At 40.0% G+C, this 461,373-nt stretch carries 403 protein-coding genes, 3 tRNA genes and 1 riboswitch (2 of these 407 running past the window's edge); of the genes, 196 read left to right on the top strand and 210 right to left on the bottom strand.

What is annotated here, in order from left to right:
• Window positions 1-1,567, top strand: the 3' portion of a protein-coding gene (polA, locus tag OLM45_RS04470) for a DNA polymerase I (RefSeq protein WP_264512307.1). Its footprint begins 1,280 nt before the window's first position; the window shows 1,567 of its 2,847 coding nt (coding positions 1,281-2,847); the start codon falls outside the window, past its left edge; the stop codon is at window positions 1,565-1,567.
• 124 nt (window positions 1,568-1,691) lie between these two features.
• Here the strand turns inward: polA and OLM45_RS04465 are convergent, their stop codons facing one another.
• From OLM45_RS04465 to OLM45_RS04450, 4 genes are all read right to left on the bottom strand, one after another.
• Window positions 1,692-3,359 (bottom strand): T9SS type A sorting domain-containing protein, encoded by a 1,668-nt coding sequence (locus OLM45_RS04465; RefSeq protein WP_264512305.1) that lies wholly within the window; start codon window positions 3,357-3,359, stop codon window positions 1,692-1,694.
• A 143-nt stretch (window positions 3,360-3,502) separates the two neighbouring features.
• Entirely contained in the window at window positions 3,503-4,261 is a 759-nt protein-coding gene (locus OLM45_RS04460; RefSeq protein ID WP_264512303.1) for a T9SS type A sorting domain-containing protein, read from the bottom strand.
• A gap of 11 nt (window positions 4,262-4,272) precedes the next feature.
• The gene (locus OLM45_RS04455; protein WP_129460043.1) at window positions 4,273-4,788 is read right to left on the bottom strand and encodes an ankyrin repeat domain-containing protein; all 516 of its coding nucleotides are present in this window, start codon (window positions 4,786-4,788) and stop codon (window positions 4,273-4,275) included.
• Window positions 4,789-4,793: 5 nt separating this feature from the next.
• Window positions 4,794-5,816: a LacI family DNA-binding transcriptional regulator gene (locus OLM45_RS04450; protein WP_264512301.1), complete on the bottom strand. Its 1,023-nt coding sequence runs from the start codon at window positions 5,814-5,816 to the stop codon at window positions 4,794-4,796.
• A gap of 249 nt (window positions 5,817-6,065) precedes the next feature.
• On the opposite strand from OLM45_RS04450, the gene rplM reads away from it, so the two are divergent.
• The 4 genes from rplM to tsf all read left to right on the top strand — a co-directional run bounded on the left by rplM (window position 6,066) and on the right by tsf (window position 8,792).
• Window positions 6,066-6,521: a 50S ribosomal protein L13 gene (rplM, locus tag OLM45_RS04445; protein ID WP_073363497.1), complete on the top strand. Its 456-nt coding sequence runs from the start codon at window positions 6,066-6,068 to the stop codon at window positions 6,519-6,521.
• Window positions 6,521-6,907: a 30S ribosomal protein S9 gene (gene rpsI, locus OLM45_RS04440; RefSeq protein WP_073363499.1), complete on the top strand. Its 387-nt coding sequence runs from the start codon at window positions 6,521-6,523 to the stop codon at window positions 6,905-6,907. Before rplM ends, rpsI begins: the two co-directional genes overlap by 1 nt.
• Window positions 6,908-7,053: 146 nt before the next feature.
• The gene (rpsB, locus tag OLM45_RS04435; protein ID WP_129460045.1) at window positions 7,054-7,842 is read left to right on the top strand and encodes a 30S ribosomal protein S2; all 789 of its coding nucleotides are present in this window, start codon (window positions 7,054-7,056) and stop codon (window positions 7,840-7,842) included.
• 125 nt (window positions 7,843-7,967) lie between these two features.
• A complete protein-coding gene (gene tsf, locus OLM45_RS04430; RefSeq protein ID WP_264512299.1) occupies window positions 7,968-8,792 on the top strand; it encodes a translation elongation factor Ts in 825 nt (274 codons plus the stop codon).
• A 199-nt stretch (window positions 8,793-8,991) separates the two neighbouring features.
• Here the strand turns inward: tsf and OLM45_RS04425 are convergent, their stop codons facing one another.
• On the bottom strand, window positions 8,992-11,100 hold the full coding sequence (locus OLM45_RS04425) for a M3 family metallopeptidase (protein ID WP_264512297.1): 2,109 nt from the start codon (window positions 11,098-11,100) through the stop codon (window positions 8,992-8,994).
• A 135-nt stretch (window positions 11,101-11,235) separates the two neighbouring features.
• Between OLM45_RS04425 and OLM45_RS04420 the strand changes: the two genes are divergently transcribed.
• Genes OLM45_RS04420 through OLM45_RS04410 form a run of 3 tightly spaced genes read left to right on the top strand, consistent with a single transcriptional unit; the run spans window position 11,236 to window position 16,116 of the window.
• Window positions 11,236-14,913, top strand: a complete 3,678-nt coding sequence (locus OLM45_RS04420) for a TraB/GumN family protein (protein ID WP_264512295.1) — start codon at window positions 11,236-11,238, stop codon at window positions 14,911-14,913.
• Window positions 14,913-15,566, top strand: coding sequence for a queuosine precursor transporter (locus tag OLM45_RS04415; RefSeq protein WP_264512293.1), 654 nt, complete (start codon window positions 14,913-14,915; stop codon window positions 15,564-15,566). The genes OLM45_RS04420 and OLM45_RS04415 overlap by 1 nt, the downstream gene beginning before the upstream one ends.
• A complete protein-coding gene (locus OLM45_RS04410; protein WP_264512291.1) occupies window positions 15,556-16,116 on the top strand; it encodes a DNA-3-methyladenine glycosylase I in 561 nt (186 codons plus the stop codon). Before OLM45_RS04415 ends, OLM45_RS04410 begins: the two co-directional genes overlap by 11 nt.
• Before the next feature lie 904 nt (window positions 16,117-17,020).
• Here OLM45_RS04410 and OLM45_RS04405 read toward each other — a convergent pair.
• The 5 genes from OLM45_RS04405 to OLM45_RS04385 all read right to left on the bottom strand — a co-directional run bounded on the left by OLM45_RS04405 (window position 17,021) and on the right by OLM45_RS04385 (window position 22,835).
• Window positions 17,021-18,442 carry a T9SS type A sorting domain-containing protein gene (locus tag OLM45_RS04405; protein ID WP_264512289.1) on the bottom strand — a complete coding sequence of 474 codons (1,422 nt, stop codon included), beginning with the start codon at window positions 18,440-18,442 and terminating at the stop codon, window positions 17,021-17,023.
• A 46-nt stretch (window positions 18,443-18,488) separates the two neighbouring features.
• Entirely contained in the window at window positions 18,489-19,910 is a 1,422-nt protein-coding gene (locus tag OLM45_RS04400) for a T9SS type A sorting domain-containing protein (protein WP_264512287.1), read from the bottom strand.
• 746 nt (window positions 19,911-20,656) lie between these two features.
• Window positions 20,657-21,319 carry a leucyl/phenylalanyl-tRNA--protein transferase gene (aat, locus tag OLM45_RS04395; protein ID WP_264512285.1) on the bottom strand — a complete coding sequence of 221 codons (663 nt, stop codon included), beginning with the start codon at window positions 21,317-21,319 and terminating at the stop codon, window positions 20,657-20,659.
• 211 nt (window positions 21,320-21,530) lie between these two features.
• On the bottom strand, window positions 21,531-21,926 hold the full coding sequence (locus OLM45_RS04390; protein ID WP_129460057.1) for a DUF3127 domain-containing protein: 396 nt from the start codon (window positions 21,924-21,926) through the stop codon (window positions 21,531-21,533).
• Window positions 21,927-21,953: 27 nt separating this feature from the next.
• Window positions 21,954-22,835 carry a flavin reductase family protein gene (locus OLM45_RS04385; protein WP_264512283.1) on the bottom strand — a complete coding sequence of 294 codons (882 nt, stop codon included), beginning with the start codon at window positions 22,833-22,835 and terminating at the stop codon, window positions 21,954-21,956.
• 174 nt (window positions 22,836-23,009) lie between these two features.
• Between OLM45_RS04385 and OLM45_RS04380 the strand changes: the two genes are divergently transcribed.
• Window positions 23,010-24,158, top strand: a complete 1,149-nt coding sequence (locus tag OLM45_RS04380; protein ID WP_264512282.1) for a sensor histidine kinase — start codon at window positions 23,010-23,012, stop codon at window positions 24,156-24,158.
• A gap of 410 nt (window positions 24,159-24,568) precedes the next feature.
• Here the strand turns inward: OLM45_RS04380 and OLM45_RS04375 are convergent, their stop codons facing one another.
• Together OLM45_RS04375 and greA are read right to left on the bottom strand one after the other, a co-directional pair.
• Window positions 24,569-24,958: an HIT family protein gene (locus OLM45_RS04375; RefSeq protein WP_264512280.1), complete on the bottom strand. Its 390-nt coding sequence runs from the start codon at window positions 24,956-24,958 to the stop codon at window positions 24,569-24,571.
• 2 nt (window positions 24,959-24,960) lie between these two features.
• Window positions 24,961-25,437 (bottom strand): transcription elongation factor GreA, encoded by a 477-nt coding sequence (greA, locus tag OLM45_RS04370; RefSeq protein ID WP_129460062.1) that lies wholly within the window; start codon window positions 25,435-25,437, stop codon window positions 24,961-24,963.
• A gap of 214 nt (window positions 25,438-25,651) precedes the next feature.
• On the opposite strand from greA, the gene OLM45_RS04365 reads away from it, so the two are divergent.
• Complete coding sequence (locus OLM45_RS04365; RefSeq protein ID WP_264512278.1) at window positions 25,652-26,074, top strand: hypothetical protein; 423 nt, start codon at window positions 25,652-25,654, stop codon at window positions 26,072-26,074.
• Window positions 26,075-26,102: 28 nt separating this feature from the next.
• Here OLM45_RS04365 and OLM45_RS04360 read toward each other — a convergent pair whose 3' ends face one another.
• The 6 genes from OLM45_RS04360 to OLM45_RS04335 all read right to left on the bottom strand — a co-directional run bounded on the left by OLM45_RS04360 (window position 26,103) and on the right by OLM45_RS04335 (window position 33,068).
• Window positions 26,103-28,217 carry a TonB-dependent receptor gene (locus OLM45_RS04360; RefSeq protein ID WP_264512277.1) on the bottom strand — a complete coding sequence of 705 codons (2,115 nt, stop codon included), beginning with the start codon at window positions 28,215-28,217 and terminating at the stop codon, window positions 26,103-26,105.
• An 83-nt stretch (window positions 28,218-28,300) separates the two neighbouring features.
• Window positions 28,301-28,395: riboswitch (TPP riboswitch) on the bottom strand.
• A 43-nt stretch (window positions 28,396-28,438) separates the two neighbouring features.
• Window positions 28,439-28,840: an alternative ribosome rescue aminoacyl-tRNA hydrolase ArfB gene (arfB, locus tag OLM45_RS04355; RefSeq protein WP_264512275.1), complete on the bottom strand. Its 402-nt coding sequence runs from the start codon at window positions 28,838-28,840 to the stop codon at window positions 28,439-28,441.
• 1 nt (window position 28,841) lies between these two features.
• Entirely contained in the window at window positions 28,842-30,959 is a 2,118-nt protein-coding gene (locus OLM45_RS04350; protein WP_264512273.1) for a DUF4301 family protein, read from the bottom strand.
• Window positions 30,926-31,540: a nicotinamide riboside transporter PnuC gene (gene pnuC / locus OLM45_RS04345; RefSeq protein WP_264512271.1), complete on the bottom strand. Its 615-nt coding sequence runs from the start codon at window positions 31,538-31,540 to the stop codon at window positions 30,926-30,928. The genes OLM45_RS04350 and pnuC overlap by 34 nt, the downstream gene beginning before the upstream one ends.
• Window positions 31,541-31,617: 77 nt before the next feature.
• Window positions 31,618-32,334 (bottom strand): geranylgeranylglyceryl/heptaprenylglyceryl phosphate synthase, encoded by a 717-nt coding sequence (locus OLM45_RS04340; protein ID WP_264512269.1) that lies wholly within the window; start codon window positions 32,332-32,334, stop codon window positions 31,618-31,620.
• On the bottom strand, window positions 32,334-33,068 hold the full coding sequence (locus OLM45_RS04335) for a 4'-phosphopantetheinyl transferase family protein (protein WP_264512267.1): 735 nt from the start codon (window positions 33,066-33,068) through the stop codon (window positions 32,334-32,336). Before OLM45_RS04335 ends, OLM45_RS04340 begins: the two co-directional genes overlap by 1 nt.
• Before the next feature lie 150 nt (window positions 33,069-33,218).
• On the opposite strand from OLM45_RS04335, the gene ahcY reads away from it, so the two are divergent.
• Window positions 33,219-34,535: an adenosylhomocysteinase gene (gene ahcY / locus OLM45_RS04330; RefSeq protein WP_264512266.1), complete on the top strand. Its 1,317-nt coding sequence runs from the start codon at window positions 33,219-33,221 to the stop codon at window positions 34,533-34,535.
• A 291-nt stretch (window positions 34,536-34,826) separates the two neighbouring features.
• Here the strand turns inward: ahcY and OLM45_RS04325 are convergent, their stop codons facing one another.
• Both OLM45_RS04325 and OLM45_RS04320 read right to left on the bottom strand, forming a co-directional pair.
• Window positions 34,827-36,731, bottom strand: a complete 1,905-nt coding sequence (locus OLM45_RS04325) for an alpha/beta hydrolase family protein (protein ID WP_264512264.1) — start codon at window positions 36,729-36,731, stop codon at window positions 34,827-34,829.
• A 99-nt stretch (window positions 36,732-36,830) separates the two neighbouring features.
• Window positions 36,831-40,049: a reprolysin-like metallopeptidase gene (locus tag OLM45_RS04320; protein WP_264512262.1), complete on the bottom strand. Its 3,219-nt coding sequence runs from the start codon at window positions 40,047-40,049 to the stop codon at window positions 36,831-36,833.
• Window positions 40,050-40,251: 202 nt separating this feature from the next.
• Here OLM45_RS04320 and OLM45_RS04315 point away from each other — a divergent pair, with 202 nt between their 5' ends.
• Both OLM45_RS04315 and mtgA read left to right on the top strand, forming a co-directional pair.
• Window positions 40,252-41,367 (top strand): NAD(P)/FAD-dependent oxidoreductase, encoded by a 1,116-nt coding sequence (locus OLM45_RS04315; protein WP_264512260.1) that lies wholly within the window; start codon window positions 40,252-40,254, stop codon window positions 41,365-41,367.
• Entirely contained in the window at window positions 41,368-42,051 is a 684-nt protein-coding gene (gene mtgA, locus OLM45_RS04310) for a monofunctional biosynthetic peptidoglycan transglycosylase (protein WP_264512258.1), read from the top strand. It begins immediately after the preceding gene.
• A 33-nt stretch (window positions 42,052-42,084) separates the two neighbouring features.
• Here the strand turns inward: mtgA and OLM45_RS04305 are convergent, their stop codons facing one another.
• Entirely contained in the window at window positions 42,085-42,456 is a 372-nt protein-coding gene (locus tag OLM45_RS04305; protein ID WP_264512257.1) for a DoxX protein, read from the bottom strand.
• 164 nt (window positions 42,457-42,620) lie between these two features.
• Between OLM45_RS04305 and OLM45_RS04300 the strand changes: the two genes are divergently transcribed.
• Complete coding sequence (locus tag OLM45_RS04300; protein WP_264512255.1) at window positions 42,621-43,427, top strand: TIGR00266 family protein; 807 nt, start codon at window positions 42,621-42,623, stop codon at window positions 43,425-43,427.
• Between the two features lie 38 nt (window positions 43,428-43,465).
• Here OLM45_RS04300 and OLM45_RS04295 read toward each other — a convergent pair whose 3' ends face one another.
• The 8 genes from OLM45_RS04295 to OLM45_RS04260 form a co-directional block, all read right to left on the bottom strand.
• A complete protein-coding gene (locus OLM45_RS04295) occupies window positions 43,466-45,670 on the bottom strand; it encodes a TonB-dependent receptor (RefSeq protein WP_264512253.1) in 2,205 nt (734 codons plus the stop codon).
• Between the two features lie 148 nt (window positions 45,671-45,818).
• Window positions 45,819-46,172, bottom strand: a complete 354-nt coding sequence (locus OLM45_RS04290) for a hypothetical protein (protein WP_264512251.1) — start codon at window positions 46,170-46,172, stop codon at window positions 45,819-45,821.
• A gap of 86 nt (window positions 46,173-46,258) precedes the next feature.
• Window positions 46,259-47,248, bottom strand: a complete 990-nt coding sequence (locus OLM45_RS04285; RefSeq protein WP_264512249.1) for an aspartate-semialdehyde dehydrogenase — start codon at window positions 47,246-47,248, stop codon at window positions 46,259-46,261.
• Window positions 47,249-47,415: 167 nt separating this feature from the next.
• Window positions 47,416-47,793, bottom strand: a complete 378-nt coding sequence (mscL, locus tag OLM45_RS04280; protein ID WP_264512247.1) for a large conductance mechanosensitive channel protein MscL — start codon at window positions 47,791-47,793, stop codon at window positions 47,416-47,418.
• Window positions 47,794-48,228: 435 nt separating this feature from the next.
• Window positions 48,229-48,738: a hypothetical protein gene (locus OLM45_RS04275; protein WP_264512245.1), complete on the bottom strand. Its 510-nt coding sequence runs from the start codon at window positions 48,736-48,738 to the stop codon at window positions 48,229-48,231.
• Window positions 48,739-48,902: 164 nt separating this feature from the next.
• The gene (locus OLM45_RS04270; protein ID WP_264512244.1) at window positions 48,903-49,529 is read right to left on the bottom strand and encodes a hypothetical protein; all 627 of its coding nucleotides are present in this window, start codon (window positions 49,527-49,529) and stop codon (window positions 48,903-48,905) included.
• Window positions 49,530-49,623: 94 nt separating this feature from the next.
• A complete protein-coding gene (locus tag OLM45_RS04265) occupies window positions 49,624-52,068 on the bottom strand; it encodes a bifunctional UDP-N-acetylmuramoyl-tripeptide:D-alanyl-D-alanine ligase/alanine racemase (RefSeq protein ID WP_264512242.1) in 2,445 nt (814 codons plus the stop codon).
• A 6-nt stretch (window positions 52,069-52,074) separates the two neighbouring features.
• The gene (locus OLM45_RS04260; RefSeq protein WP_129460083.1) at window positions 52,075-52,701 is read right to left on the bottom strand and encodes a thymidine kinase; all 627 of its coding nucleotides are present in this window, start codon (window positions 52,699-52,701) and stop codon (window positions 52,075-52,077) included.
• Between the two features lie 205 nt (window positions 52,702-52,906).
• On the opposite strand from OLM45_RS04260, the gene OLM45_RS04255 reads away from it, so the two are divergent.
• The 5 genes from OLM45_RS04255 (at window position 52,907) to OLM45_RS04235 (ending at window position 58,718) form a co-directional block, all read left to right on the top strand.
• Window positions 52,907-53,938, top strand: coding sequence for a hypothetical protein (locus OLM45_RS04255; protein WP_264512240.1), 1,032 nt, complete (start codon window positions 52,907-52,909; stop codon window positions 53,936-53,938).
• Window positions 53,939-54,616, top strand: coding sequence for a 16S rRNA (cytidine(1402)-2'-O)-methyltransferase (rsmI, locus tag OLM45_RS04250; protein WP_129460085.1), 678 nt, complete (start codon window positions 53,939-53,941; stop codon window positions 54,614-54,616).
• A 47-nt stretch (window positions 54,617-54,663) separates the two neighbouring features.
• A complete protein-coding gene (gene recJ / locus OLM45_RS04245; RefSeq protein WP_264512238.1) occupies window positions 54,664-56,364 on the top strand; it encodes a single-stranded-DNA-specific exonuclease RecJ in 1,701 nt (566 codons plus the stop codon).
• Window positions 56,357-57,613, top strand: coding sequence for an MFS transporter (locus tag OLM45_RS04240; protein WP_264512236.1), 1,257 nt, complete (start codon window positions 56,357-56,359; stop codon window positions 57,611-57,613). Before recJ ends, OLM45_RS04240 begins: the two co-directional genes overlap by 8 nt.
• Window positions 57,614-57,773: 160 nt before the next feature.
• Window positions 57,774-58,718 carry a hypothetical protein gene (locus OLM45_RS04235; RefSeq protein ID WP_264512234.1) on the top strand — a complete coding sequence of 315 codons (945 nt, stop codon included), beginning with the start codon at window positions 57,774-57,776 and terminating at the stop codon, window positions 58,716-58,718.
• On the opposite strand, the gene OLM45_RS04230 is transcribed toward OLM45_RS04235, so the two are convergent.
• The 4 genes from OLM45_RS04230 to OLM45_RS04215 all read right to left on the bottom strand — a co-directional run bounded on the left by OLM45_RS04230 (window position 58,713) and on the right by OLM45_RS04215 (window position 61,032).
• Window positions 58,713-59,459: a UDP-2,3-diacylglucosamine diphosphatase gene (locus tag OLM45_RS04230; protein ID WP_264512232.1), complete on the bottom strand. Its 747-nt coding sequence runs from the start codon at window positions 59,457-59,459 to the stop codon at window positions 58,713-58,715. The two genes, OLM45_RS04235 and OLM45_RS04230, sit on opposite strands and share 6 nt — an antisense overlap.
• Before the next feature lie 2 nt (window positions 59,460-59,461).
• Window positions 59,462-59,914, bottom strand: coding sequence for a 6-pyruvoyl trahydropterin synthase family protein (locus OLM45_RS04225; RefSeq protein WP_129460090.1), 453 nt, complete (start codon window positions 59,912-59,914; stop codon window positions 59,462-59,464).
• 29 nt (window positions 59,915-59,943) lie between these two features.
• Complete coding sequence (locus tag OLM45_RS04220) at window positions 59,944-60,117, bottom strand: hypothetical protein (RefSeq protein ID WP_164974869.1); 174 nt, start codon at window positions 60,115-60,117, stop codon at window positions 59,944-59,946.
• Between the two features lie 66 nt (window positions 60,118-60,183).
• Window positions 60,184-61,032, bottom strand: coding sequence for an Omp28-related outer membrane protein (locus tag OLM45_RS04215; protein WP_264512230.1), 849 nt, complete (start codon window positions 61,030-61,032; stop codon window positions 60,184-60,186).
• Window positions 61,033-61,116: 84 nt separating this feature from the next.
• Between OLM45_RS04215 and OLM45_RS04210 the strand changes: the two genes are divergently transcribed.
• The 3 genes from OLM45_RS04210 to OLM45_RS04200 are packed head-to-tail and all read left to right on the top strand — an operon-like array spanning window position 61,117 to window position 64,383.
• Window positions 61,117-61,593, top strand: coding sequence for a TlpA family protein disulfide reductase (locus OLM45_RS04210; RefSeq protein WP_129460092.1), 477 nt, complete (start codon window positions 61,117-61,119; stop codon window positions 61,591-61,593).
• 2 nt (window positions 61,594-61,595) lie between these two features.
• On the top strand, window positions 61,596-63,296 hold the full coding sequence (locus tag OLM45_RS04205; RefSeq protein ID WP_264512228.1) for a DUF6029 family protein: 1,701 nt from the start codon (window positions 61,596-61,598) through the stop codon (window positions 63,294-63,296).
• Window position 63,297: 1 nt separating this feature from the next.
• Window positions 63,298-64,383, top strand: coding sequence for a hypothetical protein (locus tag OLM45_RS04200; RefSeq protein WP_264512227.1), 1,086 nt, complete (start codon window positions 63,298-63,300; stop codon window positions 64,381-64,383).
• Between the two features lie 53 nt (window positions 64,384-64,436).
• Here OLM45_RS04200 and OLM45_RS04195 read toward each other — a convergent pair whose 3' ends face one another.
• Both OLM45_RS04195 and OLM45_RS04190 read right to left on the bottom strand, forming a co-directional pair.
• A complete protein-coding gene (locus OLM45_RS04195) occupies window positions 64,437-65,159 on the bottom strand; it encodes a T9SS type A sorting domain-containing protein (protein WP_264512225.1) in 723 nt (240 codons plus the stop codon).
• Between the two features lie 45 nt (window positions 65,160-65,204).
• On the bottom strand, window positions 65,205-67,019 hold the full coding sequence (locus tag OLM45_RS04190; protein ID WP_264512224.1) for a T9SS type A sorting domain-containing protein: 1,815 nt from the start codon (window positions 67,017-67,019) through the stop codon (window positions 65,205-65,207).
• A gap of 182 nt (window positions 67,020-67,201) precedes the next feature.
• Here OLM45_RS04190 and OLM45_RS04185 point away from each other — a divergent pair.
• Window positions 67,202-67,275: transfer RNA gene (locus OLM45_RS04185), tRNA-Ala, on the top strand.
• A 34-nt stretch (window positions 67,276-67,309) separates the two neighbouring features.
• Here the strand turns inward: OLM45_RS04185 and OLM45_RS04180 are convergent.
• Window positions 67,310-67,888: a DUF3109 family protein gene (locus OLM45_RS04180; RefSeq protein ID WP_264512222.1), complete on the bottom strand. Its 579-nt coding sequence runs from the start codon at window positions 67,886-67,888 to the stop codon at window positions 67,310-67,312.
• 294 nt (window positions 67,889-68,182) lie between these two features.
• Between OLM45_RS04180 and OLM45_RS04175 the strand changes: the two genes are divergently transcribed.
• The 3 genes from OLM45_RS04175 to OLM45_RS04165 are packed head-to-tail and all read left to right on the top strand — an operon-like array spanning window position 68,183 to window position 69,619.
• A complete protein-coding gene (locus OLM45_RS04175) occupies window positions 68,183-68,761 on the top strand; it encodes a MarC family protein (RefSeq protein ID WP_264512219.1) in 579 nt (192 codons plus the stop codon).
• 38 nt (window positions 68,762-68,799) lie between these two features.
• Window positions 68,800-68,997 (top strand): hypothetical protein, encoded by a 198-nt coding sequence (locus OLM45_RS04170; protein ID WP_264512217.1) that lies wholly within the window; start codon window positions 68,800-68,802, stop codon window positions 68,995-68,997.
• 4 nt (window positions 68,998-69,001) lie between these two features.
• Entirely contained in the window at window positions 69,002-69,619 is a 618-nt protein-coding gene (locus OLM45_RS04165; RefSeq protein WP_264512215.1) for an FAD-dependent oxidoreductase, read from the top strand.
• Here the strand turns inward: OLM45_RS04165 and OLM45_RS04160 are convergent, their stop codons facing one another.
• The 3 genes from OLM45_RS04160 to OLM45_RS04150 are packed head-to-tail and all read right to left on the bottom strand — an operon-like array spanning window position 69,620 to window position 72,311.
• On the bottom strand, window positions 69,620-71,191 hold the full coding sequence (locus OLM45_RS04160) for a S41 family peptidase (protein ID WP_264512213.1): 1,572 nt from the start codon (window positions 71,189-71,191) through the stop codon (window positions 69,620-69,622). It abuts the gene before it with no gap.
• Window positions 71,192-71,244: 53 nt separating this feature from the next.
• Window positions 71,245-71,673, bottom strand: coding sequence for a deoxycytidylate deaminase (locus OLM45_RS04155; protein WP_129460102.1), 429 nt, complete (start codon window positions 71,671-71,673; stop codon window positions 71,245-71,247).
• Window positions 71,674-71,717: 44 nt separating this feature from the next.
• Window positions 71,718-72,311 carry a HupE/UreJ family protein gene (locus OLM45_RS04150; RefSeq protein WP_129460103.1) on the bottom strand — a complete coding sequence of 198 codons (594 nt, stop codon included), beginning with the start codon at window positions 72,309-72,311 and terminating at the stop codon, window positions 71,718-71,720.
• Window positions 72,312-72,450: 139 nt separating this feature from the next.
• Here OLM45_RS04150 and OLM45_RS04145 point away from each other — a divergent pair, with 139 nt between their 5' ends.
• Complete coding sequence (locus tag OLM45_RS04145) at window positions 72,451-72,882, top strand: TerB family tellurite resistance protein (RefSeq protein WP_264512211.1); 432 nt, start codon at window positions 72,451-72,453, stop codon at window positions 72,880-72,882.
• A 52-nt stretch (window positions 72,883-72,934) separates the two neighbouring features.
• Here OLM45_RS04145 and fbp read toward each other — a convergent pair whose 3' ends face one another.
• Entirely contained in the window at window positions 72,935-73,942 is a 1,008-nt protein-coding gene (gene fbp, locus OLM45_RS04140; RefSeq protein ID WP_129460105.1) for a class 1 fructose-bisphosphatase, read from the bottom strand.
• A gap of 132 nt (window positions 73,943-74,074) precedes the next feature.
• On the opposite strand from fbp, the gene OLM45_RS04135 reads away from it, so the two are divergent.
• The 10 genes from OLM45_RS04135 to OLM45_RS04090 all read left to right on the top strand — a co-directional run bounded on the left by OLM45_RS04135 (window position 74,075) and on the right by OLM45_RS04090 (window position 89,350).
• Window positions 74,075-74,923 carry a M48 family metalloprotease gene (locus tag OLM45_RS04135; RefSeq protein WP_264512209.1) on the top strand — a complete coding sequence of 283 codons (849 nt, stop codon included), beginning with the start codon at window positions 74,075-74,077 and terminating at the stop codon, window positions 74,921-74,923.
• On the top strand, window positions 74,923-75,399 hold the full coding sequence (locus OLM45_RS04130; protein ID WP_264512207.1) for a GNAT family N-acetyltransferase: 477 nt from the start codon (window positions 74,923-74,925) through the stop codon (window positions 75,397-75,399). Before OLM45_RS04135 ends, OLM45_RS04130 begins: the two co-directional genes overlap by 1 nt.
• 87 nt (window positions 75,400-75,486) lie before the next feature.
• Complete coding sequence (locus tag OLM45_RS04125; protein ID WP_264512205.1) at window positions 75,487-76,740, top strand: aspartate kinase; 1,254 nt, start codon at window positions 75,487-75,489, stop codon at window positions 76,738-76,740.
• A 67-nt stretch (window positions 76,741-76,807) separates the two neighbouring features.
• Entirely contained in the window at window positions 76,808-80,209 is a 3,402-nt protein-coding gene (locus OLM45_RS04120) for a hypothetical protein (protein WP_264512203.1), read from the top strand.
• Window positions 80,210-80,275: 66 nt separating this feature from the next.
• Entirely contained in the window at window positions 80,276-80,806 is a 531-nt protein-coding gene (locus OLM45_RS04115) for a hypothetical protein (protein WP_264512201.1), read from the top strand.
• A 329-nt stretch (window positions 80,807-81,135) separates the two neighbouring features.
• Entirely contained in the window at window positions 81,136-82,113 is a 978-nt protein-coding gene (locus OLM45_RS04110) for a ribonucleotide-diphosphate reductase subunit beta (RefSeq protein ID WP_264512198.1), read from the top strand.
• A gap of 141 nt (window positions 82,114-82,254) precedes the next feature.
• Window positions 82,255-84,681 carry a ribonucleoside-diphosphate reductase subunit alpha gene (locus OLM45_RS04105; protein ID WP_129460112.1) on the top strand — a complete coding sequence of 809 codons (2,427 nt, stop codon included), beginning with the start codon at window positions 82,255-82,257 and terminating at the stop codon, window positions 84,679-84,681.
• An 82-nt stretch (window positions 84,682-84,763) separates the two neighbouring features.
• Complete coding sequence (locus OLM45_RS04100) at window positions 84,764-85,216, top strand: GNAT family N-acetyltransferase (protein ID WP_264512197.1); 453 nt, start codon at window positions 84,764-84,766, stop codon at window positions 85,214-85,216.
• Between the two features lie 28 nt (window positions 85,217-85,244).
• Window positions 85,245-86,576 (top strand): deoxyguanosinetriphosphate triphosphohydrolase, encoded by a 1,332-nt coding sequence (locus OLM45_RS04095; RefSeq protein ID WP_264512926.1) that lies wholly within the window; start codon window positions 85,245-85,247, stop codon window positions 86,574-86,576.
• An 86-nt stretch (window positions 86,577-86,662) separates the two neighbouring features.
• Window positions 86,663-89,350 carry a T9SS-dependent M36 family metallopeptidase gene (locus OLM45_RS04090; RefSeq protein WP_264512196.1) on the top strand — a complete coding sequence of 896 codons (2,688 nt, stop codon included), beginning with the start codon at window positions 86,663-86,665 and terminating at the stop codon, window positions 89,348-89,350.
• Between the two features lie 133 nt (window positions 89,351-89,483).
• Here OLM45_RS04090 and OLM45_RS04085 read toward each other — a convergent pair whose 3' ends face one another.
• The gene (locus OLM45_RS04085; RefSeq protein WP_264512195.1) at window positions 89,484-91,265 is read right to left on the bottom strand and encodes a 1-deoxy-D-xylulose-5-phosphate synthase; all 1,782 of its coding nucleotides are present in this window, start codon (window positions 91,263-91,265) and stop codon (window positions 89,484-89,486) included.
• Between the two features lie 37 nt (window positions 91,266-91,302).
• Here OLM45_RS04085 and OLM45_RS04080 point away from each other — a divergent pair, with 37 nt between their 5' ends.
• The 4 genes from OLM45_RS04080 (at window position 91,303) to pbpC (ending at window position 100,658) form a co-directional block, all read left to right on the top strand.
• Entirely contained in the window at window positions 91,303-91,743 is a 441-nt protein-coding gene (locus OLM45_RS04080) for a nucleoside deaminase (protein WP_264512924.1), read from the top strand.
• A 108-nt stretch (window positions 91,744-91,851) separates the two neighbouring features.
• Window positions 91,852-97,524 carry an alpha-2-macroglobulin family protein gene (locus tag OLM45_RS04075; protein ID WP_264512194.1) on the top strand — a complete coding sequence of 1,891 codons (5,673 nt, stop codon included), beginning with the start codon at window positions 91,852-91,854 and terminating at the stop codon, window positions 97,522-97,524.
• A 91-nt stretch (window positions 97,525-97,615) separates the two neighbouring features.
• Window positions 97,616-98,203, top strand: a complete 588-nt coding sequence (locus OLM45_RS04070; protein WP_264512193.1) for a transposase — start codon at window positions 97,616-97,618, stop codon at window positions 98,201-98,203.
• Between the two features lie 160 nt (window positions 98,204-98,363).
• On the top strand, window positions 98,364-100,658 hold the full coding sequence (gene pbpC / locus OLM45_RS04065) for a penicillin-binding protein 1C (protein ID WP_264512922.1): 2,295 nt from the start codon (window positions 98,364-98,366) through the stop codon (window positions 100,656-100,658).
• A gap of 124 nt (window positions 100,659-100,782) precedes the next feature.
• Here the strand turns inward: pbpC and OLM45_RS04060 are convergent, their stop codons facing one another.
• Both OLM45_RS04060 and OLM45_RS04055 read right to left on the bottom strand, forming a co-directional pair.
• The gene (locus OLM45_RS04060) at window positions 100,783-102,333 is read right to left on the bottom strand and encodes an Rne/Rng family ribonuclease (RefSeq protein WP_264512192.1); all 1,551 of its coding nucleotides are present in this window, start codon (window positions 102,331-102,333) and stop codon (window positions 100,783-100,785) included.
• A gap of 354 nt (window positions 102,334-102,687) precedes the next feature.
• Window positions 102,688-102,981, bottom strand: coding sequence for an HU family DNA-binding protein (locus OLM45_RS04055; protein ID WP_129460119.1), 294 nt, complete (start codon window positions 102,979-102,981; stop codon window positions 102,688-102,690).
• 133 nt (window positions 102,982-103,114) lie between these two features.
• Between OLM45_RS04055 and mutY the strand changes: the two genes are divergently transcribed.
• The 4 genes from mutY (at window position 103,115) to gldD (ending at window position 106,506) form a co-directional block, all read left to right on the top strand.
• A complete protein-coding gene (gene mutY / locus OLM45_RS04050; RefSeq protein ID WP_264512191.1) occupies window positions 103,115-104,152 on the top strand; it encodes an A/G-specific adenine glycosylase in 1,038 nt (345 codons plus the stop codon).
• A gap of 38 nt (window positions 104,153-104,190) precedes the next feature.
• Window positions 104,191-104,622, top strand: a complete 432-nt coding sequence (locus OLM45_RS04045; RefSeq protein WP_129460121.1) for a single-stranded DNA-binding protein — start codon at window positions 104,191-104,193, stop codon at window positions 104,620-104,622.
• Between the two features lie 74 nt (window positions 104,623-104,696).
• Window positions 104,697-105,950, top strand: coding sequence for a gliding motility-associated protein GldE (locus OLM45_RS04040; RefSeq protein ID WP_264512920.1), 1,254 nt, complete (start codon window positions 104,697-104,699; stop codon window positions 105,948-105,950).
• Complete coding sequence (gldD, locus tag OLM45_RS04035) at window positions 105,940-106,506, top strand: gliding motility lipoprotein GldD (RefSeq protein ID WP_264512190.1); 567 nt, start codon at window positions 105,940-105,942, stop codon at window positions 106,504-106,506. The genes OLM45_RS04040 and gldD overlap by 11 nt, the downstream gene beginning before the upstream one ends.
• A 48-nt stretch (window positions 106,507-106,554) precedes the next feature.
• On the opposite strand, the gene OLM45_RS04030 is transcribed toward gldD, so the two are convergent.
• Window positions 106,555-106,926: a heavy-metal-associated domain-containing protein gene (locus OLM45_RS04030; RefSeq protein WP_264512188.1), complete on the bottom strand. Its 372-nt coding sequence runs from the start codon at window positions 106,924-106,926 to the stop codon at window positions 106,555-106,557.
• Between the two features lie 94 nt (window positions 106,927-107,020).
• Between OLM45_RS04030 and OLM45_RS04025 the strand changes: the two genes are divergently transcribed.
• Window positions 107,021-107,887: a DMT family transporter gene (locus tag OLM45_RS04025; protein ID WP_264512186.1), complete on the top strand. Its 867-nt coding sequence runs from the start codon at window positions 107,021-107,023 to the stop codon at window positions 107,885-107,887.
• 47 nt (window positions 107,888-107,934) lie between these two features.
• On the opposite strand, the gene OLM45_RS04020 is transcribed toward OLM45_RS04025, so the two are convergent.
• Window positions 107,935-109,992 carry a M16 family metallopeptidase gene (locus OLM45_RS04020; protein ID WP_264512184.1) on the bottom strand — a complete coding sequence of 686 codons (2,058 nt, stop codon included), beginning with the start codon at window positions 109,990-109,992 and terminating at the stop codon, window positions 107,935-107,937.
• Window positions 109,993-110,002: 10 nt separating this feature from the next.
• Window positions 110,003-111,331, bottom strand: coding sequence for a M16 family metallopeptidase (locus tag OLM45_RS04015; protein ID WP_264512182.1), 1,329 nt, complete (start codon window positions 111,329-111,331; stop codon window positions 110,003-110,005).
• Between the two features lie 248 nt (window positions 111,332-111,579).
• Here OLM45_RS04015 and rplU point away from each other — a divergent pair, with 248 nt between their 5' ends.
• Window positions 111,580-112,035 carry a 50S ribosomal protein L21 gene (rplU, locus tag OLM45_RS04010; protein ID WP_264512180.1) on the top strand — a complete coding sequence of 152 codons (456 nt, stop codon included), beginning with the start codon at window positions 111,580-111,582 and terminating at the stop codon, window positions 112,033-112,035.
• A 22-nt stretch (window positions 112,036-112,057) separates the two neighbouring features.
• On the top strand, window positions 112,058-112,318 hold the full coding sequence (gene rpmA / locus OLM45_RS04005; RefSeq protein WP_264512178.1) for a 50S ribosomal protein L27: 261 nt from the start codon (window positions 112,058-112,060) through the stop codon (window positions 112,316-112,318).
• A gap of 135 nt (window positions 112,319-112,453) precedes the next feature.
• Here rpmA and accC read toward each other — a convergent pair whose 3' ends face one another.
• The 6 genes from accC to pdxA all read right to left on the bottom strand — a co-directional run bounded on the left by accC (window position 112,454) and on the right by pdxA (window position 117,406).
• A complete protein-coding gene (accC, locus tag OLM45_RS04000) occupies window positions 112,454-113,800 on the bottom strand; it encodes an acetyl-CoA carboxylase biotin carboxylase subunit (protein WP_129460129.1) in 1,347 nt (448 codons plus the stop codon).
• Between the two features lie 75 nt (window positions 113,801-113,875).
• Window positions 113,876-114,358 (bottom strand): acetyl-CoA carboxylase biotin carboxyl carrier protein, encoded by a 483-nt coding sequence (gene accB, locus OLM45_RS03995; protein ID WP_264512176.1) that lies wholly within the window; start codon window positions 114,356-114,358, stop codon window positions 113,876-113,878.
• A 24-nt stretch (window positions 114,359-114,382) separates the two neighbouring features.
• Window positions 114,383-115,381, bottom strand: a complete 999-nt coding sequence (locus tag OLM45_RS03990; RefSeq protein WP_264512174.1) for a beta-ketoacyl-ACP synthase III — start codon at window positions 115,379-115,381, stop codon at window positions 114,383-114,385.
• A gap of 140 nt (window positions 115,382-115,521) precedes the next feature.
• Complete coding sequence (gene rpmF, locus OLM45_RS03985; RefSeq protein ID WP_129460132.1) at window positions 115,522-115,716, bottom strand: 50S ribosomal protein L32; 195 nt, start codon at window positions 115,714-115,716, stop codon at window positions 115,522-115,524.
• An 8-nt stretch (window positions 115,717-115,724) separates the two neighbouring features.
• Window positions 115,725-116,264 carry a YceD family protein gene (locus tag OLM45_RS03980; RefSeq protein ID WP_264512918.1) on the bottom strand — a complete coding sequence of 180 codons (540 nt, stop codon included), beginning with the start codon at window positions 116,262-116,264 and terminating at the stop codon, window positions 115,725-115,727.
• Between the two features lie 77 nt (window positions 116,265-116,341).
• Entirely contained in the window at window positions 116,342-117,406 is a 1,065-nt protein-coding gene (gene pdxA, locus OLM45_RS03975; protein ID WP_264512171.1) for a 4-hydroxythreonine-4-phosphate dehydrogenase PdxA, read from the bottom strand.
• A gap of 65 nt (window positions 117,407-117,471) precedes the next feature.
• Between pdxA and OLM45_RS03970 the strand changes: the two genes are divergently transcribed.
• Window positions 117,472-118,065 (top strand): riboflavin synthase, encoded by a 594-nt coding sequence (locus OLM45_RS03970; RefSeq protein WP_264512169.1) that lies wholly within the window; start codon window positions 117,472-117,474, stop codon window positions 118,063-118,065.
• 410 nt (window positions 118,066-118,475) lie between these two features.
• On the opposite strand, the gene OLM45_RS03965 is transcribed toward OLM45_RS03970, so the two are convergent.
• Both OLM45_RS03965 and mce read right to left on the bottom strand, forming a co-directional pair.
• Window positions 118,476-118,549: transfer RNA gene (locus OLM45_RS03965), tRNA-Ile, on the bottom strand.
• A 72-nt stretch (window positions 118,550-118,621) separates the two neighbouring features.
• On the bottom strand, window positions 118,622-119,023 hold the full coding sequence (gene mce, locus OLM45_RS03960; protein ID WP_264512167.1) for a methylmalonyl-CoA epimerase: 402 nt from the start codon (window positions 119,021-119,023) through the stop codon (window positions 118,622-118,624).
• A 104-nt stretch (window positions 119,024-119,127) separates the two neighbouring features.
• Here mce and rbfA point away from each other — a divergent pair, with 104 nt between their 5' ends.
• Together rbfA and OLM45_RS03950 are read left to right on the top strand one after the other, a co-directional pair.
• Complete coding sequence (gene rbfA, locus OLM45_RS03955) at window positions 119,128-119,520, top strand: 30S ribosome-binding factor RbfA (protein WP_129460136.1); 393 nt, start codon at window positions 119,128-119,130, stop codon at window positions 119,518-119,520.
• Window positions 119,521-120,720, top strand: a complete 1,200-nt coding sequence (locus OLM45_RS03950; RefSeq protein WP_264512165.1) for an ABC transporter permease — start codon at window positions 119,521-119,523, stop codon at window positions 120,718-120,720.
• Here OLM45_RS03950 and dusB read toward each other — a convergent pair.
• Window positions 120,717-121,706 carry a tRNA dihydrouridine synthase DusB gene (gene dusB, locus OLM45_RS03945; RefSeq protein ID WP_129460137.1) on the bottom strand — a complete coding sequence of 330 codons (990 nt, stop codon included), beginning with the start codon at window positions 121,704-121,706 and terminating at the stop codon, window positions 120,717-120,719. The two genes, OLM45_RS03950 and dusB, sit on opposite strands and share 4 nt — an antisense overlap.
• Window positions 121,707-122,048: 342 nt before the next feature.
• On the opposite strand from dusB, the gene lepA reads away from it, so the two are divergent.
• A complete protein-coding gene (lepA, locus tag OLM45_RS03940; RefSeq protein WP_129460138.1) occupies window positions 122,049-123,845 on the top strand; it encodes a translation elongation factor 4 in 1,797 nt (598 codons plus the stop codon).
• Between the two features lie 272 nt (window positions 123,846-124,117).
• Window positions 124,118-125,176: a thiamine-phosphate kinase gene (gene thiL, locus OLM45_RS03935; protein WP_264512163.1), complete on the top strand. Its 1,059-nt coding sequence runs from the start codon at window positions 124,118-124,120 to the stop codon at window positions 125,174-125,176.
• On the opposite strand, the gene OLM45_RS03930 is transcribed toward thiL, so the two are convergent.
• The 7 genes from OLM45_RS03930 to OLM45_RS03900 form a co-directional block, all read right to left on the bottom strand.
• Window positions 125,173-125,841, bottom strand: a complete 669-nt coding sequence (locus tag OLM45_RS03930) for a response regulator (RefSeq protein WP_264512161.1) — start codon at window positions 125,839-125,841, stop codon at window positions 125,173-125,175. The two genes, thiL and OLM45_RS03930, sit on opposite strands and share 4 nt — an antisense overlap.
• A gap of 20 nt (window positions 125,842-125,861) precedes the next feature.
• The gene (locus OLM45_RS03925) at window positions 125,862-127,904 is read right to left on the bottom strand and encodes a tetratricopeptide repeat-containing sensor histidine kinase (protein WP_264512160.1); all 2,043 of its coding nucleotides are present in this window, start codon (window positions 127,902-127,904) and stop codon (window positions 125,862-125,864) included.
• A gap of 81 nt (window positions 127,905-127,985) precedes the next feature.
• Entirely contained in the window at window positions 127,986-128,273 is a 288-nt protein-coding gene (locus OLM45_RS03920; protein ID WP_264512158.1) for a hypothetical protein, read from the bottom strand.
• A 242-nt stretch (window positions 128,274-128,515) separates the two neighbouring features.
• Window positions 128,516-130,501 carry a sensor histidine kinase gene (locus OLM45_RS03915; protein WP_264512156.1) on the bottom strand — a complete coding sequence of 662 codons (1,986 nt, stop codon included), beginning with the start codon at window positions 130,499-130,501 and terminating at the stop codon, window positions 128,516-128,518.
• A gap of 267 nt (window positions 130,502-130,768) precedes the next feature.
• On the bottom strand, window positions 130,769-131,062 hold the full coding sequence (locus OLM45_RS03910) for a hypothetical protein (protein ID WP_264512154.1): 294 nt from the start codon (window positions 131,060-131,062) through the stop codon (window positions 130,769-130,771).
• A 231-nt stretch (window positions 131,063-131,293) separates the two neighbouring features.
• A complete protein-coding gene (locus tag OLM45_RS03905; RefSeq protein ID WP_264512153.1) occupies window positions 131,294-131,956 on the bottom strand; it encodes a response regulator transcription factor in 663 nt (220 codons plus the stop codon).
• 37 nt (window positions 131,957-131,993) lie between these two features.
• Window positions 131,994-133,019 (bottom strand): LytR/AlgR family response regulator transcription factor, encoded by a 1,026-nt coding sequence (locus OLM45_RS03900; protein ID WP_264512151.1) that lies wholly within the window; start codon window positions 133,017-133,019, stop codon window positions 131,994-131,996.
• Window positions 133,020-133,483: 464 nt separating this feature from the next.
• Between OLM45_RS03900 and OLM45_RS03895 the strand changes: the two genes are divergently transcribed.
• The gene (locus OLM45_RS03895) at window positions 133,484-133,804 is read left to right on the top strand and encodes an ArsR/SmtB family transcription factor (RefSeq protein ID WP_264512148.1); all 321 of its coding nucleotides are present in this window, start codon (window positions 133,484-133,486) and stop codon (window positions 133,802-133,804) included.
• Window positions 133,805-133,853: 49 nt separating this feature from the next.
• Here the strand turns inward: OLM45_RS03895 and OLM45_RS03890 are convergent, their stop codons facing one another.
• Window positions 133,854-135,398, bottom strand: a complete 1,545-nt coding sequence (locus tag OLM45_RS03890) for a glycine--tRNA ligase (RefSeq protein ID WP_264512146.1) — start codon at window positions 135,396-135,398, stop codon at window positions 133,854-133,856.
• 84 nt (window positions 135,399-135,482) lie between these two features.
• Here OLM45_RS03890 and OLM45_RS03885 point away from each other — a divergent pair, with 84 nt between their 5' ends.
• Together OLM45_RS03885 and OLM45_RS03880 are read left to right on the top strand one after the other, a co-directional pair.
• Complete coding sequence (locus OLM45_RS03885; RefSeq protein ID WP_264512144.1) at window positions 135,483-136,163, top strand: ComF family protein; 681 nt, start codon at window positions 135,483-135,485, stop codon at window positions 136,161-136,163.
• A gap of 73 nt (window positions 136,164-136,236) precedes the next feature.
• On the top strand, window positions 136,237-137,838 hold the full coding sequence (locus OLM45_RS03880; RefSeq protein ID WP_264512142.1) for an Ig-like domain-containing protein: 1,602 nt from the start codon (window positions 136,237-136,239) through the stop codon (window positions 137,836-137,838).
• Here the strand turns inward: OLM45_RS03880 and OLM45_RS03875 are convergent.
• The 7 genes from OLM45_RS03875 to OLM45_RS03845 form a co-directional block, all read right to left on the bottom strand.
• A complete protein-coding gene (locus OLM45_RS03875) occupies window positions 137,835-138,602 on the bottom strand; it encodes an amidohydrolase (protein ID WP_264512140.1) in 768 nt (255 codons plus the stop codon). The genes OLM45_RS03880 and OLM45_RS03875 overlap by 4 nt on opposite strands.
• A gap of 2 nt (window positions 138,603-138,604) precedes the next feature.
• Complete coding sequence (locus OLM45_RS03870) at window positions 138,605-141,391, bottom strand: GH92 family glycosyl hydrolase (protein WP_264512138.1); 2,787 nt, start codon at window positions 141,389-141,391, stop codon at window positions 138,605-138,607.
• Between the two features lie 208 nt (window positions 141,392-141,599).
• The gene (locus tag OLM45_RS03865; protein ID WP_129460160.1) at window positions 141,600-142,361 is read right to left on the bottom strand and encodes a succinate dehydrogenase/fumarate reductase iron-sulfur subunit; all 762 of its coding nucleotides are present in this window, start codon (window positions 142,359-142,361) and stop codon (window positions 141,600-141,602) included.
• 8 nt (window positions 142,362-142,369) lie between these two features.
• Window positions 142,370-144,379: a fumarate reductase/succinate dehydrogenase flavoprotein subunit gene (locus OLM45_RS03860; RefSeq protein ID WP_264512136.1), complete on the bottom strand. Its 2,010-nt coding sequence runs from the start codon at window positions 144,377-144,379 to the stop codon at window positions 142,370-142,372.
• A 13-nt stretch (window positions 144,380-144,392) separates the two neighbouring features.
• The gene (locus OLM45_RS03855; protein WP_129460162.1) at window positions 144,393-145,307 is read right to left on the bottom strand and encodes a succinate dehydrogenase cytochrome b subunit; all 915 of its coding nucleotides are present in this window, start codon (window positions 145,305-145,307) and stop codon (window positions 144,393-144,395) included.
• 173 nt (window positions 145,308-145,480) lie between these two features.
• Window positions 145,481-146,350 (bottom strand): hypothetical protein, encoded by an 870-nt coding sequence (locus OLM45_RS03850; RefSeq protein WP_264512134.1) that lies wholly within the window; start codon window positions 146,348-146,350, stop codon window positions 145,481-145,483.
• 33 nt (window positions 146,351-146,383) lie between these two features.
• Window positions 146,384-147,235, bottom strand: coding sequence for a ChaN family lipoprotein (locus OLM45_RS03845; protein ID WP_264512132.1), 852 nt, complete (start codon window positions 147,233-147,235; stop codon window positions 146,384-146,386).
• Window positions 147,236-147,299: 64 nt separating this feature from the next.
• Between OLM45_RS03845 and OLM45_RS03840 the strand changes: the two genes are divergently transcribed.
• The 3 genes from OLM45_RS03840 to OLM45_RS03830 all read left to right on the top strand — a co-directional run bounded on the left by OLM45_RS03840 (window position 147,300) and on the right by OLM45_RS03830 (window position 150,379).
• A complete protein-coding gene (locus OLM45_RS03840; protein ID WP_264512130.1) occupies window positions 147,300-147,857 on the top strand; it encodes a Crp/Fnr family transcriptional regulator in 558 nt (185 codons plus the stop codon).
• Between the two features lie 92 nt (window positions 147,858-147,949).
• Window positions 147,950-149,245 carry an aminopeptidase P family protein gene (locus OLM45_RS03835; protein ID WP_264512128.1) on the top strand — a complete coding sequence of 432 codons (1,296 nt, stop codon included), beginning with the start codon at window positions 147,950-147,952 and terminating at the stop codon, window positions 149,243-149,245.
• Window positions 149,246-149,596: 351 nt separating this feature from the next.
• Window positions 149,597-150,379, top strand: a complete 783-nt coding sequence (locus OLM45_RS03830) for an alpha/beta fold hydrolase (protein WP_264512126.1) — start codon at window positions 149,597-149,599, stop codon at window positions 150,377-150,379.
• Here OLM45_RS03830 and OLM45_RS03825 read toward each other — a convergent pair.
• The 5 genes from OLM45_RS03825 to OLM45_RS03805 all read right to left on the bottom strand — a co-directional run bounded on the left by OLM45_RS03825 (window position 150,376) and on the right by OLM45_RS03805 (window position 159,601).
• On the bottom strand, window positions 150,376-153,141 hold the full coding sequence (locus OLM45_RS03825; protein ID WP_264512125.1) for a PD-(D/E)XK nuclease family protein: 2,766 nt from the start codon (window positions 153,139-153,141) through the stop codon (window positions 150,376-150,378). The genes OLM45_RS03830 and OLM45_RS03825 overlap by 4 nt on opposite strands.
• Before the next feature lie 62 nt (window positions 153,142-153,203).
• Complete coding sequence (locus OLM45_RS03820) at window positions 153,204-154,619, bottom strand: OmpA family protein (protein WP_264512123.1); 1,416 nt, start codon at window positions 154,617-154,619, stop codon at window positions 153,204-153,206.
• Between the two features lie 80 nt (window positions 154,620-154,699).
• Window positions 154,700-155,893 (bottom strand): glycine C-acetyltransferase, encoded by a 1,194-nt coding sequence (gene kbl, locus OLM45_RS03815; RefSeq protein WP_264512121.1) that lies wholly within the window; start codon window positions 155,891-155,893, stop codon window positions 154,700-154,702.
• A gap of 16 nt (window positions 155,894-155,909) precedes the next feature.
• Window positions 155,910-159,065 carry a UvrD-helicase domain-containing protein gene (locus OLM45_RS03810; RefSeq protein ID WP_264512119.1) on the bottom strand — a complete coding sequence of 1,052 codons (3,156 nt, stop codon included), beginning with the start codon at window positions 159,063-159,065 and terminating at the stop codon, window positions 155,910-155,912.
• Window positions 159,062-159,601, bottom strand: a complete 540-nt coding sequence (locus OLM45_RS03805) for a GNAT family N-acetyltransferase (protein ID WP_264512117.1) — start codon at window positions 159,599-159,601, stop codon at window positions 159,062-159,064. The genes OLM45_RS03810 and OLM45_RS03805 overlap by 4 nt, the downstream gene beginning before the upstream one ends.
• A 106-nt stretch (window positions 159,602-159,707) precedes the next feature.
• Here OLM45_RS03805 and OLM45_RS03800 point away from each other — a divergent pair, with 106 nt between their 5' ends.
• Window positions 159,708-160,316, top strand: coding sequence for a superoxide dismutase (locus tag OLM45_RS03800; protein WP_264512115.1), 609 nt, complete (start codon window positions 159,708-159,710; stop codon window positions 160,314-160,316).
• Between the two features lie 426 nt (window positions 160,317-160,742).
• Here the strand turns inward: OLM45_RS03800 and OLM45_RS03795 are convergent, their stop codons facing one another.
• Window positions 160,743-162,641 carry an amidophosphoribosyltransferase gene (locus OLM45_RS03795; protein WP_264512113.1) on the bottom strand — a complete coding sequence of 633 codons (1,899 nt, stop codon included), beginning with the start codon at window positions 162,639-162,641 and terminating at the stop codon, window positions 160,743-160,745.
• Window positions 162,642-162,768: 127 nt separating this feature from the next.
• On the bottom strand, window positions 162,769-163,692 hold the full coding sequence (locus tag OLM45_RS03790) for a PfkB family carbohydrate kinase (protein WP_264512111.1): 924 nt from the start codon (window positions 163,690-163,692) through the stop codon (window positions 162,769-162,771).
• A 330-nt stretch (window positions 163,693-164,022) separates the two neighbouring features.
• Between OLM45_RS03790 and OLM45_RS03785 the strand changes: the two genes are divergently transcribed.
• A complete protein-coding gene (locus OLM45_RS03785; RefSeq protein WP_264512109.1) occupies window positions 164,023-164,355 on the top strand; it encodes a hypothetical protein in 333 nt (110 codons plus the stop codon).
• Here OLM45_RS03785 and rnhA read toward each other — a convergent pair.
• Window positions 164,347-164,823 (bottom strand): ribonuclease HI, encoded by a 477-nt coding sequence (gene rnhA / locus OLM45_RS03780; RefSeq protein WP_264512107.1) that lies wholly within the window; start codon window positions 164,821-164,823, stop codon window positions 164,347-164,349. The two genes, OLM45_RS03785 and rnhA, sit on opposite strands and share 9 nt — an antisense overlap.
• Window positions 164,824-164,852: 29 nt before the next feature.
• Window positions 164,853-165,416, bottom strand: a complete 564-nt coding sequence (locus OLM45_RS03775) for a phosphoribosylglycinamide formyltransferase (RefSeq protein WP_264512105.1) — start codon at window positions 165,414-165,416, stop codon at window positions 164,853-164,855.
• Window positions 165,417-165,600: 184 nt separating this feature from the next.
• Between OLM45_RS03775 and OLM45_RS03770 the strand changes: the two genes are divergently transcribed.
• From OLM45_RS03770 to OLM45_RS03745, 6 genes are all read left to right on the top strand, one after another.
• The gene (locus OLM45_RS03770) at window positions 165,601-165,837 is read left to right on the top strand and encodes an acyl carrier protein (protein ID WP_026980165.1); all 237 of its coding nucleotides are present in this window, start codon (window positions 165,601-165,603) and stop codon (window positions 165,835-165,837) included.
• A gap of 176 nt (window positions 165,838-166,013) precedes the next feature.
• Window positions 166,014-167,267, top strand: coding sequence for a beta-ketoacyl-ACP synthase II (fabF, locus tag OLM45_RS03765; protein WP_264512103.1), 1,254 nt, complete (start codon window positions 166,014-166,016; stop codon window positions 167,265-167,267).
• 8 nt (window positions 167,268-167,275) lie between these two features.
• Window positions 167,276-168,022, top strand: a complete 747-nt coding sequence (gene rnc, locus OLM45_RS03760) for a ribonuclease III (protein ID WP_129460190.1) — start codon at window positions 167,276-167,278, stop codon at window positions 168,020-168,022.
• Between the two features lie 113 nt (window positions 168,023-168,135).
• Window positions 168,136-168,621 carry an IPExxxVDY family protein gene (locus OLM45_RS03755; RefSeq protein WP_264512101.1) on the top strand — a complete coding sequence of 162 codons (486 nt, stop codon included), beginning with the start codon at window positions 168,136-168,138 and terminating at the stop codon, window positions 168,619-168,621.
• Between the two features lie 3 nt (window positions 168,622-168,624).
• A complete protein-coding gene (gene pyk, locus OLM45_RS03750) occupies window positions 168,625-170,058 on the top strand; it encodes a pyruvate kinase (protein WP_129460192.1) in 1,434 nt (477 codons plus the stop codon).
• Between the two features lie 109 nt (window positions 170,059-170,167).
• A complete protein-coding gene (locus tag OLM45_RS03745) occupies window positions 170,168-170,920 on the top strand; it encodes a Bax inhibitor-1/YccA family protein (protein WP_264512099.1) in 753 nt (250 codons plus the stop codon).
• A 486-nt stretch (window positions 170,921-171,406) separates the two neighbouring features.
• On the opposite strand, the gene OLM45_RS03740 is transcribed toward OLM45_RS03745, so the two are convergent.
• The 4 genes from OLM45_RS03740 to dinB all read right to left on the bottom strand — a co-directional run bounded on the left by OLM45_RS03740 (window position 171,407) and on the right by dinB (window position 174,996).
• The gene (locus OLM45_RS03740; RefSeq protein ID WP_264512097.1) at window positions 171,407-172,165 is read right to left on the bottom strand and encodes a toxin-antitoxin system YwqK family antitoxin; all 759 of its coding nucleotides are present in this window, start codon (window positions 172,163-172,165) and stop codon (window positions 171,407-171,409) included.
• A gap of 163 nt (window positions 172,166-172,328) precedes the next feature.
• Window positions 172,329-172,934 (bottom strand): hypothetical protein, encoded by a 606-nt coding sequence (locus OLM45_RS03735; RefSeq protein ID WP_264512095.1) that lies wholly within the window; start codon window positions 172,932-172,934, stop codon window positions 172,329-172,331.
• Window positions 172,935-173,028: 94 nt separating this feature from the next.
• Complete coding sequence (locus OLM45_RS03730) at window positions 173,029-173,739, bottom strand: hypothetical protein (protein WP_264512094.1); 711 nt, start codon at window positions 173,737-173,739, stop codon at window positions 173,029-173,031.
• 174 nt (window positions 173,740-173,913) lie between these two features.
• Window positions 173,914-174,996: a DNA polymerase IV gene (dinB, locus tag OLM45_RS03725; protein WP_264512092.1), complete on the bottom strand. Its 1,083-nt coding sequence runs from the start codon at window positions 174,994-174,996 to the stop codon at window positions 173,914-173,916.
• Window positions 174,997-175,079: 83 nt separating this feature from the next.
• On the opposite strand from dinB, the gene OLM45_RS03720 reads away from it, so the two are divergent.
• Window positions 175,080-175,547: a CYTH domain-containing protein gene (locus tag OLM45_RS03720; RefSeq protein ID WP_264512091.1), complete on the top strand. Its 468-nt coding sequence runs from the start codon at window positions 175,080-175,082 to the stop codon at window positions 175,545-175,547.
• On the opposite strand, the gene OLM45_RS03715 is transcribed toward OLM45_RS03720, so the two are convergent.
• The 13 genes from OLM45_RS03715 to uvrC form a co-directional block, all read right to left on the bottom strand.
• Window positions 175,539-176,045 (bottom strand): septal ring lytic transglycosylase RlpA family protein, encoded by a 507-nt coding sequence (locus OLM45_RS03715; protein WP_264512089.1) that lies wholly within the window; start codon window positions 176,043-176,045, stop codon window positions 175,539-175,541. The two genes, OLM45_RS03720 and OLM45_RS03715, sit on opposite strands and share 9 nt — an antisense overlap.
• 84 nt (window positions 176,046-176,129) lie before the next feature.
• Entirely contained in the window at window positions 176,130-176,552 is a 423-nt protein-coding gene (locus OLM45_RS03710) for a hypothetical protein (protein WP_264512087.1), read from the bottom strand.
• 83 nt (window positions 176,553-176,635) lie between these two features.
• The gene (locus OLM45_RS03705; protein WP_264512085.1) at window positions 176,636-179,401 is read right to left on the bottom strand and encodes a TonB-dependent receptor; all 2,766 of its coding nucleotides are present in this window, start codon (window positions 179,399-179,401) and stop codon (window positions 176,636-176,638) included.
• Between the two features lie 132 nt (window positions 179,402-179,533).
• Complete coding sequence (gene pgi / locus OLM45_RS03700; RefSeq protein ID WP_264512083.1) at window positions 179,534-181,180, bottom strand: glucose-6-phosphate isomerase; 1,647 nt, start codon at window positions 181,178-181,180, stop codon at window positions 179,534-179,536.
• Window positions 181,181-181,292: 112 nt separating this feature from the next.
• A complete protein-coding gene (locus tag OLM45_RS03695) occupies window positions 181,293-182,531 on the bottom strand; it encodes a peptidoglycan DD-metalloendopeptidase family protein (RefSeq protein ID WP_264512081.1) in 1,239 nt (412 codons plus the stop codon).
• A 1-nt stretch (window position 182,532) separates the two neighbouring features.
• Entirely contained in the window at window positions 182,533-183,462 is a 930-nt protein-coding gene (locus OLM45_RS03690) for a tryptophan 2,3-dioxygenase family protein (protein WP_264512079.1), read from the bottom strand.
• Entirely contained in the window at window positions 183,459-184,235 is a 777-nt protein-coding gene (locus OLM45_RS03685; RefSeq protein ID WP_264512077.1) for a DUF3108 domain-containing protein, read from the bottom strand. Before OLM45_RS03685 ends, OLM45_RS03690 begins: the two co-directional genes overlap by 4 nt.
• Before the next feature lie 292 nt (window positions 184,236-184,527).
• The gene (hppD, locus tag OLM45_RS03680) at window positions 184,528-185,688 is read right to left on the bottom strand and encodes a 4-hydroxyphenylpyruvate dioxygenase (RefSeq protein ID WP_264512075.1); all 1,161 of its coding nucleotides are present in this window, start codon (window positions 185,686-185,688) and stop codon (window positions 184,528-184,530) included.
• Window positions 185,689-185,699: 11 nt separating this feature from the next.
• The gene (locus tag OLM45_RS03675) at window positions 185,700-186,158 is read right to left on the bottom strand and encodes a CCC motif membrane protein (protein WP_264512073.1); all 459 of its coding nucleotides are present in this window, start codon (window positions 186,156-186,158) and stop codon (window positions 185,700-185,702) included.
• A 1-nt stretch (window position 186,159) separates the two neighbouring features.
• The gene (locus OLM45_RS03670) at window positions 186,160-187,326 is read right to left on the bottom strand and encodes a homogentisate 1,2-dioxygenase (protein ID WP_129460210.1); all 1,167 of its coding nucleotides are present in this window, start codon (window positions 187,324-187,326) and stop codon (window positions 186,160-186,162) included.
• 179 nt (window positions 187,327-187,505) lie between these two features.
• Window positions 187,506-188,972 carry an amino acid permease gene (locus tag OLM45_RS03665; RefSeq protein WP_129460211.1) on the bottom strand — a complete coding sequence of 489 codons (1,467 nt, stop codon included), beginning with the start codon at window positions 188,970-188,972 and terminating at the stop codon, window positions 187,506-187,508.
• A 73-nt stretch (window positions 188,973-189,045) separates the two neighbouring features.
• On the bottom strand, window positions 189,046-191,289 hold the full coding sequence (locus OLM45_RS03660; RefSeq protein ID WP_264512071.1) for a patatin-like phospholipase family protein: 2,244 nt from the start codon (window positions 191,287-191,289) through the stop codon (window positions 189,046-189,048).
• Window positions 191,276-193,099, bottom strand: a complete 1,824-nt coding sequence (gene uvrC, locus OLM45_RS03655) for an excinuclease ABC subunit UvrC (RefSeq protein ID WP_264512069.1) — start codon at window positions 193,097-193,099, stop codon at window positions 191,276-191,278. The genes OLM45_RS03660 and uvrC overlap by 14 nt, the downstream gene beginning before the upstream one ends.
• Before the next feature lie 270 nt (window positions 193,100-193,369).
• Between uvrC and OLM45_RS03650 the strand changes: the two genes are divergently transcribed.
• Complete coding sequence (locus tag OLM45_RS03650) at window positions 193,370-194,605, top strand: pyridoxal phosphate-dependent decarboxylase family protein (protein WP_264512067.1); 1,236 nt, start codon at window positions 193,370-193,372, stop codon at window positions 194,603-194,605.
• Window positions 194,598-195,179 carry a 5-formyltetrahydrofolate cyclo-ligase gene (locus OLM45_RS03645; RefSeq protein WP_264512065.1) on the top strand — a complete coding sequence of 194 codons (582 nt, stop codon included), beginning with the start codon at window positions 194,598-194,600 and terminating at the stop codon, window positions 195,177-195,179. The genes OLM45_RS03650 and OLM45_RS03645 overlap by 8 nt, the downstream gene beginning before the upstream one ends.
• Here OLM45_RS03645 and OLM45_RS03640 read toward each other — a convergent pair.
• The 6 genes from OLM45_RS03640 to gdhA all read right to left on the bottom strand — a co-directional run bounded on the left by OLM45_RS03640 (window position 195,149) and on the right by gdhA (window position 204,446).
• Entirely contained in the window at window positions 195,149-195,820 is a 672-nt protein-coding gene (locus tag OLM45_RS03640) for a lipoprotein signal peptidase (protein ID WP_264512063.1), read from the bottom strand. The two genes, OLM45_RS03645 and OLM45_RS03640, sit on opposite strands and share 31 nt — an antisense overlap.
• A 114-nt stretch (window positions 195,821-195,934) precedes the next feature.
• Window positions 195,935-196,315, bottom strand: a complete 381-nt coding sequence (locus tag OLM45_RS03635) for a TraR/DksA family transcriptional regulator (RefSeq protein WP_129460217.1) — start codon at window positions 196,313-196,315, stop codon at window positions 195,935-195,937.
• 8 nt (window positions 196,316-196,323) lie between these two features.
• Window positions 196,324-199,725: an isoleucine--tRNA ligase gene (gene ileS / locus OLM45_RS03630; protein ID WP_264512062.1), complete on the bottom strand. Its 3,402-nt coding sequence runs from the start codon at window positions 199,723-199,725 to the stop codon at window positions 196,324-196,326.
• A 216-nt stretch (window positions 199,726-199,941) separates the two neighbouring features.
• Complete coding sequence (recO, locus tag OLM45_RS03625; RefSeq protein WP_264512060.1) at window positions 199,942-200,655, bottom strand: DNA repair protein RecO; 714 nt, start codon at window positions 200,653-200,655, stop codon at window positions 199,942-199,944.
• Between the two features lie 3 nt (window positions 200,656-200,658).
• Complete coding sequence (locus OLM45_RS03620; RefSeq protein WP_264512058.1) at window positions 200,659-202,989, bottom strand: T9SS type A sorting domain-containing protein; 2,331 nt, start codon at window positions 202,987-202,989, stop codon at window positions 200,659-200,661.
• Window positions 202,990-203,102: 113 nt separating this feature from the next.
• Window positions 203,103-204,446, bottom strand: a complete 1,344-nt coding sequence (gene gdhA / locus OLM45_RS03615) for an NADP-specific glutamate dehydrogenase (RefSeq protein ID WP_129460221.1) — start codon at window positions 204,444-204,446, stop codon at window positions 203,103-203,105.
• A 260-nt stretch (window positions 204,447-204,706) separates the two neighbouring features.
• On the opposite strand from gdhA, the gene OLM45_RS03610 reads away from it, so the two are divergent.
• Window positions 204,707-205,495, top strand: coding sequence for a THC0290_0291 family protein (locus tag OLM45_RS03610; protein WP_264512056.1), 789 nt, complete (start codon window positions 204,707-204,709; stop codon window positions 205,493-205,495).
• 66 nt (window positions 205,496-205,561) lie between these two features.
• Here the strand turns inward: OLM45_RS03610 and OLM45_RS03605 are convergent, their stop codons facing one another.
• Complete coding sequence (locus tag OLM45_RS03605) at window positions 205,562-206,704, bottom strand: cystathionine gamma-synthase (RefSeq protein WP_264512054.1); 1,143 nt, start codon at window positions 206,702-206,704, stop codon at window positions 205,562-205,564.
• A 189-nt stretch (window positions 206,705-206,893) separates the two neighbouring features.
• On the bottom strand, window positions 206,894-207,349 hold the full coding sequence (locus tag OLM45_RS03600) for a DinB family protein (RefSeq protein ID WP_264512053.1): 456 nt from the start codon (window positions 207,347-207,349) through the stop codon (window positions 206,894-206,896).
• A gap of 207 nt (window positions 207,350-207,556) precedes the next feature.
• Between OLM45_RS03600 and OLM45_RS03595 the strand changes: the two genes are divergently transcribed.
• From OLM45_RS03595 to OLM45_RS03540, 12 genes are all read left to right on the top strand, one after another.
• Window positions 207,557-207,907, top strand: coding sequence for an arsenate reductase family protein (locus OLM45_RS03595; RefSeq protein ID WP_129460230.1), 351 nt, complete (start codon window positions 207,557-207,559; stop codon window positions 207,905-207,907).
• Entirely contained in the window at window positions 207,904-208,782 is an 879-nt protein-coding gene (locus OLM45_RS03590) for a DMT family transporter (RefSeq protein WP_264512051.1), read from the top strand. The genes OLM45_RS03595 and OLM45_RS03590 overlap by 4 nt, the downstream gene beginning before the upstream one ends.
• A gap of 914 nt (window positions 208,783-209,696) precedes the next feature.
• Window positions 209,697-210,590: a DUF6607 family protein gene (locus OLM45_RS03585; protein WP_264512049.1), complete on the top strand. Its 894-nt coding sequence runs from the start codon at window positions 209,697-209,699 to the stop codon at window positions 210,588-210,590.
• Window positions 210,590-212,662 carry a TonB-dependent receptor plug domain-containing protein gene (locus OLM45_RS03580; RefSeq protein WP_264512047.1) on the top strand — a complete coding sequence of 691 codons (2,073 nt, stop codon included), beginning with the start codon at window positions 210,590-210,592 and terminating at the stop codon, window positions 212,660-212,662. Before OLM45_RS03585 ends, OLM45_RS03580 begins: the two co-directional genes overlap by 1 nt.
• A gap of 28 nt (window positions 212,663-212,690) precedes the next feature.
• Window positions 212,691-213,317: an HmuY family protein gene (locus OLM45_RS03575; RefSeq protein ID WP_264512045.1), complete on the top strand. Its 627-nt coding sequence runs from the start codon at window positions 212,691-212,693 to the stop codon at window positions 213,315-213,317.
• A gap of 528 nt (window positions 213,318-213,845) precedes the next feature.
• Window positions 213,846-214,706 (top strand): YicC/YloC family endoribonuclease, encoded by an 861-nt coding sequence (locus tag OLM45_RS03570; protein WP_129460232.1) that lies wholly within the window; start codon window positions 213,846-213,848, stop codon window positions 214,704-214,706.
• Between the two features lie 24 nt (window positions 214,707-214,730).
• Complete coding sequence (gene gmk, locus OLM45_RS03565) at window positions 214,731-215,309, top strand: guanylate kinase (RefSeq protein ID WP_264512043.1); 579 nt, start codon at window positions 214,731-214,733, stop codon at window positions 215,307-215,309.
• A gap of 77 nt (window positions 215,310-215,386) precedes the next feature.
• A complete protein-coding gene (nadD, locus tag OLM45_RS03560; protein WP_264512041.1) occupies window positions 215,387-215,965 on the top strand; it encodes a nicotinate (nicotinamide) nucleotide adenylyltransferase in 579 nt (192 codons plus the stop codon).
• 5 nt (window positions 215,966-215,970) lie between these two features.
• Window positions 215,971-216,645: a hypothetical protein gene (locus OLM45_RS03555; protein WP_264512039.1), complete on the top strand. Its 675-nt coding sequence runs from the start codon at window positions 215,971-215,973 to the stop codon at window positions 216,643-216,645.
• Window positions 216,646-216,673: 28 nt separating this feature from the next.
• Complete coding sequence (locus tag OLM45_RS03550) at window positions 216,674-217,201, top strand: hypothetical protein (protein ID WP_264512037.1); 528 nt, start codon at window positions 216,674-216,676, stop codon at window positions 217,199-217,201.
• A 69-nt stretch (window positions 217,202-217,270) separates the two neighbouring features.
• Window positions 217,271-218,434 carry an iron-containing alcohol dehydrogenase gene (locus OLM45_RS03545; RefSeq protein WP_264512035.1) on the top strand — a complete coding sequence of 388 codons (1,164 nt, stop codon included), beginning with the start codon at window positions 217,271-217,273 and terminating at the stop codon, window positions 218,432-218,434.
• Window positions 218,435-218,667: 233 nt separating this feature from the next.
• A complete protein-coding gene (locus tag OLM45_RS03540; protein ID WP_264512033.1) occupies window positions 218,668-219,663 on the top strand; it encodes an NAD(P)H-dependent glycerol-3-phosphate dehydrogenase in 996 nt (331 codons plus the stop codon).
• Window positions 219,664-219,732: 69 nt separating this feature from the next.
• On the opposite strand, the gene OLM45_RS03535 is transcribed toward OLM45_RS03540, so the two are convergent.
• Genes OLM45_RS03535 through OLM45_RS03525 form a run of 3 tightly spaced genes read right to left on the bottom strand, consistent with a single transcriptional unit; the run spans window position 219,733 to window position 224,455 of the window.
• Window positions 219,733-221,034: a DUF5689 domain-containing protein gene (locus OLM45_RS03535; RefSeq protein WP_264512031.1), complete on the bottom strand. Its 1,302-nt coding sequence runs from the start codon at window positions 221,032-221,034 to the stop codon at window positions 219,733-219,735.
• Between the two features lie 6 nt (window positions 221,035-221,040).
• Window positions 221,041-221,655 carry a DUF5017 domain-containing protein gene (locus OLM45_RS03530; RefSeq protein ID WP_264512029.1) on the bottom strand — a complete coding sequence of 205 codons (615 nt, stop codon included), beginning with the start codon at window positions 221,653-221,655 and terminating at the stop codon, window positions 221,041-221,043.
• Between the two features lie 10 nt (window positions 221,656-221,665).
• Window positions 221,666-224,455, bottom strand: coding sequence for a TonB-dependent receptor (locus tag OLM45_RS03525; RefSeq protein WP_264512027.1), 2,790 nt, complete (start codon window positions 224,453-224,455; stop codon window positions 221,666-221,668).
• Window positions 224,456-224,597: 142 nt separating this feature from the next.
• Here OLM45_RS03525 and OLM45_RS03520 point away from each other — a divergent pair, with 142 nt between their 5' ends.
• From OLM45_RS03520 to OLM45_RS03505, 4 genes are all read left to right on the top strand, one after another.
• The gene (locus OLM45_RS03520) at window positions 224,598-225,704 is read left to right on the top strand and encodes an endonuclease/exonuclease/phosphatase family protein (protein WP_264512025.1); all 1,107 of its coding nucleotides are present in this window, start codon (window positions 224,598-224,600) and stop codon (window positions 225,702-225,704) included.
• A 67-nt stretch (window positions 225,705-225,771) separates the two neighbouring features.
• A complete protein-coding gene (locus OLM45_RS03515; RefSeq protein WP_264512023.1) occupies window positions 225,772-226,308 on the top strand; it encodes a 3-hydroxyanthranilate 3,4-dioxygenase in 537 nt (178 codons plus the stop codon).
• Window positions 226,309-226,443: 135 nt separating this feature from the next.
• Window positions 226,444-227,370, top strand: coding sequence for a magnesium transporter CorA family protein (locus tag OLM45_RS03510; protein ID WP_264512021.1), 927 nt, complete (start codon window positions 226,444-226,446; stop codon window positions 227,368-227,370).
• A gap of 76 nt (window positions 227,371-227,446) precedes the next feature.
• On the top strand, window positions 227,447-229,000 hold the full coding sequence (locus tag OLM45_RS03505) for an aldehyde dehydrogenase family protein (protein WP_129460245.1): 1,554 nt from the start codon (window positions 227,447-227,449) through the stop codon (window positions 228,998-229,000).
• A gap of 86 nt (window positions 229,001-229,086) precedes the next feature.
• On the opposite strand, the gene OLM45_RS03500 is transcribed toward OLM45_RS03505, so the two are convergent.
• From OLM45_RS03500 to OLM45_RS03480, 5 genes are all read right to left on the bottom strand, one after another.
• On the bottom strand, window positions 229,087-229,659 hold the full coding sequence (locus OLM45_RS03500) for a PhnA domain-containing protein (RefSeq protein ID WP_264512019.1): 573 nt from the start codon (window positions 229,657-229,659) through the stop codon (window positions 229,087-229,089).
• 18 nt (window positions 229,660-229,677) lie between these two features.
• Entirely contained in the window at window positions 229,678-230,172 is a 495-nt protein-coding gene (locus OLM45_RS03495) for a DUF6646 family protein (RefSeq protein ID WP_264512017.1), read from the bottom strand.
• A gap of 56 nt (window positions 230,173-230,228) precedes the next feature.
• Complete coding sequence (locus OLM45_RS03490) at window positions 230,229-230,966, bottom strand: metallophosphoesterase (RefSeq protein WP_264512015.1); 738 nt, start codon at window positions 230,964-230,966, stop codon at window positions 230,229-230,231.
• Window positions 230,963-232,111: an ATP-binding protein gene (locus tag OLM45_RS03485; RefSeq protein ID WP_264512013.1), complete on the bottom strand. Its 1,149-nt coding sequence runs from the start codon at window positions 232,109-232,111 to the stop codon at window positions 230,963-230,965. Before OLM45_RS03485 ends, OLM45_RS03490 begins: the two co-directional genes overlap by 4 nt.
• Before the next feature lie 72 nt (window positions 232,112-232,183).
• Entirely contained in the window at window positions 232,184-233,053 is an 870-nt protein-coding gene (locus tag OLM45_RS03480) for an aldo/keto reductase (protein ID WP_264512011.1), read from the bottom strand.
• 163 nt (window positions 233,054-233,216) lie between these two features.
• Here OLM45_RS03480 and OLM45_RS03475 point away from each other — a divergent pair, with 163 nt between their 5' ends.
• The 11 genes from OLM45_RS03475 to OLM45_RS03425 all read left to right on the top strand — a co-directional run bounded on the left by OLM45_RS03475 (window position 233,217) and on the right by OLM45_RS03425 (window position 244,376).
• On the top strand, window positions 233,217-234,221 hold the full coding sequence (locus tag OLM45_RS03475; RefSeq protein WP_129460252.1) for an AAA family ATPase: 1,005 nt from the start codon (window positions 233,217-233,219) through the stop codon (window positions 234,219-234,221).
• A 90-nt stretch (window positions 234,222-234,311) separates the two neighbouring features.
• The gene (locus OLM45_RS03470) at window positions 234,312-235,181 is read left to right on the top strand and encodes a DUF58 domain-containing protein (RefSeq protein ID WP_264512009.1); all 870 of its coding nucleotides are present in this window, start codon (window positions 234,312-234,314) and stop codon (window positions 235,179-235,181) included.
• Window position 235,182: 1 nt separating this feature from the next.
• Window positions 235,183-236,850, top strand: a complete 1,668-nt coding sequence (locus tag OLM45_RS03465) for a hypothetical protein (RefSeq protein ID WP_264512007.1) — start codon at window positions 235,183-235,185, stop codon at window positions 236,848-236,850.
• Complete coding sequence (locus OLM45_RS03460; protein WP_264512005.1) at window positions 236,843-237,844, top strand: vWA domain-containing protein; 1,002 nt, start codon at window positions 236,843-236,845, stop codon at window positions 237,842-237,844. Before OLM45_RS03465 ends, OLM45_RS03460 begins: the two co-directional genes overlap by 8 nt.
• Window positions 237,845-237,846: 2 nt before the next feature.
• Complete coding sequence (locus OLM45_RS03455) at window positions 237,847-238,893, top strand: vWA domain-containing protein (RefSeq protein ID WP_264512003.1); 1,047 nt, start codon at window positions 237,847-237,849, stop codon at window positions 238,891-238,893.
• Window positions 238,871-239,614, top strand: a complete 744-nt coding sequence (locus tag OLM45_RS03450) for a tetratricopeptide repeat protein (RefSeq protein WP_129460257.1) — start codon at window positions 238,871-238,873, stop codon at window positions 239,612-239,614. The genes OLM45_RS03455 and OLM45_RS03450 overlap by 23 nt, the downstream gene beginning before the upstream one ends.
• A 14-nt stretch (window positions 239,615-239,628) precedes the next feature.
• On the top strand, window positions 239,629-241,386 hold the full coding sequence (locus OLM45_RS03445; protein ID WP_264512001.1) for a BatD family protein: 1,758 nt from the start codon (window positions 239,629-239,631) through the stop codon (window positions 241,384-241,386).
• Window positions 241,383-242,132: a tetratricopeptide repeat protein gene (locus tag OLM45_RS03440; protein WP_264511999.1), complete on the top strand. Its 750-nt coding sequence runs from the start codon at window positions 241,383-241,385 to the stop codon at window positions 242,130-242,132. The genes OLM45_RS03445 and OLM45_RS03440 overlap by 4 nt, the downstream gene beginning before the upstream one ends.
• A gap of 48 nt (window positions 242,133-242,180) precedes the next feature.
• The gene (locus tag OLM45_RS03435; protein ID WP_129460260.1) at window positions 242,181-242,537 is read left to right on the top strand and encodes a hypothetical protein; all 357 of its coding nucleotides are present in this window, start codon (window positions 242,181-242,183) and stop codon (window positions 242,535-242,537) included.
• A 280-nt stretch (window positions 242,538-242,817) separates the two neighbouring features.
• Window positions 242,818-243,837, top strand: a complete 1,020-nt coding sequence (gene pheS / locus OLM45_RS03430) for a phenylalanine--tRNA ligase subunit alpha (protein WP_129460261.1) — start codon at window positions 242,818-242,820, stop codon at window positions 243,835-243,837.
• 131 nt (window positions 243,838-243,968) lie between these two features.
• Window positions 243,969-244,376 carry a hypothetical protein gene (locus tag OLM45_RS03425; protein WP_264511997.1) on the top strand — a complete coding sequence of 136 codons (408 nt, stop codon included), beginning with the start codon at window positions 243,969-243,971 and terminating at the stop codon, window positions 244,374-244,376.
• A 237-nt stretch (window positions 244,377-244,613) separates the two neighbouring features.
• Here OLM45_RS03425 and OLM45_RS03420 read toward each other — a convergent pair whose 3' ends face one another.
• The 3 genes from OLM45_RS03420 to OLM45_RS03410 are packed head-to-tail and all read right to left on the bottom strand — an operon-like array spanning window position 244,614 to window position 256,095.
• Window positions 244,614-246,479 carry an OmpA family protein gene (locus OLM45_RS03420; RefSeq protein ID WP_264511995.1) on the bottom strand — a complete coding sequence of 622 codons (1,866 nt, stop codon included), beginning with the start codon at window positions 246,477-246,479 and terminating at the stop codon, window positions 244,614-244,616.
• A 22-nt stretch (window positions 246,480-246,501) separates the two neighbouring features.
• Window positions 246,502-247,425 (bottom strand): type IX secretion system membrane protein PorP/SprF, encoded by a 924-nt coding sequence (locus OLM45_RS03415; RefSeq protein ID WP_129460264.1) that lies wholly within the window; start codon window positions 247,423-247,425, stop codon window positions 246,502-246,504.
• Window positions 247,426-247,458: 33 nt separating this feature from the next.
• Window positions 247,459-256,095, bottom strand: coding sequence for a fibronectin type III domain-containing protein (locus OLM45_RS03410; RefSeq protein ID WP_264511993.1), 8,637 nt, complete (start codon window positions 256,093-256,095; stop codon window positions 247,459-247,461).
• A gap of 182 nt (window positions 256,096-256,277) precedes the next feature.
• Here OLM45_RS03410 and hflX point away from each other — a divergent pair, with 182 nt between their 5' ends.
• Entirely contained in the window at window positions 256,278-257,501 is a 1,224-nt protein-coding gene (hflX, locus tag OLM45_RS03405) for a GTPase HflX (RefSeq protein ID WP_264511991.1), read from the top strand.
• Between the two features lie 187 nt (window positions 257,502-257,688).
• On the opposite strand, the gene OLM45_RS03400 is transcribed toward hflX, so the two are convergent.
• From OLM45_RS03400 to OLM45_RS03370, 7 genes are all read right to left on the bottom strand, one after another.
• On the bottom strand, window positions 257,689-258,576 hold the full coding sequence (locus tag OLM45_RS03400; RefSeq protein WP_264511989.1) for a DUF3078 domain-containing protein: 888 nt from the start codon (window positions 258,574-258,576) through the stop codon (window positions 257,689-257,691).
• 88 nt (window positions 258,577-258,664) lie between these two features.
• A complete protein-coding gene (locus OLM45_RS03395; RefSeq protein ID WP_264511987.1) occupies window positions 258,665-259,171 on the bottom strand; it encodes a DUF2480 family protein in 507 nt (168 codons plus the stop codon).
• Window positions 259,172-259,177: 6 nt separating this feature from the next.
• Window positions 259,178-259,501, bottom strand: coding sequence for an SUF system Fe-S cluster assembly protein (locus tag OLM45_RS03390; RefSeq protein WP_129460269.1), 324 nt, complete (start codon window positions 259,499-259,501; stop codon window positions 259,178-259,180).
• A complete protein-coding gene (locus OLM45_RS03385) occupies window positions 259,501-260,220 on the bottom strand; it encodes a hypothetical protein (protein ID WP_264511985.1) in 720 nt (239 codons plus the stop codon). Before OLM45_RS03385 ends, OLM45_RS03390 begins: the two co-directional genes overlap by 1 nt.
• A 1-nt stretch (window position 260,221) precedes the next feature.
• A complete protein-coding gene (locus OLM45_RS03380; protein WP_264511983.1) occupies window positions 260,222-260,644 on the bottom strand; it encodes a SufE family protein in 423 nt (140 codons plus the stop codon).
• 4 nt (window positions 260,645-260,648) lie between these two features.
• On the bottom strand, window positions 260,649-261,080 hold the full coding sequence (locus OLM45_RS03375; RefSeq protein ID WP_264511981.1) for a hypothetical protein: 432 nt from the start codon (window positions 261,078-261,080) through the stop codon (window positions 260,649-260,651).
• An 11-nt stretch (window positions 261,081-261,091) separates the two neighbouring features.
• The gene (locus tag OLM45_RS03370) at window positions 261,092-262,306 is read right to left on the bottom strand and encodes an aminotransferase class V-fold PLP-dependent enzyme (RefSeq protein ID WP_264511979.1); all 1,215 of its coding nucleotides are present in this window, start codon (window positions 262,304-262,306) and stop codon (window positions 261,092-261,094) included.
• A gap of 157 nt (window positions 262,307-262,463) precedes the next feature.
• On the opposite strand from OLM45_RS03370, the gene OLM45_RS03365 reads away from it, so the two are divergent.
• A complete protein-coding gene (locus OLM45_RS03365) occupies window positions 262,464-263,813 on the top strand; it encodes a serine hydrolase domain-containing protein (RefSeq protein ID WP_264511977.1) in 1,350 nt (449 codons plus the stop codon).
• Between the two features lie 47 nt (window positions 263,814-263,860).
• On the opposite strand, the gene sufD is transcribed toward OLM45_RS03365, so the two are convergent.
• The 5 genes from sufD to OLM45_RS03340 form a co-directional block, all read right to left on the bottom strand.
• Entirely contained in the window at window positions 263,861-265,177 is a 1,317-nt protein-coding gene (gene sufD, locus OLM45_RS03360) for a Fe-S cluster assembly protein SufD (protein ID WP_264512916.1), read from the bottom strand.
• Window positions 265,178-265,255: 78 nt separating this feature from the next.
• Window positions 265,256-265,645: a four helix bundle protein gene (locus OLM45_RS03355; protein ID WP_264511976.1), complete on the bottom strand. Its 390-nt coding sequence runs from the start codon at window positions 265,643-265,645 to the stop codon at window positions 265,256-265,258.
• 86 nt (window positions 265,646-265,731) lie between these two features.
• A complete protein-coding gene (sufC, locus tag OLM45_RS03350) occupies window positions 265,732-266,481 on the bottom strand; it encodes a Fe-S cluster assembly ATPase SufC (RefSeq protein WP_129460275.1) in 750 nt (249 codons plus the stop codon).
• A 145-nt stretch (window positions 266,482-266,626) separates the two neighbouring features.
• Window positions 266,627-268,075, bottom strand: coding sequence for a Fe-S cluster assembly protein SufB (gene sufB, locus OLM45_RS03345; protein ID WP_264511974.1), 1,449 nt, complete (start codon window positions 268,073-268,075; stop codon window positions 266,627-266,629).
• A gap of 49 nt (window positions 268,076-268,124) precedes the next feature.
• Window positions 268,125-268,454: a HesB/IscA family protein gene (locus OLM45_RS03340; protein WP_129460277.1), complete on the bottom strand. Its 330-nt coding sequence runs from the start codon at window positions 268,452-268,454 to the stop codon at window positions 268,125-268,127.
• A 240-nt stretch (window positions 268,455-268,694) separates the two neighbouring features.
• Between OLM45_RS03340 and OLM45_RS03335 the strand changes: the two genes are divergently transcribed.
• The 9 genes from OLM45_RS03335 (at window position 268,695) to OLM45_RS03295 (ending at window position 279,458) form a co-directional block, all read left to right on the top strand.
• Window positions 268,695-269,555: an MBL fold metallo-hydrolase gene (locus OLM45_RS03335; RefSeq protein WP_264511972.1), complete on the top strand. Its 861-nt coding sequence runs from the start codon at window positions 268,695-268,697 to the stop codon at window positions 269,553-269,555.
• Window positions 269,556-269,634: 79 nt separating this feature from the next.
• The gene (locus tag OLM45_RS03330; protein WP_264511970.1) at window positions 269,635-271,251 is read left to right on the top strand and encodes a S8 family peptidase; all 1,617 of its coding nucleotides are present in this window, start codon (window positions 269,635-269,637) and stop codon (window positions 271,249-271,251) included.
• Between the two features lie 183 nt (window positions 271,252-271,434).
• Window positions 271,435-273,300 carry a M1 family metallopeptidase gene (locus tag OLM45_RS03325; protein ID WP_264511968.1) on the top strand — a complete coding sequence of 622 codons (1,866 nt, stop codon included), beginning with the start codon at window positions 271,435-271,437 and terminating at the stop codon, window positions 273,298-273,300.
• A 656-nt stretch (window positions 273,301-273,956) separates the two neighbouring features.
• Window positions 273,957-275,402, top strand: a complete 1,446-nt coding sequence (locus tag OLM45_RS03320; RefSeq protein WP_264511966.1) for a glycoside hydrolase family 125 protein — start codon at window positions 273,957-273,959, stop codon at window positions 275,400-275,402.
• Window positions 275,403-275,476: 74 nt separating this feature from the next.
• The gene (locus OLM45_RS03315; protein ID WP_264511964.1) at window positions 275,477-275,653 is read left to right on the top strand and encodes a hypothetical protein; all 177 of its coding nucleotides are present in this window, start codon (window positions 275,477-275,479) and stop codon (window positions 275,651-275,653) included.
• Window positions 275,654-276,200: 547 nt separating this feature from the next.
• Window positions 276,201-276,614 carry a hypothetical protein gene (locus OLM45_RS03310; RefSeq protein WP_264511962.1) on the top strand — a complete coding sequence of 138 codons (414 nt, stop codon included), beginning with the start codon at window positions 276,201-276,203 and terminating at the stop codon, window positions 276,612-276,614.
• Entirely contained in the window at window positions 276,615-277,031 is a 417-nt protein-coding gene (gene rnpA / locus OLM45_RS03305; protein WP_264511960.1) for a ribonuclease P protein component, read from the top strand.
• On the top strand, window positions 277,003-278,643 hold the full coding sequence (locus OLM45_RS03300) for a S41 family peptidase (protein WP_413614192.1): 1,641 nt from the start codon (window positions 277,003-277,005) through the stop codon (window positions 278,641-278,643). The genes rnpA and OLM45_RS03300 overlap by 29 nt, the downstream gene beginning before the upstream one ends.
• Complete coding sequence (locus OLM45_RS03295; RefSeq protein ID WP_264511958.1) at window positions 278,643-279,458, top strand: OmpA family protein; 816 nt, start codon at window positions 278,643-278,645, stop codon at window positions 279,456-279,458. Before OLM45_RS03300 ends, OLM45_RS03295 begins: the two co-directional genes overlap by 1 nt.
• Here the strand turns inward: OLM45_RS03295 and OLM45_RS03290 are convergent.
• From OLM45_RS03290 to OLM45_RS03265, 6 genes are all read right to left on the bottom strand, one after another.
• On the bottom strand, window positions 279,455-279,901 hold the full coding sequence (locus tag OLM45_RS03290; RefSeq protein WP_264511956.1) for a GNAT family N-acetyltransferase: 447 nt from the start codon (window positions 279,899-279,901) through the stop codon (window positions 279,455-279,457). The genes OLM45_RS03295 and OLM45_RS03290 overlap by 4 nt on opposite strands.
• Window position 279,902: 1 nt before the next feature.
• The gene (locus OLM45_RS03285; RefSeq protein ID WP_264511954.1) at window positions 279,903-280,883 is read right to left on the bottom strand and encodes a DUF4837 family protein; all 981 of its coding nucleotides are present in this window, start codon (window positions 280,881-280,883) and stop codon (window positions 279,903-279,905) included.
• A 37-nt stretch (window positions 280,884-280,920) separates the two neighbouring features.
• Window positions 280,921-283,227: a LysM peptidoglycan-binding domain-containing protein gene (locus OLM45_RS03280; RefSeq protein WP_264511952.1), complete on the bottom strand. Its 2,307-nt coding sequence runs from the start codon at window positions 283,225-283,227 to the stop codon at window positions 280,921-280,923.
• 101 nt (window positions 283,228-283,328) lie between these two features.
• Window positions 283,329-284,516, bottom strand: coding sequence for a phosphoglycerate kinase (locus OLM45_RS03275; protein ID WP_264511950.1), 1,188 nt, complete (start codon window positions 284,514-284,516; stop codon window positions 283,329-283,331).
• Between the two features lie 221 nt (window positions 284,517-284,737).
• Window positions 284,738-285,592, bottom strand: coding sequence for a hypothetical protein (locus OLM45_RS03270; RefSeq protein WP_264511948.1), 855 nt, complete (start codon window positions 285,590-285,592; stop codon window positions 284,738-284,740).
• Window positions 285,593-285,707: 115 nt separating this feature from the next.
• Entirely contained in the window at window positions 285,708-286,700 is a 993-nt protein-coding gene (locus OLM45_RS03265; protein WP_264511946.1) for a hypothetical protein, read from the bottom strand.
• 221 nt (window positions 286,701-286,921) lie between these two features.
• Between OLM45_RS03265 and OLM45_RS03260 the strand changes: the two genes are divergently transcribed.
• Complete coding sequence (locus OLM45_RS03260) at window positions 286,922-288,070, top strand: ATP-binding protein (protein ID WP_264511944.1); 1,149 nt, start codon at window positions 286,922-286,924, stop codon at window positions 288,068-288,070.
• A gap of 5 nt (window positions 288,071-288,075) precedes the next feature.
• Window positions 288,076-288,459: a DoxX family protein gene (locus OLM45_RS03255; RefSeq protein ID WP_129460289.1), complete on the top strand. Its 384-nt coding sequence runs from the start codon at window positions 288,076-288,078 to the stop codon at window positions 288,457-288,459.
• Here the strand turns inward: OLM45_RS03255 and OLM45_RS03250 are convergent.
• From OLM45_RS03250 to OLM45_RS03225, 6 genes are all read right to left on the bottom strand, one after another.
• Window positions 288,452-290,716, bottom strand: a complete 2,265-nt coding sequence (locus OLM45_RS03250) for a helix-turn-helix domain-containing protein (RefSeq protein WP_264511942.1) — start codon at window positions 290,714-290,716, stop codon at window positions 288,452-288,454. The two genes, OLM45_RS03255 and OLM45_RS03250, sit on opposite strands and share 8 nt — an antisense overlap.
• 93 nt (window positions 290,717-290,809) lie before the next feature.
• Window positions 290,810-291,388 (bottom strand): OmpH family outer membrane protein, encoded by a 579-nt coding sequence (locus OLM45_RS03245; RefSeq protein WP_129460291.1) that lies wholly within the window; start codon window positions 291,386-291,388, stop codon window positions 290,810-290,812.
• A gap of 238 nt (window positions 291,389-291,626) precedes the next feature.
• Window positions 291,627-292,472 (bottom strand): class I SAM-dependent methyltransferase, encoded by an 846-nt coding sequence (locus tag OLM45_RS03240; protein ID WP_264511940.1) that lies wholly within the window; start codon window positions 292,470-292,472, stop codon window positions 291,627-291,629.
• Window positions 292,473-292,521: 49 nt separating this feature from the next.
• Window positions 292,522-294,390 (bottom strand): tRNA uridine-5-carboxymethylaminomethyl(34) synthesis enzyme MnmG, encoded by a 1,869-nt coding sequence (gene mnmG / locus OLM45_RS03235; RefSeq protein WP_264511938.1) that lies wholly within the window; start codon window positions 294,388-294,390, stop codon window positions 292,522-292,524.
• A gap of 53 nt (window positions 294,391-294,443) precedes the next feature.
• The gene (ybeY, locus tag OLM45_RS03230; protein WP_264511936.1) at window positions 294,444-294,863 is read right to left on the bottom strand and encodes an rRNA maturation RNase YbeY; all 420 of its coding nucleotides are present in this window, start codon (window positions 294,861-294,863) and stop codon (window positions 294,444-294,446) included.
• Window positions 294,856-298,257 carry a DUF4175 family protein gene (locus OLM45_RS03225; protein ID WP_264511935.1) on the bottom strand — a complete coding sequence of 1,134 codons (3,402 nt, stop codon included), beginning with the start codon at window positions 298,255-298,257 and terminating at the stop codon, window positions 294,856-294,858. Before OLM45_RS03225 ends, ybeY begins: the two co-directional genes overlap by 8 nt.
• A gap of 115 nt (window positions 298,258-298,372) precedes the next feature.
• Here OLM45_RS03225 and gltX point away from each other — a divergent pair, with 115 nt between their 5' ends.
• Complete coding sequence (gene gltX / locus OLM45_RS03220) at window positions 298,373-299,881, top strand: glutamate--tRNA ligase (protein WP_264511933.1); 1,509 nt, start codon at window positions 298,373-298,375, stop codon at window positions 299,879-299,881.
• Window positions 299,882-299,914: 33 nt separating this feature from the next.
• Here the strand turns inward: gltX and OLM45_RS03215 are convergent, their stop codons facing one another.
• Window positions 299,915-300,580, bottom strand: a complete 666-nt coding sequence (locus tag OLM45_RS03215; RefSeq protein ID WP_264511931.1) for a PorT family protein — start codon at window positions 300,578-300,580, stop codon at window positions 299,915-299,917.
• Window positions 300,581-300,646: 66 nt separating this feature from the next.
• Here OLM45_RS03215 and OLM45_RS03210 point away from each other — a divergent pair, with 66 nt between their 5' ends.
• The gene (locus OLM45_RS03210) at window positions 300,647-301,621 is read left to right on the top strand and encodes an SPFH domain-containing protein (protein WP_129460300.1); all 975 of its coding nucleotides are present in this window, start codon (window positions 300,647-300,649) and stop codon (window positions 301,619-301,621) included.
• A 25-nt stretch (window positions 301,622-301,646) separates the two neighbouring features.
• On the opposite strand, the gene OLM45_RS03205 is transcribed toward OLM45_RS03210, so the two are convergent.
• The 4 genes from OLM45_RS03205 to OLM45_RS03190 form a co-directional block, all read right to left on the bottom strand.
• A complete protein-coding gene (locus OLM45_RS03205) occupies window positions 301,647-301,901 on the bottom strand; it encodes a DUF6327 family protein (protein ID WP_264511929.1) in 255 nt (84 codons plus the stop codon).
• Between the two features lie 2 nt (window positions 301,902-301,903).
• Entirely contained in the window at window positions 301,904-302,254 is a 351-nt protein-coding gene (locus OLM45_RS03200; protein ID WP_129460302.1) for a phage holin family protein, read from the bottom strand.
• On the bottom strand, window positions 302,254-302,583 hold the full coding sequence (locus tag OLM45_RS03195) for a YtxH domain-containing protein (protein WP_129460303.1): 330 nt from the start codon (window positions 302,581-302,583) through the stop codon (window positions 302,254-302,256). Before OLM45_RS03195 ends, OLM45_RS03200 begins: the two co-directional genes overlap by 1 nt.
• A gap of 277 nt (window positions 302,584-302,860) precedes the next feature.
• A complete protein-coding gene (locus tag OLM45_RS03190; RefSeq protein WP_264511927.1) occupies window positions 302,861-304,546 on the bottom strand; it encodes a glutamine--tRNA ligase/YqeY domain fusion protein in 1,686 nt (561 codons plus the stop codon).
• 91 nt (window positions 304,547-304,637) lie between these two features.
• Between OLM45_RS03190 and folB the strand changes: the two genes are divergently transcribed.
• Window positions 304,638-304,997, top strand: a complete 360-nt coding sequence (gene folB, locus OLM45_RS03185) for a dihydroneopterin aldolase (protein ID WP_264511925.1) — start codon at window positions 304,638-304,640, stop codon at window positions 304,995-304,997.
• A 101-nt stretch (window positions 304,998-305,098) separates the two neighbouring features.
• Window positions 305,099-305,169 (top strand) — tRNA-Cys (locus OLM45_RS03180).
• A gap of 337 nt (window positions 305,170-305,506) precedes the next feature.
• Here OLM45_RS03180 and OLM45_RS03175 read toward each other — a convergent pair.
• The 4 genes from OLM45_RS03175 to rnr all read right to left on the bottom strand — a co-directional run bounded on the left by OLM45_RS03175 (window position 305,507) and on the right by rnr (window position 309,808).
• Complete coding sequence (locus tag OLM45_RS03175) at window positions 305,507-306,160, bottom strand: GldM family protein (protein ID WP_264511923.1); 654 nt, start codon at window positions 306,158-306,160, stop codon at window positions 305,507-305,509.
• Complete coding sequence (locus OLM45_RS03170) at window positions 306,141-306,851, bottom strand: LysE family translocator (protein WP_264511921.1); 711 nt, start codon at window positions 306,849-306,851, stop codon at window positions 306,141-306,143. Before OLM45_RS03170 ends, OLM45_RS03175 begins: the two co-directional genes overlap by 20 nt.
• A gap of 93 nt (window positions 306,852-306,944) precedes the next feature.
• Window positions 306,945-307,610, bottom strand: coding sequence for a head GIN domain-containing protein (locus OLM45_RS03165; protein ID WP_264511919.1), 666 nt, complete (start codon window positions 307,608-307,610; stop codon window positions 306,945-306,947).
• Window positions 307,611-307,627: 17 nt separating this feature from the next.
• Window positions 307,628-309,808 (bottom strand): ribonuclease R, encoded by a 2,181-nt coding sequence (gene rnr, locus OLM45_RS03160; protein ID WP_264511917.1) that lies wholly within the window; start codon window positions 309,806-309,808, stop codon window positions 307,628-307,630.
• 131 nt (window positions 309,809-309,939) lie between these two features.
• Here rnr and OLM45_RS03155 point away from each other — a divergent pair, with 131 nt between their 5' ends.
• On the top strand, window positions 309,940-310,173 hold the full coding sequence (locus OLM45_RS03155) for a DUF2007 domain-containing protein (RefSeq protein ID WP_264511915.1): 234 nt from the start codon (window positions 309,940-309,942) through the stop codon (window positions 310,171-310,173).
• Between the two features lie 521 nt (window positions 310,174-310,694).
• On the opposite strand, the gene OLM45_RS03150 is transcribed toward OLM45_RS03155, so the two are convergent.
• Window positions 310,695-311,219 (bottom strand): YdeI/OmpD-associated family protein, encoded by a 525-nt coding sequence (locus OLM45_RS03150; protein ID WP_264511914.1) that lies wholly within the window; start codon window positions 311,217-311,219, stop codon window positions 310,695-310,697.
• Window positions 311,220-311,307: 88 nt separating this feature from the next.
• Between OLM45_RS03150 and rpiB the strand changes: the two genes are divergently transcribed.
• From rpiB to OLM45_RS03130, 4 genes are all read left to right on the top strand, one after another.
• Window positions 311,308-311,739 carry a ribose 5-phosphate isomerase B gene (gene rpiB, locus OLM45_RS03145; RefSeq protein WP_264511912.1) on the top strand — a complete coding sequence of 144 codons (432 nt, stop codon included), beginning with the start codon at window positions 311,308-311,310 and terminating at the stop codon, window positions 311,737-311,739.
• 1 nt (window position 311,740) lies between these two features.
• Complete coding sequence (locus OLM45_RS03140) at window positions 311,741-312,070, top strand: hypothetical protein (RefSeq protein ID WP_264511910.1); 330 nt, start codon at window positions 311,741-311,743, stop codon at window positions 312,068-312,070.
• A 2-nt stretch (window positions 312,071-312,072) separates the two neighbouring features.
• Complete coding sequence (locus tag OLM45_RS03135; RefSeq protein WP_264511908.1) at window positions 312,073-312,978, top strand: cation diffusion facilitator family transporter; 906 nt, start codon at window positions 312,073-312,075, stop codon at window positions 312,976-312,978.
• A gap of 223 nt (window positions 312,979-313,201) precedes the next feature.
• Window positions 313,202-315,334: a Tex family protein gene (locus OLM45_RS03130; RefSeq protein ID WP_264511906.1), complete on the top strand. Its 2,133-nt coding sequence runs from the start codon at window positions 313,202-313,204 to the stop codon at window positions 315,332-315,334.
• A gap of 233 nt (window positions 315,335-315,567) precedes the next feature.
• Here the strand turns inward: OLM45_RS03130 and OLM45_RS03125 are convergent, their stop codons facing one another.
• Together OLM45_RS03125 and tatA are read right to left on the bottom strand one after the other, a co-directional pair.
• Window positions 315,568-315,708, bottom strand: a complete 141-nt coding sequence (locus OLM45_RS03125) for a hypothetical protein (RefSeq protein WP_264511904.1) — start codon at window positions 315,706-315,708, stop codon at window positions 315,568-315,570.
• Between the two features lie 15 nt (window positions 315,709-315,723).
• Window positions 315,724-315,900 carry a twin-arginine translocase TatA/TatE family subunit gene (tatA, locus tag OLM45_RS03120; protein WP_129460315.1) on the bottom strand — a complete coding sequence of 59 codons (177 nt, stop codon included), beginning with the start codon at window positions 315,898-315,900 and terminating at the stop codon, window positions 315,724-315,726.
• A 170-nt stretch (window positions 315,901-316,070) separates the two neighbouring features.
• Here tatA and OLM45_RS03115 point away from each other — a divergent pair, with 170 nt between their 5' ends.
• From OLM45_RS03115 to OLM45_RS03045, 15 genes are all read left to right on the top strand, one after another.
• Window positions 316,071-316,577 (top strand): peptidase, encoded by a 507-nt coding sequence (locus OLM45_RS03115; RefSeq protein ID WP_264511902.1) that lies wholly within the window; start codon window positions 316,071-316,073, stop codon window positions 316,575-316,577.
• A complete protein-coding gene (locus OLM45_RS03110; protein WP_264511900.1) occupies window positions 316,577-318,064 on the top strand; it encodes a GH3 auxin-responsive promoter family protein in 1,488 nt (495 codons plus the stop codon). The genes OLM45_RS03115 and OLM45_RS03110 overlap by 1 nt, the downstream gene beginning before the upstream one ends.
• Window positions 318,061-318,933, top strand: a complete 873-nt coding sequence (locus OLM45_RS03105; protein WP_264511898.1) for a carboxypeptidase-like regulatory domain-containing protein — start codon at window positions 318,061-318,063, stop codon at window positions 318,931-318,933. The genes OLM45_RS03110 and OLM45_RS03105 overlap by 4 nt, the downstream gene beginning before the upstream one ends.
• 41 nt (window positions 318,934-318,974) lie before the next feature.
• Complete coding sequence (locus OLM45_RS03100; protein WP_264511896.1) at window positions 318,975-320,666, top strand: DUF6909 family protein; 1,692 nt, start codon at window positions 318,975-318,977, stop codon at window positions 320,664-320,666.
• 4 nt (window positions 320,667-320,670) lie between these two features.
• The gene (locus tag OLM45_RS03095; RefSeq protein WP_264511894.1) at window positions 320,671-321,642 is read left to right on the top strand and encodes a hypothetical protein; all 972 of its coding nucleotides are present in this window, start codon (window positions 320,671-320,673) and stop codon (window positions 321,640-321,642) included.
• Window positions 321,642-322,505, top strand: coding sequence for a glucose-1-phosphate thymidylyltransferase RfbA (rfbA, locus tag OLM45_RS03090; protein ID WP_264511892.1), 864 nt, complete (start codon window positions 321,642-321,644; stop codon window positions 322,503-322,505). Before OLM45_RS03095 ends, rfbA begins: the two co-directional genes overlap by 1 nt.
• Window position 322,506: 1 nt before the next feature.
• On the top strand, window positions 322,507-323,058 hold the full coding sequence (gene rfbC, locus OLM45_RS03085) for a dTDP-4-dehydrorhamnose 3,5-epimerase (RefSeq protein ID WP_264511890.1): 552 nt from the start codon (window positions 322,507-322,509) through the stop codon (window positions 323,056-323,058).
• A complete protein-coding gene (gene rfbD / locus OLM45_RS03080) occupies window positions 323,052-323,900 on the top strand; it encodes a dTDP-4-dehydrorhamnose reductase (protein WP_264511888.1) in 849 nt (282 codons plus the stop codon). Before rfbC ends, rfbD begins: the two co-directional genes overlap by 7 nt.
• A gap of 15 nt (window positions 323,901-323,915) precedes the next feature.
• The gene (locus OLM45_RS03075) at window positions 323,916-325,406 is read left to right on the top strand and encodes a T9SS type A sorting domain-containing protein (protein ID WP_264511886.1); all 1,491 of its coding nucleotides are present in this window, start codon (window positions 323,916-323,918) and stop codon (window positions 325,404-325,406) included.
• A 67-nt stretch (window positions 325,407-325,473) separates the two neighbouring features.
• Window positions 325,474-326,025 (top strand): hypothetical protein, encoded by a 552-nt coding sequence (locus tag OLM45_RS03070; protein ID WP_264511884.1) that lies wholly within the window; start codon window positions 325,474-325,476, stop codon window positions 326,023-326,025.
• 62 nt (window positions 326,026-326,087) lie between these two features.
• Entirely contained in the window at window positions 326,088-327,359 is a 1,272-nt protein-coding gene (locus OLM45_RS03065; RefSeq protein ID WP_264511882.1) for a lipopolysaccharide biosynthesis protein, read from the top strand.
• Window positions 327,356-328,621 carry a hypothetical protein gene (locus tag OLM45_RS03060; RefSeq protein ID WP_264511880.1) on the top strand — a complete coding sequence of 422 codons (1,266 nt, stop codon included), beginning with the start codon at window positions 327,356-327,358 and terminating at the stop codon, window positions 328,619-328,621. Before OLM45_RS03065 ends, OLM45_RS03060 begins: the two co-directional genes overlap by 4 nt.
• On the top strand, window positions 328,611-329,729 hold the full coding sequence (locus tag OLM45_RS03055; RefSeq protein ID WP_264511878.1) for a glycosyltransferase family 4 protein: 1,119 nt from the start codon (window positions 328,611-328,613) through the stop codon (window positions 329,727-329,729). The genes OLM45_RS03060 and OLM45_RS03055 overlap by 11 nt, the downstream gene beginning before the upstream one ends.
• A gap of 2 nt (window positions 329,730-329,731) precedes the next feature.
• Entirely contained in the window at window positions 329,732-330,766 is a 1,035-nt protein-coding gene (gene gmd, locus OLM45_RS03050) for a GDP-mannose 4,6-dehydratase (protein WP_264511876.1), read from the top strand.
• On the top strand, window positions 330,750-331,640 hold the full coding sequence (locus OLM45_RS03045; protein ID WP_264511874.1) for a GDP-mannose 4,6-dehydratase: 891 nt from the start codon (window positions 330,750-330,752) through the stop codon (window positions 331,638-331,640). The genes gmd and OLM45_RS03045 overlap by 17 nt, the downstream gene beginning before the upstream one ends.
• A 1-nt stretch (window position 331,641) precedes the next feature.
• Here the strand turns inward: OLM45_RS03045 and OLM45_RS03040 are convergent, their stop codons facing one another.
• Entirely contained in the window at window positions 331,642-332,418 is a 777-nt protein-coding gene (locus OLM45_RS03040; RefSeq protein ID WP_264511872.1) for a 2OG-Fe(II) oxygenase, read from the bottom strand.
• Between the two features lie 144 nt (window positions 332,419-332,562).
• On the opposite strand from OLM45_RS03040, the gene OLM45_RS03035 reads away from it, so the two are divergent.
• From OLM45_RS03035 to OLM45_RS03020, 4 genes are read left to right on the top strand one after another with little or no spacing between them, the layout of a single operon-like run.
• Entirely contained in the window at window positions 332,563-333,678 is a 1,116-nt protein-coding gene (locus OLM45_RS03035) for a DUF1972 domain-containing protein (protein ID WP_264511870.1), read from the top strand.
• Window positions 333,611-334,915 carry an O-antigen ligase family protein gene (locus OLM45_RS03030; protein ID WP_264511868.1) on the top strand — a complete coding sequence of 435 codons (1,305 nt, stop codon included), beginning with the start codon at window positions 333,611-333,613 and terminating at the stop codon, window positions 334,913-334,915. The genes OLM45_RS03035 and OLM45_RS03030 overlap by 68 nt, the downstream gene beginning before the upstream one ends.
• Window positions 334,912-335,895, top strand: a complete 984-nt coding sequence (locus OLM45_RS03025; RefSeq protein WP_129460335.1) for a UDP-glucuronic acid decarboxylase family protein — start codon at window positions 334,912-334,914, stop codon at window positions 335,893-335,895. The genes OLM45_RS03030 and OLM45_RS03025 overlap by 4 nt, the downstream gene beginning before the upstream one ends.
• Window positions 335,895-337,247, top strand: a complete 1,353-nt coding sequence (locus OLM45_RS03020; RefSeq protein ID WP_264511866.1) for an undecaprenyl-phosphate glucose phosphotransferase — start codon at window positions 335,895-335,897, stop codon at window positions 337,245-337,247. The genes OLM45_RS03025 and OLM45_RS03020 overlap by 1 nt, the downstream gene beginning before the upstream one ends.
• Here OLM45_RS03020 and OLM45_RS03015 read toward each other — a convergent pair.
• From OLM45_RS03015 to OLM45_RS02995, 5 genes are read right to left on the bottom strand one after another with little or no spacing between them, the layout of a single operon-like run.
• The gene (locus tag OLM45_RS03015) at window positions 337,244-338,428 is read right to left on the bottom strand and encodes a glycosyltransferase family 4 protein (RefSeq protein ID WP_264511864.1); all 1,185 of its coding nucleotides are present in this window, start codon (window positions 338,426-338,428) and stop codon (window positions 337,244-337,246) included. The two genes, OLM45_RS03020 and OLM45_RS03015, sit on opposite strands and share 4 nt — an antisense overlap.
• Complete coding sequence (gene wecB / locus OLM45_RS03010; protein ID WP_264511862.1) at window positions 338,428-339,519, bottom strand: non-hydrolyzing UDP-N-acetylglucosamine 2-epimerase; 1,092 nt, start codon at window positions 339,517-339,519, stop codon at window positions 338,428-338,430. Before wecB ends, OLM45_RS03015 begins: the two co-directional genes overlap by 1 nt.
• Window positions 339,520-339,522: 3 nt before the next feature.
• Window positions 339,523-339,759, bottom strand: coding sequence for a hypothetical protein (locus OLM45_RS03005; protein WP_264511860.1), 237 nt, complete (start codon window positions 339,757-339,759; stop codon window positions 339,523-339,525).
• A 48-nt stretch (window positions 339,760-339,807) separates the two neighbouring features.
• Window positions 339,808-340,035, bottom strand: coding sequence for an ORF6N domain-containing protein (locus OLM45_RS03000; RefSeq protein WP_264511858.1), 228 nt, complete (start codon window positions 340,033-340,035; stop codon window positions 339,808-339,810).
• Between the two features lie 28 nt (window positions 340,036-340,063).
• Entirely contained in the window at window positions 340,064-341,374 is a 1,311-nt protein-coding gene (locus OLM45_RS02995; protein ID WP_264511856.1) for a phenylacetate--CoA ligase family protein, read from the bottom strand.
• Between the two features lie 144 nt (window positions 341,375-341,518).
• On the opposite strand from OLM45_RS02995, the gene purD reads away from it, so the two are divergent.
• A complete protein-coding gene (gene purD, locus OLM45_RS02990; RefSeq protein WP_264511854.1) occupies window positions 341,519-342,793 on the top strand; it encodes a phosphoribosylamine--glycine ligase in 1,275 nt (424 codons plus the stop codon).
• Here purD and OLM45_RS02985 read toward each other — a convergent pair.
• Entirely contained in the window at window positions 342,785-343,024 is a 240-nt protein-coding gene (locus OLM45_RS02985) for a DUF6341 family protein (protein ID WP_129460342.1), read from the bottom strand. The two genes, purD and OLM45_RS02985, sit on opposite strands and share 9 nt — an antisense overlap.
• Window positions 343,025-343,072: 48 nt before the next feature.
• Between OLM45_RS02985 and OLM45_RS02980 the strand changes: the two genes are divergently transcribed.
• Window positions 343,073-344,002 carry a DUF6427 family protein gene (locus tag OLM45_RS02980; protein ID WP_264511852.1) on the top strand — a complete coding sequence of 310 codons (930 nt, stop codon included), beginning with the start codon at window positions 343,073-343,075 and terminating at the stop codon, window positions 344,000-344,002.
• Here OLM45_RS02980 and upp read toward each other — a convergent pair.
• On the bottom strand, window positions 343,997-344,650 hold the full coding sequence (gene upp, locus OLM45_RS02975) for a uracil phosphoribosyltransferase (protein ID WP_264511850.1): 654 nt from the start codon (window positions 344,648-344,650) through the stop codon (window positions 343,997-343,999). The two genes, OLM45_RS02980 and upp, sit on opposite strands and share 6 nt — an antisense overlap.
• Before the next feature lie 64 nt (window positions 344,651-344,714).
• On the opposite strand from upp, the gene OLM45_RS02970 reads away from it, so the two are divergent.
• Both OLM45_RS02970 and OLM45_RS02965 read left to right on the top strand, forming a co-directional pair.
• Window positions 344,715-345,320, top strand: coding sequence for a DUF4254 domain-containing protein (locus OLM45_RS02970; RefSeq protein ID WP_129460345.1), 606 nt, complete (start codon window positions 344,715-344,717; stop codon window positions 345,318-345,320).
• Entirely contained in the window at window positions 345,321-346,373 is a 1,053-nt protein-coding gene (locus tag OLM45_RS02965; RefSeq protein WP_264511848.1) for a glycosyltransferase family 9 protein, read from the top strand.
• A 20-nt stretch (window positions 346,374-346,393) separates the two neighbouring features.
• Here OLM45_RS02965 and OLM45_RS02960 read toward each other — a convergent pair whose 3' ends face one another.
• The gene (locus OLM45_RS02960) at window positions 346,394-347,440 is read right to left on the bottom strand and encodes a ferredoxin--NADP reductase (RefSeq protein WP_264511846.1); all 1,047 of its coding nucleotides are present in this window, start codon (window positions 347,438-347,440) and stop codon (window positions 346,394-346,396) included.
• Window positions 347,441-347,705: 265 nt separating this feature from the next.
• Here OLM45_RS02960 and OLM45_RS02955 point away from each other — a divergent pair, with 265 nt between their 5' ends.
• The 18 genes from OLM45_RS02955 (at window position 347,706) to OLM45_RS02870 (ending at window position 365,557) form a co-directional block, all read left to right on the top strand.
• Window positions 347,706-349,175: a DUF5687 family protein gene (locus tag OLM45_RS02955; protein ID WP_264511844.1), complete on the top strand. Its 1,470-nt coding sequence runs from the start codon at window positions 347,706-347,708 to the stop codon at window positions 349,173-349,175.
• 19 nt (window positions 349,176-349,194) lie between these two features.
• Entirely contained in the window at window positions 349,195-349,893 is a 699-nt protein-coding gene (locus tag OLM45_RS02950) for an ABC transporter ATP-binding protein (RefSeq protein ID WP_264511842.1), read from the top strand.
• A 166-nt stretch (window positions 349,894-350,059) separates the two neighbouring features.
• Window positions 350,060-352,939 (top strand): tetratricopeptide repeat protein, encoded by a 2,880-nt coding sequence (locus OLM45_RS02945; RefSeq protein WP_264511840.1) that lies wholly within the window; start codon window positions 350,060-350,062, stop codon window positions 352,937-352,939.
• Between the two features lie 5 nt (window positions 352,940-352,944).
• Window positions 352,945-353,346 carry a bactofilin family protein gene (locus OLM45_RS02940; protein ID WP_264511838.1) on the top strand — a complete coding sequence of 134 codons (402 nt, stop codon included), beginning with the start codon at window positions 352,945-352,947 and terminating at the stop codon, window positions 353,344-353,346.
• On the top strand, window positions 353,318-353,545 hold the full coding sequence (locus tag OLM45_RS02935; protein WP_129460351.1) for an AtpZ/AtpI family protein: 228 nt from the start codon (window positions 353,318-353,320) through the stop codon (window positions 353,543-353,545). Before OLM45_RS02940 ends, OLM45_RS02935 begins: the two co-directional genes overlap by 29 nt.
• Window positions 353,526-353,930: a hypothetical protein gene (locus tag OLM45_RS02930; RefSeq protein WP_264511836.1), complete on the top strand. Its 405-nt coding sequence runs from the start codon at window positions 353,526-353,528 to the stop codon at window positions 353,928-353,930. The genes OLM45_RS02935 and OLM45_RS02930 overlap by 20 nt, the downstream gene beginning before the upstream one ends.
• A 105-nt stretch (window positions 353,931-354,035) precedes the next feature.
• On the top strand, window positions 354,036-355,199 hold the full coding sequence (gene atpB / locus OLM45_RS02925) for a F0F1 ATP synthase subunit A (protein WP_264511834.1): 1,164 nt from the start codon (window positions 354,036-354,038) through the stop codon (window positions 355,197-355,199).
• 33 nt (window positions 355,200-355,232) lie between these two features.
• A complete protein-coding gene (gene atpE, locus OLM45_RS02920) occupies window positions 355,233-355,424 on the top strand; it encodes an ATP synthase F0 subunit C (protein WP_164974874.1) in 192 nt (63 codons plus the stop codon).
• 83 nt (window positions 355,425-355,507) lie between these two features.
• Window positions 355,508-356,008 carry a F0F1 ATP synthase subunit B gene (locus OLM45_RS02915; RefSeq protein ID WP_264511832.1) on the top strand — a complete coding sequence of 167 codons (501 nt, stop codon included), beginning with the start codon at window positions 355,508-355,510 and terminating at the stop codon, window positions 356,006-356,008.
• A 6-nt stretch (window positions 356,009-356,014) separates the two neighbouring features.
• Window positions 356,015-356,542 carry an ATP synthase F1 subunit delta gene (atpH, locus tag OLM45_RS02910; RefSeq protein ID WP_129460355.1) on the top strand — a complete coding sequence of 176 codons (528 nt, stop codon included), beginning with the start codon at window positions 356,015-356,017 and terminating at the stop codon, window positions 356,540-356,542.
• Window positions 356,543-356,565: 23 nt separating this feature from the next.
• The gene (gene atpA, locus OLM45_RS02905) at window positions 356,566-358,140 is read left to right on the top strand and encodes a F0F1 ATP synthase subunit alpha (protein ID WP_264511830.1); all 1,575 of its coding nucleotides are present in this window, start codon (window positions 356,566-356,568) and stop codon (window positions 358,138-358,140) included.
• 84 nt (window positions 358,141-358,224) lie between these two features.
• Window positions 358,225-359,082, top strand: coding sequence for an ATP synthase F1 subunit gamma (gene atpG, locus OLM45_RS02900; RefSeq protein ID WP_264511828.1), 858 nt, complete (start codon window positions 358,225-358,227; stop codon window positions 359,080-359,082).
• A gap of 92 nt (window positions 359,083-359,174) precedes the next feature.
• Window positions 359,175-360,635, top strand: a complete 1,461-nt coding sequence (locus tag OLM45_RS02895) for a lipopolysaccharide biosynthesis protein (RefSeq protein ID WP_264511826.1) — start codon at window positions 359,175-359,177, stop codon at window positions 360,633-360,635.
• A 5-nt stretch (window positions 360,636-360,640) separates the two neighbouring features.
• A complete protein-coding gene (gene dut, locus OLM45_RS02890) occupies window positions 360,641-361,075 on the top strand; it encodes a dUTP diphosphatase (RefSeq protein WP_264511825.1) in 435 nt (144 codons plus the stop codon).
• A gap of 66 nt (window positions 361,076-361,141) precedes the next feature.
• Window positions 361,142-362,155 carry a sugar nucleotidyltransferase gene (locus OLM45_RS02885; protein ID WP_264511823.1) on the top strand — a complete coding sequence of 338 codons (1,014 nt, stop codon included), beginning with the start codon at window positions 361,142-361,144 and terminating at the stop codon, window positions 362,153-362,155.
• 2 nt (window positions 362,156-362,157) lie between these two features.
• A complete protein-coding gene (locus OLM45_RS02880; protein WP_264511821.1) occupies window positions 362,158-363,504 on the top strand; it encodes a tetratricopeptide repeat protein in 1,347 nt (448 codons plus the stop codon).
• Window positions 363,504-364,304, top strand: a complete 801-nt coding sequence (locus OLM45_RS02875) for a DUF4292 domain-containing protein (protein ID WP_264511819.1) — start codon at window positions 363,504-363,506, stop codon at window positions 364,302-364,304. The genes OLM45_RS02880 and OLM45_RS02875 overlap by 1 nt, the downstream gene beginning before the upstream one ends.
• Window positions 364,305-364,306: 2 nt before the next feature.
• The gene (locus OLM45_RS02870) at window positions 364,307-365,557 is read left to right on the top strand and encodes a murein hydrolase activator EnvC family protein (protein WP_264511817.1); all 1,251 of its coding nucleotides are present in this window, start codon (window positions 364,307-364,309) and stop codon (window positions 365,555-365,557) included.
• Window positions 365,558-365,728: 171 nt separating this feature from the next.
• On the opposite strand, the gene OLM45_RS02865 is transcribed toward OLM45_RS02870, so the two are convergent.
• The 4 genes from OLM45_RS02865 to OLM45_RS02850 form a co-directional block, all read right to left on the bottom strand.
• Window positions 365,729-367,888 (bottom strand): DUF3857 domain-containing protein, encoded by a 2,160-nt coding sequence (locus OLM45_RS02865; protein ID WP_264511815.1) that lies wholly within the window; start codon window positions 367,886-367,888, stop codon window positions 365,729-365,731.
• A 2-nt stretch (window positions 367,889-367,890) separates the two neighbouring features.
• Window positions 367,891-369,798, bottom strand: coding sequence for a transglutaminase domain-containing protein (locus OLM45_RS02860; RefSeq protein ID WP_264511813.1), 1,908 nt, complete (start codon window positions 369,796-369,798; stop codon window positions 367,891-367,893).
• 48 nt (window positions 369,799-369,846) lie between these two features.
• Window positions 369,847-370,362, bottom strand: a complete 516-nt coding sequence (locus OLM45_RS02855; protein WP_264511811.1) for an acyl-CoA thioesterase — start codon at window positions 370,360-370,362, stop codon at window positions 369,847-369,849.
• 87 nt (window positions 370,363-370,449) lie between these two features.
• Window positions 370,450-371,430, bottom strand: coding sequence for an SPOR domain-containing protein (locus tag OLM45_RS02850; RefSeq protein ID WP_264511808.1), 981 nt, complete (start codon window positions 371,428-371,430; stop codon window positions 370,450-370,452).
• Window positions 371,431-371,533: 103 nt separating this feature from the next.
• Here OLM45_RS02850 and dprA point away from each other — a divergent pair, with 103 nt between their 5' ends.
• Window positions 371,534-372,643, top strand: a complete 1,110-nt coding sequence (gene dprA, locus OLM45_RS02845) for a DNA-processing protein DprA (RefSeq protein WP_264511806.1) — start codon at window positions 371,534-371,536, stop codon at window positions 372,641-372,643.
• Here dprA and OLM45_RS02840 read toward each other — a convergent pair whose 3' ends face one another.
• Together OLM45_RS02840 and OLM45_RS02835 are read right to left on the bottom strand one after the other, a co-directional pair.
• On the bottom strand, window positions 372,644-375,124 hold the full coding sequence (locus OLM45_RS02840; protein WP_264511804.1) for an Hsp70 family protein: 2,481 nt from the start codon (window positions 375,122-375,124) through the stop codon (window positions 372,644-372,646).
• A gap of 6 nt (window positions 375,125-375,130) precedes the next feature.
• Complete coding sequence (locus OLM45_RS02835; RefSeq protein WP_264511802.1) at window positions 375,131-375,418, bottom strand: hypothetical protein; 288 nt, start codon at window positions 375,416-375,418, stop codon at window positions 375,131-375,133.
• Between the two features lie 111 nt (window positions 375,419-375,529).
• Here OLM45_RS02835 and OLM45_RS02830 point away from each other — a divergent pair, with 111 nt between their 5' ends.
• Window positions 375,530-376,996, top strand: a complete 1,467-nt coding sequence (locus tag OLM45_RS02830) for a hypothetical protein (RefSeq protein WP_264511800.1) — start codon at window positions 375,530-375,532, stop codon at window positions 376,994-376,996.
• 39 nt (window positions 376,997-377,035) lie between these two features.
• Here OLM45_RS02830 and trpS read toward each other — a convergent pair whose 3' ends face one another.
• Complete coding sequence (gene trpS, locus OLM45_RS02825) at window positions 377,036-378,007, bottom strand: tryptophan--tRNA ligase (RefSeq protein ID WP_264511798.1); 972 nt, start codon at window positions 378,005-378,007, stop codon at window positions 377,036-377,038.
• A gap of 53 nt (window positions 378,008-378,060) precedes the next feature.
• Here trpS and OLM45_RS02820 point away from each other — a divergent pair, with 53 nt between their 5' ends.
• The gene (locus OLM45_RS02820; RefSeq protein WP_264511796.1) at window positions 378,061-378,795 is read left to right on the top strand and encodes a lysophospholipid acyltransferase family protein; all 735 of its coding nucleotides are present in this window, start codon (window positions 378,061-378,063) and stop codon (window positions 378,793-378,795) included.
• A 190-nt stretch (window positions 378,796-378,985) separates the two neighbouring features.
• Here the strand turns inward: OLM45_RS02820 and OLM45_RS02815 are convergent, their stop codons facing one another.
• The 4 genes from OLM45_RS02815 to recA all read right to left on the bottom strand — a co-directional run bounded on the left by OLM45_RS02815 (window position 378,986) and on the right by recA (window position 382,591).
• Window positions 378,986-380,518 (bottom strand): hypothetical protein, encoded by a 1,533-nt coding sequence (locus tag OLM45_RS02815; protein WP_264511794.1) that lies wholly within the window; start codon window positions 380,516-380,518, stop codon window positions 378,986-378,988.
• Window positions 380,515-381,057 carry an RNA polymerase sigma factor gene (locus OLM45_RS02810; RefSeq protein WP_264511792.1) on the bottom strand — a complete coding sequence of 181 codons (543 nt, stop codon included), beginning with the start codon at window positions 381,055-381,057 and terminating at the stop codon, window positions 380,515-380,517. Before OLM45_RS02810 ends, OLM45_RS02815 begins: the two co-directional genes overlap by 4 nt.
• A gap of 14 nt (window positions 381,058-381,071) precedes the next feature.
• On the bottom strand, window positions 381,072-381,482 hold the full coding sequence (locus OLM45_RS02805; RefSeq protein WP_264511790.1) for a hypothetical protein: 411 nt from the start codon (window positions 381,480-381,482) through the stop codon (window positions 381,072-381,074).
• 104 nt (window positions 381,483-381,586) lie between these two features.
• A complete protein-coding gene (gene recA / locus OLM45_RS02800; protein ID WP_264511788.1) occupies window positions 381,587-382,591 on the bottom strand; it encodes a recombinase RecA in 1,005 nt (334 codons plus the stop codon).
• A gap of 123 nt (window positions 382,592-382,714) precedes the next feature.
• On the opposite strand from recA, the gene OLM45_RS02795 reads away from it, so the two are divergent.
• From OLM45_RS02795 to OLM45_RS02785, 3 genes are read left to right on the top strand one after another with little or no spacing between them, the layout of a single operon-like run.
• Window positions 382,715-383,452: a lysophospholipid acyltransferase family protein gene (locus OLM45_RS02795; RefSeq protein WP_264511786.1), complete on the top strand. Its 738-nt coding sequence runs from the start codon at window positions 382,715-382,717 to the stop codon at window positions 383,450-383,452.
• Between the two features lie 16 nt (window positions 383,453-383,468).
• Complete coding sequence (locus OLM45_RS02790) at window positions 383,469-384,458, top strand: acyl-ACP desaturase (protein WP_264511784.1); 990 nt, start codon at window positions 383,469-383,471, stop codon at window positions 384,456-384,458.
• 1 nt (window position 384,459) lies between these two features.
• The gene (locus OLM45_RS02785; protein ID WP_264511782.1) at window positions 384,460-385,104 is read left to right on the top strand and encodes an HD domain-containing protein; all 645 of its coding nucleotides are present in this window, start codon (window positions 384,460-384,462) and stop codon (window positions 385,102-385,104) included.
• A gap of 44 nt (window positions 385,105-385,148) precedes the next feature.
• Here the strand turns inward: OLM45_RS02785 and OLM45_RS02780 are convergent, their stop codons facing one another.
• From OLM45_RS02780 to OLM45_RS02760, 5 genes are all read right to left on the bottom strand, one after another.
• Window positions 385,149-385,931 (bottom strand): enoyl-CoA hydratase/isomerase family protein, encoded by a 783-nt coding sequence (locus OLM45_RS02780; protein ID WP_264511780.1) that lies wholly within the window; start codon window positions 385,929-385,931, stop codon window positions 385,149-385,151.
• 10 nt (window positions 385,932-385,941) lie between these two features.
• Complete coding sequence (locus OLM45_RS02775; RefSeq protein ID WP_264512912.1) at window positions 385,942-387,357, bottom strand: sensor histidine kinase; 1,416 nt, start codon at window positions 387,355-387,357, stop codon at window positions 385,942-385,944.
• A gap of 73 nt (window positions 387,358-387,430) precedes the next feature.
• Window positions 387,431-387,976, bottom strand: a complete 546-nt coding sequence (locus OLM45_RS02770; protein WP_264511778.1) for a CopD family protein — start codon at window positions 387,974-387,976, stop codon at window positions 387,431-387,433.
• 45 nt (window positions 387,977-388,021) lie between these two features.
• On the bottom strand, window positions 388,022-389,035 hold the full coding sequence (gene hemH, locus OLM45_RS02765) for a ferrochelatase (protein WP_264511776.1): 1,014 nt from the start codon (window positions 389,033-389,035) through the stop codon (window positions 388,022-388,024).
• Window positions 389,036-389,094: 59 nt separating this feature from the next.
• The gene (locus OLM45_RS02760) at window positions 389,095-389,967 is read right to left on the bottom strand and encodes a helix-turn-helix domain-containing protein (protein ID WP_264511774.1); all 873 of its coding nucleotides are present in this window, start codon (window positions 389,965-389,967) and stop codon (window positions 389,095-389,097) included.
• A 231-nt stretch (window positions 389,968-390,198) separates the two neighbouring features.
• On the opposite strand from OLM45_RS02760, the gene hemA reads away from it, so the two are divergent.
• From hemA to OLM45_RS02710, 11 genes are all read left to right on the top strand, one after another.
• Complete coding sequence (gene hemA, locus OLM45_RS02755; protein WP_264511772.1) at window positions 390,199-391,455, top strand: glutamyl-tRNA reductase; 1,257 nt, start codon at window positions 390,199-390,201, stop codon at window positions 391,453-391,455.
• Between the two features lies 1 nt (window position 391,456).
• Complete coding sequence (gene hemC / locus OLM45_RS02750; protein WP_264511770.1) at window positions 391,457-392,380, top strand: hydroxymethylbilane synthase; 924 nt, start codon at window positions 391,457-391,459, stop codon at window positions 392,378-392,380.
• Window positions 392,381-392,406: 26 nt separating this feature from the next.
• Window positions 392,407-393,063, top strand: coding sequence for a uroporphyrinogen-III synthase (locus tag OLM45_RS02745; RefSeq protein WP_264511768.1), 657 nt, complete (start codon window positions 392,407-392,409; stop codon window positions 393,061-393,063).
• 26 nt (window positions 393,064-393,089) lie between these two features.
• Entirely contained in the window at window positions 393,090-394,115 is a 1,026-nt protein-coding gene (hemE, locus tag OLM45_RS02740; protein ID WP_264511766.1) for a uroporphyrinogen decarboxylase, read from the top strand.
• Window positions 394,116-394,184: 69 nt separating this feature from the next.
• Entirely contained in the window at window positions 394,185-395,096 is a 912-nt protein-coding gene (gene hemF, locus OLM45_RS02735) for an oxygen-dependent coproporphyrinogen oxidase (RefSeq protein WP_264511764.1), read from the top strand.
• A gap of 9 nt (window positions 395,097-395,105) precedes the next feature.
• On the top strand, window positions 395,106-395,252 hold the full coding sequence (locus OLM45_RS13250; protein ID WP_413614196.1) for a four helix bundle protein: 147 nt from the start codon (window positions 395,106-395,108) through the stop codon (window positions 395,250-395,252).
• Window positions 395,253-395,329: 77 nt separating this feature from the next.
• Window positions 395,330-396,328: a porphobilinogen synthase gene (hemB, locus tag OLM45_RS02730; protein WP_264511762.1), complete on the top strand. Its 999-nt coding sequence runs from the start codon at window positions 395,330-395,332 to the stop codon at window positions 396,326-396,328.
• Window positions 396,329-396,394: 66 nt separating this feature from the next.
• Window positions 396,395-396,820, top strand: coding sequence for a c-type cytochrome (locus OLM45_RS02725; RefSeq protein ID WP_264511760.1), 426 nt, complete (start codon window positions 396,395-396,397; stop codon window positions 396,818-396,820).
• 79 nt (window positions 396,821-396,899) lie between these two features.
• Window positions 396,900-397,379 (top strand): methylated-DNA--[protein]-cysteine S-methyltransferase, encoded by a 480-nt coding sequence (locus OLM45_RS02720; protein WP_264511758.1) that lies wholly within the window; start codon window positions 396,900-396,902, stop codon window positions 397,377-397,379.
• A 10-nt stretch (window positions 397,380-397,389) separates the two neighbouring features.
• Window positions 397,390-397,764: a hypothetical protein gene (locus tag OLM45_RS02715; protein ID WP_264511756.1), complete on the top strand. Its 375-nt coding sequence runs from the start codon at window positions 397,390-397,392 to the stop codon at window positions 397,762-397,764.
• A gap of 63 nt (window positions 397,765-397,827) precedes the next feature.
• Entirely contained in the window at window positions 397,828-398,541 is a 714-nt protein-coding gene (locus tag OLM45_RS02710) for a 3'-5' exonuclease (RefSeq protein WP_129460398.1), read from the top strand.
• 50 nt (window positions 398,542-398,591) lie between these two features.
• On the opposite strand, the gene OLM45_RS02705 is transcribed toward OLM45_RS02710, so the two are convergent.
• Window positions 398,592-401,531 carry a S8 family serine peptidase gene (locus OLM45_RS02705; RefSeq protein WP_264511755.1) on the bottom strand — a complete coding sequence of 980 codons (2,940 nt, stop codon included), beginning with the start codon at window positions 401,529-401,531 and terminating at the stop codon, window positions 398,592-398,594.
• 193 nt (window positions 401,532-401,724) lie between these two features.
• Here OLM45_RS02705 and OLM45_RS02700 point away from each other — a divergent pair, with 193 nt between their 5' ends.
• Window positions 401,725-403,173, top strand: a complete 1,449-nt coding sequence (locus OLM45_RS02700) for a nucleoside recognition domain-containing protein (RefSeq protein ID WP_264511753.1) — start codon at window positions 401,725-401,727, stop codon at window positions 403,171-403,173.
• Here OLM45_RS02700 and OLM45_RS02695 read toward each other — a convergent pair.
• Complete coding sequence (locus OLM45_RS02695; RefSeq protein WP_264511751.1) at window positions 403,163-405,052, bottom strand: PEP/pyruvate-binding domain-containing protein; 1,890 nt, start codon at window positions 405,050-405,052, stop codon at window positions 403,163-403,165. The two genes, OLM45_RS02700 and OLM45_RS02695, sit on opposite strands and share 11 nt — an antisense overlap.
• A 150-nt stretch (window positions 405,053-405,202) precedes the next feature.
• On the opposite strand from OLM45_RS02695, the gene OLM45_RS02690 reads away from it, so the two are divergent.
• On the top strand, window positions 405,203-406,810 hold the full coding sequence (locus OLM45_RS02690; protein ID WP_264511749.1) for a fumarate hydratase: 1,608 nt from the start codon (window positions 405,203-405,205) through the stop codon (window positions 406,808-406,810).
• 396 nt (window positions 406,811-407,206) lie between these two features.
• Here OLM45_RS02690 and OLM45_RS02685 read toward each other — a convergent pair whose 3' ends face one another.
• From OLM45_RS02685 to OLM45_RS02620, 14 genes are all read right to left on the bottom strand, one after another.
• A complete protein-coding gene (locus tag OLM45_RS02685) occupies window positions 407,207-407,668 on the bottom strand; it encodes a hypothetical protein (RefSeq protein WP_264511747.1) in 462 nt (153 codons plus the stop codon).
• A gap of 2 nt (window positions 407,669-407,670) precedes the next feature.
• Window positions 407,671-408,834, bottom strand: coding sequence for a class I SAM-dependent rRNA methyltransferase (locus OLM45_RS02680; protein WP_264511745.1), 1,164 nt, complete (start codon window positions 408,832-408,834; stop codon window positions 407,671-407,673).
• A gap of 94 nt (window positions 408,835-408,928) precedes the next feature.
• Window positions 408,929-409,585, bottom strand: a complete 657-nt coding sequence (locus OLM45_RS02675; RefSeq protein ID WP_129460405.1) for a CoA transferase subunit B — start codon at window positions 409,583-409,585, stop codon at window positions 408,929-408,931.
• Window positions 409,586-409,619: 34 nt separating this feature from the next.
• On the bottom strand, window positions 409,620-409,973 hold the full coding sequence (locus OLM45_RS02670; RefSeq protein WP_264511743.1) for a four helix bundle protein: 354 nt from the start codon (window positions 409,971-409,973) through the stop codon (window positions 409,620-409,622).
• Window positions 409,974-410,004: 31 nt separating this feature from the next.
• Window positions 410,005-410,703 (bottom strand): CoA transferase subunit A, encoded by a 699-nt coding sequence (locus OLM45_RS02665; RefSeq protein ID WP_073360424.1) that lies wholly within the window; start codon window positions 410,701-410,703, stop codon window positions 410,005-410,007.
• 115 nt (window positions 410,704-410,818) lie between these two features.
• Window positions 410,819-413,146, bottom strand: a complete 2,328-nt coding sequence (locus OLM45_RS02660; RefSeq protein WP_264511741.1) for a penicillin-binding protein 1A — start codon at window positions 413,144-413,146, stop codon at window positions 410,819-410,821.
• A 2-nt stretch (window positions 413,147-413,148) separates the two neighbouring features.
• Entirely contained in the window at window positions 413,149-413,634 is a 486-nt protein-coding gene (locus OLM45_RS02655; RefSeq protein WP_264511739.1) for a gliding motility lipoprotein GldH, read from the bottom strand.
• Window positions 413,618-415,072, bottom strand: coding sequence for a stage 0 sporulation family protein (locus tag OLM45_RS02650; RefSeq protein ID WP_264511737.1), 1,455 nt, complete (start codon window positions 415,070-415,072; stop codon window positions 413,618-413,620). The genes OLM45_RS02655 and OLM45_RS02650 overlap by 17 nt, the downstream gene beginning before the upstream one ends.
• A 177-nt stretch (window positions 415,073-415,249) precedes the next feature.
• Window positions 415,250-415,480 (bottom strand): ferredoxin, encoded by a 231-nt coding sequence (locus OLM45_RS02645; protein WP_264511735.1) that lies wholly within the window; start codon window positions 415,478-415,480, stop codon window positions 415,250-415,252.
• Window positions 415,480-416,721, bottom strand: coding sequence for a peptidase U32 family protein (locus tag OLM45_RS02640; protein WP_264511733.1), 1,242 nt, complete (start codon window positions 416,719-416,721; stop codon window positions 415,480-415,482). The genes OLM45_RS02645 and OLM45_RS02640 overlap by 1 nt, the downstream gene beginning before the upstream one ends.
• 3 nt (window positions 416,722-416,724) lie before the next feature.
• Complete coding sequence (locus tag OLM45_RS02635; RefSeq protein WP_129460413.1) at window positions 416,725-418,089, bottom strand: rhodanese-related sulfurtransferase; 1,365 nt, start codon at window positions 418,087-418,089, stop codon at window positions 416,725-416,727.
• A gap of 315 nt (window positions 418,090-418,404) precedes the next feature.
• Window positions 418,405-418,815: a BrxA/BrxB family bacilliredoxin gene (locus tag OLM45_RS02630; RefSeq protein WP_129460414.1), complete on the bottom strand. Its 411-nt coding sequence runs from the start codon at window positions 418,813-418,815 to the stop codon at window positions 418,405-418,407.
• A gap of 95 nt (window positions 418,816-418,910) precedes the next feature.
• Window positions 418,911-420,053 (bottom strand): lycopene cyclase family protein, encoded by a 1,143-nt coding sequence (locus OLM45_RS02625; protein ID WP_264511731.1) that lies wholly within the window; start codon window positions 420,051-420,053, stop codon window positions 418,911-418,913.
• Complete coding sequence (locus OLM45_RS02620) at window positions 420,053-420,784, bottom strand: transporter (RefSeq protein WP_264511729.1); 732 nt, start codon at window positions 420,782-420,784, stop codon at window positions 420,053-420,055. The genes OLM45_RS02625 and OLM45_RS02620 overlap by 1 nt, the downstream gene beginning before the upstream one ends.
• A gap of 74 nt (window positions 420,785-420,858) precedes the next feature.
• On the opposite strand from OLM45_RS02620, the gene OLM45_RS02615 reads away from it, so the two are divergent.
• Both OLM45_RS02615 and OLM45_RS02610 read left to right on the top strand, forming a co-directional pair.
• On the top strand, window positions 420,859-421,512 hold the full coding sequence (locus OLM45_RS02615; RefSeq protein ID WP_129460417.1) for a metal-dependent transcriptional regulator: 654 nt from the start codon (window positions 420,859-420,861) through the stop codon (window positions 421,510-421,512).
• Window position 421,513: 1 nt separating this feature from the next.
• On the top strand, window positions 421,514-423,388 hold the full coding sequence (locus OLM45_RS02610; RefSeq protein ID WP_129460418.1) for an Nramp family divalent metal transporter: 1,875 nt from the start codon (window positions 421,514-421,516) through the stop codon (window positions 423,386-423,388).
• 33 nt (window positions 423,389-423,421) lie between these two features.
• On the opposite strand, the gene OLM45_RS02605 is transcribed toward OLM45_RS02610, so the two are convergent.
• The 5 genes from OLM45_RS02605 to OLM45_RS02585 all read right to left on the bottom strand — a co-directional run bounded on the left by OLM45_RS02605 (window position 423,422) and on the right by OLM45_RS02585 (window position 430,081).
• Complete coding sequence (locus OLM45_RS02605; protein ID WP_264511727.1) at window positions 423,422-425,650, bottom strand: TonB-dependent receptor family protein; 2,229 nt, start codon at window positions 425,648-425,650, stop codon at window positions 423,422-423,424.
• A 430-nt stretch (window positions 425,651-426,080) separates the two neighbouring features.
• Window positions 426,081-426,917 carry a hypothetical protein gene (locus OLM45_RS02600; protein ID WP_264511725.1) on the bottom strand — a complete coding sequence of 279 codons (837 nt, stop codon included), beginning with the start codon at window positions 426,915-426,917 and terminating at the stop codon, window positions 426,081-426,083.
• 45 nt (window positions 426,918-426,962) lie between these two features.
• Window positions 426,963-429,068 carry a ferrous iron transport protein B gene (gene feoB, locus OLM45_RS02595; protein ID WP_264511723.1) on the bottom strand — a complete coding sequence of 702 codons (2,106 nt, stop codon included), beginning with the start codon at window positions 429,066-429,068 and terminating at the stop codon, window positions 426,963-426,965.
• A 10-nt stretch (window positions 429,069-429,078) separates the two neighbouring features.
• Window positions 429,079-429,303, bottom strand: a complete 225-nt coding sequence (locus OLM45_RS02590; protein WP_129460422.1) for a FeoA family protein — start codon at window positions 429,301-429,303, stop codon at window positions 429,079-429,081.
• Between the two features lie 85 nt (window positions 429,304-429,388).
• Window positions 429,389-430,081 carry an SCO family protein gene (locus tag OLM45_RS02585; RefSeq protein ID WP_264511721.1) on the bottom strand — a complete coding sequence of 231 codons (693 nt, stop codon included), beginning with the start codon at window positions 430,079-430,081 and terminating at the stop codon, window positions 429,389-429,391.
• A gap of 127 nt (window positions 430,082-430,208) precedes the next feature.
• Between OLM45_RS02585 and OLM45_RS02580 the strand changes: the two genes are divergently transcribed.
• Window positions 430,209-432,260, top strand: coding sequence for a M13 family metallopeptidase (locus OLM45_RS02580; RefSeq protein WP_413614191.1), 2,052 nt, complete (start codon window positions 430,209-430,211; stop codon window positions 432,258-432,260).
• A 49-nt stretch (window positions 432,261-432,309) separates the two neighbouring features.
• Here the strand turns inward: OLM45_RS02580 and OLM45_RS02575 are convergent, their stop codons facing one another.
• Genes OLM45_RS02575 through OLM45_RS02565 form a run of 3 tightly spaced genes read right to left on the bottom strand, consistent with a single transcriptional unit; the run spans window position 432,310 to window position 435,824 of the window.
• Window positions 432,310-433,110 (bottom strand): NAD(P)-binding domain-containing protein, encoded by an 801-nt coding sequence (locus OLM45_RS02575; RefSeq protein ID WP_264511719.1) that lies wholly within the window; start codon window positions 433,108-433,110, stop codon window positions 432,310-432,312.
• Between the two features lie 22 nt (window positions 433,111-433,132).
• Window positions 433,133-435,457 (bottom strand): M28 family peptidase, encoded by a 2,325-nt coding sequence (locus OLM45_RS02570; protein ID WP_264511717.1) that lies wholly within the window; start codon window positions 435,455-435,457, stop codon window positions 433,133-433,135.
• A gap of 16 nt (window positions 435,458-435,473) precedes the next feature.
• Window positions 435,474-435,824 (bottom strand): hypothetical protein, encoded by a 351-nt coding sequence (locus tag OLM45_RS02565; RefSeq protein WP_264511716.1) that lies wholly within the window; start codon window positions 435,822-435,824, stop codon window positions 435,474-435,476.
• Window positions 435,825-436,083: 259 nt separating this feature from the next.
• On the opposite strand from OLM45_RS02565, the gene OLM45_RS02560 reads away from it, so the two are divergent.
• The 3 genes from OLM45_RS02560 to OLM45_RS02550 all read left to right on the top strand — a co-directional run bounded on the left by OLM45_RS02560 (window position 436,084) and on the right by OLM45_RS02550 (window position 437,388).
• Window positions 436,084-436,416: a single-stranded DNA-binding protein gene (locus tag OLM45_RS02560; RefSeq protein ID WP_264511714.1), complete on the top strand. Its 333-nt coding sequence runs from the start codon at window positions 436,084-436,086 to the stop codon at window positions 436,414-436,416.
• 20 nt (window positions 436,417-436,436) lie between these two features.
• Window positions 436,437-436,766: a single-stranded DNA-binding protein gene (locus OLM45_RS02555; RefSeq protein WP_129460429.1), complete on the top strand. Its 330-nt coding sequence runs from the start codon at window positions 436,437-436,439 to the stop codon at window positions 436,764-436,766.
• A 178-nt stretch (window positions 436,767-436,944) separates the two neighbouring features.
• Window positions 436,945-437,388, top strand: coding sequence for a hypothetical protein (locus OLM45_RS02550; RefSeq protein WP_129460430.1), 444 nt, complete (start codon window positions 436,945-436,947; stop codon window positions 437,386-437,388).
• Here the strand turns inward: OLM45_RS02550 and OLM45_RS02545 are convergent.
• From OLM45_RS02545 to metG, 3 genes are read right to left on the bottom strand one after another with little or no spacing between them, the layout of a single operon-like run.
• Entirely contained in the window at window positions 437,385-438,011 is a 627-nt protein-coding gene (locus OLM45_RS02545; RefSeq protein WP_264511712.1) for a chloramphenicol acetyltransferase, read from the bottom strand. The two genes, OLM45_RS02550 and OLM45_RS02545, sit on opposite strands and share 4 nt — an antisense overlap.
• A 5-nt stretch (window positions 438,012-438,016) precedes the next feature.
• Window positions 438,017-438,700 (bottom strand): HAD family hydrolase, encoded by a 684-nt coding sequence (locus OLM45_RS02540; protein WP_264511710.1) that lies wholly within the window; start codon window positions 438,698-438,700, stop codon window positions 438,017-438,019.
• Window position 438,701: 1 nt separating this feature from the next.
• Window positions 438,702-440,759 carry a methionine--tRNA ligase gene (gene metG, locus OLM45_RS02535; protein ID WP_264512908.1) on the bottom strand — a complete coding sequence of 686 codons (2,058 nt, stop codon included), beginning with the start codon at window positions 440,757-440,759 and terminating at the stop codon, window positions 438,702-438,704.
• Between the two features lie 93 nt (window positions 440,760-440,852).
• On the opposite strand from metG, the gene OLM45_RS02530 reads away from it, so the two are divergent.
• The 4 genes from OLM45_RS02530 to OLM45_RS02515 all read left to right on the top strand — a co-directional run bounded on the left by OLM45_RS02530 (window position 440,853) and on the right by OLM45_RS02515 (window position 444,925).
• Complete coding sequence (locus OLM45_RS02530; RefSeq protein ID WP_264511708.1) at window positions 440,853-441,812, top strand: S66 peptidase family protein; 960 nt, start codon at window positions 440,853-440,855, stop codon at window positions 441,810-441,812.
• Between the two features lie 133 nt (window positions 441,813-441,945).
• Window positions 441,946-442,338, top strand: a complete 393-nt coding sequence (locus tag OLM45_RS02525) for a four helix bundle protein (protein ID WP_264511706.1) — start codon at window positions 441,946-441,948, stop codon at window positions 442,336-442,338.
• Entirely contained in the window at window positions 442,338-442,697 is a 360-nt protein-coding gene (locus OLM45_RS02520; RefSeq protein WP_264511705.1) for a YraN family protein, read from the top strand. Before OLM45_RS02525 ends, OLM45_RS02520 begins: the two co-directional genes overlap by 1 nt.
• Window positions 442,698-442,744: 47 nt before the next feature.
• A complete protein-coding gene (locus OLM45_RS02515; protein ID WP_264511703.1) occupies window positions 442,745-444,925 on the top strand; it encodes a M12 family metallo-peptidase in 2,181 nt (726 codons plus the stop codon).
• A 40-nt stretch (window positions 444,926-444,965) separates the two neighbouring features.
• On the opposite strand, the gene mfd is transcribed toward OLM45_RS02515, so the two are convergent.
• The 3 genes from mfd to OLM45_RS02500 form a co-directional block, all read right to left on the bottom strand.
• On the bottom strand, window positions 444,966-448,268 hold the full coding sequence (mfd, locus tag OLM45_RS02510) for a transcription-repair coupling factor (protein ID WP_413614195.1): 3,303 nt from the start codon (window positions 448,266-448,268) through the stop codon (window positions 444,966-444,968).
• Between the two features lie 57 nt (window positions 448,269-448,325).
• Entirely contained in the window at window positions 448,326-448,904 is a 579-nt protein-coding gene (locus OLM45_RS02505) for a hypothetical protein (RefSeq protein WP_264511699.1), read from the bottom strand.
• A gap of 165 nt (window positions 448,905-449,069) precedes the next feature.
• Complete coding sequence (locus tag OLM45_RS02500; protein WP_264511697.1) at window positions 449,070-450,272, bottom strand: NAD(P)/FAD-dependent oxidoreductase; 1,203 nt, start codon at window positions 450,270-450,272, stop codon at window positions 449,070-449,072.
• A gap of 426 nt (window positions 450,273-450,698) precedes the next feature.
• Here OLM45_RS02500 and OLM45_RS02495 point away from each other — a divergent pair, with 426 nt between their 5' ends.
• The 3 genes from OLM45_RS02495 (at window position 450,699) to OLM45_RS02485 (ending at window position 452,296) form a co-directional block, all read left to right on the top strand.
• Window positions 450,699-451,178 (top strand): nuclear transport factor 2 family protein, encoded by a 480-nt coding sequence (locus OLM45_RS02495; protein WP_264511695.1) that lies wholly within the window; start codon window positions 450,699-450,701, stop codon window positions 451,176-451,178.
• An 87-nt stretch (window positions 451,179-451,265) separates the two neighbouring features.
• The gene (locus OLM45_RS02490) at window positions 451,266-451,691 is read left to right on the top strand and encodes a hypothetical protein (protein WP_264511692.1); all 426 of its coding nucleotides are present in this window, start codon (window positions 451,266-451,268) and stop codon (window positions 451,689-451,691) included.
• 17 nt (window positions 451,692-451,708) lie between these two features.
• Window positions 451,709-452,296 carry a hypothetical protein gene (locus tag OLM45_RS02485; RefSeq protein ID WP_264511691.1) on the top strand — a complete coding sequence of 196 codons (588 nt, stop codon included), beginning with the start codon at window positions 451,709-451,711 and terminating at the stop codon, window positions 452,294-452,296.
• A gap of 52 nt (window positions 452,297-452,348) precedes the next feature.
• Here the strand turns inward: OLM45_RS02485 and OLM45_RS02480 are convergent, their stop codons facing one another.
• Together OLM45_RS02480 and OLM45_RS02475 are read right to left on the bottom strand one after the other, a co-directional pair.
• A complete protein-coding gene (locus tag OLM45_RS02480) occupies window positions 452,349-453,290 on the bottom strand; it encodes an L-threonine 3-dehydrogenase (protein WP_264511689.1) in 942 nt (313 codons plus the stop codon).
• A 210-nt stretch (window positions 453,291-453,500) separates the two neighbouring features.
• Window positions 453,501-454,838 (bottom strand): ammonium transporter, encoded by a 1,338-nt coding sequence (locus OLM45_RS02475; protein WP_264511688.1) that lies wholly within the window; start codon window positions 454,836-454,838, stop codon window positions 453,501-453,503.
• 825 nt (window positions 454,839-455,663) lie between these two features.
• On the opposite strand from OLM45_RS02475, the gene OLM45_RS02470 reads away from it, so the two are divergent.
• The 3 genes from OLM45_RS02470 to OLM45_RS02460 are packed head-to-tail and all read left to right on the top strand — an operon-like array spanning window position 455,664 to window position 458,635.
• Complete coding sequence (locus OLM45_RS02470; protein WP_264511686.1) at window positions 455,664-455,990, top strand: helix-turn-helix domain-containing protein; 327 nt, start codon at window positions 455,664-455,666, stop codon at window positions 455,988-455,990.
• Entirely contained in the window at window positions 455,980-457,272 is a 1,293-nt protein-coding gene (gene dcm, locus OLM45_RS02465; RefSeq protein WP_264511684.1) for a DNA (cytosine-5-)-methyltransferase, read from the top strand. Before OLM45_RS02470 ends, dcm begins: the two co-directional genes overlap by 11 nt.
• Window positions 457,250-458,635, top strand: coding sequence for a Sau3AI family type II restriction endonuclease (locus tag OLM45_RS02460; RefSeq protein WP_264511682.1), 1,386 nt, complete (start codon window positions 457,250-457,252; stop codon window positions 458,633-458,635). The genes dcm and OLM45_RS02460 overlap by 23 nt, the downstream gene beginning before the upstream one ends.
• Before the next feature lie 290 nt (window positions 458,636-458,925).
• On the opposite strand, the gene OLM45_RS02455 is transcribed toward OLM45_RS02460, so the two are convergent.
• Entirely contained in the window at window positions 458,926-460,944 is a 2,019-nt protein-coding gene (locus OLM45_RS02455) for a M13 family metallopeptidase (protein ID WP_264511680.1), read from the bottom strand.
• 117 nt (window positions 460,945-461,061) lie between these two features.
• A protein-coding gene (locus OLM45_RS02450) for a LacI family DNA-binding transcriptional regulator (protein ID WP_264511678.1) crosses the window boundary here: on the bottom strand, window positions 461,062-461,373 show its 3' end. The gene runs 711 nt beyond the window's last position; only the last 312 of its 1,023 coding nucleotides appear in the window; its start codon lies beyond the right edge, outside the window; its stop codon occupies window positions 461,062-461,064.

Below are 461,373 nucleotides of genomic sequence, written 5' to 3'. Positions count from 1 at the left end.
TGAAAATGAAACCATTGAAAAAATTGGTCAAAACATAAAATACGATTTAAAAATATTGGCCAATTATGGTGTATCGATTCAAGGAAAGGTCTTCGACACCATGATTGCGCATTACTTGATAAACCCCGACATGCGCCACAATATGGACGTGTTGAGTGAAACCTATTTGCAGTATTCTCCCCAATCCATCGAAACATTGATTGGGAAAAAAGGGAAAAATCAATTGTCCATGCGGGATGTGCCGCTGGAAGCCATCAAAGAATATGCGGCTGAAGATGCCGACATTACCTTCCAATTGAAAGAACATTTCCAACCCATTCTGGAACGGGTGGGCACCAAAAAACTTTTTGACGAAATCGAAATTCCGCTCGTGCAAGTCCTCGCCGATATGGAACGTGAAGGAATTCGTCTCGATGTCGATTACCTCAAAAACATGTCGACGGATATGGCTGTAGAGGTAAAAGCCTTGGAACAAAAAATATACGAAGCGGCTGGTGAAACCTTCAACCTTGCGTCTCCTAAACAATTGGGCGATGTGTTGTTTGACAAACTAAAAATTGGCGGCAGCAAACAAAAGAAAACGAAAACTGGTCAATATGCTACGGGTGAAGAAGTGTTAAGCTATTTAGCCAACGAACACCAAATTGTTCGGGATATATTAGAATGGCGCCAATTGGTCAAATTACAAAGCACCTATGTGGATGCCTTACCGAATCAAGTTGACCCAAAAACCCTACGCGTTCATACGGACTATATGCAAACGGTAGCTGCTACGGGACGCTTGAGTTCGAACAACCCTAACTTGCAAAATATTCCCATCCGTACCGAACGCGGACGCCAAATTCGGAAAGCGTTTGTGGCTAAAAATGAAGATTACGTGCTACTTTCTGCCGACTACTCACAAATTGAATTGCGTATCATTGCGGCTTTGAGCGGTGAAGAAAACATGATTAAAGCATTTCAAAATAACGAAGATATTCACAGAAGTACGGCAGCCAAAGTATTCAATGTCGCTCTAGAAGAAGTGACCAAAGAACAACGAAGCAATGCCAAAACGGTCAACTTCGGAATCATTTATGGGGTTTCTGCTTTTGGATTATCCAACCAAACGAATTTGAGTCGGAGCGAAAGTGCCGCTTTAATCGACGCCTATTACCAAACCTATCCGAAATTGAAATCCTACATGCAAAACCAAGTTGATTTTGCCCGTGAAAACGGATTTGTAGAAACCATTTCGGGTCGCCGGCGTTATTTAAAAGACATCAATTCGGCCAATGCAGTGGTACGAGGTGCGGCAGAACGCAATGCTGTGAATGCACCCATTCAAGGTTCGGCTGCCGACATTATCAAAATTGCCATGATCAACATTCACCGAAAATTGAAAACCGACAACTGGCAATCCAAAATGTTATTGCAAGTCCATGACGAATTGGTATTTGATGTCCACAAATCAGAATTAGAACGCATTCAACCGCTCATTAAACACGAAATGGAAAACGCCTTTCAAATGGCCGTACCGCTGGAAGTTGAAATTGGGTATGGTATGGATTGGCTGGAGGCGCATTAACAGCATGTAGTGATCAGTGGTCACTGATCAGTATGTAGCGATCAGTGGGAAATGATTAAATTTCAGTAAAAAGCATAAAAAAATGGGTCCCAAAAGACCCATTTTTTATGATTCAACTTTTGAATTATTCTTTAATGACCTTTGTATATTGAACAGAACCATCAATCATTTGCATGGATACCAAATACAACCCTGATTGTAAATCAGATAGATTAACCGAATCTTGTGGTGCTTCAACAGTACGAATGATTTTACCCGTTGTATCTGCAAACGTAACCGATTGAATTTCGGTGGCATTGGTCAAATGTAAAACGGAAGTAAAAGGTACAGGATAAACATTCACTTTTGTAGATGCTGCCTCATTTAATCCCATATTTTGGGTCAAGGTAACGGTAACTTTCCAAGAATTATTATCTACACGATTATAATCGGCATTACAGGCAGATCCACCGTAAGTGCGCCAAGCACGCAATTCAAAATTCACCGCACCCGTTAAATTATTAGCCAAACCTAAACCTGTACGGTTGTAAGTGTACGTTCCAGTAGTTCCTCCTACACCCGAAGTGATGGCTGCTTCTGTCGTATTATTTGTAGTACAAACTAATAACGAGCGTTGTTCACTCATCCATCCGTTACTGGCTGTAGTCATGGTGTAGGCCACATCTGTTGAAGCGATATAATAGCCCGCTGGAACATTAACAGTAAGTGTACCTGGACAAGCGGTCGTACTGGTAAGCGTTGGCCCCGTTGAATATTCTGTGTTGATATCGCCATTGGTGTAAGTCACAACAATTTGACCCGTAGTAAATACTTTCAATTGCCAGAATCCTTGTGTACTACCACAATTGGATCGCACCCAAAAATAGTAGGTTGTTCCTAAAGGTAACCCGGTTAAGGTTACTGATGTCACTCCTGCAGCGACACTTCCTGAAGGTATAGTCGTATCGTTTGGAGGTGTTGCGGAAGTACTGTAATAATACTCATACCCCGAAGAAGGGGCACTAGCCGGCGCCGTCCAACTTAAGGTTCCTCCATCATTAGAAGACACATAGGAAATGTTTGTTGGGCCAGAACAAGAAGTGTAGGCATTGGCTGAAAAAGCCATAATATTGGGTATTCCACCGGTACCTGTTTTTGTAATGGTAACGCTTTGAATCAATTTGGATTGATTGGCTGCAGATATAGCGATCGGAATTTGATACAGTCTTGGATTATTTCCTCCTCCGGTTTCTAAAACATCATTGGTACGGTTGATACGACCCAATGCTGTAATCGCAAAATTGGCCCCTCCATACCAATCGGATAAACTCAAATTGGTAAAGGTTTCTGTAGTGGTATCCACATAGTTTACAGTAACACTAACCGTGGAAGCTCCACTTCCTGAAGTGGCCAACATGTATAAATTTACCGCGGCTAAGGGTGTGGTAAAAACCAAAGTTCCCGAATCATTGGTGTTTTGCAAACGCAAAGCATTGTTGGCACTGTACGATGCCAACTGATAGGTTAATCCAGCTGGTGATGCCACTGCACTAGTAATTAAACCGTTGGTTGGTAAACCATACGTCAAAGCAGCACTAGTAGATGTCAATTGGAAATCACGGGCTACAAAATTGTAATTCACGCCATCCACATCGGCTGAAGTTGATAAGGCCGAACTCCCAATACCATTCGCAACAACGTCGGCATTAAAACCGGCTTGCACGGGCATGGTTTGTAAATTTTGTGCATGTATGGGCATCAAACCCATCAATACTGCTGTAATGGAAGAAAAGAAAAGTAGTGTTTTTTTCATAATTTGTTCTTTGTAGTTAGGTATATAGGCCACTAATTTACAACTTATTACTTTATTTCTATTCCTATTTTTTTCCAACAATAAAAAAACGACTCTCAAAAATGAGAGTCGTCAATCTATTTATTTTAACAAGGTTATGTAATTTATTCCACCACTATTTTTTTCCAAATCTTTTCTGAATTGGACTGAATTTCGAGCAAATAACTTCCCGTTGATAAACCAGAAACCTCCAATTGGGTGCTTGCGGTTTCAGGTCGGATTGTTCGCACCAATGCTCCATTCAATTGATATATAGCTACTGATTGAATGTCAGATTCCGAACTAATGGTAACATTACCTTGAGACGGATTGGGATAAACACGGGTAGTTTCTTTCACGAGCTCAGTTGTTCCCAAATTTGTAAATCCTAAAGTTGTGTTCATGATGCGATTTGCTGTTCCATGATTAGAAAGCGTAAAAGAAGCCCCGTTGGCTCGCGCCAAACCGATTGCAATCGTTTGATCGGCGTAGTTAAAATCATAATCTGTTGCATCGGGCGAATCAAACGGTCGCGTGGCAATCAATGTTCGAACACCACTGTTAACTGTATTTTGGGTAACTGTCCAATTGTTTTGCGCATCGGCTGAAGGGGTTTGTCCAGACCCGTTCATACGACCATCCACTAAGGTTGTTCCGTTAAAATAAGCCATGTCCGATCCGTTCTGCATACCGCCTGTAAACTGCCCATATTGAATGGCAATCCATCGATCCGACGGACCTACCATCGTTAACGTGACTGTTTGTGTGTCGTTGTTCAATACCATTCCAGCATTGAGATTTTGCACACTGATCGGATTTGTTCCCTTGGACTGCGCGATACCCAGCAAGGGTAAAGCAAGTAAAAGTAAAGTAGTCTTTTTCATTTTTGTTTTTTTTAGTGTTTTAGTAATTGTATTAGTTGCTCATTTCCTGTTTTTACAGCATGCTCAAAGGCGGTTTGTCCTTTTTCGTCTTTGGCATCGCGATGGGCGCCATGGGAAAGCAATAGTTTGACTATTTCCACATTTTGAAACATCGCTGCATAAATCAATGCGGTGTTCCCTTGGTCGTCGGCCAAATTGGGATCCGCTTGATGGGTCAATAATAAGTTCACCAACTCCAAATTCCCTTTTACGGTAGCTGCCATTAGGGCCGAACCCATGGGCGAATTGTAATTGATGGCTACTCCTGATGCGATGATGCACTTTGCTACAGGGATATTCCCTTTATAACAAGCCAGAATCAACGGAGTGAATCCTTCACTATTTACGAGATTAAAACAGTTTTTGTTTTGAAGCAAGGCTTCTTTGGCCTGATTTTCGGTTCCTTTGCGTGCAATTTCAAAAACATCGGGTGTGCTTTGGGCCCAAATCGAAACGGAACTTATTAAGGCGAAAATCAATCCTTTCATCTATACTAAAGTTTTTTTACCGAGTCGCGCTGACGCAATTCGGTGGCCACAACAACCGTCTTGGCTTTGTAGTGCTCTTCTTTTTTTTCTAATCGTTCAATTAATAAGCGTGTAGCCACTTCCCCTATTTCAGGGCCGTGCTGACTCACGGTTGACAAACTAGGCGTCATGCGACGGGACCAAACCCCATCTGCAAAACCAATCACCGAAAGTTCGTCTGGAATACGCAATCCTTTGGTGATTCCCAATTTCATGGTCGTCACAGATGCATGTTCGTCCAAAGCAAACACGGCATCCACTTTTTTACTATCAAAGAAACCTGCAACTTTTTTATCAAAATCCTCATTGGAATCGGATAATATCACAATATCTTCATCGACAGTTAAACCCGCATCTGCCATGGCTTTACGAAAACCGTCGGCACGTAACTTCGCTACACTTAAATTGGCAATCGCCGAAAACAAAGCTATGCGCTTGCAACCCGTTTTTACCAAATGACGCGTCGCATTGACCGCCGAATCAAAATCATCCACAATCACCTTATCGCAATTCACTTCTTCTGCGATACGGTCAAACATCACAATCGGCGTCCCTTCATTGATAATGGTTTTGAAATGATCAAACTGGTGCAACTTCTGCGCTTCTTCCGAAACCGACAAAATAAATCCATCAATCGCACCATTGCTCAACATCTCTAAAGCGGTTACTTCTTTATCTAAGGATTCATTCGATATATAGGTCATTACTTTGTACCCTTTTTCATCAGCTACCTTTTCGATACCGGTAAACACTTTCGCAAAGAACGAGTTCAATATATTCGGAATAATTACACCAATGGTTTTGGTCGAACGGTTTTTCAAATTCAATCCAATCGCATTGGGCTTGTAATTTTTCAGCTTGGCATACTCCTGCACCCGTTGTTTGGTGGGCTCACTGATTTCCGGACTGTCATTCAAGGCTTTGGAAACAGTAGAAACGGAAACACCTAATTCTTTGGCAATTTGTTTTAAAGTAGCTTTTGATTTCATGGAATTGTGCTTATCGGAAGTAAAATTACGAAAATAATCACGAAATTTTCGTTGTCGTGTTATTTAAAGGTTAAAAAAGTGGTGAACAAAAAGTAAACACAGCACCTCACAAATGGATTTAGCACACTAAGAGCCAATTTTTTAAGAATCAAAAAAATAATTAAAAGTTAGCATTTGGATATATGAGAATAAATTGTACTTTTGCACTCCCTTAATTGGGAATGGAATGTTTAATTAAAATTAATTACTGTGAACACATTAAGCTACAAGACAGTTTCAGCCAACAAAGCTACTGCAGACAAGCAGTGGATTGTTGTAGACGCTGAAGGTCATAACTTAGGTCGTTTAGCTTCAAAAGTAGCCATGCTATTGAGAGGTAAATACAAACCAAGTTATACCCCGCACGTTGATTGTGGTGATAACGTAATCGTTATCAACGCTGAAAAAATCAACCTGACTGGTAACAAGATGGAGGATAAAACATACATCCGCCATACCGGTTATCCAGGTGGTCAAAGAAGCTTATCTGCCAAAGAAATGTACCGCAAAAACCCTGCGATCATGGTGGAGAAAGCTATCAAAGGAATGTTACCTAAAAACAAATTAGGTGCGCAATTATTCCGCAATTTGAATGTATACGTTGGCGCTGAGCACAAACATGCTGCTCAAACACCAAAAACCGTTAACTTAAACGATTTGAAGTAATGGGAACAATTCACAAAATTGGTCGTAGAAAGACCGCTGTGGCCCGTGTTTACGTTTCTGAAGGAACAGGTAAAATCACGGTAAACAAAAGAGAGTTCGAAAACTACTTCCCAACAGCTACGTTGCAATACAAAGTATTACAACCTTTAGCAATGACTGATAACGCTTCTAACTTTGACGTTAAAATTAACGTGTACGGTGGAGGTTCAACAGGTCAAGCAGAGGCTGTACGTATGGCGATTGCTCGTGCTATGTGCGAAGTTGAAGCTGAGAACAGAGCTATCCTAAAACCAGAAGGATTACTAACTCGTGATCCAAGAATGGTAGAACGTAAGAAATTCGGTCAGAAAAAAGCACGTAAGAGATTCCAATTCTCGAAACGTTAATCCGATTTTCGTTCACTTAAGTTTGAAATTAATCTGTTGCCGTTATTCCTTTTCGTCAAAGGAAGTTAGTTTAGCATCTAAATTATCCCAAAAAGCCCTCAAAAGCCCGATAATTGCTAATCAACGGAACGTAAACTATTAAAAAGATGGCAAATAAAATAGACGTTAAAGAATTACTAGAGGCTGGTGTTCACTTCGGACACATGACTCGTAAGTGGGACCCCAACATGGCTCCGTACATTTACATGGAGCGTAATGGTATCCACATCATTAACCTTTACAAAACTGCAGCTAAAATTGAAGAAGCTAACGAAGCTTTGAAAAAAATCGCTGCATCCGGTAGAAAGATCTTATTCGTAGCTACCAAAAAACAAGCAAAAGACATCGTAGCTGAAAAAGCAGCGGCTGTAAACATGCCTTACATCACTGAAAGATGGCCAGGTGGTATGTTGACTAACTTCGTAACTATCCGTAAAGCTGTTAAAAAAATGGCTACTATCGATCGTATGAAGAAAGACGGTACGTTCAACACTTTGTCTAAAAAAGAAAAATTACAAATCGATCGTCTTCGTGCAAAGTTAGAGAAGAACTTAGGTTCTATCGCTGACATGTCGAGACTGCCTGCAGCTTTGTTCGTAGTAGATATTAAAGCAGAGCATATCGCAGTAAAAGAAGCTCACAAATTAAACATTCCAGTATTTGCAATGGTAGATACAAACTCTGACCCTCGTCAGGCTGAGTATGTAATCCCTGCCAACGATGATGCTTCTAAATCCATCGAAAAAATCCTTTCATTAGTAACTGCTGCCGTTCAAGACGGATTAGCAAACCGTACTAATGAAAAAGAAGCTGATGAAACTCCAGAAGTGGAAACAGCGGAAACAGTGGAAGCAACTGTAGCTCCAGAGGCTACTGAAGCAGCAGCTGAAGAATAAATAAAACACTAAATTCCAATGGAAGGATTCCAAATTCCCTCGGTATTTAGTTACCCGGAGTTTGGAATCTCGAAATTGGAATTTGATTTTTTAAACGAATTTTTTAATCAAAAAAATAAAAAGAAATGTCAACTATTACTGCGTCTGACGTAAACAAACTAAGAACCATCACCGGTGCGGGTATGATGGACTGTAAAAAAGCCTTGGTAGAAGCTGAAGGTGATTTTGACAAAGCAATCGAAATCCTTCGTAAAAAAGGACAAAAAGTTGCTGCTAACCGTTCGGATCGTGAATCGACTGAAGGTGCTGTTATCGCTGCTGTAAATGCAGAAAGCACTTCAGGAGCTATCATCTCGTTGAACTGTGAAACTGACTTCGTTGGTAAAAACGAAGGTTTCGTGAAATTAGCACAAGAATTAGCTGCTTTAGCATTGAACTTCGATACGAAAGAAGCGTTATTGGCAGCTGACTTCAACGGAATCACTGTAGCAGAAAAATTAATCGAGCAAACCGGAGTTATCGGTGAAAAAATCGAAATCGGTTCTTTCGAGCGTTTAAATGGTGCTTTCGTGAATTCTTATATCCACGCGGGTAACAAAATCGCTACTTTAGTAGCTTTGTCTGCTAACGTTGCTGGTGCTGATGAAGCAGCTCGTAACGTAGCTATGCAAGCGGCTGCAATGAATCCAATCGCTTTGAACGAAGAAGGAGTGGATGCTTCTATCATCGAAAAAGAAATTGAAATTGCAAAAGACCAATTGCGTGCTGAAGGAAAACCAGAAGCAATGTTAGACAATATCGCAAAAGGAAAAATCAACCGTTTCTTCAAAGACAACACGTTGGTTAACCAAGATTATATCAAAGACAGCTCAATGAGTGTAAGCGCTTACGTAAAATCAGTAGATGCTGGTTTAACTGTAACCGGATTCAAAAGAGCGGCTTTAGGTTAATTCTAAATTCACTTGAAATAAAAAAACCCGATGCTCTTGTATCGGGTTTTTTGTTTTTTGGAGCAGACGTAATCGTGTCTTTATCCACTGCCTTCCGGTTTTCCGCTATAGCCCTCCACTGCGTTACGGGGCTGCCGCTGCAACCCGGGCTAGTTAAGAAGTGCCTATTAAAAAACCCGGACTCAATCCGGGTTCTTCGTTATTTTATCGGAAAATTTCGTGCACGCATCAAGGCATCTGTCGTTGATTTTTTCCCTCGGAACAACGGATAAGAAACTTCCGGGTCCACCGTGTTCCCCACACTAAACACATGTTTCAACAAGCGTTTCGCCACTTCTTTGTCATACAATCCTTTGCCATCTACTGTAAAAGCTTCTGTCGCATCCGCACTAATCGCATCGGCCCACAAATAACCGTAATAGCCCGCAGCATAATCATCGCCCGAGAAAATATGTCCAAACTGCGGAATTCGGTGACGCATCACTATCTCATGCGGCATGTGCAAACTGTATAGCGTCTTCGCTTCAAAATCTTTGGGATCAATCTCCGGATTCTCCAACAAATGCAATTGCATATCTACCAACGCACTCGAAATGGTTTCTACCGTTGAAAATCCTTCGTTAAATGTGGCCGCCGCTTCAATGCGGTTCACTAAATTCATCGGCATCGGTGCTCCCGTTTGGTAATGCAACGCAAATCGATTCAAGACTTCGGGTGTCGCTAACCAACGCTCTAAAATCTGTGACGGGAACTCTACATAATCCCGTGGGGTATTCGTTCCCGACAACAACGGATAATTTACATTCGAACACAAACCGTGCAACGCATGACCAAACTCATGGAACAACGTACTGGCATCATCCCACGAAATCAATATCGGTTCGCCTTCTGCTCCTTTAATGAAATTACAATTGTTGGAAACAATCGTCATCACTTCGCCGTCAAAACGACTTTGCTCACGGTAGGCCGTCATCCAAGCGCCCGAACGTTTGCCTTTACGCGCATACGGATCAAAATACCACAAGCCCACCACTTTACCCGTAGTTTTGTTGGACACTTCCCAAACCCGTACATCGGGATGAAAAACAGGAACGTCATACACTTGCTTGAAATTCAAATTGAAAATTTCTCCCGCAACCCAAAACATCCCTTCACGCAATTTCTCCATTTGCAAATAGGGCTTGATCTGATTGGCATCCACATCGTATTTGGACTTTCTTACTTTCTCCGCATAATACCGGTAATCCCAAGGTTCAATCGCAAAACTGTTACCTTCCGCGGCTACTATTTTTTGCATTTCTGCTACATCTTCCCGCACTTTCAACACCGCAGGTTCCCAAACGGATAGCATTAAATCCAAGGTGCGCTGTGGTTTTTGCGCCATGGTATTGGACAAACTCCAATCGGCAAAGGTTTTAAAACCTAACAACTTGGCTTTCTCTGCGCGCAACTTTAAAATCTTCACCAAAGTCGCATTGTTGTTATTGGCATTATCGTTATCGCCCCGACTCACGAAAATGCGAAACGCTTGCTCGCGCAAATCCCGACGGTTGGAAAAGGTCAAAAAAGGTTCGATCGACGAACGTGTATTCGCAATACATCCCAACACCTCCAAATGACGCTCTTTGGCTTCACTGCGAGCGGCGTCAGCCAACTCCTTCGGCAAGCCATCAAAGTCGGCTTCTGTTTGTAACGCCAAATACAAATTGTTTTCGTCGGCCAATTGGTTCTGACTGAATTTCGTAAACAATCCCGCCAATTCTTTATTGATTTCAGCGATACGGGTTTTGCTTTTGGGATCTGCCAAGGCGCCTTCGCGCACAAAATTTTGGTAGTAAACCGTCACCAATCGCTTTTGCTCCGGCGTCAATTTCTTCATTTCGGCACTTTTGTACACCGCTGCAATGCGATCAAACAACTTTTTGTTTTGATACATTTGGTTATTGACTTCAGAAAATTTGGGTGTAATTTCCGCTTCTACCGCCTCAAATTCGGGCGTGTTTAAATTCGAACTGTAAATGTCAAAAATCGCTTTAATGTGCGATAACCGTTTGCCCGAACGCTCCATGGCGGCTATCGTATTATCAAAACTAGGCGGCGTGGGCAAGGTGGCAATCACATCGATTTCACGCAACTTATCCGCGATAGCAACATCCACCGCCGAGCGGAATTGGCTCACTTTGTATTCGGAAAAAGCGGGCACTCCACCATATTTTCCCTTCCAATCGTTCAACAACGGATTGGTGTTTTGGGCGTCAAGATTCATCATAGGAACAGCAATCAGCACAGTGAATAATAAATTTCTCATCGTAGTTTAGTATTTACTCAAATGTAAAAAAAGCAAAGCAATTGCCCTCTGAAAAAAACCATTTTTTAACAATTATTCAGCACAACTTTCGTTTTGTTTTTTAAGTATATTTGTTGAAAACCAAAACTTTTTATTTTGAAAACAGCTATTCGCCTCGTTGTACTCTTACTACTCTCTTGTTCGGTTCACGCACAATTTGAAAAATCACTTTTATGGGAAATCTCTGGAAACGGACTCAAAAAGAAATCCTATGTGTACGGTACGTTTCACGTAAGTGAAAAAATATCCTACCATTTATCCGATGCCTTTTACCAACACTTATTGGAAGCTGACATTGTGAGTAACGAAAGTAATCCCGAAACATGGGATATCCTTTTTGACCTCGCATTGGGTGAAGCCAATTTCAATAAAGAATCCCACCAACTTTTTTCTGATAACATTTTAAAAGGAGCCGATAAACAAAAGATTCCGGGTTTGTTTGCCAATATGAATTATTTCAGCAATATGACCTCGGGTAACGATGGTGAATCCGCCGATTATCGTGAGAATACAGTTTTGGACATGTTCATTTTTCAAACCGCTAAAAAATACAACAAGAAAATTGTTGGTTTGGAAAATGCCAAAGAATCGTATTTGGCCTTGAACCGTTATGAAAAAACCCGCAACTACGACGAAGACGAAACAGAAGAAAATTCGGAAGAGGCTGAAGAAAAAAGAGCGGTTTTAGCCAAAATCATCAAAGGGAAATCGCCCTATCTTGCGCTTAAAGACTTCTACCGCGAGAAAGACATTGTCATGTTGGATTCGTTAAGCAAACTCACTGACGGACCCAAAAAACATAAAATTCTCATCTTGGACCGCAACTACATCATGGCCAAAAGCATTGACTCTTTAGCACGTCAAGGGAGTTTGTTCAGTGCGGTAGGTGCTGCACATTTGGCCGGAAAAGAAGGCGTTTTACAATTGTTAATCGACAAAGGTTATACCGTAAAACCCGTCCTAGGTCCGCTTACTAAAAAAGGTGAAGCCCAAAAGAAAGTTTTGGAAGAATTATACGTTACCCCAAAAACCAAACCCAGTGCAAGTCAGGACAACATGATCCAAGCGGTGAGTTTCGATTTGGATCTGGAATTTGGTCCGATGAAAAGTACGCTGGACATTTCCAACGGAGGCGTTCTCAACATTACGCGTTTACCCCTCAACGATTTTATGGTAAAACGCAAGGATAAATTCAATCCCAAAACCATCGATAGTTTGCTATACGAATTCATCCCCGGTAAAATCTTAGAGAAAAAAGACATTGCCGAGGAATCGTTTGTGGGTTATGATGTGCGAAATAAATCCAAAACGGGTAACTACCAACATTTCCGTTTTTATGTCACGCCTCTCGAAATCATTAGCATCTGTATGGTGGGACCTAATGATTATGTCAAGAAATTTGAACAAAGCATTTACGACCGCATTAAAATCAAAGGATTTGGTAAAAACTGGGCAACCGTTTCGCCTTCCAAAGGCGGATTTACCGTCAATCTGCCCGAATACTGTGTTCAATATGGCAATTCCGAGAAGTTTGATTCCAATGTGACGTTCCAGGCCTATGATCCTACTGAAAAAGGCTATTATTTTGTGTTGGAACAAACCATGAACGACTTTGAAAATTTGGATGATGCTTTTTTCCAACACGGACGTTTGCACAACGAATTCTACATGAATCACGAGTTGAAAGAAACCGCATCCTTTGATGAAAAAACCACCGTATTTGAATCGGTAAACGACAGCGAAAGCCATAAATACCGATTAAAATCCGTCATCAAAGGCAACAAATATTACCTTTTAGGAGCCGTAGATAGCGGTGAAGAAAATACGCGTAAATTCTTTGATTCATTTTCAATTGCTCCTTTTAAATTGCAAAAAACTACGGTACACCGTGATACCCTATCTAAGTATACCGTTGAAATTCCGGAGAAAGTTAATGAAAGTAAAATATTAGGCATTAGCCGCAGCGAAATGTACCGCTTCATGCCCAAGTCGCTTCGTGAAAATCGCATCAATACTTCTTTTAACTCCCATTCGGGTCAGAGAGTATCCATCAATGAACTATTCATTGGACGTTACAATCAGTTGAGTTCGATCGATAGTTTAAAAATAAATACGTTGAACTATTTGGAAATCGAAGAAGAAGACAACGATTCGATTCCCGACGCGGATCCATTGCATTCCAAATGGGATACGTATTTTAAAACCAAAAAGAAATCCAAAGTAACCCTCATCGACTTCAAGCAGGATGCCGAGCAAAACGCGCATATTTTGGATGCAATCATCACTAGAACTGATGCCGCTCAAGCGATTAAAGTTCGAGTGATCACCAATAAAAACCGCCAAGTGATGCTAAAAACTTTGGTGGATAAAGACTATAAAAACGACGATGCTTTTATTGAAAAAGTGTACAGTTCGTTCCGAATGGAGCCCAATGAAGGCGCCGGATTTTTAGACGACAAAGTCCAATTATTCATGGATGAAGCCCGAAGTGAAACGGATTCCATCCGTAAGTTGGCCTTTGAAAACATCTACTCGTTAAGTCTGAAAGAATCCGATTTTGAGCGCATTAAAAACTTTATCGACACCTTCCCATTCAAGGATAAAGAAATTGAGGGTAAAAGTACGTTGTACAGCGAACTCAGTCATTTGAAAAATCCAGAAATTGAAACCTATCTCGAGGCAAAATACAAGGAAGAAGGTGTCAAATCGATTGAACAATTGGCGATTTTAAATGCCTTGGCATCGCATGAAACCGAGAAGTCATTTAAAACCATTCTCCAATTGATGGAATACGATTTGCCGGTTTCTGAAGACAGCTCAGAAATTTACCAACTCTTCGGTCATTTGAGAAAAAAACCGGAAATCAGCAAGGTACTGTTCCCTGATATTTTTCAATTCTACGGCATCGACGAATACAACAAACCGATTATTCTATTTTGCAACGAACTTCTCGAAAAGAAACTGGGGTCACCCAAGAAAATTGCCGCTTTCCAGAAAATTATCTTGACCCATTCCAAACTGGAATACAAACGTATGGTGAACCGTCAAGAGAAGAAAGCCGCCAACGCCGATGAAGAGGGTGAAGACGAATATAGTGAAGATTATGTTGTAGTTGCTGAAGATGAAGAAGAGGGTGAAAACACTCAATACAGTGATTTACTCAACTACATTTCTTTATTGTACCATTTGCCTTCCAACAAAAATGTGGATGAGTTGTTGGAAAAAATGAAAAAGATTGACGACCCGAGCTTGCAATTGGAAATTGTACAGTTGGAAATGGCGCACAACAAAACGACTAAAGAACGTTTGCAAAGTGCCTTGGAGAATCCCAAATCCAAATTCAACACCATCTTATTGTTGCAACAAAAAGACGACTACAATTTATTAGATGCACTCAAAGACGATGAAATCTCCGAGGCAGCCATGTTGTTTTTTGATAAAGTGGGTGCCAAAGACAAAGTACAATTTTTAGAAAAACGCACAACCCAAAAAGACGGTCACGATTTGGTGTTTTATTTTTACCAAACCCAACCCATGAAAGACGGGAAACCCAGTGGAACCAAGGTGTTTCATGCGATGGCATTTGTGGTGAAAAACGGTAAAATACTGCCTCAGGTCTTTAAATCACCCGTAGTGGAAGATATTGACGAAGAAAATACGGTGGAAAAATTGATGCCCATCATCATGAATGAAACGTTAAATGAAAACCGTCCGATGGCCAATTACCGAAAAGACGGCAATAATTATAACCCTTTATTTGATTACGAAGACTAATGTTTCAATCGCGTAAAGATATGGTCTACATCGTGTTGGCGGGTATTTTTATCACCAACGCATTGGTTGCCGAACTCATCGGCGGGAAACTCATTTATGTGGGAGAAGCCGTGATGAGTTTGGGAATCCTCCCCTGGCCAGTCGTTTTTGTGACTACCGACCTCATCAACGAATATTTTGGTGAAAAAGGCGTGCGCAAACTGTCTTTACTCACCGCTTCGCTGATAACGTATACGTTTGTGCTGTTGTTCATCGGACTCCAGATTCCCGCTGTGAAAGGCGACGGCTTGGTAACCGATGACCAATTTAAAGCCGTTTTCGGACAGAGTATGCTGATTATTATCGGAAGTATTACGGCCTTTCTGGTATCGCAATTAATTGACGTTACCCTATTTCACTTTGTCAAAAACAAAACGGGCAACCGCATGATTTGGTTGCGCAGTACGGGTTCGACCGTCATTTCCCAACTCTTTGACAGTTTCATTGTCTTGGGAATTGCTTTTTGGCTACCCGGAAAAATGGACAACGACACGTTTATTCTTTCCGCGTTTACGGGCTATTCCGTCAAACTTGGGATTGCCATATTACTGACACCGCTTATTTATTTGGGCCATTCGTTAATCGACAACTATTTGAAAAAAGATGGACACTAAACACCGTTGCGGCTGGTGCGAAAAAGACGATTTGTACCGCGCGTATCACGATCACGAATGGGGCCGCCCGGTGCGGGACGACCAAAAAATGTTTGAATTCCTGATTTTAGAAACGTTTCAAGCCGGACTGAGTTGGTACACCATCTTGGCCAAACGCGAGAACTTTCGCAAAGCCTTTGACCAATTTGACGTTGTGAAAGTCAGTCAATACACCGAAACCAAAATCCAGGAATTATTGCAAAACGCGGGTATCATTCGCAACCAATTGAAAATTCGGGCGGCTGTCAGCAACGCCCAAGCCTATAGAAAAGTTCAGGAAGAATTTGGTTCGTTTTGCGACTACTTTTGGAGCTTCACCGGGGGCAATCCCATCGACAATGCACCCCAAACCTTGAAAGACGTTCCCGCTTCTACCCCACTTTCGGATGCCATTAGCAAAGACTTAAAAAAACGCGGCTTCAAGTTTGTCGGCACCACCGTGGTTTACGCCCACATGCAAGCCACGGGAATGGTGAATGATCATGTGGTTGGGTGTTGGACGAGAAGTTGAGAAAAAAGAGAAAAGAAGCAAGAGAAAAGAAAACGCGTGTGATTATCACGGCATACACTACACTCTTAAACCCTTACACTTTTACACAAATTAACCTTTTATACTCTGTGCCTAACTTAGTGAAACATTGTGCTCCAAAATTTTAAAACATTAAGGAATTAAGTTAATCCACCAAGCCGCATAAATTAAGAGTAGTAAGTCGACCAAAGGCCGCAATCTTTATGCCTTAAACCTTAGTGGCTTTGTGGCTTCGTGGCAAATAGAAGAAAGAGAAAAGAAGCAAGAGAAAAGAAAACGCGTGTGATTATCACGGCATACACTACACTCTTAAACCCTTCCACTTTTACACAAATTAACCTTTTAAACTTTGTGCCCAACTTTGTGAAACATTGTGCTCCAAAATTTTAAAACATTAAGGAATTAAGTTAATCCACCAAGCCGCATAAATTAAGAGTAGTAAGTCGGCCAAAGGCCGCAATCTTTATACCTTAAAACTTTGTGCCTTTGTGGCTTCGTGGCAAAAAGAAGAATGAAGAAAGAAGCAAGAGAAAAGAAAACGCGTGTGATTATCACGGCATACACTACACTCTTAAACCCTTACACTTTTAAACTTCCATTTGAAAATATGATGATTTGAAAATTTGAAAATAGGCGTTCTTTCGCACTTACTGCTACACTTTTAAACCCAATACACTATTACACTGAAATTCCTCCCGAAGTTTCGGGACCAAATTCCAATAAAGAAATTCCAAATTCCAATATAAAAAATTCCAAATTCCAACTAAAGTTACGAGACTAACGTCTAATGTCTAAAGACTAACGACTAGTCACCCCCTACCCACTGCGACTGATAATCACGGCATCCAACCTAAAACCCTACACCTGAAACTAGATTTACCTTCGCTTAACGCGCAATCAACACGCGTAATTGCGTAATAATTTGCCCGTTTTTGTTTTGTAAGGCTGTGAGGTAACTCCCAATTGGCATGGCACTCACATCCTCAGTAAATTGGGTTTCCCCGTGAGGCAATGGCACTTGACGTAAAATGCGGCCCGTTAAATCGCACCAAACCAAGGCAGTCGCTTCAGGAAAAGCAGCATAATCCAACGTGATAATATCACTAGCCGGATTGGGATACCCTTTCAAGACCGCACTGGCTGCTGTAACCTCGGGCGAGCTTAACAAACAAATCCCCGGAACTTGTACGGGTACCGTACTGCTGTTATCCGATGTGCCGTTTCCAAATTGTCCATAGGTATTATCCCCCCATACCCACAGCGTGCCGTCGGTTTTGGATGCAATCGCAAAATTTGGACTCTTGCATTTGACCTTGTCCCAATTACTATCCGTACCGATTTGCACTGGCAAGGGCTGGTCTATTAAATTCCCTATCCCTAATTGACCGAAATCATTTCGACCCCAAGCCCATAAGGTACCGTCGGTTTTAATTCCGTAAGAGCTAAACAATCCCGTAGCAATTTCCCGCCACGTATCCGTTCCCACTCGACGAGGGGTGTTGCGAAACAACGTTAAAGACAACCCATCTCCCGCCTGTCCATAACCGCCTTCTCCCCATGACCATAAAGAACCGTCGGTTTTCAACGCGAGTATGTGCGCACCAAAGGAACTGATTTTCTGCCACTGATTGTCCGAACCCAATTGAATCGGCAAGGGAACTACACCCGTACTCGACCCCTGCATGAGTAGTCCAGAAAAATTAGCTCCCCAACCCCATAAGGTGCCGTCACTGCGCAAAGCAATGCCCGTTCCCGTTGCACTACTTACCACATCTACATAATTGGACGCCGTAGTGATTTGTACCAAACTCAGTTGACTGAGCGGTGTAGTACTGCCCTGTCCCATTTGGTAGGAATCGTTAACACCAGCGCCCCACAAAGTACCATTACCTCTAATAAAATAACTGAATCCCCTATAATTAGACACACCAACCCATGAGCCTGTACCGATTTGAGTAAAATTAGAAATTCCATCAACACTTGAATTTACACCCAATGCACCATTAGTATTCTGTCCCACACCCCACAATGAACCGTTAGCACGTATAACAAAAGTGTTAAAACCACCGTTGGTGTTGGCCACAATATCATTAAAACTACCTATTTGAATTGGCTCATACTCGATTATCGGATCATTTGGACTCGCAAAATTGTAATAACTATTGTAACCCCAACCCCATAAGGTGCCATCGCTTTTCAGAACAGTTACACAAAATTCCTGAGGGTTAAAATCTGTGTAACATTGCGCTTGCCCCATGCGTGGGAGCAGCAAACAAAGGAGAAGAAAGGAATTGCGAAAAATATGCATGGCGTTCGAGTCTATCAATTGTTTAAAATATCTGTTTCAGTTCCGCTTAACGCGCAATCAACACGCGTAACTGCGTAATAATTTGCCCGTTTTTGTTTTGTAAGGCTGTGAGGTAACTCCCTACTGGAAAGGCACTCACATCCTCAGTAAATTGGGTTTCTCCATGGGGCAATGGCACTTGACGTAAAATGCGGCCCGTTAAATCGTACCAAACCAAGGCTGTCGCTTCAGGAAAAGCAGCATAATCCAACGTGATAATATCACTTGCCGGATTGGGATACCCTTTCAAGACCGCACTGGCTGCTGTAACCTCGGGCGAGCTTAACAAACAAATCCCCGGAACTTGTACGGGTACCGTACTGCTGTTATCCGATGTGCCGTTTCCAAATTGTCCATACGTATTATCGCCCCATACCCACAGCGTACCGTCGGTTTTGGATGCAATCGCAAAATTCTGACTCTTGCATTTGACCTTGTCCCAATTACTATCCGTTCCAATTTGCACCGGCAAGGGCTGGTCTATTAAATTCCCTATCCCCAATTGACCGAAATCATTGGCCCCCCAAGCCCATAAGGTACCGTCAGTTTTGATTCCGTAAGAGCTAAACAATCCCGTAGCAATTTCCCGCCACGTATCCGTTCCCACTCGACGGGGGATGTTGCGAAACAACGTTGGCGACAACCCATCTCCCGCCTGTCCATAACCGCCTTCTCCCCATGACCATAAAGAACCGTCGGTTTTCAACGCGAGTATGTGCGCACCAAAGGAACTGATTTTCTGCCACTGATTTTCCGTACCCAATTGAATCGGCAAAGGAACAACACCTGTACTCGACCCCTGCATCATTAACCCTGCCGAATTAGAGCCCCAACCCCACAAGGTACCGTCGCTGCGCAAGGCAATTCCTGCACCTGATGCACAACTTACCACCTCAATATAATTAGATGCGGAAGTGATTTGTACCAAACTCAGTTGACTGAGCGGTGTAGTACTGCCCTGTCCCATTTGGTAGGAATTATTAACGCCTGCACCCCAAAGTGTGCCATCATTTTTAATAAAAAAAGAAAAACCTCTACGATTACTAACTTTACTCCAAGATCCAGAACCAATCTGAGTAAAATTGGAAATAGCATCAACACTTGAATTCACACCTAAAGCACCATTGGTATTCTGACCTACCCCCCATAAAGTACCGTTCGAACGAAAAACAAAAGTGTTGTTGCCCCCATTAATATTGCCAATGATGTCTGTAAAAGTTCCCAATTGTATAGGTGTCAACTCAATGTTTTGCTCTAGATCACTCGCTAAATTGTAGTAATTGTTGAATCCCCAACCCCACAACGTGCCATCACTTTTCAAAACCGTGACATAAAATTCTCCAGGGTTAAAATCTGTGTAACATTGCGCTCGCCCTATGCGTGGGAGCAGCAAACAAAGGAGAAGAAAAAAAGCGAAGTTTCGATTCATGGCGTAAATATGTATTAAAAAGATTGATTGTATATTATACTCTGCAATTTAAAAAAGTATACTACAACAACCATCAGGAATTTTCCTAAAATTTCAAAGTATTTTTCCTATTTGAGAAGAAAGAGAAAAGAAGCAAGAGCAAAGAGGGTGCGTTTTACAAACAAAGCACTACTTCTACTCAATATCAGTTTCAAAATTCTTTGTGAAACATTGTGTCAACTTTGTGAGAAATTGTGTTCCAAAATTTTTATAACATTAAGATATTAAGTTAATCAACCGAACCGCATAAATTAAGAATATTAAGTCGGCCAAAGGCCGCGGTTCTTTGCAATCGTAAACTTTGCGAAAATTTTGCCTCTTTGCGGTGAAAAAACCTTGTGAAACTCTGTGCCCAACTTTGTGAAACATTGTGCTCCAAAATTTTAAAACATTAAGGTATTAAGTTAATCAACCGAACCGCTTAAATTAAGAATATTAAGTCGGCCAAAGGCCGCAATCTTTATGCCTTAAACCTTAGTGGCTTTGTGACTTCGTGGCAAATAGAAGAAAGAGAAAAGAAGCAAGAGGAAAGAGGGCGCGTGCGATTATCACGGCACGCATTACACTCCTAAACCCAATACACTATTACACTGAAATCCCAATAAACAAATTCCAATAAAGAAATCCCAAATTCCAACTGAAGTTACGAGACTAACGTCTAATGTCTAAAGACTAACGACTAGTTACTAGTCACTAATTACTAGTCACTAGTCACTTTCCAGTTGCGTTAAATCGACCTTGTGCAAAATCTGCATAAAAGCGTCTCTGGAGATTTCGAAGGCGCCGAGTTTTTCGAGGTGTTCGTTGTGGACTTGGCAGTCCAATAAATGGTAGTTTTTTTCTTTGAGGTCTTGGATTAAGGTGATGAAGGCCACTTTACTCGCGTTGGGTACGGTGGAGAACATGCTCTCGCCGCAAAATACGTGACCGAGGTCGACGCCATAGAGTCCGCCCACGAGTTGGCCCTCTTGCCATACTTCATAGGAAACCACGAGTCCGAGGTCGTACAACTTCGTGTAGGCTTTAATAATGTCTTGTGAAATCCAAGTACCCGTTTGTCCGCGGCGTGGCGTTTTCTGGCAGTGGCGAATTACTTGGTCAAAAGCCGTATTGCGGGTTACGGTAAATTGCTTGCGGTTGAGGATGTTCCGCATACTTTTGGATACTTTATAGGTTTGGGGATGTACGACCATTCGTTTGGGCGGTGCCCACCACAAAATGGGTTCTTCGGGATCGTACCACGGAAAAATTCCTTGAGAATAGGCCAATACCAAGCGCTTCACTGACAAATCCCCACCCACAGCCAAGAGTCCGTCGACCGTCGCCTCGGATACTGGGGGGAAATAGAGGAATTTGTTGAGGAAATACATGGGATTAACGAATTTAGATTTTAGAGTTTAGAATTTAGAGTTTAAATTTTGGTGTTTAATCGCGTCTATACTAATCACTAGTCACTAGTCACTACCCAAAACAAATTCCAAACCCTACAGCCTAAACAATAGAATTTGGAATTGGTTTGATTTAGCCTTGATTTCAACCGGTTCCAACTTGAAACCTGAAACCTGAAACTTTAAACAAAGTTTAGAACGGTAAATCGTCGTGTTCTTCTTCGTTGAAGTTGGTAGCGGGTTCGAACGCTGGAGCTGCGGGCATCGGTGGCATTTGTTGTGCCATCGGTTGGCCGCCTTGTGCAGGTGCTTCGGCAGCTACACGCTCAATGCGCCATCCTTGAATCGAATTGAAATACTTGGTTTCTCCTTGTGGGCTTACCCACTCTCTTCCGCGTAAATTAATGGAAACTTTCACGGGTTCCCCAACTTGATAACTGTCCAACAAATCACATTTGTCTTGGGTGAATTCCACCATAATGTGTTGTGGATACTGTTCTTCGGTAGTTACTACCAATTCTCTTTTTCTGAAAGTGGGGCTCACCTGCTGTACGGCATTAATCACTTTTACTCTTCCTGAAACTTCCATAATCGTATTGAATTAAATAAAAAAATATTAACCTACTCGTTCGGCCAGCAAGGTTTTCCAAGCGGAAAGCACCTCTCCGGCGTCTAAGAATGCTTTGGCTTTTTCGTGTACTTTTTGTTCGTCGGCCGAACTCAACGCAGCTTTCACCTGCACATTCGCATTCACAAATATAGCAATTTCTGCTGCCGTTGGCAAGGCTTCTACATTTCCTAATTTCCCCAAATCATTGCCGTTAAAAACACCGCTTTCACGAATAAAAGCAGGGATGGCATCCACACCAATTCCCAAGGTCGCTAGCGGTTTTTCGACTTCGAAGAGTCCGGCCTTGGCTCTAGAATACCAGTTGCCACCTAAGCGCGACACCAAATCGATTTTCTCGGGATCGATGGTTCCTTTTTCGTCCAAAACGGCTTCGTTGATGTGGATTTTAACGACTTCACAAATGATGAGATTGCCCGCTCCGCCTTCAGTACCGAGCGCGATAATGTCGTTGACTTTGCACTCAAATTGCACCGGACTCTCTTGTACACGATAGGGTTTTACCAGATGCGAAGGCACTGGGGTGAGTCCGGACTTGACGAACTCATTTACGCCTTCGGCATATTCTGTACTGGACAAGGACATTTGTTGCACGATGTCGTAATTGACGACATTGATGACCACTTCGCGGGTGTCTTGGCAGTTGATGAGGGTATGTTTAATGGAATTATCGCGCACCCGTCGGGCAGGAGAAAACACCAAAATGGGTGGATTGGCACTAAAAATATTAAAGAAACTAAACGGCGATAAATTGGGCTTCCCGTTTTTATCTACCGTACTGGCAAACGCGATGGGACGGGGCGCAATGGCCGATTGTAAGTACCCTTGCAATTGCATGGGGGAAAGCGACTTTGGGTCGATCGTTAACATGATTCGTGGTTTTGGACAAAGATAGCCAATTTTAGTACAAACGCGAACGGTGCAGGGGTTTGCAGCCCGGATTGCAGCGGCATCCCCGAAACGCAGTGGAGGGATACAGCGGAAAGCCGGAATAGCTGCCCAAAAAAACAAAAAAATATGTATTTTTAGGCAAATTATTTCTGCATGCAATTTACCGACCGCCGTGCTGTTACCCGTTGGATTATCATTGCCACTTCATTTTTGATTGTGGTGTTGATTCTATGGAACACCTATTCGTTTTTCCAGATTTTTAAGGAAGAAGAACGGGTGAAGATGAATCAGTGGGCGTTGGCGCAGAAGAAAATGGCGGCTGCCGACTTGGATGCGGATATCGAGTTGCCGTTTGAAATTATCCAGAATGCGCATATCCCGATTATGGTGACGCAGCAAGGAAAAATTGTGAACCACATTAACATTGACCCGTCGATTGAGAAGGATTCGCTGCAAATGCGGGCGTTATTGGAGAATTTAAAATCGCAGAACGACCCGATAAAGATGGAGTACCTCCCGGGTAAGATTCAATATTTGTACTACGGCGACTCGGACTTGCTGAACAAACTCAAGTATTATCCGGTGGCGTTGTTACTGATTATCTTTTTGTTTGCAACAGTGGTGTACAACTTCTACCGCAGTACGAAGATGGCTACCCAAAACAAATTATGGGCGGGAATGGCGAAGGAAACGGCGCACCAAATTGGAACGCCCTTGTCGTCGCTGATCGGTTGGCTGGAATTTTTGAAAGCCGACAGTTCGGTAGACGAATCGACTTTGGAAGAAATAGAAAAAGACATTGTGCGGTTACAAACGATTACGGACCGTTTTTCGAAAATTGGTTCGGAGCCCATTTTAGAATCCCGAGATATCATTGAAGAAACGCGCGCATCGTTTGATTATTTAAAATCCCGTTTTTCCAATCAGGTGGAATTTACCTTTACAGCACCGAGCGAAGCGGTTTGGGTAAAAATGAATCCGGCGCTCCACAGTTGGACCATCGAAAACCTCATGAAAAACGCCATCGACGCAATGCGCGGCAAAGGGAAATTGGATTTGGTACTTGAAAACGACGGAACTAACCTCAAAATCAACGTGACGGATAACGGCAAGGGGATTCCGAAGAACCAGTTTAAGAAAGTTTTCGAACCCGGTTTTACCACCAAAAAACGCGGTTGGGGCTTGGGTTTATCGCTCACAAAGCGCATTGTGGAGGAATACCACAAAGGCCGCATTCGGGTGTTGCACTCGGAGGTAGGCAAAGGCACGACGATACAGATTGTATATGGGGTGGCTTCCTAGCCCCTGAATATTGTTTCAAGTTTCAGGTTTAAAGTTTAAAGTTGGGTGCCGTTATCAAAGGAACACAAGGTTAGACGATGTTGGCACAAAGTAATTTAGTGTGGAAGGGGTTTAAGAGTGTAGCAGTAGCTGGGGTTGAACGCTCATTTTCAAATCTTCAAATTATCTCATTTTCAAATTGGAGTTTAAAAGTGGAAAGGGTTTAATAGTGTAGCAATGACTGCGATTAAATGGACATTTTCAAATTTCCAAATCATCTTATTTTTCAAATGGAAGTGGAAAAGTGGAAAGGGTGTAGGAGTGTAATAGTAGCTGCGATTTAACAATCATTTTCAAATTTTCAAATTACCTCATTTTCAAATTGACAAATTCCCTCATTAAAAAAACCACCGTTTCCGATGGTTTCTTTTTTATACTTTTTCTGCGATAGTCTGAGCAAGTGCTGTAAATTCTTCGGGGGTGAGACTCGTTTTGCGTTGGAAGCGCATATCGTCCATCTCTTGGAGCGGAATCAAGTGCACGTGCACGTGCGGAACTTCGAGTCCGACCACCGCCACGCCGATGCGTTTGCATTCCACGGTTTGTTCCAAGGCTTTGGCCACTTTACGCGAGAATTGCATTAATCCCAAGTAGTGCTCTTCATCCATATCAAACAACTTGTTGATTTCCTGTTTGGGAATACACAAGGTATGTCCTTTGGCATTGGGATTTACATCCAAAAACGCCAAGTAGCGGTCGTCTTCGGCTACTTTATAACAGGGGATTTCGCCATTTACGATTTTGGTGAAGATACTGCTCATGATTAGTCGCGGGAGATTTCTAAGATTTCAAATTTCAAAGTCCCGTTGGGCACAGTGATTTCAGCTACTTCGCCAACTGATTTACCCAGTAATCCTTTTCCGATCGGAGACGTTACCGAAATTTTCCCGGTTTTTAAATCGGCTTCACTTTCCGCTACCAAGGTATATTTCATTTCCATACCGTTGGCTTGGTTTTTAATTTTCACATTGGAAAGCACCAATACTTTGGACACGTCCAATTGCGATTCATCAATCAAACGGGCATTGGCATACAATTCTTCCATTTTGGCGATGCGCATTTCCAACAAACCTTGGGCTTCTTTGGCAGCATCGTATTCGGCATTTTCGGATAAATCGCCTTTATCGCGCGCTTCGGCAATAGCTTGCGACGCTTTAGGACGTTCAACCGATTTTAATTGCTCTAGTTCGTCTTTCAACTTTTTTAAACCTTCCGCGGTATAATAAGATACCTTACTCATAATTCCTTTCGTTTTTTAGTCATCTTTGGGGTTAATTACAACAAAAAAGCGTGTCTTCGCGTTGTATATAAAATAGAAAAAATCCCATCGCGACGGGATTTCTACCTCCAAAGATATATTTTTTTGGTTAATTAATTCCTACTTTTGTTGTGTTGAGGAGCACAAATGTAATCAAATTCGTTGAGCAAAAATTCAACTTTTTAAAAAAATTAGCATGAAAAAAGCAGTAATTCTTTCACTTTTAACGGTTCTAACCTGGGGTTGCAGTAAAGATGGTTTTAGCAATCAAAACCCGTACTTGCCCAATTACGGCTTTTCCATGGAAGTGAATACGAATCTTCCTTCCTACAATTCCTTGTTGTTTACCGGAAACAGTGTACGCGTGTATCCTGTAAACGGCCCAACCAATGGCGTGATTGTGTTCAATACAGGTTCGACCTACAACGCCTTTGACGGTTCGTGTCCGAACCAAAACATTACCAGTTGTTCGAAACTTACCTTATCTAGTTCCAATGCCCATTGCGAATGTGAAGGTGAAAACTACAACCTATTCAACGGACAAACCACTGGCAAACCCTACGGCTTAAAGCAATACCGGGTACAAGTCAATGGAAACGTCATTACAGTATATAACTAAAAAAGCCGGAGTGAATCCGGCTTTTTCATTAGAATTTTAAGGTGAGTCCGGCCAAGAAATTACGCCCCGCTTGCGGGTAATAATACGGATAGATATCATACATGTAGCCGTTGGAGATGTATTGTTTGTTCAACACATTGTTTACCAAACCATTTACCGTGATGGATTGGAATACTTTTTTGGGTGTCCACGTCACGGATACATTGAAATCATTCACCACATAATCGGGTAAACGCGCTTCTGGGGTTTCCAAATTGTTCAGGTATTGTTCGCCCACAAACTTCGTCAACCAAGTAAGCGTTACTGCTTTTACGGGTTGGAACACGATTAAATTCCCAGCAATTAAATTCGGTGAATAGGCAATGGCCGTATTTCCTTTGGCGACACCGTTGTTTGTCAAATCCACGTTTTTATTCGTACTTACCGTCACATTCGGTTTCCAATACCATTTACTGGAAAGTGCCACCGTTGCGTCTACTTCTAGTCCAAGGCGGTAACTTTTCTCGCTATTGGAACGAATGGGATTCCCCACATCATCCAAGGCGCCCGTTAAAATCAACTGGTCTTTGTACAACATATAATACACGTTGGCGTTCCATTGTACTTTCGAACTTTCATAGCGCCATCCCAATTCGAAGTCGTTTAATTTTTCAGGTTTTACCGTTCCGCCTTCGTAATCGGTACGGTTGGGTTCGCGGTTGGCACGGGCATACGAAAAATAGAAACTATTCTTTGCATCCATGTTGAAGTTTACCCCAGCTTTGGGGTTGAAAAAGTTAAACGTATCGTCAATGAGATTGGCTTGAACGCCGTTCGCTTTGTAATTCACACGACGGTATTGGACATCACCATAGATACTCCATTTGGAATTGAAGTCGTAAGTGGCTTTCGCAAAAACATTCCCGTCGGTTTTAATGCCGTAGTCATTGTAGTACTCATCCCCTAACTCTGAAGTAGAAGCGTATCGCGCCCAAATGACTTTGCCAAAATGCAAGCCTTCGTATTTGTTCCAACCTCCGCCCAAAATGACGTTCCAGTTGGTTTTTTTATAATTGGCCGAAAAGGTCGTTCCATAAAAATCATTGTCCAACCATTTTTGACGAATCAAGTCGGTAGTGGTTTGACCCGCAACAGGTGTTAAGCCGTAATCCACGAAATCGACATCTTCTTTATAATTTTCGTAATACCCTTTCCCTTTGGTGTAATGCACGGCAAGGTTGGTACTCCATGCATTCGACCATTTTTCATTCCAATGCAATTGTGCATGATCTTGCTGGTAATTATCCGTTTCGTTGTCGTAATAGCGGGTATTCCCAAATTCGTCGGTGTACATTCCGGCCGAATTGAATGTGCGGTCACTGGCTAGCGTAAAGGCGTCAATTCCGTTCCAGGATTGGTAGGTTTTTTCGTTTCCACCAAAAACGAGCGCTTTAATCAAAGTTGTTTTGCCCACATACGTTCCTTGCAAGAAATACGATTTTAAATCGGCACTCGCACGGTCAATATAGCCATCCGAATTTAATTTCGAGAGACGACCCGCGATTTCGAAATGATCGTTCATTAAACCCGTACTGAACTTAACCGTATGCTTGTGTGAATTAAAACTCCCGAAAGAATTGGAGATTTCCCCCGAACCTTTGGGTGAAAAAGAATCCGTCAACATGTTCAAACTGGCACCAAACGCTCCAGCACCGTTGGTCGACGTTCCGACTCCGCGTTGCAATTGCAAACTTTGTACGGACGAGGCAAAATCGGGCATGTTCACCCAAAACGTTCCGTGACTTTCCGAGTCGTTGTAAGGAATACCGTTGATGGTAATGTTGACGCGGGTCGCATCGGTACCGCGTACGCGAATGCCCGTGTAGCCAAAACCGTTTCCGGCATCAGAAGTCGTCACTACCGACGGCATGTAGTTCATTAAAATTGGAATGTCTTGCCCGAGATTGCGAGTGGCAATGTCTTTTTGGGTCAAATTACTAAAGGATACCGGCGTTTTTTTGTTCACGCGAACGGCTTGGACTAAGACTTCGTCCAATTGGGTGGTTTGGGTCGAATCTTTGGGTTTTTGTTGCGCCCAAAGCGACACTGGAAGGCAGATTGCAAGTGCAATACCTTGGATGGATTTTTTGAATACGTTTTCCATTCGTAAAAAAGATTACGAATAATTGGGGTACATTATTCTTGGTTAAAAAAGATTGTACTGGCCCGACAAAGGGGAAGGCGCGCTTCTTCGCCTTTGTCTTTTTCCTTGGCAGCATTACCTGCCCAGGTTCAATGGGTATGATCTCAGCTCGTTATTTTGAGCACCCCGATGAGACGGTGCAAAGGTAACTTAAAATAAAGTGGAATTGCAAAACCTTTTTTCTAAAAATTCGGTTTGCGTCGGTTTTGTTTGATCTCCGATTTGGATTTTTTGTTGGCCAAACGTTCCATTTTCACACTAAAAGGAATGGCCGTCGCTTTGCGTGGCTTGGCTATTTCGAGGGCTTGAGCCACCAATCGGAACAATTTCTTTTCGGCGTTGGTGCGGTTTTTCAACTGACTGCGATCGGCTTCAGAGGAAATTTGGAGTACACCCTCGTTAGAAATGCGGGAAGCTAATTTGTCCAGAATGCGTTCCCGTTCCTCTGCAGTAATCGCTTGTGAGGCATTGACATCCCAAGACAAGACGGCTTTGGAGGCCACTTTGTTGACGTTTTGCCCACCGGCACCGCTGCTTCGTACGGCTTTGAATTGGAGTTCGCTCCGTAAAATATCCGCGTTCATCTTAGGGCTGGTGCGCAGGTTTTAATAAGTCGTTGACTGTTTTCACGGGATTGAATGTCACCAATGGCACTTCGACAAATACGGTTAACCATTTGGCCATGGCGCCATTCCAAAGTCCGGGTAATTCAAAGGCTTTCAACGGACGACCGTCTTTGTTTTTCTCGACGATAAATCCGGTATTGGGATCGACAAATTGGGTGAGATCAAAATTACGCCCTTGGTAATCACGGATGCCACACACCAAATCCACAGGATTAAAATGGGTCGCTTGTTCCATAATATAGCGTTGTTCTTTCTCGATTTGTGACGATTCGATAATTTGCAAAAACACACGCCCTTTGTGATCGCGCACCCAAAATGGGCCGCCACCGGGTTCGCCTTCATTTTTCACCATCCCGCATACGCGAATGGGTCGGTTAAGTGCTTCAAACAAATACTCGATTTTGCTTTCACGGGTATATTTTGGAAATTCTTCGGTGATTTCCATGTGGAGTTTGTTATTGACAAAATAGGCGATTTCACTGAGCAATTCGTTGGTCAATTCCCCACTTGCTAAAACTTTCAAATACCGAAAAACCGTTTCTTGCAATTGCAATAGAATTCCGGCCAAGGCTTTTTTATACAAGGCCACTTCGCGGGTATGATTCTGGGTCACGTTATCGATGTTTTTTACAAACACGATATCGGCATTCAGACGGTTTAGGTTTTGAATCAAGGCTCCATGTCCGCCGGGTCGAAATACAATTTGGTCGTGTTTATCCCGAAACGGTTTTCCTTCCAAATCCACAGCAATGACATCGGTTGATTTGTCTTGGTAGGAATATTTCACCTGAATGGACAAATCGTTGTCGGCTTCAACCTTGGGTTTGACTTGTGATACAATTTGTTCAAAACGATCTTGATGTTCTTCCGAAACGGTAAAATGCAAATTGGATACCCCTCGAGAATGTGCATAGTGGGCACATTCATTCAAGTGTTCTTCAATAGCTGTGGCTGTATGGGCTGGGTATTGATGAAAAGGCAAAACGCCTTTGGGTTGGTTGGCAAAGTTAAATCCTTGAGACGACAATACCGTTTTGACAAAACAATAACTGCGCTCATCGGCTTCCATGGTATCGTAGGTCGGAAACAATTGGCGGGCTTTCTCAACGGCTGCTTGGTAAAAGGGAAATTTGTCTTTGGCTACCAAAAACAAGGATAAATCTTTGTTTTGGGAATGATTAATATAGGAATTCAGCGTATCCTGACCCGGCTTGAAATCATTTAAAAATTCACTCAAGAATTTAAACATGCGACTCGCTGCTCCTGAGGCGGGAACAAACTTTTTAAGGCAGAGTTTTTCCTTTTTTTCATCAAAAAGGGCGGCATAGTAAAGCGCTTCTTCTTCGGTGAGCGACTGAATGCCATCGTCAATCGTTGCGGCTCGTTCAAGGTGAATTTTAGGCAATCCGTTTTTAAGTATGGAAAATTGATAGCGCAAGGTATCCCAATTCATTTGACGGTGATAGATTTCGATAAAATCAAATGAAGTAAATCCTAGCTGCAGGGCCTTTTCCAAATCCAACACGATTTTTTGGGCCTGTCCCAATCGGGAGGACGCGCTGCCGCTTAATTTGATGTATGGTTTTTTGTAATGAATTAGATTCTCTTCAAAAACACGAAGCGTTTCTTCCCGGTTTTCAGGTCGATCCCGCAAATCATCGGGTTCCCATGGCACATCGACATCGGTGAGGAAAATCAAATCGTATTTGTGTTTTTTGGCTGCTTTTTCAATATCGTGGTGGACCGAACCGTAGTAGATATCGCCAAAAACTTTGGTGACCAACACATTGGTATCGCAAAACAGAAAGCGGTTGGCTTGTTCTAAACGTTGGTTTTCCAATTGTGTTTGCCCCACAGCAATGGGGAGTAAATCTTCGGGTTGGCAGATTTCACCCGACTCGTTCCATTTATCTTGGAGATAATCACGGGCAAATTCGGGTGTCCAAACCGTGTCAAAGGCTTCGGCTAATTGCGCGGCAATAGTCGATTTGCCCGTTGATTCAGGACCGTAAAAAGCAATGCGTAAAACCGTTCTCCCGTCAATTACGGACGGGTGTTGTTTAAGATTTTCTTCCATTCGATATAGGCTAAAACGGCTAAGACCGTAAACACTAAATATTGCAGTGAGAGCATGCCGAGTCCGCGGTAAGCAAACAAAGGTACGGCAATGCAATCGCCAATGATCCAAAGGGTCCAGTTTTCAATCTTTTTTAATGCCATATACCACATGGCGGTGAAAAATAACCCTGAGGTAAAAATATCAATATAATTGGGAATTTCAAGGGTATAGTCAAAAAATTGGTACACCCCATACGTCACCAAAAGCGTCAAAACAAACATTCCCAACCCGACAATTTTCTCTTGGGTAGAGGTTCGCGTGATGGCGAGAGCACCTTCATCTGCCCCTTTTGTCCAGCGGTACCAGCCGTAAACACTCATGATGGAATAATAGATATTCATGGTCATGTCCCCAAAATACTGGGCTTGGTACAACAAATACACCGTGATGAGGGTAGAAATGAGTCCGGTAGGATACACCCAAATATTCTCTTTTTTGGCGAAAAACACGCTTAGGATTCCGGTGACAAAGGCCAAAAACTCCAAAGCAATTTGGAGCGACGAGGCATTTTCATAGGATTTTAAAAAGAAATCAAACATGCTTTTGGGTTGGAGCGTAAATGTACGGATTCTCTACAGAAAACGAGGTTATGCTTTTGTAAAATGCCTTTCAGGATTTATGACAATTTAAAAAAATCAGGGTTTTCTTCAAAAGCGGTTCCAATCACCACCATAGTAGCGCCTGCTTGGTGGGCTGCCTGAATTTGCGCCAACGAACGAATACCACCGCCTACAATTAACGGTATTGCTAAAGTTTGGGCTACCGTGGCAATCATTTCGAGTGGCACGGCGTGTTGCGCTCCACTCCCCGCTTCCAGATAAATCAGTTTTTTTCCTAAGAGTTGGCCCGCGAGTGCAGTCATTGCTGCTTGATGAGAATTGTTACGCGCCAAAGGTTGCGTGCCACTTACGCGTTGCACAGCGGTTTCGGTACCGCTTTCAATTAGGAGGTAGCCGGTGGGCAGAATTTCTAAGTTGGAATGATGCAGCAGTGGCGCAGCTTTTACCTGTTGTTCAATTAAGTATTCGGGGTTGCGACCGGAGAGTAACGACAGGAATAAAATTCCGTCGGCGGCTTCGGTGATTTGGGCATAATCGCCGGGAAACAAGAGTACGGGCAAACCCGAAGCTTTTTGGAGTTGGACAACCAATTCTTCCAAATGCGGTCCTTGAAACGTACTGCCACCTACGAGTAGATGTGTCACGGGAGTTCCTTTTAACTGCGCGCACAACGCAACCGCTTGATCGGGATGGGTTTTCTCGGGATCAATGAGTACCGCCAACAACGGTTGTTGGTTTTGGTAGGCCGTTAAAATGGTGTCGTATACCTTCATTAGGATTCAAAAGCGCACACAAAGATATAGTCTTCGCGCTGAATAAAATGCACGGGGAACAATTCGGTGCATTGGTTAAAGTCTAATCGAGCGGTCGTTTTCCCATCGGCGAAGCTAAACGGATGTTCGCTAATGTGGTTGGGATAACTGATGCCTTTTTCGTTTTTGATTTTGAACACCGCTTCTTTGATGCTCCAAATGATGGTCGCTTTCTGAAGTTGCTCCGAGAGTGTGAGTCCGGCCAAATGCGTTTCAATATCCATAAAACGGGGCGCAATGTGCAACACTTTGGGTCGCATAGCTTCGGCATCGAGGCCGAGGTTTTCATTGCTAATAGCGACTGCTGCAAAATCATGCGAATGTGAAATGGAAATATGTTGTCCGTTGGAAAGTAGTGGCTTACCATTGGGATCGTATTGTACATCTGCATCGGTAAAACCCAAATGCACGAGCAATTGCCGCACGGCGAGAAACCCTTTTTGGTGGGTGACTGCTTTGAGTTTGTCCAACTTTTGGCGGGAGCGCTCTTGGAGTGTGAGTCCTTCGGCCAATTGTTCAAGTGACTCCTCAATTTTCCAGAGGTGTAATTGGGTTTGTGGACGGATGTTTATGGTTTCGTAAAATGGCATTTGTGCAGATTCTCCTAGCCCCGATAGTAGTGGAAATCCTTTTTGGGGTGGTGGTAACGGCGTGAATTCGATGCCTTTGACGTCTTCACCCCAAAAAGATTGCAACGGATAGCGGGAAATAGCTCCTTATTATTTTTCTGATTCTTAGCGGGTTAAATCGGATTAACGATTCATAAAATTACATTAAAGTTTTTTATTTCGAAACTTAGTTTGTAATTTTGCACCCTCAAATATAAACACAAATATACACAATACATGAGTACGAATACTGTGCCTTTCGTGGCGTACAAAGTAAAAGACATTTCCCTAGCTGAATGGGGACGTAAAGAAATTGAATTGGCTGAAGCAGAAATGCCTGGATTAATGGCATTGCGTGCGGAATACGGTGCATCGCAACCTTTAAAAGGAGCGCGCATCGCAGGATGTTTGCACATGACGATTCAAACAGCGGTTTTGATTGAAACCTTGAAAGCGTTGGGAGCTGAAGTAACTTGGTCTTCGTGTAACATTTTCTCTACGCAAGATCACGCTGCGGCTGCGATTGCTGCTGCGGGTATTCCCGTATATGCTTGGAAAGGTATGAACGAGGAAGAATTCGACTGGTGTATTGAGCAAACGTTGTTCTTTGGTGAAGATCGTCAACCGTTAAACATGATTTTGGACGATGGTGGGGATTTAACCAATATGGTATTCGACCGTTACCCCGAATTAATTGGTGGTGTCAAAGGTTTGTCAGAAGAGACCACTACAGGGGTTCACCGTTTGTATGAGCGCATGAAAAACGGCACGTTACACATGCCAGCGATCAACGTAAACGACTCGGTTACAAAATCAAAATTTGATAACAAATACGGTTGTAAAGAATCGGCTGTAGATGCAGTTCGTCGTGCAACTGACGTGATGTTGGCTGGAAAACGCGTGGTAGTTTGTGGCTACGGTGACGTAGGTAAAGGTACAGCAGCTTCGTTCCGTGGAGCAGGTTCGATTGTTACCGTAACTGAAATCGACCCCATCTGTGCGTTACAAGCCGCTATGGACGGATATGAAGTGAAAAAATTGGATACGGTAATCGCTACAGCGGATATCGTCATCACGACTACAGGAAACAAAGATATCGTAGTAGGTCGTCACTTCGAGAACATGAAAGACAAAACGATTGTATGTAACATCGGACACTTTGATAACGAAATCGACATGGCTTGGTTGAACGCGAACTATGGCGAAACCAAAATCGAAATCAAACCTCAAGTGGACAAATACAACGTAAACGGTAAAGACATTATCATCTTGGCTGAAGGTCGTTTAGTGAACTTAGGTTGTGCTACAGGTCACCCTAGCTTTGTAATGAGTAATTCGTTTACCAACCAAACGTTGGCACAAATCGAATTGTGGAACAACAGTGCGAACTACAAAAACGAAGTGTACATGTTACCGAAACATTTGGATGAAAAAGTAGCGGCATTACACTTAGCGAAATTAGGTGTGGAGTTGGAAGTTTTAAATCCAAGTCAGGCCGAGTACATCGGAGTTCAAGTAGAAGGGCCATATAAGCCTGAGTACTATAGATACTAAAAAATTTAGAATTTAGAGTTTAGAATTTAGATTGAATCTTCGCAAAACTCATAATTCATAATTCATAATTTATTAAAGTCGTTTCTTCGTTGAGACGACTTTTTTTATGGCGTTCCCCCCGATGAAGAGTAAAGCTACAATACGCGTTGGGTTGTCGGGGGTCAGGCTTTCCGCTGTATCTCCCGAAGGATCGGGAGGATGCCGCTTCAATCCTTAACGCGGGGAGGCAAGAAGAAAGAGACAAGAAGCAAGAGAAAAGAGAAAGCCAGTGCAAAAACACTGGCTTTTCTATTATAAGGTCTCTTTCAACCATTTGTAAAATTCATTTTGCCAAACGATGGCGTTTTGCGGCTTCAGCACCCAGTGGTTTTCATCGGGGAAATACAAAAACCGACTCTTAATACCTTTCAATTGAGCCGCTTGGAAAGCTTCTTGTCCTTGTCCAATCGGCACGCGGTAATCTTTGCCTCCTTGAATAATCAAAATCGGCGTATTCCAGTTGTTCACGAAGTTAATCGGGTTAAACTGACTGAACGTTTTCTGTGCTGCAGCATTGTCTTTCTCCCAATAGGGTCCGCCGTGGTCCCAATTATTAAAGAAAACTTCTTCAGTGGTACCGTACATACTTTCTAAGTTAAACACCCCACAATGAGAAATAAAGGTTTTGAAACGGTTGTTGTGAATTCCGGCCAAATAAAACACCGAATATCCACCATAACTCGCTCCTACCGCTCCCAAACGGGCTTTGTCGACATAGGCTTCTTTGGAAACATCATCAATCGCCGACAAATAATCTTGCATCACTTGACCGCCCCAATCTTTGGAGATTTGTTCGTTCCAAGCCACACCATGACCGTGCATTCCACGTCGGTTGGGCGCCACCACGATATACCCTTGCGAAGCCATCAACGAGAAATTCCAACGGAACGAATACGACTGCGTCAACGGCGACTGGGGTCCGCCCTGGCAATACAACAGCGCGGGGTATTTTTTGGTCGCATCAAAATTGGGCGGTAAAATCACCCATACCAACATTTTCTTATTATCGGTAGTGGTCACATAACGACGTTCGAATTTGGGTAAGTTCAAACTCGCATAGGCGGCATCATTCACGTGTGTCACTTGATTCCACGCTTTTGATTTTAGATCATACGTATACACCTCAGCGGCGTGATTCATGTCGGTGCGCGACACGACGACTTTGGTTCCTGAAAACCCAATGATATCGGCCACATCATAGTCGCCGTTGGTCACTTGTTTCACGGTTACCGCAATTTTGGTTAGCCCCGGATAGTTGACTTCAAAGAGTTGTTTTGTACCGTCGATAGCGGCCACAAAATAGATTTTTTTACCATCGGGAGCCCACATGAAATTATCGACACTTCCGTCCCAAGCGGCGGTTAAATTCACTTTTACTTGATCGTTGATGCGAACGATGATATCATTTTTGTCGGCTTCGTAGCCGTCGCGTTGCATTTGCAAATAGGCCAAAACTCCTTGTGCTGAAAACGCGGGATTGGTGTCGTAACCTAAATTCCCTTCGGTGAGGTTACGGGTGGTTTTGGTTTCGATATTGTACTCGTACAAATCGGTATTGGTCGAAATCGCATAGGCCGTTCCTGCTTTCTTTTTACACACATAAATAATGGTGTTGTTGGGTGACCAAATGTAGTCTTCTTCCCCACCGTGTGGTTTTTGGGGTGCGTCAAAAGGTTCGCCCGCCATAATATCAAACGGTGTGGCCTTAGGGTCGTTTGCATCGGCAAAAAACACATGATTGTGGGTACCGTCGTTCCAGGTATCCCAGTGGCGGTAATCCAATCCGTTGTAGACTTGCGCCGTAGACTTTTCCAATTCGGGATAAAAATCTTTACCTAAAACCTTTTCAACTTTCGTTTCTTGAGAAGACAACAAATACTTCCCATTGGGCGATAGATTACGGTTGGCCACCAGTGCTTCTGCATTTTGAACCTCCGTAGCGGCACCGCCAGCAACAGGTACCGTGAAATATTTCGATGACGATTTATTTTCGGCCACAGAAGGCGTTGAAACTTTATATACAATTGTTTGTCCATCTTTGGTCAAACCCAAAACGGAAACGCGCCCCAGTGTCCAGAGCATTTCTGGAGTAAGGGTTTGCGCACTTGCTGCAACACTCATAAGACTTAGGATTACAATGCCAATTTTTTTATTCATAATTCGTAACGTTTAGTTTGTGGGAATAGTGATTCCGCCTTAAAAGTAATAAAAAAACCACTCCGAAGAGTGGTCTTTTTTGAATTGAAAAAACGATACTTATTGTTTGATGAAGCGTTTTGTAGCGCTACCATTGGTATTGCTCACTTCGATTAAGTACGTTCCAGGTGCTAGATTTACAACTTGTAACCCTTCACCAGAAGTAGTTCCGCGTTGCACTTCTTGACCCATCATGTTTAGAATTCTATACGATGTCTCCGTCGAAATATCCGAAAGATTCAATACGTCTATTACTGGATTTGGATAAACATTCGTTGTAAGTGTATTCATTTCTTCCCCTCTTGCCGTTGAAGTAATGTTTACGGTATAATCTTCTACTTGTCCAAAAGAGAACACTTCACAAGCTGTAGGAATTGCATTGTATTTCATGGATACACGCATACGAGTCGTACCTAAACTTGCAGAAGCTGGTATTGTAAACGATCCTGTTACAGGTGTTGTCGTTGAAGCTGCTCTTGAATAAACACGTTCACCAGTATCTAAAAAATCACCATCTCTATTTAAATCAATAAATACAGCATATCCTTCTTTATATTTGGTTGCTGTCCATGAAGGGGTAATGGTAATTGTATTGGCTACGCCACGAACAAGATTAGTAGAAAGAGCTGTAAAGTCCTCATAACCTGCTGCTCCAGTTGAAGTATTGTTAATAGTACCCAATTGTACTCTTCCAATTTTTTCATCAGCTGTGCTATTCCCTTGAGAAGTACAATAGGTAACAGTAGCAACAAGAGTGGTCACAGAAACGACATTACTATCCACAGAAACATTTCCTGAAGCATCTTTAGCACGAACCGTAAACGTATACGTTGTTGAAGCTGTTAAGCCTGAAACCGCATAAGTAGTAGCCGTTGTTGAACCTAACAACGTAGTGCCACGGTAAACGTCATAACCGGTTACTGCTACGTTATCTGTAGCCCCTGTCCACGATAAATTTGTACTATTAGAAGTAGTTCCTGAAGCCGTTAATGTGGGCGCAGTTGGCGCAGTGGTATCCGGAGCCGTGGTAGTTACTGAAACGGCATTACTAGCTGCTGACACATTTCCTGCTGCATCTTTTGCACTTACAGAGAACGAATACGTTGTTGCTGCTGTTAAACCTGTTACAGTATACGTTGTAGACGTTGTAGAACCTAACAATGTAGCCCCTTGATAAACATCATATCCGGTTACTGCCACGTTATCTGTTGCACCTGACCAAGTCAATACAGTTGATGTTGCTGTAGTTCCTGAAGCTGCCAGTGTTGGAGCCGTTGGCGCTGTAGTATCTGGTGTTCCAGAAGTAATGGTAAAGTTAGCATTTGACACATCAAAGAAAATGTGGTTAGAACCTTTTACCATGATACGACAGGTAGTACTTGGCGTATTGGGTAAAGTTACTGCTTGCGTTCCGTCATTAGGAGTCGCTGCTAAAATGGTTGTCCAAGTTGTTCCTGCATCGGTAGACAATAAGATATCTACATTGGCACAGTTTACTCCATTCGCGGTTGTTCCCGCTACATTCCATGTTACGGTTTGAGAAGTTCCTCCTACATAAGAAACGGCTGTGTTTGGCGCAGTTACTGCAAAAGGACCTGCAGTAGCATTTACGGTAACAATCATATCATCACTGTTATTGGTTCCTCCACCTACGCGGTTATCGCGAACGGTCAAACGGAAATTCATGGTACGTGCTACAGAAGGTAATGCTTCTACAGTTATTTCTGTACCCGCAGTAGTTGTAGCACCTGCTAAAACCGATTGCATTCTTGGGAAATAACGCACAGGAGAGGTTGATGAATTGTATGAACGGAAAGTTGGTCCGCTAGTACGAGTAGCACTAGCTGCTGAACTCGCTCCAGTTGCAGTTGAAGCTGCGTTATCAAACTGTTCCCAGTTGTAGGTAATCACATCACCATTCGCATCAGAAGCGGTACCTGTTAACATGAATGGTGTACTTTTTGGAACAGTATAATCCAAACCAGCATTGACCACAGGCACTGCATTTCCAGTAGCTGTATTAACCGAACAGGTTTTCGCTTTGATGTTGTTGGTTACTTGTTGCACGCTGATCGCATGGAAATAGGCATCTGAGTGAGGCTGCACATCCTGACTTGTAATTCCGGCATACCCCATGATGGTTGATCCTGAACCCGGTTCCATATTGGCACCTGTTCCTTCGTTACTCATCGAGAAGGTATGATTTGCTCCAAATTGGTGACCCAATTCGTGTGCTACGTAGTCGATATCAAAGTTATCTCCCGAGGGAATTCCATCAGCTGGAGATGTGTACCCACTTCCTTTGTTTTTATCAGTGGTGCTTGCTGTGTCATCCACGCAAATACAACCAATACATCCCGCATTTCCACCGCCTCCAGTTGCACCAAATAAATGCCCTACATCATAGTTAGCATTTCCAATAACAGACGTTAAGGTATTTTGTAATTCCGTGTTCCACACTCCTCCAGCACCCGTAGTTGCTGCTGAATAGGGATCGGTTGAAGCAGACGTATAAATGACCAAATCATTATTAGCAATGATAACCATACGTGCATTAAAATCTTTTTCAAAAACACCATTTACGCGAGTCATGGTATTGTTCATCGCTGCTAAAGCCAACGCTTTGGTTCCCCCGAAATAGGTAGTATATTCCCCTGTACAAGAAAGCGCCAAACGGTAGGTGCGTAATACCGCATCATCAGCATTAGGACGTGCCGCAAGAGCATTTGCCTGATTAACCATTACAGGCTCATCATCGACCAAACAACGAAATGTCCCTGTAGCTTGATGGTCGGTTTTCTTATAAATGGTATATGTTGTTAAATCTTGTGTCAACGGCTCAATGAACTCTGCTGTGCGATCGGCGCCCAAAACCATTGACTTGAATCCTAAAGGCGACATACTGAAATAGGCGGTCAACGTAGGATTGTCGATTCCGTATCCAACATAGGATTTGATTTCAGGAAATTGTGCAGCGAGTGCAGGATCCATATTCGAACTCTCATACACACTGAAACGATCCATATCGCCTTTGCTGTTGGGAATCTCAACAATCACATTGCTTGATCTTCCTGTAAAACTACGTACTGGAGCTGCCTGCAACGCCGTTTTCAAATCATTCACATTCAACTGCATTAGGGTTTTTTCAGGCAACTGCATCCGACTGTCCAATAAAGTAACATTGCCGCGAGAAGCAGGTGTCCATACCGATCCCTTTTGCTGTGCCGATACCAATCCGGAGATGGCAAATAAGGCCACTGAAAGTAATCTGTACTTCATATAAAATTGCTTTTTTAGGTTATTCAAAAACGAAAGTATTAAGATTTCATTAAGAATTAGGCGGTAAAACCCAAAAGATATTAACAAATCGATGAATTGCAGTGCTTTTATAGTTGTTTATGTCAAATTATTTCTAAATATTTTAGGAAGTATTCATAATTTGATAAAAATAATTACTTTTAATTCTAGTAAAATTTTGAACATGCAACTTAGCTTTTGGGAGATTAAAAATTGGTTTTCAAACGTGGATTTCACCATTGTCGGGAGCGGTATTGTGGGAATTCATTGTGCCTTAACGCTTCGCGAACATTTTCCTCAGGCTAAAATCCTGATTTTAGAACGCGGTGTTTTACCCCAAGGCGCGAGCACCAAAAATGCTGGATTTGCCTGTTTTGGGAGTATCTCGGAAATCATTGACGATTTAAAATCACATTCCGAAGAAGAAGTGATGCAATTGGTGCAAAAACGTTGGGCTGGACTCCAACTGTTGCGGAAGAACGTAGGCGATTCCCATCTGGATTTCAAACCTTATGGCGGCTATGAATTGTTTTTAAAAGAAGAAGAAAACCTGTATCATGAATGTTTGCAAAAACTTCCTTTTGTCAACGAACTCTTAAAACCCTTATTTAAAACCGAAGTTTTTGCTCGTGAAATGGATCGTTTTGACTTTAAAGGCATTCACGACTATTTAATTTTCAATCCTTTTGAAGCGCAAATTGATACGGGAAATATGATGCAGTTTCTTTTACAAAAAGCCGCTGCCGCAGGCATCCTCATCTTGAATCAAATGGAAGTCAAAAATCATGTTGATACAGGAACACGGGTTGAAATCGAACTTGACCATTTTTCTTTTATCACCCAAAAATTAATTTTTACCACCAATGGTTTTGCTGGCCCATTAACCCGTAACGAAGTGAAACCAGCGCGAGCCCAAGTTTTGATTACCGAACCCATTCCCGACCTTGATATTCGCGGTACATTTCACTTGGATCGCGGTTATTATTATTTCCGTAATTTTGAAAACCGTATTTTATTGGGCGGCGGACGAAATTTGGATTTTGAAGGCGAAACTACCACCGAGTTTGAAATCACTGAAAAAATCCAGCATCGTTTGGACTACCTTTTAAAAGAGGTTATTTTGCCCGGGAAAACAGTTGAAATCGCTCACCGTTGGTGTGGCATCATGGGCATTGGAAATAGTAAAAGTCCAATAATCGAACAGCTTTCCAACAACACCTATTGCGGCGTACGCATGGGCGGAATGGGCGTTGCGATTGGAAGTTTGGTCGGAAAAGAACTCGCAGAAATTATTACATAAATGAAAAAATTCTGGAAAATACTACGGAAAATCATGCTCTGGTTTTTCGGTTTATCAATCGCCTCCGTGATCCTATTTCGTTGGGTACCGGTTCCGTTTACGCCTTTAATGGTCACTCGCGCTATCGAAAATAAACTCGATGGCAAAGAAATGATTTGCAACCACGATTGGGTACCTATTGACAGTATCTCGGTGAATTTACAAAAAGCAGTGATTGCTAGTGAAGACGGCACATTTACCAAACACTGGGGATTTGATTTTGGTGCGATGCAAAAAGCATTCAAAAACAACAACAAAGGCCGACGCATCAAAGGCGGTAGTACCATTTCGCAACAAACAGCCAAAAACGTTTTCTTATGGCAAGGCCGTAGTTATGTTCGTAAAGCCTTTGAAGCCTATTTTACAGTGCTCATCGAACTCTTTTGGAGTAAAGAACGCATCATGGAAGTCTACCTCAACAGTATCGAAATGGGTGATGGTGTCTACGGTGCCGAGGCAGCTTCAAAGTATTGGTACGGTCATGATGTGAAAAGTCTGACCAAAGATGAAGCGGCCGGAATAGCAGCCATCTTACCCAATCCGAGAAAATACAAACCGATCAATTCCTCGGCGTACATTCAAAAACGAAAAGCAAAAATTAAACGCATTATGCGCTATGTCGGGCGACCCGATTATCTGGATTAAAAAAAGCGTTGGGAGTTCCAACGCTTTTCTTTTTTATAAAAACAACGACCGGTACTGCGACCAGTGTTTGTAGATCAAAATTCCATTTAAGGCGGCAATGACTATAGCGACTACCATTCCCGATGCATCCAAAAACAGGTGAAATAACAGAATGTTTAACGAAATTGGAGCCAATAATATTAAGGCAAAGGCCACCCATTTTTTGAGTAACAACAACGCTCCAATTACCACTTCTAAAATCCCCACCACTTTTAACACATAACCGGTTGAAGCCAACGAAGTCATAAACGCCGCAGCATCAGGAGGCAATTGAGGTAACGGAATAAAAGGGGACGGCATCAATTTATTTAAGCCAAATACAACTAAAATCAGTCCGAGCAGGATTCTGACAATTCGTGTAAACATTGAATTCATAATTTTATAGTTTATTGGTTATCATTATGGTAAAAATATAACATTATTTTTTAGCTTTTCTTATTCAGCTTGTTAATTTGTAAAAATAAACCCTAACTAATTCTCGAATTGTAACTTTTGTAAGCCTTTTCCAACTAATACCCAAAACCTTATTTATGAAAGCACACGAAATTGATTATACCATCTACGGCGAAGAAATGCAGTACGTAGAAATTGAATTGGACCCCCAAGAAGTGGTCATCGCAGAAGCCGGAAGTTTTATGATGATGGACAATGGCATCCAAATGGAAACCATCTTCGGCGACGGCAGCGAACAAAACCAAAATTCAGGTTTGTTTGGCAAATTATTATCTGCCGGAAAACGTGTCCTAACAGGTGAAAGTTTATTTATGACCGCCTATATCAACAATAATCACGGTAAAAGCAAAGCGTGTTTCGCTTCTCCTTATCCAGGAAAAATTATCCCCATCGATTTAGCGCAATTCAACGGCAAATTTATTTGTCAAAAAGATGCGTTTCTTTGTGCTGCTAAAGGTGTAGCTGTAGGGATCGAATTCTCGAAAAAACTTGGGCGCGGACTTTTTGGCGGCGAAGGATTCATCATGCAAAAACTCGAAGGTGACGGCATGGCGTTTGTGCATTCGGGCGGAACCCTAGCCAAACGCGAACTGGCTCATGGAGAAGTTTTGAAAGTAGATACCGGCTGTATTGTTGGGTTTACCCAAGACGTGGATTACGACATTGAGTTTATCGGTGGTATCAAAAATTCGCTTTTTGGTGGTGAAGGTTTGTTTTATGCAACCTTACGCGGACCCGGAACGGTATACGTACAATCGCTTCCTTTTAGTCGTTTGGCCGATCGTATTATTGCTTCAGCTCCTAAAGCTGGTGGCAGTTCGAGGGAAGAAGGCAGCATCCTGGGCGGACTCGGGAATTTACTTGACGGGGATAACCGATTCTAACATAAAAAAAGCCTAACATCACTGTTAGGCTTTTCTTTTTATAAGGTGTAATTTAATCCGAGTACGATGGTTCGACCCATATTGGGAATGCCGTCGACTTTGAGTCGGGACAAATGGGAAACATAGGTTTTATCGAATAGATTATTCGCATTCAAACTTAAATCAAAACTGGATTTGCCTAGGGTAAGTTTTGTTCCAAAGGCCAAATTCACCAACGTATAATCCCGTGTGCTAGTTTCAAAAACACCTGGATTGTTTTGTGCAAAAATATGTTCGGTATTCACAGATGCAAACGACTCTTTCCAACGTTTTCCGTCTTTTAACTCCGCACGGAAAGTTCCTGTGACTTTGTTGGCTGGAATCAAAGGCAGGTAATCCCCATTGCTCTTCTTACCCGTTACACTTTCAAAGGTAGCCAACACGTGCAACCAATCGATGGGATGGGGATGAAAATGGATTCCTGCTTCTCCCCCAAACAAATAGGCGTTGTTTTGTACATAATCAAACACATTGTACCCGTCAATTTGGGTGCCGTTGGGTGCGATATAAATGTAGTTGTTCAAATGGTTGTAAAACCCATTGGCAAACAATTCAAAATGCGGATTGCGGTATTCTACATTCACATCGGTTTGAAGGTTTTGCTCGTTTTTCAAATTAGCATTTCCGATTTCGTAGCGGTTACTGCCTTCGTGTACGCCATTGGAGGACAATTCGGCCAAGTTAGGCGCACGGAAACCCGAAGCCACATTCAACCGCACCACTATATTTTCTTTGATGTTGGTTTTATACCCTAAAGAAGCATTGAAACTGTTGAACGAACGGTCGATGGCTTGAAAATAACCTTCGTCACCGGGTGTACCGTGTTCTTCGGATTGTACACCGCGACGGTCCCAACGTAAACCCGCTTGAAGCACACTTTTCTCCCATTGGTAATTGGACGTTGCAAAAACACCAAAGTCGCGGGTGGTGGCATCAGGAATCAAATATTCTTCGCCGGAATTGGTATTGGTTTGGTACATCCCTTGGGTTCCAACGATGGTTTCTAGTTTGCCGAATACAGGTAAATGATAGCGAATATTGTAATTGAAGGTTTTCAATTTCATATGTAATACAGGAATCTCACTGTCTTCCAATTCACTGCGATCGTTATCGATGTATCCAAAATCGGTTTCCAATTTGGATTTTCCGAGGTAAAATAGGGTGTTCCAACTCAAAATTTGACCGATAACTTTTTGCCGAGGAAATTCTGGATTTTTGGTTGTGGTTTGTTCGGCGATACCTTCTTCGGGAATACCGAGATTTAAGCGGTTGTAATTGTAGCGAATAACGGAATTCATAAAGGCATTGGAATACCCTAAGCCCGTTTTGAAATCCAATTCTTTGTAGCGCGTATTGGTCACGCGATCACCCGTTCCTGTTTGATAATCGGAATGGAGGTTTTGGGAAACACGCGTAGTGAATTTCAAGTGATCACCGGAAAGTTTGTAGCCTAACGTAGAATTGCTTCCGAGTGTATTGGTAAAATAACGCTGTCCAAAATTGAGGTGCATTTGGTTGGCGGGAGCAAATTTTTCAGGGTTAAAATACAACACACCGCCAAGTGCATCCGAGCCGTAGAGTAAGGAAGCCGGACCTTTAATCACTTCGACGCTTTCGATTCCAGCGTCATTGAGTCCGAGCCCGTGTTCTTCGCCAAATTGTTGGTTTTCCAAGCGCACGCCTTGGCTGTACACCAACACCCGATTGCCGCTTAACCCGCGAATAACCGGTTTCCCGATGGATGTTCCTGTAGACACTTGCGACACCCCAGGAATAGTGGCCAATCCTTCGATTAAGGTTGACGCTCCTTTTTGACGCAAATCTTTGGTGGTTTGGTGCTCGACCTTCATTACGTTCTCCGATTGGAGTCGGTTGAACGCCGTTGACACAATCACCTCATCCATTTGGTGGATGCTTTCTTTGAGTGTGCAATTAACCGTTACAGCCGTAGTACCCACACTGATGGATTGGGTTTGGGTTTCAAAACCCACAAAGGAGAACACGATTTTGTGGGTTCCTTTGGGAATGGATTTGAAGTTAAAGTTACCTTGAGCATCGGTTTGGGTTTCGAGGTGTAAACCGGGCAATTGAACAATGGCGGATTCCAGTGGTTTACCCGATGCGGTTACCGTTCCTGATAGTATGTTTTGGGCTTGTGCGAGCGAACAAAAGCTCAGCACAACCATCCATAAAAGTGATTTCATGTGTAAATGGGATTGATTTGTGATTAGAAAAATAAACGTTCCGGCGAACCGGTTTGCGCCAGGGATGGGAGCAAGGTGCCGTGCACCGCGTACAGCCCGACCTTGACGCAGGCTTCAGCCCAGGCAAGGTGGCGCCCAAAAAATAAATCTAACCGACAATCGGGGGTGCCCGAAGGCTGAAGAAACTTCCTTCAAAAACCGTTACAAACCGCTGTGGAGCTTGGATAACGTGGGTTGAAGTCGTATTGGAATTTTGGGGTTGGAAGGAAATGGCGGTGGGTTCGATATACGAACTGAACGCAAATTCACATTGAAAACATTTTTCGTAATCGTGGTGGGCGTGACCGACTTCCGTTTTCCCTAAAGTGTAATGATGATGGCAGTGCGTCACTTCGAACTCGTGCGCAATGTGGTTGACGGCATGCACAAACTGCAGCACGAAAACGAGCAGCAGTGTGGCGGTCAAACCTCCTCCGAAAAGTAGTTTACGGATATTCATCATACCGCAAAGGTAGGCAATGAATAAAAAAATCCCACCGATTTACCATTTTTTTAGGATTCGGTGGGATAAATATATTTTGAAACGGGTTAGACTAATTCGTTAGCCACTAAATATTCGGCAATTTGAATCGCGTTGGTCGCGGCTCCTTTGCGCAAGTTGTCGGCGACTACCCACATATTTACAGTGTTGGGCTGACTCTCGTCTTGGCGGATGCGGCCTACGAATACCTCATCTTTTCCGTGCGCGTAAAGCGGCATGGGATACGTATAGGTATCGGTGTTGTCTTGCACGACTACGCCGGGGGTATGGTGTAAGATTTCGCGGATTTCGCTCAAATTACATGGATTGTGGAACTCGATATTCAAGGCTTCGCTGTGGCCACCCACTACTGGAATACGAATGGCGGTTGCGGTAACATGAATGCTATCGTCTCCGATAATTTTTTTGGTTTCACGGGTGAGTTTCATTTCCTCTTTGGTGTAACCGTTGTCTTCAAACACGTCGCATTGTGGAATGGCGTTGCGGTGAATTTGGTATTTATAAGCCATCTCCCCTTGTACGCCGGCGTATTCATTTTCCAATTGCTGCACGGCTTTCACCCCCGTTCCAGTGATGGATTGGTAGGTGGAAACGACAACGCGTTTTACGCCGTATTTTTTATGTAAAGGAGCCAAAACCATCACCATTTGAATGGTGGAACAGTTGGGATTGGCGATGATTTTATCGGCTTTGGTTAATTCGTGGGCATTGATTTCGGGTACGACCAATTTCTTGGTTGGATCCATCCGCCATGCGGAAGAATTATCGATGACGGTGGTTCCGACTTCCGCAAATTTCGGAGCCCAATCGAGTGAGGTTTGACCGCCCGCGGAAAACAATGCAATATCGGGGTGCTTGTCAACCGCTGTTTGCAATCCGACTACGGTGTAGCCCTTTCCTTTCCAGGTGATTTCTTTTCCGACCGACTTCTCAGAAGCGACGGGAATTAATTCAGTTACGGGAAAATTTCGATCGGCTAACATTTGTAGCATCACTTCGCCTACCATACCGGTAGCACCAACAACGGCAACTTTCATGGTCTTTCTATTTTAAGTTGAAATTTGAGTAGTTTGCGATTCAAGGAAATGAACGGCTCCTCGAACAGTCACGCAAAAATAACGAGAAATTGTATCGGTTGGTACTTTTTAAAAAAGAAAAACCACTCGTATAGGAGTGGCTTTAGTTAGAATATATAGGTAGCGGTTTACTTCTTCAATAAATCACGAATTTCGGCTAATAATTGCTCTTGTGTGGGTCCCGCAGGTGCAGCAGGAGCGGCTTCTTCTTTTTTCTTCATACCATTAATTCCTTTAACCATCAAAAAGATAACGAAAGCGATGACTAAGAAACTGATTACTGCGGCTAAAAATTTACCGTATAAGATTCCGCCCTCGGTTTTTAATCCGGCTAAATCTTCCACATGAGCGGCTTTCAAAGCAGGATTCAACAAAGCGGGTGTAATTACATCCGACACTAAAGACGTCACAATCGCGCCAAAAGCACCTCCAATGATTACCCCTACGGCCAAGTCCATAGCATTTCCCTTGGCGATAAAATCTTTAAATTCTGATACCATTCCCATAATTTACTGTTTGTTAAGGTTATTGACTCAAAGCTAAGAATTTTAACACAAATAAAGAACGGTAAAAAGGAAAAATCTTACTCCCGATAAAAAATTCGCTTCACGCGTTGGGAAATGGAATAATAAACTGTCCTGTAACTAGCAAAGATACTGGCGTTTTTGATTGAATTATCCTCTCCTTTTAAATTACTTTTAATCAATCCAATATTGTATTAATTACAGCATAACTTTCCTTGTTTACACAACAACTTACACAATAAAAATAAAGCGTGCCTATTCCGAATAAAAGTTTGATTTTCATAGTGTATTGGTAGGAATCATCCCAAAAATATTATTATTAAAACTCTGTTCTTTTGGCATTGACGCTTTCGCCTTTTGTTGTGTGAGACTACCAAAAAAGTATCTCTTTTACTTTACTATCACTGCTCAACTCAATTAGAGATCTTTATTCGGTCTACGATCGATTAACGTCCATTTCCCTTTAATTTTTTCAAATATAATGGCTTCGTCGTAAGTTGGTTTTCCGATAAAAAAACTCTTTTTGTATTGAAGATTAAAAAAAACAAACTTCCGACCCTTATAGCGATACGAATAGGGTTTTGATAGGGCATAATAACACGCCGTTTCTCCCTTTTTCTGACAATTTCTTATAAAATTACTTAATGAATCTTGCGGAATTTTTTTAAATGACAAGGATTTAAAATCCTCATTTTTCCACGAGTGATTGTCAAACAAATTCAGATCATCACTATGGTTGGCATGGTACTTTCTACGGAGTTCGGTATAGACTTCAAGTTCCTCTGGAGTGGAACCTGTTACTCTAAACACAACAAACGACTGCATGGCATGTGTAAAACCTACTTGCTCGCTATTCAAAACGAGATGAGTGCTCTTTTGGATTTCATTATTCTTTTTGACCTCCTCCACTAAAAAATTCTCAATCATCTTTTTTTGAGGACAACAAGAACAAAAAAGAATAAAAGCACAACTATAAGCGATAATTAGTCGCATATGATTTAATTACAAAGTTAACTATAACCTATTTACGTGTCTATTTTATTACCTTAACATCGGGATTTATTCTATCAAAATAGTTTGAAAAAGTCCTACTAATAATATATCCCGTCTTCAAAATAATGCTCGGTCATCCATTGCTCGTTTACTTTTTTCATTAAAACTGTAAAATGAGTAATCGCTGCATTTCCTAATTGTCCATTTCCGATATCAAAACTAAGTAAAGCATGACTGGAATCAATAATTACAGGACGAGATAACGCTACTATCAAGTACTTTGTCTCGTTTAAGCCAAAGGCGCCTTTTTTGATTATTTGGTTAAAAGCTTCTGTTTTTAAAATTTTCACATCCACACAATAGAAATCCGTTGATTTCCATAAATAAACCGAATCAAACTGTTTTTGCAATTTCAATTTATTTAGGCTAACACTATCAATAACCCACTCGTTTACAGCAACACCCCAACTTTTTTTATGTTGATAATTAAACGCGTAATCTGAAATTGGTTTTGATTGTTTAATGGATTCTGCTATTACATTAATTTGAAAATCAGCATACCGTTTATAATTATCCTTTTTTAACTCTGAGATTAAAAAATCATTGACGATAGTTTTTTCTGTTTCCGATAGTTTGGCAGTGGAAATCTCAACCTCTTTACTTGTTTTTGCTGTTGAGCAAGAAAAGAAATTGGAAATTAGAATTAAAAAAAATATATTTCTCATGGCGTATAACTTTAATATCAATGATTCAATGACTGTGTATTTACATGATTATCAACAGAATCATTTCCAATACTACGAAAAAAAATTGAAAATCTTACTCTCGATAAAAAATTCGCTTCACGCGTTGGGAAATGGAGGTCATGATTTCGTAAGGAATCGTACCCAACACTTTGGCCATGTGCATCACCGAAGGATCTTTTCCAAAAATGATTACTTCGTTGCCTTCCTTACAATCGATATCGGTCACATCCACCATCAACATGTCCATGCAAACACTGCCCAAAATGGGTGCTTTTTTATTTTTAATAGTGACATAACCGTTGCCATTGCCCCAATGGCGCGAGATTCCGTCGGCGTAACCAATCGGCACCGTAGCGACTCGGGTAAGACGTTCGGCCATGAATCGACGGCTATAACCCACACTCTCTCCGGGTTCGATCACCCGAATTTGTGAAATAATCGATTTTAACGTAGCGACTTGTTCCAGCAGCTTTTGTTCGTCTTCGTCATTAGAAACTCCATACAATCCAATACCCAAGCGCACCATATCAAATTGCGCCTGACCGAAATTGGAAATTCCAGAAGTATTTAAAATATGTCGGATAGGCTGGATTTTCAGGGCTTCCATCAATTGCTCCGACAGGGTTTTGTACAATTTAATTTGGTCTAAGGTAAAATCGACATATGCCATAGAATCGCTGGCTGCAAGATGCGACAAGATACTTTTCACTTCCACCGCTTGGGTTTGTTGCAAACGAGCGATGAGTTGGGGCATATCGGCTTCCATAAACCCTAATCGGTGCATGCCCGTGTCGAGTTTGATATGAATGGGAAAATGCTTGAGTCGTTTTTCTTCGGCCAATTTCACAAAAGCATTGAGACCTTTTAACGAATAAATCTCCGGTTCGAGTCCGTGTTGAATCAGCGATTGATAACTCGTACTCTCGGGATTCATCACCATGATGGGGAGTTCGATTCCCGCTTGTTTCAAGGCGATTCCTTCATCCGCGAAAGCGACACCCAAATAATCCACTTTGTGATGGGCCAGCAATTTGGCAATTTCATACCCGCCATTCCCGTAGCTAAACGCTTTCACCATCACCATGAGTTTGGTGTCGGGTTGGAGTTTGGATTTGTAAAAATTCAGGTTATGACTGATGGCATTGAGGTTAATTTCCAACACGGTTTCGTGGGTTTTCTCTTCCAAGGCCGTTACAATTTCTTCAAAATGAAAATGGCGTGCGCCTTTGATCAATACCGTTTCATTGGCAAAGGAAATTGTATCCATCACATCCAAAAACGCTTGCGTAGTGGGAAAGGACAATCCGTTGGGAAACTTCCGTTGGTAACCCGAAATCGTGGGTCCGATGGCAATCACCCGATTGATCTGGTTGGTCACAATTAAAAATGAAACCTGAGCATAGAGTTCGTCATTACTCAAACCACTTTGAAAAATATCGGATAAAATGAGGGTTTTCTTTTTGTATTGCTTCTGACTCTCCAAGAAATCCAATGCAATTTTCAGGGATTGGAAGTCGGAACTATAACTGTCGTCAATAATGCGCGTATTGTGAATACCGTTTTTGACTTTCAAACGCATTTCGACGGGATACAACTGTTGCATGCGCGCTTGAATGACCGCTTCGTCATACTGCAAATACAACATGAGCATGAGACAATGAATTGCATTTTCAATCGAAGCTTGGTCGGAAAACGGAATGACAACTTTGAAACATTGTTTTTGGTAAGTAATGCGCAATTCCGTTTGGTCGGGTTTTTCATTCGCCATCACAAACACATCGGCTTTGCCATCGTCAGAGCTCCAGGTGAAGGTTTTGACTTTGGGCGAAAGAAAGGCATCGATGGTGCGATTCTTATTGAGAATGAGCACGTCGACGGAGGGAAACAATTTGAGTTTTTCCTTGATTTTTTCGCCAGCATCATGAAAACCTTCATCGTGTGCCGAACCGATATTCGTTAGAATTCCGATGGTGGGACGGATGATTTTTTCCAAATTTGCCATTTCATCCACGGTAGAAATTCCCGCTTCAAAAATACCGAGGTTGTGTTTTTCGTTAATTCCTAAAACCGAAAGCGGTACACCCACTTGGGAGTTATAACTCTTCGGACTACGAATAATATTATAATCCGGACTCAGTAAAAAGTTCAACCATTCTTTTACGATGGTTTTTCCGTTACTTCCGGTGATTCCTATGATGGGAAAGGTAAAGTTTGAACGGTATTTAGCGGCAAAGGTTTGGAGCGCTTCGAGCGAATTTTCAACGATTAAAAAATTGGCTTTGCCTACCAATGCATCGGGCACCTGCTGCACCACAAAATTAAACACGCCTTGTTCCAGGAGTTCAGATAGGTATTCATGCCCGTCGTGATTGGGTCCGATCAACGCAAAAAACAAGGTGTTTTCTCCATTTTGGAGCGAACGACTGTCGATAGAAACGGAGTCGATAATAGCCACCTCCCGATCACCTTGAAATTGTGCTTTAAGAATCGGAATGATATTTCGGATGGATAGTGTCACAGGATATTATTCGTTGGTGTCAGAAGGTAATTCTTCGTGATCGTTGACTTCGATATTTTCGCGCATCGCTTTGAAGTAAGCGGCACGACTGAGCGGTTCGTATTCTTCGGTTTCTCCAAGTAAAACTAGGTTGTCGTTACTGGATTTACGAAAACTGTAATGGGCTAAATTTCCTGTTCGGGTACACACGGCGTGCACTTTGGTCACATACTCGGCGGTTGCCATCAGCGCTGGCATGGGTCCGAACGGATTACCTTTAAAATCCATATCCAATCCGGCCACAATTACACGAATGCCTGAATTAGCAAGATCGTTACAAATTTTTACAATTTCATCATCAAAGAACTGCGCTTCGTCAATACCGACCACATCACAGCCTTGGGCTAGAATGGCGATATTGGCGGCAGCGGGAACGGGTGTGGAGCGAATTTCGTTTTTATTGTGCGAAACCACCATTTCTTCGTCGTAGCGAACATCGATGGCGGGCTTGAAAATTTCCACGCGTTGTTTGGCAAATTGGGCCCGACGTAAACGACGGATCAATTCCTCCGTTTTGCCTGAAAACATGGAGCCGCAGATGACTTCGATCCACCCAAATTGTTCTTCGTGATTAACCGTATTTTCTAGAAACATTTACTAATTTCGTTAGTATGAATTAGGTATTTTTCTGTTACATTTGTACAGAAACAAAAATATCAAAATTCCCATGACTTCCTCCTACCCGAGGCATAAAGTTATAAAGAGTTTGATGATTTCGTAACCTAAACCTAAACTCAATCGATTCTGTAGATGAGACTCCACGCGGGTTTTCGTCTTATTTGACAAATTGTAACGCACCATGAAAAAAAGACTGGAAGCTGAACTCATAAGTATTGCACACCGCATTTTAAAACTCCGCAACAAATCGGAAGTCGACCAATTGTATTTAGAATCCAAAAAATTGTACGAAACCTTGGCGGTTTTAAAATTTTACGGCGATAACTATGAAGTCGTGAAAAATGATGTGGCTGTCGAAGAATTGGAAGCCAAATTGGACGCTGCGTTGGATGCTCCAGAAGTAGTTGCAGTAGCAGCTCCCGTTGTGGAAGAAGCTCCTGTAGTTGTGGAAGAAAAAGTGGAAACGGAAGAAGAAGTGGAAACGGAGTCGGAAACGGAAGTCGTTGCAGAAGAAGTGGATGAGGTGGATGAAGTGGAAGAAGAAGTAGATGAAGTGGAAGAAGTGGAAGAAGTGGAAGAAGTGGAAACTGAAGCTACAGAAGAAGAAACTATAGAGGAAGAACCTGTAATTGTGGGTGAAATCACTTTAGATGAGGAAGACGAGGAAGAAGAAGTACCGATGACGGAAGCAAAATCGGATTTGGACTTCGAACCCATATTTGAATTGGCTGCCGAGCCGATGGTGGAAGAAGAAGAAGAAGAAGAAGAAACGGTAGAAGTTGCCCCTGAAGTTGCCCCAACTGTGGTGGACGAACCCGCAGTTGAATCTCCGAAGAAAGACGAACCCAAACAAATTTCGCTAGCCGATTTGTTGGGTGAAAATTATACCGAACCCGTATTTGTTAAACCCGATGATGTAGTGGTGCCGCCTTCCCTAAAAAATGTGATTGAAGAACAAGGAAAATCCTTGAATGAATTGCATTCCAAATCCATCAACATTGGTTTAAACGATAAAATTGCGTTTGTGAAATTCTTATTTGCAGACAGCACCGAAGATTACAACCGTGTGTTGTCGCAATTGAATACCTTTTCCACATTTGAAGAAGCGAAAGATTTTATCGACGAAATCATCAAACCCGATTATAACAATTGGGACGGAGTGGATGATTATGCCGAACGATTTATTGCTATTGTGGCTAAAAAATTCTCGTAAATGGGAAAATTGTATTTGGTACCCACGCCCATTGGCAACTTAGACGATATGACGTTTCGCGCCGTGAAAGTCTTGCAAGAAGCCGATATGATTTTGGCGGAAGATACCCGAAACAGCGGTAAACTCTTGAAACATTTTGAGATTACCACACCCATGCAAAGCCACCACATGCACAATGAACACAAAACGGTGGACCATTGGGTGAAACGCATTCAAGCAGGAGAAACGGTTGCTTTGATCAGTGATGCGGGAACACCTGCGATTTCCGACCCCGGATTTCTATTGACCCGTGCTTGTGTGGAAAATGGTATAGAAGTGGACTGCTTACCCGGCGCCACGGCTTTTGTCCCGGCTTTGGTGAACAGCGGCTTACCCAACGATCGTTTTATTTTTGAAGGTTTTTTACCCGAAAAAAAAGGACGGCAAACACGTTACCTCCAACTCGCTGAAGAAACCCGGACGATGATTCTCTATGTTTCGCCGCATAAATTGGTGAAAACCTTGGGCGAATTTGTTCAGTACTTTGGAGCTGACCGACCGGTTTCCATTTCACGAGAAATCACCAAACTCCACGAAGAAACGATTCGTGGAACTGCCGAAGAGGTGCTTAAACATTATGAAGCCAAACCACCCAAAGGGGAAATTGTCGCTGTAGTTGGCGGCAAACCCACGAAATAATATATTGATTATGTTTTTATACGCCAAAATTTTTAAAACCAACACCTATGCGCTGGAACTTTCACTCAAAGCCGAATCCCTCTGCCGTACGCCATTTGATGGACGTACTGCATGTCGATGAACTCGTAGCCAATTTATTGGTTCAACGTGGCATCACCACTTACGAAGAAGCTAAAGCTTTTTTTCGCCCAACCTTAAACGACTTACACAATCCGTATCTCATGAAAGATATGGAACAAGCGGTGTTTCGTATCGAACAAGCCATAAACAACCGAGAAAATATCTTGGTGTTTGGTGATTATGATGTTGATGGTACAACAGCCGTTTCTTTGATGGCTTCCTACCTTCGTAGTTTTTATCCCAATGTGGCTACTTACATTCCCGACCGCTATGCCGAAGGCTACGGCGTGTCCTACCAAGGAATCGATTTTGCCGAAGACAACGGGATGACTTTAATTATCGCCTTGGACTGCGGCATTAAATCCATCGATCATGTCAATTACGCCAAAGCCAAAGGCATTGATTTCATTATCTGTGACCACCACCGCCCCGGCGACACCTTGCCCGATGCCGTGGCCGTTTTGGATCCCAAACGGGACGATTGTAGTTATCCCTATGACGAACTCTGTGGGTGTGGCGTCGGATTTAAATTGATCCAAGCCTTGTCGGAACGCCGTGGGCAAACCATTTTGGATTTGATTCCCTATCTCGATTTGGTCGCCACAGCAATCGCTGCCGATATTGTGCCTATCACGGGTGAAAATCGGGTGTTGGCCAAATTTGGCTTGCAAGTCATCAACGAGAATCCGAGACCTGGCATCAAAGCATTACTCACACAAGTCAAGAAAAGCGAACTCACCATTACCGATGTCGTATTTATCATAGCGCCACGCATCAACGCCGCGGGTCGAATCCAACATGGCAACGCTGCCGTGAGCTTGTTGACCGAAATGAATTTGGAACAAGCCGTTCAATTTGCCGCCGACATTGAACAACATAACAAAGACCGTCGGGAATTGGACAAAACCATCACCGAAGAAGCGTTACGTCAAATTCAGGATTTGAACGAAACCGAACGTTTTACCACTGTAGTTTACCAAGAAAACTGGCACAAAGGCGTCATCGGAATCGTGGCCTCTCGCCTCACCGAAACCTATTACCGTCCGACCATCGTGTTTACCAAAAGTGGCGATAAACTGGCCGCCTCAGCGCGTTCGGTCAAAGATTTTGATTTGTACGAAGCTTTGGAAGCGTGTAGCGAACACCTTATTCAATTTGGCGGACATAAGTATGCGGCTGGAATGACCTTGTATGAAGAAAACTATCCGGCCTTTAAAGCGGCTTTTGAAGAAGTGGTCAAAAAAACCATTGACCCCAACCTTCTAATTCCTGAAATAGCGGTCGATGCCGAAATCCAATTTTCAGAAATCACACCCAAATTGATGCGGTTGTTGAAGCAATTCGAACCCTATGGTCCTGGGAATATGACGCCCACCTTTTTGGCCCAATCCGTGTATGATACAGGTTATGGAAAACGCATTGGTAGTGACGAAACCCATCTTAAACTCAACCTCAAACAAGGCGCTTCTGAAACCTTAGGCGCTGTAGGATTTGGCTTGGGCGAAAAGTTAAAGTTGACACAAAATCGCCAAAAAATCGATGCTGTCTTCTGTTTGGATGAAAATGAATTCAACGGTTCCGTAACTTTGCAACTTCGATTGAAAGATTTACAACTTCATAATGACTAAAAACGATCCCTACGAAGCGTTACGCTTTCGCGAATTTAATTTCTTCCTCCTCATGCGCTTTGCCTTGGTCTTTGCCTGGTCCATGCAATTTGTCATTATCGAATGGGAAGTGTATTCCATGACGAAAGACCCGCTGTCGCTGGGAATTATTGGTTTGATGGAAATTATTCCTGCGGTAAGTATGGCTTTATTTGCCGGACATATCGTAGATCAAAGTGAGAAAAAAGGATTGTTGGCCAAATGTTTGATGGCCTTTTCTACCATCAGTCTCGGTTTATTTTTAGTCACAATCCCCGGAATAACGAAAGGCTATTCTACCCAAACGGTGCTTTATACCATTTACGGCTTAGTGTTCTTGGGCGGCTTAGTTCGGGCCTTCATAACGCCTTCTGTATTTTCACTTTTGGGTCAGTTGATTCCCAAAAAAGTGTACCCCAACGCTTCCACCTGGAGTAGTTCAGTGTGGCAAATCGCCGCGGTTACGGGTCCAGCCCTTTCCGGAATTGCGATTCGCTATTTTGGCGTTCATTTTTCGCTTTGCTTTGTGTTTGGCTGTACGATTTTGGCCTTACTTTTTCTTACTCAAATTGAAAGAAAACCCATTTTGAACACCAAAATAGGCGAGCCCATCATGCAAAGTTTGAAAGAAGGCGTGCGCTTTGTTTTTCACAATAAAACCATATTAAACGCCATTACGCTAGACATGATTGCCGTACTATTTGGCGGTGCCATTGCTTTACTTCCCGTATTTGCCCAAGATATTTTAAAAGTAGGTTCCGAAGGATTTGGTATTTTGCGCGCGGCTCCGGCTGTGGGTTCGTTTCTCACTATGATTCTCGCTGCTTACATTCCGTTAAATAAAAATGCGGGCATGAAATTGTTGGTGGCCATATTTCTTTTCGGCGTGTGTATGATTGTGTTCGGACTCTCCACGTACTTCTGGGTTTCGGTAGCGGCACTGTTTTTAAGCGGCGTATTTGACGGCGTTTCGGTGGTCATTCGTCAAACCATATTACAATTGGAAACTCCTGATCACATGCGCGGACGGGTTGCTTCGGTGAATTCCATTTTTGTAGGTTCGTCCAACGAACTCGGGGCGTTTGAAAGTGGCTTGACCGCCAAATTAATGGGAACGGTGACGGCTGTGGTTTTTGGCGGCACAATGACTCTTTTGACGGTAACTGCAACGGGATTACTCTCTCCTTCTTTCCGGAAATTGGACATTCATAAAAAAATTGAAGAATTGTAATTATTAGGCAGCATACACTTTGGCTTTCTAATGACTACTGTCCCGCTCTTCGCTATATCCCCGATAAAAATCGGGGGATGCTCCCGAGACTTCGGGACGATCGGGGCTGAATCGACGTACCGTTTTCAAATCATGAAGGTAAAAACCGTATCTTCACTTCATGAAGCCACTATTTTCAACGCTATTTCTCTGCCTACTCCTATCTCTTGCTCCTGTTTCTCGGGCACAAAGCCAACACTTTTTACTTCTAGATGAAGAAACCAGCGAATTTTTACCTGAAGTGAATTTTCACCTTTTTCACCAAAAAAAGAAAGTCTTTGAAGGCATCTCCCCAGAAAAAGAAGCACTTACGTTACCCCAAATTCCCTTTGACTCAATTACTTTTTCCAAACTTAATTTCGAAACCAAAGGCGTATCCCGAGATAGTTTGACCGATATTATCTTTCTCAAGAAAAAAGTCTACGAATTGGATGAAGTGGTCATTGGAAATCTACCAGAAAAAATAACATTAGGCGAACAAGGCCGTATTTTACCTAATTCAAGAGGCATGTATATCCAAAAACAGCTACTGTTTGGCATCCTTCTTACGAATAATAATGGGTCAGATTTAGCCTTAGAACAAGTGCAATGGTATGTGAAAAAAGTGGTACATACCACGCGCTATCGAATTTTGTTTTATAAAGTTGTCGTAAACAATTCCGTTCCACAACGCACCTTTATCAGTCCGTTTCAAGCGATTCCCGTCTATATTTCACCCATCCAAACAGTAGTGCCCAAACAAAAAAACAAAATCATTACACCCATTGATTATGTCATGGCACAAGGCGAAGAAGTATTAGTTGCCTTTGAATTGGTCGACTATTTGGACGAAAATCAAAAAGTGATTCAGCCCCCTGTAGAAGAACAAACCCTGATTAAGTTTCAATGTTCGGATGAAACTAACTTTTATACCAAATTTCGCGACTTTGAATCGCAAAAAGAAACGGAAGTATTATACAACGCCAATGTTTGGATTAATTATGACTTTGCCTTTCAATTTTTCAAAAAACCAAGTAAAAGTAGTATCCGAACACCCGCCGTTAACTTGATTGGCCGAAAATTATAATTCGAATTTTTCTAAAGAAAATTGCGTTCCATCAAAAACGCCATAAGTAAAATAGCCCACCCAATCGCCGAGATTGATATAGGTTGATTGCTCATTTAAAGCAATTGTCATCGGTAAGTGGCGGTGACCAAAGACAAAATAATCGAAGTGTTGGGTTTCCAGTTTTCGTTTGCAGTATTGTACGAGCCATTCGTTGTCTTCACCCAAAAACTTCACATCGGATTCTCCCGATATCAATTTGTTTTTTACAGAAAGATATTGGGCTAATTTCACCCCAACATCGGGATGCAACCAGCGGTACAACCATTTGGAAAAAGGATTCGTGAAAACTTTTTTCATGCGCTTGTAGCCTTTGTCGCCTGGACCTTTGCCGTCGCCGTGACCAATTAAAAACGACTTCCCATGAAAAGTGAATATTTGATTGTCGTGGTAAACGGGAATGTTCAATTCTTTTTCAAAATAATCACCCATCCACAAATCGTGGTTCCCTACAAAAAAGTAAATCGGAATGCCGCTGTCGCGAATTTCGGCTAACTTTCCGAGAACACGCACAAAGCCTTTGGGCACTACGGTTTTGTATTCGAACCAAAAATCAAATAAATCGCCGAGTAAAAAAATAGCTTCGGCATCTTGCTTTACCGTATCGAGCCACGCCACAAATCGTTGTTCGCGCGGGAAACTCGCTTCAGGTGTGGGTGCACCCAAATGTTGGTCGGAAGCAAAATAGATTTTTTTGGCCATATTTAGGAATTATCAGAAGCATACCATTCGGCATACGACGTTTCCGTTTCTTGTAAACGTAAAGAGAATAATTGAATGTTTTCGGGAAGTCGGCTTCGAATTTTAGCCGCAAAATCAATGACCATATTTTCACTAGTCGGCTGGTATTCTACCAAAATCACATGATGCCCTCGCGTTTGGAGTTCGGCTGCTAACTCAATATGGGGTGTATTTTTATTAAATACTGTCGCGTGATCAAACACATCAACGATTTCTTCTTTTACGATTTTCTTCAAATCAGAGAAATCGATAACCATCCCGTATTTCACATTAGAAGTATCGGTAATCGGCTTACCAATCACAGTAACGGATAATTTATAACTATGCCCGTGAACATTTTTACATTTTCCATCATAGCCATACAGGGCATGACCGGTTTCAAAATTGAATTGTTTGGTAATACGAATCGTACTCATAAGGTAAATTTACTCGGCAAAAATACGATTTATTCTAAATCCTTGCGGTTTTTGGAACGGTAATACATCCAATAGGCGGCACCGGCTAATAGGACAAAAGGTAGAATATTACCTATCCATACCCCAATGGCATAACCACTATCGGGTGCGTTTTTCAGTTTTTGATCGATGTTGACCGCTTGAACGAGAGCAAAAAATGTCATGTTATAAAAGTATACTCAAAGGTACAAAAAAGGCCGCCCATCGGACAGCCTTTTGTGTTATTTTTCTTAAGGATTTTCTTGGAAACTTTGATTCTCGTTGGCATGAGCGGCCCGTGCATTTATCGCAATATTATCGGACGCTTTGGTCAAGAAAGCCACAAAACTGATGTTGGCAGGATTGGCGATATTGGCAGGCACCGGAATCGAAAAATTACGCGTAACGGTTGCTCCATTCACTGTTCCAGTTATTGCTTCACCCGTAATATCGGTTAGCGATGCGCGCAATACGTGATTGTGTTCAAAATTGGGTATCGGATTCACACCACCGTACAAATCACTGTAGTAATTGCGTTGGTTATAGTATAATTTGTCTTCCAAAAGGTACACGACCAATTTCAATCCTTCATAATTATCTAAGCATTTTACTTTGACATCCAAATTGATATTCCCGTTGGCCACCGTTGAATTCATCGCCAAACCAATTGTTGTATTGTTTCCTGTTAAGTCTAAAGCTTGTTGCACATTGGAAGTTTCAGGAAAACTCCACACAATCATTCGGTTTAAACGGGATACAGGTAATGCCAACTGCGATGTGGGTAAAATCAAATTTTTCAATGGCGCAATATCCGCATAATGATACGGGTCATTTCCGTTGTGAATCGCAACAGATACCACTTTATCAGAAACCGCTTTAGCTTCTTCAATGGCCCAAGCCACGCGTGTACAGTTTCCACACCATGTCCCCGTGTAATCTTCAATAAGAACATTTTTTTTCAAATATCCCGAAACAGGTGGCGCTGTAGCAGAGCCATCGGGACGGTTTTCAACAATGATGGTATCTTGACAAGAAACCAGCACAATTACAGCAATAAAAAGGGTGCTTAATGCCTTAAAATTCATAGCTAATCCATGCATTAGTTTTATAGTTACAAATAAAAAGAAAAATCCTTTACTATTTATAAGATTATTTATTTATTTGTACAACAATACCAAACAAACATGAAAAAACTAATCGTATTTCTCTTCTTTTTTAGCATTTTATCAAATGCACAAACGGCCTTACCTGAAGTTACCCTAACCAACTTGGAAGGCAAATCCATCGAACTGAAAAAAGAATTTGCTGAAAAAGACAAATTGTATATTTTCTCCTTTTGGGCAACATGGTGTGGCCCATGTATCAACGAGTTGGATGAACTTAACGATGTTGTTGAGGATTGGAAAAAAGAGTTAAACCTTCAAGTTATCGCTATTTCAACCGATGATGCGCGTACGCAAAAGCGGGTAAAACCTTTAGTCAACGGAAAAGGTTGGGGCTACACGATCTTATTGGACACCAATCAAGACTTAAAACGTGCCCTTACTATTGTCAATATTCCTTATACCATTGTAGTGAAGAATGGACAAATTGTTCATATTCAAAACGGTTATGTTCCTGGAAGTGAAAACGAATTATTAGCGAAATTGAAGCAATTATAATCATGACTAAAAAACACCTTTTAAATACTACGCTTGCGCTTTTTATTTCGGCTACGACATTTGCACAAACGGAAGAAAAACCCAAAGAAAAAGGCACGTTAAGTGGCGGAATTGAGTCCAACATTCAATGGTATTTAAACGACAAAGGATTAAAAGACGAATACAACAATCCAACAGTTCACCCTGTACAACCGTTGCGTTCGAATAGTTACCTCTTTTTAAATTATACCTATAAAAAATGGGTGGCAGGTATTCAAGGTGAAGCCTACGAGCAGAATGCCTTGTTGAATATGAACCCCAAATACAACGGCACCAATTTAGCGACCTACTTTGTCCAATACAAAGGAGAAAAATTGGATGTAACTGCAGGTTATTTTTACGAACAATTCGGGAGTGGATTGCTTTTCAGAAGCTGGGAAGACCGCGCTTTGGGCATCAATAATGCTCTTCGAGGAGGTCGTGTACTATTTAAACCTTCTTCATCTTTTACATTAAAATTGATTTATGGGAAACAACGTACAGGTTTCGATGTAGCCCATTCGGATATTTTTGGTGGGGACTTTGAATGGGGACTTTCCAAATTGTTTAAATGGGAAACCACGGAGTTTACTTTGGGCGGAAATTATGTAGGCCGCTATGAAAAAACGGATGTTGTTGATCCGAATTTCGATGCTTTAACTAGCGGATTTTCTGGTAGAATTAATCTATCCCATAATTCGGTTTATTTCTCAGCAGAATACGATTACAAAACCAAAGATGCCGTAGTACAAGCGCCCGGCCAAATCGATAACCGATTAATTAAACCGGGAAGTGCCCTCTTAGTCAATGCTGGTTTTTCCAAAAAAGGATTTGGAATTGACGGTACGTTTCGCAGGCTGGAAAACATGAGTTTCTTTTCAGAGAGAGCGGCCAAAGGGAATATTTATAATGATCGCATCATGAATTTTATTCCGAGTTTGACGAAACAACACCATTATAATTTAGCAAACATTTACGTTTATCAAGCACAACCTAATGTATTGCTAGCGGGTTCTGATTTCGTGAAAGCGGGTGAAATTGGAGGTCAAATCGATATGTTTTATGACATCAAAAAAGGCACGAAACTGGGCGGTAAATACGGCACAAAAATCGCGGCCAACTTTTCCAATTACAATGCTTTAAGCGGAACCTACTACATCTATAATCCGCAAGATTACAAAACGGATTTCTTTGGGTTTGGCCAACGCATGTTTGCTGATTTCAATGTAGAAATCACAAAAAAATGGAACCCAAAATGGCAAACTATTTTGAGTTATATCAACCAATATTACAATAAGAAATACATTGGTGATGCTGAAGGAGAAGTAAAAACGCACATCATTGGTGCCGATGTCATTTATAAATTTGAAAAAGGGCAATCGTTGCGCTTCATGGGCGAACACATGTGGGCGGATCACGACCGAAAAAATTGGGCAGCAGCTACTTTAGAATTTAATTTCAATTCTAAATTTTCCATGTATGTGTATGATTTGTACAACTATGGCAACGATTTAGACTATTACCGCAATCATTATTACAATATTGGAGGTTCGTTCCGCAAAAAAGCCTCGCGTTTGTCACTCAATTATGGCCGTCAACGCGGTGGTTTGGTTTGTGTAGGGGGTGTTTGTCGATTCGTGCCTGAAAGTTCGGGTCTAACCGTAACCTTTAATACTTCTTTCTAAGATGAAATTGGGACGATTAATAAGAATTGGGCTGCTTTTTATTGGAAGCCAATATTTTTTTTCTTGTTCCTCCCAGGAAGATAATTATGTAGCTGTACCCGAATCTCCTGTAGTTTGTGACCTGACGCAAGTGCCGTATGCCAAACTCTCGGATTATCATTTTTTTGAAGGGGAATTGAAGAATCTTCAACCCGTTTATGGTGTATTGCCGTATAAACCCGCTAGCGAACTTTTCACAGATTATGCTTTGAAAAAACGCTTTGTTTGGATGCCTAAAAACACCAAAGCTACTTATGTGAGTGATGCAGATATCTTGGAATTACCTGAAGGAAGTGTGTTAATTAAGGTGTTTTATTATGATACTGTTTTACCGAATTTAACTACACAAATCATTGAAACCCGATTGATGATTCGCAAGGCTGACGGATGGATTTTTGCTGAATACATTTGGAATCCTGATCAATCCGATGCTTTACTAGAAACGGTCAGCACCACTCGAAGTTTGAGTATCCAACAAGGAAATGAAGTATTAAATTTTACCTACCGCACACCCAATACCACCATGGAATGCAATCGCTGTCATGGCAATATTGTTACGTTGAAAAAAAATCCGATTGGTATCAAACCCCAAAATCTCAATTGGAATTATCCCTACGGCGCTGAAACAACCAATCAACTGAGTAAGTGGATTAGTTACGGTTACTTAGAAAACAACCTCCCTAATTCCATTTCTTCAATAATTAATTATAATGACACGTCACAGAATTTAGACCTCAGAATTCGTTCGTATTTTGATGCAAATTGTGCTCATTGTCATAAAGACGGCGGTGAAGCGCAAATCCATCCCTTACGCATGGAATTTAAAGACACAACCGATCCAGAAAATATGGGCGTGGGCGTCGCAGCACTTCATCAATTACCCGGATACAATGGTCGGATTGTTCAACCCAATAATGTGGGGCAATCGATACTTCATTATCGTGTCAATACCACAACCGATTTATTTTATATCATGCCTGCTATAGGTCGATCGGTTAAACATAAAGAAGGTGTTCAATTGGTTGAAGATTGGATCAATTCTTTTTAAATAAAAAAAGCCTGTTCGTGAAAACAGGCTTTTTTTATGGTTTGAACTTACAATTATCCTTTAATAACTTTCTTCGAAGATGTATTTCCGTAAGCATCCGTAAACTGTAAAATGTATACACCTGCATTCCACGAAGCAGTGTCTACCGTTTGAATACCATAAGGTAAATTTTGTTGTGCAATTAATTTTCCATTGAAATCAAAAACTTGTAAAGTAGACGCTTTTAATACATCTAAAGTTAATTCATTAGAAATGGTAGTCGCTTTAATTAACACGCCAGTTTCTTGCAATTGTTGAATATCTGCTGTCGATAATCCTGGGTCATAGCGATAGGTAACATCTACTGTATTTCCTGTTGGATTACCCGCTTGGAAAAAACGAAATGCATAATCTTTAGGATAGGGAGCAACTCCTGCAACTGTATTTAAAAAATGGCCATCATTGCCACTTTGTCCTCCTGCTGGAATGGTTAAATACGGTAAATTAACCGGGTAATTATTCCCTTCTTCGACATCCGAAAGACATTCATTGGCAAAACATAATTCGAAGCCAATTCCATCTGAATTGGTTAATGTCATACAGTTTATGCGAACATTTACAGGTGAAGAAGATAAATTTTTAACGTAAAAATCCAACTCCGCTTGTGGATAATCTATAGTATTAAAGGCCAATACCTGACCGTTAGCAATGGGTGTATTGTTATGTCTTGTTACTGCAATTTGAGCTTGTGACAAGCCAGCAACTAAAAACAAACCGAAAAATAGCACTTTTTTCATCTTTTGGGGATATAATGGGGGAATCACTTCCCCCGTTATTTACTATTAATTTAAAACAATTTTTTGAGATTGGGTAGCGCCTGTTGTGTTGGTCATTTTAGCTACATATACTCCTTTTTGCAACGATGTTAAATTCATAGAAGCACCGTTTTCCATACCTGTCGATTTGAAAACCACTTTTCCAGTCATATCAGTAATTTCAACTGAAACTGTATCTTCAGAAGCAATTTGAACAATACCATTCGATGGATTTGGATACAATGTAGCAAATGCATTGGATTGGAATTGATTATTAGCCAATGCATCTGTTGCATATGCAGCTTGCATTACCGCTTTAGTCGCTGTATTTTGAACAAAAACAACAACATCAATATCTGACATTTCCTCAATGTTCAAACCAGTCAAACTTGCTTGCAATGAGAACGTATTGGGCGTATCGTAAGTAAAGTTAACCGATGTTCCTGATGGATCGGGTAACATTTTCATCATTACATTTTTGAAAGATGTTTCACCATTGGTTGCTACGTTTCCTGTCGTAATACGCTCAACAACCACAGCATGTACAGTATACGTACCTGTTAAATAAGGAGTAGTAGTAATATTTACTGTCAAGTCAGTACCATTTAACAAACGTGAAGCATTAATGGCAAAATAAGCCGGTTCCGCCATTTCTGCATTCAAAGCCGATTGCAATTGTGCTGTATTGAAGTTTGTTCCTTCTTTTGAATCTACATATAATGTTGGCGCACCCGTTACTCCATAATATGCAACACGTTCTCCCACTTCAGCTGTATAATATGGGTCGCCCGTACCTGGCCAGTTAACTTGATAGCAAATTAAAGCTAAGTTGTCGTGATTCGTTCCAGTAGTATAGAAAGGACTAAAATAATTAGTATTGAATGAGTAACATGGTCCACAAGTTGAACTAGAGAATTTTTCATATAAAGGTAAGCGAGTTGTGCTTCCACTTGCTACAGCTACTGATTTTGTTACCATATCATTGGTTGCATCACCATCAACAGCTTGTCCGTTTACATTGGCAACCCAAACTTTTAAAGAATAAGAACCAGGAGTAGCATTCCATTGATCGGTATGTGAGTAATTATAGGTTTGACCTGCAGCAATATTCAATCCGGACAACGATTGAGTATAAATCGTTCCATTTCCAATTTGCCATTTCACATCCATAGCAGTAATGGCAGTGGTACCCATATTTTTGATTACACCACTGATCACTTTTGAACCAGCAGCAACAATTGCATTCATGTTTACAGATGACATTTCAGCATCAACGGGTTGAATTTGTTCAACGGTGATTTCATCAATGAAAATATTATTTCCATATTGAGAAGTTCCTAGAATATTGATATAACCTGTACCTGTAATATTTCCAGGAATATCAAATGTATAAGCATACCACCCATCAGCAGCCACAACTGGCGCCAATTGAATAGAACGATTTACAGTCCCTAATAATGTTCCACCAGCAGCAGCTGTTGTATTATAATAAACTTTAATATTATCAGCATCCGTTGGATATCCTGAATCACGGAACATTTTCAATTTTACGCGGTAAGTTGCCCCTGCAAAAGTAATGGCTGGCGATGTTAATCGGCCTGTTCCTGCAGCAGGGATATTATACGAGTTGAATCGCGCCATACCGGCACCTGCAAATGGGGAACAAACAGGAGCACCTCCAGTTGTTCGTCTTGCCCAAGCATTAATAGTTGTTCCAGCATCACTGGTCGTTGTTGTCGTAGTCCACCCCAGTGCCGCATCAAAATTTTGAGAAGCAACAATTTGTGCCTGACTCAAGAATGACACCAAAAGGAATGCAAAAAGTAAAGTAGTTTTTTTCATTTTTGGTAAAGGTTAATCGTTTGTAAGTTTGTATTTCTTAAAAAAGTTGCACAATTTTAAGAAAATAAAACAGATAATCGACTATCAATCAATGCTTTTTTTAAATTAAAACTGTTAAAATTTGCTACAATAACAATTTGTTTGGCAGTCTATGTGAAATGTTTATATTTGTACACCAACACGGGGATGTAGCTCAGTTGGCTAGAGCGCTACGCTGGCAGCGTAGAGGTCGTGGGTTCGAGCCCCATCTTCTCCACAAAAAAACCGAAACACTACTGTTTCGGTTTTTTTTATTTTTTGCGCTCTTCGGCTAATTCACCGGCGACCTTTTCTAATTCAGCGTACCAGTTTTCACCAAAGCGACGAATCAACGCTTCTTTCACAAATTTATATACCGGCACTTGAAGCTCTTTTCCCAACGTACATGCATCGTCACAAATGTCCCAACGGTCGTAATTTACCGCTGCAAATTCGGAGAAATCTTTAATTCGGATGGGATATAAATGACAAGAAACCGGTTTTTTCCAATCGACTATTCCTTCATTGTAGGCTTGTTCAATGGCGCACAAAGCGGTATCACCGTCAAAAATAACATAGGCACAATCTTTATTTTCGATTAATGGTGTTTCTAAATCTTGTTCCGTTCCCACGACCCATGTTCCTAAATGCTCAATAGCTTCAATGCCTTCGGGACGCAAATAGGGTTTTACTTTGGGATAAATAGCTTGAAGAATTTCTGTTTCCTCTTTGGATAATGGTGCTCCTGCATCTCCATCGACACAGCAAGCACCTTTACAGGCGGTAAGGTTGCACACAAAATCTTTTTCGAGTATATCTTCCGATACGATGGTTTTTCCCAGTTGAAACATAGTATTTTCTTTGGCACAAAGATATTATTTTCTTCAAACAGAAAACGGTTAAATGATCAGTGACCACCACACACGCGCTAAGGATAGGAGTGGAAAGCCCGGATGCGGAGGAACGGAGCAACGGACTTGCAACGGATAGCCTGACCCCGCCCGATAAAAACAAGCTTGTAAAGCGTAGTTTTTACGGGTCGGGGGAGCGCCCAAATTATTCAAAATCAGTTTTTTAAAATTTAACTTCAATTTAAAATGGGCATCCTTTTTTAAAGCGTACTTTTGCAAAAAATTTAAAAAACAATGTTAGGATTGGACTTTAGAGAGATTGTGACCATCGGGATGGTGCTGTTTGCGGTGATTGATATTGTGGGAACGATTCCGATTATAGTGGATTTACGTCAAAAATTTGGTCATATTGAATCGGAGAAAGCCTCTTTGGCGGCGGGAATTATCATGATTACGTTTTTATTTGCGGGGGAAGAATTCCTGAAACTCATTGGCACCGATGTCCATTCGTTTGCAGTTGCGGGTTCGTTTGTGTTGTTCTTTTTGGCCTTGGAAATGATATTGGGCATCCGAATTTATAAGGAAGAAGCCAATACTTCTGCGTCGATTGTACCTTTGGCGTTCCCATTGATTGCGGGTGCCGGCACCATGACGACCTTACTTTCGTTGCGATCGCAGTACGCTTCCATAAATATTGTAATTGCTATCATTTTGAACATTATTTTGGTCTATGTGGTTTTAAAATCATCGGCAAAAATCGAGAAACTTTTGGGTAAAAACGGCTTGGGTGTGATTCGCAAAACCTTTGGTGTCGTGCTTTTGGCGATTGCTGTTAAATTATTTGCATCGAATGTTAAAGCACTCTTTGTGTAGACGAGAAATTTTTAACTTTACACCCTTAAATTTTCATCATGAAACTTTTCACCACGATATTACTATTTATTGCCATTGCCTTAATTGTTGTCAACGTAATTCAATTGGATTTTGAACATCCGTTTGAAGGAAATAGCTTGGTAGCGTTGATTGGCATTGTGGCTTCATTTTGTGCGGTTTTCATTCTTTTGATTTTCAAAATGTCTAAGAAAATCGAAGAAAAAATGAAAAACTAATTCCATGTTTGATGTCTTAATCATTGGCGGAGGCGTATCGGGAATTTCCTGCGCTTTAGTGTTGGGCTCGGCAGGAACCAAACCCTTTGCTGCTGCCAAAAAAATTGGCGTGTTTACCCATCAAAAAGCCTCGTCACTTCAAGATGCGGTTTTTAATAATGCCTACGGAATTCCTGCTGGAAAATTGGGATCCGAATTACTTACCGAGAGTACGGCACAACTCGCAGCCCTTTATCCGCAGGTAATTCAACTACCGGAAATCAAAATTCTTCGCATTGAAGGCGAATACCCCCACTTTACGTTGTTCGCAAACGACGGCACGACTTATGAAGCCCAAAATATAGTGATTGCTATTGGTGCTGGAAATCCGTTTACCATTGCCGGTTTGGAAGAATATGTCATGCCGCATCAAAAAGCGAATCCGGCAAAAAACCGTTTGCAATTGCGGAATTCCGATCACTTGGTAAAACCTGGGATTTATGTGAGTGGAACCTTAGCAGGCTGGCGCAGTCAGTTGCCCATTGCTGCAGGGAGTGGTGCTTCGGTGGCTACCGATATTCTTACTGCATGGAACGGTGGCGAACCCGTGCAAATTCATGACAGCACACGCGTAAAACCCTAGTTACTTTTTCAGTATTTTTTGGATCATGGAATCCTCTTTCAGCAACAAGCGGTAATAGTCGGCATCCCCGAACAACTGTCGGGCGAACTCAGCTTGAACATACCGATTAACAAGCGCTTTACTGTTTTCTAATTTTAACGGCACACCGCTTTCTTCCAAGTATTTTTCAAATTTTGACGCATAGGAAGCATCTTTTTGAATGGCTGCTAAAAATTGGTCGAACGAAAGATTCGCATAAAGTTTTCGATTTTGATCCAATTGTTCGAAAACAAAATGACCTACGACACCCGTTTTTAAAATGTATTCCAAGCTTTCTTCGCCGTGAGCCGACTCTAAAGGCACGAATATATCCGGAACGATGCCGCCTCCACCGTACACAATGCGTCCTTTTTTGGTTTTGAATTTTAAGGAATCAGAAATTTTAATTTTATCTTTTTCATACAATTCCCCCGACTCAAAACGGTCTTCAAATTCTTTGTAGTACGCCGCAACATCTCCTTTTCGGTAGGGTTTTTGAATCGAACGACCGCTAGGTGTATAATAGCGGGCAATGGTTAAACGCACCGCCGAACCGTCATCAAAATTCATTTCCCGTTGCACCAATCCTTTTCCGAAAGAACGGCGTCCTACCACAAGGCCGCGATCGTTATCTTGAATAGCGCCTGCCAAAATCTCACTGGCAGAAGCTGAATTTTCATCGATTAACAAGGTTACTTTGCCGTGTTCGAACAATCCCTCCTCGGTTGCATAGGTTTTTTCGATAGCGCCTTTTTTATTTTTTGTAAAAACAATAAGTTCGTTTTCTTTCAAAAGTTCGTCAGCAATTGCCACCGCCGACTCCATGACACCTCCCCCATTTTCACGAAGATCAATCACCAAAGACTGCATGCCTTGTCCTTTTAATTTTTGCAAAGCAGTATGGAATTCACGCCCTGTGGTTTCCGAAAAACGTTCAATTTTAATATAACCCGTAGTGGCATTTAACAGCGTTGCTACATCGACGCTTTTCAGCGGAATCACATCGCGTACCACTGTGGTTTTGAATGTTTTTTTGGTGGATTTACGGTAAATAGTGAGCACCACCTCCGAATTGGGTTCGCCCCGTAATTTGTTATACAGTTCTTCCGATTTTAATTTTTTGCCAAATAATTTGGTTTTGTCCGCAAAAAGAATGCGGTCGCCCTCTCGAATTCCTGCTTTGGATGCGGGTCCGCCCTCAATCGGTTTGATTACAGCGATGGTGTCGTTGTAGGTGTAAAAATTAATGCCGACTCCTACAAAATCACCTTTCATATTATCGGCCAACAAGGCTTGTTCTTTGGGTGTAACATATACCGAGTGCGGATCCAAACTCGCCAAAATATTAGTCACGGTTAAATCCACAATAGAATCGGTTTTCACCTCATCCACATATTCATTATCAATAAAGTTCAGTAAGCGATTGAGTTTTGCGCGGTAATCGTTTTTGGCATAGGTGCGCTCAACCGGATAATTGATCCAGCCCCCTATGACGATTCCTAGTGCTACACAGGAAAAAAATAAAAAAGGGATGTAGATCTTATTGATTTTCATACCCAAAGTGTGTGTTTAGTTTTTTTACTAACGGATAAAATCCGTTCTTTATTTTATTCCAGCTCTTCAATCTGTAAGACCTCGATGCCGGCTTTTTCCAAAAAATCAAGCCCTGAAGTATCGCGGTAACCGTTTTGATAAACCACACGTTTAATCCCTGATTGATGGATCAACTTGCTGCATTCACGACAAGGTGAAAGGGTAATATATAAGGTCGCGTTTTCACACGATTGGGTAGACCGCGCCACTTTGGAGATGGCATTGGCTTCGGCATGCAAGACATACCATTTGGTCAAACCTTCTTCGTCTTCGCAATTGTTTTCAAAACCAGAAGGTGTTCCATTATAGCCATCCGAAATAATCATCCGATCACGAACAATGATGGCGCCAACTTGTTTTCGATGGCAATACGACAATTTACTCCATTCAGAGGCGATGCGTAAATAGGCTTTATCGTATTTGTTTAATTTCTCTTTTTTCATAGTAATGTGTCGATCAAATGTAGGGAATTTTAAACGATTCTATGCTATTTTTCCCAAATCGGATTTTGCAACAATAAAGGCACCACAACACCCAAGACAAATGCAGAAAAAATCAGCACAAAATCGCGTTGGTTGAATCGGAATAAGGTTTTGAAAATAAATCCGATTAACAATACTAACAACACAATACAAATTTGCGCGCCTTCAATTCCGAGTGCGAATTCCAGCATGGGAAGCATTTTATCAGAAGCTTCTCCAGGTAACAAATGGTTGAAATAATTGGAAAATCCTAAGCCATGAATGAGTCCGAAAAACAACGTAACCGCTCCTACAAACGTGATTGAATCTTGTTTTCCCGGTTTTCCGGCCCGAATAATATTGAATAAAGCCGCCATGCAAATGGTAATCGGAATTAGAAATTCGATAATCGAAGGTTTCACGGTAATAATTTCCAAAACAGCTAAAAATAACGAAAGCGTATGTCCAAGGGTGAAAAGGGAAACGAGCAAAAGTAAACGCTTCCAATCTTTTGCCGCATAAGGCACTGTTAATGCCATTAAAAACAAAAGATGGTCATAGCCATTGAGGTTCAACACATGTTCGAAACCAATTTTTAAATAGATCCAAAAATCTGTCATACGGCTTGATTTTGGGGTTAAGCAGGGTAAACTTACAATTTATTTGAATAAAATTTGGGACCAAAGCTTAAATTCTGGTTAAGAATGAACGATTGCATCAAATTTCTCGTTAATTTTAAAGAACTAAAAACAATATATTATGTCAATAGCTGATTTATTTGATAGCGAATTCAAAGACCGAAACAGAGGTCATTTTTCGGCTATCGTACGTGTAGCCCTCGCGGATGGTGATTTAACTCCAGAAGAGAAAAATTTCTTAGACAAACTTGCTGTTCGTTTAGAAATTTCAGAGGATGAATATGCCGAAATCTTGAAAAACCCATTAAAGTACCCTATTAATCCTCCGTATTCGTATGCGTTGCGACTGGAACGTTTGTATGACTTGTCGCGTATGGTTTACGCCGACCACGTTTTAGGTCCAAAACAAAAAGAAATTTTAACCCGTTTTGCGCTCGCTTTAGGGTTTACACCAGGTAACGTGCACTACATTGTCGATAAGGCTTTATCCCTTTTGGTCATGAATGTTGACCTCGACACCTTTGTCTACGAAATGCGTCACATGTATAAATAAAATAAAAAGTCCCGAGCAATTCGGGACTTTTTTGTTCAAGTTAGTTTAACTATTATTGGGCATTGCGCATAAACTCTTCTGCTTTGGTGACCATATTTTCGCTACCGCAGAAAAATGGCACGCGTTGATGCAATTCTGTAGGTTGGATTTCCATAATTCTTTGGTATCCATTTGAGGCTTTCCCTCCTGCTTGTTCAGCAATAAAGGCCATCGGATTGCATTCATACAATAAACGCAATTTACCCTTGGGCGCTTTGGAGCTTGTGGGATAAATATAAATTCCACCTTTAATCATGTTTCGGTGCATATCGGAAACCAAACTTCCAATATAACGAGAAGTGTAAGGACGATCGCCTTCTTCCAATTGGCAATATTTGATATAATCTTTCACGCCTTGTGGGAAATGGACATAATTCCCTTCGTTGATGGAATAAATCGTACCATCTTTGGGATATTGCATATTGGGATGCGACAAATAAAAGGTACCAATCGCTGGATTAAGTGTAAATCCGTTCACCCCAAACCCCGTAGTGTATACCAACATCGTCGAAGTTCCGTAAATCACATAGCCCGCTGCCACTTGATTAATTCCGGGTTGTAAAAAATCTTCTAAGGTTACCGGCGTACCTACTGGTGTCACCCTACGGAAAACAGAGAAAATCGTTCCCACCGAAACATTCACATCAATATTCGACGAACCATCCAACGGGTCCATCAAGACCACATACTTGTTGTTATGACTGTTGTCGCTTCCCGCTACGGTGATAAAATCATCATTTTCTTCGGAAGCAATCCCACACACAATTTCGCGATTAATTAAGGTTTGAATAAAAACATCATTGGCATAGACATCCAATTTTTGTTGGTCTTCGCCTTGTACATTTTGTTCTCCAGCAGCTCCTACAATGTCAACCAATCCGGCTTTATTCACTTTGTAGTTGACCACTTTCGCCGCCAAGCGAATGGAGTTGATAATTCGGGACAATTCGCCCGATGAATATTGAAAATCGGCTTGTTTTTCAATAATAAATTCCCCTAAGGTTTTGTTGCGTTCTTCCATTTACGAAATCGTTGTAGTAGTCGTGCAAATATCTAATTTTTTCGGAATTAATTCGACATCACACACGAAAATAATTCTACCCTTCGTTTACAGAACAAGATGTATCTTTGTCCAACATAAAATCACATAACCATGAATGTAAAAAATAGTCTACTCACCCTAATTCTGGTTGCGGGAACTCAATTCGTTACTGCTCAGATTAATTTGGGCGAAAAAGCATTAGGCGCCTTACAAAAAGGGATGGCCGGATTCACTTTTTCCAACGAACAAGCCGCCGCTTTGGCCAAAGAAGGCGTTCGAAAATTGGATTCCGCCAGTGTTATTGCAGGTTCGAAAGACGGATATACCCTACGTTTAAATCGTATTTTTGGAAAACATGCCGCAGAAAACGGATTGCAATTGAACTATAAAGTATACTTAACCAAAGAAGTGAATGCTTTTGCCTGTGCCGATGGCAGTGTGCGCGTGTATTCGGGATTGATGGATATTATGGATGACAACCAACTCTTGGCCGTGATCGGTCACGAAATTGGTCACGTGGTCAATGAAGATTCCAAAGACGCCATGCGTGCTGCCTTGAAAAAAAGTGCGTTAATGGATGCTTTGTCTTCTCAATCGGATAAAATTGGAAAAGTTACCGATGGCGAAGCGGGGCAAATTGCCAGTGCTGTCATTGACAGTAAATACAGCCGCACCCAAGAATCAGAAGCAGACACTTTTGCCTACGATTTTATGAAAAAACACGGCTATGATGTGAATGCTGTCGAATCGGCATTTTTAATTTTGGCTAAATTGAGTGAAGGCGCGCAAACCGATTTTATTTCCAGAATCTTGAGTTCGCACCCCGACCCGAAAGACCGTGCTCAACAAGCCCATGATCGTGCCGTTGCCGATAAATTGTACAAAGCCTATGTGCAAAAACCCATCAGCAACAAAGTGCCCACACCTCCTAAAAAGAAACCGGCCAAAAAGAAAAAATAATGCACATTCGCAAAGCAAAACCAGAAGATATGAAGCAAGTTCTCGAGCGTATTCGGGAACTTGCTGTTTTTGAAAAAGAACCCGATGCCGTAGTCATCACCGAAGAAGATCTTATCCGTGATGGGTTTTCAGAACAACCCCTTTTTTATTGTTTTGTAGCCGAAGAAGAAAACGAACTTCTCGGCATCGCCCTCTACTATTACCGTTATTCCACTTGGAAAGGCAAAACAATTCACTTGGAAGATCTGATTGTAAAAGAAGACCAACGGGGCAAAGGAATTGGGTTCGAACTCTACAAAGCCATTATTCAAAAAGGAAAAGAAGAAGGAGTACGTCGCATTGAATGGGCTGTATTGGACTGGAATACGCCCGCCATTACCTTCTATGAGAATACGGGGGCCAAAGTCTTTTCCGATTGGCGCGTAGCTCAAATGGACGAAAACGGTATCGCTAATTTTTTAATCCAAAATAGCTAATTTTTACAAAAAGTAAAACGCTAAAAAAAAGGAATTTCTTAGCTTTGAGTCCGCGATAAAAATCCTAATCAATTTCAAAAGGAAACCATGAAAGTATTCAAATTTGGTGGGGCTTCTGTAAAAGATGCTGACGGTATAAAAAATGTATTGCACGTATTAGAAACGGTAGGACATGAAGAAGTATTAATCATTATTTCGGCGATGGGAAAAACCACCAACGCCCTAGAAATTGTGATTAAAAACTATTTTGAAAAATCCAGTGCCTTTCACGCCTCTTTACAAGACGTTCGCAAATACCATAACCAAATCTTATTGGACCTTTTTGAAGATGAAAACCACGATGTGTTTTATGCGGTGAACAGTCATTTCGCCGATTTGGAATACTTTTTACGCAGTAACAAATCACCCAATTACAACTTTGTGTACGACCAAGTGGTGAGTTATGGAGAAATTGTCTCAACGACGATTGTCAGCCATTATTTCAATGAAAAAGGATTGAAAAACAATTGGATTGACGTGCGCAATTTGATCAAAACCGATGCAACTTACCGCGACGCTTTGGTGGATTGGGACCAAACCCAAAAATTGATTTCCAAAAACGTCAAGAAAAAAGCCTTAAACATTACCCAAGGATTTTTAGGCTCCGACGAAAATAACTTCACCACTACTTTAGGTCGCGAAGGCTCCGATTATACGGCGGCAATTTTTGCCTATTGTTTGGGTGCCGAAAGTGTAACCATTTGGAAAGATGTTCCCGGGGTATTGAACGCGGACCCCCGGTATTTCGACAATGCGGTTTTGTTAAACCAAATTTCGTATCGTGAAGCGATCGAATTGGCGTTTTATGGCGCTTCCGTTATTCACCCCAAAACATTACAACCACTGCAACGAAAAGAAATTCCGTTGTATGTAAAATCGTTTGTAAACCCGCTATTACCGGGCACAAGCGTTTCAAAGGGAGCCGACCTCGAACCCAAAACCTCGTGTTTTATCGTGAAGAAAAATCAGTTGTTGATTTCCTTATCAGCCATTGATTTCTCGTTCATTATGGAGGAAAACATCAGCGAAATCTTTGCTTTATTCCACCAACACAAAATTAAAGTCAGCTTGATTCAAAACACCGCCATCAGTTTTACCGTTTGTGTGGAAGATAAATTTGGTCATTTTGACAAACTGAAAGCGGTTCTTTCGAAAAAATTCAAAGTAGCTTACAATGAAAATGTCTCCCTCTACACCATTCGTCACTTCTCCAAAGAAGCGGCTGAAATGGTTGAAAAAGGGAAAACAGTGTTGGTACGCCAAACTTCTCGCGAAACCTTACAATTGGTAACCAAAGAATAATTCGATTTTTAGCATTCCAAAATCCCTGAGGAAATACTACTTTTGACTTTTAGGAGTTATAAAGGGTATGCAGAATTGGTGGTTTTGGGGATTGATCTTAGGCTGTTTTTGTACGCTTTCGGCACAAACCGATTCGCCGTACAAAAGCAAAAAAATCGCCTTCTCCAAAGATACCATTGCCCTTCATGGCACAAGCATTCAAAAGGAATTTTTTAAAATTACCGACGCCAACGGCCAAGAACTGGACACCGCTTTTTATCGGGTGGATTATGCCAAAGCCAAACTGCTGTTCAAAAACAATTATTCAGCTACCGATACCCTCACGGTGCGCTACCTGCAATTCCCTGAATTTCTTACTAAATCCTATACCATCTACGATCCCAAACGTGTCGTTCCCAATGAGGCGGGCGTTTTAGTAACCGTAAAAAAGGACGAACGCACACGATTTAAACCCTTTGACGGACTCACGACTTCGGGAAGTATTAGCCGTGGAGTGACGATTGGCAACAACCAAAACACTACAGTCAATTCAAATTTGGACCTTCAAATTGTAGGTAAACTTTCCAACAAAGTCAGTTTGCGAGCTTCCATCCAAGACAGTAATATTCCGCTGCAAGACGGCGGTTACTCGCAAAAACTGGACGAATTTGACCAAATATTTGTCGAACTCTTTTCCGACCGTTGGAGTATTCGCGCTGGGGATTTGTTCCTGGAAAACCGGCATTCCAAATTTTTAAATTTTAATAAAAAAGTCCAAGGCATCAACACCCGTTTTACTTTTGGAACCCCCGAAAACAAAACCGATGTTTTTGCTGCTGCTGCCGTAGTGCGCGGGCAATACGCACGTAGTACTTTCACCGGGCAAGAAGGCAATCAAGGGCCGTATAAGTTACGCGGCAATAATGGCGAATTGTATGTGCTTGTCATTTCAGGCTCTGAGCGGGTTTATGTCAACGGGGTTTTGAAAACGCGCGGTGAAAACAACGATTATGTGATTGATTACAACGCGGGAGAAATTCGGTTTACCTCGCTTTTTCCCATCACTTCTGAAATGCGTATCGTGGTGGAATACCAATATTCGGAGCGAAGTTATACCCGATTTGTCACTTACGGCGGCGCGAATCACCAAAGTGAAAAATGGAATATTGCGGGTTATGTTTATTCCGAAAATGATGTCAAAAACCAACCGTTACAACAGAGTCTGACCCAAGATCAAGTAGCGGTTTTACAAAATGCGGGGGACAACACCAACTTGATGAGCGCGCCTTCCGCTTATGTTGACAGTTATTCGGAGAATAAAATTTTATATAAAAAGGTAATAATCGGCGCCGTTGAAGTGTTCGAATATTCCAACAATCCTACTGATGTTCTGTACAACGTCAGTTTTACTTTAGTGGGCGCCAATCAAGGGAATTATACCTTAGCCAACAACAATGCAGTAGGTAAAATCTACCAATATGTGGCCCCCATTGCAGGTGTTCCTCAAGGAAATTACGAACCCATCACCCGATTGATTGCGCCCATCAAACTTCAAATTGCGACCCTTCTCGGCGGATTTCATCCCAGTGAGAAAACCAATCTCGACTTTGAAGTGGGCATCAGCAACAACGATTTGAATTTATTTTCTAAGGTTGACGACGGAAACAATCAAGGTATTGCAGCCAAATTCAATGGCAAACAACGTGTTTTTTCGGGAAAAACCAACTTGAATTCGTTTGCATCGTTCCAACTCATCCAACAAAATTTCAGAACGGTCGAACGTTTATTTACCATCGAATTTAACCGCGATTGGAATTTGAACACCGCGATTACGGGCAATCAAAGTTTGCTGACTGCCGGTATGGAATGGGATTTAAAACAAAAAGGAACCGCTTTGTACCAATTTGAGCGGTTGGATTTGGGCGAACTTTTTACGGGCAACCGACATGTGTTGCGGGGAATTTACACCGATGACAAATGGCAAATCCAACAAAATGCGAGTTCGCTCCAAAGTTCGGGCACCATCGCTGAAAGTCGCTTTACCCGAAACCGCACCAGGGTGAAGTACCATTTTGGGAAAAATTGGGTAGGCGGCACTTATAATTTAGAAGACAATACCGAAAAAAATACGAGTACCAAAGTATTGAGTGCGTTGAGTCAGCGCTACCGCGAAATGGGAATTTTTACTGGTCGCGGCGATTCTACAAAAGTTTTTGTCGAAGTCGGTTGGCTCCACCGCAAAAACGACAGTTTGCAAAACGGATTCCTGCAACGGGTAAATACGTCCAACCGTTGGTATGTAAATTCGCGATTAATCCAAACTGAAAAAGCGAATTTATCGGCGTTTATCAATTACCGCCGACTGACTTACGTAGACAAAACCCGACCTGACGAACCTTCTCTCAACTCCCGAATAGTCTACACCGACCGGTATTGGGGGCAATTGGTGCAAGTTTCAACGGCGGTAGAAACCGCTTCAGGGACCATCGCACAACAGGAATTTACCTATTTGGAAGTCAACCCCGGTCAAGGCGTTTATATGTGGAACGATTACAACGGGAACGGCATTCAGGAGTTGCAAGAATTTGATGTAGCGCCGTTTCCTGATTTGGCAAAATACGTTCGGGTCTATTTGCCCAATCAAATTTTTGTCAAAACCCATCAAAATAAATTTGCCCAATCGTTAGCCTTGAATCCGGGAGTATGGCTGAATGAAAAAGGATGGAAGAAATTCTTGTCCCATTTTTACAACCAAACTGCGTTGACGATTGATCAAAAAACCAAACGCGTGGGTGATCAATTTCATTTAAATCCCTTTAATGCGGGTAATGCCGAATTGTTGGGATTGAACGAATCGTTTCGCAACAGTTTGTTTTTCAATCGCGGACGGCAATTTCATTCCGTAACCTATACCTTTTTAAATACTAAAATTCGTACCCTTTTATCCATTGGTTCACAAGAAAACCGTTTGCAATCGCACCAAATTCAATATGCCCATTTGTGGAAAAAAGCCTGGTTGGTGAATGTAGAATCGGCGGTGGGGAAAAATTTAGGATTATCGGATAATTATGCCTCCCGCAATTATACGCTGGAAACGTTTCAAGTCCAACCCAAACTTTCCTATTTATTTTCTGCGAACAAAAGTTTGAGTGTTTTCTATGAAATCAAAAGCAAAACCAACACGATTAACGATCAAGAGTCGCTCACCCAGAGTCGGATGGGCATTGCAGTCAATTATATAGGAGAAAAAAAATTCACATTGACGGGCGAATATTCCTTTTACCGCAATGACTTTAACGGCAATGCGCAATCGCCGGTAGCTTTTCAAATGTTGGAAGGCTTGCAACCGGGAAAAAATTCGACTTGGCGCGTTTTGCTTCAGAAAAATTTGACCCAATATTTGGACCTCAACATCAATTACCAGGGACGACAATCGGAGACATCAAAAACGATCCATACGGGAAGTGTGCAGTTGCGCGCCTTTTTTTAATCCAAATCCTACTTTTGAAAAAGAAGAATTTGTATCTTTAATTGTCAAATCAAATTTTAGAACCCTATGAAAAAAGTAATTGCACTCGCAGTAGCCTTTGTATTTTCTACCGGACTTTTTGCGCAAGAAGCCAAAGAGAAAGTAAAAAAAGCCAAAAAAGAAACCGAGAAAGTTGTCGCTGACAAAAAGGAAAAGTCCAAGAAAGAAGGCGAAAAACTGAAAAAAGACGGCACGCCCGACAAACGTTATAAAAACAACAAAACGGAGGAAAAAAAGCCAGCGCTCAAAAAAGACGGAACGGTAGACAAACGCTTTAAAGAAAATAAAGCTTCCGCAAAAGGAGACGTAAAATCCGATGCTGGAAAAGCCAAAGCTGCTGGAAACAAAGCCAAAGCCAAAGCCAAAAAATTATCCGCTGCCGAAGAAAAAGAAGACATCAAAGAATCAGCGTTATCCAAAACCGCTGAGAAAAAAGTGAAAGACAAAGCTACGGGCACTTACAAAGGGAGAAAAGTCTATACAGGACCTCGCGGTGGCAAATATTACATCAATAAAAATGGGAATAAAACCTATATTGATGGAGAGCAAGAAGAATAAAATTAGTTCCTAAAAAATCAAAAACCGTTTCTGCTGTGAAACGGTTTTTTTATTTACAATTTCACAACATTCAGCGCCTTGTAAAATCCTACGAAAATTATTTACGCCTTTTCCGAAAACCCTTGATTTTTCAGCCTTTTAGCAAAAAATGAACTTCTATAGCCTTGTTTTTCAATGGGTTGCAAAATTGTTAAAATTAAGAATTTTCGTACGCGTTGTTAAAAACTAAAGCCGATTGTGGATAAGTTTGACTTTCATTTTTGACGGTATTTAATCAAATTTGTAACAGTCAGAACAACGTTAACGAAATCATAAAAAATAACACACTTATGTCATTTGTAGAACCCATTCTTCAGGATAATAAAGACCGATTTGTAATCTTCCCTATCAAACACCATGATATTTGGGAATGGTATAAAAAACAAGAGGCTTGTATTTGGACTGCAGAAGAAATCGATTTACACCAAGATTTAAACGATTGGAATAATAAATTAACCGACGATGAACGTTACTTTATTAAACACATCTTGGCGTTTTTCGCAGCATCTGACGGAATTGTAAACGAAAACTTGGCCGAAAACTTCGTGAGTGAAGTACAATATCCAGAGGCAAAGTTTTTCTATGGTTTCCAATTAATGATGGAAAACATCCACAGTGAAACCTATTCGTTATTGATCGACACGTATGTAAAAGACGAAGCTGAGAAAAACGAATTGTTTCATGCTATCGAAGTATTCCCAGCAATTAAAGAAAAAGCGGATTGGGCATTGAAATGGGTACAATCGCCTAACTTCAGCGAGCGTCTAATTGCTTTTGCTGCTGTAGAAGGGATCTTTTTCTCAGGATCATTTTGCTCTATCTACTGGTTGAAAAAACGCGGTTTAATGCCGGGTCTAACCTTCTCCAACGAATTAATTTCGCGTGATGAAGGAATGCACTGTGATTTTGCCGTTCACCTACACAACCACCATTTGGTGCATAAAGTTTCGAAAGAACGCATCACCGAAATATTAACCAATGCTTTGGACATTGAACGCAAATTCATCACCGAATCGCTTCCCGTAAGTTTGATTGGTATGAATTCCAAATTGATGACACAGTACCTTGAATTCGTAACCGACCGTTTGTTGGTGGAATTAGGGTGTAACAAAGTGTTCAATGTAACCAATCCTTTTGATTTTATGGACATGATTTCGTTGCAAGGAAAAACCAACTTCTTCGAAAAACGCGTTTCTGAATACCAAAAGGCCGGAGTCATGAATAACGACTCTAACGCACAGAAAATCAGCTTCGACGCCGATTTTTAATTCGATCAAAATCATTCAAAATACAGCTCCGGGAGGAGTTCACATCCGATTCGGAAAAGGGGATTTATTGCCTTTTCCCATCAAAAATCAATTCGAGTTAGAGAAGGGATTGTCTAGCTCATAACCTAAAACCAAACAAATATGTACGTAGTAAAAAGAGACGGCCACAGAGAGCCCGTAATGTTTGACAAGATTACCGACCGTATCAAAAAATTGTGTTACGGATTAAACGAAATGGTAGACGCTGTAAAAGTGGCTATGCGTGTAATTGAAGGCTTATATGACGGTGTAACTACCTCTGAATTGGACAACCTTGCTGCAGAAACTGCTGCTGCCATGACCGTAACCCATCCGGATTATGCTTTATTGGCTGCGCGTATCGCGATTTCGAATTTACACAAGAACACAAAAAAATCGTTCTCCGAAACCATGAACGACATGTTCCACTATGTAAATCCGAGAACCAACCAAGAAGCACCTTTACTTTCTGATGAAGTGCACCAAGTAATCATGGAAAATGCAGAGTTCTTAGACTCACACGTGATTTACAACCGTGACTTCAACTACGACTATTTCGGTTTTAAAACCTTAGAACGCTCGTACCTTCTCAAAATAAATGGCAAAATCGTAGAACGTCCGCAACACATGTTGATGCGTGTTGCTGTGGGTATTCACTTAAACGACTTGCAGTCGGTGATTGAAACTTACGATTTGATGTCGAAAAAATTCTTTACCCACGCCACACCTACCCTTTTCAACGCGGGTACTCCAAAACCACAAATGTCATCGTGTTTCTTGTTAACCATGAAAGACGATAGTATTGATGGTATTTACGACACGTTAAAACAAACGGCGAAAATCTCGCAATCTGCTGGAGGTATCGGTTTATCTATCCACAATGTGCGCGCCACAGGTTCGTACATCCGCGGAACCAACGGAACCTCGAATGGTATTGTACCGATGTTGCGTGTATTCAATGACACGGCACGTTATGTTGACCAAGGCGGAGGAAAACGCAAAGGAAGTTTTGCCATTTATATCGAACCTTGGCATGCGGATATCTTCGAATTCTTGGATTTGAAAAAGAATACCGGTAAAGAAGAAATGCGTGCGCGCGACTTGTTCTTTGCGATGTGGATTTCCGATTTATTCATGCAACGTGTAGAAAACGACGCGGAGTGGACTTTAATGTGTCCCAACGAGTGTCCCGGATTATATGATACCTACGGAGAGAAATTCGACGAATTATATACTTCGTATGAATTGGCGGGTAAAGGTCGCAAAACGATCCGTGCTCGTGAATTGTGGGAGAAAATCTTAGAATCACAAATCGAAACGGGTACCCCGTATATGTTGTATAAAGATGCAGCTAACCGTAAATCGAACCAGAAAAACTTGGGAACGATTCGTTCATCCAACTTATGTACAGAAATCTTGGAATACACTTCGGAAGATGAAATTGCAGTATGTAACTTGGCTTCAATTTCGTTACCGATGTTTGTGGAAGATGGCAAATTCAACCACGAATTGTTGTACAATGTGACCAAACGCGTAACCCGCAACTTGAACAAAGTAATTGACCGCAATTATTATCCCGTTCCCGAAGCAGAGAACTCCAATATGCGTCACCGTCCTGTTGGATTGGGTGTGCAAGGTTTGGCGGATGCATTTATCATGATGCGATTACCGTTCACCAGTGACGAAGCCAAACAATTGAATCAAGACATCTTCGAAACGATTTACTTCGCTGCCGTTACCGCTTCGATGGAAATGGCCAAAGAAGAAGGTCCGTATTCAACATTTGAAGGGTCGCCCATCTCACAAGGAGAATTCCAATACAACCTTTGGGGCTTACAAGACAGCGATTTATCGGGTCGTTGGGATTGGACATCGTTACGCAAAGAAGTAATGGAACACGGAGTACGCAACTCGTTATTGTTGGCGCCAATGCCTACGGCTTCTACATCACAAATCCTTGGAAACAATGAAGCATTTGAACCATACACTTCGAATATCTACACCCGTCGTGTATTGTCTGGTGAATTCATCGTGGTAAACAAACACTTGTTGGAAGACTTGGTAAAACGCGGTTTGTGGAACGAAAACTTGAAGCAAGAAATCATGCGTCACAACGGTTCGATCCAAAACATTGACATCATTCCGCAAGATTTGAAAGACTTATACAAAACCGTTTGGGAAATGTCCATGAAAGACATCATCGACATGTCACGTCACCGCGGGTATTTCATTGACCAATCGCAATCGTTGAACTTGTTCATGCAGGATGCCACTTATGCAAAACTGACTTCGATGCACTTCTATGCATGGAAAAGCGGCTTGAAAACGGGTATGTATTATTTACGTACAAAATCGGCAGTAGACGCCATCAAGTTCACCTTGAATAATGAGAAAAAAGAAGAACCGACAGCGGCTATTCAACAACCCGAACCCCAAGCGGTAGAAGTGATCGCACCAGAATCGGGAGAAATGACAGCTGAGGAATTCCGTTTGATGGTGGAACGCGCCCGCAACGCCGGTCCAGAGGACTGTGAAATGTGTGGATCGTAATCCAATTTAGAATTTAGAATTCAAAATTTAGAATTATAACAACAGCTGTCAGTAATGATGGCTGTTCTTTTTTACCAAAAGTATGTTACACTTACTCCGCACCCATTCCGAGCATCCCGATTTTGAATTGTTGGTTAAACCACTTAATACCTATCTCGCTATTTTAGACGGTGAAGACCATGCCTTTTATGCGCAATTTAATCAGTCGGCTTTATTGAAAAATACACTGGTTGCCTATTGGGACGAGCAACCTGTAGGCATTGGCGCTTACAAAGCCTATGAAGAAACTAAAGCCGAAATCAAACGCATGTATGTGGATCCTGAATTTCGCGGCAAAGGCATTGCCAATGCGATTTTACAAGAATTAGAACGTTGGGCAAGGGAAGACGGATTTACATCTGCTATTTTAGAAACGGGTCACCAACAAATAGAAGCGATTCAGTTATACCATAAAACGGGCTATGCGCGTATTGAAAATTACGGGCAATATGCGGGTGTTGCCAACAGTTTATGTTTTCAAAAGTCATTAAAATAAGTACATTTGTAAAAAGCACTACCACATGATGACTTGGGAACAATTACTCTCCTTGAAACGTCAAGGCGACACCGGAAAACGCTTACGCATCGAGCAAGACGACACCCGTTTGGGATTTGAAGTCGATTACGACCGTATTATTTTCTCGGCGCCATTTCGCAGTTTGCAAGACAAAACCCAAGTGATTCCGCTGTCCAAAACCGATTTTGTGCATACGCGCTTGACGCATAGTTTGGAGGTTTCCGTGGTAGGTCGGTCGATTGGTCGTTTGGTGGGAAAAAAAATCATTGAAAAATACCCGCATTTGAAGGAAATTCACGGCTATCAACCCAATGATTTTGGTGCAATTGTGGCAGCCGCATCGTTGGCACACGACATCGGGAATCCGCCTTTTGGTCATTCGGGTGAAAAAGCCATAGGCGAATATTTTTCGCGGGGCAACGGACAACAATTTAAAGAGCAATTAAGTCCGAAAGAATGGCAAGACTTGGTTGATTTTGAAGGCAATGCCAACGGATTTTCGGTATTGACGAGTTCGCGACCCGGCATTGAAGGCAGTTTGCGTTTGTCCTATGCAACTTTGGGTGCTTTTATGAAATACCCGAAAGAAAGTTTGCCCAAGAAACCTTCAACCAATATTTCTGATAAAAAATTTGGTTTTTTCCAAACCGACAAAGCCTTTTTTCAAGAAGTGGCAGAAGAATTGGGATTGATCAAAATCAACTCGGGTGAAGATTTGCGTTATTTACGTCATCCCCTCGCCTTTTTGGTTGAAGCTGCTGACGATATTTGTTATACCATCATTGACTTTGAAGACGGCATCAATTTAGGCTTAGTTTCAGAAGATTTTGCCTTAGAATATTTAATTAAATTGGTCAAAGACACCATTGACGCTAATAAATACCAAGCTTTGACTACCAAAGAAGATCGCATCAGTTATTTACGTGCTTTGGCGATTGGCAACCTCATCAATGATGCGGTAAAAGTGTTTTTAGAAAATGAAGAAGCCATTTTAAAAGGTGAGTTCCATCATGCCTTAACTGACAAAAGCAAATACAAAGCCCAAATGAATGACATCATTAAATTGAGTGTCAAAAATATTTATCAGAGTCGGGAAGTGATTGAAAAAGAATTGAAAGGCTACCAAATTATCAATTCGCTTTTGGACAAATTCATTACGGCTTACAATAATCAATATGAAGGAAAAACCTCCAATTACGATCAATTACTGTTAAAAGTATTACCCGAAAAACATCGATTGGAGAAAGAAACGTTGTACGAACGTTTGATGCACATCTGCCATTTTGTTTCCTTACTTACCGATGGTAATGCTTTGTTGTATAACGAAATGTTGGGTTAACAATTCCTAAATTTCTGATAGACAATGGGGTGCCGCTTGTTTTTATGAAAAGTTAGTGCTAGCTTTGAGGCAATTAACCAAAAACAATGAAACGATTACTCTTTTTAGCATTCAGCCTTGGGATGAGTGCATTTGCTCAAGATATTCCCAACAAAGCGATTCAAGAAGCTTTGAATGCAAAGCAGACGGAACTCAAATTAACCACATCCGATATTGCCAATTGGAAGGTTGTGAGTGAAACCTACTCAGAATCGACAGGTATTCATAATTATTTTGTTTGCCAAACTTACAATGGATTGCCTTTGTTTGATTCTGTGAATTCCATTTGGGTGAAAGAGGGTAAAGTAATCCAAATTGGCGACCGATTTGTGGCCAATTATTCATCAAAAATTAAAAATTCCTCCAAAAATTTAAGTGCTACGGATGCGTTGTCTCAAACCTTTGCAGCTCTTGGTTACCATCAAAGTACCGAACTCATTTCCAAAAGAGAAAATGGGGTATTCCAACTTAAAAATGGAAATTTAGTAGATGATCCTGTACGTGCCGAATTAGGCTATGTGGAAAAAGAAGGACAATATATTTTAGTTTGGCGATTTGAATTTTACAGTCCGGATTACAAAAATCTTTGGCACATTGATACCGATGCCAATTCGGGAATCATTGTATCCAAACGAGATTTGACGGTTAGTTGTCAATTTGACCATCCGCATACGAATACAGCTTGTCAAAAACAACCTTTTTCTTTTGAAAATACGGTGCAAAAAATTGCGGCTCCTTTCCAAGTTATGGGCGGTAACTATCGCGTTATCCCGTTTAATTACGAGAGTCCGAACCACGCTCCATTTCAATTAATCAGCAGTCCGGAGAATGCTTTAGCTTCGCCGAAAGGATGGCATGACACCAATAATCTAGCCGATAATTTAAGTACGTTAAAATACACGATTACACGCGGAAATAATGTTTGGGCACGCGCCGATTATTCGAATACCAATCCAACTACTGGTTCAACCACTGCCACCGTTAACGGTTATGCGCCAGATGGCGGGAGTGCATTGAACTTTGATTTCCCTTACGGAGGTACATCCGTAGCAGCGAATACGTACATTAATGCGGCCGTAACCAATTTGTTTTACATGAACAATTGTATCCATGACATTTGGTACCAATATGGATTCAACGAACTCAATGGTAATTTCCAACAAAATAATTTTGGCCGTGGCGGAACGGGTACTGACTTTGTTTGGGCCGACGCACAAGACGGTTCGACGGCTTCAACACCAACATTTAATAACGCCAATTTCTCAACTCCATCCGATGGATCAAAAGGTCGTATGCAAATGTACCTTTGGAAAGTGGCACCTCCCATTTTTCCTGTAACCGTAAACAGCCCGGCAGATATTGCGGGCAGTTACCGTGCGATACAAAATGTATTCAATCCGGGCTTCGTAAGTTTACCGCAAGCTCCTAATTTCATTCAATCGGATATTGTTCTGTACCAAGACGGAACAGGTGGTTTAAATGAAGGTTGTGTGGCACCATCCAACGGTGCCGCGATGAATGGTAAAATTGTCATCATACGTAGAGGAAATTGCAACTTTACCGTGAAAGTTAAAAATGCGCAAACCCGTGGTGCAGTGGCCGTGATCATTGTAAATAATGTATCCGACCCCCAATTTGTTACCATGAGCGGTGCGGACTCAACAATTACCATTCCTGCAATTACCATGAGTTTTGATGATGGTGAATCGTTAATTGGCTACACTTTTTCCGGACCTGTAAATGTAAAACTACAATTAAACGGTCCCGCCTTTGTCAATGCCGATGGTGATTTTGACAACGGCATCATTGCTCATGAATTTGGACACGGTATTTCTAACCGTTTAACGGGCGGGCCGAGTTTGAGTAATTGTTTGACCAACGACGAACAAATGGGAGAAGGCTGGTCGGATTGGTTTGCCTTGATGCTACAAATGAAACCGGGAGATGTGGGTACAACCCCTAAAGGCATCGGAACATTTGCCGTGAGTCAGGCTACCACAGGCGGTGGTATTCGTCGTTATCCCTACTCTACGGACATGGCTGTTAACCCCAGTACTTTTGAAACAGTGAACACCAATCTAATCACCGATGCAAATGGCGCTACGACCGTATCCCCTCATAATATTGGAGAGGTTTGGTGCGCCATGCTCTGGGATTTAACATGGGCTTATGTCGCAAAATACGGCTATGACGACAATAAATATACAGGAACAGGCGGTAATAATAAAGCCATGCGCTTGATTTTAGATGCTATAAAACTACAACCTTGTAATCCAACTTTTGTGGAAGCGCGTAATGCAATTATTGCTGCAGACCAAGCTACTACTGGCGGTGCAGATTATTGCATGATTTGGGAAGTATTTGCCCGTAGAGGGTTAGGACTTAATGCAAGTTCGGGTAACCGAAACGATTCAACCGATCAAGTGGAAGATTTCACCCAACCAGCGCCAGGGCCTAATTGTACTGCTTTAGGAACTTCGGCATTTGCCAATACCCTAACCTATCATGTGTTCCCGAATCCTACACAAAATGAAGTGCATATACAAATTCCAAATTACACGTCTACGATCAGTGTTCGGGTATTGGACATGAATGGCCGTATTGTATATCAAAACACAAAAGCCTTGGATAATAACGACATACTCATTCCGATGCAATCCTTGGAAAGCGGTTTGTATATCCTTCAAGCTACTGGTGAAAATCTAATGATTACCGAAAAAATTATCAAAAACTAAATTGAAAACGGACCTCTAAAGGGTTCGTTTTTTTTTTTGGAGCGTCCTATTTAGATTATCAATCATGAACCGTCCGGCTTTCCGCTATAGTCCCTCTTACATCGGGAGCTGCCGCTTCAATCCGGGCTAGAATTCACGCTAATTGCTCTAATAGCGTCCTTAATAACTGCTGAATGGCCATTGGGGATATACCACATATTTCCTGCAATTGCACGATGGTACCGTGTTCTATAAATTGATCCGGAATACCCAATCGATGAACAGGAAGTTGATAATCGTGCGTCGTAATAAATTCGGCAACAGCACTGCCCAATCCGCCTTCAATCGTTGCATCTTCTAAAGTGATCACAAACCTATGCTGCTTACAAATAGTATGCAAAAGTGCTTCATCTAGCGGCTTTACACATCCAAAATGATACAAACTCACCTTTTCTTTTAAATCAAAATCAGCCAATGCGGCAAGCGCATTATTTCCAATAAACCCCGTTGAAATTATCGCAATATCCGAACCTTGATGCAGTACCTTTCCTTTTTTATAGTCTATTTTTTGAAAGGATATTTCCCAATTCAATCCAACACCTCGACCGCGTGGATACCGAATCGCAATCGGATTTTCCAATCCTAAAGAAGCGGTATATAAAAGTTGGCGCAACTCTACTTCATCCAAAGGCGCAACAATTTCCATATTGGGCACACAACGCAAATACGCCAAATCAAAAACACCGTGATGCGTGGCACCGTCTTCGCCTACCAAACCCGCACGATCCAAACAGAAAATCACGGGTAATTTCTGTAAAGCAACATCATGAATTACTTGGTCATAGGCTCTTTGTAAAAAGGTCGAATAAATGTTGCAAAACACCACCATTCCTTGGGTAGCCATTCCTGCAGCTAAGGTCACTGCATGCTGCTCGGCAATCCCCACATCAAAAGCGCGTTCGGGAAAAGCTTCCATCATGTATTTCATCGAACTCCCCGACGGCATCGCTGGGGTAATCCCGATTATTTTAGGATTTTGTTGTGCCAATTCTACTAGGGTATGACCGAAAACATCTTGAAATTTGGTGGGCAAATGGGATTCTTCTTTGGTAATGAGTTCGCCCGTCGCTGCATCAAATTTACCCGGTGCATGGTACTTGACTTGATCTTGTTCGGCTTGCAATAAGCCTTTGCCTTTGGTGGTGATGACGTGTAAAAACTTGGGCCCTTTCACCTTTTGCAAACGTTGCAATTCTTTGATTAAAATAGGGAGATCATGACCGTCAATCGGACCCGAATACGCAAAATTTAACGACTTGATCATGTTGTTTTGCTTCGGATTTTTTCCTTCTTTTACCGCTGTCAAATAGGTTTTCAGCGCCCCCACACTTGGGTCTATTCCGATCGCATTATCATTTAAAATTACCAAAATATCCGCATCGGTGACACCTGCATGATTCAAACCTTCAAACGCCATGCCGCTGGCAATCGAGGCATCGCCAATCACTGCAACATGCGACCGTTGCTCGCCTTTCAGTTGGGAAGCAAGCGCCATTCCCAGAGCCGCAGAAATCGATGTGGACGAATGCCCCACACCAAAGGTATCATAAACACTTTCGGACCGTTTTGGAAAACCCGAAATTCCCCCTTTTTGCCGATTCGTTTCAAATTGATCCCGGCGACCCGTCAAAATTTTATGGCCGTAGGCTTGGTGCCCAACATCCCAAACCAACAAATCATCCGGTGTATTGAAAACATAATGCAAGGCAATAGTCAATTCGACAACGCCCAAACTCGCTCCCAAATGGCCCTCTTTTACCGCAACTACATTAATGATATTATCCCGCAATTCCTGAGCAACTTGCTCCAATTGCGCGATATCGAGTTGCCGTAAATCGGACGGAGATTGAATTTGTGCGAGTAAATGTTGGCTCATGAGTCAAAGGTACAAATTGAATTCCTATTTTTGTTTTATGGAACCCATTTTCACCGACGAATACTTTATGAAAAAAGCCTTGGCGGAGGCTGAAATCGCTTTTGAAAAAGGTGAAATTCCGGTTGGCGCGATTATTGTTGTAGAAAATCGGGTCATTGCCCGAAGTCATAATCTCACCGAAATGTTGAACGACGTTACCGCACATGCCGAAATGCAAGCCATCACCGCAGCCGCCAATTTTATTGGAGGAAAATACCTCAAAGGCTGTACGTTGTATGTCACCTTAGAGCCTTGTCAAATGTGCGCCGGCGCCTTGTATTGGAGTCAGATTACCAAAATTGTGTTTGGCGCACGTGATGAACAACGCGGGTTTATGACTTTAGGCACTCAATTGCATCCCAAAACCGAAGTCGTTTCGGGAATAATGGCCGTTGAGTGTGCCCAATTGATGAAAGATTTTTTCAAAAAAAGAAGATAACTGTGTATGCCTAATTCTTTGTACATTTCTCACTACTAATACCTTCGTTCTTATACAATTAGTCAAACCACCACTAAATTCTTAAACACTTTTATACCGCCAACTTTTATGAAAACCCAAAAGTTCTTGTATGTGCTGATCGCCTTTTTGGCGTTGGCCTCTTGTGGCAAAAAATCGGCTGCCGATTTTGACTCTGACCCTACTCTTTTTAAAGAGTACATTGCTGGTTTTACCTCTGGTTTTATTCCTTCAAAATCCGACATTCGGGTGCAACTTGCTTTCCAAAAAAAGGATTGGAATCCCGAGCAAGAATTGGATGATGATTTATTTTCCATTTCACCCAGTGTGGATGGGAAAGTGAAAATGTTATCTTCCAACACAATTGCCTTTATTCCGGATGAACCTTTGGAACAAAACACCTTGTACCAAGTAACCTTGAATTTGGAAAAATTAACCACTGTTGCGGATGAAAAACTACAGGCTTTTAATTTTTCATTCAAAACCATTAAGCAAGATTTTATTATTCAAACCCAGGATTTACAGTCGTACAATAAGAACTATTATTACCAATACGGGACGATTCGCACCGCAGATGAAATGGATATTTCGTTGGCACAAAAAATCCTTTCGGCGACCCAAAACGGCAATGACTTAAAAGTAAAAATCGACAAGGAAATGAGTTCGCCTACCGAATTCAAATTCCTTATTGACAGCATTCAACGCTTTGACGATGAAAGTACGATCACCTTAAAATGGGATGGTGACGAAGCCGATGTCGAAGACCAAGAAGGTTTTGTGGAAATTAAAATTCCGGGGAAAAACCAATTCAAAGTGGTGCATATTACATCGGGCGATGAAAACAACCAATCGATACTTATCAATTTCTCGGATCCGTTGAAAAAAGACCAAAACTTTGCCGGCTTGGTTAACATACAAAACACCGACAACTTGAAATTTAGTACGATGGGCAATGTACTTAAAGTCTATTTCGACAATGTCGGTCCCACCACCAATACCCAAAAAACAGTACAAAACGAAGTGGCGGCCACAGAAGAAGTGGCGGTAGATACCGTTGCAGTGGCAGCTGACTCAACAGCTACTGTTATCAATACTTCCGACGAGATTTCGGATTATGAAGAAGAGGAAGAACCCAAAATGATTTCTGCCAATAAATTAGTTGAAGTTTTTGCCGGAATTGAGAGCAGTGACGGCTTCAAACTCAAAGAAACCTATTCCGAAACATTGATTTTTGACCCGATTAAACCGGGAGTAAAATTGGTGAAAAGCGGGAGTATTCTTCCTAGTTCGAACAATTTAAAAGTAAATTTTGAAGCGGCCAGTTTGAATGCCGTGGATGTAAAAATCTATAAAATTTACAAGAACAATATTCTTCAGTTTTTGCAAGACAACGAACTCAATGGCACGCAAAACTTGCGCCGTGTGAGTCAGCCCATCGCGAAAACCACCTTGCAACTCAAGCAAAACAATCTCTATAATTACAACAAGTGGAATACCTATGCATTGGATATTTCCAAAATAATCGAACCCGAACCTGGGGCGATTTACCGCGTTGAGTTTTCGTTCCGTAAAAAATATGCTTTGTACAAATGCGACGGTACTTCTGAGGAATCTTCCAATGAAGATGAGGAAGAAGAAAATGAAGACGATGTGAATTACAGTGGCGGTGGTGGCTATTACTACTATTATGAAGAGGATTACGATTGGCAATCCAGTCAAGATCCGTGTTCTAACTATTACTATTACAACACCAAACGCGGGACAAATATTCTAGCAACAGATTTGGGGGTAATTGTAAAACGCGGCAATAATAAATCGGTGACGGTTGCGGTGAGTAATATTGTGACAACCGACCCTGAATCGGGGGCGAAAGTAGAATTATTCAACTACCAACAACAAAAATTAGCTGAAACTACGACCGATGGCGACGGTATGGCGACTTTTGAATTGACGAAAATGGCCTACTTCGCGGTAGTTTCCAAAGGCGATCAAAGTACGTATGTAAAGCTGGATGACGAACTTTCATTGTCGGTAAGTAATTTTGATGTTTCAGGGGAAAGTTTGCAAAAAGGCTTGAAAGGCTACATTTACGGGGAACGCGGCGTTTGGCGCCCGGGAGATAAAGTGTTTTTGTCTTTTATTTTAAATGACAACAACAATAAACTTCCAGAAAACCATCCGATCAAATTGCGCTTTAATGATCCCAAAGGAAAAACGGTATATCAAACGGTTCAAACCAAAAACGAGTTGAACCATTATGCCTTTACGATCCCTACAGAAGCCGATGCGCCTACGGGGAATTGGGAAGCGCGCATTAGTGTGGGCGGTGCTCATTTTTACAAAAGCATTAAAATTGAAACCATTAAACCTAATCGTTTAAAAATTAAAAATAGTTTTAATGGCAAAATGCTTTCTGCGGGTGAGAAAAACACCAATACCGTTCAAGTGACTTGGTTACACGGTGCAGTGGCTAAAAATTTGAAAACTGAAGTACAAGCCAAATTCTCGCAACAAGTTACCAGTTTTAAAGGGTATTCGAACTATATTTTTGACGATCCTTCTCGTAAATTTTCCACCGAAGAAATCAATATTTTTTCAGGAAAAGTCAACGAAAATGGGCAAGTTTCGATTCCGATTAACCCGACCATTCAAGGACAAGCTCCGGGTATGCTTCGCGCGGCTTTCATCACCAAAGTTTACGAACAAGGTGGGGATGTGAGTACCGATGTGGCAGCTGTTAATTATTCTCCCTACAAAACCTATGTCGGCATAAAAGCACCCGATCCAAATAAATACGGTTTAATCGAAACCGACAAAAACAACCGATACGAAATCATTTCGGTAAATGAAAACGGAAATCCCGTAGCGGTGAAAAACTTGGAAGTTCGCGTCTACCGTTTGGAATCCCGTTGGTGGTGGGATGCTTCCAACGAAGATTTATCCAATTACAATACGGCAAATGTGACCACTTCGTATAAGTTATTCCGCATTAATACCGATGCTTCAGGCCGTGGTCAAGTTGTATTTTCCGTACCTGGTGATGATTGGGGGCGCTATTTAGTTCGCGTTATCGATCCAACCAGTGGCCATGCTTCAGGTACAACTGTATTTTTAGATTATCCCTATTGGTCGTCGCGTTCCCGCAATGTTGATGGCGATGGTGCTACTGTTTTACGTTTTAATACCGATAAAAAAGAATATGCCGTTGGTGAAACAGCAAAAGTGTTTTTGCCTTCAAGTGAGGGTGGTCGAGCTTTGATTTCGATTGAAAATGGTTCCAAAGTTTTAAAAACATTATGGGCCAAAACAAAATCGGGTGAAACCACAATTGATCTACCGATTACCGCCGATATGGCGCCTAATGTGTACATCAATGTCACCTTATTACAACCGCATGCCTCTACAAAAAACGACGCACCGATTCGCATGTACGGTCTAGTTCCGATTGGGGTAACTGATAAAACAACGGTTTTACAACCCAAATTGGTGATGCCTGAAGTTTTAAAACCCGAGCAAACGGTTAACATTAAAGTCAGCGAACAGCAAGGCAAAGCCATGACCTATACCATTGCGATAGTCGATGAAGGTTTGTTGGATCTTACGCGTTTCCAAACGCCCAATGCTTGGGATGATTTTTACAAACGCGAGGCTTTGGGTGTACGCACTTGGGATATTTACAATGATGTGATTGGTGCTTATGGTGGCCGAGTAAATCAGGTTTTTAGTATAGGTGGAGACGCTGATGCAGGCGGCGGTAAATCGAAAAAAGCGAACCGATTCAAACCTGTAGTCGTATTCTTAGGCCCGTTTAAATTAGAAAAAGGCGCCGAAAAAACGCACCAAATCAAGTTGCCGAAATACATCGGTTCGGTGCGCACCATGGTGGTTGCGGCTAATGCTGAGAGTAATGCCTATGGAAGTGTGGAAAAAACGACGCCCGTTCGCAGTCCGTTGATGGTCTTGGCTTCGTTCCCAAGAAAAGTAACACCCTCGGAACAAGTAACCTTACCGGTAACGCTTTTCGCTATGGAAAATCAGGTGAAAAATGTAACCGTACAGGTGAAAACCAGTGGCGGCATTGTGATTGCAGGAAAAGCGACACAATCGGTAACTTTTGCGCGTCCCGATGAAAAAATGGCCTTTTTTAATTTAAAAATTGCCAATGTCACGGGTGTTGGAAAAGTACAAGTAATCGCTACTTCGGGCAAAGAACGCTCCGTTTACGAAATTGAAGTCGATATTTTTAATCCGAATCCGGTAACTACTTCTTACACTGATGTCGTTTTAAATCCGAATTCGAGTAAATCCATCAATTGGAAAACCTTCGGAATTGCGGGAAGTAATAAAGCTGTGGTCGAAATTTCATCCATGCCTACTGTTGATTTTGGCCGTCGATTGGATTATCTCATTCTGTACCCTCACGGTTGTGTGGAGCAAACAACCTCATCGGTATTCCCACAATTGTATTTGATGGATATCATGGATGTGGACACGAATCGCAAAAATCGAATTCAACGCAACGTCGCTGCTGGAATCCAACGATTATCAAAATTCCAAACCGCAAGTGGCGGGATGAGTTATTGGCCCGGCAGTAATTACGCCGATGATTGGGGTAGCAGTTATGCCGGACATTTCTTACTTGAAGCCGAGAAAAAAGGATATGCTTTGCCGCCAACATTCAAAACAAAATGGATTGCTTACCAACAACGGGCTGCCAAACAGTGGCGTATTGAAAGTCATAATGATATGGCACAAGCGTATCGTTTATATACTTTGGCTTTAGCGGGGAATCCTGATTTGGCGTCGATGAACCGATTACGAGAAACCCGTGATATCTCCAATGAAGCCAAATTACGCCTTGCGGCCACTTTTGCATTGTTGAAACAAAATAATGCGGGTATGGCGCTACTTTCCCGTGCAAAAATCGATGAAGAGTATACAGATGAGAACTATTACGACTATTATTACGGTTCGCAAGAACGCAATCGTGCCATGGCGTTGGAAACGTTAATCTTATTGGGACAAAAAACACAAGCGTTCCAATTGGCAACAAAATTGGCCAAAAATATGGCTTCTGACGAATGGATGAGTACGCAAACTTCAGCCTACTGTTTGTATGCTATGTCGAAATTTGCGCAATCCAATGGTGGAAAAGGGATGAATGTGAGTGTGATTCAAAAAGGGAAATCGGAGACAATCAATTCGGCTAAATCGCTTTCGCAACGCTCCTTAATGGTCCAAAACGGTTCAAATAATGTGACTTTGAAAAACAATTTGAAGAACACACTGTTCGTTCGGGTTTACAACAGTGGCATTCTACCGATTGGAAAAGAAAAACCAATGGAAAACAACGTGAAGGCTTCGTTGGTATTCAAAGATCGCAAAGGGAACAAAATTGATGTAAGTAAAATAACACAAGGTACTGAGTTTATTGCGGTAGTGACTCTAACCAATTTAAAGAATGATTATGTAGAAAACATTGCGTTGACACAAATCATTCCGTCTGGATTTGAAATTGTAAATACCCGATACACGGAATACGGCAATGCTACCGAGAATACGGTGGATTATATGGATATTCGCGATGACCGTGCTAACTATTATTTTGGTTTAAAAGGCGGAGAAACCCGAACTTTTAAATTATTATTGAACGCTTCATATTTGGGGAAATACTATTTACCCGGATTACAATGTGAAGCGATGTATGACCATGAATTCATTGCCCGAACTAAGGGACAATGGGTTGAAGTGGTGAATGAGTAGCCTATTTCGATAGGTTGAAAATAAATTATTAGCCTAGTGTAACCAGACCTAACAGGTTTTAAAACCTGTTAGGTCTATAATATATGCCAAAATGAAACGAGAACTATTTGAATATGGTGGGTATTACCATGTTTACAACCGAGGAAACAATGGAGAAAATTTATTCCATGAAGAGCGAAATTATCTCTATTTTTTAAATCTTATGAAAAAGTATCTTCATCCAATTGCTGAAATTTATGCCTATTGTTTGATGAAAAATCATTTTCATATCATTTTAAAAATAAAAGAACGAGAAGAGATGAAAAATGTTAAGGAAGACAAACTTCACTTGCCTTTTTCCAACTTTTTTAACAGCTATGCGAAAGCAATAAACAAAGCCTATGGCAGAACTGGAAGTTTATTCCAAGAACATCTAAAAAGAAATCGAATCGATTCAAATGAATATTTAATTCAATCTATTCTATATGTGCACTTTAATCCAGAATTCCACAAAGTTTGTACGGATTTTGAGTCGTACAATTACTCCTCCTATAAAGCCTATCTTTGCCTACAGCCAACATTGTTGACTCGACAATTCACTATTGCTTTATTTGGAGGGATTGATAATTTTAAATACGAACATGTTTCAAAAAAAATAAATTTTGAACTTTTAAAGGATATTCTATTTCTTGAACAATAAACAAACCTAACAGGTTTTAAAAACCTGTTAGGTCTTAATCATCAAATCATTGCAGAAACAGCTTTACATATTAATTCACTTCTTACAATCTAAGCTTTCATTGTTTTTTAAAACAGTGAAAACCCGCGTAGGTGAACATCCCAAAAAATCGGCAGTCCTAATGATTGCTCTTTTGGTGTATTATTTCTCGTTGCCTCGCACCTTGTTTCAAGTCCCCTACGCCACCGTGATTGAAAGTTCGGATGGAGAGTTATTGGCTGCAAAAATTGCTACCGATGGTCAATGGCGCTTCCCTTCAAAAGATAGTGTGCCTGAAAAATTCAAAAAATGCATTGTCTATTATGAAGACGAACATTTTTATCAGCATTGGGGATTCAATCCTGTTGCGATGTACAAAGCCGTACAACAAAATCGGGCGGCTGGAAGAGTGGTTCGTGGCGGGAGTACCTTGACCCAGCAAGTCATTCGCTTATCGCGGAATAATCAAGACCGCACCTATTGGGAGAAAATAAAAGAAATCGTGTTGGCAACACGTTTGGAGTTTCGTCATTCCAAGGACACGATTCTCGAACTTTATGCGGCGCATGCGCCTTTTGGGGGTAATGTAGTCGGATTGGAAATGGCTTCTTGGCGGTACTTTGGCGTGCAAGCGCACCAACTTTCGTGGGCAGAAAGTGCAACCTTAGCGGTTTTACCCAATGCGCCACGATTGATTTATCCAGGAAAAAATCAGGAAAAATTATTGAAAAAGCGCAATGCCTTATTATTAAAATTATACCAAAATAAAGAGATTGACCAACTCACTTACGAATTGGCACTGAAAGAACCGTTACCACAAAAACCCTATGATTTACCACAATTCGCACCTCATTTATTAGAACGGGTGGTCAAAAAACATCAAGGAGAACGTATCAAGACAACCCTTGAATTGCCGTTGCAAAATCGGGTGAATCAAATTGCGAGTTATTATTACAATCAATACAAACAAAACGAAGTCCATAATCTGGCGGTGATTGTTATTGACGTACAAAACCGCAATATTGTGAGTTATGTGGGCAATGCCCCTACGGATGTGCAACACGGCAAAGATGTTGACATTATTGGCGCTCCGCGAAGTACAGGAAGTATTTTAAAACCCCTTTTGTTTGCTTCGATGTTGGATGAGGGCGAACTCTTACCCAACACTTTAGTAGCGGATATTCCGACTCAAATTTCGGGCTATGCACCGCAAAATTTTAACCAAACCTTTGATGGTGCCGTTCCAGCACAACGCGCTTTATCGCGTTCATTAAATATTCCAGCGGTTTTGATGTTGCAAGAACACGGTATTCCGAAGTTTTATGAAACTTTGCAAAAATTAGGTCAAAAAAACATCAACAAACACCCTGATCATTATGGTTTATCCTTGATTTTGGGCGGTGCCGAAAGTAATTTATGGGATTTAACGAAGACGTATGCCAATATGACGTCGACCTTAAATTATTACAACCGGACCAAAAAATACCGTACCAATGAATTTACTGACTTGAATTTCATTCATGGCTTTGAGCAAGATTTTGGGTCTGATTCCTATGACAAAACGATTTATGGAGCAGGTTCGATTTACCTCACCTATACGGCAATGAAAGAAGTCAACCGTCCAGAAGGTGATGAAGCTTGGAAGTTTTATGATTCAGCCTTACCGATTGCTTGGAAAACAGGAACGAGTTTTGGCAATCGCGATGCATGGGCGATTGGAACCAATTCACGATATGTAGTAGGCGTTTGGGTAGGAAATGCATCCGGAGAAGGCCGGCCCGAGTTGACGGGTGTAGACAGTGCGGCTCCCATTTTGTTCGATGTATTCAATACGCTGCCTAAATCGGGTTGGTTTAAAGCGCCTCTAAACGATTTGGAACAAGCTGAAATTTGTACCCAAAGCGGACATATTGCGCAAGATGATTGCCCTAAAACGAAGCAATGGATTCCGGTTAAAGGATTGAAAACCAGTGTTTGTCCCTACCATAAACTGGTGCATTTGGACCCAACCGAACAGTTTCGTGTAAATAGCAATTGTGAATCGGTAGACCAAATTGTAACCAAAAAATGGTTTGTATTGCCACCGGTTTGGGAATGGTATTATAAAAGTTTACATATTGATTACCAACCTTTACCGCCTTTCCGAGCGGATTGTGTGGGGGAAACACAAGTACAAATGGATTTTATTTATCCGCGGGCTACGAGTAAAATTTATTTGACGAAAAACTTTAACGGAGTGATTCAGCCTGTTGTATTTAAGGTGGCCCATTCCAATCGAGAGGCCAAATTGTATTGGTATGTAGATGACCGATTTTTGGGAACCACCCAAACCTTTCACGAAATGCAGATTACGGCCCAAACGGGTGTGCATCGTGTGACGGTAGTAGATGAAAAAGGCAATGAAATCAAACGTAAAGTTGAGTTGATTCGCGATTGATAGCATGATGCAGCCCGGATTGAAGCGGCATCCTCCCGACGTTAGGAGGGAGATACAGCGGAAAGCCGGAATTGCTGCCCAAAAACAAAAAAACCGCCCTTCACATCGAAAGGCGGTTTTTTCTTTATTCTTTAATCTCGTTTCCTTCTTCGTTAAAGAAACGGTATTCGAGGTACGTGTAAGCATCACGAGGTATGATTTTCACCCATTTTTTATGTTCGAAGAACCACTTCAAACGTAAAGATGGAAAACCTTTAGTAAGGTAGGCAGCCACAAACGGGTGTGCATTGAGCACAAGTTTGTTGTGGTTGTCTTTAATTCGTTCAACATCGGAAGCAATGCGGTCGATGAGCAGAATTGGTGCATCGACTTCACCGGTAGACCCTTGACTAGGATCATCTTCCTGAGTTTTAATGTTGACTTCGGGACGCACCCGTTGTCGAGTAATCTGCACGAGACCGAATTTACTCGGCGGCAGGATTTTGTGTTTGGCTTTATCGTCGCTCATTTCCTCTTTGAAATGATCGTAGAGGACTTTGCGATTTTCGGGATTTTGCATATCGATAAAATCGATAACAATAATTCCGCCCATATCACGTAAGCGCAATTGACGTGCGATTTCAGTAGCGGCAATCATATTCACTTCGAGCGCGGTGGCCTCTTGGCTTGCGGCTTTATTGGAACGATTTCCACTATTTACATCAATCACGTGAAGTGCTTCTGTGTGCTCGATTATCAAATAAGCTCCTTTACTCATGGAAACGGTTTTCCCGAATGAGGTTTTGATTTGACGTTCGATATGGTACTTTTCAAAAAGCGGAACATCCACAGCTTGATAAAGCTTCACAATTTTTTGTTTCTCCGGCGCTATTTCGGCTAAATAGTCCTTTGTTTGTTGGTACAACTCCTCATCATCCACAGTGATACCGGTGAAAGTATCGTTAAAAATATCCCGAAGCATGGAGGAAACTTTAGTCAGTTCGCTCAATACTTTGGAGGGATGATGGGCCGTTGGTAATCTTTTACACATTGCAAACCATCTGTTCATCAGATTTTGCAAGTCTTTTTCGAGTTCGGCTGTTGATTTGCCTTCGGCTACTGTTCTCACAATAACACCAAATCCTTTCGGTTTGACAGCGGAAACTAGTTTTTTCAAACGGTCTTTTTCTTCACGAGAATTGATTTTTTGAGAAACCGAAACCCGATCGGAGAACGGCACTAACACCAAATAACGTCCAGCAAATGATAGCTCAGAGCTAATGCGGGGACCTTTAGTGGAAATGGGCTCTTTGACCACTTGAACTAGAACTGATTGATTGGCGCTCAACACATCAGCGATGGCACCATTTTTATCAATCTCTTTTTCAAACGGAAAGTTTTTTAGGGAGAAATCTTTTATTTTACCTGTGCTTACAAGTTTAATGAATTTCAAATAAGAAGTAAGATTAGGTCCTAGGTCGTGATAATGCAAGAATGCATCTTTCTCGAATCCAACGTTTACGAAGGCAGCGTTGAGTCCAGGTACCGGTTTTCGGATTTTGGCGATAAAAATATCCCCCACCAAAAACTGGCTACGATCTTCTTCTTCTTTGTGTAATTCAATGAGTTTTCCATCTTTTAATAAGGCAAAATCTACAGCATTTTCATCCTTACGAATGATTAATTCTTTATTCATGTTGTAAATTTTTATCCCGGAACAGGTTGATTTAAAGACAAATCGACCAATTTTAGGATGGATTAAACATTTTTACAGGTAGTACCCGTAGGGAAAATTTCATATGCTAATATTCCATTTGAACCCACTAAAACGTAAAAAGTGAGCGCAAAATCTATTGAAATTCAGCGTTTTTTGAAATAAATCCCGTAATTTCAAGGAACGTGTAAAAAGAAAAAAGTAGTTAAAAACTACTTTTTCTTTTTATGACGGTTTGCTCTCGCTCTTTTCTTACGTTTATGCGTCGCAACCTTATGTCTTTTTCTTTTTTTACCGCTTGGCATAGGTTAATTTGTTAGTGATTAATAAATATTTTTATACTGTAACTTCAGTTTTAGCTTTTACACCTTCTACAAATACTTTTGCAGGTTTAAATGCAGGAATATTATGAGCTGGAATTTTGATTGTTGTATTTTTTGAAATATTTCTTCCTGTTTTTTCAGCTCTTGTTTTGATGATGAAGCTACCGAATCCTCTTAGGTATACATTATCTCCGTTCTCCAATGAAGTTTTCACTTCTTCCATCAACGCTTCTACAGTAGATTGAACATCTCCTTTTTCAAGACCTAATTTCTCTGAAATCTTCGCTACGATATCTGCTTTCGTCATTTTCTTTCGTATTTAATAATTATGTGTAAATTTTTGAGAGTGCAAATATAGGAATTAAAAAAACAAATTTTCAAGTATAATCTATTAAAATTTAAATACATAAAGTTATACTTTTGTTAAACTCAGAATTGCTATGGATTTTACTAACTCCCTATTGCTTTGGTATTTAGAAAACCAACGCGATCTTCCTTGGCGTCAAACGCGTGATCCGTATCGCATTTGGCTGTCCGAAATTATGCTTCAACAAACGCGAGTAGCACAAGCTACACCTTATTTTTTTCGCTTTTTAGAAGCGTTTCCAACGGTTACCGATATGGCAAAAGCACCCGAAGAAGCCATTTTAAAACAATGGCAAGGTTTGGGCTATTACTCCCGAGCTCGTAACATGCATTTCACAGCCCAACAAATTGTAGCAGAGTACCAAGGGAATTTTCCAAATACGTATGATGAATTATTACAATTAAAAGGAGTGGGCGATTATACAGCTGCTGCCATAGCTTCCATTGCTTTTAACGAACCCGTTGCTGTTGTAGACGGCAATGTTTATCGTGTTTTATCGCGCTTTTTTGGAGTTGAAACCGACATCACCTCATCTAAAGCTAAGAAAGAATTTTCAGAATTGGCCAATACCTTATTAGATAAAAATCGTCCAGCGCAATTCAATCAAGCGTTAATGGAATTTGGCGCCATTCATTGTACACCCAAAAATCCGAAATGTGAAAGCTGTGTCTTTCAATCGGGTTGCATAGCTTTACGCGATAAAAAAACAGCGCAATTACCCGTGAAATTGAAGAAGACTAAAGTAACCAACCGCTTTTTTCATTACTTAGTTTTTGAAGATCCGGAAGGAAAAACCTTACTGGAAAAGCGAACTGAAAAAGGGATTTGGCACAATTTATATCAATTTCCACTTTTAGAAACAACAGAATCAAAACCTTACGAAGAAATTCTACGTAAAATAGAAACAGAACATGCTGAAAAATCGTTATCTTCAGTTAGGGTATTAGAGAATGAAGCTGTTTTACACAAACTATCACACCAAAATTTGTATATTCGTTTTTACAAGATTAGTCTTAATAAATTATTAACTTCAGGTATAAAGGCCGAATCACTTGAAAATTACCCTTTTCCCATTGTTATTTATAATTTTATTAAGTCTAATTATTTATAAATTTGTATTTTTGCGTGATATAAACACGCCATATTATTATGAACGGGACACTTAACAAAGTTATGCTGATTGGTCATCTGGGGGATGATGTTAAAATGCACTATTTCGAAGGCGGTAATTGCATTGGTCGATTTCCATTGGCCACGAATGAAATTTACATTAACAAATCAACAAACGAAAAAATCACTTCAACGGAGTGGCACAATTTAGTTGTGCGCAACAAAGCCGCTGAAATTTGCGAACGCTTTTTAACCAAAGGCGATAAAATTTATGTAGAAGGTCGCATCAAATCGCGTCAATGGACGACGGAAGAAGGTGTAACCAAATACACAACAGAAATTCAGGTGACAGAATTTACCTTTCTAAATGTGAAAAAAGATTTAGAAAGTCGTTCTGTTCCAAATCATGAACCACGAAATTCCGGTTACGAAACACCTAGTTCTCATGTTGAAAACGACATGCCTTACTAGATAGAAGTTCAACTAATCTTTTTCATTTGGAGCTAGACCCCGGTATACATTCGGTAGTAATATTCGATTCTGAGATGCTTTTTGGCAGTATCGGCATTTTAGTTCTTCTGTTTTGTTGTGCTATGGTCGCTGCTACTGAAGTAGCTTTTTTCTCCCTTACACAAAAAGATTTACAGCAACTTTCTGAAAAGCAACCGGGCAAGTTTCAAATCATTTCTGATTTATTAGCAAAACCTAAAAAGTTGTTGGCGACCATTTTGATTGCCAACAACTTTTTACATATTGCTATTGTCATTCTTTTTTCAGTTTCTCTGGATCGTTTGTTTTCGACAATTGCCATACCTGCGGTAAAATTTATTGTCGAAGTAATCTTAGTCACCTTTTTAATTTTATTATTTGGCGAAGTTTTACCTAAAGTGTATGCGAGTCGGAACAACACAAAATTTGCTGTTTTCATTACATACCCACTCGTTTTTCTCAATAAAATACTATCGCCAATTAGTATGCCTTTGCGGTGGTTGACGCTTTTTATTCAAGAAAAATTAGGTAAAGAAAAAACCAATTTTTCTGTTGATCAGCTTTCGCAAGCGCTGGAGCTTACTTCATCCGAAGACACTACTCAAGAGGAGCAAAAGTTATTAGAGGGTATTGTATCCTTTGGAAATACCGAAGCCAAACAAGTGATGAGTCCGCGCATTGATTTATTTGCGCTTGACATTAAAGAATCTTTTTCAGAAGTATTTCCTAAAATTGTAGACAAAGGATACTCTCGAATTCCTGTTTACCAAGACAATATCGACCATATTGTTGGCGTTTTGTTTATCAAAGATTTAATTCCCTACATCAATAAGAAAGAGTTTGAATGGCAAAAGTTAATGCGCGAACCCTTTTTCGTTCCTGAAAACAAAAAGCTGGACGATTTATTAAAGGATTTCCAAGGGATGAAAAACCATTTGGCTATTGTTGTAGATGAATATGGAGGCACTTCGGGTTTGATTTCTTTGGAAGATGTAATCGAGGAAATTGTGGGCGACATCAGTGATGAATTTGATGACGAAAACATTAATTACTCCCAAATTGACGAACGGAATTTTCTTTTTGAAGGAAAAATCAACTTAAAAGATTTATACCGTATCATTGAAGTGGACGAAGATCTTTTTGAAGAACACAAAGGAGAAGCCGAAACCTTAGCGGGATTTTTGTTGGAATTACAAGGAAACTTCCCCAAAAAAGGACAAAAAATACATTTTGCCAACTGTCTATTCACCGTAGAAGTTGTCGACAAAAAAAGAATCAAACAAATTAAAGTCACACTCAATGCCGCTTAAACGCTTATATTTTTTAGGATATACCGCTGTAATTTCCATTTTACTATCCAGTTGTAAAGACGACATCTTACCCAAACCCCCGGGTCATTTACGCTTGGAATATCCATTAGCTACCTATACTAAATTTGAAAGCAATTGTCCGTTTGAATTTGCTGTGAATGCTCATGCTGTAATCAAAGAAAAAGGTTCGTGTGACTATACTATTACTTATCCCAAAATGAAAGCTACCTTGTTTTTAACCTACAAACCGGTTCAAGGCAACTTAGAACAGTTGCTGCGAGATACGCAAAAACTTACCTATAAGCATGTCATTAAAGCGGATAATATTTTAGAACAACCTTTTTACAACCCAAAACATAAAGTTTACGGCATGTTTTATCGTGTGGGAGGTAATGCGGCTACTAACGCTCAATTTTATGTAACCGACAGCACCCGACATTTCTTAAGCGGGTCGATGTATTTTTATGCAAAACCTAATTTTGATTCCATAATGCCTGCCGCTGATTATATCAAAAACGACATGCAAAATCTAATGGAAACCATTCAATGGAAATAAAAAAGGGCCTTTAAAAAAGCCCTTTATATTTTTTGTAGCGCCTATTAATTACACTTTCTTATCTACTTTTACATTCGACACTTTGTAGGTTTTACCGTCTGCACACGATTCAACCAATTTCGTTAAATCTTTTTCTGATAGTTTATCAGCATCAAAGTGAACCGTCGCTTCTTTTTTGTCAAAATCTACTTTTGCTTCTTGAACACCAGGTGTTTCAGCCAGTTTTTCTTCAATTGTTTTAGCACAACCGATAGCACATGTCATCCCTTCAATATGCATAGAAGCTGTTTCAGGTTTCACAGCAGGTGCTTTTTGATTTTGTGCGGTTTCTGTTCCAGCGGCTGCCGCCGTTTCCTGTTTACAAGAAGTCATTAGCATTAAAGACGCAGCTGCAAAAGCTACAATTTTAGGAGCATTCATGATGTTGAGTTTGATTTTCAAAAACAAAATTAAAAATATTTTTAAACGGACATTCATAAAATAATGCCAATTTTGCATTTACAAACAACGAAACATGTCCAATCAACAACTAAAATGGCTTTTCCTTATGGTATTGGCCGTAATCTGGGGGAGTTCATTTATTTTGATTAAACGGGGGTTGGTCGGACTCACACCCATTCAACTAGGGGCGGCGCGAATTACCTTTTCTGCTGTATTTTTATTAATCATCGGATTTGGAAGCTTACGCGAAATTCGGCACCATCAATGGAAATACATTGCTTTAACTTCCCTGTTTGGAACGTTTATTCCTGCTTTCCTGTTTGCCATTGCCCAAACCCAAATTAGCAGTTCGATCAGTTCTATACTAAATTCATTGACACCCTTGAATACCTTACTGATTGGAATCTTGGTATTTGGGCTTACCTTCAAAAGAGCACAACTTTTGGGTGTAATCATTGGTTTAATAGGTACTTTATTATTAATTATCAATGGGGCAATTTCACACCCGAATCAAAATTATGGGTATACCGTACTCGTTTTGATTGCCTCATTATGTTATGCCACCAATGTCAATTTGATTAAGAAATATTTATCCGATGTAAAACCGTTAAGTATAACTACGGGTAATTTCTTGGTGATGCTACTTCCAGCGGCTATCCTATTATTCTCTTCGGGAATATCCGCTCATTTTCATGAAGTAAAAATCCAGCATTCTTTGTTTTATGTCATGATTTTAGGAGTAATCGGAACAGGAATCGCCAACATTTTATTTTACAAACTAATTCAGCTATCGGCACCTGTTTTTGCTACTTCGGTAACCTATTTAATTCCTGTGGTTGCCATAGGCTGGGGAATCTATGACGGAGAATCCTTAACCGCTGTTCAAGGTTTGGGTGCCTCCATTATATTATTAGGTGTATATCTTTCAAGTAAAAAATAAAAAAGACCGCCATAAAGACGGTCTTTCATATAAATTCTATGATTTAATTACTGAAAATCAGCGTCGGTTACTCCCTCGTTGATTTTTACTTCAGCTACTTTCACTTCAATATCTCTTCCAGCTTGAGACAATACAATGGTAAAAGGCACTTTAATCCCTTTTACATCTTTGTAATCGGAATACAAAATAGAAGAGGTCATTTTTTGACCGTTACGCTCTTGTGTTGTAGATGAACCCAAACGTAAACCTGTTTTCACATCATAGTAATACGTAGTTTTTCCGTTTTTCACAGCATACGCATCAGCACCATTGAAAGGTTCGATACCATCCAATACTACATCTGCTTTTTTCGCTAAAGCCAATTCTTCAAAAGTACCTGCAATCGCTTTTTTCTCAGCAAATTCTTCAGCAGTTAAGTCTTTTTTCTGACCTTGACCTGAATTATACCCTGATTTATCGCCAATCACTTGTTTGGACAATTCCATCATTCCGGTTAATTCTAATTTCAACATCATTCGCCCTTTATTATCACGCTTTGTAATATATGCTAAAGGAGCGGGTGCGCCTTCGATTTCAGAAGTTCCGCTAACGAAAATAGATTTTACTCCAGCCACTGCTTTATCACCACCTACGGCTTTGATGTAGTTATCCATTACGGCTTTAACGGTTACACCGGCAGGGATAGGCATTTTCATTTTTGGCTTCTCTGTAGGATTACCAAATTTGTCAAAATAGAACATTGGAATTTTTAATTTTTCCAAACCTGGAATTACTTCACTCCCTTTACCCGTTACGATGATACGTAAATTGTCTGCTAAGACATATTTATTCATCACACGCATCACGTCGTCAGCGGTTACCGCTTGAATGTTCTTAATGAAATTCTCATAGAAATCAGCTGGTAAACTTTCTGTTTCAATATTTAAGGCATAACGTGCAACGGTTTGTGGTTTTTCAACTTGCATTACAAAACGTCCGATGTAACCCGCTTTTACATTAGCCAAGGCTTCTTCACTCACTTTTTCTGTGCGAATACGTTTGATTTCTTTCAAAACTTCCACCACTGCACTATCGGTAACTGAGTTACGTACTTGGGCATTGGCTTTGAACTTACTGTTCATGTATTTGTTGCTTCCAATACTTGAATACGCACCATAGGTCCATCCATGAGCTTCACGTAAATTCATGTTCAAATACCCGTTGAAGTCGCCACCTAAAACTTGGTTGGCTACAATCACTGCGAAATAATCCGGATCTGATAATTTTAAATTCACCGAATTCACTACAGCAATTTCCGATTGAACCGCATTGGGCATATCGACAAAATTGATTTGTGTGAATTGTACATTACTTGGCGAAGTATATGAAATTTGCGGAGCGGTAGCTTTTGTCCAATTTTCGAACAATTTAGTCGCCATTTTTTTCACCTCTTTGAATTTCACATCCCCGATGATTACCAAATACGCTTTTTCAGGAACAAAATAGGTCGCATAGTTTTGTTTAACGTCATCTAACGTAACATTTTTGATGGTTTCTTCAGTCAAATATTCTCCTGCAGGATGATTTTTGCTGTACACCAAAACATTCTCCACGCGTCCCGCTACAGCTGGAACACTTTTTTCTTGGGTTTTTAATCCTTCGATTAATTTATCGCGTTCTTTATCAAACTCTTCTTGTGTGAAATTAGGCATCAACATTCCTTCAGCCATCAATTCCATGATACGTTTTGAATATTTTGATAATCCGCTACCGTAAGCACCACGTGCACTGAAACTAATATCTGCGCCTAAGAAGTCTATTTCTTCATTGAACGCATCTTTGGAAGTTTTGGTAGAACCGTTCCCCATCAAACTGCTGGTTAGGTTGTCAACCCCTTTTTTATTTCCTTCCGCAAAAGGAGCATTATCAATAGTTAAACTAAATGAAACACGGGGTAACTTATGGTCTTCAACCACCATTACTTTTAATCCGTTGGGTAACGAAAAAATTTCAGGCTTTTTGATTTGAATCGCAGGTGCTGGTCCTGGTTTAGGTTGTGGTCGGTCTTGTGCTTGCATAGTTAAGGTTAAAAACAAGCCGGATAGAAGTATAATAGATTTTCTCATGTTGTTTCAATTATTTAGATTCAGCTTTGTCTTTAGCAGGAACATAATCCAAAATCAAACGCTGATTTGGGTTCAAATACTTTTTCGCAATGTCACGAATTTCTTCACGCGTAATCGAACGGTACATTTCGATTTCTGTATTGATTAAATTCACATCACCGTATAACAAATAGTATGAAGCCAAATTCTCAGCAACTCCTTCTACACTTGCATTGCTATTTACATAATTGTTTTCAAATTGATTTTGCAATTTTTGATAATCCTTTTCAGAGATTAAATCCGTTTGCAATTTCACAATCTCTTCATCGATTTCTTTAATTAAATCAGCTGACGTAGCATCTCCTTGAGGCATTCCATATAAAATGTACATACCATAATCTTCTTGTGAATAGTTAAAGGCGCCAATTTGTAACGCCATTTTCTTATCGTCAACGATTTTTTTGTACAGTTTCGAACTGTTACCATCGCTTAAATACGAAGAAATCATATCCAAAACGCGCGCGTCGCGTGATTTCATAGAAGGCGTTCTGTAAGAAGCAACCACCATTGGTTTTTGAATGTTGGGGTCTTCATACGTAGCGTGCATTTCTTTAGTGATAGGATCTTCTACAAACGTTTCACGCTTAATTTCTTCTCCACGCGGAATTGGAGCAAAATATTTTTGAATCCATTCTTTGGTTTGAGCAACATCGATTTGACCTGCTACTACCAAAACAGCATTATTTGGAGTATAATATTTTTTATTGAACGCTTGGAACTCTTCTAAGGTTGAAGCATCCAAATGTTCCATTGATCCGATGGTTGCCCAACGGTAAGGGTGTTTGAAAAACATATTGCGTTTTACCTCAGCAATTAATTGACCATAGGGTTGGTTATCAACACGCAAACGCTTTTCTTCTTTTACCACTTCATTTTGTGTATCAACCCCTATTTGATTAATTACAGGGTGCATTAATCGCTCTGATTCCATCCACAATCCTAATTCAAGATTATTTGATGGAAAAACTTCGAAGTAATAGGTACGGTCATCAGTAGTATTGGCATTGTTTGTTCCTCCATTACCAGTTACAATTTTAAACCATTCCCCTCTTTTAATGTTTTGTGTTCCTTCAAACAATAAATGTTCAAAAAAGTGAGCAAAACCAGTACGGTCCGGTCTTTCATCCTTGGCTCCTACATGATACATTACCGAAGTAATCACTACAGGCGCCGAAGGATCATTATGAAGAATGACGTGCATTCCATTGGCTAAATCATACTCTTCAAATACAACTTTTTGAGCATGAGCAGTACCTCCAAGCATAAGCAATGAACTTAAAGCGATTAAAGATTTTTTCATAAGAATTAGTTATTTGTTTTTTGGGTTATCACCCTGCGTTAAATCGAATGTCCCATTAGTATATCGGAACGGAATTCTGTTACACAAATGTAATTTTTTTACCTGAGGATACTGAAGAATTTAGTACTTGACTTTCAAATATTTGTAAGTCCTTGATTTTAAAGGAAAGTATTTTACAAAAGCACTTGTTTCGATAAAATATATTTGTATATTTGCAACCTTAAAATTTTTAACTAAACATTATTGTTATGTACGCAATCGTAGAGATAGCAGGGCAACAATTCAAAGTAAGCAAAGACCAGAAAGTTTTTGTTCACCGTTTAGCGAACGAAGAAGGTTCAAAAGTTTCTTTTGAAAAAGTTCTTTTATTAGATGACAACGGAACAATTACGATCGGCGCCCCAGCTATAGAAGGTGCTTCAGTAGAAGCGAAAGTTTTACAACACCTTAAAGGTGAAAAAGTAATCGTTTTCAAAAAGAAAAGAAGAAAAGGTTACAAAAAGAAAAACGGTCACCGTCAAGCGTTAACCCAAATCGTAATTGAAGGTATTGCAGCAACAGGTGCTAAAAAAGCGGCTAAAAAAGAAGCAGCTCCAGCAGTAGAAGCTACTGAAGAAGCGCCAAAAAAAGCAAAAGCGCCTAAAGCAGAAAAATCGGAGGATGCACCAAAAGCTCCAAAGAAAACGAAAAAAACAGAAGAGTAATAACTTATAAAACCAAAACATCATGGCTCACAAGAAAGGTGTCGGTAGTTCTAAGAACGGTAGAGAATCAGAGTCGAAACGACTTGGTGTAAAAATCTATGGTGGCCAAGCGGCTATCGCAGGTAACATTATCGTTAGACAACGTGGTTCTAAACACAACCCAGGTGAAAATGTGTATATGGGGAAAGACCATACATTACACGCTAAGGTTGATGGAATTGTAAAATTCCAGAAAAAAGGGGACAATAAATCATTTGTATCTATTGAACCATTCCAAGCTTAATACTTTGTATTAGAATATAAATTAACCCGTTCCTTTGGAGCGGGTTTTTTTATTCTTTTAAATTATTATTTGCTTAAAAAAGAAAATGAAATTTGGAGTAGAGCAAAAAAAACCACCTCGAAAGGTGGCTTTATTTTAATTGGGATCTTTCATTTTGAATGATTCCATGAATTTTGTGGTGTAATTACCCGCTACATAATCCGGTTCATCCATCAATTGACGGTGGAAAGGGATTGTGGTTTTGATGCCTTCAATATAAAACTCATCCAAAGCGCGTTTCATTTTGTTGATAGCTTCTTCACGAGTTTGTGCCGTAGTAATCAACTTCGCAATCATGGAGTCATAGTTCGGCGGAATCGTATACCCTGCGTAAACGTGCGTATCTAAACGAACTCCATGTCCGCCTGGCGCATGCAATACAGTGATTTTTCCTGGTGAAGGACGGAAGTCATTATACGGATCTTCCGCATTAATACGACATTCAATTGAGTGCAATTGTGGTAAATAATTTTTACCAGAAATCGGCACACCCGCTGCTACTAATATTTGTTCACGAATTAAGTCGTAATCAATTACTTGCTCCGTAATAGGATGTTCTACTTGGATACGGGTATTCATCTCCATAAAGTAGAAATTACGGTGTTTATCCACCAAGAACTCAACCGTTCCAGCTCCTTCATACTGTATAAACTCTGCAGCTTTTACAGCGGCATCTCCCATACGTTGACGTAAATCGTCCGTCATAAATGGAGAAGGCGTTTCTTCCGTTAATTTTTGGTGACGACGTTGTACAGAACAATCACGTTCTGACAAGTGACAGGCTTTACCGTAAGAATCACCTACTACTTGAATTTCAATATGACGAGGTTCTTCAATCAATTTTTCCATGTACATACCATCGTTTCCGAAGGCAGCAGCTGCTTCTAATCGCGCACTTTCCCAAGCTTTTTCAAGCTCTTCTTCTTTCCAGATAGCACGCATTCCTTTACCACCACCTCCGGCAGTAGCTTTCATCATCACCGGATAACCGATTTCTTTCGCTACAACTTTTGCTTGTTCAAAAGATTCTAAAATCCCATCTGAACCCGGTACACAAGGCACGCCCGCCGCTTTCATAGTCGCTTTTGCAGTTGCTTTGTCTCCCATTTTTTCAATCATTTCAGGAGAAGCACCAATAAACTTGATGCCGTGCTCTTGACAGATTTTAGAAAATTTTGCATTTTCCGAAAGGAAACCATATCCTGGGTGAATTGCATCTGCATTGGTAATTTCTGCAGCCGCAATAATATTGGACATTTTTAAATACGACAGATTACTAGGTGCAGGTCCGATACAAACCGCTTCATCTGCAAACTTCACGTGTAAACTTTCCGCGTCAGCTGTAGAATAAACCGCAACGGTTTTGATTCCCATCTCACGACACGTACGAATTACGCGCAAAGCGATTTCGCCTCTATTGGCAATTAATATTTTCTTGAACATCCTGTTTCAATTTAAATTAAACATAGATTTGAACACGACACACGAATCCTGTGTACGTATTAAAATCACAACAAATTAAGACGGATCTACCAAGAATAACGGTTGATCAAACTCTACTGGAGACATATCGTCTACCAAGATTTTTACGATTTTTCCAGAAACCTCTGATTCGATTTCGTTGAATAATTTCATCGCTTCAACTACACATAGTACATCTCCTTTTCCAATGGATGTTCCTACTTCAACGAATGCAGGTTTATCGGGAGCTGGTTTACGGTAAAAAGTTCCGATCATTGGTGATTTAATAGTGATATATTTCGCATCATCGGCTGCTGGTGCGGCTGCTACAGGAGCTGGTGCGGCTGCTACAGGAGCTGGTGCGGCTACTTGCGTCATCACAGGAGCTGCAGGTGCAGACTGTACATAAGTAATATCAGGAGTATTCCCTTCTAGGGTAGTACGGATGGTAATTTTCACATCACCTGTTTCCAATTTAACCTCAGCAACACCCGAGTTGGATACGAATTTGATTAGATTTTGAATCTCTTTTAAATCCATAGTTCTTTCGTTTTAGTTATCGTTTTATTGTTTGTTGTATGCCCATTTTAAGTAAATAGCCCCCCAAGTGAAGCCACCACCGAATGCCGCAAAAATCAGATTATCTCCTTTTTTCAACTGACTTTCATAGTCAGATAATAACAACGGTAAAGTTGCTGAAGTTGTGTTTCCATAGCGCTGGATGTTAATCAACACTTTTGATTCATCCAATCCCATACGTTGGGCAGTTGCATCAATGATGCGACGATTAGCTTGGTGGGCAACCAACCAATTGATATCATCGTGTGTCAAATTATTGCGTTGCATAATTTTTTCACTCACATCTGCCATGCCTGAAACTGCGTATTTAAATACGGTTTTCCCATCTTGGAATACAAAATGTTGTCCGTTTTCTACAGTATCTTTTGAAGCGGGAAGGATAGAACCTCCTGCGTCAATTTTTAAATATTCGCGCCCAATTCCGTCAGAACGTAAAAATTCATCTTGTAAGCCTAAGCCATCTGTATTGGGTTCAAATAAAACCGCTCCACCACCATCGCCAAAAATGATACAAGTAGCGCGATCGGTGTAATCAATAATGGATGACATTTTATCGGCACCAATCAATAACACTTTTTTATAGCGTCCTGATTGAATATAAGCGGAAGCCGTAGACATCCCGTAAAGAAAACTTGAACAGGCGGCTGACAAATCAAAAGCGAATGCATTGACTGCACCAATTTGAGAAGCCACATAGACTCCGGTTGAAGCCACAGGCATATCGGGTGTAGCCGTAGCCATAATGATTAAGTCAATCGTTAACGGATCGATATTATTTTTTTCTATAAGATTTTGAGCGGCTTTTATCGCCAAATAGGAAGTTCCTTTTCCGGGCTCTTTTAGCAATCTTCTTTCTTTAATTCCGGTACGCGTAGTAATCCATTCGTCGTTGGTGTCAACCATTTGTTCTAATACGGCATTCGACAAAACGAAATCCGGAACATAAGAGCCTACGGCTGTAATAGCGGCGGTAATTGTACTCATAGTCTAATTTAATAGTCCTTGAAAATCAGAAATTTTCAAAGGGTGGAAATTACAAAAAAATATTGAGTTATTCTTTATCTACTGAAAAAACAAAAAACTCCCACATAGGTGAGAGTTTGATGGAATTTTTTCCGTATATATTAAGCCTCAGCTACTGATTTATCAATAACTACTTGCCCTCTGTAATACATTTTACCTTCATGCCAGTAAGCTCTGTGGTACAAATGAGCCTCACCAGTCACAGGACATGTAGCGATAGTAGCTACAGTAGCCTTGTAGTGAGTTCTTCTCTTGTCTCTTCTGGTAGATGACTGTCTTCTCTTAGGATGTGCCATTTTTTATATTATTTATCCGTTAATAGTTGTTTTAATTTATCCCATCGGGGATCTGTATTTTCTTCTTTAATCTCTTCTTTTACTTCTTTGACCGAATTTACCGACAATCGCTCTAATGCTTCATTCTTAAGTGTCCCTTCTTTTACTCCAGGATGCACTCGCTTTTGCGGCACAGACAACACGATTAACTCGTATACATATTGTGTAATGTCAATTTGATGTTCGCCATGCGGCAAAATCAATAACTCTTCATTTTCATTATTAAAGGCATCTCCAAACTTAACCAACAGTTTTATAGCACCTTTAATTGGCAAATCAAACATTTCTCCTGTAACATCACAGGGTACAAAAACAGTACCTTTATGTTTGAGCGTCATTTCCATAAAAGTAGTCTTCTTATCTAAGGTTACTTTTACATCAACGGCACAATTTTCAAAATCACAATACTCGTATGCGTCAAAGAACTTCTGTGTAATTTGATAATCAAATTGGTGTTTTCCCAATTTTAACCCTGTGAAAGGAATTAAAAAATCATTCGTAACTTTCATCATTTCACCAATTTGCCAAAATTGAAGCCTCAACTTTGGGAGTGCAAAGATATAAATTTATCTCAAATCCAAAAGGGTTATGCCCCTTTTTTTGATTCCAATTGTTTTTCTTTGATTTTCAGCGGGTTTTTCGACCATTCTTGAAACTCTTGACGGGCTCCATAAATATCAATGGCCTTATACACTGCTTCTTTAAAAGAGGATGCATCGGCTTGATTTTTTCCTGCAATTTCAAAGGCTGTTCCATGATCAGGTGAAGTGCGAATTTTATCCAAACCTGCCGTATAATTCACCCCTTGTCCAAAAGACAAGGTTTTAAACGGAATTAATCCTTGATCATGATAGGATGCTATTACTGCATCAAACTTTTCATGTTGCCCCGAACCAAAAAAACCATCGGCAGAGTACGGCCCAAAAGCCAAAATGCCTTTGTCAAACATTTTTTTAATAGCGGGTTTTAAAATCTCTTGATCTTCTTTTCCTATCACGCCATTATCCCCGGCATGTGGATTTAAACCCAACACAGCAATTTTAGGGCGATTAATACGAAAATCTTGTTTTAATGTATGGTAAATGGTTTCAATTTTTTGAATTACACGCGCTTCTGTAAGGTGTTTTGAGACTTCATTCACTGGAACATGATCGGTCATCAAACCCACACGCAATTGATCATGCACCATTAGCATTAAGGCATCTCCTTTCAATTCTTTATCCAAATAATCGGTATGCCCTGGAAAAGCAAATCCTTCCGACTGAATATTATATTTATTAATAGGTGCTGTTACCAAAGCATCTATTTCATTCTTCTTCAAGGCTTCGGTAGCAGCTTTAAAGGATTTAATCGCATACGCTCCTACTTCATCACTCAACTGACCAAATTGAATATCAACGGCTTCTTTCCAAACATTCAACACATTCACTTTACCTACCACCAACTGATCTATGCGATCAATACCATGCAATGGCAATTCAGAATTCATGGTTTTCTTAATAAAAGACAGAATTTTTACATTGGCAAAAATCACTGGCGTACACAATTCCAACATACGTGTATCCTCAAAGGTCTTTAACACCACTTCACTGCCAATACCGTTTAGGTCTCCGATAGATATTCCAACAATTATAGATTCTGCTTTTTTCATGCGCTTTTGAAGTCGGTTTTTATTGCGTACTTTTGAAGGGCAAATTTAGAAAATAAAAACGACAAATGTTTACAGGAATCATAGAAACCCTAGGAACAATCACGGCATTAGAAAAAGACCAAGAAAACTTGCACATTACCGTGTCTAGCTCCTTAACTCAAGAATTGAAAATTGATCAAAGCGTTGCACATAACGGCGTTTGTTTGACCGTTGTTGCTATTCAAGATAATCAATATACGGTTACCGCTATTCAAGAAACGCTTTTAAAAACCAATTTGGGTGATTGGAACGTGGGCGATAAAGTGAATTTGGAACGTGCCATGAAATTGGGTGATCGATTGGACGGACATATTGTTCAAGGCCATGTAGATCAAATAGGATTTTGCAAAGAAATCAAAGAGGCAAAAGGTAGTTGGTATTTTACTTTTGAATACGATGCTTCTTTATCCAATATCACGATAGAAAAAGGCTCTGTAACCGTCAATGGAACAAGCTTAACCGTTGTTGATTCAAAGGAGAACGAATTTAGTGTAGCAATCATTCCCTATACTTATGAACACACTAATTTTCATACGTTTGAAATAGGCACCAAAATAAACTTGGAATTTGATGTAGTTGGTAAATATGTCTCCCGACTCTTTGGCCTGCACAAAGGATAATACTAAAAAACAAAAGCTTCAAGAATTACTTGAAGCTTTTTTTATTTTATTGATTTTATAAAAAGCATAAAAAAGTGACGACACAAACAAAAATACCACTCCTTCATCTACGGGTAAACCCGGTGGTGGGGGCGGAATCGGGGCCGGTGGATTCGGGGCAGCAAACGTTAAGTTTCCACTCAGAATCGCTACCATAAGCAGCAATACTTTCGTCAGGTCGATTTTCATAGGGCGTAAAAGTATAAAAAAAATCGCTTTGTCAAAATTTTTTATATCATATTTTGGGACAATTGTTTAACTATTTACAATTCGTTAAACTTTCCTCATACTTTTTTATATAAACGTAAAAATATCATTTTTGGTTTACAACGAGTAAAAAAAAAGACTCCAAATTTGGAGTCTTTTTGTTGTGGTCCCACTTGGGCTCGAACCAAGGACCACCTGATTATGAGTCAGGTGCTCTAACCAACTGAGCTATAGGACCGGTTTTGAGGATGCAATAATACTACTATTTCTGCTATTCTGCAAGCACTCACTCCCATATATTCATAAGAATTTATCCTGCATCTTGACAAAGCTCAATGAGCACACCTTGAGTGGACTTGGGGTGTAAAAAAGCAACTAATTTGTTGTCTGCTCCACGTTTAGGTACTTCATTTAACAAAATAAATCCTTCTTTTTTGAGTCGCTCCATCTCAGATAGTATATCTTCTACATCAAAAGCGATGTGATGGATGCCTTCGCCTCTCTTTTCGATAAACTTAGCGATCGGACTATCCTCTCGAGTTGCCTCAAGCAATTCAATCTTATTGGGCCCATTCATAAAAAAAGAAGTTTTAACACCTTCACTCGCCACTTCTTCCTCTTTATAAGCAGGAACACCCAACAATTTTTCAAACAAACTATTCGATTCACTCAAAGATTTTACGGCAATGCCAATATGTTCAATTTTTCTCATCGTATTTCATTTGCCACAAAGATAAAAATAGCTCAAGGAAGTTTCACTGATTTTTATCAAATCCGTAAAAATTCAAATTCAGATTAAAGTTGTATTTTTGCCCCATGGAATCGAATAGACAAAAAAAAATAGGCAGTGTATTGCAAAAAGATTTAGTAGATATCTTACAAGGTGAGGTGCGCAAAAACGGCATCACCAATTTGATCATCTCGGTTTCTAAAGTAAATGTAACTACTGACCTATCGATTGCTAAAGTGTTCTTGAGTGTTTTCCCCGCTGAAAAAGGTCCGGAACTGTTAACCGCCATTCGCTCCAATACTCCTTTGATCAAACACGATTTGTCCCAACGGGTGAAATTGCAATTGCGCAAAGTGCCCAATTTGATTTTTTACATTGACGACTCCTTAGAATATATTGAACAGATTGATCGCGCACTTTCCGGTGAAGAAAACCCGATTGAAAACCGTGAACTTTTAGCCAAACGCAAAAAATCGTAAGTGAATATTTCGCTCTACATCGCCCGTCGGTATTTATTTTCATTGAGTAAAAACACCTCAATCAATATAATTACGGGTATTGCTTCTTTGAGTATCATTGTAGGCGCTATGGCTTTGTTTGTTGTACTCTCCGTTTTTAGTGGTTTACGAACCTTTAGCCTTTCCTTTTCCAACGACTTGGATCCCGACTTGAAAGTGGCCGCAAAAAAAGGCGAATATTTTTCAATCCCTCCTCAACAAGAACAAAAAATTCAAAAAATTGACGGCATTGCACATTGCAGTAAAGTCATTGAAAAAAGGGTACTGTTTTTATTTGATGGTAAATCCCAATTTTCGTATTTAAAAGGAGTAGATGCTCAATTTAATTCGGTTTCTAAAGCTTCACAAAAATTATTTTCTGGGCAATGGCTTCAGCCCGATACCTATCAAGTAGTGATTGGTTATGGAATGTCCAATAAACTTTCGTTGGGATTAATGGACTACAACAATCCATTTGAAGTATATGCTCCCAAACCGGGGACAGGCGACTTAAGCTTGAATCCCGAAGAATCGTTTTCGCATATTGTGTTGTATCCCGTCGGAATTTATGCCATCAATGAAGAATTGGACTCCAAATATGTGTTTGCCAATTTGGGAATGGCACAAGAATTATTGCAATTGCCTCCCCATCAAGTGACCCACTTGGAAATTGAACTACAACCCAATGCGGATGAGCAACACGTTATTCATGAATTAAAAAAACTAATACCTAATATAGACGTTAAAAATAGAGCCCAACTGAATGAGACCTTATATAAGATGTTGAATTCAGAAAACATCGCCGTCTATTTAATTTTTACCTTGGTCATCATAATGGCGCTATTTAGTTTGGCCGGCGCTTTAATTATGATGATTTTGGATAAAAAAGGCAACTTGAAAACGCTGTATAATCTGGGTGTCGAAGTTAGACACCTGCGCCGCATCTTCTTATTGCAGGGCACTTTGTTGAGTATTTTTGGGGGGATTGTCGGACTCGGTTTGGGTTCGCTTTTGGTGTATTTACAAGAAAAGTACGCCTTGATCATGATTACCCAATCCCTTGCCTACCCAATTGAGTTCCACTGGAACAATTTGTTCTTGGTTTTTGCCACAGTAGTGGCGTTAGGTGGCATTTCCAGTTGGATAGCCAGCAGTCGCGTTTCTAAAAAAATCCTGGATTAAATCACCAAACCCGTAAACGCTTCGGTAATGTCTTCAAAAACTTGAAGCAAATCGTCACGACCGTCTGTAGTGACCAATCGGGTTTTGTATTCTTTAAAATTGGGAATACCTTTGAAATAATTGGTGTAATGGCGGCGCATTTCGACAATGCCTAATCGCTCCCCTTTCCATTCCATGGACCACAACAAATGATTACGGGCAGCTTCTACACGATCTTTGATAGTAGGCACCGGTAAATGTTCGCCCGTCGCAAAATAGTGTTTGATTTCGTTAAAAATCCACGGATAACCAATCGCAGCACGACCAATCATAATGCCGTCAAGGCCGTATTTGTGCTTATATTCCAAGGCTTTTTCGGGAGAATCAATATCGCCATTTCCGAATATCGGGATATGAATTCGCGGGTTGTTTTTGACGCGTGCAATGTGCGACCAATCCGAATGTCCCTTATACATTTGTGCGCGGGTGCGACCGTGAACCGTCAATGCTTGAATGCCTACATCTTGTAAACGCTCTGCGACTTCGTCAATATTGATCGAATTCTCGTCCCAACCCAAACGGGTTTTTACGGTTACGGGCAATGACGTACTTTTAACCACTGCCTTGGTCAAGCGCACCATCAAATCCACATCTTTCAACACGCCAGCACCAGCACCTTTACACACTACTTTTTTTACGGGACACCCAAAATTGATATCCAACAAATCGGGTTGGACCGTTTCTACGATTTTGGCACTCATCGCCATCGCTTCTTCATCACCTCCAAAAATTTGGATACCGACAGGACGTTCGTAATCGAAGATATCGAGTTTCATCCGACTCTTAATCGCATCGCGGATGAGTCCTTCCGAGGAAATAAATTCTGAATACATCAAATCGGCGCCGTGGGCTTTACACAAACGACGGAATGGCGGATCACTCACATCTTCCATAGGTGCTAGTAACAACGGGAAATCCGGGAGTTCAATGTTTCCGATTTTGACCATAATGCATGTATTTCAGGCTGCAAAAATAGGATTATTCTAGGATTAATAAAGTGAAAATCAATTGAAAAGAAGTTAAACATTTGTGAATCAATTGATAAACCCATTAGAAATGCCGAAAAATATACGCTTGTAATCCTTTGCAATCCTCTTGATATTCTAAACTTTGCGTTATATTTGCACGATGTTGCGCTAGGGATTGCAGCAAAGTACCCCGCCGTAGCCGTTAGGCAGGCGTGTACTGCGGAAAGCCCGGTGAGGAGGGACGACGAGAGCGCCCTACTTATTATTCTTAATTTTGAATTCTAAATTTTAAATTTTAGCGCCAAAAAAGGACTATTGAAGATGAAGAACATTCGTAATTTTTGCATTATTGCTCACATTGACCACGGAAAAAGCACGCTGGCCGACCGATTATTGGACCAAACCCAAACGGTAACTGCCCGTGAAGCCCAAGCGCAATTGTTGGACAATATGGATTTGGAGCGTGAACGTGGGATTACCATTAAGAGTCACGCCATTCAAATGGAATACACCCACAAAGGGGAAAAATATATCTTGAACTTGATTGACACGCCCGGTCACGTGGACTTTTCGTATGAAGTTTCACGTTCGATTGCGGCTTGTGAAGGAGCATTACTAATTGTAGATGCAGCCCAAAGTATTCAAGCCCAAACGATTTCCAACCTGTATTTGGCGTTGGAAAACGACTTGGAAATCATCCCAATTCTGAATAAAGTAGACTTACCCAGTGCCAATCCGGAGGAAGTGAGCGACGATATCGTGGACTTGTTGGGTTGTAAATTGGAAGATATTATTCATGCTTCGGGGAAAACCGGTTTTGGTGTGGATAAAATTCTAGAAGCCATTGTAGACCGCATTCCGGCACCCAAAGGCGACAAAGACGAACCGTTGCAAGCGTTGATTTTTGACTCGGTGTACAATCCGTTTCGTGGAATCGAAGTAATTTTCCGAGTGAAAAATGGCGAAATTCGCAAAGGTCAGAAAATCAAATTCATGTCGACGGGCAACGAATACTTTGCCGATGAAATTGGAACTTTGAAGTTAAATCAAGTCCCAAAAGACGTGATTAGCTGTGGTGACGTAGGCTATTTGATTTCTGGAATTAAAGAAGCTAAAGAAGTAAAAGTAGGTGACACGGTTACCGATGCCAAAACGCCTACTACGAATATGATTCACGGATTTGAAGACGTGAAACCTATGGTATTTGCCGGAATTTATCCCGTAGATACCGAAGATTATGAAGACTTGCGTGCTTCCATGGAGAAATTGCAGTTGAACGATGCTTCGTTGGTATTTTCACCCGAGAGTTCAGCCGCGCTTGGCTTTGGTTTCCGTTGTGGATTTTTGGGCATGTTGCACTTGGAAATTATCCAGGAGCGTTTGGAGCGCGAGTTCAACATGACCGTAATTACTACGGTTCCCAACGTATCGTACTTGGCGTATACCAAAAAAGAACCGGAGACTCCTATTATTGTAAACAATCCCTCCGACTTACCCGAACCGTCCAAATTGGAGCGCGTGGAGGAGCCGTATATCAAAGCGACCATCATCACCAAATCCGATTTCGTGGGTAACGTCATGAGTTTGTGTATTGAAAAACGCGGCATTATTACGAATCAAACGTATTTGACTACTGAGCGTGTGGAATTGAACTTTGACATGCCGTTGGCGGAGATTGTGTTTGACTTTTACGACCGTTTGAAAACGGTTTCCAAAGGGTATGCGTCGTTTGACTACCACCCGATTGGCATGCGCACGTCGAAATTGGTGCGTTTGGATGTCTTGTTGAATGCGAATTCAGTCGATGCTTTGTCGGCCTTGATTCACGAAGATAATGCGTACCATATTGGGAAGAAAATGTGTGAGAAATTGCGCGAATTGATCCCGAGACAACAGTTTGATATTCCGATTCAAGCGGCGATTGGTGCGAAAATCATCGCTCGTGAAACCATCAAAGCGTTGCGTAAAGACGTAACAGCAAAATGTTACGGAGGGGATATTTCGCGTAAGCGTAAATTGTTGGAAAAACAAAAAGCCGGTAAGAAACGTATGCGCCAGGTGGGGAATGTAGAAATTCCGCAATCGGCGTTTATGGCGGTGTTGAAGTTGAATGATTAATCATTTTAAATTCTAAACTCTAAATTCTAAATTTATAAGGAAGTTCGGTTTTGGCCGGACTTTTTTTATGGCAGCAAGCGGCTCTGCTTCTTCGGAAAGTATCACCCGCTCTTCGCTGTATCTGCGGCCTCCCCTTTATGGGTCGGCCGCAGGATGCCGCTGCGATCGGGGCTGAATTCACGAACCATTTTCAAATCGAATAATCCCTTAATGTGCAACTTGGATATGCAGGGTGCTTATCGTACCTTTGCTCCAAATAAAACACAAAAAACATGTTAGAAGACAAAGCGCCACAACGAACCCCTTTATCGCAATTTGGCGAATTTGGATTAATCGCTCATCTTACTGAAAAAGTGGAAGTTAATCAGCCAACCACCCTAAAAGGAATTGGCGACGATGCAGCGGTTTTACGCTTTGAAAACACCTCAACAGTTGTCTCAACAGATTTACTTGTAGAAGGTGTTCATTTTGATTTATCCTACATGCCGTTAAAGCATTTGGGATACAAAGCCGTGGTGGTGAATGTCTCTGATATTTGTGCGATGAACGCAACCCCGACACAAATTACGGTATCCATTGCCGTTTCCAATCGGTTCCCTGTGGAAGCGTTGGAAGAATTATACGAAGGGATTCGTTTAGCCGCCAAAACCTATAATGTAGATATTATCGGTGGCGACACAACTTCTTCTCAGAAAGGAATGATAATTTCGATTACCGCCATTGGTGTAGCCCAGGAAAACGAGTTGGTGTACCGCAGCGGTGCCCAAGAAAACGATTTGATTGTAGTAACGGGCGATTTGGGCTCGGCCTATATGGGCTTGCAAGTTTTGGAACGCGAGAAACAAGTATTTCAAGTAAATCCGCTGAACCAACCCGACTTGGACAATTACACCTATTTGATTGAGCGCCAGTTAAAACCTGAAGCGCGCACCGATATTAAAGGATTGTTAGCGCAATTGGAAGTGCAACCTACTGCGATGATTGACATTTCCGACGGACTTTCTTCTGAGTTGATTCATTTGTGTAAAAACAGCGGAACTGGGTGTAATTTATTTGAAGACAAACTGCCGCTTGACCCACAATTTATCAGCACTTGCGAAGAATTTAATATTGACAGTACAACCTTAGCCATTAATGGTGGCGAAGACTATGAATTGTTGTTTACCATTAACCTTTCCGACTTTGACAAAATCAAAGGCAACCCCAATTTGACGGTGATTGGACACATGACAGCCGCCAACGAAGGCATGCATTTGGTAACGCGCGCCAACACTAAAATTGAATTAAAAGCGCGTGGCTGGAATGCGCTAACGGAAGAAAAACAGGATTAAAGCAACATGCCACGGTCTTTGGCTACGGCAACTAAGGTAGCGTCGTCAGTGCCTGAGATGCCCAATAAATCTTTCATGTTTTCTTTTCGGGTTTTCACCGAGCTGGAGGAAATGGTGATGTAAAGTGGAATGTCGTCGTAGTTAATCCCTTTATTGAGGTAGTGTAATATTTGACGGTCGATGACGTCTACGTATACTTTTTCTTTTTGTTGGTTGTTCAAAAACTTGATTACTGAATCGCTGTAATAGGTTTCCCCTTGAATAATTGACGTTAACGCCAAAATCATACTGTCGAAAGTCAAGTCATTTTTAATGACCAATCCAACCGGGTTGATTTCCTCGATAATAGACTGTACTTTCAAACTTTCCGAGTGCATGGTTAACAAAGCAATCTTACAGGAAGGCATGGTTTCGATTAGTAATTTCGCCAAATCTTCACCGGTATGGATATTTTTTTCGGGATATTCAGGCATACTAACATCTAGGAAAGCAATATCAAACGGTTGAGCAGCATTGACGATTGTATCATAGCCCGATTTACAGTCGGATGCCTCAATAAAATTAAACGTAAAGGATTTATCAGGGAATAGGTTGATCACATTTTTATACCCTTGAATGATGAACTGGTGATCATCCACGATTAAAATGTTAACAGTTTGGGACATGATTCTAGTTTTGGTTTTTGTTAGTGTTTGATGTTTTTGTGTTCTAAAGGCACCGTTATACTGATTCGGGTTCCTTTCCCGGGTGCTGATTTAATTTCGATAATTCCGTCACTTTCATGGGTTCGCGTCACAATGTTTTTGAGTCCGATCCCCCTACTTTTCTTATCGACTTCAAATCCGTCACCGTCGTCGGTAATGTTGAGTACTAAGTTACCTTTTTTATCTTTACGGAACTCCACTTTGATATTTTTTGCATTGGCATATTTATTTATGTTCTGCAAACACTCTTGTAGAATGCGGTATAAATTAATTTTTGTGGTGTTGGAAAGTAAATCCCAATCGACATTTTCCCCGATGAGCGCATTGAGTTTGGCGGGATTGATTTTGGCTTGTTCTTCGAGTAAATTATTGACGATGGCCACGAAGTTGTTGACCAACACATATTTTTCCCGACTCAATTCATGGGAGATTTCCCGAAGATCTTGTTCGATAATTTTTAATTCTTCAAGACAACGAATCCGTTCTTGAATGGCGGCATCGTCATCGCGGTGATTGAGTCCGTCCAAATTAAGGCGCAACCCGAATAATCGACCGAGAACGCCGTCGTGGAGTTCTTTGGCTATTCGTGTTTTTTCTAGCACACGGCCTTCTTCCAGTTTATTTTGTTGGGAGATGATGAGTTTATAAATATCCTCATTGGCACGCTGTTGGGCTTGGCGCAACAAGAGTTCCCGACTCTTCGCGCGTTGTGCACGCATGAAAAACAACAACGCCCCAATGGCGATGGTCCCGATAAAATAATTGAGGATAGAACGGTTTTTTTGCTCGAGGGAGTCTTTTTGCTGGAGGATTTCTTCGGTTTCGAGTTCGATTTTAGCAAATCGATCCCTTGAGTTTCTTTCAACAGTTTGAAGGCTGTCGTTTAATTTGAACAACTCTTTTGAATATTTTGGCACATTATCAACATCAACAGACGAAGCTTGTTTCAAAGCAAACATAATATTTAATGGACTTTTAGATTCTCTAGCCAATAATATAGCAGTATTTGCATGCTCAAGAGATTTTACTTTATCTTTTAAAGCCCAATAATATTCTGATAAATGAGTATGACTTAATACTTCTCCAGATGCTAAATTCAAGCTATCTCTTATTTTGAGAGATTTTAAAAAGTTATTTTCAACATTATCATATTTTTTTTGTTTAAACTGGACATATCCAATATTATCTAATAGTGTTGAATATAGTTCTGGCTCTAAATTCTTTAGATTTTTAAGATTTAATGCAGTTACATAATTTTTATATGCATTTTCAAAGTCATTAATCTTTTGATAATCATAACCTAAATTATTTAAGCATAAAGCAATATTTAGATCTTTATCAGGAAAATTAGACTCCTTTAAAATTTTGAGTGCTTTATTGTTATAATCTATGGCTTTATCAAAGTCATTTAATTCAGCAGAAACTGCGGCTATTTGACCTAATGTCTCATAGATTTTCCTTTTATCATCAAAAAGCCTAAAATTTCTTAATGCTGCAGCTAGAGATAAATCAGACCCTAAATAATCCCCAATTGCATATTGAACAATTGATTTATTGAATAAAATAACTGCTTGATTAAACTTATCATTTTGTATAATATAAAGTTTCTCTGCTTTTAAATAATAATTAAAAGCGCTATCATACTGTTGTTTTCTTTTAAAATAATTTCCTTTATATCTAAATACTTTAACTATATCTAATGAATCTTTATTTAGTTGAAAAGATTTAATTAACTTATGTGAAATAGTATAAAACTTATCTAAACTATCATTATTATAATATTCTAGAGCAACATCATACATGATTTTACTCGCTTCAATATTGTTTTCTCCAACATTTTGATATACTTTTTTTGCTTTATCTAAAAAAAAGAATTTCTTTTCAGAATTTCTTTTTGACTCTGATAAATAATATTTAATGCTATCTAAGCTTTGACCAGAATAATTAGAATAGATTTTCTTTTCTTTTTTAGTACAACTAAAAAGAAAAAGAAGTGAAAGAAGTAAAAAAAAATTTCTAATCAATTTTTTTGCATTGGATTTTCCAAAAATAAAAAAAACTACCTAAAGAGGTAGTTTTTTGTCGTATATATTAATTAAAAAATATTATTCTCCTGGAAAGGTTTTTTGTCCTCCAATAGCTAACTCGCCTGGAAAAGTTTTTTGACCTCCAATTGCCAATTCCCCTGGAAAAGTTTTTTGACCTCCAATAGCTAATTCCCCTGGAAATGTTTTTTGACCTCCAATTGCCAATTCTCCTGGAAATGTTTTTTGTCCCCCAATTGATAACTCACCTGGGAAAGTCTTTTGTCCCCCAATCTCACTCGGAGTACTGAAAGATGTTAATACCAACATCATTGTAAATAATGCAGAGATAATTGCTGACTTTTTCATAATCGTATGCTTTACTAGTTTTTGTTAGACTTTTTCACAATGTTAAAGCCGGTTTCATTTGGGGGCTTTTCACGATGTAAAACTAGTACAGCTCTTGAGTGTGATTGCTACGATTCTCTCTATATAAAGTGGATGAACGTCATTTGTGAGTGGATGATACCCAAATTTGGGTGAATGACTATTTTTTAAAAAATAGCCTAAAAATGATTCAATTTTTATTTATTTTATTGATTATCAATTATTTATGAAAAAACAGGGGTGTTGATTTGAATTTCTGTGCCTTGATTCCGCTTACTGGTAATCTTCACTTTTGATTGAATTTGCTCTGCCCGTAGATGTATATTCGCCAAACCAATACCCGATATTGAGGAAGAAAAGTCCAATCCTTTTCCATTGTCTTTGATGCGCAAAATGATATTATTGGATTCATACTGGAGTTGGATAAGCACTTGTGTGGCTTTGGCGTGTTTGACCACATTGTGCAAGGCTTCTTGAATAATACGGGTAAATCCCATTTTGATCTCAGCTGACAATTGTTCCCAATCCCAATTGTCTTTTTGCAATTCAATTTGGATATTGTATATCTCTTGGTGGACTTGGATCAATTGTTGAATAATTGGGATTAATAATACGCGTTCATTCGAACTTTGGGCATGTAAATCGTGGGTGAGATTGCGCAATTCCACTTCAATATTCTGAATTGAGTTGACGTTTTGAAGGGCTTCTTTAATGGTTTGCGCTTCTTGATTGAGTTCCAATTTAAACAATTTAAACCGGATGCTGGCCAACTGATTCAAAACGCCATCATGAATTTCCATGGCAATGCGGCGTTGCTCTTTTTGGCGGACCTCAACTTCTAAGGCTTGATTTTGCAGGATTAACTCGTGAATGCGTTCGTTACTCTTTTGGTGTTTCTGCTGAAACTCCATTTTATTATTCATTAACCGGTTGCGGTAGATGATAAACAAAAAGGCAGAAACAAATAAGAGAATGCCGATGGCCCAAACGACTTGATTGCGTTGGTTTTCGGCCTTTTCTTTGGCTTGGGCAATTTGATTCGTCTCGAGTTGGATTTTGTAGAATATATTTCTTGATTTGTCTTCAATCTTATCAATCTTGTTTCTCAAATTTATGTAATTAATTGTATTTGCTTTTGTATTATATTCTAATTGTATTAGTTTTTCCAAAATAAACAACTCACATTTAAGAGCTTTTGCCAATCTACTATACTTTAATGCGTTAACCCCTTTATAGTCAGAAACCTTCTTGTTCTTTAATTTTGTATACAATTCTGATTGCTGAATTAAAACCAAAGACAATTCTTCATAGTTTTTTAACTTTCTAAACACAGTTTCTGCAATTCTAAAATGTTTAATTGCTTGATTATAATTTTTTAAATTAAGATAACAGTGACCTAAATTGGAAATTAAAATACCATAAAGTTCATAATCTTTCTGAATTATCACACTTTTTTTTCGTAGGGCTTTATTAAACAAATCAATTGCTACTTCATATTTTGCTAGATGTTTATATACATTTCCAATATTATTCAGAAATACTTCTCTATGTAAAAAATTAAAATCTAATTTTTCTTTGTTTTTAAGATAATATTCATGAGCTTTTTTATGATAATAAAGGGATAAATAGTAATCTCCCTTACTCATATAGTTATTTCCTAATGCAATACATGAGATATAATAATATTTATAATTATTATTTATTGTTGATAGATTTATTACTCTTTTTAGTTTAATTTCAGAGGTAACATAATTATTAAATTTAGACTCTAATTCAGCCATTCCGTATAATGATGATATAAGAAATTTTATATTTTTAATATTTTCATTCTTTTTCTTAGCCTCATTATAATAAAAAAACGATGAGTCCAAATTTTCAGTTTTTCTAAAATATAATGCCTTATTAATAAGGTACTTAGCATAAATTTTGTCATATCTATCAACAGAACTTTTATCAATCTTTTCAATTATTTCAAATGAAATATGCTTGTAATCAAATTTGTTTGTCTTAGTTAACAAACTATTTAACAAACTTATTCTTGAACTATCTTGCTTGACTGAGTCTATCTTAATAATTAAACTTTTTATTTGTTTTACATTGTTTATCGATTTTTCATTAGAATTAATGATTCCAAATAGTTCAGAATAACTATCTTTTTCCTCACAAGAAACAAACGATAAAAGCACTAAAAGACTGAATAAATAACGCATACTACAAATAAAAAAAGCGGATTATTCCGCTCAAGTTAATTAATCCAAATTAGAAATAAAAATTCAAAAATCTCCTGCTCGGAAAGGCGTAGAAAAAACAAAGAATCCGGGCTTATACAACAGAATTAACGAAAGTGACAAATTCCGAGGCAGGAGATATTGAATTTAAGTTCGGCTTATACCTTTTGAAATGTGTGCTTAGAGAACGTAAAGTTACCCGACTAATTTTAACTATTGGTACACAAAAAGTGTACATTTTGTTAAATTTTAAGGAACGTTTCTCGCATAATTAACCCACAACGCATTGATTTCCTGTTCGATACATTCCAAATCACAAAAAGCAGTTCCCAAACATTGCTCAATCTCATTCGGCATTGCAGCGGTAGTTCCCAATAAATACAATCCCAATTGTATCTTTAGAATAGGTTCGCTTCGCTTTCGATCATTTTCTAAATAAAAATCGGAATAGTTGAACTCCATTTCACGCAATGCGCTCTCCCAATGGGTTACTGAATCAAAGTAAAAGGAAAGGGTATCCGACTGAAAGACAAGCCTAAACATTATTTTCCCGGATTCGATGTTAGCATTTTCCTGTGCTACAGGTACATTGTAAAAATATAAGGCGCATACTAAAAAAAGAACGTGTAAAGACATGGCATAAATAGGCTTTCGATTTCAACTTCATCATCATCTTCATTCTCGGTTTCCCGAAGTTTGGGGCTTTCAACACTACAAATCTAGAGCAGTCGATTGACATAATTGCTACACAAAAAGTGTATAATTTGTTAAATATCAAACGTATCCCTTTTTCTTGGCCAATTGGATGATGTCTTCATCGTTTCCTTTTTCTATCTCAAAAAACTCTCGGATTTGTGCTTTTCGCTTATCAATAGCGCTTTTAGAGAGTTTCAATTCGGTCATGATGTTTTTGGTTTTATACCCTTTTGCCAACAACTTAATCAATTCACGATTGGTTGCATCAAAGATTCGGTAATTGTGGAGCAATTCCTCTTTAAGTTTTAGGACCGTTTTTGTGTAGCATTTACCGCCTTGATAGACATTTTCAAAGGCTTCAAGCATTTCAATGGAAGAAAAATCACTTTTAATCATGATGGCTTCGGCATGGGATTCCATAATCACTTTATACAAGATTAAGGCTTCGGAATGGGAAGTTAAGAACATGATTTTAGCCTGGGGTTGCTTCGTACGAATAAAGGGCAATAAGTCAAATCCATTTTGAATTTGAAGTTCTTCAAACGCAGGAATCGTATAATCTACAATAATAACATCAAATTTGTTGGCGTTGTCTGAATCGGTTAGAATTTGGTAAGCATTTTCAGCACTCAAGGCTTCTGAAACCACTAAATTGGCCTCGAGACGGTTGCTGGAAAGAATAGTTTTGTACCCTTCAATAATGGGCATGTGGTCGTCAATTATCAAAACGTGTATATTCATGGCGTGTAAATTTTAGGCGAATTTAAAAGAAAAAAAATTAAATTTCCAAATAATTGCCCGAAGCTATACTGTTGATTATCTGATCTATATTCTCTTTATAGGATTTAGAGAACGGTAATTTCACGGTTGAATTTTTTAAATGACAAACGGAATTACCTGTGTGAATACGACCGATATAGTCGATATTTACGATATAACTGTTGTGAATACGAATAAAAGGATGCGTCAATACACCTTCAAAATGTTTTAAGGTTTTAAAGGCCGTAATCATTTCTCCGGTATTCAAATGAATATCCGTTGAATTGTTATCAGCTTGTAAATAACAAATTTCTGCCGCATCGATATAGCGGTAATCCCCATAGGATTTCACACAAATCACTAGTGGTTTTTTTGCATTAGCCGCTTGAACTATACCGGAATCGGACGATTCTTTGGGCACATTTTGAGCTGCTTTAACCGCTATCGCTTCTTGATTTATATCTTCGACTTCAACAGCAGTTGCATTTTCCTCTGTTTCATGGGTAGAATCAACTATTTCTTGTTCTTCTACAATGTCTTTCTCTTCCTCATTCTCTTCTTCTAACTGAAGATCAACTGGATTACTTTCGGTAGCAATGGGTTGCTTTTCTACTAAAACTGGTGACGTTACCACGGCAGAAGCAACCGGTTTTGATAATACAATCCCATTTTCTTTTTCAAAACGCATAAATGTTTTACGCAATTCTTTGATTTCAATAGGATGGATTAAATAATCAAAAACACCGTATTTGAAGGCTTGCAAACACAAGGTGTCGTTTTTTGTGGTGACAATTATTTTGGGTAATTGGATTAAATAGCGGTGCAATTCACTGATGAAATGCAAGGATAAACCTGAGGTTGCATCTTCAGGGTCAATTTCTAATAAAAGGAGCTGGGGTTGTTGTTCTAATACCAAATCAATTCCGTCATCAAACGTCCTAGCACTCCCCAAATACGTTAAAAAAGGGAATGTCTCGGCGGTTGCCAAGGTTTTTTGGGCACGATGGGTATCATCGTCGATAATGACGTACGTAAACGTTTTCAATTGCCTTACTTTTTGGGTAAAGCATTAGTACATTTTAACTCAAAATGCGGTTAAGTCATTGATAGTTAAGGATTAAAAATCCTAGCGTTTGCGGGGGCTCGCGGTGTCTAAAATAAGTTGAATTTTACGTGTTCCCAATTTCTTCAATTCTAAAATCGAGCAACGACAACCATTTCTGACCAAGTGAGAAAATTCTCGATAATCTACCAATTCATATTAGTATTTATCTTACAAAATGGCTGAAAAGGTTATACTTTCGGTATAGTAATTCAATCTAATTTTACATATATGAATATAGTACGAATTCAAAATAAGGCTTAGACCTTGTCATTAGTATTTTTGAACAATTTTATAAACAAAAAATGTAATTGTTTTTTTTCTAAATTTGTGCAAAAGCATTAGTCAATGAGTCACAAAGAAAACACTTATTGATGGAATGAAAAACGATATTTATACTTGGCAATATGGGAATTACAAAAACTCAAGGTTTCTCTTTTAAAATCAATGATTTAGCCGATATTTTAAAGGCTATGGGAAATCCTGCCCGTTTGAAAATATTACAATATTTAATGACGACACCCGCTTCTTCCTGTGGAGAAATCCTAGAAGTACTGCCCTTAGCGCAATCTACCGTGTCCAAACATTTGTCTGAATTAAAACGGGTACGATTAATCAAAGGAAAATCGAAAGGGAACAACATCTATTATTCGCTTAATCCAAAAACGTGGGACAAGGTCAAGGAGTTTTTACTTTCAGAAATAACCACACCTCGCGAAGAGGAATAAAAAAAGCGACTTTTTTACAAGTCGCTTTTTTATTGATTTTTGATTGCAATTATTTTGTTCGTAATAACCAATTGCGCATGGAAACTTCAGCATTGATAATTCCGCGTAAATCGGAAATTTTAACGCGATCTTGAACCATTGTGTCGCGATGACGAAGTGTTACGGTTTGATCTTCTAAGGTTTGATGATCCACGGTAATACAAAATGGCGTACCTAACGCATCTTGACGTCGGTATCTTCGACCTACTGCATCTTTTTCATCATAAGACACATTGAAATCCCATTTTAACTCTTCAACAATCTCTCGCGCTAATTCTGGCAAACCGTCTTTTTTCACTAAAGGTAAAACCGCCGCTTTAGTTGGCGCAAGAACACTAGGTAAACGCAATACGGTGCGCGTACTTCCGTCTTCTAATGTTTCTTCTTGTAATGACTTGGAGAAAACGGCCAAGAACATACGGTCTAATCCTACCGATGTTTCTACCACATACGGCACATAGTTTTTATTTTCTTCGGTATCGAAATATTGTAATTTCTTCCCTGAATATTGTTCGTGAGCTTTTAAATCGAAGTCGGTTCGAGAGTGAATTCCTTCCAATTCTTTGAAACCAAAAGGAAAATTGAATTCGATATCGGCTGCAGCGTTGGCGTAGTGTGCTAATTTCTCATGGTCGTGGAAACGGTAATTCTCAGCGCCCAATCCAAGTGATTGGTGCCATTTTAAACGCGTTTCTTTCCAGTATTCATACCATTTCATCTCTTCCCCTGGCTTCACAAAGAATTGCATTTCCATTTGCTCAAATTCCCGCATACGGAAAATAAATTGACGCGCCACAATCTCATTACGAAACGCTTTTCCAGTTTGTGCAATTCCGAATGGGATTTTCATACGACCCGTTTTTTGTACATTCAAGAAATTCACAAAAATTCCTTGAGCCGTTTCAGGGCGCAAGTACAAATCCATGGCGTTTTCAGCTGCCGCTCCTAATTTGGTTCCAAACATCAAATTAAATTGACGTACTTCCGTCCAATTTTTAGAGCCGGTATCAGGATCCGCAATTTCTAGCTCTTCGATTAAGGCTTTCACATCTTCTAAATCACCACTATCAAGCGATTTAGCCATGCGCTCAAGAATTGTTTTCTTTTTGGATAAATAATCTACTACACGTCCATTTGTCGCTACAAATTGCGCTTCATCAAACGCATCTCCGAATCGTTCACGGGCTTTTTCAATCTCTTTTTGAGCTTTTTGCTGCAATTTTTCGCAGTAATCTTCAATCAGCACGTCAGCACGGAAACGCTTTTTCGAATCTTTATTATCAATTAACGGATCATTGAAAGCATCTACGTGACCCGAAGCTTTCCATGTGGTGGGATGCATTAAAATCGCAGCATCAATTCCTACAATGTTTTCGTGCATTTGCACCATTGCTTTCCACCAGTATTCACGAATATTCTTCTTTAATTCGGCTCCATTTTGAGCATAATCGTAAACAGCACTTAATCCGTCATAGATTTCGCTAGAAGGGAAAATAAACCCGTACTCTTTTGCGTGCGAAATCACATTTTTGAAAATATCTTCTTGTTTTGCCATAGTGGTGCAAAAATATAAAAAGTGGTTTTTAAAAAGCAGGATTTACACGGTTTTTTCTATCTTTAAACTTTAATTTATACGCCTATGTTATCGAATCTTATCCGCCTGTTCTATCCAGAGAGCTGTGCCGCCTGTCATGGTTTTTTATTGCAAGACGAATTTGTGCTTTGTACCCAGTGCCGTCATCAATTGCCAACAACCTTACACCATAGCGAACCCGCACATGAAATTCATCAAAAGTTTTATGGTCGGATTCCCCTTGTTTTTGCAGCCGCCTTGCTGTATTTTCATAAAGAAAGTTTGGTGCAAGAACTCATTCATCAATTAAAATACAAAGGCAATGAGTCCGTTGGAACCGCCCTAGGAATGTGGCACGGAGGTATTATCAAAGAATGCTCTATATCGCCATATCCGGATTTTATTATTCCTGTCCCTTTGCATCCTAAAAAATTTCGGGAACGTGGCTATAATCAAGTTACCACCTATGCCCAAGCAATCGCTGAAAGTTTAGCAATCCCATTTTGTGATGATTTGCTTGTGCGAAATTTGTATTCCAAAACACAAACCAAAAAGTCTATTTTGGGCCGGACTGAAATTGTGCAGTCTATTTTTGGTGTCTCATTCACCGAAGATCACTATAACAAACATTTTATTCTAGTCGATGATGTTATTACGACAGGCTCAACACTTGAAGCGTGTGCGCGCGAACTCTTAAAGATTCCTGGCGCAAAAATCAGTATAGTTTGTATGGCCATGAGTCAATAATTCGTTAAATCCGTTGAAAAAGATTTTATGCTAAACAATTATAATTGTTACTTTGCGGAGTAAATCAAAAAACATGCTTAAAAAGGCTTTATTTCTGATACCCCTTGTCATTGTGCTTCTTTGCCTGCCTTCTTGTGCGCGAAGAGGAACGATTTCAGGCGGCCCCAAAGACACGATTGCTCCGCAGTTACTTTTTAGCTATCCTAAAAATTTAAGCACGAATTTTACCGGAAGTGAAATCAAACTTCAATTTAACGAATATATTAAATTGAAAGATTTACAGAAACAATTGGTGGTTTCGCCTCCTATGAATAGTACGCCTGAAATACTTCCACAAACGGCAAGTAAAACCCTTACGATTCGAATAAAAGATACCTTAAAACCGAATACAACGTACAGTTTTAACTTTGGGCAAAGTATTCAAGACAACAATGAAGGTAATCCGTTTTCGCAGTTCAAATATGTAATGTCTACGGGGCCGACGATTGATTCGTTGAAATTGGGAGTGAAAATCAAAGATGCTTTGGAACGGAAAACGGACAACTTTGTGTCGGTGATGCTCTATGAAGTCAACTCAGCTTACAACGATTCCATTGTTTACAAAAAACAACCCCAATATGTGATCAATACCTTGGACAGCTTAAAATCGGTGGTTTTAGAAAATTTAAAAGCGGGAAAATACCGTTTAATTGCGATTAAAGACGTCAATAAAAACAACAAATACGATCCTAAGACAGAAAAAATCGCTTTTCAAAAAGATTATATCACTTTACCGAACGATACCCTTTACGAACTGGAACTATTTAATGAGAAAAAATCATTTAAAGCAGTTACCACATCGCACATCAAGTCCAGTCGAGTTCTTGTTGGTTATCAAGGGGCTGTTGAAAAAGCAGAACTGCAACTCACTAAAAACAATGAGAAAATTCCGTTTCAATTAACGCGAGTCGTGGGAAAAGACTCGGCCGAAGTTTGGTTTAAAGCTTCCAAAGGGGATTCGTTAAACTTGGAAATGAAAGCGAATAAATACGCTAAAACCTTTGGCTTTAAGGTAAGGGATTTTAAAAAAGATAGCCTTTCCTTAAACATGGAACCCAAAGGGACATTAAACTTTAGAGACACGTTGCGTATTGTTTCTTCTATCCCTTTAACGGCTTGGGATTCGAATAAAATACAGCTCAAAAAGAAAGATTCTTCTACTGTTCCGTACATGACCAATTATGATTCATTCAAAAAAGAGCTTCATTTGTTTTTTGAAAAAGAACCCAACCAAAAATACCAACTCCAAGTGTTGCCTGGTGCGTTAACTGACTTTTTAGGCAATAAAAATGACACCCTAAAATACACCACAAACACACTTGATGTAAGCGAATATGGGAACTTAAAAATTAACATGGAGCGCATTAAGCGATTTCCTGTAATCGTACAATTGACGGACGCTCAGGGAAAAGTTAAAGCATCGGCATATAGTGATAATTCAAAAACTGTTTCCTTTGATTTGATTCAACCTAGCAAATTTTTCATTCGCGTCATTTATGATGATGACAAAGACGGTTTATGGACACCCGGGAACTTTCTAGAACACCGACAAAGTGAGGAAGTCAAATACCACCCCGTAGAAATCGATGTGCGTTCCAACTGGGACGTAGAGCAAACCATTGACGTTGGTGATTAATCGATAATCGTAAATGTATCTTGATCCGAAAGGAAGGCAAACCGCTTTCGATTTTCTTCTAAAAGTGCTTTGTCTAATTCTACATAAAAAATAGCTTCAGCGGTTTGGGGCGCTAACAAATAGTTCCCAAAACAATCTATTGCTTGTGAATGACCAATATACGGATGATTATTTCCATCCGTTCCTACTCGGTTGACACCAATAGTGTAACACATATTTTCAACCGCTCTCGCACGTAACAAAACATCCCAAGCCTGAATTCGTGGCTCGGGCCAATTAGCCACATATAGCGATATGTCATAATTTTCAGTATTGCGTGAGAACACTGGGAATCGAAGATCATAACAAATTAAAGGGCAAATTTTCCAACCCCTATAATCAACAATTAATCGCTTTTTACCTGAAGTATATACTTGATCTTCTCCTGCCAATGTAAACCGGTGTCTTTTGTCGTAAACTTCTATTTTACCCTCAGGATGTACAAATAGCAAACGATTGTAATAGTTGCCGTTTTCATGAATAATTACACTTCCTACTACTGCTGCTTCGCACTTATGTGCCCAACGTTGCATCCATTCTACCGTTGAACCTTCCATCGTTTCGGCACAATGTTGGGGTTGCATGGTAAAACCTGTAGTAAACATTTCGGGCAATACAATTAAATCGGTATTTGGCGAAATAGCACTTAGTTTTTCATCCAACAAAGTCCGATTATCACACGGATTTTCCCATACAAGAGAAGTTTGAACAATTGCAACTTTCATGACTATTTGATTTCGATTTCGTCAATAAAAATAAACGCATCGCCGCCTGCTCCAATATGCCAATCAGGAAGTTTGCCAAAATTATAGGCTTTCACTTTAAGGTATCGGGCTGGCACTCCTTCAGGAAGTTTCAAAGCAAAATCTTGAATCGTATTTTCATCTTTTTTGGGATCAACAGAATTCGCGACTGTACCTAGTAGGGTAAAATTGATTCCATCATTCGAACTGTAATATTCCACTTTCGTTGGCATGACAATCCAGGAGCGGGTATCTTGCAAACAATAGGCCTTAAACGTTGAAATATGCTTCACCGATTGCAAATCTACGGTAGCCTCAAAATCTTGTGCTTGATATCCTTGCCAATCGCCTTTACGCCAATTGGTCGTTCCGTGAATGCCATCTAACAACCCATCTGAACCTCCAGCATGGTATTGCGGATTGTATTTCGAGGCAATGGAAATCGTATAATCGTTGGGTTTTTTATAAAAGGTTGCGGTTACTTCTCCACTTTTATACCCCATTTTATTGGTACGAGCCACAATCGTTGTGGTAGCATCCAAAGTAAGGGGTGCACGGTATTCTTTCCACACCGGTTGTGAATCGTCTTCTTTGAAATAATATTCTAATTTGTCCTGAGAATTGGAACGAAGGGCAACAGAAACATACTCCTTAAACGCTTTTCCTGGCGCATCAATGACTGGCACTGGAATAATCATTTCCGTTGATAACGGATTCATTGTGGGTTCTTTGACTAATTCTTTGGTATAACCCACCAACCCTTTGGGAGTAATCACCAAATCTTCTCCATTTTCAAACATCATTTTTACATCGTTGAAATAGGGCGTTACACGGGACCACGTGCCGCTCCCTGGAGTGACATTATAGAATCCAATCGCACTTAACACATACCAAGCGCTCATTTGACCGCAATCTTCATTACCAATCAAACCGTCGGGCGAATTTTTGTAAAAATTATTGAGTATAAAATGTACTTTTTCTCTCGTTTTTTCTGGTTTCCCAACATAATTGTACAAATAGGTCATGTGATGACTGGGTTCATTGCCATGGGCATACTGTCCGATTAATCCCGTCACATCGGCTTGTTCCCGACCCGTAGTTTTGCTTTCGCTGTTGAACATTTCGTCCAACTTGGCTTCAAATTGAGCCGCTCCTCCGTAGGCTTCAATCATGCCGGGTATATCTTGTGGGACAAAGAACGAATATTGCCAACTGTTGCCTTCGGTAAAATTATTATTGATTTCGCGCGCATCAAAAGGTTTGTCCCAGCCGCCATTTTTCTTGGGTCGCATAAATTTCACATTCCAATCAAACACATTTTTCCACGATTGGGAACGTTGCATGAAATACTTATAATCATCTGTTTTTCCCAGGATTTTGGCCATTTGCGCAATACACCAATCGTCGTAAGCATATTCCAAGGTTTTGGAAACACTCTCATGCTCGTCATCCATCGAAATAAATCCTTGTCTTTTATAAGCTTCTAACCCGAGATGATCCAACATCGCCGAATGTTTAGAGGCTTCAAAAGCTTTTTCGTAGTCAAATCCTTTGATTCCTTTCACCATGGCATCGGCAATTACCGAAACCGAATGATAGCCAATCATACAATCCGTTTCATTAGAAGCCAATTCCCATACAGGCAAACGACCGCCTTGTTCGTATTGTTTTAAAAAGGTATTGATGTAATCCGCGGTGCGTTTTTTATCAATTAACGTGTATAGCGGATGCGCCGCACGAAACGTATCCCATAAAGAAAACACCGAGTAATAGGTAAACCCTTCTGCTTTGTGAATTTGGTTATCCCGACCGCGGTAATTGCCGTTGCGATCTTGGGCAACATTCGGCTGCATCATGGTGTGGTATAATGCTGTATAAAAGATGGCTTTTTTGTCGTTATCGGGAACTGAAATTTGAATTTTGGACAATTCTACATTCCAAGCACTTTCGGCTTGTCGTACAGCTTTATCAAAATCCCAATCGGTTATTTCACTACTGTTTAAAAAAGCGCCTTCATACGAAGTGGGAGACAGCGTCACTTTGACTTTGATTTTATCCCCCGCGTTTACTTTTTTACTCATCGCAATTTTGACTTCGGTTCCAGAATAAAACCCATTTTTGTTGTCTTTGTTTCCAATGGCTTTTGAAACGGTCATGGGCGCATCAAATTCAATTCTTGCATAGACATATTGATCTTTGGCCCAAGCCTCACTGCGGCGTAAGATTTCAATGGTTCTTGTATCGATCACACGAATATCACCATATAGTAATTTGTCTCTATGGTTCAAATCGATAAGAAGGCTTGCCATACCTGGCTTAGTGAAGGTATATTCATGAAAACCAACACGCGTTGAAGCGGTTAATCGTACATCGATTTGGTGTTTTTCTAAACGCACTTGATAGAAGCCCGCTTTGGCTTTTTCGGTGGAATGATTGAACGTTGAACTGTACATTTTTGGATCAAAAGAAACCTCACCCATTACAGGCATTACCATGATGTCTCCGTAATCAGTGCAACCGGTTCCGTTTAAGTGGGTATGTGAAAATCCGTATATCGTATTATCGGAATAATGGTATCCCGAACAACCGTCCCAGCTCCCGTCAATACGGGTGTCCGGCGAAAGTTGGACCATCCCATACGGCAAGGTTGCCCCGGGAAACGTATGCCCATGACCGTCGGTTCCAATCATGGGGTTGACATATTGCGATAAATTTTGAGCGGGAAGGGTTAGCGCCCAACCGAAAAGTAAGAGTGTACTAAGGGATTTCATTCTTATCGTTGGTTTGTTGTTTTCAAATATACGTTTTTTTGTGCAGGGATTGCGAGAGGGATAGAAGCCAAGTGCCGTGCACGGCGGATAGCCCGGCCCCGATTTCTAAAATTCCATTTTTTAGCCAAAAACGTGACGGGGGCTCGCCCTAATAAAAAAAGCACCTCCGAAGAAGTGCTTTCTATGAATTAACCTTTTAGGGTTGGGTTTATTTGATACTTGCTTTTAAGTATTCGCGGTTCATGCGAGCGATGTTTTCCAATGAAATTCCTTTTGGACATTCAATTTCACAAGCACCGGTATTGGTACAATTTCCGAATCCTTCTTCGTCCATTTGACGTACCATGTTTAATACACGTTGTGTAGCTTCTACTTTACCTTGAGGTAACAAGGCATATTGAGAAACTTTTGCTCCCACGAATAACATCGCAGATCCGTTTTTACAAGTAGCCACACAAGCTCCACAACCGATACAAGCTGCCGCTTCAAAGGCTTTGTCTGCATCGTCTTTTGGAACTGGAATCGCATTAGCGTCGATTGTACGACCCGAAGTATTTACCGATACGAATCCACCGGCTTGTTGGATACGGTCAAATGAACTGCGGTCAACCACCAAGTCTTTGATGATGGGGAACGCGCGACTTCTCCATGGCTCCACATAAATCGTGTCGCCATCTTTGAACATACGCATGTGTAACTGACAGGTAGTAATACCGGTATCTGGCCCGTGAGCGCGTCCGTTGATGTACAACGAACACATCCCGCAAATCCCTTCACGACAGTCGTGGTCGAACGCGATTGGTTCTTGTTTTTGTGATACTAACTGCTCATTCAATTGGTCTAACATTTCCAAGAATGAGCTATCGGTAGATACGTTATCTAATTTGTAATCTACCAATTGACCTTTGGCTTTGCCATTTTTCTGACGCCAAATTTTCAAATTTATGTTGATGTTCTTTTTAGAAGCCATGTCTCCGATTATTTATAGTTTCTAGCTGCAATTTTAATAAACTCGTATTTCAGCTCTTCTTTATGAAGTTCTTCTTTGCTGATGTCGTCACCTTTGTATTCCCAAGCGCCTACGAATGAGAAATTGGCATCATCACGTAAGGTTTCTCCTTCAGCATCTTGGTATTCTTCACGGAAGTGACCTCCACATGATTCATTACGCTGTAAGGCATCCATGGCCATTAACTGACCCAATTCGATGAAATCAGCTACACGAAGGGCTTTTTCCAACTCAGGATTCAATTCATCAGCACTTCCTGGAACATAAACCTCTTTGTAGAATTCTTCACGTAAAGCAGCTATTTCACTGATGGCCTCTTTCAAGCCTTCTGCGTTACGACCCATCCCCACTTTATTCCACATGATCAATCCTAAACGCTTGTGGAAATGATCCACAGATTTTGAACCGTTATTATTTAAGAAGTTGTTGATTTGATCTTTTACGCGTTTTTCAGCTTCGTCAAATTCAGGTAAACTTGTTGAGATTTTACCCGTACGGATATCGTCTGCTAAATAGTTTGAAACCGTGTAAGGCAATACGAAATAACCATCGGCTAATCCTTGCATCAAAGCCGAAGCTCCTAGACGGTTCGCACCGTGATCCGAGAAGTTGGCTTCACCTGCCACGAAACATCCTGGAATTGTTGACTGTAAGTTATAATCCACCCAAACACCACCCATAGTATAGTGAACCGCTGGATAGATTTTCATTGGAGTTTCGTATGGATTTTCGTCGGTAATTTTTTGGTACATGGTAAACAAGTTACCGTACTTTTCTTCCAACCATTTTTTACCTAAACGAGTAATTTCTTCAGCAGAAGGATTGTGGTTACCCGCAGCATAGGCCGCTTGTTTTCCTTTATTTTGAATTTCGGTAGAGAAATCCAAATATACTCCTTCGTTGGTGTCATTTGCTTCAATACCAAAACCAGCATCACAACGCTCTTTTGCCGCACGAGAAGCTACGTCACGAGGCACTAAGTTACCAAACGCAGGATATCTACGTTCCAAGAAATAATCTCTATCTTCTTCGGCGATTTGTGTTGGTTTTAATTTGCCCGCACGAATTGCTTCCGCATCTTCTTTTTTCTTAGGTACCCAAATACGCCCCGAGTTACGAAGCGACTCCGACATCAAGGTCAATTTCGATTGATTCGTTCCATGAACTGGAATACATGTTGGGTGAATTTGAACGAAACATGGATTGGCAAACAAAGCCCCTTGACGGTGAATTTTCCATGCAGCCGTTACGTTACTTCCCATTGCATTGGTTGACAAGAAATATACGTTACCGTAACCTCCTGAAGCAATAATCACAGCATGTGCTGAATGGCGCTCGATTTCACCTGTAACTAAGTTACGTGCGATGATTCCGCGTGCTTTACCATCCACTTTTACCAAATCCAACATTTCGTGACGGTTGAACATTTGTACACGTCCTAAACCGATTTGGCGTGATAATGCCGAATAGGCCCCTAACAACAATTGTTGCCCCGTTTGACCAGCCGCGTAGAAAGTACGTTGCACTTGCGTTCCACCAAAAGAACGGTTGTCCAACATTCCGCCGTATTCACGAGCGAAAGGAACACCTTGTGCCACACATTGGTCAATAATATTTCCAGAAACTTCCGCTAAACGGTGAACGTTTGCTTCACGTGCACGGTAGTCCCCTCCTTTGATTGTATCATAAAATAAACGGTAGGTTGAATCCCCATCGTTTTGGTAATTTTTTGCTGCATTGATCCCTCCTTGTGCCGCAATAGAGTGGGCACGACGAGGTGAATCTTGGAAACAAAAGGCTTTTACATTATAGCCCATTTCCCCTAAAGAAGCTGCTGCCGCTGCTCCAGCCAAACCTGTACCTACCACAATAATGTCAATTTTTGGACGGTTATTGGGAGCCACTAATTTTAAATTATTCTTGTGATTGGTCCACTTCTCTGAAATGTGACCTTCCGGTATTTTCGAATCTAACTTCATATCGCGATGTTGATTATTTTAAGAAAAAGTGAATGTAAACTGGAATTGCTGCGAACAAAGCAGGAACCACAATTGCAAACGCAGTTCCGAAGAATTTGATTGCTGGCGTGATTTTTCTACTCGTCACTCCTAACGATTGAAAAGCACTTTGGAACCCATGTAATAAATGGAAAGCCAACACAATCATAGAAGCAGCATACAACAACGTAAACAACAAACCGTATTTGGGTTGCTTGAAGAAATCAATCGTGATTTTGTAAAGGTCTTTATATCCTTTAAATATAATTTCTCCTTTTTTCAAATCTTTGATCGCATCCGAACCTTCAACTTCAAACTTTTTCGCTTTCTCAAGGTTTTTCTCACCCATCGCTTGCGCTTGAGCCATCGCTTGCTTATTCACTTCGTCTACAATTTCATGTAGTGATTTGCCTTGAGCTGGAATAGAAGGAACACGACTTCCGGGCACTCCAATAAATTCCATCTGACCTGGCATTTGCATGCTTTCTTGTTGTGCTAAAGGCATGTTTTTGTCAAAATGCATCTTCGCCCAAAAGTTAACCATGTGCGTTACGATAAAAATCAAAATTACCGTTCCTAATACAGCCATATTGCGCGAAGCAAAAGAACTGTTGGCCGAAGGATTGGTTTTTGCATAACCCACCGGACGAGCCGCTTTGTTTTGAGCTGCCAACATCAATCCGTCGATTGCATGGAAAAGAATGGAAATGTACGTTAAATAAGAAAGAATTTTTACAGCAGGATTTGACGTCATAAACAAAGCATATTCATTGAAGTGCTTCGCATCGCTGAAAATCAATTGAAGATTTCCTAACAAGTGACCTGTCAAAAACAAGCATAAAAATAAACCCGTAAGAGCCATCCAGTATTTCTTTGCAATGGACGACTTTAAAAGTGCAGATTTTGCCATAATTTGTAGTTGATTGTAACAGTTTTTAAAAAAATCAAACAAAAATAAGGCTTCTTAAACTTAACTACAACCTTTTCGTGCTTATTTATAATGAATTTAAAAAGCGTTTAACGGCGATTGAAAATCAACTGTTTATAGCAGTAAAAAATAGGAATTATGAAAAAAATATGGGATTATTTTACATAGGTCGGAAGCAATCCGCGTAATCCCATGTCTACAACCGTCTCTCCCGCTGAAGGTTCGTATTTTCCATCCGGGGTAGAATCGATCCATTCGAAGCTATGATTCGTCGAAAGTGACAGCGTTACCACTACATCTTTGGATTCATTTCCTGAAATTTGCAAAGGCACCGCAAACTGGCCTGTGACTACACATGAACCTGCAGGAATCGGCGAAGTAGCGGCTAAAGGATTGGGTACCGTAGTCGCACCAGCTGGAGCTTGTCCCGAACTCGAATACGGAAAATCATTTAACGCAAAAGCCCAATAACCTTGGGGTCGGTTTCCATTCACCGTAAAAAAAGTATTACCAATGGAATGATTGGTGATGTAATTATTAAATCCGACAAAACTCGCTAACGTTCCTTGATAATCGGCGCCTGAGTGACGAACGGTTATACCGTAATTTTGATACGATAACGAAACACGCATCCATTGATAGGTACCCGCCGTGACTTGTTTTAACGGAATTTTCAAAAACACTTCGTCTTGGGCTACAATTTTCGCCTGACTGAAATCGATGGCTGTAGCACCTCCCGCTGTGGTTTCGGGGGCATGATATAAAACCGTGCCTTGCCCCAATTGGGTGTTGGCATTGGGCGCCATTTCTACATAATGGGAAGAAATAGTATTAAAAACAGGCGATTGAGCTGCATGGCCTGCTGGTACGGCTGTCGGCTGCCCTAAATTATTCAATCGCGCTTGTGTAGGGTCAAACTTGAATTTTAAAATCAAATAATGTTCAGTCGACGCCTCCTCTTTATCACAAGAATAAAAAGGGACAAAAGCAACAATTGCCACGACTATAGCAATGAATTTCTTCATTTGTTTTGGATTAGGTTATGTAGGAAGACGAACCTAGTAGGTCTTTGTTACATCTTCATCAATAACGAGAATAAAGTCGGCTTTATTGTAATGTTCTGCTTCCAATTGATCCAAATCCTTTTGCTCCACCGTGGCAATCGTCAAAATTTTCACTCCCGGTTTATACGTTTTTAAATACCAATTGATGCCGTCAAAATTATCGGAATGATAGGTGCCGTTATAATGCACAAATACGGAATTAGGCTCTAAATTTTGTACAATAAAATACCCCATAGTCGCATCCTTGGTGGCTTGGGCTTTAGGCATGTTCGGACTCGTGTGCTCCCCCATCATTTTCATCATTTCAACATAACCGGGTAGTTGAGCATCATAGGGCATAGGCAACGGCGCCATCCACGATTTTTCCTCAGTAGTCAATGTTTCCAACACTTCAAATCCTTTTTTAGACACCATCGATGCATACCTTCTCGGAATGTTGGTGGCCACAAATTTGATTTTTTGTTCTTTTGCAAAATCCAACAACGGCTTGTAATCAGTTTTGTAATTGGGCCACAAACGGGCCGTGCTGTCCAATTTTTTTTGGGTAATACTATCCGCCAAATACCGATTCACGGCCTTTTGGTTGTCGGCTTCAAACATTTCAGCACCCATGACAATTTTCTTTTCAGCCGCCATGTCCTTAGTGAGTTCCAATTCCAACCAATGACTAATCGTATTATTATGGTATTCACCAAACAACACGACCTCGGTATCTAATGCTGCTTTCAACATCTTTTTATACGTCACTTTTTTGCCGTTTTTATCAAACAATTGATAGGCCAATTTATCTTGTGCCTGCAACGAAACACCAAAAAGTATAAGTAAAGAAAGGATTGCCTTTTTCATGGATTTATTTTTTTCTAAAAATACACTTTTCAATTCATTTCCAAAAATTGCCTAATATTGAACCATGAATTCCCATTTGAAAGTCACCCAAAGTCAGCTCACCGACGTGCTCGAAATCTCGCAGCACCGCTTTACGCTATTGGAACTTCCCAAAAATGAATTCCTGGTGCACGAAAACCAAGTTTGCCCCTATTTCTGTTTTATCGAAAGTGGCCTTCTCCAACATGCTATCGACGTGAATGGCGAAGAAAAAACGACCTATTTGTCCCTGCGTCATACGTTCACGGTTTCCTTACACAGTTTTTTACACCAATTGCCTTCGCGCAAACATATTAAAGCGCTTTCCGATTGCCGTTTGTGGGTGATCGACTTGCCGACATTTCAGGATTTAATCGCCAACCATCCCCCGTTTCATGATTTTTATTTTCAATTGATCGAACGCCAAATCTGCTTGATTGACGAATACCGAATTGACTTACTGACACTTTCCCCCGAAGAGCGGTATTTGAAATTGTTGCAAAACGATGCCGTATTGATTCAGCAAGTACCCTTACATTATCTCGCTTCATTTCTCGGAATTTCCAACCGCCACATGAGCCGCATTCGCAAAAACATAAAATAATGCCAAATGGCTACTTATTGCAGCTGACTTATCTTTAATTTTGGTAAATCATTTTCAAATTTTCAAATTAAAAAATCTTCAACTCAAAGAATATGAAATACCATGCTATCGACCGCGAACTGTTTATCGCCAACCGCGCAAAGTTTACGGCACAAATGAAACCCAATAGTGTTGCCATTTTCAACTCCAACGATATTTATCCCGTATCGGCCGACAGCACATTGCCTTTTGCCCAACACCGCGACATTTTTTATTTATCGGGTGCCGATCAAGAGGAAAGTATCTTGTTGTTATTCCCCGATGCGCCCTATGCACATTTACGAGAGGTTTTGTTTTTACGCGAAACCAACGAACATATCGCTATTTGGGAAGGGGAAAAACTAACCAAAGAACGCGCTTTCGAAGTTTCAGGAATCCGTAACATTGTTTGGTTGCAAGATTTCCAAAAAACGTTAAAAGAAGTGATGACCTACGCCGATACGATGTACATCAACACCAACGAACATTACCGTTCGGCTGTGGAAACACAAACCCGCGAAGATCGTTTCATCAAATGGTGGAAAGAAACCTATCCCGCGCACAAAGTCGAGAAATCCAATCCGATTTTACAGCGCCTGCGTTCGGTAAAAGAAAACCAAGAATTGGCCCTAATGCAAACGGCTTGCGACATTACCGAAAAAGGATTCCGTCGCATCTTGAACTTCGTGAAACCCGGCGTGATGGAATATGAAATCGAAGCCGAATTTGCCCACGAATTCTTGCGCAACCGCTCCAAAGGTTTTGCCTATACCCCAATTATCGCGAGTGGCGCCAATGCCAACGTGTTGCATTACATTGAAAACAACCAAGAATGTAAGGCCGGCGATCTATTGCTTTTGGATGTGGGTGCTGAATACGCCAATTATTCCAGCGATTTGAGTCGCACGATTCCCGTTTCAGGTCGTTTCACCGATCGCCAACGCGCGGTGTACAATGCGGTTTTGAAGGTGAAAAACGAAGCGACCCAACTGTTGGTTCCGGGCACGCTTTGGAAAGAATACCATGTGGAAGTGGGTAAAATCATGACCTCCGAATTGCTCGGCTTGGGCTTGTTAGACAAAGCCGATGTGCAAAACGAAGATCCCGCATGGCCTGCGTACAAAAAGTATTTTATGCACGGTACCTCGCACCATTTGGGCTTAGACACCCACGACTACGGTTTGTTGTACGAGCCGATGCAACCGAATATGGTGTTTACGGTCGAACCCGGAATTTACATCCCCGCTGAAGGATTCGGAATTCGTTTAGAAGACGATGTAGTCATCCAAGCGAGCGGCGCACCGTTCAACTTAATGCGCAACATCCCGATTGAAGCGGCAGAGATTGAATCATTGATGAGCGAAAACTAGTATACAGTCGCAGTCGCAGTGAACCGTTTGTTTGCAGTGAAAAGATCATCATTGCTATAATAATAAGAGACGGCCTTATGGGCCGTTTTTTTATTAAGCAGCAGAAACTTTGTGCACTTCTCAGGCATCTTCCCGCTTTCCGCGCTATCTGCCGTAGAAATTTCGTTTTCTAATCAACAAAAGAGAACGGCAGGATAGCTTGCTGCAATCGGGGCTGAATACAAGTGTTGTTTTGAATGAAGAATTTTAAATTATGAATTAGGAGTTATGAATTAAGAGTGGGTTGCAAAAATGAAAAGTTATAAACACCGCCGCTTCATTGCTGTATAACCGTTATTTTTGCAACCAACTATGGCGCAGATCCAGTATAAAAACATCACGATTGACTACACCGCAACGGGCAAAGGCACTGCGGTGGTGTTGTTGCATGGCTTTTTGGAAAACCAAACCATGTGGCAGTATTTGGCTCCCGTGTTAGCAACCAAATACCGCGTGATTACGATAGATCTATTGGGTCATGGCAACACCGATTGTTTGGGCTATGTACACACCATGGAAGACCAAGCCGATATGGTGCATCATGTGTTGCACGAACTCAAAATCCGGAAATCGGTCTTGATTGGGCATTCTATGGGCGGTTATGTAGCGTTGGCGTTTGCCGAGCTTTATCCTGATAATGTAAAAGGATTGGTCTTACTCAATTCCACCTCCCGCGCCGACAGTGACGAACGCAAACTGAACCGCGATCGCGCCATTGCAGCGGTGAAGCAAAATTATTCGGCTTTTGTACGCATGTCGATTGCCAACTTATTCAGCGAAGACAACCGCGAAAAACTAGCCGAAACCATCGAAAACGTCAAACTCGAAGCGTTAAAAACCCCTTTGCAAGGCATTGTCGCCGCTTTGGAAGGTATGAAAATCCGAAACGACCGCGAAGTGCTTTTGCATTTTGGCCCGTATCCCATTGCATTGATTTTGGGTAAAAAAGACGGCGTACTTCCGTATGACGACAATGTCACTCAAGTCGAAAATACGCGCGTGCAACTCACCACCTTCCCCGACGGCCACATGAGCCATTTGGAAAACCAAAAAGCCTTGGAAAAAACGGTTATGGCGTTTTTAAAAACGGTTTAATTGATTTTCTCCACAAACGGCACTTCAGGATTGAACAATTCCGCTAAAAGCGTAACCAACTCCTCCAAATAAGCATTTAGGATATCTGGGGCAATGGCAGTTTCTCCTTCTTTGTTTTCCACAAACGTAAACGGTAAAAATCCGGCTTTTAGATTTTTAAAAGAGATAATTCCCACTTCCATCGGTTGTCCTTTTGTATGTGTTTCATACAAAAAAGCATAGGCCAATAACTGAATGATCTTATCGTTTTTAATATCTTCCGTTAAACCCTCCCAAGTGGATAATTTTAGCGAGTTGGCATCTACTTTTCCTGTTTTGTAATCAATAATCCGCACGCGTCCGTTTCGGAGTTCGATGCGGTCTACATTACCCCCAATATTGATTGGAAAAGGCAATTTGGGGTGTTCTAAAGTGCGTAAAAATCCTTGCTCCAAAGCCACAATTTGAACCTCATCGCCTTGTTTTAACGTTTCCAATTCGAGTTTTAAAAAATTAAACACGTTGCGCTTGGCGACTTCATAAGCAAGGAGATTGCGCCCTTTTTTGATTTCACCTTCTTTATAGACTTCTTTGAATTTCTCGGCGACTTTATCGTCAATTTTTGGGAAACAAGCTTCAATGTCTTGAGCAGTTAAAACACGTCCGATAAAAGGCGTGTATAAGTCCTCTAAAACAGCGTGAATAATCGTTCCCAACGTATTCACGGCGATATTTTCTTCCACTTCTTCCACTTCTGAAATGCGCAATAAGCGTTGAAAATAAAATTGGATTGGATTGCGAATGTAATTAGTCAAAGCCGAAGGCGAAAAGTATTTTTCGGCAGCAATTGCTTGTAATTGTTCCATTACCGTTTCATTCTTATGAATTTCCATCGGGGTATAGGCCGTTTCAGGAACTTCCGGATGAAACATCTCAAATGTCAATTGGTGATTGGGAAGGTGTTCTACCTCCAATTGAGTAATAAATCGACTGCGCTCACCCGCATCCAAGCCTTCAGAATCGGCATTGTATATGAGATAAATATTTTTGGCGCGTTGCAATAAATGATAAAAGTGATAGGTATAAATCGCGTCTTTTTCCTTGAACGTTGGCAAGCCATATTCCCGTTTTACATCATAGGGTATAAAGGAATTCCCCGACTTTCCAGCAGGAAATTTCCCTTCATTTACAGAAGTAATGATTACGGTTTCAAAATCAAGCACCCGACTTTCCAAAACCCCCATGATTTGGAGTCCTTCGAGCGGTTCACCTTCAAACGAAACCTCAGCCACATCAATCACTTGTTTGTACAATGCATAGATGGTTTCCGGACTGTTGTCTACGGCATGATTTTGATAATAGGTAATGAGTTTGTTGATTATTTTAAATATAGAATACAGAAAGGCATTCGTAATTTTCTCTTCTGTATTCTCATAATTGAGTTGACTCTTAATTTCAAGGAGAATAGCCGACAATTGTTGCAAAATTTCTTGGGGTTGCGCCTCCCATTTTTTAAACAACAAGTGGAACAAAGGCGAATCCTTCTCCATCATTTCCAACAATCGTTTGTGCGGAATAAAGGTGAAATTATTGGAACGAATACGATGCACCAATGCCTGTGCCTGAGCATACGGCTCAATTAATGGATGGGTGAGCACATCGACAATTTCTTTATAATAAAACACATACGAATTCGCATTCCTAGCTAGCGCATTGGTATGCATCTTAAACCATTTATTGACTAAAATCTGAGCCGGATTATTTTTGCTCGAATACCCCATAGTAATATTCAAAGCAGGGATTCCGGCAGGCAAATTGTAAAGCAACGGCATTAAAAGCGATTCTTCTCCCAGCACCACGGCACATTGTTGCAAATTGGAATCGGGATGCGCTTGGAGATGTTCTTCTAAAATAGAACCCACAAGTTTCGCCTGTCCAATGGATTTGGAAGTACCAATAACCGAAATATGTTTATCCTGTGAAAACTCCTTTTGAATCCATTGCAACGGATTGGTTTTATAATACGGCCATTCTTTGTGAAAACGCCGAATAAACAATCCAGCATCATGTAGTGGATCATTTAAAAATGCCGCATCAATATCCCAATAAATTTGGGCTTTATCCAAAGCTAATAAATGTTGCACGATAACTTCTTCGGCCTGATTTAAAGCATTGAATCCAGCAAACAAGAAAAACTCATTCCCTAATGCATTTGTAAAATGATTCAAATTTTCTTTGGCTTCGCGATAAATTAACCCTTGATAACCTCTTTTTTTAGCCAATAAATGCTGGTAATAAGCATGGTAGTAAGTGGGTAATTTTTTCCAAAATGCTAAATGTTTTTCGATCAGTTCGGTTTGTTTTTCAACGGTAACCGACCAATGTTCAATTTCCTTAATATTCTCGAGATACTTCAATATCTTGTCGGGATCCAACAAGTAGCGATCGATTTCATTAAAATCTTGGAGAAGAGTTTTGGCCCAATTGGCAAACAAATCAAAAGGCTCCGGATTGTTGGGCGTTAATGCACAATACACCTCATAGAATTCAAAAAGTTGTTCAATACTATCTATGCTTTGAATACCCGCAATATCCTGGATAAAATCCTCAATACTGATAATTTGAGGGGCGAAATGCGTGCCTTTTAATTGACTTTGCAGTTCTCTAATTAAAAATATTCGTGCGCGTTTGTTGGGTAAAACAACAACAACCTCTTGAAGATGATGGGCATGTTCTTGCGCTATAGTGGCGGCGATTTGATGTAAAAAGGAATTTGTTTGCATAGTATAAAAATAAAAAACGCCCCGATAAATCGGAGCGTTTTCTAAATTTATTTAGGAGGAAATTATTTTACTAATTTCACTTCAACACGTCTGTTTTGTGTTTTACCTGCTTTTGTTTTATTTGAAGCCACTGGCATAGTTTCTCCGTATCCTTTTGAAGATAAACGAGTACCGTCGATTCCGTTAGCTACTAAGAAGTTTTTCACTGCAGCTGCTCTTTCTTCAGACAATTTCAAGTTGGTTGCATCTTTACCATCGCTGTCAGTGTGACCTTCGATAGAGAATTGTGCATTTGGATATTCTTTGAAGATAGCTGTCATAGCTTCTAAAACTGGATACGTTTGTTTTTGGAAAGAAGCTTTTCCTGTGTCAAACAAGATTGTTTTTCCATAGTCATTCAAACGTTTCATTACTTCTTCAGTAACTTCTGGACAACCTTTGTTAGCAGCAGTACCTTTTACATCTGGACACTGATCGTCTTTATCTAAAACGTTATCACCGTCTCTATCTGGCCAAGGACAACCACCGTTTTCTTTAGGACCTTTAACATCGATACATTTATCATCTTTATCAGCGATTCCGTCACCGTCAGCATCTGGACATCCACCTAAAGCTTTCACACCAGCCGCATCTGGACAAGCGTCTTCTTTATCTTGGATTCCATCACCGTCAGTATCAGGACAACCACCAAATTGCGCTAAACCTGGAGTATCAGGACAAGCATCTTCTTTGTCAATAATTTTATCACCATCTGAATCTGGACATCCTTTGAATTCTAAAGTACCAGCGTCAGTTGGACAAGCATCTTCGTTATCATAAAGACCGTCATTATCAGAATCTTTAGCACCAAATTTGAAGATTAAACCTGCAAAATGTTGAACATGTGTAGGAACATCAAAAGTTGGGTTTCTTGCATCGTCAAATGAATATTTGTAAGTGGCTGAATACGTTAAACCGATTTGTTTACCAAACCAATATGTTAAACCTAAACCACCATTGATAGTACCAGCAGAAGCATTACCTAACCAAGTGTAACCTCCACCAATGTGAGCTGTAGGCTCAATAGTTTTTGATTTGATTAAGCTCATCATGCTATACTTCACAACTCCATCAAAGCTGTAGTACATTAAATCACCAGGATTTGCTACAGGATAATCTGATGTATTCGTTGTTGCGTCATAAACACGTTCACCAACAAATTTGTTGATTTTGTTCACAGAACCTGTCACACCAAATGAAAAGTTGTTACCTACGTATTTAGAAACATTGATACTAGTAGCAGAAGGTAGAATGCTCCAGTATTTTTTCGCATCAAAGAATTGTGAAAATTGATCATCAATTTTTGAAGCTGCACTTACTCTTCCTCCGTCAACTGCATTAGCACCGAAAGAGATCGCCCATTTGTTGTTACTGTCTTGAGCCTGAACACTTAATCCGGCAAGCATCAAAATAGCACATAGTTTGTTAAGATGTCTCATACTTAATTTTGTTAGATATTATATGAATATGGCGCAAAATTATAACCAATTAATGAAATATCAAAATGTTAACACATATTTCACTTGATTATGTTTAAGCTTTTTCCTACCTCAGTAAATGCAGCTATCGCTTTATCTAAATGATTTTGGGTGTGAGCTGCTGAGAGTTGCACGCGAATTCGGGCCTTTTCTTTAGGTACTACTGGGTAAAAGAACCCAATTACATAAATCCCTTTTTTCAATAATTCATCGGCCATCACCTGTGAAAGTTGGGCATCGTAAAGCATTACAGGTACAATTGCTGAATCCCCATCGATGATATTAAACCCTGCTGCTTTCATTCCTTTTTTGAAATAATTGGTATTCCATTCCAATTGATCACGCAACGTAGTGTCTTTTTCTAATAATTCAAAAACCTTGATGGAAGCCCCCACAATACTTGGCGCTAACGAATTTGAAAATAAATAGGGACGCGAACGCTGTCTTAAAATTTCAATAATTTCTTTTTTTGCAGTGGTATAACCTCCCATGGCACCTCCTAAAGCTTTACCTAAAGTTCCCGTAATAATGTCAACCCGACCCATTACACCTTTAGCTTCTAGCGTTCCTTTTCCAGTTGCACCAATAAATCCGGCGGCATGACACTCATCGACCATCACTAACGCATCGTATTGATCGGCCAAATCACAGATTTTATCCAATGGTGCGACTAGCCCGTCCATAGAGAACACACCATCGGTTACAATTAATTTAAATCGATGTCCGGCCGCTGTAGCTTTTTGAAGCTGAGTTTCCAAGTCGGCCATGTTATTATTTTCGTACCGATACCGTGCCGCTTTACACAAACGCACACCATCAATAATCGAAGCATGATTCAAACTATCCGAAATAATACAATCTTCTTCACCCAACAAAGGTTCAAAAACGCCTCCATTCGCATCAAATGCAGCTGCATATAAAATGGTATCTTCTGTACCGTAAAAATCAGCAATCTTTTGTTCTAAGGTTTTATGAATATCCTGAGTCCCACAAATGAATCGCACCGAAGACATCCCAAAACCATGGGTGTCCATAGCGTCTTTTGCTGCCTGAATTACTTCGGGATGCGATGATAAGCCCAAATAATTGTTGGCACAAAAATTTAAAACGGTCTCACCATTAACTGTGATTTCAGCACCTTGTGGTGAAGTGATGATGCGTTCTTTTTTAAATATTCCACCGTCTTTAATCGACTGGATTTCATTTTGTAAATGTTGTTGAATTTTTCCGTACATAGTATTCGTTCGTTTGTTAGTGCAAATGTACAATTTCGACTTGCTCGCCAATGTAAACCAATGTTTTTTTCATCACTTTAAATCCCATGGCCTCTAATGCTTGTGCATACCCGTCAAGTTGTTTACGGTATTTCTCTTGATGGGTACCCGTTTTGTAATCCAACAAATAAGCCTGATTCTGTGCATTGATGACTACACGGTCGGGTTTTAATACGGGACCATGCTCCAGTAATAAGGTCTGTTCATTATATACTTTGGCATGGGTTTTAAAAAAATCCGTTAACTCCTCATGAAAAACCAAGGATTCAACCGTAGTTTGAATAGGAACTAATTGATCCCCATGAATTAACCCTTCTTCCAAGGAACGTTGTAAGGCCCATTCCACATCCGAAACTACTTTTATTTTCGCCATTATTTCATGCACCAAATTTCCGTAAGCGATGGCTTCTTGTTGGTGGGTGTTCCACATCAAACTTTCGCGTTGGGCGATTTTTATATTTTTAGGATCAAATTTTTGAACCACTTTGGGGATGATTTGCGACGATCGCCCCTGAACTTCAGGTTTTGAAATTCGCTGGGGGTTCCCAAAAAACACAGGCCCTGTATCAATTGTATGTCCGTTATTTTCTAGAAATTCAATAAAAAAGGAAGAAAGATTATTTCGTAATTCCCCTTTTGTTGTTCGATTATTCGCCGAAATCACATACAATTGTTCTACCGCACGGGTTAATGCCACATAAAGGACGTTAATCGTATCGAGTAAATCTTCTTGTTTGCGTTGGTTATAGACCACGGCAGCTTCGGCATTATAACCTTCTACTTCATTCTTTTTGGCGACTAAGGCTTTGGAAATTCCAATTTCATCTTCATTGGTGTCCAACCACATTTTATCCCCTTTGGACAATGACAAATTTTCTTCAGCAAATGGGAAAAGTACAACGGGGAACTCCAATCCTTTGGACTTGTGAATGGTCATAATTCGAATGGCATCATTCCCTTCTGGAGAGGAAATACTGAGTTTGTGCGCGTGATTGTCCCAAAAATTCAAAAAATCAGACAATCCCATTTGTTTTCGAAGGTCTTGCTCCAAAACTACATCTTGAAAATATTGGAGATACGCATTGTGTTTTTCGACAGGAATGATTAATTCTGATAAATATTCTACCGCATCAAACAATGCTTTTTTTCGTAGGTTTTGAAAAGAAAATGAAGCCCATTTTGGTCCTAAACTCGTTTTTAAATGATGTTCCCAAAGCGACTCTTGTTTCATTGCCATTCCGTTAGCAATAAAATCGTGAATGGATTCAGGAAATGAATTTTTGGCCAAATAATAGGAAAACTGTGCTTTGGCTTCCAAATCTGACGGATTGTTCAAATACCGCAACACGGCAATTAAGACCCGAACTTCTCCCGAAGCGGCCAACATTAAACTCTCCGAAGAAACAATGGGTAGACCTTGTTCGGTCAAAAATTGGGCTAGCAACGCACCGTGACGGTTGTTGCGAATAAGTATCGCAATATCGCGATAGGCAAATCCTTGATTTCGAATGGAAGCTATCGTATTTACTACCGATTGAAGATAATGATCCGCTTTGTCTAATGTATCTTCGTCTTGCTCGTTTTTGGGCACAACTGGTAGAAATTCGAAGGAAACAAACCCGCCTTTTTTGGCTGTTGTTTTCTGACTGCTGTACTGTTCGTATAAATTTTTATAATCTTCATTATCAAATTTGCCCGACAAAAATTGAAAGAAATCGTTGTTAAATTCGATAATTTCCGAATAACTCCGGTAATTCGTTTCCAATGTTTTTCGAGCGAAATCTTTGTTGGAAAAGGGATTTTCTCCTTTACCTAAAGCAATAAACTGTTCCGCTTTTCCACCCCGCCAACGGTATATGGATTGTTTGGGATCGCCCACCAACAGTAGCGAACCTGCAATTCCATTTTCTTCGCCTGCCAAGGCATTGTCAATTAGTGGAATTAAATTTTTCCATTGCAATTCCGACGTATCTTGAAATTCATCAATAAAGAAATGACGGTACTTCTCCCCTAATTTTTCATAAATAAATGGCGCGGGTTGGTGCTGAATTTGTTCGTGAATCAACTTATTAAATTCGGCAATCGACAAGATGTTTTGCTCTTCTTGCAAAGCTTGTAATTTTTTCTGCAAGGTGTTGAGCAAAGAAAGAGGTGTGACGTTTTTCAAAAAAGCCGTGTAAAACAATTGCTTATCCAAACACGCATATAAGGTTTGCAACATCGCCATGATTTCGGGCAAAAGCGATTCAATCAAAGTACCATCTTTCGCCGTTTTATTGATTACAATGGCTTCCGGTTCGCGATACGATTTATTGCTTGGGTTGTATTTATTAGCAACGATTGACTTTAAATGGTTGGGGAAATAACTTCCTTTAAATGATTTTAAATCGACTCCATGTCCCTCCATAAAATCCAAAATCGCTTGGGCTGTTGCAATCGCCTCTGATTCAAGAGATGCGGTAAGTTCGATCAATTTATTTTTCAACACCACAAAGTCTTGTATCGACTTTTCCTGAAGTTGTAAAATCTCTTCCCGATTGTTTTCATTTAATAACAAACGGCCCGTTTCAAAAATGTCTTTGGAAATATCCCAACTCTTATCGTCGTCGGTTTTTTCCATCGTATAATTCACTAAAAGCTGGGTCAACGTTTCGTCCTCACCGGCTTGCGCTATGATCGCATCAATGGCTTCTGTCAACAAACTATCGGTATCCAAAGAAACCTCAAACGTGATGGGCAAATTCAAATCATGAGCAAAAGCACGAATGACTTTATGGGTAAATTTATCAATAGTTGAAATATCAAAAGCCGCATAGTTATGGATCAAATGTTTGATAATCAATCGCGCCTTTTCTTGGATAGCTGCTAAGGAGAGTCCGGTATCTCGCGCAACATCCTGCATAAAATCCATCGCCTTTTCTGAAGGAGTTTCACTCGCAAATTGGGATAAACTTTCTACGACCCGACTTTTCATTTCATGCACCGCTTTGTTGGTAAAAGTGATGGCCAAAATGTGGCGATAGGCATCGGGTTTGGGTGATAAGAGTATAATCTTTAAATACTCTTTGACCAATGTATAGGTTTTCCCTGATCCGGCTGAAGCGTCATACAATGAAAAGGCGGTCGTTCTCATAATTCTGAAATTTGATGGCGTTGAATTTCGTACACAAAGTTAATCTTTTCGGGTTCGCCGTAATACGCCACTTCGATTTCACCTACTTTTAAAGCACCAATTTTTTCAATGGCTTTTTGCGAGCGTAGATTCTGCGCGCCAATGTGAAAGAAAACGGTATCGACATATTGGAATATATATGAAAGCATGAGTTGCTTTAATTCACGGTTGAATCCTTTTCCCCAATACGACCTACCCACAAAGGTGTAGCCAATCAAAATAGAGGATGTAGGGGCATCATAATCGTAAAACCGGCTGCAACCCACTACGGCCTCGGTTTCTTTTTCCACAACCAAAAAGGCACCTTTAGAAGCCAGAGCACCTTCAAAATAATTTTCAAAAACGTCCCGTTGATACCGATTAGGATTGGGATGTTGTGCCCACAAAAGCGGATCTGCAGCCACAGCAAAAAGTCCTTCAAAATGCTCGGATTTGAGGGGAAGCAACCGAATTTTATCTCCCATTAAATCGGTGGGCTGTAGCGTAAATGGCGTCATTAATAATACGTTAAATCTATCGTTAAATCGAGAAATAGTATTTTCTATTCCGAAGTTAAATGTATAAATTTGAATTCAATTTAGTATTCACTTAAACGAAATAATTATGGCTTTTGAATTACCACAATTACCCTATGCGTATGATGCATTGGAGCCTCATATTGATGCACGTACGATGGAAATCCATCACAGCAAACACCATAACGCGTATACTACGAATTTAAACGCGGCCATTGCTGGAACCGATTTAGAAGGTAAATCTATTGAAGAGATTTTAGAAAACTTAGATATGACCAAAGGAGCAATCCGAAATAACGGCGGTGGTTTCTACAACCACAACTTGTTTTGGAACATCATGGCTCCCAATGCGGGAGGAACACCTTCAGGAGATTTAGGAGCAGCCATCGGCCGTGATTTTGGATCTTTCGAGGAATTTAAAGCACAATTTGCGAAAGCGGGTGCTACACAATTTGGTTCAGGTTGGGCCTGGTTATGTGTTCACAAAGGAGGTAAATTAGAAGTTTGTGCTACTCCTAACCAAGACAATCCGTTAATGCCGGGTGTGGCTTGTCAGGGATTTCCTATTTTAGGGATGGACGTTTGGGAACATGCCTACTATTTAAACTACCAAAATCGTCGTCCTGATTATATTGAAGCCTTTTTCAATGTGATTAATTGGAACGAAGTTGCTCGTTTATTCGAAGCGAATAAATAAAACGATTCCAACTTATAAATTAAGCCTGATTGCCTTTGCATTCGGGCTTTTTTTTATGGCTATAAAATAAAAAAGACGTTCGTGGTTACGAACGCCTTTTTGCCCCAAATCTACCATAAACTTAACCTACTAAATTCTATGGTAGAACAAATTTAATAATATATGTTTTGTTAAACAAATGTTTACAATTTTTTAAGCTAAAAGGATTAAAATAAGAGGGAATACTAGGGAAATGAAAGTGGTTGTAAGAAACCGGATTAAAATAAAAAAGGTGAAAATTTCTTTTCACCCTTTTTGCCCCAAATCTACCATAAACTTAACCTACTAATGCTATGGTGATTCAAATATATAGCGGCGCTTAATCTGATTCAAAATAATATTGATGAATAACCATAAAAATCGATAAAGTGCATGTTTTTCAGAATTTTAGTAAGCTCTGGCGTCTTTACCTTCATAAAAATTCATGAATGCTTTATTCACAACGCGATTGCCACCAGGCGTAGGATAATCTCCTGTAAAATACCAATCTCCAATATGTTTTGGACAAGCCAAATGTAGATTATCTACCGTTTGAAAAATAATCTCAACTTCTGCCTGAATTCCATCTGGTTTCAGGAGTTCTGCTATCTTCTTGGAAATTTCTTTATCGCTAAAAGACGAATAGATCGCCTTCACATGATTGACAATTTCAACATCGGGCTTTCCTTCTTGTTCTTTACACTTTCGATACACCTCTTCAACAACAGCGATTTGATTTCGTTCTTTCAACAATTCAACTGCAGCGCGAAAGGCGATAAGTCCTTCTAATTTGGCCATATCGATTCCGTAACAATCGGGATAGCGAATTTGTGGCGCTGATGAAACCACCACAATTTTTTTCGGCATTAACCGGTCCATCATGCGAAGGATGCTGTTTTTTAACGTTGTTCCTCGCACAATACTGTCGTCAATAATCACCAAGTTGTCTGTGGGCTGAATCACGCCATAGGTAACATCATATACATGAGCCACCAAATCATCCCGACTGCTGTCTTCTGTGATAAAGGTGCGCAACTTAGCATCTTTGATGGCGATTTTCTCGGTACGGATTTTTACCGCCAAGATTTCTTCCAATTTTTCCTTCGTTAACGTTTTACGATTATCGAGAATATATTGGTTTTTACGTTGGTTTAAAAAGTCATTTGCCGCTTCTGCCATACCGAAGAACGAGGTCTCAGCCGTATTCGGAATATACGAAAACACCGTGTTATCGGTATCTTGATCAATCGATTCCAATACATCCGGTAAAATTAATTTCCCTAAAGCCTTGCGCTCTTGGTAAATTTCGGCATCGCTTCCTCTTGAAAAATAGATGCGCTCAAACGAACACGCGCGTTTTTCAATTGGTACAATAATTTCTTCCTCAGTAACGGTACCGTTTTTCTTAATAATCAAAGCATGTCCGGGCTGTAACTCTTGAATGGAGTCAAATGCCACATTAAATACGGTCTGAATGACAGGCCGCTCTGAGGCTACAACAACCACTTCTTCATCTTCATAAAAAAAAGCGGGACGAATTCCGGCTGGATCGCGCAAAACAAACGCATCACCGTGACCAAACAGTCCGGCCATGGCATAACCGCCATCCCAGCCCCGTGACGCGCGTTTGAGAATACGATTAATGTTCAAGCGTTCGGCAATAACAGGTGAAGCTTCTCTTTTGGACAAGCCTTCATTTTTGCATTCTTGGTACAAATCGGTTACTTCGTCATCTAAGAAATGCCCAATTTTTTCCATGACCGTTACAGTATCAGCCATTTCTTTGGGATGCTGTCCCAATTCCACCAAACTAGCAAAAAGTTCGGTCACATTGGTCATATTAAAATTCCCCGCCACAATTAAGTTGCGGTGCATCCAATTGTTTTGACGTAAAAACGGGTGTACACTTTCAATACTGTTTTTACCAAAAGTACCATAACGAACATGCCCTAAAAACAATTCACCGATGTACGGCAACGTTGCTTTTTGCCAAGCCACATCATCTGCTTTATCGGGATGGGCTTCGAGTTCGCTATTAATACGCTGATTGATTTGGGCAAAAACATCTTGTATCGGTTGTGCGTCATTGGAACGTATCCGACTGATGTACCGTTCCCCCGGATCGACATCAAATTTGATCGAAGCAAATCCGGCACCATCTTGCCCACGGTTGTGCTGCTTTTCCATAAGCAAATACATTTTTTGTATGCCATAGAAAGCCGAACCGTATTTTTGTTTGTAGTAATCCAACGGTTTTTTCAACCGTAAGAGTGCAATTCCACATTCGTGTTTTACTGCATCACTCATAAATTGTTGTTGTGTTGTGTTTGTGTTGTTGTATTGTGGTTTAGTGTCCTGAAAACCAATGAAAATCTCAAAACATGTATTTTTAAAGTAAACAAAAATGCCCCGAAAATTTCGAGGCATAAAGTTACTATAATTCTATTTCAAATTGCGTCAGCGCTTTAAATTGTTTCAAGCGTTGCGCCACTTCGTCTTTCGTTAAGCGCACCATACGGTCCGTTCCAAATTGCTCCACACAAAAGGAAGCCAAATTGGACCCTTGGATGATAGCGGTTTTCAACGTCTCAAATGAGGTGTCGCCTTGTTGTGCGATGTATCCGGAAAATCCTCCTGCAAACGTATCGCCTGCTCCTGTTGGATCAAATACATCTGCTAAAGGTAAGGCAGGTGCAAAGAAAATATGTTCGTTATGGAACAACAACGCGCCGTGCTCTCCTTTTTTAATCACCACATACTTCGGACCCATCGTGTGGATTTTAGCGGCAGCTTTCACCAAGGAATATTCACCCGACAATTGACGCGCCTCTTCATCATTGATGGTAATAACGTCAACACGTTTGATTACATCCAACAATTCAGGTAATGCACAATCCATCCAGAAGTTCATGGTATCCAAAACCACCAACTTCGGTTTTGCGGTCAACTGATTCAAAACACCGGTTTGCACCAAGGGATGCAAGTTCCCCAACATCACTACGTCGGCATCTTTGAAATTCTCAGGTACAATGGGGTTGAAATCAGCCAATACATTAAGCTCTGTGGCCAAAGTATCGCGAGAATTCATATCGTTATGGTAACGACCGCTCCAGAAGAACGTTTTGCCACCTTGTACAATTTCCAAACCGGAAATGTCAATATTACGTGCCGTCAATAAATCCAAATAGTCTTGTGGAAAATCATCTCCAACCACTGAAACAATCGCGGATTGTAGATTAAAATGTGAGGCCGACAATCCGATGAATGTACCGGCACCTCCTAATATTTTGTCGGTTTTTCCAAATGGCGTTTCAATAGCATCAAAAGCCACAGTACCTACGATTAAAAGCTTGTTCATGAACTCGTTTTTATTTTAAAGGGGCAAAGATACGTATTCATTTAAAAAGAAATAAGTGTTTAAAGTGGAAAAGTTGAACCATTTCTTTGTTCCCAATAAATACCAATAAAAAACCCGGCCTAAACCGGGTTTCGTCACTTTCTAATTATAGCTTTCAAGTCGTTAATCTCGAAAACTACCGTGCAAACACACGACCTGTTGCACCTCCGCAGAGGCCCATAGGTTTATATTTTGAAATAATCCATTTTTTTTGACTAAATTAGAAAACTTTCACACATCTGAGAAATTTTTGAGAAATATTTTTCCCACATAGGTGTAAAACTTTGCACTATGGAACACCGCGGAGAAATACTCAAAAATGCGATTTACTTAAGTGGCATTCCCATTAGTTTAATTGCAAAACGAATGGGTAAGAGTCGGCGGTGGTTTTATTTGATGTTTGAAAACCAAAATGTATCCCTTGATACCGTGCTCGAAATCGGAAAAATTATCAAACACGATTTTAGTGCTGAAATCAAGGAAATTCGCCGAAATCACATACAAGAGCCTGAAAACGAATATCCCGATGAAGAAAATACGTTAGAATTTTGGCGAAAGAAGTACATCCTACTACTCGAAGAACACAATGCGTTATTAAAAAGTTTGAAGCGCCAATCAAAGTAAGCTGTCCTGATGCTGCTCATAGTAAGCATCCACTGATAAATTGGGCTGCATGGACGCCATCACCGCCAATTGATCGCACCGCTCGTTTTGTGGATGATTGTTGTGCCCTTTCACCCATTTAAAATCCACTTTGTGTTTGCGGTATATTTTTAAAAAACGAATCCATAAATCGGGATTCTTCTTGCCTTGAAAGCCTTTTTTTTCCCAACCCATCACCCAGCCTTTTTCGACCGCATCGACCACGTATTTACTGTCCGATACCACCAAAACGGACATGCCCGGTTGTTTCAATTTTTCCAACCCCACAATCACCGCTAACAATTCCATACGGTTATTGGTTGTCAAGCGAAAACCTTCATAAAACTCTTTGCGATAGCCTGTTCCCACTTGCTCCAAAACTACACCATAGCCTCCATTGCCCGGATTTCCTTTCGCTGCGCCGTCGGTGTAAAGATGGATTTGATACATATAAAGAGTGATGAATTATGAGTGATGAGTTATAAATTAGTGGTGAGTAGTTGTTCAATAACCTTGGGGAAATGTTCTTGTTCCAAATCATGAACTTTGGCTGCAATACAGGTTGCAGTTACACAATCTACAATGGAAGTTTCAAATTGGGCTATAATTGCGCCCTCGTCATAGTGCTCGTTAACATAATGAATGGTAATTCCTGTTACAGATTCACCCGCATCCAGTACTGCTTGGTGCACGTGATTTCCATACATTCCTTTTCCGCCGAATTTAGGGAGTAAGGCGGGATGAATATTAACGACTTTGGGATATACTTGTAAAATCGAAGGCGGAAACATCCATAAAAATCCGGCCAGTACAATTATGTCTGGTTGATAGTTGTGCAAACGCTGCAACACGTCGCCATCAGTCAGTTGGGATTTATCAAACAACTCAACGGCTACACCAAGCGCCTGTGCTTTCGCAATCACTCCCGCTTGGGGATTATTACAAAAAACAGCGGATACATGAACCTGTTTGTTAGAAAAATACCGAATAATGGCTTCGGCGTTGGTTCCTGAACCGGAGGCAAAAATCACAATTTGTGACATATGAGCGAAAAATTAGTCGTGTTTCGTATGCAAAAAAACAAATAATTAATGAGATAAATCACCGATGCCTAAAGGATTGTTAAAATATTTTATTACCTTCGTTACAACATTTATGAATCAAAATGTAGAAATAAAATAAAGTTTTTTATTTTTGCCATCAATTTAAAATTAAAAATTAGAAACTATGTCAGACATTGCATCAAGAGTTAAAGCGATTATCGTGGACAAACTAGGAGTTGACGAAAATGAAGTTGTATCTGAAGCAAGCTTCACTAACGATTTAGGAGCGGATTCATTAGATACTGTTGAGCTTATCATGGAGTTCGAGAAAGAATTTGACATCCAAATTCCAGACGATCAGGCTGAGAACATTTCAACTGTTGGTCAAGCTATCTCTTACATCGAAGAAGCTAAAAAATAATAAAATATAGTAAACCCGTATATTCTAAACGTCTGTACGGGTTTTTATTATTTTTTAAAATTACGATTTTACGATTGTAAATCAATCATTTATATAAATACCCCTGTCTCTTTGCGCTAACACAAAAAAGGAACACGGGTATTCTTTATATTAAGAACAAACTAAAAAACATCTCTATGCAATTAAAGCGTGTTGTTGTAACCGGACTTGGAGCCCTAACTCCTATTGGAAATTCCATCGAGGAATATTGGGACGGTTTAGTAAACGGTCGTAGCGGTGCTGCACCCATTACGTATTACGATACCGAAAAACACAAAACAAAGTTTGCTTGTGAAGTCAAAAACTTTGATGTGGAGCAATACATGGACCGCAAAGAGTCCCGCCGTTTGGATAAATTTTCACAATATGCCATTGCAGCCAGTGACGAAGCCATTAAAGACGCCGGAATTACCGACGAGAATGTGGACAAAAGTCGCGTAGGAGTGATTTGGGGTGCCGGAATCGGTGGTTTAGAAACTTTCCAAGATGAAGTACTAAACTATGCCAAAGGCGACGGAACACCTAAATTCAATCCTTTCTTTATCCCGAAAATGATTGCCGATATTGCCCCTGCGCACATTTCTATGCGCAACGGCTATATGGGACCCAATTATACTACGGTTTCTGCTTGTGCTTCTTCAGCCAATGCCTTGATTGATGCATTCAACTACATCCGTTTAGGAATGTGTGATGTGATCATTTCTGGGGGTTCTGAAGCAGCGGTAACCATTGCCGGTATGGGTGGATTCAACTCCATGCACGCCCTTTCAACCCGCAACGATAGCCCAGCTACTGCGTCGCGTCCTTTTGACGCTACCCGTGACGGTTTCGTATTGGGAGAAGGAGCCGGAGCGTTAGTATTGGAAGAATACGAACATGCCAAAGCCCGTGGCGCAAAAATTTATTGCGAAATCGGTGGTGGTGGTTTATCTTCTGATGCCTATCACTTAACCGCACCACATCCCGAAGGAGTGGGCGTTATTGCCGTTATGAAAAACACCTTGCGCGATGCGGGTATGAACCCCAACGATGTGGATCATATCAATACACACGGCACTTCAACACCATTAGGTGATGTGGCCGAATTAAAAGCCATCAGTGCAGTATTTGGTGACCATGCCAAAACCATGAACATCAATTCAACCAAATCCATGACAGGTCACCTTCTAGGTGCTGCAGGTGCGATTGAAGCGATTGCGGTAATTTTGGCTATGAAACACGGTATCGTTCCGCCAACTATCAACCATGAAGTTGTCGATGAAAACATTGACCCTTCTTTAAATCTTACCCTAAACAAAGCACAAAAACGCGAAATCAATGTCGCAATGAGCAATACATTTGGGTTTGGTGGCCACAACGCTTGTGTCCTTTTCAGAAAAATTGAGGCCTAATCACGTCTATGCGTATTATTAAAAAAATATTTGGTAAAACTTCCCGTCCTCAACTTGAGGGCGGGATTTTTTTTGAATCCATTCAACAAATTCTGGGCTTTGCTCCCGGAAATTTGCGGTATTACAAAAAAGCGTTTACCCACCGCTCTTCCAATATTCTTGATGAAAACGGGAGTCCGATTAATTATGAACGCCTTGAATTCCTCGGGGATGCCATGCTAGGCTCTGTCATTGCAGCCCATCTCTACAAAGAAGCACCTTCGGGTGATGAAGGTTACCTCACCAAAATGCGTTCGAAAATCGTGAGCCGCGAACACCTCAACGAACTCGGACGCGACCTCAACCTCATTCAGTTTGTGGAGAGTAAAGTGCCGCCCCAACATTTTGGCGAAAACATCCATGGTAATATTTTTGAAGCTTTAATAGGCGCCATTTTCTTGGATAAAGGCTATAGTTTTTGTGAAAAATTTATCCATGAAAAAGTCATTATTCCCTATGTAGATATTGCCAAACTGGAAGGCAAAGTCATTAGCTACAAAAGTTTGGTTATCGAATGGTGCCAAAAAGAAAAACTGCATTTCCATTTTGATGTTTTTGACGACAATGGAAACGATGGCCAAAAATATTTTGGGGTCCGACTCAGCATCAACAACAAAGTAGTCGCCAAATCAAGAGCCACCTCCAAGAAAAAAGCTGAAGAAATTGCTGCCAAACGCGCTTATTTTGCATTTCAGGAAAAAATTAACAAAAATTAGTGCAATCTCTTAAAAATCTACAACGTTTTCGTTCATAAAATAACGTTAATCTAACTTCCTTTCGGTAAAACCGATTCCGATTACCCGTATATTTACAACTTATTTTGGCGTAAATGGCAACTCAAAAAATCTACATCCATGAGTTTGAGGAAAGCGATTATGAAGTAATTGCAATCCACACTACATTGGAAGATTCTCGCTTGGCTTACCACATTAACCGCCAACTCGAAGTGCTTCTCGCACGCAGTGAAGAAGACCTTCAAATTCAGGTGAAAGACGGATTGACCGGACTCTCCCGCTTTGAATTTTATGACGAAGCCCAGTTTATAACTTGGAATTTGGTACAAAATAAAAGCGAGATTGCCAACGTTACTTCAGGAACCGGCGATTTATTTGCCAGTTTACAAGAAGAAATCGCAACCACCGTTTATCTTTTGCCCGAATTCAAAAAAGTAGACTATTTGCTCAAAATCGAAAATCTAGAAGACGATTTGGATGTAGAGGTATTGGTCAAAAAAATAAGCGACATTGAATGGGTAAGCCTCGCTTACTGTATCGATAAAGACAAATTGAAGTCAAAACACAATTTAATTTTTTAAAGAATGCCAACCACTAGAAAAAAGACCAAAATTGTGGCCACATTAGGCCCGGCATGTAGCACACGCGAAGTGATTAAAGACATGATTGATGCCGGAGTAAATGTGTTCCGTATCAACTTTTCACATGCCGACTATGCCGATGTAAAAGAACGCATTGATATCATCCGCGGATTAAACGATGAATTTGGCTATACTACCGCCATTTTAGCCGACTTACAAGGTCCAAAATTGCGTGTAGGCGTGATGAAAGAAGATGTAGTCGTGAATCCTGGCGATATCATTACCTTCCAAACTGCAGAAGATGTTCCGGGTAACGCCGAACGCGTTTATATGAACTACAAAGCGTTTCCAAGTGATGTAAATCCGGGCGAACGCATCTTGCTAGACGACGGTAAACTTATCTTCGAAGTGGTTGCAACCGACGGAAAAGACGAAGTGAAAACCAAAGTGATTCAAGGCGGACCTTTGAAATCCAAAAAAGGAGTAAACCTTCCTAACACCAAAGTTTCCTTACCGGCTTTAACGCAAAAAGACATCAAAGACGCCATTTTTGCCATTGAAAGCAATGTGGATTGGATTGCGCTTTCGTTTGTCCGTACGCCCAAAGATTTGATGGAATTGCAAGACTTAATCAGTGAGCATACCGACCATAAAATTCCGATTGTAGCCAAAATCGAAAAACCTGAAGCGGTAGAAAATATCGATAAAATTGTGGCGTATTGCGACGGTTTGATGGTTGCACGTGGCGACCTCGGTGTTGAAATTCCGGCACACGAAGTACCGTTAATCCAGAAAAAATTAATCCACCGTGCCAAAACGGCTCGCATCCCTGTAATCGTGGCTACTCAAATGATGGAAACCATGATCACGAGTTTGACGCCAACACGTGCCGAAGTTAACGACGTGGCCAACTCAGTAATGGACGGTGCCGATGCGGTAATGCTTTCAGGAGAAACTTCGGTAGGAAACTATCCCGTACAAGTAATCGAGAAAATGACACAAATCATTGAAGCAGTAGAAGATTCTCCGCTGATTCAAGTGCCTCAAAATGCGCCGCACGTGCGTACCAAACGTTTCATTACCAAATCGATTTGTTACCACGCGGCTACCATGGCCAACGACATCAAAGCAAAAGCGATTTCAACCTTAACCAACAGCGGTTATACAGCATTTCAAATTTCGGCTTGGCGCCCATCAGCGCATATTTTGGTGTATACGTCAAACAAACGCATCTTAACCCAATTGAATTTATTGTGGGGCGTAAATGCGTTTTACTACGATAAATTTGTAACCACTGACGATACCGTGGACGACATCAACCAAATGGCCAAAGAGCGTGGCTTTGTGAAAAAAGGCGATATCTTAATCAACTTAGCCGCAATGCCTGTAGTGGAACGCGGAATGGTGAACACCCTTCGTATTTCGGAGATCGAATAAGACCAATAAACAATTACATACGAAAAGGATTGTCGAAACGTTAGAATTTTGATAATCCTTTTTTCTTTTCAAAAAATCAATCTATCTTTGAGTAATAAACACACGTAATATGGAATCTAAAAACCCATTTTTCAACACCAAATCGTACAACAATGCCGAAACGGTTCACGATGCCGTACTTATTGATTACAACCAAACCATGAGCCTTAGCGGCACCATCAACAAAGCATTCATCATGTTAATCTTGTTGGTTGCTGGTGCAGTGACTACTTGGACCATGACCGGCTCCGGTTTCAATCCAGTAATTCTTATCATTGGCGGCGCCATCGTAGGAATGATTGCCGTATTGGTTTCGACTTTCAAACCCGAATTATCACCGTATTTAGCGCCGGGTTATGCCATTTTTGAAGGTTTATTCATCGGAGGTTTATCGGCCTTTTTTGAAGCAAAGTACCCCGGAATTGTTATTCAAGCAGTAGGTGCAACCTTTGTCACCTTTTTTGTGTGCTTAGGTTTATACAAATTCCAAATTGTAAAAGTGACCGAAAAGTTTCGTTCTGTAGTGGTTGCGGCGACGTTAGCCATTGCAGCCTATTATTTAATCACTTGGTTAATTACCTTGTTCACCAACTTCCAACCCGTACATTACGGCAACAGCTTGATGAGCATCGGAATCAGCATTTTTGTGATTGTGATTGCGGCATTAAACATCTTTTTGGACTTTGACCAAATCGAACGCGGAGTGGCCAATCGTGCCCCAAAATACATGGAATGGTACGGCGCCATGGGTTTGATGATCACCTTGGTGTGGTTGTATGTCGAGTTCTTGCGTTTACTTTCTAAAATAAACAGCAGAGACTAAACGGTCTTCACGATAAAACACTACAAAACCATCCTTCGGGGTGGTTTTTTGTTTGAAAAATGAAGTTGTTATTTGGAGCCTTTTCCTGTTGTTCGTTGCAAGTCCTCAGCGGACTGCGTGTTTTTACAACGCTGCCTTCAAGCTTCCGTTGGTCGCTTTCATTCGGCGGTAAAAACAACGCATCCCACTTCCGGGCTTTCCACTACCACCAGGGCTAGGGTGCCGACTTTAAATCAAACCATTTTATTATGGAATAAATCATCAACTTATAGACAACAAAAAACCACCCGTGAAGGTGGTTTTGTTTTTATTTATCCCCCGATAGCGCGGATTTATAATCCGTGCTAAACCTGGGATATTGTATTCCTTATTAATGATCAATAAATATACTAAACCTAATTAGATGTAGTTTTTCTTTTTTTCATAGCGGGCACGGATTGAAAATACGCGCCATCAGGGGAAGCAGGATTACTATTAAACATTCTACTAATTTACTTCTATTTCAAATGAAAGCGTGTCGTTAATAGTAGGCATAATATTATCCTTAAACTCATATTTAACAATAGCTTTAATTGTGTTTTTTCCTTTGGTGGTTAATATTTCTTTTACCTCAATAGTTGTAGGTTCTTTTGGAGTTATTGATCTTTTAACTTTCGTATTTTCAAAACCTATATTTTCTATTTTAAAACTGCGTTTAGCATCAGGAATGTTAGCAATAAGATATGAATGTAGTAGTGTATCACCTACTTTGAAATATTTGCTTTCTTCTTCAAATTGCTGTTTTTTATTACTAAGTTTTCCGTGAAAAATACTTTCAATTGTTGAGCCCTCATAGGTTTTTGGTCCTTTTTCATCATAACTAATCAAAAAGATGGGTTCTTTATAATTGCTAAAAAATGCGTATTTCTGAATTTTACCATTCGGATAATTCCATAAAACTTCAGCTTTTCTTTTATTATCTACAATATATTCTACAGATTCTATTTTGCCATTATCATAATAATGAATCCGTTCACCTTTTAATTCATTATTTACAAAATTACTTTCTACTGTTTTGATTCCTCTTTCATTATAAATAATTGCTTTTCCTTGAAGTATAGTATCCCCGTTTCTGATTACATATTCAAAAGTGAAAGTTTCTTTTGATTCTGGATAATATTTTCTTAAAAAATGTACTTTTTCATTTGTATGATAAAAGAGAAATACAAGGGATCCAAGAATTATAACAGATAATACAACGAGCATTATTCTAAATTTTATATCTATTTTTCTTTTTTTGGACTTCATTTATTTCCCTATTAACCTGTAAATCATTATTTAAATTTTTCTCATTGTGGGCACGGATTGAAAATCCGCGCCATCAGGTTAAAAATCCGCGCCATCATATGCGAAAAAACGATTAAAAAACTCAATCTTTAATAAATAGCTGTTTATCAATAAGAGCTTTATTTTTATTAATTTTTACTTTATCAAAATCGAAATATTTTTTTTGATAATTTCTATCATACATTACCACTATAAAAGTATTTGATTTATCAGATTTAACGATATAATGATTATATGTCTCTAATAATCCAATAAAATGAACTTGAATATTTTTTGGATTTTCATTATTGTTCAAGTAAACTCTTCCCATAGAATCTGTTGAAAATTTTGATTGTTTTCCATCAATTGTAATATTGACATTGCTGATAGGATAACGATATCTGTCTAATACCTCAATATATCCAGTACTTGTTGTCATTTCAGTAACTTCAATAAACCCACTTTTATAACTATCATAACTTTTTAATGTCAAATATTTTTTTGAATAAGACCAAGTCCCTTTTGATGAATAGTTTTCAAATGGAGCTTGATATTCAAATTCAAAAACACTATCTGTGATAGATAATCTACCTAATGAAATTTTAGATTTATAATTATATACTCCTTTGATGTCCTCTTTTTTTAAAGAACTACAAGAGAACAACGTAAATAATATGAAGATAATTTCTATCTTATTTTTTACCATCATTTTGCCAATTGATATAAAATTGTTGTTGAGGTGTACCTTTTATTGAATTAACATAAGTTATTTTTTTATCAACTCCACGATAGCACAGATTTGTTCAATTGTTGGCACTAAGCTTTGTCGTGTTTATTAATTGATTATCCTCCCAAATCACATCAAAACCATCACAGAACAAGTATTCATTTTTAAAACGGATAAATTGAATAAATTCATAAGTGACAGAAGGAACTTTAATCTCAAAATAGTTGGCTTTAGGGTCTTTAATTGTATAGTCTATGGTCTGAATTTCATTTACGCATTTTTCTGAAAAATACTGCCTTTTTGGATAAAGAGTAATTCGAAATCCTTCAACTTTAAGATCCTCTGTTACAGATATGCGATTGAAGTTTGTCGGCCATGTTCGATTTAAATAATTAGTTTTATTATCAAGAGGTAGAAATTCGATGCGATAGTCAAGTGCCGAAAATTCATTCAAAGTAGGATGCATATCCGTCAAAATAGCAAAAGTTAAAGTGCCCGATTCATTTGTTTTCTTTTCTGTAACGGCTGGGTCTACAATAGTTATGTCATACAACCAATCACTTTGTAACCGAATGAATTTTTTGTCAATTCTATTCCATTTCCCTTTTGAAACTAGTTCTTTACGAACATTGGCTACATAGGTTTTAAAGAATTGATAATCTCCATTCTTATCTAAAATAAGAGTATATGGAGATTCTTTACTACTATACGTGCCTTCCGTTATTGGTACAGAAGCGCATGAATTCAGTAGTAGGCCAAGAAATAAAATGATAATTTTTACATTCATTCTTTATTATTTTTATTTACTGTTGAGCAACCCTGAAAGCAATAGAATAAAAACAAACTTTATTGAAAAGGAAAGTGATTGAATTTTTAACATTGGCTTGTAGTTTACTATTTCTTTTTAAAGAACGCTTAAAGTTAAACAAGATTATGCTAACGCGCCAAAAATAAAATCAAATTAAAACGCAAACTTCAACTGCACCACCACCGTTTTCTTGACTTCGGTATTTAAATTACTCAACGAAATGCCCAACAACCGCACCGATTCCTTCAAGCGTTCTTGGTACAACAACTCTTTGGCAGTTTCAAACAACAAGCCTTTGTCGGCGATAAAATAGGGTAAGGTCTTGCTGCGGGTTTGGGTGGTGAAGTCGCTGTATTTGATTTTTAAAGTGACGGTCTTTCCCGAAATATTGTGCTTTTTTAAGCGGCGTTCTAACTCCTCCCCGATGCGTTGCAGTTTTTCTTCCATGAACAATTCCGAGGTCAAGTTCTCACGAAAGGTGTGCTCGGCGGCAACCGACTTGGATATGCGGTTGGGTTTGACTTCACTGTAATGAATTCCTCGAACGATGTTGTAATAAAAGCCACCACTCTTACCAAAATGCTCCTCCAAATAGTCCCGCGACCGCGCTTTTAAGTCGGCCCCCGTAAAAATCCCGTGGTGGTACATTTTCTCGGCCGTGACTTTCCCAATGCCATAAAACTTTTTGATGTCCAAAGCTTCTAAAAACGCTTCCACTTCATCCGGCGGTACCGTTTTTTGACCGTTGGGTTTGTTGTAATCGCTGGCGACTTTGGCCACAAACTTTGTGTTGGAAATTCCGGCCGAGGCCGTTAACCCGATTTCATTGAAAATCCGGGCCCGAATTTCTTGCGCAATCAACGACGCACTCGGGTTCCCTTTTTTATTTACCGTCACATCCAAATACGCTTCATCAAGTGACAAAGGTTCGACCAAGTCGGTATACTCGCGAAATATCGCCCGAATGCGTTTGGAAATTTCGGTATAACGATCAAAGCGCGGACGCACAAAAATTAATTCGGGACATTGTCGTTTGGCTTGTACCCCGCTCATCGCACTGCGTACGCCAAATTTTCGAGCTTCATAACTCGCTGCCGAAACCACACCACGCACTTCACTCCCTCCCACTGCAATAGGCTTTCCCTTTAATTCGGGATTATCCATTTGCTCCACAGAAGCATAAAACGCATCCATGTCGATGTGAATAATTTTGCGTGATAAATACGATTCCGACATGACTCAAAATTACTAGAATTTCTGGGAATCAAATCATTCTTTAACACGGTTTAATTCCTATTTTTGGAGAAAATCTCCCAAAGATGATTGAAATCGAACGTAAATTTTTAGTAAAAAACAACGCATTTATAGCGGAAAGTCGGACGTCCTTTGCCATTGCACAAGGTTATTTATCGTCTGTCCCCGAACGAACCGTTCGTATTCGCATTAAAGGCGATAAAGGCTTCTTAACTATTAAAGGCAAAAGCAGTGCTTCGGGAGCGAGTCGGTTGGAATGGGAAAAAGAAATTTCGGTTGAAGAAGCAAAGCTATTATTACCCTTGTGTGAAAAAGGAGTGATACAAAAAACCCGATACGAAGTAGTATCGGGTAATCATATCATTGAAATTGATGTTTTTGAAGGAGAAAATGCGGGATTGGTTTTGGCCGAAATCGAATTAAGCGATGAAAATGAATCCTACCTCAAACCCGATTGGTTGGGCGAAGAAGTGACGCAAGACGAACGTTACTACAACGCGTATTTATCGCATCATCCGTATGCATTATGGTAATTTCTTTTCGACTTCGATCACTTCAATCGTAACGATGGCCGAACCCGAGTTTTTGGAACCTGATATCAATACAAAAGCCCTTTTGGACAAATCGATTTCACGTCCGCGGGCAAAGGGACCACGGTCTGTAATTTCGACAATCACGGATTTTCCAGTCGCTTCATTGGTCACACGGACCAAAGTGCCTAACGGTAATTTTTTATGGGCTGCCGTTAACTTATTACGGTCATAGCGTTTGCCACTAGCGGTCCGTTTTCCATGAAAACGATCAGCATAATAGGACGCGTGGGCTTTTTTCTTATAGGGTTTGAATTTACCATTGATGACAACTGTCGTATCTTCAATCGCTTCATCCACAACAAGTTTGTCTTTTTTAATCGTATCTGTTTTTTGCTTTTTCAGTTCCGGACTTACTGTCGTTTGAGCGGTAAACGTATAACTTAGAAAAAGGGCCAACAGCACAGACAAGCCATAAGTAATGGTTTTTGATGATCTCATTGGGCTTTATTTTGTTTTCGAATTAAATTATTCTACCAAAGAATAACCTTGAATTCTTAAAATTAGTATTCCGATTCCCGGAAATTAAAACCACAAACTCCAAGGTATACGCGATAAAATCAAAAGCAATCCCAGTGTGTAAAACACGACAAATGATTTAAATTTCGCGTCCGAAGCTTCGGTTTTTTTGTGTTTAGACCAACCGATGGTAATCAACACGATGGCAATAATATTCACTAACGGGTGCTCCATAGATGTAAGGCGCGCTTCTGCATTGGACATGTCTCCCAACAAGGCTTTTCCTAGCGGAGATACAAAATACAAAATCAAACCTACTACCAATTGGATGTGAGTGACAATTAACGCAAACAAGCCAATTTTGCGGTCTCTAGCTGTAAATTCGCGTCCTGATGATTTACCCATTAAGGCGTTAATAACCGCAAACAACAATAAAGCTAAGGCTAAATAGGCCCAACCCGAGTGAAATTTTTGTATAAAAGTGTACATGATTTTTGTTTTAGTGGATAACAAAAATAGGCAAAAAAAAACGATACCCAAATGAGTATCGTTTTATATTGATTGAAATTAAATTAGAAATTATAAGTAATTCCAAAATTCCAAGTTCTACCAAAACCAAACCAAACACGGTTGGCATCAGCAACACCATTGTACAAACGGTTGTTTGAAGCATAGGTGCCCAACGCGGGATTTGACGAACTCACATTATCATCTGCAAAAATATTGGTTTGGGATTCTAGAATATAAATTGTGTCAAACACGTTAGCAACATTCAATACGAAATTAACCGAATCTTTTTTGTTTTTACCTACTAACATTTTATAAGACAAACCAGTGTCAAATAAAGTATAGGAAGGTAATTTTAACGTTCCCTTGTTATTTTGAACGCTAAAATTAGCAGGATTAATATCCGCGTACAAATTGTCAAAATAGTTGCTGTTTGCACTGAATTTCAAACGTGGTAAAAATTCGTAGTCAAAACCTAAAGCAGCCGTCATTTGAGCCGCACTTCCTACTTTAACACCATCTAAAAATACTTGTGTACCTGTTGAAATAATCTCATTTTGATTGTTAAACTTATCTCCGGTAGAAGTTCCTAAATAACTCCAGTCTCCTTTTGAAAACATACCGTTAACTTGTAAACCTTTGAACGGTTTGTAGGTAAAATCAACTTCAACACCTTGGTGCAATTCACTTACCCCACGGAATACAAAATAACCGGATGGGTTGGCTGGATCAGTATCTGCTCTTGAGGTAAAACGATCGTCCCACTGTGTACGGTATACGTTTACATTGGCATTGAATTTAGCCGAACGATAACCATAACCCAATTCGATACCTAGAATTTTTTCATTAGAAACATCGTCATTTACTATATTTCTACTATTTGGGAATACCGCATCAATAAACGGTTGACGAGAATAATAACCCGTATTTACAAATACATTATGTTTTTCGTTTAGGTTATAATTCGCTCCAACTTTTATATTGCCCCCCATACGTTTTTGCTTATCTGACGTTTGTAAAGGATCATTATCGGCGTACACAAAATAATCCACACGTTGGTAGCTTTGGTTGGAGACTGCACCTTGAACAAATACCGACAACTTATCGGTTTTATACTCCGCTTGTGCAAATCCACCCAACCAACTTACTAAACCTTCCCAGTTACGATCTACGATGGTATTTTTTGTAGCATTAAAAAACGGATTAAAGGATGGAGAAGCGGCATAGGTTTGGTTAGTATAGAACGAATTATTGTTGATGTTACGCGTGTCTCTATAATAATCAGCCCCTAATAAATTATTCACATTACGAACGTGAATTCCTTTATAATAACGGTAATCTACCCCAGCATCTACCGTAATTTTATTGAATTTACGGTTCACATTCATAATCGCTCCATACCAGTTATGCGAGTTAATTCCAGATATCATAGACAACCCACTTGAAGAAGTGTTGACATTGCCATAGGTTGGATCTTGTGGACGTGACAGCGTAACATTTCCAGTAAACGTTGCATTAGGAACTGTGATTGCATTTCCAGAGTTATATTGAGAAATTAAATCATAATTAATTAATCCTTGTGCATCACGTAAACGATCTGATGTATAGGTAATCCCTCCAACATTTCCAAAGGCGCCTGAACCTCCACCACGGCCCCATGAACCGTAAGCTAACGTATTTACTCTTGTTTTGTCATTGATTTCCCATTCCCAGTTTAAAGACATGACTGGTTTATGGTAAAAGTTTCTACGAATATTGAATTCCTCCCCTTTGTAGTAACCCCAATCATCATTCCAACGTACATTGGGTTCGCCACCTTCCCCTTTTTGGATATAACGCTGAATAGTTATACCCGTTCCACGTTGGTGGTGCCATTGGGGTGCACCAGTAAAGGTAAACTCAATATTATGTTTTTTGTTAAACTCATAGCCCATTGCTAGGAAATAGTTTTGTGCTGAAAATTTTGTGCCGTCTACATAACCGTCACCTTCTGTGTTACTCAATAAAACAGAAGCTGAAAAACCATTTTTCATTTTTCCCGTAGAATACGTCGCTAAGAATTTACGGTAATCATCATTTCCAACCATCGATTGAACAAATCCTCCTTCTTTACGTTGTGAAGATTTGGTAACGATATTTATAGTTCCCCCAACAGAGGAAATAGCCAAACGCGAAGAACCTAAACCGCGTTGCACTTGCATAGCAGATGCCACATCGGATAGTCCAGCCCAATTACTCCAGAAAACACGACCGTTTTCCATGTCATTAACAGGCATACCGTTAATCATGATTGCGATATTTTCTTGGCCAAAACCACGAACTGTGACACGTGAATCACCAAAACCACCACCGCCACGAGAAGCGTAAACGGAAGGCGTATTGTTTAAAATTTCTACAAATTCTTTGTTCCCTAATTTTTGTTGAATAACCGCTGCGCTAACAGTTGAAACCGCTACAGGAGTTGAACGGTCTTTAGCAATATCAAATAAAGCAGAACCTTTAATAACAACTTCATCTAATTTGTTACTTTCAACGGTTAAAACTATTTTACCTAACTCTTGAACTTCTCCTTTAGAAACTGAAAAAGAAAGTACTTTAGTTTGGTAACCAATAAATGAAATAGAAAGTTTTCCTGAAGAAGGAACAGAAATTTCAAATTTCCCATCCACGTCTGTTAATACTCCTCCTGTACTCCCTTGTACCGCAAGATTAACTCCAATTAAAGGTTGATTTAACTCACTGTCTACCACAATTCCTTTCAATTTACCTTGACCTAAAACCGTCAACGAAAACAAAAAGAAAAAGAATACATTAAATGCTGTTTTTTTCATTGTGTCGTTTTTCTTAAAAATTTTTGCAAAGGTCGAAACCTGCTCGCAATCTAATGTTACGAAATTGTTAAGAAAAACGGTTTTTTCGAACTACTCTTTAGAAAAAACTCTTTAAAAAATACAAATGACTATTTATTTTCTATGTGTTTTGTAGAATTTTAACAACATTGTTGTAGAATTATCATGATTTACGGAAGTGTCATTTACAATTTCGTCTAAGATGGTATTGGCCAATTGTTTACCCAATTCTACACCCCACTGGTCATAACTAAAAATATTCCAGATGATTCCTTGTACGAAAATTTTGTGTTCATACAACGCAATCAATTTTCCAAGGGAAGCCGGTGTTAATTTTTGAATCAGTAAGGTGTTGGTCGGACGATCACCGGAAAACACTTTAAACGGCAACAAATACGCGGCTTTGGTTGCATCCATTCCTTGCTTGTCAAACTCGGCTTGGACTTGCGCTTCGGTTTTACCATTTAACAAGGCTTCGGTTTGAGCAAAGAAATTGGACATTAATTTATCGTGATGATCTTGGTCACCGTGTAACGATTGAACAAAGCCAATAAAGTCGGTCGGAATCAACTTGGTCCCCTGATGAATCAATTGGAAAAAAGCGTGTTGGGAATTCGTGCCAGGTTCACCCCAAATAATGGTTCCCGTTTGATAATTCACAGGTTTTCCATCTCTGCCAATGCTTTTCCCGTTACTTTCCATGATGCCTTGTTGTAAATACGGCGCCAACTTTTGCAGGTATTGGGTATAAGGAATCAAGGCCTCACTTTCGGCACCATAAAAATTATTGTACCAAATGCTTAATAAGGCCAAAACAACCGGAATATTTTGATCAAAAGATGTCGTTTTAAAATGTTCGTCCATTTGGTGCGCCCCCGACAACAATTGGTCAAAATGATCGAAGCCTACAGCTAATGCAATGGATAAACCTACCGCGCTCCACAAGGAAAAACGACCGCCGACCCAATCCCACATGGGAAAAATATTATCGGCATGAATCCCAAATTCTGTTACTTTTTGAATGTTGGTTGAAACCGCCACAAAGTGTTTGGCAACATCTTCAGGTTGTGCCGATTGTAAAAACCAAGCGCGAATGGTTTCCGAGTTGGATAAGGTTTCTTGCGTAGTGAAGGTTTTCGAAACAATCACAAACAAGGTAGTTTCAGGATTGATTTTTTTGATCACTTCTTGTACATGGTCGCCATCCACATTGGATACAAAGTGGACATTCAAATGATTTTTGTAAAACTGTAAGGCTTCTACAACCATGGCCGGACCCAAATCGGAGCCCCCAATTCCAATATTGACAATATCGGTAAATGCTTTTCCGGAAAACCCTTTGCGAGCTCCAGAAATTACTTCGTGGGTAAAGTCTTTGATTTTATTTTTTACGGCAAAAATTTCCGGCATCACGTTTTTTCCATCGACTAAAACCGTGGCCGATTCTGGATTGCGAAGTGCTGTATGTAATACCGCTCTATTTTCAGTTTGATTGATAAGTGCACCGCCAAAATAGGACTCAATGGCCGCTTTCAACTGCACCTCATCTGCCAAAGCAAGTAAGTGATTCAGCGTTTCTTTCGTTACTGCATTTTTAGAATAATCCACTAAAAAATCGTCCCATTGAATGTGAAATTGTTCTGCACGCGCTGGGTTTTCAGCAAATAAGCCTTTAATGGATTGCCTTTTCATCTCCTCAAAATGCTTTTGAAGTTGGTTCCAGGCTTGAGTTTGTGTCGGATTTATTGCTTGTAATGCCATAACTAAATTTTTTGCGGGACAAAATTATACAAAAAGGAATTGGTTTGGAAAGACTAACCTGCCAAAATCGGGATGTCTACCACCATGAAAACGATGTAGTTGGAAAACTTCTTTATTTATTTCTAAACTTCAGGTCGGCAACGCTATCCAACTCGCGCTTGAGCGGACGCATTAACTCCTTGAATCGGGGAAGATTTCGACCTTCCATGGGTTGTGCATTGGGTAGGGAAATGCGCAAGGGATCCACTTGTACACCATTTTTCCAAAAGCGATAACACACGTGCGGACCTGTAGCGAGACCCGTGCTACCCACTTTTCCAATAACATCGCCTTGTTTCACGTGTTGGCCCCGACGAACGAGGATACGTGACATGTGTAAATATTGGGTGGAATAGGTGCGGTCGTGTTTGACTTTGACAAAATTTCCATTACCTGCAGTGTACCCCGCTTGTTCTACGACACCCGTTGCGGTGGTCATGATGGGCGTTCCTGTTGGCGCGGCGTAATCCGTTCCATTATGGGCTTTCCAACGCAATTGCACAGGGTGAAAACGGCTTCGCGAAAAGCGTGAGGTAATGTGAATGTATTTCAATGGCGCTTTTAAGAAAAAGTTTTTCAGGGCTTTTCCATTTTCATCGTAATAGTCGATGCGCCCTTTGCGCTCTTGCTGGAAAGGAAAGGCGTAAATTTTGCTGCCTTTGTATTCAAAAAAGGCACAACGTAAACTGTCGACACCGTCAAATATCGTGTCATTGATATAGCGTTCGGTAAAACTCACGGCAAACTTGTCTCCTTTTTTCAATTTAAAGAAGTCAATCGACCAGGCATACACTTTTAAAAGTTTGTTGGAAAGCGAAGGATCAACTTTCATATTGCGGAGTGTAGATGATAACGAACCGTCCAATTCACCAGCAATAGTTTTGGTTTTAAAGGTTAACGGGCGCGATTTTTTATGTCCTATAATAGAATCCGTTAAATCGACCAAGTAGTAATCGATGCGATTGGGTTGGTAGATTAAATATTGCAATTTGTGGTATTTATCTTTGGATCGAAGGCAAATGTACGGGCGCATGAAGCGAACGGATGTAGGCATTGAATCCTTGATTTTTGCGATAATTTCGGCCGCTTTATGATTCCCTAAATTTTGTTTTTTTAGAATGCGTTCGAAAGTATCCTGACTGCGAATGGTATCAAATTGCACATTGTAATCATCGAAATTGAATCCGAAATCAACAATGGGTTTACGGGGCTCCATGGGTTCAATGACATAATCTTCCTGTGCGTCTTTACAAGAAAAAAGCAACAAGAACAAGCACAAAGCTCCGAAAATTTTAAGCAGTCGTCGTATCATATTAGCAATCCTCTCCCCAGTGTTTTAGTTCGTCTTCCGACCACAATTCGGGGAAGAAAATACGGCGTTGGTATTTGGGGTGCATGTATTTTTTCCAGTCGCTTCCGCCTGTGGCTTCCCCTGAACCTTGTCCGCTTTCAATATATTTTTTGGCGGCATTGTAATGACCCATTACCCAAGTAATGTTCACGGTGCAGTCATAATGGCGCATGGCAGCAACCAATTCAGGATTTGCTTGATCTTCTGCAGGTAATTGTTTGAATTTTTGCCAGATGTTGATGGTGTTGTATTCTTCCATAAAACGGAGGAATTCTGCATCGTATTTATCTTCAAAAGCTTTAATGAGATAGTTTTTTTGGCCCGTTTTATGATCTTTTCCAGCCGCTTGCCAATACAAATGTTCGAGGGCATGACGGTAAGGCGTATTGCGATCAATTGTCGCTCGGAATCGATAGTCAATCAAATTAATTAAATCTGTGGACGCAAATTCAATTTTGCGGTATTGCGCACTTTGGAAACCGCTGGCTGGAGTGAGCGTATTGCGGAATTTCATGTATTGCTCCACTTCCATTCCATCACGCATGATGTCAAAAGACGTCGTTAACATGTCAAAATACCGACTGATGCGACGGAGTTTTTCCGTGAAAAAGTCGGTAGTTAATGTTGTAGCATGACACACTTGATTAATTTCCCACAGAATCATTTTGAACAACAATTCATTGACTTGATGGTACATGATAAAGACCATCTCGTCGGGTAAAAGGGTGCGTTGTATTTGTAAATTTAACAAAGCATCCGTTTGGATATAATCCCAATAGGTAATGGGTTTGGACCATAGTAGGCCTTCCAAATGGGTGTCTGTATTTTGATTCATGCCTTGAAACTTTTCCTCTAAGGCATTCAATAGTTCGTTTGTTGTTTCCGAAATCATTTTTTTACTTTAATTTCAAAAGGATTTGCCAATCCTTTAAAGGCGTCCAAATCCGCTTTAATCGAACCCACCATGAGGCTCGCTTTGATTCGGACTGGAACTTTGTTATCATCACTGGAAATCCATACCGTTAAACTTTCTTCTTCTTTAAAAACCCGTCCTTTTTGAACTAGAGGTCTAAAAATCATACACGGTACAGTTCCAAATTTAGTATCTACATCTTCTCTCCCAATAAATTTGAGTTTGAATTTCGTCGTTTCATCGTCAAAAAACATATCTACATTAATGGATTCCCCTACTTTCAATTTATCCACATTGGGATGATTGCGCAGGTAATAAAAGGTAGACACAATGTCTTGAACGTTTTCAGGTGTTGTAAAGGTGTTATTGGTATTGTTTTTATAATCCTTTACTAAGATGGTGTTTTTATCTTGATTAAAAAAACCTTCTTGATTTTTTGTATAGCCACCTTCGTCAATTTTTCGTACAAATTGATAGGGTTTTCCTGTTGCTTTATCAAAATAGGATTCATAATTATCTTCTACTTTGAAAAACCAACGCGACATGCCAGTTGTATATCCTTTACCAACAGCGTGGTAGACTTTACGGTTGTTTCGCACCGCTTCTTTTACTTCTAAGGTAGCGTAACCCGCAGTAACCAAACCGTAATGTATCCGGAATTTAAACCATTCCCCAACATCAAAAGCGGAAGATTTTTGCGCATCAAATGCTACAGTAAAAAACAATAATCCGAGGAGCAATATCTTTTTCATCATAAACTTATTTGTTTTTTACGGCTTACAATTATTGTTCCAAAAGTAAAAAAACAAAAAAACCCAGCCAAAATAGACTGGGTTTTTATGCTATTAACCAACCAAAAAACTATAAATTATGAAAAACTTATTACTTTCGAAAGACATCCCTGCCTTTCTAGTTTTTTTCTTTGGCAAATGTAGGGTGATTTTTGAGTAATTGCAGTAAAAAAACTGACTTTAACAAATAATTATCAAAAAACACTAGACTACAACGTTGTATTTTGGAAATAATGCAACAAAAACCCAAATATTACAGTGTTCCTCTTAACGCTTGCTCTCGTTCAATGGATTCGAACAACGCTTTGAAGTTCCCAGCACCAAATCCTTTAGCGCCCATTCGCTGAATAATTTCATAAAACAAGGTCGGACGATCTTCTACAGGTTTGGTGAAGATTTGCAACAAATACCCTTCTTCATCGGCATCGACAAGGATAGAAAGCTTTTGCAACTCTTTAATATCTTCTTTCATGATTTTCATGTGCTCACCCAAACGCGCCGGAATTTCGTCGTAATACGCTTGAGGTGGCGGCGGTAAAAACTCTACACCACGCGCTTTCAAAGCAGCTACTGTTTTAATGATGTCATCGGTAGCCACAGCAATGTGTTGCACGCCTGGCCCTTCATAAAAATCCAAATATTCTTCAATTTGCGATTTCTTTTTCCCTTCAGCAGGTTCGTTAATTGGGAATTTGATACGTCCGTTACCATTAGACATAACCTTACTCATCAATGCTGAATATTCGGTGTGGATTTGGGTATCATCAAACGATAAGAAATTTTCAAATCCCATCACTTGTTCGTACCAAGAAACCCATTGGTTCATCTCGCCCCAACCCACATTTCCTACCATGTGGTCGATAAATTTCAATCCGACAGGCTCTGGATTATAATCCGAGTTCCATGCTTTATAGCCCGGTAAAAAAGTTCCGTTGTAGTTTTTACGCTCTACGAACATGTGGACGGTTTCGCCGTAGGTGTAAATACCCGCACGAACAACTTCGCCATTTTCATCCTGCTCAACAGTAGGCTCCATAAAGGATTTGGCACCGCGCTTCGTCGTTTCTTCCCAAGCTGAACGGGCATCTTCTACCCATAAAGCCACAACTTTTACACCGTCACCATGCTTGCGCAAATGATCGTTAATGGGTGAATTGCTGTTCAAGGGTGTCGTTAATACCAAGCGAATTTTATCTTGTTTCAACACATAACTCACCTCATCACGCGAACCCGTCTCTAAACCTTTGTAAGCATGCGATTGAAAACCAAACGCGGTTTTGTAATAATGCGCGGATTGCTTTGCATTTCCTACATAAAATTCGACATAATCCGTCCCCAATAAAGGAAGGAAATCTTGTGCGCCTTGAAAGATTTTTTCAAGACCGTATTCTACATTTTTTATCTCTTTTGACATGATTTAATTTTTTAAAGTTTGACTTCTACAGAGTCTCCTGCAATAGAATCTTGACTTTTTTCTTGATACAACGCGTCATCTTCAACCGTATCATTGGCTGTAGTATCTACAGAAATGACAATGTTCTTACCGTTTTGTTTTTCAAATTCTTTTCGGAATTTTTCAAATATATCGGATTGGAAAAACAACATGCCCACCGCAAAAACCAGAATTAAGAGTCCGTTCAAAATAGTACTTACTATACACAGTATTCTTGCTATACCTACATTAGAGCGACTATTACTATTGAATACTTCTGGGTTGGTTTCGTATTCTTTGATGCTTTTATGTGCCATTACCCAACCCACAATAGCTAGAGCGAGTGAAACAGGCAATAACAATCCACAACAACACACAAATAATAAAATGAACAAGCTTATAATTCCGAGAATAAGCGCCGTTGGATCAGATGAAAGTTTACTTTTATACATATTATTTTTCAGGTTCTAACCAGGATTGGAAATAACGGTCGTCCGCAATTTGCATAGCCGCTTCCGTGACCATTAATGGCTTAAAGGTATCGACCATGACGGCCAATTCTAAGGTTTCTTTTTTACCGATGCTACGTTCAACAGCGCCAGGGTGCGGACCGTGCGGAATCCCTGCTGGGTGCAAGGAAATATGTCCGGCCTCAATGTCATTCCGACTCATGAAATCGCCATCGACATAATACAATACCTCATCGGCATCAATATTACTATGATTGTACGGAGCAGGAATAGATTGCGGATGGTAATCATACAAGCGCGGCACAAAAGAACAAATCACAAAAGCATCTGTTTCAAAGGTTTGGTGTACAGGCGGTGGTAAGTGAATACGACCGGTCATCGGTTCAAAGTCGTGAATCGAAAAGGCATACGGATAATTATATCCATCATACCCAACCACATCAAAAGGATGGGTGGCATAAATCATATCAAAAATCTCGTCTTTCTTTTTGATTTTGATTAAAAATTCCCCTTTTTCATCATAGGTTTCTATCTCGTAAGGTTTACGGATGTCGCGTTCACAAAAAGGGGCGTGTTCCAATAATTGTCCAAACCAGTTGCGGTATTGTTTTGGGGTATAAACTGGACGATGCGACTCCACAATAAACAAGCGATTGTCCGTGGTGTCGAAATCCATTTTATAAATCATTCCGCGTGGAATCACCAAATAGTCGCCATATTTAAAGTCCAAATTACCCAACATAGTGCGTAATTTTCCCGAACCCTTGTGAATAAAAATCACCTCATCCGAATCGGTATTTTTATAAAAATAATCGGTCGTAGATTGGCGTGGAGCAGCCAAAACGATATGACAATCGGAATTGGTTAAAACGATTTTCCGACTTTCCAAAAAATCATCTTGGGGTTGAACCTCAAACCCACGCAAACGGTAGGATTGAATATTGTTGGCCTTGGCAATCGTAGGCGCAACACTGTATTGTCGGCGAATTTCTTTGACTTGAGTCGGGCGGTGCACATGATACATATTGGAATACATTCCGTCAAAACCGATGGTTCCAAACAACTGCTCGTAGTACAAATCACCGTTGGGCTTGCGAAACTGAATGTGTCGCTTGTGGGGGATTTCCCCTAATTTATGATAAATCGGCATACTTTCAATTTTTTGTGTTAAACAAAGGACGAATGTCCATTAAACCAAAATTGAAACTTCCTCATTCAGGATTTCTCTTGATGAGGAATTTGAGATGGGACAATAAATCCTTCCAGCCTTTCATATAAACAAATATCGAAAAAAAAATCCAAACTCTTTCGAATTTGGATTTTGAAGTTTTATTCGGGTAAATTGTTCAAATTGGATTTTCGCTTACCGTATACAAAGTACACGATGATTCCTAATGTCCCCCAAACAATGAAGGCTTTCCAAGTATCAATGCGCACAAAATACATTAAGAATAAATTGAACAATACGCCTAATGTTCCTACTAAATAAACCGCTGGCGTTCGGTAGGGACGTTCCAATTCAGGTTTTTTATAACGTAAAATCATAACCGCGATACAAACCATGGCAAAGGCTAATAAGGTTCCCATCGAACACATTTCTGATACTTTATCAATAGGTGTAAAAGCGGCTACTAAAGAGATGATACCACCTACTAGGAACGTACTTTTGTGAGGCGTTTTAAATTTTGGATGTAAAGTTTTAAAGAAACCTGGCAACAATCCGTCTTTAGCCATACCTAAGAAAATACGTGTTTGACCTAACATCATCACCAACATAACGCTGGTTAAACCTGCTGTTGCCGCAAGTGTGATGATAAATACCGCCCAACTGATTCCGTTTTCACTAAATGCAGAAGCCACAGGAGCGGATTTGTCCAACATATCGTATTTCACCATACCCGTTAACACTAACGACACTAAAATGTACAATACCGTACAAATCACAAGTGAAGCTACAATGGCAAACGGTACGTCTTTCTTCGGATTAATTGCTTCACCCGCTTGGGTCGAAACCGCATCAAAGCCAATATAAGCAAAGAACACAATCGTTGCTGCTGTTAACACACCGCCGTAACCGAAACTGATCTTTTCTACGCCATCAATCATTACAGATTTCGCTTCTGGAATAAATGGCTGCCAGTTTTCGGTTTTGATATAAAATGCTCCGACAATAATCACAAATAACACTACAGCGATCTTAATGATTACAATGATATTATTCGTTTTAGCCGCTTCTTTAATCCCTTTTACTAGAATCCATGTTACCACCCAAGTGATTAAAAAGGCGGGAAGGTTAAACGCAAAAGAAGGTGCTTCTTCTCCTAATTTGGCCGCTTTTTCAGTAGCTGTCGCCAAATCGTTACAGAGCCAAAGCGGAAAATCAATACCAAAGAGATGGAGCAACTTGACAAAATACCCACTCCAAGCCACGGCGACTGTGGTGGCACCCATCATGTATTCCAATATGAGGTTCCAACCGATAAACCAGGCGAAAATTTCACCCACTGTTCCATACGCATAGGCATACGCTGAACCTTCTACAGGTAATACCGAAGCAAATTCGGCATAGCACAAGGAAGCAAATAAACAACCGATTCCGGCAATAACAAAGGATAAAGCTAAAGCAGGTCCTGCATAATCATGGGCAGCAATTCCGGTAAGTGTAAAAATTCCACCTCCAATGATCGCCCCAATGCCCAATGAAGTTAGTCCCCACTTGGTCAATACACGGTTCAAATCACTTTTCTTCATATCGGCTTCAAAAGCGGATACGGGTTTTAATCTCCAAATTGACATATATTTCTGTTTTGGTTATGTTATAGTTTCCAAATATAAAGTTTTTACGGAAAAAAATACAACGATTGGCTTGTTAGAACCAAAATCCTACACTAAACCAGAAAAAGCCCTTAGGTTTTTCAGGCGACCACGTGTATTTGGCCTCAATCGGACCCAGTACGGTTTCCAATCCATAACCCACCGCATAGCCCGATAATTTGGGTTTGGAAAACCAATCGCCCGTTTCAAAAAGTTTGTCGGCTAAATTGGCATAATTGGCAGAAAAATTAAGATGGTTTTTCTTGTAAAATTCTACATCTACCGTGGCAACCGATTTGATATAACTATCCGCAGCAGCACCTACAAAGTCATAGCCGTAGAAATGACGGAAGTTATTAATCGTATAAAAACCGTAACCGCCCAATACGAAATCCAAGAAATGGGTATTATTCGACCCCATCGTGATGCCCGCTTCTGAAACTAAGCGTAAATTGAAATACTTATAAAAGGTTCGAGTAATGCCTGCTTCTCCTTTCACAACTGTAAAACGATTGAAATTATTAGTATAATCCGAAGAATACAAATACGAATTGACTTCGCCGTTAAAAAACCACCCTTTTTTAGGGAAATATTTGTTGTCAAACGAATCGTATTTCATATACCCAAAGACGCTCAAATAATCGCTGTTTTCAAAATATTGTTTGGTGTTTTCTAAGGTTTGGGATTTGATTTTAAGCAATTTCCATTCTAAACCACCACCCAACAAAAACTTTTGTGCAAAGATGGTTTGCAAATAGGCTTGATTGGAAAAATCGGAATAATCGACATTCAACGAACTAATCCCTTCTTGACTGAAAAATGACCCATTACTGAAATCGGTCTCAACGTTTCTATTGAATTGATAATACCTCGATTTGAGTCCGAAACTAAAATAAAACCCATTATCAATGTAATAATCCAAATTGTAGCGAAACTTATCCCCCAATCCAAAATCAACCGATAACACATCGTTTCTAAAAATGGTTTTCTTTTGGGTAAAATTCACCACAGCCGCACTTTTATAGAGTCCATCATAATGTAACCCAAAGCGCAAAAAGGTTTTGTTATTGCTTTCGGTCAATTTCATTTCCAATTCATCGCCATCATTAAATTTATTGATTTGGAAAAGGATCGAACTGAAGTTGCCCGTTGCCGTTAATTTATTAATCCCTTTTTTCAAATCGTCGTAACTGATTTTGGTTCCTTGTTTGAAACCCAACTTTCCAATGATGTAGGCTCGGGTATAGTTTTTAATCGAATTAATCGAAATCCGATCAATCTGCAAACTGTCTTTATGAACGGCTATTTCTTGCGCAACATAATCTTTACTGCGAAGTTTTTTGAAATCATTCCAAAAATTACGCGCAGCATCTTCGCCTCGCTTGATAATTTCCGGCCCTTTTTCAAAAGAAATCACATTGTAATCTTTGATATCGGGTTTGATGTAGAAATCGGTCAACTTTTGTTTGGACTTCATACTTTCAATCATTTCCATATTGGAAATCTGAACCAAAATACGCGTCGCCTCTTTTAAATTTTCTTTGGTTTGCAAATCATCTTGCACATCCACCCCAATGATAATATCCGCACCCATCTTGCGCAATTCTTCCACAGGATAATTGTTGGTGACTCCCCCATCAATCAAGAGTTTTCCATCAATAGTTACTGGAGAAAATAAACTCGGAAAGGCCGAACTCGCTAACAACGCCTCGGGAAGATAGCCATTTCTCAACACCACTTGCTCGCCGGTTTCGATATTGGTGGCTACACAGACAAAAGGTATCGGCAGTTGATTAAAATCCCGCACATAGCGGACTTTATGCGTGAGTTTAGTCAATAAATTGTAATTGTATAAGCCCCGCGACAAGGCAATAGGTACCCCAATCGTCAATTTGTCAAACGGCAACGTCAAAGCATACATTTCGTCGTTTCGCTTTTCATAAAAACTCTTGGAATCCCTCGGAATGTAATCACTTAATAATTCGTCAAAATTGGTGTTGGTGAAAATAGAATCGATTTGTTTGGCGCTGTATCCCGTGGCATACAAACTCCCAATCACAGCCCCCATACTGGTTCCACCGATGTAATCGATTTTCACACCCGCTTCTTCCAAAACTTTCAAAACGCCAATGTGGGCAAAACCTTTGGCGCCGCCACCACTCAAAACCAAACCTATTTTGGGTCGTTTAATCGTGTCTTGGGCATGGGAAAAGGAAGTGGTCAACAACAACAATAGCATGAAAATCCCCAAACGGTTGATTGAGAAAAAGAAACTTCGGCGTGTATTAATTGTGTTCAAGTGAGTTGTTGTTCTGAATTGTGGTGTAAAATTCGTAAATTTTTTTGGCTTTCGACGGTCCGATGACGTCAGAAATTTCACTTTCTGAGGCTTCTTTCAATCTTTTAACACTTTTGAAATGCTTAATTAACGTTTGCATCGTTTTTTCACCAATGCCGGGAATGGTTTCCATACTCGTTTGCAACGCCGACTTACTGCGTTTATCTCGATGAAATGTAATCCCAAAACGGTGGGCTTCGTTGCGTAAAAACTGGATAACTTTTAGTGTTTCCGACTTTTTATCCAAATACAACGGCACCGAATCGCCCGGGTAAAACAATTCTTCCAAACGTTTGGCAATTCCGATAATGGCAATTTTACCGCGTAAATCCAAAGCTTCCAAACTTTTTAACGCCGACGACAATTGCCCTTTTCCTCCATCAATAATAATCAATTGGGGCAGTGGCTGATTTTCATCCAACAAGCGCTTGTAGCGTCTATACACCACTTCTTCCATCGTCGCAAAATCATTGGGCCCTTCTACCGTTTTCACATTAAAATGACGGTAATCCTTTTTACTCGGTTTGCCATCTTTAAACACCACACAGGCCGAAACAGGATTCGTACCTTGAATGTTCGAGTTGTCAAAACATTCGATATGTCGCGGCTCAACCGACAAACGCAAATCCTTTTGCATCTGCGCCATAATACGGTTGGTATGCCGCTCGGGATCCACAATTTGGATTTGCTTCAATTGCTCCAAGCGGTGGTACTTGGCATTGCGCTGCGACAACTCCAAAATCTGCTTCTTGTCGCCCAATTGGGGTACCGTCACCTTGATTTTTTCGCCCAAATCCATCTCAAACGGCACAACGATTTCTTTGGAAGTCAAATGAAAACGCTCACGCAATTCGATCACCGCCAATTCCAACAGTTCTTGATCGGTTTCATCCAATTTCTTTTTGAGTTCTAAGGTGTGCGAACGAATAATCGCGCCATGAGCAATCTGCAAAAAGTTGACAAACGCCATACTTTCATCCGAAACAATCGAAAACACATCAATGTTGGAAATTTTCGGATTCAAAACCGTCGATCGCGCTTGGTAATTCTCCAACGCCTCGATTTTCTCTTTCATTTTTTGGGCTTCCTCAAACTGCATTTCGGCAGCATACTCCTGCATTTTCTTCTTAAAATCGCGCAAACTGTCTTTGAAATTTCCTTTTAAAATTTCGCGAATCGCTGCCACTTGCTCCAAATAATGCGCCTCCGACTCCAAACCTTCACACGGCCCTTTGCAATTGCCAATGTGGTATTCCAAACAGACTTTAAACTTGCCGCTCTTGATGTTGGCTGGTTTTAAATCCAACTGGCACGTGCGCAACGGATACAATTCTTTGATCATATCCAAAATGGTATGCACCACTTTAAAATTGGTATACGGCCCAAAATATTCCGAACCGTCTTTGATCATTCTTCGCGTCGAAAATACCCGCGGATAGGGTTCGCGCTTAATACAAATCCACGGATAACTCTTGTCGTCTTTCAACAATACGTTGTACCGCGGTTGTAATTTTTTAATCAAATTGTTCTCCAACAGCAGCGCATCGGCTTCCGTCGCCACCACAATATGCCGAATCTCATGAATCTTGCGCACCAACACATTCGTCTTGGCATTGTCGTGCACTTTATTAAAATACGACGACACCCGTTTCTTCAAATTCTTGGCCTTCCCCACATACAAAATCTTCCCCTCGGCATCAAAATACTGATACACGCCAGGATTGTCGGGCAAGGTTTGCAATTGAAGTTCCAAAGAAGGAGAAAGCGCCATCGAATTCTTTTTTACAAAAATACACAGAAGATGAACGGAAAATGATGCAATTTTAATTTTTATGCAGCAGACGCTGATCGCCCGAATCCAGTACCTTCCGGCTATCCGCTATAGTCCCGATGGAATCGGGAGCTGCCGCTTCTATCCGGGCTGAAATCCAGTGCCTTTTTCAAAACGCGTAATCCGTTGTTGCATTGAACAAGTGTTTTTTCACCTGACTTTTATCATAGTTCGATCCTGACCATTCCGCTACTTTCGCCCAAAAAAAATATGCAGTATTGGACCAAATTACCCGACAGTGATCGCAAAGCCAAAATCCAAAAGGCACTGGCCGCCAACATCAACTTTAGCGAAGACATTACCTTAGGGTTTCCCGCGTCTCATTTGGATTCCAAAGTGTTTTATGACGCACCGTTTCTGAATGATGCGCCGGTTTTACAAACTTTTGTGGCCAATCCCAATCATATCGGTTGCCATACTTTAGGCGACTCAGAACACGTATTCCAAGGTACCCAAGAACTGGAACGCGAAGTGCTGAACGTGTTGGCCGTCGATATTTTTAAAGCCGAACCCCAGCAATTTGACGGCTATATTTCACCTGGCGGCACCGAAGCCAATATTCAAGCACTTTGGATGTACCGCAACTATTTTAAACAGCAATGCGGCGCACTTTCCCATGAAATCGTCATCATTTGTTCCACCGACACCCATTATTCCATTCCAAAAGGTGCCAACCTATTGCAATTGGATTTGCTGCAAATTCCGGTTGATTTTGAAACCCGACAAATCGACGCTACACTGTTAGACATTCAATTACAAAAAGCCCGCGAAAACGGAAAAAAATACGCCATCGTAGTCAGCAATATGGGCACTACGCTTTTTGGAAGCATCGACAATCCCAGTGTGTATGCCGAGGCTTTGGAAAAATGGGGATTCCAATTCAAACTGCATTTGGATGGCGCGTACGGCGGATTTGTTTACCCGTTCAGTCAGCCCGATTCCGAACTCCATTTTGGAAATCCCTTGGTGAGTTCGATCACCGTTGATGCGCACAAAATGTTGCAAGCTCCTTATGGTACGGGTATATTTTTATGCCGCAAAGGACTCATTGAAAATGTATTGACCGAAGATGCCCAATACGTAGAAGGCATGGACTTGACCTTGTGCGGGAGTCGCAGCGGCGCCAATGCCATTGCGGTGTGGATGATTTTATTCACTTACGGTCCGCACCAGTGGTTTGAAAAAATTAGTGTCTTACAAATGCGCACCCGATATCTTTGTCAACAATTAGATGCTTTGGACATCCCGTATTACCGTCATCCCGATATGAATATTGTAACGATGAAAGCAAACGCGATCCCCGAAGAAATTGCCCGTCACTTTCATTTGGTTCCCGATACCCATTTTGGCGAACCACTTTGGTATAAAATCGTCGTGATGGATCACGTAGAAGTTAGTCATTTAACTACCTTTACAGAAGAATTGAAGTTGCACGTACATGCTTAAAAAAGAATTACGAACGGTATACAAAGCCCAACGCAAGGCATTGAACGAAGAAGAAATCGAATTCAAAAGCTTGCAAATTGCCAACCAATTGGTGCGTTTACCCCTTTGGGATTACGTGTACTACCATTTGTTTTTAACGATTGAAAGCCAAAAGGAAATTCAGACCGAGTTTATTTTACAAATCTTATTTGGAAAAGATAAAGAAGTGGTGCTCTCCAAAAGCAATTTTGAAACGGGCTCGCTAACCCATTATTTATTGACCGACAATACCAAACTGCGTAAAAATGCGTACGATATTCCCGAACCGGTAGACGGCATCGAAGTTCCCGAAACCAAACTGGATGTAGTTTTCATTCCGTTATTGGCGTTTGATGAAAAAGGAAATCGGGTGGGTTATGGCAAAGGCTTTTACGATCGGTTTTTGGCCAAATGCCGACCAGAAACGGTAAAAATAGGCTTGTCATTTTTTGAAGCTACATCTGAAATTGCAGATGTTTCCCCTGATGATATTCGTTTGGATTGGTGTGTTACACCCGAAAAAGTTTATTCGTTTTCAGCAGCGGCTTCTTCATGATGCTCATCTTCCCAATGGGTTATGGACACATTGGATTGAACGGGAGGATGGGCAAACGCGCGTTTGTTAAAGACAATTAATATACCGACTCCTGTTGAAATAGCGACATCGGCCACATTGAAAATGGCATTGAAAAAAGTAATTTCTTTTCCGCCCCAAATTGGCACCCAAGAAGGCAACATATAATTTTCAATAAAGGGGAAGTAAAACATATCCACTACTTTACCGTGGAACCACGTTCCGTAGGGATGATCGGAATTAAACGTTGCCAAGTGGCTGATACTATCGTCAAAGAAAACGCCATAAAAAACGGAATCAATAATATTTCCTAAGGCTCCGGCGAAAATCAAACTGATGGCAACAATCAAGAAATTGTTTTTGTTCTTTTTAATGGAATCCCACAACCAATAGGCAATTACGCCCACCGCTCCAATACGGAAAACGGTTAAAATAAGTTTACCATAGGCCCCCGGAATTACGGTTCCCCAAGCCATTCCTTCGTTTTCAATGAAATAAATTTTAAACCAACTCAAGACATCGTGTTTTTCACCGAGTATAAAATTGGTTTTAATATAAATCTTAGAAAATTGGTCAATAACCAATAACAGAAAGATAATTAGCGCGGCATTTCTTAATTTCATAGAGGGTTGCGTGTATTGAAAGTGTTGGTTTGCTGTTTTTTGCGGGGCAAAAGTAAGTCATTTTTTAAGAAAAACGCCCCTAAAAGGAGCGTTTGACTATAAAAAAGTTACAGATTAGCGTTGCATGTTTTTCGCTTCGATACTCATCGTTGCGTGGGGTACGATTTTCAAACGTTCTTTAGAAATCAATTTCCCCGTTACTTTGCAAATACCGTAAGTTTTATTTTCCACACGGAACAAAGCATTTTTTAAGTCGCGAATAAACTTCTCTTGACGAATGGCCAATTGCGAGTTCGCTTCTTTACTCATGGTCTCACTTCCTTCTTCAAACGCTTTAAACGTTGGCGAAGTATCGTCAGTACCGTTATTTAAATCATTCATATACGCACTTTTGATCAATTCAAGATCGGCTTGTGCTTTCTCAATTTTCTTTAAGATAATTTCTTTGAATTCTGCTAAATCAGCATCTGAATATCTCAATTTTTCTTCTACCATAATTATTCCTATTTTGAGATTAATATCTTAGTTTTTATGTCATCGAACTCAATTTCTGTGCCTTTATCCAACGTATCGGTAAAAATCAATGCTTCGGTTAAGGTTTCTGAACATACGTAATTTTCGTTGTTTCGGATGGCCTGTTCCAAAGCTCCGTTGCGTTGTAACTCGACTTTAATTTTATCGGTTACTTCAAACCCGGAGTCCTTACGAATATTTTGGATTCGGTTGACCAATTCGCGGGCGATTCCTTCTTCTTTTAATTCCTCGGTTAAAGTTATGTCTAACGCGACTGTTATTCCGTTTGCGTTAGCCACTAACCACCCAGGGATGTCTTGCGAAGTAATCTCTACGTCTTGGGTTGTTAAAGTTATACTATTTCCTGAAATTTCAATAACCAATTCCCCATTGGCATCGATGGCATTGATTTGTTCTTGACTAAAGTCTTGTATCGCTTTGGAAATCAATCCCATATCTTTACCAAATCGCGGCCCGAGGGTCTTGAAATTAGGTTTTATTTGCTTCACCAACACCCCTGAAGCATCGTCTAATAACGCCACTTCCTTGACGTTTACTTCTGATTTTATCAAGTCGGAAACCGCCTCAATCTCCGCTTTAAAAGTAGCGTCAAGTACTGGAATCATTACTCTTTGCAAGGGTTGACGCACTTTAATCATCTCTTTCTTACGCAGTGATAATACTAAGGAAGAAACGGTTTGTGCCTTTAACATTTTGCGCTCTAGTGATTTATCAACAAATTTTTCAACAAATTCAGGGAAATTTGCTAAGTGAACACTAGTAAATTCGGGGCTTCCCGTCGCATTGACCAAGTCGCGGTACAACTGATCCATGAAGAAGGGTGCCACAGGAGCCGACAATTTTGCCACAGTTACCAAGCAAGTATATAACGTTTGATAGGCTGCAATCTTATCGGTACCGTATTCCCCTTTCCAAAAACGACGACGGCATAAACGTACATACCAGTTACTTAAGTTCTCTTGAACGAAATCAGATATCGCTCGTGCAGCTTTGGTCGGTTCATAATCGGCATACGCTTCATCCACGGTTTGGATTAACGTATGCAATTCAGAAAGAATCCAACGGTCAATCTCAGGACGCTCGTGTAACGGCACTTCGGCTTCCTGGTTGGTAAACCCATCGATATTCGCATACAACGCAAAGAACGAATAGGTATTATATAATGTTCCAAAGAACTTACGGCGCACTTCTGCAACGCCTTCAATGTCAAATTTTAAGTTGTCCCAAGGATTCGCATTGGAAATCATGTACCAACGTGTCGCATCTGGACCGTATTCTTTCAATGTTTCAAACGGATCTACGGCATTGCCCAATCGCTTGGACATTTTTTGACCGTTTTTGTCCAATACCAAGCCGTTGGATACAACATTTTTGTAGGCTATTTTATCAAACACCAAAGTACCAATAGCATGTAAGGTATAAAACCAACCACGGGTTTGGTCCACGCCTTCTGCAATAAAATCGGCAGGGAAGGCTTCGTTATTGTCAATGAACGCTTTATTTTCAAACGGATAATGCCATTGTGCATACGGCATGGCACCCGAATCAAACCATACGTCAATCAAATCGGATTCCCGTTTCATGGCTTTCCCCGAAGGTGCCACCAAAACTATGTTATCTACAATGTTTTTATGCAAGTCCACCAAATCATAGTTGGCTTCGTCCATATTCCCGATTTCAAATCCGCGGTACGGATTCTCGGACATTACCCCAGCAGCCACCGCTTTTTCAATTTCGTTGTACAACTGTTCGACTGAACCGATACAGATTTCTTCGGTTTTGTCTTCCGTACGCCAAATCGGCAACGGAATTCCCCAGTAGCGCGAACGCGACAAGTTCCAGTCGTTGGCATTTTTCAACCAATTCCCAAAACGGCCTTCTCCTGTAGCTTTGGGCTTCCAATTGATGGTATCGTTTAGGTCAAACATACGGTCTTTGACTTCCGTAATTTTGATAAACCACGAATCTAACGGATAGTAAAGAATCGGTTTATCGGTGCGCCAACAGTGGGGATAACTGTGTACGTATTTCTCCACTTTGAAGGCTTTATTTTCTTCTTTTAAACGAATGGCGATTTCCACATCTACCGATTTCTCGGGGGCTTCACCTTCGTTGTAATATTCATTCTTCACATATTTGCCGGACAAGTCACCCAAACCTTGGATAAAACGACCTTGCAAATCCACCAACGGTACAGGATTTCCTGCTTCGTCCAACACCAACATAGGCGGAACTTCAGGTGTAGCTTCTTTCGCTACTTTGGCATCATCTGCACCAAAAGTTGGAGCAGTATGCACGATACCCGTTCCATCTTCCGTGGTCACAAAATCACCCGAGATCACGCGGAAAGCATTTTCTGGCGATTGATACGGTAATACATACGGTAACAATTGTTCGTAGCGAATCCCTACCAAATCAGCGCCTTTTGCTTCTGCAATCACGGCATAAGGAATCTTCTTGTCTTCCGATTTGTAGTTAGTAAAATCGGCTTCACTTTCCGCTGCTGCATATTTTCCACCAAAAACTTTATTTAGCAAGGGTTTTGCCAAAATTACTTGGATGGGTTCGAACGTATATTGGTTAAATGATTTCACCAAAACGTAATCGATTTTGGGTCCAACCGTCAACGCGGTATTCGAAGGCAACGTCCATGGTGTAGTCGTCCACGCCAAGAAATGAATGTCTCCGAAACCTTGTAAGAAAGTCGGCAAGCTATCAGTGACCGCTTTAAATTGTGCTACAATCGTAGTGTCGGTCACATCGCGGTAGGTGCCGGGTTGGTTCACTTCGTGGGAAGACAAACCCGTTCCTGCTTTGGGCGAATACGGTTGGATGGTATAGCCTTTGTACAACAAGTCTTTGTTATAGATTTGTTGCAACAACCACCAAACGGTCTCCATGTATTTGGATTTGTAGGTTACATACGGATCGTTCATATCGACCCAGTAACCCATTTTTTCTGTCAAATCATTCCACACATCGGTGTAGCGCATAACGGTGCGTTTACACGCTTCGTTGTATTCGGTTACGGAAATGGTTTTCCCGATGTCTTCTTTGGTAATACCCAATTCTTTTTCGGTTCCTAATTCAACGGGTAAGCCGTGTGTATCCCAACCCGCTTTCCGTTTTACTTGGTAGCCTTTTTGGGTTTTATAACGACAAAAAATATCTTTAATCGCACGCGCCATCACGTGGTGAATTCCGGGCAAACCGTTGGCTGAAGGTGGCCCTTCAAAAAACACATACGGGGTAGCTCCTTCACGTGACGTTACACTTTGCTCAAAGACATTATTTTCTTTCCAAAATCGAAGCACTTCGTCAGCCACTACAGGCAAGTCAAGTCCTTTGTATTCAGTAAATTTTGTACTCATTTTGTCGTATTCTTAAATCAGTTTGCGAAAGTAATGAAAATTGCTTTACGAGGATACAATTTGGGCGAAAGTGCGCTGACTTTTAGCAATAATTTAAGGAGGGAAAGGAGAAATTGTGAAAAATATATTTTGGGGCTGCTGAGTTACTGAGAATCTGAGCCTCTGAGACTCTGAGTTGCTGAGATTCTTAGCTGATGATATCCATAGACAATGAAACTACGCAAACACTTCACGGAGTACATCCAATGATTTGGGTTTCTTGAAACCGTCGAGGTGGATGGAGTAGAAATCGAGAAGGATTTTTAATAAAATGGAACGTTCAGTGCTGGTGAAGATTTTTCCGGGATTTTCGATGTTTTGCTCCATGAGTTTGCGCCAAAGTACCGTTTCATGTTCGCTCAAACAACTCACCCCTTGAAACGGCACGAATACACCTTCAGTCAATTCAAAAAAGGGGTCGGTGGTATTGTCGCGTTCGGGATAAAATCCGAGGTATTTGGTTACTTCCAGCAATAAAATCAAATGGAAATTGGCAATATCATCATGGGCATCAAGCCAAAGTAAGGCTGATTCGAGCAAATCAAACAGCGGAGCATTTTTCGCCTCTTCGCGAATGCTATGGTGCAACATTTCCGACAGGAAAATCACAATCGTACTTTTGACAACATCCATCGGAATGGATTGGTAAGCGGCGGCGAGTTTGATTTCACGAAAATGTTCGAGAGTCCCTTTGTTCTTGTGCACTGCTTCAATTTCGAGTAAAGTCAAAGGTTGGAAATAGGCAATTTTTTGATTGGATTTTTTACCCGAATAAGCACTTGGCACGAAGTAGGATTTGAGTCCGTCACTTTGGGTAAAGCACTTCACAATCAAGCTTTTCTCTTGATATTTAAGAGCTGATAAGACGATGGCTTTGGTTTTAACGAGCATGATTTATCGAATGATCATCACCTTACGAACTGCAGTTTCAATCCCATCCTCACCCGAGATAAAAATCATGTAGACGCCCGAGGCCACGCGGTATTTCCCAAAAGCGGTGGTATCCCATTCGATTGTTCCTCCGGAAGCGGTAGTTTCATATACTAAATTCCCTTCAATATCCGTAATTTTCACAATGGCTTTGTCGGTGAGTTCGGCAATTTTCACCGTGCCCGTATATTCGGGGCGAACGGGATTGGGGTACACATACACGCCCGCCAAATCATCACTGGGTTTTGTCGCCGTTCCTTTATAGGAAATCAATCCTTTTTCGGTCGCAAAAAAAACTTCGCCGGTGGTGCCGTCAATTTCGATATCGGCTACGTTATTGCTGGGAAGAGGGGAATTTTCTTTGGTAAAATGAAAAATCGTTTCTTGACCATTGGCAGACACCAAATACACCCCAGAATCGGCAATGGAGACCCATTTACGATTGGCACCATCCACACAAATATCCAATATCACTTGTTCGTAAAACAACTCTTGTGCGAGTTCGACCCCATCAATCACCTCATTAATAATAATGGCTTTGGACTGAATATTGTCCGCATTGATAAAGGTATCTGCAGAGGAAATTGTACGGAGTCCTCGTGCGGTACCAATCCAAACTTGATTGCGGTTATCGATAGCTACGCAGCGCACGTCCATGCTGGGGAGATTGCCTTCTGTACCGGTTTTGACCAATAAGCATTTGTTATTGTAATTCTCATTAAAAATTATCAACCCATTTGCTCGATAGGACGGAATCCATTTGGTGTCGTTTTTATCAATTTGAATTTGCCCATAACGTTCAAAAAAAGGCTCGGTTAACACCGTATTTAAATCAAACGATTGCCATTGTCCGCCTGTCTTCAATACTTTAATTCCTTTATCGACATAGGCATTGGTCATCCACAAATTTCCTTTGGAATCGTATTTTAAACCGTTGATGCGGATATCTACATAAGTTGGATCAGGAGGAGAAAGGACTAACGACTCCAAGCCATTAGTACCCGTATTGGTTTGATTGTACAAAACCGTAGGCACCATGTCTTCCAATTTTAATACTCCTGAAAAATAGGAACTGATATAGGTTTCACTGGTATTTTTCGGATTGACGGCTACAGAGGATAAACTTCGGGCATCAAAGATATCGGTAGTCGGGATTTTGGACCATCCTAAGTCCTTTGTAAAATAATTAATGGGAAGTAAATACGGCTGATAGGGCGGTGTCGGACTGTACGGGTTGTACGTAAAATTAAATTTACCGTAGGTCACAAACAATTTATCATCTGTTTTTAGTAATCGAAAAGGTTGGTTGGAATCAGGGCCCGATGGTTTTAATACTTGCAAGTTGATCGAACTCATTCCAGTCTCTAACAATCCAACTTCATTGGTTGCAATGTACAATTGATCACTAGCCACAATAGCGGCATTAAAAGTGACCGGCTCTACGGTATATTGTGATGTATTTACAAGGGTTTCTAAAGTATTTCCTGCATTTAAAACCACCACTTTTTGAGCGGTTGTAATTACGGTGTAGTTATCCACGACGCGAAAATCGACCGCGGTTTGACCCAAAGTATACACAGGATTAAATCCAGCACCGTTGGAAGTATAAATGATATTGTTGGTATTGCAAAGCATTAATTGATTTTGTTTGGCTTGAATTCCGAGCCAGTTCCCACTGTCAAAGACTTGCCACTGGTTGAAATCAATCAAAAACGGATTGGTAACTGCGGCACTTTTGATTCCGTTGGAATCGGTTGCAGCATAAATAAATCCATTGTAAACCGTGGTTTGGTAGACTTTCACTTGTGCACCTCCGTTGCCGATATAATAGGTATCTCCAAATTCCATTTGATCCAAATCAAAAACGGAAATTCCATAATCACAGGCGATATACACTTTGCCGTCATATTCGTTAAAATGATTGATTTTTTTTACCGAAGCTGGCACAGGAACTTCGGTAAGAATCCCGTTTTTGTAGGCTACTTTTCCGTCTTTATCAACTACTAAAAGTAAGCCATTATCATTTCCAACTAAAAGCACTTGATACGCTTCACTATAATGAATAGTAGTAATGTTATCAGCTTTGAGTCCGTTAATGGTAGTAATGGTTTCTAAAAATCCGTCGGTTGGTTTTTGAAAGAAAACTGCATTTTCAGAAGCGGCATACACTGTGCTGCTTTTGCGGGTAACGTCTTTTAAGGAATTGAAAGAGAAATAGCCTTGCCACAGCCGATTGGTTTGGGCATGTGTCATTTGCAAACAAAGGACGAAGCAAAAAAGGACTATTTTTTTCATGTAACGAACTACCACGTTTAGGTAACGCAATATTACGTAAAATCATATGGACGGCATAAAAAAACCTTCTCTCGGAGGGAGAGAAGGTTGGATTTATTTGAAAAGAAGTGCGATTATACGACTCCTTGACCTAACATAGCATCGGCTACTTTAACGAAACCTGCGATGTTTGCACCACGAACGTAGTCTACATATCCGGTTTCATCTTTACCGTATTTCACACAAGCTTCGTGAATATCACTCATGATTTTGTGTAAACGTTGGTCTACTTCTTCGCGTGTCCAGCTTAAACGCAATGAGTTTTGCGACATCTCTAATCCTGATGTAGCTACACCTCCCGCGTTAGAAGCTTTTCCAGGCGCGAATAAGATTTTAGCTTCCAAGAAGGCTTCAACTGCTTCTGGAGTTGAAGGCATGTTTGCTCCTTCTGCTACACAGATACAACCATTAGCAATCAATTGTTTAGCTTCATCCCCGTTTAACTCATTTTGAGTGGCACAAGGTAAAGCAATATCACATTTCACTTCCCATGGACGTTTACCTGCTACGAAAGTTGCGTTTGGATATTTCGCTACGTACTCGTTGATCCGACCGTAACGAACATTTTTAATTTCCATGATGAACGCTAATTTCTCAGCATCGATACCGTCAGCATCGTAGATATATCCTGATGAATCTGAAGCGGTAACTACTTTTCCTCCTAATTGTGTTGCTTTTTCAATGGCATATTGCGCTACGTTTCCAGAACCAGAAACGACAACTGTTTTACCTGTAAAGCTTTCGCCACGTGTAGCCAACATATTTTGGGCAAAGTATACATCCCCGTATCCCGTAGCTTCCGGACGGATTAATGAACCTCCGAAAGTGATTCCTTTTCCAGTTAATACTCCAGTGAATTCGTTGCGTAATTTTTTGTATTGACCAAACATATATCCTACTTCACGACCTCCTACTCCGATATCACCCGCAGGAACGTCTGTATCGGCACCGATGTGGCGAGAAAGTTCTGTCATAAATGCCTGACAAAAACGCATAATTTCGTTATCAGACTTTCCTTTTGGATCAAAATCAGAACCACCTTTACCTCCACCCATTGGAAGTGTTGTCAAACTGTTTTTGAATACTTGTTCGAAGGCTAAGAATTTAAGGATACTTAAGTTTACTGAAGGGTGGAAACGAATCCCTCCTTTGTAAGGTCCGATAGCGGAGTTCATTTGGATACGGTAACCACGGTTTACTTGTGTATTCCCTTGGTCGTCAATCCAACACACGCGGAACATAATCACACGCTCTGGCTCAACCATACGCTCTAAAAGCATCTTGTTTTGGTATTTTGCATTTTGTTCAATGAAAGGAATTACGGTCTCCGCTACTTCCTTTACTGCCTGCATGAACTCAGGCTCATTCGCATTTCTTTTGGCAACTTCGGCTAAGAAATTGTTGATTGCTTGTGACATAATATTTTAGTTTGTTAAAGAAAACGTTTTCGTTTTTATTCCGACAAATATACATTTTATTAAAATATGGGGGTTGTTTTTTTTAAATCCTCATAATTTTTATGAGAACGCTAAGAAATTCGAAAGAACATTGACTTTTTACAGTCCTTTTAAAACATTTTATGCTTTTTTTCGTATATAAAGAAGTATTTTTTTATTTTGTTTTACAAGTGAATGATGTTTTTATATATTTGTCGGGAATTGAAAAAACACGTATGAGGATGTCTAAGTATTTTATTCTGACCTCTTTGCTGTTGCTAGGTTTTACCAACCGTATGGCAGCACAATTTGGCTTTTCTCACGAGATTGGAGGAATCTTCGGTCCGGTGGCGTTCCAATCGGATTATGGTGAAAGACACGATTTTTCCACGAATGCTGGGAATACAGGATTTGGTATTGGATTGATTCATTACTTAAACTTCTCTTACCGTGCGGAATGTAACTGTTACACGCCGGAAACGTATTTTAATGACCACTTCAAACTACGCAGTGAGTTATCCTACAATAAAACCAACTTACAACACTTTGGTCAGTGGGTGGATGCAAAGAAAAATTCATTAATAGCGAATCAATTGCGTGCAATGCGTGGTAGTACAGCTGTGACAAACATCGGTATGCAATTGGAATTCTATCCACTCAGTATTCGTGATTTTACAGCAACACCAGGAGCGTGGGCACCTTTCTTAGGTTTAGGTGCACAATTCAGTTTTTTCAAACCAACTGCTTATTCTACTTTAGGTGATGGGCTAGGAGAATTAACAACGGTAACCCCAATAAAATACATGGATGCATTTGATACCCGTGGAGGTACAACTTGGTCCATCGTGTCCAGTGTAGGTACACGTTATAAATTAAATGATATGTCTGACTTGATGTTGGAATTGCGTTGGCAGTATTACTTCTCCAACTGGGTAGACGGTTTGAGTCCTGACCCACGTATTTACACCGAGAATAAAGCCAACGACTGGAATTTAATGTTGAACTTCGGTTATATTTATTACTTACAATAGGATTATTAATTCCAAAAAAATAAAGCTCCGTATATCGGAGCTTTATTTTTTTATAGTTGTTTCTGATTAACGAAACGCTTGTTCCAAATCGGCAATCAAATCGTCGATATCTTCTACACCCACACTCAAACGTACTAAGTCATCCGAGATACCGCCTTCTTTGCGCTTGTCTTCGGGAATCGACGCATGCGTCATTAAGGCTGGATGGTTTGCTAGCGATTCTACGCCACCTAAAGATTCCGCTAAAGTAAATACTTTCACTTTCTCCAAGAAGGCAATCGCATCTTCGCCTTTACCGGATTTAAAAGTAAACGATACCATACCCCCAAAACCACTCATTTGTTTTTTGGCAATGGAATGAAATGGATGGTCGGGTAATCCCGGATAGAATACTTTATCTACGGCAGGGTGATTGCTTAAAAACTCGGCTACCTTCATTCCGTTTTCGCAATGACGTTGTACTCGTAAATGCAAGGTTTTGATCCCGCGCAATACCAAATAACTGTCCATTGGGCCGAGCGTTCCCCCTGTTGCAAACTGTTTGAAATGCAATTCGTCACCCAACTCTTTATCCTTGATGATTAAGGCACCCGCAATTACGTCGCTGTGACCTCCCAAGTATTTAGTAGCCGAATGCATAACAATATCAGCACCTAAGTCCAAAGGCTTTTGTAAATAAGGCGTTGCAAACGTATTGTCTACCGCGAAAAGGATGTTGTGTTTTTTAGTGATTTTAGCGATTTCGGCAATATCTGCCAATTTCATTAACGGGTTGGTTGGTGTTTCTACCCAAACCAATTTTGTATTCTCGTTGATTAACGCTTGGAATCCTTCCAAATCGTTCATATCTACAAAGTGAAACTTGATGCCGCTGTCTTTGTACAAACGGGTGAACAAACGATAGGTACCGCCGTAAAGGTCGTCCATCGCGATGATTTCGTCACCGGCTTTAAAGAGACGTAACAAACAGTCGGTTGCCGCTAAACCGGAGGCAAAGGCTAAACCACGCGCTCCGTTTTCAATCGATGCTAAGGCATCTTCTAATGCTTGTCGAGTAGGATTGGCCGCACGGCTATATTCGTAATCGCCTACGGGTTTGCCCGGACTCACTTGGGCATAAGTAGAAGTTTGAAACACTGGAGTCATTACCGCTCCTGTAACTTCTTCATGGTGTTGACCACCGTGTATTACTTTGGTATTAAATTTCATAATTTAAAATCTAAATGTGTGGGCAAAGGTAAGGAATTTGGAGGATTGGAGAGTAGACTTTAGACGTTAGAGTTTGAATTCAGATTGCAGTATACAGTGTTCAGTGTTACTGACGACTGACGACTGATGACTGATCACTGATGACTGATTTCTGTTTACTGATCACTGCCTACTGATCACTGGTCACTACTACACCAATTTCTTCAAATACATCAACATGCCAAAGTGAATACCTTCGTGGAAGGTGTTGAAGGTCACAGCGTCTTGGAAGGTCGCCAAGTGAAAACCGGTTTGGGATTGGTATTCGTTGAATGTGGTGAACTTACCCGCTTGCCAATCTAGCTTGAATTGTTCGACTGTAGAAAGCAATAACACTTTGATTTCATCCACCTCTTCTTGTGTCGCGTTACCGTCCGGACGGGAACCGTTTTGGTACTTCACCACCATATCTTGGGAAATGTTGATGGGTAAATTGGATAAGGTGTACATCAATTTTTGTTGAGAAACAATAATATGTCCCGCTTGCCAAATCATGTTATTGGACAAGCCCTGAGGGATAGTATTGAGTTGGTCAAGGGTATACGACTCTAGAAATTTAAGATACAATTTACGACTGGTTTCCCAGGTTTTTAGAAAGGATTCCATAAGGCTATATTTTTCTTACGAAGATAAAGTTTTTACTGTTTTATATTTTGAGTGCTAAATGATAAATGATAGAATACTTGAATTTTTTAGATGTACAAGGGAATACTGATGCCTGATTAGTGACCACTGATCACTACATAGTGCCTGCCTGCCGATTTAGACAGGAAATCTCCCCCAGAATCCCTACTTTTGTCAAAAAATAACGCTATGCGAAAAATCTACTACTTAAAAACCTGCGATACCTGCAAACGCATCTTGAAATCGCTTCCAAATACCGAAGGTTTTGCCTTTCAAGATATCAAGGAACAGCCCTTGACTGTGGCGCAGTTGGAAGCCATCCATGCGTTGACGGGTTCGTATGAAGTGTTGTTTAGTAAGCGTGCGAAGCTCTACAAAGAGCGCAACATGAAGGATGAAGTATTGTCAGAAGCCGATTATAAGCGGTACATTTTGGAGCATTACACCTTTTTAAACCGACCCGTGATTGTGGTAGATGATCAGGTGTTTGTTGGGAACAGTCCGAAAGTTGTCGCACAAGCTATAGCTGCCTTATCATGAGTAAACGTGCATGGGCGCTCGTCGCTGCTACCTTAGTTTCGATTATTTATGGCGTAACCTTTACCATTGCCAAAGACGTTATGCCGCAGTATGTGCAACCGTTTGGGTTTATAGTGTTGCGTGTTGGGGGTTCGGTACTTTTGTTCTGGCTGTTGTCGTTCTTCGGTCCGAAGGAGAAAATTGCGTTAGAAGACTTTCCCCGTATTGCCGCAGCGGCTTTGTTTGGGGTGGCGTTTAACATGCTGACATTTTTTAAAGGCCTGAGTTACACCTCACCAATTATGGGTGCGGTTCTCATGGTAACTACGCCGATGATCGTGTTGGTTCTCTCGGCATTGATCATGAAAGAACGCATGAAAACCCCAAAAATCTTGGGGATTTTACTGGGCTTGGTGGGAACGGTTACCCTTATTTTATATGGTAAATCGGTGGTGAATGCGTCCAATGCTATGTTAGGAAACTTGCTCGTCTTTGTGAATGCGGTTTCCTACGGATTTTACCTCATTATCGTGAAAAAATTGATGGACAAATACAATGCCTTCACCTTTGTGAAATGGATTTACACCTTTGGTTTTCTCATGGTGTTGCCGTTTGGGTGGAGCGAATTTCAAGCCATTGCTTGGCCGACCCTAGGCATTGACATTCTCTGGAAAATTGGATTTGTGGTGGTCTTTTCTACATTCCTGACGTATTTATTAAACTTAGTTTCCATGCGGGAATTAAAACCCACTACGGTGGCTGTATTTATCTATTTACAACCACTATTCGCCACCATCTTTGCTGTAAGCTTAGGCAAAGACGACTTGAACCTCATCAAAATCCTTTCGGCGGGGTTGATCTTTGCGGGGGTGTATTTGGTGACAAGGAAGAAATAGTTTCTCAACGGTTGTTTCAAGTTTCAAGTTTCAGGTTTAAAGTTGCGTTCTAAGAACATGCATTTTCAAATTGCCTCATTGACACATCGCCTCATTTTCAAATTGCATCTAAAACTCGGATCTGATTCGCATTTCATTCGAACTTCATTCCTATTACATTCGGGGTTAACTAAAGGATTACCTTGGGTTAACAGCTGTCTTCTTTTTGTTTCGTTCGTATTGTTTGCGTAATCACTCCGTAATGTGTCCGAGAAAAAGGGCATTTTCACGGACTCACCTCGGACTCACTACGGACTCACTACGGACTCACTCAAAGGAAAACAAGGAGTAAACTAAGAAAAAACAAGCCTTTACCTCGAAGTACAGATGACGTTACCATGACGATAGAATGATGTTACAACAAAGTTAATTCCACTTAAAACAACGATCTTAGTTACGTTACTACCTCAAACGGAGCAATGGAGTAATCACGGGGTGGTACAAGTATGTAGCTTCTCCTTTTCAGAATAAGTGGAAAAGTGGAAGGAGTTTAAAAGTGTAGCAACCCGCCTGAGTGAACTCGCATTTTCAAATCTTCAAATTGACACATTTTCTAAAGTAACTTATTGCTTTGTTAGCACAAACTCAAGCCAACAAATTTGTCAATTCATTTTATAAAACCACTTTTTGCTAAAGTTGATCTCATTGACCATTTATTCTGCTTTTTTCCTATTCAACTTTCTTGTAATTTTTTAATCATTCTTCAATATTCGATTGATTGCAAAAGGGTTAGGTATATTGATTCCTCTTTGAAAGGATTTCGATTTGTTAAATTATTTAGATTGATTAAAAATAACATTATATTTATTTGGATTAAATATAAATAAGGATATATATTTGCCTTGTTTAGAATCAATCTAATTAACATTTTTATAATGAAAACCTTACTATCCCTAAGTTTATGCGCTTTAATGTGCGCTGCAACCGCCCAAAAAAAAGAAGACGAACAAGCGATTAAATCCTTCTGTGGGTGTTATGAAATCCAATTTAATTTTGCAGAAACCTTTGCCTATCCAAAGGATTCAACTACTTACAAACCTTCCAATGTAAAACATGAAACCGCTTTGGAATGGGCAGAACTCATTGAAGATACTCCGGGCAAAAAATCCATTCAACATTTATTAATTGTTGGAAAAGGAATGATTGTGAAGCACTGGCGTCAAGATTGGACTTATGAAAATACCCGATTCTATGATTATAACGGGTTTAATGACTGGAAATTCTTAACTGTACCCGCTCCAACTGTTCGCGGGCAATGGACACAAAGCGTTTTTGAAGTAGATGACAAACCCCGTTATTCGGGAAGCGCTTCTTGGAATCATGTGGATGGCCGTCATTTTTGGGAAAATATAACCAATGCTCCGCTTCCTCGACGCGAGTATACCCAACGGGAAGATTACAATATTACGCGTCGTTTCAACACCCTTGAAATCACAAACACAGGATGGATTCACGACCAAGACAACGATAAAATTATCAAAGAGAAATCAGGTTCAACCTATCTTTTAGCGCAAGAAAAAGGATACAATACCTACAAAAAAGTTGACGACTCCAAATGTGAAGCGGCACAAAAATGGTGGAAAGAAAACCAAGCATTTTGGAAAAAAGTACGTCTTAAATGGGATGCCGTTTTCGCAAAAAACGCCACTATACAGTTGAAGAATGAAGTGGATGGAAAACCGCTACATGTTCATTTACAAGCGCTCTCGAATCAAGCGAATCAAGATGAAATCAACGCTGTTATCGATCGTTTTATCATTTCTAAATAATGAAAAAATTACACTGCCCACTAATCTTGGGATTCCTTATTTTGGGATGGGAAAGTAGTGGACAAGTCGTCAAAGACTCGGTCGCTACCACTTCATTATCGGAAGTAATTGTGACCGGAACGCGCACAGAACGTTCGGTAGCTACGCTTCCCCTTCCTACCCATGTGATTCGCGGTGAGGTCATTCAAAAGACAGGGTTGAGTCGGCTTAATGAAATTATTCAAGAGCAAACCGGACTCATAACGGTTACCGATTTTGGCGGCGGTGAAGGCATTCAAATGCAAGGATTGGATGCGGCGTATGTGATGATTCTCGTCGATGGACAACCCTTGTTTGGGCGCAGTGCGGGGACATTGGATTTGAGTCGAATTTCGGTTAACAATATCGATCGGATTGAAATTATCAAAGGTGCTTCCTCGTGTTTGTATGGCTCAGAAGCCTTAGCGGGTGTGATTAATATTATAACCAAAAAACCGCGTGTAACCGATCGCATTCACGGAAATTTCAATTACAAAATCGCCCGTTTTGACACCCATGATTTGGGAACATCTTTAGCATACGGAAAAGAGAAAATTGCCATTGAAATATTTGGTAATTATTTCAAAACGCAAGGGTACAATTTGAGTTCGTCTGACTTTTCCAAAACTGTGGAACCCTATTCTAATTTTACGCTCCAACCCAAAATTAAGATGACACTTACCAATCGATTGCAACTGAATGCGAATATGCGTGTCTTTCAACAATCGCAAATCAACCGTACGGAAGTGAGTTCAGAACGCTATAGCGGTGAGAGCAAGATCAAGGAATTGAATGGGACATTGGCATTAAATCATTCTGTAAATCAACAATTAAAAATGGTCTATGAATTCTACACTACAAATTATGTAGCAGAGGAACATTTGAAGTCAGCCCAAAATGAATTGTTTGACGCCTCCACTTTTGATCAATGGTTTTACCGTCCTGAGGTTCGCCTGCATTATACATTAAAGGCTCATACGATCAGTGCCGGCTTGGGGTTGAACTATGAAACGTTGGAGCGAACCTATTTTGACCAACAAGCCCAATTGCAATCGGAATATGCTTTTGGCCAATTGGAATGGTTTCCGCATAAAAAGTGGAATATTTTGGCTGGTTTCCGCTTTGATCATCCCCATCAGTACCAAACACAATGGAGTCCGAAGCTTGCGGTCAATTACCAGTGGAGTGCTAACTACTCTTTGAAAGCCTCGGTTGGGTATGGATTTAAAGCTCCCGATTTGCGTCAATTGTATTTCAATTTTACCAACTCGGCCGTGGGATATACCGTTTTGGGGTATAATGTCGCTGAGGCACAACTTACCGAATTACAAAATCAGGGGCAATTGTTGTTTACCAATGGGTTTACATTTACCCAACCTTTACGTCCTGAGAGTTCAATTAACTTCAATTGGGGTGGGTATTATAAGAGCAAAAAAGTAACCGTAGATTACAATGCCTTTTTCAATACGATTCGTGATTTAATAGACACGAAGGCCGTTGCCCAAAAAACCAATGGTCAGAATGTATTTTCGTATTTCAATATCGACAAAATCATCACCTATGGTGCGGAACTTACCACCACGTATTCTCACAAAAAAGAGCTGAGTTTTACTTTGGGGTATCAATACCTTATTGCCAAAGATGTGCAAGTGATGGACAGGATACGAAGGGGGGAAGTCTATGCACGTGATCCCGAAACCTTGGCTTCTTTTGCTTTACAATCCAGTGATTATTTTGGGTTGTTTAACCGTTCCAAACACACGGCCAATGTGAAAGTAAATTATTCCTTTCCGTTTATGAAAACAACCGTTGTTGCGCGTTTGTTGTACCGAAGTAAGTTTGGATTGTATGACACAAATAACAATGCGATTTTGGATCGTTATGACGTGTTTGTAAAAGGCTATTGTACGGCCAATCTTACCTTCAATCACGACCTTAATGCGGCGATGACTTTGCAATGGGGCGGTGTCAATGTATTCGATTACAAAGACCCTAGTAATTTACCCAACTTGGCGGGGCGCCAACTATTTGCTCGAATAACTTATCAATTTTAACCTAATTATTCATTTAATATTTTTTATCATGTTTACAACCTCACATTTCAAATCAATTGTTTTGATCTTAGTCCTCGGGTTTTTCACCTCGTGTTCTGATGATGATTCCAATTCAACTACAACCACTACGTTAGAGACTACAACCTATTCCAACTTGTATGCTCCACAAACGGGCGGCCAAGGACAGCCTGTAGGTGGTGCATTTACAAAGTTTAGTTTTTCACAAAATGCCATTGTGACGGATGATTCTTGGGACATTGCATTTCGAGGAACAACCATCGTTGTGAACGGTGGAAGTGCAATTGGCATCACAGATGAACCGACACGTACGGGAGTTGGTGCAGTAAGTATGGTATCCAATTCACTGGACGGTGTAACTCAAGTTCCCGAGGCTTCCACTTTTGCACAAGATGCAGCCAATACCTATGCGATCCCTACCGGAAGTGGCAACGGCTGGTACAATTACAGCAGTACGACCAACATTGTGTCGCCTATTGCAGGGAAGATATTTGTAGTAAAAACCCACGATGGCAAATACGCCAAAATGGAGATCCTCAGTTACTACAAAGACGCTCCGGCCAACCCCGATGCTAGTTCTTTGACCCGTTATTTTACGTTCCGGTTTGTGTATCAACCCAACGGTACTACCTTCTAATCCATCTATTTATTTTTCTTCGCGTTGGTGCACCCTAGACGTTTCCCTAAACCGAATCGTTTGGGGTGTTTTTTTTGAACGTAAATCGTTAGCGGGTGTTGTGGTTTGTTTCAAGTTTCAGGTTTAAAGTTTAAAGTTGCGTTCTAAGAACGTACCTTTTCAAATTAAGTGGAAAAGTGGAAGGAGTTTAAGAGTGTAGTATCACGCTTGAGTGAACACTCATTTTCAAATCTTCAAATTGACACATTTTCAAATTAAGTGGAAAAGTGGAAGGAGTTTAAAAGTGTAGCAACCCGCCTGTGTAAACTCGAATTTTCAAATTAAGTGTAAAAGTGGAAGGAGTTTAAAAGTGTAGCAACCCGCCTGTGTAAACTCGCATTTTCAAATTGACACATCGACACATCGGCACATTGCCCCAGCGATAGGAGCGGCATCCCCGTAACGAAGTGGAGGGATACAGCGGATAGCGCGGTGGCTTGCCAGGGGCCAAAAAAAAATAACTATCTTTGAGCTCATTTTTATGCGTATATGATACAATCGATGACTGGATTTGGGAAAGCTTCGTTGCAATTGCCCACCAAGAAAATAACTGTAGAAATCAAATCGTTGAACAGCAAAGGACTGGACGTGAACACACGGATGCCTTCGATGTACCGCGAGATGGAACTGGGCTTGCGCAATTTGCTTTCGCAGCGTTTGGAGCGGGGAAAAGTAGATTTTTCGTTATTTATCGAAATCACGGGTGAGGAAACGGCCTCGAAAATCAACGGTCCGATTGTGAAGGGCTATATTGCTCAAATGCGCGAAATTATTCCGGATGCCGACCCTACAGAATTGATGAAAATGGCAGTGCGTATGCCGGATGCCTTAAAAACGGAACGCGACGATATTGATGAAGCGGAGTGGCAACACATCCAATCAGTGATTGATGAGGCGTTGCAAAACATCATCAACTTCCGCACCGATGAAGGCTTAGCACTCGAAAAGGAGTTTACCCAACGCATTGCCAACATTCGCGCCTTGATGCACGAAGCGGTATCGTTTGACAGCGAGCGCATTGACACGGTGAAAACGCGTTTGCGCACAGCATTGGACGAATTGGAAGCGGCAGTAGACGAAAACCGATTCGAACAAGAATTGATCTTTTATCTTGAAAAATACGACGTGACCGAAGAACGGGTTCGTTTGGACAACCACCTGAATTATTTCTTGGAAACCCTTGCTGGCTCTGAAGCGAACGGTCGTAAACTGGGATTTATTACCCAAGAAATGGGTCGGGAAATCAACACCATGGGTTCGAAGTCAAATCATGCGGAAATGCAAAAATGCGTGGTGATGATGAAGGATGAATTGGAGAAAATTAAAGAACAAGTGTTGAACGTTTTATAAGCGTTTGCACCCTAAACAACACACATGTCAACAGGAAAACTTATTGTCTTCTCGGCGCCTTCGGGATCGGGAAAAACCACCATTGTTCGTCACCTATTGGGTATTCCGGAGCTGAATTTAGAGTTCTCGGTTTCCTGCACTACGCGTGAACCGCGCGGCACAGAGGTACACGGCAAAGATTACTACTATATCAGCATCGAGGATTTCAAAAAACACATCAAAGCCGAGGATTTTGTGGAGTGGGAAGAAGTGTACCGCGACAACTTTTACGGCACCCTAAAAAGTGAAGTAGAGCGTATTTGGGCTTTGGGCAAAAATGTGATTTTTGATATTGATGTGGCGGGTGGTTTACGCATCAAAAAGAAATTCCCAAACGAGACCTTGGCGGTATTTGTAAAACCCCCAAGTGTTGACGAATTGAAACGCCGTTTGAAAGAACGCTCCACGGAAAGCGACGACAAAATCAACATGCGTATTGCCAAAGCCCACGTGGAATTGGCCACCGCTCCCCAATTTGATAAGATCATCAAGAATTATGATTTGGACACGGCGAAGCAAGAGGCGGTGGAATTAGTACAGGATTTTATTGACGGAAAGTTGTAAGCTATTTTAAATTTTATATTATAAATTTTAAATGATTCGTATCACTTTCATAATTCACAATTCATAACTCATCACTAATGAAAGTCGGTCTTTACTTCGGCACCTTCAACCCTATTCATGTGGGGCATTTGATTATTGCGAATCATTTGGCAGAGTACTCGGATTTGGATCAAATCTGGATGGTGGTGACGCCGCACAATCCGCATAAGGAGAAGCGCACGTTGTTGGATGATTACCAGCGCTTGCATTTGGTGCATTTGGCGACAGAAGCCTATCCAAAAATCAAGCCTTCGGACATTGAGTTTAAGTTACCGCAGCCCAATTATACCGTGAATACGTTGGTGCATTTGCTGGAGAAGTTTCCGCAACATGAATTTGCTTTGATCATGGGGGAAGACAACCTGAATTCGCTGCACAAGTGGAAAAACTACGAATACATCTTGGAACACCATGCGATTTATGTCTATCCGCGTATTGCAGCCGGTGAAGCCTTACCCGAATTACTGCAGCATCCTCACGTGCATAAGATTGATGCTCCTGTGGTCGAAATTTCTTCTACGGCGATACGCGAGGGTATTGCACAACAAAAGAATGTTCGTCCGCTCCTACCCGATGCCGTTTGGGAATATGTGGATGCGAATTTGTTGTATAAATAATAACTATGCACGCCTTTCAATGTAAAATCGTCGAACAGAAAAAACCTTCGGCACTTAATTTAACCCGATCAGAGCTACTGCTTTATTATGGTTTCTTTGTTTTGCTAGTACAATGCGCCATAGGTTATTTCCTATTCGAGAAAAAAAATATTGAAACGCCAATCCTTTTTACCGCTTTTACAATACTTACTGTTTTGGCTATTTTGTTTAGTAGCTTCTTGCGATTAACGGAACACCAAAATTTTAATGCTGAATATATTGGTGACTTTCGCATTGAAGACAATCACTTTCATTGTGCTGGTCGGGAATTTTCATTTGCCTCAATACAAAATCTAAAAACCGATATCAGTGATTTTTATGGAAAGGAAACAGGTAACCGTCGTATAGGTCCGCGTTACAGCAATGGAATAAGCAATTTTATCCATTTTGACAGTGCGGGTAAATCGTTTACTTTTCAATTGGAAATCTTGAAGGAACAAGCAATCTATGACTTTGAATGGGCCCTTATAAATTGCATCTGTTCGGAACGAATTCCCTATCAGTATTCGAATTTCGATTGTATTGCTGAAACTAATTTAGACATGCCTACTGTGCGGAATTTTATTTTTAAATTAGTACATGAACAACGGTTGGATGCATCTGATCGATTAGTGATACGAGGATTTTCCAACGAAGTTTAACTAAGGATTAAAAAAACAATTTTGAAATATGACCTTACATTTTAGTCTATTTCATCCACAACCTGAACCAAAGGTAATCTGGAAAACATGGATACTCCCACAAAAGTTTGACTTTTATTTTTGTGGACTTTTGTTTCTATTTATCGGAATAATTGCTCAACTTTATTATTCAATTAGAGAACAAGAAGCACCAAAATCAATTCTTACTTTTTACCTTCTTGGTTTTGTCGCTATTCAAATTCACCGTTTTCTTAATTCTGTTACTTATTACAATGATTCTGGGGATTTTAAGGGTTATGTTCGTTTTGATTATGAAGGCTTTGAATGGAATGGCGAGTGGTATTCCAAAAAAGATTTTGCAATGGTTTCCTATGCGATTGACGATTATTCTGGAAAAACTATAGGTGGAAATTCATCCAAACTATTGCTTAGCTCAGGCACTTCCAATTATTTTACGTTCACTACTGCTGAAGCTACCTATCAATTACAATTTCGTATCCCTTCAGAAAAGTATTTGTATCCGTTGAAAGAGGTGTTGCAGAGTTATATTCCATGAACCTTAACATTACCTTACCATACGTTTTCTAGGCAATGCTTTACCTTTGCCAAATAAATTTTTACAGCTATGACAAATTTTGAATTATACAATCCCGTAAATTATATTTTCGGTCAAGGGCAGATTGCCAAGTTGGCGGAATTAACCCCAAAAAACACCAAAGTCATGTTGGCGTATGGCGGTGGAAGTATTTTTAAGAATGGTGTGTACGACCAAGTGAAAGCGGCTTTGGCGGGTTTTGAATTGGTTGAATTTGGAGGGATCGAACCCAATCCACGCTATGAAACCTTGATGAAAGCGGTGGAATTGATCCGTGCTGAAAACATTGGTTTTGTATTGGCGATTGGCGGTGGTAGTGTGATTGACGGAGTGAAATTTATTTCGGCCGCTGTAAACTATGCCGGTGATGCCATCGAAATCTTGAAACAACGCATCTTATTCAAAGATGCTTCGGTTTGTGTGCCGTTTGGAACGGTGTTGACTTTACCTGCTACCGGTTCTGAAATGAATTCGGGTGCGGTAGTGACCATTGAAGCAACCCAAGAAAAATTAACTTTGGGCGGTAGTGCTTTGTTTCCAAAATTCTCGATTGTGGACCCCACAGTAATTGCTTCGTTACCGAAAAGACAATTGCAAAATGGAGTGATTGATGCCTTTACCCACGTAATGGAACAGTATCTCACGTATACGCATGATGCGTTGTTGCAAGACCGCATTGCCGAGAGTATTTTACAAACTTTAGTGGAAATTGGTCCGTCGGTGGTTGACAATCCCACCGATTATAAATTGGCATCCAATTTTGTATGGTCGGCGACGATGGCCTTAAATGGTTTGATTCAAAAAGGGGTACCCTCCGATTGGGCAACGCACATGATTGGACACGAATTGACCGCTTTGTATGAAATCGATCATGCCCGTACCTTGGCGATTATCGGACCAAACCTCTACCGAGTGATGTTTGATACGAAAAAAGAAAAATTAGCTCAATACGGTAAACGCGTATGGAATTTAACGGGAACTAATGAGGAAATTGCCAAAGCGGCCATTGACAAAACTGTAGATTTTTTCCACACTATGGGTATGAAAACGCGTATTTCGGAAAATGCTGAAAACATTGAAGGCACAGCGGACTTCATCGTGCAACGTTTTGAAGAGCGCGGTTGGTTAGCCATGGGAGAACGTCAAAATATTACGCCCGAGAAAGTACGTGAAATTGTAGAACTTAGTTATTAATTCGCTAGTGATTCTAAAGTCAAAAGGCGTTCAGTTTAGCACTGAACGCCTTTTTTCAACCCAAAACAAAAATTCACTAAACTAATCTAACCTTTATTCAATAACGGGTGGGTTTCGCTCAAATTGTAGCGGCTAGTGTTAAAATAAACGTTAAAGTTTTTAGAGGGTGACCGGCTGTTCTTTTGGGCAAAACCGATAAAAAGAGTATTTTTGGAACTTACAAACCAACAAACATGCAAAAACATCCTAAAGTAGCGGTTATCGGTGGCGGTAGTTGGGCCACAGCGATTGCGAAAATGTTATGTGTTAATCTTGATGAGATTGCCTGGTACATGCGTAATGCTTCCGCGATTGACCATTTAAAAGCGTATAAACACAACCCGAATTATTTGAGTTCGGTTGAATTTGATATCACCAAATTACGGTTGACCCAAGACATTAACGAAGCAGTCGCTTATGCTGATTATGTCATTTTTGCGATTCCTTCGGCTTTTTTAAGCAAGGAATTGGAAAAGTTGACCGTGAGTCTGGAAAACAAAATTATCTTCTCTGCGATCAAAGGTATCGTGCCAGAAACCTTTTTGATTGTAGGCGAACATTTTCATAAGATGTTCCATATTCCTTATGAAAATATTGGAGTGATTACCGGACCTTGTCATGCGGAGGAAGTCGCCTTAGAGCGTTTGTCGTATTTGACGATTGCCTGTGGTGACACGAAAAAGGCCAAAGAGATGGCGAAGTTATTGGCGGGGAATTACATTAAAACCAAGACTTCAGATGATATTATTGGAACCGAATATGCGGCGATGTTGAAAAACATTTACGCAATTGCGGCGGGTATTGCGCATGGTTTGGGTTATGGCGACAATTTCCAATCGGTGATTATGAGTAATGCCATTCGTGAAATGAAGAAATTCATCAAGAAAGTGCACCGCATGAAGCGCAACATCAATAACTCGGCGTATTTGGGCGATTTATTGGTGACTGGCTATTCCGTATTCTCCCGCAACAGAATGTTCGGAAACATGATTGGAAAAGGCTATACGGTTAAATCAGCAATGATGGAGATGAGTATGGTAGCCGAAGGGTATTATGCGGTTAAAAGCGCGTATAAATTGAACCAAGAATACAAAGCCAGCACACCCATTATTGATGCGGTCTATGCGATATTGTATGAAGGAAAAGATGCGAAATCGACCTTTAAGAAATTGACGGAGAAATTGGATTAATTTTCAATGATAATAAAATAAAAAAGCCCTGAGAAAACTCAGGGCTTTTTTTATGCGGTGGATCAAGAATTATTGACCAGTTACTTTTACGTTATCTACTTCCCATGTACGAGAAGCCGAAGTTGTAGAGGTGTATTTAAACGCTACACGGAAGTTCGGATTTCCGATATAAGACGAAATATCGATATCCCCTGAGTTGGTCCACACATAGGCTGCTGTATTCAAATCCAAAGTAGCATTCGTAATTTGCGTCCATGTTGCTGTTGATGGCGCTCCACCCGTATAGTTTGTTGAAACATAAATTTCCAATACATTTCCTGCAAAACGAGAAGCGGTTTGGAAAGTCATTTTTGCATTTGTTGTCAAAGTAGATAAGTTAATCGCAGGAGAAATTAACCAGTCTTCGTTAGCATTATTAGTGCTGTTGGCGAAACCTGACATTTTTGCGCAAGAACCAGGATTACCGAATTGCGTATCTAAGGTCCAAACTTGTGCACCAGTTACCGACATTTTTGCCCAGCTACCGAAATTAGACGTAAACGTTTCTTCAAACAAAGGCACAACACGAGGATTCTCCATTTTCACGTCGTTGATTGTACGGATCATGAATTGGTAATCGTTGTTGTATTTGGTCATTACCCCACGGATTTTACCGTTTTTGGAAGGAATAATGTTGGCTGCGAAGTTCACAAACTCAGATACTCGAACGATCAAAGTATTTCCGTCCGCATCTTTGATCAAGTTGTTCGTAGCACCACCAATTACATTGGTTGCATCGTAATAGGTTTTTCCAACATAAGCATCGTCAAACTGCACGGCATCAATTTCGATTAACTTGTTGATGTTGGCATTGTTTTTCGCTTGAGAGATGGTCATTGGAAGTACTAAATCGTCTTCATTCTTTTTATCACATCCACGGACGATTGCTTGTTCGTATTGAACCCCTGACAAACGTCCCACAGAACCGTTGTATAATGAACCAATTTCAAAAGAAGCCGTTTGCGTATCGTTTGCATAATACAACCCTTTCATTTTCACATAGACTTTGCGTCCGGGTTCAAATTTTGTATACAAGTTATACGCATCAACAGGCATAGAGAAAGCTTGCGAATTGTCTGCAGTAACAAAAGAAATCGATTTGTAGAAGTTTCCTCCCTCATCACTTGAAACGGCATACGCTTCAATGATATCGTCACCTGTGTACTCTTGCGCGGTAGTAGTCGCCGTAGTTTTTACGTCGGCAACGGTTTTAGTAGCCGTAAGTGTCGTACACTCATTAGATAAGTCTGGAGCATCATAGTAATCACTATTGATACAGCTTTGTAAGGCTAATACTAAAGCTCCGGTAAGTACTAATTGTAATTTTTTCATAGCAAATTAGTCAATTTTATAATAAATGAAATCATCAAGTTGGAAGGCACCGTCTAAGGTAGTATCGGTTCCTGATCCTTTAAATTTAAAGGCAATATAGGCTTTCCCTGTTCTACCTGACAAATCGATATTGCTAGGTAAAAAAGTATACCAAGATTCTGCTTTTTTAGGGATATTGGCGGATAAAGGCTCCCAGGTAGCCGCTGTTACGTTTGTCCCGTCAAAATTGGTAGAGATCAATACTTGAAGGCTATTACCCTCTGCATCTACATCCAAGTGGTGTTGCGCTACTTTAAAAGCGATACCTTTTTTTGGTGCAGCATCCAAGTCAATTTGAGGAGAAATTAACCAACCTACATTTACCGCATCACCAGTATTATAGGAACTAAATTCCGCATAACCATTTCCACTAAAAACTTCTTCTTTCCACTTTTTATTTCCAACTTCATTGAAGTTCACCCAACCCGTAATATCCAGGTCTGTTGCATCTGTAGCCGATTGAAAATCTTCTGTCATCAATCGCTCCATAACCACGGGCTTATCTGTTTCTTCTACATCACACGATGCTACTAACCCAAGCGTTAGAACAGATAATGTTACTTTTAAAAATCTTGTATTCATAGCTATTTTATTAGAAGTTTACGTAAAGATTCAAGAAATAGTTTCTACCAAATCCGTAGAAGTACTTCGGACCAAAAGCAGGTGATCCATAAGCGTTATCGGTTTGATAGTCGGCAAAGTTTGCTTTTCTCGATTGTTCAAATCCGCCTGTTTTATAGATATAATTAAAGGCATTGTTGATTGAAGCAAAGAAACCGATAGTTGTTTTATCCACTCTCCAAGATTTACCACCCGAAATATTCACAAGGGTAATATCGCTTAACTTTTGTTGTTTTAACGCTTTAGCAACTGATTCAGAAGTAGCACCATCATAGCTCAATCCTGTGGAAGGATTGGTCACAAAGTTTTGTGTACGGATGATATTAGAAACAGAAATATACGAATCGGCTAAGTAGTTCACGTCAGCACTCACCCACCAAAAATGTGGATCGCGGTATTCAATTTCCAACGATGCTGCTGATTGAGGCATACCCGCTTGACGGTAGTTTTTCAAGAAAGCCGTACCGTAATCTACTAATGGATATGGATTTGTTGCAGATGCTTGAGCATCGTCATTTACACGTAAGTGTGGGTTGTTTGCATACAAATACTGACCGTAAGAAGCCGCAGCTGTAGCTTTGATGGTTGAAGTAATTTGGTATTCTGCGCCCAACTCTAAACCGATATTACGACGGTCTACTCCAGTTAAGATTTCAGAGATGAAAGCATCTTCATTACCATCTGCATCATCACCGGTGAATTCACCGTAATAGAATGAGATGTTGGTAGAATTTTGAATTTTTGAAGCGAAAGCTGTCAAACGTGTTTTCAATTTAGGTGTACGGATGATATAAGAAACATCGGCACTTGCAATACGCTCACTTTGTAAATCAGGCGTAATGTTGTTATTGATACGTGCATTAGAGAACGTGTTGCGTAAGTTGGGCGCTTTTGTTAAATAAGCTCCGTTGATATCGATAAACTGACGGCCCGTTATTTTGTACGTTAAACCACCTTTGAAACCGAAATTTTCAAACGATTTCTTCACGCTCTTACCGTATGAATTGTTGGCATAAATACCATTTCTATACAAACCATTTCTTTGGTACTCATGTTTAGAGAAACTTTGAGCCAAATAGAAATCTACTTTTTTGTATGAAAATTTGAATTGTGTAAACGCTTCGATAACGTCGGCATTCAATTTATAATTGTATCCGTATTTATCACCTTCTTTTACAATACGGTTTGGATTATTCAAATCGGCTTGTTGAGCATCACCTACATAGAAAGGATCCACATCTCTAAAGAATTGACCGCCTAATAAATCCAACATGTTTTGGAAATTGTGAGATGATAATTTGCGATACGTTACACCACCATTCAAACGAATATTATCTGACAAATCCGAAAATAAAATTGAATTAGCCGTGAATTGTTTGTCATCCGTACGGTCTTCATACAAAGCATACAAACTACGTCCTGCCTCAGAAGAAGAATTCATGTTGGCATAGTACATCGCATTCCAATTGATTTGGCTATTGTTTAAGAAATAGGTTTTCGCCGCATCAGCTAAAGGATTCGTTACAGTAGTACCTACAGTAACATAATTGGCTGGATCGTTCAAGTAATAACTGGGTAAATTTCTATAATATGTAGGATCAGGATTGTTTGCCCCTTGGTAATCCAAACGGGTATTACCGATTGAACCGTATTGGTAAGTAACATTTGTGTTTAATTTAGTTTTACTGTTGAATTTCCAGTAGTGACTCAACATTAAAATGGGCTCTAAGATATCTTTATCACGTGAGTTACGTTTTCTTCCATCTTGCCATCCCCAATACGAGTTGTATTGGTGACCCATTAAGTTGATTACCTCTTGTGTATTTGGAGAGGATTTTCCACGCGTGTTTTCTGCGTAGATACTTGTAAAATTCAATGAATGGTTATCATTGATGCGTTTTTCAACAGAAACAAAAACGGAATTTGCACCGTAATCAGTTCCTTCAAAATAGCCTTCTTTCGCCCAACGACGAGATGCGGAAATTACATAAGCCCAACCGTTTTTATTCATTCCAGAAGCATGAGTCCCCATAGCTCTCCAGCTATAATTGGTATTGGTTCCTGAAAAAGAAATTCGAGAACCTGGACGGTATAAAGACGCGCGAGTATTGATTTCTTGTGTACCTAAGATACCACCAAAAGTATAATCCGATGGCGCAGTACCCATTGTAAACTCTTGGTTACGAGTCGCATCATTTAAACCACCCCAGTTACTCCATTGTGGGCGACCGTCGTATATTTTATTCATTACCACACCATTAATCATGGTATTGGCATTTTCATTGTCTAAACCTCTAATTCTAAAACGAGCTTGTCCCCAGTTAAACGCAGCCGTTTGTTGAAAAGCATCACGAGACGCTTGCAATAAACCTGCAGTACTTTCTGAACCTCCGTTATCATCACTCAAGTCATTATCGGTGATGGTTACTAAGCTCAATTGTTGCTCGGCTGTAATGTCTTCTTCCATTACGATACGTCCAAGATCCACTACTTTTCCATTAGTTACTTCAACTGAAATCAATTGATCTTTGTAACCCGATGTTTTCAAAAGAACGATTTGTGCTCCTACTGGAACCGATTTAAAGGTGAATACACCCTCTTTGTTTGTAACTTCAGTCAGTGCCGTATTCTGAACCGAAACAACTACCTCAACTAAAGGGCGTTGTGATTTAGCATCCACCACTTTACCTGTAATTCCGTTTTGGGCAAACCCCACAACCGCTTGCATTACAAACAAAAGACTAAGAACTAGTTTTCTCATAAAAAAATTAAATTGTTGAACTGATTTCCTGTCAAGTGTTAATAAAAACTTAACAGCCTACAAATGTACATCTTTTCATAATATTATTTACTTTTGGCGCGAAGTTTGTACGAAACTTTACGTTTACTTAATACGCTTTCTGATGAAGATTAAAAATTTTATCGCCGCTTTTGTTGTGTTTTTCGCAATAAACAGTGCGCAATCGCAAGACAAAAAATATATTGTGCATACGGTTGCTTTCTACAATTTTGAAAACTTGTTTGACACCATCAACCAAGCCAACAACGATGAGGAATGGTTGCCAAGCGGCGCAATGAACTGGACAAAAAAGAAGTATCAGAAAAAACTAGATAATTTATCTCGCGTTATTGCTGAGTTGGGTACTGGTGACAAACAAGCCAATTCGCCAGTACTTTTAGGCGCTTGTGAAATCGAAAATCGCGGAGTTCTGGAAGACTTGGTAAAACAACCCAAAATCGCGAATAAAGATTATGGAATTGTTCACTTTGATTCGCCGGACAAACGCGGAATTGATGTGGCGCTTTTGTACCAAAAAAAGCATTTCAAACCAACGAGCTATGTAAACATCCCGCTTTATATCTACCGAAGCATGGAGGGTAAAGGAGATAAGGATAAAGAAAAAGAAGAAACCGATGATAAAGTAGAGACCGATAACTCTTCAGACCGTGTATACACCCGTGACCAATTATTAGTCACTGGATTTTTGGATGGTGAAGAAGTTAATATCATCGTAAACCACTGGCCTTCGCGTTCGGGTGGTGAGAAAAAAAGTGCACCTTTCCGTGAGGCTGCAGGTGCTTTGAACCGCAAAATCATGGATTCATTAATCAAAATAAATCCGAATGCAAAGATCATCACTATGGGTGACTTGAATGATGGCTCCTACAATAAAAGTGTAAAAATGATGATTGGGGCCAAATTGAAAAAAGAAGAACTAAAAAACAACGGCGACATCTTCAATCCATTTGAACAAATGTATAAAGATGGTAACGCTACTTTGTTTCACCGTGATGCGGGTGATATTTTTGACCAAATCATGATTTCAAAATGTTTCATTGGTGATGACCGATCAACCTTTAAATTTTGGAAAGCGGGAATTTACAACAAACCGTTCCTCATCCAAACCACAGGTCAGTATAAGGGTTATCCCTTACGAAATTCGCAATCTGAACCCGGATTTAGCGATCACTTTCCGGTCTATATTTATCTCGTGAAAGAAGTAAAATAAATAATAAAGGTCAGCTACGGCTGACTTTTTTATTTTGTACCTTTCGGCTTCTAAAAAACACAGCAGTATGGCAACGGCAAAACCTTTTAACCTAAAGCAATGGATTGAAGATAACAAACATTTGCTTCAACCACCAGTCGCCAATAAAAATCTATATGTGGATTCCGGAGATTATATTGTCATGATTGTCGGCGGACCCAATGCACGCAATGATTTTCATTATAATGAAACGGAAGAGTTGTTTTATCAATTAGAAGGAAACATTACCGTATATATTCAAGAAGACGGAGAAAAAAAAGCCATGCCTTTGGGGCCTGGTGATCTGTTCTTACTTCCAGCCAAAGTACCCCATTCCCCTTCGCGAACAGAAGGTTCGGTGGGTTTGGTAATCGAACGTAAACGCGAAAACCAAGGATACCGCGACGGACTCCTTTGGTTTTGTAACCAATGCAACCACAAACTGCATGAAGTGTATTTTGAATTGCACAATATCGAAACTGACTTTCTTCCTCACTTCAATCATTACTATGAATCCGAGGCTTTACGCACCTGTAGTCAGTGCGGTACCGTGATGGAAACCAAGCCCGGATTTATTAAGAAATAATTAAGTCATAAACAAACCTTTATGGCGTACCTTTGCAGCAAATTCCAAATTATGGACGAGTATTCGAGTTACCGACTGAGTATTAACCCGGATTAACGTTTTCGCTGTAAAACGTAATCCGAAACACGATTTTTTATGATTACGTTTTACCAAAACCAAAAGGGTTTAGTGCCAACTGCTGCACAAGAATCTCCTTACTGGATTAACACCGTTTGTCCCACTGCGCTTGACAAAAAATATTTGTTGGACGAACTGCAAATCCCCGAAGCATTTTATAACGATATTGAAGATATTGACGAGCGACCTCGTATCGAATACGAACAAGGGTGGTATCTTATTTTAATTCGAATACCCTATAAAAGTTCCGATCCTAAACTCCCGTTTTCAACGGCACCGCTGGGATTTATTTTCAACGCAACGACCTTTGTTTCGATTTGTTTTGAAGAAAATGAATTACTCACCGATTTTATTGCCTACACCCAACGTAAACAATTGACGATTGCCAATCATTTTGATTTAGTACTCAAATTGTTGCTGTCATCAAGTGTTTGGTTTTTAAAATATTTGAAACAAATTAATCAAAGTATCAAATTGGCCGAAAACAACTTGGAACAATCCATTCGCAATGAAGATTTACAAACCTTGTTGCAATTAGAAAAATGTTTGGTGTATTTTATTACCTCCATTAAAGGCAATGATAATGTCTTTCGTCGAATCAAAAATATCAAAGAACAACAAGCGTTTTTTGATCCAGAGCTATTAGAAGATGTTGATATTGAATTGCGACAAGCTGAAGAGATGGCCAATATCTACAGTAATATTTTGGCGGGAATGATGGATGCCTATGCTTCGGTGATATCCAACAACCTTAATGTAATTATGAAACGCCTTACGTCAATATCTATTATTTTAATGATTCCCACAGTAATTGCAAGCTTTTATGGCATGAATGTTCCGAATAGTTTAGAACAAAACCCTTATGGTTTAGTACTTTTAATTTTACTTTCGGGTCTAATATCGACCATGGGAGTATACCTCTTTAAAAAGAAAAATTTCTTCTAATAAGAAATTCGTCGAATGTCATAGAATAACTTTAGAAAATAAAATATATTTGAGCCCAACAAACAAACCAGAATTTATGTCAACAATTGCACAACAATTCGGTATGACCGAAGCCTTGGAAATCTTAGGAATTAAAGCCGTAAACGAAGGAACTTCTACAGGAGGCCAATGGTTTTCTGGCGGAGAATTAATCGAAAGTTATTCGCCCGTTGACGGTCAGTTGATTGCCAAAGTAAAAGCTTCCACCGAAGCCGATTATGAAAAAGTAATGCAATCTGCTACCGAAGCCTTCAAAACGTTTCGTTTAATGCCCGCTCCAAAACGTGGGGAAATCGTACGTCAATTTGGAGAAAAATTGCGTCAATATAAAGAACCGCTTGGGAAATTAGTTTCCTATGAAATGGGAAAATCCTACCAAGAAGGTTTGGGTGAAGTTCAAGAAATGATCGACATCTGTGACTTTGCTGTAGGTTTATCGCGTCAATTACACGGATTAACGATGCACTCTGAGCGTCCATCGCACCGCATGTATGAGCAGTACCATCCACTAGGCGTTGTCGGAATTATTTCTGCTTTCAACTTCCCTGTGGCAGTTTGGTCGTGGAATACCGCTTTAGCATGGATTTGTGGTGACGTTTGTGTATGGAAACCCTCTGAAAAAACACCTTTGTGTGGGATAGCTTGTCAAAACATCATTGCGGAAGTATTGCGTGAAAACAATTTACCTGAAGGAATTTCTTGTTTAATTAATGGTGATTATAAAATTGGCCAATTATTAAACCGCGACACTCGTGTTCCTTTGGTATCCGCTACGGGTTCGACCCGCATGGGTAAAATTGTAGCCCAAGAAGTAGCGGCACGTTTAGGTCGTTCCTTATTGGAACTAGGTGGAAACAATGCGATTATTGTTACACCAGATGCTGATATTAAAATGACAGTAATCGGTGCGGTTTTCGGAGCTGTGGGAACAGCAGGACAACGTTGTACCTCAACCCGTCGTTTAATTATTCACGAAAGCATCTATGATAAAGTAAAAGATGCTATTGTAGCCGCTTATGGACAATTGCGCATTGGAAATCCTTTGGATCAAAACAATCACGTAGGTCCGCTTATCGATACACATGCGGTAGAATTATACAACAAAGCCTTGGCACAAGTGGTGGCTGAAGGCGGTAAAATTTTAGTGGAAGGTGGCGTACTTACAGGCGCTGGCTATGAAAGTGGTTGTTATGTGAAGCCCGCTATTGCTGAGGCGAAAAACGACTTTGCCATTGTGCAACACGAAACCTTTGCTCCCGTATTATATTTATTGAAATACAGTGGCGACGTAACTGAAGCCATCGAAATTCAAAACGGAGTTGCCCAAGGTTTATCTTCGGCGATTATGACCAATAATTTACGTGAAGCTGAAGCCTTCTTATCGGCAGCTGGTTCCGATTGTGGTATTGCCAATGTAAATATCGGAACGTCCGGTGCTGAGATTGGTGGTGCTTTTGGTGGTGAAAAAGAAACCGGAGGAGGCCGCGAATCAGGATCAGATGCATGGAAAGTGTATATGCGTCGTCAAACGAATACCATCAACTATTCTACGAGTTTGCCATTGGCCCAAGGAATTAAGTTTGATTTATAATTTCTTATAGAGGAAAGAAGAAAGAAGCAAGAGAAAAGAAAAGCGCCCTAATTAATAGAGCGCTTTTTTTGTTGTAACTAATAATATTATTTCGTTTTCTTCACATATTGCGTAAGAATCACAATGTATTGCCCTTCTACCCTTCCTTCAATTTGTTCGGCGTTGTCCCAAACCAATTTAATGTTGTGTACTGGTGCGCCACGTTTGGCCGTGAAATTAGCGCCTTTTACATCCAAATCTTTGATTAATACCACGGAATCACCATCATTTAGGATATTTCCGTTGGAGTCTTTATGGATGATTTTTCCTTCCTCATCTTCGCCTTCACCGGTGGCTTTTGCCCATTCCAAAGCGTCTTCATCAAGGTACATCATTTCCAATAAATCGTGATTTTTCAAACGGGCCAACATACGCCAGGACACGATTTGTACCGGAAGATGTTCGTTCCACATACTATCACTTAAACCCCGCCAATCGTTGGGATCTGTGGTTTCCGGATTCTCGATTTGATTTTTTAATTTTTTAGAAATAAGAAGGCTGTTTTCCAAGCTTTCTGTGGTTTGTGGAGCCACCGTATAGACCACTAAGTCTTCGGTAACACCACTGATTTCACACACGGATCCACTACGGTCGTGTAATTTTTTTTCAATAGGTGTCATACTGCTGGTTTGGTTTTATTACAAATTGAAAGATGCTCCAATTGTAAACATAAATTGATTGTTGTAGTGCTCATACCCAATCACATTGGAATCATACCGCGATAATGGTGCGCTAAATTCTGTAAACAGTCCAAATCCATTGGTAAAGAAATAGCGTGAGCCCAAGTGTCCACCAAAATTGCGCAACCCTAAACTTAAACCTGGGTAGATATCCCATTTTTTATCTAAATTGAAAACATTTCCAATATTGGCATTGAAACGCAAACGCACGTCGGCACGGTCTTCAAAGCGGGGTTTGAAATTCAAATACCGATCCGCATTTAAGATATAATTGGTTCCCAAACCGATAGAAATATTTTCTCCAATTCCGAAATCAGCAATCACAGCAATACCATTTCCTCCGTCTTGGAATGTTGCGCCCACTTGCCCTTTTACATCTCCTTTTCCTTTAAATGCTTGTGCTTGACCAATCATGCCTGCAATTAAAGCCACTAAAATAAAAATACGTTTCATAAAATATTATTTGAGGACAAAGATACTAATTCGAATACATTGAGGCGAAAATCCTATTAATTTCTCCCTTTTTCTGTGGGATATAAATGGGACAAAGGTTCGCTCTGCCAAAATTCTTTAGTATCCACATCCAAAATCGTTAACGGCCCTTTAAATGCAGCACCTGTGTCCACATTCCAAATACCTGCTTTGTGTACGGGAACAGTTTGGCCAATGCGCGTTACCGGTGTATGTCCAATATAAATTTCGTGATAAAGGGTGAATCTTTTGGGATAATAAACGCTTTCTTGAGATAAATCCTCCGGCAAAGCCAAAGCCGTTTCCCAAAGGGTTCGATCCCAGTAAAAAAGACGGGGATAATACTCGTAATCAATCCCATTCATGTTGGTAAATCCTGCATGAATAAACAAGCGGTTTTTGTCATCCAAATGATAATTTTTAAGATTCTTCAAAAATTCAATATGACGTAATTTCTGTGCCTCAGAAACTTTTTCATAGGCAAGAACTGTTGCTTCACCACCGTGTTTGTACCATTGGGTTTCGTCGATGTTTTCGCGACGGGATTCCAACCAATCCAACAATAGTTCATCGTGATTACCACGAATAAAAATACAATGTTGGTGGTGTTGGAGTTCGATTAAAAAATCCAATACTTCGGGGGACTGACTCCAACCGTCGACATAATCGCCCAAAAAAATTAAGGTGTCATGGGGTTGTACACTAGCGCGTTCCAATACTTGATGTACCGCTCGAAGGCCGCCGTGTATATCGCCAACAACTAAAATTCTACTCATGTTTCTTTATTGTATTTCACTTTCCGCAACACCCGCATCGCTTCTTTGAAGTTGGTATACACTTCTGAACGTTGGGTTTGCTTGAATAAAGGTTTGGAATCGATTAATTTCTGTTTGGCTTCTTCAAATCCGTTTAAAAAACAGAGCATCAGGGTATAGGGTAAATTTTCCAAATCCCGATTTTCTCGATCGGAAAGTACGAGTCCCTTCTGCATTTTTGCCAACAAAGATAAGCCTGCATTGTAAATATGAAACAACATTTTGCGGTTGTATTGCGGAGGCTCAAACAGCATTTGGGTTTCAATTTTGTAATATCCATTGTCAAAAAAGGTAAGTTTTTGTTGTTCCAACGGATAATAACTCGTCTTGTCGTTTAAGCCTAAAGGCACGTATTCAGTGATGGTAAACGAACTCTCGTCATAGGTTACGGTAACTACATCTTGGGCCGAATAAAACAATTTGATTTGCTCATTCACCAATTCAATATCAACCCGCGAAAGAAATTGTTTGTCTCTGATTTTTTTGGGATTTCCCGACCAACAAATGACAAACAATTCACGAAAGACTTTATACTGGGACGGCATGTCTTTGTGCCGGTTATTGACAAAATCAATGACGCTATCCAACGTATGCGCAATACTGTTTCGGGCATTATTTTCAATACTTAATACCGTCTCAATATTCTGTTTGGAATAGGGAATTTTATCTTCGGTGGGCGTTGAATTACTCCCAATTCGAATAAAACTAGTCTGCGCTGGAATGGTATGAATTCCTTTTTTAAAATAGGAGGGCTTGGATTTGGGTCGGATGGTCACCAAACCCACCACACGATCTTTCGGCAAATTGGGAAAAGGAACGTTTTCATACTGAATTTTAGGCGGGTTTTCCAAAAAGGCATTGACTAGATTTTGAATACGACTGTCGTCAAAAAAATCATCACCGATAATTTCATTGGACTCATCCTCTACCCCAACTACGATATAGGAATTGTTGGAAGGATTGGAATTGGATAAGGCACAAATATGCTTCAAGAACTTCGCTTTCCCTTCTTTCGTATGCAGATTTAACTGTCGTTTTTTGTCATAGAAACTACTCTCATCGTTGTGAGCAAGTAAATTCCGAATCAAAAGACGTTTGTTAATCATTAAACCAAACTACTGAATACTGAACACTGTTTACTGTACACTGATTACTGTACACTGATTACTACCCACTGACTACGGCACCTTGTTCCCCATACTTTCCGTCCAGATAGCAAACCAATCCAAATCGGTCAACGGCAATTCAACCGCCTTCATCAATTGTTGGATGCGCGCAATATTCACAGTTCCCGCCACTGGGATAACACCCGCAGGATGCTTCAACACCCAAGCGAGTAATAGAGTATCCGAACCTACTTCGTATTTTTCAACCAATTGGACCAGAAGTTTTTTCAAACGACGGGTTTGTTCAATGTCTTCCCGAAAAACCGTTCCCAAAGGATTCCAGGACATGGGCGTAATATTGTGCACTTGCATATAATCCAAACTGCCATCTAACATGGGTTGAAAATGGGTAGCCGAAAATTGAATTTGATTGTAATGCACTTCGGTGCGTTGGCGAATCAAATCCGTTTGGGAATTGGTAAAATTTGACAATCCAAAATCGCGAATTTTCCCTTGCGCTTTGAGTTGCTCCACCGCAGCGGCAATTTCGTCAGCTTGCATCAATGGACTCGGACGGTGCAAAAGAAGCACATCCAAATAGTCCGTTTGTAAATTTTTAAGCGAATTTTCAACGCTCCAAATAATGTACTCTTTGGAATAATCGTAGTGTTTTAGGGTATTGGGTCGCCCTTCAGTATGTTGAATCCCGCACTTGGAAATCAACTGAATGCTGTCTCTTGCAATCCCGCTGGCGCGAAAACCGTGTCCAAATTCGGTTTCAGTCGTATAACCGCCGTAAATATCGGCATGATCAAAAGAGGTAATTTTATGTTCGACGCAAATGCGAATCAAATGCGCCATTTCTGAGGTATTGAGTTTTTTATCCCAAGCTCCCCAATTCATGGTTCCTGCCACAACAGGAGAAAGAATAGTATTTTTCATAGTCACTTAAAAGTCTAAAATTACTAAAACGAAATCATAAATCCTCCTTAAAGACCGATTATTTGGGCAACATTTAACGCTCTATTAACACCGCGCTGGAGATTAAATTTTCAACTTTGAATTGTTAAAATTTAAATTTTATATTCGCAAAAAAATAGGATTTATGGAAGAAAATGCTGCGGCTTTAGATATTAGAGCAATTAATGAAAAAATCGAGCGCGAAAGTGCCTTCATTGATTTGCTATCCATGGAGATGAATAAAGTCATTGTGGGCCAGAAACATATGGTGGAACGCCTGATGATTGGCTTACTAGGACAAGGACATATTCTTTTAGAAGGAGTGCCCGGTTTGGCCAAAACATTAGCCATCAACACCCTGTCCAAAGCCGTTCACGGTTCGTTTAGCCGTATACAGTTTACCCCTGATTTACTTCCAGCCGACGTGGTGGGTACGATGATTTACAACATCAAACAAAACGAGTTTACCATCAAGAAAGGGCCTATTTTTGCCAACTTCGTATTGGCCGATGAGATTAACCGAGCGCCTGCAAAAGTGCAATCGGCTCTTTTGGAAGCCATGCAAGAAAAGCAAGTGACCATTGGGGAAACGACTTTTAAATTGGACAAACCTTTCTTGGTATTGGCAACACAAAACCCTATTGAACAAGAAGGAACGTATCCGTTACCTGAAGCACAAGTTGACCGTTTTATGTTGAAAACGGTGATCGATTATCCCAAAATGGATGAAGAGCGTTTGGTCATTCGTCAAAACCTAAAAGGCAGTTATGAAGAAGTGCGTCCTGTAGTTTCCATCGAGCAAATATTACGTGCACAAGAAGTAGTTCGCGAAGTGTATATGGATGAAAAAATTGAAAAATACATCCTTGATATCATTTTTGCTACACGTTATCCAGAAAAATACCGTCTGGAAAGCTTGAAGCCGTTAATTGGATTTGGCGCCTCTCCTCGTGGAAGTATCAATTTAGCCACAGCAGCCAAATGTTATGCCTTCATCAAACGCCGCGGGTATGTTATTCCCGAAGATGTTCGCGCCGTGGTACATGATGTATTGCGCCACCGTATTGGAGTAACCTATGAAGCTGAGGCAGAAAATATTACTTCGGTTGATATCATCAACAAAATTGTGAACGAAATCGAAGTGCCATAAATCATTGTAAAGTAATCAGAAAGCAGTTTCGTACCTATATACGATGGTGACTATTGACTTACAACTTCATTGACTTACGACTCCAAATCCATGGATACCAAAGAAATTTTAAAAAAAGTTCGGAAAATCGAAATCAAAACCCGAAGATTGAGTGATCATATCTTCTCGGGGGAATACCACACGTCGTTTAAAGGCCGTGGGATGACGTTTTCAGAAGTGCGCCAATACCAATTTGGGGACGATGTTCGTGCCATCGATTGGAATGTTACGGCGCGTTACAACGAACCCTATGTTAAAGTTTTTGAAGAAGAACGGGAGTTGACCATGATGTTGATGGTGGATGTTTCCGGCTCTGAAAATTTTGGTACCCAAAAACAATTGAAAAAAGAAATAGTTACTGAAATTGCTGCCACATTAGCGTTTTCAGCGACACAAAACAATGATAAAATTGGGTTGATTTTATTTACCGATCAAATCGAATTATACATTCCACCCAAAAAAGGAAAATCGCATGTATTGCGCATTATTCGAGAGTTGATTGAGTTCCAACCCAAAAGTAAAAAAACGCATATCGGTCAGGCCTTGCAATTTCTCTCGGCTACCCAAAAGAAAAAAGCAATCGTTTTTGTCATCTCCGATTTTATTTGTGCCGATGACTATGAAAAAACCTTGAAAATCGCGAGCAAAAAACACGATGTTACGGGTTTTCGGGTGTACGATACGCGGGAAGAACGACTTCCCAATGTGGGGATTTTGGAAATGACGGATGCTGAAAATGGAGAACAGCTTGTGGTAGACACCCGATCGTCTAAAGTGCGTCAAATTTACGAGCGCAATTATGCTGAACGCGTTCAATTTTTTAAAGAAGTTTTTTCGAAATGCGGCGCGGGAACCGTTCAAACCCGTGTGGATGAAAGTTATGTAACCCGTCTTTTGGGCTATTTTAAAGCACGTGCATAATATGAAGTGGAAAGGTTACATCAGTTTGTTTTTCTTGTGTTGCGGCTTATTCGTACAGGCACAAAAAGTGACTGCAACCGTAGATTCGCTAAAGAAAAAAATTGGCGCTGAATTCAAATTAACACTAAAAACTGAAGTTGGCCCAAAAGATAAAGTTGTATTCCCTGGTGGAAAAACGTTTGGCGCATTAGAAGTATTGGAATCCTATCCCGTCGATACGGTTAAAAAAAATGACCGCTGGGAATTGATTAAAAAATACGGGCTTACCCAATTTGATAGCGGACGATATACGGTACCTAAATTACCGGTTTCCATTAACAAAACCCAAGTCTACACCGATCCGTTAGAGTTGGAAGTCGCCGATGTTAAAGTCGACACCTTAAAACAAAAAATGTACGAAATCAAAGGGATAACCACAGTGCCGCCTGTCTATTCTTTCCCTTGGCTTTGGTTCGTATTGGTAATTCTAATAGGCATTGCCCTCTTCATTTTTATCAAATACAAAAAAAGAATTCCGAGTTTCAACCAAGAAGAGACAACACCGCTACAACCAATTGAAAAAGCGACTTTGTTACTCCAAGAATTGGATACCCAGAATTGGGTAGAAAAAGGAGAAATCAAACAGTTTTACTCCAAACTCACCGATATTGTTCGCACCTACATCGAAGAAGAAATTGAAGTGCCGGCTATGGAGCGTACCACTTCTGAATTAATAGCTACTTTGCGTGAAGTAACACAGAGCAAACATTTGAAATTATCCTCTGATACACTACAGAACTTAGAACAAGTGTTGCGTCAAGCCGACTTGGTAAAATTTGCCAAAGAGCGCCCTATTTTATCAGAAATTGAAGCGGATAAAAAACGCATCGAGAAAACTATACTTACCATTCATGAAGCGCTTCCCGAAGAATCGGAAGTGGTCAATGAATTAGAGGCTTGGAACGAACAACAACGCGAGTTGGCCCGTCAAAAATTAGAAAAGAAAAAAAGAGAACGCCGCATTTTATATTCCAGTTTAATTGCTTTTTGGGTATTGGCCGTTGCTATCGGTTCCGTTTTTGTGATTTATGGCTATGAAAACGTGAAAGATTATGTTTTGGGTAATCCCACCCGTGAAATGTATGAAGGACAATGGATAAAAAGTGCTTACGGCGACCCCAATGTAGAGTTGGAAACCCCAAAAGTGTTGACACGTGTGGACAAAGACCAACTCCCTAAAAATACCTATGCCGTGGTGAAAGACATGCGGATGTTTACCAGTGGAACACTCCATGACCCGTTGTATGTGTCGGTTTCTACCAATTATTACAAAACCAATTTGGACGCCTATTACGACAAAAATGTTCAAGGTATTGATTATGACAAAGTATTGGAAGGAATTGTAAAAACCTGGGAGGCGCAAGGCGCACGGAATATTTTATACAAATCCGATGGGGATTTTCAATTGGAGAATGGAATAAAAGGAACGAAAGCATACGGAACGATGACGGTTGAAGATAAAGCCAATGGCGCAACCCATCGCATGTATTATGAAATATATTTGTTCAACCAGAATGGCGGATTACAACAAGTGGCGGTGAGCTATGAAGAAGGTGACCCTTATGGTAAAAAAATAATGGCGCGAATTATCGATTCGATTAAACTCCAAATCTTTAATTTGAATGGATAAGCACTCTTTTTTACATCCCCAGTTTTTACTGCTGCTAGCAGTTTTACCTTTGCTTGCTTTTTGGCTGTACAAAAACCGCAAGCAACAAACCGCTACTGTGAATATGAGTTCGACCCAAGGTTTGGCAGCAACAACAACATGGATAACGCGGTTCAAGCCTTATTTGGTGGTGCTTCGACTGATCGCTTTAGCCTTAATTATCATTGCACTTGCGCGTCCGCGAACAGTTGACATTAGTAATCAAACCAAAACCACGCGCGGAATTGATATTGTGATGGCGGTCGATTTATCGAGTAGTATGCTCGCCAAAGATTTGAATCCGAACCGAATGGAAGCCTTAAAAACAGTGGCTTCGCAATTTGTAGATGACCGCCCCAATGACCGTATTGGGATTGTAGTTTATGCGGGGGAAGCCTACACTAAAATTCCGGTGACCACCGATAAAGCGTTGGTTAAGCAAGTCATCAGCGAACTCAATTACGATCCAACGGTAGAAGACGGAACAGCGATAGGAATGGGATTGGCAACAGCCGTAAACCGACTCAAAGAGAGCAAAGCCAAGAGTAGAGTAATCATTTTATTGACCGATGGTGTAAATAATGCCGGATTTATCGAACCCGAAACGGCAGCAGATTTAGCCAATGAATACGGCATCAAAGTATATACCATTGGTTTGGGTTCAAATGGCATGGCTTTATTTCCCGTGGGTGTCAATGCAGATGGTAGTTTGGCCTACCAAAATTTACCCGTCAAAATTGACGAAGGATTGATGAAATCGATTGCCAAAAAAACCCATGGAAAGTATTTTCGTGCCACCAGCAACAGTCGATTAGAAGAGATTTATAATGAAATCAACCAAATGGAAACGACGGAAATCGAAGAATTGAAATACTACGATTACGATGAAAAATACCGTCCATTTGTGCTTTTAGCGTTATTACTCATTGTCATCGAATTGAGTTTACGTCAAACTATTTACCGTTCAATTGTGTAACCATGTACGAATTAGAATCTAAAATTTATTTTTACGGTTTGCTGCTATTGCCTATACTTTTAGGCATGTGGTGGGCTGCGCGTATATGGAGAAGAAAAAAAGAACGCGAATTTGCTAGTGCACCATTACTGGATTACTTAAGTCCGGAACGTTCCCGTTTTAAGTCCAACATTAAATTCTTTTTGGGATTATTGGGAATTGTATTTCTCATTATCGGACTCGTCAACCCAAAGATTGGGACCAAAGTAGAGAAAGTCAAAAGTCGCGGTATCGATATTGTGTTTGCCATTGACGTTTCCAAAAGTATGCTGGCCGCCGATGTTGCTCCGAATCGTTTGGAGAAAAGCAAACAAATCGTCTCCCAACTCATCAATCAATTGGGAGGAGACCGCATTGGGATTATTGCCTACTCGGGAAATGCGTTTCCTGTGTTGCCCATGACATCGGATTATGCCGTGGCAAAAATGTTTTTACAAAGCATGAGCCCTGAAATGATTTCTACACAAGGTACATCCATCGACCAAGCCATTCAATTAGCGGCCAATCGGTATTTTTCTGCCAAAGACAAAAGCAACAAACTCTTGATTATTTTATCGGATGGTGAAGATCATTCCAATAATGCAGTCGCTGCCGCAGAATTAGCAAATGAAGTTAAAATGCGTATATTGACAGTCGGTGTAGGCACAGAAAATGGAGGTCCGATAAAGATTGTTGAAAACGGAAATGCTACTTATCTTAAAGACAAAAATGGTCAAGTTGTGATTACCAAACGCAACAGTAAAGTGTTGGAGGAAGTCGCTCAAAAAGGTAATGGGGGTTACATTGATGGAAACGTGACAAGAAACGTAGTGGATTATGTGAAAAATACAATTAACAATACCGACAAGACGGAACTGGGTTCCGCTTTAATGGCCGATTATCAATCCCAATTTCAATGGTTTTTGGGTATTGGATTAATCCTTTTATTTTTGGAGGTATTGTTTTGGGAGCGCAAAACCCAATGGATTGGAAAAATGAATTTATTCAATGAAAAAGATGAAAAGCGTTAAACGTATTTTTACGGTTTGGATAGGCTGTTTTGCTGGGGTATTTGCTCAGGAAAATAAGTCTGCTTTGCCTGATGGTAATGCCCAATTTGAAGCCAAAAAATATGCAGCAGCTGAATCCAATTATCGTGTAGCTTCGGCATCCAATAAAAAGCAAGAAAGTACGGCAGAATACAATTTGGGTACGGCCATTTACAAACAGAATCAAGCAGGAGAAGCTAAGTTTAAATTTTTAAAGGCCGCAGAAACAGCACAATCTAAACCAGAAAGACACAAAGCCTATCACAATTTAGGCAATGCGTTAATGTTGGAAAAAAAATACGATTTGGCAGAACAAGCTTATAAAAATGCATTGCGTAACAATCCGAATGATGAAGAAACACGTTATAATTATGCATTAGCCAAAAAGAAAAACAAAGAAAATCCGCCCCCGCATGACGGCGGAAAAAAGAAGGACGAAAAGAGTAAAGAGAAAGAGAAAAATCAGCGTCCAGACGACAACAAAGGCGATCAAGAAGATCAAAGAAAAAAACCGGAAAACAATCCGAAAAATTCGGGTGGACCTCAAAAACAACCCGATCCACAGCCGCGTCCTAGCGGACAAAACAAACAGCGAATTGACAATTTATTGGATGCGGTAAATAACGAAGAGAAAAAAGTACAGTTAAAACGAAAAGATAAAGATGCCCAAGCGAGTCCGGAACGACCGGAAAAAGATTGGTAATGGGAATGAAACGTATGAGACAACTGGTATTCGTTTGCTTGACCTTATTCATGCTGAAAGCAACCGCCCAAATAAAAATGGAGGCGGAGGCTAGTAAAACTACATTGCCTTTACATGAAAAACTTCGCGTTGATTTTACCATCAATGCGGACGGGGATAATTTTGTACCCCCTGACTTCGAAGAAAGCGGTTTTAGTATATTTTCGGGTCCTATTCAATCGATACGAGAATTGTGGGTGAATGGTCGTGGGACATTTAATAAAACCTACACCTATTGGGTTGTTCCTGAAAAAAAGGGTGTCTTGACCATCAAGTCTGCATCTATTGAATTTAATAACCGAATTTATCGCACCAATGCACTTAAAATTACGGTAACCAATGCCGTTGATCCTTCAAAAGATCCTGCGAATATGCCAGTGGCATCGAATTCCAACATGTATTTGGTGACTGAAGTTTCCAAAACCAATCCATATGTCAACGAACCCATAACCGTTGTTCAAAAGTTGTATTTCAATTACAACACCGACATCAATGATGTTCGTGACATTCAAAAACCCCATTATAATGATTTTTGGAGTCAAGAAATTGAAACGGCGAATTTTGTTCCGGAACAAACGGTTTTTAGAGGACACCGTTGTCTATCCGTTGTTTTAAAGAAAGCGGTAGTTTACCCTCAAAAAGCTGGCAAATTGGTCATTGACCCTTATATTTTAGAGGTGGATTGCAGCATTCCAACAGGACGAATGACCATTTTTAACCAATTGATAACGAGAGATATCAGTCAGCGACTCACTTCATCGGGGAAAGCCATTCAAGTAAAAACCTTACCGGAATCGGGCAAACCCACAAATTTTACAGGAGCCGTTGGTAATTTTAATTTTGAAGCAATTCCTTCGAAAAAAACTTTAAAATTTGGTGAATCGTTGGATTTAACTTTGCGGGTAAGTGGTGATGGTAATTTAAAATTATTTCAGCTACCAAAATTGGAATTGTCAAATGACTGGGAAGTATATGATCCGGAGCATATAGAAAAAGTAGTCACTCCAATTTCAGGAATGACGGGTTACATTGCAGATCGGTATACATTAGTGCCCCAGAACAAAGGTACTTTTGTAATTCCGGCACAGGCATTTAGTTATTTCGATCCACAATCACAGTCGTTTAAAACAAAATCAGTTCCTGCAATTACCATTGAAGTTAAAGACGGTCCTGGTTTACCTGCAGGTGGACTTGCCCATGGTAAAAATGGAAAAACCAAAACCGAACAAGCCGTTTTTGAACCCATCAAAACAGCATCCCATTGGGTGACACGAAATGCGACCGATTTCTTGGGCTCAACCCTCTATTTCATCTTGCTTATTTTACCGTTTTTAGGTATTCCTATTTTGTTGATGTACCGCAAACGCAAATCAGAACAAGAAGCCGATGTGGAAGGCAATAAAATCAAGCGTTCGAATGCACTTGTTAAACAATATTTATCAGAAGCGCAGCGCAATCTCAACCAAAAAGAACCGTTTTATGTGGCGTTGGAAAAAGCGATGCATAATTTCTTGAAGGCCAAATTACGCTTAGAAACTTCAGAGATGAGTAAGGAAACCATCCGTAATTTGATGAAGGAAAAAGACGCGGATGCAATAACGGTGGCTGAATTTATCAAACTCATTGAAAATTGTGAGTTTGCGCGCTATGCGCCTTCTTCAGCGGCAGCAATTCAAACCGATTTTGATACGGCAGTGCGTTTATTAACCGAACTTGAAAAACAAATGGTATGAAAAAAGTAATTGTATTTCTTGTTTTTTGTTGTTTTGGAATGGTAGCAGCGCAAAGTAAATTTGATGTTGCGAATGGTTTGTACCAAAAAAATGATTTTAAAGGCGCGGCACAATTGTATGAAAGCGTGCTTCAATCGGGCGAAGAATCAGCGGAACTGCACTACAATTTGGGGAATTGTTATTACAAATTGCGCAAAGTTGGGCCTGCCATTTTTCATTTTGAAAAAGCCCATTTGATGGATCCCTCGGATGAGGCGATTGAAAACAACTTGGTTTTTGCGCGAAAACTTTCTTTGGATACGATTCCGCATTTTCCAAAAGTAGGATTTGAAAAAATGGTCGTACAAAGTACCAGCATCATGCATTATGATCGTTGGGCGTTACTTTCCATTCTTTTGGGTTTTGTCATTGTAGGCTGTTTTGCTGGGTATTACCTCACAAAAATAAGTTCGAAAAAAAGAACCTATTTCTCAGTTATGGTAGCGGCATTCTTGGTGTGGTGCATCAGTCTTTTTGCCGGTTTTTATCAACGAAATTACATCCATAACCAACATCCAGCGATTGTTTTTTCGGATAAATTGGATTTGCATACCGAACCCACGTCGCGTTCCACTTCTTCATTACAATTACGGGAAGGGGCCAAAGTGTATGTTTTGGAAAAATCGGGGGAATGGTTGAAAGTTCGACTCACCGACGACAGCCTCGGTTGGCTTCAAACAAATGGCGTACGGGAAGTCAATCCGTAATTGGGAATTAAGACGTAGTTTTGCGTCAGTTTTAAAAAAATCAAAATTTTGTCTAGAGACGAACAATTAAAATCCCGATGGGATGCTGTAGTTACCTTACTATCCGACCGATTTGCGGATGGTGATCCGTTGGATTTGGATGCCATTATTTATTTAATTGGAATCCAAGAATACGGAAAAGTGAACCAAACGTTTCAAAAGGACGACAAGGTGAACTTAATGCATATTGCAATTTGTCGTTTACTTGTACCCTACGGCTACTATGAATTTGACTATGTAGATCGCGATGGATGGCCACATTTTAAAGCCAAAGATGCTTTACCTCCCTTGAAAGCCGGTGAACAAACGGTTTTGATGAAGGAAGCAGTGGTGCATTACTTTTTAGAAAGCGGTTTGATTGAGTAATGGTAAGACGTTGGACATTAGACATTAGACGTTAGACATTAGTCTGTTCACTAATGACTGAATACTGTTCACTGACGACTGACTTCAAAAGAAAGACGAACGAACATGATAGCCCGGGTTGCAGCGGCAGCTCCCGAAGCATGAGGGACTATAGCGGAAAACCGGCGGGATTGCGATTGAAAAATAAAGGTTGACGCTCCAAAAAATTCAGACGAAATCTGCGCAGAACTGTCCCATTTTTAATCGAAAAGCCCTATTTTTGCACCTCAATTGCATGACGATGATCGATAAGATAAAACAACATATTGAAGAAGCGAAGGCCTTTAACGACAAGAATAAAGAGGCGTTAGAAGCATTTCGCATCAAATATTTAGGAAGTAAAGGCTTATTGAAAGAGCTTTTTAACGAATTCAAAAATATTCCTAACGACCAGAAAAAAGATTTTGGTCAGGTGATCAATACGTTGAAAACGGTGGCCGAAGAGAAAGTGAGATCCATCCAGGAAGAGCTTGAATCTAAGGAAGAAACCAAAGGGTTATTTGGCGACTTAACGCGTCCGGGCGAACCTTTTCCGATTGGTTCGCGCCACCCTATTTCTTTGGTGAAAAACCAGATTATCGATATTTTTTCGACCATTGGATTTAATGTTTCAGAGGGTCCGGAAATTGAAGACGACTGGCACAATTTTACCGCGTTGAATTTACCCGAATACCATCCCGCGCGCGATATGCAGGATACATTTTTTATCCAAACGAATCCCGATGTATTGTTGCGTACGCATACTTCTTCGGTGCAGGTGCGGTACATGGAAGGCAATAAACCGCCAATTCGTACGATTTCTCCTGGTCGTGTTTTCCGTAACGAAGCGGTTTCCTCGCGTTCACATTGTATTTTTCATCAAGTAGAAGGATTGTACATTGACAAAGATGTGTCGTTTGCGGATTTGAAACAGACGTTGTTGTATTTCACGAAGGAGATGTTTGGCAAATCGAAGATTCGTTTACGCCCGTCCTATTTCCCGTTTACAGAGCCGAGTGCGGAAGTAGATATTTATTGGGGATTGAAAACAGAGACCGATTACCGCATTACCAAAGGAACCGGATGGTTGGAAATTATGGGTTGTGGTATGGTGGATCCCAATGTTTTGAAAAACTGCGGTATCAATCCGGATGAATACAACGGCTTTGCTTTTGGAATGGGGATAGAGCGCATTGCGATGTTGTTGTACCAAATTGGTGACATTCGCATGTTTTATGAAAACGATGTACGCTTTTTGGAGCAATTCAAAACCAACATATAAACTAGAAACCGCAACTCGAAAGAAATGCGGTTTTTTATTGGTTAACAATATACCCACAATAGTAAATTCTTAATGCTTCCCGAAATTTCGGGATTAAACTCTAAATTCTAAACTCTAAATTCTAAACTTGTATGAAAGCAGATATTACCATTCCCAAAGTTGAAAATGTATTCTTGGCCGCAGTGCAAGAATGGAGCGATGAATTTATGGATAAGGTATGGTATGTTTTTTTAATCAACGATTCGGATCATGATTTGGAAAGTGTGATGGTAGTTTCTAAGGCGTTTGGCACCTTAGATGGAGAAATGAAAAAAACGTCTTTATTACGTCATGCTTATGTGAACGTGCCTGCGATTTCGGCTGTAAAAATTGAGATGATTGAGCAAAGTGTATTGGCGTTGAACAACGAATTTATGGTGACCTATTTCATTGGAAATACCTTGTATGATAAGAAATACATCTTCAGAAAAAACACCATTAATGAGAGAGCTACGGAGGAAGTGCCTATTTTGTGGCAACGGGGTGTGGTGGTGAAATAAGTTTATTTCGCTTTGCTACATCCGTCGGCTAAAACCTCTTGTTAGGTTTAAGTGTAAGGTTAATTCCTAGACAATCAACTTAAGTGCTTTAAAAAAAGTATTGCCATTTAATTGTATTTAGCGTTTTTAAGCAACTTTCAGTTCGAAAACGCAATCTTGTAGCTTATAATGATAAAACCGCTTTAAAACAAAAAAGACAGCCTTTTGAGCTGTCTTTTTTATTGCAATGAAAAGTAATTATTTTTTAACGATCAAGAATTCAGAACGACGGTTTTGAGCGTGTTCAGCTTCTGTACATTTATCACAGGCCACTTTTGGTTCGGTTTCACCCATTCCTTTTCCAGAAATACGAGATGCATCGATACCTTTAGAAATGATGTATTGAACGGTTGCTTGTGCACGACGCTCTGATAAATTCATATTGTATTTATCGCCACCTCTACGGTCTGTATGTGATTTTGCGAAAATAACCATGTTCGGGTTGTTTTTCATCACTTGAACTAACTTATCCAATTCGAAAGCACCTTGCTGTGTGATGTTGCTTTTGTCAAATTCGAAGAAAATTGGATTCAAGATTACTTCTGTTTCCGTAACAATCACCTCGATTGGGTTCAATGGCGCTTTCACGTCAGCTTTTGGTCCTTTGCTTTTTGCTACAGGGAAAGCATTTCCTTCAAATCCGTCTTTTGCGGCTTGAATAGTATACGCTTTATCACATTCTACACGGTAAGCCACTTCTCCTTTTTCATTAGAAGTTTCCGAACCGATTACGTTGTTTTTACTATCTAAGATGGACACTTTAGCATTAGGTAAGATATCGCCCGTTTTTGCATTGGTTACGATAACTAAAACGTCTACACCACAGATTGGGTTAACGGCTAAGATATCATCATTACCGTTACGGTTACTGGATACAAAACCAAAGTTTTTGTCTTTGTTGAATGTAAAGGCAAAATCGTCTTTTTCAGAGTTTACCGGTTTGCCCATATTTGTTGCATCTGTTCCTTTTGCTAAGTCAATTTTGAAAACATCCAAACCTCCTAAACCTTGTTTCCCAGAAGAAGCAAAGTACAATGTTGAATTATCATCAGCGATAAATGGGAAGTTCTCATTACCTTCTGTATTTACTTTAGGCCCTAAGTTTACAGGTTCACCGTACTCATCACCATTTACACTAACTTTCCAAATATCGGTACCTCCCATTGATCCTGGACGGTTGGAAGCGAAGTATAATGTTTTGCCATCACGACTTAACGAAGGATTACCCGTTGAAAAGTCGATGTTATTAAAAGGCAACAATTTACTATTACCCCAAGTTTCGCCTTCTTTGGTAGCTTTGTAAAGATAAATTTGACTTTTCTTTGCGTTGGCTGCTTTATCTTTAACCGATTCTTTATTTTGGAAACTTTCGGTTGAATAATAACAAGTATTTCCGTCTGCTGAAATAGTTAAAGTTCCGTCATGGAATTTTGAATTCAATTCAGTAACCGCTGTAGGTTCTGCAAAAGTTCCGTTGTCAGCACGTACCGATTTGTAGATGTCTAAAAACGGTTCGTCTGTCCAGCCGTAGTTTTTACGAGCACCGTTACGAGCGCTACTGTAGTAAACCGTATTGTCATACATTACCGCACCAAAATCAGACTTATCTGAAGAAATGCTTACAGGCGCAACCGTATATTCTTCTCTACCTGACAATAATTTGGGTAAGTAGTTTGGATTTTCTTTAAATGCTTTTGCACGTTGATCATTAGGTTCTAATGAAGCAAATTTTGCCATTTGTTTGTTGGCATCTTCATATTTCCCATTAGCTTTCAACATTTGTGCATAACGGTAATACGTTTCAGCATCTTGTTGTGATTCGGTTGCTTTTGCATACCATTTTGCAGCGTCTCCAGAATTGAACATGTTGTAGTTAGCGTCAGCTAATTGCTTGTAAACATAAGCATCACCTTTACCAGCGTCTACTAATTTTTGATATTCCTGAACAGCTTTTACATATTCAAAACGCGCGAACAACTTATCGGCATTTTTGGTGTCTTTATTTTGGGCAATCATAGTTCCGCTGATTGCGACAAAACTTAAAGCGATATATAAATTTTTCATTGTGAAATTTAGTTTAGTTAGATTAGAAATAACGTGGTGAACGTGAAACTTTTTTCGGGAAGTTCAAGTCAAATAATAAAATCACCTCGTGTGAAGATGGGGTAGTTACTTTCAAATCTGAAACGATATGATCGTAAGCATAACCAATTTTCAAGTTGGGAGTGATTGCATAATTCACCATCGCTCCAAATGAATCTTCTTTACGATAAGTTGCCCCAACTTCAAATTTTTCATTAAACAAGAAGTTGGTAGAAAAATCAATCGATACTGGTGCATTGAATGCCGTTTTAATCATTGCAAACGGTTTAAATTTCACATTCTCGTTCAAATCAAACACATAACCTCCCGTTAAGAAATAGTGTAACGTTTCTGTACCAAATTGTCTTCCGTTAAAATCTAAATATTTAGATTTTAACATATTTGGAATCGATAAAGCTACATAGTACTTATTCGTGTAATAAAATACACCTGTACCAATGTTTAAAAACGTTCTACTTGTGTTTTGACTAAAAGCTGGGTCATTTGGATCTGGAACATAACCGTTTCCAATATCTGAATACAATCCTACTTTGTGGAAAGTAGCACCTGCTTTTAAACCAAAAGCAAGACGGTGCTCACCACCCATATTCAACGTATACGAGAAGTCTCCATAAATATTATTTTCCTCAACCGGACCGATTTTATCAGTAATAGCCGATAAACCTAATCCAACATTTTTTCCTGCCGGACTATGAAGAAAAAAGGTACCAGTGGTTGGTGCACCTTCAATATTTACCCATTGTTTTCTATACAGTAAACCACCGGTCATATTCTCTTTAGAACCGGCATAGGCAGGGTTAATTACACTCATGTTGTACATGTACTGCGTGTAGTGTGGGTCTTGCTGCGCACTTACATCCAGAAATGTTATGAGTGCAAAAGCGGTTAGGAAATATAATTTTTTCATTGCTTTGAAATTTATCATTTATTATTTAGTTTGTTATTTCACTTCTCTATTGATGTAAATCCAACCTGTTTTGGAAGCTTCTCCGCTATTGAATTCAATCACGTAAAAATAAGTACCATCTGGTAATTCGTCACTATTATCCGATTGACCTACCCATTGGTTTGTATAGCTTGATTTACTATAAACTTTTGCACCATAACGGTTATAGATACTTAAATTTTTCACCCCTAATTGTTCTAAATCGAAGAAGTCATTAAGGCCATCACCATTTGGTGAAATACCGCGTTGGATTTCACAATAAATCGTTGTCAATACGATTGTACTGTATTGTGTACATCCATTGGCATCTGTTACTGTAACTCCAAAAGTTAACGGTAATGTTTCAGAAGCAGGAGTTGAATTCAAATATGAAGTTACATTAAATGTAGGTTCGTCATTACCCACAGCGACTGGAATACTACCGTTAATGATTTCCCAATCGTATTGAGCTGTTGCTGGGTCAAATGAATTATTTAATGGTTTTACTTCTAACATATAGCTGTTACCCACACATCCGTCTTCAATTTCAAAACTGAACGCTGGATTAATAGTAACGGAACCACTAGCAGATGCACTTGTACAACCAGATGCTGTATCAGTTATAATTACACTATACACTCCTGCTACAGTTGTAGTGAATGTATCTACATTTCCTGGATTTGTCGCTCCTGTAGGTACAGTCCAAGCATAATTATATGTTCCTGCAGTACTTGGTGTGGCAGTAACCGTAGCGGCAGCGCCAGTACATACAGTAACATTGGCAACAGAAACGGTTGGTAAAGGATTAACAGTAACTGTTCCAGAACCCGAAGCACTTGTACAACCTGTTGCGGTATTTGTAATCACAACAGAATAGTTACCTGCCGTTGTCGTTGTAAAGGTACTTACGTTACCTGGATTAGTAGCTCCTGTTGGGACAGTCCATACGTAAGTATAAGAACCTGTTACGTCGGGTGTTGCAACTACAGTCGCAGATTGACCTTGGCATACCGTTGAACTATTTACAGTAACTATTGGATTAGCATTTACAGTTACCGTTCCACTAGCTGAATTACTTACACATCCTGTTGTTGTATTTGTAATTACAACACTATAGGTTCCAGCTACCGAAGTGGTAAACGAAGCAACATTTCCTGGGTCAGCAGCACCTACTGGGTAGGTCCAAACATAAGAATAAGTATTTGAATCACCTGAAGTAGCTGTAATGGTCGCTGATTGTCCTTGACAAACCGTCGCATTATTTACAGAAACTGTTGGTTGTGGATTGATTACAACTGTTGTCGTTGAACTTCCGCCTGCTTGACAATTCGTTACATTTTGTAATACTGTGTAAGTAATCACATAAGTGCCTGGCTGAGAATTTGCCACATCGATAACACCAGTTGTTGCATTAATGCTCAAATTCGTTGAATCAGCTGTATATTGACCTCCTGAGGTAAACCCTGTAATAGATGTGTTTGGAGTCAATGTCGAAACAGCATTAGCACACACTGGACTTGTATATGAAATATCAGTTACAGCAGGCTGTAATACTGGATTATCAATTACAACTGTAACACCTTGAGATACACATCCTGTTGCTAAATCTCTAACGGTAATAGTATGAGAACCTGGTGTTAATCCAGAGAAAACTGGACTTGATTGGTAGGTTCCATTATCTACAGCATATTCATACTGTACTGGAACTGTTACTGGAGTGTAGGTACCAACATCTGAATAATCTTCAGGATCTAAAGCAGTCCATTGAGAAGGAGTCCAAGTCGTTGTTGGAACAGGCGATGCATTTGTATTTCTTCGATATACATACCCCGCAGCATTTGCAGGAGTAAAGCTTGTACCTGTTATATCACCCCAAACATCAATTTCAACATCAGTAGAGGTAGTCAAACGAATGTTATCGTTGTCATTAACCCCTCCACATGAAGTAAATACAAGATTAGGAACAACTCCACCTTGATTCGCGCTTGAACTTACTTTAATTACCACAGTAGTGTTATTTGCAAGTAATCCACTCAATTGATTATCACAAGATGTAAATGTATTTCCATTGTTATAGAATTTCAATTTATAATTGCTCAAATCTTTTGTAGTACCTGTGCCATTGAAAATCTCTACATAAGTTAACGAACCTGTTTCAGCATCGGTTACCTCTGAAATAAATAAATCTGAAGGAACAGTAGAAGTTACATTTAATGGTGAAGTAACTTGAGCGGTACCTGTTGGCGTTGCACAAGTTGCTTGTTGAGTAACCGTAGCTGTAGGTGTTGGAACACTATTAATTACAACAGTAATTGAAACAGATTCCGCACATTGCCCTGCGTCAGGAGTGAAATCAATATAAAAAGTTCCTGCTACTGAAGTGTCAATTGTACTTGGTGTCCATGTACCTGTGATACCATTGTTTGATGTAGTTAGTAATACAGGAGCCGTAGCATTCAAACATAATGGTGCAATTGCATCAAAAGTTGGAGTTACTAATGTATTTATTACTACAACAGCTGAAGCTGTATTACTTGTACAATTTGTCACTGTATCCGTAATTGTTACTGTATAATTACCCGAAACTGTAGCATCAAATGATGCAACATCTCCAGGATTTGTTGCTCCTGTAGGAACTGTCCACACATACGAGTATGTACTAGTACCTGATGGAACTGCAGTTAAAGTTGCCGGAGTAGTTTCACAAACTGTTACATCAGAAACAGAAACCGATGGAGGTGTAGGGTCTACCAATACAATTGGAGTTGTATTGGGCATATTACAACCATTCACATTCAAGTTAAAGTTAGTGTAAGTACCCGCTGTTAAACCAGTAATTACAATCTGACCATTGTTGTCTGCAATGTAAGATGATGGTGGACTTGGAATTGTATACGTATATCCAAAGTTATACGATGTATTAGGCGCCAAACCTGTGATGGTAATTGTTCCATCATTACCATTACATGTAGTAGGATTAGTACTAGCATAAACTGGAGTAGATTGTAAGGTATATGTTGCAATAAAGTTTGCACCTCCATTATTAATTAATTGGGTATCGTCACATTGTGATGGTGAATTCACGTCACCAGTTAATTCATAATACACTTCCAAGTTATAGTCACCCGGAGTATAAGCTGTTAAATCAATCGGACTTTGAATATCACTCAAGACCTTTTGCCATTTTTGATCGCGTGGATTACAAGGTCCTCCTGAAGGATAAGTATCCACAGTTCCATTCGAATCACTATCGATGGTACAATCGTCAAAGAATGGTAAATCCATTGAAGTAAATGCTCCTGGCGTACCAGCTACTGGATATATTCTATAATATAGACGAGCGCTACATACATTTGCGGTTACCGATTTGAATGTTTTCACTTCTGCTCCACGCAATTTTAATGTCCCTGAATTTTGAACATAAGTACCTAAATCACTGTTAGGGAAAACATTTTGCGAAGGTCCAATAATATCTGTTCCTGAACCTTGTGTATTAAAGAAATTAGAGGTTTGGCAATTCGTTAACCAAACTGCATTAGCATAACTTCCAAAATCACAACTTGGCAATACTGTAATGCTCATGGTAACTGTCGCACCACATTGACCAGCATCTGGGGTAAAAGTATACGTACCAGAAGCTGTATTGCTCACAACTGCAGGATTCCAAGTACCTGTAATTCCATTACCTGAAGTACTAGGAAGTAAAGGAGCTGGTGATCCAGGGCATATTGGAGCTGGAGTAATAAATGTAGGTGTTGTTAATGGGTCAATCGTTACATTTAATGTTGTTGGATTTGCACAGAAAGTTACATTTGGTGTAAAAGTATAGGTTGTAGTTCCCACTACATCTTGAATTGTAGCTGGTGACCAAGTTCCTGTTACACCTTCATTAGATTGTGAAGGTAAATCAGGGAAAGTTGAACCTGTACAGAAACTAGGGAATGCATCAAATGTTGTGTTGAAATAATCAACTACCGTAATGGTTTGTGTACTTGACGCTGATTGAGGACAGTTAGGGTTATTATCAGTTGATGTCGCTGTGATGTTGAAAGTACCAACTCCTGGAGGCGTAAATACAACAGATGCTCCTGTAGTAGCACTAAGTGAACCAGAAGGAGTTGCCCAAGTAAATTGTCCATTACCACCAGAAGCATTTAAAGTTGCTGTCTGACCTAAACAAATGGTTGGTGTAGTAGTATTGGTTGAAGTTGTAATTTCAACAGGTGCTTGAATACCTGAATTTGAAGCAATTACATAATCACAAACATCACCTGCAAAACCATCAATCATGATATAGTAGGTTTGACCTACCGTCAAACCAGTTGCAGTAATATTTGTAGAACCCGGTAAAACATCACCCGGACTCCAACAAGTGTATTCCGTTACTGGTCCAGAACCACAAGTGTCAGCTCCGAAAACCATAATTTGAATACCATTTGCATCTTGGCTACTGGTAACCCATACATCAAATGAAATAGTTGTAGAGGCAGCTATAAATGATAAGAATGAGTTATTTTCTAACGAACCACAAAATGCAGCTGAAAGTTGTGGCCATGAATCAGAAGTATAGGATGCGGAAGTATTTCCACAGTAACCATTCAAATTACAAATTGGAGTTGCCAAAGCACATGTATTTCCAGCAGGTGTATTGGTAATACAGCTTGGTGGTGGTTGTGGTGTTCCAATACAAACTTGGAAACTTGACGTTTGATTTGCAGTAGCAGTCCAAGAGTAAACTCGAATGTAATATGTTTGACCTGGGGTCAAGTTATTCGCAATACTGTTATTCGGATCACTACAATATAATTGTGTTAAGTTACCACAAGTGCCCGAATATAAAACGTGGAATAAATCGGTTGTTCCACCGGTAATATTATTCAAATTAATTGTATGTGTAGTACTCGTAGCTGTAAAGCTAAACCATACATCATCGTCATCTGTACCACCACAAGTATTGGGTTCTGATGAAGCAGTTGCACCAATTAGTGATCCACTAGAGAATACCGTACATGTTGTAGAAGTATTCACTGGAGTTACTGTAGCATTTAAACACTCATCATTTGCGATAATGGTATTAAACGCTTTTACATTTGACCATAAACTAATATCTGATGTCGAACAGATTGAACGAACATACACAATATATTGTGTTGCTGGGTTTAATCCTGTTGCAATATAGGGGTTAGTATTGACAATGATACCTGTAGATGCCACTGTTGGAGCAGGTGAACCTGCAGGTAAAATCAACACCTCCCATTGAGTAGCAAAACCGATTTCATTCCAAGCAATTTGAGCAGTAGTGGTTGTAATATTGGTAACGGTTACGTTAGAAGGTTTTGGACATGTTGGTGGTGGTGCACAAGTCACATCGGCTACCCATCCTGGATTTGTTACAGAACCATCACTTCTAAAACGGAATGTTAAACATCCAGAAGCACTTGATGCCGTAAATGGACCTGGTAAATTAGCTCCCGTTAAGTTACCCCAGTAGGAACCTGGCAATCCGCCTGGAACGTTATTTGCAGGGTTATTACTTGCAATTTGTTGCGCATTGATGGTGTCTCCATCAAACACATATAATCCGTCCCAGTTCGCTTCCGTATTGAACGTAGTAAAGGTTACTGTTACTTGTTCTCCAGGAATTGTAGGACATATCGTTACTGTATAATCGGTATTATTCGCATAGTTAGCATTAGCTCCAGCTGGGTCTGTAAATACAGCTCCACAAACAGGTGGTGCAATTTGAGTAGTAATTGAACTTGGTCCTACCCAATAACTCAAATCCCCTGCTCCACATACCGCTTGAACATATAAATCATAGCAGGTATCAGGAGTTAACCCTGTAAAAGTATACGGATTCGTTGTTACTACTGTAAACCCTGTTGTTGCTGCAGTTGGCGCAGGCGATCCACAAGGCAACGCAATTACATTCCATGTAGTAGCGGTGTTCGGATTCGTCCAAGCTAATGTTGCACTGTTATGAGTAACGTTAGAAGTAATTAATGTATTTGGATTTGGACATGTTGGCGGTGGCGCACAAATTACATTCGCCAACCAACCTGCTGCCGTTACTGAAGTATCACTTCTAAAACGGAACGTCAAACATCCATCAGGAGAAGTTGACGTAAATGATGGTAAATTCGCTCCAGTTAATGTTCCCCAATACGAACCAGGCAAACCACCGGGTACGTTTCCAGCACCGTTGGTACTTGAAATTTGAGGTGCATTAATTGAGTTTCCATTGAAGACATACAATCCGTCCCAGTTAGCTTCTGTAGCAAAAAATGTAAAGTTCACCGTTACGACATCACCTGGTGCTGTCGGACAAATCGTCACTGTTGAATCAGTACTGTTGTCGTAGTTAGCATTCCCTCCTGGATCAGAGAATACACCTCCACATGCTGGAGGTGCAACTTGTGTTGTGATGGATACTGGTCCGGTCCATGTACTCACATTTGGTGAAGCACAGATTGCACGAACATAGACATCATAACAAGTTAAACCATTCAAGCCTGTTAATTGATAGGGGTGTGAGTTCACAATTGTCCCCACAGAAGTAGCGGTTGGCGCTGCATTTCCACAAGGTTGTGCAATGATTTCCCATTGAGTTTCTGTCCCACCATTGGTCCAGTTAAAAGTAGCTGACGTTCCTAAAACAACTGTTGGTGTCAAAGAAAATGGTGCTGGACAAGCTGGAGGAGCCGCACACGTTACATTGGCTACCCATCCAGCAGCCGTAGTAGTAGCGTCACTTCTGAAACGGAACGTCAAACATCCATCAGGGCTTGAAGAAGTGAACGAACCTGGATTCGTAGTTCCCCAATAAGCACCTGCTAAACCACCAGGAACTGCCCCTGCGCCATTGGCACTAGCAATCTGTGGTGCTGCTGTTGAGTTTCCGTTGAAAATATATAAACCATCGTTCGTCGCTTCTACATTGAAACTAGTGAACGTTACAGTTACTACATCTCCAACTGTTTGTGGACAAATAGTTACTGTTTGGTCAGCATTGTTGGCATAGTTTGCCGCTGCACCGCCACCGTCAGTATACGTTCCACCACATGCTGGAGGAGGAACTAAGGTGTTGAATACATACGGACCTGCCCAAGCACTGAAGGTACCGTTACCACAATCGGCACGAACCCAGTATTGATAAGCTGTATCTGGATTTAACCCTGTTACAGGAGTTCCTGTATTTGTTGCTACTGTCGTTCCTGAACCTGAAGGAATAGCTGAACCTGAAGTTTGCACTACATATTCCCATGAAGTAGCACCTCCTGGGTTACCCCATGAAAGTGTAGCTCCGTTTAATCCAATATTGGTTGCAGTTAATGCATCCGGTTGCGCACAGTTCAATTGTTGAATAATTAAACTATACGAATAACTCTGCGTTGCTGCAGAGGATGATAATACAATAATATAGGTCTGACCCGCTGTTACATTCAAACTCGGAATGTTACGCACGCCGCTTCCTGTATTAGCCACACCGGCCACACAGTTTACACCCACATTCGCACACCCTTGGTAAACAAAGATACCCGAGTTGGTTGCGCCTGGCGTCATTGTGATGCTGATAGCACCTGTAGTAGTAGGTGTATACGAATAATACACTTCATTACCAATCATGTAATTGGTTGTCGAACCACACGATCCCCCTTGATTGGTGTCGTTGGTGTCGGCATATGTAGCTGTATTGTCATTGGTACTGTACGGTAAGGTCGGAATCGCAATGGCTGAGTTACATGTTAACCCTGGAGTGGCCGTAGTGAAGTTAAACGGTCCCACCCACGCACTGTTACTTTGCGAACACAACGCTCGAACGTAATATACATAAGGTGTAGCAGGTGTTAATCCCGTAGCTGAATATGAATTTGTACTTACAGTTACTCCCGAACCGGTTGGAATACCAGTAGCCGGTACCACTTCCACTTCGTATTGAGGCGCTGTACCCGTCCATCCTAAAAGTGCAGAAGTCTGCGTAATACTTGTTGCTGATAAATTGGTTGGAACCAAACAACGTTCTACTAAACTCACCGAATCAATTAACCAACGGTCTCCACCTAAAGCAGTTGTAGGCTGCGTGAAACGCATCATGAAGGCAATGTATACTTGCTGACCCGCATACGCTGATAAGTCCACCACTTTTTCTTCATACACATTAAAGGTAGTTGAAAGCGTTGCTTCAGTGTAGGTAGCGGCAGTTACTGTATAACTCGCAATATTGGTTTGCGTACCTGCAGTAGCTGTAGGGTTTACCAAAACGCGGTATTCTGTACCCTGCGGACCGGTTAAAGTTGAACGGGTCCAAAAGTGTAATTCACCGTTGGCAGGTACTGTAACTTTTGGTGTAGCCAAGTAATCCTCGGAAGTGTTTCCTTGACCAATGTTTTCATTATTCATGAACGCCGAATTGGTACCGGCATAAACATTGGCAGCAGATGTGGTAATTGTCCAACGACGGGCGGTACCCACACCGTTGTCAAAAACTGCCCACTGGTTACCTGTGGCTCCTGTTCCTAAAGTCCATGGTGAAGGATTCGTCGCTACGTCCGGATTGGTCGTATTCTCAAAACCTTCAACCCCAGGAGTAGGAAACTGGGCAAAGCCCAAAAACGTACACAGTAAAGCAAGAACGAAAGTAATTTTCTTCATTTACAATGGAGATTAAGTTAATTAAAGTATAGTATTCGATTGATTTTAATCTCCAAATTTAAAAAAAAATCTGAATCACAGCCGAAAAACTGAATTTTAAGATTTAAGAAAGCCTTTAGAATTGTTGATTTTAAGAAAAATGCAGTCATTTATATGTATTTTTGCAATCAGAAAATGAAATTATGCTCGAAAAGGAAAAAGTAAATTTTGAAAAAACCGTTATTGTCGGAATTGTAACCCAATCCCAAAACGAAGATAAACTCAAAGAGTATTTGGACGAATTGGAATTCCTTACTTTTACTGCTGGAGGAGAGGTGGTTAAACGTTTTTGGCAAAAACTCGATCGCCCTAACCCGAAAACATTTCTGGGTACGGGTAAAATGGATGAAATCCATTTGTATGTGAAAGAAAACAACATCTCAACTGTAATCTTTGACGACGAATTGTCGCCTTCCCAACAAAAAAATATTTCTAAAATTTTAGATTGTAAAGTATTAGACCGAACCAACTTAATTTTAGACATTTTCGCCCAACGTGCCGAAACATCCTATGCCCGAACACAAGTCGAACTGGCACAATGCCAATATTTGTTGCCACGCCTCTCGGGAATGTGGACGCACTTGGAACGTCAAAAAGGGGGTATCGGACTCCGCGGTCCTGGGGAAACGGAGATTGAAACCGACCGCCGTATTGTGCGCGACCGCATCGCCTTACTCAAAGAAAAAATTCGCACCATCGATAAACAAATGGCCATTCAACGCAGCAACCGCGGCGCCATGGTTCGTGTGGCTTTGGTCGGTTATACCAACGTTGGGAAATCTACACTCATGAATGCCGTAGGGAAAAGTGAAGTTTTTGTAGAAAATAAACTATTCGCAACCCTAGATACCACCGTGCGTAAAGTCGTTATCAAAAACTTGCCTTTTCTCCTCTCTGACACCGTTGGTTTTATTCGAAAACTTCCGACACAATTGATTGAGTCGTTTAAAAGTACATTGGATGAAGTACGCGAAGCCGATTTGCTCTTGCATGTGGTCGATATCTCCCACCCCGACTTCGAAGATCATATTGAATCGGTAAACCAAATTTTGATGGATATCAAGAGTAATGACAAACCGACCATCATGATTTTTAACAAAATAGATGCGTACCAGCACGAGGTCATTGCAGAAGACGATTTAATTACCGAACGCACCAGTAAACACTATACCCTAGAAGATTGGAAAAACACGTGGATGAGCCACCTCGGTGAAGACAATACCATTTTTATCTCCGCCACCGAAAAAGCCAATTTCGAGGAGTTTCGGGAAAAAGTCTACGAAGCCGTGCGAAAAATCCATATCACACGCTTCCCGTACAATAAATTTTTATATCCCGATTATAAAGACGCTGTCGAAAAAGAATAACAAAAAACCTGTCCAATACGACAGGTTTTGTTTTTTTATTTGGGCGCGCCCCCGAGGACGAACTTCTTACAAATCAATTTTATTTTACGGGGTCGGGTCATCCGTTTCAAGCTGCCCGCTCCTTCGTCACGGTCAGGCTTTCCACTACTACCCCTCGCGCAAAACCGTTAAACAGTGGAATGAATTGCTACTGAAAAGTGTAGTTCACACCCACCCCAATATTCTGACGCGTTTGAAAACCTGGAAAGGCATTGTCGTCATAAATCGTTTGAAACGCAAAATTGGTCGACAAATACTTGTTCACTTTCATATTGATGTTTAACGTATAATCCAAATCCACATTTTGTGGGTCTTCATTATAATTGGAATACATGTTCAAAATATTTTCCATCGTTACATTCTCCATCAAGGTACATTTGTAATAAGCATTCACCGCTGCACCAAACTCATAACGCATCGTTTCGCCTTGTAATACCCCAAAAGAAGGGCCATTAACCGTAAACTTTTTAGCGACTAATACCACTTTTGAAGTGGCTGGCGCCACATTGATTTTAAAATTATCACTGCGCTTCCACAATACCCCCAAACCAAATTGCATGTACACAGGAGAAAAGAAACGCGAGGTTTTTATTCCACCTTCAAAACCGGAATCAAATTGGGATTTGAAATTGAAAAACGAAGAATAATACCAAACCTCTGTAAACTTCTTACCTAACAAAGAGTTGAATTGTACGCGGTCGTCGGTTTTTTGTAAATCTTGCTGTTTTACTTTAGTAATACCGTAGCCAGCCGTTAATTTATTATCCCAGTTCCACGTGTCACTTTTGTAATTAAAATCATAATTGAAGGTAACATTGCCCGCAAAACTCGTTTGCCCACCCGCTAACCAATTGTTGAAAATCGATTGGTTGGCAATAAAAGTAGCCACCCCTTTTTTGGTCCACCCGTTGGGTTTCTCTATCGAGATGTTTTTTACAACTTCTTCGGTCTTTTTTAAAAGCTCTTTTTCACTCAATTGAGCCTTTGATTGAAAAGCCGTACTTAACAGTACAGTCAACACAATCCACTTTTTCATGGTGTACTAAGGGTTTTGATTTTCGGGCGCAAAAGTAAGAATACTTCTTTAGTTTACAAGGGATAACGCAAAGGTTAACATTTTCGTATTACTTTCCTCTTTTGAAGAGCGGAACCGCCGAACAGGCTTCACCAAACATTATGCTTTTGGCCACCTTTTGTAAATGCTGCATCGCGACGATATAGGCGCTTTCGGGAACCGGTTTTTTAGAACAACCTTTTAAAATAACGGGCTTATCTTGGTAGTCTGTATAATCCAGTTGTTCCAACTTTTTTTGATAATACAAATCCAATAAGGATTCCGGCTGTCCTAGAATTACCCAATCGGCTGTTTCGGTCAAATAGGAGGCTACTAAAATGGGCGCCCAAGTGGGTAAAATAGCATCCGTACTGCAATAAATAGCAACCCATTGATCTTGGTATTGCGACCAATCGTGCTGTTTTAACGCTTCACGAAAGTCTTTTTCTTTCAATAAAAAACCTTCATAAAGCCATTGGGATACGTCAATGCCTGTTCGAACCTGCTTCGGAAAATAATCCTCCAAGTCAAATACCATTAACGCCGATTGCGCAACACGATTTACAATTTCGTCCATGCCGTATTATAACATGCCTAATTCTAACTTCGCTTCTTCACTCATCAAATCCTTGCTCCATGGTGGATCAAACGTGATTTCAACTTCGCAAGATTTCACATGCTCAATCTTCTTGATTTTTTCTTCAACCTCAGCGGGTAACGTTTCAGCCACCGGACAATTGGGTGAAGTTAAGGTCATCAGTACTTTTACTTCATGATCTTCGTTGATCATGACATCATAAATCAAACCCAATTCATAAATATCAACCGGAATCTCAGGATCGTAAATGCCTTTCAACACTTTCACCACATTTTCTCCTAAGTTGATGGTATCGTTAAATTCTTCCATTAGTTTTTATAGGTTATTGCTGTTAATTCTAAGGTTCGATCAAAACTATCTATACGCTCTACCCCAAATTTCGTATCAAAAATATCAATAGATATTTCTTTAGGTAACATGGGATTGAGATAGACGATGCTTTTGTATTGTATATTATTAACTACACCCGAGTAAAATCCAATCATAGGATCTGAATTGTACACGACGCGGTGCATAATATTGTCAAAAATTTCTTTATGAGTCGCACTTGGAAAATCCTTAATCTGAACTTCGTTTACATAATTATTAATTATGGTGTAATAAAATCGAAAATATTTCTCTTTGAATACTTTGTCGAAAAACATTCTCGCATCACTATCGTCTCTTTCAGCCTTAATTTTTACCTGTTTCTCACGAATTTTATATTCACCAAAATATTTTTCATTGGTATGATAAATCAACGATTTTAAACGATCCAATTCCTTGTTGGAAAATGAATTTGACTTTGAAAAAGCCCACTGTAAAGTATCGTTTTTGGGATGTTGTTTTAGCACAAAACTTACTTTGGGATAGTACACTTTCATCATTAATGTATCCATATAGATACCCGAATCATCCATGTACACTTTGGCTTTTTGTTCATACACAAAATGAATTTCTTTAGTCCCTTCTGGTATTGGGGTAATGGCAGGCTGGGCTAGACTCAATAGAGCCCAATGCATTGCAATGAAAAGAAGAATTTTTCTCATATTACTGTTGTTTGGCTTCAAAGGCCAACGCGTACATTTTGATTTGCTTGATCATTGACACCAAACCATTGGCCCGCGTAGGCGATAAATGTTCTTTTAATCCGATTTCGTCAATAAAATCAGTATTGGCTTCCAAGATTGCTTTGGACTCTTGACCCGAAAAAGCACGAATCAAAATCGCAATAATTCCTTTGGTCAAAATCGCATCACTATCAGCCGTAAACCAAATTTTTCCTTGTTTTTCTTCGGCGTGCACCCACACTTTCGATTGACAACCTTTGATAATATTGTCGTCGGTCTTGAATTGCTCCTCGATTAAAGGAAGCGATTTTCCGAGTTCGATAATGTACTCATACCGCTGCATCCAGTCGTCAAACATCGAAAATTCATCCACAATTTCTTCTTGAATATCGTGTATTGTCATGCGCTTATTTTTCTGAAATTAAAGAGAAAATTTTATCAACTAAAGCTTTCAATTCCTTAGGCGGATTCCCATGATCAAAATCTTTGGAACGGTATACTTTTCCATTGTATTCCACCGTCAAATTAGCGATGGCAGCTCCATCATGAAAACGTTCCTGCGACGGATCAGCGTAGGTTTCCATTTTTTCCAATTCAATTTTATCAAACTGACGCACCAAATCATTCCAATCGCCTTCCGAAATCGTGGATACCGCAACCGTGGCGTCTTTGCCCCGACCCGATTCTACCGTGATATCCTGATTTTGAATCGTGATTACTTTGTTCACCCCGCGCGATTGTGCAGTGTAAGTCAATTTTGCTAAGGCCAACTCGGCACCGTTTCCTGAACATCCTTTTCCCATCAATAGGGTAAATAGGACAATGGCAATTGCTTTCATACGTTTTGGTTTTAAGATAACATCATTACGGCTTTTTGAAGTGCCTCTACAAAAATATCAATTTCTTCTTTGGTATTGTAAAAAGCAAAACTCGCGCGAACCGTTCCAGGAACTCCGAAGAAATCCATCACGGGCTGGGCACAATGGTGACCCGTGCGCACCGCTATCCCTAACTTATCGACAATCGTGCCAATATCATACGGATGGATATTCCCGACATTGAAAGAAATCACCGAAGTTTTGTGTTCGGCAGTTCCAATGATGCGTAATCCCTCGATTTGTTCCAACTTTTGCGTCGCATATGCTAACAATTCGTGTTCATACGCCGCAATGGCTTCAAATCCGATTTCGTTCAAATAATCAATCGCCGTTCCCAAGACAATACCACCTGCAATATTGGGCGTTCCTGCTTCAAATTTATGTGGTAAATCGGCATAGGTTGTTTTTTCAAAACTAACTGTGGCAATCATTTCGCCCCCACCTTGATACGGCGGCAATTTATTCAACCACGCTTCTTTTCCATATAAAATTCCGGTTCCTGTGGGGCCACAAACTTTATGTCCGGAAAACACATAAAAATCGCAATCCAAAGCTTGAACATCCGGTTTTAAATGCGGCGTCGCTTGTGCACCGTCAATCAAAACTGCCGCGCCTACTTCATGTGCTTTTTGAATGATATAGTCCACCGGATTGATCGTTCCCAAGGCATTGGAAATATGATTCACCGTGACGATTTTCGTTTTCTCTGTCAATAACGCTTCGTATTCCGAGCGAATCAATTCTCCTTTTTCATTCATCGGGATGACTTTCAATACGGCTCCCGTTCGCTCACACAACATTTGCCAAGGCACAATATTACTGTGGTGCTCCATCGCCGAAACCAAAATTTCGTCACCCGGTTGCAACAAAGCCGCAAAACCATTGGCCACCGCATTAATTCCATGGGTTGTCCCCGCCGTGAAAATGATTTCATGGGCGTGTTTTGCATTCAAGTGCTTCTGAATTTTACCGCGTGATTCCTCATACGCATCCGTCGCCCACTGACTCAAAGTGTGCACGCCACGGTGAATGTTCGCATTGATTTCGCTGTAATATTTGGTAATCGCATCCAGCACCACTTGCGGTTTCTGTGCCGTTGCACCGTTATCGAAATAGACCAACGGTTTGCCATTTACTTTTTGGGTTAAAATGGGAAAATCCGCTCGAATTTTTTGAAGGTCTAACATTTTTATTTAGAATTTTTCTAAATACAAAGATATTAAAACTTTCGCCTTTCTACGGGCATTTTGGTCAATTAACTTTTCCTTATCACTTGTCCATTTTACCCTGTTTTTTGAACGCGTTTTTTCTGTAATTTAGAAATTCTAAAACTGAACTTTCACCATGAAAAAATTCCTGAAAATCGTTGTTGTCCTTATCGCCATTTTAGCCGTAGTTTTTTACTTTGCCGTTTACCCCAAACTGGACTTAATCTCCGGATTTGCCGCCAAAAGTGTGGCTTCAGGAACGTTTCTCGATAACCGTCCGCTGGAGGTAATTGAATCGGGTGACAACGATATTCCTTTGGTGGATTTGGCCCAAAATGCAGTAGACAAAACCGGTCAATTTGCGGTTTCTAGCGTTTACGGTATCAAAGCCCGAAAAGCGATTTACCGTCCGGGATTGGGTGCAACTTTAATTGATGATTCCTTTGATGTTTCGAAACCTTACGAAGTTCCGCATCGCAACTTCCATCCCAATACGTCCATTCCTTATCCCTATGGTGCAGGCGCTCCTCATGACAGTACTTTTTCCAACATTGATTATGCATTATTACAGAAAACAGTCGCGCAAGCTTTTGATGCCAAAGGAGAAAAAAGCAAACGTACTCGTGCCGTTGTGGTGCTTTACAAAGACCACCTCATTTACGAACAATACGCTAATGGGTTCACCAAAGATTCCCGTTTACTAGGCTGGTCCATGACCAAAAGTTTAACCGGAACCTATTTCGGGATTCTGCAATACCAAGGAAAAATTGACATACGCAAACCCGCTCCCATCGCGGCTTGGCAAAACGACGACCGTAAAAAAATCACGTTACACAATCTTTTGCAAATGAACTCGGGATTGGAATGGGAAGAACAATACGATAAAATATGTGATGCCACGCAAATGCTGTTTCAAGCGCGCGATATGGCTGCCGTGCAACGAGACAAACCCTTAATTGGCCAACCCAACGCTAGCTGGAATTATTCTTCAGGAACGACCAATTTACTGAGCGGGATTTTGCGCCAACAGTTCAAAACCCATCAAGACTATCTCGACTTTTGGTACAGCAGTTTGTTGGATAAAATTGGGATGCATTCGGCACTCGTAGAAACCGATATGGCGGGCAACTTTGTAGGTTCGTCCTACGGTTGGGCTACTCCGCGCGATTGGGCCAAATTCGGGTTATTGTATTTGCACAAAGGCCTTTGGAACGGTGAGCGCCTATTTGCCGAAGACTGGGCAAAATACGTATCGACACCTACCCCAACATCAGAAGGGCGGTATGGGGCGCAATTCTGGTTGAATGCCGGCGGAAAGTTTCCTAACGTGCCTCGCGAAATGTACTATTGCAGCGGATTCCAAGGACAAATGGTCGCGATTTTCCCCAACCATGATTTGGTGGTAGTACGCATGGGATTAAAAGAAGATCCCGGCTTTGACTTTAACGCGTTGTTGAGCGGAATTGTAAAGAGTATCAAAAAATAACGCAGGCTTATCACCTGCGTCATTCATATATAATAAAGTCTATATTTTTATAAATCAAATCCCAAATTCACGCCTAATTTCTGTGCGATGATTTTGGTGATACGCTGTTTCAATTCGGGGATTTTAATACTTTCAATCACCTCGTTGGAGAAGGCATACATCAATAACGCTTTGGCTTCTTTCTTCGGGATACCGCGTTGTTGCATGTAGAACATGGCGCTTTCATCCAATTGGCCAATCGTACAACCGTGGGAACATTTCACATCATCGGCAAAGATTTCCAATTGGGGTTTGGCATTGATCACCGCTTTATCACTCAACAAAATGTTGTTATTTTGCTGGAATGCATCGGTTTTCTGCGCTTCTTTCTCCACATAAATTTTACCGTTAAACACGCCTGTTGCGTTGTCATTCACGATACATTTATAGTTTTGGTGACTCTCGCAATTCGGTTGCGCATGGTGCACCAAGGTGTAATGATCCACCAATTGTTTGTCGCCAATAATGGTAATCCCTTTTAAAGTCGAATCTATGCGCTCGCCTTGGTGGTAAAAATTCAAGTTATTGCGGGTCACATTTCCACCAAACGAAAAGGTGTGTACTGACACGCGACTCTCTTGTTTTTGGGCAATATAGGTATTGTCAATCAAGTTGGCCGAACCCAAATCATTTTGAATTTTATAGTAATCCACAATGGCTCGTTTCAACGCAAACACTTCAGTAACCGTGTTGGTCAACACCGGATTCTCGTTCAAACTCTGGTGGCGTTCAATGATTTGCACGTGGGCATTTTCCCCCACCACAATCAAGTTGCGCGGCTGCACCATCAAGGCATTTTCTTGTCCGGTAGAGAAATAAATAATCTCAATCGGTTTTTCAACCACTTTGCTTTTGGGGATATTGATGTACGCTCCTTCTGCAGCAAATGCAGTGTTGAGCGACGTCAACGTCTCGTCTTTATTGGCAATCTGATTGAAATAGGTGTCGATGACCATTTTATATTTGGGCTTGTGTAAAGCCGCCGACATCAAACATACATCCAAGCCATCGTGGGTGGTCTGGGACAAAAACGAACTGTATTTCCCGTCAATGAAAATCACTTTGTAGGTGTCAATTTCATGCAAGAAATACTTCTTTACGTCTTTGAATTCAATTGCCGAATCATGCTTTGGAAACACGGTAAAATCGTGCTTCAACACTGAATTCAACGAGGTATATTTCCAAGCTTCTTCCTTTTTGGTTGGGAAGCCTTTGGTTTCAAAATTTTTAATCGCTGCCGTGCGCATATCGTGCAACCCTGAGTTGACATCGATTTGCTCTTCGAAAGCCATGAAAGAAGAAATAAGTTTCTCTTTTAATTCCATTTTAATTGGTTTCAAGTTTAAGGTTTCAAGTTTAAGGTTCATTCCGTGGATGATTCACGCTTTGTGCCAAGTTTAAGGTTAACGAAACTTGGTACCCTTGAAATCTTGTTTATTTAAATACGCCATAAAATTTTGAATTTTACCGCTTAAATTTTCATATTGTTTTTTCAGATCAACGAACTGTTTTTCTGAAATATATTCATAATCTAACAACCGATAAAGTTGTGATCGTGTCTCTCCTGAAGACCCTTTTGCAATAGCTAAATATTGCCTAAATTCAGTATTGCCATCACGTTCAAAACCTTCTGCAATATTGTCCATAATGGAACCTGAAGAAGCTTTAATCTGTTGTTGGAGTCTAAAATCAGTTTTCAGAGGAGTGGATAATGAAATTTGATGAATTTCTTTGGCTAGTTTTCTTGCTTCTTGCCAAATTTCGAGGTCTTCAAATCGTTTGATGGTTGCCATGGCTTATAAATTACAGTTTAAAACCTCTAATTTATGTCTTTTCACGGAAACCTGAAACTTTAAACCTGAAACCTGAAACTTAAGTCCTAGTTCAACTCACTCTTAATCCAATCGTATCCTTTTTCTTCAAGCTCCAACGCCAATTCTTTGCCGCCTGATTTTACGATTTTTCCATCCATCAATACGTGAACGAAATCCGGGATGATATAATCCAACAAACGCTGGTAGTGGGTAATCACCAACACCGCATTGTTTTCGTTTTTCAATTTGTTCACACCATTGGCCACAATGCGCAATGCATCGATATCCAAACCTGAATCGGTTTCGTCCAAAATTGCAATCTTCGGTTCGAGCATTGCCATCTGGAAAATCTCGTTACGCTTTTTCTCACCGCCCGAAAAACCTTCGTTTAATGAACGGGATAAAAACTTACGATCCATTTCCAACAGCTCCGATTTCTCACGGATTTTCTTCAACATTTCATTCGCCGGCATCTCTTCCTCACCATTCGCTTTGCGCTTTTCATTGATGGCCGTTTTGATGAAGTTCGTTACCGAAACCCCAGGAATTTCTACCGGATATTGGAACGATAAAAACACACCTTTGTGGGCACGCTCTTCAGGAGCCAATTCGGAGATATCTTCTCCATCCAACAGAATTTCTCCTTCTGAAACTTCGTAATTTTCATTACCCGCAATGATAGAAGACAACGTACTCTTACCGGCACCATTCGGACCCATAATCGCGTGAACTTCACCCGCTTTGATTTCTAAATTAATGCCTTTTAAGATGTCTTTATCTTCAACCGAAGCATGTAGATTTTTTATACTTAACATTTTATTTTTGTTTCAGGTTTAAAGTTTAAAGTTTCAGGTTGGCTTGCTGCACATTTGAAACTTTTATTTAAATCGTGTATTTTTTTATATTTTGTTTTCGTCAACCGGAATCATTTTCAAATTGACTAATTGACTAATTTTCAAATTAACCGACGCTTCCTTCCAATGAAATCTCCAACAATTTCTGGGCTTCTACCGCGAATTCCATCGGTAATTTGTTCAAGACTTCTTTGCTGAATCCGTTCACGATTAACGCAATAGCTTTTTCCGTAGGAATACCGCGTTGGTTGCAATAGAACACTTGATCTTCCCCGATTTTTGAGGTGGTTGCTTCGTGTTCAATTTTCGCCGTCGCATTTTTGTTTTCGATATACGGGAAGGTATGAGCGCCACAATTGTTCCCCATTAACAATGAGTCACATTGTGAGAAGTTGCGGGCATTTTCAGCACGCGCTCCAATTTGCACCAAACCTCTATAGCTGTTTTGCGATTTCCCCGCAGAGATTCCTTTGGAGATGATGGTCGAACGGGTATTTTTCCCCAAGTGAATCATCTTCGTTCCCGTATCGGCTTGCTGGAAGTTATTGGTCACAGCAATAGAGTAAAATTCGCCAATCGAATTGTCCCCTTTCAACACACAACTTGGATATTTCCAAGTCACCGCCGAACCCGTTTCAACTTGGGTCCACGAGATTTTGGCATTAGTTTCACACAATCCGCGTTTGGTTACAAAATTGAACACCCCGCCTTTTCCTTCTTTATTTCCTGGATACCAGTTTTGAACGGTTGAGTATTTGATTTCGGCATTGTCCAACGCAATCAATTCTACCACCGCAGCGTGCAACTGATTCTCGTCGCGACTCGGTGCCGTACAACCTTCCAAGTAGGAAACATAACTGTCTTCATCGGCAATCACGAGCGTACGTTCAAACTGACCCGTACCGCCTTGGTTGATGCGGAAATAGGTCGATAATTCCATCGGGCAACGCACGCCTTTTGGAATGTAACAAAAACTACCGTCAGAGAATACCGCCGAATTTAACGCGGCATAAAAATTATCTTTTTGAGGCACTACCGAACCGATGTACTTTTGTACCAATTCGGGATGCTCTTGAATCGCTTCAGAAATCGAGCAGAAAATAATACCTTTTTCAGCTAACGTCTTTTTGAAAGTGGTCGCTACAGAAACCGAGTCCATCACAATGTCCACCGCTACTCCCGCCAACTTCTTTTGCTCGTCTAGCGAAATCCCCAATTTTTTGAACGTATCCAACAATTCAGGATCCACTTCGTCTAACGATGCGTATTTGTCTTTTTTCTTGGGCGCTGAATAATAGGAAATAGCTTGAAAATCGGGCTTTTCATAGTGCACATTCGCCCACTCGGGTTCGGTCATTTCGCTCCAAGCACGAAACGCTTCCAAACGCCAATCGGTCATCCACTCGGGCTCGCCTTTCTTTTTGGAAATCGCGCGCACAATGTCTTCATTCAATCCGGCAGGGAACGTCTCACTTTCGATATCGGTGTAAAAACCGTATTCGTATTCTTTATTCTCGAGTTCGACCTTTAAGTCGTCTTCGGTATATTTTGCCATGGTTTAGATTTAAAAATTTAAGGAGTACAACAGCAACTGTTGCCCTTTTTTACAGCGAAAAACTCTCTCCACATCCGCAAGTTCGCGACGCATTCGGATTGTTAAACACAAATCCTTTTCCGTTCAAACCTCCAGAATATTCTAAAATGGTACCCGCCAAGTACAAGAAGGATTTCTTCTCTACCGCGATACGTACCTGATTGTCTTCAAACACTTTGTCGTTTTCACCGATGGCTTTGTCGAATTTCAATTCATACGACAAACCGGAACAACCGCCGCTTTTTACCCCTACGCGAACGTAGTCTTGGGCGGCATCAAAACCGTCGTCTTTCATCATTTCGACGATTTTTTTACTCGCAGATTCGGACACTTTAATCATAGCTTATTTTGATTTTGTCTAAATTAATGGCAAAGATACGCCTTAAAAGTGTTTTTTCAAGGTTTTAACTCATTTTTTGGATTGATAACTTCATAGTTTTTATCGATTTTTAAGGGAAACGAAATGATGATTTCTTAAATTGCGGCTTCATTTTTAAATTTCTTTCGAAAAAAAGAAGCTTGATATCGGAAATCCAACGTCACTTCTTCGCCTTCGAAACCCAAAAAAATAATCCATACTATGAAAATTTACCCCATTGAAGCCGGCAATTTTAAGCTCGACGGTGGCGCCATGTTTGGTGTTGTGCCCAAAACCATTTGGAGCAAAACCAATCCCGCCGATGCCAACAACCTCATCGATATCGCTGCCCGCTGTATGCTGATCGAAGACGGCAACCGACTCACCCTAATCGACACGGGAATGGGTACTAAACAATCGGAAAAATTCTTTAGCTATTATTCCCTTTGGGGCGATCATTCGCTTGATAAATCCTTGGCCCTACACGGTTTTCACCGCGACGACATCACCGATGTATTCATGACGCATTTACACTTTGACCATTGCGGTGGAAGCGTCAACCGCACCGCCGATGGAGAAGGATTTGAAGTAGCTTTCAAAAACGCCAAATTTTGGACCAACGAAAACCACTGGCATTGGGCCACCCAACCCAATGCACGTGAAAAAGCGTCGTTCTTGCATGAAAACATTATCCCTATGCAAGAAAGCGGCCAACTCCATTTTATCCAACGACCCGATGCCGATTTTGGGTTTTCCAACGAAATGGGATTCAACATTTTCTATGCCGACGGACATACCGAAAAGCAAATGCTGCCCCATATCCAATACGGCGATAAAACCATTGTGTTTTGTGCCGACCTGCTAGCGACGGCCGGACATATTCCGATTCCCTATGTAATGGGCTACGATACGCGTCCGCTGTTGACCATGGGCGAAAAAACGAAATTCCTTACCGCTGCCGCCGACCACAACTACTACTTGTGGCTCGAACACGATGCGCACAACCCCATTGTAACGGTGGAACACACCGAAAAAGGAATTCGACTCAAAGAAGTTTTCCGCTTGGAGGATATCTTAATCTAATGTTAATCGATACGGCTATTTGTTAAAAAGCCAATATTTTTAAACCGAAATTGCCGTACACGGCACAGAAAAGAAGACTATGTTGCACTTGAATTTTGAAAAATCATTTTGGGTTTCCGCAATTACTGCGACCCTTTTAACCGGATGTGGTTCGTCGAACGCTCCATTTGTGAGCACCGATCCCGCCAAAATTGACAAAACGGTTGTAAAAACCACTCCCATTAAAGAAGCCGACCTTCAACGTTGGAGTCATTTGGACTTAATCAAAGATACCGTTCCCGGAATGAGCGTGGATCGCGCTTATGCCGAATTACTTAAAAAACGCAAAGGAACCAAAATCATCGTGGGAGTTATCGACTCGGGATTAGACATCGACCACCCGGATTTACAAGGACACATTTGGACCAATACCAAAGAAATCCCAGGCAACAACATCGACGACGACAAAAATGGCTTTGTGGATGATGTACACGGATGGAATTTCTTGGGCGACGCCACGGATATGACGCTGGAACTGACCCGCATCGTACAAAAAGGCGACGACGGTTCGGAAGCCTACAAAAAGGCCAAAGCGGAATTGGATCAAAAAATCCAAGAAATGAAACAACAAAAACCACAAGTGGACATGATCGCCAAAGCGGACAAAGACATTCGTGAATTTTTGAAAAAAGAAACTTATACGAAAGCCGACTTGAAAGCAATTTCAACCACGGATGCCGGAATCAACCGCAGCAAAATGATCATGATGTCGATTGCTGCACAAGCCGGAGACGGTTTCCAAGAAGAAATCAAATCGTATATCGATTACATTTCAGACCAATTGAATTACAACCTCAACGTAAACTTTGACGGTCGTAAAGCTGTAGGTGATAATCCTGAAGACTTGAACGACAGAAACTACGGTAACGGCAACGTGAAAGGTCCCGATGTAGAGGATGCTTTACACGGTACCCACGTGGCCGGGATCATTGCGCAAGTTCGCGGCAACGGCATCGGTGGCGATGGTGTGGTAGCGAAAAATGTGGAAATCATGGCCGTGCGTGCTGTACCCAACGGCGACGAATTTGATAAAGACATCGCATTAGCCATTCGCTATGCGGTAGACAACGGCGCCAAAGTAATCAACGGCAGTTTTGGTAAAGACTACTCGCCCCACAAAGAATGGGTATGGGATGCCATCAAATACGCCGAAAGCAAAGACGTGTTGATCGTTCACGCGGCAGGTAACGACAGTAAAGATGTGGATGTTGAACCCAACTTCCCTACTGACGAAGTGAACGGGAAAGAAATTGCCGACAACCTCATCACCATCGGTGCATTAAATACCGCAACCGGCAGTAAAATGGTCGCTGATTTCTCGAACTACGGTCAGAAAAACGTAGACGTGTTTGCGCCCGGAGTGAAAATCTACGCTACGATTCCGAACAACAAATACAAATACGAACAAGGAACATCCATGGCATCGCCTAATGCGGCGGGCGTTGCGGCCTTAATTCGTTCTTACTACCCAAGTTTAACTGCTTCCCAAGTGAAACACATCTTGATGGATTCTGGGGTGGCGATTCCTGGAAATGTAGCTGTGGGCGAAGAAAAAGTGCAAATTCCGTTCAGCAACACCTGCGTGTCGGGTAAAATTGTGAATGCCTACAACGCGATTTTAATGGCGGATCAAATGGCACGCGCTGCAAAAAAATAAGGAGAATAAGGAGCCGTTGTTCCTGCATTAATCCTGTACCTTCCCGCTTTCGCCTTTATCTTTCCGCTTCGCTACAAGGATATCGGCTCTATCGGGGCTAACAATCACCTACCGTGCCACAAGTTCGCGAAATTTGTGGCATTATTTTACCCTAGGGTCTCGTCCCTACTCAATTGAACGACTATGAAAAAAATGCTGTTTTTGGGAACGCTGTTCAGTTCCTTTTTCATCCAAGCACAAACCGGCTACTGGCAACAACGTGCCGATTACAAAATGGAGGTTTCGCTCGACGTAAAAACCTACCGCTATTCGGGGAAACAAGAATTGACCTATACCAACAATTCTCAAGATACTCTACGCAAAGTGTACTACCACTTGTACAACAACGCGTTTCAACCGGGCAGTGAAATGGATATGCGCATCCAACACATCAAAGATCCGGACAGCCGCATGGTGGATAAAATCAAAGAAGGCGACAAAGAAATCAAACAGAGTCGCATCGCCAAACTCAAACCCGAAGAAGTGGGTTTCTTGCACGTAAACGACGTGCGACAAGACGGCGCGCTCCTTACCGTAAAAGAAGTAGAAACCATCCTCGAAGTGCCATTGGCTCTGCCATTACTCCCCGGAAAATCCACCGTATTGACGCTCAACTTTGAAGGTCAAATACCCGTGCAGATTCGCCGTTCAGGACGCAACAATCGCGAAGGCATCGCACTTTCCATGGCGCAATGGTATCCCAAGATGGCCGAATTTGATTTTGAGGGTTGGCATGCCGATCCCTACCTCGCCCGTGAATTTCACGGTGTTTGGGGAAGCTTTGACGTGAAAATTACCTTGGACAAAAACTACATCGTAGGCGGAACAGGCTACTTGCAAAACGGTAACGAAATTGGGTACAACTACCAAGACGCCGGCGTGAAAGTGTCGATTCCGAAGAAACAAAAAACCTTGACGTGGCATTTTGTTGCTCCAGATGTACACGACTTTACCTGGGCCGCCGATCCCGATTATATTCACGATACCTATCCGGGACCCAACGGTGTAACCCTACATTTTTTATACAAAAACAAACCTGAAATCGAGCTGACCTGGAAAGCGGTCGAACCCAAAGTGGCCACCATCATGGACTTGTACAACCACTGGGTCGGACCCTATCCCTACAAGCAATATTCCGTCATTCAAGGCGGTGACGGCGGAATGGAATACGCCATGTGTACTTTAATTTTGGGCGAAGGCAAGTTGGACGGACTCACCGGACTCATCGCGCACGAAATGGGACACTCGTGGTTCCAACACATCTTGGCAACCAACGAAAGCAAACACCCGTGGATGGACGAAGGGTTTACTTCTTACATCGAAGACAAAGCCATGAATGCCTTGGCGGCGCAACCCGTGGCCAACCCGTATGCGGGCGCGTTTAAAGGGTACATCAATTTGGCCAACAGCGGCAAAGAACAACCACTGTCAACCCACGCCGATCGCTACGACGAAAACCGCAGCTACAGCATTGCGTCTTACAGCAAAGGCGAAGTGTTTTTGGCGCAGTTTGAATACTTGCTAGGCCGCACCAACATGGACAAAATCTTGCGTAAATACTACGACGATTTCAAGTTTAAACACCCGAATCCCAACGATATCAAGCGCACCGCCGAACGCGTTTCGGGGGCAACCTTGGATTGGTACCTCACCGATTTCACCAAAACCACCAACACGATTGATTACGGTTTCGGTGCAGTCGAAGAAAAAGACGGTGCCACAGTAGTGAACTTAGAACGCATAGGCCGCATGCCGATGCCCATCGATTTGCAAGTGACCTACACCGACGGCAGCAAAGAGAATTTCTACATTCCGTTGCGATTAATGAACTTTGAAAAACCCAACCCCGACCCGGAATTAGCGCGCGTAGTCCTCCCCGATTGGGCGTGGGGCAACCCGAACTACCAATTCCGCATCGCGAAACCACTCAGCACGATCAAGAGCATCGTTATCGACCCAGCGGGACTGATGGCGGATGTGAAGGGGAATAATAATAAATTTGAACGGTAAGTCGCTGAGAAGCTGAGCCGCTGAGCTACTGAGCAACCCCGTTTTAAATATCAAAAAAATGCATCTAACCCGTAGTGTCACGCTGCGGGTTTTTTTGTTTCAAGTTTCAAGTTTCAGGTTTCAGGTTTCAGGTTTCAGGTTTCAAGTTCTGAGCGTGAAGAAAGGAGTGGTAAAACAGTTGAACATGAATAAAACTTTTGCTGCATCCAAAAAAATGTAAAACTTAGTGGAACTTTGTGCTCCCAACGTTTTACCATTAAGGAATTAAGAGTCCCACAATGCCGAAAATGGGTTAAGAAAATTAAAACGGCCAAAGGCCGTGAACTTGGTGGACTTAAAATCATCGTAATACTTGGTAAAAACTTCGCGGACTTTGCGCAATCTTAGCGCCTTTGCGGTAAAAAAAATAGTGAGACTTGGTGAAAAACTTAGTGGAACTTTGTGCTCCTAAATTTAGTTTCAGGTTTCAGGTTCTGGGCGTGAAGACAGGGATAGAAAAGTAAGCGTATTACTTGCACCTTGCTACTGATCACTGAAAACTGCTAACTGTAGACTGATGACAGTACACTTTTAAACCCTTACACTTTTACACTCTAAAAACACTCCGCGGAACTTGAAACAAAATTTTATACTTTTAAGTCGCAAATCCCTACACCATGACATCACGACGCAAATTTTTATATACGGGCGGACTCGGTTTATTGGGCGTGTCTTTGGCGCAAAGTGCCGTGGGCTCCCATCTTCTGGACTTTCAATTGGAAGTGTATCCTTCTAAACGTCCACCTTTGGCCCAACGCAATTTTACTTCGCCTGCCGTAGAATCGTTGATTCAGCAGGTCAAAGGGCAAATCAAAAACCCCAAACTCGCGTGGTTGTTTGAAAACTGTTACCCCAATACCCTCGATACAACCGTGCATTTTGGACGCAGAAACAACCAGCCCGATACTTTTGTAATTACGGGCGATATCGATGCCATGTGGCTTCGGGATTCTTCGGCGCAAGTGTATCCCTATGTGGCGTTGTGTGCTAAAGACCCTAAACTGAGCGCGATGATCGAAGGGGTGATTCGCCGTCAAACGCATTGCATTCAAATCGACCCTTATGCCAATGCCTTCAACCGCGAAGCCACAGGCAGCTATTGGGAAAAAGACAATACGCGCATGCTTCCCGAATTGCACGAGCGAAAATGGGAAATCGATTCGCTCTGTTACCCCATTCGATTGGCGCACCATTACTGGAAAACCACGGGACAAACCCAAGCATTTACGGGAGAATGGCGCAATGCTATGCGAGCGGTGGTCCAGACTTTTCGCCAGCAACAACGTAAAAACGGCACAAAAGACACGCCCTATACATTCACCCGTCAAACCGACCGCGCAGCCGATACGCTGATGAACTTTGGGTACGGGAATCCGATACAGCCGGTCGGACTCATTTGTTCGGCGTTCCGACCCTCAGACGATGCGACAGTGTTGAGCTTTTTGATTCCGTCCAACCTTTTTGCGGTGGAATCGTTACGGCAGTTGGCCGAAATGAGTACCCAAATCAACAACGACAGTGCGTTAGCCACGGAATGCCTCGCCCTCGCTGACGAAGTAATGGCCGCCGTTCAACGTTACGGCATTGTCGAACATCCGAAATACGGTGCAGTCTACGCCTATGAAGTCGACGGTTTTGGCGGACGTTTGTTAATGGACGATTCCAATGTGCCCAACTTGCTCGCGTTGCCGTATCTGTGTTCGTTTATCAAAACGACGGATCCTATTTATCAAAACACCCGAAGATTGGTGTTAAGCGAAGACAATCCTTACTATTTCAAAGGGACAGCCGCAGCCGGATTGGGCGGGCCGCATGTGGGTATCGACTGGATTTGGCCCTTGAGTTTGATCACCCAAGCCTTGACTACTTCCGACCCCGAAGAAATAAAAAGTTGTATTGAAACCTTGGTGCGAACGGATGCTGACACGGGTTTTATGCACGAAGCCTTTCACAAAAACGACCCCAAGCAATTCACACGCGCCTGGTTTGCGTGGGCGAATACGCTGTTTGGTGAGTTGATTGTGCAAACGGCGGGGAAGTATCCGGAGATTTTGAGGGGATGAGGAATTTGTTTCAGGTTTAAAGTTTCAGGTTTAAAGTTCTGGGCGTGAAGAAAGGAGTGGTAAAACAGTTGAACATGAATAAAACTTTTGCTGCTCAAAAAAATGTAAAACTTAGTGGAACTTTGTGCTCCCAACGTTTTACCATTAAGGAATTAAGAGTCCAACAAGGCCGAAAATGGGTTAAGAAAATTAAAACGGCCAAAGGCCGTGAACTTGATGGACTTTGCGCAATTTTAGCGCCTTTGCGGTAAAAAACATTGTGCGACTTGGTGAAAAACTTAGTGGAACATTGTGCTCCTAACGTTTTACCATTAAGGAATTAAGAGTCCAACAAGGCCGAAAATGGATTAAGAAAAATTAAAACGGCCAAGGGCCGTAAACTTGGTGGACTTAAAATCATCGTAATACTGGGTAAAAACTTCGCGGACTTTGCGCAATCTTAGCGCCTTTGCGGTAAAAAACATTGTGAGACTTGGTGAAAAACTTAGTGGGACTTTGTGCTCCTAAATTTTAGTTTCAAGTTTCAGGTTTCAGGTTTCGGGTTTCAGGTTTCAGGTTTCAGGTTCTGGGCGTGAAGACAGGGATAGAAAAGTAAGCGTGTTACTTGCACCTTGCTACTAATGACTGTAAACTGTACACTGATGACTATACACTTCTACACTTTTACACTTTTACACTTTTACACAAAAAAACTCTTCCCTTAAACTTCAACCAAATATTTCCGAAAATTCCTCGTTTTCTGTGTAGGTGTTTTTCTGAATTAGAATTTGTAGTTTTACACCGTATAATTTTTTCGCTATGAAATTTTTACGCATTGTAGGAACCGTTGCTCTTTTACTTTTTTGTATACAAACCACCCATGCCCAAAAATACCGGTTTAAAGCCAGTAGTTTGAGTGTTATGGACCGTGGTGAAAAAGGTCAGTGGTCGGAATGGTCAGAATTCAAACCCGCCGATGTGGTGATTACCCTTGACGGAGACAAAGACCGTATTGTTATTCATTCCAAAGACATTCAGTTGTACCGAATCACGGCCTATTACGACAAAATTGAAACGGAGAAAGAACAAACCTTGGGCTTTGAATGCTTGGACAATACCGGCGAAATGTGTGTGATCCTCTTGGTTACGCACAAAGACGAAGGCGGTCGCATGCAGTTTTATATCAACTACCGCGACTTGAAAATGGTGTACAACGTGTATAACGAAAAATAAATGTTGGAATCCACCCGCTCATTTCGGTATCCCAAACAGGAAAAACTCAAACGCCGTAAGTTGATCGAACGCCTCTTCACCGAAGGAGAAAGCGTTGGACAATACCCGTTGCGCTTGGTGTTTCTGCCAGTTCCCGAAGAGCAGGAAGCATTGCAAATCGCCGTTTCGGTTTCCAAAAAATATTTCAAAAAAGCCGTAGATCGCAATTATTACAAACGGGTGCTTCGGGAATGCTACCGACTCCACCAGTACCGGATAAAAGACCACCTCACGCAACCCTATGCGATGTTGTTCTTTTACCAAACCCGCGACCGCATGGATTTTGCTACCATCGAACGCAAAACGCAACAATTGTTTGACAAATGGGTCACGTCCCAAACCCTAAAAAATGCAGAAAATGATGTTCAAAAACCTTAGAAAAAGATATGTACTTCCTGCTGTTGCCGCCGGAATGTTCTTTATAGGCACCAGTTTCAAAGACGATTTCTTTGAAATTGCCAAGCAGATTGAAATCTTCACAACCCTGTTCAAAACCGTCAATCAAAACTATGTGGATGAAGTCAATCCCGCCGAATTGATGGACAAAGCGATTAAGAGCATGTTGGCCGATCTCGATCCCTACACCAACTATTTCAACGAGCAAGATGTCGTAAAATTTAAAATCAACAATACGGGCGAATACACTGGAATCGGGGCTATGATTGCACGTAAAGAAGATAAATTGATCATCAAAGAACCCTACAAAGGCTATCCTGCCGACAAGGCCGGACTCAAAGCGGGGGATGCGATTGTTCAAATTGGAGATGTGCTTTTGGCCGACTTCAAAGACGATGCCTCGCAATTGTTGAAAGGGGCGAAAAATACCAAGGTTGAAGTAAAATACATCCGCCAAGGCAAAACACTTTCAACGACTATTGTTTTGGATGAAGTCGAAATCAATGCCGTGCCTTATTTTGGTATGGTCGATGCTAAAACGGGCTATATCGTATTGAGTGCCTTCAACCGCAAAACCACTACCGAAACCAAAGAGGCATTGGAAAAATTAAAAGCCCAAGGTGCCGAGCGCATTATTTTGGACTTGCGTGGCAATCCGGGCGGACTCCTTAACGAAGCCGTAAATGTGTGTGGTTTGTTTGTACCCAAAGGCGAAACCATTGTAACCACCAAATCCAAAAACGAGAAATACAACGCAACCTACAAAACCACGCGCGAACCCGTGGACCTTACCATTCCGTTGGCGATTATTGTGGATGGAAAAAGTGCTTCAGCTTCTGAGATTGTTTCGGGTGGATTGCAAGACTTGGACCGCGCCGTGATTATCGGTAGCCGCAGTTTCGGAAAGGGATTGGTACAACGTCCGTTGGATATGACCTACGGCACCCAAGTGAAAGTGACCATTTCTCGCTACTATACGCCTTCGGGCCGCTGTATCCAAGCGTTGGATTATGCCCACAAAGGTAAAGATGGTAAAGCCGTGAAAGCGGATAAGTTCAACGCCTTCAAAACCAAAAAAGGACGAACAGTGTATGACGGTGGCGGGATTCAACCCGACATTGAAATGGCTGAAACCAAAACCAGTACGATTGCCGAAGTCTTGCAAAAAAACGATGCTATCTTCAACTTTGCGACCGATTACTACTACCGTCATCCCAATCAAGGAGCAACGGTGCCAACGATTACCGACGCGGATTATGCCGACTTCAAAGCCTATTTGAAAAAAGAGAAAATCAGTTTTGATACCGAAACCGAATTGGCCTTAAAAGCCACCTTAGAAAAAGCCAAAAAAGAAAATGTGGACGAGTCCATCAAAACCCAATACGAGGCGTTGTATGCTGCTTTACAAAAAAGCGAAGAAGCCTTATTGGATAAAAACCAAAAAGAAATCAAACGACTGTTGTTGGACGAATTGATTCGCCGCTACCAATACAAAGAAGGCTTGTACCAGTATTATGTAAAAAATAATGCAGAGATTGCTCGCGCTACACAGTTGTTGGCCAACCCATCCGAATACCAAAAAATATTACAATAATGTTGCGTTTATTACGATTTTTACCGCTGTTGTTTTGCGGAATTTTGTTTGCCCAAGAAGAAAGTGTGCACTCGGTGTATTTTGAATTTGACAAAGCCGATGTGAATGCCAAACAAGTTACGGACATGGTTGCTTTTATCAAAGGCACTGATTCCACCCGTATCGAATCCATCCAGATTTATGGGTATACCGACGATGTGGGTAAAGAAGATTATAACTTCAAATTGTCAACCAAACGGGCGACCACCATTCAAAATAAATTGTTGGAAAACGGCATTAAAAATAAAATCATCGTGACCATTGAGGGCAAAGGAAAGATTTTAATTGATGATGATATTGTTGACAATCTGCCCGAAAAACGTTCCAAAAACAGACGAGTCGATATTGTAATTAACCTCAAGGAACTCCCCAAATTGGTGATGCCTGGGTATTATAATATGCTCCAAAAAAACCATGTGGTGGGAGACCACATCATTTTGGACAATATTTTATTTGAAAAAGGCAGCAGCCGATTGACCTCAAAGGCCAAAGAAGAATTGGATAAAGTGGCATTACTCACTTTGCGTTATAAAAATATTCAATTTGAAATCCAAGGCCATGTATGTTGCACCCCGCCCAACCAAAAAGAGGCGATTGACAAAGACACGCGCAAGCGCAAACTATCTGAAAATCGCGCCATGTCAGTGTACAAATATTTAGCCTTCCGTCGGGTGCCGAAAAACCGCATGACCTACAAAGGCTATGGCAACACCAAACCGTTGGGAAAAGACCCTCAGTACGACCGTCGGGTGGAGTTGGTGATTACAAAAATCTAAGCTTTACGCATTCGGATGTGCGGAATGTCATCTTCAAGGTAGGTTTCGCTAATCACTTCAAATCCGTGGGATTCATAAAATTTTTGCAAGTACAACTGTGCTGAAATGGTAATGGGTTGTGGGCCGTAGGCTTCGTATACCCCAGCAATAGCGGCTTTCATCAAGGCGTGTCCCGCTTGTATCCCTCGGTAATCGGGATGAACAACAACGCGACCAATTGAGGTTTCATCAAAATAATAGCCTTGGTCAAACAAACGCGCATAAGCAATTAAAACGCCGTTTTGGTAGCCTAAGACATGTAACGCCTTTTCATCTTTCCCATCAATATCCAAATAGACGCAATTTTGCTCCACAACAAAGACGACTGAACGCAATTGTAGGGATTCGTATAGTTGCGCTAGAGAAAGTTCGTTAAAACGCTTTATTTCGAATGTAATATCCATGCTATTTTTTTAAAAATCGGGTCGAACGAATGATGGCTTCCAATTCAAACAGTAAATCCCGTTTCTTTTTGGAAGGTGCATAACAAAACCCTTCGATAAAAAGTACGCGGTTATTGGGTTCGTCCACTATGGCGTAATTGACAAAGGGTCCGCCCATAAAATCGTGAGATAGTTCCCAGCTTCCTCGGGTTTCAAACGCGGGTTTTCCAAAGATGGTCGTTTCGGATTGGTAGGGTGTAAATGCCTTTTCGGTCATCATGTAGGTACGCGGCACGGCACCATGAATGTATATTCTGCCGATGGAATCGCGGATGCTCACAATTTTTCGGGTAGGAATTTTATTGTTTTTCAAAACCGACAACGGCATTTGGTACATGATCAAGCTAAGGTTCCCGCTAGTGATTTCTTTCTTGAGCCAAATAAAACGCTTGCCGCCCATGACCATGCGGTACCGATTGGGCACATCGAAGGTGATTCCAAACCGTTCGGCAATTTTTTTGGTATCCAACAGCGAATCTTTTTTCAGCCATTGTTGGTAGACTTTAATTTCAGATTCTTTAATCTTGGCAATAATCAATGAATCATTGTTGTGGATGGAATCCAGTAATTCTTGTACCGACCGTCCTGAAATATGCACAACCGTTTGTGGGTTGGCGAATTCGTTGGCTTGAATGCGGAACTGACTTTTATCCTCGCGTTTGACAATGATGATGTTCCGACTATTGGAGGTAAATCCTTCCAATAATTTGGCGGGATATTGATTGAGCGTTAATACCGGTTCTTCTTGGGGTAAGCCTAAAAAGGGAGCGGCCAACGTATTGCGCAAGGTATCCCCTACTTCACCATTCCACAATTGATCGTCGATTAAAACGGCCACTTGATTCGGTTTGGAGAAGGTTGTTGTATCGGATTTATCGCTTCGATTGGAACAGGAAACGATGAAAAATCCGGAAATTAGGCATAAAAAAAGGGCTTTATTCATAAAGTAAATAAAGCCCAAAGATAGTTATGTTTTTAAATTATCCGTTGATTTTTAACTTCATTCCGGGAGTAATACTTTCTCCTTTGATGTTGTTCCAACGTTTAATATCGGCGATAGAAACGCCTGGGAATTTTTTAGAGATACTAAACAATGAATCGCCTTTACGAACATGGTAAAGCGTTTCTTTAGTTTTGGTTTTGGCTACAGCCTCTTTGGTTTTGACTGCTACAGCTACTTCGGTTTTGTTGACCACCAATTTCTCACCTACTTGGATGGAATTGTCGGTACGGTTGTTCCATTCTTTCAATTGGTCTACCGAGGTGTTGTATTTTTTAGCAATAGAACCTAAATTATCTCCACGACCCACGGTGTATTCTTCGGTGCGGAATTCTTTTTTAGGCGCTACTTCTTCTTCACGAACTACAGCTACAGCATCATCAGAAATGATTAATTGCGTACCCAATTTTACATTGTTACCCATGATGTTGTTCCATGAACGCAATTGCTCCACCGAAACATTGTGTTTTTTGGCAATAGAACCTAAGTTGTCGCCTTTGGTTACCACATAATAATTCACAGATCGTGTAGAATCTTGAATTCCGGTATTTTTGATGCGCTCCACTTTGGCAGCTTTATCATTGGCAGCAATCGCTTCCATTTTTTCAGTTACCGGAACTTTGATTTCTTTACGAACAGTAGTCACCACTTTTTCATTTTTGATAATTTTAATATTATCGCCAATGCCAATGTTGTTTCCTTTGATTTTATTCCATTTGCGTAATTCGGCAACGGTTACATCGTATTTTCCAGCTATCTCACCCAAAACATCGCCGCTTTTCACTTTGTGGTATTTCACCACATCTTTGTTCACGACCACCTTTTCGGTTTTGTATTGGATTTCGTATTTCACTTCATTCGATGAAGGTGCAGCAGCAATCGCTTTGTTGGTAGAATCTTTAACGACTTCTTTCTTGCTGTTTTTCACCACAATTTCTTCCGGCATTTTGATTTTCAAACGTCGACCTAGTGGTGCGCGATCGCTTCTTAGGTGGTTCCAACGCTTGATATCGGTTACCGTGACATCATATTTCTCGGCGATTTCCGTCAAATTATCCCCACGGCGTACTTTGTGGTAGCGCGTGCGGGTGATGTAATCCCGATTCAAAGCCGCAATTGCAGAAGTATCTTTTGTACGGCTGTTTATACGCTCAAAAGGACGCTCACGTAATGACTCTTCATGCTTTACATAGGCATAAATTTTTTCCTCATTCGACGTAAATAAAGCTACTTTATCTTTGGGTAAACGAATGTAATGGCGCTCGCCTGTAATGGCAGGAACCTCTTTACGTTTGAAAGACGGATTGTAGAATTGAATTTCATTCACAGGAATATCCAATAAATCCGATAATTGCTTAAAGGTGATGTGGTTTTTGATGTGAATGGTATCTGTTGCGAAATGATTCGCAATGGCTTTATTCGGAACAATACCGTGTTCTTTGTGGTATTCAAAAATATACATGGTTGCCAAGAAAGCTGGTACATAACCTTGGGTTTCTTTGGGCAAATTTTTACGAATGTTCCAGTAATTCTGTTGGCCTCCCGAACGACGGATGGCTTTGGCTACGTTACCCGGACCTGAATTGTAGGACGCTAAAACCAAATCCCAATCGCCAAAAATTTGGTACATGTTTTTCATGTATTGCGAGGCAGCCTGACTGGATTTAATCAAATCACTTCGTTCATCCACGTAAGTGGTGATATCCAGATTGTATTGTTTCCCCGTTTGATACATAAACTGCCACAAACCGGTAGCGCCCACACGTGAAACCGCCAAAGGGTTCAATGCTGATTCGACTACGGCCAAGTATTTAATTTCTAACGGGATATTATTTTTCGCCATTTCCTCTTCAAAAATGGGGAAATAGAACTGGGCAATTCCCATCAACCGTTCGAAATGTCTTTTACGGTTTTTCAGAAAGGATTTGATTACGTTTTCTAAACCGGGATTGTACTCAATGTTAAACGGCGATTTTTCATCCAAGCGTTTCAATCGCTCTTTCAACACTTCGGTTGGCAATTCATAATCAACCGGTTGATCGACATTTACGTTTTTGATGTCTTCCAACATCGTGTCATAAATGTCCAAGGCAGTTAATTCTTTCATCCACATACTGTCGATGCAAGAAGCCATTTCATCATGTACAAAAGTGGCTTTAATAGAATCCAGATAAGAAAGTTTAATTTCTTTTTTCACTACCGTATCTTGCGGAGCTTTGTTCTCTTGGGCAAATAAAGCCGCCGAGGTGCAGAACAAGAGTGTAGTAATCCGATTTTTTAAAGTCATGTAATTATATTTTAAAATAGTATCTATCAACTATTTAGGTTTTTGCAAAAGTAAAACCTATAACGCAAAAAAATACTTATTTATTGTTAAAAGTCAATTTCTTAGTCTAGAATAGCCTGAATTCCAGGCAATACGCGCCCTTCCAACATTTCCAACATGGCGCCTCCGCCCGTCGAAACATAGCTCATGCGCTCTTCCAAACCAAACTGTTTTACAGCGGCAACCGAATCCCCTCCACCAACTAGTGAGAAGGCTCCGTTGGCCGTTGATTCTGCGATATATTCACCCAAAGTGATGGTTCCTTTGGCAAAACTTTCCATTTCAAAAACCCCTAAAGGTCCGTTCCATAAAATCGTTTTGGAATTCATGATCACTTCTTTGAAATTTTCTAGCGAACGGGGGCCGGCATCTAAACCTTGCCATCCGTCTGGAATTTCGCGAACATCTACGATTTGAGTTTGGGCATCATTGGCAAAAGCGTCGGCAGCAATTACATCCACAGGAATGTGAACGTGTACGTTTTTCTCTTTGGCCTTGTGTAAAATTTCTAAAGCCAAATCCAATTTGTCATTTTCACAAATAGAATCGCCTACCTTTCCGCCCAAGGCTTTGATGAATGTAAACGTCATTCCGCCCCCGATAATCATGTGGTCGACTTTGTCTAAAATGTTTTCGATTACCGTGATTTTAGAGGAAACTTTTGAGCCACCCAACACTGCGGTTACGGGTTTAACGGAATTATTTAAAACGCGATTCAAACTATCGATTTCTTTGGCTAATAAATAACCAAAACATTTGTCATTTGGGAAGAATTGTGCGATAATCGTAGTTGAGGCATGCGCACGGTGAGCGGTTCCAAAAGCATCGTTCACATAGATGTCTCCTAGCGAAGCCAATTCTTTTGAAAATTCTACATCACCCGCTTCTTCTTCGGTGTAAAAACGAAGGTTTTCAAGTAATAACACTTCCCCTGCTTTCAAATTAGCGGCAGCATTTTGGGCTACTTCACCACGACAATCGGTGGCAAATTGAACAGGAACGCCCAATACTTCAGCGGTTTTGGCTACAATATGACGTAAAGAATATTTATCTTCTTTTCCTTTGGGTCGGCCCAAGTGCGACATTAAAATCACGCTTCCGCCATCGGCAAGAATTTTAGCAATTGTGGGTTGTGCCGCTTCGATACGATTGGCATCGGTTACGTTGAAATTTTCGTCCAAAGGCACATTAAAATCTACTCGGATTAAGGCCTTTTTACCTTGAAAATTGAAGTCGTTTAACGTTTTCATTCGCTAGTGCAGGTTACTATTATTCGTCTGCAAATATAACGATTTAAACGGGTTAAGAAAACGATAAATGTCATTGTCCGGATTCACGACCGGAATTAAAAGTGCAGTAACGGCTTATATTCGGGGGAGAAATCCGACTTTGGAGCGTACTTTTTCGTACATCAAAGGAAACATATTTCGGCGGTTTTTGATGGATAAAACGGTGCCGAGCACCAAAAAAACTAATGATCATTATCGGTAATACTTTCGTTAACACTATTGACAGATAACACCCATAACTTTTCTGTGTACGTTCCGTTCAATTGAGATTTAACAAGGGCCACCGCTTCTTCTTCGGTATCCACACGAATTAAACTAACGTATTGAAAATTATTCTGATGATTGATCAAACATTTTGGAGATAATCCTTTCTTTTTCAATTGATTCATGAAATTGCCCGTATTCTCTGTCATGGCAAAAACATTGGCGATTAAATAATAGCCTTTGGATTCGTTAGGCAAACTGATAAACTGCAATTTCACTTTATCGGCTTGATCTGCCAATGCAGTGTCTTTACGTTTGATGTTCCAAGAAGCATCTGCGTATAATTGCGTTACATTTTTATTTACCGCCACAATTTGGATACAATCTTTAAAAACGCCATCCAATTTACTGGCTTGCTTTGCTACAGCTTCTTCTTGATTGGTAGTTTTCAAAATGGCCACATAACGGTAATTATTCAGTGGATTGGTAAACACGATGTTTTCTAACCCTTTAGTATTTAAAAACTTAATATATTGATTGGTGTTTTCTTCGGTTTTAAAAATACCGGTAACTAAATAGTAGGCGGGTTCGGCACCCGAGATTTTCAACATCTGAATTTCAGCTGATTTTCCACTTTCAATTACTTGATCTTTACAAAAACGGTTGAATGAAGATGTCGATTTGTTATTATTTTCTGAAAGCAAATCAATATTGGCAGGAATAAATTTCAGTACTTGTTTCAAGCCGGTCAATTTGTATTCGTTTTTGGAAGGAATTTGAGTAAGCCCTAATTTTTCTTCTACCTTTGGTGTATTGTCTGAATCTACGATCATGCCCGTGAAGAATAAAAAGCATTGGTCACCCGTTGATAATAATCGTATCGAAGTTTCGTCTGCATTATTGCTAATAATCGAATTGTTTGGATTCGATACAGAAAATACACAGCTGTCATATCCCAGGGTATTTTTTACTATCGGGATAACGGTTCATGCAATAGTGTCCGTCAAGGGTTATACTACTGTTAAAGAAATTGTTGGGTTTGCGTTTTCCATCGGTAATGGGTTGGAAATTGCCGCCTTTTTTGGTGCCTAATAATATTTGATCTCCAATTAAATTGTTATCACCTTCTAAAGCGCCAAAGGCTAATTTTACATTGACATTGCCTGAGGCAGGTGTGTGGAATCCGAAATAGCTGAAATCAATAGGCTGCGCATTCAATGTTGCAAAACCATCATTTAAAGAAATATATTTTTCCGACAAAGAAGGATCTTCATATACCACGAATAGTGTCCATCCCGCTGCAGAACCACCCGATAATGTTCCCAAAGTGGCTCTAATATTGGCCACCGTATACACTCCGAAAGGATTGGTTAACGCCTGCAATTGGGAGGTCACATCGGCAAAAACAGCATAGGGAGCCATGTCTTTGGAATGACGATCTTTAATTCCATCGTGCAAAAGTTGGCCCGCAATAGCTGTGTATTTTTCTTTTCCCGGAAATTTAATCAAGATATTGGTGAAATTTTCACGAGCAGGATCAACAGGAATGTATTTCTCAGAACCCTTTTGTTCCCCTTCATTGAAGAGATACGTTGCCGACCAATACAATCCAGCAAAAATAATTTTCTTATACGAAGGATTTTCTGCGTATAATTCGGCACTACTCGATGAAAACGTAGCTTCATCATCATCCACATCAATATAATCCATGAAGAATTCATCATTCAATTTGGCTTGATTGGTGTGGTTATAGTAAGCGTCATTAGGACCATTGGAGTAATCGGCACGATTTACTATGGTGTTGGCAATCATAGCCATGTCTCCCTTGAGGTGCTTTTCAAAACGAGATTTAAATGGAACTGAAAGCTGCGCACTCACCTCCATAGAACTTATCAGCACAAGGCTTCCAAGCAGCAATTTCTTTAGACGGTTAGCATTCATTGTTCTTAAGTTTTGAATTAGGTTTGGGGAAAACCATAATAGATTTCGAAACAAATGTAAATACAAAAATCGATTAAGTGTGTGTTTTAGTCGACAAATGGTGTTTTTATGTATTTTTTTTAATATATTTTCTTACAAAATAAAATATTTTACAAAGCGATTCTTACAGGTCTAATTTAGTTTTTTAGGTCAAAAAATCGTTTTATATACTATATTTGCTTATGTTATTTTCTGAAATTTTAGGACACGAACACCTTAAAAATCATTTGATTAGAAGTGCCTCATTGGGAAGAATTCCCCATGCCCAACTTTTTGTGGGGCCTGAAGGATGTGGAACATTACCCATGGCTATTGCATATGCTCAATACATTATTTGTTCCAATTCGGGTTCAGAAAATAATGGCGCTAATGAAGCGTGTAATTTAAAATTTAATCATTTAGCTCATCCTGACTTACATTTTGTTTACCCTACTGTATCTACAGATGAAGTGAAATCAAAGCCTAAGAGTTTGGATTTTCTCAAAGAATGGCGACAGTTTGTTACAGAAAATGCCTATGGCGGCCTCTTCGACTGGTATAAGCTTTTGGATGTAAAAAACAAACAAGGGGAAATTCGGGTGGATGATGCGCAAGAAATCGTCAAGGCCCTGTCTTTAAAATCACATGAAGGCGGTTATAAAGTCATGATTATTTGGATGGCCGATAAAATGAACATTGCAGCCTCCAATAAGTTGTTGAAATTATTAGAAGAACCTACTGACAAAACGGTGTTTATTTTAATTTCTGAGAATGAAGAAGATATTTTACAAACGATTCGTTCCCGTTGTCAGGTGCTTCAATTTAATGGTTTGACAGAGGCTGATATTGCAACAGCATTGGTTTCACGTGAAGGAATTGATGCTAAAAATGCACAGAAAATCGCCCATCAATCCCAAGGTAATTTCAACAAAGCCCTTAAATTAGTACGTGCCGAAGACGAGGATTTTCCGTTTGAACAATGGTTTGTGCAGTGGGTTCGTGCCGCCTTTCGTGCCAAAGGAAACGCAGCAGCAATTCATGATCTGATCGCTTGGAGTGAAGAGATTGCCAGTTTGGGACGGGAAACACAAAAAAAGTTTCTGGTATATTGTACTGATATGTTTCGTCAATCGCTTTTATTGAATTATCAAGCTCCTGATTTGGTTTATGTTGAACCTCAGGTAGCCGGTTTTCAATTGGAAAAATTTGCGCCCTTTGTTACAGGAAATAACATTACCGAACTTTTTAAAGAACTTTCAGAAGCGAGTTACCTTATCGAGCGTAACGGAAATGCAAAAATTGTCCTCACCGATTTATCCATAAAATTAACGCGATTAATTCATAAACATTAGTTATCATGAACAATGCCGCTTCATTTTTAGTATTACTTTTCATTGCGATTACGTACCTGATGTCTGCCCATGAAAAAGTATTTCATTGGAACACTACGATGGACTGGTTGAAAGGTCATTTTGCAAACTCTCCACTCAAAAATTTTGTTCCCCATGTAACGGCAGTTCTTTTAGTTACCGAACTAGCCGCTGGAATTTTGAGCGCAGTGGGCTGTATCCAATTGTACATTAATGGCGAACGTACGTTTGGTTATTATGGTGCGTTTTTTTCTTGTGTTGCTGTTCTTCAAATGCTTATTGGTCAACGATTGGCTAAAGATTATGACGGAGCGCGCAATATGGTCATCTATTTCATTCCCTCTATTTTAGCGGTTTATTGGCTTAGCTAGACCAGGTGGCTTTGTACCATCTCAATTCATCCCAACTGAAGGTTTCACCAACTAATTCTTTTAGTTCACCTATAGTAGAATCGGGATATTGTTTGAAAATCTCTTGTAAACCCAAGCAACGATCTTCAGGCAATACGTCATGAATAGCGATTTGTTTACTAGCTATAAGCTTGGTTATATGACCATTTATTGTATTCACTGTCAGTTTTCTTTCAACGGCGATTTGTTCTATGGAATGCTTTTGTTTCCAGAGTTCGAGTGTAATGTCCTGAGTGGGTATTTTCGAATTTTTTCCTTTGCTTTTGGTTTTTTTGACGACGTCTTCATATTCCTCTTCAATAGCCTCAAATTGCTGGGATTTAAGTAATTTGAGAGCCTCTTCCCTTCTCGAATTACGGTAATTTCTTTGTTCTTCCGTCTGTAAATTTTCTTTTGTTAGCGGTTGGTGATCAACTACCAATTGAACTAATTGACGAACTTTCATCATTCGAAGTACTGCTGAAATTACAAATTCATCCAATTCTAACAATTCATCAAGGTATTCTTTAACCTTTTTCATGCGTTTCACTTCCTCTAATTTGTAGAGAATTTCGAACACCAATTGATCAAAAATGGGTAAAAAATAGTGGTAAGCGGCATCAATCCGTTGTTGAATCAATCCAAAATCCGATTGATTGGAATACAAACGATGCAATTGATTCGCGAATTTTTGGGAAGGTTCGATTAAAGTTTCCAAAGTTGTGCTAATCTTAACCGCCCAATCCCGATTTCTACCTTTTGCAGACCCATCGGTTAATTCAAAATAAGAATTTCGGTGTTTGTTAAAAAGCTGTTTTAAGTTGGTCCAATCAAAGGCTTGCAGGGAATAAAAATGCAAAAACTTTTGTGTTTCTTCGCTTAATGCTAGTGCCAATTGATCGGTAGAAGCCTTTTGGTCAGCGTATTGCAAAACATCGGGGTCGTTTTGAATGCCATTCAAATGCAAAGGAGATTTTAAAACCAAACCTTGTAACGAACGAAGACGGGAGAAAGCGACATAAGCTTGACCAGGCAAAAACACTTGCGAAACATCCAAGACCGCTTTATCAAAAGTTAATCCTTGACTTTTATGCACTGTAATGGCCCAGGCCAATTTAATCGGATAATGAGTAAAGGTACCGATGATTTCTTCTTCGATTTCTTTGGTGTTTTCATGGACTTTATAGCGCAAATTTTGCCATTCGTATTTCTCCACTTCTATGGAGGTATTTTCATCTGGGAAAAAGACCACAATTTCGCGTTCAGAAAGGGATTGTACAATACCCATTTTGCCATTGAAAAATCGTTTTTCAGGAGAAATATCATTTTTTACAAACATCACTTGAGCTCCTTTTTTGAGTTCAAGTACAGCATCTATGGGGTAAATTTTATCCGGAAAATCATCAACAATTTCTGCTTGATAGCTGTATTTTTTACCTTCTAATTCGGCCAAAGCATTGGCATTCATACTGTCGGCTTTTGCATTATGTGTGGTTAAAGTAATGTAGCCCGATTCAGCTGATGGTTTAAAATTGGGTTTGACAAAACTATTAAGTAACTGAATATCAGAAGGTAAAACTTTATTATTCCGTAAATTATTCAAAACGGCAATAAAATTTTCATCCGTTTGTCTGAATATTTTGGATAATTCCACATACAACGGCGGATGCGCTTCTAAAACTAAAGCATTAAAAAAGAATTTACCTCTATAATAATTGCGCAATACCGACCATTCTTCGTCTTTAATCACGGGTGGTAATTGCATTAAATCACCAATAAATAAGACTTGCACACCACCAAATATTCGGTCATTTTTTCGAACAGATTGCAACATAAAATTCATGGCATCCAAAACGTCTGCACGAAGCATACTTACTTCATCTACAATGAGTAATTCTAAATTTCGGATAACGGATTGTCGAATGGCATTCATTTTAAAATGCCTTTTTAACGTAGCACGCGACTCAAATTTTACAAAAGAATTGGTGTTTGGCGAACTCAAGTCTGGGATAAACGCAGCAAAGGGAAGTTGAAAAAAAGAATGAATGGTAACACCACCAGCATTAAGTGCGGCAATACCCGTAGGGGCAACAACCGCAGTTTTTTTATGGGTTGTGGCGATAATTTCATGTAATAAAGTAGTTTTCCCAGTACCGGCTTTACCTGTTAGGAAAACAGACCGATTGGTCTGATTAATAAATTGAAGCACATAGCGTGCTTCGGCTGATACAAATTCCATGGCTTATAAATTAAAGTCCAAAGATACGAATGTTGTATTCATAAACAAAAAAAGCCCTGATATTTAGGGCTTTATATTACTATTGGAAATATATTATTTCTTTTTTTCTTCTTTTTTAGCAGCAGGTTTTTCTTCTTTTTTACCTTCTGATTTGTATTTATCATTGACCAATTTTACAATCTCTTTAGTAATGTCATATTGATCTTTGGCATACAAAACCGTTGCTGATTCGCCGGTACCGTATACATAATCATAGCCTTTTTCTTTACCATACTCTTTAATAATTTTACGGTAACGACTCACCAAAGAATCCATTTCAACCCCATGTTCCCCTTGAATTTGTTGGGAAATCATTTGTTCTGCATATTGAATTTCTTGTTGGCGTTGTTGTAACTCACCATATTTTTGTTGCGCCCAAGCTTGACCGTTTTTTTGTGCATTACCTGCAAAACTGGATTGCTCTGCTTTTAATCGATCTACTTCAACTTTCAAACGAGAGCCTTTTTCTTGTGCGATACCTTCGTATTTTGCTTTTAAATCTTTAGCTTCTGTTGATTCTTCTAATAATTTGTTCGTATCGATATACGCTGTTTTGAAATCTTTAGCTTGAGTTGTTTTTTCACAAGAAATCATGGCAGCGGCCATTAAAATTCCTAAAAAGACTTTTTTCATTGAATTTGTTAAATTTTGATTTCGCCAAAAGTAAAAAAAAATTTCTGTTAGATGTTTTTAGGTTACATTTTGTTGAAATAATTAGATATAGTTTAAAATTATAATTTCATTAAGCTTTCATAAGCATTTCTTATTAAAACCAACCTTAAATAATGCGTTTTAAGGCACTTTTGGTTTTTAGCTGCCCAAACTTATATGTTAGGCTGGAAAAGTTAAACAGAGGCCGTCTTTGTGGTTTTTATTCGTTTTTCAACACATAAATATGGGAAGAATACTCTTTATTTCGATTTCCAAACCAATTGGAACGTAAACCGGTAAAAAATGCTTTAAAAAAGTTCATTTTTCCGTTTTTGTATTTTTCAGATAAAAGCGCCACATAAAAGCTATCAAATTTCATGGGTAGCACTTGAACCAATTTCATCGATTGTAGAGCAAACAACTTTGAAATTGCATTTTTTGAAAAATGCCATAAATGGATAGGCACATCATAAGCGGCCCAATATTCTTGATAAACTTTGGCATCGTACGATTTGTAATTGGGAACAGCTACCAATAATACACCATTAGGTTTTAGTAAACGTTTCAATTCTTTCAATTGCTGTTCCAAGTTGGGCACATGTTCTAGCACATGCCACATCGTTATTACATCAAAAGAATGGTCTGCTAAATTAACCAAAGATTCCTCCATCCCAATTCCTTTTTGATGAGCAATTTGTTTTGCGCGTTCACTAGGTTCAATTCCAGTAACATGCCAACCATCGTTTTTACAGGTAAGAAGAAACTCCCCTGTACCTGCGCCGATATCTAAAATGGATCCTTTTGTAGATAAGGAATTAACTAAATTCAATTTCTTTTTTAATGCAATTCCTTTGATAAAATGGTATAATTTTTCAAACAATGTTCTTCTTCCATCGGTATGTGAAATGTAATCTTCACTCTCGTAATAGGAAGGTAATTTTTCTAAACTGGGTTGGGGATGCGTCACTAAAATTTCAAATTGTTCATCCAACCACAATTCAAAAACTTCTCCTGAAACGGAATGGTCTTTAACTTTTAAAACTAATTTATCTTTTGAAAAATTCATTTAAACTTAGTATTGGTAAGGGTTTACGCCTTTTGTTTCACGTGAAACATTATCGTCCCATGTATATTAATAATATCGAAATGTCTGCGGGTGATACGCCACTAATTCGTGAAGCTTGTGAAATGGTTACCGGTCGAATAGCTGTCAACTTCTGCTTTGCTTCAATGGATAGGGAGTGAACTTTATAAAAATCGAAATTATCCGGAATTTTCATTTCTTCTAATCGCGTTAATTTCTCTGCATTGTTTCGTTCTTTCTCAATATAACCCGAATATTTTAATTGAATTTCGGCTTGTTCTACTATTTCTGCATCTAATTGATTTTCTTTTACATAGTCGCTAACTTTAGTGAAACGTAAAATATCATCCAAATCAATTTGTGGACGAGAAAATACTTTGAACATTCGATCTGTTTGGTTCATTGGAGTGCTCCCCTTCTCTTCCAAAATTGGATTAGCTTCTTCAGGAGTAATACTCGTTTCTTTAAAATAATCCAACATCGCATTACTTTTAGAAAACTTCTCTTCCATGCGGTGTAATCGTTCATCGGACGCTAATCCAATAGCGTGGGATTTTGGTGTAAGGCGAAAATCAGCATTGTCTTGGCGTAGCAAAGTACGATATTCTGCGCGTGAAGTAAACATTCGATACGGCTCTTCTGTTCCTTTGGTAATTAAATCATCTATCAATACACCTATATAAGCTTCGTCTCTTTTCAGAATGAGCGGTTCTTTTTCATTCACTTTTAGATGTGCATTGATACCTGCCATAATTCCCTGTGAAGCGGCTTCTTCATACCCTGTAGTGCCGTTAATTTGTCCAGCGAAATAAAGATTGTCCACCAACTTCGTTTCTAACGTATGTTTTAACTGGGTAGGTGGAAAATAATCGTATTCGATGGCATAACCGGGACGGAAGAATTTTACATTTTCAAATCCTTCAACAGTGCGAAGCGCTTTGTATTGAATATCCTCTGGCAAAGAAGTTGAAAAACCATTGACATAGACTTCTACTGTATTCCAACCTTCTGGTTCGACAAATAATTGGTGACGGTCTTTATCTGCAAAACGGTTGATTTTGTCTTCAATTGAAGGGCAATATCTCGGACCTAAACTTTTAATTCGACCATTGAACATAGGTGAACGATCAAATCCGTCTCTTAAAATAGCATGCACTTCTGGTGAGGTATAGGTCACATGACAAAGACGTTGTTGTTGTAAAGGTGAAGTTACATTTGAATAAGAAAATTTATCCGGATTAACATCTCCAGGCTCTTCTCTCATTTTTGAATAATCCAACGAACGACCATCAACACGAGGTGGTGTTCCGGTTTTCATTCGTCCCGCTTCAAATCCAAATTGAATTAAATCTTCAGTTATACCCGTTGCAGCACTTTCTCCAGCTCTTCCACCGCCGAATTGTTTTTCACCAATATGAATTAAACCATTTAAGAAAGTGCCGTTTGTCAATACAACTGCTTTGGCTTTAATTTCGATTCCTAGCGCAGTACGAACACCCTCAATTCTTCCATTTTTCACAATGAGTCCTTTAATCATTTCTTGGTAGAAATCAAGATTAGGTGTGTGTTCTAACATTAAACGCCACTCTTCAGAGAAACGCATACGGTCGGATTGTACGCGTGGCGACCACATCGCTGGACCTTTAGATTTATTCAGCATTTTAAACTGAATTGCTGTTTTATCTGAAACAATACCTGAATAACCGCCAAGCGCATCAATTTCACGAACGATTTGCCCTTTAGCAATTCCACCCATTGCGGGGTTACAAGACATTTGGGCAATGTTTTGTAAACTCATGGTCACCAAAAGCGTTTTGCTTCCCAAATTTGCGGCAGCAGCGGCGGCCTCGCAACCTGCGTGACCTGCACCAACCACTATAACATCATACGTTGTAAACATACTTATGGGTTTTGTTCCACGTGGAACGTAATTATAAAAATCTTTAATTGTATTTATTGTTCCACGTGGAACAATAAAATTGACTCATTTTCTTTAGTGCGCATCAAAGCACTTTCTTGTTCAGTTTTATCTTTATAGCCACAATAATGAAGAACACCGTGTGCCATTACACGTAACAATTCATTATGAAAAGTTACCTTAAAATCATTGGCGTTTTCTAGCACACGATCGATAGAAATGAAAATATCACCATGTAGTTCATTTGCTACAGAATAATCAAAGCTAATGATGTCGGTGTAATAATCATGGTTTAAGTATTTTTGATTAATATCAAGAAGATATTCATCATCACAAAACACATAATTAATTTCTCCTTCTTGCTTGTTTTCAGCTATAATAATTTGCTGAATCCAACGCTCATACTCTGATTCGTTTTCTAAAAGAAAGTCAGTTTCATAATTAAAACTAATCATTGGTTTTTAAATATTCTTGAACCTTTCGGTCGTAATTAGCCCGTAAAGGTAAGGTTTGTCTATTTAATATCTCAATACTGTGCAAATATTCCTGTAAACGTGGAGGAATTGAAGTGGCAGTGTTTGAAAATTCTTTTTTGTTAGTTTCGGATTGTCGCTTCTTTTCTTCCCCCTGCTGTTGAATTGCTTTTTGCAATTTTAACATCTCATATTTTAGATTTAGCATGCGTTGAAGGACTTCATTGTCGAAACCTTTATTCAGCAATTGTTTTTCAATAGCTTTCATTTGATTTAAAGCATTTTGTCCTTGGCCTCCAACTCCTTGCTTGTTTAATTCTTTTTCTAAAGCTTCACGTAATTGTTGCTGTTCTTTGAAGATTTCCATAATTGCACGAGCGTCGCCTTCCCCATCTTGACCTTCTTCTCCTTTTCCACTTCCTTGACCTGAACCGTTTGGCTGACCATTCTGCCCTTGTTTCCCTTGACCTTCCTTGGAGCCAGGTTTATCTCCTGATTTACCCTTACCATCTTTACCACCTGGTTTTTGTCCTTTATCTCCTGATTTACCCTCACCTGGTTTTTGACCTTTCTTCATGCCTTGTTTCATCTTTTCTCCCAAACCTTCTTGCTTTTGGATAATATCCGGTAATTGCATACCTTGCCCTTGGCCTGGTTTGGGTTTTCCTTTTCCTGAACCCGCCATAGACATCGACATTTGCATACCATTTAAAATACTGGCTAACATATCGGCTAATTTATTAGAAGAAGAAACAGAAAATTGTTGGTGGGATGTTCCTTTTGAAACATTGGCATCAGCTAACGTTTCGAGTGCTTTGTCAATGTTATATTGAACATTACCCACTTCTTTGGTAATATCTTCAGCAATTTTTGGATTGCGAAGTGACATCGCAAAAAGACTATCGTCAACGTGTTTAAACTGTAATTTTAAATCTTGTTGAATTTTAAGGTACTTATTGAAGGAAGGCGCACCCCGTTTCATACCTTTAAAATTCTTCATCACCTCTTCTTGGGAAAAAGAATAGGCAACAAGATTGTCGATAATTTGACGGAGCATATCAATATCTTCATCCATTTGTTCCATCTCACTGGATTCCATAGAAGCACCCATATCCATGCTCATTTGTTTCATTTTTTGAGCCGCACTTTTTTGTTTTGGTTTGGCACCTGCTTTTGAATTTTTATCCAATTGCTCTTTGGCTTGTTGCAATTCCTTTTCTATGTTTTGCTCAGCAGCCTCCGTTTTGGGTAAATCCAAAGGTGATTTTAATTCTTTATTTTCTTTATCCAATTCGTCTAATTCCTTCTGTAACGCATCAAACTCTTTGTTAATTTCATCTTGTTTGTCCGAGGAATTTTCTTTGTCGTTTTCAGCTAATTTATCTTGTTTTTCAGAAAGTTTATCCAATTTATCAACAATTTGTTCAGCTTTCTTTTCAACATAATATTTCTTAGTAAGTTCAACCAATTGTTGCAAATTCTTCGTTTTATTTTTGGACTGTTGTTTTAACTGATCCATTTTTTCAAACAATTCTTCTTTCTGAATTTTCTCATTCAACTTTTGAAGTTCGTCAAGTAACTTTTTATTTTTCTCAAAATCTTTGTCAGCTTTCTCTAAACGTTCTTTGAGTAAATCTTTCGATTCATCTTTCTTATCCGTTTTCACCTTATCAAGATTATCCTTCATTTTTTCAGCAAACTCTTTCATCATTTCATCTTGCTTCTTTTGCTTTTGGATGAAATCGTTAACCTTTTGCTGTTCTTTAAATTCAAGACTTTCTTTTTCTTTGCCTAACTTTTGCAGTTTATCCATTTCATTAAACTGCTTTTCTTGGGTTTTAAGCGACTTTTCTAAAGAATTGATATTCTCGTTCTGTTGTTGTAGTAATTGGTCTTCTTTTTCGCTTTCTGTGCTTTCGCGATGGGTAAAAACCATAGATTTTGAAGATTTATAGTTATGAATCGCGTCATTATCAAAAACTTCAAAATAATATTCATACGGAACACCAACTTGAATGGGTAAATCTCCTGGAAAAGTATAAATAAATCGATCATAAACATCTCTTTTCACCGGAATGGTTCCACGTTTAACCGCATTGGGATTATTTTTAGGATAATAGACCACTTGCAATTTGGTTAACCCATGATCATCGCCAACTTGACCTAATAAATACCCTTTGTCAATTTTTAAACTATCGGGTGCATTACCAACAGTAATTGTTGGGTATTGATCTGTTATGACCGAAATATGATAATTTAATTTCTCATAATTCGCTACTTTATCATTGGAGGTAAAGATTTGGTAATCTGTATTTTGTACTATATTCTTAGCCAAAGAAAACGTGTTTTCGTTTTTGGAAAAAGGGGTTTTTTGTGTACCGTTAAACCACATAACTTTTTGCGTTGCGAGCGTTTGCATTCGCCAAGTAACTTGTGTTCCTTCAGGTACAATGGCGTTACCCGTACCTTTCACAACTTCTGTTTTTTTATTCAAATAGGATGGGAAACGCAAAACCATTTCAAAATTTGCAATTGATGGAACAGTAACCACATCTAAAGTGTATGATTTGGATTGAACTGCGTTAGCTTCCAAATGAAATTCAAGAGTGGACTTGGGTTTTGGAATCACAAATTGAAAAGTGCCAACGCCAGTAGATTCCATAAAATAACTTTCATCTCCAATAAAAATCATGGTATTTTCAGGAACTACTTTCCCTTGCGTTTTCACGTGAAGCACAAAATCTTTGTTTTGTTCCGTTTGTAAGTTCGGATTCGTTATCACAAAGGCAAAAGGGGCAGGTGGCGTAAATTGTTGGCGGTAATTGATAACACGATTAAAACTCTGGGACAACACTTCGCTTTTACCACTTAAAAAAAAGAACAACACCAATAAAATTGGAATGGCAGCCAGCGGAATATATTTCTTATTGGCTGAGAAATCTATGGCTTTTGTAAAAGGAATAGGCTGTAGATTGGCTGCTTTTTGTTCGATAGAAGCCAATAAAAGTTCAGATGTATTGATGTCTTGGGCTAATTGCAGAAAATTAGTAAGCTTATCCCCTACTTCGTTAAAGTGGTTTCCAATAATTTGAGAGGCTTGGGTATAATCAATTCCTTTTTGGAGTTTGAATAATTTGAAAAGAGGAAATACAATATACCGAACTAAAAGAAAGAATTCGACACCTAAAAATAGAAGAAACAAAACGGTTCGAGCAGCAGGTTTCAACCAAAGAAAATATTCAATAGACAAGGTAAATAAGAAATATAGGAGTCCGAGACCCACAAAGAACAAGGAGCCGCGCACAAATTCATTGGTGTAAAACTTCTTAATAAAGTGTTCTAATTTCTGATAAATTAACCCTGAATGATCAGTCATGGTGAATAGATTGTTAATAACCGCTAAAAATACAAAAATTGCGAAACATCAAAAGTTAAATAATTGCCAAGTCAGGAATGGAAAAACTGAACTATCTTTGCCAAAAATTTGACCTATGTCTCGACCTGTTCGCGTGCGTTTTGCACCTAGTCCGACTGGACCTTTACATATTGGCGGTGTTCGCACGGCTTTATTTAATTATTTGTTTGCTAAAAAACATAACGGTACTTTCTATTTACGCATAGAAGACACTGACCAAAATCGCTTTGTTCCTGGTGCGGAAGCCTATATTTTTGAAGCGTTGGAATGGTTAGGAATCGCTCCTGATGAAACGGTTGGTAAAAATGAAAAGTTTGGCCCCTACCGTCAAAGTGAACGCAAACCGTTGTATAAACAATATGCTGATCAGTTGATTCAATCCGGTTGGGCCTATTATGCTTTTGATACTGCTGAAGTATTAGATCAACACCGTAAAGAGCATGAGGCACAAGGGAAAACGTTTATATACAATTGGCACAATCGGGAAAAATTAGATACTTCTTTAGTTCTATCAAAAGAAGAAACAGAACAACGAATAGCTTCTGGTGAAGCCTATGTGATTCGTTTTAAAACTCCTGTCAATGAAATTTTGGAATTACACGATATCATTCGCGGTGATTTAAAATTTGACACTAATCTTTTGGATGATAAGGTGTTGTTTAAAAGCGACGGCATGCCAACGTACCATTTGGCGAATATTGTCGATGATCATTTAATGGAAACCTCGCATGTGATTCGTGGTGAAGAATGGTTACCTTCCCTACCCTTGCATCATTTATTGTACAAAGCTTTCGGTTGGGAAGCCCCTGAATTTGCGCATTTGCCGTTAATTTTAAAACCGGTTGGAAATGGTAAATTGTCCAAACGCGATGGCGACAAACTTGGGTTTCCTGTTTTTCCATTAAATTGGTCGGATCCAACTTCTGGAGAAGTTTCTTCAGGTTATCGTGAAAAAGGGTTTTTCCCAGAAGCCGTGGTAAATTTCTTAGCCTTATTAGGTTGGAATGATGGAACCGATCAGGAATTATTCAACTTGGATGAGTTATGTCAAAAATTTGATTTAGGCCGCGTACACAAATCGGGAGCTAAATTTGATCCAGAAAAAAATAAATGGTTCAATCACCACTATTTGCAAATACAATCCGATTCTTCTTTAGCGGCTTCTTTTGAATTAGAACTAAAAGAAAAAGGAATAAAAACTTCATTCGATTTAACTCGAATTGTGGGAATGATTAAAGAACGTGCTCATTTTGTGACTGAATTCTGGGAATTAGCCGATTACTTTTTTGTGGCACCATCAACATATGATGAAAAAGCAGCTAAGAATTGGAAAGAAGATACTCCTTCGCTTTTAAATCAAGCTTATGAAGTGATGTCACAAGTGCAACCCTTTGAATCCGTTGCTATTGAAAACGAATTAAAAACATGGATGAACGCCAATGAAATTGGAATGGGTAAAATCATGCAACCCTTACGATTGAGTCTTGTAGGCGCTTTAAAAGGACCGCATTTGTTTGATATCATTGAAATATTAGGCAAAGAAGAAGTTAACCAACGCATTCAAAACGCCATAAATACCTTATAAATAAAAAGCCCCGACTAGTAATCGGGGCTTTTTTTATAAATTAAAAACAACTTGTGCATTTATAGTACCGAGATTTCCTTTAAAATTCTCGGTATTGTTTAGTGCGGTAAGATCAGTGTTTTTATTGAGCTTATTAAATAAATTAGTAAATCCATACTGATAAAAAGCGACCAAGCGAACCACTTTAGTACCACCCGATACTCCGAAATAAAACGCACCACCAATAGTCGAAACATCCAACACATCTTTAGCATGTATTGGAGCTTCTGTGACATTATTGTATTTAATCACATTATTTTCAGCTGATTTATTTACCGATAATTTACCATTGACTTGTAAAACCGGTCCAAAATCAATCGAAATATGATCTTGAATTACATTATAACTGAATAATAAACGAATTTGAACCCCTTGTAAACTGAATTCTGTTTCACGGGTTTCAATTCCATTTTTTCCCAATGAAAAATTACTTTCAAAAAATTGCATTCCGTAAATCATGCTCCAATTGTTGTAATAATTTCCACGCACAGACAATCCGCCTGCAAATCCGTTTCCTGGCTTGGATTCAAAGGTTGAGGAGAAAATAGTGCAATTGGAAATACCACCCGAAATACCAATCCGATTTCCATCGCGATAACCGTATTGTCCAAAGGAAAATAATGAAGTTGCAAGAACGCAAACAAAAAGTAAGTTTTTCATTGTAAAAAATTTGTAACAAACATACAGCATTCCCGTATAACAAGCATCTAATCCTAAAAAAATATTATGAATCCAATTCTTATTGTTGTTTTAGTCTTCGGACTGTTTTTGTTTTTAGCTTGTTTTTTTACAGTAAAACAGCAAACCTCTGTGGTGATCGAACGTTTCGGGAAATTCCACAGTATTCGTAACTCTGGGTTACAATTGAAAATTCCGGTTATAGATCGGATTGCCGGTCGGGTAAATTTACGTATCCAACAATTGGATGTCATTATCGAAACCCAAACCAAAGACAATGTGTTTGTGAAAATGAAAGTTTCGGTTCAGTTTAAAGTCATTCAAGAACATGTGTACGAAGCCTTTTATAAATTGGAATTTCCGCATGATCAAATCACCGCTTACGTTTTTGATGTTGTGCGTGCTGAAGTACCTAAATTAATCTTGGATGATGTTTTTGTCCGTAAAGATGATATCGCGATCGCTGTAAAACGGGAACTAAACGAAGCCATGATGGCGTATGGATATGATATTATCAACACCTTGGTCACTGATATCGATCCGGATATTCAAGTGAAAAACGCGATGAACCGTATCAATGCCGCTGAACGTGAAAAAGTAGCTGCTGAATTTGAAAGTGAAGCACAACGTATTCGTATTGTGGCAAAAGCCAAAGCAGAAGCGGAAAGTAAACGTTTACAAGGTCAAGGTATTGCTGATCAACGTCGTGAAATCGCAAAAGGTTTGGTGGAAAGTGTAGAAGTTCTGAATAAAGTGGGGATTAACTCGCAAGAAGCTTCTGCTTTGATTGTAGTTACTCAACACTATGACTCGTTACAAGCTATTGGTGCCGATACTAACAGTAACTTAATCTTATTACCGAATTCACCTCAAGCGGCTACCGATATGTTGAATAATATGGTAGCGAGTTTTGCCGCAAGTAACCAAATTGGGGAACAATTGAAAAACCAAAAGAAGAAAGTAAAAGACAACGATAACAAATCATCGTTAGATTACAATCCGAGTGATACTTCTGGAGAATAATCAAAAAAGGAATAAAAAAAGAGGCTTAATCGCCTCTTTTTCTGTTTATAAACCATTGTATAATATACGGAAAAGCTATTTTTAAAACGGTACCAATAGTGCCTGAAAATACATTTTTGTACAACCATCCTACATACGAAGCCGTTTCAGTTGGGAAAATAGCTTCCTTCGCATTTTGAATGTTTAATGCAGCTTTGCGGTAATAAAGTTCGCGCTCTACCTTTAACACTTCTAAATCGCGATCGATTTCTGCATAGGATCGGTATTTCTTTGTAGCCATAGTTAATCGTTAAAAAATATTTCAGAAAATCGTTCCAACAAGGGACCTTCCACAATTTTGTCTTTGATTTGAAAAATTAAAACTGCTAAAATCAAATAAATTCCGGCCACACTTAAAAATCCTAAAGCATAGGAATGCATCCACTCCCCTAGCGCTAACGCTCCTGCTATGGAGATGAAAAACAACATGACCAACAAACACAAACCCATCAAGACAAACTTTACAATCATTGTCGTCGATTGCATAGCCACTTTAAAGCCCCAAAGTTTGTAATATTCTAAAGTTGAGTCGACATACTTTTTGGCGTTTTCTTGAAATTCTTCGGTTTGTTCTTTGATTTCGTCAAAAGGCATTATTTCTGAAATTTAGCGTTTTGCTGTTTTAACTCGGCCAACTTTTGTTCCAAATAAGTAATGGCTTCTTCTGCTTTATAACTTGATTTGGAAAGTAGGTCATCCATAGACGATTTTAAATCCGTTTTGGTTTGATCGAATTTTTCTTTCGCCTCCTCTTCGACCGATTGAAATTTTTGTTTCAAATCATCTTTCAAATCATCGAGATTGTCTTTTATTTTTTTGCGGGTTTCCGAACCTTTGTCGGGAGCGAATAAAATTCCGAGTCCGACCCCAATCGCCGCACCCAAAAGTAACGCAACTAACCCTTCACTATTTCTATTGGACATATGTTTCTATTTTTATGTACTTAAAATTACAAAAAAAGAGACAGAAGCTATGTTAAGACCCTATTAAAGTGAGAAAATTAAATACAAGCGTTTTCTTCATCGTTCCGTAGTTAACCTATAAAATCACCTTACTCCTTTTTAAAAATGGCTTAGAATTAATTTATAAAAGTCAATTTTAATAAGGAATTCTAATATTTATTAAATTTATAATAAGAAATACCAATAATAAGAAAACCCGCGACTATAGCGGGTTTTCTATCAATATAATCAATACAAATTATTCTTTACTTTCAATCTTTGCCCAAGTGTCGCGAAGACCTACCGTTTTGTTAAAAACTAATTTTTCAGTAGTCGAATCGGTATCGACACAAAAATAGCCTAACCGTTGAAACTGATATTGGGTTCCCGGTTGTGCACTTTTCAAACTGGGTTCCATATATCCTGTAATCACTTGTAAGGAATTGGGATTAATGTAGGTTTTGAAATCTACTTCTTTATCACCGTCTGGATTTTCATGAGTGAATAAACGATCGTAAACGCGAACTTCCGCTTCTAATGCATGCGCTGTAGAAACCCAATGAATGGTTCCTTTAACCTTACGCATACTGGCTTCAGTACCACTACCCGACTTACTATCAGCATCATACGTACAATGAATCTCAGTGATATTTCCTGCTGCATCTTTCACCACGCTCTCACCTTTAATGATGTAGGCATTTTTTAAACGAACTTCAGTACCTAAAGTCAAACGGAAAAACTTCTTATCCGCTTCTTCTTTAAAGTCATCACGCTCGATATATAACTCCTTACCAAACGGTAATTTGCGATAAGTCATTACTTCAGCTTCCGGATTATTTTCAGCATCCAACCATTCTTCTTGACCTTCAGGATAGTTGGTAATTACCAATTTCACCGGATTCAAAACGGCCATTACACGATCAGTAGTTTTATTCAATTCCTCACGAACACAGAATTCCAACAAGGAAACATCAATCAAATTGGTGCGTTTTGCAATACCAATGGTCTTTGCAAAATTACGAATCGCCATCGGTGGATAGCCTCTACGACGCATTCCTGAAATGGTACTCATCCGTGGATCATCCCAACCTGTAACATGTTTCTCTTCCACCAATTGTAGTAATTTACGTTTAGAAACTACGGTATGAGATAAGTTTCTGCGAGCAAATTCACGTTGTTTGGGACGCACTTTGGTTTCATCATAAATTTGATCCAAAAACCAATCGTACAATTCACGATGTGGCAAGAATTCGAGAGTACACAACGAGTGTGAAATTTGTTCCAAATAATCGCTTTCTCCATGCGCCCAATCGTACATTGGATAGATACACCAATCGTTACCAGTTCGGTGGTGGTGTTCATGCATAATGCGATAAATAATCGGATCACGCATCAACATATTGGAAGAGGTCATATCAATTTTTGCCCGTAAAACGTGGGTTCCTTTTGGGAATTCCCCTTGCTTCATTCGGGTAAATAAATCCAAATTTTCTTCTATAGAACGATTACGGAAGGGTGACTCTGTACCAGGTTGTGTTGGTGTCCCCTTTTGTTTTGCCATCTCTTCTGAAGATTGGCTGTCCACATAGGCTTTACCTTTTTGAATCAATTCAACCGCCCAATCATATAACTGCTGGAAATAATCAGAAGCATAGCATTCACGATCCCATTGGTATCCAAGCCATTGCACATCGCGTTTGATCGCATCAACATATTCTTGCTCCTCTTTAGAAGGATTAGTATCATCAAAACGCAAATTTACTGGCGCATTGTAATCCAAACCTAATCCAAAATTCAAACAAATCGCACTGGCGTGACCCACATGCAAATAACCATTGGGTTCGGGTGGAAAACGAAAACGAAGTTTATCATTTGATAATCCGTTTGTTAAATCGTCTTCGATGATTTGCTCGATAAAATTGAGTGATTTTTCCTCGGTTGACATAGAAATTTCTTAATTTTAGCAAAGATATGTTTAATTCGTCAAATCGTCAATTTGAAAATTCGTCAATTTGCTATTTGGCACCGAAATAAAAATGGGAACAATTAAATTACAAAACATCCGTACGTTTTCTTATCATGGATGTTTAACCGAAGAAGCAAAAATTGGTAGTGATTACCGTGTGGATTTAGAAGTCAAAACTGATTTACGAAAGTCTGCACAAACCGATGAATTGGCAGATACGGTGGATTATGTATTACTCAATCGTATTGTCGTAGAAGAAATGGCGATTCGTTCCAAATTACTGGAACACGTGGCGCAACGCATCATTCAACGTATTTTTAAAGAAATTCCCGCCGTTTCTCGCATTCTATTAGCGGTTTCTAAACTCAATCCACCCATTGGTGGCGATGTAGAAGCCGTTACCATAGAAATGGAAGAATACCGTAGTTAAGAGAAAGGAAGTCAGTAAACTAAAGAAGATTCCCAATAATTTGGGTTAGGGAATTTGGATATTGCATTTTTTTTACTTTATCTTTGCTACCCTCAACAAAGGGCGTCGTGGCCGAGCGGCTAGGCATCGGTCTGCAAAACCGCGTACCCCGGTTCGAATCCGGGCGATGCCTCTTCAAAAAACCTCTCAGTAATGGGAGGTTTTTTTATTTTAAAATAATCATTACAAAACCGCGTAATCGGTTCTCCCGATGTTTCGGGACGGGCGATGCCTCTTACAAAAAACAGCTCAGAAATGGGAGGTTTTTTTATTTTAAAATAATCATTACAAAACCGTGTAATCGGTTCTCCCGATGTTTCGGGACGGGCGATGCCTCTTCAAAAAACGGCTCAGAAATGGGTGGTTTTTTTATTTAAAAAATAGGATGAAAATAGATTTAGTTTTTAAAAAACTTTAGATAATCGATTTGTAAATCAGAGAGAATTGATTTTAAAATAATCCATTTTTTACTATAAAATGGTTATTAAGACTGGAGTGAATTTACAAATAAAAACATTTAAACTTATACCTAATCTTACTTTTAAATCAGTAATCAATAAGTCATCTCCTTTTCTAGCATATCTATTGATTTGTTCAAATGCAGCTTTTGTAATTGTATTTCCTTGAACAACAATTGCTTTTTGACCGGGTATTCTTATAGTAAATTCAAGAATATTAAACTTAAAATCAAGATTTTTATCTTCAAAAAATACGCGAACTACTGCATCTTTCAAATTGTTCTTACTCATCCGTAAAATAGGGTCTTTATTAAAGTTTAATGAAGTCAGATGGAGAGGAATATTTTTAATTTTATATACAAAAACTTCTACTTTTTTGGTTTTATTTTTCAAAACTATTTGAACAGAAATATTGAGTTCTGTACCTGCACCTGGGTTAATTTCAAATGTATTTTTTGAAGTTGATTTTAGGCCTAATCCTGAAACAGAAAATAACAACGAATTGGGTACTTCGATACTAAATTTATTAGACAATCCACGATAAACAACACGACAATCTTGGTTTACAATCCATTCCGAAGTGTGTTTGATGATTGACAAAGTATCCTTCTGTGCAAAACTAAAAAAGGATATAAAAAGAAAAAAACTAGTTAGAATTCGTTGCATTTTCAAGCGGTTTACTAATACCTAATTTCTGTTCGATCATTTTCTTTTCGTTCGGAAAGAACCCTTGAACGATTAAAAAACTTCCGAAAATCATTAGGATAACGCTGATTACCCGCTTAATCTTATAAATATTTTTAGGTGTCAATCTAGATTTTAATTGTTTGGCAACTAAAATCTTTAAAATATCTACGGCAAAATAAGTAACAATAATGGTAGCTATAAACAGAATAATTCGGTTGGTTTCCATGTTCAGTTTGGGTCCGAACACGATAATCACACCCATCCAAAACGCTAATACTCCAATATTGATGAAATTCAAAAAGAACCCTTTAAAAAATAAACCTAAGTAGTTATTTTTCTGAATATTATCTTCTTCTACTTGTTCTTCTTCCTGCTTTTTTTGAAAATTTTTCTTCTCTTTGATAAACGAAATAATTCCGTAAACCAACATTAAAATACCACCAAAAACAAACAAAACTGGGTCATCTTTGAGTCGCTCTAAAATTTGATTCGTACTGAAATACGCAATTAGAATAAATACAAAATCACCAAATACCACTCCGGCATCAAAGACCATAGCCGCACGAAATCCCTTGGTAATACTGGTTTCTAACAAAACAAAAAATACAGGCCCAATCGTAAAGGCTAATAAAAATCCCCAAGGTATGGCAGCAAGTATATCGTTTAACATGAATAGGATTTGGTTGAAATAAGAAAGGAAGTAAAGATATTTCTTTTCGGACAAAATCCAAAAAATACCCTTACTTCCTTAATAAGTCTACACTTATTTTACTTGACGAATGGTTCCGCCAGCAATCGTCTTTTCATTGATCTGCTTCGGATTCCCATAAATTGAAATGGTTCCTCCGGCTCTAATTTTAGCATCCACCAAATCCGTGGCATAAATAGCGGCATCACCACCGGCATTTCCCGTAATTGTTGTTTGTTCGGTAACCAATTTTTCAGCTTGATACACACCACCTGAATTCACAATAACCTCTTGATTTTTCGCTTTTCCAGTCAATGTTACTTGGGAACCATTAGCAGTTCGCGCTGATAATTTTGAAACCTCTAAAGTTAAATCCACCTGTGCTCCTTCTTTGGCAATTAAATCAAAAAGCATCGCTTTAATTGTAGTTTCGCAACTGATATGCGATCCTTCATTGGCTTCCACTGCTTCTAATTTTTTAAAATATACAGTAGCTGAAATGCCATCACCTGAAAGCATTTTCGTTAAAGGCATCCGAATTTTTAATTCGCCATTTTTATTAACGACTTCAACTTCATTGGCATCACCACCAGACAAAATAACTTTGTTTTCATTACCTTGAACCAACATTACATCAATTTGATCAAAGGCGGTTACTTTGGTAAAATCACCAACTTTTTTTTCAATTTGAGCAAAAGCTAACGAACTGAAAGCTAATGCTACTAAAAGTATTTTTTTCATGTTTGTACGATTTGGAGTTATTCATTTTTTCGCAAATAGGTAAAGTCTAATTGTTTTTTTACTAAATCTGCATTTTTAACTTTAACGAAAACTTCGTCACCTAATTGTAATAATCCTTTATACATTTCACCTACGTAGGCATATTGTTTCTCGTCAAAAACGTAGTAATCTTCTTTGATGTCGCGCACACGAACCATGCCTTCACATTTATTTTCCACAATTTCGACATAAATTCCCCATTCAGTAACTCCAGAAATTACCCCTAAGAATTCCTGATCCATGTGGTCTTTCATGTACTTCACCTGCATGTATTTCACAGAATCCCGTTCGGCATTGGCTGCTAATATTTCCATGTCGGTGGAATGCTCACATTTTTCTTCAAATTCTTCTTCATTCACACTCTTTCCACCATCCAAATAATGTTGCAACAAACGATGCGCCATGACATCAGGATAACGACGAATAGGCGAAGTAAAATGACTGTAATAATCAAATGCTAATCCGTAATGTCCAATGTTTTCAGTAGAATAGCGGGCCTTACTCATCGCACGAATCGCTAAAGTATCCACCAAATTCTGTTCTTTACGACCGTTAACTTCAGCCAACAAATCATTCAACGATTTTGAAATTGTTTGTTTTGTTTTGAAGTTAATCGAATAGCCAAACTTCGAAATGACGGATTGCAACCCAATTAATTTATCTTCATTGGGTTCGTCGTGAATACGGTAAATAAAGGTTTTCTTTTGTTTACCAATGAATTCAGCCACTTTTCGGTTGGCCAACAACATAAATTCTTCAATTAAGAAATTGGCATCTTTGGAAACCTTGAAATACACACCAGTCGGTTCATCATTTTCATTCAAATTGAATTTAACTTCCACTTTATCAAATGAAATCGCTCCGGCTGCCATTCGTTTTTGACGCATAATTTGCGCTAAATCCTGCATTTTTAATACCGCTTCCACAATAGGAGCTGGGACTTGGTAGTCTTTACCGGTTAGCGAAGTTTTAGCCGGAATCACATCCGACTTCGTTTCAATAATATGCTGGGCTTCTTCGTAGGCAAAACGTTGATCAGAATAAATCACCGTTCGACCAAACCATTGATTCACCAGTTCCGCTTTGTTATTCAATTCAAATACCGCTGAAAACGTATATTTCTCTTCATGTGGACGTAACGAACAGGCAAAATTAGACAAGACTTCAGGCAACATCGGAACCACACGATCCACCAAATACACCGAAGTTGCCCGTTTATAGGCTTCATCATCCAAGATAGTTCCTTCTTTCACATAATGCGAAACATCCGCAATGTGCACACCAATTTCATAATTTCCGTTGGCTAACACTTGAAACGACAAGGCATCGTCAAAGTCTTTGGCATCTCTCGGGTCAATCGTAAACGTGAGAATGTCACGCATATCGCGACGTTTTGCAATTTCAGCTTCGGTAATGGACGTATCAATTTTATTCGCATAAGCGTCCACTTCAATCGGAAAATCATAGGGGAGACCGTATTCGGCTAAAATCGCATGAATTTCAGTATTATGCTCACCAGGTTTTCCAAGTACTTTTATAACCGAACCAAAAGGAGAATCGGCTTTTTTTGGCCAATCTTCCAATCGAACCAAAACTACATCGCCATGCTCTGCATCGTTTAATTTATTTTTCGGAATAAAAATATCCGTATACATTTTGGCATTTGCTGTAGTTACGAAACCAAAATTCTTTTGTACATCGACTACTCCGACGAATTCCATTTTGGCGCGTTCTAAGATTTCAACGACTTCCGCTTCCGGTTTTCGAGAAGCACGTTTGTTGTACACATACACTTTTACACGATCACCATCCAATGCATGATTCAAATTCACAAACGGAATAAATACATCGTCTTCCAATTCGTCACAAACAAAATATCCCGTTTTGCGAGATGTCATGTCCACCAGACCTTCGTAGTATTCTTTACTACTGGATTGTACAAGATACTTCCCAGGTTCAGTTTCAATAATTAGTTTTTGTGACGCTAAGATTTTAAGATCTTTGATAATCTCGTTGCGACTTTTGGTATCATTCAATTCTAAAATCGCAGCAATCTGTTTGTAGTTAAAAGGCTTATTCGGATTCTTAGATAATATTTTAAAGATTTTTTCGGAAAAAGTTTTGTTCTTTTTCCCGAACTTTTTTGGGTTTTTAGGCATACTTCATATTCTTTTACGGTTGAAAATTACGAAATACTATTCAGTTCCTTCAGTAAAAAAGAAGTTTTAATAGGAATATAACATTTGCATTTTGGTTTTCATGTACCTTTGAACTACTGCAATGTATTCTTATGACGGACTTTATCACGATTGCTATCTTTCATTTACCACAAGAAACCTACATTCTCAAAACCCTTTTGGAACGGGAAAATATTCCTCACTTTTTTGAAAACGAAACCATCGTTTCTGTCGATCCTTTTGCGAGTATCGCTTTGGGTGGCATCAAACTCAAAGTCCATCCCAACGATCAAGAACGAACACAACAGTTAATTGACAATCTCAACAATCCGTTACATATCGTTTAAAATCTATTTTTAAAAATCAAAGGTTTTCAACAACTACTAAAAACAAAAAAAACATTCTTTTAATTTTTAAAAATTTATGATGGTTATTATAGGGTGTTGATAATGATGAAAACTTTTGTTGCTTTTATTTTTTTGAAAAGTTATCCAAACTTTTACACGGATATTAACACATTTTAAAAATGGTAAAAGGCTTAAAATGAATAAAATTTTGGTTTTTATTAACAGTTGTCAACAACCAAAAATAAAGTTCTTTTTTTGAAAACTTTTAAAAAGAAAATCTGTTGAAAAACCCATTTTTGATGTCAATAATTTTTCCAAAAAAAGCCAAAAGTTTATTTGTATTTCTCATTTCGATTTTAGCTTATAAAAATTTGTTTGCACCTTTAAAAAAGTTCCCATTTTCTATTTAAAATTATTAACAATTCATGTTAATTTAAAGTTATCTGAAAATCAGCGTATTGTAAATTACTATTAACAGCCGTAAAAATTACTTCTTTAAAGTGTTGAAAATCAATATTTTATTAAAATTTCATCGAATCCCGAAAATCCTTAATGTCCTGATCCAGAATTTTGTAGTCCAGTTTTCCACCTCTTTTTTTAAGATGCTCCAAAATCACAAAACTGCGTTCAATTTTGAGCTGTGAATTTTTAATTTTATTAATCAAATGTATCAGCGTTCGCTGTTTTCCAGGTGTCAATTTATGAAACCAATCACTCCCTTCCGGATCACTAAATAATACCTCCCGAAATTCCTCCGAAATCTCCATTCCGTATTTGGATTTGTCCACTTCCATTCGCACCTGAATCCAATCACCCAAAACCATTCCGTGCTGTTTTAAAATCGCCTGATTTAATAAGATAAAATGGTAGCCGTCTTTCGGCATCATCCCTGAATGAATTCGCAAGGTTTGATTTAAATAACAAATTACCCGTTTGTCTTTACACTGAGCGTTTAGGATTTCAAAAATCGGCTGTGGAATTTTAAAATGCGGTCCGTAACCGACTGAACTCGCTTCAAATGACTCCAATAACGCTTCGAATTCCATCCTAAGAAGTTTTTTTCAAAGGTAGTAGCTGCCCGTAGCATTATTCCCTAACTTTGTCAAAAGAAATAAACAACACAATCAACAACCCATGAAAATTTCAATTGGCAACGACCACGCCGGACCCGAGTACAAAAAAGCAATTGTAGACTATTTAACTGCACAAGGACACGAAGTCACTAACTATGGAACCGATACCTTCGACAGTGTCGATTATCCTGATTTTGGTCACCCCGTAGCTACAGATGTTGAACAAGGCCATGCCGATTTCGGAATTGTAATCTGCGGTTCGGGCAACGGAATCAATATGACGGTCAATAAGCACCAAGGCATTCGCGCCGCCTTGTGTTGGACCAAAGAAATTGCCGCTTTAGCACGCCAACATAACGATGCTAATATTATCAGTATTCCCGCGCGTTTTACCGCCATTCCGCAAGTAATCGAAATGGTCGATACCTTTTTAAAAACCCCCTTTGAAGGCGGACGTCACCAAAACCGCGTTCAAAAAATCGCCTGTTCCTAACATGCTCAACCAACTCCAAACTGTTTCTAAAGTTATCTTTGCCACACGCTTAACGGCGTTGGGTACATTCGTATTGGGAACGGTTTTGATGTTGTCGTTTTATTATAACCCAGTGGGTGGTGTCATTTATATGTCTTTATTTTACATCATCTCCATGCTTTTTTTAAATGGTTATTTCGCTGTTCGATTATTGCAACTATTCTTTGAATCTGCCCAATCGCGTCCAAAAATAATCCAGACGTGGGGGATTTTAATACTCAACATTCCCGTTGGCTATTTTTACATCCAATGGGGTTTGGAAATCTACCAAAACGCAACTCCCGTTAATTAACCATGGAAACCCATTCCCACATCCATAAACACGAAGTCAAAGGGAAAAATCTAGGGTTGTCCATTATCCTAAACCTAACTATTACTATCGCGCAAGCCATTGGCGGATGGCTTTCAGGAAGTTTAGCATTGCTCTCCGATGCGCTTCACAATTTTTCCGACGTACTCACGCTAATCTTCAGTTGGATTGCCCATCGTTTAGCCCATAAAAAAGCAACACAACGCGCTACTTTTGGCTACAAACGGGCCGAACTCATCGCCGCTTTTGTCAATGCGGCTACCCTTATTATCGTTGCAATATTCCTGATTTACGGTTCGATTCACCGTTTTTTCCATCCCGAAAAAGTAGTATCAGAAACCGTAATTTGGCTCGCCTTACTTGGCATTGCTGTCAACGGTATTTCAGCTTTTGCCCTGCAAAAAGATGCCGCCCATAATTTAAATATGAAATCGGCTTACCTGCATTTGTTCACTGATATGATGGCTTCTGTGGCGGTTTTAGCCGGCGGACTCCTCATGAAATTCTTCAATTGGTATTGGGTGGATAGTGTGTTGTCCTTCGGAATTTCGATCTACTTAATCATTGTGGGCGGAAAGTTACTGCTCGAATCCACGCAAATGCTTATGCTGTTTACCCCAAAATCCATCGACATTAAATCAGTCACCGCCGATATCGAAGCGATTGCAGGTATTAAAACCGTTCATCATGTGCACGTTTGGAGTCTCAACGATGACGAGCACCACCTCGAAGCGCATATCGATTGTACCCAGGATATTTCGATTCAGGCGTTTAACCAACTTTTGGATCAAATCGAACAGCTGCTTTTGGAAAAATACAACATCAATCATTGTACGATCCAGCCTGAGTTTCGCCGCCACGATTCCAAAGAAACCATCGTGCAAGATTAATTTTTGGGCGTATCCCCTCGGAAAAAACTTCAGGGGAACCCTTTGTTTTTCCTCACGGTCGGGCCATTGGGAGTCGCTTCCCTCGTAACCTCGGGAGAGCTCCAACAATCCCGCTGTCCCTTACGCGGCTTCCTGCTCCTTTTCACGTTTGATTTCCCTTTCTATTTTCTTTTTCAAATTCTGTTTTTCCCGTACATTTAGCGTCCTAGAATTAAAGATTACTATGACGTCTATTCAGTTTATACAAAACCAATTACAACTTCCTACTACCGCAGTCAAAGGGATAGAAGCCACACTCCAACTCCTTTCCGAAGATTGTACCATTCCCTTCATCGCCCGTTACCGTAAAGACAAAACGGGTAATTTGGATGAGGTCGTGATCGAATCCATTGCCAAACTCAATAAACAGTTTGCCGAAATTTTAAAACGCAAGGAAAGTGTATTGAACTCGATTGAGGAACAAGGACAATTGAGTCCGGACCTCAAAACCAAAATCGAGAACAGTTTTGACCTGCAGGAAATCGAGGATTTGTATTTACCCTACAAAAAGAAGAAAAAAACCAAAGCCGATGTGGCGCGTGAAAACGGTCTCGAACCCTTAGCCAAAATCATCATGTCCCAAAATACGGACGACATGGAATATTTGGCCTCCAAATACCTCAATAAAAATGTAGTCAACGAAGACGAAGCTTTGCAAGGTGCGCGCGACATTATCGCCGAATGGATCAATGAAAATATCTATGTGCGTAAAAATCTGCGCCGATTGTTTCAACGCAAAGCAACCATCACCACCAAAGTCGCCAAAGGCAAAGAAAACGAGGAGAATGCACAGAAGTTTTCCCAGTATTTCGATTGGTCCGAACCGATTTCCAAAGCGCCTTCCCATCGTTTGTTAGCCATGTTGCGCGCCGAAGCCGAAGGCTATATTAAATTCAATGTTGCTATCGAAAAAGAAGAAGCACTGGAATTCATTGAAGAAGCCATCATCAAACGCAATAACGATACAACTCACCATTTGGAATTGGCCATCAAAGACAGTTATAAACGACTTTTGGAACCCGCTATTTCGAATGAAGTGTTGCAAGAAGCCAAATTGAAAGCCGATAGCAAAGCAATTGATGTGTTTTCAGAAAATTTGCGTCAGCTCCTTTTGGCGCCACCACTGGGAGAAAAACGGGTCTTGGCAATCGATCCGGGGTTTCGTACCGGTTGTAAAATCGTTTGTTTAGACGAGCAAGGCGATTTGTTGTACAACGAAACCATTTATCCCCATGCGCCGCAAAACGAAACGGCTATGGCGATGAAAAAAGTCAAATCGATGGTCAATGCCTACAACATTGAAGCGATTTCTATCGGCAACGGTACGGCGAGTCGGGAAACCGAATTTTTCATCAAAAAAATTGCATTTGACAAACCGGTGCAAGTTTTTGTAGTATCCGAAGCCGGTGCTTCGGTCTATTCAGCGAGTAAAATCGCCCGGGAAGAATTTCCCAATTACGATGTTACTGTACGGGGTTCGGTATCCATCGGTCGCCGTTTGTGCGACCCGTTAGCGGAGTTGGTAAAAATTGATCCCAAGTCGATAGGAGTAGGGCAGTACCAACACGATGTGGACCAAACAAAATTAAAAGAAGAATTGGATAACACCGTGATGCGCTGCGTAAATTCTGTAGGGATCAACATCAATACCGCAAGTAAAGCCTTATTGAGTTATGTGAGCGGAATCGGAGAAAAAATGGCCGAAAACATTGTCAAGTTTCGTTCAGAAAATGGGCCTTTTGAAGACCGCAATCAATTAAAAAAAGTACCACGTTTGGGCGATAAAGCGTTTCAACAAGCTGCAGCCTTTATCCGAATTAAAGACGGTAAAAATCCGTTGGATAATTCAGCGGTGCATCCCGAATCGTACAAAGTTGTGGAAAAAATGGCTAAAGATTTAGGGATTCAAGTGGGCGATCTCATTGCCAATAAACCCAAAATTGCCCAAATCAAACCCGAAAACTACGTGAATGACACGGTCGGAATTTTAGGCGTAAAAGATATTTTAAAAGAATTAGAAAAACCGGGCTTAGATCCGCGTAAAGCCGCTAAAGTTTTTGAATTTGATCCTAATGTAAAATCCATTACCGATTTACGTTCGGGGATGATTTTACCCGGCATTGTCAATAACATCACCGCGTTTGGTTGTTTTGTTGACGTCGGGATAAAGGAAAGTGGCTTGGTTCATATTTCCCAACTCAAAGCAGGTTTTGTTTCCGATGTGAATGAAGTGGTTAAAATGCACCAGCATGTGCAAGTGAAAGTCGTTGAGGTGGACGAAGTCCGAAAACGCATTCAACTCACCATGGTATTATAATTGAAAAACCCGAATTCAAAAGAGTTCGGGTTTTTTGTTTTCGTCGCAAGTGTGCTAATGGTTGTTTTTGTTAGGATTCGTTGTATGAGACAATCCGCGTGGCAAATAATGATTTCTTTTTCATAGCAATCTTTTTTAAGATGCGCAATGTTGAAAAAGGTTGCGTGTTAATTTAAAAAAAAATCACCGCATCTTTTGCGGTGATTCTAATGTTTTAAAATTCAGCGGTTTGATTAGCGTTTTTCTTCCTCCTGCATACGTTTTAAATATCCTGATTTTTTTCCCATAAAATAGCCAATGATAAAACTGACAATAATTGGAGCGACAAAAAGGATAAATAAAAGAATGATTTCAGTAGGTCCCACGCGTCCCATAGGCTAGTATTTTAATTATTTTGCTTCCTCTTTGGAATCTTCTTTCGCTTTGTCTTCTCCTTTAGCAGCGTCTTTAAATTCTTTTACACCCGCTCCTAAACCTTTCATTAATTCCGGAATTTTTTTACCTCCAAATAAAAGTAAAACAACGACTAAAATGACGATCCATTCGGTTGGTCCCATTCTTCCCATAGTATTGATATTTTGTGCTTTCGCAGTTTTTTAATTCTAATAAGGTAACAAAGGTAAATAAAAAAAGTAACGGGTTGTGTTTTAAGGATAAGATTTCACGTTAAAGTTCGTTAATCCCTTACCGTTATCTCCCGTCACATTTGTTATATTTGTGAAATTAATCGCGATTTATGTCGGCTAAAAAACTCAAGAAAAAAGAACGTCTCAAGAAACATTTGTTTACCAAAAACAGATTGGTCATTTTGAACGACGAAACCTTCGAAGAACTTTTTTCATTACGACTCACCTTAATGAATGTTTTTGTGGTGGCAGGAGTAGGGGCCATACTTATCATCTTTGTAACCACTTTCATCATTGCTTTTACACCACTTCGCGAATACATTCCGGGTTATCCTTCTACCGAGTTAAAGCGGAATGCCACAGAACTAGCACTGAAATCCGATTCGCTAGAATTTGCCATTAAAAAAAATGAAGCCTATTTACAATCGATTCAGAAAGTGTTGAATGGAAATTTAGAATATGCCAAAGTCAACAAAGATTCGATATTAGCTATTGCTGTCGACACTTTACCCGATTTACAATTGACGCCAAGTGAGAAGGAATTGGAATTGCGAAAAGAAGTTGAATCGGAGGAACAATTGGCAAAAGAAAAAACGAATAAAAAAGGCAAAAAATAATGTCATTAAAGTCCCTAGCAGCAAAAATTTTTGCCCATAAAATTCATAATGACACCCAGAAATGGGCGCAACGGCCCGTGGAAACCCAACAAAAGGTGTTTCGTGATTTGATTCGCCAAGCTCAAACTACCGCTTTTGGAAAAGACCATCATTTTGATCAAATACACTCCCATGCCGATTTTGTAAAACACGTTCCCATTCGGGATTATGAACAATTAAAATCGTATGTAGACCGTGTAGTTCATGGAGAAGAAAATGTATTATGGAAAGGAAAACCCTTGTATTTTGCCAAAACATCGGGGACAACATCGGGCGCTAAATACATTCCCTTAACCAAAGAATCCATGCCGTTTCATATTCAAGCGGCGCGTAATGCGATTCTCAGTTATATCCACGAAACAGGGAATGCCGATTTTGTCGATGGAAAAATGATTTTCCTGCAAGGGAGTCCGAAGCTCGAAATGAAAAACGGTATTCAGTTGGGCCGACTTTCAGGAATCGTGGCTCATTATGTTCCAAACTATTTGCAACGCAACCGCTTACCGAGTTGGGAAACCAATTGTATTGAGGATTGGGAGACCAAAGTGGATGCCATTGTTCAAGAGACCATTACTCAGAATATGAGTGTGATTTCAGGGATTCCAAGTTGGGTGCAAATGTATTTTGAAAAATTAGTGAAAACCGCTGGAAAACCCGTAGGGGAGTTGTTTCCCAATTTTAATTTATTCATTTATGGCGGCGTTAATTACGAACCTTATCGCGCCAAATTTGAACAGTTAATGGGACGAAAAGTAGATGCGATCGAACTCTTTCCTGCTTCGGAAGGGTTTTTTGCGTATCAAGATTCCCAAAAAGAAAAAGGCATGTTGTTGCTCTTGAATTCGGGTATCTTTTACGAGTTTGTCAAAGCAGATGAATTTTTTAACGCAAACCCAAGAAGGTATACCATTGGCGAAGTGGAATTAGGCATCAATTATGTGATGTTGCTTTCGACCAATGCGGGTTTGTGGTGTTATAATATTGGGGATACCGTTCAATTTACCAGTTTGTCGCCGTATCGCGTCATTGTTTCAGGTCGAATCAAACATTTTATTTCGGCTTTTGGCGAACATGTGATTGGCAAAGAAGTAGAGGAAGCCTTGCGCCAATCGGTGGAAGGAACGACTGTTCGAATCAACGAATTTACTGTGGCGCCCCAAATTACTCCAAAAGAAGGATTGCCGTATCATGAATGGTTGATTGAATTTGAAAATGCTCCTGAAGATTTGGAGGCTTTTACCTTAAAAATCGACCAAGCCATGCGGCAACAAAATGTGTATTATGACGATTTGATTACCGGAAATGTACTCCGAACCGTTGTGATTACTCCTGTTGCATCCAATGGTTTTCAAACCTATATGAAGTCCATAGGGAAATTGGGTGGACAAAATAAAATACCCCGATTAGCCAACGACCGTACTATTGCGGATCAATTGCCTCTACTATGAAAAAGCTCCTATTTATCCTACTATTGCCACTATTTGCGGCAGCACAAATCAAAGGAATTGTCAAAGATAGTTTGACCAACCAACCCATTCCGTATGTTAATATTTGGGTTGAAGGCGAACAAATCAGCGGAACGACAGAAGATAACGGGACTTTTCAATTGCCACAAACCGGAAAGGGAACTTTTTTAGTTTTTACATCGGTAGGTTATGTAAAAAAACGCGTTCCTTTTGCAGAAGCCGCTACCGTTCATTTACAACCGGACGAGTATATTTTGCAAGAAGTGACCATTTCTGGCCAAAAGAGCACCAAAGAATTGGAAATCGGAATTCGGAGAAACACAGCTTATCAAGCGTTTGATAACGGACCTAAAATTGAAACGAAGTTTTTCCCTTATTTAGATGCTTATAAAAAAACGAAATACATCAAGAAAGTCAGGATTCAAACCGACAGTAAATTGGATTCCGCTTTGGTGAAATTGCATTTTTATACAGTCGATGAAAACGGATATCCCGGCAAAGAGTTGTTGAAAAAAGATTTGATTATTGCAGTAAAAAATGGAGTTACCAATATGAAAGTGGATATATCCGATTACCATTTAGTGATGCCAAAATCGGGCGTTTTTGTAGGGTATGAAAAATTATTGATTGAACGGAATAAGATTGAAAAAACAATAACCGATCCGAATTCAGGGAATACGAGAGTGCAACGTACCTATTATCCATTCATTTTGTATTGTTTTGTGGAAAGTGAAGCACAATTTGTGTATTCGGGCGGAAAATGGGTGAAAAAAACGCCCGCTAGCGAAGGTTCAGATAATCAAAAGATAACAGTTTTTGAACCGGCAATTAACCTGATTTTATCGAACTAACGCCAAAATCACTACCTTTGCGGGTTAGTAAAAATATTTTAATGAAAGAAATTAAAAACATTTCGCGCTCCAGAGCGCAAGAGTCCTCGGCAGCTATCGAGCGACTGTACATTACAATGCGTCATTTGTTCAACCGTGGTTTTTACAAACCGATGGGGGTTTCCGGTGATACATTACGAGAGGCTTTATTACAGCTTCGCCCCGAAATTTACGGCAGTATCGCCGATGAGAAAGTAGAATTAAACGGTCTACTTTATGTGATTGAACGTTTACCCATTGGAATCGAAGAATGCCGCTACATCAACTTAACTTCGGATGAAGGCTATTCCAAATCGCATTTCAAACCGATCATTCCGCCCAAGCGTCGTCGCAATTGTTACCGTATAGATGACGAACAGATGAATGTGGAAATCACCCGCGGACGTTCCGACATCTATGATATTTTAACTCACCTCACATTTATTTTCATTGAATCGCACAAGATCAAAGATCGCGTATTGTTGGATGATATTGAAGTTGAAGTTACGCGGGATTGGCAAAAAATCGAGCAGGTTGTTTTGCAAGGCAAAAAATTGACCCAAATTGAAAAAGAAGTAGCAATTTCTCATGCCGCCAATGTTTTGGGACGCAGTTTTTCAGAAGTGCTTGATATTTACGATGCCTTTGCAATTCCAGAAAAACCAGATCGTTTTATCCATGTGATTTATTGGTTAGGAAAATTAGCCATTGAAGAAATTGTAGACAACAACAAACGTACGATTACATTCAGTCCAATACTAAGAGAACGTTTAGGACACCATATCCACGGAGAGATTTGGGCCAATACGATCAAACGTACTTTGGATGAAAACGGGTTAATTACTCGTCCGATTCACATTATTAGTGCGAATATGCACAGTGTGATGAATTCCATTTATGCACAATGTGTTTTAGGTGCAAAATATAAAGACAAATCGGAGTATGCGATTTATGAAGATTTGAGTGCTTCCGAAAATAAGGAATTACGCAAGAAAGTGGAAGAATATGCCTTGAAGAACGGTATGATTTCGATGCCGGATACTTCAGGAACCAATATTGACGTACAGTTGTTTGATACGGCAAAAATCGATTGGAAAAAATCAAATTTCCCCAAAGCGAAGATTCAAAGCGAAGCGCCAGTAATAATTGTAATGGATTATGCGTTTGGAGAGCAAGCATTTGAAACGATAGACGAACTTTTGAAACCCTATAAAACTTCGGGAAAAGAAAAGGTTTTACTTAATGTAGAATCGGTTTCTATCATGGGTAAAGCGGGGATTCTTGAGGGAGGAAAAGGCGATATTATGATTCCGAATGCCCACATCAACGAGGGAACGGCGGACAATTATCCTTTTGACAACGAATTGACGAAAGAATTGTTTGAAGGGCATGGCATCCCTGTATATGCGGGTCCGATGATTACCGTTTTGGGAACATCATTACAGAATAAAGATTTGTTGAAATTTTTCCACGAATCCACTTGGGGCGCCATCGGATTGGAAATGGAAGGCGCGTATTATCAAAAAGCCATTCAATCGGCTTCGCGCATTCGTAAAAGCATTAATCCTAATGTAAAAGTTCGCTATGCGTATTATGCATCTGATAATCCTTTAGAGACAGGAAGTACACTGGCATCAGGAGGTTTAGGAACAACAGGAGTAAAACCCACGTATTTGATTACGATTAAAATTTTAGAACAACTATTTAACCTATAATACCATGAGTACAACACCGCAATCTTCTAGTGAGAAAGAGATTGATTTATTTGAAATGAAAGACAATCTTGGAAACCTGACATCTGGAGTTACCAAAAGAGCCGTTCAATTCATTTCGTTTTTTATCAATAATCGAAAAAAAATTATCCTGCTTTTTGTCATAGGTATTGTCTTGGGTGTAGGCGCTGATTATCTAACGAAATCTTACACTACACAAGTTATTGTTACCCCAAATTTTGGAAGTAATGATTATTTGTATTCCAAAGTAGACTTAATCAATTCTAAAATAGTTCAAGGGGATACCGTTTTCTTGAAAAATGTAGTGGGTATTAAAGAACCTAAAAAAGTGGCTGAAGTAACAGTAAAACCGATTACCGATATCTATCGTTTTATTGAAAACCGTCCGAATAATTTTGAATTGATTCGGTTGATGTCTGAGGATGCTGATATCAAAAAAATTATTGAAGACAAAGTAACGAGTAAAAATTACCCGTACCATGAAATTTTGATTATTACCTCCAAACCAACAACCCAAGATAAAGTGGTTACCCCGATTTTGAATTTTGTAAATCAATCGGATTATTTCAAAAGACTTCAAGTGATAAACATTCAGAATGTTAAAAATAAAATTCAAGCCAATGATTTGATCATCAAGCAGATTGATGGAGTTCTTAATGGTTTTTCAAATGAAGTTAATGGTAATCAAAAAAGTGATAAATTGGTTTATTTTAATGAAAATACCCAATTGAACGACATTATTAAATCAAAGAATGATTTGGTAATTGAGCAAGGGAATCATAAAATTGAATTAGTTAATTTCGAGAAAATTATCAAAGAGATCAACACGTCTCTCAACTTAAAAAACACAAGTGGATTAAACGGTAAGTTAAAGTTCGTTTTCCCATTTTTATTTGTTTTAATTTTCACCATTTTCCGCTTTTTCAAGAAGATTTATAAACTTCAAGCTAAAATATAATGAAAGGCATCATTCTCGCAGGAGGTTCTGGTACACGATTACACCCGTTGACATTAGCAGTTTCAAAACAGTTAATGCCCATTTATGATAAACCGATGATTTATTATCCGTTATCCACATTGATGTGGTCGGGAATTCGTGAAATACTCATTATTTCAACACCACATGACTTACCATTATTCCAACAACTGTTGGGGGATGGTTCTCGTTTAGGATGTCGATTTGAATATGCGGTTCAAGAACATCCGAACGGATTAGCAGAAGCCTTTATCATTGGAAAAGAGTTTGTGGGGAATGATAAAGTAGCCTTAATTTTAGGAGACAATATCTTTTACGGTACAGGTTTAGCCGAGTTATTGCAAACCAATAACAATCCAGAGGGTGGTATTATTTATGCCTATCATGTTCAAGATCCTGAGCGCTATGGAGTGGTTGATTTTGATAAAGAGGGAAATGTACTTTCAATTGAGGAGAAACCAGAACATCCTAAATCCAATTATGCCGTACCGGGAATTTATTTCTATGATAATTCGGTGTTGGATATCGCTGCCAACATTCAACCGAGTCCACGTGGTGAATTGGAAATTACCGATGTCAATAAAGAATATTTAAAACAAGGCAGATTAAAAGTGAGCATACTTGACCGAGGAACGGCTTGGTTAGATACAGGAACATTTCCGTCGTTAATGCAAGCGGGTCAATTTGTTCAGGTGATCGAAGAACGCCAAGGATTAAAAATTGGCGCCATTGAAGAAGCGGCTTTTAAAATGGGTTATATCGATGCTCATCAATTGGAAACCATCGCTCAACCGCTATTGAAGAGTGGTTATGGCGTTCATTTGATGTCACTTTTAGAACGATAATATGGAGTGTATTCAAACGGAACTAGAAGGCGCTTTTATCCTTAATCCAAAAATAATTCGCGATGAACGGGGTTATTTTATGGAAAGTTTTAACGAACAAACCTTTGAAAGAATTACAGGTCAACACGTACATTTTGTACAAGATAATCAATCGTATTCTTCCAAAGGTGTTTTAAGAGGATTACATTACCAATGTGGCGAACATGCACAAGCCAAACTTGTACGCGTTTTACAAGGCGAAGTTTGGGATGTCGCCGTTGATATTCGCCCGGATTCACCAACGTATGGCAAACATGTTGGTGTCTTATTAAGTGGAGAAAACCAAAAGCAATTTTTTATTCCTCGCGGATTTGCCCATGGATTTATCGTACTCAGTGATACCGCTACTTTTTTCTATAAATGTGATAATTATTACAACAAAGAAAGCGAAGGAGGAATTATTTACAATGATGTTGAAATCGGTATCGATTGGCAAATGGAAAGAGATACTTTAATTATCTCTGATAAAGACAAAGCGCTTCCCGATTTTAAAAACGCACGTAACGTATGGTAATAGTAGTCACTGGAGCTGCGGGTCAGTTGGGTCAATCGTTGCAACATGTGGCTCAAAAATTCACCGATATTGAATGGGTGTTTTGCGATTCTGCAACCCTTGATATTACCGATGCGTCTTCAACACAAGAATTATTTTTACAGAAAAAACCGAATTACTGCATCAATGCTGCGGCGTATACCGCTGTGGATAAAGCCGAATCTGAATCGGAGAAAGCGTATTTAATTAACGCAACGGGTCCGGAAAATCTGGCTAAAATTTGTGCTAAGTTTGGGACCACTTTGATACATATTTCTACCGATTTTGTTTTTGACGGCACCCAAACGACACCCTATGTAGAAACAGATCCAACGGCTCCACTTGGCATTTACGGCGCGAGTAAATTAGCAGGGGAATTGGCAATTCAACAGCATGGTAACGCTTACTATATTATTCGAACTTCCTGGGTTTATTCTCCTTTTGGGAATAATTTTATGAAGACGATGTTGCGATTAGCTGCGGAACGGGACAGTTTATCTATTGTAAATGATCAAATTGGCACACCAACAAATGCCTTAGATTTAGCGGTTGCGTTAATTGAATTAATTCAAAAAGACAACACAATGGAGGTTCATCCTTATGGGATTTATCATTACAGTAATGAAGGGCAATGCAGTTGGTTTGAATTTGCCAAAGCCATTTTTGAAAAAAACACGATCACTATACCGGTTCAACCCATTACATCCGATCAATTTCCTACACCAGCAAATCGTCCCGCCTACAGTGTAATGGATAAGGCAAAAATTAAAAGGAATTTTGACATTGCGATTTTAGATTGGAAGGAAAGTTTGTTAACTTTATAGTTAAAATTGTAAGCCATGAATCGATTGCTTTTACTTTTTATTTTCTTTTCACAAATTATTCATGGTCAATATTGGTATCCCGATACGAGTTTTGGCAATTCAGGAAAATTAATAAACACGAGTTCTACCTACTTAGCAACCCGTATTTTTTTTGAAAATAATAAATACATAGTCGTACAAAACTTGAATGAAGTTATAAGTTATAACTACGATGGTACAATAAACACATTATTTGGTGTAAACGGGAAAACATCTTTGGTTTTTAATTCCAATCTTATCGAAGTTAAAAATGCTAAAGTTGTTAATAACAGTTTGTATGTTTTTGGTCGCTATGGCGCATCAGATTACACGTGTGTACTTTACAAGATGTCATTAGATGGCCAATTAGATAGTTCATTTGGGACAAATGGTAGAGTTATTATCGATTTTGGCTCTACGAGTGATGCATTAAATGATGTGGCTGTTTTACCCGACGGATCAATTTTTGGTTTAGGATATAACAATAGTAATGTAGTTATCGCGAAATGGAATTCTTCAGGGGTATTGGATACAAATTTCAATGGAACAGGCTTAAAAACTTTTTATTTTAACAATTCAACGGAAACCGCCAGTGGCGCATCCATCCACATATCAGGCAATGAATTTTACATTATTGGGATTTCAAGATTTCAGAATTTCAAATATTTATCCGTTGCGAAAGTAGATTTAAACATGGATCCTGTAACCACTTTTGGCATAAACGGACTTTTAAATCAAGTTCTTGGAAACCCAACAGATATAACAAGTTATACGTTGAGAGGATCAAATCTAATAAATAATGAAGCGCTTTATTTTATATTATATGAAGCTTCTTCTTCAAGTTCGCAAAATCATTATTTAGGAAAATTAAATATCAATACAGGAACATTCTTCAAACATTTTATTTCACTACCCTATAGCAATCCTTGTTTTGAAATTCTCAGCGACAATTCAATTTACACATCTGGCTTTAATAGATGTTCTGGTTCTTCAGGAAATTGCGACCGAGACTATTTAATATATAAAAAAACACCTACTGGAGTAGCGGATTTAACGTACAATCAAACCGGTATGTTTACATATGATTTTTTCCCATCAGACGCTATTTCAGATGATGTGTCAACGGCATTTTATGTTCATAATGATGGAAAAATTGTAATAGGAGGAAAAATATACAATCCATTTACTACAGGAGGGTCGGGGATGACATTATTACGAATTGCTGAAAGTCCACTTTCAAATTCTAATTTGACTCAAGCCCAATTTACTGTTTTTCCAAATCCAGTAAAAGATTTCTTTTTCATTCAAGACAAAGAAAATGAATCTGTTAATGAAGTAAGGATTTTAAATCCATTAGGGAGCTGTGTGATTGCATTGCATTCGGTTGAAAGCAATTCCGTTGATATTTCTCATTTAAATCCAGGTGTTTATTTTGTGTATATCAAAACAAATTCCGCATTTGAATTTGTAAAAATCATTAAAAATTAGTGAAGGATTTAGTATCTTTCGGCCCAATTTATAGAAGTTTATATTTTAAAAAATGAAACCATTTGTTATGAAAATTCGTTTATTTCTAGTAGGATTCCTTGTTTCTGTTAGTTTAATTTCATGTAAAAACAGTGAAGAAAAAACACAAGAGCCTGTTGCTAATCAAGAGACAAAACCCACTAACGCTTTTAGAATTACATTAACAGCAATTGTTCCCAACGATGATAGTTTTCAATTGTATTATTCACAAGATGCTTATGGAACACCATACAAAGAAGAAAACTCATTGTGGAAAGAAATGAAAGGGTCACCTAACCCGCAAGATATTGTATTTGATTTGCCTGAAGATGTTTTTCCTTCCTTTTTAAGAATGGATTTTGGCACCAATGAAAACCAAAAAGAAATCACAGTACGAAATTTTAAAATTGAGTACATGAATAAAAAGTTTGAAGCTCATGATGCTCAATTCTTCAATTATTTTATTCCAAATGAAAGTATAAAATCAACGGATAAAGTACTTTCAAAAGTAATATTAGGAAAAAAACCTGATAACACCTATGACCCGCTATTCTACTCAGAAAAGGCGTTATATGATGAAATTCAGAAGTTAATAAAATAACGTAATTTAGCCACCTGAGGGTGGTTTTTTTATGATGACTCCCTAAGGGCAAACAGACGTAGATGAATCTCGAGAAAATAAGTCATTTTATACGCAGCAAAAAAGCATGGGATTTTTTGATTTATGGTTTTGGACAAGCCGTAAATTTAATTAGTCCTGTGATAATTGTTCCGTATGTGATTTTTGTCTGCGGAGAAGCAGGATTGGGAAAAATTGGCGTCGGATTTTCATTCGCACTTCTAGTGAATGTTTGGGTTGATTACGGTTCCTATATCAACGGAACACGAGAAATAGCCACCAATACCTCTAATCCTGACCAAATCGAAGAGCGTTTTCTGACGATTTATGGGGCGAAATTTATGCTCTTGTGTTTCTTTTTATTGGTTGCCGCTCTAATTATTTCGACCGTCCCATTTTTCCGATCCGATTGCACCCAATTGCTGTTGAGTTTGGTGATGGTAGTAGGTCAATTTTTAAATCCGACCTGGTTTCTACAAGGTGTGCAAAATTTTGCGTGGATTACAGTCATCAATATTCTTTCCAAAGGGATATATATTGCTGGTGTTCTGCTCTTCGTTAATCAGTCAAATGACTACATTTATGTCAATTTTTTTAATGGAATAGGACTAATCATTCCTTCGTTAATCGGCATTATTTATCTCATTCAAAAGAATCAATTTAACCTTCGTAAATTCAAATTTGCATCCTCCATTCAATTAATTCGCAACGAATTTTCACTTACGGTTTCGCAGGTATTTTTTGCCGCGTATCAATTTGCTCCTGTGATGATTGTGAGTTATTTCTGTGGCAATTTTGTGGCAGGACAATACCGCGTTATCGAACATATCGTGATGATTTTTCGAACCTATTTGCAAACGTTTTTCAATTTCATTTATCCCGAAATATGTGTGCAAATCGATAAAGACAATTCCAAAGGTTTCCAGTTTTGGTTAAAAGTAAACGGAATCAATTATCTAATTGTTTTCGTTTTGATCGCCGTAATATTCTTTAATACTCCGATAATTTTACAGTTTTTCAAAGTCAATGCCCACGATATTACCGTATTGAGTTCGTATTTTAAACTCGGTTTAGCCCTACCGATATTTATGGGATTGACCTTTGCCGTTCGGCAATTAATGTTTGCCTATAATTCCAGTTATTATTACGTTAGAATTACTATAATCGCTACAATAGCCTATCTTTTTTTAATGATCTTCTTGTTAAAACAAATGGGGTTGTCGGGTGCTTTTATCGCCACAATTATCATTGAAATATTCATTATTATTTCCTACTTTGTAATCCTTAAAAAAATGGATTCAAAAAAGTCGATATGACCTTAAATTTCACAGAGAATTCCTTTCTTACCAAAATGTTATACACCTTATGTGTTTTGGTTTTGTTGCTTAACAGTTACGAAACCACTTTTGTTGTTTGGGGATTCACGGCTTTTATTACCTTACGAAAAAAATACTCCGTTACTTTTTTACGATTACAATTGTTATTGGGTTTGGTTATCCTTGTAGCGTTATTCAGCGCACAGTTTACCGCCCACAAATCCTATGTATATTTTAAAGATATTAGTTATTTGCTCAAGCCCATGCTTGGTTTGGCCGTGGGGTACAACATCTGTAAAATAAACGGGAAACGATTTTTTTCAACCGCCTTGTATGCAGGAGTTTTATTAGCCATCATTCATATTTTAACCATCCTTGTTTGCTTTTTTATTTTCAAAATAACCACAATGCACTTGTTGCGTCACTACGGCGGTTATTTTAACGATTATGAAATCTATACATTGGTGTTGTTGATTTTTCCCAAAGAATTTCAAATCAAAATCAATCCCAAAACCCGATTTATTTTTATCGTATTACTTTCCATTTCTGCCTTTTTGTATTTGGCCCGAACCAACATGATTCAGTTTGTTGTTTTGATCATGGCCATCAAAGGATATTTTATTTTAAACGCCAAAAACATCAAATATTTAATCTCTTTTAGCGCCATTGTTTTGGCCGCTTATGCCGCTATATATTACTCCAATCCGTCGAGAAAAGGCGAGGGGCTTGAAGCTTTTTTGTATAAAATAAAAATTGCCCCAATTGAATCGTTTAAGACCAAAATCAATGAAGAAGATTGGAAAGATTTTAACGATAATTACCGCTCATTTGAAAATATTATCACGGTTCGCCAAGTTACTGATAGAGGTTTTCCAACCATTTTAATTGGTAAAGGAATGGGCTCTACTATTGATCTTGGCAGGGAAATGTGGACCAACGACCAAGAGTTTATTCGTTATGTTCCCGAATTGCACAATACCTACATGACGATGTATCTTAAAGCGGGGTTAATAGGTGTTTTTTTAACCGTGTTATTTATGGTCTTTTTGGGTAAAATGAAAGTTACCTCAGACCCGCTAGTTTACCATCTTAATTTGTTATTATTAGGAAGTGCTATCTTTTTAATTGTTTCGAATTGGGTGTTTTTGGGACTGTATTTAAAACTAGATAATAAATCCATTTTACTTGGTTTTTTGATTGCTTACAGAGAATTAATTATGGCTTCAAAAACATCCCCAATTTCAGTGAAAAATGAGTACTAGAATTAAAATATTTGTAGACTGTCATGTGTTCGATTATGGATTTCAAGGTTCGCGAACGTACATTCAAGGTCTTTATGCCGAATTGGTTAAAAACAAGTCGTATGATTTTTATTTTGCAGCTACAGATGTGGTCAACTTGGCCAAGTGTTTTGAGAAAGCAGACAATGTTTTCTTTATTGAATACAAATTAAAAAGTAAATTTTTCAGGTTGCTTTTCGATATCCCGTATCTTATTAAAAAGCTGAAAATCGATTACGCCCATTTCCAATATATCGTTCCGCCCATAAAAATGTGTCGCTATATTAATTCGATGCACGATATTTTGTTTTTGGAGAAAAGAGAATATTTTCCAGCTTCCAATCGCATTAAAAATGCTTTTTTGTACCGACTTAGTGGCAAGATATCGGACTTGATTTTGACCGGCTCTTATTTTTCCAAAAACAGTATTGAAAAACATTTCCAACTGAACAATGTGGCCGTCACAGTTTATGGCGTGGAAGATTTGTTTTTTGAAAAATTTGACCGGAACGAACAGCAACAACGGGTGAAAGAAAAGTTCGGGTATGAAAACTACATCCTTTACATTTCGAGACACGAACCCAGAAAAAACCACTACCTCTTATTAAAATCGTATGTGGATTTACAATTACATCACAGCAGCGACTTAGTGCTCATCGGCGATGTAACCTTTCACGATCCAAAGTTTGATCAACTGTATCAATCCTTAAGTCCGGAAATTAAAAGTAAGATTCATCTTTTAAATAAGGTTCCGTATTCCGATTTGATTTTAATCTTACGCGGCGCTACGGTAGCCGTTTATCCTTCCATTGCCGAAGGTTATGGTTTGCCACCGCTGGAATCGGCTGCAGCGGGAATTCCAACCCTCTGTTCGAATGCGACTTCTATGGCTGAATTTGATTTTTTTGGAGATGATTTTTTTGATCCCTTAAATGAGGAAGAATTTAAAATCAAATTAGCCGATAAAATATCCAATCCGAATCCTGAAAAGGCATTAGAAATGTCTAAATTAGTGGCCGAAAAGTACAATTGGAAAGTAGCGTCCGACGCTTACCTTGAAATACTTCAAGCAGATATTAGAAAAAAATAGTAATGAAGAATGCAATTATAACCGGAATTACCGGTCAAGATGGAGCCTATTTAACCCAGTTATTATTACAAAAAGGGTATCGCGTATTTGGAACGTACCGTCGTTCAAGTTCGATGAACTTTTGGCGTTTGGAAGAATTAGGCGTGGTTAATCACCCTAATCTGACACTGGTTGAATTTGATTTGAATGATATTACTTCATGTATTCGACTACTTGAATCTTGTCAACCCGACGAATTTTATAATTTGGCAGCCCAAAGCTTTGTTGGTGTTTCTTTTGACCAACCTATTTATACAGCGCAAGCTTCAGGAATTGGCGCTTTAAACATCTTAGAAGCTATTCGTATAGTCAATAAAAAAATAAAATTTTACCAAGCTTCCACCTCGGAAATGTTTGGAAAAGTTCAAGAAATTCCCCAAACGGAAAACACCCCGTTTTACCCGAGAAGTCCGTATGGATTTGCTAAATTGTTTGCCCATTGGGCAACTGTGAATTACCGTGAAAGTTACGATATGTTTGCAGTGAGCGGTATTTTATTTAACCACGAATCACCGTTACGCGGCAAAGAATTTGTTACCCGAAAAATTACCGATACCGTTGCAAAAATTCATTTAGGAATGGCGCAAACTTTGGAATTGGGTAATTTAGATGCACAACGCGATTGGGGATTTGCCGGCGAATATGTGGAAGGTATGTACAAAATGCTACAATCCAGTGAGGCCGATTCTTTTGTACTGTCTACAAATCAAACCCAATCGGTTCGAAGATTTGTAGAAATTGCTTTTGAAAATATTGAAATTACGATAGATTGGAAAGGGGAAGGTGCGCTTGAAAAAGGCTACTGTGCTACCACAGGCAAAGAATTAGTTTCTATTAATCCCAAATATTACCGCCCTGCAGAAGTGGATTTATTAATTGGAAATGCGCAAAAAGCAAAAGATCTTTTGGGTTGGATTCCGAAAACTTCTCTTCACGAGTTGTGTACGATGATGGTTCAAGCTGACCTGACACGCAATCAACATGGAAAATCATTCTAAAACCATATTAATCACTGGAATCACTGGCTTTACAGGTGTTTATTTAAAAAAACATTTGGAAGGCAAAGGCTATCGTGTGGTAGGTTTTTCCAATTCAAAAAGTGATGATCCCTCTATTTTTCATTGCGATTTAACCCAGCCAGACCAAGTTCAAGCGGTTATCACCGAACTTTCTCCTGACTATGTTGTGCATCTAGCGGCCATTTCGTTTGTGCAACATCCAGTGACTCTGGATTTTTATGAAGTGAATGTTTTAGGGACACAAAACGTGTTAAAAGCCTGCTTGAATTTACCCAAACCCGTTACCAAGATTCTTTTAGCAAGTAGCGCAACCGTTTACGGGAATCAAATTGGGAGCGAATACCATGAATCCATGATTCCTAATCCGGTGAATCACTATGGAATCAGTAAATTAGCCATGGAACAAGTGGGTAAAATGTATTGGGAACAATTGCCCATATTAATGGTTCGACCCTTTAATTATACCGCTCCAGGACAAGAATCCCATTTCGTGATTCCCAAAATAGCCGCGGCTTTCACATCAAAAGCACCCCAATTAGAATTGGGTAATTTGGACGTCTATCGGGAATACAATGGTGTGAATTATGTAGTTGAAGTTTATGAACGACTCCTATTTTCAAAGGTTACGCAAGAAATTGTAAATGTGTGTTCTGGAAAAATGCATTCGTTGCATGAAATCTTAGATCTATTTTCACAAATCACAGGCCATCAACCCCAGATTTCTATCAATCCCCAGTTTGTGCGACCAAATGAAATCCAATATTTGTGTGGTTCGGTTCAAAAGTTAAAACAACTCATCGAACTCCCCACCAACAATGATTTAAGAGAATTACTGACTTCTTTTGTCAACTAAATTATTGATTTTTAGCCGTTCCACTTCCGAAGAAACGGTTTTTCGTTTTCACTAAAAAATTATAATTTTTGGCCAATTGCTTCTTCATAAAAGATGCATCTTCTTTCGGGAACCAATCCGTTGTACGAGGCTCTTCAATTAAGCGTTCATGAACTTGATAGGCATATGTCGCAATCGATGTGCGATAGCGACCTTCTGGGAAATTGGTCATATCATAACCGTGTAAGGTATAAGGACCACATTGTTGGATAATTAATCGGTTGAAGGGAACCGCAAGTTCCGCTTCGTCATTGGTACGTAAATCTTTGATTTTTAAATGACCTTTATAGTCTTCTTTCCAATCTTTATTTAAATACAGTAATAAATTCAATTCACGGTACCAATTTTTTTGAATCGGATGGTAGTTGAAATCCAAGTGCATGTCCAAGAAACTGTTCTTTTTCCCTTGATGTAATCCGCCACCGTGGTTTTTAGGGTCTACAAAAACCTTTTTATTAGTAATGAAGGTAAGTATTGAATTGAAACGCTCCGAAGCCAAATCGGAATACAATTCTTCCAATTCAGGACAAATTACTTTATAATTGGACTTTTCAAATTTATTGTTGGCAAAGGCATAATCCCGACTTTTATTCTCCAATTCAGGAATCTGATTGTACGCCACAGTTAGTTTTTCTTCATCACAAAATTGATCAATAATTAAATGAGGAAAAGGCTGTGCCGTGAGGTATTGTAATCGAAGTGATTCTAAATTTTGTTCTAAGTAGTCAAAGTTTATCATTGGAAATGCATTTACTTCACAAAATTAAGTATTAAACTTTAATTTGGCAGAGCGCTAAGAGGTTTTTCTTTATCAAAAAAATGAAAATAATGTTATTAATTCTGAAAGAATACAAGTAATTTTGTATTCCTGAATAAAAAAATTATGAAAATCGCCATTTTCGGTACCCGTGGAATTCCTAATCATTATGGGGGATTCGAACAATTTGCAGAGTATTTCTCTGTTTATTTAGCCGAAAAAGGTCACGAAGTAGTTGTCTACAATTCCCACAATCATCCCTATCAAGAACAACAATTCAAAGGAGTTCAAATCGTACATTGTTACGATCCCGAATACCGTATTGGAACGGCTGGTCAATTCATCTATGATTTGAATTGTATCTTGGATATGCGCAAACGCAATTTTGATATAATACTGCAACTCGGTTATACGAGCAGTTCCATATGGCATTTTTTATTGCCTAAAAAAGCACTAGTCATCACCAATATGGATGGTTTGGAATGGAAGCGAACGAAATATTCAAAACGTGTTCAACGGGTGTTGCTTTATGCAGAGCAATTAGCGGTAAAGAGTAGCGATTATTTAATTTCAGATTCGATAGGAATTCAAAAATACCTTCAAACCAAATACCATAAGCCTTCGGAATATATTGCTTATGGCGCCCACCTTTTTGAACAACCCGACGAAACCGTACTCTCAAAATACAACGTAGAAGCCTATAATTATCACATGATACTTGCCCGATTAGAACCCGAGAATAGTATCGAAATTATCTTGGATGGTGTTGCGCAAAGTAGCGATGAACAGCCGGTTTTGGTCATTGGAAATCATAATACGGCATTTGGTAATTATCTAAAAACCAAATACAAAGATTGCTCTAAAATTCGATTCATTGGTGCAGTATACGATATCAATCAACTGAACAATTTGCGGTATTTTTCCAATTTATATTTTCATGGGCATACTGTTGGAGGAACTAACCCTTCGTTGCTTGAAGCTATGGCCTCAAAAGCCCTTATTGTGGCGCATAACAACGAGTTCAATGCAGCAATTTTAAAAGAAAATGCGTTTTATTTTACATCGGCAGAAGATGTAAATAAAATACTAATTGAAACCAAAAAAAGTGATAACTTGCAGAAAATTGCAAATAATTTTGAGGCAATAGCCAACGAATTCAATTGGGAGATTATTAATGGCAAATATGCTCACTTTTTTGAAGAATGTTTTTCCAAGCGACGCAACGGGAAAACGGAATTATAATGAAATACTGCTTACTTTAGTAGCTGTCGCTATACCCACCAAATATATTTTCATTAGCTTGGCATTAATGCTTTATGTGGTATATGCATGCTATTTAGGGATTCGATATAAAACATTTGTTTTTAAAAAAGCTTTAGTTATTCCAGTTGTGTTTTATGGGATCATGTGTCTTTCTCTTTTTTGGACGCGGGATAAAGCGTTAACGCTTTCTGGATTGCAAAAAGAGTTGCCGTTTTTGTTTGTTCCAATCGCCATGATGATGACACCCAGAATTTCAAAGGATTCCATCAATCGAATTCTAAGAAATTACAGTTGGTTTATGGTGGTTTACGCACTCGTTTTTATTTTTCGTGCCATTATTCGTTTTATCACAACTAAAGACACTTCTGTTTTTTTCTACCATAATTTGGTAACCGAAGATTTAAATGCCATTTACATTTCTATTTTCGCTTCGTTAGGATTGCTCTATTTTGTGGCTAAGAATGACCATAAAACGGTAACAAAAGCCGCTTCCGTCATTCTATTTTTGTTTGTACTATTACTTTCTTCTAAAAGTATAATTACCATTGACGTCATCCTCATTATTGCGTTTTACGCTTTTTTTGCCGAAATACCTAAAAGTATTAAAACGGTTACCATTATCTCAGTAATCACCTTTGTTGTCTGTTCTTTTGTATTTGTAAAACAAGTAAGAGAACGCTTTTTGATTGAATATGAAACCGCTTTTGTAGACAATACTATTAATACCAAAATTGGGAATGGCAATGTCTACAACATTAGCTTGCACCAAGCATGGACACAAGATAAATTTGAACAAAATCATTTTTTCCCGGGTACTGCCTTGCGGGTTTTTCAAGTTCGGGTTTTCACAGAATTATTAGTTGAACATGCAATTTTATGGACGGGTTTTGGCCTTGAAGCTTCACAAGAGCAAATAAAAAGCAAAACACAGCAATATGGTTTGTACGGGAATTACGGCGATTTTAATTACCACAATCAATATGTTCAGACTTTTTCAGATTTAGGGATTTTCGGATTTTTATGTGTACTCATCATGGTTATTTGGAATTGTAAAAATGCATTTATTTCAAAAGATTTTCTTCATATAGCTTTCTCTATTACTATGATAATCCTATTTTTGTCTGAATCATTTTTCTGCAGACAACGCGGTATAGTATTTTTCATATTGCTCTACTGTTTATTTCAAAATGCAGAAGTGAAAATTTCAAAAAAATGAAGAGAATTTTAATCACTGGAGCAGCGGGTTTTTTGGGGTCCCACCTTTGTGATCGTTTTATATCGGAAGGCTACTTTGTGATTGGAATGGACAATTTAATTACAGGGGATTTAAAAAACATCGAACATCTTTTTAAAGAATCCAATTTTGAGTTTTATCATCACGATGTGACCAAGTTTGTTCACGTTCCAGGGGAATTAGATTATATCCTTCATTTTGCTTCACCGGCAAGTCCGATTGATTATTTAAAAATTCCGATTCAAACCTTAAAAGTAGGTTCGCTTGGCACTCACAATTTATTGGGATTGGCGCGCGTTAAGAAAGCCCGTATTTTAATTGCATCCACTTCTGAAGTTTATGGTGATCCACTCGTGCATCCGCAAACCGAAGATTATTACGGAAATGTCAATACCATTGGACCACGTGGCGTTTATGATGAAGCCAAACGTTTTCAAGAATCCATCACTATGGCTTACCATACTTTTCATGGTGTGGAAACCCGTATTGTACGCATATTTAACACTTATGGTCCACGTATGCGACTGAACGATGGCCGTGTCATTCCAGCGTTTATTGGTCAAGCTTTGCGCGGTGAAGACCTTACCATTTTTGGTGATGGTCATCAAACTAGATCGTTTTGTTATGTAACAGATCAAGTGGAAGGGATTTATCGCTTATTATTATCGGACTATCATTTACCCGTTAATATTGGGAATCCAGACGAAATTACTATTAAAGACTTTGCCGAAGAAATTATAAAATTAACCGGGACAACCCAAAAGATTGTTTACAGGCCATTACCCGAAAACGATCCGTTACAACGTCAACCCGATATTACTAAGGCTAAAGAAATTCTGGGTTGGGAGCCAAAAGTGGGTCGCGCCGAAGGAATGAAACGCACCTATGATTATTTTAAATCGTTATCCAGCGAAGAACTTTTACGCGAAGACCACAAGGATTTTTCGAAATATATTATTTAATGAAGCCAAAAGTAGGTAGATATTCGGGGTACTTAAGACCCTTTACATATGCCTTCGACTGGGCAGTTATCAATGTATTGGCGTATTTTTTACTGCCAGATGAATTTATATCGCTCTACTTTTCTTTTTTTATATCCTTTTGTTGGTTCATCATCGCCATCAACACCGATTTTTATGAAGTGTACCGCTTTACCAAAGTGGTTTCGATATTTAATAAAATCGTCAAGCAATTTTCCTTATTTACAATAATCTGTTTTGCTTTTTCTGGGTTTTATTCCAAGACTACTGCTTCAGTTGAGATTCTTCACTACATTGTAACTTCGGTAGTTGTCATCACTTTTTTCAAACTTTCTATATTTTATTTACTTCGAAAATACCGCACATTATTTGGAGGGAATTACCGAAGAGTTGTAATTATCGGAAATGGTAAATCGGTTCCATTATTGGAAGAGTTTTTTAATAACAATCCCGATTATGGCTATAAACTAGAACATTCATTTGACTTAATAGAAGATAAGAAACAACAAATTGAATCATGTTTACAATATGTTCAAAGTCAAAATATTGACGAAATTTATTGTTCCCTTCATGATTTAGCCAATACTTACGTCAATCAAATCATTGATTTTTCTGACAATAATCTTAAAGTATTGAAATTTTTACCCGACAACAATGAGATTTTTACCAAGAATCTAAAGTTTGAATACTACGGTTATATTCCAGTAGCTTCGCTTCGAAATATTCCTTTGGATGAGTCGCTCAATAAATTTGTAAAACGATCTTTTGATATCCTTTTTTCACTTTTTGTCATTATCGGGTTGTTATCGTGGTTAACCCCTATTATTGGATTATTGATTAAATTGGAATCCAAAGGCCCCATCTTTTTTAAACAAAAAAGAAATGGTTTGAATTACGAGGAATTTGATTGTTATAAATTCCGTTCCATGCGCCCCAATGATTTTGCTAATTCGAAACAAGTTTCAAAAAATGACCCAAGAATTACTCGATTAGGCGCTTTTTTAAGGAAATCAAGTTTGGATGAATTACCTCAGTTTTTTAATGTCTTATTAGGTGATATGTCTGTCGTAGGGCCGCGTCCCCACATGATTAGTGAAACAGAGCGATTTGCGCAAAATGTCGACAAATTTATGGTGCGCCATTTTGTTAAACCGGGTATCACGGGATTAGCCCAAACACACGGTTTTCGCGGTGAAGTGGAAACCGATAAAGATATCATTTATCGTGTGAAATACGATATTTTCTATTTGGAAAACTGGTCACTTCTTTTGGACTTAAAAATTATTTTCCTTACTGTAGTTAATGCCGTAAAAGGCGAAGAAAAGGCGTATTAAAAGACATCATTGGCAAGTAAGCTTTTTACTTGTTTTTCAATGTCAAAAGTCTGTTTTGCTTGAGTAAAAATATTCGATTTCATTTCTCCCAATTTTTCTTTTGACAGTAAATCAATTGCTTTCAATTGAGCATTCATTGCATCATAATCACCCACAGGAACGACCCAGCCCATATTGTTTTCAAGTACAATGTTTTCTCCTTCGCCACCACCAAAATACAAAATAGGAAAACCCAAACTGCCGTATTCAAATATTTTGGAAGGAACCGAACCATAAATGCGCGTCGTTAAAGGAACAATGGCAATATCAAATCGTTTCAAGGTTTCATGTAATGCACTCCGTTCCATCATACCATGAAAAAAAATGGATTGCTCGGGATGAGCATTTAGATAGTTTTCAATTTCATTTTTTTCAGCGCCATCACCAAAGATATGCAGTTCAATTCGCGTTCCCGTTAATTCGATATTTCGGCACAAATCAAAAACACCTTGTGCAACACCTAAGAGTCCGGCGTAAAAGATTTTTATTGTAGGTTCTTGAGATATAATTAGTTCTAATTTCGATACCGCATGATCGGGAAAATTGCGGTACAAATAGCCTTTTTTATCGGGAAATAAGGTATGAACGTGATCGAGGATTTCCTGAGATTGACCCAACAGCAACGTTGCTTTTTTGTAAATAAAACGCTCCATAAAAAGGGAGATTTTATGCGAAAAGGAACCCTTTTTCAGCGCATTTAATTCAATTGCCGCCAAGGGCCACAAATCGGATACGTTTAGGATAATCTTTTTACGTTTTAAGGAAAGTACAGCGACTGATAAAAACGACAATAATAACGGCGGTGACTGGACAACGACTTTCTTCGGTGTTTTTTTGAACACTAAAAACAACACTAAAAACGTGGAAAATGAAAGTATAGACAAGATCCGCTTGAGCATGTTTTTACTATTGCTGGGATAAATCCAAAGTCGTTTGACCCGAATCCCTTTTTGGTATTCCGTTACAGAAAATTTTCCTTTGTATTCTGGGAATAGTTCTCCTTTGGGATAATTCCCTAACGGACATAAAACGGTAACATTACACTTGTTTTTTTGAAGTTGCAACGCCATTTGTTCAATACGATTGGCTGCTGCTCCTTTCTCTGGAGGATAATAATTGGAAATAATGAGTATATCCTGCATTAGATTTCTTTTTGCAACAAAATTTCGATAATTCGCTCCGATGCTTTACCATCCCATAAGTCGGGAATCCCTGCCTTTTTCATTCCATTTTGAAGAAAATCCGTGTAAGTTGCTACCAATTTTTCCACCTGTGTACCCACCAAATGATTAGTACCTATTGAAATGGTTTCCGGGCGTTCCGTATTATTGCGCATCGTGAAACAAGGAATGCCTAAAACGGTGGTTTCCTCGGAAATTCCTCCACTATCCGTGATGACTGCAAAACTATTGGCCACCAAATACATAAAGTTCAAATAGCCTTGCGGTTCAATAAAAATGATATTCGGTGTCTTTAATTGACGTTCGCCCAATATGGCTTTGGTTCGTGGATGAATGGGGAAAATGATTTTTTTACCTTGAGCTAATTGATCAATGCCTTCTAATAAACTAACCAACGAATCTTCTTCATCAACGTTAGCAGGACGGTGCAAAGTGAGGATAATATATTTTCCTTTTTCCAATTCCATGTCCACCCAAAAAGCGGGTTGTTCAAAGCGATGTTGGTTTTGATATAAGGTATCAATCATTACATTACCTACAAAATGAACTTGTTCTGGATTTGCTCCAAAACGAATCAAATTTTCAGTAGCTGAGGTGGAAGTGGTAAAGAAAAAATCGGTAATACTGTCGGTAACAATTCGGTTGATTTCTTCGGGCATGGTCATATCTCCAGAACGAATTCCCGCTTCGACATGGGTTACCTTGATATTCATTTTTTTGGCGACAATCGTACAGGCCATGGTCGAATTCACATCACCAACAACCAAAACCAAATCGGTTGGATTTTCCAACAATTCTTGTTCGAAAGCTACCATGATATTGGCCGTTTGTACCGATTGTGACCCGCTTTTTACTTCGAGATTCGCATCGGGTTTTGGGATATTCAGTTCTTCAAAAAACGTATCGCTGAGGTTTTTATCATAATGTTGACCGGTATGCACCAAACGATAGGAGAGTGGAGCTCCTGCTTTTTGTTTTTGTTCGATCGCCCGAATAATCGGAGCAATTTTGATGAAATTGGGTCGTGCACCAGCAACGATAGTAATTTTCATAATTTAATTTTTATAACCGATGGGTTTTCTAGTAGTAGGTTGAGTATCACTCAGCTCGTCCAAATACGAAAACACCAATTCAATATTTTTATCGTGGTTGTCCACTTTTTGTTCCAAATGCTGGATTTTTTCCTGTAATTCCGAATGGTCTAAAATCCATTGCCGCATTTGTGTAAACAAACGCATAATCTGAATATTCACCGAAATGGCTTGATCGGAATGAATGACACTTGAAAGCATGAGTATTCCGTGTTCGGTGAATGCATAGGGGAGTTTTCGATTCCCTCCTCAACTTGAGGTCGCAAATTGCGACTTCAAATTTTCAAATTCATAAGAATTCAATTGAAACATAAAATCCTCAGGAAATCGCGAAAGATTTCGTTTTACCGCTTCATTTAATCGTTTCGTTTCAATTCCATACAATTGGGCCAAATCGCGATCCAACAATACTTTTTGGTTCCGAATAACATAAATCTTATCCAGCACCGTTTCATTCGGGCGCATAGGTGTTTGCATAGGCGTAGAATTAAATAGTTATTTTGGTTTATAGCAAGGAAACAAATTGCTTTAGCTTCCCACTTTTACTTCGAACTAATTTATCTTTTCGAGAAAAATGAAAAGTAAGTCCCGATTCCAAATAGGTTTCAATCGCTTTTTCTATGTCTTTTATTTGAGATTCAGTTAAGGCGATCCGACTCACATATTCGATTTCAAAAGTATCAATTTTGGTTTGTTTTATCACAAATTCTTGCACATTTCCATCGTCTTCAATAATGCTTTTGGTGACATAATAGAAAGTAAGCCCCGGCGATTTTTTTCCACTGGGTAAAAGAGCAATATCATTAGTTCGGCCAATAAGTTTTTTTAATATCGGTTTTTGAGGTGTGCTTTTTTCATCCAAAACCCCAATATCTCCAATATCATAGCGAATAAACGGGTGGGCTTTGTTATATAATGATGTAATTACAACCCGACCCTCTTGACCGTTAGGCACCAGATTATCATTTTCGTCCAAAATCTCCACAAACAACGTTTCAGCATTTACTTGCCATTCGCCTTCCGGATTTTGAAACGCAATTAAATCCAATTCGGAAGCGCCATATTCATTGACGGTTGGAATCCCAAATTGTTTTTCTAAAAGAAGTTTATCTTCGGGAAACAACATTTCAGAAGTCACTACACAACATTTAAGAGTAGGACAAACTTCTTTTAAAATGATATTTTTTTGTTGTAAAAATTTGGCAAACAAAACAATCGAACTCGTATAGCCATTGATGTTATCAAACTTTTTTCTGCGAAAGGTTGCCAAAACATCTTCCAACACTTTGTCGGATAAATCAAAAATGGGAAACCGATATCGACCGCTGATAAAATCCTTAAAGCGTTCTTTTGGATATCCTATTTTGTCCAACGGAATCCCATAAAATCGTGCTTGATAGGAGTGGTTAAAATCAATACCAAATTGGCCAAATTTAGCAATGATATTGGCCCAAGTTAAGGCATGAGCTAATTTGTCTTTCGCAAAAATGAATGGATCACCGCTGGACCCCGAAGTTTTGTTAATGTACACATTTTTTAAAGAATATCCTTGCGATAGACGCTCTGCTAACGGTTTTTGAAAATGTTTTTTGGTCATGATGGGAAGGGATTCCCAAGCCAAATCCGATTTGCTTTGCAATAATTCTCGGTAAAGCGGATTGTTTTTCACATGAAAATCCACAATGGCTTTCTTTTGTTTCGAAAGATAATCGGAATACATTTCCGAAGGAATAGCCTTGATTTTCGCATATTCCCGTTGCGCTTCCTGCATCGGGAAACCATTTAAACGAAGCGATAAATCAAACAGTCGAAACACCCGATTGAAATTTTTTCAAAAATAACAAATTCATAGGAAGGCTGTGCGAAACTTTTTAAAAGATTGCCTTTCGCAAACGTCAAAAACAACCTATTTTTGCACCACAACAAATTCCGAACCCATTTCGGAAAAACACAACACAACATGACTATTTTACTTCTTGGATCGGGCGGGAGAGAACATGCTCTAGCTTGGAAAATGCTTCAAAGCACCCATTGTTCACAATTATTTGTTGCCCCAGGTAACGCGGGAACGGCTTCTATTGCCACAAATGTAGATTTAAATCCGAATGATTTTCCCGCAGTGAAACAATTTTGCCTCGATCATCAAGTGGCTATGGTTGTGGTGGGACCCGAAGACCCTTTGGTGAATGGCATCTATGATTTTTTTAAAAACGATCCAGAACTAACGGGGATTCCAGTTATTGGTCCGTCAAAAGAAGGCGCGCAATTGGAAGGAAGTAAAGAATACGCTAAACAGTTTTTGGTTCGTCACAATATTCCCACCGCACGTTATGAAAGTTTTACCCCCGAAACAGTCGATCAAGGTTGTGCTTTTTTGGAAACCTTAACGGCTCCGTATGTGCTGAAAGCAGATGGTCTAGCCGCAGGTAAGGGTGTTTTGATACTCTCCGATTTAGAAGAAGCTAAAACGGAATTGCGCAATATGTTGGTGCATGCCAAATTTGGAACCGCTAGCGCGAAAGTAGTCATCGAAGAATTTTTGAGCGGCATCGAATTGAGTTGTTTTGTCTTGACCGATGGAAAAAGTTATAAAATACTCCCAACAGCCAAAGATTACAAACGTATTGGGGAAGGCGATACCGGTCTAAATACAGGTGGAATGGGTGCCGTATCTCCCGTACCTTTTGCTAATGCGGAATTCATGGAAAAAGTGGAGACACGCATTGTAAAACCTACGATTGCAGGATTACAACAAGAGAATATAGAATACAAAGGTTTCGTGTTTATCGGTTTGATCAAAGTCGGAAACGATCCTTATGTGATTGAATACAATGTACGCATGGGCGATCCCGAAACCGAAGTGGTTATGCCTCGTTTACAATCGGATTTGGTTGAAATTTTCTCAGCAATTGCTAATCAAAAATTGGATCAAGTGGAATTAACAATAGATCCACGTAGTGCTACTACTATCATGGTTGTTTCTGGCGGATATCCGGAAGATTATGAAAAAGGGAAAGTCATTAGTGGTTTGGAAAACGTAACCGATTCCATCGTTTTTCATGCGGGCACAACAACTAAAGAAAATCAAGTGGTGTCACATGGAGGTCGTGTTTTAGCGGTAACTTCTTATGGAGAGACGTACCAAGAAGCCATAAAAAAATCTTACCAAAATATAGCGAAACTACATTTTGATAAGATGTATTTTAGAAAAGATATCGGTTTCGACTTATTTTAAGAACGAGTGTGCCGTTGTATCTTGGTTTTCTTCGTTATTCTTTTGGTGAATTTGTAATTGTTTACACCAGTAAACAACATAGTATCCACAAATGATAATGGCTACCCAACTAATGATGTTAGCGCCCCACCATCCCCAGTAACCTTTCAATTCTAACGCACGAAAAGCGTCTAGAGGTTTGAAAAGAAAGTCTACGAAAAGTGATTGTATTGCTTCGAAAAATGCTTTCATTTTTAAACAAGTGTTATATTTACACGCACAAAAGTATAAAATATCCTCATGTTTACAAGTATTTTTAAAAAATCTACACCGATAAATTACAGTCTCATCGTCTTGAGTACGTTGGTGTTTTATTTTTTATACCATTTTCGTGTGGGATTATCTATTCCTGGGTGGATGGGAATGGCTGAAAAAGTAGGCGATTTGGTCTTAATTTTTGCTTCTTTGTTTTTAGCCAATTTTATTGTAAAAAAGAACACATTAACGAAAGACAGTTCATTTACCATCTACTTCTACCTCGTTTTTTTGTTGTTTTTTCCGAAAATTTGGGGTGATATACGGTTGTTATTTGCTAATTTCTTTATTCTCTTAACCTTACGCCGACTCGTTTCCTTGCAAACCTTAAAGTCGCCCAAAGAGAAAATATTTGATGCCTGTTTATGGGTATTTGTCGCGAGTTTGTTTCAATTCTGGGCAGTTCTTTTTGTACTTTTAGTATACATTTCTATTGTTTTCCATGTATCCCGTGATTTTCGCAATTGGTTGATTCCCTTTGTGGCTTTTTTTATTGTGGGAATGATTTTTTCAGCCTATTCCCTCGCCATTGTGCCAGGGTCGCTAACCCATTATATGCAACAAGAAACGATCAACTATCAATTGGACTATTTTCAAAATCAAAATGAAAATATTGCTTTTTCTATGTTTGTGGTTGCGGTGCTTTTTTTCTTTATTCCCTATATCGTAACCATAACAAACAAACCCTTGAACTTGCAGGCTTCTCATAAAAAGATTGCCTTTGCCCTAGTTTTTGGCGGAATATTATTTGCTATTTCGACTCCCAAAAGCAATGAATTATTAGTGTTCATGATTTTTCCAATGGCTGTAATGGCTTCAAATATGGTGGAGTATATGCAGAGTAAATTGCAACGTGAACTCGTTTTGATTCTTACACTTGCTTGCGGTTTGTTCGCTTTTTTTAGTCAGTTATAATTTACTGCCGTACGCCAAGTCACCCGCGTCACCCAATCCCGGAACGATGTAGTTTTTCTCGTTGAGTCGATCATCTAAAGCGGCCACCCATAAATGACAGTTTTTAGGTAAATTTTCTTCCAAATAGGTAATTCCTTCTGGGGCAGCAATTACAACAGCAATATGAATTTCTTTGGGTTTTTGTTCCAAATGCAATTTGTTTAGTACTGCAACTATCGATTGCCCTGTGGCTAACATTGGGTCAATCAAAATTAAATTTTTACCATCAAAAGAAGGTGCTGCTTGGTATTCCACCAAAATTTCAAACGCATCATCGTTATTGTAATGATGACGATAAGCCGAAACAAAACCATTTTCTGCAGCGTCAAAAAAGTTCATAAACCCTTGATGTAAGGCCAAACCAGCACGGAGTATCGAACACAATACGACATTGTCTGCAACAGTAGTCGTATGTTTAATTCCTAGTGGCGTTTGTACGTCAATGGCTTTGTATTCTAATGTTTTACTCAGCTCATACGCCATGATTTCTCCAATGCGTTCAATGTTTTTTCGAAAGCGCATACTATCATTTTGAATTGACACATCGCGAATTTGTGCTAAAAAATGGTTCAAAATACTGTTCTGTTCGGAGATATAGTGGATGTGCATAGGAAGGTGAATTTGTGTGTCAAAGTAACGGTATAAAAACTATCTTTGCAAAAAAACCAACGATATGTTTGCAGCATTTGCATTTCCCATTTTTGAACAATGTATCCGTGATTATCATGTAATTGATGATGTATATCAACCCACATTGAATCCTTACGAAAAAGGTTCGATCGAATATTTATTGTATGCGAAAAACTGGGTGGATACCGTGCAATGGCATTACGAAGATATTATTCGTGATCCCCAAATTGATCCGGTTGCCGCCTTGGATTTAAAACGTAAAATTGACGCTTCCAATCAGGTGCGAACCGATATGGTGGAATATATTGACAGTTATTTTTTACAAAAATACAAAGATGTAACCGTAAAATCCGACGCGAAGATTAACACCGAAAGTCCGGCTTGGGCGATCGACCGTTTGTCAATTTTGGCATTGAAAATTTACCACATGAACGAAGAAGCAACAAGAACGGATGCTTCAGACGATCACCGTGCCAAATGTCAAGAGAAGTTAAATGTGTTGTTGGATCAAAAAAACGACATGTATACGTCCATCAATGAATTGTTGACCGATATTGAAAACGGGGACAAATACATGAAAGTGTACAAACAAATGAAAATGTACAACGATGAGGATTTGAATCCGGTGTTGTATCAGTCCAAAAAATAATTGGCACAAAAGACCAAACATATTGCGGTATTTCGTCTTTCTGCGATGGGCGATGTAGCCATGACCGTTCCGGTTATATTGGCACTGATTAAACAACATCCCGAAGTTAAAATTACCGTAGTTTCCCGATCTTTTTTTAAACCGATATTCGAACAAATTCCCGAAATTAACTTTCTGTCAGTGCATACACATCACAGACACAAAGGATTTTTGGGAATTTTTCGTTTGTACCGTGATTTAAAAGCCTTGGGCGTTGATGAAATCGCCGATTTGCACAATGTTTTGCGTTCAAAAATGATTCGATTTTTATTTCGAATGCAAGGCAAAAAAACGGCGTTTACCGATAAAGGACGAGAAGAGAAAAAACAATTGACCCGATTGCAAATCAAGACGATTGCGCCATTGAAAACGATGACGCAACGTCACGTGGAAACCTTTAAGCAATTGGGATATACGATCCATTTTGATTCGAGTTGGCATTTACCAAAACAAACCCTTTCTCGTGCGGTGAGCGAACTTACAGGCGCTAAAACCAGACCGTGGATAGGCATTGCCCCATTCGCACAACATGCGGCCAAAACCTACCCAATCGATTTAATGCAACAAGTCATTGAAGGCTTGGCCCATCAAAATGTTCAGGTTTTTTTATTGGGCGGAGGTCGTCACGAAGCGGAAATATTGGAAAAAATGGCGCAAATGGGATCCAATGTCAAGAACATGGCGAATAAAGTGTCGTTTGAACACGAACTGGAATTGATCTCCAATCTTGATTTGATGGTATCTATGGATAGCGGTAATGCGCATCTAGCTGCTTTGTATGGCGTGGATACCATTACTATATGGGGCGCCACACATCCGTTTGCAGGTTTTGCACCCTATGGTCAACCCGATGAAAACTGCTTGGTTGCTGATCGCGAGCAATTCCCGTTTTTACCTACTTCGATTTACGGAAATCGCGTAGTTCCAGGTTATGAAGATGCCATGCGTACCATCACGCCAACACAAATCCTCCAAAAAATAAATTCCAACCTCAATAAAGCGATTGGAATTTAAAAAGTATCGTTTTTTATATTTTAGATATCGTCAAAATCCACTATAATTTCAGGAGTAGTAGGATGCGCTTGACAAGTTAAAATAAGTCCTTCTGCCACTTCACCATCGGTTAGAATTGCATTTTTCTTCATCGTTGCGGCTCCTTTTTTCACACGGGCCAAACAGCTACTGCAAATGCCACCTTGGCAAGAATACGGCGCATCAATACCGTGTTTTAATGCGGCTTCTAAAATGGTTTGTTTCTGACTCATTTCAAAAGTTGCTTCTTCGTCATCAACGGTCAATGTAATTTGAGTATGGCCTTCACCGGTTGGAGCAGCTCCACCTTCTGAAGAAGTGGTGAACAATTCAAACTTGATGCTTTTCTCTGGCACATTGTGCTCTTTCAAGGTAGCAGAAACGGTGTTGATCATTTCCTCTGGGCCGCACAAATAGAATTTAGCAAACTCTTTTTCTTTGTGTTTGTTATTTAAAATAAAGTTAACTACCGATTTGTCAATGCGTCCAAACAACTCACTTTCGTTGGTTTGGCTGTATACATAATGCACAAAGAAGCGTCCGACATATTGGTTTTGTAAGTGTTGCAATTCGTCATGGAAAATGGTTTCGGCGGCTGACTTATTTCCGTAAACCAACACAAAGCTGCTTTGTGGTTCGCTCTCTAAAACCGATTTTAAAATGGAAAGCGCAGGCGTGATTCCGCTGCCGGCAACAAACGCCGCATAATTGCGTTGACGGTCGCTTTGGGGTTCGAACGTAAATTTTCCTTCGGGGGTTCCCACTTCCAAAACATCGCCAACTTTTAAATTTTTGTTGGCAAATTGCGAGAACAAACCGTATTTCACGGCTTTTACCGCAATGCGTAATTCCCCACTTTTGGGTGCGGCGCAAATGGAATAGGCTCGACGGATATCTTGACCGTCTAAGGTTAATTTTAAATTCACATATTGACCCGCTACAAATTGGTAAACGGATTGTAATTCGGAGGGAACTTGAAATGCAATAGAAACGGCTTGTGCGGTTTCGCGTTTGATTTCTTTGATCACAAGTTTATAAAAAGTGGACATTTTGTTATTTTTTGGCAAAGGTACGAAGAGAAACTGGGAAGACAAATGGATAACAATCAAAAGTAATGCGACGTTTTTCAATCCCGTTACCCCGCGGTAGGGATTGCAGTGGAAAGTCCGCAAGCGAGGAACGAGTGCGGACTTGAAACGGAAAGCCCGACGGCAGCCCGTTGCAGGATAGAAGCAAAAAATATGATCTGCCGGACCGCCCAAATTGTAACAAAACAAGTAACTTGTAAACTAATTCTGAAAAACCTAACAAATCATGATTCGTCGTTTTCTCTCTTTGGAATGGAAATCGTTTAGCCGTTCGGCCTCGTTCCAAACCAATTTAGCCTTAAAGATTTTGATGGGAATTGGAGCTCTTTACTTTATTGGGTGCTTTCTCATTATGGGTTTGGCGGTGTATCCTATTTTGAAAGAACAAGGATATAATCCGGTGCAAACTATCAATCGTGCCCTGATTTATTATTTGGTATTGGATTTATTCATTCGCTATTTTCTTCAGAAAATGCCGGTGATGAATATTCGACCAATGATGATTTTGCCGATGAAGAAAAGTACGGTTGTTCACTTTTTATTGGGGAAAACCTTCTTTTCGTTTTTTAACGTTTTGCATGCCTTTTTCTTTTTGCCGTTTACGATTATGATGTTGTACAAAGGCGAAGCACCGTTGTCGGCATTGAGTTGGTGGCTGTCGATGTGGGCGTTGATTTACGTCAATAACTTTGTAAACGTATTGATTAATAATAAAGATGCGGTTTTTTATCCCGTTGCGGTCTTGGTTTTAGGGTCGGCTGTAGCGCAATATTACGGGTATTTTGATTTGACCCAATGGACGGCACCGTTCTTTCAAGCCTTGTTTGATCAACCGTATTTGGTGGTGATTCCTTTGGCGGTTTTGGCGCTGTTGTATTGGGCAACGTTCCGCTTTTTCTATCATGAAATGCATTTGGATGAGAAATTGGCTTCGAAATCGGAAATTGCCAAAACCGAAGATTTCTCTTGGCTCAACCAATTTGGCACGTTAGGTACGTTTTTGAAAAACGACCTTCGCCTGTTGAAACGCAACAAACGTTCGCGCACAACGATCATCATGAGCGTGTTGTTTATTGCGTATGGGTTATTGTTTTACACGAATTCAATTGAAGCCTACAAAGCGCCCGCGTTTCAAATGTTTGCCGCTATCTTCTGTACGGGCGGATTCTTGTTCACCTTTGGGCAGTTTGTGCCGAGTTGGGACAGCGCCTACTATCCTTTGATGATGAGTCAGAACATCCAATACCGCGATTATTTGATGTCAAAATGGTGGTTGATGGTGATTGCTACGTTTGTTTCTACGATTGTCGCTTCCTTCTATTTGTATTTTGGATGGGATGTGTATAAAATGATTTTGGTGGGTGCCGTATTCAATATGGGCTTCAACGCGCATTTGGTTTTATTGGGCGGGGCTTTTGTTAAAACGCCGATTGATCTAACAACGAGCAAGCAAGCTTTTGGCAACAAACAGGCATTCAATGCCAAAACCATGCTGATTTCGTTGCCCAAAATGTTGTTGCCCATGGTGTTGTATTCGATTGGGTATTACACGCATTCTTCCGATTTGGGCGTACTTTTAGTCTTGGCAGCCGGAATTTTAGGCTTCGCCTTCCGCGACAAAGTATTTACTAGAATTGAACGTATTTATAAAACCGAAAAGTACGCAACGATTGCGGCTTATAAACAAAAAGCATAACGATTAAACTTCTTACCTCATGATACAAGTTCAACAATTGACCAAGACGTACGCAAATGGCGTAAAAGTATTAGACATTACGAATTTAGATATCCCAAAAGGCCAAAGTTTTGGTTTGGTTGGAAATAACGGAGCGGGAAAAACCACGTTCTTCAGTTTGTTACTCGATTTGATTCAGCCGAGTTCGGGTTATGTGAAAAACAATGGTATTCAAGTGAATGCGAGCGAAGCGTGGAAACCGACGACGGCTGCTTTCTTAGACGAAAGTTTTTTAATTGGGTATTTAACCGCTGAAGAATATTTTTATTTCATTGGCGAATTGCGCGGCCAGAACAAAGCGGATGTGGATGCCTTATTGGCGAAACATGAAGATTTTTTCAATGGTGAAATTTTAAACAAAAAGAAATATTTGCGCGATTTGTCGAAAGGAAACCAAAAGAAAGTCGGCATCATTGCCACGTTAATTGGCAATCCGGAAGTAATCATTTTGGACGAACCTTTTGCCAATTTGGACCCGACAACGGTGAATCGATTGAAAAAAATCATCAAAGAATTGGCCGAAGATCCTAATGTAACCGTGTTGGTGTCGAGCCACGACTTGGTGCATACTGTTGAGGTTTGTAACCGCATTGTCGCGTTGCATTTGGGCGAAGTGGTGAAAGACATTCAAACATCGCCAGAAACCTTAAAAGAATTGGAAGAATTTTTTGCCGTATAAATAATCAAAAGACGAATGGATAACTACCCTGAAAGTGAAGGCTTTTGGGGTAGTTTCGTTTTAAAAAACCCCGTATTTTTTTTCACTTTACAAAAAGAAGCGTATTTTTACCCGTTATATATACTAAAAGCGCCATTCTGCAGTTAGTTACAAAAACGTTTTTGCATTGAAAACCACAACCAAAACCTATATATTTTTCCTTGGAATAGCTGCTTTTTTGGTCGCTTGTTCGACTAAGAAGGATACCTTTATTCACCGTCAAAACCACCGATTAAGTACGAAATACAATATTTTGTACAATGGAGGAAATTCTTTGAACCAAGGCGTGGTGGACTTGCGTTCGCAATACAAGGATAATTTCTGGGAAATTTTGCCGGTAGAACGCATGCAAGTTACGGAAGATAAAATGCTTCCGGGCGAAACGAAGAACCCTAATTTTGAGCGTGCGGAAACCAAAGCGACCAAGGCAATTCAAAAGCACTCCATGAACATTGACGGCTCTGAACGCAATCCGCAAATGGATGAAGCGCATTTAATGTTGGGTCAGGCGCGGTATTACGAACAGCGATTTGTTCCGGCTTTAGAAGCATTTAATTATGTGCTGTACAAATACCCACAAAGTGACAAAATCAATTTGGTAAAAATTTGGCGGGAAAAGACCAACATGCGTTTGGAAAACGACGAAATGGCGGTCAATAACTTGCGTAAACTTTTGAAAGAAATCAAGTTTAAAGACCAAGTTTTTGCGGATGCCAATGCCACTTTAGCCCAAGCGTTTATCAATTTGAAAGAGACGGATAGTGCCATTGCTAAATTGCGTATAGCGATTGATTTCACGGAACTTAATGAAGAAAAAGCCCGCTACCGTTTTATTACGGGACAGTTGTATGAAGAGCGCGGTCAATTGGATAGCGCCAATGTGATGTACCAACAAGTGATCGATATGAATCGCAAAGCGGCACGTCAATATGTAATTCAAGCTCATGCGCGTCAAGCCAAACAGTTCAATCCTAAAAATGGAGATACGATTGCGTTTTTAGAGAAATTCAATGATTTATTGAAAGACAGAGAAAATCGTCCGTATTTGGATGTGTTAAACCATCAAATGGGATTGTTTTACGATAAAGTAAATAAACCCGAGCAGGCTAAAAAGTTTTATAATAAATCCTTGAAATCCAAACCTCAAGATCAATATTTGATTGCGTCCAATTACCGCAATTTGGGGGAAATTTATTTTAATGATGCCAAATATGTGACGGCCGGAAAGTATTACGACAGCACGTTGACCGTCCTGAATCCGCGTACACGGGAGTTCCGTTTGATAACGAAAAAGAAAGACAATTTAAAAGATGTCATCAAGTTTGAAGGGATAGCCCAACGCAACGACAGTATTTTAAAATTGGCTGCCATGTCTCCCGAAGCCCGTGAAGCTTTTTTCCAAAAACACATTGACAATTTGAAAAAGCAAGAAGCGGAGATGAAGGCAATGATGGAAAAATTAGCCAAAGAAAAAGCCGCCATTGCCGCAAATGAAGAGCAAGGAAAAGACATGAAACAGGGAACTGTTGAGTCCAAAAAAGCGGCTATTGCTCCTGTAAGTTCGAGCTTGGAATCCAGTTCGTTTTACTTCTACAACGCAACAACCGTTGAAATGGGTAAATTGGAGTTTGTAAAAAAATGGGGGAAACGCGCGTATGGTGAAAATTGGCGTTGGTCCAAAGGGAATACCACGAAAGGCGCCAATGCTTCGGAAGACCCTGACAAAGACAGTGCTGATAACTCCGAAAAAGACGATACAAAAACGGTTAATCCACAACATACCACGGCTTTTTATATCAAACAATTGCCTACAGATGCTAAAGTTTTGGATAGCTTAGCCAAAGAACGCAATTTTGCCTACTACCAGTTGGGGGTGATTTACAAAGAGAAATTTAAAGAATACAAACGCGCTTCGGACAAGTTGGAACAACTCCTCAAAAACAATCCGGAGGAGCGCTTGGTACTGCCAAGTTTGTACAACTTATACAAGATTTACGAAATCATTGAACCGTCCAAAGCAGCGGCCATGAAGTCCCGTATTATTTCAGAGTATCCTGATTCTCGATACGCTCAAATTTTGTTAGGAAAAACAGCCGATGACGCGATTGCTTCTTCTCCTGAAGCTACGTATGATGGGTTTTACAAAGAATTTGAAGCAGGGAAATACCGCGAATTATTGCCCAAAACCAATCAAGCTATTGAGCAGTTTACGGGAGAGGAAATGTTACCCAAATTTGAATTGCTAAAGGCACAACTACAAGGAAAATTAATTGGTTTGGCCGAATATAAAAAGGCATTGAATTATGTGGCACTGACCTATCCGAATTCAGAAGAAGGGAAAGCGACAGAGCAATTTATTCAAAAGAAATTACCTTATTTAGAGTCGTTGTCCTTCAATTCAGAACCCGTAACTTCTTGGAAAATTGTTTATCCTATTGCATTTCCTGAAACCGAAGCGGCCAAAAAATTGACGGTAAAATTGGAGAAGTTTGTAAAAGAACGCACCATTGAGAAGATGACACTTTCCAACGATATTTACACGATGAATCGCAATTTTATCGTTATTCACGGCATCAAGAATTTGGACAATGCCAAAGGAATTGGTCAGGTATTAAAAGACTTTAAAGAATACAAAATCTCAGAACCGTACTACATCTTATCTAGTGAAAACTATAAAGTGGTTCAAGTGATGAAAAATTTTGAAGACTACGTAAGCGGCGATTGGTTGAATAAGCCCATCGTACCTGTACAGCGTAATCTTGAGATTGAAAAAGAAGCCCCAAAAGTTGTTGAACAAGGAAAAAACAAAGGGACAGTAACCAAAGACGAATTGTTTGCGGAAGATCCAGCAGCTCCACCAATCCAAGGAGCTTCAACAAATGCTGTTGATCCAAAAGGCTCAAAATCGGGAGGAGTAAACCCAACTCCGAGCAATTCGCCCAAAGGCAATGACAATTCACCGATGAATTCGTTGCCACCTGCCCCAGGTTATTCCCCTAAAAAGTAAGGCTTATGTTTGAGAAAAAAACCAAATCGTATACGGATCTTTTAGGAAAGACCAACCGAATTGTTGAAGGAACAACCATACACGGAAACATCGTTTCCCCTGCTGATTTTCGCTTAGACGGACATTTGGTGGGTAATTTTGAAACCAAAGGAAAATTAGTGATCGGACCTGCAGGCAGTGTTACCGGTGATATTATTTGTAAAAATTGTGATATTGAAGGGAAATACGAAGGTAAGATTCAGGTGTCTGAATTACTGAACATTAAAGCCAAAGCAGTGATTAAAGGCGAAGTGGTGTGTGGAAAATTAGCGGTGGAACCGGGCGCTGAGTTTACAGCAACCTGTGTGATGAAGCCCAATGTAAAAAACCTACAACCCAATGACGCCGTCACCGAAAAAACAGCCTAACCGCTGGCTGGCACTCATCAATATTCCCATCCAAATGGGAATTATTATTTTCCTATTTTCTTTATTGGGACAATGGTTGGACGGTAAATATCCCAATTCTAACAATTGGTATACTAAAGGAATTACGGTTTTGGGCGTGTTCGTTGCAATGTACAACGTGCTGCGCCAAGTGAAAGAAATTGACAAAAATGAATCCTGAACTTCGCAAAACCTTAACGTATGTTTTATGCTTATCTATTTTAGGATATGGTATAAACAAAGCCCTTTTTGTACTTCCTTTTGCTTTCCCTAAAATAGAGTTACAGATTCCTATTGAACTCTTATTTATCATTTTTAGTTTTTTGTCTGTAATTATACTTTCTGTGGTTGTAATTATGAAGAAAAAAAGCTTTGATAATGTAGGGATGACGTTCTTAATTTTGACTTCAACCAAAATGGGGATTGCTTTTTTTGTAAAAAAGGTGGTTTTAAGTGACGAAAACAACGCCTTTGAGAAAATCAATTTTTACGGAATTTTTGTCTTTTTTCTTGTTATTGAGACTATTTTGACCATCCAATTGTTGAATAAAAAGCTTGAAAAGTGATTTTTTAACGAAAAATTCAAAAAACAATCGTAATCCTATTGTTTTTTTTCTAAAAGATGTACCTTTGCACCAAATTTTGGAAACCTTAAAATTACGTAATCAAAAATGGTGATTTCTAGAAAACCAAGCCACTTAATTGTAGCTGCTTTATTGGCTTTGATGCCATTACTTTCTATAGCAAACGAAAATCATGGTGAAGCCACTTCAACACATGCTACAGAAGCTGTTGCTCCTGCTGTTGAAGAAGGTCATGGGGAAGGCCATGAAACGGGAGATATTCGCAGTGAAATCAAAAGCCACATCAATCATCACGTTTTAGATTCGCACGATTTTACCTTATTTGCTGATGATAAAGAAGGGAAGCATTTTGGTTTTCCACTACCTGTGATTTTATGGGATGGAGAATTGCATATGTTTTCATCTGCTGAATTTCATCATGCTGAAAACGGAGTGGTTGAATCAAATGGTAAATATTACGTTTTAAGTCATCATGATGGAAAAATTTATCGTACAGATGCATCGGGTACGCTTTCTGAAGATGAAAAATCTGGACACCCAACGAATGTACACCCAATAGATTTATCGATTACAAAAAGTGTATTGTTCATTATTATCACTGCCATTTTAATGTTTTTCCTTTTCACTCGTTTGGCAAAATCATATGCTAAGAATGGTGGAATTCCAAAAGGAATGGTACGAATTTTTGAACCGCTTGTTGTTTTTATTCGCGATGAAATTGCTATCCCAAATATTGGAGAGAAGAATTATAAGAAATACATGAGTTACTTGTTGACTATCTTTTTCTTTATTTTATTCTTAAATTTATTTGGATTAACTCCGCTAGGGGTAAATGTAACGGGTAATTTGACTATTACATTTTCATTAGCGATTTTGACGTTTTTAATTACAAACCTTACTGCAAATAAAAACTACTGGGGACATATTTTTTGGATGCCAGGTGTACCTTATTTAATGCGTATTGTTTTGGCTCCAATTGAATTGTTAGGGGTTTTCATTAAACCTTTCTCATTAATGATTCGTTTGTATGCTAACATATTTGCGGGTCACATTGTAATCATGAGCATTATTGGTTTAATGTTTATTTTCAAAAGCTGGATTGGAAGTCCATTATCTTTTGGATTGGCTTTTGTTTTATCTATTTTAGAAATATTAGTTGCCTTTTTACAGGCGTATATTTTCACGATGTTAACCGCACTTTATTTTGGTTCTGCGAATGAGGAGCACCACCATGAAGAGGCACATCACTAAAAAAGTATTTGTTTAATTTAATATACAAACATTATGACTATTCCAAACATTGTAGGTGCAGGTTTGATCGTAATCGGTGCTGGTTTAGGTATCGGTAAAATCGGTGGTTCTGCTATGGAAGCTATTGCGCGTCAGCCAGAAGCTTCAGGTAAAATCCAAACAGCGATGTTGATCGCTGCGGCACTTATTGAAGGTATTGGTTTCGCTGCTTTATTTGCTGCTTAATCAAAAAACAACAACAACAGTTGTAACGGTTGGTTATGACTGTTGTTTCCTTATGTTTAACAGAAATTATTTAGATATATCTCATGGATAAATTAATTAATCAGTTTGAATTCGGTTTATTTTTCTGGCAGGTTCTCATTTTTGTAGGATTGATTCTGTTATTGAAAAAATTCGCTTGGAAACCTATCTTGGATGCCGTTAATGAGCGCGAAGAAGGAATCAAGAATGCATTGCAATCGGCAGAACAAGCTCGTAAAGACATGGAAAACCTAATGTCAACTAACGAGAAAATGGCAGCAGAAGCACGTGCAGAGCGCGATGCAATGATGAAAGAAGCACGTGAAATCAAAGAAAAAATGATTAACGATGCTAAAGCTGAAGCGCAAATTCAAGGTGAAAAAATGATCGAGCAAGCGAAAGCTGCAATTGAAAGCGAGAAAAATGCTGCGATGGCCGATTTGAAAAACCAAGTTTCTGCTCTTTCTTTAGAAATTGCCGAAAAATTGTTAAAAGATGAATTATCTAACAAAGAAGCTCAAGCGAAATTGGTTGAGAAAATGTTAGGTGACGCTAAATTAAACTAATCGAATATGTCAAGAGCAGCGATTCGTTACGCCAAAGCGATTTTAGACATTGCTTCAGCTTCTGGAAAATCGGAAGCAGTTAATCACGACATGAAGTCGGTATTGGCTGCCTTAGCAGAAAGCCACGAATTACAGGTGTTTTTAACCAGCCCTGTAGTGCGTTTAGAAGCGAAGAAAAATGCTTTAAACGAAATTTTTGCAAGCGCACAAGCGGAAACCAAAAGTTTGTTTCAATTGTTGTTTGCGAATAAACGATATGAAATCTTAGGTGATATTGCTAAACAATACGGCCGTCTTTATGATGAAAGTATTGGGGTAGAAATTGCCAAAGTAACAACTGCGATTCCTATGACTCCCGAATTAGAGTCAAAAATTATGACCAAAATCGCTGAGTTGTCAACTAAAAAAATTACTGTGGAGAACATTGTCGATCCGTCAATTATTGGTGGATTTGTACTTCGCATCGGAGATATGCAATACAACGCCTCTGTTTCCAGCAGATTGAATGAATTGAAGAGAGAGTTTAGTAACTAATACATCATTAAAGATATATTACAATGGCAGAAATTAAAGCTGCTGAAATTTCAGCAATCCTTAAAAAACAACTATCCGGTTTTGAATCGGGTGCTTCTCTTGAAGAAGTAGGAACCGTACTAGAAGTGGGTGATGGTATCGCTCGTGTATACGGTTTGTCAAATGCACAATACGGTGAGTTAGTGCAATTTGATAACGGTCTTGAAGCGATCGTATTGAACCTTGAGGAAGATAACGTTGGGGTGGTACTTTTAGGTCCGTCAACAGGTATCAAAGAAGGTTCAACCGTAAAAAGAACACAACGTATTGCTTCTTTGAATGTAGGAGAAGGAATCGTAGGTCGTGTAGTAGATACTTTAGGTAACCCAATCGATGGTAAAGGTCCAATCTCTGGTGAGTTGTATGAAATGCCATTAGAAAGAAAGGCGCCTGGAGTAATCTTCCGTCAGCCTGTAAATGAGCCGTTACAAACGGGTATCAAAGCAGTAGACGCGATGATTCCTGTAGGTAGAGGACAACGTGAGTTGGTTATCGGTGACCGTCAAACAGGTAAAACTACTGTTTGTATCGATACCATCTTAAATCAAAAAGAATTTTATGACGCAGGTCAACCTGTATATTGTATCTACGTGGCAGTAGGTCAAAAAGCTTCAACGGTAGCAGGTATTGCTAAAACCTTAGAAGAAAAAGGTGCTTTGGCGTATACTACAATCGTAGCCGCTAATGCTTCTGACCCTGCTCCAATGCAAGTATATGCTCCTATGGCAGGTGCTGCTATCGGTGAGTACTTCCGTGATACAGGTCGTCCCGCATTAATCGTATATGATGATTTGTCTAAACAAGCGGTAGCTTACCGTGAGGTGTCTTTGTTGTTAAGAAGACCACCCGGACGTGAAGCTTATCCTGGAGACGTATTCTACTTACACTCTCGTTTGTTAGAAAGAGCGGCTAAGGTGATCGCGGATGACGATATCGCTAAAAACATGAACGATTTACCAGAATCATTGAAGTCAATCGTTAAAGGAGGCGGTTCATTAACGGCTTTACCAATTATCGAAACTCAAGCTGGTGACGTTTCTGCGTATATCCCAACTAACGTAATTTCGATTACAGACGGACAGATTTTCTTGGAATCTGACTTGTTCAACTCTGGGGTTCGTCCAGCGATTAACGTAGGTATCTCCGTATCTCGTGTAGGAGGTAACGCGCAAATCAAATCGATGAAAAAAGTATCAGGTACCTTAAAACTTGACCAAGCGCAATACCGCGAATTAGAAGCGTTTGCTAAGTTTGGTTCTGATTTGGATGCTGCGACTTTGAACGTAATCGAAAAAGGTAAACGTAACGTAGAAATCTTGAAACAATCGGTAAATGATCCATTTACAGTTGAAAATCAAGTAGCTATCATCTATGCAGGTTCTAAAAACTTGTTGCGTAACGTTCCTGTAAATAAAGTAAAAGAATTCGAAAGAGACTTCTTAGAATACTTAAACAACAAACACCGTGATACGTTGAATGCTTTAAAAGCTGGTAAATTCGACGATACGATCACCGATGTATTGGAAAAAGCAGCTAAAGAAATCGCAGCAAAATACTAATTGATTATTTTAAATTTTGAATGATAAATTTTAAATGAGTCTTCATAATTTATCATTCAGAATTTATAATTTAAAATAGCAATAATGGCAAACTTAAAGGAAATTCGTAGCAGGATTAGTTCGGTACAATCGACGATGCAAATTACATCGGCGATGAAAATGGTATCTGCCGCTAAATTGAAAAAAGCGCAAGATGCAATTACGGCCATGCGTCCTTATGCCGAAAAATTAACGGAATTACTTCAAAACTTGAGTTCGACCATCGAAGGTGACTTGGGTGGAAGCTTTACCGAACAACGCGAAGTGAAGAAAGTGCTTATCGTAGCCATTACTTCAAACCGTGGTTTGTGTGGAGCCTTCAATGCGAATGTGGTCAAACAAGTTCGCGCCCTTGAAGAATCGTATAAAGGCAAAGAAGTAACGATTTATACCATTGGTAAAAAATCGGGCGATGCTTTCCGTAAAACCAATACCATTGCCGGCGAAAACACAGCAATCTTTGATAACTTATCGTTTGACAATGCTGCGGAAATCGCACAAGAATTAATGCACAAGTTTGAGGCGGGTGAGTTTGATAAAATTGAATTAGTGTACAACCAATTCAAAAACGCAGCGACTCAAATTATCAAAACAGAACAATTCCTTCCATTGGCTTCAGGTGAATCGGTACAATCTGCCAGTGCGGATTACATCTTCGAACCAACAAAAGAGGAAATTGTGTTGACATTAATTCCAAAATCATTAAAAACGCAATTGTACAAAGCCATTCGTGATTCCTTTGCTGCTGAGCACGGCGCACGTATGACGGCAATGCACAAAGCAACCGATAATGCAACTGAGTTACGTAACCAGTTGAAATTAACGTACAATAAAGCCCGTCAGGCTGCCATTACCAACGAAATCCTTGAGATTGTTGGTGGAGCCGAAGCATTGAAAGGCTAATTATAATTCCAAAATAAAAAAAGAGTCGGCACTAGTCGACTCTTTTTTTTTGCATGTTATTTATCGTTATTTTTGTTGAAAATTCAGAACCTTTGAGTCTTTACAAGAATCTCTTCAAACAAACCCTGATATACGGAATGGCAACCGTTTTGCCTCGTATTATTAGCTTCTTACTCAATCCACTTTATATCTACTATTTGAAAGATAAAAGTCAGATGGGTATTGTATCGGTTATCTTTTCGTATCTCGTTTTTTTTAATGTGTTTCTTTCCTATGGAATGGAAACGGCTTTTTTCCGGTTTTTCAACAAAGAAGAAGACAAAAGCAAGGTGATTTCAACAAGTACCATTTCCTTGTTTTGGTCCACTCTTGGGTTTTTAGTCCTCGCTTTATTATTTCGAAATACGTTGGCTCACAAAAGTGGCTTTGCAGTAGAATTCATTACTTATGCAATTTGGATTACGGCTTTTGATGCCTTAGCCATTATTCCCTTTTCAAAGCTTCGGGCCGAAAGAAAACCGATGAAATATGCGGCCATAAAGATTGGAAACGTAAGCCTGCAAATTGTCTTAAGTATATTTTTTCTGGCTTTTCTCCCCAATTTAGCCAAAAATAATCCCGATGGATTTTTAAATACAATCTATTTCCCTGACTTTCAGATTGGCTATATTTTTATTGCCAATTTAGCGGCAAGTTTGGCTACGTTTTTAGTTTTACTACCCAATTACACCTCCATTTCTTGGAAATTTGATTACGATCTTTGGAAACAAATGATGCGTTACGGCTACCCGGTATTGTTGGCCGGAATTGCATTTGCCATCAACGAACATTTTGATAAAATCTTGTTGGATTGGTTTCATGTTCCCCTTGCTGATATCGGAGCTTATTCGGCTTGTTATAAAATTGGGATGTTTATGGTGCTGTTTCGTACGGCCTATTCCTTGGGGATCGAACCTTTCTTTTTCTCCCATGCGGGAAATGAAAACGCGCCCCAAACGTATGCGACCATTACCAAGTATTTTGTGATTTTTGGTTCCTTTATCTCGTTGTTTGTTGTCGCTTTTATCGATTTGCTCAAACAACCTTTAGTGCCCAATGAAGCCTATTGGGTGGCCATTAAAGTCGTACCCTTAATCGTTTTTGCCAATTTCTTTTTGGGGATTTATACGAATCTCTCCGTTTGGTATAAATTAATTGATAAGACCTTAATTGGCGCCTATATTTCCTTTGTGGGCGCATTTGTAACCTTGGCCCTGAATTATCTTTTAATTCCGAAATACAGCTATTACGGATCGGCCATTGCTACTATTGCAGCCTACGGAAGCATGATGATTATTTCCTATCATTTAGGAAAAAAGAAATATCCTATTCCGTATGATTTCAACCGTATTTTTAGTTATCTCGGACTCTCGGTTGGCTTCTCTGTATTGGCGTTTTATGTGGATTATATTCGTGATAATTATCCCATCAAAGTACTTTTATTACTAGTATTTTTATCGTTTATTTATAAAAGTGAAAAAGAGACGCTAATGCGTATTCTTCGCAGAAAATAAAAACTATGCAAATTAAGATTATCAATACGTCTTCGCACGATTTACCTGCTTATGAAACACTAGCCTCGGCAGGAATGGACTTGCGTGCACAATTGGATGAGCCCGTTACTTTACAACCGTTAGGTCGCGCCATCATCAAAACGGGTTTGTTTATAGAATTACCCGTTGGCTACGAAGCCCAAGTGCGTCCCCGTAGTGGATTGGCTGCCAAAAAAGGAATTACCGTGTTGAATTCGCCAGGAACAGTCGATGCCGATTACCGTGGCGAAATTGGGGTCATTTTAGTAAATTTATCCCAAGAACCTTTTCTGGTTGAAAATGGCGAACGAATTGCCCAATTGGTCATTGCTAAACACGAACGCGCCGAATGGATTGAAGTCACTGAATTATCAGAAACTTCCCGTGGTGCAGGCGGATTTGGCAGTACCGGAGTGAAATAAAAACAGGATTTTGAATAACACATTTTCAACAAATTTTTTTGTTGGAACCCTAAAACCAAAACAACAATGAAGATTATCGTACCTATGGCCGGACGCGGATCACGCCTTCGACCACATACACTAACGGTACCGAAACCGTTAATCCCAATCGCTGGAAAACCCATCGTGCACCGTTTGGTGGAAGATATCGCGCAAGTCATCAACCAAAAAATTGACGAGATCGCCTTTATCATCCATAAAGATTTTGGCAAAAAAGTAGAAGAAGATTTGATTGCTATCGCAGAAAAACTAGGCGCTCGCGGTACCATTTGTTACCAAAACGAAGCCTTAGGAACGGCTCATGCGATTTTGTGTGCCAAAGAAAGCATGTCGGGACCTATCGTTGTCGCGTATGCTGATACCTTATTCCGCGCCGATTTTTCATTGGACACTTCAGCTGATGCCGTGATTTGGGTAAAACAAGTGGACGATCCAAGTGCTTTTGGTGTGGTACAATTGAACGACCAAAACCAAATTGTGGATTTTGTAGAAAAACCCAAAGAGTTTGTCTCGGATTTAGCGATTATCGGAATTTATTATTTCCAATCCGGGGAAACCTTACGCACCGAATTACAATACCTGCTTGATAATAACGTTGTAAAAGGCGGTGAGTACCAATTGACCGACGCCTTGGAAAACATGAAGCAAAAAGGCATGAAATTTGTGCCCGGCAAAGTGGATGAGTGGATGGACTGTGGAAACAAAAACGTTACTGTTGAAACCAATTCGCGTATGCTGAATTTCTTGCACCAAGACGGTGTGGAAAATTTAGTTGCCGCCAATGTAAAATTGGAAAACAGTACGATCATTCCTCCATGTCATATTGCTGACGATGTTATCTTGATTAATGCTACTGTTGGGCCAAATGTTTCGTTAGGAAAAGGAACGCATGTGATTGACAGTACCATTAAAAACAGCTTGGTTCAGACCCACGCGCACATAAAAAATGCACAGTTAGATAATGCGATGATAGGAAATCACGCGTCGTTTGATGGCAATTTTACAAGTATTAGTATCGGAGATTATTCCGTTTTAGAATAAAAATGAAAAAGCGATTTCTTATTTATGGTTTTATGGGACTGTTGGTTTCCCCTTCACTTTGGGCGCAAGAGCCCGAGGATACAGCATTGGCACCCGATGATTTCCAAAACCATTATTATGAATCGCTGAAACAAAAAGGGATTGAGAATTACGACAAAGCCCTTGATGAATTGAATCAATGTGAAAAAATTCAGCCCAACAATGCCGTTGTGTATTTTGAAAAAGGGAAGAATTATTATTTCATGAAACGCTACAATGAGGCGTTTGATCAATTCAAAAAAGTCACCGAAATGGATGACAAAAACCGTTGGGCTTGGGCGGGCATGTATGATGTGTGTTACGACACCAAAGATTATAACCGCGCCATTGCTATCGTTCAGAAATTAATTGAGTTCAAAGCCGATTACAAAGAAGATTTGTGTTCGCTCTACATGTTGACCAAGCAATACGACAAAGCGTTGGATTTAATTAACGATTTGAATGCTACCGTTGGAAAATCGGATAAACGGGAATTGTATAAGGCTCAAATTTTACAAGATGCCAAATACCAAGGTCCGGAGAAGAATGATTTGGTGGATAAAATTAAAAAATTCCCCAAAGACGAATCCAACTATATCGCTTTGATTTACTTGTATTCGCAAAGCAATCAAGAAGAAAAAGCGTTGGAAGTCGCGCGCCAATTGGAAAAAGAAATCCCAAATTCCGAATGGGCACAAGTGAGCTTATTCAAGTACCATTTGAATGGGAATAACGGCGAACAAGCCGTTAAATCCATGAATATCGTTTTGGCTTCGGATAAAATTGATAAAAAAATCAAGCACCGCATGTTGAACGAGTTTTTGATTTTTACCAAAACCAATCCCCAATTTGAAAGCGATTTGGACAAAGCCATTGCTTATTTTGATGAGGATAAAGAAGTCAATGTTGCCAAAGAAATCGGGAAGTTTTACCAAGCCAAAAAAGAGTGGGCAAAAGCCGTAAAATACTATGAAATGCACCAAAAATCGCACAGCGATGACATGGAAGGAATATTATTATTACTGCAAGCCTACACCGAAAGTTTACAATTTGAAAAGTTAGGGCGTTTATCTACCGAGTTGATCGAATTGTTTCCTACCCAACCGCAGTTATATTATTACAACGGTTTGGCCTTGAACCAACTTCGCCAATATAAATTAGCCAAAAACACTCTAGAAGCCGGTTTGGATTTTATTGTGGATGATTTGGTGTTGGAAATCAACTTTAATTTACAATTAGGCGAAGCGTATGCCGGCTTGGGAGATGCCAAAAAGAAGAATGAATATTTTGAAAAAGCCAGCCAGCTTTTAGAAAAAACGAAGAAAAAATAATGCAAGTATTCACACGATATATCTACCGAATTGTTCTCGTGAGCAGTGTGTTGGCCCTACAATCGTGCCGACCTAAAGCTATTGTAGTAGCAGAAACGGCTGCGACCAATAATGAAATTCCGGCCCTTCAAATTATTGATAAATACAATTTGAATGCACTGAATTTTTCGACCTTAAATATCAAAGCGTCGGCGAAATATGAAGACGAGAATCAGTCGCAACATGTTACCGCTGAAATTCGGATGAAGAAGGATGAAAAAATCATGGTGATTATTCGCGTGTTGGGCATTACCATGGCTAAAGCCTTGATTACGCCCACAGAAGTGAAATACTATGACAAAATTGGAAATAAGTATTTTGAAGGCGATTATTCAGCGTTAAGTCGGTGGTTGGGAACCGATTTGGATTACCAAAAAGTGCAAAGTATTTTTCTTGGAAAAGCCATTGATGATTTACAAAAAGGGAAATATGCCGTGACCATCGCTGATAAATGGTACCGCCTGCACGATAAAGAAAATACGGCCATGGACAAGTCGTTTTACTTTGAAGGCGAAAATTATTTGGTGAAAAAACAAGAAATCAACCAACCGAATTTGCAACGTTCTCTGCAAGTAACCTATCCTGAATACCGTAAAACTGATGAAAAATTTCTTCCTTTGCAATTGCTTTTGGAAGCCCAATTGGAATCGGCAAAAACCTCTATTGATGTAGAATATAAAAACGTCAATTTTAATGAAGATTTGTCGTTTCCCTATTCTGTTCCTGAAGGATTTGAACGCATAGAACTCGAAAAGAATTAAACATGAAGCAAGTACTTTTTACTTTTTTGGCGGTAATGACCACTTCTCTTGGTATGGCCCAATTGACCCAAGAGGAATTGGAACAGCGCAAAGCAAAAATCCAGCAAGAAATTCTGGACAAAGAACGTATGCTTCAAGAAGTTCGATCCAAAGAAAAATCGGTTACTAAATTATTGGATATCCAAAAAGAGAAGATCGGCTTGAAGGAAAAGTTGATCAACACGACCAATAAGCAAGCGCGTATCATCAATGATAATTTGTATTTAAATCAGTTGGAGATTAACAAGTTGAAAAAAGACTTGGAAATCTTGAAAAAAGACTATGCTGAAATGATCTTGAAGTCGTATAAGAGTCGGTCGCAACACAGTCGCGCCATGTTTTTATTGTCTTCAGAAAATTTTACACAAGCCTACAAACGTTTGCAGTACATGAAGCAATATTCCAGCTATCGTAAAATGCAAGGGCAAGAAATCAAAGATAAAACGACCAAGTTAGCCAACCATTACACCGAACTGAACAAGCAAAAAGAGGAGAAAGTAAAATTATTGGCAGAACAGCAAAAGCAACGCGAAGATCTTGAGAAAGAACGTCAGGAGCAGGAGAAGTTGGCGAACAGTCTTAAAAAAGACAAGAAACAAATTGCGGCTGAGATTAAGAAAAAGCAACAAGAATCCCGTAAAATCGATGCTCAAATTCAGAAGTTAATTCGGGAAGCCATTGCGGATGCTAACCGTAAAGCGGCGGCGGCGAAAGCGAAAGCCAATCCAAAGACGACGACGGTGGCTGAAACGAAAAAGATTGAAACGTCGGCTAAAATAGTTTTAACTCCAGAAGGGAAAGTTATTTCGGATAATTTTAAAGCGAATAAAGGGCGTTTGCCTTGGCCGGTAGAACGCGGTGTAATTTCGTTAGGTTTTGGTGACCAACCCCACCCGGTGTATAAATCCTTGATTGTTCACAACAGCGGTGTGGATATTACGACCGATGCCAATGCGAATGTTCGTGTGGTTTTCAAAGGAGAAGTTTCGCAAATTCAGAAGATTGGAAACAAATTTGCCGTTTTGGTGAAGCACGGGGATTATTTCACCATTTATCACAACTTGGTTTCAGTTTCGGTTTCTGAAGGAGAAAATATAAGTGCCAAGCAAACCATTGGAAAGGTAAAAACCGATTCGGATGGGAAGGCGGTACTTCGCTTTATGATTTCCCAAAATGCAACCTATGTGAATCCATCACAGTGGTTGAATCGTTAATACAGATTCTATTACTCGATGTAACAACAAAAACGTCGCTACAGCCCCGGTAGCAGTGGAAATCCTGCGGAGCGTAGCGCAGCAGATTGCAACGGATAACGGGACTAGGCGTGAGTGAAAGCACCAAGTGTGTGCTGCCACAAAAAAAAAGCGCCCCGAAGAGCGCTTTACTTAATTCTTTTTCAACAAGACCTTTTCTTGTGTAAACTGATAGGCCGCATCCAGGAACTGAATCATTTTGTTCCAGTTGGCATTGGGCTCGAAGTAGTTTTTGTAGTATTTCAAGGTTTTAATTACCAGTTGATTGCCTTTGACTTCGGCGGTGGATACAAATCCGCCAGTTTCATTTTCCACTTTTTTATTTAATTTTTCCAAGCCTGAAACGCTGTATCCTTCGGGAATATTGAAGGTGATTTCGTTTTCAAAGGAACGGGGGAAACTCATGTAAATGTTGTTTTTACGGTCGATTTCCTTCTTGTCGATTTCAATTTGGGAGGTTAAGAAACGTCCGATTTCTAAAAGGTATTTGTCGCCCGCTTTTTTCACATAATTGTTGGCAATGGTAAAGCCATCATGGATTTCAAGCGCATTGTCTTTACCGTAACGCCCTGTGTTTTTAATTTCGAATGTATAGTCGTCTACTTTGACTTCATATTCACTTTCCACATTGGATTTGTAGGTTTCGTTTTGTTTGTCTTTTAACTTTTTAATCAAGGCATCCAACTCGTTGGTATACTGTTTACGGTCCTTTTCTTTACGTACATAATCCATCAATTTCATGGTGCCGTAGCGGTTGTAATCTTCGTATACAAAATCGTAGAATTGCAACTTATCGTCTTGCTCGGATTCTTTTAAATGGCCGAAGTAAGCGGCATCGCGTTGCACTTTATAGCCAGTGAAATCAAAAAGATCAACGGTAGTTTTGATACGCGAAACGTTGTCTTTGTAGGTGCTGCTAGGCAACGTAACATTGGAAACATCGGTCACGCGTTTGCCTTTGGACACTTCCAAAACATAGGCTTTGGAGTTTTCAATGGAGTAATTTACTTGATCGGTTCCTGAAAAAGCGTTGAAATACTCGATATAAATCGGCTTGGGCGTGTTGACGCGAATTAATTTACGCACATTTTGTTGGATCAATAAATCGTCGATAGAGCCGTTAAATCGTGGCGTAGCGATGATTACATCATAACTGATTTCCTGTTTTTTCAAGAACTGCATAAAGTAATTCACAAACGGCACTTCGTCGCGGAAAAAGATGGGGTTGGTGCCATAATAGGCGAACGGGTACATGATTTTCGCTTCATTCACCACAAAAGCTTCGAAATAACGGGTGAAGAATTCGTGACGGCAGAAATAATAAATTTCACGCACTTTCTCTTCTTCAGTAGCGAAACTCTTTTCTTTCAAAAAGCGATTGACGACACCTAAGTCGCCATCGGGATAGAATTTTTTATTGTAATATTCAAAAATATCTTCTTTTGAAATGGTCTTTTTCACAATTTTCTCACTTTCGGGTAAGAAACCATCGGCGAGTTTTTCAAATTTACCTGAACGGGCAAAAATGACTTGAAATTTATAGCAAGGCATTTCAGCCAAGGGATAAAACCAACGTGGGAATTCATTCTTTTCGATGTTTTCCGCTTTCAATTCAAACAAACGATCACTGCTTTTACCCGTGTCAATTTGGTTCAAAGGTGGCGCACCGTTATAAGTATTGAAGTTCAGGAAAAAGTCGTTTTCAGTATGCAAGTTGATTTTTAAATTCATCGTAGGATAGACATCCCCAAGCGGCGTTTCTACGGCTTCAAATGTGTAATCGTATACGGATTTAAACGGTTCAACCGAATAGAAATAATAGTCGATGATGTCGCCAATTTCAAGATTTGGGATGGCTAGTTTTTTCTCACCATCCACTTCTTTGGCTTCTTTGTCGGTATCAATGATCACTTCTTTTCCGTCGGGTTTTACGATTTTAACGCCAATAAAATTGGTGCCTCGACGCCAAAAAGAGCCCAATGCTTTGTTGGAATAGAATTTGTCACGGTACGAAAACTCGGAGAATTCTTTTACCGAAGCTTGGTCCAAAAGCAGAATGCGTTTTCGGATCGAACTGGTGTAGGTAACGTTAATTCCGAATTTATGGTAGTCGTAATTTTCGTGTTTGTAAATAATGACGGCCGATTCGTTTTTCCATTTTTCGGGGACCGTGTTTGCTTTTTTATAGGGATCGCTGGCGCTCCAAATTTCGTCGCGAACTTCAGAAGCCGATTGTCCTAAGGCAAAGAATATATTACACAGTAATGCTGCCCATAATAGTTTGATTTTCATGTTTATTTGGTTAAGATAATTTGTGTATTGTACGATTCAGCCACGCGTTTATTTACGGCACGCCATTGTTCGAAGTCGGATGCTTTTAAAACTGCATTTTTGAATAAAAAGGATTTTTTATAAATGATGACATTGTTTTCAACGGCATAGGACAAATTCACTTCATAATTGTTTTCTTTCACCGCAATGGATTCGGGCAGCTTGGTCACTTTGTATCCTGCAGGCAGTTTTAGTGTAATCACGGATTCATACAAGGTTTTATAATCAAATTCGTAATCGGTTTTACGGTCTTTTAATTGAAATTCTTTGTATTCGTTCATAAAATCCAAGTCGACATAGATTTCATTATCAAATGACGAAACCTTGTTAGCGATGTCAATCGTGTAATCAATGGTTAACTTTTGTTCTCGGTTGTTGATATCACTCATTTTTACTTGGTCGACCTTGATGCTTTTATTTTGATGGGCCAAGTATCCGTCTAACATTTCTTTCTTTTTATTGCTTTCAAAATGGTTGTAAATGTTTTGAAAATATTCTCGACTTTCCCCTAAAAAGCTACGTTGACAAGTTCCTTTTAACTGTTCTTGTTCCAAGGAAAGATTGGCGGTAAATACTTCTTTATTGGCCGCTGCGGAACCTTGCGGAACTTTATCAAGTATGCATTTTTCGCCATCTTCTATCATTACTTCTTTGTTTTGGATACGTTCGGCATATTCACCAAAAGCACAGAATTTTTCTGTTCCATCTAAAAAGTAACGTTTCCCTTTGTAAAACAAGGTACAGATCATGTGGTTATCCACCGCTAAAGAAGGCGTTTTGTAATCATAAGCAATGTGTTTAGTCCCAATCCATGTGAGACGGGCGTCAAAGCCGGCAAGAACCAACATTTGTTTGATTAAATTAGCCATTCCTTTACAGTCGCCGTATCGTTTTTCAAATACATTTTGGGCCTCATCAGGTTTGAATCCGGCAATGCCATCCTCAAAGGCGATGTAGCGAATGTTGTCTTGTACCCAATAGTAGATGTTTTTGATTTTCTCTTCGTCAGTCTTCGCTTTTGCGGTCAATTCCGTTACTTTCTCACGTAATTTTTCCGGTTCATTATGCATTAATTTAACAAGAGACGCATACCATTTGTACAGGTCTTCATGGGTTTTAAATAACGTTCCTGCTTTGGATCCTTTAGCATAACTCTTGGTCAAAATCATGATATGGGGATACAAATAGGTGCGTCCCGGACTGTCTTTTTCTTTGAAATAGGCGGGTGCGTTTTCTAGGGTAAAGGTGTAAATGGTTGACCCGTCCGTATCCGTGATATTTTTTTTGATGTCAAATCCAGCAAAGTTGAATTCTTTGAGTTCGATATCCAGCCATTTAGGCACTGTAAACACAATTTTCTTTTTCAACACCGGAAATTCATCTTGAAAATAAAAAGTCGTACAGTATTTTATGTCGTTGTATTTCTTATTGAGTTCGTAAAAATAGGTATACCCTTGCACTGGAAAGTCGATGGAAGTATATTTTACACGGGCATCGTTGTAAAACAAATCGTCGTCTTTGTAAGGTTCGTCCCTTACATAAAACGAAGCATCTTTCTCGTTGCGGAATTTAACTTTAAAATTTTCGATAGCGGATTCACTGTCGTAGAATTCATATTTGTGAATATCTGCACGGTGGTTGATATTCATCAAATGTTCGTTGGTTTTTATGGAAACTGTAATTTTATCTGCGCTGGAATTGTAATCAAAGTTTACAGCATCTGTACTTTCTAAAATAGCAACATCGTCTTTGCTGTATTGTTCACGCAACGATTTTGCCTTTGAAATATCTTCAGCGGTGGGGTCAATGTTTTTCTGAGCAAGTGTAGAAAAGGAGACACAGGCGCATACGGACAGTATAAGATTTTTCACGGAGTTTCTTTTCCCGAAAAATAGTAATTTCTTGGCAATCCTAAAAAATTAATTTTCAGTGAATAAAGCCTTCAATTCAGTGGCATCGTTGGCTTTCATTTTTCCAGCCAAAACCAAACTCAATTGTTTACGACGCAAAGCGGCAGCAAAGCGCGCTTGTTCTTCTTCGGTTTGGGGTTCTAACGCCGGAACAGGAACAGGATTACCCATGTCGTCAACCGCTACAAAAGTATAGATGGCTTCATTGGCTTTGGTTCGAATGCCCGATTCCCGATCTTCAATCCAAACGTCCAAATAAATTTCCATGGAAGACGTAAAAGCACGGGAAACTTTGGCTTCAATAGTTACCACACTTCCCAGCGGAATGGAACGGTTAAACGCCACGTGATTCACAGAAGCTGTCACCACAATACGACGCGAATGACGACGGGCAGCGATACTTGCCGCACGATCCATACGCGCGAGTAATTCACCTCCAAATAAATTGTTCAAAGGATTGGTTTCACTCGGTAAAACAAGGTCCGTTAAAATGGTTAGGGAATCCGCGGGATGTTTAGGCGTCATGGTGTTTTTTTTGCAAAGGTAGTAATTCAATAAAGTTTTCTGAACCGATAAAACATAAAAAAATCCCAAAGTAATTTGGGATGTATATTAATGTTCTTCAATCAAAACCCAAGCTTCGGGGTTGTGTGATTTTTGAACTTCCTGCATTTTCTGTTGGGCATCGCTATAGCTTGAAAAACTTCCGTAGAATACAGGGAACAATCCGTGTTTGTTCGGGCCCATTTTTCGTGCGGGATAGCCTAGTTTTTTTAACTCATACAACACACGATCGGCGTTTTCTTCCAAACGAAAGGCACCTGCTACAACGTGGTAAGGGAATTTCTCCGACTTAATTGTTAACGTTACCGGAGGTAATGTTGGTGTTGTTGGCGTATCCAAAACAAAAGTGGCTTCTTGAATTTTTTGTTCAATTTTCTTTTGCACATTGGTCTGTACCGCAAGGGTTTCAGCTTCAATTTTTTGGGTGTAATAGTGATCACCAAAATAACCACCAGCACCCAATAGTCCGGCACTCATTACAAAAATAGCGGCGTATTTTAAAAACGATCGCGAGCGAGGAGTCTCGGGTAACTGATGAACAGGAACTTCCGAAGTAACGGGTTCTAAGACCGGAATTACTTCCTCTTCAGCAATTTGATTTAAAATTTCCCGTTGAACAAAAGGCGAAACTACTGCTGAGAGTCCGAACGATTCCGTCATGTAATTCACCTGATCATAGGGAACGAATACTAAGTTTTTATCGCTATTTAGTGTTATTTCACCAATTTGTTTTAATGAAATTCCGCCAAAATCTTGAAGTTTTTGCTTCCAATTGTGAACGGCATGTTCAATGGCCGTTACCGCAACTTCATAAGGAATTTTTTCAGCTACCGCAATGTGATTGGCCAATAGACCATCGTTATTTTTGAGGTAAGCATTGAAAGTAATCACTTTTTTGGGCGGGGAAAAAACCTGCGCTGAACCGTTCCATTGTGCGGACTGGGTATCGGTCAAAAATGCACCAAAACCAGGCACCGTTACACATTGGTAGCGATAGAGCAATTGGGATATGTAAGATTCAATCTTCATGAGAGCAAATTTAAAGATTTCGGAGCGATGGCAAAATTTTATCAACAAACTTTGTTAACATTTTTCAAATCATTTTTATATTTTTGACTTTCAATATTTTATTATGCGCCATACCGATTTAATTGCCACCCTAGCACTACTGCAGGTAGAGGGAGTTGGGGATATTTTAGCCAAAAAACTCATTCACCAGTTTGGTTCTGCCACTGAAGTCTTCCAACTCAAGCCGCGACACTTGGCTGCGGTTGATGGATTAGGACCCCAAACCATCAAAAATTTTAAAGACACTTCGCTCTTTGCAAAAGCAGAAGCCGAATATCAATTTATTACCGATCATCACGTTCAGGTTTATTTTTTTCAAGACCCAACTTATCCGGAACGCTTAAAACATTGTTACGATAGCCCCATTTTATTATACGGATCGGGGAAAATGGATTGGAACCAACGCCACTTGATCAGTTTTGTGGGCACGCGTGAAATCACGCCATACGGCAGCGATGTTACCCGAAGATTGTTGGAAGATTTGGCGCCGTTGAATCCCATTATTGTGAGTGGTTTTGCCTACGGCGTGGATATTTTAGCCCATAAAATTGCGATGGAATTGGGATTGCAAACCATAGGTGTTTTAGCACACGGACTCAATCAAATTTACCCTAAAATGCATAAAAAGTATGTGGGGAAAATGTTGGAAAATGGGGGTTTCCTCACTGAATTTCGTAGCGATTCCAATCCTGATAAAGAAAATTTTGTGCGCCGAAACCGAATTGTAGCTGGAATGACGGAAGGAACTGTGGTGATTGAAAGTGCCGAAAAAGGCGGTTCGTTAATTACAGCCAACATGGCCAATGAATACAACCGGGAAGTTTTTGCAGTGCCGGGTCGAATTACCGATAAATTCAGTCAGGGATGCAACGCCTTAATCAAAACCCAACGCGCGCACTTACTGACATCGGCAGCCGATATATTGTATCATTTGAATTGGTCAACTTCCGAAGAATTACCGACGCGAAAAGGTGTTCAAAAACAATTGTTTGTCCAACTGGAAGCCGAAGAACAATTGCTCTATGATTTTTTAGCCCAAAATGGAAAGGCACTCTTGGACCTGATTGCCCTAGAGTGCCAAATGCCTGTTTTTAAAGTGTCAACTTTGCTGTTGAATATGGAATTGAAAGGCGTTATTCGTCCGTTGCCGGGCAAATTATTCGAAGCGATTTAATTATTTCAAACCGAGGTCGCCATCAAAATTGTTCAAATCTTCACGGGTTCTTGGTTTTACAATCAATAAATCCCAAAATTGATAATTGATAGCTTTCAATTCGGTCATACTGTTTCGCTCCAAGGCGGATTCACCCAATTCAACGAGTTTTTTAAAACGTTGTGCATCTTTGTATTCGCTTTCCATTTTGAAACGGTAATAATAGAAAGCATTGACAAAGCGCTCGTCTTGTTTCATGTAAATGCTATCGTACAAATCATCCAATTCTTTGGTTTTTTTACGAATCAAATATTTGTTATTGGATTGCAAAATTTCTTTTTCATTGCGCACGATTTTTTCAAACTCTTCTCGCTGTTTTGGAGAGGCGACTTCCAAATAACTTTCCACGCCTTCCCGCGTGTTTTGGTATTCTTGGATTTCTTGCAACACATGTTTGTGACGCACCAAATCATCGTATTCTTGAATCGTGAGTCGCTTCATTTCATCCAATTGAAATTTACGATCGGTTGAGCGGTCATCAACGGCTTCAAGTGCTTCATTATACAATACCGTTAAGTGGTCGAGGATGCGTTTTAACTTCGCTAAATATTCATAATTTTCATCTTCTTCCTGCCATTCGATTTCTTCCTGAATTTCATCCACAACCGTTTTAATTTCGGAGGCTAATTTATCCAAAACCACTTGGCGTTGATGCGGATTGAACACTTCGTTGATTTCTAAATCCAAAGCACCAATGTAGATACTCACATTCAAATCGCGGGATTCAGAAATTTTGAAATTCAATTCGATATCCATTCCTTTGATTAAGTCCATAGGCAAGGATTTACCAGTAATTTCAATATATCCAATGGTTAAATTACTCCCAATCATACCGCCGGCATTTCCTTCCACAATGTTGATGATTAACTTGTCATCGGAGTTCTTTAAGATGTTTTTTGAAGTGGTTTTGTACAATGTTTTTTTCAGTGGGAGAATGTCATTTTTCTTAAAAATACGCTCCATGAATGTTTTGCCCGCTTCTTCATCGACTTCCAAACAAATATCATTCGGTAAAGGTTGTCCCATAATGTTGTACAAACCATTGGTGATATGAATGCTGTTGTTTTGGTAGACTACATTTTGATTTTCGTCATAAATTACAAGTGTAAACACATTGGTTGCTTTTTCCAATAATGGAACAAACTCGGTTACTTTCTGATTAATTTTCAGAACGCCTGTATCAAATCCGCCATCCGAGCGGGTGATGCGGTAATATCCCTGAAAAGGAGTTTTAAAAACGGCAGCGATAAGTTCTTCAGCGTCTTTCGAGTTGGGTTCATAAACGACTTCAACCGAAAGATCAGCAGCCACGGGATTGCTTTCTTGTTTTTCTTCGGCCAATTCAGATGGTTTCGAACCTGCATAATACGCTGCACCCACTACAACGGCAGTAGTTGGGTCAATTCCTGTATCTACTTTAATGCCACTGCGTTGTGCCAATTGCTCTCGGATATAGGGGATATACGTAGTACCACCGACTAAAATAATTCGGTCAATTTGCGAAAATTTCAATCCGTTATCCACCAACAATCGTTCGGTCAAATGATAGGATTCGTCAAATTTTGCATATAAAATGGATTCAAATTCTACACGACTCACTTCGATATCGGCAAATACATCCCAAGCTTCGATGTCCAATTCAAATTGGGCGGAAGTTTTAACGGATAATTCTTTTTTGGCTTCTTCGGCTTTGAATAAGAGTTCGAAATACAACTTTTTACAATCCGCTTCTTCGCCAGCAATCATTCGTTTCCACAAGTTGGTTTGACCCGAAACCGCTTCGATTTTAGGGCAAATTACTTTTTCAACAAATAAATTATCCAAGTCTAAACCACCCAAAAAATTATTCCCTTTATGGTCTAAAACTTTTAATTCTCGGGGATCAATGCGTACCAAAGCCACGTCAAAAGTACCGCCACCAAAGTCGTATACCAACCATTTTTGTTCTTGTGAAATGTCAATATTAAGGGTATTGGAATACGCCAAACAAGCCGCAATAGGTTCTTGAAGCAACACCACTTCTTCGAAACCGGCTTGGTAACCGGCCTTTTTGGTTGCATTGGTTTGAATAGTGTCAAACGAAGCGGGAATGGTAATTACCGTGGATTTGGGTTGTTCCGGTTGGGTGAAATTGATCAATTCTTTGAGCACCATGGCGGAAAGTTCGACCGGCGCAATTTCAGCATCTATAGCTTCTACAAAATACTGCGCATCCGAACCCATTTTTCGTTTGAATGAAGAAAATACGTTTTCCGATTGGGTCAACATCAGTTCGCGTGCTTTGTCGCCAATTTGAATCCGACCTTTACGAAAGGAAACTACGGAAGGCAAGGTGTCTTTAAACCCGACCGGATTTTTATATAAGGTAATTTTACCATTTTCATATTTCGCAATGGCTGAGTTGGTGGTGCCCAAGTCAATACCGAAATTAATATTGGCCATATTCAATTATTCTACAATTACTACTCCTTTTTGAATTAATACAAAACCATCACCACTATTGTGGTAGATGACGGGTTTTAAAACTTTGGTGATTTTTTTGGCATTGGCATGCATTAAATTCGCTTCAACAGAATTGTCCCGCTCGTCATAATTGAGTCCAATAGGGTTAATCACTTTATAGCCCAATTCGGTGATTTCGTGTTGAATACGGTTGAAATTTCGCTCAAAGAGTTCGATTTGATTTTCTTGTGCTTTTTTTTCGATTTCGAATAATTGATTGATTATGGCTTCCATTTTTTACAATTTTTTGGAGTAGCAAGGTACAATTTTATTGTTTTTTAGCCGAAAGGAATGGGCTGAAATCCTTTTAAATTCTATTTTTGTTTTACGCTAATACCAGCCGTGATGAATATTATTCGCTTATTTGAAAATTTACAACTCGATCATAACCGTACGCATGAGTTTACGGAGGACGAAATCATTCGTATTGAGAAACAAGTCAACGTTGAAAAACGATTGAATCCCGATATTGACGTTAACGTAGCTTCTCAATTGACCGAGGCGTTGCGAAACTATCCCCATACGTTTTATTTTCTGATTCAAGAGCGTGTTTTGTATAATTTTTTTGCGGGAACTACTTACGGATATGACCGTTTTCAAACCCCTGTAGAAGCGGATAATTGGCATGAAATTCAATTGTTTTTTGAAAAATATTTATTGACAGACTTGTCCTTCTTCTTAGAACAAAAAATAGCGGATAACCAATTTGATGCGGTTAAAGAAATCATGGAATATTCCCATTTTTTCCCCGAAGAATTTTTGCATACTCTTCAACGAAAAGCCATTCAGAAAATTGAATTTGCAGTTAATCAATTGATGAATCCTGCCAGTACTAGCAGTCATATCGACTATTGTAAAACCAGTAGTTTTTTCAACTTTTTATCCCAATTGACCAGTCCAGAAATGGATGAAAAAGTAAAAATACTTTTAAATCGTGTGGTCGATATTTACAATTCCAATAACAAGCACCCACAGGCGGGTTCGATTATGGTGGCTATGGCTTCGTATCGTCCGTTTGATGAAGATTTGGAAGAAACTTTGCTTGGGAATCGCAATGTGGTTTTGGGCAAATCGCATTCCAAAAAAAGTTACTTTTCCTCGTTTAGTTGGAAAACGTTTGGAATTATTTTGATCATTTTATTAAAGATTGCATTTGCGGCCAACCGATGTTCCAGCTCTTCCAGTTCTACTTATGAGCCCAATCATCAAATAGAAACTACTGTTCAAGAAGCGCCCGCCCTAGATCGATATTACGCCGATATGCATTTTAAAATTGATAGTTTTAAAGTGTTTTTGACTCATTTTGACCCAGCCAAAATCACACAAGTCAAGCCCATTGAAAAAATAGTAACTAGTAGCAATCCTTTTACTACATTTTATAATGACCAAGTAAGTTCGGCTGGAGATGAACGATTTCAAAGAATTCAGAACAAAACCAATTATGATGTCATCGTATTGGAAAATGTGATTGTGTACGATAGCATCAAAATGCCTGCAAAAGCTTTTTACATTAAGGCCAAAGAATCGTTTCAGTTGAATACTAGCGATTACAACAAACGGATTTTAAACTTTTATGTGGGACGCAAGTTAGCCTCTTTTCAAGATCCATCGCGCCATTATTTTATTGACAATCATTCCAATGTGGAATACCGATTTACCGAATTAGCGCCTAATGCCAAAGAGTTGATTGACAAGGATTGCCGTTTTGAAGGGCCTATTGAATTACGGGAAGAAAAAGGCAAAGTAGAGGTTTTTACCAAGGAAGTTCGATCCGCCGTCGAAGAAATCAAAGAGGTAGCAGCAAAGAATTAATAAAAAAGTCCTGAAGTCAATTGCTTCAGGACTTTTGTTTTATTCAAATCCTAGTTTTTGACGTACTCGTTGCAAAACACCATCAGCAATAACACCTGCTTTACGAGCGCCTTTCGCCAAAAAGGCATCGACTTCGTCCAAATGGGACATGTAGTAATTGTATTTTTCGCGTTCGGTTTTAAATTTTTCAGCGATCAATTCGAATAACGCTTGTTTCGCATGACCATACCCGTAATTCCCACCTTCATAGTTTTGACGCATTTGGGCCACTTGATCCGCATCGCCTAACAATTTATACAAGGCAAAAACTTTACACGTATCCGGATTTTTAGGTTCTTCCAATGGAGTACTGTCGGTTTCAATACTCATGATTTGCTTGCGCAAGGCTTTATCATCCAAGAAAATATTGATGATATTTCCGCGAGACTTGCTCATTTTCTGCCCATCCGTTCCCGGAATATATTGCGTTTCTTCACTAGTGGTGGCTTCGGGCAACACAAAAGTTTCTCCCATTTGATGGTTAAATCGAGAAGCTACATCGCGCGTGATTTCAATATGCTGCAATTGATCTTTCCCAACAGGAACAAATTCGGCATCATACAATAAAATGTCCGCGGCCATCAACATCGGATAGGTAAATAAACCCGCATTGACATCTTCCAAGCGATCGGCTTTGTCTTTAAAGGAATGTGCTAAAGTTAACCGTTGAAACGGGAAAAAGCAACTTAAATACCACGACAATTCCGCTGTTTGTGGTACATCACTCTGACGGTAAAAAACTACTTTATCGGTGTCCAAACCACAAGCAAGCCATACAGCAGCTGTACTATACGTGTTTCCTCGTAAAGTTTCACCGTCTTTGATTTGTGTCACCGAATGTAAATCGGCGATAAATAAAAACGTTTCATTGCCCGGTGCTTTCGACATTTCGATCGCCGGCAATATGGCACCCAATAAATTACCCAAGTGGGGAGTGCCCGTACTTTGTACGCCTGTTAGTATTTTTGCCATAGTTTTTAAATTGAGGAGCAAATTTAAACTAAAATTGCTTTATTTTTGGGTCTATGCGCGCGTTAAAAATTATTTTTTGGGTGGTATGGCGTATTTGGTTTTATATTTTGGTGGCCGTACCCATTTTAGTGATGTTTCCCTTTTTGTTTCTTTCCATTTTGAAAGAACGGTGGTATCCGTATTTCTTCATTTTGGCCCGAATTTGGGCGAAAGTCATTCTTTACGGCATGGGTTTTCGTTACCAAGTCAGAACTTTACAAGAGCTCGAACCGAATAAAAGTTATATGTTCATCGCGAACCATACTTCGATGACAGACATCATGCTGATGCTCGCTACCGTACGGAATCCCTTTGTTTTTGTAGGGAAAAAGGAATTGGCCAAAATTCCTTTGTTCGGATTTTTCTACAAACGCACCAGTATTTTAGTCGATCGCGGCAATCAAAAGAGTCGGATGGCCGTTTACGAACGCGCCCAACGCCGTTTGAATATGGGATTGAGTATTTGTATTTTTCCCGAAGGTGGTGTTCCTGATGAAAGCGTACTGTTGGACGAATTCAAAGATGGTGCTTTCCGTTTGGCGATTGAGCACCAGATTCCAATAGTGCCCATGACTTTTTTTGACAATAAAGAACGCTTTTCCTATACGTTTTTGAGTGGCAGTCCCGGGAAAATGCGAGTAAAAATCCACCCTTTTATCGAAACACAAGGATTGCCTTTAGAGGCCAAAAAAGACATAAAAGATCAAGCACGACAGCTTATTTTAACGGATTTGCAAGAGAATGATTAGGGCGTTCCCCCTCCATTCTTCCGGGGTCAGGCTTTCCGTTGCAATCCGGTACCTCCGTAAACTCCGGCACCGGGATTTCCACTGCAATCCTTAACGCAAACAAAAAGAGTGTCCGGCCAAGACACTCTTTTTTTGTTACGCACCGCAGTGCAGTAACACCACTTAACTAATTTTAAACTAACCTAACTATTTAAAACGAGTAAGAAACACCGGTATAAAGCCCCATCATATAAGGCTTGAAATTACCTGCGTCACTACTATACGTATTGAATTGATATTTAAATGTGGGTTCGATTCGGGCTTCCCATTTTTTGAAGAAACCGTAATGAATTCCGAAACCTAAATTTCCACTAAAGTGAACTGAATTCAAATTGGTAGCTTTCCCTACCAATAAGTTGAATTGCTCCGATTGCAAATAAATTTCATTCTGATTCAAGAAATAGGAACTAAATCCACCTACGAACTGAATCCCCATTTTTTTCCCGCCTAAACGGTAAGTCAACTCCATAGGAACTTCCAAATAACCCATGCGTTGGTTTAACGAACCTTCGTAGCGGTTCATGAATTTATTGTAGGTTTTAACGTTGTTCAAACTTTCAATGATGATGTTTGAACCCATAGCATTTAACGATAAATTTTGAATGCGACTACTTACATTGGGTTCCATATAGTAAGCAATTTCGTCAGTATCGTATCCTAATCGAACCACATTTACTCCTGTTCGAATACTCATTTTTGAATTGAGAGCATAACCCACACCAATACCATAACTGGTGTTGTTCGCGGAGTACTGTTTAGAATTGGTTGCTAATGCGGGATCCAAAGGCGAACCCTGTGATAACGAACCGAAGTAAATAGGGGCAAGATGCGATGCCACCTGCCACCTATTTAAATTCTGTCCGGAAAAGGATTTCTTTTCTTTTTCATCAAGCAATTTTTCCAATTCATTGGTCGGCTTTTGGGCAACTTTACTGCTGTCCTTTGCGCTATTAAGAGGGTTATTGGAAACAATAGAATTTGAAGTAGTACCGTTGTTTTGTTGTTGTCCATCCAAAGGATTGGATTGAACCGCAACCGGATGGGCAACGTTTACTTCAGACTGTGTTGAACTATTTTTAGTAGGTACTTTATCAATTGCTATTTCATTAACTGGAGTTGCTGGATTTGCAACTGCAATTTGTGTGGCATCGGCGCCATTTTGATGAGCAAAGGTGTTTTTATTACTAGTGCTAGTTTTTTGATGTGAAATGTTATTCTCATGCTGTGAATGAGTGTTTTTTTCTGCTACAGAATTTTTAGATCTAGTTGCAGTAGTAGCAATCCCCGTTGAGATATCGGATGGTTGCATTCTTTTTGAGGATTCAACCCCATCATTCGAATCATTCGCAGTTGTATGGTCAACTCCGTTGATTGGATTGTTTGTTTTTGAAGTACCGTTATTTTCAGTACTATTTATTTTTGGAGTTTGCACTACGGCATCACTGGGAGAAGTTGAGGGAACTCCAGGTGCAGTGGGCGAAGTAAACAGTGTGAAATTTAAAAACAATCCAATTAAGAAAGCAGCGGCAATTCCGCTATAAAACCACCATATTGGAATAACACGGCGTTTTTTCTTTTCTTGAAGTTTCGACGCAATACTGGTCCATACCGCCTCATCAGGTAGTACTTCAAAGTGCTCCAGCTGGTCTTGAAATAGCTTGTTGATGTCTTGGTTTTTTTTCATTGTATTTGGGGCATTTTTGAACTGCCAGTATAATCTTCTATTTTTTGTTTTAATATCAATTTGGCACGCGACAAATTGGATTTTGAGGTTCCGATATTGATACTCAATGCATCGGCAATTTCCTGATGACTGAAATTTTCAAATACATACAAGTTAAATACTAACCGGTACCGTTCGGGTAACTCTTGTACAATTTGAAGTAAAAATTCCGGCGGAACACCTTCTTCAATTTCAACTTCAACGGTTTCGGGTATATTTTCATCTACAACCGCCAGATAACTTTTCTTTCGAAATTGCTGCAGGATGTGGTTGATAAAAACCCGTTTTATCCAACTGTCAAATGAACCTTTGTTTTCAAATTGATTGATTTTATCAAAAACCAACAAAAACGCATCTTGTAAATAATCTTGAGCGGTATCACGGTCAGGTACATACTTCAAACACAAGGCAAACATTTTACCAACATAATGTCGGTACAGTTGCTCTTGAGCGAGTATGTCTTTCTTCTGACATCCTTGGATGATTTGCTCTAGATTCAAGATTTTTCATTTTATTAATGATCGACAATAGCGTCAAATTCATAAAATTGTTCCACACCTTGGGCATCTGTGCCAATCCAAAATTTGAAATGATACGTACCCAAAGCCGTAGGTTTGAAACGTAAAGTTCCTGTGTAAGCATTATCATCAGCGGGACACGCTTGATCACCACTTCGATAACTTTCAATCGCTACGATACGTTGAAAATCTGCCGCATCATAATAAAATCCACGGAACACATTGCATTTGGAAGGCAAACTATAATCCACGGGGATTTCAGTAATACTATCTTTAGCAAATTTCCCAGGGTTTGTTACTTCAGTCACCGGAGATACTTGAATGTAGATAGGATCATCGCCTGAAGTATCACAACTCGTAGCGAGAATACCGAACACAATTAATACCGAATAGCCAATTCTTTTCATTTTATTACGCATTATTTATTTAAAGGATACAATTTAGTTAAAATGGTTGCGTCGATTTGAAAAAAAAATCCCGATTTTTTTCAAAACCGGGAAATTTATACGTTTTAGTCAACTTGTTCCTTGATGACATCCTTGATTTTTTGTTCCAATTCGTCCGCCAATTCCGGGTTGTCTTTAATTAACAATTTTACTGCATCACGACCTTGTCCTAATTTGGTGTCGCCATAACTAAACCAAGAACCCGATTTTTTGATAATTTCAAATTCAACCGCTAAATCTAAGATTTCTCCTGTTTTGGAAACACCCTCACCATACATGATGTCAAATTCTGCCGTTTTGAAAGGTGGTGCAACTTTATTTTTCACCACTTTTACTTTAGTACGGTTACCCAATACATTTTCACCATCCTTGATTTGTGATGAACGACGAATGTCCAAACGCACGGAAGCGTAGAACTTCAAAGCATTACCACCCGTTGTGGTTTCAGGATTTCCAAACATCACCCCGATTTTTTCACGCAACTGGTTGATGAAAAACACCGTACAATGGGTTTTGCTAATGGTTGCCGTCAATTTACGTAAGGCTTGCGACATCAAACGAGCATGTAATCCCATTTTGGAATCACCCATTTCTCCTTCAATTTCACTCTTCGGTGTCAAAGCCGCTACCGAGTCGATCACCACAATGTCAATCGCTCCTGAACGAATCAAGTTTTCGGCGATTTCTAACGCTTGTTCCCCGTTGTCCGGTTGTGAAATAATTAAGTTTTCAATGTCTACACCCAATTTGGCCGCATAGTGACGGTCAAATGCATGTTCTGCATCAATGAACGCAGCAATACCACCCGCTTTTTGTGCTTCGGCAATGGCATGCAAAGTCAAGGTGGTTTTACCCGATGACTCCGGTCCATAAATTTCAATAATACGACCTTTTGGATACCCATTTACGCCCAAGGCAAGGTCCAATCCTAACGACCCGGATGGAATGATTTCTACCTCTTCCACCGCTTTGTCTCCCATCTTCATTACGGTACCTTTACCGTAGGTCTTGTCCAGCTTGTCTAACGTCAGCTGTAACGCTTTCAATTTTGCTTCTTTTTCTGAACTCATTTTACATTAAAATTAAAGGCTGTTAAAGCCGTAAATGTACTTATTTTTTTAGGACTAAATTAGTTTTCCCAAAAGTAGTTTTAAACAATGAGAAGCCGTACTTTTACAGCCAATTTTTTTCACATGGAAAAACTGATTTCGTATCCCATCTCTGTGGTCTATTACCTTTGTTTCGGACTAACCTTGGTGATTTTCCATCCCATACAATGGGTTTGTTTTAATGTCTTTGGCTATCAAGCACATAAAAAAAGTGTCGATTATCTCAATCTTTTTTTAGTAGGTTGTACGAGAATTCTGGGAACCCGTTGGTCCTTTTCTAACCGTGAACGCATTCCGCAAAATGTTCCTTTAATTTTTGTTGCCAATCACCAAAGTCTGTACGATATCATCGGAATCATTTGGTTTTTGCGAAAACATCACGCCAAATTCGTCAGTAAAAAAGAATTGGGAAAAGGAATTCCTTCTGTCTCTTACAATTTACGTCATGGAGGCTCCGTTTTAATTGACCGAAAAGACCCTAAACAAGCGTTACCCACCATCAAGGGACTCAGCGAATACATTGAAAAGCACAACCGAACAGCCGTAATTTTTCCAGAAGGAACCCGCAGTAAAACGGGTGCCACTAAAAAATTCTCAGAAAACGGTTTGAAAATTTTGTGCAAGTTTGCGCCCAATGCTTTGGTAGTGCCGATTACCATCAATAATTCGTGGAAAATGACCCAATTTGGGAAGTTTCCTTTGGGATTAGGAAAACACATTAAATATACAATACACGAACCCTTGGCGGTAAAAGATTACGACTTTGCCACACTGTTTGAAAAAACAGAACAAGCGGTCAACAGTGCCATTCACAATTCATAATTTATAATTACATATAATGTCTATTAAAAACATCCGATTGGAAGTGATGCAATTCCTCGAAAAAAGCATCGATAGCTTTGTTGACGAATACCTCGTTCCCGTCGAAAAAATTTGGCAACCTACTGATTTGTTGCCCGATTCTCAAAAAGAGAATTTTATTGAAGAAGTTCGCGAATTGCGCGAAATAGCCAACGATTTACCCTATGATTTTTGGGTTGTAATGGTAGGCGACACCATTACGGAAGAAGCTTTACCTACCTATGAATCCTGGTTGATGGAAGTAGAAGGTGTCGATAACGAAGGTCGCAATGGCTGGTCAAAATGGGTGCGCCATTGGACTGGGGAAGAAAATCGCCACGGCGATGCTTTAAATAAGTATTTGTACTTGTCTGGGCGCGTCAATATGCGAGAAGTGGAAGTAACCACCCAACATTTAATCAATGACGGTTTTGATATCGGGACAGGAAAAGACCCGTATAAGAACTTTGTTTACACCAGTTTTCAAGAATTGGCAACCTATATCTCTCACAATCGGGTATCGCAATTGGCTAAAGATTTTGGAGATAAAAAGTTATCGCGTTTGTGTAAAATGGTAGCGGGTGATGAAATGCGTCACCATTTGGCCTATAGCGAATTTGTGAATCGTATTTTCAAAGTCGATCCGAGCGAAATGATGTTGGCGTTTCAATACATGATGAAACAAAAAATCACGATGCCGGCTCACTTCTTACGCGAGTCGGGAGAGAAAATCAGCACAGCTTTTGAAGAATTTTCGAATTCAGCACAGAAAATTGGGGTTTATACCGCCAACGATTATGTGGATATCTTGCGTAAATTAATCACGATGTGGGAAATTGATAAAATTTCGAGTTTAACGGATGAGGCCGAACGCGCACGTGATTATTTGATGAAATTACCCGATCGTATGGCTCGTATTTCTGAACGTTTGGTTTTACCTGAAGAAACTAAAAAATTCAAATGGGTACAACCCGCATTAGCCATTTAATATGGGGATCATTGATGCTACCATTATTTATGTAAAACAACAATTGGAAGGTGCAGAAGCCGGTCACGACTGGTTTCACATTGAACGGGTTTACCGCAATGCACTTCATATTGCTGATCAAGAAAATTGCAAACGGGAAGTGGTCCAGTTAGCCGCTTTATTACATGATATTGCCGATAGTAAGTTCCATGGAGGTGATGAAAGTATCGGACCCAAAACCGCGCGAACTTTTTTAGAAAGTCAGCACACCGATGCGGCTACAATTGATCATGTGGTAAAAATCATTGAAAATATTTCTTTCAAAGGTGGGAAAACGGAACGAACGTTTTCTTCTTTGGAATTGGATATCGTGCAAGATGCCGATCGTTTGGATGCTATTGGTGCCATAGGCATTGCCCGAACATTTAATTATGGAGGTTACAAAAACCGACCGATGTACGATCCAGCCATTGCACCCAATATAAACATGACCAAGGAAGAATACAAAGCAAGCAATGCACCTACAATTAATCATTTTTATGAGAAATTACTCTTACTGAAAGATAGAATGAATACCCCAGCAGGAAGAAAATTAGCCGAAGAACGCCATCGTTTTATGGAAGTTTTTTTAGCCCAATTTTATGCCGAATGGGAAGGCGCAAAATAAAAAAGAGAACCGCTGAGGTTCTCTTTTTTTATTAGGTAAAGATTTTATTTTCCGGGGAATTCCGCTTTCCGTTTTTCCAAGAATGCCGTTGTGCCTTCTTTGAAATCTTCAGTACCAAAACACTTTCCAAAGGATTTAATTTCGGTTTTGAATCCATCTTTGGCATCTACAAATCCGGCATTAACCGCTTTGATAGCATAACTGATAGCCACGGGTGAGTTTTTCAAGATTTTACTCGCAATGCCTTTGGTGAATTCTAGCAATTCGGCTTGGGGTACTACGTGATTGACTAAGCCGTAACTTTTTGCGGTTACGGCATCAATCATTCCCGCCGTCATGATCATTTCCATGGCGCGTCCTTTCCCAACTAATTGGGGTAAACGCTGTGTGCCACCATATCCAGGAATCACTCCCAATGTCACTTCAGGTAAGCCCATTTTTGCATTGTCCGAAGCAACTCGGAAATGACACGACATGGCCAGTTCCAATCCGCCGCCTAAGGCAAAACCATTCACTGCTGCAATGACAGGCGTTTTCATATTTTCGACAAAGTCAAATAATAACTCCTGACCTAAAGCCGCTAATTGCGCGCCTTCTTCAATTGAAAAATGCGCAAATTCAGAAATGTCGGCACCGGCTACAAAAGCTTTTTCTCCTGAACCGGTTAATACAATTGCTTTTACCGTTGCATCAGCATCCAATTGAGCTAAGGCATCGTGCAATTCTTGGATAGTTACTTTGTTTAAAGCATTGAGTTTACTCGGACGGTTAATGGTTACTTGCGCCAAATTTCCGTCGACGTCCACAAGGATATTTTCGAATGTCATACGTAGTGTTTTAGTGGTTTGTGAAAGGTAAGGTTACTTTGAAAGTTGTCCCTTTTCCATATTCGGATTCAAAAGTAATCGTTCCTTTATAATTTTCAATAATATTTTTGATAATCCCGAGTCCGAGCCCCATACCACTTGTTTTCGTAGTAAATTTGGGTTCGAAAATATGTTCCTGGTTGTCGGGTTCAATTCCAATTCCGTTATCTTTTACCAAAATGGTCACGCCTTCTTCATCGCGTTGAACGCTAACTTCAATGGATTTTTCTTCTTGTTCTTCGGGTAAGGCTTGTATCGCATTTTTCACCAAATTGGTAATGATACGAATCAATTGCGTGCGGTCCATTACCGTGATAATTTCCGCCTCAGTACTCGTAAACGTAATGTATTCTTCGTTAAAAATATCCAATGAGAATTCGACCACTTCCACCACATTCAAGGTTTCATTTTGCTGTGCCGGCATCGAGGCAAAGTTCGAAAAAGCCGAAGCCACCGCTGTCATCGTGTCGATTTGTTGAATGATGGTTTTGGTATAATCGTTGAGTTTCTGACGTAAATTCGGGTCGTTTTCATCAAACTTACGTTGGAAGCTTTGTACAGTAAGTCGCATCGGCGTCAACGGATTTTTAATCTCGTGCGCCACTTGTTTCGCCATTTCGCGCCAAGCTTGTTCCCGTTCAGATTGGGCCAACATCGAGGCACTTTCTTCTAACTTGTCCACCATTGCATTATAGGCTTTAATCAACGAATTGATTTCACGACTGTTGTCCTCAATCATGATTTTCTCATTCTTTTGGTTCAAACTGGTTTCGTTGATTTTATCCGAAATCGTTTTGAGTGATTGGGTGATGTAAGAAGATAAAAAATAAGCCAGTGCAAATGCAATCAACAGCATGAAAAAGTACACCTGTCCCAAGCGCACCAGGAAATCTTGGATTTCATTTTCATAGATACTATCATCCTCCACATAGGGTAAATTCAAAATCCCAAGTGGTTTGAATCGGTCGTCTTTGATTTGGGTAAAGGAAGACCGAATCTTGAGTCCGTCCACATTTTTAATATCCACATACCTTTTTTCAATGGATGATTGGACCAATTTTAAAATATACTGCGGAATAGGCGGAGAAATACTGTCTACGGCAAATGAAGCTTTGGACGATTTCAACAAATTCCCTTTCAAACTATAAATGTTGATTTCAACACTATGAATATCGGAGAGCTCGTGAATTTTATCCTTGAAAATTAAGGGTAAATTTTTCTCCGTTAGGGGATAAGTTGTGTTCGCTAATATGTAGTTAATATGCTCCCGAACCGCATCTTCCTTGCGTTCCAAGCGTTCTTGATGGAAATTGCGCGCCTCACTTTTGAACTGAAACAACGAAATCGACGCCATCAGAATCGATGCAATTAATATCAATACAATCATCGATAGGAAAATCCGTATACGAAGGGAAAGCATGGATATTTTGAAGTTGGAAAGCACTGAGTTGAGTTAGGAATTAAGAATTATTTTTTTTTCTAATATTCTTGTAAAACTTGAAACCGAGCATTATGAGAATTGAGAATCCGATAATTCCCACTACGCCGTAAATCCAGTCAATGGCATTTTTTAGAATGACCAAAAAGACGACAGCAAATAAGATGATTGTGGCGCCTTCGTTCCATAAGCGCATGAAGTTGGAACTGTATCGGGTGTCATCGTTTTGCAATTGCTTGTAGATTTGGTGGCATTTGAAATGATAGGCAAATAATAGCACCACAAACCCCAATTTCACTTGCATCCACGGCATGGCAATCCAACCCGGATTTAAATGCAATAAGGTCAAGGCAAATAATGTTGCCAACACCGCACTGGGCCACGTGATGATATACCATAACCGGTAGGTCATAATTTTGTATTGTGCCCCCAGAATTTCCTTTTCAGGCGATGGTTTGGATTGCGCTTCAATTTGATACACAAACAACCGAACAATGTAAAAGAGTCCGGCAAACCAGGTGATCACAAAGATCAAGTGCAAGGCTTTGATGTTGTTGTAGAGATCCATGGATACGTTTTAGGTTAAAGTTTCAGGTTGTAAAACGAACCTTTATTATTTACTCCAATCATTGACCCAATTGGCCACCACTTGGCACCATTCATCTTCATCGTTTAAACAAGGTACGGCAAAAAATGCTTCCCCTCCATTTTCGATAAACTCTTCGTTGGCACGCATCGCAATTTCTTCCAATGTTTCCAAACAATCCGAAACGAAAGCTGGTGTAACAACCGCTAATTTCTTGATGCCTTTAGCCGGCATTTTGTTGATTTCTACATCGGTATACGGCGTTAACCATTTGTCACCTGCTAAACGCGATTGAAAGGTCTGACTGTATTTCCCTTCAGGGATTCCCAATAATTCCACGACTTGTCGTGTTGTTTCATAACATTGGTGACGGTAGCAAAACTCATGCGCTGGAGAGGCCGTGACACAACATTTGTTGTCTATTGTACAATGCGATTTGGTAACATCCGTTTTGCGAATGTGACGTTTCGGAATGCCGTGGTAGGAAAACAATAAATGATCGTATTCAAAACCTTCCAAATGGTTTTTAATCGAATGGGCTAAAACTTGGATGAAATCAGGTTTGTTGTAAAAGGCAGGTACTTTGGTAATCGACATTTCCGGAAAATGCTTTTGTTGCAATTCATCCGCCAATGCCCAAATAGTGGTAGTGGAAGCCATAGCATACTGAGGATACAACGCCAATAACATCACATCGGTTACGCCTTTATCTTTCAATTCTTGCAAACCTTTTTGAATGGTCATGGTGCCATAACGCATCGCTAAAGCCACGGGGACATCTACAAGTTTTTCGACCTTATTGTGCATTTTTTTTGAAATTACAATGAGGGGTGAACCTTCATCCGTCCATATCTGACTGTAGGCCTCGGCTGATTTTTTAGGACGCGTTTGCAAAATTATTCCGCGTACCAATAAAGCTCTCAATAAATAAGGAACGTCAATAACGTATTTATCCATTAAAAATTCATCCAAATACGGCTTAACATCTTTTGGGGTCGGACTTTCAGGTGAACCGAGGTTGACTAATAATACTCCTTTCATTTTGGGCAATTTATTTTTTATCTATAATTTCTTTAAAATTCCTTTTTTGTCAATCCAACTTAAGTGTTGACTTGTAAATTCATTAAATATTTTTTGGGCGTGGTGCCAAATTTTTTCTTGAAGGCCGCTATGAAATGACTTCCTGTGCTGTAACCCACTTTGAGCCCTACTTCATTCACATTATACGAGCCACTATCCAACAGTTTACGGGCATAATCCATTTTGTAATCAAACAAAAATCCATACACAGTATCGCCGTAAATTTGTTTGAAACCCATTTTTAATTTTTTCAAATTCAAACCCACTTGATCGGCCAATTCTTGTAACCCCGGCGGTTCGGCCATGTTGGCAATTACGATTTCTTTAGCCTTACGGATTTTTAATACATTTTCTTCATCAATTAAAAACGGACATTGTTCGGCATTCGGATCTTCGGAGCGGTTAAAGTACAAACTCAACAACTCATAGCCTTTACCTTTGTAATAGAGATTTTTGATAGAGGGATTGAGGTTATAATGAAACAACTGACTCAGGACAATCGCCATGGACGGACTGATGTTGTTTTCTTTATAATATTTCTTGTCGATATTCTCTTCACTCAAAAACGGAATGTTCTCCGTATCCGAAGAAAATAATTTGTGGAGTTTTTTTATGGAAATTAAAATCGAAATCAACCAGGTATTTGGAGCCACTTCCAATTGAATGGGCAGCTCTTTTTGCGGATTATAAAACAATAACGATTTCTCTTCTTTTAATTCTAAAGCATAATTTCCATCGTTGAAAATGAATTTGGCTTTTCCTTTTAAGCCAAAATGAAACTGAATCAGCCCTTGCGGAACCGCTCGTTTCACGGGAAAATTTTCTGTTCCGTCGTTTTGAAAACGAATCAGTAAGAAATCTTCCTCAATTTTTATTTCTTCAAAAGAACCCATAGCGATATTTTTTCGTATATGTCTTCCGACGGAAGTCGAGTTTGTTATTTAGAATGAGTCTACATAAGTTAATCGTCAAGCCCCGTCATTGGTACAAATTTAAAATAAATAACGGAAAAAGTTCGTTTTACAATATAAATAACGCGAAGCGACATAAAAAGTCCTTTGAGCGTTATTTTTTAAAAATGTATTGAACGTAACTTTGTTCTACTTTTAGGAAAGAGCCCCTTCATGGAAAACGGAATCAAGATCAAACACAATTCCTTTTATGCAATTGGAATGAGTTACAAGAAAGCAGACGCTGAAACGCGCGGTCGTTTTAGTTTGGATGCCGTTGCGCAAGCAAAATTGTTGCAACAAGCTCAAGAAGAAAACATTGAGTCGTTAATTGTGACGTCTACCTGTAACCGTACCGAGATTTACGGTTTTGCCCAACATCCTTTTCAATTGATTAAATTGTTGTGCGAAAACAGTCGCGGTACTGTGGAAGATTTCCAAAAAGTAGCTTACGTATACAAAGGATCTGAAGCGATCAACCACATGTTCCGTGTGGGAACCGGTTTGGATAGTCAGATTTTAGGCGACTTCGAAATTATCAGTCAGTTGAAAACGGCTTTTGCGCAAAGCAAGGAAGAACAATTGGTCAATACGTTTCTCGAGCGATTAATCAATTCGGTGATTCAAGCTAGCAAAAAAATCAAAAACGAAACCGAAATTTCTACCGGCGCTACTTCCGTTTCTTTTGCGGCAGTGCAATACATTTTCAAAAACGTGGAGGCTATTTCAAATAAGAATATCTTGCTTTTTGGAACGGGTAAAATCGGTCGTAATACCTGTGAAAATTTGGTCAAACATACCAAACACAGTCATATCACTTTAATTAACCGCACCAAAGACAAAGCCGAACGCTTAGCGCGTAAACTAAATGTCATCGTAAAAGATTACGCCGATTTACAATTGGAAATACAAAATGCTGATGTATTGGTCGTGGCAACAGGAGCGCAAAATCCAACCGTCGACAAAGCGATTTTGAATTTGAAAAAACCGTTGACCATTTTGGATTTATCCATTCCCAAAAATGTACATGAAAATGTGATGGAAATTCCTGGCGTTACCTTGGTGCACATGGATCAATTATCGCAAATCACCGACGAGACATTGGAAAACCGCAAACAACACATTCCGGCTGCCGAAGCGATTATTGAAGAAGTTAAAGAAGAATTTATTGCTTGGACTAAGCAGCGTAAATTTGCTCCAACTATTCATGCCTTGAAAGCAAAATTGAATTCCATCAAGGAAGGCGAAATGAACGTGCAACGCAAAAAAATGTCCAATTTCGACGAAGAACAAGCGGAAATCATTACCGCTCGCATCATACAAAAAATTACCAACCATTTTGCCAATCACCTTAAAGATGAAAACACACCCGTCGATGAAAGTATCGAATGGATAGAAAAAGTGTTCCAATTGGCATCCTCTGAAAAATAAGATGAGTAAAACCATACGCATCGGAACCCGCGACAGCGAACTCGCCCTTTGGCAAGCCAAAACGGTAGAAAAACAGCTGAACGATCTGGGTTACCGCACCGAAATTATTGCCGTGAAATCCCAAGGTGACTTGGTACTGGACAAACCCTTGTACGAACTTGGGATCACCGGAATTTTTACCAAAACCTTAGACATCGCCATGATCAAAGGCGAAGTGGATATCGCTGTGCATTCCATGAAAGATGTTCCAACGGCTTTACCACAAGGTATTGTTCAAGCGGCCGTTTTACCTCGTGCCAATGTTTTAGACATCTTGGTGCATAAAGGTTCGACGGAATTCCTTGAAACTTCCGCGACCATTGCAACGGGAAGTTTACGCCGTCAAGCGCAATGGCTCAACCGTTATCCCCAACATACCGTGGTGGATCTACGTGGAAATGTCAACACCCGAATGCAAAAATTAAACGATAACGATTGGAGTGGTGCCGTTTTTGCCGCCGCTGGTTTGGAGCGTATCAACTTGAAACCGCAAACGTATCTTAACTTGGATTGGATGATACCCGCACCCGCACAAGGGGCTATGGTGGTAGTCGCTATGGAAAATGATCATTATGCACTCGAAGCCTTAGCCCAACTCAATGATATAGAAACCGAAGTGTGTACTGCCATCGAACGTCAATTTTTACGCACGCTTGAAGGAGGTTGTACCGCTCCCATCGGCGCTATAGCAAAATATGATGAAGCGCAAGATGAAATTCATTTCCACGGCGTATTGTTATCCATTGATGGAAAAGAAAAATTGGAAATTCAACGCAATTTTCCAATCAATGAATGGAAAAAATTAGGGTTTCATTGTGCCAAAGAAATCCTTGACAACGGCGGTGTTGCCTTAATGGAACGCATCAAAGCCCAATTGAAAAAGTAAGTTAAGTTCCAACGTTCTTAGAAAAAATGATTTCCCTACTGTCCACAAAATCCCTGACTGAATCCCAACGCCAACTGCTGGCGGAAGCAGGTCTGTCGGTGGTGGAACAGGAGTTTATTCGTGTACAGTTGTTACCCGTACCCGCAATCAAATGGCAACACAATCTGTTGTTCACGAGTCAGCAAGCGGTAAAAAGCGTGGTGGCCCAAAAGTCTATTCCCCATCCCGAAAACCATACTGTTTTTTGTGTGGGTGAAAAAACAAAAGCAGCCTTAGAAACAGCAGGTTTTATCGTGAAAGCCTCTTTTGAATCGGCTGAAACGATGGCTCATTTTCTCATCAATTCCGATGAGGATCACTTCGATTTCTTTTGCGGAAACCGTCGATTGGATACACTGCCCACACGTTTAATCCAAAATGGGAAAAACTTGCGTGAAATCGTGGTGTATTCCACCGAAAATCAAGCCCTAAAAATAGAAACACCTATCGATGGCGTACTCTTTTTTAGTCCGTCGGGGGTGGAGAGTTTCTTGGAAAAAAATACACTCGAAACACTACCTTGTTTTTGCATTGGCTCCACAACAGCTGCCGCATTACACGGGATTTTTCAAAATATTCACATTGCGCCAACTCCCACCGTGGAGGCTACGCTACAACTCAGTATAGACTATTTTAAACGCTGAATTACTATTCGGCTAAACGATAAATTATGATTAAAAACGACCTTTTTTTACGTGCTTTAAATAACGAAAAAGTAGAACGTCCGCCTGTGTGGATGATGCGTCAAGCCGGACGCTATTTGCCTGAATTCCGTGCACTTCGCGATAAATATGATTTTTTCACCCGTTGCGAAACACCTGAATTAGCAGCCGAAATTACGGTACAACCGATTCGTATTGTACAGCCCGATGCCGCTATTTTGTTTTCGGATATCTTGGTTGTGCCACGCGCTATGGGTATTCACGTCGAACTCAAAGACAATTTGGGGCCGATTATCCCGAATCCTATCCGCACGATGGAGCAAGTAGACCAAGTTTTTGTGCCTAATATTCAGGAAACTCTAGGCTATGTGATGGATGCCGTGAAATTGACCAAAGAAATGTTGAACGATGAGGTGCCTTTAATCGGTTTCGCCGGTTCGCCCTGGACAATTTTCTGCTATGCCGTAGAAGGAAAAGGTTCGAAAAGTTTTGATACCGCCAAAGGATTTTGTTTCTCTAATCCCGTGGCCGCACACACTTTATTACAAAAAATCACCGACACCACCATTTTATACTTAAAAGAAAAAGTAAAAGCGGGCGTTAATGCGGTACAAATTTTTGATTCTTGGGGCGGCATGTTGTCTCCAGCCGATTATCAAGAGTTTTCATGGAAATACATCAACCAAATCGTCGAGGCGTTGGCCGAAGAAACCAAAGTTATCGTATTCGGAAAAGGTTGCTGGTTTGCCCTAGGCCAGATGGCCAAATCCAAAGCTTCGGCGTTAGGAGTAGATTGGACGTGCTCGGCGCGAAATGCCCGTTATTTAACCGGCGGGAACATTACCCTACAAGGAAATTTCGATCCCAGTCGCTTGTTGTCACCTATTCCGACCATCAAAAAAATGGTCCACGAAATGATTGACGAGTTTGGCAAAGACAATTACATCGTGAATCTTGGCCACGGCATTCTACCCAATATTCCGGTCGATCATGCCAAAGCCTTTATTGAAGCGGTGAAAGAATATAATCAGTAATCAGTTGGGCAGTGTTCAGTGTTCAATGAACAGTACATAGTGTGAACAGCGACTGAAAACTAAAATTTTATGAAGGAAAAATTTCTATCCTATATCCATAATCTTCAAGACCAGATTTGTTCGGGTCTCGAAGCCATTGACGGTGCTGCCAAATTTCGAGAAGATCTTTGGGACCGACCCGAAGGTGGCGGCGGTCGAACACGCGTAATCGAGAACGGTCAGGTTTTTGAAAAAGGCGGCGTGAATATTTCGGCGGTTCATGGCAAATTACCCGATTCCATGCAGCAACTGTTCAAGGTAGGTGAAGCCGATTTCTTTGCTTGTGGCTTGAGTTTGGTTATTCACCCCAAAAATCCAATGGTGCCAACCGTACATGCCAACTGGCGCTATTTTGAAATGTATGATGCCCAAGGAGAAGTCATGCAGAGTTGGTTCGGCGGCGGACAAGATTTAACACCCTATTATTTGTTTGATGAAGATGCGATTCATTTTCATCAAACGTGTAAAACCGCCTGTGATGCGCACGATACTTCATTTTATCCCAAATACAAAAAACAATGTGATGCCTATTTTTGGAATACACATCGCAAAGAAGCCCGTGGCGTCGGCGGCTTGTTTTTTGATTATTTAAAAGCTGACGAACAGCATACCATGAACGATTGGTATGATTTTGTTACCGAAGTCGGGAACAGTTTCTTGCAAGCCTATGTTCCTATCGTTGAACGTAGAAAAGACTTGTCCTATTCGGAGACACAACGAAATTGGCAGGAAATTCGCCGCGGTCGTTATGTCGAATTTAATTTGGTGCACGATAAAGGCACGTTGTTCGGACTCAAAACCAACGGGCGGATTGAATCCATATTAATGAGTTTACCTCCCCATGTTCAGTGGGTGTATGATCATCATCCCGAACCGGGTAGCGAAGAAGCGCGATTATTGGAAGTTTTGGCGCAACCTTTGGAGTGGGTGGTGAGCGATTAGCTTTCGGCCATTAGCTCTGCTAATGAATTAAATTATCAAATAATATTGAGTAAAGATTTGGCATTTATAGATAATGAGACTAGTAATAAACTACTAGTTCATGGGGAAGAAATCAAGAAAATGTTAAATGCATTAATTCATAAATTATCAAAATAAAAGGTTAGTTACTAATTGCTGAAAGCTAATTGCTAATTACTGAAAGCTAATTGCTAATCGCTAAATACAAAAAAATTATGTTTCCATTACAAAGAGGTAGAAGATTACGTGTTAACGAGAGCATTCGCTCCTTAGTTCGCGAAACGACATTAAGTCCGGCCGACTTTATGTTCCCCATGTTTATTGCCGAAGGAGAAAACTACCGTTCGGAAATTCCCTCCATGCCGTGTATTTTTCGCCGTTCGTTAGATTTAACGGTAGAAGAAGTCAAAGAATTGTTTGCATTGGGAATTCGTGCCGTAAACATCTATGTGAAAGTTGATGAAAGTTTGAAAGATAATACCGGAAAAGAAGCTTGGAACCCGGAAGGATTGATGCAACGCGCCATTCGTGCCATTAAAGCCGCTTGTCCCGAGATGATTGTTATGCCCGATGTGGCTTTGGATCCCTATTCGATCTATGGTCATGATGGAATTATCAAAAACGGAGATATTGCCAACGACGAAACCAACGAAGCTTTGGTGAAAATGGCCGTTTCACATGCCGAAGCGGGTGCCGATTTTGTGGCCCCCAGCGATATGATGGACGGTCGGGTGTTGCGCCTTCGTCAAGGGTTGGATGCTGCTGGTTTTCATCATGTGGGCATTATGAGTTATTCCGCTAAATACGCTTCAGCGTTTTACGGACCTTTCCGAGATGCCTTGGATAGCGCTCCCAAAGAAGCCGATGTGGTGGTTCCCAAAGACAAAAAAACTTACCAAATGGATTATGCCAATCGCATTGAAGCCGTCAAAGAAGCCCTTTGGGATGTAGAAGAAGGCGCGGATATGGTGATGGTCAAACCCGGAATTGCTTACTTGGATATCGTGCGTGAAGTCAAAAATGCAGTGAATGTTCCTGTGACAGTTTTTCACGTTTCTGGGGAATATGCCATGATAAAAGCGGCTGCCGAACGCGGCTGGTTGGACCACGACAAGATTATGATGGAGCAATTGATGTGTATCAAAAGGGCAGGAGCGAGTTTGATTTCGACCTATTTTGCCAAAGAAGCTGCGATTCTATTGAATCAGCGCTAGTCCTGATAATTATCATAGTGAATCAATAAATTACAAGATACCTTTACGTATCAAATAAGAACGATCATGAAGAAACTAGGAATTGGGTTGGGTATGTTGGCCTTCGCATTTATATTCATAGCATGTGGCGGTGATCAAAAGAAAACCGACAATTACGGCAATGAAGTCAACGAAGAAACAGCAGTAAAAGAAACTTCAACAAATGCCGATTTTCCGTTAGCCGAACAAGGAAAAGAATTGTTTGAAGGTGTGGGAACTTGTGCGACCTGCCATAAACCCGATACTAAAGTGGTTGGGCCAAGTTTATTGGATATTGCCCAAGCTTACAAGGAAAATAAAGCGAGTATAGCTAGTTTTTTAAACGAAGAATCCAAGCCCATTGTAGATCCATCACAATACACCGTAATGAAAGCTAATTTTGCCATAACCAAAAACATGAAACCCGAGGAGCGTCAAGCCCTAGAGCAGTATATCATGAGTCAGGCAAAATAATCACCAACTAACTAACTGAAAAAGCTCAAGACGCAATTATCTTGGGCTTTTTTTTGTTTTTTATCCGTACCTTGTTCACATGTTAACTTTAGCAAGCGTTACCGTACGGACACCTTTAGGTTTTGCCCAAATATCTGGAAATGAATTGGGCATACAATCGGTAAGGATAATAGACGAAGGTGAAGTGAGTACCGAAATCCCAGTAGTTTTAAAGGATGCCGTGCAACAACTTTCGGAGTATTTTGAAGGGAATCGCACCGAGTTTCAATTGAAATTGAATCCGAAAGGGACCGAATTTCAGCAAAGAGTTTGGAATGCTTTACTCCAAATTCCGTTTGGCAAAACCACCTCTTACCAACAATTAACGTTGCAGTTGGGCGATCCCAAAGCGATTCGTGCGGTAGCTTCGGCCAACGGTAAAAATCCACTTTGGATTATTGTACCTTGCCATCGCGTCATTGGATCGGATGGGTCCTTAACCGGTTATGCCGGTGGTTTACATCGCAAACAATGGTTGTTGGATCATGAACAACCGAATAAACAACAAGTTTTATTTTAATAATTTTTATATGAAAAAAGCAACCGTAGTTATTGCATTTTTATTGGTTTCAATGGTCAATTTTGCTCAAGAAACCAACTCCTTAATTGGCAAATGGACTTTCAAAGAACCCTATGAAGTGGAAAAGTTTGAAGCGGATGAATTGAAAATGGTGAATGAGATGTTTAAAAATTTATCATTGGAGATTACTGCTAAAGAAATTACGATTTCCTTATTTGATAAGTCAGAAAAATCAGAATATACTATTCCTAAAGACAAACCCAATGTGATTCAATTAACTTCTAAAACAGGCCAATCGGTTGAAGTTGAAATCCTTAAAAAGGAGGAAAAACAAATTGTAGTTAAAATTGGTAGAGCAGGGCCATTTGTTTTAGTGAAAGCGTAACTAATTTTTATAATTGGCTTAATTTTAGTACATTAGTGCTTTATAAACGCCAAATATTTTAGTATGTTAGACAAAATTAAATTAGAACACATTCTGTTTCTCGATATCGAGACCGTTCCCCAAGAAGAATTCTTTAACCAGATGGATCCCGAAATGCAAACGCTTTGGGAACAAAAAACGCAATACCAGCGAAGGGATGAATTTTCACCTGAAGAGTTTTATGATCGGGCAGGCATTTGGGCCGAGTTTGGTAAAATCGTGTGCATTTCTGTCGGGTATTTTCAAATCAAAGGTGACATTCGCAATTTTCGAGTGACTTCTTTTTTTGGAGAAGAAAAACAATTGCTTAAAGATTTTAATAATCTTTTAAATAATCATTTTAGCGGCCCGCAATATGTGTTGTGTGGGCATAATATCAAAGAATTTGACATTCCTTTTATTGCGCGTAGAATGATTATTAATGGGGTTTCCCTTTCGGGTAAATTGAATTTATTTGGAAAAAAACCCTGGGAAATTCCGCATTTGGACACCATGGAATTGTGGAAGTTTGGAGATTTTAAACATTTTACTTCCTTGAAATTATTGTCTAAAATTTTAGGCATTCCCACCTCCAAAGACGATATCGACGGAAGTCAGGTGGGTGAAGTTTTTTATAAAGAAAAAGACATCGACCGAATAGTCACCTATTGTGAAAAAGACGTCGTAGCAGTCGCCCAAGTAATGTTGCGTTTTCGGAATGAAGAACTGTTGGTTCAAGACGAAATTTTACATGTATAAAAAAAGGATGTCAGTTACGACATCCTTTTTTATTTTAAATATGGTAATATCTATTTCTTGATTACCACGCGTTGTGAAGTTGAACCTAAACTATTCTCCACACGAACAATGTAAACGCCTTCAGATAAATGTTGAACATTCAATTTAGCGGTATCGCCATGGGTTTCACGATTTAGTACTTCACGTCCTTGTAAATCATACAAACGAACCTGAGTCAATTCCACACTATTTGGAATCAACACATTGATTAATTCGTTGGTTGGATTAGGGAATACGCGTACATTTTCTAAAGTCACTTCAGGAGTAGCTAATGCAGCAGAAACACGACACAAATCAATACTGAATGCATTTACGGTTCCTCCGTCGCCATTCCAAGGGTCGCTAATATTTAAAATCCAATCCCCGTCTGCAGGTAAGGAGTTTAGCGAACTTAAACTATCAACTGGAGCTACTGGTCCGGTTAAAGATGGTGCCGTTGTCACACAACTTGGAGGCACACCATCATCATCAAACGTACAGTTCATGTCATCGTTATCACCACAAGCTTCTTGAAGTAAGATGATGTTCGGACTACCAATTGAAGCCGGACCTTGAAGGGTAATGGTCATGTCTTGAATGTAGGTGTGGGTTATATTCACATTTACATTAATATCTCCAATAGTATATCCACCTGTAATTGTTAATGGAACACTCGCACTTGAATTCGCAACAGAAGCGATGGATGCGTCAGAAAAATCAGTAGCATCAAACGTTTGATCACAGGTTACCGTTCCTGTATCAAAACTAAATACACTAGCTGATGAAGCAACTCCATTACCACAACGATTGGTTGGGATGATTCTCCAAAAATAGCGAGTGGCTTGAGCTAATCCTGTAACAGTGAATCTATTTAAGGTAGTTGATTCATTGACTAAAAAGGAACTAAAAGCGCTATCGGTAGAAACTTGAACCGTGTAATTTTCAGCATTTGAATCCAAATTCCATTTTAATACAGCAGATGTAGATAATCCGGTTTGACCGTTAGAAGGAGAGTTTAAAGCTACAGGTTGGAAAGCAGCATTGAAAATACGTAAAGTTTTGTATCTCGTCTCGGTTTCTGTACCATTATTTCCAGTGATTCCTACGAAATATTCTCCAGGAACCGCATTTGATAATCCAGTTACAGTCATAGTAACTGTTCCCGCCGCACTTAACGAACTAGGACTGAATGAAGCCGAAGCTCCTGAAGGAAGTCCTGCTGCCGAAAAAGTAGTCGTTCCCGATCCTGATTGGGTGTAATTAAAGGTGTAAGAAGCCGTTTGGTTAGCACAAACCAATTGGTCTGTACTGGTTGAATTCAAAGCAAATGTCGAACTTAATCCTGTAATTACTAAAGAGTATTTCTGACTTCCAGAAACTAGGTTTCCTTTATGAGTGATGGTAATGGTATATTGTCCTGCTGTTGGCGTATCAATTTTCACCAATTCAACATTATCCACATTGTTGTCTCCTGTACGAACAGCTGGAGCTGAAGGATCTGAAGTCAATTTCCATGGGTAATACGTAGTTCCATTACGGGTGATTCGAATATCCAAGTCGTTGACTAAAGCACGAACAAATTCATTGGGTGTCGTACTCGTATTCATGTTTCCTGGTAAATCAGTCCAAGTAATAGAAGCCATCAATGGCGTTGTACCACTAGCATTTACATTCATGGTGAATGTTTGTCCTTGATTTAAATTTTCTTCGGAAACCCATGAAGTCAAACCGTTTCCAGTAAGCGTTTCTACTGCTTTTTTAGCATTTAATAATCCCCATCCAAAAGTGGCATCCGGCCCTACATTTCCTGCATCATCAGCAGTATGACAAGCCAAACCTTTCAACGTAGCAGCACGCATGAATGAATTGTATAAATTTTTATAGTGTTGTTGGAATAAGATTAAGGTACCAGCCACATTAGGTGATGCCATCGAAGTTCCCGTCATTGTTGTTACAGCAGTATTACTAGTACTGTTAGTTGAGGTTAAGGATGTTCCATTACCTGTAATGTCCGGTTTGATACGGAAATCATCGGTAGGTCCTTGACTACTTGAACTGTTAATGCTAATAGTCCCAGTTACTGCTCCAGTTGTTGCGTTGATTGAAGTTACATCTTGACAATTGGCAACTACCAAGTTGTTTTTACACACTTTATTTGTGGTTAATTTATCATAGCCGGGCGCTAATGGATCGGTGTTGGCATTAGAATCGCCTTCGTTTCCAGCTGAAGCCACTTGTAAGTAATAAGGGGAATTGTAGGCAATTTCATCCCATGCATACGCATCAGAAATATAAGCTCCAACAATCCACCCTGGAATTGTTGTTGTCCCCGAAGAAATCGGCACACCATAAGAATGATTGGAAACCAACATCCCCAATTGAATTTCACTCAATGCTTCAGATTCATCATCGGTCCATTCAAAGGTTCTTGCCGAGGCAGCGGGTGCCATCCCTTTCACTGTAGCAGGATTAGCCGAAGCCACCATGGTCCCTGTAACGTGTGTAGAGTGTGAATTCAAAGTTCCATTCGGATTGTCAATAACAGAAACACGTCCACCAAAGGCATTGTGTGTGGTTCGCACCATGCCGCCATCCCAAACGCGAACAGTCATGTTCTCACCATTCAAGTTTAATCCCATACCACCACCGGTATGCAAAAAGTTAGTTCGGGTGGTCTTAGCTGCTGCAACATTATCCGTTGAAAAGTACATAGGATATCCATCCGGTGTAAGTTTCATTAATTCTGCAAAAGAACCATCCGCATTTTCAATGGTTAATGGCCAACCATTTACTTTGGCCGCTGCTTCTGCTTTTGCTTTTTCAGCACGCTGTAAACGTTGGTAAAAAGCTTGGCGCTCTTTTAATTTATCCAAATCGTAGTGCGAAACAATTTCTGCAACATCCTTTGGAGTTTGCGCCTGAAGTGTAGAAAAACCCAGTACAAATAATAAGGGTAAATAAATTTTTTTCATTGTGTAGTAATGAAGTTTTTAGTTTGATTGGTAATAGCTTCCAAATATAATGAACTTGTCACATTTTTAATGAATTAACCTTTAGATTATCGATGAAATACTTGTTTTTAATGGAGTATTCTTATTTTGTATACTCTTTTATTCCTATTTTTCATTCTGAGATTAAATAGTACATTTACAAAAAATACGAAATATGGTACTCAGTAGGTTTTGGTTAACCATTTTTATTGCTTCAATTCTTTTCACCGTTGTAGCCTTATTTTCAGGAAATAACTACACCATCGATTATATTTTGAATGGCAAAAAAGATGACCCTATATTGGTTTCTGAATTGTATTTAAAAGAGGCGCCTTCTTTCGTTCGTGATTCTATTGAAAAGGCACCCGACATGACCTTGGTTGTCAATCGCGACACGCTGAATCCCGATTCCACCTACGTTTATAAAAGTCAAACCGTAAAAGTATATTCTGGAGTACAAAAGTCAGACGGCTTATTACCCACCTGCAAAAACACGCTGATGGATATTATCCTGCCATTAATAGCCTATTTAGCTTTTTTCTGCGGACTCATGGAACTGCTCATTATTTCTGGGGCTTCGGAAAAAATTGCCATATTGTTGAGCCCCGTGTTTGCCAAAGTTTTTCCTTCAGTTCCCAAAAATCACGAGTCTATTTCCTACATGACTCTGAATTTTGCAGCCAATTTCCTCGGACTCGATTCGGCTGCCACGCCCTTTGGATTGAAAGCGATGCAATCCTTACAAGAAATTAATCCCGAAAAAGACAAAGCCAGTGATGCACAAATCATGTTTATGTGTTTGCATGCAGCCGGACTTACCTTAATCCCTACTTCAATTATCGGATATCGTGCTGCACAAAATGCAACCAACCCCGCCGATGTCATGCTGCCTTGTATTATCACGTCTTTTATTGGAACCTTAGCGGCCTTAATCCTTGTCGGAATTCGTCAACGGATTAACTTTTTAAGTGCTACATTACTCGTTGCCATTATGTCTGTCGTTGCGGCTATTGTCGGACTCTTATTCTATATCAACGGATTGGATTTAATTGGAAAAAGTTTCTTTACCGCTAATTTATCCGGACTCATGCTCGTTGCTATTATTGGGGCGACCTTGATTTTTTCATTTATCAACGAGAAAAAATTTACTGAAAAGCAAACCACCATTTTTGATACTTTTGTCGAAGGTTCCAAAAATGGCATTCAAACGGGAGTGAAGATTTTCCCATACGTTTTAGCCATGTTGGTCGCGATTTCGTTTTTCCGAAATAGTGGGTTATTTGAAATTATTAGCCATTGGATTGCCATCGGATTTTCACAAATCGGCGTAGCCAAAGATGTCACCGATTCACTTCCCGTAGCCATGCTTCGTCCATTTAGTTCGGGCGGTTCCCGCGGATTTATGATTGATGCAATGCAAAACTTCGGACCTGATTCTTTTACTGGACGCTTAGTGTGCATCTTCCAGTGTAGTGCCGAAACTACCTTTTACGTGATTGCTGTATATTTCGGATCGGTCAACATTAAAAACACCCGCTATACCTTGGCAACCATGTTACTCGTGGATTTTATCTGTGTGCTAGCCGCCATCATGGTAGCGAGTTGGTTTTTTGTTAGAGGTTAAAAACCCGAACTTGCTTGATATATAATCGGCGTTCTTGACCTACAATCTTGAACTCGATATCGATGGGTTTTAGGGTGAATTTTTTCCAATATTTATTGATGTTGGTTTCAATCAGTTTGGCCGCTTTGTAGAGGTTTCTGATTTCGTCCCTGCTCAGTAGAGGTTGGTAGTTATTCAAATTGGAGTGTGCGGTAAAATCAACTTCCATCTCTTTTTTGGGATTGAAAATATCAAAATGATAGACCGTAAATTGTTCGCAAATCTCACCTTTGTCGGGTTGCACCACCGAATGATCACCCAATTGTACATTCACAGTTATCCCCGGAAATTCATCCCGAAATAAGTTATCTGTTATCACAACGCCGTTTGCAATTTCATTTGGAAAAGCGCGATGCACCAAAACGCCCATCGCAATTTGTTGTTGTGAAATGCCAAAAACTTCCCGCTCCCAATACGACGCTTCATTCCAAGCACTCGCCCAAACGTCTTTAATCGCTTTTTCAAAGGTTTTAATACTATCATTGACAATTCCCGTTTTGGAGTCGTACAACCCCGCACCATTAAACCCATCAATGTCTTCTGCATTTGTGGACGATCGGAAACGGTAATTGGTAAAAGTACTTGTCCCCAATTTTGCATGCAATTGTGTTAGAAGCACCGGATTTATAGGTTCATTTTTAATCGCTTTTCGAATGGCTTTCAATTCAGCATTGATGTGTTGAACCGAATCTTTATTCGAAGCCGCCAATAACCGATCGATTTTTTCTTTAATTTTTTTATGCTGAATATGCTGATGGTAGAAGTAAAACGGAATGGCATAGGCTTGTTCGGGCGTTGCAAAAACACCCGGATTTTTCTTTGAAATCGCAATTAAATAAGCCAAGTTCTGGGCTTTCGAACCCAAATAGGTCGCGCCATTTTTGGGAACTGTAGCTAATGAAATGACATCTTTTACCCGCAAATCCATAGGTAGCGATTTGGTTTTGGGTCTAACTTTTTTCGGAATGGATTGTGTAGTAAGAGCAATCGAAAACGTATCGACTGCGATGTCAAGTTTCACTTTTTTACCCATCAAATTTTGAATCCCCGAATAAGTATTAACATCGGTAAAGGCCATAACTGGCACTTTCCGATTTTTACCCAACAACACCAAATGACTCAATGGCGTTTGGAGTTCGCTGACAATAATTCCTTGTACATTGGGCAATTGTTTTGGCGTTCCATTCAATACGATTATTTCATCCCAACGGGGTTGAGTATGTTCCAGTTCTTCTAGTGTATACGACTTTAAAATGCCCACGGCCTTTCCTCGAACCACTTCTTGGTACTTGACCGAATTGAAAATATACTCTGAAGTCACACAAGGAATATGAAATTTTTGTTGGTCCCGCCACTCGATTTTTTCCCGATTGTTGAGGTAAAATTTCAACGAGTCGCCTATGAACGTTGCTTCTTTCACCAAGTTGTAAAAGGTTTCAATTTGTGCAATGGCCATGTGGTCGGAAGCGGCCAATTCCAAAATCCATTTATCGCTGCCTTTGATATGATTCAAATTCCCCAATAAGAAATCGCGTTCTGCAGGATTGGAACCGTAATTACGGTCGTTGAATCGTTCCAAATCCATGTCAAATCCAAGGTAGTTGTTTACAAAAATGTAATGCAGTTCAATTTTCTTACTGTTGAAAAAATACAGTTTTTTGTCGTGAAGGTCATACACCGTTTTCACCGATTCAACATTGGAAAATTTATCGGATAATGGCTTGCCTTTTAAACGATCAAAATCAGATTGATGTCCCAATCGGTTTACATAATCCTGACTCCAAGCCCACGTGGTGAGTCCGAAAAAACAAAGAAAAACAAGTAGTTTATGAGAATGCATCGGGTCGGATTTCTTACGTAAAGATAACGAAACAGGGATAGAAATCGTATGACACGCCCAACCTACACCAAATTAGCAATTAAACCGCAGTTGAAGTAGCTAGCTTCGTCGCTTTTTCGTATTTTTACGTTTCTAATACATCAACACAAAATGGACTTTTTATACCAAGATCCGTATCCGATTTTAAAAGACGATACCACTTATAAAAAACTGACTTCCGATTATGTGAATGTCGAAAAATTGGGCGACCGTGAAATTCTCTCCGTTGATCCCAAAGGTTTAGAATTATTGGCGGAAGAAGCGATGAAAGACGTTTCGTTCATGTTGCGCTCGTCGCATTTGCAAAAATTACGCAACATCATCGAGGATCCCGAAGCCACCGACAACGACCGTTTCGTAGCCTATAACTTATTGCAAAATGCTGTAGTTGCTGTGAGCGGCGAATTGCCTTCCTGTCAAGATACAGGAACTGCGATTGTTATGGCCAAAAAAGGGGAAAATGTTTATACAGGTGCCGATGATGCCGAATGGCTTTCCCGCGGTATTTTCAATACCTACCAAAACCGCAACTTGCGCTACTCGCAAATTGTGCCAATAACGATGTTTGAGGAGAAAAATTCAGGTTCCAACTTACCCGCGCAAATCGATATTTATGCGAAAAAAGGAAGTTCGTACGAGTTTTTATTTTTAGCAAAAGGCGGTGGTTCGGCCAATAAAACCTTTTTATACCAAAAAACAAAATCCTTGTTGAATGAAAAGTCAATGGACGAATTCATTCGCGAGAAAATCATGGATTTAGGAACTTCGGCTTGTCCACCGTACCACTTGGCCATTGTCATTGGCGGAACTTCGGCAGAAGCGAATTTAGCCGCTGTGAAAAAAGCCTCTGCCGGTTATTACGATAATCTACCAACTTCCGGGAACATGGCAGGTCAAGCCTTCCGCGATTTGGAGTGGGAAGCCCGCGTGCAACAAATTTGTCAAGAGAGTTCGATCGGTGCTCAATTTGGTGGAAAATACTTAACCCATGATGTACGTGTGATTCGTTTACCGCGCCACGCCGCTTCGTGTCCTGTAGGCATGGGCGTTTCGTGTTCGGCCGACCGAAATATCAAAGGGAAAATTACCAAAGACGGGATTTACCTCGAGCAATTAGAAACCAATCCCGCACAATATTTACCGGCTACAGCACCGCATTTGGAAGAACCGGTGGTGGTGAATTTGAACCGACCCATGAAAGAAGTTTTGGCCGAGTTGTCGCAATACCCCATCAAAACCCGCTTAAAATTAAACGGAACCTTGATAGTAGCCCGCGACATCGCCCACGCTAAAATCAAAGAATTGTTGGATGCCGGTCAGCCAATGCCCGAATATTTCAAAAACCATCCTGTTTATTATGCCGGTCCGGCGAAAACCCCACAAGGCATGCCTTCAGGAAGTTTCGGTCCGACAACCGCAGGGCGCATGGATGTGTATGTGGAAGAATTCCAAAAACACGGCGGTAGCATGATCATGTTGGCCAAAGGAAACCGCGGCAAAGAAGTCATGAACGCCTGCAACACCTACGGTGGCTTCTATTTGGGCTCCATTGGTGGTCCCGCTGCGATTCTTGCCAAAGAAAATATCCTATCCGTTGAGGTAGTTGATTTCGAAGAATTGGGCATGGAAGCCGTACGCAAAATCGAGGTTAAAGACTTCCCCGCGTTCATTATTACCGATGATAAAGGCAACGATTTCTTTGCGGCATTGAGCCACTAGTTTTAGAGAAAAGAGAAAAGAAACAAGAGAAAAGAAACCTGTATATTGAACGATGTACAGGTTTTTTTACACCCTAATTTATAATTTAAAACACCAAAATTTAAAATAGTTTTTGGGCGGTCCGGCAGATCATGTCTTTGCCTTTAAGTAATAAGTAGCTGCCGTCGGGCTTTCCGTTGCAAGTCCGCGCTCGTTCCTCGCTGTGGGCTTTCCACTGCAATCCCTACCGCGAAACCGCGCATCATTCAAGCCGGGTTTTACATTCTTGTTTAGAAAACCAATCGTGATTTTTAGCCCCGATAGAGGCCTTGTTGGAGCTCTTGGAGCGCAGCGGAAAAGCGACGGCCGAAAGCGGGAAGACCCGCGATAAAAAACGGCACGACTGCTCCTAAAAAATTATACAACTTCGGATGAAGCTTCAAAAATCCGTTCTAAAACCTGCACACTTTTTTGGGTTTTGGAACGAAACTGCAACGCCATCATACCCATAAAAATGAGGATAAACGGAATTAAAAGTAAGAACTGAGGGTCTTTTAGTTGGAAATAAAAAAAGAGGCCTATCCCTGTGTTGAACAAAAATAGAAACGGAATGAAGAATTTCATCGTCGGATTCAATTGAAACACGACGGCCACATTTTGATTGGTTACCGTAAAATGGATGTCGGGTCGAAACTGGTTTCGGGCATTAAAATCAATTAAGGATTTCAAGACAAATTTCCCCGATGGTAGCACTTTCCCTTCAAAGGTTTTCGTCGTGCCGTCTCGGTCAAACGTATCTGTTTCGGCTTTTAAGCGTTCCAACAGTTCTTCTTTTTGCCAAGCAGTTTGAAAGCGGTATTTTTTATAAAATAGTCCCATGTTTATTCTACATATAATACCAATCCTTTTAAATAATGCCCTTCCGGATGGTAAATATTGGTGGGGTGATCGGGACCTTGGGTGAGTTTGTGCAACACGCGAATGGTGCGTCCCGACTCGATGGCGGCGGCGGCAACGGTATTGTAAAAAAGCACATCGTCAATCACTTGCGAGCAAGAAAAAGTAAATAAAATGCCTTTGGGCGCTAGTGCTTTGAGTCCGGCCACATTCAAGCGTTTATAGGCTTGCGTCGCGGTGTGCTTGCTTTTGATGCTTTTGGCAAAAGCGGGAGGATCCAAAACAATCACGTCGTAATGTTGGTGGTGACTGCGCATAAATTCAAAAACATCTGAAGCAACTGCGGTATGGTTGGCTCCCGGAAAATTCAATTCCATATTGCGGGAAGCAAGATCCACCGCTTTTTGGGAGATATCGACAGAAGTGACCAATTCAGCGCCGGCTTCCATCGCATAGATAGAGAAACCGCCCGTATAACAAAAGGTGTTGAGTACTTTTTTGTCTTTGGAAAAAGAACCCAATAATTTACGATTGTCGCGTTGGTCCAAGAAAAATCCGGTTTTCTGACCTTCGACCCAGTTCACGTGAAAGGAAATGCCGTTTTCTTGGGCGATGGTTTCGGGGGTATTCCCGAATAGGAAATAATCCGTTCCCGTTTGGGGTAAGGTGCCGCTACTTTTGCAATAGATGGTTTCACAATGTTCGGGAAATGCCTGTTGGATGGCCTGTGCAATGGCTTCCATCGCTTGGAAAATTCCGGTAGAATGCGCTTGTATGACCCAATGGTTATGGTAAAAATCGATAATGAGTCCAGGAATTCCATCGCCTTCGCCGTGAATCACACGAAAGGCATTGGTTTGGGTGAAATCTAAAATCTGTTGGCGCATTGCCCAAGCAGCTTGGAGTTTTTCTTTCCAAAAATCCGGAGTAAAGGGTTCGGCACCAAATGTGAGTAAGCGCACCGAGATACTGCCTTTATCACTGAAATATCCCGTACCTAAATGTTCGTTGTGCGCATCGACCACATCCACGAGTTCGCCGTCGTTCAATTCTTGGGTTACACCATAAATCGCCCCGCTAAACACCCAGGGGTGGCGGCGTTGAATGGATTTTTCTTTTCCTTTTTTTAGGATTACTTTACTTCGCATGTATTTTATTTAAAATGAAAAATTGAGTTTTCGAAAATGAATGCTGATTAATCATTTTCAAATTCTCAAATCTTCAAATCTTCAAATGGATAAATTAAATACTCATCTCCGGCACTTCGCCATCAATGATTAATTCCGCTTCGGTCGCTTGGATGATTTCATCTACGCTTACGCCGGGAGCGCGTTCCAGCAATTTGAATCCGTTGGGAGTGACTTCTAGTACAGCCAATTCGGTTACGACTTTTTTCACACAGCCGACACCGGTTAGGGGTAAGGTACATTTTTTCAAAATCTTACTTTCCCCTGCTTTGTTTACGTGCATCATGGCCACAATGATATTCTCAGCAGAGGCCACCAAGTCCATCGCGCCACCCATTCCTTTCACCATTTTACCCGGGATTTTCCAGTTGGCAATGTCTCCGTTTTCGGCCACTTCCATAGCCCCCAAAATGGTTAAGTCCACTTTTTGTGCGCGAATCATTCCGAAACTGAAGGCCGAATCAAAGAAACTCGCCCCCGGTAAGGTGGTGATGGTTTGTTTACCTGCGTTGATGATATCGGCATCTTCTTCGCCTTCAAAGGGAAACGGACCCATACCGAGTACGCCGTTCTCCGATTGAAATTCGACCGAAATATCGGTGCGAACATAGTTTGCGACTAAGGTTGGAATCCCAATTCCGAGATTCACGTAATAGCCGTCTTGTACTTCTTTTGCAATGCGTTTTGCAATTTGGTTTTTATCTAAAGCCATAGTTTTGCGATTTGAAAATTTGATGATTTGAAAATTAGGTTCTCTTGGATGAAGAAATAATTTTAGAAATGATCAAATGAATAGATTGTAATTTTTGAAATAATTCTTCACTTGGAGTAGGGTAGAATTCTGAATGTTTGCAGAGTGCTAAACAATAGTTTAATTCGTCAACTTCTTTTGCTGCAATTTTGAATTTATGAATAAAATCAGCTTTGCTTTCTGCATTTTGTGCTTCACGAATATTAGCCCCTATAGATGTGCCGCTTCTGAAAATTTGGGAAGCCATTTCAAAACGATTCATTTTTTTAATAGCTTCTGAGTAATTGATAATTTCAAGTGCAAACTCGAAACTTAGTGTAACGATGATATTTTCTTTATCATTCCTCATTTTCAAATTTTCAAATTAACACATTTTCAAATCATTTCTGCCTAACCGTTCGTTGTTCAATTCGTTTTTCAAATTTTTCACCTTGGAAAATACGTTGTACCATGATGCCCGGAATATGAATTTCGTTGGGGTCAAGGGTTCCCGCGGGGACCAATTCTTCCACTTCTGCGATGGTGATTTTGGCACCTCCGGCCATGACGGCATTAAAGTTTCGGGCAGTTCCTTTAAAAATAAGATTTCCGGCTTCGTCGCCTTTCCACGCTTTTACGATGGAAAAGTCGGCTTTGTAGGCCAATTCCATAACGTGCATTTTCCCATTGAATTCGCGGGTTTCTTTACCTTCTGCCACTTCGGTTCCGTAGCCTGCGGGCGTAAAAAAGGCGGGAATTCCGGCTTGTGCGGCGCGGCATTTTTCGGCAAGAGTACCTTGAGGAGTGAGTTCGACTTCGAGTTCGCCCGACAACATTTGACGTTCAAATTCGGCATTTTCACCTACATAGGACGAAATCATTTTTTTGATTTGGCGTTTTTGAAGCAATAGTCCAAGGCCAAAATCGTCCACGCCGGCATTGTTGGAAATACAAGTCAGGTTGGTTGTTCCTTTTTGTACCAATTCGGCAATACTATTCTCGGGAATACCGCAAAGTCCGAAGCCGCCCAACATAATAGTCATGCCGTCTTCGATGCCTTGAAGGGCTTCGGTTACCGAGTTTACTTTTTTATTAATCATGAAGAAAAATCGTTGGTTTGTGGTGTAAATTTAGGAAATAAAGCCCAAGAATGGGGGAAAGCGCCCTAAAAAAATCCTGCCCAATTTTGAGCAGGATTCTTTATCGATTTCATATTTAAATCCCTTTAAATTCATCCAAGTTTTGATCATCAACGGGATCAACAGCGGTGGAATCGGTACTTGTTGATGAGCTACGCGGACTCCAACAGTCCACTTTGATATTGAATCCTTCGGGTTTTTCAAATTCGTCTTTGGAGACTTGTAAGTCGGGATCTTCGTAACATTTTTCCATAAAGTACCCCCAAATTGGTAAAGCGGCTGTTGCCCCTTGACCGTAGGTGATGCTTTTGAAACGGGCCGATCGGTCTTCACAACCTACCCAAACGCCGGTGGCTAAGTTGGGCACCATTCCAATAAACCAACCATCGGATTGATTCTGTGAAGTCCCTGTTTTCCCTGCAATAGGGTTGGTAAACATGTACGGATATCCAGTCCAACGCGTGTCACCACTACCGCCGGATTGGGTTCGTAAACGCACACCCGATCCTTCATCAGTTACGCCTTCTAATAATTTGATTACGGCAAAAGCAATGTCTTTATTTAACACATCGTGTGATTCAGGAACGGGTTCGTAAATCACAGCCCCGTTTTTATCTTCGATACGTTGGATAAATTGCGGTTTGATGTAAACCCCTTGATTGGCAAAGGTAGAATAAGCCGCCACCATGTCTTGAACGGTAATATCCACAGCACCCAAAGCAATTGAAGGCTGCATCGGAATTTCAGTGTTTACACCTAATTTTTTGGTTAAAGCCACCACCGGTTCAGGACCTGTTTTGTCAATTAACTTTGCTGAAACCGTATTAATGGAATAAGCCAATGCTTTTTTCAAGGTCACCATGCCACGGTATTGGTGATCGGAGTTGCGAGGTTCCCAATCTTCGGTCACGTGATGACGCCCTTTGCGTATCATAAAAGGACCGTCAATGATGGTATCACAAGGCGACATACCCAATTGTTCAATGGCTGTTGCATAGACAAAGGGTTTGAAAGTCGAACCCACTTGACGGGCACCTTGACCAACGTGGTCGTATTGAAAATATTTGTAATTGATACCGCCTACCCAGGCTTTGATTTGGCCGGTTTGGGGTTCCATAGACATTAAGCCCGCTTGTAAAAAGTGCTTGTAATAGCGAATGGAATCCATGGGAGTCATAAGGGTATCACGTTCTCCTTCCCATGTAAAGATGGTCATTTTGGTTTTTTTACTGAAGGAAGCGATGATTTCTTCATCCGATTTTTCATCGGCTTTTAAAATGCGCCAACGCTCGGAGTTGCGCATGGCTTGGTTGATGATTTTATCGGTTTCTTCAGGTGTGATATTCACAAAAGGTGCATTCTTATTATCCTTTTGTTGTAAGAAAAATTCTTGTTGAAGGTTTTTCATGTGTTCACGCACAGCTTCTTCAGCATGTTCCTGCATTTTGGAATCCAAGGTGGTGTAAATCTTAAGTCCATCCCCATAAATGTCGTACTCTTCACCGTCAGCACGTTTGTGGTCTTTCACCCAGTTTTTCATGAAATCGCGCAAGTATTCACGGAAATAAGTTGCCAATCCATCGTAGTGATTTTCAGGGTGGAAATCCAATTTGATGGGTTGTTTTTCCAATATTAATTTGGCCGACTCTTCCAGTTTTTTGTTACGAACCATTTGGTGCAACACAATATTGCGTCGTTTGGTCGAACGTTCTGGAAAACGTTTCGGATTAAAGCGCGAAGGGTTGGTTAACATCCCCACTAAAACCGCACTTTCGTTAACGGTTAAATCTTTGGGCTCTTTGTTGAAATATACTTTGGCTGCGGAACGAATTCCTACCGCACCATTCACGAAGTCGACTTGGTTCAAGTACAAAGCAATGATTTCGTTTTTGGTGTATTGGCGTTCCAAGCGGATAGCGATAATCCATTCTTTGGCTTTTTGTACCATACGGAAGGGAAGGAATTTCGACCCTTCGCCGTGGAATAAGTTTTTGGCCAACTGTTGGGTAATCGTACTCGCTCCCCCGTTTGCACCCAATTTCAAAGCCGCACCTACCGTACGTTTAGGGTCAATACCCGAGTGTTCGTAAAACCGTTCATCTTCAGTAGAGACTAAGGCGTCAACTAGTGCTTTGGGTAAGTCTTTGTATTTAACTGCCGTTCGGTTTTCATTATAAAATTTACCCAATACCACGCCATCACTCGAGATGATTTCGGTAGCCAAATTGGAATTGGGATTTTCTAAGTCTTCAAAGGAAGGCATGGCGCCAAATAATCCCCAGGAAGCAAACAAGAAAAACAAAAAGACACTTCCTAACGTGTAGAAAAACAAACGCCAAAACTTCTTTTTGTAGTAGGTAAGGTCTTTAACGACTGCGGTGTTTTTATTTGTGTTTTGTGCCATAATTATTCGGTCGTTTCTACTCTAAATCCAACTTCCGTGATGCCTTTCAATCGCTCCACACCGGGAACTTTTCCGGTTTCGCGCAAGGCCTGTTGTATATGAACTTTATAGGTTCCTTTTTGGGAAAAGCTATAATTTTCTTTGTAATACAATTTACTTTCTTTTACATCGGTAAACCCATCGCCCATAAGCGTTCCATCAGGGTTTGCCATTTTGTATTCTAAGGTGTCTACTTTGACTTTGTGGTTGGGCTGTTCCATGGAAACAATTAAAAACAAATTGTCAAAAGGGAAATCATTATTGTCCCGAACATTCAAAAACAAATTGTATTTCTTTGACGGATCCATTTCCGGCAAATCAAAACTTACAATGCTGTCTTTGTGCCATGCATTGCCTACCGATTTGTATTCGTCAAAAACGCTTTTTTTATCACAGGAAATCAGCAGAAGTGCCATTCCCAAAAGCGCTAAACTAGTTCGAACCTTCATTGTTGTTATTGCCCTCATTATTGTTTCTACGGTCTTTATTTCCGGGACGTCTTTTATTGCGTTTGTTGCGATTTCCTGAGCGTTCCCCTTGTGGGTTCTGTCCTTGATTTTGCCCTTGAACTTGTGGGTTCGGGTTTTCTTTGGGCGCGTTGTTTTGACGTTCTTTTTGCGGCTGATTTCCACCCGACTGTTGCGAACGATTTTGTGGGTTACGCTGCGGTTGGTTGCCTCTTGACGGATTGTTTTTCTGAGGAGATAGCGCGCTTTGTCCTTCTACTACAGCCCCTTCGCGACCTTTATTTTTGTTGCGGTTTTTGCTTTTACTGCGGTTTTTCTTTTTGGGTTGGTCAAAACGGGTGATGCTTTCTTGACCGACTACATTGTTGTACGTTTTTTCCACTTCTTGTTCGACTTCAATCGCGAAATCTTCCAACGAAGCAGCCAATCCTCCGTCTTTGTTGATGTCGATAATTTCTTTAACCTGCTCAATGCTTAACACATGCCAAGCCGCATAATTATCGGTATAGGCATACCACATCAACCCTTTGAAAATGTCTTGCTTTTGGCAAACGGCATCTCCTTTTTCGGTTTTTAATCGGGTTTCATAGTCAGGGAAGTCTTTCAAGGCATCCATGTAGGTGTCCAATTCAAAGTTGAGACAACACTTCAATTTTCCACATTGACCTGCCAATTTCTGCGGGTTCAACGACAACTGTTGGTAGCGCGCTGCCGAAGTATTCACGCTTCGGAAATCGGTTAACCAGGTCGAACAACACAATTCGCGACCACAAGATCCTATACCGCCCAAACGTGATGCTTCTTGACGGAATCCGACTTGTTTCATCTCGATACGAATCTTAAATTCAGACGCATAATCTTTGATCAACTGACGGAAATCCACACGATCACTGGCCGTATAATAAAACGTAGCTTTGGATGCATCGCCCTGGAATTCGATGTCGGAAATTTTCATTTCCAAGTTCAAACGAATCGCCAATTCACGGGCGCGAACCTTCATCGGTTCTTCGCGATCGCGGGCTGCACTCCAAATGTCAATATCTTTTTGAGAGGCTTTACGGTATACTTTCAGCACTTCAGCTGAATTGTAATCCACTCCTTTTTTCTTCATTTGAATTTTTACCAATTCACCCGTCAACGTCACAATACCGACATCATGCCCAGGAGAAGCCTCCGTGGCCACAATATCGCCGATGCTTAACGTTAAATTTTCAGTATTGCGGTAAAATTCTTTGCGTCCGTTTTTGAAACGAACTTCCACACAGTCAAACGGAGTTTCCCCAGAAGGTAAACTCATATTGGCTAACCAATCAAAAACCGTGAGTTTGTTGCAGCTATTGGCGCCGCAAGTGCCATTATTTCCACATCCTTTGGCTCCGTCACTCTTTGACGAACCGCAAGAACAGTTTGTACATGCCATAAATTGAACGATATATAGTGATCGTCGCTATTTTTCAAACGACTACGTTTACGCTAAACGATTAGTTTGTAAAGATAGTATTTTTTCAATTATGGAAAATGCAAAAAGTCGGCATGAATTTTTAAACAAAAACGCCTGAATTCCAACGAAATCAGGCGCTATCACTTCTCTTTGTTTTTAAGTTTCTTTCATCGAAATGATGTGCACCGGACAGGCTTTTTCCGCCAATTCGCCCAGTTCGGCTAGCGTATGGTCGGGAGATTTTAAGGTGTGAAATCCTTTGGTATTGACCGATTTTAACAAAACCGATTTTCCGTCCTTCTTCGACATTTGAAATAACGTTGGTGCCATTTCTACACAGTAATTACAGCCAATGCACTTGTCGCGTTGTAAGGTGATAATGACCATTAGTTGGCTACAATTTTATACATTTTGTCCGATAATCGAATGCGGAAAGGAACTTTCAAGGTACAACTGTCGCCTTTGGTCGCTTTTTCTGCAGCCGTATCGTTAACGAAGAATTCGTCCAAATCCAACTCTTGTGCGCCGGTGGTCGGACCCGTAATCAGCAGTTTGTCGCCTTTTTTTATGTCGTAAGCTTCAATCTTGAATTCGGCAATTCCCGATTTCGGAAAATAATGCAATCCTTTGCCCACATATACTTTTTTCTGGGTGGCATTCGAACCTGGATTGTCGCTCCATTCGCCCAATTTTTGCCCCAAATAATACCCACTCCAAAAACCGCGGTTGTACACCGTTGAAAGGGTTTCCATCCACACAGAAATTCGTTCTTTTGTATAGGTTCCTTCCGCAATGGCATCAATCGCTTCGCGGTACACTCGGGTAACGGTGGCCACATAATCCGCCGCACGTCCACGGCCTTCCAATTTTAAAACCTTCACGCCCGAATCGACAATTTGATCCAAAAAGTCCAACGTACACAAGTCTTTTGGCGACATCATGTATTCGTTGTCAATTTCAATTTCGAAACCGCTTTCCTGATCGATAACGGTATATTTTTTTCGGCAATTTTGCTTACAAGCTCCGCGATTGGCCGAGGAATTATGGGAATGTAAACTCAAATAGCATTTCCCAGAAACCGCCATACACAAGGCACCGTGTCCAAAAATTTCAATTTCGACCAAATTTCCCGACGGACCTTTGATTTGTTCTTTTTCAATCGCTTCGGTAATTTTTTTCACCTGCCGCAAACTCAATTCGCGCGACAATACTATCGTATCCGCAAAAAGGCTATAAAATTTCACCGTTTCGATATTGGTCACATTCAATTGTGTAGAAATATGCACTTCAATGCCCATACTGCGTGCCATCGCAATTACCGCTTGATCTGATGCAATCACAGCGGTTATTCCCGCAGCTTTCGCTTGGGTCAAAAGGGTTTTCACGACGGATAAATCGTGGTCGTAAATAATCGTGTTCAGCGTGAGGTAGGTACGCACGTTTTTGGCTTGACAACGTCGCGCAATTTCGGGTAGGTCGTCCATCACAAAATTCACCGTGGCTCGCGCCCGCATGTTCAATTGCTCGACACCAAAATACACCGAATCACAACCGTTGTCCAACGCCGCTTGCAGGGATTCAAAGTTCCCTGCTGGAGCCATTAGCTCCATTCTTCCGGATGTTGTCATGTTTTAGTTTAAAATCAAATACACTTTGTCTGATAAGCGTACCCGTGACGGAACTGCAAAAGTGACTTTGTCGCCCGCTTGCGCTTTGTCGCCCAACACACCATTGACGTGAAGGGTTTCCAGCGTGAGCTCCATTTCGCCAGTGGTCGGACCCACAATGAGGATGCGATCACCGATTTGCAGTGCGCCATTTTGCATTTCTACCAAACCGATACCGGCTTTTACGTAGTAATGCGCAACTTTGCCAAGAAGTGTTTTTTTCACCCGACGTTTCGGGCTGATTTTTTGGCGAATGTCCGTCGTCGCTTTAGCTAGCGGTACTTCCGGTAATTCACCTGCATGTTTGAATTTTAGTTTTTCAGATTTCCCCTTGCGGAAGACTTTGTTGCCCACTTGGATTCCTTTGCGCAATTTTACTTGCTCTGCCAAAGGAAGGTGAATGGTGTCCAGGCATTCCTGCGAACAACAATTTTCCATCGCGGCCTTGCATTCGTCACATTGAATAAATAACAAATGACAGCCGTCGTTCACGCAATTGGTATGATCGTCACACGGTTTCCCGCATTGGTGACATTGTGCGATAATATCATCGGTGATGCGCTCGCCCAAACGATGGTCAAACACAAAGTTCTTTCCGATGAATTTACTTTCCAGTCCTTCTTCTTTGATTTGTTTGGCGTAGTTAATAATACCGCCTTCCAACTGGAATACATTTTTAAAACCTTGATGCTTGTAGTACGCACTCGCTTTTTCACAACGAATACCGCCCGTGCAATACATCACCAGGTTCTTACTTTCTTTAAAATCTTTTAATTGCTCGTTGATAATCGGCAACGATTCGCGAAAGGTCTCCACATCAGGCGTAATCGCACCTTTAAAATGACCCACTTCACTCTCATAATGATTACGGAAATCCACTACTATCGTATTCGGATCGTCCAAAATCGCATTGAATTCACGCGCATTCAAGTGCACGCCTTTGTTGGTCACGTCAAAAGTAGCGTCGTTGAGTCCGTCAGCTACAATTTTGTGTCTCACTTTTATCGTCAACTTCAAAAACGAGAAATCATCATGCTCCACGGCCACATTCAACCGAATCCCACGCATGAAATCATAGGCTTCTAATGTCTCGCGAAAGGCCTCAAAATGTTCAGCAGGAACACTCATCTGGGCATTAATTCCTTCGTGAGCCACGTAAATACGACCCAATGCATCAAGGGCATTCCAGGCTAAAAATAAATCGTCGCGAAATTGTTGAGGGTTTTCGATTTTGGCGTACGCATAGAAAGATAATGTCAACCGTTGTTGACCCGCTTCTTCGATTAATTGAGCTCTTTCCTCTGCGCTTAATGTGTTGTACAGTTGCATGCTATAAACGTATTAAGTGAGATAAACGAATTCACAATGGCGGAATTCGAGGGCAAAGGTATCGTTTTTTTTGAATTTTCCAACTTTGGGCGCATCCCTAAAGGGTCGGGCTATCCGCTACAATCTTTTGGGAAACCCAAAAGGATTTCCGCTACTATCCCTTGCGCGTCGTGCTATAAAGAAGCCCTTTTTGAAAATGGAAATCCGTTTTCCATAGTGTCATATGGACAAATGGACAAGAAAGGATTTCTTATTTTCCATAAAAAAACCCCCAACGGTGTACCATTGAGGGTTGTTTTTTAATTTTTTAGTCGCTTAGCAAAATTCGCTGTAAGCATCTTTTAAGTTTTCAGCAATCATCTCAGCCGGACGTCCTTCAATGTGGTGACGTTCCAACATGTGAACCAATTCCCCGTCTTTGAACAATGCCATACTCGGCGAAGAAGGTGGGAATGGGAACATGTGTTGACGCGCCGTATCCACCGCTTCGCGATCAACACCCGCAAAAACCGTAATCAAATGATCGGGTTTTTTGTCGCCATCCAAACTCATTTTTGCTCCCGGACGGGCATTACGTGCCGCACAACCGCAAACTGAGTTCACCACCACCAACGTGGTTCCGTTTTGTTTAATTGCATTTTCTACCGCATCGGCAGTATATAAGTTTTGAAAACCAGCGTCTGTCAATTCAGCTCGCATGGGGTTTACCATTTCTTCTGGATACATAATGATTTGCTATTACGTTAATGTGCCACAAAGGTACAACCTTTTGAAACTAAAATTTTCCAACAAACGATAAAGATTTGTTATAAATGCATAGGTTAGTATCCAAAAAATCGATGCCATAAGGCTTTTATAAACAAGGTCTTGGGACAGCGTAAAATAATATTCAAATCTTCTAAAAACGCGGTTTCTTCATCCAAAAATTTAAAGATGGTAGCCACTTTTCCTTGGCGAAACATACTTGCAAAGATCGAACTTCCTACCTCATTTTTTCGGTAAAGGATATCTATGAGTAGTAAATCATAAAACCAAAAACGATTGATGCTATGAAATTTTCGCAGGTCATTATTTTGGGGTAAAAAATCAACTAAGGCTTTGGATTTTTTAAGGGCATTTTTAAAGGTATAGCCCGTACTCGCTTTGGTCCAACCGCCCGCCGAACCGATGTGTAAAATGCGTTCTGAATTGTGTTTCCAAAAGGGATAACACGTCATCGGAATATTCCCTTGTTCGGTTTCGGTAATCGTATAGGCCGTTACACCGAGACGCTCTAAATAGGCTTTGATTTCCCACTCGTATTCCTCGCGTTGCAAAAGGTTGGCCGAAAATAAAGTGAACTCGAGTAAGGCCTCATTTTCACTAATGGGCAACACATACATGAATCGGGTATTGCCCTTTTGAGGCACCGAAAAATCCATAAAAGTGGCACATTCGGGTGTAAAAACGGGAGTTTCGGTTTTAACCATCCAACCGACAAAATGTTGGTGCACCAACGGAAATTTCTTTTGTGCAATCAACGGTTCCGGATTGAAAATGGAATTGAAAATAAAGTTACAAGTAAAACTTTGGTTTTCCGTTTTCACCAAACAATGATTGCCCAATTCTTGAAAATCAACTACTTTTTCTTGGATAAATGTAAGGTTGGGATTTTGATGGAGTTCCTCAAACACCGTGGCATAAAAATCCAATCCGCGGATCATGCGATAGGTATAGGGCGCCATGGCAAAACGGCGTTCAAAAGCCGCATCAGCAAATACCGCTGTTTCCCAAGCTTTGTGTTGTATGTTTTCAAAATGCTGTCCTTCGTCCCAAAAACACCAGGTGCGATCGTTGGTTTTTTTGGTATCGGCATCGAGTAAGAGTATTTTTTTATCCTGGTAAAAAGGATGTTGCACCATCTCCCGTACAGTCAATAATGCTGCGAGTCCGGTTCCGGTGAAGATGTAATGGTAATGCAACATTAGATTCGAAAGGATATACCAAAAGCGGTGTAAAATTTTGCCGTTTCACCAGCAATGCGCTTTCCTGCAGACAAATCTAACATAAAATCGGGTGAAATCAAATAGGTAAAACCACCATCGATACTGTGGTTGGCGGCTTCATTTTGAGGAGCAAAACCAAAAATTTCGCCATAACAACCCCATTTTTCGGATAAACTATAGCCTAAAGTCGCGGTATACAAACCCGTTCGTTTTCCATCCACAGGATGCCAATGCGCACCGAAATTGTAGCCCAAACTCAACCGATCGGTCAAACTGTGTTGTAGCGTAAACCGAAAATTTGGGGCATAAAAACGACCTTTAAAATCGGGTGAGGCACAATCCGGTAGCGCCACATGAGCGATGAGTGAGATTCGTGGACGCCAATTTTTTTCAGTACAAAAATTGACTTTTGCTCCCACTTGTAGCGGTTGAATTCCTAAAAGCGTTTCACTCCCATAATTTTCTACGTTCCATTCGGCGATAAGGCGCAATTCCCATCGCTCTGTTAAACCGTATTTCCAAAGCGATGAAGGAATGGAATAGTTGCGGTGGTCGACGTCTTGTTTGATGCTGAACCCATTTTCTGATTGAATTCGGCCTTTGGGAACGGTATACGGTGTTTCGGTTTGGTCGGGGCGATCACATTGAATGGGCGACTGCGACCAACACGAAATAGAAAGTAATAGCAAGCAAAGTGTTTTTGTTTTCATAAAAATAAATTTAGGCAAATCTAAAAATAGTTTTATTCAAACCAAATTATTATTTTTGATGCAAATTAAAAATCATGACCATTTCTGAAGAAAACTATATTAAAGTGATTTACCATTTGGCCCAAGTTTCGCCCAAAGGGGTGTCTACCAACGCGATTGCAGGAACCTTGGATACAAAAGCATCGTCAGTAACGGATATGTTAAAGAAGCTGGCCGATAAAAATTGGGTTTCCTACCAAAAATACCAAGGGGTTTCCTTAACCGAATCGGGCTTGCAAAAGGCCAAAATGATTGTACGTAAACACCGTTTATGGGAAGTTTTTTTGGTGGAAAAATTGGGCTTTGCTTGGGATGAAGTTCATGAAATTGCCGAAGAATTGGAACATATTCAATCGGAGGCGTTGATTAGTAAGTTGGATGATTTCTTGGGGTTTCCAACGGTCGATCCGCACGGTGATCCCATTCCGAATGCCAAAGGGGAGATGGTCAAAGAAGAACGCATTGTATTATCGGAAGCACCATTACATCAAGCCTATCGATTTATTGGGGTGAAAGATTCCTCTGCCGGATTTTTACAATATCTCGATAAGCAGCAAATTGCTTTAGGTGCCACAATCATCATTCAAGAAAGAGAAGATTTTGATGCATCTTTATCCGTTTTAATTAATGATAAAGTGTTGTCATTGTCGCAAAAAATTGCCGAAAACCTTTTTGTAAAACAGGGATAATATGAGTACAAAGTCATTGGAAGAAGTGCACCAATCGGTGGATGTGAATAACAATCTGAAAGGATTTCGTCGCATATTGGCCTTTTTAGGTCCGGCCTATATGATCAGTGTGGGCTACATGGATCCCGGAAATTGGGCCACCGATATTGCGGGCGGGAGTCAGTTTGGCTATGCCTTAATTTGGGTATTGTTAATGAGTAATGTAATGGCCTTGTTGCTACAAAGTTTAAGTGCGCGTTTGGGTATTGTGACCCAACATGATTTGGCGCAAGCTTCGCGAGAAACTTATTCCAAATACGTCAATTATGCCTTGTATTTTCTAGCCGAAATTGCCATAGCCGCTTGTGATTTGGCCGAAGTTTTAGGAATGGCAATTGGGATCAACTTATTGTTTGGTATTCCGTTAATGGAGGGTGTTTTGATTACCGTTTTGGACACCTTTTTGTTGTTGTTTTTAATTAACAAAGGCATCCGTAAAATGGAAGCTTTTATCATTACGCTGGTAGCGATAATTGGATTTTCTTTTGTGTTTGAAATGATTTTCGCCCAACCCGAATTACCCAAAATCGTGGAAGGATTGATTCCGTCGTTGCCAAACAGTACGGCCTTGTACATTGCTATTGGGATTATTGGAGCCACAGTTATGCCGCACAATTTGTACTTGCACTCTTCCTTGGTGCAAACACGTAAGTTTAATCGGGATGAAAAGGGGATTAAGCAGTCGTTGAAATACAATTTTATCGATAGTACGATTGCTTTGAATTTGGCTTTTTTTGTGAATGCAGCGATTTTAATTTTAGCGGCAGCAACGTTTCACAAAAACGGTCATTTTGAAATTGCCGAAATTCAAGATGCGCATCAATTGTTGGCGCCTTTACTCGGTACTGAATGGGCTCCGATTCTCTTTGCGGTCGCATTAATTGCTGCGGGGCAGAGTTCGACGATAACCGGAACTCTCGCGGGTCAAATTGTGATGGAAGGCTATTTGAATTTGCGTATTCAACCTTGGGTGCGTCGTATTATTACACGTTTGATTGCGATTGTTCCAGCTGTAATTGCGATTTTGGTTTTTGGCGAACAAGTTACCGGAAAATTGCTGTTGTTGAGTCAGGTGATTTTGAGTTTGCAATTGGGATTTGCGATTATTCCGTTGATTCATTTTGTGAGTGATAAAAACAAGATGAAAGGCTTTCATATCAACCGACTGACTCAGGTGGCGGCTTGGTTGATTGCCACTATAATTGTTTCACTAAACATCAAATTGGTCTATGATGAATTGACGAATTGGTTGCAAACATCTGAAAATCCGATGGTGTTGTGGTGCACGGTTGTTCCTATCGCCTTGGGGTTCTTATTGTTGTTGATTTATATCATTATCGAACCGTTTATTTCGAAAGCAAAGAAGGAAATTGATAATCATTCGCCTCATATTTTACAATTGGATTTGGAGAAAACAGAAGCTTTTGCCAAGCTAAACATTGCCATCGCGGTCGATTTTTCTTCTGCGGATGAGAAAGCGATTTTACATGCGTTATCGATGGGAGGCACCACGGCGCGGTATACTTTGATTCATAGTGTAGAAACGGTAGGCGCCTTATTTTATGGCCATTCAACGGGTGATCATGAAACGGGATTGGATGAAGAATTTTTGAAAAATTATCAAAGTCGATTGGTAGCCAAAGGGTATAAAGTAGACATACAATTGGGCTTCGGTAAACCCGCCAAAGCCATTGCGAAAATTGTGAATGAAGGCGATTTTGATTTATTGATTATGGGGACACATGGCCATACGGGATTGAAAGATGTTTTGTTGGGAACCACGGTAGACAGTGTGCGTCACCGAATTCATATTCCGTTGTTTTTAGTGAAAGAATAAAAAAACCGACTCGAAAAAGGAATCGGTTTTTTATTAAAATTTTGCGCCAATGGAAAGATAAAAACTTTGACCTTCACCCGGAATTAATCCAGGGCCAGGGTAGCCACCCGAGCGTCGTGTAGCATAGTTTTCATTCAAAAGATTATTGATCCCTGCTTTCAGATTGTAGTTTTTAAATCGGTATTCCATGCCCAAGTCAACCACTTTATAACCCCCAATTTTTCCATTAACTCCGTTGGCAGTTGGCGTTTCTGTGTTGGTCGCATCAGTGTATACCGCACTGTTTTGACGTTGTTGAACGCTCACCGATATTTTTTTGTACTCCCAACTAATTCCAAAATTATGGATGAAACTTGGAGCATTTTCTACACGTTTGCCTGCTAAATTCGTGGTTGTAATCACGGTATTGGGTGCAGTTCCACTTACCGTTGTCGTTTGGAAATCGCTGTAGCGCGCATGGATAAAGGCACTACTTACAAATGTTTTCAATTTCCCCCATTTTTTTCCAAGACCAAAAATATCGAACCAACTTACATCGGCATAGATTTCAAATCCTCTGTGGATGCTTTTACCTAAATTGGTGCGGTAAGCATAAGCGGCTTGTGTTGGATCATCATTGGTGTAACGATTTACAGTACCAATACGGTTGTTATAGGCCATATAGAAATAGGACACATCAAAGTTGGCCCAATTTTTATACGTTCCGCGATACCCCAAATCAAAAGTATGTCCGTTGGCATCTTTCAAATTACTGTCAATTACATCGGTGGTGGCGGGTGGAGTTAGATCAGAGAACAACACGGGTCGGTAGGCCTGTGTGAGATTGGTGTACAAGTTGGTCGTACCAATACGGTATTCTGAACCGACACCCAAAAGGAATTGGTTACGGGTTATGGTTTGGTTGGCAAAAGGCGTTATCACTCCATTCACACGGTTAAAAATACCCGACCCCTCGGATTGAATATGTTCGAAGCGAACACCCGGTGTGACGGACCAATTAGATGTAATTTGAAAAAAATTTTCTGCGAAAGCGGCAACATTTTGTGTGGTAAAATCGAGATCGCGTGGGTAAGTGCTACTCACGGAGTAATCAAAGTCGGAACCTGTAGTTCCAGTACCGCGTTGTTTCCGGTTGGTTTTAGCTTGGTATACGCGAAGACCAAACGCCAAGTGGTGTTCCTTTTTCCCTAAAGTATAGTTCCAAATATTGCGTGATTCTACGCCATAATTTACATAACGGTCACGGTCTACTTGACGGTTGGCATATTGTAAAGTGGTAGGATTAATTGCATCAATTACTGTGGGCGCCGCAGTAAATCCAACACTATTGCGTTCGCCGTAGAGTCCGAAAAGGGTGATTGCTGTGGTAACTTTTGGGCTCCAACGTCCGTTTAGTTTTACGGCGATGAGGTTCCAAGGTGTACCCATCCAGTTTCGGTTGCGCAAGGATTGCTGTGAATTAGCTGCAAATTGTGCATCGGTAAGTCCGCCCGATTGTTGTTGCTCATAATCCATATTGGTGTATTCCAAATGAAGGTTCCAATGGGTAGAAAAATCATAGCCCAGGTTTAGGTGCGAATTACGAATGGTGTACGCAGAATTATCGCGCCATCCGTTCCCTTGACGGGAGTGGTTGTAGGCATAGTAGGAAAATTTTCCTTGTTTACCACCTAAAGCATTGAAACTGCTCAATAAACCAAAACTTCCCACGGTATTTTGCGTTTCAAAGCTGAATTTTTTCTCTGGAGCTTTTTTGAGGATATAATTAATCATACCGCCAAATTGAGGTCCGAATTGTAACGAGGCACCCCCACGAATGAATTCGATACGGTCAACAGCTTCCATAGGCGGATTGTAGTAGGCTTCAGGGTAGCCAAATACATCTGAAGAAATATCATACCCGTTTTGACGTGTATTCAATTCCCAGCTGCGGTTCGGACTCAAGCCGCGCACGGCGATGTTGAGTTGAATTCCGGAGCCGTCATTTTCCCAAACCGAAACACCGGCCATGCGAGAAAATAACTCCCGCGCATTGTTGGTGGTGCGGTTAGCATTGATTTCGGAAAGGCGCAATACGTCGTTCTTTTTACCTGAAAACACCGTTTGATTTTGCACCGTTGGTAGGCGATCGGGGGTTTGTTCTTTGATGAAAATAATGACTTCATCCAAAGTGGTTTGTGTAGAATCTTTCGGTTTTTCTTGAGCTTGAGCAAAGGAAATACTGACGATTCCAAAGATGCTCAATAGGTATGAAAATTTCATGGGTGTTAATTTTGGCGCAAAAGTACTGCCTAATCTTTATTTAGACAAAGTTTAAATAAAAATAAAGTCAATTTTAATACTTGTTCAAGTTCATGTACGGAAAAGTAACCGGATAGGATTTCAAAAATTCAGGAAAATACTGAAGTTTCTTCAGGGCAGGGATTGCAATAGGGGGTGGAGTGGAAATCCCGCAAAGCCGATGTCAAGAGGCTGCGGAATTGCAACGGAAGACCCGACCCCGATGGGCAGTGATTGGAGTTAGAGCAGGTAGATTTGATCGGGGGATTGCCCAAAAATTAGCAACCGCAGTCGTTGTCGCCGCAGTTTTTATCCTTGTTTTTCTTTTTGCGGTTTTTGAAGCGCTCGTATAAATAGGCTACGGATAATCCGAGCAAAAGGTAAACGAATATTTCTTGAAAATTCATGTTATTTAAAAGTAGAGGCCTCCACCGAGACCGATAAAATTATAATTGGGTCGCCCTATTTTGAGGCGTTCAAATCCGAGTGTAAAGTAGTAATTTTTACTGTGAACTTTCCCACCCATTTCCAAAAAGTTGACGGGTTGGCTGTTCACTTTGCTCCATTTGGAGTTGGCAAATACACTAAACCGTTTTCCAAAAAAACCTTCAGCGTTGAGTCCGACCGACACTCCCGATTTTTGCACATCACTGGCGATATATGTCGCACCAATGGACCAACCCAGGTTGAAATTAGCGAGTCGCACGCGATCGTAATTGAAATTGAATTGGAAAATCGACAGATGGGTTTTGTAGTTGGTAAATGCGCTTTTTTCGGTCAACGCATGGTAATCGGAAGTGAGGTAAAAGTATTGAAAGGGGCGAATTTTTAAGTTCATGTGATTGCCGTACAATTGGCTATCGCTGTACAGGAATTTATTGTCGAAATCGACACGAAATCTATTTTTCCCAGTTTTTACGGTGTCTGCCGATTCGTAATTGCCCACTCCTGGATCTTTGAAAGGGTAAGGGGTGAGTCGGCTATACAAATGATTTTCATTTTTATAATCGCCGATAAAACTGTAATAGAAGATGACGGAGGCAACATCGAGAAAGACTTCGGCTAATGTGCTTTCTGTGTTGTTGGACGAACTGGTTCGTGAAGTATTTGAATTGGTTGTGCTGTTCGATTGAGTAGTTGAACTACTTGATTTTAGGTCGGATTTGGATTGTTCCAAGCGGGTTTGTGCTGGGGAAAACCATGAAAAGAGGACAATAAATGAAAGGGAAAATAGCGTAATTTTTTTCATGTCTTTGATTTTTGATGCACAGCGTTTCTCAAAAATTAGGCCAAATTACTTCAAAAATTGGAAAGCCAACAAAGCGGTTATGTAGGCTACACCGCTCATAAACACCAATTGAATCACGGGCCATTTCCAGGAATTGGTTTCTTTTTTGACGATGGCAAGCGTACTAATACATTGCATCGCAAACGCATAAAAAAGGAGCAATGAAGTGCCGCTGGCAAAGTTAAAGACGGGCGAACCATCTGCGTGAATTTCATGGCGCATTTGCTCTTTGATCGTTGCTTCTTCATCGCTTTTGTCGCCCACTTTATAAATGGTAGCCAATGTTCCTACAAATACTTCGCGTGCAGCAAAGGAACTAACGATGGCAACCCCAATTTTCCAATCGTAACCTAAAGGTCGAATTACGGGTTCGATGAATTTTCCGGCAATACCAATATACGAATGTTCCAATTTGTATTCAGCCGTCCAGTTGGGGATGACTGAAGGATTGATGGGAACGGGCGATTGATAGACTTTTTGTTCGATGATTTTTTCAGCATTTTTAAAATTGTCGCCAGGGCCATGCGAACCCATAAACCAAAGGATGATGGATAAAGCCATGATGATTTTTCCGGCACCAAACACAAAGGATTTTGTTTTTTCCACCACATTAATTCCTACGTTTTTTAGCATCGGAATTTTATAACCGGGCATTTCTACTACAAAATAGGATTTGGAATTAATTTCCAGCATTTTGTGTAAGATGTAAGCGCATAGAATGGCCATACCAAAGCCGAGGAGGTACAACACCATAAGCGTTAATCCTTGTAAACTGATGAAGCCAAGCACATGTTTTTCGGGAATGATCAGCGAAATTAAAATCGCATAAACGGGAAGGCGTGCCGAACAAGTGATGAACGGCGTTACCAAAATGGTGATCAAACGTTCTTTCCAGTTTTCGATATTTCGTGCGCCCATGATAGCAGGAATGGCACAGGCTGTACCCGAAATTAAAGGCACCACACTTTTACCGGAGAGTCCGAACCGGCGCATGATTTTATCCATTAAAAATACCACCCGACTCATGTAACCGCTTTCTTCCAATACAGAAATAAAGAGGAATAAAAAGGCAATTTGCGGGATAAAAATTAAGATACCGCCAATCCCCGGAATGAGTCCTTCTGCAATGAGATTGGTGAGTTCGCCAGCCGGCAGATGACTCGCTGCATATACAGAAAGTTGGGCAAATTTTTCATCGATGAAATCCATCGGCACGCTGGACCAATCAAATATCGATTGGAAAATACCAAATAAAACAACGAAGAAAATTAGGTAGCCAAAAATTTTATGGGTAAGCACTCGATCCAGTTTGGCCCGAATATCACTGGCTTTAGAGCGGTCAATGGTTTGACCCACTTTGAGTGTATCGTTGATAAACTGGTAGCGTTTTATGGTTTCTTTTTGCTGCAGGCGACGGAGTTCGCTGTGGGATTTGGTGAACGAACTTTTCATTTCGTTGCGGTCCAAATTCAAGAAATTCACGTCTTGGGTAATGACAAGCCACAATTTGTACACCAGTTGGTTCGGAAAGGCTTTGCGTAATTTGTCAAAATATTCGGGGTCAATGGACGAAGCGTTCAAACAAGGGTCGGTGGGCAAGGATCGGTAGTCAAGAATTAATTTTTTGATTTCGTCGATGCCAATATTTTTACGCGAACTTGTTAACGCAATTTTGGTTTTAAGTTGGCTTTCCAAATACGGAATGTCCAATTCAATTCCCTTCAATTTCATGCGGTCACTCATGTTGATGACCAAAAGCGTCGGGATTTCTAAGTCTTTGATTTGGGTAAAAAGCAGTAAGTTTCGTTTTAAATTTTCCACCTCGGTCACCACAACCACTACATCAGGAAAATTCTCGTCTTTGCGATTCAGCATTAATTCAATTACCACGTTTTCGTCGATCGAACTCGCATTCAAACTGTATGTACCCGGAAGGTCGATGATGGTAGCTTTGGTGTGATCGTCCAAACGACAGGTCCCCATTTTTTTCTCTACGGTAATGCCCGGGTAATTTCCCACTTGCTGTTTGAGTCCGGTGAGTTGATTAAAAACCGAAGTTTTACCCGTGTTGGGATTCCCGATAAGTGCAACTTTAATGTGTTCTTCTGCCATGATGAATTGATTAAAGCGTCACTTCGATTTGTTGCGCGGTTTCTATGCGAATTGCAACATGCGAATCGTTGATATTAAAGTAAAGTGGATCTCCAAGTGGAGCGATTTGAATTAACTCTGCCGTATTGCCGGGTAAGCACCCCATTTCCAGTAATTTCAACGGAATTTCCTCGGTGTTCACATCGAGTATGGTGGCTTTTTGTCCAATTTTGAGTTCGGCCAGGGCTAACTTCACTTTATTTAGATTGAATTAAAATACAAAGGTAGGCAATTGACCTTGATTTTAGATGATAAAAGTCAATTTTAAGTTTTGTTTGGGATTAGTTTTCTTGCGATAAAAACTGAATATCTTCCCAGAGTTGTTGCACGTTTTTGATACCCGGTTCAGTAGGGCCATCTAAATTGGTACCGTCATAGAAGCCGCGAATTCGTTTTTGCGCATCGACAAGCACAAAATTTTCCGTGTGAACCATATCGTAAAGTTCAGAAGGTTGGCCGGTTTTTACCACCAAAAATGATTTACGCGCTAGGTAGTAGATTTCTTTTTTATCTCCAGTAAGTAGGTTCCATTTGCTGTCGATGACGCCTTTTTTTTGAGCATAGCTTTTTAGAACGGGCACGCTATCGATGTCGGGAGTTACAGAAAATGAAACCAATTTCACTTTGGGATTGTTTTTGATTTTGTTTTGCAACCACGCCATATTGTTGGTCATTTTCGGACAAATACTTTGACAGGTGGTGAAGAAAAAGTCGGCCACATAAATTTTTCCTTCATAATCTTTGTCTGAAATTAATTGACCGTTTTGGTTGGTAAAAGCAAATTTGCCGATGGTGTGTTCCAAGGCTACATGTTGTACGGTAGAATCCACCAATTCGGGATTGACATCACTGGGCGTAATGATGGGCAAGTTCTTTTCTGGTTTTAATACCGAATAAAAAGCGCTTATGGTTACGACTGAAAAAATGAAGAAAAATAGGATAAAGAAGCGGTATTTTTTGAGAAAAGAAGCCATTATAATTTTTTTACAAAAGTACGAACAACCCTTTAATTTCCCTTTTTTTGAACGGTATTAAGTTGAATTTAACAACTTTTCAACGGCTATTTTAATAGATTTGTGTCCAATAGCTAAACTTTACCTTATGAAAAACCAAAAAATAGTAACCTTGGCATTGACGATTGCTGCAGTATTTGCTGCTGAAAGTTCGATGGCCCAAAATAAAAAACCGGGAATCAACCTGGATTTAATGGATAAGTCCGTTCAACCGGGTGATGATTTTTTCCGTTATGTGAATGGCGCATGGTTTGATAAAACCGATATTCCAGCTGACCGCACCCGTTGGGGAAGTTTTGATGAATTACGTCAAAATACTGACAAAGATGCATTAGCCATTTTAAAAGAGGCGGTGAAGAACAAGAAGTTGGATCCCAAGTCGGATCAAGCCAAAGCCGTGAATGTGTACAAAACCTACATGGACACATTGGCCCGAAACAAACGTGGCATTCAACCCATTAAATCCACATTGGCCAAAATTGATGCGGTACGTAATGTAGATGATTTAAACAAATTATTAATTGAACGACAAGCGCTTGGCGGACTCGGATTTTACGGCATGTCGGTTGGAGCTGATGCCAAAAACAGTAACCGCAATGTGTTGAACATTGGTCCTGGAAGTTTGGGTTTACCCGACCGTGATTATTATGTTGCCGAAGATGCGGATTCCAAAGAAAAACGTGCAAAGTATGTGGAGCACGTTGCGCGCATGTTGCAATATTTGGGATTGTCTGAAATAAAAGCCAAAGCGGATGCTGAACGTGTTTTAGCTTTTGAAACCGCGATGGCGCAACCGAGAATGGACCGTGTAGAACGCCGTGACCGCAGAAAATCTTATAATCCCATGGATTTGACGCAATTGCAAGAGTTGACGCCTTCTGTAAATTGGAGAAACTACATTTTAGGTGCAGGTATCAAGCGTATTGATACGGTTATTGTTTCGCAACCCAAATACATGACGGCGTTAGAAGGTTTGTTTAAGGCGAATAATGTTGAAGATTGGAAAGCTTACATGCGTTGGACGCTTTTGAACAAATATGCCGATGAGTTGACTACCGATATTGAAAAAGCGAATTGGGAGTTTTACAGCAAAACTCTTCAAGGGGCTAAAAAGCAACGTCCGCGAGAAGAGCGTGCTTTACAAGTTGTGAATGGAACAGTGGGCGAAGCTTTAGGGAAATTATATGTAGAGAAAAAATTCCCAGCTGAAGCCAAGGAGAAAGCGGCCAAAATGATTCAATATGTGTTCCGAGCTTTTGAAAACCGCATTAACAATTTACCGTGGATGGATCCAGCAACACGCGTTGGCGCTGTGGAAAAACTACGCAAATCGACCGTGAAAATTGGGTATCCCGACAAGTGGAAAGATTATTCCAAATTAGACATTAAAGCGTTGGAAAACGGAGGTGCCTATTTTGAAAATATGGAAAATGTGGCGCGTTGGAATTTCGAACGCAACATTGAAGATTTGAGCAAACCGGTGGATAAAACCCGTTGGGGAATGACTCCACAAACGGTGAACGCGTATTACAATCCTTCGTACAATGAAATTGTGTTTCCTGCGGCGATTTTGCAACCGCCATTTTACGATTATAAAGCGGATGATGCTGTGAATTTTGGTGGAATTGGTGCTGTTATCGGACATGAAATTTCCCACGGATTTGATGATTCTGGAGCGCGTTACAATGCAGACGGGAATTTGGTGAATTGGTGGAAAGAGGAAGATTTAAAACAATTTACTGCTTTGGGAACAGCTCTGGCCGATCAATACAGTGCGTTGCAACCCTTACCAGGAACTTTTGTCGATGGTAAATTTACCTTAGGAGAAAACATTGGAGATTTAGGCGGGGTGAATGCAGCCTACGACGGTTTACAATTGTATTTGAAAGAAAATGGTAACCCAGGATTGATTGATGGCTACACTCCAGAGCAACGCTTCTTTATTTCGTGGGCGACGATTTGGCGTTCCAAAATGCGCGATGAAGCCATTAAAAATCAGGTGAAAACCGATCCGCATTCACCGGGTATGTACCGTGCGTATGTACCGTTGTTGAATGTTGAAGCTTTCTATCAAGCGTTTAATATTAAACCCGAAAACAAATTGTATTTAGCGCCTGAGAAACGCGTAAAAATTTGGTAATTCGGAGTACAAAATAAACGAAAGGCTGTCAGCAATGACGGCCTTTTTTTTAGGGTCTAACTTGAAAAATATACTTCCAGTTTTCTAATAAATAGTCGGGATGTATGCATTTTCCAGAACGTCGATCCGTTTCGTCAAATTCGGGTAAAGGTAAATTTCGAGATTGGGCTGCATCCATATAATACGCTTTGCGCGAAGGATGTTCGGGATGAACAGCATTTAAAGATTGATTGATGGCTTCGCGATGGATACATTCTTCCAATATAGAGATACAATCGTTCAATTCAATCAAATTGACAGGCGCATCTGGTCGTTCATTATTTTTTCGTCCTGAAAGGTATTTTATTGGATGGCGATCCTTGCCTATCAAGCCACCAAAGCGTACAATAGTAAAAGGAAATCCTGAATTTTGAATACATTCTTCTGCTCGAGCCAATTCTTTGCCCGATTCCGTGTCGGGTTGCGGTACTGTTTGGTCAGTAATAGTTTCTTGAAAATCTGAAAAAACTGAGGTCGAACTTACCCAAATAATTTTTATGGGTTGATTTTTGGGAAGATTTTTTAGCAATAGCTCCACTTTTGAAACATAAGATGCTGTACCATCCTTGCGCAGTCGTGGCGGAATGTTAATGAGCAATTGATCCAATCCATTTACAAAATTATCCCAATCACCCGTAATGTCATTTTCGTTTATAGCTATGTGAAAAGCGTCAATACCGTGAGCCGTGAGTTGGACGCACTTATCTATTGTCGTGGAAGTACCTTTCACGCGATATCCTTTTTCTACTAAGGATTGTGCCAAAGGAAAACCTAGCCAACCGCAACCTAGAATGCCAATCGTTTCTTTCATAGGCCAAAGATACGGCACAAATTTAATGTGCTTGTTGTACTGATGGAGTGGGTGCAATTTTTTTCAAAACTACGATAGCATCATTGAGTACAAAAGGAGTTGGCATTTGGTTTTTGGGTCTATTTGGAACTGAAAACAAAGGATTTTCGAGTAAATCAAACGAACTTTCCATTAACTCCAATTGGGGTTTTTGGTTGGCTGGAACATCAAATGAAAAGACTAGTGGTTCATTTTCGGTGACATAGTAACTCAAAATTTTATTGGAAGTACCACCGCCAATTTTGTTTCCATGCGTAAGAGCAGTTACCCCATTGGCTTTTAAATGCTGTAGAATGATGTTGTTTTTGATAAAAATGTCGTAACGATTGACCTTTCTTTTCGGGGTGATGCGAATTTGGTAATAGTGCCGATTGCCACGAAGGGTATCTTTTTCAAAAACAATTTCAGGTTGAGGTAAGGCTTTTACGGGAGCCGAATTCATCCATCGGAAAGCAGTGCCGTATTTACTGTACAACTGATTTTGATTTAAGGCGTCGGCAGGTTTTGGTTTTTGGCCTAAAAATGGAGTATTCCAAGCGTCTAAACGTTCATCATACGTCGTCCAATAGGCTTTGTGATGATTGGCATCCAACACATAGAGCAAACTGTTGGGTTTTGCGGTAGCATTCGTAAAAGGCGCTTCAAAATGGGCTTTAACCAAAAAAGAAACACCGATTAAAAAGCATAGTGTTGCCCACGTTTTTTTATGGGTAAACGAACCCAGAATGGGAAGTAATAATGAAAAGGTAAGAACGGTAAGCGCCATCGAACTTGGAATCATTTTTAATCCAAGACCCACTGGAAACATGGTGATAAATGGGACGATAATCAGTAGAGCTGGAACCGCCATGAGTAAGTTCCAAAACCGTTTGGACTGTTGGGTGATGACAAAAACGCCCAACATGAGAACCGAACCCAAAACAGGTAAGATTAAGAAGGCCGCTCCTTTGAGTTGTAAGGCGATGCCAATATTGATTAGTAGCCAAAGAAAAATTGCCGCAAATAGTCGGTTCATCTCGGTAAATCGGCTGGTTTCTTTTTGGTAAAATAAAAAACAAATGCCAAGTGCTACTGCCACAAACGCATAGATATAGTCGTGGCCGTTGTAAGTAAATCCTTGAAGAATTGAAGTATAATCAGGATAAATGAGTTTGAGCATCCACCAGCCTACAACGCCGATGATGATTGATGTGATTAAAACACCAAAAAGCGGAGCAAATCCTTTCAAAACGGCATCAATCCGCAAAACATGTTTGCCTAAACCAATAAATGTAAAGGTAAAAAGTAGTGCGGCTACTAGGATGAGCATGGGCCAAATCCATTCAAATGGATAATGAACAAAACCAAACGGGATGTTGAAGTATACCGAATCGTTTGAGCTATTCAGGTTACTCAAGTCGGCATTTGCAAAATGATAAAGCAACGGCATGAGGTAACTCCCTTGATGGGCTAGCGAGGTTGGTGCTAAATTTTCAAAATAATCCTGTTCCGTGTGGTAGTTGTAATGACTGTCAATAAAGGCAAAATTGTATCCTTGGATTTTTCCTTCTTCCCTAAAAACGGTGAGATCCGTATCGTTGGGTAACATTTTATAAATGCTATACATTAACGAATTTGAGACTGGATAAGGAACACTCCCGTCAGAAAAGGCTTGTACCATTTTTTGATTCCCTTGGTTGGTTTCCATCAGCATATAACCAGGCCCCGAAGATCCTCGCGCTTCAAAGTTTAACGCCAAACCAATGTCTTTTGCCCAATGGTGTTGCGTTACAAATAAAGCGGCACCATTCAATCCCAATTCTTCGGCATCTGTAAATACGATTATGATGTCGTTTTTATAGGTGGTTTTGGAGTGTAAAAATGCGCGAACACCTTCGAGAATGGTGGCTACTCCAGAGGCATCATCACTAGCGCCGTGGGATTTTGTATGGGGCGCACTATCATAATGGGATAAAAGCAACAAGGCTTTGCCTGATTGCGTTCCTTTGATGCGGGCTAAAATATTTGATGATTTCACCAAGGTTCCTTTTTCGGTCATGGTAAATCCACGTTGAATAGATGGTTCAAGCCCCAAGTCTTTTAATTCACGCATCAAATAGTTTTGAATACGTTGATGATCAGGCGACCCAACATAATGAGGGTGTTTCGCCATTATTTTTACTTTTTCTAAGGCACGTTGGGTTGAGAATTCTGCTAATGGTGCAGGTTCTTGCGCATCATAAGTTTGTGGCATCATTAGATAGAACAGCAAACTTACCACACCAATAAGGAAGAGGCTTTCGTAGAGGTTGGTGTAATTTTTTTTCATAATCGCATTACCACCGTTATGTTTCCCGTTGAACAAGTTCCAATTGATTGTCGTCGGTGATCATATAGCCTTGATTGTAGACAAAGCGATACGTTTTGCCGGTTTTTGTGGTTAAAATGTGGGTTATGTAATGTAATTCAAATCCCTTGTGCAACAATTTTTCTTGAGCGATTCTTGTTTTCCCTTCGGCATTGAGTTCATTTAAAATGCGGTAATTCTTTCGCAATTTGTTATTGACATTACGCATCATATTTGTACTGTCCCTGTTCATGCGATTATTGAATGCATTACGGCAACCGTCACAGCAAAATTTTTTGTCTTCGCGACCGCTGATGGGCAGATCGCATTCCATACAATTTCGTTTCATAATCGTGGTGTTTACTTCTCATTTTGGCTTAAAATAGGTTTACAATTTCTTGATTTTTTGAAATTGCAAGTCAAATATAGCGAATAAATTGTAAAGTTTGAAGTGCTAAGAGAGCGTTCCTCAAATTATCTATTTGTAGTCGGTTACAAACATTTACATTCGGTAGTAAATGGTAAATAACCGATTAATGTAATTTTTTGTTTGCAATTTTGTCCTGTTCATTACCAACCCAATAGTTCAAAATTAATTTTTATAAGCCATGAAAAATCGTATTCAATTAATTGGCCATGTCGGTCAAGACCCCGAAATCAGATCTTTTGAAGGAGGAAAAAAAGTAGCCAATCTTAACATCGCAACTCAAGATGTGTATTACAAAGAGCAAGGAGAAAAAGTAGAACAAACTGAGTGGCACCGAGTGGTGGCTTGGGGTAAGTTAGCCAATGTTATTGAGAAATTCGTTTCCAAAGGGAAGGAAATTGCTATCAGTGGTAAAATCACCTATCGTAATTATGAAGATAAAGAAGGGGTGAAACGCTACATTACCGAAGTTGTAGCAGAAGAATTACATTTATTAGGTAAAGCCAATTCTTAACGTTTAATCCTTTTCAGATTATGAATGCATTGTGTAATAAGGTTCAGTTAATTGGTCATGTGGGTCAGGAACCGGAAGTAAAATTGTTTGAAAATAAAAAAAGAGCAAGCTTAACGATAGCCACGAACGAGGTGTATTACCGCGATAATGGGGATAAAGTTGAGCAAACGGAATGGCATCGTGTAACTGCCTGGGGGAAGTTGGCCGATATCGTCGAAAAACATGTTGTTAAGGGAAAAGAAATTGCAGTGGAGGGCAAGTTAACACATCGTTCGTATGATGATAAAAACGGCGAAAAGCGTTACATCACAGAAGTGGTGGCTAACGATTTGCTTCTTTTCGGGAAATAAACCTTGCGAAGGGTTCTTAGAGGGAAACGGTGGTTGATCAAACCACCGTTTTGATATTTATTTAAGGAGTTATTTAACTTATTTTTTAACACGAAAACGTTTTCGGTAACATTTATTTTAAGGAGTCCTGTTTTTTTTAATACTTTTATTTAACAAATAGGAATTTAAAATCCTAACTATGAAAGTATTTCGACTTGTTTTATGGGGAATTGCCTTAGCTTTTGCTAGTTTGCGAGTTCAAGCGCAAGTTGGAATTAATACTACAAATCCATTAAGTACGCTAGATATTAATGGCAACTTATCGGTGAAAACGGTTACCTTAAACGGAAACGGAAGTGGGAGTGGAGGGGCTGCCATTTCAATCAGTGATGGAGTTTATATTTCGATTGCCCCACAAGTTAATGATGATAAATTTCAATTACCAAGTCCGGTTACGTATCCAGGAAGGATTTATGTAATCCGAAATATTCAAAACGCGATTACTGCCCAATTAACTACTTCAGCAGGGATGTTTTTTCCTAAAAATTCAACGGTTGGGTCAAATCAATTGTATATGTATGAAGGTAATTTACGTACAGTAATTGTGATCAGTGACGGGATTAATTGGACGTATATCAATTAGTCATTTAAATATTCTTGCAAACATTCTAAAAATTTCCCAACATGGACCCCGTCGACAAGTCCGTGGTGAACATGTACCGATATAGCCATTGTTTTTTTTCCGTTATCGTCAATCATTTTCCCATAAGAAATTTTCGGACAACTATCGGGATAACTAAACCCACGGGCATGGGATAAACCCTGAAAATCCACCCAAGGAATGCTCGAAAAGTGAATTAAATTTTCATGAGGAAATTCCCTAGTTAACAATCCGCTTGTACCCTGAATCCGCTGTATTTCTTGAAGGGCATTAGCATTAAATGTGTCTAAGTCTGGATGGTATTCCATTAAAGAAAAACCGAAAGTTTGATCTTCGCGCATAATCGTCGCTGAGGCATCTATTCGGTCAAAAACCCAAGGTTCGTTATCAATTATTCGTAAGCGAAACGGCTCACAGGCGTTGACTGCCATCAAGGTTTTGTATAAGTAGTAATTGAAAAAGGAAACACCTAGTTCTTTAGCTTTAGCATAAGCCAATGTACAATCAACACGCGTCGTTAATCCGTAAAACGGCTCTTCCATTTGTTTGAAAAACAAAAAATGTTCTTTACGATTCCAGGAATCAAGATTGATTTTTGTTTTCATGACCATTAAAATAGTTGCTGCAATTCCGTAATGGATTGAAGCGCTTTAAATTTTGGGTGCTGAACTTCAAAGTCTATGCGTTCATATTCCCAAGTGGTATGATATGGAATATGAATTCCAGTCCCTCCAATATTCAATACCGGTAATACATCTGATTTTAAGGAGTTACCAATCATCACAAAATTTTCAGGCTGAATGTCTAATCGTTTCAACATTTTTTCGTAATCCAATTCTGTTTTATCACTCATTACTTCAATATGATGAAAATAATGACCAATTCCAGAATCGTGTAATTTTCGATGTTGATCTTTCAAGTCGCCTTTTGTTGCCACAACCAAACGGTATTTGCCATGTAGTGATTGCAAAACCGATTCTACTTCGGGTAATAACTCAACAGGTTTTTGAAGTAAATCTTTACCAATTTGAATAATTTTATCAATGGCTTCCCCCGATAATTGTTGGTGGGTTAATTCCAAGGCCGACTCAATCATAGAGAGCACAAAAGCCTTGATGCCGAATCCGTACAATGGTAAGTTATTGACCTGATGCTGTAAAAGTAATTGCAGCAAATCTTGTTTTGAGGTATACCCTTCAAATAAAAGACAAAATTTATTCTGCGCCTCTTCAAAATACGGTTCGTTGTGCCACAAGGTGTCGTCGGCGTCGAAGGCGATTATTTGATGATACATATTAACTAATCGTTGCGCCGTTTGCCACGCCATCAGCATCGGGATTCACAAATACCAATTTGCCTTCGGCATTTTGGGTGAGCAATAGCATTCCCTGACTTTCCACACCGCGTAAAGCTCTTGGCGCTAAATTCACCAGAACGGTGACGCGTCTTCCCACCACTTCTTCTGGGGTAAAATGCTCTGCTATGCCCGAAACAATCGTGCGAACATCGATTCCTGTATCTACTTTCAACACTAAAAGTTTGTCTGCTTTAGGCATTTTTTCAGCTTCGATAATCGTACCCACACGCAAATCTATTTTTGAAAAATCATCAAATGTTGCGGTTTCTTTTTGAGGAGTGACATCGGGATTTGTCATGGTATTCGCTTTTTTAGTGGCTTCTAATTTATCAATTTGTTTTTGAATCGCTTCGTCTTCGATTTGGGCAAACAATATTTCCGCTTGACCAATTGTATGTCCAGCAGGTAATAACGCTTCTTTCGCAAAAACTGTATCCCAATTATCAGATTCAATATTGAGCATCGAACTCAATTTTGCAGCGGTAAATGGTAAGAACGGCTCTGATAAATACGCCAAAGCAGCAGCTACTTGTAAGGCCACATACATTTGGGTTTTTACGCGCTCCGGATTTTCTTTGACCATTTTCCAGGGTTCTTCGTCGGCTAAATATTTATTACCCAATCGCGCAACATTCATCAATTCACCTTGGGCTTCACGGAAGCGGTAACGTTCGATCGAACTCGCAATTACCGCCGGAAAAGCTTTCAGTTCGGCTAAAACCTGTTGGTCAACTTCTGTCAATTCATTGGGTTGTGGCACTTCTCCTTGGTAATATTTTTGAGTCAAAACAACCACGCGGTTGATGAAGTTTCCAAAAATCGCGGCCAACTCATTGTTGTTGCGCGCTTGAAAATCTTTCCATGTAAAGTCATTGTCTTTGGTTTCCGGTGCATTTGCTGTCAACGCATAACGCAACGCATCTTGCTTACCGGGGAAATCCACTAAATATTCATGCAACCAAACCGCCCAGTTTTTGGAAGTGGACAATTTGTTACCTTCTAAATTTAAAAATTCGTTGGCTGGAACATTATCGGGTAAGATATACGTTCCTTCTGCCTTCAACATGGCAGGGAAAATGATGCAGTGAAACACGATATTGTCTTTTCCAATGAAATGCACCAACTTCGTATCCTGATCTTTCCAATACGGCTCCCAATCTTTACCTACATTTTGCGCCCATTCTTTTGTTGACGAAATGTATCCAATGGGTGCATCAAACCAAACGTAGAGCTTTTTTCCTTCAGCACCTGCAACCGGCACATCGATACCCCAATCCAAGTCGCGCGTCACAGCACGGGGTTTTAATCCGTCGTCTATCCACGATTTTACTTGCCCATACACATTGGGTTTCCAATCGTTTTTATGACCGTCTAAAATCCATTGTTTTAAGAAATCTTCATAACGATCCAAAGGCAAAAACCAGTGTTTTGTTGCTTTTAAAATAGGCGTTGTTCCCGTTATGGTCGACTTCGGGTTGATCAAATCAGTCGCATTCAACGATGTACCGCATTTTTCACATTGATCGCCATACGCCTCGGGATTGCTACACTTTGGACAAGTTCCTGTAACAAAGCGATCGGCTAAGAATTGAGCCGCTTTTTCATCGTACAATTGTTCGGTAGTTTCTTCGATAAAATCCCCTTGATCGTAAAGTTTTCTGAAAAATTCAGATGCCGTTTCATGGTGAATTTTTGCCGAGGTACGGGAATAATTATCAAATGAAATTCCGAAATCTGCAAACGACTGCTTGATGATGCCGTCGTATTTGTCAATGACTTCCTGTGGGGTAATGCCTTCTTTTTTCGCTTTCATAGAAATGGCTACTCCGTGTTCATCACTTCCGCAAATAAAGGCTACATCACGCCCTTGCAATCGCAGGTAACGGGAATAAATATCAGCAGGAACATATACTCCAGCCAAATGGCCAATATGAATAGGTCCGTTGGTATACGGCAAAGCAGCGGTAACGGTATAACGTTTTGGAAAATCAGACATGTCGATTTCGAAATAAAATTTTTGCAAAAGTACGGCATTTGCCCAAAATCCCGAACATATAGTTTCTTATATTTGTCCGAAGCGATGAATCGAATGAAAAGACTATTCGTATACCTATTCGTATTGATTTCACTAACGAATCTTTATGCACAAAAAAAGATGATTACACCACCTTATTTACAAAAAGGCGACACGGTGGCTATTGTAGCTACGGCACGTAAAAACTTAGACGACAATTTAGGGCCGGCTATCGGTTGGTTGAAAAGCTGGGGATTGGAAGTCGTTATCGGGAAAACCATAGGCTTAGACGACAATCAATTGGCAGGAAGTGATGACGAGCGTGCTGCCGATTTTCAAGCCATGATGGACAATCCCAACATCAAAATGATTTGGTGTGTGCGTGGCGGTTACGGTACCGTGCGCATGATTGATAAATTGGATTTTACAAAATTTAAGCAGCATCCCAAATGGGTTGTGGGCTTTAGTGATGTCACCGTTTTACACAGTCATTTGAATACGATGGGCGTTCAGTCTATTCATGGAATTATGCCTGTCAATGCGAAAGCGAGTGATGCGGCGAAAGAGACCTTGCGTCAAGCGTTATTTGGTGAAAAGTTGGAATACCATTTACCCTGCGATGCGTTGAATAGAAACGGGAAAGCAACCGGTGAATTGGTAGGCGGCAATCTATCGATTTTGTACAGTTTGTTTGGTTCGCCTTCTTCAATTGATTGTTCCGATAAAATTTTGTTTATCGAAGATTTGGACGAATATTTATACCATATCGATCGCATGATGATGAACTTGAAACGCAACGGATGCTTGGAAAGTTTGAAGGGAATCATTGTGGGAAGTATGACCAAAATGCACGACAATGATATTCCATGGGGGAAAAATGCCTTGGAAATTATAGAAGACATTACCAAGAATTATCACATTCCAATTATTTATAATTTCCCGGCCGGACATATTTCAGATAATCGGGCCTTGATTTTTGGAAGTAAAGTGACAATGGAAGTCACCGATACCGAAAGTCATGTAATTTTTGAATAAAATCAAAAAAAGAATAAAGAACTCCTCAGTATTTACAGTACTTGAGGAGTTTTTTCGTTATTAAATATTTGTTGTCGGATATTTTTCAAAAGAAGTTGTAGTTTTACGGTATCATTTTAAAAGCCATACAGTTATGAGTTCATTCAGAGAATTGGAAATCTGGAAAAAAAGCCAGGATTTCTGCACATCGATTTTTCGGGGAACGTCACCACTTCCCACCAACCCCACACAATTCACCATTTTAGAATTACGGCAATTGTCGGTTTTGTTACCTACGAATATTGCTTTGGCATATCAAGCCAATTCGAAAGCCGATTTTATTCGTTTTTTGGATTTTTCATTGGGTGCCGCCTATGAGATTCAAACGCATTTGATGTTGACGGATCATTTGGATTACTTAACAACAGAACAAACGCAAGCGCTACAACATGAAGCCCATCAAATCATTCTGTTGATTACGAAAATCAGAGAGGAGGTAAAGCAAATCAAATACGCTAAAAAAGCGGTTTTGTTCACCACGACCTAATGGCGCAACACAACGAACTCGGGAAGCAAGGGGAGTCGGTCGCTGTGGATTATTTGGTGCGTAATGGGTATACGATCTTGGAAACCAATTGGACTTTTCAAAAGGCGGAAGTAGATATTATTGCATTTAAAGCACCTATTTTGGCTGTCATTGAAGTGAAAACAAGAAGTCGAATTGATTTTGGATTGCCGCAAGATTTTGTGAAACCCAAACAAATCCAACGGTTAACAAAAGCCGTAGATGCTTATGTACAACAAATGAAAGGTGATGTTCAGGTTCGATTTGATATTATTGCCATTCATTTTCAAGGAGAATCCCTTGATTTGGAACATCTTGAAGACGCCTTCTATTACTTTTAACTTGGAAAATAGTTGGCGTTTTGTACCTTTACACAAATGAATTTGCTATGAAATTACGATTACCCCTGCTACTCGTTTTGTTTTTTTCTTTGGCCCAAGCGCAACATCGTGTGGGTAAAGAGATTAAAGCCTTAGAAAACGGCAGAACGCGTTTTGTACCCTTTACCGTATTGACGGAAAAAACGGGTTTCCACAATCAATCCGTTGAAGCTGTTTTGGCGCATCCAACCTACGCGCAACTTGCTACCACAGAATTGCAATCCATTCTGTCCTTACGTCCTGAAAATATCGAAGTAAGTCTTCCCTTCGAAGGCGGAAATCTTACTGTACAATTGTATCGTGTAATTCCATTTGCAGAAGGGTTTCATGTAGATACGGACAAGTCTAAAAATGAATCCTATACACCTGGGGTATACTACCGTGGGATTATTAAAGGGGATTACGAATCAGTGGCTAGTTTTAACTTTTTTGAAGGTTCATTAAATGCCGTGATTTCTGGTCATGGGTACCATAATATTGTCGTAGGGAAATTAACCAATTCCCCCGATTATGTGGTGTATTCCGATGCCAAAATGAAAGTTGCCAATCCATTTTCTTGTGCTACGGAAGACAAAGGTGTTTTACCTGTACCAACTACAACGAACTTAGATAAGAATGTAAATTCTACGCGATGTGCAACAATGTATTTTGAAATTGATAACGATATTTATGTTCAAAATGGAAGCGATGTTGTGGCTACTACGAATTGGATGACGTCCGTTTTTAATAATGTGCAAACTTTGTATTCCAACGATAACATTACCGTTGCCTTGCGATCGCTGTACATTTGGACTACTCCCGATCCCTATGAAGGAATTGGAACTTCTTCAATAGCATATTTGTATAAATTTAATCAAGTCCGACCCGTTTTTGATGGGGATGTGGGACAATTAATCGGGATTGATGATGGCGGTTTAGGTGGATTAGCCGTTACAATTAATGGAATATGTACCTCTCAAAATTTTTGTTATTCGGATGTAGAGTTTGATTACAACTCGGTACCCACTTACTCGTGGACGATCGAAGTAATCACGCACGAATTTGGCCATTTACTAGGTTCTCCGCATACACACGCTTGTGTGTGGAATGGAAATAATACAGCGATTGATAACTGTGCAACAGCAGGTCAAGGTTCGTCTGCGGAAGGTTATTCCTGTCGGACGACCCCTTTGACGATTCCCGCTTCAGGGACCATTATGAGTTATTGTCATATCGTCAGCAATGTGGGTATTGATTTTAGCAATGGTTTCGGACCCCAACCTGCCCAACGAATTATTGATACTTTTGACAGTAGCCTATGTCTAAGCACCGATTGTATCAATACCTGTATCAATACCATTGAAACAATAGTTGTTGAGTCCACAACGTTGACCACAGCAACTTTGAGTTGGATCGATACGAGCGGGTCAACACAATGGAATATTCGCTATTATCTCAATGGCGATACTCCGGGTAACTGGACTACCGTTTCCAGTACAAGCGCTACGTTTACCAATTTAACACCCAATACGTACTATGTTTTTGAAGTTACTCCCATTTGTCCGAACGGGTTGGAGATTGGAGGCCGAACACTCTTGTTCATGACCGCAGATTCCTATTGTACAGGTTCCGTATTTACCGATACGGGAGGAGCAACTGGTGATTACGACGACGAGCAAACTATGGTTCGAACACTAATTCCGAATGTACCTGCCAACAATATTACATTAACTTTCTCGATATTTAATTTAGAATTGGATTACGACTATATGTACATTTATGATGGAAATTCAACTGCAGCTCCAGAATTCAATAATGGGATTGGATTTACCGGAAATACTATTCCTGGTCCATTTGAATCTTCAGCGGCAGACGGCTCCTTAACCATTCAATTCAAATCGGATCAGTTTGTGACAGAAGCGGGTTGGGTAGCCACCATTGGATGTACACCTAATCTAAGTGCAACTACTTTTCAAGGAATCGATTTTACCTATGCACCCAATCCAACCAACGGAATTGTTCAAATTCAATCGAAAACGCCTTTGCAATCCATTGCAGTGTACAATGTAACAGGACAATTGCTTTATTCAGAAGCCCTGAAAGACACGACTACGAATGTCGATATAAGTAGTTTTGCACCGGGTACGTATTTCTTCTCCTTACAATTTGATGAAGAACATATGGTCCATTTTAAAGTGATTAAAAAGTAAATCAGTATAATTAGAAAAGCCATCGTTAAGATGGCTTTTTTTATAACTTTTCTATAAGCTCTAATGCTTTGTGTATTGATTTTACCTGTTCAAAAGTAATAAGTAAACGCAACCCATTTTTGGTTTGCTTTTCCTTGATTTTGCAAATGTTTCCGTTGCGTTGTACATATTCCAAAATCTGCATGAAACGGTTGGTTTGATAAAAATCACTTTGCTGATCTCCGATAAAATAACCCACCATTTTGTCTTGTTTCAAAATGAGCTTTTCAATCCCTAATTGGGTCGCTTTCCATTTGATACGAATACTATTAATCAATGCCTTGGCAGGTTTTGGTAACGGTCCAAATCGGTCAACCAAACGTTGCTCGTATTCTTCCAAAGTTTTAATATCCTTGATCGCACTCAATTCGTTATACAAATTCAAACGCTCGGTAATGTTGTTCACATATTCATCCGGGAAGAGCAATTCAAAGTCGGTGTCGATTTGTAAATCTTTCACATATTCCTTCGTTTCTGCATCGTTTTCCTCCTGGTACAATTCCTTGAATTCGTTTTCTTTCAACTCTTCAATGGCCTCATTCATGATTTTTTGGTAGGTTTCAAAACCAATTTCATTGATGAAACCGCTTTGTTCACCACCTAATAAATCTCCCGCACCGCGAATCTCCAAGTCTTTCATCGCAATATTAAATCCGCTGCCCAATTCACTAAATTGCTCCAACGCATGGATACGTTTGCGCGCATCATCGGTCATCGCAGAATACGGCGGCGTGATAAAATAACAAAACGCTTTTTTATTGCTTCGGCCTACCCGTCCGCGCATTTGATGCAAGTCGGATAATCCAAAATTGTTGGCATTATTGATAAAAATCGTATTCGCATTGGGAACATCCAATCCGCTTTCAATGATCGAAGTAGCTACCAACACATCAAATTCCCCATTCATAAACGCCAACATCAGTTCTTCCAATTTCTTTCCGTCCATTTGGCCGTGGCCAATGCCAATGCGGGCATCGGGAACCAAGCGCTGAATCATTCCCGCAACTTCCTTAATGTTTTCAATGCGGTTGTGAATGAAAAACACCTGACCGTTGCGCTGAATTTCATAAGAAACCGCATCGCGAATCAAATCTTCGTGGAACCGCACCACCTGCGTTTCAATCGGATAACGGTTGGGCGGCGGTGTCGTAATGACCGATAAATCGCGTGCTGCCATCAACGAGAATTGAAGGGTTCGCGGAATCGGAGTCGCCGTCAATGTCAGTGTGTCAACCGTATGGGAAATTGTTTTGAGTTTGTCTTTCACATTTACCCCAAACTTCTGCTCTTCGTCAATGATCAATAAGCCCAAATCCTTAAACTTCACATCTTTGTTGACCAATTGATGGGTGCCAATGATGATGTCCACTCTGCCTTCCTCCAACAACTTTAATGTCTCGTTTTTCTGTTTGGTTGTTTTGAATCGGTTGAGGTAATGAATCGTAACCGGTAACTCCTTCAAACGTTCAGAAAAAGTGCGGTAATGTTGGTAGGCCAAAATTGTAGTTGGTACCAAAACCGCCACTTGTTTGCCATTGTCTACTGCTTTAAAAGCAGCGCGAATTGCAACTTCCGTTTTCCCAAAACCTACATCACCACAGACCAAACGGTCCATCGGACGGTCATTTTCCATGTCGGCTTTTACGTCTTGGGTGGCTTTGTATTGATCGGGCGTATCTTCGTAGATAAACGAACTCTCCAATTCTTTTTGTAAATAGCTGTCGGGGGCACAAGCAAAACCTTTCTCTGTGCGGCGTTTGGCATACAACTGAATCAAGTTGAAAGCGATGTGCTTAACTCGTGCTTTGGTCTTTTGTTTTAAAACCTTCCACGCATTGGAACCCAACTTATAAATCTTCGGTGGGGTGCCATCTTTGCCGTTGTATTTCGAAATCTTATGCAGCGAATGGATGCTTACATACACAATATCATTATCGGCATAAACCAACTTAATCGCTTCTTGGGTTTTGCCATCGACCTGAATCTTTTGCAAGCCCCCAAATTTCCCAATCCCGTGATCTATATGCGTCACATAGTCGCCTACCGTCAACGAGGTGAGTTCTTTCAGGGTAATCGTTTGCTTTTTGGAATACCCATTTTTTAAATTGAAACGATGGTAGCGTTCAAAGATTTGGTGGTCGGTATAACATGCAATTTGGTTTTCTTCGTCCACAAATCCTTGGTACAACGGGAAAACTACGGTGTTGTATTGCTTGCGTACGCTTTCGTGATTTTGTTCATCAATATCTTCGAAAATATCATGAAAACGGTTCGCTTGGTTTTCATTGGAACAAAACAAATAATTCTTGAATCCGTTGAAATGATTCTCCCCCAAATTGTTCAACAACAAATCAAATTGCTTGTTAAACGAAGGTTGGGGCTGCATCAAGAACGGAACGGTTTTGTCTGCATTAAAATGGGGTTGGTTACTCAATTCCACCACCGAAAATCGGTCGGCACGCTTCATGAAAAAGGCCTGATTGATAAACAACTCTTCAGGCGATACGTGGCGAATGCCCGCTTCTAATTTTCCAAACGCTTCCGTTGCTTTGGCAAACAACTTGTCCAATTGTTGGCCTAATACTTCGGTATGTTGCAAAAACAACACGGTGGAATCGTCAATATAATCCAGAAAACTCTCGCGGTTTTCTTCAAAGAATTTATTCTCTACATTGGGGATAATCGAAATCTTTTTCAATTTCTCAATCGACAACTGGGTCTCCACATCAAAACTACGGATGGAGTCGACTTCATTGCCAAAAAACTCAATGCGGTACGGGTTGTCATTCGAAAAAGAAAACACATCGACAATCCCACCGCGCACCGAGAATTCTCCCGGCTCTGTGACAAAGTCAACCCGTTTGAAATTGTATTCAAACAAGACTTCGTTGATAAAGTCAATACTCGTTTTGTCGTTGACTGAAATCTTTAAGGTGTTTTTCTCCAATTCCTTTTTGGTCACCACTTTTTCAAACAACGCTTCCGCATACGAAACAATGATGGCGGGCTTTTTGCGCGAATTGATGCGGTTCAAAACCTCAGCGCGCAACAAGATATTGGCGTTATCCGTTTCCTCAATTTGGTAAGGACGACGGTACGAACCCGGATAAAACAACACATCTTGTTCATTGATCAATTGCTCCAAATCGTTGAGGTAGTAAGCTGCTTCTTCTTTGTCGTTAAATAACAGCAAAAAAGGACGATCGGCTTTCTCAAAAAGGGCTTGGATTACAAACGAAAGGGCAGACCCCACCAACCCACGAGCGTTAATTTTGACATCGCGATGTTCTAGGGCTTGGGCAATAAGTTGGACTTTTGGCGCATTTTGATACACCGAAAGTAGCGTTTGCTTACTCAAAACTTAGTGATTTATAGGCGTGTTGGGAATCGCACGCGTGGTGTCTTTCATTTTTTGGAAATCCGGTTCACCTTCTTCACGCGGAATCAAACTGCGTTGCACAATTTCTTCCAACTGTAATTGTAAATATTCAATTTCGGTATTGACTTCACCCACCAATTGCACCACTTTGTCGTCGGGGATTTGGTTGAGGTGAATGTACAAATCCATACTTTTTAATTTGGTATTGATCACCATAATGCGGGCGCGAACTTGCGGCTTGTTGAACTCCTGCGGAACGCCCAGCAATAATTCATTGGATTTAGCCACCAAAACAGTTGCTTTTTTCTGGAAAGCACTCAGCGTACTTTTGGGCTTTTGATTAATTTCCCTCAAAAAGTTACGCCACTCATTCCAAGTCCCAATACGCGCCATGGTTTGGGGGTCCATAGGAGCAATGTCAAATTCCCAACCCCGATTAATCGTGTTGAAAATGGCTTCCTTCTTTTTTGCTTCTTTTTGTTGTTCAATCAATAACGTACTGTTGTCGTTTTGACAACTCATCCAAAGTACCGAACAAAAGAATACCCAACGTAGTTTCATGGCGTGCGTTTATGCCTTGCAAAAATAAGAAACTAGTTTGGAGTAATTGAGTTAAACATTTGGTAAGTTTTGAAGTACATCCTCTATGCCTTACCACTTCCAATTAAAAAAGGAACCCCGAATTGCTTCAAGGTTCCTTTTCTTCCATCGGGTTTAGAGTGCAACTTATGGGAGGTAAGATAATCCGCGGCGTGTTTTCCAGAGGAAGTATTTTTCTAATAATATTTTAGAGAAATCATACAACACATTAGGGATCATCAATGCAATGGTGCGGGGTTTAAATAAATGATTGGAAAAAATAATCACTTCTTTTTTGCCACAGTCCATGATGCAAACGCCGGGAATTTTACCCCACGCTTTTTCTTTTAATTTTTGTTCTCCGCGTGAAACACGAAGAATATTTTCAGCTACGATTTTACCCGTTTCATCAGAGGGATACCCTGTTTTGGGTGAAGCAAAAGGAACTTTCGCTGGAGTAAAAGGGAGTTTTACATCAACAGCAATACCTGCTGCCCAAACATTGGGGAGTTCGCGGTGACGGTAATCATCACCTACCGGAATGTATCCGTTGGGTGTCGCCAATAAACTGGGAGAATGTGTCACAAAGTCAACCCCAATAAACGGCGGCATTAACATCGTGAAACGAGATTCCAATACAGTGCCATCTGTGAGAATAACTTGGTCTTCTTTCACTTCACCAATGCCCACTTGCGTATGGAAATGAATGTTAAACATCTTCATAAACCCTTTCAACATGCTTTCTGCTAAGGGCATGCCGTCTATACCAAAGTGACCCAAATAATCTTCGGGTGTCACCCAGTGCAAATCGACTTTCTTACGAATGTTTTGTTCGCGCAGCCATTTTTCCATATTGAATAAAAATTCATAGGCAGCACCCATGCAACCCGCATTTTGTGTGGCACCAATAACTACGGGCCCTGGATTCTTTTTGAATTCTTCTAAGGCTTTTCGGGTTTTCATCGCACCGTTGGGCGTGCCAATGTAGTGGGCAAATTCTTCTACCCCTGGCGCAATGTCGTATTTCACTTTTGGTCCAGTAGCTACCACCAAATGATCGTAAGCAAACTCACCTTTATCGGTAACCACAAGTTGTTTTTGCGTATCAACGGTAAGGGCTTCAGCTTGAACAAACTCTACACCTTTACGTTGTAAAATGGTATCTTTTCGAAAAGAAATGTCTTTAATATCTCTTCGTTTAAAAGGTACCCAAATCAAAGAAGGGATGAAAAGGAATAGGGGAGATTTGTCAATTAAAATCACACGATGTTCGTTTTTCCCTTTGCGTTTTAATTCCAATGCGGCGGTCATTCCTGCAAAACTTCCACCAACGATTACTGTAGTTTTCATAACCCAATGATTTTATAGTGTAAAGGTACACTTACAAAATGGCGTGGTCGGTGACTTGTGTTACATAGGGAGGTAGTTTTGAGACATTAGTCTTTAGACGTTGGACGTTAGTCAATAGTAATCGATAATGGGTCTAATTTTTATAAGGCAGCACACGTTGGGTATTCTATCAAGTGCCTTCCCGTTTTCGCCTTTATCTCCCTTCCGATGGTCGGGAGGATACCGGCTCTACCGGGGCTGTAGTCAAGTGCCTTTTTAATTTGAAAATTTGAAAATTTGTGAATTTGAAAATTAATCTTTCAATTCACCTCTAGACGATCTTCATATTTCAGACTTACCACATTTGTCTTTTTTGTACCTTTCAAACGTCAAACGTCAAACGTCTAACGTCTAATGTCTAAAGTCTAACGTCTAAATTCTACACCCATGAAACACCTTTTCCTTTTCCTCACGACCATCGCTTTGGCGCAAACCCCAAAAGAAGCGGTCAATCAATTGCTGGACAATTGGCACAAAGCGGCAGCTACGGCCAACTTCAACGCGTACTTTGATGCAATGGATGACGAATCGATTTTTATCGGTACCGATGCTACAGAAAATTGGGACAAAAACGCATTCAAAGCCTTTGCTAAGCCCTATTTTGATAAGGGGAAAGCTTGGAACTTTGCCGCTTTGGAACGTCATATCTTTTTTTCTGCCGATGGCAAGATGGCGTGGTTTGACGAATTACTTAATACCCAAATGAAAATCTGTCGCGGAAGTGGTGTGCTGGTATTAACTCCGCAAGGATGGAAAATCAAACACTATGTCCTGTCCATGACCATACCCAACGACACCACCGATGCCGTGATCAAAATAAAAGCGCCTATTGAAGATCCACTAATACAGCAGCTTTCTAAAAAATAAGAGTTCCTTCGGGAACTTTTTTTATTCGGATAAAACCGACTTTTATTTTTCTCCGTATATAGTGTTGTAAACAAAAACTAAACAAAAATGAAACGGAAAAAATTAAAAGTGATTATAGGTTCGCTGCTCGGTACCTTTTTGCTCCTGTTTATAATCTTGGTAGCCCATATTGCTACCGCTAAACCTATCGAGAACGCCCACATACAAATTAGTCGTATCGACTTCGATCAACCCTTAGATACGACTATGGCTTCTCAGATCAAAGACCAACTCCATGCCATCCCCGGGGTGAAAAGCGATATTATTGTGAAAAATAATGTAGTGGTCTATTTTCATGATAACACGGTGGCCAACTCCCAACAAGTTTTTGATCAATTGATGAATAAAGGCGATTACAAAGCACAGCGCTTTGTAGTACCTGCAGAATTGGCCAACGCACAAGTGTGCCCCGTGATTAAAAAAGACAGTTGGAGCTACCGCTTCTCGTCTTTTGTACAAGGAATCTTTAATTAACACAAATATAAATTGCTATGAAATTTTTGAAACAAACCTCCCTCGTCGCTGTATTGATTGCAGCCGCTTTTGCCACTTCATGTAGTAATGATGATGACAATAGCACTCCCGCGAAACCTTCCATCTATGCGCGTTTAGGCGGAACCACTATGGTATCTGACCCTGATAATCCAGGTCAAATGATTGAACAAGGTCGCTTGAGCTACCGTAAAGTAGTGAACTCAACAGTGGGTCTTATCGTAGCCGACATTCAAGCCGGTGCTTCGGGTAATCTTGGTGCGCACTTTGCCCCAGTTTTGGCTGAGGTAGGTGCAGGAAACACCACCAACTTGGCTATTTTGGTTGACAATTTAACCGATTTCTTCTCCTTCAATACTGGAGGAACCAATCCTGTGAATACCTACAATGGATTGAACATGGTCGATGCACACAACCCAGCTACGAATCCACGTATGGGTGTGAAATCAACCAATGCTAATTATGACAAATTTGTAGGGTATGTAGGTGCTGCAGCACAGCAAAATGGTGTAGCCGCTAATACCGAATTATATACCGATATCGTTGCGGTATTGGAATCGTTACGAGCGCCTATTGTTCAACAATAGTAGTTTTTGTTTAGAGTGAAAAGGCCTCCCTAGGGAGGCCTTTTTGATTTTGTTATTTTCGTAAGTTGTCCAACATCACTTGGGTCATTGCACTCATGTCGTATTCGTGTTTCCAACCCCAATCGGAGCGTGCACACGAGTCGTCAATAGAGGCAGGCCAGGAATCCGCAATCTTTTGACGGAAATCGGGTTTATAGGTAATCGTGAAATCAGGAATGTGTTTCGTGATTTCGGCGGCAATTTCTGCCGGAGTAAAACTGATGCCCGCTAAGTTGTAAGACGAGCGTATTTTTATCGCCTCCGCGTCGGCTTGCATGATTTCAATTGTCGCACGAATGGCATCTTCCATATACATCATCGGCAGTTTGGAATCATCGCGTAAAAAACATTCGTATTTCCCGTCCTCCAAAGCTTTGTGGTAAATGTCAACCGCATAATCGGTGGTACCACCTCCTGGTTCGGAGGTCCAACTGATTAAGCCGGGGTAACGGATACTACGCACATCGACGCCGTATTGGTGGTGGTAGTATTCACACCAACGTTCCCCAGTTTGTTTCGAAATACCGTAGACCGTGGTCGGTTCCATAATGGTATACTGAGGCGTGTTTTCTCTCGGCGTAGTTGGGCCAAATACCGCAATACTTGAGGGCCAAAAGATCTTTTTGATTTTTCCGGCTTTCGCCAAATTCAACACGTGAAACAAGGAATTCATGTTCAAATCCCAAGCAAAAGCAGGGTTCTTTTCTGCCGTAGCCGAAAGTAAAGCCGCCATCAAATACACGTCGGTAATCTGGTATTTCTCAATTAAATGTTCGATTTGATTGTAGTCAAGCGCGTTGACAACTTCAAAAATACCCGTATTCACAATGTCGTTGTTGAGCTTCCGAATATCCGAAGCCACAACATTGTCTACACCGTATTGTGCACGTAGTTGTGTTGTCAATTCAGTACCTATCTGTCCACAGGCACCAATGATTAAAATTTTTGTGGTCATGTAGTGGTTTGTTTGTAGGGCAAAGATAGGAGATTAATGTTTCAAGTTTAATGTTTCAAGTTTCAAGTTTAGACTGTAGACTTTAGACATTAGTCGTTAGAAAGAAATGAAAAGGAATGGAAGGTTTTTAAGTTAACACGTCAATAGAAAGATTCATTTTCAAATCCTCAAATCCTCAAATCTTCAAATCTTCAAATTTTCAAATCAAAATCACACCTTCTCCCCGTGCTGCGACAAGTCCAGTCCCAGTTGTTCCGATTCTTGGCTTACGCGAATGGGAATAAGGAAGTTGGTGAATTTAAAGAGGAGGTAAGCACCGCCAAAGGTAAAGGCCGACACCAATACCAATGCCATCATGTGGTGGCCAAACACCGACCAGCCGCCGTAGAGTAGGCTGGCGTTTTCCCCCTGCGCGAAAAGGGCGGTGAGAATCATTCCCATAATTCCGCCCACTCCGTGACAGGCAAACACATCTAGGGTATCGTCAATTTGTTTTAAGCGTTTCCAGTACACCATGGTGTTGGACACCAGGGCGGTTACAAATCCGAAGAAAATACTCTGCGGGAGGGTCACATACCCCGCGGATGGGGTGATGGCTACGAGTCCGACCACAGCGCCAATACACGCGCCGAGGGCCGAAACCTTGCGTCCGTTCAATCGGTCAAAGAACACCCAAGTGAGCATGGCGGCTGCAGAGGCTACGGTAGTGGTTGCAAAAGCGAGTGCGGCGGTAGCGTTGGCAGCTAGTGCTGAACCTGCATTGAATCCAAACCAGCCAAACCATAGGAGTCCGGTACCAAGCAGCACAAACGGAATATTGGTCGGAATATGTTCGCTGTTTTGGCGTTTTCCCAAAACGATTACCCCTGCCAGTGCGGCAAACCCGGCGCTCATGTGAACGACGGTGCCGCCGGCAAAATCCTTCACACCGAAATAGCCGCCGAGGAGGCCGTGAGGGTGCCAAATCATGTGGCATAACGGTGCGTAGATGAGTAGGGTGAACAAAGCGATAAATAAAAGAAACGAGATAAAGCGTATGCGTTCGGCCAGCGCTCCCGTAATGATAGCGGGCGTGATGACGGCAAATTTCATTTGAAACAACGCATACAAAATAAAGGGAAGCGTACTTCCGAGCGATTTATGAGGCAAAAAGGATACCTGATCGAAGAAGGCAAAGTCGGTTGGGTTGCCAAAAAGGCCATAGTATTTCCCGTCAAGGGTAATGCCGATGGGGTCACCAAAGGACAGACTAAACCCAACAACCACCCAAATCAAACTGATGACGCCCAGGCAGATAAAACTCTTGAGCATGGTGGAGATTACGTTCTTCTTACCCACCATTCCGCCGTAGAAAAACGACAGTCCGGGCGTCATGAGTAGCACCAAACAGGAAGAGGTAAGAATCCAAGCGATATCGGCCGTTTGAAGTTGGTCGGTGGAGCCAAAGGTAGCCCCAACGACGGGTTCGGCATGCGGCCAAACGAGTCCGGCGATCGCTACGACCGTAATCATGACAAATGCGGAGATCCAACGTTTTTCTAATCCCATACCCTTGTGTTGTGTAGGGTAAAATTACAAAACAAACAGCATTTTAATAAAAATTGAATCAAAAATTAGGGGGTGTAGTTTCATTTTTGTGAGTTTATCAAAAAAGAAGGAGTTTTTTTATGGGGTTGTAAATTCGAAAACGATTTTTTTGTAGTAGTCGTTAGACTTTGGACGTTAGACATTAGACGTTAGAATATGAAGGAATTCACAACTGATTACTGTTAGCTGATTACTGATCACTGACCACTGTTGACTGCTCACTGCTCAGCAGCTCAGCAACTTTCAAAGCCCTTTCCTTTTGTATTCCTCCCATTTTCGCTCCATTTTGAAGCTATTCCTATTACCTTTTACCTATGGTTTAGTGGCACAACTGTGGCACAACCGTGGCAGAATACCGAAGTAAACCGCAAGATGACTGGGAGATGACTGGAAGAAGTTATGAATTATGAATTATAAATTATGAATTAGGCGTTATGTGTTTGTTGACATACGACTTATGACATACGACTATTCTTTCCTCTAACTTCACATCCACAAGCATCCCTAATTCATAACTCATAATTCCTATTTTTTGAAATCTTTTGTACGACTTATAGTAAAGGTATAGTAACCTTTACCAAAAGGTATATATTAGTTAACCACGACGTTAAAGCGAAGATGATGCGGGGTTGATACGAGGTTAGTCCGAAGTAGTAGGATGGGTGGTGGTGGGGATGATATTTCATTTGATTAGTTCAAAAAGTATTTCATTGTTAAAAACTTTATTGGACTAATTATGTCCAAAAAGCAGTTGATTTTATTAAATTTGGACATAAATTGACCAATATGACAACGGCATTAAAATTGAAATCTTTTGGTGAACATTTGAGGACTCTTAGAGAGGACTCAGGTTTAACCTTAAAGTATGTTTCAGATCAAATAGGAATAGATACTTCGTTATTAGCTAAAATCGAACGTAATGAAAGACAACCTACAAAAAATATTATTAAACAGGTCTCTGTTTTTTTTAAAGTTGAGGAGAGAGAATTACAGAACGATTATTTAAGTGATATAATTGCTTATAAAATAATTGATGAAGAAGCAGATTTGAGTATCTTAAAAGTTGCTGAAGAGAAGATAAAATACCTAAAAAATATTCAAAATGAAAAATGAAATTAAAGTCGTAGAATTGTTTGCAGGAGTTGGTGGATTTCGTCTTGGATTAGAAGGATGGAATGGAAAGTCTGCGTCTTCTGGGTATAAGAAAAAAATGAGTTCACCTTTTAAAATAGTTTGGAGTAATCAATGGGAACCTTCTACAAAGACACAACATGCGTCATTAGTTTATGAAAATAGATTTGGTAATAAGCATCATTCAAATGAAGATATTGCTCAAGTTGAAGTAGCCAACATTCCAGATCATGATTTATTGGTTGGAGGTTTTCCATGTCAAGATTATTCAGTTGCCACTACATTAAAAAATTCAAAAGGATTAATAGGAAAAAAAGGTGTTCTATGGTGGAGCATTCATAAGATATTGTCTGAAAAAGAAACCAAGCCAAAATACTTATTTTTAGAAAATGTTGATAGATTATTGATTTCACCTTCTGGACAAAGAGGTAGAGATTTTGCAATCATTCTTCAAAGCTTAAATGAGTTGGGGTATATTGTAGAATGGAGAGTTGTGAATGCTGCAGACTATGGAATGCCTCAAAGAAGAAGAAGAGTGTTTATTTTGGCCTATTTGAAAGGGACTGAAATATATGATAACATAAAGGAATCCAATCCAATAGAATGGATATTAGAAGAAGGTACATTCGCTGAAGCTTTTCCTGTACAAACTGAGTATTCACTAGTTCCGAATGAATTTGAATTAGTAGGTGATATTGTTTCCATTTCTGAAAATTTTAATAAAAAAGGTAGCTTAGGAATGTTTGAAAATTCCGGTATAATGATTGATGGATTAGTAACAACTATTAAAACTAAACCATACTACGATGGTAATTTTACATTCTTAGGTGATATTATTCAAAATGGTGAAGTTACCTCAGAATTTTACATTAATAATGAAGATATCGATAAGTGGAATTATTTAAAGGGAGCAAAAAAAGAAATGCGTAAAAATGCACAAGGATTTGAATATCATTACAGTGAAGGTGGTATGATTTTTCCTGACCCACTGGACAAGCCTTCTAGGACTATTATTACTGGTGAAGGAGGAAAATCTCCTTCTAGATTTAAACATGTAATTCAAACACCAAAAGGATTTAGAAGACTATCACCCGTAGAATTGGAACGATTAAATATGTTTCCTGATAATCACACTCAACTTGAAGGAGTTTCAGATACAAAGCGAGCTTTTTTTATGGGGAATGCATTAGTTGTAGGAGTAATAGAGAGAGTAGGAATAAGTTTATGTAGTAAAATTGAAAATGGAATTATTGTACAATCCTAACAATAAAGAGTCTGTTCTTGAATATGCAAAAAGATTAAAAAATATATCTTTACGTCAAGCTTGTACTCCAGAAGTATTAGAACATTCCTATTTAGGAAAAGGTAATTTTGGCCAGGTTATAGAAAAATTTTATTTTGGATATGATCCTAATTCAAAAGCAGAAGCTGACTTTTCTCAAATAGGATTGGAATTAAAAACCTCACCACTAAAACTTTTAAAAAATAATGAGTACAGATCAAAAGAACGTTTGGTACTTAGCATTATCAACTATTTTAAAGTAGTTGATGAAAATTTTGAAGATAGTGACGTAATAAAAAAAAATTCGAACATACTTTTAGTTTTTTATTTATACGAAAAGGGAGTTGATATTTTAGATTTAGTTATAAAATTAGTAGACGAATGGAATATTCCTCAAACAGATTTAGAAATAATCAAGAGAGATTGGGAAATAATAAAAAATAAAATAGTTGCCGGAAGAGCACATGAACTCTCTGAAGGAGATACATTTTATTTGGGTGCATGTACAAAAGGCGCAAACGCATCTACTATAAAAATGCAGCCTAATTCGACACTTCCAGCTAAACAAAGAGCTTTTTCATTTAAACAAGGCTATGTAAATCATATAATCGCAACTATTTCAAAAGGATCAAATGAAGTTTATGGAAAATTAATTGATTCTATTGATACTGTAAAAAAAGCGACAATTGAAGAAATTGTTATTTCTAAATTTGAACCATATTATGAATTGACAACTATTGATATTGAAAAAGTTTTAAATATTAACTTAAATAAAAAAGCTAAAAACTATTATGCTAATTTAACTAAAGCAATTTTAGGTGTAGAGTTAGACAAAGAAATTGAAGAATTTGAGAAAGCTGAAATTAATGTAAAAACAGTCCGATTAAAATCAAACAATACCCCTAAAGAAGACATTTCATTTTCCAATTTTAAATTTGAACAAATTGTACTAGAAGAATGGGATGAATCCAATTTTAAAGATATTCTAGAACATAAATTCCTATTTGTTTTTTTTCAAATTGAAAATGATAAACTGATTCTCAAAAAGGTGAAATTTTGGAATATGCCTTATGGTGATATTTTAGAAGCACAAAAGGTTTGGGAAAAAACTAAACAAATAGTAGCTGATGGCAATATCGTTAAAGAAGTCATCAATGGTAAACGTAGGACTAATTTTTTGAGTAAAACCTTAAACAAAGTTTCTCACGTTAGACCGCATGCAATCAATGCAAATGATACTTACCCATTACCAGTAGAAGATAAATTGACAGGTTTAAAAAAATATACTAAACACTGTTTTTGGTTGAATAGTTCTTATGTAAGAGATGAAATATATTTAAAGTAAGTAGGTATATTTTTTACAAAAAATCCCCCACACACCTGCGGGGGATTACAACTAACCAATCTTTTTAATTCTGTATGAAATGAAAGGGCAAACGGGGTTACTTTCACGGGGCAAAGAACGGGGAGCAGCGTTAGGTTTAGGTAAAGACGGTGTGAAGTTTGTATAAAAAAATCCCCCACACAACTGCAGGGGATTTTTTTTAAGTTTCAGGTTTCAAGTTTCAAGTTTCAAGTTTCCGTCTTTCACGACTTACGACTTACGACTTACGACTTTCTGACTTACGACTCTCACTACCAAATCTTCACGCGTTGGTTGGGAGCGAGGTATAAAGAATCGCCGGGTTTTACGTTGAAGGCTTCATAGAATTCGGGGATGTTGCGCACCACACCGTTGATACGGAACTTGGCCGGTGAATGTGGGTCGGCTGCAATCTGCGAACGAATGGCTTCCGGACGGGATTTGTCTAGCCATACCTGACCCCAACCTAAGAATACACGTTGGATGCCCGTAAAGCCATCCATTTTAGGTGCTTCTTTGCCGTCTAAACTCATTTTATAGGCTTTGATCGCAATGCTTAATCCGCCCAAGTCACCAATGTTTTCCCCTAAAGTATATTGTCCGTTGACAAATAATTTAGGTAGAGCCTCAAAGCTGTTGTATTGCGCCACTAACGCACCGGTTTTCTTTTTAAATGCAGCTAAATCAGCTGGCGTCCACCAGTTGCGCAATTTACCGTCACCGTCAAAAGTACTTCCTTCGTCATCAAAACCGTGTCCAATTTCGTGACCAATTACCGCACCAATTCCTCCATAGTTCACGGCATCGTCAGCGTTCATATCAAAGAACGGCGGTTGTAAAATAGCCGCTGGGAATACAATCTCGTTTAACGATGGGTTGTAATACGCATTTACCGTTTGTGGTGTCATGCCCCATTCCGTGCGGTCCACAGGTTTGCCCAATTTGTCCAAATTACGTTGGTATTCATAAGCGGCACAACGTTGCATGTTGCCGTATAAGTCGTTTTTCGCAATGGTCAACGACGAGTAATCCCGCCATTTATCTGGGTAGCCAATCTTAATCATGAACTTGTCCACTTTTTTCAAGGCTTCTTTCTTCGTAGTTGCACTCATCCAATCCAATTTTTGGATGCTTTCGGCATAGGCTTTCAATAGGTTTTTCACCATTACCGTCATGCGTTCTTTGGCTTCAGGTGAGAAATGTTTTTCTACATATAATTTTCCAATCATTTCGCCCAAACCACCACTCACGGTTTGTACCGCACGTTTCCAGTCGTCGCGTTGTTTTTCGGTACCGTTTAATACTTTGCCGTAAAATTCAAAGTTTTGGTTGTCCAAAGCTGTTGTTAAATAACCTGCAGCACCGTCTAATACCGACCATTTCAAATAAGTTTTCCACGTAGCAATGGGGGTTGCTTTAATCAAAGCATCCAAGCTTTTCATATAGGAAGGCTGTGCAATCACAACCGTTTTTTCTTTACTCATACCTGCTTTTTCCAAGTAGGTTTTCATGTTGAAGTTGGGCATCAACGTTTTTAACGCTTCCAACGTCATCGGGTTGTTTAATTTCTTGGAATCGCGGTTGTCTTCTTTGCGCACATGAATGTTTGCTAGCGCCGTTTCCAAAGCCACAATAGTTTGTGCATCGGCTTTGGCGTTGGGGAATTGTGCCAAGGTCAACATTTTCTCCACATGTTGGGCATAAGCCGCACGAATGCTCGTCATTTCAGGAGCTGTAGCAATATAGTAATCGCGATCGGGTAGTCCCAATCCGCTTTGCCAAGCCATAATCACGTTTTTCGTTGGATCCACATAATCTGTATTGACAAAGACACCAAATGGCGCACGCGTACCTTCACGGTTGGCAGCACCTAAGTAAGCCGCTAATTCTTCGTTGTCTTTTAAAGCATCGATTTTAGCCCACTCGGGTTGAATCGGACTCAAGCCTTTTGCATCACGGCCTTTGCGGTCCATGAACGAGGCGTAGAAGTCGCCAATCTTTTGTTCTTCAGAGCCGGCCGAACTGTTGCTTTTGGCAGCGGCTTGGATGATTTCTTTGACGTCTTTCTCGGATTTGTCCAACAACATATCAAAGGCACCATAAGCGGCTTTATCGGCAGGGATTTTGGTTTTACGGCTCCAATTGCCGTTGACATAAGCGTCAAAATTATCGCCCGGTTTCACCAACGTATCCATGTTGGCTTTCGTTATTCCGGAGTGAAGCGGTTCGCTTTTTTGGCACGAAGTAACCAAAGCCGCTAACGCAATGACCGGTAGTGTTAGTTTTTTCATATTGAAGTAATTTTAGTCGATTGTTTGAATAAGTAGGTTTTTAGGGAAAAATGTTACAGGAGAGCTGCTGAGAGGCTGAGCTGCTGAGAGGCTGAGCTTCTGAGAACTGCGACTTTTTCACGCTCTCGTCGATTCCCGCTCAATAATTTGCGTTTCAAGACGTACCGTTTTGGGTTCCATACTGCGGTTTTCTTTGCGGGCATTCATTTCTTCTAATAATAAATTGAAAGCGGCCACGCCCATGTCGTAACTGGGTTGTTCAACGGTGCTTAAGGATGGCGTGATGACTTGCGACATGAACCAGTTACTAAATCCGATGACTTTGATTTGTTGCGGTACCTTGATGTTGTTTTCATTGAAATAGGCCAACACGCCCACGGCGACCAAGTCGGTAATACAGAAAATACCGTCCACATCGGGATGGTCTTT

Origin of the sequence: Flavobacterium sp. N1719, from assembly GCF_025947045.1 — a bacterium.
Lineage (GTDB): Bacteria > Bacteroidota > Bacteroidia > Flavobacteriales > Flavobacteriaceae > Flavobacterium > Flavobacterium stagni.
This window is presented reverse-complemented; position numbering and strand designations above follow the sequence as displayed.

Bases quoted from the DNA above. Each gene is read 5' to 3' on its own strand.
- OLM45_RS04465 (WP_264512305.1), bottom strand. From the start codon at position 3,359: ATGAAAAAAACACTACTTTTCTTTTCTTCCATTACAGCAGTATTGATG.
- OLM45_RS04460 (WP_264512303.1), bottom strand. From the start codon at position 4,261: ATGAAAAAGACTACTTTACTTTTACTTGCTTTACCCTTGCTGGGTATC.
- OLM45_RS04455 (WP_129460043.1), bottom strand. From the start codon at position 4,788: ATGAAAGGATTGATTTTCGCCTTAATAAGTTCCGTTTCGATTTGGGCC.
- OLM45_RS04450 (WP_264512301.1), bottom strand. From the start codon at position 5,816: ATGAAATCAAAAGCTACTTTAAAACAAATTGCCAAAGAATTAGGTGTT.
- rpsI (WP_073363499.1), top strand. From the start codon at position 6,521: ATGGGAACAATTCACAAAATTGGTCGTAGAAAGACCGCTGTGGCCCGT.
- rpsB (WP_129460045.1), top strand. From the start codon at position 7,054: ATGGCAAATAAAATAGACGTTAAAGAATTACTAGAGGCTGGTGTTCAC.
- tsf (WP_264512299.1), top strand. From the start codon at position 7,968: ATGTCAACTATTACTGCGTCTGACGTAAACAAACTAAGAACCATCACC.
- OLM45_RS04425 (WP_264512297.1), bottom strand. From the start codon at position 11,100: ATGAGAAATTTATTATTCACTGTGCTGATTGCTGTTCCTATGATGAAT.
- OLM45_RS04415 (WP_264512293.1), top strand. From the start codon at position 14,913: ATGTTTCAATCGCGTAAAGATATGGTCTACATCGTGTTGGCGGGTATT.
- OLM45_RS04410 (WP_264512291.1), top strand. From the start codon at position 15,556: ATGGACACTAAACACCGTTGCGGCTGGTGCGAAAAAGACGATTTGTAC.
- OLM45_RS04405 (WP_264512289.1), bottom strand. From the start codon at position 18,442: ATGCATATTTTTCGCAATTCCTTTCTTCTCCTTTGTTTGCTGCTCCCA.
- OLM45_RS04400 (WP_264512287.1), bottom strand. From the start codon at position 19,910: ATGAATCGAAACTTCGCTTTTTTTCTTCTCCTTTGTTTGCTGCTCCCA.
- aat (WP_264512285.1), bottom strand. From the start codon at position 21,319: ATGTATTTCCTCAACAAATTCCTCTATTTCCCCCCAGTATCCGAGGCG.
- OLM45_RS04390 (WP_129460057.1), bottom strand. From the start codon at position 21,926: ATGGAAGTTTCAGGAAGAGTAAAAGTGATTAATGCCGTACAGCAGGTG.
- OLM45_RS04385 (WP_264512283.1), bottom strand. From the start codon at position 22,835: ATGTTAACGATCGACCCAAAGTCGCTTTCCCCCATGCAATTGCAAGGG.
- OLM45_RS04380 (WP_264512282.1), top strand. From the start codon at position 23,010: ATGCAATTTACCGACCGCCGTGCTGTTACCCGTTGGATTATCATTGCC.
- OLM45_RS04375 (WP_264512280.1), bottom strand. From the start codon at position 24,958: ATGAGCAGTATCTTCACCAAAATCGTAAATGGCGAAATCCCCTGTTAT.
- greA (WP_129460062.1), bottom strand. From the start codon at position 25,437: ATGAGTAAGGTATCTTATTATACCGCGGAAGGTTTAAAAAAGTTGAAA.
- OLM45_RS04365 (WP_264512278.1), top strand. From the start codon at position 25,652: ATGAAAAAAGCAGTAATTCTTTCACTTTTAACGGTTCTAACCTGGGGT.
- OLM45_RS04360 (WP_264512277.1), bottom strand. From the start codon at position 28,217: ATGGAAAACGTATTCAAAAAATCCATCCAAGGTATTGCACTTGCAATC.
- arfB (WP_264512275.1), bottom strand. From the start codon at position 28,840: ATGAACGCGGATATTTTACGGAGCGAACTCCAATTCAAAGCCGTACGA.
- OLM45_RS04350 (WP_264512273.1), bottom strand. From the start codon at position 30,959: ATGGAAGAAAATCTTAAACAACACCCGTCCGTAATTGACGGGAGAACG.
- pnuC (WP_264512271.1), bottom strand. From the start codon at position 31,540: ATGTTTGATTTCTTTTTAAAATCCTATGAAAATGCCTCGTCGCTCCAA.
- OLM45_RS04340 (WP_264512269.1), bottom strand. From the start codon at position 32,334: ATGAAGGTATACGACACCATTTTAACGGCCTACCAAAACCAACAACCG.
- ahcY (WP_264512266.1), top strand. From the start codon at position 33,219: ATGAGTACGAATACTGTGCCTTTCGTGGCGTACAAAGTAAAAGACATT.
- OLM45_RS04325 (WP_264512264.1), bottom strand. From the start codon at position 36,731: ATGAATAAAAAAATTGGCATTGTAATCCTAAGTCTTATGAGTGTTGCA.
- OLM45_RS04320 (WP_264512262.1), bottom strand. From the start codon at position 40,049: ATGAAGTACAGATTACTTTCAGTGGCCTTATTTGCCATCTCCGGATTG.
- OLM45_RS04315 (WP_264512260.1), top strand. From the start codon at position 40,252: ATGCAACTTAGCTTTTGGGAGATTAAAAATTGGTTTTCAAACGTGGAT.
- mtgA (WP_264512258.1), top strand. From the start codon at position 41,368: ATGAAAAAATTCTGGAAAATACTACGGAAAATCATGCTCTGGTTTTTC.
- OLM45_RS04305 (WP_264512257.1), bottom strand. From the start codon at position 42,456: ATGTTTACACGAATTGTCAGAATCCTGCTCGGACTGATTTTAGTTGTA.
- OLM45_RS04300 (WP_264512255.1), top strand. From the start codon at position 42,621: ATGAAAGCACACGAAATTGATTATACCATCTACGGCGAAGAAATGCAG.
- OLM45_RS04295 (WP_264512253.1), bottom strand. From the start codon at position 45,670: ATGAAATCACTTTTATGGATGGTTGTGCTGAGCTTTTGTTCGCTCGCA.
- OLM45_RS04290 (WP_264512251.1), bottom strand. From the start codon at position 46,172: ATGATGAATATCCGTAAACTACTTTTCGGAGGAGGTTTGACCGCCACA.
- OLM45_RS04285 (WP_264512249.1), bottom strand. From the start codon at position 47,248: ATGAAAGTTGCCGTTGTTGGTGCTACCGGTATGGTAGGCGAAGTGATG.
- mscL (WP_264512247.1), bottom strand. From the start codon at position 47,793: ATGGGAATGGTATCAGAATTTAAAGATTTTATCGCCAAGGGAAATGCT.
- OLM45_RS04275 (WP_264512245.1), bottom strand. From the start codon at position 48,738: ATGATTGAGAATTTTTTAGTGGAGGAGGTCAAAAAGAATAATGAAATC.
- OLM45_RS04270 (WP_264512244.1), bottom strand. From the start codon at position 49,529: ATGAGAAATATATTTTTTTTAATTCTAATTTCCAATTTCTTTTCTTGC.
- OLM45_RS04260 (WP_129460083.1), bottom strand. From the start codon at position 52,701: ATGTTTCTAGAAAATACGGTTAATCACGAAGAACAATTTGGGTGGATC.
- OLM45_RS04255 (WP_264512240.1), top strand. From the start codon at position 52,907: ATGAAAAAAAGACTGGAAGCTGAACTCATAAGTATTGCACACCGCATT.
- rsmI (WP_129460085.1), top strand. From the start codon at position 53,939: ATGGGAAAATTGTATTTGGTACCCACGCCCATTGGCAACTTAGACGAT.
- recJ (WP_264512238.1), top strand. From the start codon at position 54,664: ATGCGCTGGAACTTTCACTCAAAGCCGAATCCCTCTGCCGTACGCCAT.
- OLM45_RS04240 (WP_264512236.1), top strand. From the start codon at position 56,357: ATGACTAAAAACGATCCCTACGAAGCGTTACGCTTTCGCGAATTTAAT.
- OLM45_RS04235 (WP_264512234.1), top strand. From the start codon at position 57,774: ATGAAGCCACTATTTTCAACGCTATTTCTCTGCCTACTCCTATCTCTT.
- OLM45_RS04230 (WP_264512232.1), bottom strand. From the start codon at position 59,459: ATGGCCAAAAAAATCTATTTTGCTTCCGACCAACATTTGGGTGCACCC.
- OLM45_RS04225 (WP_129460090.1), bottom strand. From the start codon at position 59,914: ATGAGTACGATTCGTATTACCAAACAATTCAATTTTGAAACCGGTCAT.
- OLM45_RS04220 (WP_164974869.1), bottom strand. From the start codon at position 60,117: ATGACATTTTTTGCTCTCGTTCAAGCGGTCAACATCGATCAAAAACTG.
- OLM45_RS04215 (WP_264512230.1), bottom strand. From the start codon at position 61,032: ATGCATGGATTAGCTATGAATTTTAAGGCATTAAGCACCCTTTTTATT.
- OLM45_RS04210 (WP_129460092.1), top strand. From the start codon at position 61,117: ATGAAAAAACTAATCGTATTTCTCTTCTTTTTTAGCATTTTATCAAAT.
- OLM45_RS04205 (WP_264512228.1), top strand. From the start codon at position 61,596: ATGACTAAAAAACACCTTTTAAATACTACGCTTGCGCTTTTTATTTCG.
- OLM45_RS04200 (WP_264512227.1), top strand. From the start codon at position 63,298: ATGAAATTGGGACGATTAATAAGAATTGGGCTGCTTTTTATTGGAAGC.
- OLM45_RS04195 (WP_264512225.1), bottom strand. From the start codon at position 65,159: ATGAAAAAAGTGCTATTTTTCGGTTTGTTTTTAGTTGCTGGCTTGTCA.
- OLM45_RS04190 (WP_264512224.1), bottom strand. From the start codon at position 67,019: ATGAAAAAAACTACTTTACTTTTTGCATTCCTTTTGGTGTCATTCTTG.
- OLM45_RS04180 (WP_264512222.1), bottom strand. From the start codon at position 67,888: ATGTTTCAACTGGGAAAAACCATCGTATCGGAAGATATACTCGAAAAA.
- OLM45_RS04175 (WP_264512219.1), top strand. From the start codon at position 68,183: ATGTTAGGATTGGACTTTAGAGAGATTGTGACCATCGGGATGGTGCTG.
- OLM45_RS04170 (WP_264512217.1), top strand. From the start codon at position 68,800: ATGAAACTTTTCACCACGATATTACTATTTATTGCCATTGCCTTAATT.
- OLM45_RS04165 (WP_264512215.1), top strand. From the start codon at position 69,002: ATGTTTGATGTCTTAATCATTGGCGGAGGCGTATCGGGAATTTCCTGC.
- OLM45_RS04160 (WP_264512213.1), bottom strand. From the start codon at position 71,191: ATGAAAATCAATAAGATCTACATCCCTTTTTTATTTTTTTCCTGTGTA.
- OLM45_RS04155 (WP_129460102.1), bottom strand. From the start codon at position 71,673: ATGAAAAAAGAGAAATTAAACAAATACGATAAAGCCTATTTACGCATC.
- OLM45_RS04150 (WP_129460103.1), bottom strand. From the start codon at position 72,311: ATGACAGATTTTTGGATCTATTTAAAAATTGGTTTCGAACATGTGTTG.
- OLM45_RS04145 (WP_264512211.1), top strand. From the start codon at position 72,451: ATGTCAATAGCTGATTTATTTGATAGCGAATTCAAAGACCGAAACAGA.
- fbp (WP_129460105.1), bottom strand. From the start codon at position 73,942: ATGGAAGAACGCAACAAAACCTTAGGGGAATTTATTATTGAAAAACAA.
- OLM45_RS04135 (WP_264512209.1), top strand. From the start codon at position 74,075: ATGAATGTAAAAAATAGTCTACTCACCCTAATTCTGGTTGCGGGAACT.
- OLM45_RS04130 (WP_264512207.1), top strand. From the start codon at position 74,923: ATGCACATTCGCAAAGCAAAACCAGAAGATATGAAGCAAGTTCTCGAG.
- OLM45_RS04125 (WP_264512205.1), top strand. From the start codon at position 75,487: ATGAAAGTATTCAAATTTGGTGGGGCTTCTGTAAAAGATGCTGACGGT.
- OLM45_RS04120 (WP_264512203.1), top strand. From the start codon at position 76,808: ATGCAGAATTGGTGGTTTTGGGGATTGATCTTAGGCTGTTTTTGTACG.
- OLM45_RS04115 (WP_264512201.1), top strand. From the start codon at position 80,276: ATGAAAAAAGTAATTGCACTCGCAGTAGCCTTTGTATTTTCTACCGGA.
- OLM45_RS04110 (WP_264512198.1), top strand. From the start codon at position 81,136: ATGTCATTTGTAGAACCCATTCTTCAGGATAATAAAGACCGATTTGTA.
- OLM45_RS04105 (WP_129460112.1), top strand. From the start codon at position 82,255: ATGTACGTAGTAAAAAGAGACGGCCACAGAGAGCCCGTAATGTTTGAC.
- OLM45_RS04100 (WP_264512197.1), top strand. From the start codon at position 84,764: ATGTTACACTTACTCCGCACCCATTCCGAGCATCCCGATTTTGAATTG.
- OLM45_RS04095 (WP_264512926.1), top strand. From the start codon at position 85,245: ATGACTTGGGAACAATTACTCTCCTTGAAACGTCAAGGCGACACCGGA.
- OLM45_RS04090 (WP_264512196.1), top strand. From the start codon at position 86,663: ATGAAACGATTACTCTTTTTAGCATTCAGCCTTGGGATGAGTGCATTT.
- OLM45_RS04085 (WP_264512195.1), bottom strand. From the start codon at position 91,265: ATGAGCCAACATTTACTCGCACAAATTCAATCTCCGTCCGATTTACGG.
- OLM45_RS04080 (WP_264512924.1), top strand. From the start codon at position 91,303: ATGGAACCCATTTTCACCGACGAATACTTTATGAAAAAAGCCTTGGCG.
- OLM45_RS04075 (WP_264512194.1), top strand. From the start codon at position 91,852: ATGAAAACCCAAAAGTTCTTGTATGTGCTGATCGCCTTTTTGGCGTTG.
- OLM45_RS04070 (WP_264512193.1), top strand. From the start codon at position 97,616: ATGAAACGAGAACTATTTGAATATGGTGGGTATTACCATGTTTACAAC.
- pbpC (WP_264512922.1), top strand. From the start codon at position 98,364: ATGATTGCTCTTTTGGTGTATTATTTCTCGTTGCCTCGCACCTTGTTT.
- OLM45_RS04060 (WP_264512192.1), bottom strand. From the start codon at position 102,333: ATGAATAAAGAATTAATCATTCGTAAGGATGAAAATGCTGTAGATTTT.
- OLM45_RS04055 (WP_129460119.1), bottom strand. From the start codon at position 102,981: ATGACGAAAGCAGATATCGTAGCGAAGATTTCAGAGAAATTAGGTCTT.
- mutY (WP_264512191.1), top strand. From the start codon at position 103,115: ATGGATTTTACTAACTCCCTATTGCTTTGGTATTTAGAAAACCAACGC.
- OLM45_RS04045 (WP_129460121.1), top strand. From the start codon at position 104,191: ATGAACGGGACACTTAACAAAGTTATGCTGATTGGTCATCTGGGGGAT.
- OLM45_RS04040 (WP_264512920.1), top strand. From the start codon at position 104,697: ATGCTTTTTGGCAGTATCGGCATTTTAGTTCTTCTGTTTTGTTGTGCT.
- gldD (WP_264512190.1), top strand. From the start codon at position 105,940: ATGCCGCTTAAACGCTTATATTTTTTAGGATATACCGCTGTAATTTCC.
- OLM45_RS04030 (WP_264512188.1), bottom strand. From the start codon at position 106,926: ATGAATGCTCCTAAAATTGTAGCTTTTGCAGCTGCGTCTTTAATGCTA.
- OLM45_RS04025 (WP_264512186.1), top strand. From the start codon at position 107,021: ATGTCCAATCAACAACTAAAATGGCTTTTCCTTATGGTATTGGCCGTA.
- OLM45_RS04020 (WP_264512184.1), bottom strand. From the start codon at position 109,992: ATGAGAAAATCTATTATACTTCTATCCGGCTTGTTTTTAACCTTAACT.
- OLM45_RS04015 (WP_264512182.1), bottom strand. From the start codon at position 111,331: ATGAAAAAATCTTTAATCGCTTTAAGTTCATTGCTTATGCTTGGAGGT.
- rplU (WP_264512180.1), top strand. From the start codon at position 111,580: ATGTACGCAATCGTAGAGATAGCAGGGCAACAATTCAAAGTAAGCAAA.
- rpmA (WP_264512178.1), top strand. From the start codon at position 112,058: ATGGCTCACAAGAAAGGTGTCGGTAGTTCTAAGAACGGTAGAGAATCA.
- accC (WP_129460129.1), bottom strand. From the start codon at position 113,800: ATGTTCAAGAAAATATTAATTGCCAATAGAGGCGAAATCGCTTTGCGC.
- accB (WP_264512176.1), bottom strand. From the start codon at position 114,358: ATGGATTTAAAAGAGATTCAAAATCTAATCAAATTCGTATCCAACTCG.
- OLM45_RS03990 (WP_264512174.1), bottom strand. From the start codon at position 115,381: ATGAGTACAATTACCGCCGCTATTACAGCCGTAGGCTCTTATGTTCCG.
- rpmF (WP_129460132.1), bottom strand. From the start codon at position 115,716: ATGGCACATCCTAAGAGAAGACAGTCATCTACCAGAAGAGACAAGAGA.
- OLM45_RS03980 (WP_264512918.1), bottom strand. From the start codon at position 116,264: ATGAAAGTTACGAATGATTTTTTAATTCCTTTCACAGGGTTAAAATTG.
- pdxA (WP_264512171.1), bottom strand. From the start codon at position 117,406: ATGAAAAAAGCAGAATCTATAATTGTTGGAATATCTATCGGAGACCTA.
- OLM45_RS03970 (WP_264512169.1), top strand. From the start codon at position 117,472: ATGTTTACAGGAATCATAGAAACCCTAGGAACAATCACGGCATTAGAA.
- mce (WP_264512167.1), bottom strand. From the start codon at position 119,023: ATGAGAAAAATTGAACATATTGGCATTGCCGTAAAATCTTTGAGTGAA.
- rbfA (WP_129460136.1), top strand. From the start codon at position 119,128: ATGGAATCGAATAGACAAAAAAAAATAGGCAGTGTATTGCAAAAAGAT.
- dusB (WP_129460137.1), bottom strand. From the start codon at position 121,706: ATGGTCAAAATCGGAAACATTGAACTCCCGGATTTCCCGTTGTTACTA.
- lepA (WP_129460138.1), top strand. From the start codon at position 122,049: ATGAAGAACATTCGTAATTTTTGCATTATTGCTCACATTGACCACGGA.
- thiL (WP_264512163.1), top strand. From the start codon at position 124,118: ATGTTAGAAGACAAAGCGCCACAACGAACCCCTTTATCGCAATTTGGC.
- OLM45_RS03930 (WP_264512161.1), bottom strand. From the start codon at position 125,841: ATGTCCCAAACTGTTAACATTTTAATCGTGGATGATCACCAGTTCATC.
- OLM45_RS03920 (WP_264512158.1), bottom strand. From the start codon at position 128,273: ATGAAAAAGTCAGCAATTATCTCTGCATTATTTACAATGATGTTGGTA.
- OLM45_RS03915 (WP_264512156.1), bottom strand. From the start codon at position 130,501: ATGCGTTATTTATTCAGTCTTTTAGTGCTTTTATCGTTTGTTTCTTGT.
- OLM45_RS03910 (WP_264512154.1), bottom strand. From the start codon at position 131,062: ATGTTTAGGCTTGTCTTTCAGTCGGATACCCTTTCCTTTTACTTTGAT.
- OLM45_RS03905 (WP_264512153.1), bottom strand. From the start codon at position 131,956: ATGAATATACACGTTTTGATAATTGACGACCACATGCCCATTATTGAA.
- OLM45_RS03895 (WP_264512148.1), top strand. From the start codon at position 133,484: ATGGGAATTACAAAAACTCAAGGTTTCTCTTTTAAAATCAATGATTTA.
- OLM45_RS03890 (WP_264512146.1), bottom strand. From the start codon at position 135,398: ATGGCAAAACAAGAAGATATTTTCAAAAATGTGATTTCGCACGCAAAA.
- OLM45_RS03885 (WP_264512144.1), top strand. From the start codon at position 135,483: ATGTTATCGAATCTTATCCGCCTGTTCTATCCAGAGAGCTGTGCCGCC.
- OLM45_RS03880 (WP_264512142.1), top strand. From the start codon at position 136,237: ATGCTTAAAAAGGCTTTATTTCTGATACCCCTTGTCATTGTGCTTCTT.
- OLM45_RS03875 (WP_264512140.1), bottom strand. From the start codon at position 138,602: ATGAAAGTTGCAATTGTTCAAACTTCTCTTGTATGGGAAAATCCGTGT.
- OLM45_RS03870 (WP_264512138.1), bottom strand. From the start codon at position 141,391: ATGAAATCCCTTAGTACACTCTTACTTTTCGGTTGGGCGCTAACCCTT.
- OLM45_RS03865 (WP_129460160.1), bottom strand. From the start codon at position 142,361: ATGGCTTCTAAAAAGAACATCAACATAAATTTGAAAATTTGGCGTCAG.
- OLM45_RS03860 (WP_264512136.1), bottom strand. From the start codon at position 144,379: ATGAAGTTAGATTCGAAAATACCGGAAGGTCACATTTCAGAGAAGTGG.
- OLM45_RS03855 (WP_129460162.1), bottom strand. From the start codon at position 145,307: ATGGCAAAATCTGCACTTTTAAAGTCGTCCATTGCAAAGAAATACTGG.
- OLM45_RS03850 (WP_264512134.1), bottom strand. From the start codon at position 146,350: ATGAAGAAATTCATTGCTATAGTCGTGGCAATTGTTGCTTTTGTCCCT.
- OLM45_RS03845 (WP_264512132.1), bottom strand. From the start codon at position 147,235: ATGAAAAAGGCAATCCTTTCTTTACTTATACTTTTTGGTGTTTCGTTG.
- OLM45_RS03840 (WP_264512130.1), top strand. From the start codon at position 147,300: ATGAATTCCCATTTGAAAGTCACCCAAAGTCAGCTCACCGACGTGCTC.
- OLM45_RS03835 (WP_264512128.1), top strand. From the start codon at position 147,950: ATGAAATACCATGCTATCGACCGCGAACTGTTTATCGCCAACCGCGCA.
- OLM45_RS03830 (WP_264512126.1), top strand. From the start codon at position 149,597: ATGGCGCAGATCCAGTATAAAAACATCACGATTGACTACACCGCAACG.
- OLM45_RS03825 (WP_264512125.1), bottom strand. From the start codon at position 153,141: ATGCAAACAAATTCCTTTTTACATCAAATCGCCGCCACTATAGCGCAA.
- OLM45_RS03820 (WP_264512123.1), bottom strand. From the start codon at position 154,619: ATGAGACATCTTAACAAACTATGTGCTATTTTGATGCTTGCCGGATTA.
- kbl (WP_264512121.1), bottom strand. From the start codon at position 155,893: ATGTACGGAAAAATTCAACAACATTTACAAAATGAAATCCAGTCGATT.
- OLM45_RS03810 (WP_264512119.1), bottom strand. From the start codon at position 159,065: ATGAGAACGACCGCCTTTTCATTGTATGACGCTTCAGCCGGATCAGGG.
- OLM45_RS03805 (WP_264512117.1), bottom strand. From the start codon at position 159,601: ATGACGCCATTTACGCTACAGCCCACCGATTTAATGGGAGATAAAATT.
- OLM45_RS03800 (WP_264512115.1), top strand. From the start codon at position 159,708: ATGGCTTTTGAATTACCACAATTACCCTATGCGTATGATGCATTGGAG.
- OLM45_RS03795 (WP_264512113.1), bottom strand. From the start codon at position 162,641: ATGAGTGATGCAGTAAAACACGAATGTGGAATTGCACTCTTACGGTTG.
- OLM45_RS03790 (WP_264512111.1), bottom strand. From the start codon at position 163,692: ATGAACAAGCTTTTAATCGTAGGTACTGTGGCTTTTGATGCTATTGAA.
- OLM45_RS03785 (WP_264512109.1), top strand. From the start codon at position 164,023: ATGGAACACCGCGGAGAAATACTCAAAAATGCGATTTACTTAAGTGGC.
- rnhA (WP_264512107.1), bottom strand. From the start codon at position 164,823: ATGTATCAAATCCATCTTTACACCGACGGCGCAGCGAAAGGAAATCCG.
- OLM45_RS03775 (WP_264512105.1), bottom strand. From the start codon at position 165,416: ATGTCACAAATTGTGATTTTTGCCTCCGGTTCAGGAACCAACGCCGAA.
- OLM45_RS03770 (WP_026980165.1), top strand. From the start codon at position 165,601: ATGTCAGACATTGCATCAAGAGTTAAAGCGATTATCGTGGACAAACTA.
- fabF (WP_264512103.1), top strand. From the start codon at position 166,014: ATGCAATTAAAGCGTGTTGTTGTAACCGGACTTGGAGCCCTAACTCCT.
- rnc (WP_129460190.1), top strand. From the start codon at position 167,276: ATGCGTATTATTAAAAAAATATTTGGTAAAACTTCCCGTCCTCAACTT.
- OLM45_RS03755 (WP_264512101.1), top strand. From the start codon at position 168,136: ATGGCAACTCAAAAAATCTACATCCATGAGTTTGAGGAAAGCGATTAT.
- pyk (WP_129460192.1), top strand. From the start codon at position 168,625: ATGCCAACCACTAGAAAAAAGACCAAAATTGTGGCCACATTAGGCCCG.
- OLM45_RS03745 (WP_264512099.1), top strand. From the start codon at position 170,168: ATGGAATCTAAAAACCCATTTTTCAACACCAAATCGTACAACAATGCC.
- OLM45_RS03740 (WP_264512097.1), bottom strand. From the start codon at position 172,165: ATGCTCGTTGTATTATCTGTTATAATTCTTGGATCCCTTGTATTTCTC.
- OLM45_RS03735 (WP_264512095.1), bottom strand. From the start codon at position 172,934: ATGATGGTAAAAAATAAGATAGAAATTATCTTCATATTATTTACGTTG.
- OLM45_RS03730 (WP_264512094.1), bottom strand. From the start codon at position 173,739: ATGAATGTAAAAATTATCATTTTATTTCTTGGCCTACTACTGAATTCA.
- dinB (WP_264512092.1), bottom strand. From the start codon at position 174,996: ATGTCGGAATCGTATTTATCACGCAAAATTATTCACATCGACATGGAT.
- OLM45_RS03720 (WP_264512091.1), top strand. From the start codon at position 175,080: ATGATTGAAATCGAACGTAAATTTTTAGTAAAAAACAACGCATTTATA.
- OLM45_RS03715 (WP_264512089.1), bottom strand. From the start codon at position 176,045: ATGAGATCATCAAAAACCATTACTTATGGCTTGTCTGTGCTGTTGGCC.
- OLM45_RS03710 (WP_264512087.1), bottom strand. From the start codon at position 176,552: ATGTACACTTTTATACAAAAATTTCACTCGGGTTGGGCCTATTTAGCC.
- OLM45_RS03705 (WP_264512085.1), bottom strand. From the start codon at position 179,401: ATGAAAAAAACAGCATTTAATGTATTCTTTTTCTTTTTGTTTTCGTTG.
- pgi (WP_264512083.1), bottom strand. From the start codon at position 181,180: ATGGCATTACAAGCAATAAATCCGACACAAACTCAAGCCTGGAACCAA.
- OLM45_RS03695 (WP_264512081.1), bottom strand. From the start codon at position 182,531: ATGATACGACGACTGCTTAAAATTTTCGGAGCTTTGTGCTTGTTCTTG.
- OLM45_RS03690 (WP_264512079.1), bottom strand. From the start codon at position 183,462: ATGATTTCGGAAACAACAAACGAACTATTGAATGCCTTAGAGGAAAAG.
- OLM45_RS03685 (WP_264512077.1), bottom strand. From the start codon at position 184,235: ATGAAAAAGATATTGCTCCTCGGATTATTGTTTTTTACTGTAGCATTT.
- hppD (WP_264512075.1), bottom strand. From the start codon at position 185,688: ATGTCAAAAGAGATAAAAAATGTAGAATACGGTCTTGAAAAAATCTTT.
- OLM45_RS03675 (WP_264512073.1), bottom strand. From the start codon at position 186,158: ATGTATAAAAGTAAACTTTCATCTGATCCAACGGCGCTTATTCTCGGA.
- OLM45_RS03670 (WP_129460210.1), bottom strand. From the start codon at position 187,326: ATGCCGATTTATCATAAATTAGGGGAAATCCCCCACAAGCGACACATT.
- OLM45_RS03665 (WP_129460211.1), bottom strand. From the start codon at position 188,972: ATGTCAATTTGGAGATTAAAACCCGTATCCGCTTTTGAAGCCGATATG.
- uvrC (WP_264512069.1), bottom strand. From the start codon at position 193,099: ATGGCGCTTTCTCCTTCTTTGGAACTTCAATTGCAAACCTTGCCCGAC.
- OLM45_RS03650 (WP_264512067.1), top strand. From the start codon at position 193,370: ATGCAGTATTGGACCAAATTACCCGACAGTGATCGCAAAGCCAAAATC.
- OLM45_RS03645 (WP_264512065.1), top strand. From the start codon at position 194,598: ATGCTTAAAAAAGAATTACGAACGGTATACAAAGCCCAACGCAAGGCA.
- OLM45_RS03640 (WP_264512063.1), bottom strand. From the start codon at position 195,820: ATGAAATTAAGAAATGCCGCGCTAATTATCTTTCTGTTATTGGTTATT.
- OLM45_RS03635 (WP_129460217.1), bottom strand. From the start codon at position 196,315: ATGGTAGAAGAAAAATTGAGATATTCAGATGCTGATTTAGCAGAATTC.
- ileS (WP_264512062.1), bottom strand. From the start codon at position 199,725: ATGAGTACAAAATTTACTGAATACAAAGGACTTGACTTGCCTGTAGTG.
- recO (WP_264512060.1), bottom strand. From the start codon at position 200,655: ATGCTCGTTAAAACCAAAGCCATCGTCTTATCAGCTCTTAAATATCAA.
- OLM45_RS03620 (WP_264512058.1), bottom strand. From the start codon at position 202,989: ATGAAAAAAATAGTCCTTTTTTGCTTCGTCCTTTGTTTGCAAATGACA.
- gdhA (WP_129460221.1), bottom strand. From the start codon at position 204,446: ATGTCACAAGCAATCAACAATTTCTTAGCCGAAGTTGCCAAAAGAAAT.
- OLM45_RS03610 (WP_264512056.1), top strand. From the start codon at position 204,707: ATGTCTAAGTATTTTATTCTGACCTCTTTGCTGTTGCTAGGTTTTACC.
- OLM45_RS03605 (WP_264512054.1), bottom strand. From the start codon at position 206,704: ATGAAATTTAATACCAAAGTAATACACGGTGGTCAACACCATGAAGAA.
- OLM45_RS03600 (WP_264512053.1), bottom strand. From the start codon at position 207,349: ATGGAATCCTTTCTAAAAACCTGGGAAACCAGTCGTAAATTGTATCTT.
- OLM45_RS03595 (WP_129460230.1), top strand. From the start codon at position 207,557: ATGCGAAAAATCTACTACTTAAAAACCTGCGATACCTGCAAACGCATC.
- OLM45_RS03590 (WP_264512051.1), top strand. From the start codon at position 207,904: ATGAGTAAACGTGCATGGGCGCTCGTCGCTGCTACCTTAGTTTCGATT.
- OLM45_RS03585 (WP_264512049.1), top strand. From the start codon at position 209,697: ATGAAAACCTTACTATCCCTAAGTTTATGCGCTTTAATGTGCGCTGCA.
- OLM45_RS03580 (WP_264512047.1), top strand. From the start codon at position 210,590: ATGAAAAAATTACACTGCCCACTAATCTTGGGATTCCTTATTTTGGGA.
- OLM45_RS03575 (WP_264512045.1), top strand. From the start codon at position 212,691: ATGTTTACAACCTCACATTTCAAATCAATTGTTTTGATCTTAGTCCTC.
- OLM45_RS03570 (WP_129460232.1), top strand. From the start codon at position 213,846: ATGATACAATCGATGACTGGATTTGGGAAAGCTTCGTTGCAATTGCCC.
- gmk (WP_264512043.1), top strand. From the start codon at position 214,731: ATGTCAACAGGAAAACTTATTGTCTTCTCGGCGCCTTCGGGATCGGGA.
- nadD (WP_264512041.1), top strand. From the start codon at position 215,387: ATGAAAGTCGGTCTTTACTTCGGCACCTTCAACCCTATTCATGTGGGG.
- OLM45_RS03555 (WP_264512039.1), top strand. From the start codon at position 215,971: ATGCACGCCTTTCAATGTAAAATCGTCGAACAGAAAAAACCTTCGGCA.
- OLM45_RS03550 (WP_264512037.1), top strand. From the start codon at position 216,674: ATGACCTTACATTTTAGTCTATTTCATCCACAACCTGAACCAAAGGTA.
- OLM45_RS03545 (WP_264512035.1), top strand. From the start codon at position 217,271: ATGACAAATTTTGAATTATACAATCCCGTAAATTATATTTTCGGTCAA.
- OLM45_RS03540 (WP_264512033.1), top strand. From the start codon at position 218,668: ATGCAAAAACATCCTAAAGTAGCGGTTATCGGTGGCGGTAGTTGGGCC.
- OLM45_RS03535 (WP_264512031.1), bottom strand. From the start codon at position 221,034: ATGAAAAAATTACAATTAGTACTTACCGGAGCTTTAGTATTAGCCTTA.
- OLM45_RS03530 (WP_264512029.1), bottom strand. From the start codon at position 221,655: ATGAATACAAGATTTTTAAAAGTAACATTATCTGTTCTAACGCTTGGG.
- OLM45_RS03525 (WP_264512027.1), bottom strand. From the start codon at position 224,455: ATGAGAAAACTAGTTCTTAGTCTTTTGTTTGTAATGCAAGCGGTTGTG.
- OLM45_RS03520 (WP_264512025.1), top strand. From the start codon at position 224,598: ATGAAGATTAAAAATTTTATCGCCGCTTTTGTTGTGTTTTTCGCAATA.
- OLM45_RS03515 (WP_264512023.1), top strand. From the start codon at position 225,772: ATGGCAACGGCAAAACCTTTTAACCTAAAGCAATGGATTGAAGATAAC.
- OLM45_RS03510 (WP_264512021.1), top strand. From the start codon at position 226,444: ATGATTACGTTTTACCAAAACCAAAAGGGTTTAGTGCCAACTGCTGCA.
- OLM45_RS03505 (WP_129460245.1), top strand. From the start codon at position 227,447: ATGTCAACAATTGCACAACAATTCGGTATGACCGAAGCCTTGGAAATC.
- OLM45_RS03500 (WP_264512019.1), bottom strand. From the start codon at position 229,659: ATGACACCTATTGAAAAAAAATTACACGACCGTAGTGGATCCGTGTGT.
- OLM45_RS03495 (WP_264512017.1), bottom strand. From the start codon at position 230,172: ATGAAACGTATTTTTATTTTAGTGGCTTTAATTGCAGGCATGATTGGT.
- OLM45_RS03490 (WP_264512015.1), bottom strand. From the start codon at position 230,966: ATGAGTAGAATTTTAGTTGTTGGCGATATACACGGCGGCCTTCGAGCG.
- OLM45_RS03485 (WP_264512013.1), bottom strand. From the start codon at position 232,111: ATGATTAACAAACGTCTTTTGATTCGGAATTTACTTGCTCACAACGAT.
- OLM45_RS03480 (WP_264512011.1), bottom strand. From the start codon at position 233,053: ATGAAAAATACTATTCTTTCTCCTGTTGTGGCAGGAACCATGAATTGG.
- OLM45_RS03475 (WP_129460252.1), top strand. From the start codon at position 233,217: ATGGAAGAAAATGCTGCGGCTTTAGATATTAGAGCAATTAATGAAAAA.
- OLM45_RS03470 (WP_264512009.1), top strand. From the start codon at position 234,312: ATGGATACCAAAGAAATTTTAAAAAAAGTTCGGAAAATCGAAATCAAA.
- OLM45_RS03465 (WP_264512007.1), top strand. From the start codon at position 235,183: ATGAAGTGGAAAGGTTACATCAGTTTGTTTTTCTTGTGTTGCGGCTTA.
- OLM45_RS03460 (WP_264512005.1), top strand. From the start codon at position 236,843: ATGGATAAGCACTCTTTTTTACATCCCCAGTTTTTACTGCTGCTAGCA.
- OLM45_RS03455 (WP_264512003.1), top strand. From the start codon at position 237,847: ATGTACGAATTAGAATCTAAAATTTATTTTTACGGTTTGCTGCTATTG.
- OLM45_RS03450 (WP_129460257.1), top strand. From the start codon at position 238,871: ATGAAAAAGATGAAAAGCGTTAAACGTATTTTTACGGTTTGGATAGGC.
- OLM45_RS03445 (WP_264512001.1), top strand. From the start codon at position 239,629: ATGAGACAACTGGTATTCGTTTGCTTGACCTTATTCATGCTGAAAGCA.
- OLM45_RS03440 (WP_264511999.1), top strand. From the start codon at position 241,383: ATGAAAAAAGTAATTGTATTTCTTGTTTTTTGTTGTTTTGGAATGGTA.
- pheS (WP_129460261.1), top strand. From the start codon at position 242,818: ATGATCGATAAGATAAAACAACATATTGAAGAAGCGAAGGCCTTTAAC.
- OLM45_RS03425 (WP_264511997.1), top strand. From the start codon at position 243,969: ATGAAAGCAGATATTACCATTCCCAAAGTTGAAAATGTATTCTTGGCC.
- OLM45_RS03420 (WP_264511995.1), bottom strand. From the start codon at position 246,479: ATGAAAAATTTATATATCGCTTTAAGTTTTGTCGCAATCAGCGGAACT.
- OLM45_RS03415 (WP_129460264.1), bottom strand. From the start codon at position 247,425: ATGAAAAAATTATATTTCCTAACCGCTTTTGCACTCATAACATTTCTG.
- OLM45_RS03410 (WP_264511993.1), bottom strand. From the start codon at position 256,095: ATGAAGAAAATTACTTTCGTTCTTGCTTTACTGTGTACGTTTTTGGGC.
- hflX (WP_264511991.1), top strand. From the start codon at position 256,278: ATGCTCGAAAAGGAAAAAGTAAATTTTGAAAAAACCGTTATTGTCGGA.
- OLM45_RS03400 (WP_264511989.1), bottom strand. From the start codon at position 258,576: ATGAAAAAGTGGATTGTGTTGACTGTACTGTTAAGTACGGCTTTTCAA.
- OLM45_RS03395 (WP_264511987.1), bottom strand. From the start codon at position 259,171: ATGGACGAAATTGTAAATCGTGTTGCGCAATCGGCGTTAATGGTATTT.
- OLM45_RS03390 (WP_129460269.1), bottom strand. From the start codon at position 259,501: ATGGAAGAATTTAACGATACCATCAACTTAGGAGAAAATGTGGTGAAA.
- OLM45_RS03385 (WP_264511985.1), bottom strand. From the start codon at position 260,220: ATGAGAAAAATTCTTCTTTTCATTGCAATGCATTGGGCTCTATTGAGT.
- OLM45_RS03380 (WP_264511983.1), bottom strand. From the start codon at position 260,644: ATGACAATACACGATATTCAAGAAGAAATTGTGGATGAATTTTCGATG.
- OLM45_RS03375 (WP_264511981.1), bottom strand. From the start codon at position 261,080: ATGAAAGCAATTGCCATTGTCCTATTTACCCTATTGATGGGAAAAGGA.
- OLM45_RS03370 (WP_264511979.1), bottom strand. From the start codon at position 262,306: ATGTTAGACCTTCAAAAAATTCGAGCGGATTTTCCCATTTTAACCCAA.
- OLM45_RS03365 (WP_264511977.1), top strand. From the start codon at position 262,464: ATGAAAAAATTCCTGAAAATCGTTGTTGTCCTTATCGCCATTTTAGCC.
- sufD (WP_264512916.1), bottom strand. From the start codon at position 265,177: ATGGAATTAAAAGAGAAACTTATTTCTTCTTTCATGGCTTTCGAAGAG.
- OLM45_RS03355 (WP_264511976.1), bottom strand. From the start codon at position 265,645: ATGGCAACCATCAAACGATTTGAAGACCTCGAAATTTGGCAAGAAGCA.
- sufC (WP_129460275.1), bottom strand. From the start codon at position 266,481: ATGTTAAGTATAAAAAATCTACATGCTTCGGTTGAAGATAAAGACATC.
- sufB (WP_264511974.1), bottom strand. From the start codon at position 268,075: ATGGCAAAATATACCGAAGACGACTTAAAGGTCGAACTCGAGAATAAA.
- OLM45_RS03340 (WP_129460277.1), bottom strand. From the start codon at position 268,454: ATGATTAAAGTGTCCGAATCTGCGAGTAAAAAAATCGTCGAAATGATG.
- OLM45_RS03335 (WP_264511972.1), top strand. From the start codon at position 268,695: ATGAAAATTTACCCCATTGAAGCCGGCAATTTTAAGCTCGACGGTGGC.
- OLM45_RS03330 (WP_264511970.1), top strand. From the start codon at position 269,635: ATGTTGCACTTGAATTTTGAAAAATCATTTTGGGTTTCCGCAATTACT.
- OLM45_RS03325 (WP_264511968.1), top strand. From the start codon at position 271,435: ATGAAAAAAATGCTGTTTTTGGGAACGCTGTTCAGTTCCTTTTTCATC.
- OLM45_RS03320 (WP_264511966.1), top strand. From the start codon at position 273,957: ATGACATCACGACGCAAATTTTTATATACGGGCGGACTCGGTTTATTG.
- OLM45_RS03315 (WP_264511964.1), top strand. From the start codon at position 275,477: ATGAATAAAACTTTTGCTGCTCAAAAAAATGTAAAACTTAGTGGAACT.
- OLM45_RS03310 (WP_264511962.1), top strand. From the start codon at position 276,201: ATGAAATTTTTACGCATTGTAGGAACCGTTGCTCTTTTACTTTTTTGT.
- rnpA (WP_264511960.1), top strand. From the start codon at position 276,615: ATGTTGGAATCCACCCGCTCATTTCGGTATCCCAAACAGGAAAAACTC.
- OLM45_RS03300 (WP_413614192.1), top strand. From the start codon at position 277,003: ATGCAGAAAATGATGTTCAAAAACCTTAGAAAAAGATATGTACTTCCT.
- OLM45_RS03295 (WP_264511958.1), top strand. From the start codon at position 278,643: ATGTTGCGTTTATTACGATTTTTACCGCTGTTGTTTTGCGGAATTTTG.
- OLM45_RS03290 (WP_264511956.1), bottom strand. From the start codon at position 279,901: ATGGATATTACATTCGAAATAAAGCGTTTTAACGAACTTTCTCTAGCG.
- OLM45_RS03285 (WP_264511954.1), bottom strand. From the start codon at position 280,883: ATGAATAAAGCCCTTTTTTTATGCCTAATTTCCGGATTTTTCATCGTT.
- OLM45_RS03280 (WP_264511952.1), bottom strand. From the start codon at position 283,227: ATGACTTTAAAAAATCGGATTACTACACTCTTGTTCTGCACCTCGGCG.
- OLM45_RS03275 (WP_264511950.1), bottom strand. From the start codon at position 284,516: ATGAAAACGTTAAACGACTTCAATTTTCAAGGTAAAAAGGCCTTAATC.
- OLM45_RS03270 (WP_264511948.1), bottom strand. From the start codon at position 285,592: ATGATCGTAGATTCAGACAATACACCAAAGGTAGAAGAAAAATTAGGG.
- OLM45_RS03265 (WP_264511946.1), bottom strand. From the start codon at position 286,700: ATGAATGCTAACCGTCTAAAGAAATTGCTGCTTGGAAGCCTTGTGCTG.
- OLM45_RS03260 (WP_264511944.1), top strand. From the start codon at position 286,922: ATGTTATTTTCTGAAATTTTAGGACACGAACACCTTAAAAATCATTTG.
- OLM45_RS03255 (WP_129460289.1), top strand. From the start codon at position 288,076: ATGAACAATGCCGCTTCATTTTTAGTATTACTTTTCATTGCGATTACG.
- OLM45_RS03250 (WP_264511942.1), bottom strand. From the start codon at position 290,716: ATGGAATTTGTATCAGCCGAAGCACGCTATGTGCTTCAATTTATTAAT.
- OLM45_RS03245 (WP_129460291.1), bottom strand. From the start codon at position 291,388: ATGAAAAAAGTCTTTTTAGGAATTTTAATGGCCGCTGCCATGATTTCT.
- OLM45_RS03240 (WP_264511940.1), bottom strand. From the start codon at position 292,472: ATGAATTTTTCAAAAGATAAATTAGTTTTAAAAGTTAAAGACCATTCC.
- mnmG (WP_264511938.1), bottom strand. From the start codon at position 294,390: ATGTTTACAACGTATGATGTTATAGTGGTTGGTGCAGGTCACGCAGGT.
- ybeY (WP_264511936.1), bottom strand. From the start codon at position 294,863: ATGATTAGTTTTAATTATGAAACTGACTTTCTTTTAGAAAACGAATCA.
- OLM45_RS03225 (WP_264511935.1), bottom strand. From the start codon at position 298,257: ATGACTGATCATTCAGGGTTAATTTATCAGAAATTAGAACACTTTATT.
- gltX (WP_264511933.1), top strand. From the start codon at position 298,373: ATGTCTCGACCTGTTCGCGTGCGTTTTGCACCTAGTCCGACTGGACCT.
- OLM45_RS03215 (WP_264511931.1), bottom strand. From the start codon at position 300,580: ATGAAAAACTTACTTTTTGTTTGCGTTCTTGCAACTTCATTATTTTCC.
- OLM45_RS03210 (WP_129460300.1), top strand. From the start codon at position 300,647: ATGAATCCAATTCTTATTGTTGTTTTAGTCTTCGGACTGTTTTTGTTT.
- OLM45_RS03205 (WP_264511929.1), bottom strand. From the start codon at position 301,901: ATGGCTACAAAGAAATACCGATCCTATGCAGAAATCGATCGCGATTTA.
- OLM45_RS03200 (WP_129460302.1), bottom strand. From the start codon at position 302,254: ATGCCTTTTGACGAAATCAAAGAACAAACCGAAGAATTTCAAGAAAAC.
- OLM45_RS03195 (WP_129460303.1), bottom strand. From the start codon at position 302,583: ATGTCCAATAGAAATAGTGAAGGGTTAGTTGCGTTACTTTTGGGTGCG.
- OLM45_RS03190 (WP_264511927.1), bottom strand. From the start codon at position 304,546: ATGTCAACCGAGGAAAAATCACTCAATTTTATCGAGCAAATCATCGAA.
- folB (WP_264511925.1), top strand. From the start codon at position 304,638: ATGGGAACAATTAAATTACAAAACATCCGTACGTTTTCTTATCATGGA.
- OLM45_RS03175 (WP_264511923.1), bottom strand. From the start codon at position 306,160: ATGCAACGAATTCTAACTAGTTTTTTTCTTTTTATATCCTTTTTTAGT.
- OLM45_RS03170 (WP_264511921.1), bottom strand. From the start codon at position 306,851: ATGTTAAACGATATACTTGCTGCCATACCTTGGGGATTTTTATTAGCC.
- OLM45_RS03165 (WP_264511919.1), bottom strand. From the start codon at position 307,610: ATGAAAAAAATACTTTTAGTAGCATTAGCTTTCAGTTCGTTAGCTTTT.
- rnr (WP_264511917.1), bottom strand. From the start codon at position 309,808: ATGCCTAAAAACCCAAAAAAGTTCGGGAAAAAGAACAAAACTTTTTCC.
- OLM45_RS03155 (WP_264511915.1), top strand. From the start codon at position 309,940: ATGACGGACTTTATCACGATTGCTATCTTTCATTTACCACAAGAAACC.
- OLM45_RS03150 (WP_264511914.1), bottom strand. From the start codon at position 311,219: ATGGAATTCGAAGCGTTATTGGAGTCATTTGAAGCGAGTTCAGTCGGT.
- rpiB (WP_264511912.1), top strand. From the start codon at position 311,308: ATGAAAATTTCAATTGGCAACGACCACGCCGGACCCGAGTACAAAAAA.
- OLM45_RS03140 (WP_264511910.1), top strand. From the start codon at position 311,741: ATGCTCAACCAACTCCAAACTGTTTCTAAAGTTATCTTTGCCACACGC.
- OLM45_RS03135 (WP_264511908.1), top strand. From the start codon at position 312,073: ATGGAAACCCATTCCCACATCCATAAACACGAAGTCAAAGGGAAAAAT.
- OLM45_RS03130 (WP_264511906.1), top strand. From the start codon at position 313,202: ATGACGTCTATTCAGTTTATACAAAACCAATTACAACTTCCTACTACC.
- OLM45_RS03125 (WP_264511904.1), bottom strand. From the start codon at position 315,708: ATGGGACGCGTGGGACCTACTGAAATCATTCTTTTATTTATCCTTTTT.
- tatA (WP_129460315.1), bottom strand. From the start codon at position 315,900: ATGGGAAGAATGGGACCAACCGAATGGATCGTCATTTTAGTCGTTGTT.
- OLM45_RS03115 (WP_264511902.1), top strand. From the start codon at position 316,071: ATGTCGGCTAAAAAACTCAAGAAAAAAGAACGTCTCAAGAAACATTTG.
- OLM45_RS03110 (WP_264511900.1), top strand. From the start codon at position 316,577: ATGTCATTAAAGTCCCTAGCAGCAAAAATTTTTGCCCATAAAATTCAT.
- OLM45_RS03105 (WP_264511898.1), top strand. From the start codon at position 318,061: ATGAAAAAGCTCCTATTTATCCTACTATTGCCACTATTTGCGGCAGCA.
- OLM45_RS03100 (WP_264511896.1), top strand. From the start codon at position 318,975: ATGAAAGAAATTAAAAACATTTCGCGCTCCAGAGCGCAAGAGTCCTCG.
- OLM45_RS03095 (WP_264511894.1), top strand. From the start codon at position 320,671: ATGAGTACAACACCGCAATCTTCTAGTGAGAAAGAGATTGATTTATTT.
- rfbA (WP_264511892.1), top strand. From the start codon at position 321,642: ATGAAAGGCATCATTCTCGCAGGAGGTTCTGGTACACGATTACACCCG.
- rfbC (WP_264511890.1), top strand. From the start codon at position 322,507: ATGGAGTGTATTCAAACGGAACTAGAAGGCGCTTTTATCCTTAATCCA.
- rfbD (WP_264511888.1), top strand. From the start codon at position 323,052: ATGGTAATAGTAGTCACTGGAGCTGCGGGTCAGTTGGGTCAATCGTTG.
- OLM45_RS03075 (WP_264511886.1), top strand. From the start codon at position 323,916: ATGAATCGATTGCTTTTACTTTTTATTTTCTTTTCACAAATTATTCAT.
- OLM45_RS03070 (WP_264511884.1), top strand. From the start codon at position 325,474: ATGAAAATTCGTTTATTTCTAGTAGGATTCCTTGTTTCTGTTAGTTTA.
- OLM45_RS03065 (WP_264511882.1), top strand. From the start codon at position 326,088: ATGAATCTCGAGAAAATAAGTCATTTTATACGCAGCAAAAAAGCATGG.
- OLM45_RS03060 (WP_264511880.1), top strand. From the start codon at position 327,356: ATGACCTTAAATTTCACAGAGAATTCCTTTCTTACCAAAATGTTATAC.
- OLM45_RS03055 (WP_264511878.1), top strand. From the start codon at position 328,611: ATGAGTACTAGAATTAAAATATTTGTAGACTGTCATGTGTTCGATTAT.
- gmd (WP_264511876.1), top strand. From the start codon at position 329,732: ATGAAGAATGCAATTATAACCGGAATTACCGGTCAAGATGGAGCCTAT.
- OLM45_RS03045 (WP_264511874.1), top strand. From the start codon at position 330,750: ATGGAAAATCATTCTAAAACCATATTAATCACTGGAATCACTGGCTTT.
- OLM45_RS03040 (WP_264511872.1), bottom strand. From the start codon at position 332,418: ATGATAAACTTTGACTACTTAGAACAAAATTTAGAATCACTTCGATTA.
- OLM45_RS03035 (WP_264511870.1), top strand. From the start codon at position 332,563: ATGAAAATCGCCATTTTCGGTACCCGTGGAATTCCTAATCATTATGGG.
- OLM45_RS03030 (WP_264511868.1), top strand. From the start codon at position 333,611: ATGGCAAATATGCTCACTTTTTTGAAGAATGTTTTTCCAAGCGACGCA.
- OLM45_RS03025 (WP_129460335.1), top strand. From the start codon at position 334,912: ATGAAGAGAATTTTAATCACTGGAGCAGCGGGTTTTTTGGGGTCCCAC.
- OLM45_RS03020 (WP_264511866.1), top strand. From the start codon at position 335,895: ATGAAGCCAAAAGTAGGTAGATATTCGGGGTACTTAAGACCCTTTACA.
- OLM45_RS03015 (WP_264511864.1), bottom strand. From the start codon at position 338,428: ATGCAGGATATACTCATTATTTCCAATTATTATCCTCCAGAGAAAGGA.
- wecB (WP_264511862.1), bottom strand. From the start codon at position 339,519: ATGAAAATTACTATCGTTGCTGGTGCACGACCCAATTTCATCAAAATT.
- OLM45_RS03005 (WP_264511860.1), bottom strand. From the start codon at position 339,759: ATGCTTTCAAGTGTCATTCATTCCGATCAAGCCATTTCGGTGAATATT.
- OLM45_RS03000 (WP_264511858.1), bottom strand. From the start codon at position 340,035: ATGCAAACACCTATGCGCCCGAATGAAACGGTGCTGGATAAGATTTAT.
- purD (WP_264511854.1), top strand. From the start codon at position 341,519: ATGACTATTTTACTTCTTGGATCGGGCGGGAGAGAACATGCTCTAGCT.
- OLM45_RS02985 (WP_129460342.1), bottom strand. From the start codon at position 343,024: ATGAAAGCATTTTTCGAAGCAATACAATCACTTTTCGTAGACTTTCTT.
- OLM45_RS02980 (WP_264511852.1), top strand. From the start codon at position 343,073: ATGTTTACAAGTATTTTTAAAAAATCTACACCGATAAATTACAGTCTC.
- upp (WP_264511850.1), bottom strand. From the start codon at position 344,650: ATGCACATCCACTATATCTCCGAACAGAACAGTATTTTGAACCATTTT.
- OLM45_RS02970 (WP_129460345.1), top strand. From the start codon at position 344,715: ATGTTTGCAGCATTTGCATTTCCCATTTTTGAACAATGTATCCGTGAT.
- OLM45_RS02960 (WP_264511846.1), bottom strand. From the start codon at position 347,440: ATGTCCACTTTTTATAAACTTGTGATCAAAGAAATCAAACGCGAAACC.
- OLM45_RS02955 (WP_264511844.1), top strand. From the start codon at position 347,706: ATGATTCGTCGTTTTCTCTCTTTGGAATGGAAATCGTTTAGCCGTTCG.
- OLM45_RS02950 (WP_264511842.1), top strand. From the start codon at position 349,195: ATGATACAAGTTCAACAATTGACCAAGACGTACGCAAATGGCGTAAAA.
- OLM45_RS02940 (WP_264511838.1), top strand. From the start codon at position 352,945: ATGTTTGAGAAAAAAACCAAATCGTATACGGATCTTTTAGGAAAGACC.
- OLM45_RS02935 (WP_129460351.1), top strand. From the start codon at position 353,318: ATGACGCCGTCACCGAAAAAACAGCCTAACCGCTGGCTGGCACTCATC.
- atpB (WP_264511834.1), top strand. From the start codon at position 354,036: ATGGTGATTTCTAGAAAACCAAGCCACTTAATTGTAGCTGCTTTATTG.
- atpE (WP_164974874.1), top strand. From the start codon at position 355,233: ATGACTATTCCAAACATTGTAGGTGCAGGTTTGATCGTAATCGGTGCT.
- OLM45_RS02915 (WP_264511832.1), top strand. From the start codon at position 355,508: ATGGATAAATTAATTAATCAGTTTGAATTCGGTTTATTTTTCTGGCAG.
- atpH (WP_129460355.1), top strand. From the start codon at position 356,015: ATGTCAAGAGCAGCGATTCGTTACGCCAAAGCGATTTTAGACATTGCT.
- atpA (WP_264511830.1), top strand. From the start codon at position 356,566: ATGGCAGAAATTAAAGCTGCTGAAATTTCAGCAATCCTTAAAAAACAA.
- atpG (WP_264511828.1), top strand. From the start codon at position 358,225: ATGGCAAACTTAAAGGAAATTCGTAGCAGGATTAGTTCGGTACAATCG.
- dut (WP_264511825.1), top strand. From the start codon at position 360,641: ATGCAAATTAAGATTATCAATACGTCTTCGCACGATTTACCTGCTTAT.
- OLM45_RS02885 (WP_264511823.1), top strand. From the start codon at position 361,142: ATGAAGATTATCGTACCTATGGCCGGACGCGGATCACGCCTTCGACCA.
- OLM45_RS02880 (WP_264511821.1), top strand. From the start codon at position 362,158: ATGAAAAAGCGATTTCTTATTTATGGTTTTATGGGACTGTTGGTTTCC.
- OLM45_RS02875 (WP_264511819.1), top strand. From the start codon at position 363,504: ATGCAAGTATTCACACGATATATCTACCGAATTGTTCTCGTGAGCAGT.
- OLM45_RS02870 (WP_264511817.1), top strand. From the start codon at position 364,307: ATGAAGCAAGTACTTTTTACTTTTTTGGCGGTAATGACCACTTCTCTT.
- OLM45_RS02865 (WP_264511815.1), bottom strand. From the start codon at position 367,888: ATGAAAATCAAACTATTATGGGCAGCATTACTGTGTAATATATTCTTT.
- OLM45_RS02855 (WP_264511811.1), bottom strand. From the start codon at position 370,362: ATGACGCCTAAACATCCCGCGGATTCCCTAACCATTTTAACGGACCTT.
- OLM45_RS02850 (WP_264511808.1), bottom strand. From the start codon at position 371,430: ATGAAGATTGAATCTTACATATCCCAATTGCTCTATCGCTACCAATGT.
- dprA (WP_264511806.1), top strand. From the start codon at position 371,534: ATGCGCCATACCGATTTAATTGCCACCCTAGCACTACTGCAGGTAGAG.
- OLM45_RS02840 (WP_264511804.1), bottom strand. From the start codon at position 375,124: ATGGCCAATATTAATTTCGGTATTGACTTGGGCACCACCAACTCAGCC.
- OLM45_RS02835 (WP_264511802.1), bottom strand. From the start codon at position 375,418: ATGGAAGCCATAATCAATCAATTATTCGAAATCGAAAAAAAAGCACAA.
- OLM45_RS02830 (WP_264511800.1), top strand. From the start codon at position 375,530: ATGAATATTATTCGCTTATTTGAAAATTTACAACTCGATCATAACCGT.
- trpS (WP_264511798.1), bottom strand. From the start codon at position 378,007: ATGGCAAAAATACTAACAGGCGTACAAAGTACGGGCACTCCCCACTTG.
- OLM45_RS02820 (WP_264511796.1), top strand. From the start codon at position 378,061: ATGCGCGCGTTAAAAATTATTTTTTGGGTGGTATGGCGTATTTGGTTT.
- OLM45_RS02815 (WP_264511794.1), bottom strand. From the start codon at position 380,518: ATGAAAAAAAACCAAGACATCAACAAGCTATTTCAAGACCAGCTGGAG.
- OLM45_RS02805 (WP_264511790.1), bottom strand. From the start codon at position 381,482: ATGAAAAGAATTGGCTATTCGGTATTAATTGTGTTCGGTATTCTCGCT.
- recA (WP_264511788.1), bottom strand. From the start codon at position 382,591: ATGAGTTCAGAAAAAGAAGCAAAATTGAAAGCGTTACAGCTGACGTTA.
- OLM45_RS02795 (WP_264511786.1), top strand. From the start codon at position 382,715: ATGGAAAAACTGATTTCGTATCCCATCTCTGTGGTCTATTACCTTTGT.
- OLM45_RS02790 (WP_264511784.1), top strand. From the start codon at position 383,469: ATGTCTATTAAAAACATCCGATTGGAAGTGATGCAATTCCTCGAAAAA.
- OLM45_RS02785 (WP_264511782.1), top strand. From the start codon at position 384,460: ATGGGGATCATTGATGCTACCATTATTTATGTAAAACAACAATTGGAA.
- OLM45_RS02780 (WP_264511780.1), bottom strand. From the start codon at position 385,931: ATGACATTCGAAAATATCCTTGTGGACGTCGACGGAAATTTGGCGCAA.
- OLM45_RS02775 (WP_264512912.1), bottom strand. From the start codon at position 387,357: ATGATTGTATTGATATTAATTGCATCGATTCTGATGGCGTCGATTTCG.
- OLM45_RS02770 (WP_264511778.1), bottom strand. From the start codon at position 387,976: ATGGATCTCTACAACAACATCAAAGCCTTGCACTTGATCTTTGTGATC.
- hemH (WP_264511776.1), bottom strand. From the start codon at position 389,035: ATGAAAGGAGTATTATTAGTCAACCTCGGTTCACCTGAAAGTCCGACC.
- OLM45_RS02760 (WP_264511774.1), bottom strand. From the start codon at position 389,967: ATGGGTTCTTTTGAAGAAATAAAAATTGAGGAAGATTTCTTACTGATT.
- hemA (WP_264511772.1), top strand. From the start codon at position 390,199: ATGGAAAACGGAATCAAGATCAAACACAATTCCTTTTATGCAATTGGA.
- hemC (WP_264511770.1), top strand. From the start codon at position 391,457: ATGAGTAAAACCATACGCATCGGAACCCGCGACAGCGAACTCGCCCTT.
- OLM45_RS02745 (WP_264511768.1), top strand. From the start codon at position 392,407: ATGATTTCCCTACTGTCCACAAAATCCCTGACTGAATCCCAACGCCAA.
- hemE (WP_264511766.1), top strand. From the start codon at position 393,090: ATGATTAAAAACGACCTTTTTTTACGTGCTTTAAATAACGAAAAAGTA.
- hemF (WP_264511764.1), top strand. From the start codon at position 394,185: ATGAAGGAAAAATTTCTATCCTATATCCATAATCTTCAAGACCAGATT.
- hemB (WP_264511762.1), top strand. From the start codon at position 395,330: ATGTTTCCATTACAAAGAGGTAGAAGATTACGTGTTAACGAGAGCATT.
- OLM45_RS02725 (WP_264511760.1), top strand. From the start codon at position 396,395: ATGAAGAAACTAGGAATTGGGTTGGGTATGTTGGCCTTCGCATTTATA.
- OLM45_RS02720 (WP_264511758.1), top strand. From the start codon at position 396,900: ATGTTAACTTTAGCAAGCGTTACCGTACGGACACCTTTAGGTTTTGCC.
- OLM45_RS02715 (WP_264511756.1), top strand. From the start codon at position 397,390: ATGAAAAAAGCAACCGTAGTTATTGCATTTTTATTGGTTTCAATGGTC.
- OLM45_RS02710 (WP_129460398.1), top strand. From the start codon at position 397,828: ATGTTAGACAAAATTAAATTAGAACACATTCTGTTTCTCGATATCGAG.
- OLM45_RS02705 (WP_264511755.1), bottom strand. From the start codon at position 401,531: ATGAAAAAAATTTATTTACCCTTATTATTTGTACTGGGTTTTTCTACA.
- OLM45_RS02700 (WP_264511753.1), top strand. From the start codon at position 401,725: ATGGTACTCAGTAGGTTTTGGTTAACCATTTTTATTGCTTCAATTCTT.
- OLM45_RS02695 (WP_264511751.1), bottom strand. From the start codon at position 405,052: ATGCATTCTCATAAACTACTTGTTTTTCTTTGTTTTTTCGGACTCACC.
- OLM45_RS02690 (WP_264511749.1), top strand. From the start codon at position 405,203: ATGGACTTTTTATACCAAGATCCGTATCCGATTTTAAAAGACGATACC.
- OLM45_RS02685 (WP_264511747.1), bottom strand. From the start codon at position 407,668: ATGGGACTATTTTATAAAAAATACCGCTTTCAAACTGCTTGGCAAAAA.
- OLM45_RS02680 (WP_264511745.1), bottom strand. From the start codon at position 408,834: ATGCGAAGTAAAGTAATCCTAAAAAAAGGAAAAGAAAAATCCATTCAA.
- OLM45_RS02675 (WP_129460405.1), bottom strand. From the start codon at position 409,585: ATGGCTTTAGATAAAAACCAAATTGCAAAACGCATTGCAAAAGAAGTA.
- OLM45_RS02670 (WP_264511743.1), bottom strand. From the start codon at position 409,973: ATGAGGAATGATAAAGAAAATATCATCGTTACACTAAGTTTCGAGTTT.
- OLM45_RS02665 (WP_073360424.1), bottom strand. From the start codon at position 410,703: ATGATTAATAAAAAAGTAAACTCGGTAACCGAAGCCCTTCAAGGCATC.
- OLM45_RS02660 (WP_264511741.1), bottom strand. From the start codon at position 413,146: ATGGCACAAAACACAAATAAAAACACCGCAGTCGTTAAAGACCTTACC.
- OLM45_RS02655 (WP_264511739.1), bottom strand. From the start codon at position 413,634: ATGAAGGTTCGAACTAGTTTAGCGCTTTTGGGAATGGCACTTCTGCTG.
- OLM45_RS02650 (WP_264511737.1), bottom strand. From the start codon at position 415,072: ATGGCATGTACAAACTGTTCTTGCGGTTCGTCAAAGAGTGACGGAGCC.
- OLM45_RS02645 (WP_264511735.1), bottom strand. From the start codon at position 415,480: ATGGTCATTATCACCTTACAACGCGACAAGTGCATTGGCTGTAATTAC.
- OLM45_RS02640 (WP_264511733.1), bottom strand. From the start codon at position 416,721: ATGACAACATCCGGAAGAATGGAGCTAATGGCTCCAGCAGGGAACTTT.
- OLM45_RS02635 (WP_129460413.1), bottom strand. From the start codon at position 418,089: ATGCAACTGTACAACACATTAAGCGCAGAGGAAAGAGCTCAATTAATC.
- OLM45_RS02630 (WP_129460414.1), bottom strand. From the start codon at position 418,815: ATGTATCCAGAAGAAATGGTAAACCCCATGCGAGCTGAATTGACAGAC.
- OLM45_RS02625 (WP_264511731.1), bottom strand. From the start codon at position 420,053: ATGTTGCATTACCATTACATCTTCACCGGAACCGGACTCGCAGCATTA.
- OLM45_RS02620 (WP_264511729.1), bottom strand. From the start codon at position 420,784: ATGAAAACAAAAACACTTTGCTTGCTATTACTTTCTATTTCGTGTTGG.
- OLM45_RS02615 (WP_129460417.1), top strand. From the start codon at position 420,859: ATGACCATTTCTGAAGAAAACTATATTAAAGTGATTTACCATTTGGCC.
- OLM45_RS02610 (WP_129460418.1), top strand. From the start codon at position 421,514: ATGAGTACAAAGTCATTGGAAGAAGTGCACCAATCGGTGGATGTGAAT.
- OLM45_RS02605 (WP_264511727.1), bottom strand. From the start codon at position 425,650: ATGAAATTTTCATACCTATTGAGCATCTTTGGAATCGTCAGTATTTCC.
- OLM45_RS02600 (WP_264511725.1), bottom strand. From the start codon at position 426,917: ATGAAAAAAATTACGCTATTTTCCCTTTCATTTATTGTCCTCTTTTCA.
- feoB (WP_264511723.1), bottom strand. From the start codon at position 429,068: ATGGCAGAAGAACACATTAAAGTTGCACTTATCGGGAATCCCAACACG.
- OLM45_RS02585 (WP_264511721.1), bottom strand. From the start codon at position 430,081: ATGGCTTCTTTTCTCAAAAAATACCGCTTCTTTATCCTATTTTTCTTC.
- OLM45_RS02580 (WP_413614191.1), top strand. From the start codon at position 430,209: ATGAAAAACCAAAAAATAGTAACCTTGGCATTGACGATTGCTGCAGTA.
- OLM45_RS02575 (WP_264511719.1), bottom strand. From the start codon at position 433,110: ATGAAAGAAACGATTGGCATTCTAGGTTGCGGTTGGCTAGGTTTTCCT.
- OLM45_RS02570 (WP_264511717.1), bottom strand. From the start codon at position 435,457: ATGAAAAAAAATTACACCAACCTCTACGAAAGCCTCTTCCTTATTGGT.
- OLM45_RS02565 (WP_264511716.1), bottom strand. From the start codon at position 435,824: ATGAAACGAAATTGTATGGAATGCGATCTGCCCATCAGCGGTCGCGAA.
- OLM45_RS02560 (WP_264511714.1), top strand. From the start codon at position 436,084: ATGAAAAATCGTATTCAATTAATTGGCCATGTCGGTCAAGACCCCGAA.
- OLM45_RS02555 (WP_129460429.1), top strand. From the start codon at position 436,437: ATGAATGCATTGTGTAATAAGGTTCAGTTAATTGGTCATGTGGGTCAG.
- OLM45_RS02550 (WP_129460430.1), top strand. From the start codon at position 436,945: ATGAAAGTATTTCGACTTGTTTTATGGGGAATTGCCTTAGCTTTTGCT.
- OLM45_RS02545 (WP_264511712.1), bottom strand. From the start codon at position 438,011: ATGAAAACAAAAATCAATCTTGATTCCTGGAATCGTAAAGAACATTTT.
- OLM45_RS02540 (WP_264511710.1), bottom strand. From the start codon at position 438,700: ATGTATCATCAAATAATCGCCTTCGACGCCGACGACACCTTGTGGCAC.
- metG (WP_264512908.1), bottom strand. From the start codon at position 440,759: ATGTCTGATTTTCCAAAACGTTATACCGTTACCGCTGCTTTGCCGTAT.
- OLM45_RS02530 (WP_264511708.1), top strand. From the start codon at position 440,853: ATGAAAAGACTATTCGTATACCTATTCGTATTGATTTCACTAACGAAT.
- OLM45_RS02525 (WP_264511706.1), top strand. From the start codon at position 441,946: ATGAGTTCATTCAGAGAATTGGAAATCTGGAAAAAAAGCCAGGATTTC.
- OLM45_RS02520 (WP_264511705.1), top strand. From the start codon at position 442,338: ATGGCGCAACACAACGAACTCGGGAAGCAAGGGGAGTCGGTCGCTGTG.
- OLM45_RS02515 (WP_264511703.1), top strand. From the start codon at position 442,745: ATGAAATTACGATTACCCCTGCTACTCGTTTTGTTTTTTTCTTTGGCC.
- OLM45_RS02505 (WP_264511699.1), bottom strand. From the start codon at position 448,904: ATGAAACTACGTTGGGTATTCTTTTGTTCGGTACTTTGGATGAGTTGT.
- OLM45_RS02500 (WP_264511697.1), bottom strand. From the start codon at position 450,272: ATGAAAACTACAGTAATCGTTGGTGGAAGTTTTGCAGGAATGACCGCC.
- OLM45_RS02495 (WP_264511695.1), top strand. From the start codon at position 450,699: ATGAAACACCTTTTCCTTTTCCTCACGACCATCGCTTTGGCGCAAACC.
- OLM45_RS02490 (WP_264511692.1), top strand. From the start codon at position 451,266: ATGAAACGGAAAAAATTAAAAGTGATTATAGGTTCGCTGCTCGGTACC.
- OLM45_RS02485 (WP_264511691.1), top strand. From the start codon at position 451,709: ATGAAATTTTTGAAACAAACCTCCCTCGTCGCTGTATTGATTGCAGCC.
- OLM45_RS02480 (WP_264511689.1), bottom strand. From the start codon at position 453,290: ATGACCACAAAAATTTTAATCATTGGTGCCTGTGGACAGATAGGTACT.
- OLM45_RS02475 (WP_264511688.1), bottom strand. From the start codon at position 454,838: ATGGGATTAGAAAAACGTTGGATCTCCGCATTTGTCATGATTACGGTC.
- OLM45_RS02470 (WP_264511686.1), top strand. From the start codon at position 455,664: ATGACAACGGCATTAAAATTGAAATCTTTTGGTGAACATTTGAGGACT.
- dcm (WP_264511684.1), top strand. From the start codon at position 455,980: ATGAAAAATGAAATTAAAGTCGTAGAATTGTTTGCAGGAGTTGGTGGA.
- OLM45_RS02460 (WP_264511682.1), top strand. From the start codon at position 457,250: ATGGAATTATTGTACAATCCTAACAATAAAGAGTCTGTTCTTGAATAT.
- OLM45_RS02455 (WP_264511680.1), bottom strand. From the start codon at position 460,944: ATGAAAAAACTAACACTACCGGTCATTGCGTTAGCGGCTTTGGTTACT.